Genomic DNA, 451378 nt, shown 5'->3' with positions numbered 1-451378 from the left:
AGGGGCTGCTAGAAACCCGCATTGCACAAAACCCGCAAGAGCAGCGCAAGGCGATCGTTTATGTGCACGGGTTCAACAGCACCTTCGCCGAAGCGCTATACCTGAAAACGCAGCTGATACATGATTACCAACGTCCCGAAGTCCCGATCCTGTTTAGTTGGCCCTCATCCGGGCGCGGGTATGCCTACCTGCACGATCATGAATCGGTTTTAGCGTCTCGCACCCCCTTGGAAACCCTACTGGATACGCTGCAAACTTCGAGCTTGGACGCGTTTACACTTGTGGCCCATTCAATGGGGAGCCAGTTGGTTATGGAGACGCTGCGCCAGCGTTCTATCCGCAGTAATGGGCGGCAGTGGTCCAAGCTCACAGGTGTTGCACTGATTTCGCCCGATATTGATGTGGATGTCTTTGCGCAGGCTAGCAAAGACATGGGCGGCCTGCCTCAGCCTTTTGTCGTGATTGCAGCGGAAAATGATAAACTTCTGAGCCTCTCTGGCGTCTTAAACGGCAGCAAGGCCCGTCTTGGCGCGGTGAAAACCGCAGCTGATTTAGAGGGCACTGAGGCGACGGTTGTCTCGGCTGATTTTGCAACCGATCTTTGGTCTAGCAACCACATGACAGCCTTTCGATCCCCGCAAATGATCGGCTATCTTCAGGCGATTGAACAAAACCTTACCGAGCAAAAATAGGGCTGCTTTTAACGCCTTTTCCGATAGCAGCGCCCGATTAGAGCGCCTCGCCCTTTTTACGCAGATCTTCCAGCAGGTTGCGATAGATTTCGCCTGTGTCCCCGCCCCCAAAGATCGCACCGCCCCCTGTAAACGCGGTGCCATAGGTGCGCGCCACGGTCACTGTTTGCACCAACCCCGAGATCAGCTGATCCTTCTTTAGGGGTGACAAAGGGTGGATGAACACCCCCCACAAGCGACCGTTTGCAATGGCGTATCGCGCATCAAGGGCGGCATCAAAATTTGCCTGCATCATCCGCAGCATTTCCTTTTCGCTGAGACCTTCGGCGCTGGCGATTGGCACCAAGGCCCGCATGCGATCTGCGACGGGGTCGGCAACGATCATCACGGGGAGGTTATCGATGTGGAATTGCAATGTGGGCCCTTGGGCCGTCACCTCGGGGTCTAGCGCGGTCACGATGGTCGCGAGGCGCTCCATGGTCATGGGGCCTTCGATCTCTTGTTGGACCTCGGGTGTTTCGGGTTCGGTTTGCTGCGCGGATAGAACAGCCGCTATCAGGATAAAAACAAGGGCTGGTATCAAACGTAGCATGGCGAAATCTCCCATAAGGTAGGGGGAGCTTAGCAAAACCGAATGAAAAGGCGATTCACCCTTTGGTGAAACACTGTGACAGGCGTGGCCTGTTAGCTGGCTTGTACAGCGGCAATTGCAGCGACGGCGGCGGCAACGGCCTGTTCGATCGTCAATCGCGAAGTGTCGATGATGGTTGCATCATCGGCGGGGCGCAGTGGCGCTTCGGCGCGTTCCATATCACGGGTATCGCGGGCTTTTACATCGGCCAAGACCTGTTCAAAGCTGTCGGAGATCCCCCTGCCCGCCAGTTCGGCATATCGCCGCTGGGCGCGGACTTCGGCGCTGGCGGTGACGAAGAGTTTCACATGCGCTTCTGGGCAAATCACGGTGCCGATATCACGACCGTCCAGCACGGCTCCGCCTGCGCGCGCGGCAAAGCTGCGTTGGAAGTCCAGCAAGGCGGCGCGCACCTGCGGGATTACGGCGGCTTTGCTTGCGGCCTGCGCGACCTCTGGCGTGCGCAGGCTGTCGTCTTCTAGGTCTTCGGGCATCAGGGCAAGGGCGGCGTCGATTGCATCAACCCCTGTCAGAACCTTGGCCCCAACCGCGCGATAGAGCAGCCCCGTATCGAGATGGGCAAAACCGAAATGGGCAGCGACCGCTTTGGACACGGTGCCTTTGCCAGCGGCGGCTGGCCCGTCAATGGCAACTGTGAAACCCTCGCTCATGACCGCCCTTTCCCGATTAGTCGCGTGCCACAGATGCGCCGAGTTCGGTCATCAGCGGCTCAAAGATCGGGAAGGATGTGGCGATTGGGCCGCCATCATCCACGCGAACGGGCGCATTAGAGGCCATGCCGAGGATCAGAAAGGACATGGCGATGCGGTGGTCCAGCTCACTGGCGCAAATTGCGCCGCCAGCCACATTGCCGTGGCCTGCGCCTGTGACAGTCCACCAATCTTCGCCCTCGTCAACGGTGATGCCATTGGCGCGCAGGCCTTTGGCCATCGCGTCGATACGGTCGCTTTCTTTGACGCGCAGCTCGCGCACGCCGCGCATGACGGTTTGGCCTTTGGCATAGGCGGCAACAACGCTGAGGACGGGGTATTCATCGATCATGCTGGCGGCGCGCTCTGGCGGCACTTCGATGCCTTGCATATCTGGCGAGAAACGCGCGCGCAGGTCGGCGACGGGCTCGCCGCCTTCGGTACGTTCGTTTTCATAAGTCAGGTCAGCGCCCATTTCGCGCAGCGTGGTAAACAACCCTGCGCGGGTCGGGTTCAACCCGATACCGGGGACCAAAACGTCTGAACCCGGCACAACAAGGGCAGCACAGACGGGAAACGCGGCCGAACTGGGGTCGCGCGGCACTTCGATGTGCTGGGCGTTCAGCTCTGGCTGGCCTGTGAGGGTGATTTCGCGGCCCTCGTCGGTTTCGCGCGTCGAGATTTCGGCGCCAAAGCCTTCTAGCATGCGTTCGGTGTGGTCGCGCGTGGCTTCTTGTTCAATCACCACGGTCTGACCGGGGGCGTTTAGGCCCGCCAGCAGAACAGCGGATTTCACCTGCGCAGAGGGCACAGGCACCACATAACGGACCGGAACAGGTTCGCGCGCGCCAACCAATGTCATCGGCAAACGGCCCCCTGCGCGGCCAACGGCCTGCGTTCCAAACAGCGCCAGCGGATCAGTGACCCGCGCCATCGGGCGACCATTGAGGCTGGCGTCACCAGAGAAGGTTGCCGTGATCGGCTGGGTCGCCATTGCGCCCATGATCAGGCGCACGCCCGTGCCCGAGTTGCCGCAATCAATCACATTGTCAGGTTCGGCAAAACCGCCCACCCCGACACCGCGCACAGACCAGCTGCCGCCACCATGGTCGGTGACCTCGGCGCCAAAGGCGCGCATCGCTTTGGCGGTGTCCAGCACATCCTGCCCTTCAAGAAGGCCCGTGATCGTGGTTTCGCCCACACACATCGCCCCCAAGATCAAGGAACGATGCGAGATCGATTTGTCACCCGGTACATTTGCGGTTCCGCTTAGCGGCCCGCAGGCCGAAGACGTCATTGGAATTGGATCACCGTGGCTCGACATGTTAGCGCCCTCATTTTGCTAAAAGGGTTCTAGCCCAGCGTCCCTGCACCGTCTAGCGCCCCGAAGTTTTTATCAGCAATAAGCTGGTTGTGGCGGGGCGATAACCCCGAATTGCAAAGCTGCCGTTACACCCGACGGAAAGTTAGATAATGCGGCACGCGGCCCTCGCGCAGGGCTTTTTGCTCATAACGGGTTGAATACCAGTCATCCCACGGCTTTTGCCAATCGTCTGGACGCTCGGCCAGCCATTCAAACCCGTAACGCGGGACCTCTTCCAGAGTCTGGCGCACGTAGTCTTCGATATCTGTCGCCACGCGAAAGATCGCGCCCTTTTTCAACACGCGGTGCAGCGGGACAAGGTGTTCTTCGGTGACAAAGCGGCGGCGGTGGTGGCGGGTTTTGGGCCACGGATCAGGATAAAGCAGAAATGCCTTTGAGATGCTCTGCTCGGGCAGGATATCAAAGATGTCGCGCGCATCCCCTGGGTGAACTTTGACGTTGGTCACCCCTTCGCGGCGGATTTTACCCAGCAGCATGGCCACGCCGTTGATGTAGGGCTCACAGCCGATGATGCCTGTGTCGGGGTTGTTAGAGGCCTGATGGACCATATGTTCACCGCCGCCAAATCCGACCTCTAGCCAGATCGGTTTGCCGTCAAACATCGCGTCTGTGTCCAGCATTTCACGCTGGGGGTTGGCATCCCAATCCACGGCACCGGGCGACAGGGCCTCGAGGTCTTGATCAAGATAGTCCTTTTGAGACTGCTTGAGGTTGTGGCCCTTGAGGCGGCCATAGAAGTTACGGCGGGGTTTTACAGGTGTGCTCATGCCCGCGCATGTATCTGGGATGGCGTCGCGCTGCAATGGGTGGGTGGCAAGATCAAAGGGCGGCCTGTGCAAAACAAGCCGCCCTGTAAGGCATAAAACGATGTAAGCGTGCGGTTAAACGGCCGCTTTCAGCGCATCCACCAGATCGGTGCGCTCCCAGCTAAAGCCGCCATCCGCATCGGGGGTGCGGCCAAAGTGGCCATAGGCCGCGGTGCGCTGATAGATCGGGCGGTTCAGTTGCAAATGGTTGCGAATGCCGCGCGGTGTGAGGTCGATCACCTGACCAATCGCCTTTTCAATCGCTTCGGGGTCCACATCGCCCGTGCCAAAGGTATCGCAATAGATCGACAGTGGTTTGCTGACCCCGATCGCATAGCTAAGCTGGATCGTGCAGCGCGCGGCCATGCCCGCCGCCACAACATTTTTCGCCAGATAGCGCGCCACATAGGCGGCAGAGCGGTCAACCTTTGTCGGGTCTTTGCCCGAGAACGCGCCGCCCCCGTGCGGAGCTGCTCCGCCGTAGGTATCAACGATGATCTTGCGCCCTGTCAGACCTGCGTCCCCGTCCGGGCCGCCGATCACAAAGGTGCCTGTCGGGTTCACCCACCATTCGGTATCTGCTGTGATCCAGCCCTCAGGCAGGACTTCGCGGATGTAGGGCTCAACAATGTCGCGGATATCGCTGCTGGTTTGGCTTTCGTGCGCGTGCTGGGTGCTAAGCACGATAGAGCTGACGCCAACGGGTTTGCCGTTTTCATAGCGCACGGAAAGCTGGGATTTTGCATCGGGGCGCAGGGTGGGTTCGGTGCCGTCTTTGCGCACCTCGGCCAAGCGGCGCAGGATCGCGTGGGAATAGTGGATCGGCGCAGGCATCAGCATGTCGGTTTCATCGGTGGCATAGCCAAACATGATCCCCTGATCACCAGCGCCTTCGTCTTTATCCGTCGCAGAATCCACGCCCTGCGCGATATGGGCGGATTGTTCGTGCAGCAGGTTGGTGACTTCGACAGTCTCGTGGTGGAATTTATCCTGCTCGTAGCCGATGTCTTTGATACAGTCGCGGGCGATCTGTTCGATGCTGCCCATATATTCGTGCAGTTTGCTGCGATCAGACAGGCCGACCTCGCCACCGATGACAACGCGGTTGGTTGTGGCAAAGGTTTCCGCAGCAACGCGTGCTTCGGGTTCTTCCGACAGGAAGGCATCCAGAACGGCATCGCTGATGCGGTCACAGACTTTGTCTGGGTGGCCCTCGGAAACGGACTCGGAGGTAAAGACATAGGATTTGCGGGACATGTTCGTGCTCCAATATAAATCAAGCACCACGTCAGGAAGCCGTTGTAGTGCGTATGCCTCGCAGTAAGCCGCAGCAGTCGGCGGGTCAATCGTTATTCAAATAGCGTGCGCTGAGTGGCCGCAACGCGCAACACCCTTGCCAGCAGGATCAGAACCATGATCAGGGCCAGTGGCAGGTCGCCTGTGCGGCTGTAAAGGGTTGGTTGGCGCGGCTCTGGCAGGAAGGCGTCGATATAGCCTGCCTCGTTCAATCCAAGGCTTTTGAGCACCTGCCCCCGCGGGCCGATCATCGCCGATATGCCTGTATTGGCGGCGCGCGCGACGGGTAGCCCTTGTTCAATGGCGCGCATTCTGGCTTGGGCCAGATGCTGTTGCGGGCCAGCGTAGGTGCCAAACCATGCGTCATTAGTGGCGTGGAGGATAAAGTTGGGCCTGTCAGGCGCGGCATTCACATCATGGGCAAAGACCGCCTCATAACAAATCAGCGGCAAGGCGCGGCCCAGCGCGCCCATATCCAACAGCTGCGCCCCGTCTCCACGGCTGAACCCCGCGCCATGTTGAGGGGCGAGGCCGTAAAACCCGAAACGCGCCGCGAAATCGCCCAAAGGCATATATTCACCGAACGGCACAAGGTGGTGTTTGTCATAGGTCTGGGTCACCTGCCCCTTTGGGCCAAGGGTGACCAACGCATTGTAAAAACGCCTCTCTTCGCGGCGCTGCACGCCAAGGGCAACGGGTGTACCGCCAGCGGCTGCGCTGATCTCTTCCAGAATGGCTTCGCTATGGTTCAGCGACCATGGGATCGCCGTTTCAGGCCATAGGATCAGATCGGGGGCAGTCATACCTTCGGTCGCAGGGGCGCTGGTAAAGGCAAGCTGGCGGTCATAAAAAATCGGGATCATCAGGGGATCCCATTTTTCATGCTGTGGGGCGTTGGGCTGTACCAGCCGAACCACATGATCGGTTAGCTTTGGCGCGCGTTGTGGAACCGCAACAATGAGAGGCATCGCCATCCCAACGACCAACAAGGTGCCGGTAATCCGGTTTCGGGATGTCAGCTGTGCGATGGCTGCTGCCAACACAACCAGCATGACATTCACCCCATGGGGGCCAAACACCGCAAGCGATTGCCCCCATAAGACATCTAGCACCCCTTGGGAAAAAGTCGCCCATGGAAACCCCGTAAAGATATAAGCGCGCAAGAGTTCCGCCAAGGGTAAGGTCAAGATTAGCCAAGAAGCCTGAGGCCCCAGCCGCCGCGCGCCCCAAAACGCAAGCATCCAAAACAGCCCGCCCCCAGCGCCCATGAGGATCAGCGCAAAGGGCGCCATCCAACCATGTTTCGCCACGTCGACAAGAAACGGCGAGACAATCCAATGCAGCGAGATCAGGAAATAGCCAAACCCATATGCCCAGCCGATAGCAGCCGCTTGGCGTGCAGATGGCTGGCGTTTGTCGGTCACCCAAATGATCGCGGCTAGGCCCAGCACCATCAACACAGGCAGGTTAATCGGCGCTTGCCCCAAAGAGGTGATCATCCCTGCCACTACAGGCAGGGCCAGCCACTTGAGCCGCTTGATCATCCGGCAGGAGAGCCGTTCATACGCACCCTCAGACGTTTGATGCGGCGCGGATCGGCGTCCATCACTTCAAACTCGGGGCCATCGGGATGCACGACAACTTCACCCCGTGCAGGCACGCGGCCCGACAACATAAAGACAAGACCGCCGAGCGTGTCGATGTCTTCTTCGTCCACGTCTTCGTGTTCGGTCAGCGAGCGGCCTACTTCTTCTTCGAAATCGGACAGCGGGGTCTTGGCCAATGCCAGATACTGGCCTGGCTTTTCTTCGGACCAGTAGATGCCTTCATCGACGTCGTGTTCGTCTTCGATCTGGCCGATCACCTGTTCGATCAGATCCTCGATGGTGACCAGACCGTCAACGCCACCGTATTCATCAATGACCAGCGCCATGTGACGGCGTTCGGCCTGCATTTTGGTTAGCAGAACGCCGATGGTCATGGAGGGTGGCACATAGACCAGAGGGCGGATCATTTCGGACAGATCAAAGTTCTTTGGCTTGCCGTTAAACCCAAAGCGCAATGCGAGGTCTTTGAGGTGGGCCATCCCGATGGGGGTATCCAGCGTGCCGTCAAAAACAGGCAATCGCGTGAGCCCGCTTTCTTTGAAAACCGCGACCAGCTCGTCCATCGTGCAAGTCTGGCTTACCGCGACGATATCCGCCTTGGGGATCATCACGTCATCAACGCGCATCCGGCGCAGGTTGCCCATGCCGGTTGCGCTGCGATCCGCAGCATGGGGTGCTGGCTGGGCGCTCTCTTCCACGTCAGAGGGGCTCAACGCGCCAATCACGCGGCTGAAAAAGCCGCTTTTGGTCGTGTCGGTCGCGCCCTGTGGGAGCGTATCTAGGGGTGGGGTGTTATCCTGCGCGCTCTGCGCAGCGATAGAAGGTCCGTCAGTGTCGCCCATTGGGTCCTGTCTTTGGAAGCTGTGCCCATACTAGGCACCTGTGTTCGTCGTATCGCTATTATATGGGTCATCTATTTCCAAATTACCAAGAATTTCGACTTCGAGACCCTCCATAAGCGCTGCATCGCCATCAGAAATGTGGTCATAGCCTAACAAATGCAACACTCCGTGGACAATTAGATGGGTTAAATGGTCATCCATCTGCTTGCCTGATTCGGCAGCTTCGCGTTTGCAGGTGTCAAAACTAAGCGCGATATCCCCCAGTTCGATCATCCCGTCAAAGCCGGTTTGCGGCGCTGGTGGCGCCTGCCCTTCCGCCTCGGGCGCAAGCGGCTGCGCAGGCCAGCTGAGGACATTTGTCGCTGTTGGCTTGTCGCGAAATTCAGCGTTGAGAACGGCAATACGCGCATCATCACAGGCCAGCAGAGACATCTCGCAGGCCTGCGGATCAACCTGCATGTGGGTCAATGTCGCCGCGATTGCCCGTTGGGCCAAAGGCTCTAGGGTGGCGGCATCCCATGCGCCTGCCTCGATCAGGATATCAAGATCTTGCAAGGGCTCAGTCATCCCGCTGCAAGGCGCGTTCGGCTTCGACCTCATAGGCCTCGATGATTGCTGCGACCAACGGGTGGCGCACAACATCTTTTGAGGTGAAGTAGTTAAAGCTGATTTTCGGGATGGATTTGAGCAAACGTTCCGCATCGGCCAGCCCTGAGGCCTGCCCACGCGGCAAATCGATTTGCGTGCGATCGCCTGTAATCACCATGCGCGATCCCTCGCCCAAACGGGTGAGGAACATTTTCATCTGCATCGCCGTGGCATTCTGCGCCTCGTCCAGCACAACAAAAGCGTTGGACAGGGTGCGCCCGCGCATAAAGGCCAGCGGTGCGATCTCAATCGTCTTTTCCTCGCGCAGCTTTGCCAGTTGTTTACCGGGCAAAAAGTCGTTCAGCGCATCATAAAGAGGCTGCATATAGGGGTCGACTTTTTCATCCTGCGTGCCTGGTAAAAAGCCCAGCTTTTCGCCCGCCTCTACTGCGGGGCGACTAAGGATGATCTTGTCGACCTTCCCCGACAGGAACATCGACACGCCAACAGCCACCGCGAGATAGGTTTTACCTGTACCAGCAGGGCCGATGCCAAAGGCCATCTCGTTTTTGAACAAGGCTTCCACATAGGCTTTTTGCGCTTTTGTGCGCGGCTCGACCCGTTTTTTGCGGGTTTGGATTTCGATGCCTTGGCCTGCATTGATCGGCATTTCGATCTGATCGCCGTCCTGAATGCCAGTACCATCGGCGGAATCGCCCATGCGCAGAACCATGTCTACATCGGCAGGTTCAACGCCCCTGCCCCCTTCGAGCCGCGCGTATAACATTTGCAGCACTTGGGCTGCGCGTTCAGTCGCCAGCGCATCCCCCAGAAGCGTCAGGAAATTTCCCCGCCGCACAATCTGGATCTCTAACGCTTTTTCGATGGTTGCTAGGTATTGGTCGTAGGGACCACATAAATCAATCAACAGACGGTTATCAGGGAATTCCAGCACCGGACCAGGTGGTCCCGTTTCAGGCGCAAGCGTTTCTGATGAAGACAATATCGGTTCCTTTCAGATATCGGAAATCTGGTGACAATGAGTGGGTGATTTTTTTGCTTGAAGGCAAACAAAAAGGGGCCGTTGCGAAATGCATCCGGCCCCTTTGATATTGGTTTGTCGCAACAAGATCAGACCGGATCCCCGATGAGACCTGTTGAACCTTTTTTGAAGTCGCCAACAGTTTGGGTCGGAGGCGCTACGCCAGAGCAAACCGGCTTGCCGTATTTATCCAAACGAGCAGACAAATACCCTTCGACACCATCGTCGATGATCCAGTGATCGCAGCCGTTCGGGTCAACCCAGATGCCGGCCTCAAGCTGGCTCAGGTGTTTTTTATCAATGCCTCTATCGACAGATTTATCAGGCCCCTGCTGGGTGACCTGAAAGTCTTCGCAGGCGGACACGAGGGTCGCCAAGCCGACAAGCGCGGTGATTTTGATAATGTTCATGTGCTTGTCCCTTTTAGCGAATACAGATGATTTCGACACGGCGGTTCTTTGCCATGCCCGAAGCCGAACGGTTGGAGGCTGCTGGCTGGCGTTCGCCATAGCCGCGTACATCCGCGATCCGTGCGCCAGTTGCTTTTGCAACCTTGGCGACCGAATTTGCACGGCGCAAGGACAGACGCATGTTGTAGGCGTCAGATGCGCGGCTGTCGGTGTGACCTGTGATGATATAGCTGGTTGCGGTCGCTTTGGAGAAAAACTCCTGCAAACGCTTGAGACCAGACTGCGAAATCCGTGCGCTGTTTGTGGCAAAGAACTGATCGCTTTGCATCACGCCGCAGACGTTACCACGGCGGCAGACCGGGATACCCTGACGGTTTGTGTGAGGCGTCATGTATCCTTCGACACCGTCATCCATAACCCAGTGTTCACAACCATCCGGATCAACCCAGATTGTTGGAATGTACTGGCCTTTATCTTTGCCTTGCTGGCTTTTCGTTTGCGCATCCGCTGCGGTGCCTTGCAAAGCAAGCATAGCAACAAGTGCCGCACCCGCTGCGATCCGCAGTGTTTTGAAAAGTGTGTTTGCCACAGCTCTTTTCCTTTTCTATTTCCCCCAAAGCCCGTTCGCAGCACAGAACGCCAGAAACAGCCTTACACCCCGCTAGGTTAGGCAAAACTTTAGGTAGTGAAAAGAACTATGTGCCACATATGGTGGTAACAGTGCAGAAAACCGCAATAATTTTCCATTTCTAGAAGATTGAGCAGCATTTGGTTACTCTAGAACGCTGAATTTCTACTTCTTGACGAAATTCAGACGACTCACTTGCCCAATGAATAATCAGATTTGCTCTGCGGTGAGAGAGTTCGTCATCGCGCGGGTAATCCGCACAGGGACAACATCACCGATTTGCGCGTTTGCTGCGTCAATGTGAACAGCGTGCAGATATTCGGATTTGCCCAGCATCTGACCCTCTTTGCGGCCTGCCTTTTCCACAAGAACCGACAGGTCACGCCCGACCATGCTTTCCTGAATGGCGCGCTGTTGGCGGGTGATCAGGGTTTGCAAACGCTGCAGCCGCTCATCCGCTTCTGCGGGGTCGACTTGGGCACGTGAGGCCGCTGGCGTGCCGGGGCGGGTGGAATATTTGAAGCTATAGGCGTAGCCATAGTTCACCTCTTCGACCAGATCCATTGTCGCCTGAAAATCGGCTTCGGTTTCCTCGGGAAAGCCCACGATAAAATCGCCTGACATCATGATATCGGGGCGCGCTTCGCGGATGCGTTCGATCAGGCGCAGATAGCTTTCTGCTGTGTGGCTGCGGTTCATCCGCTTGAGGATACGGTCAGAGCCGGACTGCACTGGTAGGTGCAGATAGGGCATCAGTTTATCCGTATCCGCATGGGCCGCGATCAAATCATCGTCCATGTCATTGGGGTGGCTGGTGGTATAGCGGATGCGCTCTAGCCCATCGACCTTGGCCAAGGCACGCACCAATTGCGCCAGCGTCATGCCACCGTGATAAGCGTTTACGTTCTGCCCCAGCAGGGTGACTTCGCGCACGCCGCGCTCTACCAGCTCTTGAGCTTCGCGGATCACGCGATCCGCAGGGCGCGACACTTCGGCGCCGCGCGTATAGGGCACAACGCAGAAGGCGCAGAATTTGTCGCACCCCTCCTGCACCGTCAAAAACGCAGCGGGTGCGCGGCGCGCCTTGGTGCCGCGGCCTTTGAGGTGGGCGAATTTATCTTCTTCGGGGAAATCGGTATCAAGCGCGGTTTTACCCGAACGCACCCGTTCCTCCATTTCCGGCAGGCGGTGATAGGATTGCGGACCCACAACCAGATCAACGGCTGGCTGGCGGCGCATGATCTCTTCGCCCTCGGCCTGCGCCACACATCCCGCCACGCCGATTTTCAGATCGGGCTTTAGATCTTTCAACGGCTTCATGCGGCCCAGTTCGGAATATACTTTTTCCGCTGCCTTTTCGCGAATGTGGCAGGTGTTGAGCAGGATCATATCCGCGTCTTCGGCGTTATCCGTCTGCTCATACCCTTCAAGGCTTTCGGCCATACGTTCGCTGTCATAGACATTCATCTGACAGCCATAGGTCTTGATAAAGAGCTTTTTGGGAGTGTCTGTTTTGGTCTCGGACATGGGGTACGCCTAAAGATAATCGTGTGATCGGGATGACGGGCGGGTTATCAGCGCGCGCGGCATCTTGCAATGCACAGCAAATTAACCGATTCTGCTAATTAATCGAACGACGCAAAGCTGGATGCAGACAAAATGCACTATACCTCGCTGGATCAATTCCTAACTGAACAGGGTGCTGCCTTGGCCAAGGGGCCAATTGCGATTGTTCTGGTTGAGGATGATGTTGAGGTCGACACAACCCTGCGCCACCACCTGCAGACGGGTTTTCGCCATGTTTTGGCATTTATGCCCGAACAATTCACCCTACCGCGCGATTTGCATGATCCGGTGCATCGGATCGACTATAATATGTCTGCCGAAGGGGCGACCGAAACCGCCGTCAACGCCATCATCAAAGCCGCACCAGAGCAGTGGATCTTTTACTGCTACAATGCCGAATACCTCTTTTACCCCTTCTGCGAGACTCGTGCCATCTCGGAGATGCTCGCCTTTCATACGGAAGAGCGGCGCGATTCGATGCTCACCTATGTTATTGACCTGTATTCGGATGATCTGGAAACCCACCCCGAGGCTGTCTCGCTAGAGAGTGCGCATTTGGACCGTTCTGGCTATTACGCCCTTGCCCGCCCTGACCCTGAAAACCATGGCCACCCGAAAGAACGCCAGCTGGATTTCTTTGGCGGGTTACGCTGGCGCTATGAAGAGCATGTCCCCCAAGCACGGCGCAAAATTGATCGGATTTCGATTTTCCGCGCCACCGCGGGCCTGACCCTGCGCGAAGACCACACGTTTTCAAACGAAGAATACAACACCTATGCCTGCCCGTGGCATCACAACATTACCGCAACCCTATGTTCGTTCCGCACCGCAAAGGCGCTCAAGACGAATCCGGGCAGTAAATACGACATCGACACCTTCAAATGGCACAACTCGGCCCCGTTTGAATGGCATTCGCGCCAGTTGTTGGATTTGGGGTTGATGGAACCGGGCCAGTGGTTTTAGCGCACTGGGTGTCTAGGCGGTATGGGCTAGAACATTGATGGTCTTGCCTGCGGGGTCTTTTAGATAAAACCGCCGAACGCCCCAAGGTTCATCCGTTAGTTCATAGGTGATCTGTGCGCCCATTTTCTGTGCGCGTTGATACAGCTCGTCCAGATTATCCACCTCGATCGACAGATCAGGCACCTGCGTGCCTGAGCCCCCTTGGGATGCGATGCTAAGCTGCACAGCGGCAGTATCCTCTCCGGCCAAGGTGGCGATCCAGCCGAAATCCATGACGAGATCCAGATCAAACAAGTCGGCATAGAAACGCCGCAGCTCTTCGACTGATCCGGTCGCGATATTTGAAACGATACGTTTAACGGCCATTGATACCCTCGCTTTTCAGGCAAAAGTTATCATGGGCCGCGTGCATTGTCTGCACGTGCTGGGGCTAGCCCGACGTAGGGCGGTTAATTTTGACGCGGCTTTGCGGCAATTGGCTGACCGTTGGAGAGGTGCTTTCGCCTTCTTCTGAAAGACCCAACTGCTCTAGCCGCTGTGCTTCTTGGCTGCCCTGCTCATAGCCCAGACTGTTGATCGCATCTGCGCGCGCGCCCTCAATGCTTTGCTCTGAAGCGCTCCCGCCCCCGATGAGCGAGATCACGAGGTCTTCCATCAGGTCTTGCATTTGCGGTTCGGTGCGCAGCACAAAAACCAGACAAGCGGTTAGGCCAAACCCGATCACGCGCCCCATGATCCGCGCCTTTCGGGCACGTGAGCGGCGGTTGATCAGGCGTTCTTCGCGGTATGTATCAGCAAATGTCATCCCCCTAACTCCCAAAGAAAAGCGGCGATTATTTGACCAAGCGGCGAAAAACCACGTGCAGCTTGGGCCATCAGCCACTAGACCCGTGCCTATGAATGAACCCCAATCTTTTGAAATCTTTCTGGCGACCGTCCCCGGTTTGGAAGCTGTCTTGTGTGAAGAGGCCCTTGAATGCGGCTTTGATGGTGCCACTGCTGTTGCGGGGGGCGTGACGTTTCAAGGCGGCTGGCGGGATGTTTGGCGCGCCAACCTGCAACTGCGCGGCGCCACACGTGTGCTGGCGCGGATCGGCGGGTTCATGGCCTTTCACCTTGCGCAGCTGGACAAACGCAGCCGCAAGTTTCCCTTTGGCGACTTGCTGCGTCAGGATGTACCTTTGCGGGTGCAGGTCACCACGAAGGCGTCGAAAATCTATCACGCGCGCGCTGCGGCCCAGCGGGTTGAGACGGCCCTTACCGATACTCACGGCCTGACGTTGGACCCCGAGGCCGAGCTGGTGCTGAAGGTGCGGATTGACGACAATCAGGTGCTGTTCAGCCTCGATACATCGGGCGAAAGCCTGCACAAACGCGGCCATAAGGAAGCGGTGGGCAAAGCGCCCATGCGCGAAACCCTTGCGGCGCTGATGCTGCGGCAGGCGGGGTATACAGGCAGCGAACCTGTGGTGGACCCCATGTGCGGCTCTGGCACCTTTCCGATTGAAGCCGCTGAGATCGCGACAGGGCTGCTGCCTGGTCGCAGCCGTTCCTTTGCGTTTCAGCAGCTGGCGAATTACGACGCCGAGGCCTTTGACGCGATGAAGGCCACCGCCCCCCGTGAGACCTCTGCCCAATTCTATGGGTCTGACCGCGATGCTGGTGCCGTGCGCATGGCGCAGGCCAATGCAGAACGCGCAGGCGTACAAGGCATCACCCATTTCGCCAATCACGCCGCCGGAGAGCTAACGCCACCCGATGGCCCTGCTGGCCTTGTGATCGTGAACCCGCCCTACGGCGCACGGATCGGCAACAAGAAACTGCTTTACCCGCTGTATGGCACCCTCGGCCAAACCCTGCTGACCCGTTTCAAAGGCTGGCGTGTGGCTCTTGTCACCAGCGAGCCTCCTCTGGCAAAAGGAACTGGACTGCCGTGGAAACCCCAAGGGCCAGCCATCGCCCATGGCGGGATGAAAGTCTGGCTTTGGCAGACACCACCGCTGAGATAATCAAGGATACGACCATGCCCAATATCAACGTTGCAAACCTGACCATCGGGAACGCCCTGCCCATGACCCTGATCGGGGGGATGAACGTGCTGGAAAGCCGCGATTTGGCGATGCAGGTGGCCGAAGCCTATGTGGAAGTCACCACCAAGCTGGGCATCCCCTATGTCTTTAAGGCCTCATTCGATAAGGCGAACCGCTCTTCCATCCATTCCTACCGTGGGCCAGGGATGGAAGAGGGGCTGAAGATTTTCGAAGAGGTCAAAAGCACCTTTAACGTGCCCGTCATCACCGACATCCACACCGAAGCGCAATGCGCGCCTGTGGCCGAGGTTTGCGACATCCTTCAGGTGCCTGCCTTTCTTGCGCGCCAGACTGACCTGATTGCGGCGGTTGCGGCGACGGGTGCGGTGATTAACGTCAAAAAGCCCCAGTTCCTTAGCCCGCCACAGATGAAAAACATCGTCGAAAAGCTGCGCGAATGTGGCAATGACCAGATCATGCTGTGCGAACGGGGTGCGAACTTTGGCTATGACAATCTGGTGGTTGATATGCTGGGCCTGCGCACGATGCGCGATGTATCTGACGATGCGCCGATCATCTTTGACGTCACCCACGCGTTGCAAATGCGCGATCCGGGCGGAGCAGCATCAGGTGGTCGCCGCGCCCAAGTGGCCGAGCTGGGCCGCGCGGGCCTAGGTGCTGGCCTTGCTGGTCTGTTCCTTGAGGCGCACCCAAACCCTGATGAAGCGCTATGTGACGGCCCCAGCGCGCTGCCACTGGACAAGCTAGAGCCGTTCCTAGCCCAGATGAAAGCTGTGGATGATGTGGTGAAATCGCTGCCGCCACTGGATATCGCCTAAGGCAACAGCGCGTGGCGCCAGATTTCGATCTGGCGGCATGCCCAAAAGCGGGCTTTCGCTGCGGCTGACACGCTGCGACTACCTAGCCCGCCAGCTGAATACAAAACATCGGGAGTTAAGATCCCGCCCGAGCTTCGACGCGGATTCCGATATACATCTGCGTCAGTTGCTCGGCTTTGGCCCTGCGATGCGCTGGGTCTGGATCATCATCAGCCAACGCATAGTCGAATGCCTTTCGCAGCCGCTCTAGCTGCTCCGAGATCGCGCTGCGCACATCATCATCTGTACCAGCTGCTCCGGCAGCTGAATTGCACAACAGGCAGCCGCGCTTTTCATCATCAGGGATGAGGGCGAAAAACTGGTCAATGCGATCTTGTCCAGCGCCGTCTGGCGACATCAGCAAAGCGATACCAGGATCGACGAAGTCCTCCACGTAACGATCCAATGCCTTCAGAAACAGCCCCTTCTTTGATCCGAATTCTTGGTAGAGCGACCCGCGCTGAATACCCATGGCGCTTTGAAGGCTAGAGAGGCTGGCCATGTCGTAGCCATCTCGCCAGAACACATGCATAGCGGTTTCTAGTGCTGCCTTAGGATCAAAAGAATAGGGGCGTGCCATGAACAGGTTCCGGTTTGTTTGAACGATCTTGTGAACGTGTTTCCACGCTTTCCATACCTTTAGTGATACAAAATGACTGAATGGTCAACAATTCACGAAACTGTGTTCGGCGAGTTGTTGACCGATCGGTCATTTTGCTCTTTATGTGAAATCACACCGTGCATCCCAAGCACGTGTAGCGACAAACATAACCTCTTAAAAACGGAGACCTTCAGATGAAAAAGACACTTGTTGCATTGGGTTTGGCATTTGCAGTCACGGCGTCCACGCCTGCTTTTGCCTATGACATCACCTCAACGGCCCCAGTAAATGTGAGCGCGGCCAACATCGCCCTAAAAAGCCACGACCCCGTTGCCTATTTCACGGTCGGCAAGCCCACGCTGGGATCCGAACAATATTCAGCAGAACACGAAGGCGCTACGTATCGGTTCTCATCCGCTGAAAACCTAGCCACGTTCCAAGCTGATCCAGCCAAATATGTGCCTCAGCATGGCGGCTATTGCCGTATGGGCGCGGCCTTGGGCAAAAAGCTGGATGGCGACCCGACCCTGTTCCGCATCGATAACGGAAAACTGTCGGTATATTCGTATCAGGCCGCCATTGATGGTTTTAGCAAAGATGTCAGCGGTCACGGCACAAATGCAGATGCCAAATGGCCCGAGATCAAAAGCATCGCGCCAAAAGACCTGTAATTGAAATCACCAGTTCGTCCCAAGGCCATTGGCCAAGGGGCGAACTGACACCTGATCTGGGTCATTCAGGGCACGCGGCTATTCAGGGATCACGGCCACCTTTCGCTGCATTTGATCGAAAGGTGGCTCCTGAATAGGAACGCGCCCATAAAAAAGCCGCGACAGGAAAGTCGCGGCTTTTTTCAATGCGTCTTTTTGATCTGTCGTAAAACCTACAGGTTTTCCGCCTGCGGCATCCCCAGCACGTGATAGCCGCCATCCACGTGGATGATCTCTCCGCTGGTGCAGGCACCTGCATCGGACGCCAGATAGACCGCTGTGCCGCCCACCGCCTCTAGCGTCGCGTTGGCGCGCATTGGGGTGTTTTGGTCGGTGTGCTTATAGGTCTTGCGGGCGCCGCCAATGGCCGCCCCTGCAAGTGTCTTCATCGGGCCGGGGGAGATGGCGTTAACGCGGATGCCTTCTGGACCCAGATCATTCGCCAGATAGCGCGTGGCGCTTTCCAATGCGGCCTTGGCCACGCCCATCACGTTATAGTTCGGCACAACTTTGTTAGAGCCGAGATAGGTCAGCGTCATCAGCGTGCCGCCGTTGTCTTTCATCAGCGGGTGCGCACGGCGGGCGACTTCGATCAGGCTATAGGCCGAGATATCCAGCGAATGTTTGAAATTCGCGCGGCTGGTGTTCAGGAAACGGCCTGTCAGCTCGGATTTGTCGGAAAACGCAATGGCATGCACGACAAAGTCGATGGTCGGCCAGCGCGCGCCCAGCTGTTCAAATGCCGCGTCCAGTGACGCATCATCCGTTACATCCACATCAACCATGAAATCAGAGCCAACGCTTTCGGCCAACGGCTTGAGCCGCGAACCAAAGGCCTCACCCTGATAGGTAAAGGCCAGCTCGGCCCCTGCCCCTGCCATAGCTTTGGCGATGCCCCAAGCGATAGACCGCTCGTTGGCGACACCCATAATCAATCCGCGTTTCCCGCTCAGCATACCGGTCATAATCCTGATCCTTACCCTTGGTATTTCGAAAGGATCATTGATCCGTTAGTGCCGCCAAACCCGAATGAGTTGGTCATAACCGAGTCGAGCCCCGCATCGTCTACACGTGTTGTGGCGATTTCGGCAGGGTCCAGACGCTCGTCCAGCTCTTGTACGTTGATCGAGGGCGCGATGAAGTCATCCTCGAGCATCAACAGACAAAAGATCGCCTCCAAAGCGCCAGCAGCGCCTTGCGCGTGGCCCGTCATGGATTTGGTCGAGCTGACAGGCGGTGTGCTGCCTTGGCCAAACACGCGGCGGACCGCTTCGATCTCGCCCACATCGCCAACAGGTGTCGAGGTGCCGTGTGCGTTGATATAGCTGACCTTGCGACCCTCTGGCAGGCTTTCCAGCGCAAGGCGCATAGCGCGTTCGCCGCCCTCACCGCTGGGGGCAACCATGTCGTGGCCATCCGATGTCGCGGCATAGCCTGTGACTTCGGCGTAGATTTTTGCGCCCCGTGCCAGAGCGTGATCAAGATCCTCAAGGACAACCATGCCGCCACCGCCTGAGATCACAAACCCATCGCGGTTCTGATCAAAGGCGCGGCTCGCCAGTTCTGGAGTGTCGTTATATTTGCTGCTCATCGCGCCCATGGCGTCGAACAGGCAGGAAAGCGTCCAATCCAGCTCTTCTCCGCCACCTGCAAACATAACATCCTGTTTGCCCAGCATGATTTGCTCGGCCGCGTTGCCGATGCAGTGCAGCGAGGTTGAGCAGGCAGAGGTGATCGAATAGTTGATGCCCTTGATCTTATAGGCCGTGGACAGGTTCGCGCTGACGGTTGAGCTCATGCATTTTGGCACGGCAAAGGGCCCGATGCGTTTTGTCGCGCCTGTGTTTTTCACAACGTCATGCGCGGCCAGCATTGCCGAGGTGGACGGCCCGCCAGAACCTGCAACCAGACCCGTGCGCGGGTTTGAAATCACATCTTCGCCCAGACCAGCGTCTTCGATCGCTTGACCCATCGCGAGGTAGGCATAGGCAGCCCCATCCCCCATAAAGCGGAAGGTGCGTTTGTCGATATGCTCGGACGGTTTGATTTTCAGCGTGCCGGCGATCTGGCTGCGAAAGCCATGCTCGGTCATGGATTCAGAGGCGACAATGCCGCTGGTTCCTGCTTTTAGTGATGCTTTCACTTCGGTTGCATTGTTTCCGATGGATGAGACAATTCCCAACCCTGTGACGACGACGCGGCGCATATGCAGCACTCCCTAAACTTCCTTGTCCCTTCTTAGGACAGGCCAACGACACGGTGCAAGCATATCGGCCTGCCGTTACGTTACGCGAGCGATAGCGATTTGGGGCCAAAACATCAACGTATTCGGCATAGATTTTGAGAAACTGCTGCCAAGGCACCCAAAGCTGCGCCCGCACAGGTTAAATCCAATCCCGATAGGGCTTTGGCTTGGGTCTGGGGTGCCCCTGAGGAGCGGCTGCTTCTACCTAGCCGATCGTGAAGCGGTACCTAGCTAGCCCATTTGGGCGGATAGCAGCCTGCGTTCATTTTTCCGGTGACGTTGCACCAGCCGTTTTTGCCCCCCCAATGGCGGGATGGCATAGGCAGGCTCTGCGCAATACCCGTTTTCTGCAGCCTCGGGGAAGATCGCAAAAAATTCCTTGCGCTGCTGAGTGCTTAGCGTGTTTTTCGTATCCGAATTGATCAAAAAGCTTTCGGTTGGGGCGCCTTCGGCAAAAATAATCTCGTGGTTTTTAAAGATCAGGTGAAAATACTCAACCTTCCGGATCATATATTCAACGTTGATACGGGGCAGTTTGGCCAGTCTAATCGCCGCGACAAGAACGGTTAAATCCCCGAACATGCGTTTGGCGATGTTTGAGCGGACAACCATGCGGTGCTGACGCGAAACCACCAAATCCCTTTTGGGTATCCCTCCGCCCAATGCACCTGCACAAATACGCACAGGATAGAGGCTTGTGTTTTTGCGCAATTCCCGTTTTTCCATCACGCGGTTCATGGTCAGAAGAAGCGTCTGATACCCGTTGTCTTGGGTCAGGATTTTATCGCCCGGGCGCAGGTCTTCGACAGGTAGATCGCCGCGATCTGTGGTGATCAAGGTGCCGCGGGCGAAACAGGTCACACCCGTTGGCACCAGATCGTTATCGGCCTTGATGGTGTCGATATCAGAATTCCACCGCAGCTCACCCAGCAACCCGCCATCGGGCAACCCCGAAAAGTCGATTTCCATGGTGGTATACAGATCACCCACAGCGGCGCTGCCTGCCAGATTAACGATCCCCGAATAGGTCGCGGTGATCGCTCCTTCGATGTCTTCGTATTCCGGTGCCAGCTTGAACGGGAACCCGTTGAGCGAGCTCGGGGTCGAGTTGCCGATCGGGAAATCATCCATATCCAGCGTGGTATCAAAAACCGAATTTGCTGGTTGAAGGTCAAATTTCAGCGAGGTGAGCCGTTTGCTTGTGGATAGGTTATGCCAGTCAAACCCAAATGACATATCCACATCTGTGCCTGTAACGCCACCAAATGTGTAGGGATCATAGGCCTGCCACGTCAGCGTTTCTGTGGTGCCATCCGCATAGGTTGCCGTGACGATTGTGCCTTCCAGATCAACGCCACGCGAACTGGTATCATCCCGAATGCCACTTGTGGTTTCATGCGGGTTTATATCCTGCCGTACAATGTCGATCGTAGCCATAGCCCAGCCCGCCTGCTGCCAGTTAAGTGTTAATCAGTGTCTTCGATTTGGCCTATCTGCCATTTTGGCTGCCGGTGCTTTTGCATCTGGCCCTGCTCTTGCAGCGCCCCGCAGACAGCTATTGCAGGTGTTTTGGTTTTCGGCATGACCAGTCAGTGGCGACATTATGGCAGCGGGCGCGCCGTTTGTGGGCCCCATCAAACAAGAAAAAACCGCCCTCCCCCACATCTGGGGCAGGACGGTTCAACCGCGTTTCACAAATGATTGCGCCGCTAAATCAGCTTTCTGATAGGGCGACCTTCATGTCGGTCACTTCATAGATCACTTCGCCGTCGGCCTCTACGATACCGCTGGCAACACCCATGGTCAGGCGGCGGGTTTGGATCGCTTTGGTGAAGTCAATTTTATAGGTCAGCATTTTGCGATCAGGGCGCACCATGCCTTTCAGTTTCACCTCGCCAACGCCCAGCGCATAGCCGCGCCCCTGCCAGCCACGCCAGCCTAGGTTAAACCCCGTGAGCTGCCACAAACCATCAAGGCCAAGGCACCCTGGCATGATCGGATTGCCTGGGAAGTGGCAATCAAAGAACCACAAGTCTGGCGTGATATCGAATTCAGCCACGATATGCCCTTTGCCATGGGCACCACCATCACCAGAAATATCGGTGATGCGGTCCATCATCAACATGGGCGGCGCAGGAAGCTGGGCATTCCCTTCCCCGAAAAGTTCCCCCCGTGCGCATTTCAGCAAGTCTTCTTTGTCAAAGCTCGTTGGGTAGTCTGCCATGGGGTCTTCTCCTGCGCGATTATTTGCTGTTTTCCACTTATCACCGAGCCCCAAGCAGCCGCAAGGGGGCAGACACCTGCCCTTTTTGCCAGTGTTTGATGCTCGCGCAGGGGCAATTTGGCACTTTTTCCTGATGTTGAGAGGGTTTCAGGTGGTTTTGCAATTGAAAGTAGCCCACCTCGGCCCCTATATTTAATCCAATCCGCAAAAAGGCCGATCATGCTTGATACTCAGATTGAAACAGGAACCAAATGGCTTGCTACAGCTGGGCTGCGCCCTACGCGCCAGCGGCTAACCTTGGCCACCTTGCTGGTTGGCGACGGGCAGCACCGCCATGTCACAGCAGAAAGCCTGTTTGACGCGGCCAAGGACGGTGGCGACAGTGTTTCGCTTGCGACTGTATATAACACGCTGCGCACCTTTTGTGACGCGGGCCTGCTGCAAGAGGTCACCGTTGACGGCTCACGCAGCTATTTTGATACCAACACCCACGATCACCCCCATTTCTATTGGGAGGATGAGGCGCGCCTGACGGATGCCCCCTCTGATCAGTTGGTCATCGCCCAGATACCCGATGCCCCCGAAGGGGCCGAGATCGCATCGGTTGATGTGGTGATCCGACTGCGCAAGAAATCCTAAAACGCTAGTCTGAAAATACAATCCAAACGAAAAACGCTGCCCAATCTCTTGGACAGCGTTTATTTTTTCACCCAAGGCAATTTCCCTTGGGAAACGGTTTAGGCCGCGTCGATTTTCACCAGCTCGATGTCAAACTGCAAATCCTTGCCAGCCAACGGGTGGTTTGCATCCAGTGTTACTGTCGCTTCATCCAGTTCTACAACGGTGACAGGCATCGCCTGACCATCAGGGGTTTGCATCTGCAGTTGCAGCCCAACCTCAAGCTGGATTTCCGCAGGGATACCTTCGCGCGGGACAGCCTGACGCATTTCTGGGTTTACTTGGCCATAGGCATCATCAGCCGCGATTTTCACAACTTTCTTGTCGCCCACTTTCATACCAGGAATAGCAACATCCAAACCGGGGATGATTTGACCGGAGCCCACAACGAATTGCAGCGGGTCGCGCCCTTCGGAGCTATCAAATGTGGTGCCATCCAAAAGAGTGCCAGTGTAGTGCAAATGCACGGTATCGCCTGCCTTAACTTCGGCCATGTGTCGTCTCCATTCTGATTGGGAAAAAGGGGTAGAGGCCGCGTATCTGCACGGGTGCTCCAAAAGATGGCGCACCCTTTCAAGCTGAACACAAAACCTCAACCCCTATTTCGCTCTTTTCCATAGGCAAGGCTCATGCAAATGTATCTGTGACCAGTAAATCATTTGGCGGAGCCACTATGCCGATCACAACATGCATCTTTGACGCCTACGGCACATTATTCGATGTAGCCGCCGCAGCCCGCCAAGCGGCGAGCGAGCCGGAATTCGCAGCAATCAAAGATGATTGGCCCCAGTTGGCTGAACATTGGCGCCTCAAGCAGCTGCAATATAGCTGGCTGCGCGCTGTCACAAACGCCCATGACGATTTTTGGCAGGTGACGCAGGAAGGGCTGGATTGGGCTTTGGAAAAGACGGGGCATGACGGCGATGCCGCGCTGCGCGAGCGGCTGTTGCAGCTCTATTGGGAGCTGGGCGCCTATCCCGAAGTGCCAGCAATGCTGAAAACGCTCAAAGAGGCGGGGCTGAACACGGGCATCTTGTCCAACGGCTCGCCCGCGATGTTGCAAGGGGCTGTCGATAGCGCGGGCATAAACGGGGTGCTTGATGCGCTGCTGTCGGTGGAAAGCGTTGGCATCTTTAAGCCTGATCCTCGGGTTTACGATCTGGTCGGGGCTGAATTTAACTGCGCAAAAGAAGAGGTGCTGTTCGTGTCCTCTAACGGGTGGGACGCGGGCGCGGCGACGGGCTATGGTTTTACCACCGCTTGGGTCAACCGCGCAGGCGACCCTGTTGACCGTCTGCCGTGGCGACCAAAACACATTCTCAACGATCTCACCGGCATTCCAGCACTGGCAGGTATCTAATGGCGCATTTCACCACATCCGACGGGCTGTCACTGTATTACACAGACGAAGGTGCCGGCCTGCCGATTTTGTGCCTTGCTGGCCTAACCCGTACCACCGCTGACTTTGACTATGTCACGCCCCACCTAAAGGGACAGCGCCTGATCAAGATGGATTATCGCGGGCGCGGCCAGTCGGATTTTGACTCTGATTGGCAGAATTACACCCTTCCCATTGAGTGCCGCGATGTAACCGAATTGCTCGATCATCTGGGTCTGGAAAAAGTGGCCATTCTGGGCACGTCGCGCGGGGGGCTGAACGCCATGGGTCTGGCCATGGGCGCAAAGAACCGCCTGTTGGGCATCGCGTTGAATGATGTTGGCCCCGTGATTGATCCCAAGGGGATCGAATTCATCAAAGATTACATCGGGCGCAACCCTGCCGCCAAGACCCATGAGGAAGCCGCCGAGGCCATGGCGCGCGCCTTTCCCGAATTTGCCAATATGCCCGAGGGCCGTTGGCTGGAGGAAGCGCGCAAGCATTACACCCAAGACGAAAACGGCCTGCACATCACCTATGACAAACATCTGCGCGACGCCGTGCTTGCCGCTGGTGAGCAGATGATGCCAGATCTTTGGCCATTCTTTGACGCCATGGCGGGATTGCCGCTGGCGCTCATCTGGGGGCTGAACTCAAACCTGCTCAGCGCGGAAACCGTAGCAGAGATGCAAAACCGCAGACCAGATATGATACTGGGCAAAGTCCCCGACCGAGGGCACATCCCCTTTCTGGACGAAACAGAGGCCGTAAGCGCCCTAAACAAATGGATCGAGGCCATGACATGAATATCGAAATGATCCGCGCCGCTGCCGAGCGCATCCAAGGCCATGCATTCCGCACGCCGCTGCTTAACTCTCGCTTTTTGGACCAGATCGCGGGCCGCCGTGTCTGGATCAAGCCCGAATGCCTGCAACACACAGGCAGCTTTAAATTTCGCGGGGCCTATAGCGCGCTCAGCGCTTTGGAGCCCGACATCCGCGCAAATGGTGTGATCGCGTTTTCATCGGGCAACCACGCGCAGGGTGTTGCCCTTGCCGCGCAGATGCATGGCACTTCTGCCGTGATCATCATGCCCTCGGATGCGCCGCAGCTGAAAATCGACAACACCCGTGCCTATGGGGCCGAGGTGGTTCTGTACGACCGCGCAACAGAATCCCGCGACGAGATCGGCGCAAAGCTGAGCCAAGAGCGCAACCTGACCCTAATCAAACCCTTTGACAATGCTCAGGTTCTCGCAGGGCAAGGCACCTGCGGGTTGGAGATCGCCGAAGACGCCAATGCACGCGGCATCAAAAACGCCGATGTGATTGTGTGCTGTGGCGGTGGTGGTCTGACCGCTGGTATCGCGCTGGCCCTTGAGGCAGACGCCCCTAGCCTGCGGGTACGTCCAGCTGAGCCTGAAGGCTTTGATGATGTGGCCCGCTCGCTGATCTCTGGGCAGCTTGAAAGCAACACGGCCCTCTCGGGCAATATCTGCGATGCCATCATTACCCCGCAAGCGGGGGAAATCCCCTTCCCGATTATGAAGCGCCTTTGCGGCCCCGGAATGGCGGTCAGTGAAGATGAGGCGCTAAAAGCTATGGCGCAAGCGTTTTTGCGCCTCAAAATCGTCGCCGAACCCGGCGGCGCAGCAGCCCTTGCCGCTGCATTGTATCACCCAGACGACATCAAAGGCGATGACGTCATTGTAACCATTTCCGGCGGCAACGTAGACCCCGCCATGTTCACCCGTGCCTTGGAGACCCTATGACCCGTTTCACAATCGCCAGTTTCAACGTCAAAAACCTGATCGGTGCGGATAAGGAATATTACAAATTCCAATCCTACACGCCCGAAGAATACGCATGGAAACGCGATTGGCTGGCGGATCAGATGGTCACTTTGGATGCCGACATTGTAGGTTTCCAAGAAATATTTGAGGAAGAATCCCTGCGCGAGATGATCGCGCTGGCGGATCAATACGGCGATGAGCACAACGAATTTTCGCTACCAGACAGCAGCAAACGCTATCGCAAACGGGCCATTTTCGACAAGCTGGCCTATGGCAGCTATCGCAACGCCGAAATCGCCTTTGCCCCCAACATCAACGATGGAGAGCCAGGACACCGCCGTCCGGGCCTTGCGATCCTGTCGCGTTTTGGTTTTGTGGGTGAACCAGAGATCATTCAGGATCTCGGCCAACCGCTGGATATCCCGTTTGCTGATGGCGACCAAGACGGCGGTTTCTTCCGGATCAGCCGGATCAGCCGCCCGATCCTAAAGGCGCGCATACCTGTGGGTGACCACGTCGTGACCGTGTTCAACTGCCACCTAAAATCCAAACTGGGCGAATTTCTACGCACCGAAGACGGCGGCCCAGCGCCAGAATCCGACCTCACGCGCTATGACCCCGTGGGCCGCGCCCTTGGATCGGCCCGAGCAGCGATGCGCCGGATGGCCGAAGCATGGGTTTTGCGCGGCGCCATTGTTCAAGAGCTTCAGGCGGGCAACCCCGTGATGGTTTTAGGGGATTTCAACGATGCCGAAAATGCCGTTAGCTCGGAAATTATCAGCGGCGAACACCCGTTCAAGAATTACCAATGGATGCTGCGCCATGATGCGCAACACCGTGGCGATCGCTATTCCCGTGAAGACGCGGCCCAGATCACGCAGGACATTGAATCCGTGCGGCTTCATGCAGCTGAAAAGCTGTTCACCAAAAAATCCCTGCGCGACATGGTTTTCACTGCCGCCTTTGGCGGTGTCTATGAAAGCATCGACCAGATTTATATGTCCAACCACTTCCTGCCCGAAGCGCAAGGCAGCATTGGCGAGATGGAATATTTCAGCGTGCTGAATGATCACCTGACCGATGGCAGCCACCCCGAAGCCCCCTATAACAAACTGGCATCCGATCACGGGCAAATCATGGCCCACTTTAAACTCTCGGGAGGGGAATGATGCATATTCTTGATACGGGCGATGCGCGCATTCACTACCGCGTGGATGGGCCTGAAGATGGGCCTGTGGTGGTGTTTGCCAACTCGCTTGGCACCGATCTGCGCCTATGGGATCCGATCCTGCCGATGCTGCCTGCGGGTTTGCGGATCGTGCGGTATGACAAACGGGGGCATGGCCTCTCTTCGGTGCCAAAGGGGCCCTATTCGATGGGGGCTTTGATCAGGGATTGCGAAAGGTTGCTGGACCACCTCGCAGTGAAAAACTGCGTTTTTGTGGGTCTCAGCATCGGCGGCATGATTGCACAGGGGCTTGCGGTTAAACGCCTTGATCTGGTGCGCGCGGTGGTTCTAAGCAATACAGCCGCCAAAATCGGCAACCCCGCAATGTGGGATGATCGTATTTCGGCCGTTAAAGAAGGCGGAATAGAAAGCCTAGCCGATGGGGTGATGGAACGCTGGTTTGGCAAGGATTTCTGCGCCAAACCCGAAATGGAACTCTGGCGGAACATGCTGGTCCAGCAAAGCGTTGAGGGCTACACAGGCTGTTGCGCGGCCATTTCAGGCACCGATTTTTACACCCCCACCAGCGGCTTGCGCCTACCCTGTCTTGGCATCGCAGGAAGCGAAGACGGCTCGACCCCGCCTGATCTGATCCGCGAAACCGTCGATTTAATCCCAGGGTCCAAATTTGAGCTCATCCGCCGCGCAGGCCACCTGCCCTGCGTCGAACACCCCAAGGAATACGCCCGCATCCTATCCGAGTTCCTGACTGGCGTTGGCCATATCTGACCGCTAAGTAAGCAAGACCAGCACATGCAATAGTTTCGGAGCCCCCATGGCAGCCAGCGTTTTTGACAGCCCTCTTTATGCCCATCTGTTTCCAACAGGTGAAGCTGGTAGATTGTTCTCTGACACGGCCGCCATCCGCGCCATGCTGCTGGTCGAAGGGGCGCTGGCCCGTGCCCAAGGCGCCCAAGGCATCATCCCCGAGCTGAGCGCCAAGGCGATCCAGCGCGCCACGATGGAAATACAGGTCGATCCTGGCTCGATCGCGCGTAGCACGGGCGAAAACGGCGTCAGCGTTCCGGGCCTTGTTGCTGCATTCCGCGCCGAGATGAACGCGCCAGAGCATGCGCAATTTGTGCATTGGGGCGCAACATCGCAGGATATTCTGGATACGGGTCTGATGCTGCGCCTGCGCCAGCTTTTGCTGCTGGCCGAAGCTGATCTGCGCGAGGTGGTCACCGCCTTGGCAAGACAGGCCGACGAACACGCCGCCACCCCTATGGCTGGTCGCACCTATGGCCAACAGGCTACGCCAACCAGCTGGGGCGCGGTTTTGGCCGATTGGGGCCATGGCTTGTGCGATTTGCTAGATGCTTTGCCAAATCTGCGCGAAACATCTTTGTTTGTTTCCCTTTCCGGTGCCGCGGGCACATCCGCCGCCTTGGGCGCATCGGCCGCCGAAACCCGCGCCGCCCTTGCCGAGGGTCTGGGCCTGAAGGATCCCAAACGCAGCTGGCATGTGGATCGCGGCCCAATCCTGCGGATTGCGGATTGGCTGGCGCAGGTTGTTGCTGTTCTGGCGCGGATGGGGGCGACGCTCATTGCGTTGAGCAGCAGCGAGATTGGTGAGGTCCGTCTCGGCGCGTCGGGCGCTTCCTCGACTATGCCGCAAAAGCAAAACCCTGTTGCCCCCTCGGCGCTACAGGCGCTGGGGCATCAGGTAACGGGCCTGCGCGCCGCCCTCGCCCCTGCCACCCAGCACATGCACCAGCGCGACGGTGCTGCGTGGTTTGCCGAATGGATGGTTCTGCCGCAAATCGCTCTTAGCGCGGCCAGCGCGTTGCAACATGCAAAACGCCTCAGCGCGGCGATCACCCCAGATACCAGCCGTATGGCTGCTGCTATGGAAGACGGGCTTGGCCTGATCCATGCTGAAACCCTCAGCTTTGCGCTGGCCGAAAAAATGCAACGACCCGACGCACAGGCCGCAACCAAAGAGCTGTGCCAACAGGCCCAAGCCCAGCAAACCCCGTTAGAGCAAGTTGCCCGCGCAGCCTATCCCGATTTGCCCAAAGATCTGTTCAACCTCGCCACGACTCTGGGCCGCGCCCCAGAGGAAGCCCGCGCCTTTGTGCTGCGGGCAAAGGCGGTTTAACGCATGAACCTGCCCATCATCTTTATCCTTTTGACGGTCATGATTGATGCCATGGGGATCGGGCTGATCATCCCTGTTATGCCTGATCTCATTCAGGAGCTCAGCGGCGGAACATTGGCCCAAGCTGCCATTTGGGGCGGGATCCTATCGACCGTTTTTGCCGTCATGCAATTCCTGTTTGGCCCCGTTATCGGCGGCCTATCGGATCGATACGGGCGCCGGCCTGTTTTGCTCATCGCGCTAACGGTTATGGCGCTGGATTACGTGCTTATGGCGGTTGCTGGCGTGATCTGGTTGCTGCTGATTGGCCGCGTTATAGGCGGGATCACGGCTGCGACCCAATCAACAGCCAGCGCCTATATGGCGGATATTTCCTCGCCCAGCGAACGCGCGGCGCGCTTTGGCCTCATCGGAGCGGCCTTTGGCGCGGGATTTGTTCTGGGCCCCCTTCTGGGAGGGTTACTGGCTGAATACGGCACGCGCGCCCCTTTCTGGGTTGCCGCAGCGCTGGCTGGCGCAAATGCCGTCTTTGGCTGGGTCGTCCTAACGGAGACCGTGACCGATGCGACCCGACGACCCTTTAGCTGGCGCCGTGCAAACCCATTAGGGGCCTTACGCGCCTTGGGGCGGTTACCGGGGCTTTTGCAATTGTTGTTGGTCTATTTCATCTACCACGTGGGGTTTTCAGTCTATCCCGCCGTGTGGTCCTATTTCACCAAAGAGCGTTTTGACTGGCCGCCTGCAATGATCGGCCTCTCACTGGGCCTGTTTGGCGTTTCAATGGCGCTGGTTCAGGCGGGGTTAATCCGCCCTTTCCTCGCAAAACTAGGCGAGCGCGGCACAGTCATCCTAGGCCATTTGTTCAGCGTCACAGCCCTTATCACAATCGCTACGATGACTTCGGGTTTTTGGGTCATCGCGTTGACACCGCTGGCAGCATTAGGCGGCATTATTCCGCCCGCCCTACAGGGCATTATGTCTGCACGCGTTGCCGAAGATGCCCAAGGCGAGCTTCAAGGCGCCCTCACCTCGGCTTCGGCCTTGGCCATGATTATCTCGCCGCTATTGATGACCTATACATTCGCCCAATTCACGGATGCGAACGCCCCTGTGTACCTCCCAGGAGCGCCATTCCTATTGGCCGCAGTCCTAAGCGGGGTCGGCCTGATCGTTGTCCTGGCATCGCGGCGGAAATCCGAATAACGCTACGACCACGGCACCGAAATCGCTTGTGACCAAACCGGTTCTGCCTAAAGACTGGTCCCTAACAGGTAAAGGGACGTCACATGAAGCTGCAAGACCTCGACATCATCGTCACCGCCCCGCCAGCCCCGGGATGGGGCGGGCGCTATTGGATTTTGGTAAAACTCACGACAGCTTGCGGGATTGTGGGCTGGGGCGAATGTTATGCCTCATCCGTCGGGCCAGAGGCGATGCGCAGCGTCATTACCGATGTGTTCGAACGCCACATGGCCAATGAAAACCCCGAAAACATCGAAATGATGTTCCGCCGCGCCTATTCATCGGGCTTTACCCAGCGGCCAGACCTAACAGTGATGGGCGCGTTTTCCGGCCTTGAAATCGCTTGTTGGGATATTCTGGGCAAGGCGCGGGACCGTCCCGTTTATGCCTTGCTGGGGGGCGTCATGAACGAACGGGTGCGTGCCTATACCTACCTATACCCGCTGCCCCATCACGACATCAGCGCCTTTTGGTCCTCACCCGAGATGGCCGCCGAAAGCGCGCTGGACGCGGTAAACCGCGGCTATACGGCTGTGAAATTCGACCCCGCAGGCCCCTATACGGGTCGCGGTGGCCATATGCCCGCGATGAGCGACATCACCCAATCCGTCGCCTTTTGCCGCGCCATTCGAGAGGCCGTAGGTGACCGCGCCGATCTGCTGTTTGGCACCCATGGGCAGTTCACAACGGCGGGCGCGATCCGTCTGGCGCAAGCGATCGAGCCCTACAGCCCGCTGTGGTACGAAGAGCCTATTCCGCCAGACAACATCGCCGAAATGGCCAAAGTCGCCAATGCCGTGCGCATCCCTGTCGCCACAGGCGAGCGCCTGACAACAAAGGCCGAATTTGCACCCGTTTTGCGCAGCGGTGCCGCGACAATCCTGCAACCTGCCCTTGGCCGCGCTGGCGGAATTTGGGAGATGAAGAAAGTCGCAGCCATGGCCGAGGTCTATAACGCGCAAATGGCACCTCACCTTTATGCGGGTTCGGTGGAATGGGCCGCGAATATCCACCTTGCCGTTAGCATCCCGAACCTGCTGCTGGCCGAAACGATCGAAACCCCTTTCCACGATCAACTGATCAAAGGCAGCATTCGCGTCGAAGACGGCTTTGTCACCGCCCCAACCGCCCCTGGCCTGGGGATCGACGTGGACGAAGAACTGGCCCGCGCGCACCCCTATACTGCAAACGGCCTGCACCTAGAGATGCAAGAAGCGCCTTGTGATTATGTGAATGGCAATAAATTCGAAGGGGGCGCCCCCGCGACGGGCGACTAACCCCCAGCAGATCGCTGCCCCTCACACAGCAAAACGCCCGCGCAACAAATTTGCGCGGGCGTTACCCCAAAGGGCGCTCAATTCTTGAGGGCGTTTTAGAAAAACGCCTGTAGGCCAGTCTGGGCCCGTCCGAGGATCAGCGCGTGAACGTCATGGGTGCCCTCATAGGTGTTGACCGTCTCGAGGTTCATCATATGGCGGATGACCTGAAACTCACCCGAGATACCATTGCCGCCGTGCATGTCGCGGGCATGGCGCGCGATCTCCAGCGCCTTGCCACAGTTGTTGCGTTTGATGATCGAAATCATTTCAGGCGCAGCATTTGCCGCATCCATCAGACGGCCAACTTGCAACGCACCTTGTAGGCCCAGCGAAATCTCAGTCATCATATCCGCCAGCTTTTTCTGGAACAGCTGCGTCTGCGCCAGAGGTTTGTTAAACTGGTGACGATCCAGCCCATATTGACGGGCCGCATGCCAACAGAACTCAGCCGAGCCCATAACGCCCCATGCAATGCCGTAACGGGCGCGGTTCAAACAGCCAAACGGCCCCTTGAGCCCCTGAACATTTGGCAGCAACGCATCCTCGCCAACTTCAACGTTGTCCATCACAATTTCACCTGTGATCGAGGCGCGCAGCGACAGCTTGTTGCCGATCTTGGGCGCGGACAAACCCTTCATACCTTTTTCCAGAATGAAGCCACGGATTTTGCCCCCGTGCTCTTCGGATTTGGCCCAGACCACAAACACATCCGCAATCGGCGCATTGGAAATCCACATTTTCGAGCCGGTGATTTTATACCCGTTTGCCGTTTTCACAGCGCGGGTTTTCATACCTGCGGGGTCTGATCCCGCATCAGGTTCGGTCAGACCAAAGCAGCCGATGTATTCGCCGCTGGACAGTTTTGGCAGGTATTTCTTGCGCTGTTCCTCGGACCCATAAGCATAGATCGGGTACATCACCAACGAGGATTGCACCGACATCATCGAGCGATAGCCGCTGTCCACGCGCTCAACCTCGCGCGCGACCAGACCATAGGACACATAGGAACCGCCCAACCCGCCGTATTCTTCGGGTACTGTGACGCCCAGCAAGCCCATATCGCCCATTTCGCGGAAAATACTGGCGTCTGTCTCTTCCTCGGCAAAGGCCTTGATCACGCGCGGCTGCAGCTTTTCCTGCGCATAGGAACGCGCGCTTTCCATGATCATCCGCTCGTCTTCTTGCAACTGATCGTTCAGGCGCAGCGGGTCATCCCACTCAAACGCTCCCAAATCTGGTGCATCTTTGGGTTTTAGTGTTGGCGTGGTCATCTTTATCCCTCAATGGTCATTACAGGTATTCAAGTCATAGATTGCATAGAGGAAAACAAAGTTCTAACGATGGTTAATCCTCAATACATGAGTTTTTATCATAGATGATCGCCCCACGCCGCTATTTTCCCTCTATCTCTGCACTTCTGGCTTTTGAGGCCTGCGCGCGGCTGGAAAGCGCAACCCAAGCGGCGATCGAGCTGTCCCTGACGCAATCCGCCGTGAGCCGTCAAATTAAGTCACTAGAAAACCAGCTGGGGGTTCAGCTGATGTCGCGCCAAGGGCGGCAGCTGGTTTTGACCCATGCTGGAGCGGAATATGTTCGCGAGGTGCGCGAAATCCTGCGCCGCCTCGCCCAAGCAACCATAAATACCAAAACCGAAAGCCAGTCTGGCGCCCTTGCGCTGGCTATTTTGCCTGCTTTTGGGATGCATTGGTTAGCACCACGCTTATCCCTTTTCGCGGCCGCGCACCCAGAGGTCACCGTGAATCTTTCAACCCGATTACAGCCCTTCACCTTGGGGGCCAGCCCGTTTGATGCGGCCATTCATTTTGGCCACGAAGACTGGCCCGGCGTGCGCTATCTCCCCTTGATGCCAGAGGTTGTTGTGCCAGTCTGTGCGCCCGACCTGATCGGCGCGCCGTTTCACGCCCCCACCGATCTTTTGCAGCACCCTCTTCTTCACCTTGAAACGCGGCCTCGCGCGTGGTCGCGGTGGTTTGGCGCGGTGGGGCATCCCTGCAATCCGCCCCATGGCATGGTGTTTGACCAGTTCGCAACAATGGCTCAGGCCGCCCTGCACGGGCTGGGGATCGCATTGCTACCAACATTTGTTGCCGACCCCTATTTAAAGAACGGGCAGCTTGTGCTGGCATCTGACAAGACGACTGAAAGCATTGGCAGCTATTATCTGGTTTGGCCCGATGACCGCCCCGCGCCACCACCCTTAACCGCATTTTGTGATTGGATCGAGGGGCAGACCGAGCAGCAGAAATGCTAGGCAAGGTTAACAAATTATAAGCGCGCCTCACTTCGGCCACATTCAAGGCCTATAGACAGATTTCGTGTAGGTGGGGGCCGACACAAGGAGCATTGCCATGCTTAGCAAATTCTTTATGCGCGCAGCCATCACAGCGGCCGCGCTGACCGGTACGGCAGGTTCCGCCTCTGCCGAAGAATACCATGTTTTGATGATGGAATACGCCTTCTTTCCAGAAATCAGCTATGTACAACCTGGCGACACAATCGTGTTTGAAAACCTATCCGGCAGCACGCGCAGCGTTTTAGCCGATGATGCAAGCTGGCTGGTCGCTGATCTTGCAGACGGATCATCTGCTGTTCTGAATGTCGTTGAGGGCATGCCCAATAAATACGTAAGCATGGTTCCTGGTGGCGCTGGTGACGAAGTTGACGCGGACGGGAACGTTACCGTAACCGGCACTTTGAACTTTAGCGGCGCGCCAGCCATTGCGGACGATCAACAGAACTGATTGAGACGCCTATGTTAGCTGCTGTTTGGCGGCTCCCATGGCTCGATCAGCTCTGGTCCAGACGCGCGGTTTGAATTGACCGCGCGATCAACGCGATGCCATTGCAAAACATCATCGGCGGCTGCCCGCATCAGCGGCGCGGCCCCTTTCCCCTTTTCGCCCAGCCAAAGCGCCCGATCTGAAGCCTCGATAATCACGGGCATCCGGTGGTGAATGGCCTGCATAGGCGTATTGGCGGCGATGGTGAGGGCGGCAACCGTTCGCACTTCCTCACCGTTATCGGGATTTTGCCAGCCCTGCCAAAGCCCCGCAAAAGCCAAAGGCGCGCCATCCCGTCGGGTAATATACCAAGGATCGCGGTTACCTTCGGCATCTTTGGTCCACTCATAGAACCCACTGGCCACCACCAACACACGCCGCTCATGAACCGCAGATCGAAACGCCGGTTTTTCCAGAACGGTTTCTGCACGCGCATTTATCAAAAGCGGTCCGTCATTTGGCTTTTTGTACCACTGCGGGATCAGCCCCCACCGCATCGCTTCCATCTGACGAGGCTGGTCTGCTCCGCCAGTGATGACTGCAACCTGTGTTGTCGGGCAGACGTTATAGTTCGGCCCCTCTGGCAGATTATTCGCCGGAGCGGCATCAAACATTTGCGCCATCGCCTCGGCTGGCAGTGTTATGGCTATGCGTCCACACATGTGGCTGCTCCTTAGGTTTATCGATCATGTTAGCCTATCTTGGCGCCCTTTGCAGCCAAGGAAAACCCGCTGGCCCCTTGACCCTACAGCAGCCGAACGGCATCACATAACCCATGCTTATTTTCAAAATCTTCCGCACCGATGAATGGCAGAGCCTGCGCACAAACGGCAAAACCACAGGGGCCCCGATCGACGTAGCAGATGGCTACATCCATTTCTCCACCGCAAATCAGGCTGCCGAAACCGCAGCGAAACACTTTGCGGGCCAAGAAGGGTTGTTTCTAATCGCTGCCGAAACCGATAATCTGGGGCAGGAACTGGAATGGGAGGTCTCGCGCGGCGATGACCTATTCCCCCATCTTTACCGTGAAATGACCCTAAGTGATGTTGTCTGGGCGCAACCATTGCCCCTAGAAGACGGGGTTCACCAATTTCCAGCAGGATTAGAGGAGGCCGCCGAATGACCCGCTTTACCGACACAAATCGCGAACAATTCGAACAATTCAAATCACTGGACCGCAACAGCCCGATCAACATGATCAACCTTGTGCAGTTTCATGATGTTGCCCAATACCCCGCTGAGCACCCTTTGGCCGCTGACGCCTTAACGGGTGCGCAGGCCTATAAAAACTATGGCGCGGCAAGCGGCCCTATCATGCAGCGCGTCGGCGGCAAGATCATTTGGCGGGGCGATTTTGATTTGACCCTGATCGGGGATGCCTCGGAAGTTTGGGATGCGATGTTTATCGTGCAATACCCAACTGCGGCTGCGTTTTTGGAAATGGTCACAAACCCAGAGTACCAGCGCGCCGTGGTTCACCGTCAGGCGGCTGTCCTGAATTCCCGACTGATCCGCTCACGCCCGTTAGAAGTATCGGAAACATTTGAATGAACGCCCTGATCGAAGCCATGGGCCTGAGCGTCCTGCGCCAGTTTGACCCCGAAGCGGCCCATGGCCTTGCGATCCGCGCCCTGCGCGCGGGCCTCACAGGCAAGCCCGGCCCCGTTAGCACCCCGCGCCTTGCGGTGAAACTGGCAGGTATGGATCTGCCAAACCCTGTTGGGCTGGCGGCGGGATTTGATAAAAACGCCACCGCGATTGAACCCCTTTGCCAAGCTGGTTTCGGCTTTATCGAGGTCGGTGCCGCGACGCCCCTGCCCCAACCCGGCAACGCACAACCCCGCCTGTTCCGCCTGACCGAAGACCGCGCTGCGATCAACCGCTTTGGCTTTAACAATGACGGTATGGACGCCATCTGTTCGCGCATCGCGGCAAGCAACCGCACCATCCCTGTTGGCCTCAACCTCGGGGCAAACAAGACCAGCACAGACCGCGCTGCCGACTTTGCCAAGGTGATGGAGGCCGCGAAAGGGCATGTTGATTTCGCTACCGTCAATGTCTCTTCGCCGAACACCGAAAAGCTGCGCGATTTGCAAGGCAAAGCCGCCCTTGCGGGGCTGCTCGAAGGGGTGATGGCCGTGCGGGGAGACACGCCAGTCATGCTCAAGATCGCGCCAGACCTGCAAGAGGACGAAATCGCAGACGTAGCGCAGGTCGCGCAGGATGCTGGCGTATCTGCGATCATCGCCACCAATACCACCCTATCGCGCGAAGGCCTGCAATCGGTCCACAAATCCGAGGCAGGCGGCCTGTCTGGCGCGCCCTTGTTTGAAAAATCCACCCGCGTTCTGGCGCGGCTTTCCACTCTTACCGATGTGCCCATCATCGGGGTTGGCGGCATCAGCGACGCGGATCAGGCCTATGCTAAAATCTGCGCAGGGGCGAGCGCCGTTCAGCTATATACAGCGTTAGTCTTTGGTGGCCTATCAATGGTCAGCACCATTGCCCGCGGCATTGATGAGCGGTTAGAGAAAGACGGATTTGCAAGCGTGTCCGAGGCTGTCGGCTCTCGCAGGGAAGACTGGCTATGATCACAATCTGGCACAACCCGCGCTGCTCTAAATCCCGACAGACGCTGGCCCTGATCGAGGAAAGCGGCGCGGATCACACGATCCGAAAATACCTTGAAGACGCGCCAACACTGGCCGAGCTGGAGACTGCTCAGCGCGCTTTGGGTGTGGCCGTTATCGACATGTTGCGCCCCAGCGAAAAGCAGTTCAAGGAACTCGGCCTTACCCGTAACAGCGATGCGGGCGAGTTGCTAAAGGCGGCAGCGGACCATCCGATCCTAGTGGAACGGCCCATCGTATTTTCGGGCACCCGCGCCATCATCGGCCGCCCACCAGAAGCCGTTCAAGACCTGCTATGAGCGAAACCCGCCGCGTTACCGACCTGAACCGTTTGGCATGGGACGCATCCGCCCCGCTGCATGGCACGGGCGCGGCGTGGGAAACGCTCTGTGACACGATCCAATCAGGCGGTTCAACCCTAGATGAAACCCTGACAGGCGCGTTGGTGGCGGCAGGTATCAAGGGCGCTAGGATCGTTCAGGTTGGCTGTAACAACGGGCGCGAAGTCTTTTCGACCTTAGCCTTGGGCGCCAAAGAGGGCTGGGGGATCGACCAATCCAAAGGTTTTCTGGATCAGGCCGCGCATCTAAACACCCTATCACCCCATCACGCGCATTTCCTGCGGGCCGACATCTATGCTTTGCCCGCTGATGCGCCAAAAGATTTCGACATCGCCCTGATCACCATCGGCGTGTTGAACTGGATGCCCGACCTACCACGATTTTTCGAGGTCATCGCAGGCTTGCTGCGACAGGGCGGTCAGCTGATTATCTATGAAACCCACCCGATGCTGGAAATGTTCGACCCAGCGGCGGATGCCCCCCTCGCCCCAGCCTTCAGTTATTTCCAAACCGATGCCCATATCGAAACCCAAAGCATCACCTATGACGGCACCAGCACAGAGGGCGGCCCCGAAGCCCATTGGTTTCCGCATACGTTGTCAAAGGTTGTTCAATCCGCTCTGGACGCGGGTCTGACGCTCAAAAATCTGCACGAATATCCGCATTCCATCCGCGAAGTGGATTACGACGTTTATGTTGATCAGCCCGCGCAAATCCCGATGAGCTTTCTTTTGCGGGCAAGCAAAAATTAAGGGCCGACCGAGCGTTCCAGCGCGGGATATCGCGCGCCCAATGTAGCGGTACGCGCGACGAAAGAGATTAGCATAGACAACCAAAGCCCGTGATTGCCCAGCATCGGCACCAAAACCGATACGCAAATCACGTAGACGCCAAATGAAAGTAGCATCATGTTGCGCATGTCTTTGCTGCGGGTTGCCCCCACAAAAACACCGTCGAGCATAAAGGCGCCACAACCGATGACAGGTAAGAATACCAGATACGGCAGGTAAACCCGCGCAAGGGTTCGCACCTCTGGCGCGGTGGTCATCAAATCGACAATCCAACCGCCCAAGATGGCAAAGCCGAACCCGATCAAAACCGCAGATGCCATCCCCCAGCCAGTGGTCAACACTGCCGCGCGCCGCAAAAGCTTGGGGGCCTTGGCGCCCACTGCCTTGCCCACCAAGGCCTCGGCAGAAAAGGCGAACCCATCCAACGCATAACTGGCGATCATCAGGAACTGCAAAAGCACTTGGTTCGCGGCCAAGGTCACATCGCCCTGCCCAGCCCCCATGAACATAAAGCTCACGAATATCGCCTCTAGCAAAAGAGAGCGGATCAGGATGTCGGTGTTCAACAACATCATCCGCTTCCAACGGGCGGCATCGAACACTTGGCTCCAGACCCGCCACGCGGCATTGGCAAACACATGGCGGCAAAACCATAGGCCCAGAAACAGCCCGCTCCATTCAGCCAAAAACGTTGCAAAAGCAACGCCTTGCACACCCCAGCCAAGCCCAATAACAAACCAGATGTCCAGCGCGATGTTCAGCCCGTTCATCCACAGCTGCAACACCAGCACAGCGCGCGTTCGCTCTTGGGCGATCAACCACCCCGTGACACCGTAAAGACCGATGGCCGCTGGCGCCGACCAAACCCGCACAGTCATATATTGCCGCGCCAAAGTCTCAACCTCGTCACTGGCGGGTGACACCTGAAAGGCGGCCCAAAACAGTGCCGATTGCAGCAGGATGATCACCACCCCTGCGCCTAAACCAATCATCAGCGCGCGGGTTAGCAGGGCTGCAACTTCCGCATGATCCCCCTGACCATCCGCTTGCGCGGTTAGGCCAACCGTCCCCATGCGCAGAAACCCGAACACCCAATAGAAAGCCGACAGAATAATTGCGCCGATACCAACCGCACCAATGGGCGCGGCAAGGCCCATCTGGCCGACCACGCCTGTATCCACAGCCCCCAGAATAGGAACTGTCGCATTCGACAGAACAACGGGAACCGCAATATTTAAAACGCGTCTGTGGCTAAGCTCGCTGGCTGTGGTGTTAGTCACGCGGCGCTGGCATCACAAAATGGCCTGTCGCTTCGGCGTAAAGGCGCGCGCGATTGTCCTGCCATGCCTCGACCCTAACCGATGCGTAACGCCGCCCTGCCCGCGTGATCCGCGCCCGCGCATAGGCGTCACGCGGCAGACCAGTTCGCAGGTAGTCAATTGTGAAATCAATGGTTTTTGGCAACCGCGGCAGATCCTGTGGCGCACATCCTTCCAGATCCAGCCGCCCTGCTTCGATGTCATCCCACAAATGGGCCCAGTTCAGCGTCATCACTGCCGTCATTTCCAAAAACGCCGCTGTTGCCCCGCCATGCAGTGCTGGCAACAACGGGTTTCCGATCAGGTTCTCACGAAAAGGCATAATACCAGTCAACTCATCCCCCCGGCGTTCGAATTCAATCCCGAGAAAGCGGATATAGGGAACGGCATCTGTCAACGCTTTCAATGCGGCTCCGCGGCGTTGTTTGACGACCTCTACGGGTTCGGGGCGCGGTCGCTTGCTCATGCCAATGCCTCCACCGTGAAGGTCCCTGTGGCCGTTGCTACGGGATTTTCCGCATCATCATCCAAGGCCACCGCCCGAACGAACGCAACTGAACGCGTGATATGATAGCATGTTGCGCGGGCGGTAATTGTCTGCCCCGGAGTCGCTGCGCGCATGTAATCAATGCGCAAATCAATGGTCGCTGTCCCACCGGCGTTTTTCGGATGACACATCACAGCCGCCCCGCAACACGTATCCATCAATGCCGACACAGCTCCGCCATGAATCACACCAGTAACAGGGTCTCCGACCAAATCGGTCTTGTAGGGCATGCTGATCGCAGCGTCCCCTTCGCCCATTTCTTCGGGCACCATTCCCAGCATCACGGCATGAGGTAATGCCTTGATAAATTGTTTCGCCAGCGTCGTTTTATCCAACATCTCTTGTCCTGTTTGTAACGGCAGAGCAGATTTTTCCTGATCCACTTTACATCGGAAGGATGAACAAAGGGCAAGAGCACCCGTTGCACATCCTGAAAGCTGATCCTAGCTTAGGCCACGGAGGAGACCAAACCATGAGCGATGAATCACGGCTAACGTTTAAGGAAATGTGCGCTAAGTTCGATGTAACTCCGCGCACCCTGCGCTATTACGAATACATTGAACTGCTTTCACCCGACCGTGAGGGCCGAACGCGATTCTATGGCCCGCGCGAACGTGCCCGCATGGAATTGATTCTTCGCGGCCGCAGTTTTGGCTTTGCTTTGGAAGTCATCCGCCAGTGGCTTTTGATCTATGAAAATGAAGGCACCGAAGCGCAAATGCACGCATGGGTTGAAATGGCCAATGACCAGCTCGAAGAGCTGGCGGCCAAACGCGCGCAACTAGAGGAAGCTTTTTCCGAGCTAACCCGCCTGCGGGATGCCACACAAAAAGCTTTAGAAGAACTCGTCTAACCCTCCTTTCCGCGATCCCTCCATGGTCGGCGGCTTAACACCCAACAACACAACCAACGCGCAATAAACCGCGCGCCCACTATCCCTGTGGTTGTGCGCCAATAAACCACCCCCTACAATTTGCGCCGCATGTAATGCCTCTCCCGCTTCCTATGGCGAAAGAGGCCCCCTAAAAATTTAACCAATTCAGTCGCCTGAAAGAAGTTTACGTAAAGTCATCCAACGTAACCCTAAAAATTGACGTTACGTACCACTACGTAACCTACTACAAACCCGATAACCTTTTGTAACTGGCGGCCCAATATCAGCCGCTTACCAAGTGAGAGTATGATGAGTACCGAGACCTTAACCATTCGTGAAATGTGTGACGCCTACGACGTGACACCACGAACATTACGTTTTTACGAGGCAAAGGAACTGCTGTTTCCACAACGCCAAGGCCAGAAACGTCTGTTTACGAAACGTGACCGCGCCCGTTTGAAACTTATCTTACGCGGCAAGCGCTTTGGCTTCTCACTCGAAGAAATCCGGCAATTGCTGGACCTTTACTACAAAGGCGACGGGCAACTCAGCCAATTAGAGCAAAGCTATGATTTGGCCTGCAAACGTCTGGAAGACCTAGAAAAACAACGCGCCGAAATCGATGGCGCGATCATCGATCTAAAAGACCAGCTAAAGTGGGGCGAGAAAATGATCTCATCATTACGCTCACCTCGAAAAGCCGGTTAACCGCAAAATTCACGACACGACTTAGGGAGAGACCACATGCCAACTTACACCGCCCCAACGAAAGATATGCAATTCGTCCTGCACGACGTTCTAAAGGTGAGCCAATCCGAAATTCCCGGCTATGCCGATCTGGAGCCGGATTTCACCAACGCGATCATCGAAGAAGCGAGCAAACTGACATCCGAGGTCCTCGCCCCTTTGAACGTTGTTGGCGATCAGGAAGGCTGCCGTTTGGAAAACGGTGTGGTCTACACCCCGACAGGTTTCAAAGAAGCCTTTGAGAAAGTCAAAGAAGGCGGCTGGACCGGTCTGGACATGCCCGAACAATACGGCGGGCAGAACATGCCTTATGTTCTTGGCACAGCTGTGGGCGAGATGTTTTCGGCCTCCAACCAAGCCTTCACAATGTATCAGGGCCTAACCCACGGCGCGGCATCCGCCATCCTTGCCCACGGCACGGATGAGCAGAAAGACAAATACCTGCCAAACATGGTCAGCTGTGAGTGGACAGGCACCATGAACCTGACCGAGCCCCACTGCGGCACCGATTTGGGCCTGATGCGCACCAAAGCGGCGCCACAGGCGGACGGTTCTTACAAAATCTCTGGCCAGAAAATCTTCATCTCTGCGGGTGAACATGACTTGGCCGAAAACATCATCCATCTGGTACTGGCCAAAATCGAAGGCGGCCCTGAAGGTATCAAAGGCGTCTCCCTCTTCATCGTGCCAAAGTTCAACGTGAACGACGACGGCACCCTTGGTGCCCGCAACGGCGCGACCGTTGGCTCCATCGAAGAGAAAATGGGCATCCACGGCAACTCGACCTGCGTTATGAACTATGACGAAGCCACAGGCTACCTGCTGGGCGACGAGCACAAAGGCATGCGCGCCATGTTCACCATGATGAACGAAGCGCGCATCGGCGTAGGCATGCAAGGCCTGTCGGCTGCTGATGCGGCTTATCAAAACGCTGTCATCTACGCCAAAGATCGCCTGCAAGGCCGCGCAGTTACTGGCGTTGAAGCCCCAGACAAACCAGCCGACCCGCTGATCGTACACCCCGACATCCGCCGCTCGCTTATGGAGCAGAAGTCGTTCATTGAGGCGGCCCGTGCCTTTATCCTGTGGGGGTCCACCAAAATCGACGCGGCGCACCGCGCCAATGACAAAGATGCGGACGGCCTGATTTCGCTGCTGACCCCTGTAATCAAAGGCTTCCTGACCGACGTCGGTTACGACATGACCGTCAAGGCCCAGCAGGTCTATGGCGGGCACGGCTATATCGAAGAATGGGGCATGTCCCAATTCACCCGCGATGCCCGTATTGCGATGATCTATGAAGGTGCAAACGGCGTTCAGGCGCTGGACCTTGTGGGTCGCAAGCTGGCGCAGGATGGCGGCAAACACGTGATGGCCTTCTTTGATTTGGTTAAATCCTTCTGCAAAGACAACGCCGGTCAGGACGAAGCCTTTGACAAGGATTTCCTTGATCCACTGAAAGCCGCGTCAAAAGACCTTCAGGCTGCGGGCATGTATTTCATGCAGAACGGCATGAAGAACCCCAACCACGCGCTGGCTGGCTCGAACGACTTTATGCACATGTTCGGTCACGTCTGCCTTGGCCTGATGTGGGCGATGATGGGCAAAGCCTCTGTTGACGCGCTGGCAAATGGAACATCCGACGCCACGTTCCATGAGACAAAGCTGACCACTGGCCGTTACTATATGGCTCGCCAGCTGCCTGCGACAGCGTTCCACCTGACACGCATCCAAACGGGTGCTGATCCGGTGATGACTTTGGACGCGGCAAACTTCTAAACTGGTGTGGCGGGGAATCCCCCCGCCAGCCATTGCCGGAGTATTTATGCCTAAACGATTTCGCCTAACCCGCCGTTTCCCTGTTGCCATGACAGAGGACGGGTATCGACGCCTCAAAAAATTCAGCGCAGAGGCGGGTTTGGACGAAGGGGAGGCCCTGTCCTTTCTCTTTGAGAACTTTTCCTCTGTGATGAACGAGGAAAACCTGACTGCACGATTGCGGCTGTTCAACTCCGATCTGGAGAACCGCAAAAAATAACGACGACACAGGCGCGATAACGCGCCGCCCGATCCAAAGCTGCGAAGACAGCAGGATCACACCAGAGGAGACGCTAAGATGTTCAAGAAAATAGCGATGGCAGCCGCCCTTTTTGTAGCGGCCTGCGCTGCCCCCTATGATCTGCCCGCTGATGACCGCGCTGCGATTTCCACGCGCATTACCAATTTTGAACGCGCCTTTAGCAAAGGTGACACCAACGGCATCATTGGCGTTGTCCCGCCCCGCATGATCCAATCAATCGCAGCCAAGGGCGGCATCAGCGAAACAGTATTGCGCCGTGAAATGGCCAAGTCGGCGCGCCGAGCCACCCAAAAGGTAAAAGTACTTTCGTTCGGGATGGCCTTGGATCAGGCGACCTTCCTGACAACTCCCTCCGGCCGCCCCTATGGGCTGATCCCGACCCAAACCCGTATCCAAGCGCCCAGTGGCCTTACGGTACAATCAAACAACAGCACCCTGACAGTAGAGGACGGCGGCGAGTGGTACCTAATCCGCGTGGATGACGCCGGACAGATCGAATTGCTCCGCGAAGTCTACCCTGATTTTCAGGGCGTTTCCTTCCCCAAAGGCACGTCGAAAGTGATCCAGTAACACCATGAATAAATTTGCCCCTACATCATCTGCATGGATGACCGACGAACACCAGATGCTTGCCGAGATGACGGCGAACTTTATCAATACCGAATGGGCACCCCGTTTCGAGAAATGGCGCAAGCAATCGCAGATGGATCGCAGCACATGGAACGAAGCGGCCGAACTGGGCCTGCTTTGCCCCTCAATCCCCGAGGAATACGGCGGTGCGGGCGGTGATTTTGGGCATGAGGCCGCGATCCTGATCGAAGCCGCGCGCGCCAATCTGGCCAGCTGGGGCACAGGCATCCACTCGGGTATCGTGGCGCATTATGTACTGGCCTATGGCACCGAAGAACAGAAACAGCGCTGGTTGCCCAAGATGATCTCGGGCGAGATGGTCGGCGCACTGGCGATGACCGAACCCTCCACCGGATCAGATGTGCAGAACATCAAAACCAAAGCGATCAAAGAGGGCAACGCCTATCGCCTGTCCGGTCAAAAGACATTCATCACCAACGGCCAACACGCCGAATTGATCATCGTCGCGGCCAAAACCGATCCCTCGCTTGGCTCCAAAGGCGTCAGCCTTGTTGTTGTCGAAACCGAAGGCGCCGCTGGCTTTCAGCGGGGTCGCAACCTTGAGAAAATCGGCAAACACGCCTCGGATACCTCCGAGCTGTTCTTTGACAATGTCGAAATCCCGCCAGAAAACATTCTGGGCGGCGAGGAAGGCAAAGGCTTTTACCAGATGATGCAGCAGCTACCGCAGGAACGCCTGATCATCGCCTGTGAAGCCGTTGGTGCCATGGAAGGCGCGGTTGAGCGCACGATCCAATATTGCCAAGAACGCGAAGCCTTTGGCGGCCCCCTCACCCAGTTTCAAAACACCCGTTTCAAACTGGCGGAATGTAAAACCAAAACCACTGTTGCGCGGGCCTTCCTTGATCAATGTATCGCTGAACACCTGCGCGGCGAGCTGACCGTGGACCGCGCTGCCATGGCGAAATACTGGCTCACCGATACGCAGGGCGAAGTGCTGGACGAATGCCTGCAACTGCACGGCGGCTATGGCTTTATGCAGGAATACGCCATCGGTGAAATGTGGAGCGATGCCCGCGTTCAACGCATCTACGGCGGTACAAACGAAATCATGAAAGAACTGATTGCCCGCAATCTGTGACCCCCTATTCGCGGACATCTTCCCGCTGTTAAAAACAGGAACCTGACCATGACGATAAAACTTCACTGCTTTGGCGAAAGCGGCAACGCCTATAAAGCCGCCCTTGCGCTGGAACTATCCGGCCTTGCGTGGGAGCCCGTGAAAGTCGACTTTTTCGGCGGCGAAACCCGCTCGCCCGAGTATCGGGCCGATGTGAACAATCTGGGCGAAGCCCCTGTGATGATCGACGGTGATGTAAAGCTGTCTCAATCCGGCGTCATTCAGGATTATGTCTCCGAAAAATCGGGAAAATTCGGCGGCAAAGACAGCGCCGAGCGGCGCGAAATCCTGCGCTGGGTCTTGTGGGACAATCACAAGCTCAGCTCGATGGCTGGCATGACGCGTTTTCTGATGAACTTCCTGCCCGAAGAGAAGCAACCCAAAGAGGTCATCGCCTTTAACCAAGGTCGCCTTGGGGCTGCCTATGAATTGCTGAACAACCAGCTTGAGCGGCGAGATTGGATCGTTGGCGACAGCATCACCAATGCCGACCTTAGCTGCTGTGGCTACCTCTACTACCCCGAGCCATTCGGCTTTGATCGCAGCGCATTCCCCAACATCGACGCATGGCTAACCCGCATCTCGGAAACAGAGGGCTGGAAACACCCCTATGACCTCATGCCCGGATCACCCGCTGACCGCGCCTGATCCATACCTGAAACAACCGCCCGTCTTTCGGGCCCCGACATAGACTAAAGGAACCCAACATGACCGAAGCATATATCTATGACGCCCTGCGCACCCCGCGCGGCAAAGGCCGCAAAGACGGCTCCCTGCACGAGCTAACCTCCCTGCGCCTTTCCGCGCTGACGTTGAACGCTGTGAAAGAACGCAACAACCTCGAGGGTCACGCGGTAGAGGACGTGATCTGGGGCAACGTGACCCAAGTCATGGAACAAGGCGGCTGCCTTGCGCGCTCTGCCGTGCTGGCCTCTGATCTGGATGAACGCATTCCTGGCCTTGCCATCAACCGTTTCTGCGCCTCTGGCATGGAAGCTGTGAACCTTGCCGCGAACCAAGTTCGCGGTGGCGCTGGCATGGCCTATATTGCTGGCGGCGTTGAAATGATGGGCCGCGTTGCCATGGGCTCGGACGGGGCGGCGATTGCGGCGGATCCTTCCATCGCTATGGACCAGTATTTTGTGCCACAAGGCATCTCGGCTGACATCATCGCAACCGAATACGGCTTTACCCGTGATGAAGCAGACCAACTGGCGATTGCCTCGCAACAGCGCGCCAAAAAGGCGTGGGACGAGGGCCGCTTTGACAAATCCGTCATCACGATCCGCGACCAAAACGGTCTCGAAATCCTCAGCCATGACGAATACATGCGCCCCCAGACCGACATGCAATCGCTCGGTTCACTGAACCCTGCGTTTGAGCAAATGGGCAAAACCATGCCCGGCTTTGATAATGTCGCCCTGCTGAAATACCCCCACCTCGAAAAAATCGAACACATCCACCACGCGGGTAACTCATCGGGTATCGTAGACGGTGCTGCGGCTGTTTTGATCGGCAACAAAGAGTTCGGCGAGAAATACGGCCTGAAACCACGTGCCCGCATCCGCGCCACAGCGAAAATCGGCACCGATCCAACGATCATGCTGACTGGCCCCGTGCCTGTGACCGAGAAAATCCTTGCCGACAATGGCATGGACATCAAAGACATCGACCTGTTTGAGGTGAACGAAGCCTTCGCCTCGGTGGTGATGCGCTTTATGCAGGCCTTTGATGTGGACCACGACAAGGTGAACGTAAACGGCGGTTCCATCGCGATGGGCCACCCATTGGGCGCAACCGGCGCGATGATCATCGGCACCCTTCTGGACGAGCTGGAGCGCGCGGACAAAGAGGTTGGCCTTGCCACCCTTTGCATCGCATCCGGCATGGGCGCAGCAACAATCATCGAGCGCGTGTAAGACATGATGGGGGAGGACCTCAGGCCAGCAAAAGAAATCTCGGAGATGATCCTCGAGATAACTGGCAAAGCCCTGCTCGCAGGTGACTTTGACAGTTTTGCTGCCCGCTTCCACCTCCCTCATTTCATCAGCTCGATCGAAAGCAACACAGTACTGGAAACCCATGATGAACTGCTCCATGTCTTTAAAAAGGTAACGCAGGACTATGCGATTAAAGGGATCACAAATTTGGTGCGCATCTGCGATGTCGCTGAATACCGCTCCCCCACCCGCATCGAGGCCACACATATCGCGCATATGATGGCGGGCGATGATCGCATAGGGCATGCCATCCCGTGCTTTTCGGTCCTCGAAAAGATCGAAGGGGTTTGGAAGGTTAGCAGCAGCCAATACGCCGTAGATGCAAAAACAACAGTCGGGCACGCATTGGAAACCATGCGTGAGCCCACACAGCAACAACAGTAAAAGATCAGGAATCATTATGACCGATTTTACAATGAACATTGATGCCGACGGCATCGCCACCATCACTTGGGACGTGGCAGATAAATCCATGAACGTCATGTCTGTGGAGGGTCTGGAGGAACTGGACACGCTCACAGATCAGGCCCTTGGCGATGACGCCGTCAAAGGCATCATCATCACCTCGGGCAAAGCTGGCTCGTTTGCGGGCGGCATGGACCTGAACCTGCTGGCCAAGATGAAAGCAGACGCAGGCGACGACCCTGCAAAGGGCTTGTTTGAAGGCACAATGCGCATGCACGCTTTGCTGCGCAAAATCGAACGCGCAGGCATGGACCCGAAAACCAACAAAGGCGGCAAACCTGTCGCAGCGGTTCTACCCGGCACAGCGGCTGGCATCGGCCTAGAGCTGCCTTTGGCCACCCACCGTATTTTTGTAGCCAACAACCCAAAGGCGCGCATCGGCCTGCCCGAAATTCAGGTTGGCATCTTCCCTGGCGCTGGCGGCACAACCCGCCTTGTGCGCATGCTGGGCGCTATGGCTGCCTCTCCGCTGCTGCTCGAAGGTAAAATGCTGTCTCCGGATGCCGCGAAAAAGGCGGGTATCATCAACGAAGTCTCCGACGATCCAATGGCGGCGGCGCGCGAATGGGTGCTCTCTGCCAAAGACGCAGACATCCTGAAACCATGGGATGCCAAAGGCTATAAAATGCCGGGCGGTGCGCCATATCACCCTGCTGGCTTTATGACATTTGTTGGTGCCAACGCGATGGTGAACGGCAAAACAAAAGGCGTCTACCCCGCGGCCAAGGCGCTGCTCTCGGCCGTTTACGAAGGCGCCTTGGTGCCCTTTGACACGGCCCTGAAAATCGAGGCACGTTGGTTCACCTCCGTTCTGATGAACCCATCGTCTTCTGCGATGATCCGCTCTTTGTTCCTGAACAAAGAAGCACTGGAAAAAGGCGCTGTGCGCCCCGAAGGTGTCGCCGATCAGCGCGTCAAAAAGCTGGGCGTTTTGGGTGCTGGCATGATGGGGGCTGGCATTGCGCTGGTTTCCGCACAGGCGGGCATCGAAGTTGTCCTGATCGACCGCGACCAAGCTGCCGCCGACAAAGGCAAAGCCTATTCCGAGGCCTTCATGGACAAAGGCATCGCCCGCAAAAAAGCGACACCGGAAAAGAAAGAGGCGTTGCTGTCCCTCATCACTGCCACCCCTGATCTGGACGCGCTCAAAGGTTGCGATCTGATCATCGAAGCCGTGTTCGAGGACACAACCGTAAAGGCCGAGATGACCAAGAAGGTCGAAGCCGTAATCCCCGAGGATTGCATCTTTGCCTCCAACACCTCGACCCTGCCGATCACCGAACTGGCCAAAGCCTCTTCGCGTGATGAGCAATTCATCGGCATCCACTTCTTTAGCCCCGTTGAACGGATGGCGCTGGTTGAGATCATCAAAGGCGCCAACACAGGTGACCGCGCAGTGGCAAAGGCGCTCGATTATGTGCGCCAAATCCGCAAAACACCGATCGTGGTCAACGATGCGCGCTTCTTCTATGCGAACCGCTGCATCATCCCATACGGCAATGAAGCAAACCGCATGATCACCGAAGGTATCGCCCCTTGGTACATCGACCAAGCCGCGCAAATGCTTGGCTTCCCTGTTGGTCCTGTTCAGCTGGGTGATGAAACCTCTGTCGATCTGGCGACCAAAATCATGCGCGCCACCAAGGCCGCGTTGGGCAACGCATATCCCGCGTCTGAGGCCGACGATCTGATCGTCTGGCTCGAAGAGCAAGGCCGCTTGGGCCGCAAATCCAAAGCGGGTTATTTCGACTATGACGAAAAAGGCAAACGTTTGGGATACTGGAAAGGCATGCAGGACAAATACCCGCTGGCCGAAGTCCAGCCCGAGCTGCAAGACGTGCAGGACCGTTTGATGTTTGTTCAGGTTCTCGAAGCGGTGCGTGCGCTGGAAGAAGGCGTTCTGATGGACATCCGCGAAGGCGATGTTGGCGCGATCCTTGGCTGGGGCTTTGCGCCTTGGTCTGGTGGCCCTCTGTCATGGCTCGACATGATCGGCACACCATACGCTGCCGAACGTTGCGACCAGCTAGAGGCACAATTTGGCGAGCGTTTCAAATGCCCTGACCTGCTGCGCGAAATGGCGCAGAAGAACCAAACCTTCTATGGCCGCTTTGGCGGACAGGCCTCAAACGCCGCCTAAGGCGCTTGCACATAAACAAATCAAGGGGCGCAATTTTGCGCCCCTTTTTTATGACCGCGTTGGGTGTGGGCTGAGCAATAGCAATACGCCGAACAGAAACATCGTGGCCCCAGAAACCCTTTGAAGGACTGTCAGCCGATCCGCAGCAAAAGAAGAGGCCAGTTTTCCGAAAGTGGCATAGGCACAGATTGCAATGGCTTCCATCAGCAGAAACGCAGCCCCCAGCAAGACATAGCTTTGCCAGTAGGCTTCAACAGCCACGAATTGAGGAAAGAAAGCTGCAAAAATCAGGATCGCCTTTGGATTGCTAACAGCAACAAGCGCCTCGGATTTGATTGCCCGTCTCAGCGGCACAGGTGAAGACTGAAAGCCCCCCGCTTCCACCGTCTTTGCGCTGCGCCAAATCGAAATTCCCAGCCAGATAAGATAGGCCGCGCCAATAAATTTCACGAGGCTAAACACAAAAGCCGAGGTCGTTAGAATAACACCCAAGCCCAAGGCGCTAAGCGCAATCATAGGTATGAAAACAAGAAGCCGGCCAAGGGCCGCTGTTTGGGCAAAACCCACACCTGATTTCGCCCCATGCGTCATAGCCAACAAATTGTTTGGACCAAATGCGAGGTTTAGCGCAAAGCAGGCAGGGATAAAGATGAGCCAGTCGATCATGGTAATATCCAGATTATGTTCGTCGATGATAGGTTGTCGTACAGATATTTGCTGCGAAGCCATCGAAAGGCAAGATGGCCCTGAACCAGCCGCTCAGCAAACCACCCGCAAACCCTAAAGGGCAGATAACACCCTGAAAACAAAAAAGGAGCCGCCAAAGCGGCCCCTTAAACCACGGGGAATGGTTTTGAATTCTTGGCGGTATTTAGTGGGCGGCCTGCTGGTAAAACCCTGTGCCGTCCATCATCACCTGATCATCAAGGCACATCATATAAGCCAACTCTTCGGCATTTTCGCCTGTCAGAACGGTATAGGTCTGCTGACCTGCATCCAAAAACTTGTCCAAAGTAGACAGATCGCTTGGGCAGTGGATCAACGCGCCACCTTCGGCATAGATTACTTCGTCAGATGCAAAATAAACGGCGATCAGCTCAACACGCTGCATCGGCTGGCGGCGGGAAATACCGCGGTAACCAACTAGGTTATGGGCAGTCAGGATCGCAAAAGGATCGCCGTGCAAATCTTGGGCTGCATCGCTTTCAACCATTACGCCCTGTTCAGGAAGCAAAACCAGTTCTTCGCGGTTGCCCAGCGCGCCAACAGGCACAACAACCGGCCACATCGCATCAGCGGTTTCAGGGGCGTCCAACCACATATGAGCGCGGCGAATTTCCGTGATTTCCTGCATGCCGTGATCAAAGGTCAAAACCTTGTCACCAACAGCCAGTGCATCAATCGCACGCCAGCCAAGGTTGCTTGCCACCCGTGTGCCCGCCATCAGGCCGTGGCTTAGCGTGGCGATGCCACCGTCATAGGCGCCTGTCATCTCTACAGTGCGGTGCGCCGGCTTTGTCGTTTTGAAACCAAATCCAAACATCGTTTCCATTCCCCTAAGTCTGCGACCGAATTTTTTCGTGCCGCGTTTTGTTGATGAGAACAATTTCACTGTTTCAAAGGGCGGAGGCTGGACATGATTGAGACCGATTTGAGGCATTACCATCTGTTCCGAAGACAATTCCTGCAAACCCCTTAAGATTTAGTTGAAATCGTAAACAAAATTCGCCGTTAGGCTGCGAAGAATCCGACAAAACGCCAAATTTCACGACCAATGGGGGAATCAGCATGATTCTTTTAAGAATTAGTAAACATAACCAAATCGGGCGATATCTTCGGCACAGCTGATCGCGACCTGCTCTCGGCTTCGATCCGTATAATGTGAACGGTAATCGCGTGCCCGCGTGCTGGCGTTCACATGGGGTACCTGCAACGTGAAACCCAAATGCGCCTGCAAAGGTTGGATGTCTTTGGCCAGATGCTCCAGACGAATATAAAGATCGGCTCGGTCACGCCCCTGCCTGTCGCGCATATAGGATACGGCGGGCGACTGGGCAAAGCTCTCGGCGATTTCGGGGCGCATGACAAAGGATTCAAAATCCAGTTCCTTGGCCAAAGTCACCGCATCATTGTCAAAGCTCTGCGCGCGCAGCCAATGATAATAACTCACCATGCGATCCCACGGGTTTCGAACCAGCGTAAAGATGAACAAGCCTGCCAGCTCGTCATCCGCAACAACACCGCCTAAATCCGCTAGCGTCGAATGTTTCCACAACCGACCAGCCGCCTGCACCCCGTCCAGCCTTTTGCGCCTCTTGCTAGCCTTTGGCGTGTCGCCCAACATTATATCGTCTTTCATCGCGCGCGCCTCTAGGGCCAAAGCCATCGAGGTCCCCCCCGTCTTTGGGGCATGGATGAATAGATATTTGCGCCCCCGCGACAGGATCATGTTTCCTCCTCTGGAACTTTGACCGCCCGAACAGAAATGGCTTCTTCTGTGCGCAGTGAAATGACAGTGCCAGAAACGGCAATCAAACCCATACCAGCCAACGCAAGCCCTCCAACGGTCTGCCCCCATAAGAACCATGCCCAAAAACTGGCAAAAACCAAAAGAGAGTATTCAAACACGGCGACAAAACCCGCCTCGCCCAAAAGATACCCGCGAAAAATCAGCCCAATGCCAATGATAGAGCCAACCGCCTGCACCGCGATCCAGAACCACATCTCGGCCGTCAATGGCACCCAACCGCGCTGCACAAACCCGTCAAACCCTACCGGCCCGCCAGCAGGGACAATCATCAGCCCAATCGCCCCAAAGATCGCCAGCATTCCAAAGAACCCCGCAGACAGGGCAACCGCCCCCTCATCTGCGCACCACCTGCGCGTTGCCAAAGCCCCGATCGCATAGAGGAAACCCGCAAAAACGGGTAAGAACGCAACAGGGTCCAACGCCTTTGGATCAGGCTGGATCACCAACATCGCCCCAACAAAGCCAATGAGAACCGCGAAAAGGCGCACAACGCCCACGCGCTCACCCAAAAACAAAACAGACATCAACAACACAAACAGCGGCGCAGTAAACAACCCCGCCACAACCACACCAATCGGCAGCACGGACAGACACCCGAAATAAATCAGCATCGCACTTGCCGGAAACAGGCTGCGCCCCAAAACCGCAGCCCAACTGATCGGGCGAATAACGCCAACACCCACCCCAGCCACAACCACCAGCAAAGCAACCGCCATCACACCGCGCACCATATGGAACTGCCACAGGGACCCTGTTTCGGAAATATAGGGGACAAAGTTATCGGTGATCCCCAACGCAAACATGCCCGCCAAAATGGAAACAGCGGCCATACCAGGTCTGAGCGGTGTATCGTTCATTCAATTTCCCTTGCCCGATTTCAATCTTGATGATTGCAAATCCCTCCCCCCTGCATATCGTGGTTTGACGTTTGCGCAATATCGTTGTCAGGGAGGGCTACAGATGGGCTGGATGAAAGATGAAACAGGGTTGGACAAATGCGCCGCCAATTACACGCCCCTTAGCCCTTTGTCGCATATCAGACGCGCGGCTGATGTTTTTGCCAATCGAGCGGCTGTTGTCTACGGCACACATCGGGTCACCTATGCGCAATACTATGCGCGTTGCACCCGCCTTGCCTCGGCCTTGGCCGAAATGGGGGTCCAAAGCGGCGATGTGGTTTCAACCATTTTACCCAACATTCCAGCACAGGCCGAAGCGCATTTCGGCGTTCCCGCCTGTGGCGCGGTTCTGAACACGATCAACACCCGACTTGATGTGGATACGGTTGCCTATATCTTTGAACATGGCGGCGCTTCGGTTGTTCTGGTCGATACCCAGTTCCTAGAGCTGGCCGAGGCCGCCATTGCCCAGATGGACGGTGACGGCCCCACCCTCATCGAAGTCCCCGATGCATCCGCAGGCTTCCCCGCCTCCGGCCGCCACCCTCCATACGAAGACCTGTTGCTGAAAGGGGATGAGCGCTTTGACTGGCACCTCCCCCAAGATGAATGGGAAAGCATCTCGCTCAACTATACTTCTGGCACAACGGGGCGGCCAAAGGGTGTGGTCTGCCACCACCGTGGCGCCTATCTGATGACGATGGGTACGGTGGTCTCGTGGCGGATGGTGCTGCATCCTGTGTTTATGCAAATTGTGCCGCTGTTTCATTGCAACGGCTGGAACCACACATGGATGATGCCCCTGATCGGTGGCACGCTGGTCTGCGCACGCGACATCACGGCAAAGACGATCTTTGACGCCCTCGCAGACGAAGGTGTCACCCACTTTGGCGGCGCGCCCATCGTGTTGAACATGCTGGTGAACGCAGAGGAAACAGATCGCCGCCCCTTTGATCAATCCGTCGAAGTCTTTACCGCAGGCGCGCCCCCAGCCCCCGCCACATTGGGCAAGATCGAAGCCTTGGGCTTTAACATCACCCATGTTTATGGCCTGACCGAAACCTATGGCCACGTAACCGAATGCATCTGGCGCGAAGAAGACTGGGCCGGATTGGACAAACCCGAACGCGCCGCCAAGAAATCCCGCCAAGGGGTCGCCTTTCCGATGATGGAACATATCACCGTCATGGATGATACCATGCAAAGCGTACCCCGTGACGGCACCACGCAGGGCGAAATCATGATCCGCGGCAACTCGGTCATGAAAGGGTATCTGAAGAATCCGCAAGCCACCAAAGAGGCCTTTGAGGGCGGGTATTTCCACTCTGGCGATATCGCCGTGCAACATGATGACGGCTATATCCAGATCGCCGATCGCGCCAAAGATATCATCATCTCGGGGGGCGAAAACATCTCATCTGTCGAGGTCGAGGGCACGCTGATGGGACATGATGCGGTGATGTTGGCGGCGGTTGTCGCCAAACCCGATGACAAATGGGGCGAAGTGCCCTGCGCCTTTGTCGAACTCAAACCCGGCGCGGTTGTGGACGAGGCAACCCTCATCGCCTTTTCCCGCGAAACCCTTGCGGGGTTCAAAGCCCCCAAAATGGTTGTGTTCCAAGAGCTGCCAAAAACCTCGACCGGAAAAATCCAAAAGTTCGAGCTGCGTAAAATCGCCGAAACGCTCTGATCAGAGCGTTTTTTCGAACCGCCAGATGCGCACGGGCCGTGGCCCCTCCGAGGTTTCTACCTGCAGCTCTTCTTCGCCAACATTGCGCCACCCGTTTTTGGCGTAAAACGCGGCAGCACGGTCATTTCCTACGCTGCACGCGAGCCAAGCAAGAGAAGCAGGCACACGGGCCTCGGCCTCTTTCATCATCCGCCGCGCAAATCCACTGCCATGTTGGGCGGGGTCAACATAGAATTGATAGACTTCATTTCCTTCAATCATAAAGAAACCGGCAATCTCCCCCCCCAGAACCGCCACATAGGTCTGCTCTAGATGGGCTGCTGTACGGGTCATGAATTCGGCAGGGGCCCGCAGACGGACCAGATCAACATCCACAATAGAGGCATGCGCGCTATGCCATCCCAAATGCCAAAGCTGCGCGATGACTGGAATATCGGCCTCTTGCGCGTTTCTGATCTGCATATCACTCTTGCCAGCCATTGCCCTGCCTCTCTCAAATGCTAATGTGCATTCATAACAATACCGAGCACCAAACCCAATGACCGCGCTTACCAAATATGATCGTCTCGAGGCCACAGGCCTCTGGCGGCCCGATCCCGAAGGGCAACGGCGTGAGGTCATCGTGTCGATCGGAAACGCGACCCTGATGGTCGCTGATATGAACGATCAGGCGATCACCCATTGGTCCTTGGCCGCTGTCGAGCGTGCAAACGCAGGCCAGCTTCCCGCCATTTTCCACCCCGACGGCGATACGGGCGAAACATTGGAACTCTCCGAAAACGAAAGCGAGATGATCGAAGCCATCGAACAGCTCCAAAAAGCAATCGCTAAAAAGCGTCCCCGCCCGGGGCGTCTGCGCTGGCTTAGCGCCACGCTTTCTGTCGGGACGGTTTTGGCGGTGATGTTGTTTTGGCTTCCTGGTGCCATGCGCGACAATACCCTGCGCGTTGTCCCCCAAGTGAAACGCGAAAGCCTTGGGGTTTCGCTGATCGACAGGATGCAACGGGTGACAGGCCCCATGTGCAACGATTCCGATGGGCTGCGCGCCTTGCGCCGCCTTGGTGCGCGCTTGGAAACCCCAAAGCTGGCCGTTGTACCGGGCCTTGGTCGCCCTGCCCTCCACCTTCCTGGTGGTGTGATTGTGCTTGATCGCTCGGTCTTTGAAGATTGGGAAGAACCAGATGTGGCCGCTGGATTTATTCTATCCGAACTCGCCCTACAGGTCGAACAGGACCCCCTTGGCCAATTGCTTGACGTGGTTGGCCCTTGGGAAAACTTCCGCCTCCTCACCACTGGCGAGATTTCGGAAACGGCCCTTGATGGTTATGCCGAATATCTAATGACCGCCAAAACAAGACGCCCCGACACGGCGAACCTGCTTGCCTTGTTTGAGGCCTCGGATGTGCGCTCAACCCCCTATGCAAAAGCCTATGACATCACGGGTGAGACTGTTCTGGACCTGATCGAGGGTGACCCAATGCAAGGGCGCGAAACCGATCCGCTGCTGCCCGATAGCACTTGGCTCAGGCTTCAAGGGCTATGCGGCGGGTGATCTTTGACACTTGCGCGACAGCGATCCTGTCACCGGTTCTCTTGGCCCAGGCCATATCGCTGCGCAAACGCGCCCTGCGCCTTCCCGAGGCCGCAGGCCCGCGCAGCGGCACAATCGGAGACGGTAGCCCCCTTCACCTGCTGATCGTCGGGGATAGCTCGGCCGCTGGTGTCGGCGCGACACATCAAGACGAAGCCTTGGCAGGGCAGCTTTCAAACGCGCTGGCCGCCGACCATAGCGTGCAATGGCACCTGATCGCCAGCACCGGCGCGACGACCTCTTCAACGCTAGAGCGGCTCAGAGCCGAAACCCTGCCCACGGCTGATGTGGTTCTGATTGTTCTGGGCGTCAACGATGTGACCCGTGGCGGCCCCAAATCCACGTGGCTGCGCAAACACGCATCCCTACGCGCCCTCCTGCGCGACCAGACAGGCGCCAAACACCTCTATATTTCGGAAATTCCGCCGCTTGGCGCCTTCCCCCTTTTGCCCAACCCATTGCGCTGGTTGCTGGGGCGCAGGGCCACCCGCTTTGACGCCGCCTTACGTGCCGCCCTGCACCGTGAGACGGACGTCAGCTATGTCGGCCTTCCCGATACGTTGGACGTTACCGATATGGCGCAAGACGGCTTTCACCCCGGTCCCGCTATCTATGAGGTCTGGGCAAAAGAAATGGCCCGCCAGATACGATCCGACGGGCCATCCAAATTCGTCTAGCTTTAGCTTTTAGCGCGCAAAAGCGTTATAGCCCGCACCGCGCAAACGGCTCACTGCGCGGCTCACGCCGTTTGAACCGTTGAATGGCCCCGCAATAACCAGACGCGTTGTCTGGCCGTCACGTGTATAGTGACCAACACGGACTGGCATGCCCATGCGCTGAACCTTTTTCGCCATGCGATGTGCCGCAGCGGTATCCGCAAAGGCACCAACCTGAACAAACCCACGGCCCGCGACTTCGGCTTTCATCTGCCCACGGCGCGCTGTTGCTTTCGGAGCCGTTTTTGGCGCTGAACGGGTCGAGTAAATCGGCTGGCGTGCAACCGTGGCAACCCGCGCCTGCGTCGGCTCTGGGTGGAAGATACGGCCCGTGTTGCGGATGATCCGTTTCAGCGTCTGACCATTGCGCTGAACGATGGTCACTTGCCCCAACTGTTCATTCTGCGCGGCGTAATCCGTGTAAGGATAAACCAGCGGCACCGAGGCCGTTACATCATGCCCGTTCGCCTGATTGATCAGGCGGCGCGGCACAGTGGATGTCCAGATCAGGTTCATCTGCTTGTGACCCGCCAAAGACTGCTCGGCGCGTTTCGGGTTCAGGCGGCCGTCCTGCCATACTTTGCGATAGCCGCGCGGCACTTTGACGTTTGTCGTGTTCGTGCGGTTCACGGCAACATGGCGTGGCACAATCCGGCGATGCTGGGATACGCGATAGGGCTGCTGCGCCGTCACGGCTGCATCTGTCGCCACCGGAGCAGAGGCCACAACCGCTGCACGGCGGATGCGCACAGGTTTCGCCGCACGTGGCGCAGGCGCAGAGGAAATCCGCTCCCCTACAATCGGAGCAGCCTGCGGGCCGCAACGCACTTCGAAATCACCCCGACGCAGATATTGGCGGCTGATGCTTGACGCACCAGCACAGGCTGCGGGGGAGTTGGACGTTGCAACATTGCGCACAACGCGCGTTGGCTGTGGCGTTGGCTGCACAACCTTTTCAACAATCGGCGCTGGCTGTTTTTTCGCAACCTGACGCACAACCTTTGGCTTGGGCTTTGGCTTTGGCGCAGCCTTGGCCACACGAACGGGCTTTGGCTTGGCAACGCGGGCGGGCTTTGGCTTGGCAACCGGTTTTGGCGCAGCTGCAACAGGTGCAGCAACCGGTGCAGGATTTGTGATCTTTGGTGCAGCGGCAGCTGTCTGTACGGGCTCAGCCTCGGTCACTTCGCCTGCAAATGTAGGCTTAAATCCGCAGATCCCAGTGCGCTTGCGCGTTACACGTGGCACCCATGACACTGTGCCGTCGATACCTGCGCGAATGAACACACAGCCTTTGCTATCAACGTATTGTTTTCCCTTGAAAGATGACGGTGGAAATTCCGCTGGCTCACTGCCCGGACGGGTCTGGGCCATCAGCGCTCCGGCACCTACGGTGCTGGACAAAAGAGCCACTGCGACAAGTTTAGTAAGTTTCATTGATGCCCCCACAAAATATAGAGACCAGAATGCCAAAGCCCCGCCCCCGAGTAAAGCGGATGCGGCAACAATTGCCCTATTTTTGCCACATTATCTTTGATTCAGACGCAAAGACAGGCGGGAAAATTTGAGCGAATCGGCAAAACAGAGGTAAAGGCCCTCAATCTCTGCCGATTCCGAATCTCTATGGCTTACTTTGTGCCGAACATGCGGTCGCCCGCATCGCCTAATCCTGGCACGATATACCCCAGCTCATTCAGCTTTTCATCCACCGAAGCGGTGATGATCGGCACATCAGGATGCGCCTCTTTCATCCGCGCAATACCTTCAGGTGCGGCCAGCAGACAAAGAAAACGAATGTTCGTCGCGCCAGATTTCTTAAGCAGGTCAATCGCCGCAACCGAAGAGTTGCCTGTGGCCAGCATCGGATCAACAGCGATAACCAAACGATCCTCCATGCTCTCAGGTACTTTGAAATAGTACTGAACCGGTTGCAGGGTTTCTTCGTCGCGGTAAAGCCCCACAAAACCAACACGCGCCGAGGGGATCAGCTCCAAAACCCCATCCAACAATCCGTTGCCAGCACGCAGGATACTGATCAGCGCCAGCTTTTTACCATCCAGCGTTGGCGCATCCATGCTTTGCATGGGTGTTTCAATCTGTTTGGTGGTCATCGCCAGATTGCGCGTGACCTCATAGGCAAGCAGCTGGCTGATCTCGCGCAGCAGCTGGCGAAACACAGCCGTCGGCGTGTCGCGGTCGCGCATAATGGTCAGTTTGTGCTGCACCAGCGGGTGATCCACCACGGTGAGATGTTGATCGCTCATGTCATGCTCCTAGATTGCTTGGGCAACATCTACGCCCAGATGCCCCGCAACAAAAGCCGCAACATCAGCAAAACCGATTTCACCCAAACTTCCCACGCCCGCACCTGCAACTAAAACAGGCACTTGTTCGCGCGTGTGATCGGTGCCAACCCACGTTGGATCATTCCCGTGATCCGCCGTTAGCACCATGATATCACCGTCTTTTAGCTGGTCGATCAGCACGCCGATCTCGCGGTCAAACCACTCCAGAGCACGCGCATAGCCCGATACATCCCTGCGGTGACCATAAAGGCTGTCGAACTCGACAAAATTGGCAAAGGTCAGGCTGCCTTCTGGCGCGTCCCGCACCAGATCGCCCAAATGCCCCATCAGTTGCGCATCCGTGCCTTTGCGCACCTCGTCAAAGCCCTGCATTGAGAAGATATCGCCGATTTTCCCTACCGCAAACGTGGCGTGACCCGCATCCTGCACCCAATTGCTCAGCACAGGTTTGGGCGGCATGATCGCATAATCGCGCCGTCTTGGCGTGCGCTCAAAACCCGTCTCCGCATCGCCCACAAACGGGCGTGCGATCACGCGGCCCACCCGCATATCATGCAGCATCGGCGCGATGTCTTGGCAAAGCTTCAACAGGCGCTCCAGACCAAAGGTTTCTTCATGGGCGGCAATCTGAAAAACACTGTCAGCCGAGGTATAACAAATCGGCTTGCCCGTGCGCATATGCTCAGCACCCAGACGTTCGATAATCGCTGTGCCGGGCGCGTGGCAATTGCCCAAAATCCCGTCCGTTCCAGCGGCCGCACTCACCTGCGCGATCAAATCCGCTCCGAACGAGTCCTCGGTCTGTGTGAAATAGTGCCAGTCCCACGGGACGGGCAGCCCCGCCAATTCCCAATGCCCCGATGGGGTATCCTTGCCACGTGAAACTTCCCGCGCAGCACCCCATGTGCCTTGCAAGGGCGCACTCAATGAGGGCACATCCAGACCGCTCGCCGCTTTGATCGCAGCGCCCAGCCCCAGTGACGCCAGCGTTGGTAGCGCAAGAGGGCCCGCGCGCCCCTCTTCGGCCTTTCCAACCGCGCAAGCCTGCCCGATATGCCCCAGCGTATTCGCGCCCGTGTCAGGCACCTCACCGTTAAAGAACTCTGCCGCGTCGGGCGCGCCCCCAATGCCAACGGAATCCATCACAACCAAAAATGCGCGCGCCATCAGGTCACCTGCTCGGCGATCAAATCGGGCAGATTTGGCGCTCCGCGCCCCAAGGATATGGCCCCACGCACTGCGGCTTCGGCCTGATCCGCCTGCGCAGGGCGCGCAGCATGAACCACAGCCAAGGGCTGACCTTTTTCAACCTTCACACCCAGACGCACCACGTCCGATAGACCAACCGCAGGATCAACAGGATCACTTTCCACCATACGGCCACCGCCCAGCGCCACAACGGCAAGGCCCAGCGCCTCGGCATCAATCGCCTGCACATAGCCGCTGGTTTGCGCGGTGACTTCGCGCATCACAGTCGCCTCGGGCAGGAACCGCCGCCAGTTTTCGACAAATTGCACAGGCCCGCCAACAGCGGCAATCATCGCGCCGAAACGCTCGGCTGCGCGGCCATCCGCAATGGCTGCCACGATCTGCGCCGCACCAGCATCTGCATCCTTTGCCAACCCCGCTTGGGCCAGCAACACTCCGCCCAGCGCGCCACAAATCTCGACCATCGGGCCAGCCTCGATCCCGTGCAACACCTTCATCACCTCGGCAACTTCCAAAGCGTTGCCAAGGCTGGGCACCAAGGGCTGGCTCATATCCGTGATGATCGCGCGTGTCGGGCATCCCGCCGCATTCGCCGTACCGACCAAGGCCTGCGCCAACTCGCGCGCGGCTGCGATATCCTTCATAAACGCGCCAGAGCCGACTTTGACATCCAACACCAATCCATCCAGCCCCGCCGCCAGCTTTTTGCTAAGGATCGAGGCGGTGATCAGGTCCAGACTATCCACGGTCGAGGTCACATCCCGCACCGCATACAGCCGCTTGTCCGCAGGGGCGATATCCCCCGTTGCGCCGACAATGGCACAGCCCACCTGCCCGACAACATCGCGCAACCGCGCCTCATCCAGCATCACATTCACACCAGGAATGGCTTCCAGCTTGTCCAGCGTCCCGCCTGTATGGCCCAAACCCCGCCCCGAAATCATCGGAACATAAACACCACAAGCCGCCAAAGCCGGCGCCAGAACAAGGCTCACGCAGTCGCCAACGCCCCCTGTTGAGTGCTTGTCCAAAACAGGTTTATCCAAATCCCACTGCAACATTTGCCCCGATGCACACATCGCCCGTGTCAGCGCCACGCGCCCCGCCTGATCCAGCCCATTGCGGCACACCCCCATCGCAAAGGCGCCCGCCTGCGCATCGCTCAGCGTTTGATCCGCCAGCGCACCGGCAACCCATGTCAGCTCATCCACACTCAAAGCCTGATCGTGACGCAGCTTTGCCAAAATATCCCGAGCGCTCATTCAGCCCCCCAAGAATGACGGGTCAAATGCACCCGGCAACAGATCGGCAATGCGCATCTTTTGCTCAACGCCATCCACCGTTGCCATCGTCACCACAACATCCTGCGCGCCAAACTCGGCCAGCTTTTGGCGGCACCCGCCACAGGGGGTCACGGGCAATGGTGATCCCGCAACCACATAAGCCTCCAGAACCTCTGTTTCTCCGGCGGCAACCATAGCGGCAATCGCCCCCGCCTCGGCGCACGTCCCTTCGGGATACGCAACATTTTCCACATTACACCCACGATAGACCTCACCAGAGGCGGCCCGAACGGCGGCACCTACCTTAAACCCCGAATAGGGCGCATGGGCGTTCTCCCGAACCGCCATGGCTACTTCCCGCAAATCTGTCACGCGTCACTCCTGTTGCTTGGCCTTTCATTCTAGCTGTAGTTGCGACAAGATGCGAAGGGTTTTAACAAGTTGATTTCCCCCATCTAACAATATCATAACGTATCTTTGATAATTTGCCGCTAGCCATTCATTTAAGATAGTTTAATACTAAACTAATTGCAGCAACGAGGTCCAAACCGTGTCAGATAATGTCAACAACCGGCAAGCAGCCCTTGATTATCACGCCTTTCCAAAACCAGGAAAGCTGGAGGTTCGCGCGACCAAACCACTGGCCAACGGCCGCGACCTTTCTCGCGCCTATAGCCCCGGCGTGGCAGAAGCCTGTATCGAAATCAAAAAAGACCCCGCAACCGCCGCCCTTTATACCTCGCGGGCGAATCTGGTCGCGGTTGTCACCAATGGCACGGCGGTGCTTGGGCTTGGCAATATCGGGGCGCTGGCCTCCAAACCGGTGATGGAGGGCAAGGCCGTCCTCTTTAAGAAATTCGCCAACATTGACTGCTTTGACATCGAAGTAGACCAGCCCGACCCAGAAAAACTGGCCGATATCGTCTGCGCGCTTGAACCCTCCTTTGGGGCGATCAACCTCGAAGACATCAAAGCCCCCGATTGCTTTACGGTTGAGCGTATCTGCAACGAGCGGATGAACATCCCCGTCTTCCACGACGACCAGCACGGCACCGCCATCGTTGTCGGAGCCGCCGCCACCAACGCCCTGCACGTTGCTGGCAAAAAATTCGAAGACATCAAAATCGTCTCAACAGGGGGCGGTGCGGCAGGGATTGCGTGCCTCAACATGTTGCTGAAACTGGGTGTGAAACGCGAAAACGTTTGGCTGTGTGATGTGCATGGGCTGGTCTATGAAGGCCGCACCGAGGATATGAACCCGATCAAATCCGAATATGCCCAGAAAACCGACCTGCGCACGCTAGAAGACGTGATCCCTGACGCGGATATGTTCCTTGGCCTATCTGGCCCGAATGTATTGTCGCCCGAATTGGTCGCCAAAATGTCTTCGGCTCCGATCATCTTTGCCCTCGCCAACCCGACACCGGAAATCATGCCCGATGCCGCGCGCGCCGTTTCACCTGACGCGATCATCGCGACAGGCCGCTCGGATTTCCCGAACCAAGTGAACAACGTCCTCTGCTTTCCCTTCATCTTCCGCGGCGCGCTGGATGTTGGCGCGACCACCATCAACGATGAGATGAAGATCGCCTGCATTGAAGGCATCGCCGCGCTGGCCCGCGAAACCACCTCGGCCGAGGCCGCCGCCGCCTATCAGGGCGAACAGTTGACCTTTGGCGCCGATTACCTGATCCCCAAACCCTTTGATCCGCGCCTTGTGGGCATTGTTTCATCGGCTGTGGCAAAGGCGGCGATGGAAACCGGTGTGGCCACCCGCCCGATTGAAGATATGGAGGCCTATAAGGCCGGCCTTGATCACTCGGTCTTTAAATCCGCCCTGCTCATGCGGCCCGTCTTTCAGGCCGCCCGTTCCACCCCGCGCCGCATTGTCTTTGCCGAAGGTGAAGACGAACGCGTGCTGCGCGCAGCCCAAGCGATCCTAGAAGAAACATCAGAACGCCCGATCCTGATTGGCCGCCCAGAAGTCATTGAAAAACGGATGGAAAAGGCGGGGCTAACCCTACGCCTCGGTCAGGACTTTGATCTGGTGAACCCCGAAAATGATCCCCGCTATCGCGATTATTGGGAAACCTATCACAGCCTGCTGGCCCGCCGTGGTGTTTCACCCGATATTGCCCGCGCTATTATGCGCACCAACACCACAGCCATTGGCGCGGTCATGGTGCACCGGAACGAAGCAGACAGCCTGATTTGTGGGACCTTTGGCGAAACCCGCTGGCACCTGAACTATATCGATCAGGTCCTAGGCCGCGATGGCCACCGCGCCCATGGTTCGCTGTCGATGATGATCCTCGAAGACGGGCCCCTGTTCATCGCCGACACCCAAGTGCACAAACACCCTACCCCCGAACAGCTGGCCGAAATCGCCATCGGGGCTGCGCGCCATGTGCGCCGTTTTGGCCTGACGCCCAACGTCGCCCTGTGCTCCCAGTCGCAATTCGGCAATCAAGGCGCCAACACTGGCAGCCGCCTGCGCCGCGCGATCGAAATCCTCGATGAGGGCAACCATGATTTCACCTATGAAGGCGAAATGAACATCGACACCGCCCTAGACCCCGATCTGCGCAAACGCCTGTTCCCCGGCAACCGGATGGAAGGCCCTGCAAATGTGCTGGTCTTTGCCCATGCCGATGCGGCCTCTGGCGTGCGTAACATCCTGAAAATGAAAGGGGGCGGCCTAGAGGTTGGGCCGATCCTGATGGGCATGGGCAACCGCGCGCATGTGGTCTCGCCCTCTATCACCGCGCGCGGGCTGCTGAACATGGCCGCCATCGCAGGAACACCCGTCGCCGAATACGGCTAAAAGCAAAACAAAAAGGCCGCGACAGTTTCCTGCGCGGCCTTTGAAATCAAATGTTGCCCTCTTCAGAGGTCCTGAATACGGCCCGTCAAAGCACGGTTCAGATAAGAGCTTTTTGGCGTGTGAATTGTAATCAGATCGCCTTGGATCGCGACAGGGCTACAGTTTGCGTTCTTCTCACGCTTGTAAATCTTCTTTCCCTCACGGCGGCGGCGTTCTTCGTAGAACTTGCGGTTCGGGTCGTCCAGACACAGCATATTGCCGCGCACTTCCCAGTTGCTCAGGGTGACACGGCGGTATTTGCCATTGTTTTCCCATGTGGAAACGCCTGTCGGCAGCATTTTCACAACAAATTTTGTTGCAGCGCCTTTACGCGGTTTGGTTTCGCTCACAACACGTAAATGCAGCTTTGTATTCGTCAATCGGTTCGTCAGCGCATCCCCAGCCAGAACATCTTCGGGATAAACCGTCTGCGCACAGGCGCTCAGCATCAGGCCAACAGCTGCCAAAGCAGCAAAAGTCTTTTTCATTTAATTCCCCCCAAGGAAAAATAGAATCTCACCTCTTCAAAATGAGGTGTCGCGCAAAAAATGAACTGTTACCAAAGTGTTATCAAGCCCGATTCTCTCGGATTTGGCGAATTTTCAATGTAAAAATATTTACACCCCCTTCCCCTGCGACACGCAAACCTCTTGCCCCTCCTCCCCCTCTGCGCCAACAAGATATCCAACCACGAGGGAGGAAAATGTCATGGGATATGCAGAGGTCTATAACGCCGCAAAAACTGATCCAGAAGGTTTCTGGCTGGAACAATCACAAGCAATCGATTGGGTCGAAGCGCCCAACAAGGCACTGTTTGATAAAGGCGACAACCTATATGAATGGTTCGCCGACGCCAAAGTAAACAGCTGCTACAACGCCGTTGATCGCCACGTTGAAAATGGCCGCGCCGATCAGGTCGCCGTGATCTATGATAGCCCCATCACTGGCGCCAAAGAGAAAATCACCTTTGCTGATCTGCAAACCCGCGTTGCTGGCCTTGCTGGCGCGCTGGTGGCCCAAGGCGTCACCAAAGGCGACCGCGTCATCATTTATATGCCCATGGTCCCCCAAGCGATCGAGGCGATGCTGGCCTGTGCGCGTATCGGCGCGGTCCACTCGGTTGTGTTTGGCGGCTTTGCGGCGCATGAACTGGCCGTACGCATTGACGATTGCGAACCAAAGGCGATCATCGCGGCGTCTTGTGGTCTCGAACCAAACCGCACGGTCCACTATAAACCGCTGCTCGACGATGCGATTGAACAATCCAAGCATAAACCAGACACCTGCATCATCCTGCAACGCGAACAGGAAATCTGTGACCTGATCGAAGGCCGCGATCTGGAATGGAACGCCGCCATCGCGCTTGGCACCCCAGCCGATTGCATTCCGGTTGAGGGTAACCACCCCGCCTATATCCTCTATACGTCAGGCACCACAGGCGCGCCAAAGGGTGTGGTGCGCCATACCGCTGGCCACCTTGTTGCGCTGAACTGGACCATGAAAAACGTCTATCAATGTGATCCGGGTGATGTGTTCTGGGCGGCCTCCGATGTGGGTTGGGTCGTTGGCCACAGCTATATCGCTTACGGCCCGCTGATCCACGGCAACACCACCGTGGTGTTTGAGGGCAAACCCGTCGGCACCCCCGATGCAGGCACCTTCTGGCGCGTGATCGAAGAGCACAACGTGCGCAGCTTTTTCACCGCCCCCACCGCCATCCGCGCCGTGAAACGCGAAGACCCTAAAGGCCTTGAGATCAAAAAATACGACATCTCAGGCCTGCGCGCCCTCTACCTCGCGGGTGAGCGCGCCGATCCAGACACCATCGTCTGGGCCCAAGAAAGCCTTGGCGTGCCAGTGTATGACCACTGGTGGCAGACCGAAACGGGCTATTGCATCGCAGGCAACCCTGCGGGGCTAGAGGCGCTTCCGGTGAAAATCGGCTCTCCCACCGTGCCAATGCCAGGGTATGATGTGCAAATCCTCGACGATGCTGGCCACCCCCTTCCTGCGGGTGAGCTGGGCGCGATTGTGATCAAACTGCCCCTGCCCCCTGGTACGCTGCCAACCCTGTGGAACGCCGAAGACCGCTTTCAGAAAAGCTATCTGCACGCCTTCCCCGGTTTCTATGAAACGGGCGATGCGGGCATGATTGACGAAGATGGCTACCTCTACATCATGGCGCGCACCGATGACGTGATCAACGTCGCAGGCCACCGCCTGTCCACAGGCGCCATGGAAGAAGTCCTCGCCAGCCACCCAGATGTGGCCGAATGCGCCGTCATCGGCGTGGCAGATGCCCTCAAAGGTCAGGCGCCTATGGGCTTTGTCTGCCTCAACAGCGGCGTGAACCGCCCGCATGAGGAAGTCACGAAGGAATGTGTGAAACTCATCCGCGATCAGATCGGCCCCGTCGCCGCGTTCAAACTGGCGCTGGTGGTGGATCGCCTGCCCAAAACCCGCTCAGGCAAAATCCTGCGCGCCACAATGGTGAAAATAGCCGATAGCGAAGCTTTCAAAATGCCCGCCACCATCGACGATCCCGCAATTCTGGACGAGATCAAAGAGGCGCTGCAAGCCATCGGCTTTGCCAAAGACTAAGCCTCCACCCCAAAAACCCGAGCATAGCGGCCAACCTCACCGCTATGCTCAAATGCCCGCCACGCGGACGATGTGTGAATTCGCGGCGGCGACCCAACAGCAGCTTTCCAACAACGGCGTTTTAGGTGTGTATGTGCACAGGTTCCACTAAGTTTGGTGGAAGTCGGCATCGCAAATTCGGGGTTCATGCCGAGTAATTTTGGGCTATAGTTTTGTCATTCAGTTCAGAGAGTTTTATGACAGAGTTTGACATCTACTGCCTTAACAAGTCACCCGAAGATCGGCAGAGTCTTTCGCCCATACGAGATTTGATCTTGTCTACTTCACCAGAACTCGGTGAATTCAGGGCCCACTTCTACTTGGTTTATCACATCGGGTCAGTCGTTGTCGTAAAGCTGCATCTTAATGCTAAACAGCAGCCACAGCTCACCTTTTTGAATGGCTCCGATCTTATCGATAAGAAAAAGCTGCTCAAGGGAAAGAGCTTGTCTCGTAAGGTATCCATTTCCAGCCCTGCGTATTTTGAAAAGAACAAAGACTTCATCCGCGATCTTGTCGAAGAATCATTAGAAATCATGACCTCTCGGTGGGACGGCGTGACGCAAATCGCCGAACGCGATAAACTTCGGCCAGACCAACCTAGCCCTTAGTCAGTCACTGAGGGTCGCGAGGGAAGTTGACCTGTGCCCCAAGTCTCCTCCAGCTTGGCGCGGAGTCCTTGGGGTTAAATCTTTGGCCTTAGGCAGCCATTTTGTCCATTGTCTTTCTCTGCAAAAATTCCATGGGCGTCAGGTTGCCCAAAGCTGAATGTGGTCTGCGCCAGTTATAGTCTTCTTGCCATTCCTCCAGCGTTTGTCGGGCTTCGCGCAATGTGCCGAAGAGCGTTTCATTGAGGCATTCATCCCGCAGCTTACCGTTGAAGCTTTCGACGAAGCCGTTTTGCTGGGGCTTTCCAGGCGCGATGTAATGCCAATCAATGCCTGTATCCTGAACCCATTTGAGGATCGCCATGCTGGTGAACTCGGTGCCGTTGTCCGACACAATTGTCTTCGGCATACCGCGTTCAGCGATGATCTTACCCAGCTCACGCACGACACGATGTCCTGAAAGAGACGTGTCCGCGACCAACACTAGGTTCTCCCGACTGTAATCATCCACGACGGCAAGAATGCGGAAGCGACGTCCGTCTGTCAGCGCGTCTGATACGAAATCCAAGCTCCAGCGTTGGTTCGGACCGTCGGGCAGTACCATCGGTTTCCTTGTGCCCAAAGCGCGCTTTCTGCCGCCTCTGCGGCGCACCTGCAGCTTCTCTTCGCGGTAGATGCGCCTGACCTTTTTGTGGTTCACCTCGAAACCCTCCCGCGCGATCATCACATGGACACGGCGGCACCCAAACCGTCGACGTTCTCTCGAAACGCGTTTGATAGCGTCTCTTAGTTCAGCATCATCGCTGCGTCGCGATAGGTACCGAACCGATGACCGATCAACTTGCAGAACATCACACGCCCGCCGCTGGCTGACCTGATGTTGTTCCATCAGGTGCGCCACAGCTTTCCGCTTCAAGGCAGGCGTCACCACTTTTTTGAATTGATATCTCGCAGCATGGCGTTGTCCAGCATCTGCTCCGCTAGCAGCTTCTTCAGCTTGCCATTCTCATCCTCAAGTGCCCGCAAACGCTTCGCATCAGACGGTTCCATGCCGCCATACTTTGATTTGTATTTGTAAAACGTCGCTGAGCTGATCCCATGCCGCCGACATACATCAGCGGTCTTCTCGCCAGCTTCCTGTTCCTTGATCATCGCAATGATCTGTTCATCCGTAAATCGTGCCTTCATTTGTCCGTCCTTTTGTTGGGCGGACTCTACACAAATTTGGAGGAGTTTTAGGGGCTCAGGTCAAAGTGTGTGCCGCACGTCCTCGTTTTAGAAGGATCCCAAATCAAGCTGCTTTATAGCGTCAAAAACCGGCTCAAAACCCTTGTGGTTGTTAACGGTTTTGGGCTTCCCTTGGGTAGCAGAAATTTGTCCACAAAAGAGCGCAGCTCTGTTCCGAGTTCAAACCAGCCCTCAGCGGCAGCTCCACCACAACAACCTACTACCGCTGCCCTTAGCTAAACTGCTCCGAGATCAGCCGCTCTTCCAATCCATGCCCGGGATCAAACAAAATCCGGTGCGAAATGCTTGGTTCGGATCGGATTTCAACGCTGACAACATCGCGATAGCTGGTGCCGTCCGCGTCCGCCATAACGGGGCGCTTTTCTGGCTCAAGCACATCAAAACGCACTACCGCCGTTTTTGGCAATAGCGCCCCCCGCCAACGGCGCGGGCGAAAGGCCGCCACCGCCGTCAGGGCCAAAACATCCGCACCGATCGGCAGGATCGGGCCATGGGCTGAATAATTATAGGCGGTTGATCCCGCAGGCGTGGCCACCAGCGCCCCATCGCAGACCAGCTCCTGCATGCGCAGGCGTTCATCCACCGTGACTTGCAACTTGGCCGCTTGCGGCCCCTGCCGCAGCAGCGCAACTTCGTTGAGCGCCAGCCCCTCCGAAACAGTGCCATCCACATGGGTGGCTTTCATCGACAAAGGGTTAATAACCTCTTCTTCCGCCGCATCCAGCCGCTTGCGCAGATTGCTTTCGGCGTATTCGTTCATCAAAAACCCGATGGTGCCACGGTTCATCCCGTAAACAGGCGCGGGCAACTTTTGGGTGGCGTGCAGCGTTTGCAGCATGAAACCATCCCCGCCCAGCGCCACAATCACATCCGCCTCTTCGGGCAAAACATCACCGTAACGGCCAATCAACGCCGCGCGCGCTGTCTGTGCCACCGGTGTCCGGCTCGCCAAAAAGGATAGTTTCTGAGGCATCATGTTTCCGATCTGCGCCGCTTTCCACTCTAACACCCACAATAGGCCCATGTGCGCCAGCGATGCAGCCCTAAATCGCCTAATCCATGAAAAAGATAGCTGCACAACCGAATTGGCGCATCTATCTCACGCTCAGTCGCTTTCGCATCTTCACCTTCTCTCGGGTTTCCGATACGAAACACGAAACCGCAGCACTTGTCCAAGGACCTAAAATGTCAGATTTCTTCACCCGCAAGCTCGCCGATTCCGATCCAGCCATCGCAGAAGCCATCGGCCTTGAACTGGGCCGCCAGCGCGACGAGATCGAATTGATCGCCTCCGAAAACATCGTCTCAACCGCCGTCATGGAAGCCCAAGGCAGCGTGATGACCAACAAATACGCCGAAGGCTACCCGGGCCGTCGCTACTATGGCGGTTGCCAATTCGTCGACATCGCCGAGAACCTCGCGATTGAACGCGCCTGCGAACTGTTTGATTGCGGCTTTGCCAACGTCCAGCCGAACTCTGGTTCACAAGCCAACCAAGGTGTGTTTCAGGCGCTGCTCCAGCCCGGTGACACCATCCTCGGCATGTCACTGGACGCAGGCGGCCACCTGACACATGGTGCCAAGCCAAACCAATCAGGCAAATGGTTCAACGCCATCCAATACGGCGTACGCAAGGAAGACAACCTGCTCGACTACGATCAGGTTCAGGCCCTCGCAACCGAGCACCAGCCGAAAATGATCATCGCAGGCGGCTCCGCCATTCCGCGCCAGATCGACTTTGCCCGCATGCGCGAAATCGCTGACAGCGTTGGCGCCTATCTGCACGTCGACATGGCCCACTTTGCGGGTCTGGTGGCGGCGGGTGAGCACCCCTCCCCCTTCCCACATGCCCATGTTGCGACAACAACCACCCATAAAACCCTGCGCGGCCCACGCGGCGGCATGATCCTCACCAATGACGAGGCACTGGCGAAAAAGCTGAACTCGGCCATCTTCCCAGGCATCCAAGGCGGCCCGCTGATGCATGTCATCGCAGGCAAGGCCGTGGCCTTTGGCGAGGCACTGCAGCCAGAGTTCAAAACCTACATCAAACAGGTTATCGTCAACGCACAGGCGCTATCCGATCAGCTGATCAAAGGTGGTCTGGACACAGTAACGCATGGCACAGACACCCACGTCGTGCTGGTGGATCTGCGCCCCAAAGGCGTGACAGGCAACATCGTGGACAAGGCATTGGGCCGCGCCCACATCACCTGCAACAAAAACGGCGTGCCGTTTGACCCTGAAAAGCCAACCGTAACCTCCGGCATCCGCCTCGGCTCGCCCGCAGGGACCACACGCGGCTTTGGCGAGGCCGAGTTCCGCCAGATCGCCGATTGGATCATCGAGGTCGTCGACGGCCTTGCTGCCAACGGTGAAGAAGGCAACGCAGCCGTTGAAGCCAAGGTAAAAGGCGAAGTAGAGGCCCTGTGCGCCCGCTTCCCAATGTACCCCAACCTGTAAAAACACCGCGCGCCCCGACATCGGGGCGCGCAATTCGTTACAAACGATTTTGTTTTGCCCCCCCATGCGGGCAACTGCACGCCCCCCCCCAATGCCCCACGCCCAACAATGACCGCCGCGGCCAAGCGTTTGCGGACCCAGCCCCATTTTGACTAAGCGCCCTAATTAATATTTGGGATCATACTATTTACAGCATTCGCCCCCCTGCTACGGTACCCTTGGAATTCCTTAGGAGTGAGGCCCATGCCAACGTTCATCCAAACAATCCCCGAAACCGTCAAAGGCGCAAGCGCCTACAATGGAGATGGATTGTTTACCCGCGTGAAGCGTACAAAGGGTGAAATACTGTGCCATCTCGACGGCCAAATCATTGACCACAAAGAGGATTTTGACCTTCTGTCAACGCAGGAATGGAATGCGTTAGATGACACCCTGATCCTTTTGCGCGACCAACCGACAAGCTATTACTTGATCAACCACAGCAAAACGCCAAACCTCACCATCGACCCCAAGACCTATGCACTGGTTGCCAAAAACGATATCCCAGCAGGAGATGAGCTCTTGCTCGATTATCTCGAAAACGGGTTCCCCCAGAAATACCTCATGTCAGATCGGTGCGCTTACCTCAGATGAAATTTGTATTTATTACCGCTATTCGAATAGCGCCAAAACACTGGATATCTTGGCGGCAACATCTCTCTACGTTGTTTGCACAAAACGTGGCCCTTGAGGGCTTCACTTGTCATAACGGCAAACGATCCGAAGTTTTGGTTCAGGACTCCCAAGAAACCAGCCTTGCCGAGACCTCTACAGGGGCCATGCTCGCGGCCTTAAAAGCCCAAGATCTCTTTGCAAAAGAACTCCCCGCATTAGGGGACCACCCAAATGACAGATCCACGCTCGTTGTGCTGCAAACAGGTGAGGTGTGCCGCGTGGATTTCGTTGAGATGGACCACGAGAAAACCCAAGACCAACATGCCGATATACTCGCAATTATCCGTAAGGAATTGCCCGAGATTGCAAAACACCTAAGCCATGTTAAGCCGAAAAATCTCGACCTTGATAAACTCGTGCTTGTGGAAAACACGGCGATCCATACTCTCATGTGTTTCGATCAAACCGACAGCCGCCAACAGGCCCGCGTTTCCGAATTTTTGGGGCTGGAAGGGTTGCAGCTGCGCGAAAGCGACCCTGAAAACAGGCCCTTCGCCCCCGGATGGAGCTATTCCTCCTTGGCGCGAACCGATTTGCTCAGCATCACCCGCTTTGCCGCTGTGGTGATGCGTCTCCAAGGTGTTTGGTACCAGCAACGCGGGCAAAGGGATTTTTGCATTGAACAAACAAGTCTGCTGGCAAAACACCAAACAATCGAGAGCGATATCACCTCAAGCCACGAAGTAGTGCGCAGGCTTTTTGATGTCACCGTTTGGGGGCATGAACTGCGCGATTTTTCGGCCAACCTCAAACCATGGCTAAAAGTAGCGTTTGACGATCTTTATCAGTTTTGGGACATGGCCGAAGAAAGCGACTATGTCGAAAAAACCCTTCGGTATTCACACGAACTTTTGGCGTCAGGCTATCAGTCACGGATCTTGATTCAGGAGCGGCAACAATCGAGGCTGCTGTTTATCGTCGCCGCCGTCGGGCTTTTGGGTATTTTTGGCAGCTTGATGAGCATTTGGACAGCTCTGGAATGGGGAACCATCGTCAGCAATGGATATTGGGCTACGGATAGCGGAAATATCATTCTCTTTTCGCTGATAGCTGCAAATGTCGTCATCCTCGCAGCGGTGCTATACCGCTTTGTGACGACCCAATTCAAATAATCCATGACCTCGCTATAGGTCGCCACCCCAAACGCTAACGGCTTCAAGCCCCAAGTACCCTAGGGAAACGCATCATGATCATTCACCCCGCTGGCTCACGCCCCTCAGGCAAAGGCCCATCTGAATATTTCACCGGAACCGTGCGGATGGACCCGCTGATCAGCACGCCTGCCCCCGCCCGCCTGCGCGGCGTGACCGTAACGTTCGAAGCTGGCGCGCGCACCGCGTGGCACACCCACCCGCTAGGCCAAACGATCATCGTCACCGCAGGCATCGGGTTGGCCCAGCGCAAAGGCGGCCCCATCGAGGTTATCCGCCAAGGCGACACCATCTATTTCGAACCGGATGAAAAACACTGGCACGGCGCCGCGCCAGATGTCGCCATGACCCATATCGCGCTGCAAGAAGAGCTGGACGGCATTTCCGTTACATGGATGGAACACGTCACCGACGCAGAATATTCGGCCTAGACGTAACCGCGCCACCACAGCCAAACAACGAACAAAACGATAACCAGCAACAGGTTCGCAACAATGGCGCCTGTCAGGCTTAGGATGCGGGATTTGCGCTGCTCGGCGACATCGATGGCTTCCAGATGGGCGCGCATTTTGTCATAGGCCTGATCCACCTGCGCGGCATCCACCTGACGGGCTGTTTTCGGGTTATGCGCCAGCATCTCGGCCCGCATTAACTCGGCCCCGCTTTTGCGTACCGATTTCGGCAGCCGCCGCCCCGCTCGGCGCAAAGACTGGCGCAGATCGCGCCCCCGCACATCCAGCTTTTGCTGCATTAAACCGCGCAGCTTGCGCGACTTGGCCGCCATATCTTTATCGGTGATCATAAGGGATGTTTAAGGTGCTGGCCTTGGCGCTGCAATGGCGCTAGGCCTGTCTTATGCTTAGTTACACCGAATTTGGCGAAAGCCACACAAACACGCCCCCCCTTGTCATTGCCCACGGCCTGTTCGGCTCTGGCCGCAACTGGGGCGTGATCGCCAAACGCCTATCCGACACCCGCCGCGTGATCACCCCCGATATGCGCAACCACGGCCAAAGCCCGCGCAAAGACACGCAAACCTATCCCGATATGGCCCAAGACCTCGCCGAGCTAATCCAGCACATCGGCGGCCCTGTTGACTTGTTAGGCCACTCCATGGGCGGCAAAGCATCCATGGTCATGGCCCTGCAACACCCTCAGCTGTTGCGCCGCCTGATCGTCGCCGATATCGCGCCCGTGCCCTATGCGCACACCCAATCCCACCAGATCGACGCGATGAAAGCCGTTGATCTGAACGCCGTCACCCGCCGCTCCGAAGCAGCAGAGCAGCTGGGCCAACAAGGCGTCGAACCCGCCCTGCAAAGCTTTTTCACGCAGTCGCTGGACGTTGCTGGGAAACAGTGGCGGCTGAACCTCGATGTCTTGGATGCCCAAATGCCCCATATCATCGGCTTTCCCGAGGTCTCAGGGACCTTCGAAAACCCCACGCTGTTCCTCACAGGCGCCGATAGCGACTATGTCACGCCGCAGGATCGCCCGCGGATCAAATCCCTGTTCCCAGCAGCCAAATTCGCCAAAATCCCGCAATCAGGCCACTGGCTGCACGCCGACCGCCCCCGCGAATTCGAAGCCGCCGTGCGCACCTACCTCGACAGCTAACTAGCCGCCCAGCTGCGGCCGCATTGCCTGATAAACAACCGCCGCAGCCACATTGGCAAGGTTGAGCGAGCGCACCCGCTTGTCCAACATCGGCAGGTTAAAGACACGGTCCTCCATGCCCTCCAACACCTCAGGGGGCAGGCCCGCAGATTCGCAGCCAAAGACCAGATAAGCATCGCGCGGATACTCGGGCTCATAAAACGTCTGCGCGCCGTCTTCTTCATAGAAATGCAGCTGGCCGCGCTCGGGCTGACGGTCCTCCAGAAAATGCGCCCAACTGTCATATTCAGACAAGTTCACATGCTTCCAATAATCCGTCCCCGCACGGCGCACCGATTTTTCATCCAATGAAAACCCGTAAGGCTTGATCAAAATCAGCTCAAGGTCCAGCGCCACACAGGTCCGCCCAATTGCGCCCGTGTTATAAGGGATCTCAGGCGTCACAAGCACCATTTTCATCTTCGGTTCAGACATCACAACAACCCGCTCTCTTAAAGGCAAAGGCAAGACCACCTCAGCAATCCCTGCCCTCCTACCCCGCCTCAAGGGGCACAAACAACGCCAACCTGCCATTTTACCCAAGCCGATGCCAAAACCAGACATGGGGCGCGATCGGCATAGATGTCTGCTATGCGCCAAAGTTGCCGTTGATCGTAACGGACTGAATGGCTGCTATGAGCAGAGAGCAAAGCCACCAATTTCATTGACGTTTTCCTTGAGCCGTTCTTCGAGGTCCTGGAAACCATCAGTATCAAAGTAGAAGTTTTCCATCTAAGCGTCCTTTCTGCGTTGCGCTTGAAGTGATCCGCCAATTTGAACAGCCAAATGCAAAACCAGTTTGGAACACGAGAGCAGACATTCGCGCACAATGCGACATTGGTAGGTTGGCTCATACCCGCCCTTCACCGCAACTTGCTCAAACATCCGCTTTGATCCCTCCCAACCTTTTCCACTAAACCTCTCTACACCTTCAGACGTTAGAAAAACGCCCTCTCCACCGTTGAATAGGGTTGGATCCGCTTCCCATGACGCCCAACGGTGCTTGTTACAAAAAACTTAACTGATTCCATCTTGCACCCCGCCACACAGCGCCTATAACCGCACAAATTTGCCAAAAAATAGGGGGCTGACGCCATGCCAAAGAGAACCGACATCCAGTCGATCATGATCATTGGTGCGGGGCCTATTGTCATCGGACAAGCCTGCGAATTCGACTACTCTGGTGCGCAAGCCTGTAAAGCGTTGAAAGAGGAAGGCTACCGCGTCATCCTCGTGAACTCCAATCCGGCGACCATCATGACAGACCCCGGTCTGGCAGATGCCACCTATATCGAACCCATCACCCCCGAGGTCGTGGCGAAAATCATCGAAAAAGAACGCCCCGACGCGCTGCTGCCCACCATGGGCGGCCAGACGGGGCTGAACACCTCGCTGGCGCTTGAAGAAATGGGCGTGCTGGAAAAATTCAACGTCGAGATGATCGGCGCGAAGCGCGAAGCCATTGAAATGGCAGAAGATCGTCAGCTCTTTCGCGAAGCAATGGACCGTCTGGGCATTGAAAACCCCCGCGCGACAATCTGCACAGCACCCAAAGACGCCGACGGCAAAAAAGACCTCGCTGCGGGTGTGGCGCTGGCGCTGGAATCGCTTGAGGAAATCGGTCTGCCTGCCATCATCCGTCCTGCCTTTACCATGGGCGGCACCGGCGGCGGCATTGCCTATAACCGCGAAGACTATGAATTCTACTGCCGCTCGGGCATGGACGCCTCGCCAATGGGCCAAATCCTGATCGACGAATCCCTGCTGGGCTGGAAAGAATACGAAATGGAGGTGGTGCGCGACACGGCAGACAACGCCATCATCGTTTGTTCGATCGAAAACGTCGACCCGATGGGTGTGCACACAGGTGATTCCATCACCGTAGCCCCCGCGCTGACCCTGACGGACAAAGAATACCAGATCATGCGCAACCACTCGATCGCCGTGCTGCGCGAAATCGGCGTGGAAACGGGCGGCTCCAACGTGCAGTGGTCCGTGAACCCTGCGGATGGCCGTATGGTTGTGATTGAAATGAACCCGCGCGTGTCGCGCTCCTCGGCGCTGGCGTCCAAGGCGACAGGTTTCCCGATCGCCAAGATCGCGGCGAAACTGGCCGTGGGCTTCACGCTGGACGAGCTGGACAATGACATCACCGGCGTCACACCGGCCAGCTTTGAGCCCACCATCGACTATGTCGTCACAAAAATTCCGAAATTCGCCTTTGAGAAATTCCCCGGCTCAGAACCCTACCTGACCACCGCGATGAAATCCGTGGGCGAAGCCATGTCCATCGGCCGCACCATCCACGAATCCATGCAAAAGGCGCTGGCCTCCATGGAATCAGGCCTGACCGGATTTGACGAAATCGAAATCCCCGGCGCGCCGGATAAGGCCGCTGTGATCAAGGCCATCTCTCAGACCACCCCCGACCGCATGCGCACCATCGCCCAAGCCATGCGCCACGGGCTGAGCAACGATGAAATCCACGCGACCACCATGTTTGACCCATGGTTCCTCGACCGCATCCGCGAAATCATCGACGCCGAGGAAGACATCCGCAAAAACGGCCTGCCCGTCACCGAAGACGCCCTGCGCAAGATCAAGATGATGGGCTTCACCGATGCCCGCCTTGCCACGTTGACCGGCCGCGACGAAGACAACGTGCGCCGCGCGCGCCTGAACCTCGGCGTGAAAGCCGTGTTCAAACGCATCGACACCTGCGCCGCTGAGTTCGAGGCCCAAACCCCCTACATGTACTCGACCTACGAATCCCCTATGATGGGCGAAGTCGAATGCGAAGCCCGCCCGTCGGACCGCAAAAAGGTCGTCATCTTGGGCGGCGGTCCAAACCGCATCGGCCAAGGGATCGAATTTGACTACTGCTGCTGCCACGCCTGCTATGCGCTGACGGACGCGGGCTATGAGACGATCATGGTCAACTGTAACCCTGAAACCGTCTCCACCGACTATGACACCTCGGACCGCTTGTATTTTGAGCCCCTGACCTTTGAGCACGTCATGGAAATCCTGCGGGTTGAGCAAGAAAACGGCACGCTGCACGGCGTGATCGTGCAGTTCGGCGGCCAAACACCGCTGAAAATCGCCCAAGCCCTGAACGACGAAGGCATCCCGATCCTCGGCACCACGCCCGACATGATCGACCTTGCCGAAGACCGCGAACGTTTCGCCGATCTGGTGCAAAACCTCGGTCTGAAACAGCCCAACAACGGCATCGCCCACTCTGACGCCGAGGCGCTGACCATCGCCGCCGACATCGGCTTCCCGCTGGTGATCCGCCCCTCCTATGTTCTGGGCGGCCGCGCCATGGAAATCGTGCGCGACCAAAGCCAGCTTGAGCGCTACATCTCCGAAGCCGTGGTCGTTTCAGGCGACAGCCCCGTGCTGTTGGACAGCTACCTGTCTGGCGCGGTTGAGCTGGACGTGGATGCGATCTCGGACGGGACAGATGTGCATGTCTCGGGCATCATGCAACATATTGAAGAGGCCGGCGTGCACTCTGGCGATAGCGCCTGCTCGCTGCCGCCTTACTCGCTGAGCCGTGACATCATCGAACAGGTCGAAGTGCAAACCAAAGCGCTGGCCAAAGCCCTCAATGTGGTCGGCCTGATGAACATCCAATTCGCCATTAAAGACGGCGAGATCTTCCTGATCGAGGTCAACCCACGCGCCTCGCGCACCGTGCCCTTCGTGGCCAAAGCCACCGACAGCGCCATCGCCTCTATCGCCGCGCGCGTCATGGCGGGTGAGCCGCTCTCCAACTTCCCCCTGCGCCCCGCCTATGACGCAGACGCGAAATACAACGACACCCTGCCGCTGGGCGATCCGATGACATTGGCCGATCCCAACATGCCGTGGTTCTCGGTGAAAGAGGCCGTGCTGCCCTTCGCCCGCTTCCCCGGCGTGGATACAATTCTGGGGCCTGAAATGCGCTCCACCGGCGAAGTCATGGGCTGGGACCGCGACTTCCCGCGCGCCTTCCTCAAGGCGCAAATGGGCGCAGGCACCATCCTGCCGCGCACAGGCAACGCGTTCCTGTCGATCAAAGACGCCGATAAAACCGCCGATGTGATCGACGCCGCGCGTATCTTGATTGAGCAATCCTTCACCATCGTCGCCACCCGCGGCACGGCCTCATGGCTGGCCGAACAAGGCATCCCCTGCCAGACCGTGAACAAAGTCTACGAGGGCCGCCCAGACATCACCGACATGATGAAAGACGAAGCGATCCATCTGGTGATGAACACAACCGAAGGCGCCCAAGCGGTGGAAGACAGCAAATCCATCCGCTCCATCGCGCTCTATGATAAAATCCCCTACTACACGACCGCCGCAGGCGCCCATGCCGCCGCACTGGCGATCAAAGCGCAGGCAGAGGATGATATCGGGGTGAAGCCGCTGCAGGGGTGAGGCCTCCTGCAGCTTGGCAGCTCACGCTTTAGCTTTTTCGATCGTGCATTTACTAATAGATACTTATCTCGTTTTTACGCACAATCTTTGGGAACCTTATCTGCATAAAGTGGTCTATAGCCTCACATAATCCTATCAGGCGGGAATAATGTAGCGCCCTTAGATTTGATGGATTAGCCTTCTTTCCCATCGCGAAAATATAACGCCAGTCCTCATAACTCGCAGAATAGTGGCCTAAAACATCAAGTAGACTTGCGGGGCGATTGTCACTTGGCAGATTATTGTCACCCAACCTAAGCCAGATCTCACCACTTCTCAGGCCGCTATATTTTGGTTCAAATGTGCTTTCATACAAAGATAGTATTTCTTCTCTATCAGTCTTTGGAATGTTGTTGAAGATTGTCAAAAGCTCATGCTTTTTTGGCGGCGATCTTTCACCACACGCAACACATGCTGCCTTTAGGTAAAGCTCAGTGGCAAAGGCTAAGTTTGTTGCGCAGAAAATTATCTCATGGATGGGGGGATGTGGATCAACGCCTACGCTTGACCACCCCGCAAAAATATCTTTTACAACCAACGAATTATACCTAGCAGTGGTTATGGCGAGAGCCCAGTTCCACTCTCCGATTGCATCCACCTTTTCATTCCTCCGAATATGTCGCCCGTATCAATAAAATACTTTGATCCCAGAATCCGACAAAACGCCAGTAGAATGAACTAGTAGAGCAGTATGCAAGTTAGACTATGCATCACTCTACAAGGCAATGCTCTAGAACCGACTTCATTCCCATGTAGCGCACAGCGCACAAAATTGCGGTTTCCTTCCACATAAGAGGTGCGCCTCACCCCTCATCCAAATACCGCACGGCCTCCACATCAAAAATCCGCCCGTCCTTACCACGCACCAAATTCCGCTCGCTCAGCTCTCGGTCGCCCAACCGTGCGCGCCAATCCACCCGCATCAGCTCTAGGTCAATGTCACTGGCATCTGGCCCGTCGATCAGCCCCGCCAGCCGCCCGTGCATCCATGCCGACAGCACATCGTTCATCCGCTGCTGATACCCTGGCCCCATCTTGCGGAAAAACTTCACCACGTCCTCTTCCAGCCGCAAGGTGACCCGCGTCTTGGCTTGCCGCATCTTGCCCCGTGCAATTTCGTGCCACGCATCAGGCACCCGCCGCGCGTCCAGCATTTCCTGATGCAGGTCCCATTCGATCTGCTTCATCAGGTCCACAAAATAGTTTTGATGCTCGCGCTGAATTTTCCCCATACGTCCCATGAAAACCTCCGAATTTTATCATGGGCAGCGTCGATAATTTTCGTTAACAAGTTCCGAACAATGCGTATGCACCCCCAGTGTACGTGTGGTGCACAGAATGTGACAGTTTTGCAGACAGGGCGTTATCCACAGGCATTAACCCCGCCAACCCGCAGTGATCAAAGAGGAAAACGAGATGTACACACCCGCAATTACAGGCTCTGGCCTCTTTACCCCCTCCGAGGTGATCACCAACGCCGAGCTGGTCAAATCCTTCAACGCCTACGTCGACATCTACAACGCTGAAAACGCAGACAAAATTGCCGCTGGCGACCTCCGAGCCAAGGATTACTCCTCCGAAGAGTTCATCTTTAAGGCCTCTGGCATCAACCAGCGCTATGTCATTGATAAAACAGGCATCCTTGACCCAACTGTGATGCACCCCCTGCTGCGCCAACGCAGCGATGACGAGCCAAGCCTGATGGCCGAAATGGCCCTAGACGCCGCCCAAAAAGCGCTCAAAGACGCAGGCAAAACCGCCGCCGACGTAGACGCCGTCATCTGCGCCGCCTCCAACCTAGAGCGCGCCTACCCCGCCGTCGCGATCGAGATCCAAGAGCTGTTAGAAATCAAGGGCTTCGCCTTTGATATGAACGTCGCCTGCTCCTCTGCCACCTTCGGAATTCAGGCCGCCGCAGACATGATCCGCTCTGGCTCCATCCGCAGCGCACTGGTCGTTAACCCAGAAATATGTTCTGCCCATTTAGAATGGCGCGACCGTGATTGTCATTTCATCTTTGGCGATGTTGCCACAGCTGTTTTGCTTGAACGCTCCGAGGATGCTACTGGCCCCTATTTCGAAATCAAATCAACCCGTTGCGCGACTGACTTCTCGAACAACATCCGCAACAACAACGGCTTCCTGCGCCGTTCGCGCCCTGATGGCGTGGCCGACCGCCGCGATATGCAATTCATGCAGAACGGGCGTAAAGTGTTCAAAGAGGTCTTGCCGATGGTCTCGGCCCACATTGCGAACCAGATGGCCGAAGAAGGCGTGCAAGCCTCTGATCTTAAACGACTTTGGCTTCACCAAGCCAATAAATCCATGAACGATTTTATCGGTAAAAAGGTTCTGGGCCGCTCCCCAGAAGCAGGTGAACAGCCCAACATCCTGCAGGATTACGCAAACACATCTTCCGCAGGCTCAGTGATTGCATTTGCTAAATATTCCAATGACTTAGACGACGGTGACATTGGCCTCATCTGCTCATTTGGTGCTGGGTATTCAGTGGGATCAGTTATTCTCCAAAAGCACGGTTAAGTGCTTTTGGTGGAAACCCGTTTGTGAACTTCTTCAACGCTTTCAACGCGTTCGGAATAGCGGTCCACTAAATAGTCGGAACGTCCGCGCGTGAGCCAAGTGAATTTCACCAGCTCTTCCATAACGTCCACAATACGCGCATAGAACGGACCGGCGGGCAAACGCCCTTCGCTATCAAATTCCAGCCAAGCCTTTGGGATACTTGACTGATTTGGGATCGTGATCATCCGCATCCAGCGCCCCAAAATGCGCATCTGGTTGACCGAGTTAAACGACTGCGAGCCACCCGAAACCTGCATCACCGCCAGCGTCTTGCCCTGCGTCGTACGGATGCCACCCTGTAGCGAAAGCGGCAGCCAATCGATCTGAGCCTTCATGATACTGGTCATCGCGCCATGACGTTCTGGGCTGGACCAGACCATTCCTTCTGACCACACGACCAATTCTCGCAGCTCGGCAACTTTGGGGTGCTCGGGCTCTGCCCCATCTGGTTGCGGCAAACCCGTTGGGTCAAATATCTTGGTCTCGCAACCTAGATAGCGCAAAATACGCGCAGATTCTTCGACCGCGCGGCGGGAATAGCTTTGCTCGCGCAGAGAGCCATATAGCAGCAAAATCCGTGGCTTATGGCCAGGATCACGATCAGCCTTCAGAGCTTCAACATCAATTTTCGGTAGCGCTTCAGCGACCAACGCTGGCAGCTCGTCAGACACTTTCGTCTTCCAGATGCAGCTTCATGTCCACCAGAACCTGCTGCAGCATTGTGGTCTCTTTCAGCAGGCGCTTGGCCTCATTCACCGTGATTTTGCCATCCGCGATGGATTGCTGATACTCGGCCATCAGCATCGCAAACCGCTGGCTAAGAGCGATCACATCAGCGTTCACACCGCCTACGGTATTGTCGTTAGGACGACGCTCATCATAATCAAGGTGCGCGCCTGACAGCTCGGCCAGCGCTTGCGTCAGATGGGGATATCCCGCTGCAGCTTCCAGAGCAGCAACTGCATCAACCGGCATAAAACGGTCCGCATGTTCATCGTGGTCAGAGTAATACCGGCCCAAAGTGGCCTTGGATTTCCCCGTGACCTCGCAGGCCGCTTCAACGCCAACTGCTTTGACCAACGCTTCTGTGTGCTTTTTCAAATAGTTGCCAGCAGCATCCATTAATTCAACCCTTAATCGGTATAATTCTTAAAGCAACATATCCTTCATATCTGCAGAGTCCTAGTGCAATTTCCTTCGCAAATTGTAAAAACCCCGCGACACGATTGCACGCAAGACCTTCTGACGGATAAATACGCACATGGCTAAATTATATTTCAACTACTCGACCATGAACGCGGGTAAATCGACAGTCCTGCTGCAGGCCGCGCATAACTACCGCGAACGCGGCATGGTTCCCTATCTTATGACTGCGCAACTCGATAATCGCGCAGGTGAGGGCAAGGTCGCGTCCCGCATCGGTATTTCCGAAGACGCCGACACTTATCGCGGGGATGAGAACCTATTGGAAAAGATCTCTAACCGTCTAAAACAAGGCCCCTGCGCCTGTATTTTTGTGGATGAGGCGCATTTTCTGAGCGCCGACCAAGTTTGGGATTTGGCCCGTGCCGTTGATGATCTGGGCGTTCCGGTCATGTGCTACGGGCTGCGGGTAGACTTCCAAGGGCAGCTGTTTCCGGGGTCTGCGACGCTCTTAGCTTTGGCTGATGAAATGCGTGAAATCCGGACGATCTGCCACTGCGGGAAAAAGGCGACGATGGTTGTCCGTCTGGATGCTGATGGCAATGCTTTACGCGAAGGCGCACAGGTGCAAATCGGCGGCAACGAAAGCTATGTTTCTCTTTGCCGCCGCCATTGGCGCGAAGCGATGGGCGAGAGCGTTAAACGAGGTTAGGCGGCGTATCCCCCTGCAGGAATGCCAACAAGTTCCGAACCGCCATGCGCCCCATATCCACGCGGACCTCTCTGGTTGCTGTCCCTAGATGGGGCAGTAACACCACGTTTTCCAAATCCCGCAGCTCTGATGGGACGTCTGGTTCAAATTCGTAAACATCCAGACCGGCACCGCCGATTGTCTCATTCTGCAAAGCCTCAATAAGGGCGCGCTGTTCAACAACCTCCCCCCGAGCGATATTGATGAGCCTCCCGTGGGGGCGCATCGCTGCCAGAATTTTTGCATCGATCAAATGGGTTGTCTCAGCCCCACCCGGAACCGCGATGACCAAGGCATCTACCAATGAGGCCATCTCGGACAGGTCGGGGTGAAAGGTTGCGTCAAAATCCAGCTCTTTGGGGCCTCGGCCAAAATAATGGACCGCCATATCAAAACCATAGTGGCAACGCCGTGCAATCGCCTGCCCAATGCGGCCCATGCCGACAATGCCAACCGCCTTGCCCGACAGATGCAGCCCCAGCATTTGCGTGGGGTGCCAGCCTTCCCATTCGCCCGACCGCACCAGCCGCTCGCCCTCTGCGGCGCGTCGTGCGCTCATCAGCATCAGGGTCATGGCGGTGTCTGCCGTTGCGTCCGTAACCGCGCCGGGTGTGTTGGTAACGGTCACGCCTGCGGCCTTTGCCGCCTTGGTGTCTATGTGGTTAAAACCAACGCCGAAGTTTGCCAAAATCTTGCATCGTGGCGTGGGAACATCCGCGAAAACCTCTGCAGAGAACTGATCGCCGAGCGTGCAAATAACGCCGTCAAACTCTTGCAGCGCCGCCCGCATTTCAGCTTCACTCATCACCGAAGTCTGATCCCTACGAACAACCTCAACGCCATCGAGCAAGGGATAAATTTCTTCAGGCAGGATTCTGGATACCAGTACTTTTTTCAATGCATGCGCCCTCCCGCTGGGGTGTCGTGATCGGGTGAAACCAGAACAATGCTGCCCTCTTCGTCAGGTACACCCAGCAACAGAACCTCGGACATGAAAGGTCCGATTTGGCGGGGTGGGAAATTCACAACGCCCATCACCTGTTTCCCAATCAACGTTTCTGGGCTGTAATGGGCTGTTATCTGCGCTGAGGTCTTGCGCACGCCGATTTCTTCTCCAAAATCTATCCAGACTTTGATCGCAGGCTTTCGCGCCTCGGGAAAGGCTTCGGCCTTTACAACCTTGCCTGTGCGGATGTCTACTTTCAAAAAGTCATCGAACGTTATTTCAGCCACGGGCGAGCTCCTTTGATCGGTTGGTCGCAGCCGCCACAGCCCTACGCATCAACGCAGGCAAGCCGGTTTCGGCATCCATCAAAACGTCTAGCGCGGCTTGGGTCGTGCCATTGGGGCTGGTGACATTGATGCGAAGCTGCGACGGGGTTTCATCTGCTTCCATCGCAAGGGCGCCTGCTCCGGCAACGGTGGCGCGGGCCAATTGCAAAGCCATATCAGCGGGCAGACCTTCGGCCTCGCCCGCAGCGGCAAGCGTTTCGATCATGTGGAAAACATAGGCAGGGCCAGAGCCGCTCACCCCTGTGACCGCATCGATCTGCGCTTCTTCGCTAAGGCGCACGACCTCTCCCACAGCTGACAAAAGAAGCTCTGCCTCGTCCAGCCCTTGATCGCCCGCCTGCGCGTTTGCAACGATCGCCGTGATACCGCGAGAGATAGCAGCAGGCGTATTGGGCATCGCGCGCACGATAGGGGTCTGCGCGCCCAAAGTATCTTCAAAGAACGAGATCGGCGTCCCTGCAGCGACGCTCACGAACAATGTCTTGCCATTGCCCATGTTCTGCAAACTAGGCAGTGCCTCTGTCATCATCTGCGGCTTAACCGCGACCAATACGATGGCGGGGCTCTTTGGCAATTCTTGATTGATGTGAACGCCAGTGCCCTGCAACCACGCCGATGGCATCGGATCGATCACCCAAACTGACGTGGCAGGCAATCCGCGCGCCAACCACCCCTCAAGCATGGCCGAGCCCATTCTACCGCATCCCAACAACACAAGGCCGTCAGCCGCTATTCGTGAATCTTTCATACGTCCCCCTATATCTTTGGGGGAAAGAGTTACGCGCGCCCGTAGGCCTCTGCAATGGCGACTTGCATTGCGTCTTTTGGCGTTCTGTCGCCCCAAACAACCATCTGCACCGCAGGGTAATAGCGTTCGGCACTCATCACAGCCGAGGCGATCATCGTGTCGATCTGTTCGGGGCTGGCAATATGGCCTCCTGACAGGACCAGACCATAGCGATAAACCATCATCTGCTGTTCGGCCCAATAGGTGAAGGCACCAGACCAGCAGCGGTCGTTCACTTCGTTCAGCAATCCGTATAACGCAGGGATTTTATCTGCTGGCGGATCCATATCAAAAGAACAGATCAGGCGCAGCGTTTCATCATAGGCGGACCACGCCAAAGTTAACGAATATGTGCGCCACTGCCCCTCAACGGACATAGCAATTTGTTCGTCAGAGATACGGTCAAAATCCCAATCATGATGGGTTGCCAGCGTCTCAACGATGTCGATCGGGTGAATGTCGTCTTCCAAATACTGCTCGGACAGGGCCATTTTGCCACCTTTATTGTTATACCCAAAGCGGTGAGACCTGTGATCGCCTCTGAACCTTGGGTGCTTACGCTATAGAACGCGGATTTGCCTGTGCGTCCTACAATATATGGTGGCGGCATGGGTAGTGTCTGGCAAGCCTTTTTCTGGGGATAACCTCATTCTTTCGGGGATAACCCTAATAATTAGTTATTATTAGCGATTATTTCGCATGCAAAACCGACCCAAAAACAAAACGCCTCCGGTTAAAACCGAAGGCGATCACGTGAGGGGGCGCAAATAAAAGAAGAAATCGCGCGGCAGCGCGACCTTTGGATTACTTCGCTTCGAGCGCATCCAGCCGCGCTTTGAGCGCTTCATTCTCTTCGCGCGCTTTTTGGGCCATCGCGCGCACGGCATCAAATTCTTCGCGGGTCACAAAATCGCGATCGGCCAGCCAGCGGTCCATCATGCCTTTCATCGCATTTTCCGCTTCATCCTTTGCCCCTTGCGCCACGCCCATTGCGTTGGTCATGATCTGGCTCAGGTCGTCAAAAATTTTGTTGCGGGTCTGCATCTGGTCTCTCCACTGTCTATGCGCCCTATATGGGGTCACCTGCGCTATCATGCAAGGTTGACTTCCCCGCGCTGTCGCGCTCAATCAGCGCATGCACGCACTTATTCCCTTCCCCGATATCTCTCCCGAGATTTTCAGCCTCACCTTTTTTGGCATGACATTCGCCCTGCGCTGGTATGCTGTTGCTTATATCGTCGGCATTTTACTGGGCTGGCGTTTGGTTTTGCGCGCTGCGAACACACCGCGCCTTTGGCGCGACGATAAGCCGGTTATGACAGGTGCCCAGATCGAAGACCTTCTGACTTGGGTTATTCTGGGCGTTATCCTTGGGGGGCGTCTGGGGTATGTGCTTTTCTATCAACCTGCCTATTACCTCTCCAACCCAACTCAGATCATAAGAGTGTGGGAAGGCGGAATGTCGTTTCATGGCGGGGCGCTGGGTGTGATCGTGGCCGCGTTCATCTATACAGGGCGGCACCAGATCGCGCGGATCAGCGCCGGAGACCTGATCGCCCTTGGGATTGCTCCGGGGCTCCTGCTGGGGCGGCTCGCGAATTTCATCAACGCCGAGCTTTGGGGCCGTCCGACAGATGCGCCTTGGGGGGTCGCCTTCCCAACCGAGGCGGCGCAACATTGTCCTGATGTCTTGGGCATCTGCGCCCGCCACCCCTCACAACTCTACGAAGCCGCGCTTGAGGGCTTTGTTCTGGGGGGCATTCTGATCTGGCTGGTATGGAAACGGGGTGCCTTTAAATTCCCCGGCCGCGTTATGGGGACATTCCTTGCAGGATACGGCATCGCGCGCTTCCTTGTTGAATTCGTACGTCAACCCGATACCCAATTCATTAGCAACGGCAACCCACTGGGTCTTGCGTGGCATATTGGCGGCTATGGCCTGACCATGGGGCAAATCCTGTGCCTGCCTATGATCGCGATTGGCCTCTACTTTATCATCCGCTCGCGGCGCGCAGCATGAGTTTGCGCGACATCCTCATCGCGCAGATCGCAGCACAAGGCCCTATGCGGCTGGACGCCTATATGTCGGCTTGCCTGCTCCACCCTGAGTTCGGTTACTATACAACACGCCCCCCCTTTGGTGCCAAAGGCGACTTTATCACCGCGCCGGAAATCAGCCAGATGTTTGGTGAGCTTGTCGGATTGGCCTTGGCCCAAGCATGGATAGATCAAGGCGCCCCCTCGCCCTTTACACTTGCCGAACTTGGCCCCGGCCGTGGGACGCTGATGGCTGATGTTTTACGCGCAACGGCAGGTGTTCCCGGTTTTCGGGACGCGGTACAGGTTGTTTTGCTAGAGGCCTCGCCTGCCCTGCGTGACGCGCAGGCGAAATCCCTGACAGGCTATGCCCCGACATGGATCAACACCATCCAAGAGTTGCCACAACAGGCGACCTTCCTCGTCGCGAATGAGTTTTTCGATGCCCTGCCCATCCGCCAATTCATCCGCGATGCAGACAACTGGCGCGAAAGGCAGATCGGCGTTCAGGACGGCGCCCTTGTCTTTGGCCTTGGCCCAAGCCAGCAACAACCTGCCCTGTCGCACCGTTTAGAAGACACCAAAGACGGGGACCTGATCGAAGATTGCGCAGCTGTAGCCCCCGTTCTGTCCGAAGTCTGTTTACGCCTAGAGCAATTTGGTGGTGCAGCCTTGATTTTTGATTACGGCGATTGGCGCAGTTTGGGTGACACGCTTCAAGCGGTGCAAAACCACGAAACAACTGATCCGCTCGCCAATCCGGGCCATGCGGACCTGACCGCGCATGTGGATTTCGAAGCCCTGCTGGCCGCCGCTGCCCCCTGCACCGCCAGCCGCGTTACTGGCCAAGGTGTGTTTCTGGAACGGTTGGGTATAACCGCGCGCGCGCAGGCCTTGGCACAATCCCTAAGCGGCACCGCGCTAGAGAACCACATTGCAGCACATCGCCGCTTGACGCACCCTGAGGAAATGGGAACCTTGTTCAAGACTTTTGGAATCGTGCCAAATGGCAAACCCATGCTACCGGGATTAGAAACATGACCCTCGAAATCTTAACCTCAGATGCCATCGGGACCACACATGGTTTTTTCACCCGCCGTGGCGGTGCGTCCTCTGGCGTGTTTGCGGGGTTGAATTGTGGGCAGGGGTCTACGGATCAAGCCGAAATCGTAGCGATCAATCGCGCGCGCGTGGCCGAAGCGATGGGGGTTGCGCCCGATCATTTGCTGGGCGTTCACCAGATACATTCCTCGACAGCTATTACTGTCGATGCCCCGATGGCGGAAAAGCCCCGCGCAGATGCGCTGGTCACAGCCACCCCCGGCCTTGCGCTATCTGTACTAAGTGCCGACTGCCAGCCCGTGTTGTTTGCAGATGCAGAGGCGGGTGTGATTGGCGCGGCCCACGCCGGATGGCGCGGCGCGCTAGACGGTGTTTTGCATTCTACCGTGGATGCGATGGAGCAGTTGGGGGCAAAGCGCGAAAATATCGTGGCTGTCATCGGCCCCGCCATCAGCCAAGCCGCCTATGAAGTTGGTCCTGAGTTCCTCGACAGCTTTATGGCCGAAGATCCCGAATATGCGCGTTACTTTATCAATGGTGAAGGGGATCGAATGATGTTCGACCTTCCCGGCTTTGGCCTGAACCGTTTGCGCGCAGCTGGTGTTGGCCATGCTGAATGGACGCGCCATTGCACCTTTTCTGATTCTGATCGATTCTATTCCTATCGGCGCACCACCCACGCCAAAGAGGCGGATTACGGTCGCCTGATCGCCGCGATCACTCTTTGAATCGGGCACAATCTGGGCAAACCCTGTCACGGCTCTGCCCCAGTTTGTCGTTAACGGCGGCGAAACAATCCAGATCATTGTTGCCAACATCCGCACAATAGCCACGCAAACCCCTATTTTTATGGGGTTCAGGTGAATAAGGCCAAGCCGTCACAATCCTTGGTAAATGCGGCGTGGAAATTTCGAAATTTTTATTCAGATGCCCAAAACCAGCCAGAATGCCCCGTCATATTCAGTCTCAAGCAAGGGCCAGCGCCCAAAACAAAAGCACACTGAGGTACAGAGACATGAAAACGAACGCACGCTTTATCAAATCGATCACAAAAGCAGCCGCTGAAAACGATACAGTCATGCCTTGGGCACGGGGCAGCCGCCGCGCAGCATTCATTGCAAAGCGCCGCGCCGCTGAAACGCCTCTGCGTAAATCAGCCTAAAACCAAATTCTCCGGAAGCAGACATCCTCCTGTCCCCTCGTAGTCTGCAACCATCTTAAAACCCCTTTCTGCGAAAAAACGCAGGGAGGGGTTTTCTGATTCTTAGCCAGAATGTGGCGGAACCACCCAAAGAAGTGGAAACAAAACCCGTAAAGTTTATGGAATTGGCGATCAAAACCTACCAAATGTAATGGAATCTTTGACAATCGGGCAGAAAAAGGGCGAATTAGGTCTCACGAAAGACACGAAATGACCAACACGTTATTTCCGTCGTTGTCGGTGGGGGCCGACGAGGGATGTGACAAACCATGATAGGTGAATCGCATGACACTAACTGCAAATCCAGCTGCCGCTCGCCCCGCAGCACGTAAAACAGGCTACGGAATGACAGCTGCTTCCATGCCAAATTCAAAAAGGCCCCAGATGAGCGCCCAAATGACCACGCGCACTTATGAAATCGCCGCCCTGCGCGAAGACGATTCTCTTTTCATTGGTCAGGGTACTGCTCCGGCAATTTCTCTTTTCGAAGACGCATTCTCAGCCTTTACGCATGGGAGCCTTATTCAGACCACGATGGGCCCTGTCGCAGTAGAAGACCTGCAACCGGGTGATATGGTTGAAACCGCCACGGGTGAAGCCGCCGAACTGATCTGGGTGGGCACATCGACATTCTCTCCTGCGGATACCGGCAAGCGCACGCCGCTGGTGCGCATCATGCCAGATGCTTTGGGCCAGTCACGCCCCGAGCGCGCTTTGACCGTTGGACCGGGCGCACGTATTTTGCACACGCCAGCAAACCTGCGCGGTTTGGCTGATGGCCGACAGCTGCTTACCCCAGCGTCCAAATTTGTAGACGGTGTAAACGTGATCGAAGTGACGCCGCCAACACCGACACGCCTGTTCCATATTTGCCTGTCACGCCATGCGGTTATCACGGTGGATGGCATTGAGATGGAAACATTCCACCCTGGCGCTGCTGGGCCACGCGAGGTGAGCCATTCGCTGCGCGATCGCTTTATCTCGCTCTTCCCGCGCATTGGGCATCTGTCAGATTTTGGTCCGCTGGCACACCCGCGCGCACCCGAAGTGGACACGCACTAAAAATCTCTCTCTTGAGCAGGAGGTTCCCTATCAGGCCTCTATGCTCAAACGTTCCTCCAAAACGTCGAACGGAACGCCGGGGTCATCCTTGGCGTTCCGGATGACCAGCGAGGTTTTCACGCTGGCTACATTATCAGCCTTCAGTAGATCTTCGGTCAAAAAGCTTTGAAAGCTGGAAAGATCAGGCGCCACGCATTTTAGCATGAAATCCACCTCACCGTTCAGCATGTGACATTCGCGCACAAGCGGCCATTCACGGCAGCGATCCTCAAAGGCGGATAGGTCTGCTTCGGCTTGGCTATTCAACCCGACCATCGCGAAAACCTGCACCTCGAAACCCAATTCACGGGCATCGACATCGGCGTGATAGCCACGGATAAAACCTTGCTCTTCCAAGGTGCGCACACGGCGCAAACAAGGTGGCGCGGAAATACCAACCCTTTTGGCCAGCTCGACGTTCGTCATACGGCCGTCTGCCTGCAATTCAGCCAAAATTTTCCGATCAATCGGATCAAGTCGTGAACCGGCCATATGCCCCCCATTGGATTTTCGATTGTTATATAGATAACGCTACCACACGCAACATTATTTCACAAAGACGCAACTTTGTGACAATTGAGAAAATTGCACTCTGCCGCCGCATTCCAAGGCGTTTCTCGGCTCATCACGGTATTGGCAACGCATGCCCCCCTTCAAGGGGTTTAAGACGCACCAAGCGGCGTATATATCGGAGGCAACGCAGATTCCTATATTACAAAGGTGCCACATGGCCGACACACGTAAGACAAAGCTATTGATCATCGGCTCAGGCCCAACAGGCTATACCGCTGGCGTCTATGCCAGCCGCGCCCTGCTAGAGCCGATCCTTGTTCAAGGGATTGAGCCTGGCGGCCAGCTAACCACCACAACCGAGGTCGAAAACTGGCCTGGTGACTCTGAGGTTCAAGGCCCCGACCTGATGGTCCGCATGGAAGCACATGCAAAGGCGATGGGCACAGAAATCATCGGTGACATCATCGTTGACCTTGACCTTAGCAAGCGTCCGTTCATCGCAAAAGGCGACAGCGGCACCACCTATGAAGCGGATGCCGTGATCCTTGCAACGGGCGCACGGGCCAAATGGATCGGCCTAGAGACCGAAGAAAAATTCAAAGGCTTTGGTGTTTCCGCCTGCGCAACCTGCGATGGCTTTTTCTATCGCGGCCAAGAGATTGTAGTGATCGGTGGCGGCAACACCGCCGTTGAAGAGGCTCTGTTCCTGACCAACTTTGCCTCAAAGGTAACGTTGGTTCACCGCCGCGATGAACTGCGCGCAGAGAAAATCCTGATCAACCGCCTAGAGAAGAACCCCAAGATCGAGCCGCTGTGGTTCCATGAGCTGGAAGAAGTTTACGGCACCGACAGCCCCTTGGGCGTTGAGGGCATTAAGGTAAAGCACACAAAGACGGGTGAAATCACCGACATCCCCTGCAAAGGCGTTTTTGTTGCCATCGGCCACGCCCCTGCCAATGAATTGGTGAAAGATACGCTAGAAACCCATATGGGCGGCTATGTTGTTACCAAACCAGACAGCACCGAAACCTCGATCCCTGGGGTATTCGCAGCAGGTGACCTGACGGATCACAAATTCCGCCAAGCGGTGACAAGCGCTGGCATGGGCTGTATGGCGGCGCTAGAGGCTGAACGCTTTTTGGCCGAAGTCGACGACGAATAACCCAAAACCCCTGACGTAGAGATAGGCACAGACCATGACCCCCAAAACCCGCATCGTCATTTCAAGCGATCACGCCGATATCCCTCTGCGTCAGGCCATTGCCGCACATGTTGCGGAACGCGGCTATGAGGCCGTTGATATCGGCCCTGCCACGGCAGAAAGCACCGATTACCCCAAACACGGCGAAGCCGCCGCGCGGCAGGTTGCGTCAGGCGATTGCGCGCTGGGGATCATCGTCTGCGGCACCGGTCAAGGCATCATGATGGCCGCCAATAAGGTAGAGGGCATCCGCTGCGGCGTGTGCTCTGACACGTTTTCGGCGCGAATGATCCGCCAGCACAACGACGCCAACATGATTTCAATCGGGGCGCGGGTGATTGGCGCGGGTCTGGCGATTGATATCATTGATGCCTTTCTGGATGCGGAATTCGAAGGTGGGCGCCACGCAAAACGTGTCGACATGATCAAAGCGATCGAGGGCTAGCCCCCCTATAGGGCCAGATCCGACCTGTTGCAGTTCCCCCACAATGGGCGAACTGCAGCGCAGGTCGAAAGTTTGTTCTTGCATGAACATACTTTTGCGCTATTTGTTCACCCGTGAACAAACCTTGAGTCGATCCCATGGCAATCTCGCCCGAAAAAGTCACCTCCGAGCAGGAGGATCAAATGTTCCGCCTGCTGCGGCAGCTGGACAACGCGCCTTCCGCGTCCCAGCGCGCGACTGCGGCGGCTATTGGCGTATCTTTGGGACGGTTTAACGCGCTTTTGCGCCAAGCAACCGACGCAGGGCTTGTCAGTATCAGTGACCATAACGGGCCAGACAAACGCGCCCGTTATGCCTATGCGATTACCCCGCGTGGCGAGGCCGAAAAGAACCGCATCGCCAACCAATTTTTATCCCGAAAATTTGCTGAATATGAAGCGTTGCACGCTGAACTGACAGGCACAGCTTCGGACCATTCTCCTTTAAAAATCAGGACTAAACTCATGCAAAACAACCTTGCCCCCATTCCAGAGCTGTATGTGTCGTATGACAGCGCGGAAAAGCTGAAACTTGAAGCCGCTGATCTGGTTAGCCACGATCTGACACCCCGTCAGATCTGCGATCTGGAACTGCTGATGAACGGCGGGTTCAACCCGCTGAAAGGCTTCCTGACCGAAGAAGACTATGACGGTGTTGTTGAAAACATGCGCCTTGCCGACGGCAGCCTGTGGCCAATGCCAATCACGCTGGATGTGTCCGAAGACTTTGCCGCCTCACTGGAAGCAGGCCAAGACATCGCGTTGCGCGACCAAGAAGGCGTTATTCTGGCGACCATGACTGTCACCGACAACTGGGTCCCAAACAAAGCGCGCGAAGCGGAAAAAGTATTCGGCGCCGATGATGACGCGCACCCAGCGGTAAACTACCTGCACAACCAAGCGGGCAAAGTATACCTTGGCGGCCCTGTCACAGGCATCCAGCAGCCCGTTCACTATGACTTCAAATCGCGCCGCGACACACCTAACGAAATGCGTGCGCATTTCCGCAAAATGGGCTGGCGCAAAGTGGTTGCATTCCAAACCCGCAACCCGCTGCACCGCGCCCACCAAGAGCTGACATTCCGCGCGGCACGTGAAGCCCAAGCGAACCTGTTGATCCACCCTGTTGTTGGCCTGACAAAGCCCGGCGATGTGGACCACTTTACCCGCGTGCGCTGCTATGAGGCAGTTCTGGACCAGTACCCACAAGCAACAACAGCCATGTCTTTGCTGAACCTTGCCATGCGTATGGCTGGCCCACGTGAGGCCGTTTGGCACGGTCTGATCCGTAAAAACCACGGCTGCACGCACTTCATCGTTGGCCGCGACCACGCGGGCCCTGGCTCGAACTCGCAGGGCGAAGATTTCTACGGCCCCTATGACGCACAAGAGCTCTTCCGCGCCAATCAGGAAGAAATGGGCATCGAAATGGTCGATTTCAAACACATGGTTTGGGTAGCAGAGCGCGCCCAGTACGAAGCCATGGACGAAATCAAAGACAAAGACGATGTGACCATCCTGAACATCTCGGGCACGGAACTGCGCCGCCGCTTGGCTGAAGGTCTGGAAATCCCTGAGTGGTTCTCCTTCCCTGAAGTTGTAAAAGAGCTGCGCCGCACCAAGCCACCGCGCGCGAAACAGGGTTTCACCGTATTCTTCACAGGCTTCTCCGGTTCCGGTAAATCCACCATCGCCAACGCGTTGATGGTCAAGCTGATGGAACAAGGCGGCCGCCCTGTGACATTGTTGGACGGTGACATCGTGCGCAAAAACCTGTCTTCCGAGCTGGGCTTTAGCAAAGAGCACCGCGATCTGAACATCCGCCGCATCGGCTATGTTGCGTCCGAGATCACCAAAAACGGCGGCATCGCCATCTGTGCGCCTATCGCGCCTTATGCCACCACGCGCCGCGCGGTACGTGAAGACATCGAAGCCTTTGGTGCCTTTGTTGAAGTGCATGTTGCGACCTCGATCGAGGAATGTGAACGCCGCGACCGCAAAGGCCTGTACAAACTGGCGCGCGAAGGCAAGATCAAGGAATTCACAGGGATCTCAGACCCTTACGATGTTCCAGTCAGCCCCGAGCTGAGCGTTGAGACAGAAAATGTTGACGTAGACAACTGCGCACACCAAGTTCTGCTCAAGCTGGAAAGCATGGGCCTGATCAAAGGCTAAGCCTTTCTTCAGCAAAAGAAAATCAAAGGCCAGCCCCAACGGGCTGGCCTTTTTTCGTTTCAAAGCCCCCCTGCCCCAAAAGTGCCGCCACGTCACTTTTTCATTTTTCCAAAATATTGATCCACATCAATTCGAATGTGTGAATGTGTATGCAAAAAACCTCATCCAAGTGAGTTCAATTCCTAAAGGAGGAGGCACAATGCCACTAAACTGGAAAACTGGCGGGGTCTTGTTAGGCTTTGTTTTCTTTCTGGCTGTTTTGCTGGTCAAACCTATTGGCGTAAGCACCCAGTTTGTCATTCTTGACGGTATCGTCGCAGATGCCGTCAATCCTAATTTTATCACCCAAACCGATGAAGGCTATACATCTACAAACGCCTATATGGCCAAGTCCAACGGTAAATACGCCAAGAGCGCGGCGAACCCGATCAATTATAGTTTTGTCTTTGTCATCGCTATGGTTATTGGCGCGGCAGTTTCTGCAATGGCACGCGGCGGCATCACTGCCTCTGATCGTGCGGTCCCAGCGATTTGGCGCGCCAACTTTGGCGATTCATCAACCAAACGCTACATCGCCGTATTTATCTCTGGCTTTATCGTACTTTACGGTGCGCGTCTGGCTGGTGGCTGTACGTCTGGCCATATGATGTCGGGCATGATGCAAACATCCCTGTCCGGCTACATCTTTGCCGCTGGCGCGTTTGCTGCTGCCGTTCCGACCGCCCTGATCATGTTTAAAAAGGAGGCCTAAACCATGTCATCCATTATTCTTGCTCTCGTAATCGGCGGCATCTTTGGTGCCACTTTGGATCGCATTGGCGCCACCAGCCCTGACTGGATCGGCAAAATGCTGGCCCTCAAGCATCTACACCTCATGAAGACAATCTTGCTGGCGATTGGTGTTGGGTCGACATTGATGTTTGTGGGCCAGATGCTTGGCTTGGTCGATGTTGCCCATATGAGCGTTAAATCCGCATATGTCGGCGTCTTTATCGGCGGGATCATGTTGGGTATTGGCTGGGCTGCTTCCGGCTACTGCCCCGGCACAGGGGTTTGCGCAGCGGCTTCTGGTCGCAAAGACGCATTGTTCTTTATTGCTGGGGGCCTTTTGGGTGCAGCGGCCTATATGGCAACTTACCCCGCATGGGAGGCCAGCGGCCTGTTGAACAGCATCGCTGGTGGCAAGGTTACCCTTGGCGCGGTTCCGGGATCAAAGTTCTCAGGGGTGTCTACTCTGCCAGGTGATATCCTTGGTGTTATTCTGGGCCTGATCCTGATCGGTGTCGCGTTTGTTTTGCCTGATCGCCTTGTCGGGGGGCCAACAGCTGCCGAAGTGCCTGCAGAATAATCCTGCTAACCAGCAGCTTTTGCACCCAAAACGACCAAAGGCCAGCCCTAACGGGTTGGCCTTTTCAATCGCGGCCAACCTCTACCAAGCTGCGGTGTAGATCCCCAACACGTCAGCCTCTGAAAGTTCGCGTGGGTTATTCACCAGCAGGCGTGTCTGGTTCATCGCATCGCTTGCAAGCTTGGGCAGGACGTCTTTTGGGATATCCATCTCTCGCAGGCTTTGTTGCAGACCGCAGCGCTGGGACAGCGCGGCCATTGCATCACAAAAGGCCATTGCCCGCTCTTTCACATCTGTAATTTTTGCCAATTCCGGAAAGGCGAAACCTGCAATTTCGGCATATGGCTCTGGGGCAACTTCTGCGTTGAAGCGCAGCACATAGGGGAGGACCAGCGCATTCGATAACCCGTGTGGCACATGGAAATGCCCGCCAATCGGATAGGCCAGCGCATGAACCGCCGCCACAGGTGAGTTGGCAAACGCCTGCCCTGCCAGCATTGATCCCAGCAACATGTCCGAGCGCGCCTGTATATTATCGCCCGAATGCACTGCTGTTTCCAACGATGCCCCCATCAGTTGCAAGGCTTCGGTCGATAGCTTGCGGGAAATCGGATTGTTGTTTGGGCTGGCCGAGGCATAGGCCTCGATCGCGTGGACCATCGCATCAATCCCAGTTGCCGCCGTGATATGGGGTGGCAAGCCCAATGTCAGCTCTGGGTCAAGCAGCGCGATGTCAGGCAAAAGAACCGGTGAGACAACGCCCATTTTTTCGCTCTCACCCGTTGTCACGATAGAAATTGGCGTCACTTCAGAGCCTGTGCCCGATGTCGTGGGCACCAAAATCAGAGGCAACCGCGGCCCCTTGGCATTGCCGACACCGTAGACATCTTTGAGGCTTTCGCGCCCCATCCCCAGCAACGCCACCAGCTTTGCCACATCTAACGAAGACCCGCCGCCCAATCCGATGACCCCTTGCACCTTTGACTGGATCGCCAATTGCGCACAGTGGTTTATCACCTCTTCGGGCGGATCAGCCTTAACATCCTGATAGAGCGTGACCGCGACCCCCGCCTCCTGCAAAGCAGCCAAGGCCTTTTCAACGATCCCAGTGGCCATCATCCCCGGATCCGTGACAAGCAACACCCGCGAGCCAATTTCGGCTTTGGTCATATCCCCGATCTGAGCCAAAAGCCCAGCGCCAAATCTAATGCTGGCAGATGTGTTGAAATTAAATGGCTTCATAAAAACGCTCCTCTTCCCAAGGAGATACTGCGCAGACCCCAAGCGCAGGTCAATTCATACCTTGGCTTTAGCGCTGACACCCTTGCGTCACTGTTTTTCTGGCGCATGCCCTTTCAACGGAAAAAGGGACCGCATTTCTGCGATCCCCTGATTTGCTTCGGCGCCTTTGCAGGTGGCCCTAATGCACCAAAACAGGCGCGTAATTATGTTCGCGCGCCAAATCAAAGGCCAGCTTGCGATCCCCCACAAGGGCAAGCTGCTGCCCCTTGGCATCATGAACCGCATATAATTGGTCCAGCCCTTCGGCCTGATCGCGCACTTCGCGGGGCAGATCGGTTACGGCAATCGTTTTGACGTATACGGTCCGGTCCTGCGGTCCTGTCATTTCGGTATTTTCCATAGCTCTACCCCTTTCGGATATTGATTGTTTGCACAACGGTTTCAGGTTTGGCTTGGGTCAGGTCCACGTGCAGCAGACCGTTTTCCATAAGCGCCTCGCCCACTTCGACACCATCGGCCAGCACAAAACTGCGCTGAAACTGGCGCCCAGCGATTCCACGATGCAAGAACACGCGGCCTTCGCTGTCGTCTTTTTGCCGACCACGGATAACCAATTGGCGGTCCTCGACGGTGATCGACAGTTCATCCTCTGCAAAACCTGCAACAGCCAGCGTGATGCGATAGCTTCGCTCGGAGGTTTGTTCAATATTGAAAGGCGGATAGCCCTCGTTGCCGGATTTAGCGCTGCGTTCCAGCACCCTTTCCAACTGTTCGAATCCCAGCATGTGGGGATAGGAAGCCAGCGTTAGTTTCGTCATCAGCGACACGTCCTTTTCATCTCAAGCGACAGTCTTGGGCCGTCCCATGATTGGCAACGACACCCCATGAATATGGGAATAGTTGCCGCGTGGCGCAAGGGCTATGCGACAAAGCGATTAACGCTTATGAATAAAACTATAGTTGTTAGCGAGAATCACAGCCATGAATGCACCTACCGATCTCTCTATGAAAACCGATGAGGTCTTGCGCGTCGAATTGGAAGTCTTTCGCCGCGAGCACAGCGACCTGAATGATGCCATTGATGCCCTAAATGAACGCGGCACATCCGATCAGTTGACCATGCGGCGATTAAAAAAGCGCAAATTGATGCTGAAAGACCGGATCGCCCAGATCGAAGACCGTTTAACCCCCGACATTATCGCCTAGGTGCAAACGGCGACGCAAATTGCCTCACCACATTGCCCTCCCCTGTTAGCTGGCTATAGTGCCGGCTTCGAAACTTTGACGTAAAGGCCGCAGCGCTATGAGCACTCCCCCCGTTGGTATTATTATGGGTTCCCAGTCTGACTGGTCCACCATGCGCGAAGCCGCAACATTGCTGGATGAGCTGGGCATCGCATACGAGACGCGCATCGTCTCGGCCCACCGCACGCCTGATCGTTTGTGGGAATACGGCAAAACGGCTGTTGATCGCGGGCTACAGGTGATCATTGCTGGCGCTGGGGGTGCGGCCCACCTGCCCGGTATGATGGCGTCAAAGACGCGTGTGCCTGTTGTGGGCGTGCCTGTGCAAACCCGCGCTTTGTCGGGTGTTGATAGCCTGTATTCCATTCTTCAAATGCCACGCGGATTTCCCGTTGCCACCATGGCGATCGGGTCAGCTGGTGCTGCAAATGCTGCCTTGATGGCCGCTGGCATCCTTGCGTTGAAAGACGATGCAATCGCCGCACGCCTTGATGCGTGGCGTGACGCCCTTTCCGCCTCTATTCCGGAAGTTCCTACCGATGACTAATCCTCTCCCCACTGGTGCAACGATTGGTATTCTGGGGGGCGGCCAATTGGGCCGCATGCTCAGCGTGGCGGCCGCCCGTTTGGGTCTGCGCACCCACATCTATGAACCCGGTAGCAACCCGCCCGCCGCAGACGTCGCCAATGCGGTGACCACCGCAGCCTATGACGACACCGCCGCGCTGACCGCCTTTGCGCAGTCGGTTGATCTGGTCACCTATGAATTCGAAAACATCCCGACCGAAGCGCTGGATGTGATCGAGGCGATTACCCCGATCCACCCCAACCGCCGCGCGCTTGGCACCTCCCAAGACAGGTTGGTAGAAAAGACCTTTCTTCAGGACATTGGCCTGACGGTTGCGCCTTTCGCAGACGTTACTGATGCCGCCAGCCTTGACGCGGCTGTGGCCAGCGTTGGCACACCCGCGATCCTGAAAACCCGCCGCTTTGGTTACGATGGCAAAGGCCAATCGCGCCTGAAAACGCCTGAGGATGCGGCAACAGCCCTTGCCGATATGGCGGGTGCGCCTGCGGTGCTGGAAGGGTTTGTGAACTTCAGCATCGAAATTTCGATCATCGCGGCGCGCAACCCGCAGGGCGAAATCGCCTGTTACGATCCCGGCGAAAACATCCACCGCGACGGTATCCTGCACACCACCACTGTTCCAGCAAAGCTGCCGCCGCGCTTGCGGACGGATGCCGTGCTGTTGGCCGCCAAGATCCTGAACACGCTGGACTATGTCGGCGTAATGGGGGTTGAGCTGTTTGTGACGCCACAAGGGCTAATCGTGAATGAGATCGCCCCGCGGGTCCATAACTCGGGCCATTGGACACAGAACGGCTGCGCAGTTGATCAGTTTGAGCAGCACATCCGCGCCATCGCGGGCTGGCCACTGGGTGATGGCACGCGTTACGCGGATGTCGTGATGGAAAACCTGATCGGTGACGATGTTGACGCGATCCCCGCCCTCGCCAAGGAACCCAACTGTGCCATTCACCTATATGGCAAGGTCGAAACCAAGGCGGGTCGGAAAATGGGTCACGTGAACAGGGTTACGCGCTAGCCCCTAGCCCATGAACCGCGCGGCGATGTCACCGCTCATATAGCTGACACGCCCCTGAACCAACGTGGCAGCCACCCGCAGGCTGTCACGATCCAGCACAACCATATCAGCGCGTTTGCCCGCCTCTAGGGTGCCCCGATCTGACAGGCCCAGCACGGCCGCAGGTCCGGCAGAGACCAAAGACCACGCACCAGCCAAATCCAGCATGCCGTTTTGCCACAACATCAGCGCCGCACGCCGCGCACTGGGGTAATGGTAATCCGAAGCAAGGGCATCGCAGTACCCCATGGCAATCAGGTCTACAGCCGACACATTCAGGTTGTGCGACCCGCCTCTCACCACGTTGGGCGATCCCATAACCACGATGCCGCCGCCCTCTTTTGCTGCTTCGGCGGCTTCTAGCGTTTCGGGGAACTCGGCCACGTTTACGCCGCGTTTGGCCCATGCTGCGCGTTGCGGGGCGGTGGCGTCGTCGTGGCTGCCCATGGCGATGCCGCGTTGCCCCAGTTGCCCACACAACCAATCCAGCGCCGAGGGAACCTCATCCGCATAAGACTCAAGCGATTGCATCAGCGCCAAATGGTTTTCAGGACTGCGCCGCGCCTTTAAGGCTTGGGAAACCAACCTGCGCGGCTGGCGACCCTCCTTGAGGCGGTCATGCGGGAGGTGATCGTTAAACACGATATACCGCAGCCCCCATTCGTCCATCTTGGCTGGCAGCTCGTCATATAGTTCTAGCTGATAGGTTTCAAAGCGCAGCTGGCCGCGTAGATCGGTCACCATCTTTGGCGCGACATCGCGCAGGTGGCTAAACACCTCTTCGGCGAACTCTAGCCCGCGCACGCCCCCTTCCCAGCTGATGAACTGGGCCAAGGTTGCGGTGGTGATGCCGTTTGCTGCCAGCTCGGCCTCGACGGCGATCAGGCCCTCGGCCATATCCTTCATCGCGCCGCGACGGGGGGCAAGGTGGCGTTCAAACCCGTCCCCATGCACATCGACAATACCGGGCAGCACCAGATACCCGCTTAGATCAACTGCACGCCCCACAGGAGCATCAACGATCACGCCATCCGCAAAGGACAGCCCGTCACGGTGAAGCCCTGCCCGCCCCAAAATCTCGGCACCTGTCAGATCAAGGTTTAACACTTTGCTTATCCTCTCCGCTGAGGCAGTCGCCTTCGGGGCAGCCTAATTGTTCAAGCACAGCACCCAACAAAGTTAGATCGGGGTCAAACAGGCCCGTGTTCAAAAATTCTACCGTTTGGGCAATGACACGCGGATTATTCATCATGAATGTATGGGTCACAGGTAAGGTAATATGGGCCTTCATCCCCCTAAGGCGGGTTGAGGCGACCGTCACCTTGCCGTCATCCGGCCCGGGTAAAACGGACGAGAAATATGGGTTGAGAGATTGCGATCCTGCGATCACACCCAATTCAAAATTCGCATCTGGCAGGCTGCGCGGCAAAGAATCCTCGCCTGTGCCCATCTGCATTCCAGCGGGGCCATTGATCCAGTCAAAGGCAATGATGTCACGCAATTCGTCAATGACTTCGCTGCCTTGGTTTGGCGGCCCCAACATCACCACGCGCCCGATTTGGTCTGGCCCGACCTCGGCCACCCATTGACGAACAAGAATGCCGCCCATCGAGTGGGTAACGAAATCAACTTTCTCTGTACCACAGGCCGCAACGGCATCCGGTACTGTTCTGCGGGTTAGCTCTTCGATCGGGGCCTCGGTAGACGGATAGCCCGGGCGGATCACGCGCCAACCCTCAGCCTCCAGTGCCGCCTCCATCAAGGCAAAGGAGCTTTCGGTTCTGGCAAGACCGTGCAGCAGGATGACACAGCGCGCTTGGGCCGCGCTGGCCATCAGGACAAAGGCGCATATGATCGCTGTTATTCTCATGCCACGCTATGTAGTGGCATTCGGCTGGCTTGTAAGCCCCTTACGCGGGGGCTTGGCTAAAACTATTTGGTTGGGCTGTTAGGGTGCCTAAGGTTTCTTGGCGCTCACCGCCCAACCGATCCCCCCAACAACCAAGGCCGCGGCGACCAAAACAGTGCCAGAAACTGCCTCGCCCAGCAGGGCCGCTCCGGCGACAATTGCAATCACGGGGACGCTGAGCTGTACAATCGCAGCTGTTGTCCCCTGCATTTGGCGCAAGACGTTGTACCAAAGGGCATAACCCAGCCCCGATGTCACCGCGCCACTGATCACGGCCAATAGGATACCTTGAGCGTCCCCAGAAAAATCGCTGTTGAAAAGAAGGATTGTAAGGATCGGCAAGCACAAGACAAAGTTCGCAGCCGACGCAGCCAAAGGATCAGCGGACGAGCGCCCGACGATGGAATAGGCCGCCCAGCCAAGCCCTGCCAAGATCATCAAGCCTGCGCCGATAGGGTCTGTTGTCGCTTCCGTGCTCGGCCACAGAACCAGCAGCAACCCAGCAAAGGCTAGCGCCGCGCCGCTCAGCTGGCGCGCAGTCGGTTTGGCTGCGGTAACGCCTGAATGGGTAAACATCGCAATCTGGGTAACACCAAACAGGATCAACGCCCCCAACCCCGCATCAAGCGTTGAGTAGGCCAATGAAAACCCGAACATATAGGCCGTGAGGCTGATCGCCCCAACAAGGCGGGTGCGATTGAACAGGGGCAAAGCCTTGCCTTGCCACAACACAATGCCAGAAAGCATCAGAGCACCAGCGGCAACGCGAACAATCGCAAAGGCGCCAGGGCCAAGATGGCCACCGTCAACCGCCGCGCGGGTTAACAGCGAATTGGCGGCAAAGGCGCACATGGTGAGGACAGTCAAAAGGATCAAACGCATAAGGGGGGCCTAACCTGTCCCAGCGGCTCAGCCAAGGAGTTTCGACAGGCAGTCGCCCTCACTTCTTCGGCATTTGAATGGGCTGATCGTCATCGCCCTAAACGTGACAAAGGGCCCAAGCGGGCCCTTTGCACTGTCTTTGCAGACAGGTGGCATCTCTTGATCTGGTTGCCCGAAGGCTTGCAGACCTCAGAGAGGCATCCGTAAGCGGTTGCTTACATCATGCCGCCCATGCCGCCCATGCCGCCCATGTCAGGCATTGCTGCGCCGCCGCCGTCTTTGGACGGGCGATCGCCAACCATTGCTTCGGTTGTGATCAGCAGACCCGCGATGGATGCTGCGTCCTGCAGAGCTGTGCGGCTCACTTTTGCAGGGTCAATCACGCCGAAGTTGAACATGTCGCCATATTCTTCGGTCTGAGCGTTAAAGCCGAATGTCAGGTCGTCGCTTTCGCGGATTTTGCCCGCAACAACGGAACCGTCAACGCCGGAGTTTTCAGCAATCTGGCGCAGCGGCGCTTCGAGCGCTTTGCGTACGATTGTGATACCAACGTTCTGGTCGTTGTTTGCGCCTTCCAGACCGTCAAGCGATTTTGCCGCCTGAACCAGAGCAACACCACCACCAACAACGATGCCTTCTTGAACAGCAGCGCGTGTCGCGTTCAGGGCGTCATCAACGCGGTCTTTACGCTCTTTCACTTCTACTTCGGTCATGCCGCCAACACGGATAACAGCAACACCGCCAGCCAATTTGGCAACGCGTTCTTGCAGTTTTTCACGGTCGTAGTCGGATGAGGTTTCTTCGATCTGGTTACGGATCTGTGCAACACGTGCTTCGATGTCACCCTTGTCGCCACCGCCATCAACGATTGTGGACTCGTCTTTGGTGATTTGAACTTTCTTGGCGGAACCCAGCATGTCCATTGTTACGGACTCAAGCTTCATGCCCAGATCTTCAGAGATCACCTGACCACCTGTCAGAACTGCAAGGTCTTGCAGCATGGCTTTGCGGCGATCGCCGAAACCAGGTGCTTTGACCGCAGCGATTTTCAGGCCGCCGCGCAGTTTGTTCACAACCAGAGTTGCCAGCGCTTCGCCTTCAACATCTTCTGCAATGATAACCAGTGGCTTTTGCGACTGGATCACCTGCTCGAGCAGTGGAACCATTGGCTGCAAGGAAGACAGTTTTTTCTCGTGAAGCAGGATGATCGCGTCTTCCAGCTCAACAGTCATTTTGTCAGAGTTTGTGACAAAGTAAGGGGACAGGTAACCGCGGTCGAACTGCATGCCTTCAACAACATCGGTTTCTGTTTCCAGACCTTTGTTCTCTTCAACAGTGATAACGCCTTCGTTGCCAACTTTTTGCATCGCGTCTGCGATCTGACGACCGATTTCCGCTTCGCCGTTTGCAGAAATTGTACCAACCTGAGCAACTTCGTCGCTGTCGGAAACAGGGCGTGCAGCGGATTTGATCGCTTCAACAACAGCGGAAGTCGCCATGTCGATGCCGCGCTTTAGGTCCATCGGGTTCATGCCAGCGGCAACCGATTTCATGCCTTCTTTAACGATGGCCTGAGCCAAAACAGTTGCGGTTGTTGTACCGTCGCCTGCTTCGTCATTGGTACGGGAAGCAACTTCCTTAACCATTTGTGCGCCCATGTTCTCGAACTTGTCTTCCAGTTCGATCTCTTTAGCAACAGATACACCATCTTTGGTGATGCGTGGTGCGCCGAACGATTTGTCCAGAACAACGTTGCGGCCTTTTGGGCCAAGTGTAACTTTTACAGCGTCTGCCAGAATGTTCACACCTGTGAGCATCTTGTTGCGCGCGTCTGTACCGAATTTGACGTCTTTTGCAGCCATTTTCGAAATCTCCTAATTTAGTTTTATGATGGAAAGCGTGTCGTAGGGTGGGTGAAACCCACCTGCCCTATGTTCAGGACAGGATCCCCATGATGTCGCTTTCTTTCATCATCAGCATTTCTACGCCGTCGACGGTTACTTCTGTGCCGGACCATTTGCCGAACAGAACTTTGTCGCCTGCTTTTACCGCTGGTGCGATCAGTTCGCCGCTGTCTTTGCGGGCGCCTTCGCCTACAGAAACGACTTCACCTTCGGAAGGCTTTTCTTTCGCGCTATCGGGAATAATCAACCCGCCAGCAGTTTTCTCTTCGCTTTCTGTGCGCTTTACCAGCACGCGGTCGTGAAGCGGTGTCAATGCCATCTTTGTAGCTCCTTGATGCTCAAAGTTATATCTCTATGACCGGCCCTTCACCTGAAGCGGCCAGCCGTTATCACTCACCTAGGTCGAGTGACAACAAGCGATAGGTAGGGAGGAGTCGGGCGTGAGTCAACAACTGGACAAAGAAAACTCGGAAACCCGCATTCAGCACCTTAGTCAACCCCAAGCACACGAGACGCAACCGAGACAGCTTCGGCGCCAGCGGGTGTAATCCCATAAACCCCTTTTTCCACTTTCTCAAACCAGCCATAGTGGTTGTCTCGCATCATGGTCGTGGCCCGTTTGACGCTGGTTTCACGCGCAACATCCGCGCCTTTACTTGCACCAACCTCGAATAGATAGACGGCGATTTTCACCGCATCCTGCCGATAGGCCGTCACCAGCCCCGCCCGTGTTTGCCCCCCGTCATTTGGATCACCCTGACGACGGGCAAATTCCTTTAGCAACGTCGCCTTGCGTTTGGCGTTTTTGCGGGGGGCATAGGGGCCAGGATCACAGTGAACGGTCACCAATCCATCTTCGACCCGCACCGTCATCAGCCCAAGGCCCAACCGCCGCGCCATTGCCGTGTTCGCCTTGACGGCTTTGTAAAACGGTTTTCCCGATTTATGCGCAACGGCAAGGTAGACATCATCGCTGACCTTTAGCCGCTCGATACATTGATGGAATAGCGCTAGCGAAAACCCCAGCTTTAGCTCAACAACCACGGGCGGTTCAGCACCCCGCACCGCGACAACATCAGCCGCGCCCACTTCGGCCTTTACCACATAGCCCTGATCCTCAAGAAAGGATTTCACGGGCGGGTATAAATCTGTCTCGCGTGTTGTCATGTGCTGAAACTAGCACCATTCCCATACATCGTGAATCCCCCTAAACTGCCCTGATGACACGTGATGAGCTAACCCAATTCTGCGCCGCCCAGCCCCACGCCACCCATGTTGTGCAATGGGGCAACGCGGATGTGTACAAGATCGGCGGCAAAGTCTTTGCCATCATCGGCATGGGCAACAGCGGCGCAACAGCAACGTTCAAGACATCCCATATGGCGTTTGAGATCCTCTCAGACAGCCCCGGATTGCAGCCAGCGCCCTATATGGCGTCACGGGGGTTAAAGTGGATCCAACACTACGCCGAACCCGGCCTGTCGGACGACAGCCTAAAGGATCACATTCGCGCCTCTTATGAGATGGTTGCCGCTGGTCTGACCAAGAAAATGCGCGCTTCGCTGGGGATAAAAGAGGTTTAGGCGGGGCACATAGCCGCCCTGTTATATTGCCCCCGTGACAAGGCCAGCGTTCCTGTTATAAGGCGCGAAATTGATCCAAATTTCCTGCAGGAGCGCATAATGACAACTCTCGTTTTCGGCCACAAATCACCAGACACAGACAGCACCGGTAGCCCTATCATCTGGGCTTGGTTCCTGAACGACGTTGTAGGTGTACCTGCCAAACCTGTCCTGCTGGGCGAGCCAAACACCGAAGCGCTGTTCATGCTGGACCACTGGAAACTGGACAAGCCGGAAATCATTGAAGACGTGGCAGACGACCAGCCTGTTGTGATCGTTGACACCAACAACCCAGCCGAGCTGCCTGCAAACATCAACGGCGCCGACATCACCGCCATCATCGACCACCACAAACTGGTTGGTGGTCTGGAAACCAAAGGTCCGATCCACATGGTGATCGAGCCTCTGGCCTGTACCGCAACAATCATGTGGAAGCTGATCGGCAAAGACATGGCAAAAATGCCTGACGCCGTAAAAGGCGCGATGCTGACATGTATCCTGTCCGACACGCTGGAATTCCGCAGCCCGACCACAACGCAAGAAGACAAAGCCGTTGCATGGTCACTGGCCGAACAGCTGGGCATCAACATCTCTGACTACGCCGCGGCAATGTTCGCTGCCAAGTCTGACGTGTCCTCCTTCTCTGAGGCGGAATTGCTGCGCATGGACAGCAAGGAATTCGAAGTAGACGGCAAGCAGCTGCGCGTTTCCGTTCTGGAAACCACCTCCCCAGCCGCTGTTCTGGACCGCAAAGACGCGCTGATGGCCGCAATGCCAGGCGTTGCGACCGAAGATGGCGCAGATCAGGTTCTGCTGTTCGTTGTCGACATCCTGAACGAAGAAGCCACCATGCTGGTGCCGAACGAGCTGACCAAAACCATCGCGGAAAAATCTTTTGGCGCCGCCGTTTCTGGCGACACAGTTGTTCTTCCCGGCATCATGAGCCGCAAAAAGCAGATCATCCCGAACCTCAAGGTCTGATCTACCTACATTGAATTCGAAAGGGTCCGCTTTGCAAAAGGCGGGCCCTTTTTCATTTACCCTACGCCCTTTGCATCTGTGCGTGGCTCGGCTATCCCAACGTCAAACCGATCTTACAGAGAGCCGCACAATGACCCGTATCATCAATTCCCTTTCCGTGATCTCTGCGAATTACGACGCTTTGTTCGTCGATCTATGGGGCTGCGTTCATAACGGCGTCGAAGCAATTCCCAGTGCGGTTACCGCGCTTCAGGAATACCGCAAATCGGGCGGCATCGTCATTCTGGTTACCAACTCGCCGCGCCCCCGCGCGGGGGTGGTCAAACAGTTGATCCACTTCAAAGTGCCCGAAGACGCCTATGACGCGATTGCCACTTCTGGCGATTCCGCGCGCTCAGCCATGTATCGCGGCGTGGTCGGTAACAAGGTCTGGCATTATGGCCCCGTCACCGACAGCCGCTTTTTCGACCCGCTGGATATTCTGGAAAACCCGCAGGAAATCACGCGTGTCCCGCTAGAAGAAGCCACAGGCATTGTTTGTACTGGCCCCTTTGACGCACAGGCAGATCCCGAAACATGGCGCCCCGAATTGGAGCAAGCCCTGTCGCGGGGTTTGAAACTTCTCTGTGCCAACCCCGACATCGTTGTCGATCGTGGCGAGGTACGCGAATGGTGTGCGGGCGCCGTGGCCAAGATGTATACCGAAATGGGCGGAGAGAGCCTGTATTTTGGCAAACCCCACGCGCCGATCTATGATCTGGCTCGCCGCCGCCTGTACAAGCTGGCCTCCTCTATCCCTGATCAGAACATCCTTGCGATCGGGGACGGCATTCTCACGGATGTAAAAGGCGGCATCGATGAGGGAATCGATTCCCTGTTCATCTCGGGTGGGTTGGCTGCTGCAGAAACAAAAACGACCACGCAACCAGACGAGGCAGCCCTAAGGGACTACCTTGAAAAGGAAAAACTGAATCCCAGCTTCACAATAGGGCATCTTCGCTGACATATTTTTGGCTTGCATTTCTGCACTTGCAAAGTAATTAAGTTACACCACGGGCATATCGCCCGCATGTTTATTACTTAGAGGGTCAGGATGTTGGACAATCTTCCACGCGGTACGATCGTAATTGAAGACATCGAAATCGGCATGTTCCGGTATCTGCGCAAGCAGGTCACGGATCAGGATATCGAAATGTTCGCCACAGTCTCGACCGATCATAATCCGGTCCACATGGATGATGACTATGCCCAAGATACGATTTTTCAGGGTCGTATCGCGCACGGCATGCTGACTGCTGGCCTCATCTCGGCTGTGATTGGTGAGCAGCTTCCAGGCCATGGGACAGTCTACCTTGCCCAGACCATGAAGTTCCTGCGCCCTGTTCGCCCAGGCGACACCGTATATGCCGAGGTCAAAGTAACAGATATCGATCCCGCAAAGCGCATCGTAAAGATGGATTGCCACTGCGCTGTGGATGGTAAAAAGGTCTTGGTTGGCGAAGCCACCGTTCTAGCGCCCTCTCGCAAGTTCGACTGACCTTGCGCGTCTCCGCAGGGGCAGCTACTCACTGCTTATGCGGATCATTTCTGACTATCAGTTTGTAGAAGATTGTGATCGCGGCGCGACTGCCGCGATTGGCAATTTCGATGGTGTCCACCTTGGGCATCGCTCGGTGATTGAGCTGGCGCGCAATGCGGCGCCAGATGCCCCTTTGGGCATCGTCACCTTTGACCCTCACCCGAGGGCCTATTTCGCCCCTACCGCGCCCCCCTTTCAGTTGATGAGCAGTGCTGCGCGCGCATCGCGCCTTGCCAAAGTCGGCGTAGAACGCCTGTATCAGTTGCCGTTTAACACGGCATTGGCCTCGCTCACCCCGTTTGATTTTGCCGATAAGGTCATCAGCAAGGGCCTTGGCCTGAAACACGTCGTTGTCGGGGCTGATTTCTGCTTTGGCAAGGGCCGCGCGGGCACGGCGGCTGATCTTGTGCAATTCGGAGAGCAGCTGGGCTTTGGTGTCACGATCGCCCCTCTCATGGAACGCTCAGAACAGACCGTTTCATCAACCGCCATTCGCCAAGCACTGGCAGAGGCGCGCCCGCGTGATGCGGCCGCTATGCTGGGCCATTGGCACCGCATCGAAGGCCCTGTCATTGGTGGTGAACAGCGCGGTCGCGAACTGGGCTATCCAACCGCAAATATGTCTATCGACGGTCTGCACCCGCCTGCCTTTGGCGTTTATGCGGTACTTGTGGATGTTCTGGAAGGGCCACATGCTGGCAGCTATCGCGGTGTCGCCTCGATGGGTATTCGCCCGATGTTTGGCGAAAACAAACCCAACCTTGAAACCTTCGTCTTTGACTTCAAAGGGGATCTTTATGGCACGCCCCTTTCCGTTGCATTGGTCGAACACCTGCGCGGCGAAGAGAAATTTGACAGCCTTGATGCGCTGATCGCCCAGATGGATGCCGACAGCCTGCAAGCGCGAAAAATTCTGGCCGCGCTATGAGCGACCAGATCGAGCGCGATGGCCTGTCCAAACTGTTCTGGGAGCGAAAGCCGCTGAAATCCCTGAACAAAAAGGAATGGGAAGCCCTGTGCGATGGCTGTGGCAAATGCTGCCTGAACAAGCTGGAAGATGAGGACAGCGGCGAAGTAGCCCTCACCAATGTTGCCTGCCGCCTGTTGGACGATGCGACCTGCCATTGTTCGCAATATGAAATCCGCCACCAGTTTGTGCCTGATTGCATCGTCATGACCCCCGAAAACATCGACGATCACGCCTATTGGATGCCCCAGACCTGCGCCTATCGCCTGCTTTGGAGCGGTGAGGCGCTGCCAAAATGGCATCCGCTGATCACAGGCACCCAAGACTCCGTTCACAAGGCGGGCGTGTCGATGCGCCACCGTACCGTCAGCGAATGGGAAACAGAATTCGAAGACTGGGAAGACCACATCATCGAGGAGCCTATCTAGATGTTTTTTGCTTCAGACAATTCCGGCCCTGTTCACCCAAAGATCATGCAGCGCATGGCCGAGGCCAACACGGGCTATGCCATGCCCTATGGCAATGACGAGATCATGGAAGAAGTGCGCGCAAGCATCCGCGCCCAGTTTGAGGCCCCCGATGCGGCTGTCTATCTGGTTGCCACAGGCACAGCCGCCAATTCGCTGGCCCTCGCCTGTTACACCCAACCGTGGCAAACGATTTTCTGCGCACAACACAGCCATATAGAAGAAGACGAATGCAACGCTCCTGAGTTTTATGCAGGGGGTGCCAAGCTCACTAAAATCCCGACTGAGGATAAGATGGCCCCTGCCGATCTGGCCTCTGCGATCGCCCGCCGCCCTGCCAATAGCAATGTGCATATGGCACAGGCTGGCCCTGTATCTATCACTCAGGTCACTGAGTTTGGCGCGGTGCATACGCTGGAAGAACTGCGCGCGCTGACTGCCGTGGCAAAGGCCGCTAACCTGCCCGTTCATCTGGATGGCGCGCGGTTTGCCAATGCCTTGGTTGCGTTGGACTGTACACCGGCCGAGATGACGTGGAAGTCTGGCGTGGATGTTGTCAGCTTTGGCGGGACGAAAAACGGCTGCATGGGCGTTGAGGCGGTGATCTTTTTCGACCCCGCCAAGGCGTGGGAGTTTGAACTGCGGCGCAAACGCGGAGCACATCTGTTTTCCAAACACCGCTACCTGTCGGCCCAAATGGCGGCCTATTTGCAAGATGACCTGTGGCAAGATCTGGCGCGCAGCGCCAATGCGGCCTGCGCCCGACTGGCCGAGGGGCTGGTAAAAGCGGGGGCGGAAATGATCCACACGCCGCAAGCGAACATGATCTTCACCCGTTTTCCGCGCGCGGTTCACCAAAAGCTACAGGCCGATGGGGCGAAATACTATGTTCTGGATGGTGATGTTGCCACAGGCCCCGCGGATGAGATACTGGGCGCGCGACTGGTCTGTGACTGGTCGATGACAGATGCTCTCATCGACCAGTTTTTGAGCCATTTCTGACCTCTAGCTGCGCGCCAACAACGCCCTGATGGGCTTGGCCACCTCTTCAGGGTGGGTGACGGGCAGCATATGCCCTGCCCCTTTTACAACGGCGCGCGTGACATTGGGTAAACGCGCCTCAAGGGAGGTTGCGATCTGCCCGCTCATCTTGGGCGATTGATCACCCTCGATCAGCAAGGAAGGCATCGTTGCGCCCTCCATCCGCCCCGGATCTAGCAACCCGCCGCTGTCGAGGTGCAAAAACGCATAGCTTTCGGGGACAAAGTGGATCAGCCGCGTCATGTGGTCTTGCATCCGTTTCGGGAATTTGTCCCACGGCGTGCCATCCCCCCAATCACGGTTGAAAATCCGCGCTGCTTCGCGTTCATCGCCCGCATCAAAGGCTGCATTCATCGCGGCGCTATCTTCCTCGAACTGCTCTAACAGCTCTGGATGATCCGCAAGAACGGCCGCGAAATAGACGGGTTCGATCATGGTGAGGCTGCGCACCAGCTCGGGTGTTTCTACGGCGATCCGCAAAGCGATGGTCGCCCCGAAGGAATGACCGATCAGATCCATCGGCTCTGTGATCAACCCGCGCGCCATATCAGTCGACACATCATGGATGTCGCCGCTACGGTCCCACTCTTCCGATTTACCGTGGCTTGGCAGATCAAAAGCCAGAAGGCTGATATCATCCTTCAATGCCGCCGCCACGCCGCGCCACGCACCGGATTGGCCAAGCGTACAGTGAATGGCCAATCCGCGTCTGTCCGCGCCTTCAAAAAGGTGGGTGTGGACGCCTAGCGTCACAGTTTACCTTGTAGATAGAGGTCAACGTCTTCGATCCGGTCTTGCCCCCAGAACCGTTGATCGCCAATCACATAGAACGGCGCGCCAAATGCGCCTGCCTCTACGGCGTCTTCCAGATTGCGCGCATAGGTTTCCGCGCCTTCCAACAAACCGCTATCGGCAAGGTTCGGGTCAAAGCCTGCTTCGGTCAGGCAGGCACGAATAACGTCGTCCTGCGCGATGTCTTTTTCTTCGGCCCAGACAGCACGTGTAATGACATGGGCCAACAGCCCCAAATCACCACCACCCGCATTCTGCGCTGCGATAAACGCATAAGCCGCAGGTGCGCCATTTGTGGGCCAATGCGCTGGTTTCAGGTTAAAGGGCATGCCCAGTTTTTTCGCCTGACGCGGTAGTTCTTGGGCGCGGTATTCGATGCGGCTGATGTGGCGGTCTTTGGGCGGTGTACCACCGGTACGGCCAAAGCCCTGTATGATGTCGAACGGCTTGTAATTGATGGTTGCCCCGTGTTTCGCCGCAACCTCCTCCAGCCGAGTCCCGCTTAGGTAGCAATAAGGAGATAGCGTTGCAAAATAGTAGTCGATCTGAGTCATTTGGAGCTCCATTAAGATGTGTCTGCTTTGCCTAACCCTAGGCACATGTTAATCGGTGTTCCAGAGACGATTCTGTATACCGCTGCCACGGAGCCTCCCCCAAATGCCAAATACCCCAGAGCCAAAACTGATTTCCGGCAATGCCAACATGCCGCTAGCCAAAGCTATTGCAAGACGCATGTCGCTACATCGGGGGGTAAACACAGATTTGGTTAACGCCCGCGTTGAACGTTTCAACGACAGCGAAGTTTTTGTCGAAGTGTTCGAAAACGTCCGCGGTGAGGATATGTTCATTATCCAACCCACGTCGAACCCTGCAAACGACAACCTGATGGAACTGCTGATCATGGCGGACGCGCTGCGCCGCTCTTCGGCGAAACGCATTACAGCTGTTCTGCCCTATTTCGGTTATGCCCGCCAAGACCGCCGCACAAAGGCACGCACACCGATCACCGCAAAGCTGGTCGCGAATATGTTGGTAGGGACCGGCATTGAACGCATCCTGACGATGGACCTGCACGCGGCACAAATTCAGGGTTTCTTTGATATTCCCGTTGATAACCTTTACGCCTCCCCTGTTTTTGCGTTGGATATCAAACACGCGTTTAAAGATCAGATGGATGACCTGCTCATCATCTCGCCTGACGTAGGCGGCGTGGCCCGTGCGCGTGAATTAGCCAAACGTCTAAACGCACCGCTAGCCATCGTTGACAAACGCCGCGAGAAAGCTGGCGAAGTCTCGGAGATGACCGTGATTGGTGACGTGAAGGGCAAGACCTGCCTGATTATCGACGACATCTGCGACACCGCAGGCACGCTGTGTAAAGCTGCCGAAGTGCTGCTGGAGAATGGTGCAAAAGAGGTTCACGCCTATATCAGCCACGGCGTTATGTCTGGGCCTGCTGTTGAACGTGTGACCAATTCGGTGATGAAATCGCTGGTCATCACTGACAGCATCCAGCCCACAGATGCGGTTAAGAACGCGCCAAACATCCGTATCGTACCAACAGCGCCGATGTTTGCTCAGGCGATCCTCAACATCTGGAACGGCACCTCTGTGTCGTCCCTGTTCGAGCAAGAGACCCTTGGGCCGATCTATGACGGAATGTACGTAGACGACTAAGCCCAAAGCGGCAAAGGTCTATCCAGAAAATGTGATCTCACCTTTGGGTGGGATCACCTATGGCGAAACACATTTGTTCAGCCAACATCCCATGCATCAGAATCTTCCAGCTCTCCAAACGCTGTCCATGCGATGCGCGCGCGCGCAACCCGTGTATCGCCCCATGTGCGAAACACCATATCAAAGCCCTTTTCGGTGACAGCCTCTGCGGCCACATCCGCGCGCAGCACACTGCCCGCATCCATATCCCACAATGAAATCGATAACTGTACCGTTGGTTCGCTAAGGTATTTTTCGGAGAATTTGATCCGGCGGCGGCGCTCACGCTGGCCGCGGCCCGTCCACATTTCGCCGCCATCTTCAAAGTCTTCAAAGAGGACAACATCGCCGCTGTCCACTCCAACAATTAAACTGCGTAACTTCTTCATCGTTCGTTTGTGTCCCGAGGCATAACTAAACCCTAGATTGCCTGAAATTTGTGGCGAAAGCGAGGCCGCAAAATACAAAAGGCCCCGCAAATTGCGAGGCCTTCTGAAGGATTTATCCCAGGTTCACTCTTCGGCCGTAAGGCCCATGTGCGCACCCATAGCAACCATGTCCGACAACAATCTGGCAGCGTCATCCACTGGGCCAGCTTCGTTTTCGAACTCTTCTTTCACCTTGCTATAGGTGTTTTTTGCCTCTTCCATGATCTCGTCCATGGTTTCTTGCGTCATGTCCGATTTTGCAATCGCACGTTCTGCCAGAACGGACACACCTTTGGCTGTGATCTCGGCGAAACCGCCGGTGACCACATATTCGGACGGCCCGTCAGGGCCATCCACCGTCAGGATACCTGGGCGCAGGGTGGTAATGGTTGCCGAGTGGCCGGGCATTGCCGTCAACTCGCCATCCGTACCCGGAATCTGCACCGAGACAACTTGTGCCGAGGCAAGGCGCCGCTCAGGCGACACCAGATCGAATTGCATCGTGTCTGCCATTGCTCAGTGCTCCCTTAGGCTGCGTCAGCTGCCATTTTCTCGGCTTTCGCCTTCACTTCTTCGATGCCGCCTACCATGTAGAACGCACCTTCTGGAAGGTGGTCATACTCGCCAGCAACAACCGCTTTGAACGATTCAACAGTTTCCGCTAGTGGAACCTGCTTACCGTCTGCGCCGGTGAACACTTTCGCAACGTCAAACGGCTGGGACAAGAAGCGCTCGATTTTACGCGCACGTGCCACGGTCAGTTTGTCGTCCTCGGAGAGTTCATCCATGCCGAGAATGGCAATGATGTCCTGCAAGGATTTGTAACGCTGCAGAACCTGCTGAACGTCTGTCGCGACTTTATAGTGCTCTTCACCGATCACGAGTGGATCGAGCAGACGCGAGGTGGAGCCCAGTGGGTCAACCGCAGGGTAGATACCTTTTTCCGAGATCGAACGATCCAGAACCGTTGTCGCATCGAGGTGCGCAAAGGATGTCGCAGGCGCAGGGTCGGTAAGGTCATCCGCAGGAACATATACGGCCTGAACGGACGTAATGGAGCCAGACTTCGTGGAGGTAATACGCTCCTGCATCGCGCCCATGTCGGTTGCGAGTGTTGGCTGGTAGCCAACCGCAGAAGGAATACGACCCAACAGAGCGGAAACTTCGGAACCGGCCTGTGTGAAGCGGAAGATGTTGTCCACAAAGAACAGAACGTCTGTACCGGATTGGTCACGGAACTGCTCGGCCAATGTCAGACCTGTCAGAGCAACACGCATACGCGCACCTGGAGGCTCGTTCATCTGACCGTAAACCAGGGCCACTTTGGACTCTGTGAGGTTGTCAGGAACAATAACGTTGGATTCGATCATCTCGTGGTAAAGGTCGTTACCTTCACGTGTACGCTCACCAACACCCGCGAATACGGAGAAGCCAGAGTGCACTTTGGCGATGTTGTTGATCAGTTCCATGATCAGAACGGTTTTACCAACACCAGCACCACCGAACAGACCAATTTTACCACCTTTGGCGTATGGCGCCAGAAGGTCGATAACTTTGATGCCTGTTTCCAGAACTTCGGATGTTGTCGCCTGTGCAGAGAACTCAGGTGCGTCCGCGTGGATGGAACGCTTTTCATCTGCTTCAACAGGGCCCTGTTCATCGATAGGCTCGCCTACGACGTTCATGATGCGGCCCAATGTTGCGTTGCCAACAGGAACAGAAATCGGCGTGCCGTTATCTGTAACCGCTTGACCACGAACCAGACCTTCGGTCCCGTCCATCGCAATGGTGCGTACTGTGTTTTCGCCAAGGTGCTGAGCAACTTCAAGGATCAGGTCTTTGCCCTGGTTCTCTGTTGTCAAAGCGTTAAGGATTTCCGGCAGGCTATCCTCGAATTGTACGTCAACGACAGCGCCGATGACTTGGGTGATTTTACCGACTGCTTTTGCCATGTCGTGTTACTCCAATATCTTACAGCGCTTCCGCGCCGGAAATGATTTCGATCAGCTCGTTGGTGATGACGGCCTGACGTGAACGGTTATATTCGATGGTCAAGTCATCGATCATCTCGCCAGCGTTGCGCGTTGCGTTATCCATAGCGGACATGCGTGCGCCCTGCTCCGATGCGCCGTTTTCCAACAGTGCCGAGAAGATGGCAGTTGCCACCCCGCGCGGCAGAAGGTCCACAAGGATCGCTTCCTCGGAAGGCTCGTAATCGAACAACGTGTCAGGTGCATCACCCTCAGCCGCGTCGAATTTGGCTGGGATAATCTGCAAAGCCGTAGGGATTTGGCTAACCACGTTAACGAATTCTGAATAAAACAGAGTGGCGACATCGAATTCGCCTTCGTCAAAGCGGATCAGCACGTCCTTTGCGATGCCCTGCGCATCGGAGAACCCGATACGTTTGACTTCGGTCAGGTCCACGTGGCCCACAAAATACTGCCCCAGTTCGCGATTGATCTGGTCACGGCCCTTTTTGCCTACGGTCAGGATTTTGACTTCCTTACCGTCTGCGATCAGGTCCAAGGCGTGAGCGCGGGCTTTCTTTGCGATGTTGGAATTAAATCCACCACACAGACCCTTCTCCGCTGTCATAACGATCAGCAGATGCACTTTATCCTTGCCCGTACCGCTTAGCAGTTTGGGCGCCGTGTCGGCACCGCCTACAGAAGCTGCAAGCGACGACATAACAGCGTTGAAACGCTCCGCGTAAGGACGGGAGGCTTCGGCAGCTTCCTGCGCGCGGCGAAGTTTCGCCGCGGCAACCATTTGCATGGCCTTAGTGATCTTACGAGTGTTTTTCACACTCGCGATCCGGTTTTTAAGGTCCTTGAGATTGGGCATTGCCTATCTCTCCTTAAGCGAAGTCAGCAGCGAACGCGTCGAGAGCCGCTTTGATTTTGTCTTCCAGCTCACCTTTAACCTTGCGGTCATTGTTGGTGATATCTTCCAGAAGGTCAGCGTTTTTGCTGCGCAGGTGTGTCAGAAGAGCAGCTTCAAAGCGGCCAACGTCTGTCACTTCTACCTTGTCCAGATAGCCGTTTGTGCCTGCGTAGATTACGCAAACGATTTCGGCGTTGGTCAGCGGGTTGTACTGCGGCTGTTTCATCAGCTCGGTCAGGCGCGCACCACGGGCCAGCAGCTGCTGGGTGGAGGCATCCAGATCGGAACCGAACTGAGCAAAGGCCGCCATTTCGCGGTACTGAGCCAAGGACAGTTTCACTGGGCCAGCAACCGAAGACATCGCTTTGGTCTGAGCAGAGGAGCCAACACGCGAAACCGACAGACCGGTGTTCACAGCAGGGCGGATGCCTTGGTAGAACAATTCGGTCTCAAGGAAGATCTGACCGTCGGTGATGGAAATCACGTTGGTCGGAATAAACGCGGAAACGTCACCACCTTGGGTTTCAATGATTGGCAGAGCTGTCAAAGAGCCGTTGCCTGCATCATCACCCAGCTTCGCGGAACGCTCAAGCAGACGGGAGTGAAGATAGAAAACGTCACCTGGGTAAGCTTCACGCCCGGGTGGACGACGCAGCAGCAGGGACATCTGGCGATAAGAAACCGCTTGCTTGGACAGATCATCATAAACGATCAGAGCGTGGCGGCCATTGTCGCGGAAGTGCTCGGCCATAGCTGTTGCAGAGTAAGGTGCGAGGAACTGCATTGGTGCAGGCTCGGACGCGGTTGCGGCAACAACGATGGAATATTCAATCGCGCCTGTTTCTTCGAGCTTTTTAACCAGCTGAGCAACAGTGGAGCGTTTTTGGCCGATCGCAACGTACACACAGTACATTTTCTTGCTCTCGTCGTCGCCCGCAGCAGCGTTAACCTGTGCTTGGTTCAGCATCGCGTCAAGCGCAACAGCTGTTTTACCGGTCTGACGGTCACCAATGATCAATTCGCGCTGGCCACGGCCAACTGGGATCATCGCGTCAACGGATTTCAGGCCCGTTGCCATTGGTTCGTGAACCGATTTACGTGGGATAATGCCCGGCGCCTTAACTTCGGCCAAGCCGCGCTTTTTGGTGCCCAATGGACCTTTGCCATCAATCGGGTTGCCCAAGCCGTCAACAACGCGGCCCAGCAGTTCGTCACCAGTTGGAACGTCAACAATAGAGTTGGTACGCTTAACTGTGTCGCCTTCTTTAATGTCGCGGTCGGAACCGAAGATAACAACACCAACGTTGTCCGCTTCGAGGTTCAGCGCCATGCCTTGAATACCACCAGGGAATTCAACCATCTCACCAGCTTGGACATTGTCCAAACCGTATACACGCGCAATACCGTCACCAACGGAGAGCACGCGGCCAACTTCGGCCACTTCTGCTTCTTGACCAAAGTTCTTGATCTGGTCCTTCAGGATCGCAGAAATTTCTGCAGCTTGGATACCCATTTATCCGACCTCTTTCATTACGTTCTGGAGGGAATTAAGCTTCGAGCGGACCGATGTGTCGATCATCTTGGAGCCTACTTTAACAATCAAACCACCGATGAGGCTTTCATCAACAGTTTGCTGTAGTGTTACGGTTTTACCGGTCGTCTTCTTAAGTGACGCAGCCAGTTTATCGGCCTGTGTCTTGGTCAAAGCCTTTGCCGACGTAACGTCTGCAATGACTTCGCCTTTGTCTTCGGCGATGATGTCGCGCAGGGTTTGCACCAGCTGCGGCAGGACAAATAGACGGCGCTTTTGCGCCATCAGGGCCAGCGTGTTCGCCATGGTTGGCGACAGCTTCATCTTTTTGGCAATTGCAGCAATTGCGCCTGCTTGCTCTTCTCGCGAATAGATCGGCGAGTTGATCAGAGCGCGAAAGTTGTCGCTGCTGCTCATCAGATCTTGCAGGGAAGTTAAATCCGTTTCAACGGCTTTGACTTTTTTGGCCTCTTTGGCCAATTCGAAAACGGCAGTCGCATATCGTTGCGCGATGCCTGTGGAGATCGAAGCTGGTTCGGACACGTCCATCCTCTCATACGTCTTCACCAGAACCGCCAGAATAGCGAGACCGGTGTGTTGGCGCGGCTTGGAGAACATCCCCAAGCGATTAAATCAGTGGCGATGTAACAGACCGTTTTGATTGCCGCAATACACTACGGAAAGGGCGCAATTGTTCCAGAACCTTTATTTTCAAGGACTTGGCCAGAATGCGTCCTTTTGACAGGTGCCTAAATTTTGTGCACTTGCAGCATAATTGCGTATTTCAACGATTCTGTAACACATTTGTAGGTGACGTAACGGCCAAATTACCCCCCTCTTGAATCGTTTCGCAGCAGCCCCATGGGTCATTGTTTCCAGTTCGGAACCAATAGCCCCAGACTTCCCGCTCAAGTTGCGCAAGCTCCCCTTAAAACCCTGCAATCATTGACACGACTTTGAAAAAACAGAATAATTTTAAGGATTTCTCAGTGGGAGGGAACAGCATTATGACACCGATAGGGATTCTTGCATTACTTGGCTTAGCCGCGTTTCTACCGATCTTCGTGGACAACGACACCGCAGACAGCGATATCGACAATGACGAAACCGATACATCCGAAACCGACCAGCCCGAAGACACAGACGATCCAACAGTGCTGGCCGCCCCTACGCCAGAGGTTGATACCACTGACGAAGATGCCGTAGCCGACCCTGTTGAAACCGGCGACGACCTTTTCGCGACCGAAGAATCCCCAACCGTGATTGGGGGCGCAGGGGATGATACGCTCACCTCATCCATCGACGGGTTGGCCGCCAATCTGGACGGGGGTGCTGGAGATGATACTATCCTCACGAATGTGCCTGTCGGCTTTCCTGATCTAACCGAAGAAACCCAAGTGTTAACTGGGGGAGCAGGCACTGACAGCTTTTCAGTCGCCCTCGACGTGACGCGCTCGTCCACCGAAGGCGTTGATATCCCGCTGGTGACCGTGACGGATTTCGCCCCCGGACAAGAACAGCTTGAGCTTGTGATCAATACTTTCGGCGGCAGCCCTTTTGAATTTGCAGAAGTAACCCAAGAGATCGCCGAAGACGGCAGCTATACCGATCTCAACGTCACCTTTACCGACGAGGATTCCGATGACCTGATTGGAACGGTGCGGCTGGAAGGGGTGGCTGGCCTTGGGGATGACCAGTTCACTGTCTCGGATGGGCGCGAATTGATCGAAGGGACTGAAGGGGACGATACGCTGCGCTCAACCGATGTCGACCTTGGCGGTCGCGGTGAAGACACGTTGAGCGGGCTTGGCGGAGACGATTTGTTGACGCAAGAGCCTGTCGATGATGCGGGGGCCATTGTCCTTGAGGGCGGGGCTGGCAACGATACAATCCTTGCCAGCGAGGTGGAATTCAGTAACCCCACTACCTTGGACGGCGGCACAGGGGATGACCTGTTGATCACCGAGCTGTTCACCTCGGCGGGTTTTGAGACAGTCGATACCTTCATCACCGGCGAAGGGGCCGATACGGTCGCAATCTCCAGTGCCTTTTCTGACCTGTCAGGCGAGAATGACTTTGTCATCGTGGCGCAAGTCACCGATTTCACCCCCGATGAGGATATCATCCTTATCGACACGGGCCCCATTTCCAGTGGCGCAGGCACGCCCCTAACACAGGAGCTGAGCCTGACGGAAGACAGCGAAGGCGGCTTTACGGATGTCCGCTATACGGTTGCGAACAACGTCAACGGTGCTTCTCTCTCTGGCACCTTGCGCCTTGAAGGCGTGACAGGCATCAGCGAAGAGAGCCTTGGCTTTACCCTCGCAGAGTTGGAACGCGGCAATACGACCTCTGGCGTAATCGGCGGCACCGCGGGAGATGATGTTATTTCTGGCTAGGTGAGGGTTAAACTGGCTTGGCCTGCGGCTCCATCACGCCGATGGGGCCGAGAACCCGTTTGCGCGCCACCCGCCCTTTGGGGGGATAAACCAGTTTGGTGGCCTCAACCATAAACGCACCGCCAGCCATGATGGTGGGTACGTTGCGCCCGACCCGCTCAAATATCCCTGCCGATTTCAGCCACATCCGCTTGTGGGACGGGAATTGGTACAGCGCGCCCAAATGTCTTTCGGGCAGGAACTGGTGTTTGCGCAATTGCGCGTCCAGCTGACTGGGGGAATAGGGGCGCCCAAAGCCAAACGGAGTGCCATCACGGCGCGCCCAAAGGCCTGCGCGGTTCGGCACGATAAACAGCGCCTTGCCCCCTGGCCCCAAAACGCGCCAACATTCCTCTAGCAAATCCGACGCGCGTTCGGATGTTTCCAAACCGTGCATCAAAACCAGCTTGTCCACATGCCCCGTTTCAATTGGCCAAAGGGTCTCTTCGGTCAGCACCGAGGTATTCGCCATACCCGGAGGCCACGGCATCACGCCCTGAGGTCCAGGCATCAGGGTCACCACACGGCGCGCTTCCTTTAGATAGGGGCGCAATAGAGGGGCGGCAAAGCCAAAACCGACAACCGTCTGCCCCTTGGCTTCTGGCCAAAGTTCGAGCATCCGATTGCGCAAAGATTTTTGCGCCGCACGCCCCAGCGTGCTGCGATAATAAAAGTTGCGCAAATCCTGCACATCAAGATGCATTGACAGGGCCTCTCTTTACGCCATTCTAGGCTACTCTAGCGCAGCAAAGGAACCTTGCCCATGCCTTCCGAGACAATCGAAACCGACAGCCATATTCTGGTGACTATTGCCTGCCTCTCGGATAACTATGCCTATTTGCTGCGAGAAAAGAAGACGGGTTCGGTGGCTTTGATCGACATCCCAGAGGCCGGACCTATCAAAACGGAACTGGCCGAGCGCGGCTGGATCCTGAACCAGATCTGGATCACACACCATCATTATGATCACATCGACGGGTTAGCCGATGTGTTGGATGACTTTCCTGCGCCTGTGTACGGCGCCGCTGCCGATGCACATCGCCTGCCCGAATTGGATTTCGCCCTAAACGAAGGCGATCATTTCAACCTTGGCGAAACCCAAGTTGAGATTCTGGACGTATCTGGCCACACCATCGGCCATATCGCCTATTTTGCACCCAGCGCGGGTGTGGCGTTCACTGCAGACAGCCTTATGGCTGGCGGTTGCGGGCGGTTGTTTGAAGGCACGCCAGAACAAATGCACGCAAGTTTTGAAAAACTCGCTGACTGGCCGGACGACACGCTAATTTGTTCAGGGCATGAATATACAAGCGCAAACCTTGCCTTTGCCATTACCGTTGATCCAGACAACCCAGCCCTTCAACAACGCATCAAAGATACCAAATCCGCGCGCGATGCAGGCCAATTCACCGTTCCCTCAACGATGGCGTTAGAACGCGCAACGAACCCCTATCTGCGATCCGCTGATATTGCCCTGCGCACTGCACTGGACATGCCAAATGCAACTGATGCAGAGGCTTTCAAAGAAGTGCGAACCCGCAAAGATCAATTTTAACGCGGGTCTGTGTCCCCCACACCCCGATCAAAGCGGCGCCCTGCTGGGGATAATTTTCTCACATGGGGTTACACTAGGGGCAAAGGCATACATATCTGGTTCAGAGCAGACACCGAAATCCGTGAAATCCTTCGACAATCAGCATAAATCGTTCAATGTTGCGATTTTATTTCAAAAAAGACTTGAAGCTGGCCGTCGATCAACCAAAATCTAATATATACAGGCCATGGTTGGATGGCAGGTGAGGATACCCTTCTTGCCCTCTCCCGACCCCTTTCGAAAAGGAGCACACGCGTGCCTTCATTCTCGACCACACTTGAGCAATCCATTCACGCCGCGCTTGCGCTGGCGAATACACGCAAACATGAATTTGCCACGCTGGAGCATCTTTTGCTGTCGCTCTTGGACGAACCTGATGCCGTTCAGGTTATGAAAGCCTGTTCAGTAAACTTGGAAGAACTGCGCGAAACGCTTGTCGAATTCATCGACGAAGACCTCAGCAACCTTGTCACAGATGTAGAGGGCTCGGAAGCGGTGCCTACGGCTGCGTTCCAGAGGGTTATTCAACGTGCAGCAATCCACGTACAATCCTCTGGCCGCACCGAAGTGACGGGTGCAAACGTTTTGGTCGCGATCTTTGCCGAACGCGAAAGCAACGCGGCCTACTTCCTGCAAGAACAGGATATGACCCGCTATGATGCGGTGAACTTCATCGCGCATGGCGTGGCAAAAGACCCCGCATTCGGCGAGGCCCGCCCTGTTAGCGGCGCGCCCGAGCACGAAGAAGAAGCGCAAGGCGTCACCGATGGTGAAAAGAAAGAGTCCGCGCTGGAGAAATACTGCGTAGACTTGAACAAGAAAGCCCGCGATGGCGATGTTGATCCGCTGATCGGCCGCGACTCCGAGGTTGAGCGGTGCATTCAGGTTCTGTGCCGTCGCCGCAAAAACAACCCGCTGCTGGTCGGTGATCCGGGTGTTGGTAAAACCGCCATTGCCGAGGGTCTTGCCCGTAAAATCGTTGCGGGTGAAACGCCCGAGGTTCTGGAAAACACGACGATCTTCTCTCTCGACATGGGTGCGTTGCTGGCGGGCACACGTTACCGCGGCGATTTCGAAGAGCGCCTGAAGGCCGTTGTAACCGAATTGGAAGAGCATGATGACGCCGTTCTGTTCATCGATGAAATCCACACGGTGATTGGCGCTGGCGCCACCTCTGGCGGTGCGATGGACGCCTCGAACCTGCTGAAACCTGCATTGGCGGGGGGTAAACTGCGGACCATGGGCTCGACCACATATAAAGAGTTCCGTCAGCATTTTGAAAAAGACCGCGCGCTGAGCCGTCGTTTCCAAAAGATCGACGTGGCGGAACCGTCTGTTGAAGACGCCCAGAAAATCCTCAAAGGGATCAAACCCTATTTTGAGGATCACCATGGCGTAAAATACACCGCTGACGCGATCAAAACCTCGGTCGAGCTGGCCGCGCGGTACATCAACGACCGCAAGCTGCCAGACTCGGCGATTGATGTGATCGACGAAGCAGGTGCCGCGCAACATCTGATCGCAGCCTCCAAGCGCCGCAAAACCATCGGCACAAAAGAGGTTGAAGCGGTGGTCGCAAAAATCGCGCGCATCCCGCCAAAGAACGTCTCGAAGGACGATGTTGTGGTGCTGCGTGATCTGGAGGCCTCGCTCAAGCGGGTTGTCTTTGGGCAGGATGCCGCGATTGAGGCGCTGTCATCAGCGATCAAACTGGCCCGTGCTGGACTGCGTGAACCTGAGAAACCAATCGGTAACTACCTGTTCGCAGGCCCAACTGGTGTAGGTAAAACCGAAGTCGCCAAACAACTGGCAGACACTTTGGGTGTGAAACTGTTGCGTTTTGACATGTCGGAATACATGGAGAAACACGCCGTGAGCCGCCTGATCGGTGCACCTCCTGGCTATGTTGGTTTTGATCAGGGTGGTTTGTTGACCGATGGCGTGGACCAAGACCCCCATTGCGTTCTGTTGCTGGACGAAATGGAAAAAGCGCATCCGGATGTTTACAACATCCTCTTGCAGGTCATGGATAACGGCAGATTGACCGATCACAACGGCCGCACGGTAGATTTCCGCAACGTTGTCTTGATCATGACCTCGAATGCGGGCGCTTCTGAGCAGGCGAAAGAGGCCGTTGGATTTGGCCGCGACCGCCGCACAGGCGAAGATACTGCAGCTATTGAGCGCACCTTTACGCCCGAGTTCCGCAACCGTCTGGATGCTGTGATCTCCTTTGGCGCGCTGCCAAAAGAAGTCATCATGCAGGTTGTTGAGAAATTCGTTCTACAACTCGAAGCGCAACTGATGGATCGTAACGTGACCATCGAGCTGAGCAAAAAGGCAGCGGAATGGCTGGCTGACAAAGGCTATGATGACAAAATGGGGGCACGCCCTCTGGGCCGTGTCATTCAGGAGCACATCAAAAAGCCTCTGTCCGAAGAGCTGCTGTTTGGCAAACTCGCGAAAGGTGGCATTGTAAAGGTCGGCGTTAAGAAGGGCGAATTGGACATCACCGTCGAAGGCCCTGACAATCCGCGGATCTCTGGTGACAAACCACCTTTGTTGACTGCAGATTAATGCGATATGGCTTTCTTGCCCTTTTGTCCCTCGCTGTGCCAGCCACAGCGGGGGATTTGTCCTTAAGCTCCCCGATCGACTGTGATTTGGACGGGCCTTGTTATATCCAGCAATATGTTGACCATGATCCATCGGACAAAGCATCGGATTTCACATGTTCAGGGCTAAGTTATGATGGCCATAAGGGGACCGATTTTGCGCTGCCCACCTATGATATGATCGAAACGGGCGTTGATGTTCTGGCGGCGGCAGCGGGAACTGTGGCCGGTCTGCGCGATGGTATGAAAGACGAAAAATTCTCTGACGCGAACGCTGCAGAGGTTGAAGGCCGCGAATGCGGTAATGGCGTTGTTCTGCGCCATGCGGATGGGTGGGAAACCCAATATTGCCACCTGCGCCAAGGGTCCATATCCGTCACCAAAGGGCAAAAGCTGGAGGCAGGTGATGTGCTGGGTCAGGTTGGCATGTCAGGTCGGGCCGAATTCCCCCACCTTCACCTCTCGGTCCGCCACGAGGGCAAGGTGATCGATCCCTTTGATCCTGACGGCACAATCACCTGCGGTGAGGTTGAGACAGACACGCTTTGGCAGGAAAAACCAACCTACCAAGCAGGCGGGATCGTCAGCATCGGGACCAGCGCGGATATCCCCGAGTTTTCGGAAATTCGCGCAAACACCGTGCCCCCGGTTACCGATGATAGCCCCGCTTTGGTTCTATACGCCTTTCTTTTTGGCACACAGAAAGGCGATATCATCAGCCTTTCTCTTAACGGTCCCGACGGCGCAGTCGCGCAGCGCGATACCAAATTCAAAAAGGCCCAAGCACAATCCTTCCGCGCCATTGGCAAAAAGCTAAAGACAGATCGTTGGCCAGCGGGTGAGTATTCGGGCGAGGCTATTTTGAAACGGGGCGATGTGGTGATCGACAGTCAAAAGCTGACGCTCACGCTGCCTTAGGGTTATTTTTCCGTAAACTTCAATTCGATCCGCCTGTTGCGGGCACGGGCCTCATCCGTATCAGCAGTATCGACGGGTTGATATTGCCCGAAACCATTCGCAGACAGGCGGCTGGGCGGGATGGAAAGGAAATTCGCCATGTATTTCACAACCGACAGCGCCCGCGCCTGACTAAGCTCCCAGTTATCAGCAAATTCGCCCAAACCTGACAGGGGAACATCATCTGTGTGCCCGTCCACGCGGATCACCCAATCGATCCCATCTGGAATATCCGCAGCGACATTACGCAGAATATCCGCAACTTTGGCAATTTCGCGGGTTCCCGCACGCGATAGGTCTGCACCGCCGGGGGGGAAGAGAACCTCGGAACTAAAGACAAACCGATCCCCTTCAATCCGCACCCCTTCTTGCGCGCCAAGTACACTGCGAAGCTGGCCGAAAAACTCCGAGCGATACTGCTCAAGGTTTTTGGTTTCTTCTTCCAATCGCTTGCGCTCGGCCTCTTCCAGCTCGGCGCGGCGCCGTTCCTCTGCCGCCACCCGTGCAAGGGCCGTGTTCAACTGCGACCCTAAGGATTGAAGCTCTACTTCGCGGGCCGAATCCTCGGCGATAGCCTGATCCAACAAGCCCTGCAAACTGCTAAGTTGCGTGCGCAATGCCGCGACCTGTTGGTTTAACAGTTCCGTCTGGCGTTGTGCTTGTGCAGATGTTTCCTGTTCTTTGGCTAAATCCGCCTCGGCCTGTGCCAATAGGTTTGCCTTGCGCTCTGCCTCGGACTGGGTTTCGTCAATGTTGCCCTCTGCCGCCAGCTTTGCCGCCAGAGCAACTGCCAAACGTGTACGAAGATCTTCGATCTGGTTACTGGTTTCGGTTTCCGTATCCCCCAACTGGGATTCAAGCGCGGCAATCCGTTCCTGTGCCTCTTGCAGGCTGGTTTTCAATGTCTCTTCGCTGCCCTGAGCATCGCTCAACGCAGTTGCCAACCTTAGGTCCAGCTCTTCCTCGGCGGCGCGCGCAGCCGCCAAGAGTGTCAAAGTTTCCTCAGCCCGTTTGCGTTGCGCCTCTAACGATAGGGTCATTGCCGTCAGTTCGGTATCGGCATTTTGCAACCTCTCGCGCAATGCCTCTGCCGCCGCGGCATCCGCTAGTTTCTTAGCCTCCTGCGCAGTAAGCGCCTCCTGTGCGGCCCCGACTTCTGCGGTTAGCGTATCAATTTCATCTTGGGCAGCAGCGTTTCTGGATCGCAAATCAGCCATCAACGCCTCAAGAGCCTCTCGCCGTGCCGCTGCCAAACGCGCAGCTTCTTCCTGTGCGCTCACCTCATCACGGCTGCTTGCCAAGGCCAGATTAAGGGCTTCTTGTTCGCTCAGCAGGGCAGCCTCACGGGTTTCCAGATCCGTGATTTGCCCTCTCGCAGCGTCCCGATCCGCGATCAGCGCCGCAACCTGCGCCTCAAAACTGGTGATCCGTGATTGCGCTGCATCCAATGCGTCCGCTTGGCTGGCGCGTTCAGATTGTAGCGACGCGATCAGCGCTGCCTGCTCGTTCGCTTGGCTCTGCGCATCGCTCAATGAGCTGCGCAGCTCGCCCACCCGCGTTTCCAAATCCGCGCTGGTTTGTTGTTCTAAGCCCAATGCCTGAGCCAGCGCCGCAACCTCGGTTGAAAGCACATCCAGCTCGGTCTCTTGCCCTGAAATTTGTTCCGTCAGCACAAATTGCACGACCATAAAGATCGTCAAAACAAACATCAAAACCAGTAAAAGGCCGGTCATCGCATCCACAAACCCAGGCCAGATAGACGCCTGAAACCGCGCGCCGGTGCGTCGCGACAAGGCCATGGTTAACGCTCCCCGCCGCCGGTCTGACCGGTTGCGCGCATTCGGCGCGGCTCTGTGCTACTGCGTGGAGAGGAAAGCGCCTTTGTCAGATAAGACAGCTCTTGGCGTAACTCAGCCATGGTTTCCTGTCGCCCAGCGGAAATCTCTTCGAGGATGCGCAGCATCTGCACATCGATTGAGCGCAAACGCATCCGGCTTTCGGCATCTGGCCCGCCTGCCTCATGCCCCTCACCTGCGCGTTGCTCTAGCGCGGCGATCATACGTTCCTGCCCATGGGCGATACGCTCCAACGCATCAGAGGAGCCGCCCTGATCGCCCAATTGAACCGCCATACGTTCAATCGCGGTCGTCAAACTCCCTATGCGCTGCTCAACCTCTGCGCGCCCAGCCTCAGAGCGGTTGAACATTTCCTGCATGTTTTCCATCTGCTCGGCCATGTGATCCACCAGCCCAGCCATAACAGCCTGTTCCGGCGAGCTGTCATCCCCCGACGCAAATCCAACACGGGTGATCGAGCTGAGCCAATCTTCCAGCTCTTGGTAAAACCGGTTTTGTCCATGCCCCGCGAATAGCTCCAGCAATCCAACGATCAATGACCCTGCAAGACCCAAAAGGGAGGATGCAAATGCCACCCCCATGCCCGCCAGTTGGGATTCCAGCCCCGTCATCAAGCGGTTAAAAACACCCGTGCTCGCCTCGCCATCCTGTGGAGCGAGGCTGCGGATGGTATCGACGATGGCAGGAACGGTGGTCGCCAACCCATAGAAAGTACCCAGAAGACCTAGGAAAATCAGCATATTAACGATGTAGCGTGTTATTTCACGTGCCTCGTCAATACGGGTGGAAACGGAATCCAGAATGGAGCGCGTGGACGAGGCGCTCACCTGCATGCGTGCGCCACGTGTTCGTAGCAAAGCAGCCAGAGGCGCCAACATCTGAGGCGGCGTTTCATCAGGTGTTTCATCATGAGAGGCGAAATTTTCGATCCAGCGGACCGATCCAATCAATTGAAGAACCTGATAGAAACAGGCAACAACACCAATCAGGAACACAAATGCGATGAACCCGTTTAGATAGGGGTTCGCCTGAAAGACAGGCAACACCCTAGGAAGCGCAACAAATGCACCAAAGCCGGATAAACCCAGCACCAACAGCATCAATGTGATCTGTCGGACCGGTTGAGAGAACTGCGGTTTTGCCTCGCGGTCTGGTTGCGCCATGCGCTCCTGCTCCTGACCATATTGTTATTTCGGCTTAGCTTACCCCGAAAATTCTATATTCCAAAGGTTTTATGCTGTGATCGCTTTCACCCGCGCCGCCAGCCATTCGAGCGCCGGATCATGCAGCCCAACCGACACGAGGTGTTCCGCCGTATTAAACAGATATTCCGTGTTTGGGCCCCGCCCGCCAACAGCATGCGCCATGATCTGCGCCTGCTCTTCCAAAGGGAGCCCCCCGCAATATTGATCATGCTCTTCGTCAATCACATAGACCAGCGCCGTCACTTCACGCCCGTCTTGCAACTGAACCGTCAGCTCTTTTTCAACATAGGCGGATGAGACAAGCTCGCGTTCGCGCAAATAGGCCAGCGTTTGCTCTTCCTGCCCTGCCGCAACCTTTAGGGCGACACCTTCACAGGCTTCGCCTGTTTGTTGATCAAGGGCAAGAACCAAACCCGGCTGTTCAACCGTTCCGCGATGGTGGATCGAACGCATACAAAACGAGCGCGCATATTCTGGCAGCGTGCCAATAACGCTTTCTGCTACTTCAAAACCGGGATTCCAAAGCAAACTCCCGTATCCAAACACCCACATACTCATCTGGTTCTCCTGTGTTGGTGCAGGTAAACCTCATGGGCACACGGATGAAAAGAGGGGCAATGCCCATGGGTCGATTAGCTATCAAAATTGTGACGTTTCTAGCGGTGGTTTTGGGCGCTTGGTGGTGGGTTGCGACAAACGGATTGGTGGCGGGCATGAATGCGTGGTTAGAGGATCGCAGATCCGAAGGCTTACAGATCGAGGTCGCAGATATCTCACGTCATGGGTTTCCGCTCAAAATCGCGAGCAGTTTGACCGACATGCAGCTAACCGATCCGCAAACCGCCTCTCGCGTGGATATTCCAAAGGTTACCGTTTCCACCCCGATTTATTGGCCGGGTGATGCAACCATAACCCTACCCGCCACGCCGATCACCTTTGCCTCGCCCCATGCCACCCTGACGTTTTCGTCATCAGGTGCCACCGCCGCAATGCGCCTGCACCCCGGAACCGCGCTGCAGCTAGAGGCGTTAAAAGCCGAAAGCAGCCAAGTATCCCTTGATCTGGTTGAAGGGCGGGTTCTGGCGATCGAAGACATCCAGATTGATGTTTTACAAACAACCGACGAACAGACCTATGACATTGATCTAACCGCCGACGGCTTTGCCCCCGGCAGCATTATTCGTCAAAGTTTAGGCCTGCCTGTCTCGTGGCCCGCAGCTTTTGAGACATTGGTTGCCGACATGACGGTAACCTTTGATCGCCCTTGGGATAAATCCGCATTGGAGCATACCCGCCCCCAGCCAACGGCCATCAAGATCGATCAGATCAACGCGGCTTGGGCTGATTTGAACATCTTCGCCAGCGCGGATTTGCAGGTTGCCCAAGGCGGCATCCCTTCGGGCACCTTCACGCTCAAGGCGCAGAACTGGCAAAGAATGCTGGATGTGGCGACCACAAGTGGTGCGATGAATGCTGATATGCGTGCGCAGGCAGAGAGCATCCTTGGCCTACTTGCGGGTCTGTCGGGAAATGCCGATACGCTGGACGTCGAGATCACCATCGATCAGGGCCGAATGCGCATGGGCTTTGTTCCGCTGGGCAATGCGCCGCGGATCATCCTGCGTTAACGGCAATAGCTTCCTGATCGATAGCGCGCAGTGTCAAAATGGAAATGGTCGAGGTGAAACTTGTTCGCGTTTGGCCCCAGCACCGTTCCAAACGGGCCGCAGGCATCCGCATGCATCTTGCGCAACGCCTTGCGGCTGGAGCGCGCGTTCCACCCTTTTAGCACGGTGATCTCGCTACCATCTGCTAGTCGAAAGCCTGAAATATCAATGGCTTTACCCTTGCCATGTTCAGATATCTTGCCCGTCTTGGCATTGTTTCGGCGGCGACAGGCATAATGCGCCGCGACTTTGATCTGGCTCAGGCCACCACCTTTGGAGGACAACGCAGGCTTTGCGCTTTTGTCGACCCACGTTTTCAGCGCCTGTGCCGTCCCGCAATCCATTGTCGATTTACTGCTAAGCGTTACGCCAGAGATCGACGAAATCTGAACCGCGTTTTCGACACCGCAACCAGATATCTTACCCGGCACACGCCCGATTGCTGTCCCTTGGATCGAGATATCGCCACAGACGGAACCAGCCGCCAGCGCCGATTGCTTTTGTCGTTGCTGTTGGGCCGCTTTGGGAGAGCGAAAGACAGGCCGCATGGATTTCCAAAACCCGCCTTGCTTGTTCTCATGGGCCGAGCGGTCAATTGTGCCATCAGCAACCACGTCTGACTGGCCCGTTCCCGGACGAAGTTCGGGGCGTTTTGAGTTATCAGGCCCCGCACAAGACACCGTTGCCATCACACACAAAAGAACAGTGAGCCGTTTCACGTCTTGCTCCCTGCACCACGCCCAAAGTTTGGTGCATCCGTGTCCTGCCCTGCCTCGATAATACCGCGGCGAATGGCGCGGGTGCGCGTAAAGTATTCAAACAGGTGGTCCCCATCCCCTTGCCTGATCGCGCGTTGCAGCGCGAAAAGCTCTTCGGTGAAGCGGCCGAGGATTTCTAGCGTTGCATCCTTGTTGGACAAGAACACATCGCGCCACATCGTGGGGTCCGACGCTGCGATACGGGTAAAATCACGAAAACCAGCAGCAGAATATTTGATGACTTCGCTATCTGTTACACGCCTTAGATCATCGGCGACACCAACCATCGTGTAAGCGATCAAGTGTGGCGCGTGAGAGGTAACAGCAAGGACCAGATCATGGTGATCCGCATCCATTTCCTCAACATTCGCGCCCATACCTTCCCACAGCGCACGCAGCTTTGCGGTTGCTTTGGGATCAGTTCCCTCGCTGGGCACCAGCAGGCTCCACCGGTTGTCAAACAGCTCAGCAAACCCCGCCTTTGGCCCAGAATGTTCTGTGCCAGCAAGAGGGTGACCTGCAACAAAATGCACACCCTCTGGCAGATGCGGCGTGACCTGATCAATCACAGCACGTTTGACGGACCCCACATCGGTGACGGTTGCCCCTTGCGCCAACGAGCCTGCGATCTGCTCCATCACCTGCCCCATAACGCCAACAGGAACGCAAAGCACAATCAAATCCGCGCCTTCAACCGCTTGGGTAATGTCATCATAGACAACATCACACAGGCCGATTTCGCGTGCCGTTTCACGGGTTTCAGCCGAGCGCGCATAGCCTGTCACTTCACCTGCCAAGCCCCCCCGCTTCATCGCCCAAAACATCGAAGACGCAATCAAACCCAGCCCAATCAAGGCGACGCGGTTGTACACGTGAGCCATCCTTTAGCCCTCCTTGAACTGGCGCACGGCGTGCACCACACGGCGACAGCCGCTTTCATCACCGACAGTGATCCGCAAACCGTTCGGCAGGTTATACCCAGCGACACGGCGTACGATCAGACCCTGCGATTGCAGGTAGGTATCGCAGGCCTCGGCCTCTTCCTGCGAGGCAAAGCGCGCAAGGATGAAGTTCGCCATCGACACATCTGACGGGATACCCATTTCAGCCAAGGCATCCGCCATCCAGCTCCGCCAGCGGGCGTTATCCTGTCGGCATTTTTCGATATAGGCGACATCGCACACGGCGGCTTGCGCAGCCGCCAAGCCAGCCGCGCTCACGTTGAAGGGGCCGCGAATACGGTTCAGAACATCGATCACATGCGCAGGGCCATAGCCCCAGCCCACACGCAGACCACCAAGGCCGTAAATCTTTGAAAAGGTGCGGGTCATCACAACGTTGTCACGTTCATCAACCAAAGCCGCGCCGCCGTCATAGCCTTCGACATATTCGGCATAGGCTCCGTCAAGAACCAACAGTGCCTGTTCAGGAATCCCATCAGCCAACCGCGCAACATCTGCTTGGCAGATCATCGTGCCCGTTGGGTTGTTAGGGTTGGCCAAAAAGACGAGGCGCGTTTTATCAGTGCAGGCTGCTAGGATCGCATCCACATCGGTCACGCGCTCGTGCTCTTTCACCTCAACAGGTGTCGCGCCAGCAGCCAAAGCCGAAATGCGGTACATGGCAAACCCATGTTCTGTATGGATCACTTCGGTATTCGGCCCTGCATAGGCCTGACACAGGAACGCAATGATCTCATCCGATCCAGCGCCACAAATCACGCGCGCGGGATCCACACCGTGCACTTGCCCAATCGCTTCGCGCAGCTCGGCGTGATCGGCACTGGGATAGCGGTGCAATGCACGCCCCGCTGCCTCATAAGCCTTTAGTGCTGCGGGTGATGGCCCAAATGGGTTCTCATTCGAGCTTAGCTTGAGAACATTATCATGCCCAGCCACATGGGATGCCCCACCTTCATATAGGGCAATATCCATAATTCCGGGTTGGGGTTTAATCGCATTTGTCATCTTGCGGCCTTCTCCTGCTTGGTTCCTTTTAGCCAATCCTTAGGGCGGCAACCAGACGCGAATTGTATCGCATGCGCGCCAGCGCGCCGACCCTAAGCCCAAATAGAAAACGCCCCGCCGGATGATCCGGCAGGGCGTTCAAAAAGTCGAAACGTCTGGCGGCGAAGATTAGTTCTTCGCGTAGAATTCAACAACCAGGTTCGGCTCCATAACAACAGGGTATGGCACGTCGGACAGGCCTGGTGTGCGTACGAATGTCGCTGTCATTTTGGAGTGATCTACTTCCATGTAATCAGGAACGTCACGCTCTGGCAGCTGAGTAGCTTCAACCAGTGCAACCATCTGCTTGGAACGGTCACGTACTTCGATCACGTCACCTTCTTTAACACGGTAGGAAGGGATGTTCACCAGTTTGCCGTTCACGCGCACGTGGCGGTGGTTCACGAACTGACGTGCAGCGAATACTGTGGAAACGAATTTCGCACGGTAAACAACCGCGTCCAAGCGGCGCTCGAGCAGGCCGATCAGGTTTTCACCTGTATCACCTTTTACACGCTCGGCTTCGCCGTAGATGCGACGGAACTGTTTCTCGGTCAGGTCGCCGTAGTAGCCTTTCAGCTTCTGCTTGGCGCGCAGCTGGATACCGAAATCGGAAATCTTGCCCTTACGGCGCTGACCGTGCTGGCCTGGGCCATATTCGCGACGGTTTACTGGAGACTTTGGACGGCCCCAGATGTTTTCGCCCATGCGGCGGTCAATTTTGTGCTTGGCAGCTGTACGTTTAGTCACGGCTGTTCTCCTTCATATGGCCCCGAAGGGCGGTTAAAGGGCGTTGTCCTCTGGATTACTCCCGACAGGCATCCTCTTGCGAGGGCCACCAACACCAATAGAAGCCGCGCTTATACGGGGGATCGGCACAGAGTCAATGCGCGAAAACAGGAATTCGTGCAGGCAAGCTAACCGCCCGACGCATTCTACCTGAAACCCTATATTAACCACCTCTTTTTCTTTTGAGGTTTTGTTTACGCGATTCGCCGATACCAGACATGCATTCAAATACTTACCGGATGCGGTGATGATGTAGAAAGCAAAAAAATGATGATAAACTCTCTAAGCTCCCAATCTGGAGCAGCACAACTCATGACGCAAAAACTATCCGACACTCAGGGGCAGCAGCTCACTGGGATTCTGTCGGAATATGACGCGGAGAACCTCACCGAAGATGACGCGAAGAACATTGTATCCCAAATCGAAGAAGCTGGGATCAATGCGGGCTCTGCCCTCACCTCCGCGTTGAGTGATGCAGGGATCGACGCGAAAGAGCTTGGCAGTATGGCAGGTGTTGGCGGGGCTGGCAGGCCTAGCGGGCCTCCTCCTGGCGGGGGCGGTGGCCCACGCGGTGCTGGTGGACCACCACCAGAGGCATCTAACGGCATAGAAAGTGTCGATGAAACGATCGTTTCCCTCGTAACCGAGGCCGTGGAGGCCTATGAAACCTCAGAAGAGGCGGATTCGGTTTGGACATTGCTGGAAACCTCTCTTGAAGAGGCTGGCTATGACACTTCGGAAAACCTGATCGATTTTTATTCATAGAAACCGATCAAATCGTCTGGCCAATAAAATTGGCCGGACATACCCTCTATCCAGACACACCCTCAATCCAGACACGCCCCCCGCCCAGCGCGCGGGCCTCACGCCTCTTTTGCGGGATCGACCCGTGCCATGCCCGCAACAACCGCGTGACGTGGACAACCAACAAGATGATCATTCACCAACCCGCAGGCCTCCATCCACGCATAAACGATTGTGGGGCCGCAAAATTTGAATCCTGCCTTCTTCAGGTCTTTTGACACTTTCTCTGAGAGTTCCGTCTTTGGTGGCACATCAGATTGTTTTTCAAATTTGTTTTGAATTGGCGACCCACCCACGTAGTTCCACATGAATTTGTCAAAGCCGATATCCGCCTCAATCCGCTGCCAAGCTTTTGCATTGGTTATGGCCGCCTCGATCTTTCCTCGGTGACGAATAATACCAGCATTCCCCAGCAGGCGCTGCACATCCTGTTCACCCCATTCTGCTATGATATTTGGGTCAAACCCTTCAAATGCCTCTCGAAAAGCATCGCGCTTTTTCAAAATCGTGATCCAGCTCAACCCAGCCTGAAAACCATCAAGGATCAGCTTTTCCCACAATGCACGGCTATCGTATTCGGGCACGCCCCACTCTGTGTTGTGATAGTCGATGTATATCTTTTCGGGGCCAGCCCATTCACATGCGGTCATGATCTTAATCCTTTCGATTTGGATACATTTGGCACAAAATTCTTCCTTTAACATCTTATTAGGCGCTCATTGCCCAAAGTCTGCGCGAACTCTGGCGCCAAGCCACGAAACGCAAAGGATGCTCTCGTGAGAGGAAAAACGAAACGCCAAATGGCCGATATCCCCGTCGGAGGGTTGAGCCCGCTTGACCATGCTGTCTCGATCCAATCCAGCGACACAATGAAAATTGTAAAAGACGCGATCAGCCACGGGCAGACGATGCTTGCATTCCAACCTGTCATGCGAAGCGGTTCACGAGACACGATAGGATTTTACGAGGGTTTGATCCGCGTTCTTGACCCAACTGGTCGGGTGGTGCCTGCCAGAGAATTTATGGGGCGAATCGAAGATACCGAAACGGGGCGCGAGATTGATGTCCTTGCCTTGCGGCACGGGTTGCGCAGCCTAAAAGCAAACCCAAAGCTACGCCTGTCGATCAATATGTCTGCGCGATCAATCGGTTATCGTCCATGGATGGGATGTTTAAACCGTTTTCTCAGGGAAACGCCCCAAATCGGAGAGCGCCTTATTCTCGAGATCACTGAAAGCTCGGCGATGATGGTTCCCGAACTTGTCATCGATTTCATTCAACGCCTACAGCCGAAAGGCATTTGTTTCGCGCTGGATGACTTTGGCTCTGGGCAGATGGCCATTAAATACTTCAGCGAGTTTGATTTTGACATTGTAAAGATTGACGGCCGTTTCATTCGCGGACTGTCCGGATCACCTGATCAACAGGCGATTACCCGTGCGCTGAACGCTGTCGCGCGTGAATTCGGAATGCTGACAATCGCAGAATCGATAGAAAACGAACAGGACGCCAACCTTGCGACCCAAATCGGGATTGATTGCTTACAAGGGTATTATTTTGCCGCCCCAACTACGCAACCCGAGTGGCTTATTGATAAAAATTCTAAAAAAAGGGCCTAACGCCGCACGTCACCTCCCCTTCTTGCCGTGCCGCAACCCATGCGGTATCCAAAGATCACAAGGTGGGGGGAAGGATGCGGCACCTCGCATCAACAATCAAAATGTCCTCTGCCGTGCGTCATATCGAGAGGACCACATTCCATGACCAATATCGTTATCGCATCCGCCGCCCGTACTGCCGTAGGCAGCTTTGGCGGTTCGTTTGCCAATACCCCAGCCCATGATCTGGGCGCAGCCATGCTAAAAGAAATCGTGGCACGCGCCGGTGTAGATGCGTCTGAAGTTTCGGAAACGATTCTGGGGCAGGTTCTAACCGCTGCTCAGGGCCAGAACCCCGCACGTCAGGCGCATGTTAACGCTGGCCTGCCTATTGAATCGGCCGCTTGGTCCATCAATCAGGTTTGTGGCTCCGGTTTGCGTGCCGTTGCTTTGGCTGCGCAGCACATCCAGCTGGGCGATGCCGATATTGTCGCGGCAGGTGGTCAGGAAAACATGACCATGTCCCCCCACGCCCAAGCAATGCGCGCGGGCCAGAAAATGGGCGATATGAAGCTGATCGACACAATGATCAAAGACGGCCTGTGGGACGCGTTCAACGGCTACCATATGGGCCAAACCGCTGAGAACGTTGCTGCAAAGTGGGAAATCTCGCGCGATCAACAAGATGAATTCGCAGTCGCCTCCCAAAACAAAGCCGAAGCTGCACAAAAAGCAGGCCGTTTTGCCGACGAAATTTTCGCCTACACTGTTCCTGGTCGTCGCGGCGACACAATCGTTGATGCAGATGAATACATCCGCCACGGCGCTACAATGGATGCCATGGCGAAACTGCGCCCTGCCTTCACCAAAGACGGATCGGTCACGGCTGCAAACGCATCTGGCCTGAACGATGGCGCCGCCGGCGCATTGCTGATGAGCGCAGATAATGCTGAAAAACGCGGCATTGAGCCATTGGCACGTATCGCCTCCTACGCGACCGTTGGCCTTGACCCGACCATCATGGGCGCGGGCCCGATCTATGCCTCACGCAAGGCACTGGAAAAAGCAGGCTGGAAACCAGAGGATCTGGACCTTGTTGAGGCCAACGAAGCCTTTGCAGCACAGGCCTGTGCGGTAAACAAGGACATGGGTTGGGACCCTGAAATTGTTAACGTAAATGGCGGCGCAATCGCAATTGGCCACCCGATTGGCGCCTCTGGTGCGCGCATCCTCAACACCCTTTTGTTTGAGATGAAACGCCGTGATGCGAAAAAAGGTCTCGCTACCTTGTGCATTGGTGGCGGTATGGGTGTTGCCATGTGCCTCGAACGGCCCTAATAGAGATTGGGCGCGCAAGATAATTGCGCGCCCAAGCCAAACACCGCAACAACATTACCCGTAGGAGAATCATATGTCGCGCGTCGCACTTGTAACCGGAGGCAGCCGTGGGATCGGCGCAGCCATTTCAAAAGAGCTCAAAGAAAAAGGCTATACCGTCGCTGCAACATATGCTGGCAACGACGAAGCAGCCGCCGCTTTCACTGCAGAAACCGGCATCAAGACCTACAAATGGGACGTTGCAAACTACGACAGCTCCAAAGCTGGTATCGAACAAGTCGAAGCAGACCTAGGCCCGATCGAAGTTGTTGTTGCAAACGCGGGTATCACCCGTGACGCGCCGTTCCACAAAATGACACCAGAACAGTGGCATCAGGTCATCGACACCAACCTGACCGGCGTGTTCAACACCGTTCACCCGATCTGGCCAGGTATGCGTGAACGCAAATTCGGCCGCATCGTTGTGATCTCATCCATCAACGGTCAAAAAGGTCAGTTCGCTCAGGTAAACTATGCCGCGACCAAAGCTGGCGATCTAGGCATCGTGAAATCATTGGCACAGGAAGGCGCACGCGCCAACATCACGGCCAACGCAATTTGCCCGGGCTATATCGGCACCGATATGGTTATGGCCGTTCCTGAGAAAGTGCGTGAAAGCATCATCGCGCAGATCCCAGCGGGCCGTTTGGGTGAGCCAGAAGAAATCGCACGCACAGTAGCCTTCCTTGTTGCTGACGATGCAGGCTTTATCAACGGTTCCACGATCTCCGCAAACGGCGGTCAGTTCTTCGTCTAAAGCTAAACCCGATGGGTTTTGGAAATTCAAAGGGGCCAGAGGTTTTTCCTCTGGCCCCTTCTTTTATCCCGTAAGGCAAGGTGCACCTTGCCAGCGGAAATTGTCAGCGGCGCGCACCGCCACTTAACCACGAGACCATAGCCGCGATCATCCGGCCCCGTTCTGCATGGGCAAAATTCATGGCGGCTCTTGCTGCTGGATTTGTTGTGGCTTCAATCATCGCAAATCTCCTAATCGCTGGGCTGGCTAAGTTTTTCTGTATTGATGCCAATATGCACCCCACAAAAACTTCTTACAAACGAGACTTTTCACCACCTCAGATTAGTTTTACTTAAGTGATATGCCCAATCAGCTCCCTCCCCTAACCGCCTTACGCGCCTTTGATGCTGCTGCGCGCCACATGTCCTTTGCCCAAGCGGCGCTAGAGCTAAACGTGACCCCTGCCGCCTTATCCTTTCAGATCAAATCCTTGGAAGAGCACCTTGGCGCCCCATTGTTTCGTCGCCTGAACCGCGCGGTCGAACTTACCGAAGCCGGGCAGGCCTTGGCCCCAGGGGCCGCTGAGGGGTTTCAAACCCTTGCCACCGCATGGCACGCCGCCAAACGCACCCAAGACAAACAAACATTAACAGTCACCGCAGGGCCTGCTTTTACGGCTAAATGGCTGGCCCCTAGGCTGTTTGAATTTGCGCAGGCCCATCCCGAGATTGAACTGCGCTTTGCCGCGTCTTTGCAGCTCATGGATTTAAAAAGAGACAACGTTGACGTGGCCATTCGGTTTGGGCGCGACACACCTGATGATGTTTATGCCCTACCGCTGGCCCATGAATGGATCATGCCAGTGATGACCCCAGTGATGGCAAAACAATTCCCGACCGTCGAAAGCCTTCATCACGCGCCGATCATCTTTGATGACTCGATCACCTTTCTGGGGCCAAGTTTGGGCTGGTCTGCATGGTTCGAGGCGATGGGCTCGCCCTTTTCGCCGACTCAGGGGCCGCGGTTTTCACAGGCCGATCACGCGCTGGATGCAGGGTTAGCCGGTGCTGGGGTTGTTCTGGGGCGGCGCGCCATGGTCGTGAAAGATTTGGATGAAGGCAGGTTGGTCGCCCCCTTCCCTGTCGCCCTATCGATAAATGCAGGATTTAGCTTTCTTTGCTTAAAGGGGATGGAAACGCGCCCCCAGATAGCCGCATTCAAAGATTGGATACTGGACGAAATCGAAAAGGTAGCGCATATCACTGAAAACCTTACCATTCTTCAGGTGCCCGAGAAATGAACAAGACAACTGCAACCGGTATCGGCTTTATCGCTGTTCTGCTTTGGGCGCTGCTGGCGCTATTCACAGTTGGCTCTGCGCCCACCCCGCCGCTTTTGCTGAATGCCCTCAGTTTTGGGATCGGTGGTATTGTCGGGCTGATCTGGGCTGTTGTCACGGGCAGCGTGGCGCAAATGCGGGCGGTGCCACTGCGCGTCTATATCTTTGGCGCGCTTGGGCTTTTTGCCTATCATTTGCTGTATTTTTACGCGCTTCGCCTGGCCCCCGCCGCCGAAGCTGGCCTCATCGCCTATCTTTGGCCCCTGCTGATCGTTGTCTTTTCGGGTCTTCTTCCATCTGAAACCTTGCGCGCAGGTCATGTGATCGGCGCCGTCTTGGGCTTTGCCGGGGCGGCACTGATCATAACCGGCGGGGGCGCTGGCCTGAGCGCTGAATACCTACCGGGCTATCTGCTGGCTCTTTTGGCCGCCTTCACATGGGCCAGCTATTCGGTTTTGTCGCGTTTGGTCGGCGATGCCCCAACGGCAAGCGTTGCCGTCTTTTGCCTCGCCACGTCTGCGCTTTCCTTGCCGCTCCACTTTTTGTTCGAAGAAACAATCCTACCCACAACCACCTTGGGATGGGCAAGCATCCTTGGCCTCGGGCTGGGGCCGGTTGGTTTTGCTTTTTATGTGTGGGACATCGGGTGCAAGCGGGGGGATATTCAGCTTCTCGGGACCAGCAGCTATTCTGCGCCCTTGCTGTCCACGCTTTTGCTGATTGTTGCGGGTATCGCCGCGCCAAGCATGACACTGCTATGGGCGGCGATCCTGATAACAAGCGGCGCATTGATTGCAGCGCGCGCTAGCTTTTCTTCTAAATAGTTAGTTTGACAGACGTGCGATTTCTTCTTTCAGTCGCATCTTTTGTTTCTTCATGTCGGCCACTTCCAGACCATCAATACCCGGCGCTCTTTGGGCTTGCTCAATTGCCTCGCTCATATCGCGGTGCTTCTTTTTCAACGTATCGAGATGTGCGTTAAGGGACATACTTCCTCCAGTTGTTAAAAGTGCAATTTCAGTGAAGCATGATCTTCGATCGAAGTCACGCCGCCTCGCAGCATAACTGTTACGGTGGTTAAGAGCAGGTTAACGACCGCTCAAAACCTCAACGCAGCACCACTTCTCAAGGCCTTACCCACCTCTGGGTTGTATTGATCACCATCTACATGATGGTCGCCGCGATGCAGAACCAAAGGGGCATTTAGGCGAAAATCTGCTCGGCCAGACTTGCGCGCGCGCATAATGACCCGCTCAGCAGAGCGCCCAGCCCGTGCAGCGATGGGCAACACTTCGATGCTGCCCATGTCACTGGGCAGCGCAGATAGTAGGTCAGGCAACCGTTCGGCGCGGTGAATCACATGCATATACCCTTTAGGCGCCAGCCGTTTGGCCGCGACTTGGATCCACAGCGCAAGCGCAGTTTGCTCCCCCAAAGCGGCTTCTTTTACAGGATTCCGCGCCGAGACAGACGCCTCGCGCCGCCAATAAGGGGGATTGGCAAGCACATGGTCAAATTGTCGCTGCCGTAAAGTCAACGGAAGCTCCGCAAGATCGGCCTGAACAACCTCCAGTTGTCCCGCGCCATTTCGGGCCGCCAGTTCAGCGTATTGCCGCTCTCTCTCGACGCCGGTCAGCACCAGATCAGGCACCCTTGCCCCTAGGCACAGCACAGCCGCCCCCACGCCACAGCCCAATTCCAGCACCCTTTGCCCCGAAACCGCAGGTATAGTGGCTGCAAGCAAGACAGGATCAACCCCCGCACGATACCCATCGCGGGGTTGCCACAGATGCAACAGCCCGCCCAGAAACGCGTCTCGGGTGAGGTTTGGCATGCTCATTTTCCCAAAGGGATCTCATTATCGCGCATCACACGCTCAGCCGCGTCAAGATCGTCAGGGTGCACCATCAGCCGGCGCGGGAAAATTCCGATGCCACCTTCGAGTATGCTCATATTTACGTCCATCTGAAAGCAGTCTATATCCTCGCCCTGCAATAGGGCCGAAGCAAAGGCGATGATCGTAGGGTCGTTGCTGCGCAAGAGTTCTTTCATGCCGATGATGTAATCTGGGGCCAGCCCCCTTGTCGAGCGCTAGGATGCGGTAAATGACCACTGAAATGAGCCAAAAACCCCATGATCGCCTTGCAGCTGCCCTCAGCGATGAGATGGCCGCCGTGAGTGCCTTGATCCGCGAACGCATGTCTTCCGAACACGCGCCGCGTATCCCAGAGGTCACCGCTCACTTGGTCGAGGCTGGCGGCAAGCGCTTGCGCCCCATGCTGACCCTCGCTGCTGCTGCTCTGTGTGGCTATGACGGGCCATACCATATCCATCTGGCCACCACGGTTGAGTTCATTCACACCGCGACCTTGCTGCACGATGACGTTGTCGACGAAAGCAACCAGCGTCGCGGCCGCCCGACGGCAAACCTGCTGTGGGATAACCAATCTTCTGTCTTGGTTGGCGACTACCTTTTCGCGCGCAGCTTTCAATTGATGACCGAACCGGGTTCGATGCGGGTCATGCAAATTCTTTCCAACGCAGCAGCCACCATCGCCGAAGGCGAAGTGCTTCAGCTAACCGCGGCGCAAAACCTTGCAACGGACGAAAGCGTCTACCTGCAAGTTGTGCGCGGCAAAACTGCTGCCTTGTTCTCTGCGGCAACCGAAGTCGGCGGAGTTATTGCTGACGCCCCCCAAGAGATCGTGACAGCCCTGTTTGATTACGGCGATGCGCTGGGTATCTCGTTTCAGATTGTGGACGACCTACTGGATTATCAGGGCCAAGAAGACGCCACAGGCAAAAACATCGGTGACGATTTCCGCGAACGCAAACTAACCCTGCCAGTGATCAAAGCTGTTGCCCTTGCCGACGACGAAGAGCGCGCCTTTTGGACCCGCACGATCGAGCGTGGCAAACAAGAAGACGGCGATCTGGAGCATGCGATTGCGCTGCTGAACAAGCATGGCACCCTCACCGCGACCCAAGCAGATGCTTTGGCGTGGGCGCAAAAGGCAAAGTCGGCGCTCGCCCCGCTGCCTGCCCATGACATCAAAGACATGTTGATTGATCTGGCCGATTACGTGGTGAGCCGCATCAGCTAAGCACACGGCCCGCTGCGACCCACCAATCGGGATGCGCTGCCGCAACACGCTTTGCCGCTGGCTGCGCTTTACCTGCTTCAAACAGGCCAAAACACGTCGCACCTGAGCCCGACATACGGGCCAGCTGCGCACCACTCAGCGCGCCCAAGACATCATCAATCTGGGGCGCGATTTGGCGCGCAGGACGTTCCAGATCGTTACGCTGTTGGGCCAGCCAGTCACAAAACACCTCAAGCGAGTCAAACCTTGGCCACGCCTCGGGCATTGGCTGATTTTCTTTACAATCCAAGGCATTGAAAACAGGGCCAGTCGGCACCTCAACCTTTGGGTTGATCAATAGGATATCCATATCAGGGAGCGGTGGTAACTTGGCCAGATCATCGCCAATGCCTTGCATCCGCTGGGGTGAGGCGCTGAGGCAAACGGGCACATCAGCCCCCAGACTAGCTGCCCCTTCATCCCCCCCAAGGGTGCGAAGAACCGCCGCAGCATCTGCCGATCCACCGCCAATGCCTGCGCCGTGCGGCAGGTTCTTTTCCAGATTGATCCTGCCCGTCCACCCTGCCAGTTCAGCAGCTTGCCAAACAAGGTTGCGGTGATCTGTCGGTACACCATCTGCAAATGGGCCAGAGACCTCGATCCGCATATCTGGGCCGCTCTCAAACCACAGCCTGTCGCCAATATCAGCAAACACCACCAGACTATCCAGCAGATGATAGCCATCCGCCTGCTGCCCCGTTACATGCAGCGAAAGGTTCACCTTGGCCGGCGCGAAGGCATTATTCGTCACTGGCAACCTTTAGCGGATCAGCGCCTTCTTCTTGCAGCACAACGTCCAATCCGACCTCTAGCTTGCGCCGAATACGATCTGGATCTGCTTCGGTATCGGTTTTGGTGAACTCGACAAAGGACAATGCACGGCGCCATTGGAAGAGGGCCTCGCGGTTGCGGCCAACAGCCCAATACACATCCCCCAAGTGATCGTTAACAACGGGGTCCACTGCCTCCAGCTCAACCGCGCGTTCCATCTGGGTGACGGCTTCGTCATAGCGGCCTAGGCGGTAATAGACCCACCCCAAGCTATCCACGATATAGCCGCTGTTCGGGCTGGCCTTTACGGCGCGCTCGATCATATCCAGCGCCTCGTCCAGCTTGCGCTTTTCCTCAACGAGCGAATATCCCAGATAATTCAGAACCTGAGGCTGATCCGGATTGATCTCTAGTGCCGCGCGAAAATCTGCCTCGGCCGCGACACCCTCGCCATCCTGCGAAAAAGCTATCCCGCGACTAAACAGCAGATACCACTTGCGCTGATCCCCGTCCTTGGTGAGCTCTAACGCTTGGCTATAAGCCGCAATGGCGGCCTGATCTTCGTCCTGAGCGCGCAGCGTATCCCCGAGAGTCGAGTGCACAACGGCCATCTCGCCGTGGGTGCGGGTCAACTGGTTCAAAACCTCAATCGCCTGATCTGCCTTTTCCAGACGACGCAGCGCAGCCGCACGGCCCAATTCGGCCACGTGATAGGCAGAGTTTTCGGCCCCAACACCACGGTATTCATCAATCGCCAACTCGTATTGGCCCAAATCTTCCAGCAGACCCGCAGACATCAACAATGCATCAATGTGATCGGGCCGCAGATACCGCGCGACGCGCGCGTATAGCAACGTGTAATAGTCGCTGGCCCGTTCCGCCCGCAACAATGCCGCGAATGTATAAAAGACTTCGGCCAGCCCTGCACGCGCTGTTGGCGCATGGGTAAAGGGCACTTTTTCACCCGCATTAAAGCGCGCGATGAGCATATCCAATTCAGGATCGGTAGAGCCATTAAACGTATTTGAGATCAGCGCGACCGCCTCTTCGTTACGATCAAGCTGCGAAAGGATCTCGGCGCGGGCCAAAACACCGCGCCGCGTGCGTGCCGCTGCGCCAACAACACCGCTATCGAACACCGCCTCAGACTCGGCGTAGCGGCCAACAGTTGCCAAGGCCAAAGCACGGTGAAAGGAAATGATCCCTTCCATGCCGGAATCCGTTGAAATGCTGTCGAATTGCTTCATCGCGGCATCCACATCATCCGCGCCAATCAAGGCCCATGCCTTGACCAACCCATCCAACCACGGGCTAATCCCGTCTGATTGCACTTCTTGCTGGGCCAGCTCTTCGAATTTCCCGTCGGCGGCCAAGCCAGCCGTAATCACCATACGCGCCGCTTGCGAGTTCTGCCCCGCCGCGATGATCGCCTTGCCCAACGGCACTGCCCGCTTCACATCGCCCAAGGCGAGGTAGGACAGCGTAGCATTGTCCATCAGCTCAACATTCTTGGGGTCGCGCGCCAAGGCAGAGGCGTAATATTGAGCAGCCAAAGCATAGTCATTGTTGACCGAGGCGCTGCGTCCGGCAAGGTAGGACCCCGCCAAAGACTGTGCGTGTGAATAGCTGGGAACAGCCACAGAAAGGGTTAGCCCAAGGGCTGCCGCGCTTACAGTTGTCAGGAAATTTCGCATATGCTTTTGCCTCGTTCTTTTGACCGATAGGCTAGCATGTTTACGCCGTGGCGCAATGGCGGCCCCCCACCTGAATAGGTGGGAAGCCGTAATAGTTGATCACATGTTCGGGTAGTTTGGCCCGTCACCACCCTGAGGCGTGGTCCAGACGATGTTCTGGCTAGGATCTTTGATGTCACATGTTTTGCAGTGAACGCAGTTTTGGAAGTTGATGACAAAACGCGTGTCTTTGCCCTCTTCCTCAACGAATTCGTAAACACCTGCTGGGCAATAGCGCGCTGACGGGCCTGCGAATTTCTCTAGGTTCACCCCTACTGGCACGGTGTCGTCTTTCAACGTCAGGTGCGCTGGTTGGCTTTCTTCGTGGTTGGTGAAGGAGAAGGCCACGTTTGTCAGGCGGTCAAAGCTGAGCTTGCCGTCAGGTTTGGGGTAATCGATCATTTTGTGATCTGCCGCAGGCTCAGTCGCTTCGGCGTCGGATTTGCCGTGCTTCAACGTGCCAATCAGCGAACCGCCGAACAATGTGTTGCACCACATGTCGAACCCGCCAATGGCAAGCGACGCGGTGAGGCCAAACTTGGACCACAACGGCTTTACATTGCGCACTTTGTACAGGTCTTTGCCGATCGCCCCTTCACGTACTTCTTTTTCGTAATCGGGCAGCTCATCACCCGAGCGGCCTGCTTGGATCGCGCTATAGGCGGCTTCGGCAGCTGCTTTGCCCGAGATCATCGCGTTATGGTTGCCCTTGATGCGCGGCACGTTGACCATGCCAACCGAACAGCCCAACAGCGCCACACCAGGTGCAACCATTTTCGGCATGGATTGGTATCCACCCTCGGTGATCGCACGGGCACCATAAGCCACGCGTTTACCGCCCTTTAGCAGCTCTGCAACCATTGGGTGGTGTTTGAATTGCTGGAATTCCATATAAGGGAATACATTCGGGTTCTTATAACCAAGGTGAACAACAAAGCCGACGTAAACCTGATTGTTATCAAGGTGATAAATAAAGGAACCGCCGCCCGCTTTTTTACCCAAAGGCCAGCCCATCGTGTGGGTTACAGTGCCTTCTTTGTGCTTGGCTGGGTCGATTTCCCAGATCTCTTTCATGCCAACGCCGTATTTCTGCGGCTCTTTGCCTTGGGCCAGATCGAATTTTTCGATGACCTGCTTGGAGAGGGAGCCCCGCACGCCCTCAGAGAGGAACACATATTTCCCGTGCAGCTCCATACCTGGCTCATAGCTGGGGCCAGGTTTGCCATCAGCGCCAAGGCCCATCTCGCCAGCAACCACGCCTTTGACTTCGCCTTTGTCGCCGTAAACGATTTCCGAGCACGCCATGCCCGGGAAGATTTCCACGCCCATTTCTTCGGCTTGTTCTGCCATCCAGCGGCAAACATTACCCATCGAAACGATGTAGTTGCCGTGGTTGTTCATCAATGGCGGCATGGGAAAGTTCGGCACGCGAACTTCGCCAGCTTCGCCCAGCATGTAAAAATTGTCTTCTTTCACGGGCACGTTCAGCGGCGCGCCTTTTTCTTTCCAATCTGGGATCAGCGCATCAAGGCCGCAAGGATCAAGAACCGCACCAGACAGGATGTGCGCACCCACCTCCGAGCCCTTTTCCAAAACAACAACGTTACAATCAGCATCCAACTGCTTTAGACGGATCGCCGCTGACAGGCCTGCAGGCCCCGCCCCAACGATGACAACGTCATATTCCATTGCTTCGCGTTCAATATCAGCCATATCAGGCGCTCCCTTCGCGTGAAAATCGGTTTTATTCGGGGTAACGGGTGGCACGCACCATTGCAATCACGACGAGGCGTTAAAACAATTCTAAACTGAATTTTTGACCAAAGTTTTCACAGTGAGCGCTAACGTCAGCAGATATGGGGCGATCCCCCATCAAATACCGCGGCCCCTGCCCGTTTTCCGCCGCAAGGTCCTTTGGATTATACAGCGCGCAAGCCTCAAGGCTAAGGCAGCCGCATCCAATGCAACCGTCCAGATTATCGCGCAGCGCTGTCAAAGCCGCAATCTGGGCATCCAGACCATCCCGAAAACCGCTGCTGATCTTGCTCCAATCCGATTTACTGGGTGCCCGCCCTTTTGGCAGCTGGTCCAACTGCTTGCGGATTTGGGGCAGCGTATATCCAAATTTCTGGGCAATCATCAAAAAGCTAAGCCGCCGCAAATCCGCACGGGCAAAGCGGCGCTGCCCGCCGGCATTTCGCCACGGGCTAATCAGCCCCTGACGTTCATAATAGCGAATAGCAGATACAGCGAGGCCTGTGCGGGTTGCCAATGCACCAATCGTCAATCCTTCGTTCAACGCCATAAATATCTCCAAAAAATTGCTTGACCTAAAGTTAGGTTTAGCAATTACATCAAAGGGCGTCACGCCAATAACCTCGAAAGGAAAACACTATGGCTGCGCAATTAGAACATGTGAATCTGACCGTCTCGGACCCTTTGGCAACCGCTGCATGGATGAAGCCCGTCTTTGGCTGGCATATCCGCTGGCAGGGCGAGGCCATCTCGGGCGGGTATAGCGTGCATGTCGGCACCGCCGATCAATACGTTGCAATCTATCGCCCCGAGGGCGATCTGACCCCCGCGCCCAAAAGCTATAACAACATTGCAAGGCTAAACCACATCGCAGTGGTTGTCAGCGATTTGGAGGCTGTCGAAGAGGCCGTTCGCAACCAAGGGTTTCGAATGGGTGAGCATTATGACTATGAACCCGGTCGCCGCTTTTATTTCTATGACCCTGACGGTATCGAGTTCGAAGTCGTTCAATACGACTAAACCCTTAACATTCGGCGAAACCACGCCACCAAAAATGCCTTATCTGCTTGCATTTGGTGTATAACTTCGGTCAGGTTATGGCCAACGCAAACACGCGCCCCGATAGGTTTCGGGGCGCGCCTTAGTATCACGGACACGAACGCAATGGAAAAGATCCCCATGACACGCGGAGGGCACACCGCCCTTGAGACGGAATTGAAGCACCTCAAAACCGTTGAGCGCCCTGCAATCATCACAGCGATTGCCGAGGCCCGCGAGCACGGCGACCTGTCCGAAAACGCCGAATACCACTCGGCCAAGGAAAAGCAGTCGTTTATCGAAGGGCGCATCAAAGAACTTGAAGGGGCGATTTCCCTTGCCGAGGTGATTGACCCGGCCAAATTGTCCGGCACAATTAAATTCGGTGCCAAAGTAACTTTGGTTGACGAAGATACCGACGAAGAGAAAACCTATCAGATCGTTGGCGAATACGAAGCCAACATCGAGGCTGGCTTGCTCAACATCAAATCCCCGATCGCGCGTGCGTTGATCGGTAAGGATGAGGGTGACAGCGTCGAGGTCCGCACCCCCGGTGGGGTTAGATCCTATGAGGTTCTAAAAATCGTTTATGCCTGATCGGAACCCAGCACATGTCTGATGCCCCTCTTCCCGAACAGCCGGCCCGCCCGCCAGCAAGCGTCGCGAAAGCGCGCGCAGGCAAAGCTGCGACTGCGCGCCCGACGCCTTTGGGCATCTACGACAGGGCGCGATCTGACGGGGTTTCCAGCATCGAAATTATCGCGGTGGCTCTTTCCGCTGTGTGGCTGTTGGGCTGCCTGATCTTTTTTGTTTTCATGCCCCAAGCCCCCGCTGCCGAGGGGCAAGGCGGCCTTCGGTTCCTCATGACCATGCTCGCTGTGTTTATGCCTGTGGCTATGATCTGGGTTGCCGCAACTGCCGCGCGGGCCAGCCGCGTCATGCGGGAAGAAAGCCAGCGCCTGCAAGCGGCGATTGATGCAATCCGTCACGCCTATATCGCGCAACAACAAGGTGGTAGGCTCACCTCCGAACCCTCGGTGAACCGTAAGCTTGACGAGATTGCAGCAGCCACCCGCAAAACCGAAACGGCGCTTGCGACGTTTTCCACCCGCCGCGAAGAAACGCCTCGTACCGCGCTGCCTACAACCGAAGCTGCTCCTGTTCAGGATCAACCTGCTCTCGAATTGGGCACCCAAAGCGTTGACATGGCCCCCCCTGTCGAAGGGGATGACCTGATCCGCGCCTTGAACTTTCCTGAAACGGCCGAAGACGAAGCAGGCTTTGCCGCTTTGCGCCGCGCAATGAAGGATCGCAATGCTGCCCAGCTCATCCAAGCGGCCCAAGACATCCTGACGCTGCTGAGCCAAGACGGCATTTACATGGACGACCTGCGCCCCGACCGCGCCCGACCAGAAATCTGGCGGATGTTTGGGCAGGGCGAGCGTGGCCGCCCCATCGCGGCACTGGGCGGTATCCGTGATCGCTCTTCCCTAGCGTTGACGGCTGGGCGGATGAAGCAGGACCCGATCTTTCGCGATACTGCGCACCATTTCTTGCGCCGCTTTGACAAGCTGTTTGCGGATTTCGAAAAAGTCGCCTCTGACACCGAGATTTCCGCATTGGCGGACACACGCACAGCGCGCGCGTTTATGTTGCTGGGCCGTGTGGCGGGAACATTTGACTAAAGCCCGACGGGTTTAATACCCAAAACTGGCATAAGGGATAAACCGCACAGGATCGCCTATGCGAATATCCCTTCCCTCTTCTTCCAGTTCGACCAGCCCCTCAGCCCAGCTTAACCCGCTGATCCGCCCAGACCCCTCCGAGGCAAAAACCTCGGCTTGCCCGTTGCGAATGCGGGCACGCAAGAACTCGCGGCGGCCCGCCTTTTTGCTCTTTTCAAACGCTGCAGGAACCTCAAACCCTTGCGGGGTGCTCCAATCCCCGCCAGAGAGCAAGGCCAAGGCGGGGCGCGCAAAAACCAAGGTACACACCAGCGCAGCAACGGGATTACCCGGCAGGCCAAAAACCGGAACGCCCTGCCACATACCCAACGCCAAGGGCCGACCAGGTTTGATTGCGATACGCCACAGCGCCATGGCACCAGCCTTGTCTAACAGGGCCGACACGTGGTCTTCGTCCCCCGCCGAGGCTCCGCCGCTGGTGATGATGACATCAACCTTTTCCGCCGCCGCATCCAGCATCGCCTTCAACATCTCGCGTTGGTCAGGCGCACGGCCCAGATCAACGGCCCGATGTCCCAAACGCGCAGCAAGGGCCAATAACATCGGGCGGTTCGCATCATAGATCTGCCCCTCTCCTGCGGTTGAGCCAACCTCGACCAGCTCATCACCCGTAGACAAAACACCCACGCGCAGAGGATTGCGTACTGCAACCTCAGAAACACCAGCAGCCGCTAATAGCGCCAAATCAGCAGGTGTGATGTGCCGCCCTTGCCCAAGCACAACATCACCAACTTTGACGTCCTCACCGGCTCGGCGGGTATTGGCACCCTGCTTTAGCGCCCCCTGAAAAATCACATGACCATCAGCCACAGAAACATCTTCTTGTAAGATAACGGTATCAACCCCGTCAGGCAGCGCCGCCCCCGTCAGCACACGAATGGCTTGCCCTTCTGGAACCGAAACAGGGGCATCCCCTGCGGCTGCACGCCCTGCGACCAAAGGAAGCCGGTGTTCACCCTCCTGCCTGCCACCTGAAAACCCGTACCCATCTACCGCAGTATTCGGCAGCGGCGGGTTTGCGCGCTTTGCTTTCACATCATCAAATGAAATCCGCCCACAGGCCTGCGCGAGGGGGACCACCTCGGAAGAGGTGACGGGGGCCAGCCTTTCCCGCAACATGGCCAGCGCTTCCTCAACAGGTGTCCAATGAACCCCTTTGGGCAATGCAAAACAATCATTGCGCAGCGGAGCGGCTTTCGCAGATGGAGTTGAAGTCATTGCGCATCTCTTTCGTGCTCACTCTGCCACAGGCAACGCGTTTGGGAAGATTGAACGCCCCCCATCACAATCCCACTTCCGACAGAATAAAATCCGCCACAGCGACCGTATCATCCAGATCAAAAACAAGGCGATCAATGTCTAGCGGCGTATCACTGGCCACTGCCCGAATGGTTGGGTCTTCTGGCGCGATCAGCGGGTTTCCGGTAACGGCACGATGGGCCTCGACCTTTGGATGGGCATCCCGCTTATAGCCTTCGACCAAGACCAGATCGACAGGGGAAAGCTGCGCCAATAGTTCTTCTAATGAGGGCTCGGGCGCGCCGCGCAATTCGTGCATCAATGCTATGCGATTTTGCGATGCCAGCAACACCTGCGATGCCCCTGCCTCGCGGTGGCGGTAGCTATCTTTGCCTGCGTGATCCACATCAAAACTGTGGTGGGCATGTTTGACCGTAGAGACAGAAAACCCACGTGTCGTGATCTCAGAGACCAAACGTTCCATCAGCCCTGTTTTGCCTGCGTTTTTCCAACCAACGACACCAAAAACTCTCATAACATTGCCTCAGCGGTTTCCAAATCTAATGGGGTGTTTACATTAAAGAATGCAGCTTCTTGCGGGAACATCGCCTCGCGTCCGCTATGCGCATCGGTCCATAGAACCACCTTTCGCAGCCCCCCCGCCAAAGCCTTGCGCAAATCCTCCCGAAGGGCGACAGGCCAAAGACCAAAGGTAGGATGGCGCGCGCGCGCGCGTTTTTCATCAGGGGTAACGGCCAGAACCAGTGGATGCTCCATCCCTTCCGAGGCCAGCAAAAGCTGGGGCACCAGATCACAAGGGAAAAAGGGCGTATCAGCCGCAGCCGTCACGATCGTTTCAGCCCCTTGCTCTGCCGCCCAGTCCAGTCCAGCCAAAACACCTGCCAACGGCCCAACGAAACCTTCAAAACTATCAGCAATCACTGGCATCCCGAAAGGCGCAAACCGCGCGGCATCACCATTCGCATTCAGCGCGATATCAGCCACTTGCGGTTCAAGACGCCCCTGCACACGTGACAAAAGCGTCTCTCCGCCGAGTTCCAGCAGCCCTTTATCGCCACCGCCCATTCGGGTTGCCTGCCCCCCCGCAAGGATCACGCCAAGAGGTTGTTTCATCTTGAGGTCTCCACCCAATTTTTCACATCTATTTCAAACGCTTCAATCTGTTCTGAAGATGCAAACGCCGCAAATGGGATCGCAGGCCGATTTCCACCGAACCACAAAACAAATGCCAGCTTGGAACGCCCAAGCCCCTCAACCGCGGACCATTCTATTGTGGATTGGAAGTGATCCGCTTTGGTTGTGATGCCCGACGCATTTATGGTCATCTCGACCTCGCCTTGGTTCGCACGCGTTGCCAACAGCTGCCGCACCATGGTCGGCAAGGTGACCAACAAAGACCCGAAAATAGCAAGGTATGACAACGCCAACCCGACCAAAGAGCTCCAATGCAGAATGGTTGCCCTATCGGTAAAAATATCCGTCACAAAATATCCAAGCGATATCCCCCCAAGGACCAGCAACAGGCAATGAAGCAGTCGCAACATATTGCTGGCCTTCATGCCTTTGACCTGCTGCACGGGGGGCTTTAGCCGCAGAACAGACAAAAGTACCTTTGGCTCTGGCGTGAATTTCAGAACATAGGTGTTGCTCATGTTTTTGCGCCCATCCAGCTTTCCAGATCTTTCCGAAACTCTTGCGGTGAGGTCCCTTCGGGCAGCGCGGCATCGGGGAAGGTATAAACCAACGCCCCTGCCCTTAGTACGGTGGCGTCGACCATGGAAAAGGCTTCATCAAAGTAATCCCATGATAAATTGCTGTCAGAGACGCCAGAGCGGATCGAGATTTGTTCTGAAGAAATCACAGTGTGAATCTCACCTTCCCGATCCAACATAGAGTTCGCGAATTTAACCAGCTTTTGGCTAGAGACCCTGTGCGAGATAAGCCAAACACCAATGCCCAGATAAAACCCAACAAGCGCCGAAAACAACATCGGTACTGTCAAGACGTCAAGCCGCATCAAGGTGACGATCACCGCCAGCAAGGCCACAAAACCAAGCGTGAAAATAGCTGCGCGCCGCCATTTTTCGCCCTTGGTTTTATTTGGCTTGGCCCAGACAAACATTGCACGGCTTTGCATCTCTGGCGTTATCACATAGGAGAGTTCATATCGTTTCATTCGCTAGACTTTCGGCCAGAGCGTTTGGGTTCATCAGCGATGGCATTTGGGTCTGCATCCCGCAGCAGACGCTGTTCTCCGGCCAAACACATAAACCGCTTACCTTTCATCCGGCCAATCAGAGTCAGCCCCAGCTTTTGCGCGATCTCAACACCCCAAGCTGTAAAACCGGATCGCGACGCCAAAACGGGGATGCCCATCATCGCCGTTTTGATCACCATCTCAGATGTTAACCTGCCCGTTGTATAAAGAATTTTATCCTCTGCAGGGATGCCTTCGGACAACATCCAACCCGCAATCTTATCCACCGCATTATGTCTGCCAACGTCTTCCATATAGACCAAAGGGCGGTCCCCCGCGCAAAGCACGGTGCCATGGATCGCGCCCGCCTGCAGGTACAGGCTGGGCGTGCGATTAATCTTGGATGACAACGCATACAGCCATGAGGTGCGCACAGATGTATCGGGCAGGGTCACGTTCTCTAGCCCCTCCATCATGTCGCCAAAAACTGTTCCCACCGCACAACCGCTTGTTCTGGTTTTGCGGCGCATCTTGTCTTCGTAATCGGTTTCGCGCGCCGTGCGCACCACAACCGTTTCCAGCTCTTCGTCGAAATCGACGCCCGTGATTTCATCCTCTTTGCTCAGCATGCCCTGATTGCGTAAAAAACCCAGCGCCAGATAATCAGGATAGTCACCAATCGTCATCGCGGTCACGATTTCCTGACTGTTGAGGTAAATCGTCAACGGCCGCTCTTCGACCACATTGATCTGCTGCTCGTCGCCATTGTGATCTGTCCCGATCACAGGGCGCGTCAGGCGCCGCGCGCTCGGGTCAGGCGCTATCAAATATTCCGATAGATCATTCAGTTCAGCCAATTGCACCCTCCTCGGCAACCCGTTACGCATGAGCGACAATCTAGGGACAAGATATGACCTCTACCAGCAGCAAATCTTACTATCGCCAAGGGATCATAGATAGCAGCCCGTTCATTCTGGTGATTATTCCTTTTTCAACGCTTTTTGGTGTTCTCGCGACTGAGGCGGGGTTGAATGTTATTCAGACTTTGGCCTTTTCCATCGTTGTCATTGCAGGGGCGGCCCAATTCACCGCACTTCAGCTGATGCAGGAAGATGTGCCAACAGTGATTGTGTTGGTCTCCTCACTTGCGGTGAACCTGCGCATGGCGATGTATTCCGCCTCGCTTACCCCCTATATCGGGGCGGCCCCTTTGTGGCAGCGCGCGCTATGCGCCTATCTGACGGTCGATCAATCCTATGTTGTCGGTGTCGCCAAATTTGAAGAAGAACCAAAGATGTCCGTCCCTGAACGGGTCTCCTATTTCCTTGGCGCTGTGACGCCCATTGTGCCGCTTTGGTATGGCTTTACCTTTGTCGGTGCGTTGCTGGGCACCCAAGTACCCGAAAGCTGGGCCTTGGATTTTGCGCTTCCCATCACCTTTCTGGCGATGATCGCGCCTATGTTTCGCACAGCGGCCCATGTGGCGGCTGCCCTTGTCGCGGTAGCCGTTGCTCTTTTAGCGGCGGGCGTACCTTATTCGCTGGGTCTGATTATTGCGGGTATCGCTGGCATGATGGCTGGTGCCCAAACCGAACTTTGGCTTGAGAAAAAGGCAGCGCGGACATGATCGACACAACCACATTATGGACGGTTATCATCCTGCTTGGCATCGGCAGCTTTGGCCTGCGGTTTGTATTTACAGGGCTGGTCGGGGATCGGGCGATGCCTGCGTGGCTGCTGCGCCACCTGCGTTATACCGCAGTTGCGATCCTACCCGCCTTGGTCGCGCCACAGGTCGTATGGCCGACGGCAACAGAGGGCGCGTTTGACACGCCTCGTGCCGCGGCGGCAGCGATAACCCTTTGCGTTGGTCTATTTACCAAAAATGTTCTGCTGGCCATCCTAAGCGGCGCGGCAACGCTTTACGGGTTGCTCTACCTACTCGGCTGATTTGGGAATGCCGTCGCTGACATTGCCCTCGTCATCCTCATAATAACGGGTCGTTGACACGCCCGGTAGCTCCGCGGCCTGTTCCATCAGCTTTAGCGGGTAATACCCTTGGCGGATGGTTTCAAACCCTGGCACCTGCCGCAACAAGCCGGATATGGAATTTGCGCAAAAGGCGCTGGGAACTGGCCCGCTGCTTTGGACCAATTGCATCGCACGCGCCGCTTGGGCAGGTGTTACACTGAACTCTTGGCTGACAACGTGAAAGTTGCTGCGGGCATGGGCCGATTTGTAAATCTGGATCCACTTCGGGGACATGCCATATAGGACATCACCACGCTCTGGCACCTTCTCATGCTCGAACGAGCCAGCCGGATCAAAGATCACAGACTGAGAGCCCTGAACCAACAAGGCACTATGCCCACCTGCACCGGTCCGGTTGTTCACCATCGTGATCAGCGTGATTTTCGGCTGACCATGATGTGCAAAGGCGCGCGCCTCGATCTCTTGGATCGGTGATTCCTTACCTTTTTCCGCGCAGCCAGCAACCAAAGCTGCTGTTAGCGCCAGCGCGAGAAAAGATTTTGTCATCAGATTGTCCGTTCACTTAGCGGGCGAAAATCGCCAACAAAACGAGGAATACAAGGATCGCAATAACCGAGCGCGTCACAAACGTGATGAACCCTTCATAGGTTTTTTCGTTTGCTTCCGTGTTCATTGTGCCGTGTTTGTGCTCAGCCATGGGAACGTCCCTTTCGTCAAATTTCGCTTCGTGTTGGGCAGGGAGTAAGGTATTTCACCCGCCCTGTCACGTCAGATTTCCCCAATGTGTATAAGATGCCGCGCTTATGTCTCGCCTGTCTCTAGATCTTCGAGCAGTTTAAACCCGATCCGGTTAGGTTCTTCGGTCTCTACCGCTTTGGGTACTGCGCGGAAAACAACGCTTAGCTGGCTGACATGTTGCACCAGTTGCATTTTGCCACCCGCAGGGTCGGTGCCGTAAAAGGTAACGACATCAGGGTCAAAATACCCCATCCCTTCGATTTTCAGAACACCTGCGTCTGTGCCTGCAAAACCCATGGCGATCTCTTGGCCGTCATCCAGCCCTTCTTCGAACTTCTTTAGATACAAAACCGTGCGTTCATAGGCCCATTGCGCAGGTGATTTTTGCTCGACAGGCTTGTCGGCTACACCTTTGGGAACAGGCTGGTCCTTGGCGTTTTTTGCATCGGGATCGCTGTGTACTTCGTGCACGCGTGGCAACGCATGTGCCTCAATAGCTTCCGCTGCGGTTTCGATCTGTTCGCCCATGGCTTACCCCTTACGCTGATACAACCACGCTCCATCTTCGCGTTTTGTCCGCGTGGCGAGGCCTTCTTGGTGAAGGTGGCTCAAATGCGCAAAGGCTTCAACCAGTGCAAGGCCATATTCACCCTCACCTATCGTTCTTTTGAACAAAGGTGGGAAAACGTCACCAGCGGTTTTGGGGGTATCGATATATTCCAGCAGTCGTTTCAACGCGCCATGGTGGTTGTCGATCAATTGCCGCATCCGCGTTGGCAGGCCCGTAAAGGGCAGTTTATGCCCCCCAAGGACCAGATGATCCTCGCGCCCCAAAAGCGCCAACCGTTCGCAAGCTTCTAGCCATTCGCCAATGGGGTCAGCCATTGGCTCGGTTGCGTATACCCCTACATTCGGACTGATCGAGGGGAGGATTTGATCACCAGCGATCACCAGATTATCGTCACGGCTCCAGAACGTCGCGTGTTCAGGGGCGTGGCCATTCCCCATATGCACGTCCCACGTTCGCCCACCCATCTGGATGGTGTCGCCCTGTTTGATCCGCGTGTACCCAAGCGGAAGCGGCGCAACAATGTCAGCAAAGTTAAAGGGGCGATCCGTGGCGCGTTTTTCATAGATCGCCTGATCCATCCCAGCCGAGCGATAAAAGGCCAGCGATTCTGCGTTTGGCACGTCCTGCACATCTAACGTTAGCATCCGCGCGGTGAGCCATGCGGTGCGTGTGGTGACCAATTCGGCACCATGTTCGGTTTGGAACCAACCCGCCAGCCCAATGTGATCGGGGTGGTGGTGCGTGACGACAACACGCGACACTGGTTTACCCCCCAAAGGGCCAGCCATGATCTCTTCCCACTGGGATTTTGTCTTTTTGGATGCAAAGCCCGTGTCAATGATGGTCCAGCTATCGCCCTCATCCAATGCGTAGATGTTCACATGGTCCAGCTTCATCGGCAGAGGCACACGCATCCACAAAACGCCTGGTGCAACCTCAATCGCTTCGGTTCCACTGGGCGGTGTTTCCCACGGATAGCGCAGGCCCTTTGGTGCGACATCAGCCATTATACTGCCAACTCTTCATCGGTGAGGGCAAACAGACCCGCCGCCCCCGCCTGCGCATGCACCAACAAGGCAGCATATTCAGGCATCAAACGCAGGATATAAAAACGGGCCAGCTTTTCTCGGGCGCCGCCACGGTCGGCTAGTGCCGCCTTTAGGTGCATATGGCCGCCCAGAACGCGAGCAAAGGCACGTTGATAGGGCACAGCACCGGCAAAGCGATCCTGCATATCGGTTTGGGAAAGCATCCATTCGGTTGCTTCACGCAGGCTTTCGCAAGCCTCCCAAACATCACTGGCAAGGTTCGGAAATACCTCCTTGGCCTTTTCGATCTCTTCTTCCATTTCGTCCAGCAGCGCCATTGCTGCCTCGCCACCGTCCATCATTTTGCGCGCAACCAGATCCATGGCTTGGATGCCGTTTGTCCCCTCATAGATTGAGGTGATCCGAACATCGCGGCAGAATTGCGCCGCCCCTGCTTCCTCGATAAAGCCCATACCACCGTGGACCTGCAGCCCCGTATCAGCCACCAAGATTCCCGTATCCGTGCCAAAGGATTTCGAGATCGGAGTGAGCAGCGCCGCTCGGGCCTTCCACGCCTTGTCACCCGTTGCATTGGCCATATCAATCGCAACCGCATTGCAAACAGAGATCGCACGTGACGCAAACACATCCGCCTTCATGCTGGCCAGCATCCGGCGCACATCGGCGTGGCCGATGATGGATTGGCTCTCTGCGTGGGCGCTTGTCTTGCCCTGCTTGCGCTCTAGCGCATAGGCATAAGCATGTTGATAGGCTGCTTCAGCCACCCCGACACCCTGTGCACCAACGCCCAAACGGGCGTTGTTCATCATTGTGAACATTGCCGCCATGCCGCCCTGTTTTTCACCGACAAGCCACCCTTTGGCCCCGTCATACTGCATCACGCAAGTGGGTGAGCCGTGCAGCCCCATCTTGTGCTCCAAACTGACAACACCCAGCGTATTGCGCACACCTGGTTCACCGTTTTCATCCGGCAGCAGCTTTGGCACAATAAACAGGCTGATCCCTTTCACCCCAGCAGGCGCATCAGGCAGGCGCGCCAGAACAAGGTGGCAGGTGTTGCTGCTGAAATCGCTATCACCCCAAGTGATGAAAATCTTTTGTCCGGTGATTGCATAGGTGCCATCACCATTATCTTCGGCCTTGGTGCTTAGCGCCCCAACATCGGACCCCGCCTGCGGTTCGGTCAGGTTCATCGTGCCGATCCACTCGCCGTTGATCAGTTTTGGTAAAAACACTTCTTTCAACGCATCGCTCGCGTGGTGTTCCAGTGCTTCGATATGACCCTGTGACAGCATCGGTGCGACTTGAAGCGACAGGCACGAGCCGCTCATCATCTCGCCAACGGCTGTCGTCAATGCCATTGGCAACCCCATACCGCCGTATTCAGGGTCAGCTGCGATACCTACCCAACCTCCCTCGGCGATGGCTTTGAAGCCCTCTGCATATCCCGGAGGTGTACGCACCACACCGTTCTCCAGATACGAGCCCTGCAAATCACCAACCCGTTGGAGCGGCGCCAGCACTTCTTCGCACATTTTGCCCGCTTCGCCGAGGATCGCAGCCGTGACATCATCGGTTGCTTCTGCAAAACGTTCTGTTGCACGCAGCCCTTGCAAACCTACAACATGCTCAAATAGAAAATTGTAGTCTTCAACAGGTGCGCGATACGTCATACTAATGCCTTTCAAAACAATCCGACCTTCCGTTAAGGCAACCAAGCACCCTAGCCAAGGCCGTTAGCGCCAACGATGCTAGACACGACGCGTTCACACAATCAAAACGCCACGTCATAGTCCATGAGGAGCAGCCATGCCTGCAGCAACACAACACCTGACGGCTACCCCAGCGGACATTGATCGCGCAGCGGCTCTTTTGAGGGATGGTGAACTCGTCTCCTTCCCTACAGAGACCGTATACGGGTTGGGTGCTGACGCCCGTAAAGGCGAGTCCGTCGCTGCGATTTATGAGGCTAAAGGGCGGCCTTCGTTTAACCCGCTCATCGTTCATCTGGCAGAGGTTTCAATAGCCAAGACTTACGTAGACTGGAGCGATACAGCCGATCAACTTGCCCACAGCTTTTGGCCCGGGCCTCTGACGCTGGTTCTTCCATTGCGCCAAGGGCATAGCCTTTCGCCTCTTGTGACTGCGGGTTTGCCCACTGTTGCCCTAAGGGTTCCCGCCCACCCTACTGCGCAAAAGCTTCTCGCCACTTTTGGCGGCCCTGTCGCTGCACCTTCGGCCAATCCGTCAGGTCGAATTAGCCCAACAACTGCCCAACATGTTTTATCTGGTTTAGATGGGCGCATTGCCGCTGTCGTGGATGATGGCCCCTGCAACGTAGGATTAGAAAGCACCATTATCGGCCTGCAAGGCGACAAAGCCGTCTTGCTGCGGGCCGGCGGCTTACCGTCCGAAGAAATAGAAGCTGTTTTGGGCTATAGCCTTGCCCTACCCGAAACAAATAGCATCACAGCCCCGGGGCAACTGACATCACATTACGCCCCCAATGGCGCCGTCCGCCTAAACGCAACCTGCGCGAAAAAAGGCGAGTTGATGCTGGGGTTCGGCCCGATAAAAGGTGTGCTGAACCTTTCAGAAAACGGCGATTTGATTGAGGCTGCTGCGAACCTTTTTGGTCACTTGCACCAATTGGATAAAATGGGCGGCCCGATCGCTGTTGCGCCTATTCCGATGCATGGATTGGGGCGCGCGATAAATGATCGTCTTAATCGCGCGGCTGCCCCTCGGGACTAGGCCCGCCCTGCCGCCCCCGACAATGTGATGGGATTGATCCCGATACTCCTAAGCGCGGTTTCCCACATGGCCACGCCAACAGTTTCAAAAATCAGCTCAGGTGTTGCAGGCGCCGTGAGCCAAGCATTTTGCAAAATTTCGCTTTCTAGCTGGCCAGCCGCCCAACCTGCGTACCCCAAGGTAAAAACGAAAACTTCCGGCCCCACACCCTGTGCGACATCCACCAAAATATCTTGGGTAGCCGTCAGGACAAAACCTTCACCAATGGGCAAAGTATCTTCATTCAGCCTATGCGCGTCTCTATGTAAAACAAAGCCGCGTTCGGTTTCTACAGGGCCGCCAATATAGACCAGCGCGTCTTCGGCCCTGTCGTCGGCCATGACATCCAGCCGCGAAAGCACTTCTTTCAGGGTCACGTCCTTTGCAGGCTTATTCACAATCAGCCCCATCGCGCCCTCGTCGGAATGGGCACAGATGAACACAACCGACCGAACAAACCGCGGATCACTCATCCCCGGCATGGCGATCAGCACCTGCCCCGTTAAATCCATATCAGCCTCCTGAAAAGCGATCCTGAACATAGTTTTAAGCGCTGCTGACCAAGTCGCAAGCGGCATGAGCGAAACATGGCTAAACTACTTGTGACTTGGCAAACCGCTTTGTCGTCGCCACATATACCCTATGATAAAAACCATTCTCTGCTCCGCAGCCCTAATCGGCACCGCCTGCACCGCCTTGGCAGATGACCCTGTCGGGATTCCGGCCACCGCAGAACTGATTGACGGTTGGCAGCAACCTGACGGCACCCGTGTAAGCGCCGTGCAGATCACACTGGCTGATGGCTGGAAAACCTATTGGCGCGCACCCGGTGATGCAGGCATCCCGCCAGATTTCAACTGGAACGGTTCGCGCAACCTTGCTGGTGTTTCGATCAGCTGGCCCACGCCAAAGGTGTTTGAACAAAACGGCATGCGATCCGTTGGCTACTCTAATCAAGTGACCCTTCCGATCACTATCGCCGCCAAACAGGCGAATAAGCCTATCAAGATTAACCTCAAGATGGCTATCGGCGTCTGCAAAGACATTTGCGTGCCCTACACGATGAGCCTGAAAGGGACCCTTGGGAATACCGACGGCGTGCCTGTACCGGTCATCGCTGCGGCCTTGGCCGAAACCCCTTATTCTGCGGCAGAGGCGGGCGCCGCTGGGGTATCTTGCACGCTTTCGCCATCCGAAGACGGCATGAACATCACCGCCCGCCTCAAGCTGCCCTCAACCGGCTCAAACGAGCATGTTGTGATAGAGGCAGGCCGCCCAGACGTTTGGGTCTCTGAAGCGGATACCAACCGAAGCGGCAACACGCTGGTCGCAAAAGCCGAGATGATCCCGAACGGATCTGGGCCGCTCGCGCTGGATCGTTCTGCCATCCGCTTTACCGTGATGGGGTCGTCCCACGCGGTTGATCTGCAAGGGTGTTCAGCCGGTTAACAGGCTGAACACCATTTCTTTATTCGCTAACAATTGCGCGGCTGCGCAGGGTAAAGGTCAGCGCGCCGACGATATAGCCAAACAGGGCGATAATCGCGGCGCCAGCTATAAACAGGGCTAGACCACCAACCACCGCAGAAAGCAGCAACAAATCTGGGAACACCTGACCCAGCGGCGCATATAATTGCCCCTGAACAATCGCATAGCCCATTGTCACCCCTCCCCAGAGCAGCAAAGCAGCCCAAAGCGCAAACAACCCCGCCTGCAACCCGCGCGCAGGGGCCCGCAGCCCGCGACGCATAGCGGCGATCTGGCGGCCAATATCATGCTGGGCGGCGACCAGTGCAGGCACAACCAGCAGAACCAAGATCATCCCGAACCCCAGCCCATAAACCAGCGTAATCACCGTAGGCTTGAGAAATTGCGCCTGTTGGCTGCGCTCAAACAACAGCGGCGCCATGCCCAGAACAGTGGTGAGTGTTGTGAGCATAACAGGCCGCAAGCGGTCGGCAGCGCCGTCGATGATAGAGGGGAACAACCCCCGCTCGGCTGCGTATTCGTCAATGGTGGTGACCAGAACGATGGAATCGTTGATGATGATCCCCGTCATCCCCAACAGACCGACAACCGTAAACATGCTAAGCGGAACATCCCAAACGTTGTGACCATAAATTGTGCCGACCAAACCGAATGGAATAATCGCCATTACAACCATGGGGCGGGTCCAGCTGCCAAACACCCAAGCCAGCACCAGATAGATACCCGTCAGGCACAAAACCAGCCCCGTTAAAGCATCGGAAAGGAACTGGTCTTCTTGTTCGTTTAACCCCGCAAGACGGTATTCCACCTGCTTTTCCGAAGCGATCGTGGGCAGGATATCTTCGGCCAAAGCGGTGTTGATCTCTGTTGCGCGCACAGCGTTATCTTCGGAAATATCACCTGTAACAGAAATCAATCTGATCCCGTTTTCCCGTCGTACTGTGCTAAACCCTGTACGGCGTTCAACGCTGACAATATCGCCCAATGCGACGTAGTTGCCCGCGGTTGTCCGCATCTGCGTGCTGTCCAGAAAATCTGCCGTTAGCTCACCCACTGGCAACTCGACGCGAATAGCGGCCGAGCGCGGACCATCTGGATATGTCGCCGCTTCGATTCCGCCCAAACGATTGCGCAGAACGCTGCCCAGTTGGTCAATGGTAAAGCCCAATGCGGCCCCCTGCGGCGTCAGGTCAAGGATCAATTCCTCTTTGTCATAGGCGAGATTGTCTTCAACCGCGCTGACCTCTGGATATTGCAAAAGCGCCGTTTGCAGAGCCTCGGAGGCATCTTTCAAAGTTTGCGTATCCGCCCCGTAAAACTGAACATCCAATGCATCCCCCCCTGGACCAGAGCGCCACCCTCTGAAGGATACTGTTTCTGCCATCGGATGCTGCACGACTTCTTCCTGAAGCAAAGCGACAAAGGCGAAACTGGAATAAGGCCGCAGGTCCGCGTCGATCAATTCGATCGAAATGCCGCCCAATAGATCGCTATCCTTGCCATCCGCAGCCGAAAGCCCTCGACCAGAGTTCCCACCGATTTGCGCAATCACATAATCCAGCGGATTGGTGCCGTGTTTCTCTTGCATTTGCTTTGCAACAACATCGGTGGCGCGCTGCATTTCATGCATCATCTCTAGGGTATCCTCGCGGGATGCCCCTTCGGTCATGATAAAGTTACCCGTGACCGAGCCACGTTCAGGCGCATTAAAGAACCGCCACTGAACATCCCCCTGAATAAACAGCGAAACCTGACTGGCCAAGACCACAACCACACCTGCCAAAACAACATAACGTGCGGCAATGACACCCGCCATAAACGGCCTGAACAGCCGCTCGCGTGTCCAGACAAATCCGGCGTTCACAACGACCGAGGGGGTATCGATGCCATGTTTCCCCAGCATTTTCACAACCCGCCCAACGGCGCCACGCCGTGACAACAGCATACCAACAAAAAGGGCCGCAATGACAAAAGGAACCACACCAGCAAAGGTAAGATACCCCTCGTAGGTAACAGGAAGTTCACCCCCAGACAGGCGAAGCACCAGATAGCTACCCGCAAATATGATCACGCATAAAACAACGCTCACAACAAGGGCGCTAACAATCGCGCCAACGATCAGCTTGCCCGTCGAAAATTTCGACCGCTTATCAATGCCGGCTAATGCGTGGTTCATGTGGTGGGGCAGGATCAAAAAGCATTCGATCAACGAAGCGATCAGCACGGCAATAACGGTAAAGGGAATATCGCGGATCAGGTCTCCGAAACGCCCGCCAACTGCGGTCAGACCGAAAAAGGCAATGACGGTTGTCAACGTTGCCGCAAAGACGGGCATCGCCATACGCTGTGCCGCCCCTTCGGCAGCTTGCGCAGCATCCATGCCCCCTAAACGATAGCGGTGGTCGGCGTGTTCGCCCACGACAATGGCGTCATCCACCACAATACCCAAGGTGATAATCAAACCAAACAACGAGATCATATTGATGGTCAGACCACCAATATACATCAGAGCAATCGCAGCCCCCATCGCAACAGGAATGCCTGCGGCCACCCAAAACGCTGTCCGCGCGTTCAGGAAGAGGAACAATAATGTCACGACCAACCCAAGCCCCAACATCCCGTTTTCGATCAACAGATCAAGACGGTTCGAGATGGCTTCGGCCCTTGTGCGGATCAATTGAACCGACACAGTAGACGGCAGGTTCGATTTCAGCTCGGCGGCGACCTTTTCAACAGTTCCTTGAATGCCAATCGCATCACCTCGGTCCGAACGGTCAACCCGCACGGACATAGCTGGGCTATCACCGACGAAAAAGCTTCGGTCACGGTCAACCCCTTCCGCGCGCACCGTTGCAACATCCCCGATCAATAGTTTTGAACCATCAGGGCTTGACCGCAGGGTGATTCCGGAAATCTCTTGCGGGGTGCGTTTAGCTGTGCCCGTGCGCACCCGCGCATTTGCGCCATCCACATCTCCCGCAGGGTCTGCATCGACTTCCTCTGCAATCGCCGTGGCAATTTCGGCCATCGTGACGTCATAGGCGATCAACTTTGCCGAAGGCACCTCAACCAAAACCTGCGGGGCAGCGACCCCTTGTATCGTGGTTCGGGTGACGCCCGCGGCAAACAGGCGGGTTACAAATTCATCCGCAAAACGCCCCAGCTGAGCAGGCGCAACAGGCCCAGTAATAACAACATCCGTTACACGATCGCGCCATGCGCCGCGCCTTACGGTCGGGTCTTCGGCCTCTTCCGGTAGGGTAGTAATCGCATCAACAGCCGTTTGAACATCCGCCGCCGCACGGGCCATATCCCAACCGGGTTCAAATTCCAGCGAAACAACGCTGCTGCCCTCACGGGAAGTGCTGCTTGAGCTTTCAACGCCCTCAACAGCCAACAATGCGACCTCTAGAACCTGACTGATCCCTTCATCGACATCTTCGGCCCCTGCGCCTGTCCAAATTGTGGACACTGAAACGCTATCGACGATTACATCGGGAAAAAACTGCGCACGCATGTTTGGCGCAGCCCCTATGCCCGCCACAAGCATCAAAACCAACAGTAGGTTCGCCACGGTTTTATGCCGCGTGAAATACGAAAGAATACCGCCAGCCGTTTTCGGGATTGCACGCGCCATGGTTTAGCCCCCCATCCGGCTTTCGATCCGTTCGACCATTTGTGCTGGCACTTGAGGTTTGGCCAATTGGCCCAATACCCGCGCTTTTGCTTCTTTTGGCATGCGCTGGTTCCCCTCGACAAAGGCAACCAGCTTGGCGCGGCGCTCTTCTGTGATCTCCAACATCTGTGGCCCTTTCGGGGCCTCTGCCCCTCTGCGAATGGGTTTTACAGATATTCCTGCCCCCAACAGAGGCGAGCGTGCCTCGACCACTTCGCGGCCTATAATCTCACCACGCACCAAAACATGATCGCCCTGACGGCGTAAAATCGAGACAGTCTTTTCTTCTAGCCGGTTTTCGGCACCCAAAAGCAAAACGGCACCAGAGGCATCAACGGCAGATGCAGGCAAGCGAATGACGTTGTGCAAGGTGGGCTCCTGAACACTTACGGTCACAAAATCACCTGGCTTGAAACCGATTGGTGCCTCCAAAGCCGCAAAAACCAAACGCCCAGTCAAACCGTCACCAGCAGCGGCCGAAGTGCGTGTCACCCGCCCTTTTGCTTTGATATCCACGCCGGAAACGTCCAGTTTGACTGTAACCTCTGCCTTTACGATCTCGCCATTTTCGGCAAGCAACCGCGCGTATTGCGCCGTTGAAAGGCGAAATGAAACTTCCAGATCTGAGGGATCAATGATTTCGGCCAACCGCTCGTTCGCACTCACTAAACGTCCTTCGACGACGGTTGTTTCGCTTAGGGTGCCATCAAAGGGTGCGCGCAAAATGGTGTCGTCCAATTGCCGCTGCGCCTCATCCAAGGCAATCACAACACGCGCGGTTTGGGTCTCTGCCAGATCTACCCGCGCTTCGGCAACGGCTAGCGATTGGCGCCGTGCCAAAACAGCCTGCCGCGCAGCGGATGCGGCCAATTCAGCCGTTTCGGATGCGGCGGTGGTCCCAACGCCGCGGCTTGCTAAATCAATCTGGCGTTGCGCTGCGCGGGATTGCAGCTCGGCCTGATCTTCGGCCGCTGATAACTCATCCCGAGCCAGTTCAAGCCCCCGTGCCGCATCGCGAACCTCGGCTTCGCTATCTGCTAGATCATTTTGCGCCCTAAGCATCGCCGACTGTGCATCTGCGGGGTCAATCTTGACCAAGATATCACCGGCCTTGACCGCCCCGCCGTCTTCGAAACCATCGGCCAGCGCAATCACACGCCCCCCATCAACGGCCCTAAGCTCTAACGTGCGACGGCTTGCGATCTCGCCAAAGCTTTCCAAAACAGGCGTTTGCGTTCCGGTTTCGGCTAATACAACGTTTACCGCAAAAACCCGCTCGCGGGGCGGTGGCCCCTTGGGGCTATCAGCCAAGCGCGTCTGAAGAGCACCGCCAACCATCTGCACAGCCCAGACCAAAAGGCCCAAGGTAACGGCCGCCAAAAACAGGCCAATCATACTTTGTCTTAAAAACCGCATCGGGTATCCGCTTTGTTCAGGTCGAATGTATTTTCGCTATATAGGCTTTTGCCTTGCATAGCATATACGGGCGAGATCAAGTTTTCCGTCACTTTTTTGGTAGAAAAATTTGAAAGACCTTATTTTCTGCGCAAATGTTCATCCAACCGCGGCAAGATTTCTACAAAATTGCAGGGCCGATGGCGGTAATCCAACTGCTTTAGCAGGATTTCATCCCATGCATCCTTGCACGCGCCGGGGCTGCCGGGCAGCGCGAACATATAAGTTCCGTTTGCCACCCCGCCAGTCGCGCGCGATTGCACGGCGCTGGTGCCGATTTTCTGCATCGAAACGATGGTAAAGACAGTGCCAAACGCGTCGATCTCTTTCTCATAGACATCGCGGTGGGCTTCTACGGTTACATCGCGGCCAGTCAGGCCCGTTCCTCCCGTGGAAATCACCACGTCAATATCGGGGTTTGCGCACCATTCCCGCAATTGATTTGCGATTTCAACGCGCTCATCGCGCAGAATTTTTCGATCCGCTAATTCGTGCCCCGCTTCGGTTAACCTTGCGACCAAAACATCGCCCGAGCGGTCCTCTTGTTCGGTGCGGGTATCCGAAACCGTCAAAACAGCAATCCGGATCGCTACAAATTCTTTGTCTTCGTCAATTCTGCTCATCTGTCATTCCATTATGGCTAGTCTAGCTGCAAGCGCGGTATAAATGCCGCCGGTCACGTAACCCAGCACCCTGCCAGAACGAACCAGCCTTGCCCCCAAAGTTCCTGCAAACACGCCAACCAAGCCGTTTACAAAAAATCCGCCGATCGCAATCAACCCGCCAAAAATCAGGAACTGTAGGAACACAGGGCCAGCGTCGGGTGCAACGAATTGCGGCACAAAAGCCAGAACAAACCAGATCACTTTGAAATTACTCAAGTTTGTGAAGAACCCTGCGCGAAAAGCACGCCATGGGTTCATACCGTCACCTTTAGTTTTTGTAGCCCCGCCGCGAAACGCCTGAAACGCGAGGAACAACAGATACCCAATGCCCAGCCAGCGAATAACGTCAAACGCCCAAGGAAAGGCCGAGATAACGGCGCCTAACCCCAGACCAGCCACCATAACATGCACCATAGATCCCACGCTGATCCCCGCGCTTGCGGCCCAAGCAGAACGTGATCCTGAACGCATCCCCTGCGCCAGACACAGCATCATATCCGCGCCAGGTGTCGCGTTCAGCGCCAAAGCGGCGGGGATAAAGGCAAGAAGAGTAAGGGGATCGATCATTTAACCACAGCCTGCCGCAGATCTAGCAGATCGGCCCAAGCTTCTCTTTTCGCCGCCGGATTGCGCATCAGATAGGCAGGGTGGCACATAGGTAACGCAGGCCTCCCCCCAACCTTAGCCCATTGCCCCCGCAATCGCGTGATACCGCGTTTCGCGAGCAGCGACTGACAGGCACTATTGCCCATGATCACAACGACCTTTGGATCAGCCAATTCGATATGGCGCAGCAGAAAGGGTCGCATCATAGCAAGCTCTTCTGGTTTCGGCTCACGGTTATGAGGGGGGCGCCATGGCAATGCGCTGGTGATGTAAACTGGCGCGCGCTCATTGCTTCGGCCCATCTCAATGGCTGCAAACATTTTATCCAGCAGCTGCCCCGCCGCACCGACAAACGGCTTGCCCGCGCGGTCCTCTTCTTTGCTGGGTGCCTCACCCACAATCATCACAGGGGCGCCAGCAATACCGTCAGAAAAGACCAGATTTCGCGCACCCCGTTTTAAATCGCACAGATCAAACGCGCCCATCGCCGCGCGTAATTCATCCAAAGTGGTCGCCGCCTTGGCTGCAATTTCGGCTTCGGCCTCTGGATCACGTTCTTGGGCTTTAACCGGTCCTTTTGTCAGATGCGGTTTTGCATCAGGCTTTTTCGGCTTGGCGATGCTTTCAGGCAGCTTGTAGCGATCAACAGGCGTATCGCTGATGCACTCATCCGCGCCCAGTTCTATCTGCCACTCCAAAAGCGCACGCGCCGTGTGAAAATCCACTGATTCCATGCCCACACCATACGCCCCCCGATGCCGGATAAAAATGCCCTGTCTTCGGCTTCTTGCCGCGCTGGGTTTGCGTGCCTATAACGGGCCAAACAGCGTAAGGTTTCACCATGAGTTTCGCCCACCGCCATCTGCTTGGCATAGAGCCGCTGCACCCCACAGAAATCACGACATTGCTTGACCTTGCAGATAGCTATGCCGAACAGAACCGCAAGCCTGATAAACACGGCTCGGCGTTAAAGGGGCTGACGCAAATCAACATGTTCTTTGAGAACTCGACACGCACGCAAGCCAGCTTTGAAATCGCGGGCAAACGGCTGGGTGCAGATGTGATGAACATGGCAATGCAGGCCTCGTCGATCAAAAAGGGCGAGACCCTGATTGATACTGCGATGACATTAAATGCTATGCATCCCGATTTGCTGGTTGTGCGCCACCCGCAATCTGGTGCTGTGGACCTGCTGGCGCAAAAGGTGAATTGCGCGGTTCTAAATGCGGGTGATGGCCGCCACGAACACCCGACTCAGGCCTTGTTGGATGCGCTGACCATCCGCCGCGCCAAAGGCCGTTTGCATCGCCTTTCCATCGCGATTTGCGGCGATATCGCCCACAGCCGCGTGGCGCGTTCAAACATCATGCTGCTGGGTAAAATGGAAAACCGCATCCGCCTGATTGCACCGCCTACCTTGATGCCCTCCGGAATTGGCGACTTTGGGGTCGAGGTTTTTGATAACATGGAAGAAGGTCTGAAAGACGTCGATGTTGTGATGATGCTTCGCCTGCAAAAGGAGCGCATGGATGGCGGATTTATCCCCAGCGAGCGCGAGTATTACCACCGCTACGGGTTAGACGCCGAAAAGCTATCCCACGCCAAACCCGACGCGATCGTCATGCACCCTGGCCCGATGAACCGTGGCGTTGAAATCGACGGCACGCTTGCCGATGACATCAACCGAAGCGTTATTCAGGATCAGGTCGAAATGGGTGTGGCCGTTCGGATGGCCGCGATGGATCTGCTGGCCCGAAACCGTGCAGAAAGCCGCGCATGAACGCATCAAGCTTTTGGGATAACGTACTGGAGCCGGAAGAAAAGCTGCTTTGGGCAGGTCGCCCGAAACCTCGTCTTCACTGGCGAAACTGGCGGCTTTATGGGCCTGCGCCGCTCTCGGCTTCGGGGTTATTGGCCGCTTGGTTCATTATCTTCACCACAGGGTCACAGGGCGATATGTGGCTGCTGATCCTCCCCGCGTTGCTGATCATCATCCCCGCTAGGGCAACATTGCAGCAACTAAAAACCTACAAAGCCACCAGATACGCGCTAACGGACAAACGGGCCTTGTTTTTCCGTGTGAGCGAAACCGAAACCCACGCCAAAGCCTATCCACCCAGCGCGATGACTCCCCCGACACTGAGGCAAACCGTGCCGCCCAGCGTGGGGTTCCTGCACAATGGAAATGCAAAATCAGCTCCTATCGGCTTTGACTATATAGAAACAGCAGAGGCTCTGTTGCCTCATTTAAATGAAACGGGGGTGTCATGACCCCGATTAACATCCGCCAAACTGAACATGGTGTGATCCGCGTCTTTGCGATTTCGCGGCCCATGGCGGATATGGCACGTGCGTTAAAACAAGCCTCAAAATCCGGCGTGGCCTCGGCTCTTTTAAAGCACCCTGTAGCCGACAATGATGTTGAGCTTTTTGCGCTATCCGATCTCGCGGGCGTTGGGCTGCCTGACTACCTGATCAACGGCCACGGTATGGAGGCCAAAAGCGTTCAGAGTGACCGCATTCGCCTTGAGGCACTGGATGGTTACGTTCTGTTTCTCTTTTCCAGCGTCAGCGATCAGAAAGACATCTCGTTTACGCCCTCGCCCGACCTGACATTAATCGGCACCTATGGGGTGCCCCCGCTGGACATGGCCGTCGCGCCAATTGCTGCTAAATCTGCAGCGCCCTATTCCAGCGTATCAAAACCCGCAAAACCTGCGCGCCGTGCAAAACTAGGCAGCGCAGTTGGCGCATTTGGCGCTATCTTTCTTCTATTCCTAATCTGGTGGATTTTTCGATGAACGAACCCAAACCTGACCCGAAAATGTCAGGGCGTATTGCGATGATCGCCCTCATTGTTGCCTTTGCTGTTGCAGGCGGCATGGTCTGGATGGCGGGATGAGCAGCGACGCCCTTGCTGCTTGGGCGCCCAAGCTGCGCGTCTTTTTGCGCCGCAGCCTGATTGTGGGGCTGATCACCCTTGTCGTTGTGGCCCTTGTTGGTTGGGCGATTGGTGCGGCGACTGGTTTTTGGCAGGCAATGTATGTGGGGCCTGTCCTAGCCGTGGCTTATAACATGGCATTCGAAGACCCCGCCCGCTGGCGCGCCGCCCGTGAAAATCGGTGGTACCTGCGTTCTGATGCGTTGATCCATCACGGACCAGAAGGCGAGGCCCGTATTCCATTGGCTGATATTGCTGATGTGCGTAAACGGCTGGGCTGGACTGTTGTTGTTTTCCTTACCAACAGCCTGCGATTACGCATCGCCTATGTCGAAGACCCCACCACTATCGCAGAACAAATTCTCAGCGCACGGTCCCGTCTAAAACCATGAATGACCCTTGGGATGACATATTGGCCGACGATGAAGAGATCCTATGGCAGGGCCGCCCCTCACCTCTGTTTGCGATGTCTCGGGCCGATTTCATTCCGATGATCTTTGGCCTGACGTTCAGCGCCTTTGCCCTCCTCTGGATGAGCTTTGCGGCGATTGGGGGGGCATTGATGTGGCTGGCTGGCCTGCCCCATTTCGCTGTTGGGATGGCCCTTGCCCTTTATGCGATCTGCCGAGACACCGTTGCGCGGCGCTATAGCTATTATACGCTCACTAATCAGCGGGCGATCATCGGGTTGTTCTATCCGTGGCGGGGGCGCAGTTTGCGCAAATTCCGGATCACCAAAAACACCAAGATTTCCACAGATCACGAACACACTGTCGTCTTCGGGCGTGCGGGCCGCAGCAAACGCCACCCCTTTCCCACCCGTGCTCCGCAATTCTCACGCATTGACGATGCTGAAAAAGTGTATCACCTCATGCGGCAAATTCAGAAAGAGAAGTCATGACCCTTCATTTCATCAACGCGACGCTGATTGACCCCGAAGCAGGCACCGAATTCGCAGGCTCGGTGAGTGTGCAGGACGGCATCATCAGCAAAGTAACCGCGGGTGACATCGCAAACCCCGATGGCGAGGTCATTGATTGCGGCGGGAAATACCTTGCCCCTGGTTTAGTCGATCTGGGGGTCAAGGTTTGCGAACCAGGGGAGCGCCATAAAGAAAGCTATCGCTCTGCCGGATTGGCCGCGGCCAAAGGCGGCGTGACCACAATGATCACCCGCCCCGATACAGACCCTGCAATCGACAGCCCCGAAACACTAGAATTTGTCACCCGCCGCGCAAATGAAGCGGCCCCCGTCAACGTTTTGCCAATGGCCGCCCTCACCAAAGAGCGCGCAGGACGGGAGATGACCGAAATCGGGTTCTTGATGGATGCAGGCGCTGTTGCCTTTACCGATTGCGATCATGTCGTGACCGACACGCGGGTCTTTTCACGTGCCTTAACCTATGCCCGCAGCCTTGGCGCGCTGGTCATCGCCCACCCTCAGGAACCAACCCTCAGCCGCGGTGCCGCAGCCACATCAGGTAAATTCGCCTCTCTGCGCGGCCTTCCGGCGGTTTCGCCCATGGCTGAACGGATGGGGTTAGACCGCGATATGGCCTTGGTTGAGATGACAGGCGCGCGGTATCACGCAGATCAGATCACCACATCCCGCGCGCTGCCCCCTTTGGCGCGGGCCAAAGCAAACGGGCTGGACGTGACAGCAGGCATCGGCATCCACCACCTAACGTTAAACGCGCTGGACGTAGCCGATTATCGCACCTTCTTTAAGTTAAAGCCGCCTTTGCGCGACGAAGAAGACCGTGTGGCCATGGTTGAGGCCGTTGCCAATGGGTTGATCGATATCGTCTGCTCCATGCACACGCCACAAGATGAAGAAAGCAAACGCCTGCCGTTTGAAGAAGCGGCATCTGGTGCCGTTGGCCTTGAGACTTTGCTACCTGCTGCCCTGCGCCTTTGGCTGTCGGATATGATCACCCTCCCCCAGCTGTGGCGCGCTATGTCATTTAACCCAGCCCAACGACTGGGGCTATCTTCGGGGCGACTGACAGAAGGAGCACCAGCAGACCTTGTGGTGTTTGACCCACATGCGCCATTTGTAATGGATCGCGCCACACTGCTGTCAAAATCGCGAAATACCCCGTTTGACGGTGTTCGGATGCAAGGTAAGGTTTTATCTACCTATGTTGCTGGCACCTGTGTTTACGCCGCCTGATAAGAAAGTACTCTTATGCCGATGATCGAAAACTCACTGATGATTTTGCTGCTCTGGGCGGTGCTTGGCTATTTGATTGGCTCGATCCCATTTGGCGTAGTGGTTGCGCGGGTGATGGGCCTTGGCAACCTACGCGACATCGGATCAGGCAATATCGGTGCGACGAATGTTTTGCGCACGGGATCGAAACCCGCGGCTGCGGCGACCCTTATCCTTGATGCTGCAAAGGGCGCTGTTGTTTTGCTTTTGGCGCGAAAGATCAGCGGAGAAGATGCCGCTCAGATTGCAGCCCTCGCTGCGATGTTTGGGCATTGCTTTCCTGTTTGGTTGAAGTTCCAAGGTGGCAAAGGTGTCGCCACGTTTTTGGGTATCCTATTGGCCTTCGCATGGCCCGTCGGCATTTGCGCCTGTATTGCTTGGCTGATTGGCGCTGCAATCACACGGGTTTCCTCAATGGGGGGGATCGTGTCGGCGGCGTCTTCCAGTGTTCTTGTGATCCTCCTTGGGTATGGGATGGGGTATTTCCTATGTATCCTGCTCACCATTATCGTCATTTGGCGCCACCGAGAGAACATCGCGCGCATTCGGGCAGGAACGGAACCCAAGATCGGCCAAAAGGGGTGATCCCCTACCGAAACGGTCAGCCGATAGTGGAGATATCTAAATGAAATTTTACGCCCTCATGTGCGCGGCTATGTTCGCCACCCCCCTCGCTGCACAAAGCTTTGATGTCTCCTTGGGCGGCAAAACGCTTGGGACGCTTAGCTATTCCCAAAACGGCGGCGCCAAGACGCTCAAATCCACGCTTAACAACACGCCATTGGGTGTTTTCAATGGCACCTTTCACGGGTCCAGCAAAAAAGGCGTGTTTACGGGCGATAGCAAATCTTCGCGCAAACAGCGCCGTGTCGAGGTCAGCATTGCCAAAAATCGCGCGGTTTCGACCAAGGTCACACCACAGGCAGAACTGACCGAGCTTTCGGATCCCGCTCTTGTCGTTGGTCAGGTCACCGATCCTGTTCAGGCAATAGGATCATTGATCAATGCGGGCGGCTGCCCAGACAAATTAAACCTCTACGATGGTCGTCGGGTTGTGCATCTTGAGCCCACGGGAGACACGGTCACCGGAAGCGCCCGAACCTGTTCAATGTCTTACAAAGTCGTTCAAGGCCCCGGTCATCTAAGCCCTCTCAAAATTTCTTCAGCCAAGATGAAATTAACCTATGACGGTTCATCTTTACAAAAGATCGAGATTTCATCAGGCCTGTTCAAGCTCAGGTTGGACCGGCAGGACTAACCCAATTGCCTGAGATTTCTGTCATTACAGAAATTACTTGCATCTCAGATGAATTCTGGTATTTCTGTTCATACAGAAATTAAAGAACGAGTCGCTCCGATGCACCTGACACCAGCCATGCAGAACTTTATCCTCCACTGGGGGGACATGGGCGCCAAATGGGGCACCAACCGTTCAGTGGCACAAATCCACGCGCTGCTGCACATCGCTCCTGACCCGCTGAGTGCGGATGAAATCTGCGATCTACTGAACTTGGCCCGCTCAAACGTTTCGACCGGATTGAAGGAGCTGCAAAGCCTTGGCATGGTCAAATCACAGCGCAAATTGGGGGATCGCCGCGATCACTTTACCTCGATCCGCGACATGTTTGACCTGACCACCACCGTCATCGAAAGCCGCCGCGAGCGGGAATATGTTCCCACCCTGCGCGCCCTCGAAGAGGTGCAACGCGAAGCCGAGCAAGACGCAACACCCCCTGCCGTAAAGGCCCGCATTAAAGAGACGCTAGAAACGATGCAGATGTTTGACAACTGGTACACGGATGTCACCCGCCTGCCCCGATCCGTACAGATGGCCGCGATCAAACTGGGCGGTCGCATCGCCCGCTTTTTGCCAAAAGGCAAAGACAGCTAAAACTTTTACCCACTTATTTCTGTTATGACAGAAATGAATGATAAAACAGAAAGGAACTGACATGCAAAACCCCATCGTCGCTCCGCCGCTCCCCTATCCGCATCGCTATATCGTTGATCCGGTTGCATTCTTTATCGCACTGATTGGCGGTCCGATTTTGTTTACCGCGACGTCCTTCTGGTTGTTATTCATACCCGTTTTCGCCCTAGCTTTTGGCGGTCCGGTTTATCTGGTAATCGGGCTACCCGTTTTGCTGTGGTATCTACGCCACCATGATGCAGAGCCTAGCGATTTGGCCTTCCTCGCTTTCATTGTCATTTCCTTTTTCATGCTCTTGGTGGTGCTCGTCGCAGTGGCCACAGACGATGAAGATCTATTCGGCATGGGCCTTTGGTATACTGGCTTTGGCATGATCTTTGGGCCCGCATGGGCGTATTTCTTTGGCTTCATCTACAGAAAACTACGCCGCGATTTCTACGCCAAGCCCCGCAAATTCTAATTCATCACACACAATCAACAAAAGGAACGAACTCATGATTGTACTTGCCGTCCTTTACATCATCCTCGGCTTTGGAGCCTTAACCGCCCTTGCCGCCATGATCCTGCGCATTGGCACCTTACTAGGGCAATGCCCCGAAAGCAGCGCCGCCATCCGCGCCGCCGCAGTGACCATCGCAACCGGTTTCGCAGCGATTGGCGCAGGAGGGGTCATTTTGATCGGCGCCGTGCTGCCCCTTCTGAACGACGCGCCTATGGTAGGCTTTCTGGCCGCGCTGGGTTTCGCCGCGCTTTGCCTAGGTTTGGGTTTCACCCAAGCGGTCGGCACCCTTCGCGCCGTTATGCAAGATTATCAACGCAAAGATCCGGTAGCTGAACCAGCCTGATCAAAAGTTGATAAATCCAACGGGCCGGCCATTTTGGTCGGCCTGTTTTGGTGACTGCCCTCAATTTTCCACAATCCTCCCCTTTTTGCGCCACGCCACCCCAGCAGAATGCCCACACGCAACAAAGGAGCCAGAAATGACCGGACCGTTCACTGCCATCACTCAGGCATTTGTGCATATCTTCAACTTTTCGGGTCGTTCCACACGGTCCGAATTCTGGTGGCCCTACCTACTGTTCACGACAATCTATCTTGTCGCCACAGTTTTCGACGCGCTGACTTTCATTTCTTTGGTGCAACAACATGGACAAAACGCCATTCTTGAACTGGGTGCAGCTAGCTTTGCCTCACCGCTCATCGCCCTTGTTATTTTCGTCCCAATACTAAGCCTGTCGATCCGCCGTCTGCACGACGCAGGCTTTTCGGGATTTTGGCTTTTGATAAGCTTCATTCCGATCGTTGGCTGGCTGGCGCTATTTGTCATGTACCTACTGCCAAGCAGCGGCAAATCTGGCCTTCATGGCTCTCCGAAACAACCAGCGTTGAACAACCCCTCAGCGCCACCTGTTACCATAGATGCGCACAAACGGGCCATGCAGGGCTATGCCCTGTTGTTTGAAAAAGACAAAGAGGTAACGCCCGAAATGCAAGCCGCGCGCAAGGCCGAAATTTCTGAATACTACCGCAGCAAGGTTCTGAAACCCGCCGCGGCAGTATAAGAAAAATCAGTAAGAGAAATCGGAATAGATGCGGCTGATATCGCCGTTCCATTCACCGTTATAGCAGTCAATCAGCTCATCCGCTGGGACCTTGCCTGTCTCGACGCTTTCTTTCAGTGCATTCAGGAAATGTGTCTCGTCAGGGACCAAGCCACCCGCGCCACTGCGTGCACGCGCCTTTAGGCCAGCCTCGGACAAGGCGACAGTTTCGCGCGCCAGATCAATCATCTTTAGGCCGTTCACTTCGGCCTGAAGCCCCTCAACGGACGCCGCAACGCGCAGTTCTTCGCGGGTTTGCGCATCCCAGTCTTTGACCAAATCCCATGCCCCATCCAAAGCGGATTGATCATACATCATGCCCACCCAATAGGCTGGTAGGGCACAAAGACGCCGCCATGGGCCACCATCAGCACCGCGCATCTCAATGAATTTCTTCATCCGCGCTTCGGGGAATGCCGTTGTCAGATGGTCCGCCCAATCGCTCAGGGTTGGGGTCTCTCCGGGAAGGGCAGGCAGTTTGCCTTCCATAAAATCACGAAAGCTCATGCCCAGCGCGTCAACGTATTTACCGTCGCGGTAGACAAAATACATCGGCACATCGAGGGCGTAGTTCACCCATGCCTCAAAGCCAAAGCCCTCGTCAAAGACAAAGGGGATCATCCCTGTGCGCGCATCATCCAGATCACGCCACACGCGGCTACGCCATGATTTATGGCCGTTCAGCTTGCCCTCAAAGAAAGGTGAGTTCGCAAACAAAGCCGTCGCCACAGGCTGCAAGGCAACAGCAACGCGCATTTTCTGCACCATGTCTGCCTCGGATCCGAAATCAAGGTTCACCTGAACCGTACAGGTCCGGCGCATCATGACACGGCCCATTGTACCGACCTTGGTCATATAGTCGTTCATCAGGTTGTAACGCCCCTTGGGCATCAAATCCATTTGCTCATGGGTCCATTCAGGCGCGGCACCAAGGCCAATCCAGCCCACACCGATTTCGTCGGCGACGTCCTGCACTTCACGCAGGTGGGTGTTCACCTCGTCGCATGTCTCGTGAATTGTCTCAACGGGCGCGCCAGATAGCTCCAGCTGCCCCCCCGGTTCCAACGACACATTCGCACCGTCTTTTTCAAGGCCGATCAGCTTGCCTGCCTCTTCGACAGGGGCCCAGCCGTGGCGGTCCCGCAGCCCCTCAAGCATCACGCGGATCGAGCGATCACCCTCATAGGGCAGCGGCAAAAGCGTATCTTTGCAATAGCCGAACTTCTCGTGTTCGGTGCCGATACGCCATTGATCTTTGGGCTTACATCCATCGGAAAGATACTCGGCCAGTTGATCAAAATGTTCGATCGGGCCGCCGCCGGATTGGGGAATAGACATGGATGCGCTCCGCTATAGTGTGTTCCGCAGCCTTGCGGAGATTCTCAACTTCGTCAATGCAGCAAGGCATGGGCCGGACGCAAGGGGGAGCGTTCCCAAATCACAACTGCGTGGTTGCGATCAGACCGCAGCTCGCGCAGCATCCTTTCGGTTTTCAGACCGGGCAAGGTGGCAAAAGCATCAAACAAGGCGTCAGAACCTGCCGCGTTTACTGGAATAAGAACCGCATCTTGTTCTGGCGCGTCTAACCGCCAATGCGGGGGGCGTAACGTTGCATCGAGGCTCAACCGTTCAAGCGCGTTTAGCGCGACAACACCGCCGGTTAAAGGACCAAAATAGGCAATCTGCCCTTCATCCACCTGAACAGCACCCGGCCCGTCCCCTGCCCCGCGAAACCGCGCGCGTTGCACTCCGACCACAGCCAAAGCAACGCCCGCTAGGATTAAAGCCCACCCTGGTACAGACAGCAACAATCCCGGCCCCACGATCAGCCAAATACCAATCAAGGCAAGCCCAGCCCCAACCAGAACTTCGCGCCATTGCCAAAGAGCTGCCTTAGCCTCAGGTCTAAAAAACATCATCGTTTCCTTCCACCTTTAAAGGAGCCTTGAACAAAGCAATCTCGTATTCCCCGATGAGGTTAAAACCAATTCTTTCATAGGCTTTCGCCGCTATTTCATTCGCAGCAAACAATATGGCGGTTTTAACACCTTGGGCTTTTAGTTCAGCAAGTTGAAGCGCCACGGCGGCGCCTCCAAACCCGCGGCCTCGCCATACATCAGGAACATAGACGCCGCCGATCTGAACCGTGTCAGTTACTCGGGCATTTAGCGATGTCATCGCAACAGGCTCTCCGTTCAGCGCCAATATCCGCGCAGCATCATGCTGAGAAAACGTTTCAGCAGCCGCTTCACTGGTCGCCCCGTCAGTTGGCCTCATACCTGTATCCCGCGAATAGCCCTCAAACCATTTACACAAAAAACCCCTGTCCAAAGGGGTTGGCCTGCGCAATGTTAAATCCGAGGTATTCGGCTTGCGGAGTTCTTCAAGGTCTAACCGGTACAAAGGCTCGGTTTCTTTAACGGCAAAGGCCTCGATCTTTAGCCCTAATGCAGTGACCCAAGCATCAACCTGATCTGGTACACCTGTAATCCCCTCAACAGATCGCCCTGCCAGAACACGCGCGGCAGCATCCCAGAACTCTGGCCCTTGGTCCGGAGCCTGACACATCAAATAGCCCCCGTTGCTACAGGCAACTACAGCCTCGACACCTCGCGATCCTTTTAACCAATAGGTTGTCCCATAACGATGCTCGCTGTTCCTCACCCCGTACTGCGCCAGATTTCCACGAAGGAACATCGACGTCTCGGGATGCAGGGCTAGGAAGGCCTCCAAGGCAACAACATCGTCTGGGCCTACCTCTCGCAATAACCGAGCGGCTGTGGTCACACCCAATCCCCTAGGGCCTGCTGCCAAATCGTCATCGCGGCAACTGCTGCGGTATCTGCACGCAAAATACGAGGCCCCAAAGAAACCGAAGTTGCATAGTCCAGTGCTCTCAACCGGTCCCCTTCCTTTTGGGAAAAGCCCCCCTCTGGCCCAATAAAAATCGCCCATGGGCCTGCCGTATCCATTTGGCTTCCTATTTGGGATGCGGCGAGGGTCTCGTCACAAAACATGATGCGCCTGTCGGGGTTCCAATCATGCAACAGCCGATCAAAGCGAACCATATCAGCCACTTCGGGAACGTAGGTGCCCCCACATTGTTCAGCCGCCTCAACCGCATGGGCCTGCAAGCGATCGCGTTGAATACGGCCCGAATTGGTGAACTCGGTCTGCATCGGCACAATCCGCGCGGCGCCCATTTCTGCTGCCTTTTCCACGATAAAATCGGTTCGCGCCTTTTTGATCGGCGCAAAGCACAGCCAAAGGTCGGGCGGCATCTGCAACGGTTTCGTCTGCTCTTCACAGATTAGCTCACCCGCCCGCTTGCCAGCTTTGGCAATCGATGCACGCCATTCTCCGTCTTGGCCATTAAACAGCAGAACCTGCCCGCCAACAGCCTGTCGCATGACCCCAAAAAGGTAATGTGCCTGCCCCTTATCTAAAGGAACCGATTGCCCAACCCCTAAAGGGTGCTCTACATAAAGTCTAATTTTCGCGTCCATAAGGGTGGATATATGCAAGACAACGCCCCATCACCAGAGCCGAGCAACAATGGAATGGTTGCAGATGCCTATTCGGACAATTGGGTCGACCTATATGCGCCAGCGCCAACGCGCCCCTACCTACGGCTAAGCCGCGCGGACAGGCCCATCGGGACATGGTTACTCTTGCTGCCTTGCTGGTGGGGTCTTACCCTTGCGATGCTGTATGACGGTCAGCCGACATGGCATGATCTGTGGATATTTATTGGCTGCGCTATTGGTGCATTTCTGATGCGGGGCGCGGGATGTACATGGAATGACATTACTGACCGCGAATTTGACGCTCAGGTTGCGCGCACGCGGTCGCGCCCTATTCCCTCGGGGCAGGTCACTGTAAAAGGCGCAACAATCTGGATGGTGGTCCAAGCGGTCATCTCCTTTGCTATTTTGCTCACCCTTAATTCGGCTGCGATCCGCCTTGGCGTTCTGGCTCTTGTCCCTGTTGCGATCTACCCCTTTGCAAAACGGTTCACATGGTGGCCACAAATGTTCTTGGGCCTTGCTTTCAACTGGGGTGCGTTGCTTGCTTGGACCGCGCATACGGGGCGTTTGGACGCGCCTGCTGTTGTGTTGTACCTTGCGGGGATAGCGTGGACGCTATTTTACGATACGATCTACGCGCACCAAGACACCGAAGATGACGCGCTCATCGGGGTAAAATCCACGGCGCGGCTGTTTGGCGAAAACTCTGGTCAGTGGTTGCGCCGTTTTCTCATGGCCACGGTGGGATTGATGGGGCTGGCCGTTGTTTACGCCGTTCTGCCAAACGGATCGGTCTTTGCGCTGGCCCTCGCAATTTTGGGGCCTTGGGCGATGGGATGGCATATGGCGTGGCAATTGCGCGGGTTGGACATCCACAATTCGGCCAAAATGTTGCAACTGTTTCGCGTTAATAGGGATACCGGCATAATCCCGCTGCTCTTTTTCGCCGCAGCACTACTCCTGTGATTGCACCGCAGCCAGCAGCAGCGTAAACCAATGCCTAATAATTGAACCATTTCGAAAGTGACTATGCGCCTCTCTTCCATGCTCACAATTTTCCTGACGTTTGCCGCCGCCGCTGTTGTTGCATTGGTCGCCGCGAACTTTTCGGTAAAATTGATCGAAGACTCATCCGAAATCAGCGTCCGTGATGCGCTGGATGCCAAGGGCATGACATGGGCCGAAGTCGAAGCGAATGGCCTTCAGGTGTCACTATCTGGTGTTGCCGCCACCGAAGCAATCCGATTTGCCGCCCTAACCACTGCTGGATCAGTTGTCGACGCCGCGCGCGTGATCGACGACATGGGCGTCGCGGCCCAAGAAGCCCTAGCAGCGCCAAAATTTTCTGCCGAGGTCTTGCGAAACGATAGCGGCCTGTCGGTAATCGGTTTAATCCCCTCTAGTACGGACCGCGAATATGTGATCGCCCGCTTCAACAGCCTTGCTGGGGCAAACGATGTTACCGACCTGTTGGAAACCGCCGATTACCCCGCGCCAGATGGCTGGGAAAGCGCATTGGACTTTGCCCTCACCGCGATGAGCAGCCTGCCCCGTGCAAAAGTATCCGTCCAAGCACAAAGTGTTTCCATCACTGCGATCACAGATAGCGCACAAGAAAAGGCACAGCTGGTTCAAGACCTTAATCGTATGGCCCCTGATCAAATCTCGCTTACCTTGGACATCTCAGCGCCCCGCCCTGTTATCACACCTTTCACCACGCGGTTTCAGATCACAAAAGACGGTGCCAGCTTTGATGCCTGCTCGGCGGATTCAGAAAAAGCCGCCAAGCAAATCACAACAGCCGCGCAGAACGCTGGCGCGATCAATTCACGTTGTACCGTAGGTCTGGGTGTTCCTAGCCCACGTTGGGCGGATGCTGTCACCGCTTCAATCGATGCTTTGGCAAAACTTGGCGGCGGGTCTGTTACAATTGCTGATGCCGATATTTCACTGGTTGCGGCCGCTGGCACCAGCCAGTCCGAGTTCGACAAGATTGTTGGTGAGCTGGAAAACAGCCTGCCACCTTTGTTTGCGCTACAGTCCAAACTGCCCGAAAAGCAGGATCCAAACGCAGGCCCAGCCGAATTCACCGCCACCCTCAGCCCTGAAGGTCAGGTTCAGCTGCGTGGCCGCGTGAACGATATCGCCTTGCGCGAACTCACCACCAGCTTTGCAAAGGCCCGCTTTGGTTCGGACAAAGTATATTCCGCAACCCGCGTTGTTGATGACCTCCCCCTTGATTGGGCGACACGTGTCCTTGCTGGCCTTGAAGGGCTGGGGCAACTTAGCAATGGCGCCGTTACAGTCACCCCCGAAACATTGGTTCTATCCGGCAACACCGGAAACCCTGACGCCTCGACCGAGATTGCCTCGCTATTGGCAGGCAAACTGGGGGACAGCACGCCCTTTGATGTAAACGTCACCTACCAAAAGAAACTTGATCCGGTTTTGGGCCTGCCCACACCGGATGAGTGCGAAGCAGAGGTTGCTGCGATTGTAGCTGCGGGAAAGATCAACTTTGAACCTGGCTCTGCAACAATCGATTCCTCTGCTTTGGGCACGATGGATGATATTGCAACCGTACTGAAACGCTGCGGTGATCTGCGCCTCGAAATCCAAGGCTATACCGATAGCCAAGGCCGCGAAGAGATGAACCTCGCCCTGAGTCAAAGCCGCGCTGAATCTGTTCTGAACGAGTTGCGTGCGCGCAGAGTCGTTACCAAATCGTTCAAGGCGGTTGGCTATGGCGAGGAAAGCCCTGTCGCGGATAACGACACCGAAGCAGGCCGCGAAGCGAACCGGCGGATCGAATTCCGACTGGTGCGTCCAAAGACCGCTTCGACCCCCGATGAAACAACGCTGGAAACCGCCGCAGAAAACGGTGATACAGCTTCTGATACGACCACTGAAGAAAGCGCATCCGAATGAGCCGATTTGAATTTGTCCTCGCGACTGCCATCATTCTATTTGTTGCGTTTTGCATGGGTTGGTTTGCCAACTGGCTCTTGCACCGCTTTACCCGCGTTGCAGCAGACGACGTTGCCCAGCTGGACCGGATGAGCCAAGAACTGCATGAAGCAGAAGAAACCCGCGACCAAGCGATAACTTACCTGCAGCAACGCGAAGCAGAGTTAACCAATCAGCTATCCCAGACCGAAGCAGAGCTGCGCGCAGCCATGGATGGTCTGCGCGACGCTCGTCACGAAGCAGAAGAAATGCGCGCCTACATCGACAGCCAGCGCGCAGGGTAATCCCCGTTTAAGGAACAGTCATACAGGCGCATTTCGCCTGTTTGCTGATCTGATGAGAAGTGCTGCCCAAAACAAATGCGCCTAAATCACCCAAGCCCCGCCTGCCTGTAATAATCAGATCGGCGTTAACAGCTTGGGCCATCTCGGTCAGATCACGGGCCGGATCACCCTGCCCCACATTTACCTCAACCTGCTCAACCCCTGCATCCAGCGCAACCTTGCGAGCGCCATCAATCAATTTCTCTGCAGCTTCTTGCAACACCTCTTGGTGTGCAGCATTTGGGCCTACGTAAAATCCTGAAATCGCCTCAACAGCATGGGTGACTGTTTCATCGCGTGGCGTATGTGAAATATGCAAAGCGGCACCAAACTGGTTTGCCATCTCGCAAGCCATCAGCAATGCCCGTCCCGCTGATTTTGAGCCATCAACGCCAACAACAATCGAAGTGATCATTTCCCAATCTCCTTTGAGGAAGTTCGGAAATATTACCACAGGGCGTTTCGCTTTTGCCTTGATGTGGATCAACGATCAGGATCACCAGCGCTCTAACGCGGCCTCGTCTTCATCCTTGGCAGCCACCCACGCAGCGCCAGACGCGGATAATTCCCGCTTCCAGAAAGGTGCGCGCGACTTTAGATAATCCATCAGATAGGTTGCAGCCTCAAAGGCGTCTTTGCGGTGACGCGCAGCCGTTGCAACCATCATAATCATCTCACCTGGATGCAAACGGCCATGCCGATGGATCACCAGCGCGTCCCCTAAGGAAAACCGCTCTATCGCTTCCTTGGTGATGGTCGCAATCGCTTTCTCGGTCATGCCTGGATAATGTTCTATCTCCATCGCGTCCATTGGATCATCCGGTAGGTCGCGGACAATACCGGTAAAGGTAACGATCGCACCCATGTTCCGGTGGCCCGACGCAAAGGTCGTGCTTTCCTGCCCTAGATCAAACGGTTCGCTCTGGACTGATACACGCATCTTAGCCACCCGTCATTGGTGGGAAAAACGCAACTTCGCGGACACCAGCAAGGGGCGCATCAAAATCCGCAAGCTCTTGATCCAACGCAACACGCAGGGCTGAAAGATCCTCAAAGGCCACCGCGTAACGCTCTTCCTTTGTGCGCAATTGCGCGACCAGATCATTCACCGTGGCGGCATCTGTTTCGATGACCTCACGGGGGATCCCGATCCGTTCGCGGACCCAAGCAAAATACAACACATCCATTAGCGACCCTCCCTGAGGTGCGGCATAGCTTTCATCAAATAATCCCAGCCCGTAATGGCCGTAAGAGCCGCAGCAAGCCAAAGCATCCAAAGCCCGATCCGGCCAGACCATTCCATTGCAGCAGCTTTCCAAGCAAGGCCCAGAACGTCTTCTTCCTGCCCCGTCAGGATCGCATCAACCATATCGCTATCCATGCCATAGATGCTCATCCCTAGGTAATGTTCAAAAACACCTTGGCTAAACAGGACCGCAATGGCCGTCATTTGCAGGGCTGTTTTCCATTTGGCCAACTTGGTGACCTTTAGCGTGCCTGCGGTATCGCCTAGGTACTCACGCAGCCCCGAAACAAACACTTCGCGAAACAAAATCACCGTGGCAGGAAGGACCAGCCAAGGCGACCAGCTGGAGAAACCGATGATCACCATCAAGGCGATGACAACCATCGCCTTGTCAGCGATCGGGTCCAGCATCGCCCCCAGCTTGGTTTCCTGCTTCCACGCGCGCGCCAGATAGCCGTCGATCCAATCCGTTGCTGCTGCCGAGATAAACAACATCAACGCGAACCAATCGGCATAAGGGCGCGTAAAATAGAGAAACATGATGGCCACACAGGGGGCCGCGAGCAACCGCAAGACGGTCAGGATATTCGGTACATTCCACTTCATCTTTTTAACCTACACCGCAGCTCCAAAACGTAAAAGCACGAAGGTGAAAACAAAAGTGCCAGATTGGCATCATCCTTTCTCGTGGAAATAAGCATAGATTGTTTCAGCCAATGTGTCAGAGACGCCTTCGACCGCTTTTAGATCATGCAAATTTGCCCTGCTCACAGCCTTGGCCGATCCGAAATGCGCCAATAGGGCGCGTTTTCGTGTCGCCCCGACACCTGGTACATCATCTAACGGCGTCGCGCCCACCGCTTTGGCCCGTTTGGCACGGTGCGTGCCAATTGCAAAACGGTGCGCCTCATCGCGCATTCGTTGGACAAAATACAGCACTGGATCATTATGTCGCAGGGCCATGACAGGTTTGCCTGTGCGGTGGAACTCTTCTTTACCGGCATCGCGCTCCAGCCCTTTGGCCACACCAACCATCGGAATGTCTTCGACACCGAATTCCCGCATAATTTCGCGCACCGCACTCACCTGCCCTGCGCCCCCATCAATTAACAACAGGTCCGGCCAATGCCCCTCTTTGCGTTCTGGATCCTCTTTGATCAGACGTTTGAACCGACGTGTCAGGACTTCTTTCATCATGCCAAAATCATCACCAGGGGTGAGTTCATCACCGCGAATGTTGAACTTGCGGTACTGATTTTTGATCATCCCCTCTGCACCAGCGACTACCATCGCCCCAACGGCGAAAGCCCCCTGAATGTGCGAGTTGTCGTAAATTTCAATCCGCTCTGGCGTCTTGGGAAGCTCAAACGCCTCGGCCAGCCCTTTGAGGAGCTTTGCCTGTGTTGCGCTTTCTGCCAGCTTGCGCGCAAGGCTTTCGCGCGCATTGCGCAGCGCACCATCCACCAGCTCGGCCTTTTCACCGCGTTGAGGCACCAACAGCTCGACTTTTCGATCAATTTTGGAACTCAAAGCCTCGGCCATCAGATCAGGGTTTTCGATTTCATTGCTGAGGATCAACTGGCGCGGTGGATCACGTTGATCGTAAAACTGGCCGATAAACGCCTCAAGCACCTCTGCCTCACCCACATCCGCACCAACCCGTGGGTAATAATCGTGATTACCCCAGTTTTGGCTAGAGCGGATAAAGAACACCTGAACACAAGCCTGCCCACCGATCATATGCAAAGCGATGACATCGGCCTCAGTAACACCTTTGGGGTTGATGCCCTGCGTTGTCTGCACCTGCGTCAACGCCTTGATCCGGTCGCGCAATGCCGCCGCCCGCTCAAACTCCATCTCATCCGAGGCCTTGCCCATTTCAGCGGCCAGCCGCGTTTGGATGCCTGTGCTTTTCCCGGATAGGAATTTCTTGGCGTCATCGACAGTCTGGGCGTAATCCTCGGCGCTGATCTTGCCCACACAAGGCGCGGAACACCGTTTGATCTGATACTGAAGGCATGGCCGTGTGCGCGTTTCAAATTGCGAGTTCGAACAATCGCGCAACAAGAAAACCCGCTGCAACTGATTAAGCGTCCGGTTCACCGCCCCAGCACTGGCAAAAGGGCCATAATACGCCCCTTTTTCCTTTTTCGCACCGCGGTGTTTTTTGATCTGGGGATAGTCGTGGCGGTCCGTCACCAAAATATTGGGAAAGCTTTTGTCGTCGCGCAACAGCACATTAAACTTTGGCTTTAACTGTTTGATCAGGTTCTGTTCTAGCAGCAAAGCTTCGGTTTCAGTCTTGGTCGTTAGGAACATCATCGACGCTGTATTGTCGATCATCCGCGCGATCCGCGCACTGTGGCCCGTGGGGCGCGCATAGCTACTTACCCGCGCTCTGAGATTACGCGCCTTACCCACATAGAGAACGCGGCTTTCGCTATCGAGCATCCGATAAACGCCCGGAGAGCCATCCAGCGTCTTCAGATATGCCTGAATGACCTCATGGCCAGTGGCAGGGGTGTTATCAGCTTCAGGCATCTCGCTTCGATTCTCCGTTTCTCTCCACGTTACGCTAATAGATACAAGCAAAAACATGTCCACTTTTACTGTGGATAACTCTGTCTATAAGTATTGGACGCCCTTGATTTTTCTTTAAATTCTAAACACTTCGTTAACGTGGTTAAAAATTAGGCGCTCACTTAAGCAACTGATTTAAATAAGTATTTTTATTTCACCCATGTAAAACAACCCTTAACAGGCAAAGGTTGTACCAAATTCGTGCCATTTCTAGGGGTACGTGCAGAACTTTTTTCCCATGGCGTTATTCCACACCCAAAACATCTGGTGTTTTCCACCCTAAATGCTGCCCGCCATCTGTACAAATCAGCTGCCCTGTCACGCTTGGCGCGTCCAGAAAATAGCCCAACGCAGCGGTGACATCACTTGGATTTGCCCCCCGTTTTAGAATTGTCGCCCCCCGCTGAGCGGCAAAATGCGCGCTGGATTGACGGCTGCCCTGAAGTGTTGGTCCCGGCCCTATGGCATTCACGCGAATGGCCGGCGCCAAGGCCTGAGCGGTGGTTTGCGTCAACGTCCAAAGCCCCATCTTGGCCAAAGAATAGGTCATAAACTCTGGGGTGAGTTTACGCACCCTTTGGTCCACCATATTTACAACCAAACCTGTGGCAATCGCTTCTCCGGCCTCATCCACTGCGGCATCCAGATTTTGTGCTGCCATCGCTTGGGTCAGAACCAAAGGCGCGCGCAAGTTGGAATTTAGATGCCTGTCCCAGCTTTCTCGCGTTGCGCTGGATATCGAGTCATATTCAAAAATTGATGCATTGTTCACCAGACAGGTGATTACCCCGCCCAAAGCCTTTGAGGCTGCCGGCAAAAGCTCTTCCATCTCATCGACATTCAACAGGTCTGCTTTGATCGCAACGGCATTGCGCCCTTTGCCTTTGATCTGGCTTACGACCTCATCCGCCTCAACTGCTGAAGTTGCGTAATGCACCGCCACATCAAAACCCCGATCTGCCAGATACAATGCCATAGCACGCCCCAGCCGCTGCCCTGCGCCCGTTACCAATGCTCGCTTCATTAGATCGCCCTTTAGCCAGCAAGAACCACAAACAGATAAGTGGCATATAATACCGTTAACACGATCCCCCAAAGGCGGGTCAGGTTCTGCTTTAGATAGACAAACGGCACCAGCAACAGCGATGCCCCCAACATGACCCAGAGATCAAATTGCAAAAACTCGGGATCAACATGAATAGGCCCGACAAGGCTGGCAACACCGATAATGGCCAGCAGGTTAAACATGTTTGAACCAATAACATTGCCAAGCGCAACGTCCGCTTGTCGGCGCAGCGCGGCCATGACGGTTGTCGCCAATTCAGGCAGCGAAGTCCCGATTGCGACGAGGGTCAGCCCGATAACTGTATCGCTAACACCAAATTCCTTTGCGATGATTGTCGCATTGTCGACCAGCAGACCAGCCCCCAAAGGCAGGCCGATCATCCCAAGGATCAAAAACAATCCGATCCGCCAAGTTGGCATATCAGGATCAACCCCTTCCAGATCATCCTCTTCGGACCCAGCACAGGCAGCCCCATCTTTTTGATGCGCCAGCGCATCGCTAGCCGCATCAAACAACATAGCCCCAAGAGCCGCCAACAAAGCGAGGGCTGCAATCCAGTCAAAAACACCGCGATAGGCCAGCGCAATGAACAGCAGCGTGGCCGAGATCATATGATTATAGGACTTGCGCGTATTGCATTCAGACGTGTGCATCGTCGCCAGCAACGCCGGCACCCCCAGCACCAGCAAAACATTGGCCGTGTTTGACCCGACAACATTCCCCAATGCGATACCGGGAACATCATCCAAAACCGCTTTGATCGAAATCAGCAGCTCTGGCGCAGAAGTCCCAAAGGCAACAATCGTCAAACTGACGATCAACGCGGGAATCCCGATCCGCAAACTCAGGTTAACGGCACCTTTGACCAGCGCATCACCCGCCAACAACAAGATAAGCAAGCCAAGCCCAGATAGTAACCACGCAGCGATCATCCCCGCTTACCTCCACAGGCACAGGGCCCTTTGCCAATGCGGTAACGTCCACATGAACGGCATTTGCGTTGGGTCAGCGCCTTGCCGCCAATCCAATGCATCTTACCAAACCAGCCCAAAACGCCGATAAAAACCAAAAACAGAGCAACTATCTTTAAGATCATACTACAACCCAAATCGCGCAAATTGCGCACGCTCTTCTACACCGTGCAGCACATCACCGACAATCCGCGCTCCAAACCGGTCGAGCATCCCTTTTTTCGCACCATAGCGGCGCAGCTTGACCTTTTTGCCAAACCGCTTTGTCAGATGAGGTTTCAGGTGATCAATCCCGTCGATCAGCCCGACCTCGATTGCCTTGCGCGCCAGCCAGATTTCACCCGTAAACAGATCACGATCCTCAGCCAGCTTACCTAGGCGGCGGCTTGCAACATGCTCTTTGAAATTAACGTGAATATCTTCAAGCAGCTCTTTCAGGCGAGCCACATCCTCTGCCTTTTCAGGGCGGAAAGGGTCCAGCATGGATTTGGAGTTTCCCGCAGTATAAACCCGCCGCTCTACCCCGTTTTTCTCCATCAGCTCGTGCAAGCCAAAGCTGGCCGAAATAACGCCGATAGAACCAACAACCGAAGACGCGTCAGCGTAAATCTCATCCGCAGCCGCAGCCAGCCAATATCCCCCCGAAGCAGCAACATCTTCGACAAAGGCGATAACCGGAATTTCCTTTTCCTCGGCCAGTCGACGGATGCGCGCACCGATCAACGACGACTGCACCGGACTTCCCCCGGGAGAGTTCACTTCCAAGGCAACTGCGGCAGGTTTGCCTTTCGAAAACGCTTTTTCGATAACAGGCGCAAGGGTTGCATCATTCAGCGCACCGCGCCCTGATGAACCGATCGCACCGGATAGGCGGATCACTGCGACCGTTGGGTCGCTTTTTATAAAGGGAAGCCATTGTTTCATGGTTCACATGTAGAGCGCCCCGCGCGCCGCAACAAGGAGGTGCGCGAGATTATTGGCGGATGCGCCAGCCTGTCTTGAAGATCCACCAGATCACGCCAAGGCATAGGGCCGTGAACGCGCTAATCGCGAACAAGCTAAGCCCAATGGAAACATCTGCCTGCCCAAAGAAGGACCACCGGAAGCCGGAAATCAGGTAAACCACTGGGTTAAAATGGGAAATCACCTGCCAAACAGGCGGAAGCATCGAGATTGAATAAAAAGATCCCCCCAAGAACACCAAGGGCGTGATGATCAAAAGCGGCACCAGTTGCAGCTGCTCAAAGCTGCCCGCCCAGATGCCTATGATGAACCCCATCAGCGCAAAACTGATGCAAGTCAGCACCAGAAACCCGATCATCGCGAAAGGATGCTGGATTTGAAAATCCACAAATAGATAGGCCGTCGCAAGGATAATGACACCAATAAACAATGCCTTAGTCGCCGCAGCACCGACATATCCGATCACGATCTCCAGAAAATTTACCGGTGCCGAGAGCAATTCAAAAATGGTTCCGATGAACTTTGGGAAATAGATACCAAAACTTGCGTTAGAAATTGCTTGGGTGATCACGCTGAGCATAATCAAACCCGGCACAATAAACGCCGCATAAGAAACGCCTTCGACTTCCTGTATTCGGCTGCCAATCGCCGCGCCAAACACCACAAAATACAATGAGGTCGACAAAACAGGCGAGATAAAGCTTTGCGCGATGGTGCGGAAAAACCGTGCCATTTCAAAAAAGTAGATAGATTTAATAGCTGTCCAATTCATGACGCCTCTCCTTCGTGAACAAGGTCCACAAAAATATCTTCAAGGCTTGATTGCCGTGTAACCACATCACGCAAAACCAATCCAGCTGCGGCAACATCAGCCAATAGCTGGGTGATCCCAGTCCGTTCGCCTTTGGTATCATAGGTATAGATCAGTGCACTGCCATCAGCAGACAGCCTTAGCGCATCCGACATCAGATTTTCAGGCACTTCGGTGATCGGGGCAGACAGTTGTACTTCCAGCTCTTTCTTGCCCATGCGCGCCATCAGCTTTTCTTTGTCTTCGACCAATAGGATTTCACCAGAGGCAATAACCCCGACACGATCCGCAATCGCCTCGGCTTCCTCGATGTAGTGGGTTGTCAGGATGATCGTTACGCCATCCCGCTTTAGCTCGGCGACGATTTCCCACATGTCACGGCGCAGCTCTACGTCCACTCCGGCTGTGGGTTCATCCAGAAACAGCACCCTTGGTTCGTGGCTAAGGGCCTTTGCAATCAGGACGCGACGTTTCATACCGCCTGACAATTCGCGAATTTGGTTGTTGCGTTTGTCCCATAGAGACAGCTGTCGCAAGATTTTCTCGATCAGCGCCGGATTGGACGGTTTTCCAAACAACCCGCGAGAGAACTTAACCGTATTGATGACCTTCTCGAAAGGTTCCAGATTGATCTCCTGCGGCACCAACCCGATGATCGAACGCGCTTGGCGAAAGTTTTCGACCGTATCAAAACCACCGACACGCACGGTTCCCGATGTCGCGGTCGTAATCCCACAAGCCGTTGAAATAAGAGTGGTTTTGCCAGCTCCATTGGGCCCCAACAAGGCAAGAATTTCGCCCTCGTTGATTTGCAGGTCTACACCCTTCAAAGCCTCAAAGCCATCTGCATAGGCTTTGCGCAAAGATGAAATTTCAAGAATATGAGTCATATAGACCTCCCGCTAGGTCCGGCCTAGGTAGACTGGAATGCAACCAAGCACCAAGAATTTTTAAGGGTTAGGTTTTGGTGCGACCAAACCAACCCTTTTTCGCTGGTGCCTCTGCGTCACCACCTTCCGCGGCTTCGCCTTCTGCCGGACCTTCCAGCGCTTCCTGAAGGTTGGTGAAGAACTGATCGGCCATCTTTTTGGCAAAACCGTCAATGATACGGCTCCCCAGCTGGGCCAGCTTTCCGCCCACCTTAGCCTCGACATCATAGCTTAGCTCGCAGCCATCATCGCTCGGGGCAAATCGAACATCCGCGCCCCCTTTTGCGAAACCCGCAGCGCCACCTTTGCCAGCGCCTTCGATCCGCAAAGAAACGTCCTGCACTTGATCGCTGATCGAAACCTCACCCTTAAACGTTGCCTTTACCGGCCCAACCTTTTGCACCACCGTAGCAACAAACCCGCTTTCGGCAGAGCCTTCGACCTCGGTCGCACCTGGCACACACGCTTTCAGCATTTCCGGATCCAAAAGCGCTGCGTAAACTTGCGCTGGTGTCGCAGCAATCTGGCGTGTATCGGACATTTGCATGGTAGGCTCTCCTCAGGTGGTCAGGAAGCACGCTATGTATTTTTCTAGACAGCTGCAATGCGTTTGATGAAAGTACCAGAATGACAACCCGTTCCAACAGCGCCGGCCTCGCTATAGCTTTTGTGCTATTTGGAGTATTGTGCATCTCTCTGAATGATATGCTGATCAAAAGCCTCTCCAACGGCTATCCGTTGCATGAAATTATCTTCTTTCGCTCGGCCATCGCGCTATGTGTCAGCTTTGTCTTTCTTCAATTTGAAGGCGGATTGTCTGCACTGCGCACAGAACAGCCTTTGCTACATGTTTTTCGCGGGGTTTTGGTTGTGATCGCCAACATGTCCTTTTTTCTGGCCTTGGCAGTGATGCCCTTGGCCGATGCCACCGCGTTATTCTTTGCCGCACCCCTTTTCATCACGATCCTGTCTATCCCGATCTTGGGCGAAAAGGTGGGGCCGATACGATTTGGGGCTGTTTTGGTTGGCTTTATTGGCGTTCTCATCATGCAGCGCCCGTGGGAGCCTTCCGAAACCTTGGAGGTGTCACGCATTGTGATGTTGCTGCCAGTCCTTGGCGCGCTCACCTATGCGCTCAACCAGTTGATGACACGCAAACTGGGTGTAAAGGCCCCCGCCTCGGCGCTTGCCATCTACATCCAACTTACGTTTGTCTTTGTTTCGGCGTTCTTTTTCTTGATCGCAGGGGATGGGAAATTCGCGGCGACCGTCACCAATGAGTCGCTTCAATTCCTCTTTCGCGCATGGATTTGGCCCTCCCAACAGGATCAATGGGTTCTTTTGGGTCTGGGCGTTAACGGCGGGCTGATTGGCTATGCTCTTAGTCAGGCCTATCGCCTTGCGGATGCAGCAACGGTTGCCCCGTTTGAATATATTGGCCTGCCTTTGGCGGTATTTTGGGGCTTCCTTGCGTTTTCTGATTTACCCACATGGGAGGTCTGGACAGGGATCGCCCTGATCCTTGCCTCGGGCCTGTTTGTCTTCTTTCGAGAGCGGGTTAAAGCCAAACGGGTTACCCCCCGCCCCGTTGCAAGGCGTCACTAGCTGGCGACTTGCACCACAACTTTTCCCGTGGCTTGGCGTGTTCTCAAAAGGTCCAAACCTTCATTCGCTTTCTCCAACGGGAGAACGTTGCTGACATGGGGCTTTAGTTTGCCTTCAACATACCATCCTATCAGGGTCTCGATGCTTTGCGTCATGGCCTTTGGGTTTAGCTTGGCAAATCCACCCAGATAAAAACCTAGAACCGTCATGTTCTTCACCAACAAGATGTTGGCGGGTATCTGTGGCACCTCGCCGCTGGCAAACCCCAAGGGCAGCAGACGCGCGCCTTGGTTGCTGGCGCGCATGGCAGCTTTGAACTGGTCTCCGCCGATGGGGTCATAAACAACATCGGCACCGCCCAGCGCCTTTACCGTTTCTCGGATATCTTGCGTATCGGAATCGATCAGGTGGTCGGCACCTTTTTGCGCGCAAATGGCCAACCGATCAGCGCCACGGGCGCAGGCGATGACTTCGGCGCCCATAAGATGCCCCAACTCGACCGCCGTTAGCCCAACACCCCCCGACGCGCCAAGAACCAAAAGGCGCTCGCCCTCCAGCAGCCCCGCTTTTGCGCCCAGCGCCAGATGGCTGGTGCCATAGGTGATCAAAAAGGCCGCGGCATCTTCGAAAGACATCTGATCTGGCAGAGGCACGCAAATCTTGGCCGACAGAACCGCATATTCAGCAAGCCCGCCAATACCGCTATAGGCCACAACCCTTTGCCCGATCTCCAGCCCCTCAACGCCTTCACCAACCGCTGTGATCGTTCCGGCAAGCTCCATACCCGGTGTGAAAGGCAGCGCAGGCTTTTCCTGATAACTGCCCTTTACCAACAACGTGTCGCCAAAGTTCAACCCACAGGTCGCGACCTGCACTTGCACCTCTCCCGCTGCGGGCATCGGCGTGTCCAGAGTTTGCAGCGCCAGTGGCGAATTGTGTTCGGTAACTTGCATGGCCCGCATTAAATGGCACCCCTTCATTTGATCCGGCGCAATTTGTACTGCACGTCAGCGAAGTGCAAGAAGCTGACCTATCAAGAAGCCGGAAAACGCAAGGACACCCGCAAGCCCGGGTCAGCATCCTCTAGATTCAACACCGCACCATGCAAACGCGCCACCCCATCAACCAAACTAAGCCCAAGCCCATTGCCCGGCGTGTTGCGGCTTCGGTCCAGACGGTACAAACGTTGGGTTACCCGCCCCTTTTCATCCTCTGGAATACCTGGGCCATTATCCTCAACTATCAAAGAAACGCCTGTTGCCTCCTCTTGGATGGAAACGGTTATTTCCGCCCCTTGCTGCGTATGGCCCAGCGCATTTTCAATGAGGTTGGCAACAACCTGCCCCAGTAGGTTCTTTTCACCTTGGACGGATGCGAATTCTGGCCCCACAAAGCGCAAGGACTGCCCCCGTTCCATTGCCGTGGGTTCATAGACTTCAATCAGCGTTTGGCATAGCTGCGCGAGATCAACGGGTTCAAACCCTTCTCGCAGAGCTCCATTTTCAACTTGGGCAAGTTGTAGCAGCGACTGAAAGACCGCCGAAATGCCTGCCACCTCTTCGCGCGTTTCATCCACCAGATTGCTGGTGGCAGCATCATCTACGATGCCCGCCAATTCTTCGAGCCTGAGAGAAACACGTTGCACAGGTGTTTTCAAATCATGGGCAATGTCAGACGAAACCTGCCGCAAGGCCATGACAGACCTCTCTTGCGCGCCAGCCATGCCATTCACCGCCGCTCCGATCCGAGACAGATCATCCGACCACCGCGATCCCGTCACCACCCGCGCCGCCAGATCACCACCCGTGATCTTTTCCAGCGCCGAACGGATCACTTCAACGTGGCGCTCTGATCTACGGGCAAGGATATACCCCCCCGAAAGCGCAATCAGCACCGTCGGCAAAAGGCTAATCCAGAGGATATTCAGGAAAACGGGCTGTAACCCTTCGAGCTCAGCGCGGCTGCGCGCAATCGTTAGCCCTCCGCCATGCAGGCGGACACTCAGGGCCAGATATTCTCCATCTAGTTCGGCTGCGCCCTCTTCGAGCGAAATGATGTGAAATCCTTCACCGTCGCGCGCGACAGCGCCGTTGCCGTAAATCCTGCCGTTTCGGGTGACATAGCTGATGACCAAACGATCCGGATCGGTCTCGTCGGATTCAGCCTGCACCAACAAGGCCACCGCACGGGCCGATGGGGCTGCGCGAAAGCCTGCCAAATCTTGGGCCAGATCATCACGGATTGATTGCTCAAACGCGGCGCGCGTAAACGCATAGCTGGCGGCAAGGCTCAGCAAACTCACCGTTGTAAACAAGACAACCAGCATCAATGCCAGCCGCATCTGCATGGACCGCCAAAGCCGCCTCATCCGTCGATCCGGTAGCCCGAGCCACGCACGGTTTTGATCAGCTCGGTCGCAAAGGGCTTGTCCACCTTTGCCCGCAAGCGGCTGACGTGGGTTTCCACGACATTTGTCATCGGATCAAAGGATAAATCCCACACCCCTTCGAGCAACATAGTCCGTGTCTGAACCCGCCCTTTGCGGCGCAGCAAAAATTCAAGCAGCGCAAATTCGCGCGGCAATAGGTCGATGTCTTCGCCGCCACGCGTGACCTTTCGCGTCAGCAGATCAAGCGTCAGGTCATCCGCCTTTAACTCGGTCTCTTGCTCAACAGGTTGAGGGCGTCGACCAAGGGCTGCGACCCGCGCTGACAACTCGCCAAACGCAAACGGCTTTACCAGATAGTCATCGCCACCAGCGTTTAATCCGCCAATGCGATCCTCGACTGATGACATGGCCGTCAGGAACAATACAGGCGTTGTGTTGCCTGCCCCGCGCAGTGTTTTGACAACGGTCAGCCCATCCAGATGCGGCATCATCCGGTCCACGATCATCACATCATAATCACCGCTTGTCGCAGCAAGAAGCCCCGCGCGGCCATCCTCGACCAGATCCACAACATGCCCTTCTTCGCGCAATCCCTTGGCGATATAGGCCCCCGTTGTTTTGTCATCTTCGATTACAAGTAGTTTCATACACCCCCATATAGCGTTCCCAGCCAGAGATCGCACCCCACAGCGGATTACAGTTTTGTATAGGCTTGGGGGGCTATCCCGTAATCTTTGCCTCCCATCTTTGGTTCAATCGCAAAACAAATGCACGAGGACCAATATGACATCTTTGCTTTCTAAATCCGCTCCCATCGCGCTGGCCGCGTCTTTTGCCATGGTGCCTGCCCTGTCTTGGGCTGTACCCGCTGGCGGCTATGGCGACCTTGTCGAAGAAGTAGCTCCCGCTGTTGTCTTTATCAAAGTCACCGGCACGGCTGAAACAACATCGCAACTGCCTGACAATATGCCAAAAGGTTTGCGCAGACGTTTTGAGCAACAGCGCCCCGATGCAACCCCGCGCGGCGGTTTGGGGTCTGGCTTTATCATCTCGGAAGAAGGGCAGATCGTCACCAACCACCACGTTGTCGAGGGCGCGCAATCTGTCGAAGTGACCATGGCCGATGGCCGCACCTTTGACGCCAAAGTTCTGGGCAGTGATCCGGCAACGGACATCGCATTGCTGTCCATCACCGCCGAGGTGGACCTGCCGTTTGTTTCCTTTGGCACTTCCCAGACCATGCGGGTCGGGGACGAAGTTGTTGCCGTTGGCAATCCCTTTGGCCTTAGTTCAACCGTAACCAGTGGCATTATTTCGGCGAAGTCGCGCGATATCAACTCTGGCCCTTATGACGACTTCATCCAAACAGATGCCGCGATCAACCGTGGTAATTCGGGTGGGCCGCTGTTTAACAACGATGGTGACGTGATTGGTGTGAATACCGCGATCATCTCTCCCGGTGGCGGGTCTGTGGGGATCGGCTTTGCGGTGCCTTCCGATGTTGTACAAGAGGTCGTCGCGGATTTGGCCCAAGACGGCACCGTGACCCGTGGCTGGCTAGGTGTCAGCATCCGCCCGATGAGCGACGAGGTCGCCGAGGTGCTCGGCTTTGAGAAATCAAAGGGCGCTGTCGTTGATGTTGTCGCCAAAGATAGCCCCGCCGCAGAAGCTGGCCTGAAAAAAGGTGATATCATCCTAAGCTTTGATGAAACCCAAATCGAAGCGCTGCGCGATCTCACCCGCGCCGTTGCCGCCAAAGATCCCGATGACAAGGCAAATGTTACCGTGTTGAGGCGTGGCAAAGAGCTGACGCTCGACGTTACCATCGGCACGTTGGCACCGCAAAAAGCCTAAACCAAATTCCTGCGCGACCTCCAAAATCCGCGCAGGATGCGTTCTTTGCCCCCTCAAAGAACCCAGCCCCGATGCCTTTCCCCAGCATCGGGGCTTTGGCGCGGGCGAATGTCGCATCATCGGTTCTGGTCTCTCGCCACATGCCAGTGTATTCGGTCAGGGATGAGCAGAATGCGACATACCCCTTTGCACAGGTTTGTGCTGGCGCTGATAACCTTGGCGCTGCTCAGCGTTCCCTTTGCTCATAAGGTTACTGCTGCACCTATCTCTGCTGAGATGGCACAGTTCCTCGCGATTGGCGGACAACTATCAGACCTTTGCGGCGATCCCCAAGGGCAGGCTTCCAGCACCTGTGCAAGCTGCACAATCGCCGCGACGATGCTCAGCCCGAAAGCGATTAAGGTTTTGCGCCCCTCATTGGCGCCTGCTTTGTCGAATAAGGCCCTGATGCATATCGCCTTGTTGCAGGGCCATGCCATCCGCAACCCCCATCCTGCACGCGCGCCCCCAAAAAGCTGACACACCAAAAACATCTTACACGTCAACTTTTGCGGCCAATCTGGCACGCGTTTCTACAGGATATCTAACAATGAAAAACCTCATCATTGCTGCAACAGCAGCCATCATCACCGCATCCGCTGCCTTTGCTCATGATTACAAAGTCGGCCCGCTCAGCGTGATGCACCCGAAAACATTTGCCACCGCCAAGAATGCCAAAGTTGGCGGCGGCTATATGATGATCGAAAACACATCCGACATGGATGACAAACTGATCGCCGTTCGCGTTGCCGATATTCCCCGTATCGAGCTTCACCTTTCCGAAACCGATGCAAATGGCGTTGCGCGCATGATCAAACAAGACGGCATCGCGATCCCTGCCGGTGAAACCGTCACCCTAAAGCCTGGCGGCCTGCACGTGATGTTCATGGGCCTTGGCAACAAGTCCTTCATCCTAGGCGAAAAACTGGACGCAACGCTGGTTTTTGAAAAAGCCGGCGAATTGGCCGTACAGTTCAACATCGAAGAACGCGGCGAACATGATCATGGCGCGATGAAGCATACCGACTAAGGCATACCAAGCCCCAAAGGTTGCGAAAAATAGGCAGGCCAGTGCAAAGCGGCCTGCCTATAATTTTGTGATCTTCTCCAAGCAACGGTTCAGGACTTCACGCTCCTCAGCTGTCAAATGAGCCTCTAGCGCCGCATCATAGGCTTTTGCAGCTTGATAAAGGTCTGCGTAAACGCCCGCCCCTAACTTCGTCAGCGATAGAACCTCTAGCCTGCGGTCTTCTGGCTGTGTTTCCCGCAGCAGATACCGTTTCTTTTCCAATGCCGAGACCGCGCGGCTGACTTTGGTTTTGTGCAAGCTGGCGCGTTCGCAAATCATTTTTGCGGTCATCGGGCCGTAATTACCTAAATGGAAAAGCACCCGCCATTCGGTGCGCAGCATCCCGTATTTTTGCCGATAGTTCTTTTGAAAACCAACACTTGTCGCCTCTGCGGCCTTGTTAAGCGCATAGGGAAGGAACTGATCTAGGCTGAATTCGTTTTCTGACATCAGGCCAACTTACAGCTTGTTAGTTACAAATCAAACTAATATTCACGCCCGAACAGTAAAAGGGGTTTCTCATGAATAAAGAGCTTTCGCCGCACGGCCTGCAATCTGCCGCCACACCTGTTGGCACCACTGAAGGGTATATGCCTGGCTTTGGGAATGATTTCGAAACCGAGGCCCTACCCGGCGCGTTACCCCAAGGGATGAACTCTCCCCAACGGGTAAACTATGGCCTCTACGGAGAGCAGTTGAGCGGCACCGCCTTTACCGCCCCCAGCCACCAAAACGAACGGACATGGTGCTATCGCATTCGCCCATCGGTCAAACACACACACCGTTTCGAAAAAATTGACCTCCCGTTCTGGAAATCCGCCCCACACGTTGACCCCGATGTCATTTCCCTTGGCCAATACCGCTGGGATCCCGTCCCGCATTCCGAAAAGCCGCTGACATGGCTGACGGGGATGCGCACGATGACGACCGCTGGTGATGTGAACACGCAGGTTGGCATGGCCAGCCATATCTATCTTGTGACTGAATCTATGAAGGACGAATACTTCTACTCGGCGGATTCCGAATTGCTGGTTGTCCCTCAGGAAGGCCGCCTGCGTTTCGCAACCGAGCTGGGTGTGATCGACATCGAGCCACAGGAAATTGCGATCATCCCGCGTGGCCTCGTCTACCGCGTTGAAGTTCTGGAAGGGCCGGCGCGCGGTTTCGTCTGCGAAAACTACGGGCAAAAGTTCCACCTGCCTGGTCGTGGCCCTATCGGCGCTAACTGCATGGCCAACCCGCGTGATTTCAAAACGCCCGTTGCCGCATTCGAAGACCGCGAAACGCCGTCTACTGTTGTGATCAAATGGGCAGGTCAGTTCCACGAGACAAAGATCGGGCATTCTCCGCTGGACGTGGTCGCATGGCACGGCAACTACGCCCCCTGCAAATACGACCTACGCACCTATTGCCCCGTTGGCGCGATCCTGTTTGACCACCCTGATCCATCCATATTTACCGTTCTGACGGCAGACTCTGGCGTTGAAGGCACAGCAAACATCGACTTTGTTCTGTTCCGCGACCGCTGGATGGTGGCCGAAGATACCTTCCGCCCCCCATGGTACCACAAAAACGTCATGTCCGAGATGATGGGCAATATCTTTGGCATCTATGACGCCAAACCCGAAGGGTTCATTCCCGGTGGCATGAGCCTGCACAACATGATGATCCCGCACGGGCCAGATAAAACCGCCTTTGAAGGAGCTTCCAACGCCGACCTAGAGGCGGAGAAGCTGGAAAACACCATGTCATTCATGTTCGAAACCCGCTTCCCACAGCATCTGACCCAATTTGCAGCGACCCAAGCGCCACTGCAGGATGATTACATCGATTGCTGGACCGATCTGGAAAAGAAATTCGACGGCACTCCGGGTAAGAAATAATGGAAGTAGCGCTGGCCATCATTGGATTTGTCATCTTCTGCGGTGTCGGGATTGCTTGGGACTATTACAAGCCTTCCCGCTTTCGCAGGGGGTATCACAATACCAAATCTGGCGGCGGCACAGGCTATTTCGGCGACAGCGATGGCGGCAGCGACGGCGGTTGCGGTGGCGGCGATTGAATAACGGTGCAACACAGGGGCACCACGACTTAAGGAACAACAATGACTTTGATGAAATCTTGGGTGGAAAGCGCAAACAGCGCAAACACCCCTTTCCCGCTCAACAACCTACCCTACGGCGTTTTCGCCATTGATGGTGTCGAGCCGCGCTGCGGTGTTGCGATTGGTGACATGATCCTAGACATGTACGCCGCCGAAGAAGCAGGCCTGATCGAAATCGCTGATCAACCTGTTTTCGACGTCCCCTATTGGAACGACCTGATGGAACTGGGCCCCGAAGCATGGGCCACGCTACGTACCCGTTTGCAACAGCTTCTCGCGGAAGGCGCGTCCGAACAATCCGCTGTTGAGGCGTTGTTGGTCCCTCTTGCGGATGCCAGCCTAGAAATGCCGCTGGTCGTTTCGGAATACACCGATTTCTATGCGGGACGTCAGCACGCTGCGAACATGGGCGCGATCCTGCGCGGCTCGCCTGATTTGCCCGCAAACTGGCTGCACATTCCGATCGGTTACAACGGGCGCGCGTCATCCGTTGTGGTGTCTGGTACGGACATTCACCGCCCACTGGGCCAGTCCAAGGCGCCTGATGCGGAAATGCCATCCTTTGGCCCCTCCAAACGTTTGGATATCGAGCTGGAAATGGGCGCCATTGTTGGCACCTCTTCCGAATTTGGCCAGCCAATCACCGTTGATGAAGCCGACAAGATGATCTTTGGCTACGTTCTGCTGAACGATTGGTCCGCACGTGACATCCAAGGCTGGGAATACCAGCCGCTTGGGCCTTTCCAAGGCAAAGCCTTTGGCACATCCATCTCGCCTTGGATCGTGACATCTGCCGCTCTGGAACCGTTTCGCACAGCCACACCACCACGTGAAAAAGAACTACTGCCCTACCTGAACAGCACCATCGACGGGCTGTATGATATCGAGCTTGAAGTTCTGATGAAGCCAAACGGCTCTGACACCACCACCAGCCTGAGCAAAACCAACTACAGCCGCATGTATTATTCCGCTGCCGAGCAGCTCTGCCACCACGCCATCGGTGGGTGCGGTATGAACGCGGGTGATCTGCTAGGCTCTGGCACCATCTCTGGCCCGACAAAAACCGAATACGGCTCGTTGATGGAAGTTTCATGGGCAGGTCGTGAACCCTTCACGCTTGAAGGTGGCGAAACCCGCACGTTTATCGAAGACGGCGACACCATGACACTGCGCGGCGCAGCAAAAGGTGACGGGTTCCAAATCGGATTTGGCGATTGTGTTGGTACCATCCTGCCCTCTGTCAAACTTCCCTAACATTTCATCGAAATCCGCCGCTTGTGGCCTTCACGCCTCAAGCGCAACAATAGGAGCCACGAAAATGGCAAAAGCATTCGCGTCCCAAGGGGACATGACAGAAAAGAAAATCACCTTTGACGAAATCGGCCGCGACCTCTGGGCGTTTACCGCCGAGGGCGATCCGAACTCGGGCGTGATCATCGGCGACGAAAGCGTGATGATCGTCGAGGCGCAGGCAACCCCGCGCCTTGCCAACAAAGTCATCGAAAAAGTGCGTGAAGTGACGGACAAGCCGATCAGCCATGTTGTGTTGACCCACTATCACGCTGTGCGCGTTTTGGGTGCTTCGGCCTATGGCGCCGAGCAAATCATTATGGGTGAGGCTGCCCGTGGCATGGTGATGGAGCGCGGCCAAGAAGATTGGGACAGCGAATTCCAACGCTTCCCGCGTCTATTTGAGGGCCACGAGAGCATTCCAGGCCTCACCTTTCCGACCACCACGTTCAACGACCGTATGACCGTGCACCTTGGCAACCGCCGCGTTGACCTGATGCACCTTGGTCGTGCGCACACTGCCGGAGATATCGTGATCCACGTGCCAGACGAAAACGTCATGTTCACAGGTGACATCGTCGAAGACCATTCTGCCTGCTATTGCGGCGATGGCCACTTTGCCGATTGGGGCAACACATTGGACGCGATCAAAGCCTATGATGTGAACTCCATCGCGCCGGGTCGTGGTGGTGCGTTGATCGGCAAAGAGGCCGTGAACCGCGCGATTGAAAGCACACGGGATTTCGTCGAGTCCACTTACGCCCCAGCTGCTCGTGTTGCGGCCCAAGGCGGCACGCTGAAACAAGCATGGGACGCTGTGCGCGCAGAATGTGACCCCAAGTTCGCAGATTACGCGATCTATGAACACTGCCTGCCGTTCAACGTGGCCCGCGCCTATGACGAAGCACGCGGCATCACCCACCCCCGCATCTGGACCGCCGAACGCGATCTGGAAATGTGGGCCGCACTGCAAGGCTAAGGCCCGCACACAAGAAATGCCTGCGCATTTTGACGGATGCGCAGGCAACACAGAAAGGGAGACACACAATGGTTGCAACACGGTATCAAACCGCTTTCAAACTTTACCCCTACAAAAAGGTAGAGGCCCAAGACGGCGCAGCAGTTCGCCATCCCGTTGTGATTGTTGGTGGCGGCCCTATTGGCCTCGCGCTGGCGCTTGATCTGGGGCTAAAGGGCACGCCTGCGCTGGTGCTGGATGACCATGACGGCGCGGGCCTTGGATCGAAGGCGATCTGTTTTGCCAAACGCACCCTAGACATTGCCAACCGCATGGGGGCGGGTCAGGCGATGGTGGACAAAGGTGTTGTCTGGAACGTCGGCAAAGTTTTTCATGATGACCGTAAGGTGTTTGATTTCAATCTTCTGCCAGAAGACGGCCACCGCAACCCCGCCTTTATCAACCTTCAGCAGCCCTATTTTGAAAAATACTTTGTTGATGCGATCACTGACGCACAGGCAAAAGGCGCGCCAATCGAAATTCGGGGCCGCAACTGTGTTACTGCCGTTGAGAACCATGGCGATTTTAGCACCCTCACAGTTGACACACCTGACGGCCCTTATCAGATCGAGGCCGACTATCTCATCGCTTGTGACGGCGCGCGTTCACCGATCCGCGACATGATGGGCCTTACCTTTGACGGGCGGGTGTTTGAGGACAACTTCCTCATCGCTGACGTCCATATGAAGGCCGACTTCCCCACCGAACGCTGGTTCTGGTTCGAGCCCCCCTTCAAGGGCAGCGGCCAATCCGCCCTGCTGCACAAACAACCCGACGACATCTGGCGCATCGACTTTCAGCTTGGCTGGGACATTGACCGCGATCACGAGCTAGACCCAGACCGCATTCGCGCCCGCGTCGACGCGATGCTGGCCTCTCAGGCTGGCGAAGTCCCGCAATACGAGTTGGAGTGGACATCCATCTATACCTTCCAATGCCGCAGGATGGAAAAGTTCCGCCATGGCAATGTGATCTTTGCAGGCGATAGCGCGCATCAGGTTTCCCCCTTTGGGGCGCGCGGCGCGAACTCAGGCGTGCAAGACACAGATAACCTCGCTTGGAAATTGGATTTGGTTCTGAAAGGTTTGGCTGACGATAGTCTCCTGGACACCTATGCCACCGAACGCGAGCATGGTGCGGATGAGAACATCCTCAACTCAACCCGCGCGACCGATTTCCTGACACCGAAATCTGAGGTCTCAAAATCCTTCCGCAACGCGGTACTAGAGCTGGCCAACAAGCACGCCTTTGCACGTCCTTTGGTAAACTCTGGCCGCTTGTCGGTGCCTTGTAACTATGTCGGTTTTCCACTGTTTGGAGAGGACGCCCTGAACGGGCCTGAAGCCACTCAACCCGGCATGACATGCCCCGACGCGCCTTTTGGCGACAGTTTTGTTCTAGAACATCTTGGCGGAGGATTTACCGTATTGGCAATCGGATGCGCAGCCACAGATGTAGACGCCCACGGCATCACAGCCAAGGCCCTGAACATCCCAAGCCCCTCGGGCGCCCTCAAATCACGCTATTTGGGCGGTGCTGCGCAGGCCGTTTACCTCATTCGCCCTGACCAACATGTGGTCGCCCGCTGGGCCAACTTTGACGCAGGCGCAATTGCCGCTGCAATCCAAACCGCAATCGGAAAGGGCTGATCATGCTGAACCTAACCCCGAACATCCCCGACCCTGACGGCTTTTACCAAGAGCTGATTGCCGCCCATGAGGGTATGACCAAAGAGCAAAGCGATGCGTTTAACGCGCGGCTGATCCTCACGCTGGCCAATCACATCGGGGATCGAGACGTAATTTCCCAAGCCCTAGAAGCCGCGAAATGAGCGAAGTCGTTCTGTGGGATTACCCCAAGTCATCCGCCAGCTACCGCCTTCGGATCGCATTGAATATGGCGGGCATTGATTATCGGATCGAGACTGTCGACCTATTGGCAAAAGACCACCTAGGGGCGGAACACCTAGCGCGCAATCCACAAGGTTTTGTGCCTGTGCTGGATATCGACGGTCACCGCCTAACGCAGTCCTTGGCAATCCTCGAATACCTCGATCAAACGCGAAACTTGGGCCTGCTGCCAAACGATCCCTTTGAACGTGCTCGCCAAAAGGCCCTTGCCCATGCAATCGCCGTTGATCTGCACCCCGTGTGCAACTTGTCCGTCGCCAGCTTTGCCACCAAGGGTGAAGAGCCTGCGCGCACCAATTGGATGCGCCATTTCATCGCGCCGCGCATGGCCGCCTTTGAGGCGCTTCTCGATGGATTTGAACAATCGCCCTATTGTTGCGGCGATCAGCCGAGTTTGGCGGACATCGTTCTGATGCCTCAGATTTATAACGCCAAACGCTGGGGGGCTGATTATGCCTCTTGCAAGAGGATTATTGGCGTTGAGGCTGCTTGTGCGCAACATCCGGCGTTCATGGCCGCGCATCCCGATCGGTAATTCAACCCACCCTTTGATCGCCACCTCTGAACTTACGCTTACGCCCCTTCCGCAAAAACACTGTTTGATATACAAAACATCGGAAAGCTGATGTGATGAGCAAGCAAAACAGGAGCCGCAATGACACAGGAAATGAAGAACTCCCTTCCTCCGACTAATGAGGACACCTGCGGCCCCTATTTCCCAATCTATTTCCAAATGCCTGCTTTGGAGAACCTGACCAGATTTGACGCTGGCATTGTGGGCCAAGCCTCGGGAACGCCGATCATCTTGCGGGGCCGTGTTCTGGATCGCCATGGTGATCTGGCGAATGGCGCAATTTTGGAGTTTTGGCAGGCCAATGCCAAAGGCATCTACCGAACACCTGCAACTATGGGCGAAGAGGACATTGATCCGTGGTTCGACGGCTACGGCCGCCAACGAACGGCATCTGGCGAATACGAATTCCGCACGATCATGCCAGGCGCGGCGGACGGGCGAGCACCGAACATCACGATCACAATCTTTTCGGACGGCATCAGCCGCATCGTCACCCAGATGTTTTTCGAAAACCAAACGATGAATGCCTCTGATCCTGTCCTTTTGTCTGTGGGGGACGATGCGCCAAAACTCATCTCGCGGCATGACGGGCGGACCGCAAAGGGCGAGGAAGTCTATATCTTTGACATCATCATGGCAGGCGCTGGCGAAACACCTTTCTTCGATGATCTGGAGAGCTGAGACATGACCCCCAAAGGACGTATTCTGGGCATCGGCCCTACCGACAACACCTCTGATCAACGCACCCCGCGCCAGCCCCTGCGCAGGATTCCCCAGACCGCGCGGGATAGCTTTGTTCCCGTTGTGCCAGCGCGCTATGCGACCAACCCGCATGAATGGGACATGACCCGAACCGCCCCTGACCGCCCCCGCGCCGATGGTGTCCCCATCGAAGTGACAGGCACAGTACGAACCCAAAGCGGCGCCCCCCTGCGCCACGCCTTGTTGGAAATATGGAGCGCCAATCACTATGGCCGCTACCGCCATATTGAAGACCTCTCTGACATCCGGCTGGATGAAAACCATTTGGGGATGGGACGGGTGGTAACGGATGAAAATGGCAACTACCGTTTTTGGGCGATCAGCCCAGGGGCGTATCTGGCGCGGCCTGACATTGGACGTTGGCGCCCAAAACACATCCACCTCTCGGTCAGTGGCGGATCATCGCGGCTGATTACACAGATGTATTTTCCGGATGAGCCGAACAACGCCAGTGATCCGATGGCTATTTTGATGGGCGACTCTTTTGAGCGAAACATTGGCAGGCCGCGCGATGTGGGGGCCGCGGATGTTGAGGAAGCTTATGATTTTGACATCGTGATCGGTGGGCGCAACGCAACCTATTTTGAATAGCAGATCAGGCCCGTTTGGTGGCAAGCGGGCTTTTATCCATTTGATCAGTCAGGTGATCAATCATCCTTAAGGACAAGGATGCCTTGATATCCCGATAGGCGGGATCATCCCATAGATTGGTTGTCTCACGCGGATCATTGACCAGATCATACAACTCGCCCCAATCTTCGGTTTGATAGGTGGTGAAGCGCCATTCTTTATTCCTTAGCGAACGCACCCGCGCAGGTGGCTGGAACCCCAACCGCGAACCGCTGTCGTTATATTCCAGAAACAAATCCGGCCGGTGCGCTGTGTTTGCGTGCAAACACTCCAAAAAGCTTTCCCCTTGGATACCATTATATGGCGCAAGACCTGCGCGTTCCAGAATGCTTGCCGATATATCCAATGTGTTGGCCATCGCATCGGTACGCGCGATTGTATCTTGGCCCGCGTCTGACCAGATCATCGGCACCCGTGTGACCGACCGCATTGGCAAGGCCCCTTTGAAAAGCAAATCAAAGTCGCCCAAGTAATCCCCATGATCGGAATTAAAGATGATGACCGTGTTTTCGTATTGGTCTGTCTCTTTCAACGCAGCGACCAGTTTTCCGACCTGATCGTCGATCATCGTGATCATGCCTGCAGTCAGGGCCATTGCCTCTTGGATGTGGTGCCGGTCTGTACGGAATGCAATTTGCGGCAGCTCTGGCCCCTCTCCGTTTTGCCAGCGCTTTGTCAAAAACTCCATCGGCGGGGACGGGTTTTTATGAGCCGAATAGGGAAGATCGGGGTCAAACTGATCTGGGGAATACATATCCCAATATTTACCCGGAGGATTAAAGGGATGGTGAGGATCTGGAAAGGACACAAAAGCAAAGAACGGATCATCCTGATCCGCTTTCGACTTTAGGTATTCGACACCACGATCACCAATCCAACTCGTTGGATAATATTCTTCGGGGATCGGAGTGCGATATGCCTGAGGGCAGCTATAATCATGGGGCAATTCGTTTGAGGGGTCATGTTTCGCCTGCCAATCAGGGCAGTTTTGGCGAAACCACTGCTCGTAATGGCCACCGCATTTGTCACCATGACGGGTGACTGTTTCCACATGTTGAAAGCCGTAATAGGGGGTTTTCACCTCATAAAGCAGATCATCATCATAATTGTCTGGCTGCTCCTGATCAAAGTTCCCCTCTTCGGGTTTCCATGCCTCTTGGATCATCCTTTCCTCTGGGTCATCAGGCCGCCCGCTGGATTGCGCCAAGAAAGGTTGCAGGTGGCTTTTGCCAATACTCGCCGTGCGATAGCCGCCCGCTGCCAACACATCCACAAAGGTGTTCGCCCGCATTGGTAACGTGCAGCCATTGTGGCGCAGCCCGTGCAAACTGGGCATTCGCCCTGTCATAAACGACGCTCGGTTCGGCATACAAACTGGCGTTGCCACGTGAAAATCGTCAAACACCGTTCCGCTCGCGGCAAGCGCATCAATATGGGGTGTTTTCACCACAGGATGCCCCATACAGCCTAACCAGTCAGCACGGTGCTGATCCGTCATGATATAGAGAAAATTTGGTTTCTTTTTCACGCGACTACTCCACATCTCGGGACTAGAACGGTAGCGGCATTGGTTTTCTGCCACCAGCCTAAACAATCGCTAATGGCACGCGTTGAGCGTACAAAATGGACAAAGCCGCCTTGTGAGGGTCTATAGATGCGTCAAGCGGACCAAGTGATTATCCCACGTCATATCACCGCCAGTTTCAACGCTGCGAAGCTGCCCGCCCTCCAGATAGGATAACCCTGATTTTGAGGTCATGGCCACGCCAGCGTCTAATGCCGCAACACCGCTGGCCAACGGAACCTCAAACCCCGCAATCGGCGCACCCGTTGCCACATCAAAGGTCAAAACCCAATTGCCCTTGGGGCCTGTCACATAGAAAGCCTCACCACCTGACGACATCGCAACCGATCCGCCATAATGCTTTAGACGGGCCGTATCGGGGTGATCGAGAAACGCCAACGATCCATCCGGTTTTGCCAATGCCGCAACTGGTACGTTTTTGCGCGGATCCCCCTGCCACTGTAGCGCGATCGCAATGCTTTGATCCGCGTTCGCATCAATATGGCGAATTGAGTTTTGCCTGAATTCTTCTGGTGGCTCGATGATCGCCTCTATCGCGCCTTGGGCACTTAGATAGGTTAGATTTGAGCGCATTGTGGGCAGGTTTAGCTTGCTGCGGCCGCTGTCTGGGTGGGTCAGTATTCCGCCGTTTGCAACGGCAAAGCTTCCATTGTTCAGGCGAATGATCTCATGCGGGCCAACCCCACCAGAGGGCAGTTCACCAATTCGTTTGCATCCGCCCTGCACATCCCAAACACCGATGCGCCCAACGCCTTCCTCATAGGCGTTCTCGGTGGTCAGCAACAGATTACCATCTGCCGAAAACGCACCATGTCCGTAAAAATGCAGCCCGTTTGGCGCGTTAAGCCGCGCAACCTCTTGGCCTGATGTGCAATCGACGATGATCGCAAACCGCCCTGGACGGCGCGCAAAGGCAACGGCGACTGGCTGTGTCGGATGAGCAGCGGCGGCATGCCCCCGCGAAGGAAGCGGCAATTGGAACAGCTTATCACCTGTCCCAGAGAGCCCGATCAGCCATGCGTTGTTATTGCGATCTATCGCAGCTGTCAGAAACGACGGCGCGCCGACATCGGCCCATGTCAGCCCCGCAACCATGCTCGCTGCACCTGCCGCGAGAAACTGCCGCCTAAGCACCTTAATCCCCGTCTGCTGGACTAAAGCCCGTATCAACCCCTAATCCAGGGCCAATATCTTCGGCCAGCGCGTGGCGGATTTCATCTATCTTGGTCTGCAATAGCTCAACCCGAAAACGGCCTTGCGGTGTTTTCACAGCTTCGGAAATCGAAACAGGAATTTCCGCCAGACGGCCTTCGGCTTGCCCGACCAGTTCCAAAATCCAAGCCCGATCAGGATCTCGCAAATCTCCGGCAAAACCCGAACGGATCATCTGGGCAAACCCGTTCAGCTGGGCCGAAACGATCCTTCCCGTCAGTCCAGAGCGCCACGCCTCTGCACGTTTGGGGAAGGTCCGGTCATACGTGCCCATCGGGCGCCCCAATCGTTGTTCGGAAATGCGGATCAGGCCGAAATCCAACGCGGTATAAAGGGTCTTGGTAAACTCCTCGTTGGATAGGTACACAGGATTTTCCGGCCCCGCAGCACGGATAAGATCAGCCCAACCATCCACGTCAAACCAATCATCATAAAGCTGCTCTGCCGTTTGATGCAAAACCGCAGAAACCCCAATGATAGCAGGGCACGTGGGGATATCCGTAAACAAAAGGCGCTCGATTGCGGGCAACCCTTGGCCAGCGGCCGATCCTGAGGCCACGGCCTGTCCAGATCGTTGGGCCACAGAGGGTTGCGCCATGATGCTTTTCAACGCGCGGCCCACAAAGTTCTTTTTGTCGGGCCAAAAGTTAATCGAAAGAACCGCGCCGCTTTGCTCGGCAGGGCCGAATTGGTAACTATCCAGCGGCGCCCATGTCAGCCAGACGTTTTCAAACCCATTAATAATTTCTTCGCGAGATATCTCAGCGTTGCAATAATCCTGTGTTGCCTCTGCGAAGTCTTTCGTTGCCCCTGCAAAAGCAGAATACTGCCCCTCTAACACCGCCAGCGAACGGCGGCGCAGGGCCTCGTGGTCTACCTCACCCCGCCCCGGCGCCCAATACGGCAGGCCAAGCTCTTCGTTATACGCGCTACCTTCCTGCGCCCAACACGCGGTAGCTGCCAAAGTCGCAACAACAGCTAGGATAGATCGGATCATGTCAGAGAGACTCCAGATAGGTGATAAGCGCGTCACGATCTTCCGCACTCATTTGTCGTACAGTTTCACGTGCAGGCTCTGCCTCTCCGCCATGCCACAGGATGGCCTCCAAAAGCGAGCGCGCCCTGCCGTCATGCAGGAAGTTTGTGTGGCCGCTAACAGTTTGCGTAAGCCCGATGCCCCAAAGAGGTGCGGTGCGCCATTCGCGCCCTGTCGCCTCCCACTCTGGGCGGTTGTCGGCCAATCCTTCGCCCATATCGTGCAACAACATATCACTATAGGGCCAGATCAGCTGGAAACTCTGCTCGGGTTGGTTTTCAAGGCGGTGCGTCACGAATTTCGGCTGGTGACATGACACACAACCGGTTTGATAAAACAGCTCTTTACCGCGCAGCACTTGAGGATCGTCTAAATCCCTACGCGCAGGAACCGCCAGATTGCGGGAATAAAATGTCACGAGGTCCAGCACTTCGTCGCTTACCTCTAACTGGTCGGTTGGGCTGCTACCATCAGGCGCCAATCGGCAATCGCTCTGAGCGCCAGTACATTCACCCCAGCCAGCTGGATGCAGTGATGTCGACAGCCCCAAATCACCGGAAAAGGCACCTGCTGATTGCGCTTTGATCGTTGGCGCACCCGCCTTTAACCCAAAGCGCCCCAACATCCACTGATCAAACTCGCCCGACCAAACACGATTGGCCTTACCGGAAATCCCGTCACCGTCAGCGTCATCGGGATCAGCCAAAGCCAAAATATCGGCCTCTGGGATCGCTTCGAGCAGGCCAAGGCCGATCATCTGAGGCGTCACACGCGGGCTTAGCTGCGTCTGCGGGTGCAGGTCACCATATGCCACGTCGGTGAAGGTATAGGTCGGTTTGCGCAAATCAACAGTGCTGCCATCGCCCATGGTCACGGAAACCGTTTCGTAAGATATCTCCATTCGCCCTTCAGCGGGGATGCCTGCAATGGATTTATCCTGAAGCTGCGTGCCGTAGGTCGGCTCTGGCGCATTTGCCAGATATTTCAAGGTTTCGTCATCCAGATCACTGAACGACTTTGGAATGGAAACCCGCAAGAACATGGAAACACCCGTGTCCGAGTGATCCTCTGGCGGATGCCCCCGCCCATCTTTGATGTGGCAGCGCTGGCATGCGCGCGCATTAAACAGGGGGCCCAAACCATCGCTACTGACTGTCGAAGCAGGGGCCGTGACCCAAAGCTTGCGAAAGAACCCGTTTCCGACTTTGAAATCCAGTTCGCGTTCGAACGTCATATTGGCAGAGGCAAAGGAAAACGCGTCTTTGGTTTTGATGCCAAACTTTGTCGCTTTGCCAGCTGGATGCGTTTCGAATTTCTCGGCTGTTTCAAAGGTATCTGTTGAGGCGGTAGCGTTAGAAATACGCTCCGCCTCAACCTGTGTTCTAGGCACAATGTCCAAGTGGGGCTCTCCCCAGCCGTCCGCGAATACGGGTGATCCAGCGGCGGTCAAAAAGAAAGATAATAGCCCTACATGGCGCATAGTCATTGCGCGTCCTTTTTATTCAAATACAGCCGCTGTGTTGTCGAGACTATCGGAACCCTCAACAGTTACACCTTCAAGGCCTGCAACCTCGACTGCCCGCTCGATATTACGTGTTTGAGCAACCAATCCATCAATCGCTTTCTGGATTAGCGCATTGCCTTCATCGTTACCAGACGCCAACAGCTGATCATAAGCCTGACCTGCATCTGCCGATGCTCTGATCGCATCAAGGCTTTTCATCGTTGCGTCCATATCTGCCAATAGGTTGTCTGCCAGACCTTGGTCGCGCTCGGCCACGTAGTCATACAAGGATGGGCCCTCGATAACGGAACCATCCGTGCGCACGTAACGACCTGTGTAAACGTTACGAATACCTAAACCATCGTAGTAGTGGCTGTTGTGTGTGTTGTCGGAAAAGCAATCATGCTCTTCTTCGGGATCGTGCAACAACAGGCCTAGCTTCATCCGCTCGCCTGCTTGCTCACCATAAGATAGCGAGCCGATACCGGTGAAGGCCATCACAATACCGTCGCCCGCAACCAAATCTTGGCGCGCTTGGCCACCTTCAACCCAAAGGGCAATTGCATCTTCCAGATCCGCAATCAGCAGTTCGGTCGCTGCAACCAGATAATCTGCACGGCGATCACAATTTTCAGCTGTGCAATTTTCAACATCAAAATCAGAAGCTGGACGTTTCCCCGCACCTGCATCCGTTCCGTTCAGGTCCTGCCCCCACAGAAGGAATTCGATGGCGTGATAGCCCGTCGCAACATTCGCTTCGATGCCGTCAAATTCATGCAGCTGCTGCAAAACCGCTGGTGTGATTTTGGTGGCATCCAATGTTTGGCCCGAAACCTCGACCGTTGGGTGCGCAACGATATTCGCCAGCGAGTAAGGGTTTTCGTCGTTACCACCAAAAGTTGGATCGACATAGTCAATCAACCCTTCATCGAGCGGCCAAGCGTTCACCTTGCCTTCCCATTCATCAACAGACGGGTTTCCAAAACGGAAGGCTTCAGTCTGCTGATACGGCACACGCGCAGCAAGCCATGCCGTTTTTGCCGCGGCCAGGTTCTCCTCCGTAGGTGCGGAAACGAATGCGTCTACAGCGGCCTTCAGGCTTTTTGCCGTTGTCAGGCTATCCTCGTAACCAGCCAAAGCGATGTCGCCATAGTGGCTCACAACAGCGGCCTCATCAGCGGCTTGCGCGGCCGTCGATAATGCTGCGATGGAGCAGAAGGAAAGAAGTGTCTTTTTCATATCATGATCCCAAAATATATGTGCAAAAGCCAATACTTGAACAAAGAAATTGGCCTAGGAATTGGCGATACCCATCCCCTCGGATGCTCAAAGAAATCTCGATATATACAACGGGATATTTCACCCAATGCTATCGAACCCCCGTTCAAGCACCAAAAAGGAATCTGGTATTTTCTTGGGCCCGAGTTAACCTGAGTAAATTTGTCAGGCAAGTGGTTTTTCACTTCCCTCCCCGCTTTTTTCTCAACAGCGGCAACCTCTCGCACAAAAAAGGGGCCTCCCAAGGCCCCTTTCCCGTATAGCAAATGCATCAACCTTAACGGCGCCAGATCCACATTGCGTTGTTTTCGTGTTTGCCAGTGTCCTCACCGATCACAACAGCCCCATCCGCAAGAACAATCAGGTTATCCGGATTAGAAATGGAATCCACAGGGCATGCGTTTACGTCCTTGGCTCCGTCATAGCCGTGCCCAGCGACAACCGGCTCCATGCGAGATACGTTAAAGTTCGCATCAAGACGCATTTCGTAAACCACACCACATTTATTCTGGGCAACCGAGATATCTCCCTCGCCATCCGACATCCCTTTGGCGATTTCGGACATCGCCATATACATAAACGGGTGGCCGTTTTCGACGGCTTTGGCGTTGATGTTCACGCCTTCCATCTTGCGAAACTCGCCGGTTGCGCCTTTGGCAATCGCGGCCTTGCGGGATTCCAGAAATGCCACACGGTTGTCAGCCGCTTCGCCACGCGCCCAGATCGCGACTTCTTCGTCGGTGATATAATTTGTCTGGCCAGCAACGTAATCATCCATAGTGATGCCATCATATTCGCGGATCCACGGGGCGATTTCATCGTTAGAGCCATGCGCCAATTCAATCCACGAGATATCAAATGCCGTGGTTGCAGCATCTGCGCCAAATTCACTATCCTGACGGATTTGCGCGGCATATAAGGTACCCGCAGACAGGTCATTTTCCTTGTCAGCTACGAATTTGTAGAAAACAACATTTGTGCCATCATCAGACATATAGGCCGTTTTCCCATCCGGCATCACAACAGCATTTTCGTGGCTGTAACGGCCCAGCGCAAAGTGTTTTACAGGCGTCGCCGCGCCTGCCGGATCTGTGATCTCAAGGATATAGCCGTAGTCATAGGGATTTGGGTATGTACCCTCCAAATACGCGGCCAACATCTGGTTATCCTCGATGTACTTATATTCGGCGTTGTTCCAATCCGCTGTATTATCGAAATAAAGCTCCTCAGAGGACAATGGCGTCTGCCAAGGGGACATGGTGCCAAAACAGTTCACCCATGTGCCGCGCACCGAAGAGAAATCCAGCATCTCAACCAATGATTTGCTCCACGTGCCATCTTCAGCGCGCGCAATTTTGGCACGAGACATCCCACCAGGGCGGTTTTCCCAGTTTGTGAAAAGAAGGCCCTGATTTTCGCCCGTCTCGACATAGCCGTTAAAATCGGGGTCGTTAGAAACGATCAGCTCTTTGCCGTCGATTGATTTGATCACACCCGCGCCATCAACACCTTCTTGCAGCAAAATCTTGAACTGACCCAAGCTGGAACGAACCGTCGCCTTTTCTGCATCGGTTGTTGCAACGCCCAGCTCGGCCGCTTTCCAGTCAACATTTGAAATCACCCCAACAGATGCTTTTGCATATTCATTTGTCAGGTCTTTTGAAGGGTGCTGAATGTTAAAAAACAGATCATTCCCGACTTCATACAGCCCTGTGATCTCTGCCTTGAGGGGGACGGTCGCGACCCGTGTCAGGCTGTCAGCAAATGCTGTTGGCGTAAGCAAAGTGGAACTAAAAAGAAGGGATAAAATGGACGGGCTAAGAAACTTCATCAGTATCTCCAAAAATGGCTAATCCAGTCCGCAAATGCATTGGGACCTCTGAAACACCTCATCCATCACAGGCATTACAGCAACATGACAAAACACGCCAAAGATGAATTCCCTTTGACGCTACCACCCCGCCCTGCTTTTTTGCAGGGCCTTTTTCTGCCCAAGGTCAACGGGCTAGCAAACCAAAGCGGTGAAGTTTTAACCCAGCAGACCAACCTTATCACGCGCGAGGTTCTTCTGCTCGGCACGTGATAAGATTGAAATGGCCTCTTCTACGCTTTGCCCGGATTTGCGCGCTTTGTCCCATATGCGCTTGCAAGACTGCGGCGACCAAGGAAGCGCAGCCGCCGCAAGCCAAAGGCGCAATGGCTCTGGCAGAGCGTCATAAGCATCCATCGGGTTCGCGGATCGCCGCCGTTTCTTTAGGGATGTTGCCCCAAGGTTCTTGTTCATTTTTCTAACCCAAATCGGATCCTAGTGAGGGTATCATCATGAAATCAGTGACGCCCTGTTCATGCCGCTTGCTCTGCTCGGCGCCATAACGGGAAGGGATCGATGTATTCAGGAATGGCATCAATCGACGTTGCAACACTTGGTGATACAAGAGCCGCATCAAGGCGCGCCTTTAGCGCGGTCCAGTCGATCCCTGTTCCGATGAACACGATTTCCTGCCGACGGTCGCCCCATGGCTCTTCCCAATGCTGGCTCATATAGGCGCGCGCAACAGGGTCTTCTGGCCAACGGTCTTTTGGAACAGTTGCCCACCATGTGCCCATTGGTTTGACCGAAGATAGCGCCCCAGCCAACGAAAACTCGGCGACCCAATCCGGTCGGGAGGCCAGCCAAAAATGCCCCTTGGCGCGGATCACACCCGGCAAATCGCTATTGAGCACTTCCATGATCTTTTCAGGCACAAAAGGTTGGCGCGCGCGATACACAAAGGACGCCACACCATACTCTTCGGTTTCAGGCACGTGATCCGCAAAACCATAAAGCTCTTTTGCCCACATGGGATGTTCGTGGGCTTTGTCGAAATCAAACAGCCCCGTATCCAGAATGGCATCGGCAGGCACATCCGAATGGCTGGTTTCAATAATCCGCGCATCTGCGTTCAGGCTGCGAATAATCACACGCGCAGCGTCAACCTGCTGGGGCGTCGCATCCTCGACCTTGTTCAAAACAACAACGTCTGCGAATTCGATCTGCTCGACTAGCAGGTTAACAAGCGTCCGGTCGTCCTCCTCCCCAAGGGTTTCGCCCCGATCGCGCAAGAAATCGTGACTGGAATAGTCCTTCAAAAGGTTCACAGCATCCACAACCGTGACCATCGTATCAAGGCGGGAAACGTCCGATAGGCTCTCTCCGTATTCATCGCGGAAATCAAACGTCGCCGCCACAGGAAGAGGTTCAGAGATGCCTGTGGATTCGATCAGCAGGTAATCAAAACGCCCCTCGCCAGCCAATCGGCGCACTTCGTCTAATAGATCATCCCGCAACGTACAGCAGATGCACCCGTTGGACATTTCAACCAAAGTTTCATCCGTGCGGCTCAGTTCGGTATCTGCACGCACCAGATCCGCGTCGATATTCACTTCGGACATGTCATTTACAATAACGGCAACCCGACGCCCCTCACGATTGTTCAAGACACGATTCAGAAGGGTCGTCTTGCCCGCCCCCAGAAAACCGGAAAGCACAGTAACGGGTAATTTTTCGGCCATGGTTTCATCCTTATGAGAGAGAGCATTCTGGGCGGGCATCGCCTTCTGGAAATTTGATCGACATGTTATAACATTACATAAATGAGAGCGCAAGAACCCAAACCAGAAAAATCTTCGGCGATACCCGCCGAAGATGCCAACACACTAAAAATAGGAAAATACCACAAAACAAATACTTATGCCGCAAAACACAGCTAAGCAGTTGATTGCCCCCGCCCCAAACAACGAGAGGACCAGATTTCGAAAATGGTTTTAATGAACAGTCGATGTGTGGGCGTGAATCGAAGGAGAGCCGCTTACCATTTCTTTTGGAGCAGCAAGGTTCATACGCCTCAGCGCATGTCCAAAATCGGCTGCCAATGCCGTTACCAGCGGAGCAAAATCTGGCCGCACCATAAGCGTTGCGAATAACATCGCGTCTTCACGTTGCCCCGTTGCAGCCGCGGCCACAAAATTCGCAAAACAGGATTCGTCAGCGCCCAAACATTTGCAATGAATCGAATGCCGCATGAGAGGCCTCCGCCCATGCTGGGCACAGAGGTTACACAGCTCCTCAAGCGTTTTTGCAGCTTTGCGCCCCTGAACCGAACCGAGCAGGGATATAAAATCGCTCAATACCGTCGATTGAGCATCAGAGCCTGTACACCACAAACGAAAATAAAGGACCGCTGCTGCCTCAACCCCATCTAGCTCGGCGATCATCCCAACAGCTGCGCCACCGCGGCTTTTGCCAGGCCGCTTTTCCAAAGCGCCCCTCATTTTGTCAAAATCAACTTACCGGCGCGCGTAATCCGCAGCGTGTAGGTCTGGTCATCAAGAATAATCTGCGCCAGCCCCCCTTCCTGCGTCAAATCACGTGCAGAATATGCTGGCACCGCAGACGATGCCGACCGTGTCGGGGGAGTAGATTGATAGCTCATATATGTCTCCATTCCGTAGAGAGGTGGCGATCCTGTATCCCAGCCGCTTTCGCGCCTTGGTGTTCAGCCGTGATAAAACGAGTTTCCAGCGGATTCATTTTCCCACGTTTCCGCTTTGATCGGTCGTGCGACCTGCCTAGGGGGTGTTTGTTGGTTAGCATCAGAATCCCTCGCAAAAACCGTCGGGCTTCCATCTTGCAGATTCGGGTAGCTTGACTTTTCACTATCCTGACTATTTTAGTTGGTTAAGTCAAGTTGACATATATCAAAAAGAACGCAGGCCCAGAAAAACACAACGCGCGCCCTGCCTATTTTGTCAATTTTACCACATATTCAACAACTTAAAACCGCGCCTCAAGCGAAGCGCGATGAGTAATGCCTTTAAAATTCTACATTGACGGGCATAAGAAACTCGGCCATCACTCCCCTCGATGGTTCCCGATGGTCAGCCCAAGGGATGAAAAGGGAATATGGTGCGGCCGCCTTGTGCAGCTCATTCCATAACTGCCCCCGCAACTGTAAACGGTGAGCTAAGCCAAGCAACCACTGGCCCAAAGGGTCGGGAAGGATGGCCATGCAATGACCCGCAAGTCAGGAGACCTGCCATCATATGTTTAACCAACCCAGGGCGGGGAGTCCTGTAAGGAGGCTATGATGGCGCGCATACTCTGCGACGATACGATAAAAACGACCGGTCTACACTTTGCACCTAGCGGTGAAGACTATGTCGAACTCAGCTGATCATTTCATTTCCATTTGCGAAACCTGCAAGGGTACCCAATGGGCTGGCCACGTCAGGGACCTGATCGCCGACAGGCTGCCCGTCGGGTTTGCCGTGCGAACCGTTTCTTGTATGGCGGGCTGTGCGCATCCAACGACCGTTGGATTTCAGGCTGCCAACAAAACGCAGTATTTATTCGGAGACATCCACAGCACCAAGGATGTCGATGCCTTAGTCGCCTTTGCCCATCAATACCACAGCATCCCGAATGGCTGGTGCAACGCAACTGAACGCCCGCCCGCTTTGCTAGATAAAACCTTGGCGCGATTGCCTTGCTTTGAGACCGAGGCAGGATCATGAACAATCGAAATTTTCTGGTTGTTCGCAACCTCTCCTTTCATGCCCCAAATGATGATGCCTTGCTGCAAGATGTGTCTTTTGAGCTGGCAGAAAACAGCATCCTCGCAATCGCGGGGCCAAACGGGGCGGGTAAAACTACGCTGCTAAACCTACTTTGCGGCGCCTCCGATTTGCAGCATGGCGAAGTGTGGATAGAAGGGCGAAACCTCAAACATCTATCGGCAAAAGAACGGGCGCGCATGATCGCCGTGGTGAGCCAACAAGAGCTTCCAGACGGTCGGCTGATCCTGCGGGATTACGTCGCCTTGGGGCAAATCCCGATCCAAGCTGACCGTTCAGCCGAAGAACACGCAAAAGAGCTGGACCGAATTCTGGAACTGACAGGCCTAGCAGGGCTATCCAACAAACAGATGGCGATGTTGTCAGGCGGAGAACGCCAACGCAGCCATATCGCGCGCGCTTTGGCGCAAAACCCATCGTTGCTTTTTCTGGATGAACCGACAAACCATCTGGACCCAGATGCAAAAGGCCAAATGCTGTCGCTGGTCGCTTCTTTGGATATCACCGTTGTTATGATCCTTCATGACCTTGTGATGATCCCTGAATTCGCCAGCCACGTCGCCCTGATGAAATCCGCTCGGCTCACGGGGTTTGGGCCTGTGAAGGACATCCTCAATTCTCAGCAGGTCAGAGATACCTTTGGTGTCGACTATCTGAGCTTTCACCACGAAGGCCGGATCATTCCGGCGCTGGACATACGCAAAACCATACAATCAAAATAAGGGAACTCTCAAAATGAGAAACATATGGGCCGCGGCCTTGCTTGCCACCTTTGCAAGTGGACTAAGCGCAGAAGAAATCCAGATCGATAACTGCGGCGAGCCTCTGGCTTTTGATAGCGTCCCAGAGCGTCTGGTTGTTCACGACATGAACATGACGGATATGGCTTTCGCCTTGGGCCTACAGGACAAGATTGTCGGCCTCACAGGGATCACAGGCTGGTATAAAACCAGCCCTGACTTTGACGCCCAGCGCGGCGACATCCCTGAACTTGCGCCGAAATACCCAACCCTAGAAAACCTTGTCGCGGCAGAGCCTGATCTGTTCTTTGCCGGTTGGTATTACGGCATGAAACCAGGTGGTGACGTGACACCAGATACGCTGGCTCCTTTTGGGATCAAAACCATGATCCTTACAGAAAGCTGTGTGCATTTGAACAAAGACCGCCCCGAGGCGAACATGGACCTCCTGTTCGGTGACGTCCTGCGATTGGGCAAAGTCATGCAGGTCGAAGAAAAAGCTGCAAGCCTTGTTGCGGGGTGGAAGGACAAATTGGCAGCAATTGAAACCCAAACGGCTGACCTCGCGAAACCTCGGGTATTCTTGTTGGATGGCCCTGCCGATGCACCATTCACGGCTGGCAAATTCGCCATCCCCGATGCGATGATCGCCGCCGCAGGTGGTGAAAACGTCACCCACAGCATGGACACCAGCTGGGGGCGCACTTCATGGGAAACGGTTGCGGCTGCAAACCCTGAGTTCCTCGTCTTGCTTGACTACCAAACAGGGAACGGCGCCGCAGATACGTTCAAATTCTTGCAAGAGCACCCTGTCATGTCTTTGACGGATGCCGTGAAAAACGAACGCTGGATCGGTTTGCGCTACGAAGAACTAACACCTGGTCCAGCCAACATCGAGGCGATCTCAAAGATGGCACAGGCCATGCACCCAGGCCTCAAATAAGATGGGTCGCCTTGGCCTAAGCTTTTTCATGGGGGCGGTTATTTTGACCGCCCTCTTGTTGATCTCTACGATCTACGGCACCACGGCCATTCCGGCGCCTGTCGCTGTCCAAGCTGTCTTGTTCGGCACCGGTTTGGCTGATGGGGACATGTCCCCGATGCATCGGATCGTGTTTGATCTGCGCCTGCCTCGGGCTTTGTTCGCCGCTGTCATCGGTGCAGGCCTTGGCGTTGTTGGCGTCGTGTTACAAACAACGACCCGCAATGATTTAGCAGATCCCTTTCTATTCGGCCTTTCCTCAGGTGCGGCAGCCGGAGCCGTCTTTGTCATAACCGTAACCGGAGACATCTTGGGTTTCTGGACCCTCCCACTGGCTGCGTTTTGCGGCGGTTTGGTCGCCTCTGGCATTGTCTTGGCTTTGGTTCACGGGCTGCGCACCAGTGCGCCGGAAAAGTTAATCCTTGCGGGGCTGGCCGTCTCGTTCCTGTTTTCGGCGATGACCAACTATCTCATCTTTGCTGGCGATAGCCGCGCGGCCCATTCTGTCATCTTCTGGATGCTCGGCGGTCTGGGATTAGCGCGGTGGGAGACTTTTCCGCTAGTTTGCGCCGGATTGATCCTCATTCTTTCATATTCGCTTTACCGCCACCGTTGGCTCGATGCCTTACTGACCGGAGACCTTACCGCTGCGACATTGGGCGTGCCGGTTCAAAGGCTGCGGTTCAGCATGTTTTTCGCAGCGGCCCTTGCAACAGCTGTTTTTGTGTCAGTTGCGGGTGTTATTGGTTTTATCGGGTTGATGGTGCCCCATATTGCCCGAGGCATTGCAGGGCCGCTTCATCGCAATCTTGTCCCCACCGCGGCAGTCGTAGGCGCGACATTGCTGACGGGATCAGACATCGCAAGCCGATTGGTCCTCGCGCCTCAGGAAATCCCTGTTGGAATTGTTACCACCTCAATCGGGTCAATCTTTGTCTTCATCCTGTTGTTTAGAATGTCGCGCAAAAAGCACTAGCCCCTCTGCCACCAAATTTCGGGCATGCCGCGACAACAGAGCGGTGCTTGGGCAAGAAAACCAAAATCGAGAGCCCCCTCCAGCGCAGGATCACTTCAGGCGCTTACCTTACGCTGAGCGGTGCCCCGCTGCATCGAAATACCGCGCGATACAACGTTGGATGTGGCCCTCGATGAGTACGTCCGGATCGTTGCTCATGTCGCCAAACTCAAGACCTGTAAACGCCTGTGAGATCAACGTTTCAGGTGCGGGGTTTGATTTAAACGTCTGGATCAGCTTGCTCAAGGCTTCGCTAATTTTCGGATCGCTCCAATAATATCTGATCCGATCGCTATAGCTGTAGACCTTAAGCAGCTGCTGCTCTTTCATATTTCCGCTATAGTAGCTTTTCCAATACTCGGGGTTAGCGGCCATTTGATCCGCGATAATGGCGCGGATATTTGAGGGCTCTTCTACATCAAGCTGAGCCTCGACCGAGGCCAAAGCCCAAACGGCCTCGCGGAAGCGATAGGTTAGCTCTGGTCCGACTTTGAGAAAGAAAAAGTGGTTTTCTACCAGCTCGCCCAGCGCTTGCGTTGTCTGGTAATCAGTTGAATGCGCCTCATAGGTCAGGCCGTCTTGCGCAAGGATTGCCTTGCTCAGAGGCTGTGCCTTTTGCGGGATAAACGGATAGATTTGCGTATGGCCAAAATCTACGCCGGGCTGTGTCACAACCGAAACGATCCGCGACCACGCAGCCTCGAGCCCCCTTTCCTCCCAAGCCGCGCGATGGGTTTGGATGGTCTCGTGGAACCTGTCGACTGTGGTGACATCAAGCGCGTCTGGCTCTTCGGTTTCACCGCCAGGGATCGGGACTTCGGTGCCGATGATATAGAATAGCGCGTCAGGGTCTGGCGCGTGCGCTTCGGCAACCGCACAAAGGTCTGCGGCCCGTTCTGCGATTTGCGCGAATGTCGGGTTTGGTTCGCCCCCACAGGCCATGCTGGTATCGAGGTGGATTTTCGTAAACCCCGCCTGCACATAGGATTTGACCAATTCGCGGGACTTTTCCATGGCCACGTCCAGCGGCTCATCCTTCCAGACATTCGGCCCCAGATGGTCACCACCTAGGATCAATTGATCCATAGGCACACCAACCTGCGCCGCCATCTGCCCCAGCCACGCCATGAAATCAGCGGCCGTCATACCCGTGTAGCCACCGTATTGATTAACCTGATTACAGGTCGCTTCGATCACGGTCGGGAAACCCGTCCTTTTGGCATAGGATAGAACAGCGCGCAGAACATGTTCGTTCGCAGTACAAAAACACGGCAGCCCGACAGCTTCGCCTGCACGATTTCGTGCGATCAAATCATGGACGAGACTCATGTGGCGCTCTCACTTTTTTTGGCATCTAAAAAACGGGCCAACTCCGAAGGGGCGGAATTTCCCTCCATAGGGCCGCGCCGCGTGACGGCAAGCGCTCCGGCGGCATTGGCCATAGTGCCGGCCTCGAACAATGACGCGCCCTGAGCAAGCAGAGCGATAAACGTTCCGCCAAAACAATCACCTGCGCCAGTGGGGTCGATCTCTTCCACTTTGTGGCCCCTAAATTCATGGCGCTCTGCCCCGCTCACAACAGTGGCCCCCGCAGCGCCGCGTTTGATGACGATGATTTCGGCCTTGGACTGCAACAGTTTTTCGATAGCGGCATCTTCGGATAGATCGGGAAACAAGAAATCCAGATCGCTGGTGGATGGCATAAGGTAGGTGCTGCGCTCCATCGCCTCTTCCAGCGCGTCCCGTGCAGCAAGATCGCGCATCAGCTCTGGCCGCGCGTTCGGATCACAGCAAATTTTGCCTCCCGCAGCATCCACCGCACGCATCGTCTCCAAGATCGGGCCGCGCATACGGGCATTGCCAAGTGATGCGGCAGACACGTGCAAAATGGTCTGCCCAAGATCCAACAGCCCTTGCGGCACCTTGAAATGATCCGATGCCGTTTCCGCCATATGAAAAATGAAGTCACGGCTGCCGTCATCGTAATAGGACACAAAAGCTGTGCCAGTGCTGCGGCTGTCATCCACAGTGACGCCCCGCGTTCCGACACCATCCGCGTTCAAGCGATCTAAAACGGCATGGCCAAACCCGTCATCACCAACGCCACCGATCATTTCAGTGCGCGCGCCCATCCTTGCGGCCTGATCCAAAAAGATAGCAGGCGCGCCGCTGGGGTATGGGCCAGAGTAGTCGGCAATCGTTTTCAGACCGCAATTTTTTTGATGGGAAACGAACTCAACCAGAATTTCACCAACGGTTGCGATCACGGGATTTTGGCGCATGCAGACTCCTCCTGTCTGCGACAACCTCTAATTATTTTTTTTACACATGTCAAAAGATATGACATACTCTTTTCCAAACCCTGCGGCCCCTCGGACAATTCAGCCAAAGTGAAATCATGACCAAACCCAAAATCCACACCATGAAAGAGCTTTCAAGGGCGATCTCGATCTCACGGCCAACGCTGGCCCGCTATTTTGAAGATGAAACCAGCGTGCTGCCTTCGACCGCGAAAAAGATCAAAGATCGGCTATCCGAAGTCGATTACGTTTACAATTTTTTGGCAACGCGGCAGAATCGAAAATCAACAGATTTGATTGGGGTCGTGGTCCCTCACTTTGAGGATCTCTTCTTCGCAAGCTTGCTCGGATCGATTGAAACCGCCGCACGCGCGGCAGGTTTCACCATCATCACACAAAGCTCTCATGGCGATGCGGAATCCGAAGAAAAGGCCATTCGCAAACTCAGATCAATGAACGTAGACGGGGCGATAATTGCGCCTTTGGGCAGCAACAAAAACCTAGAAATATTCAAAGCCGCGAATGAAGATTTCCCAATAATCTTTGCTGATTCTTACCCTGGAACAGATAGTTCAACCGCAGATTTTGTCGGGACAGATAACTCTAGCAGCGTTGGAATCATGGTAGACTACTTATGCAGAACAGGTGAACCACCTGTTTTTCTAGCCATGCCACAGCTCACCTCGAATGCGCTGGAACGCCAAAACGCGTATTTTCAACAGATGGAAAAACAAGGCCACCACGCGAGGCTGGTCGAAACGCCGGAGGGCATGGAGCTTTGGGAATTCGAGCAATACGGGCTAGAGGTTATGGGCAATCATTTCAGCCATGGAAGGCATGTTACCGACACGATTCTATGCGCCAATGATCGCATTGCAATAGGCGCTATTCGCGCGGCCAACACCCATGGGCTTTTCTTTGACCAAGATGGGAAAACGCATGGCGCGCTGCGCATTGCGGGCCATGATGACCACCCGTTAAGCCGCTTTATCTTTCCCGCTGTCACCACTGTTAAGCAAGAAATCAATGAAATTGGACGGGGCACCGTTGAGCTGTTATTAAAACGCATACGCGAGGGACGACAGGGAGATAGCATTAAAATCCTACGGGATGGCGCCCTGATAATACGCGAGTCAGCTTGACCCATTTCACTCGGCAAACCCCAAAGTAAAACTTATCGCGTGTAAAAATATTCTTGACTCACGATCCGATCCCAGAATAGCCTTAATATGTGACAAAGGGAGGATACTATGTCTATCAAGAGAACACTGCTGACCTCAGCGGTCAGCTTCGGCCTTGCCGCGGGTATCGCGAACGCCGAAGAAATCACCATCGCAACTGTAAACAACGCTGACATGATCACCATGCAAGAGCTTGCTCCGGCGTGGGAAAAAGAAACAGGCAACACCATCAACTGGGTTGTTCTGGAAGAAAACGTGCTGCGTCAGCGCACAACGACAGATATCGCCACAGGTGGCGGCTCTTTCGATATTATGTTCATCGGTGCTTATGAAACACCGATTTGGGGCGCCAAAGACTGGCTCACGCCGCTGAACGATTTTGCCGACGACGCTGACTATGACCTTGAGGATGTCTTCCCTCTGGTGCGCAACGGTCTGTCCGCAAATGGCAACCTCTACGCGCTGCCGCTCTACTCCGAGACATCGTTCACCTTCTACCGCACTGACCTCTTTGAGGCAGCTGGCGTTGAAGTTCCTGCCGAGCAGATCACCTACACCGAATTCGCCGAAATGGCGAAAAAGCTGCATGATCCTGACAACGGTATCTACGGCACATGCCAGCGCGGCAAAGCGGGCTGGGGTGAGAACATGGCGTTTGTTGGCACAGTGGCCAACGCGTTCGGCGCACGCTGGTTCGACGAAGAGTGGAACCCACAGCTGGATTCAGCCGAGTGGAACAACGCGGTTAACTACTACGTCAACCTGATGAACGACGCGGGCCCTCCAGGTGCTTCTGCAAACGGTCACAACGAAAACCGTGCCCTGTTCAAAGACGGCAAATGCGCCACATGGGTTGATGCGACTTCTGCCGCGGGTGACGTACGTAACCCTGAAACATCCGGCGTTGCTGACAAGACCGATTTCTTCAAGGCACCTAAGGAAGTAACTGACAAGGGCACAGGCTGGTTCTGGTCCTGGGCACTTGCAATTCCTGCAAGCTCCAAGAAAACAGACACTGCCAAGAGCTTCCTGAAGTGGGCAACTTCGAAGGAATACTTCGAAATGGTTGGCGAATCCAAAGGCTGGGTTGCGGTTCCAAGTGGGACACGTAAATCAGTTGAAGAAGACGCACGTCGTCTGGAAGCAGCTCCATTTGCCAAGACCGTGGTTTCCGCGATCCTGTCAGTTGACCCAGCAGACCCAACACGTGACCCAGTGCCATACACTGGTGTTCAGTTTGTTGCGATCCCAGAATTCCAGGGCATCGGCAACTATGTTGGTCAGCAGGTTGCTGCCGCTCTTGCCGGTCAGACATCGGTAGAAGATGCTTTGGCCAACAGCCAAAAATTCGCGGTACGCGAAATGACAAAGGCCGGTTACATCAAGTAACCTATCCTGATGGGTCGGGGCTTCGCGCTCCGACCCGCTTTCAACTTTCTCCAATAATTTCACTAGTTTTTTGGAAAAGACCCGCTTCAGGTCTTTTCTTGAGGACTGAAAACAATTCGTTACCGAGGGGGCGAAAACATGGCCACCAAAGCTTCCAGAAACTCTGCCCGTTTGATGATTTCACCTGCGGTGATCCTGCTGCTTGGCTGGATGATCATCCCTCTGGGCATGACGCTGTACTTCTCATTCTTGCGGTACAATCTGCTACAACCCGGCAGTGCACCTTTTGTCGGTTGGGAAAACTACTATTGGTTCTTCACAGACCCTAGCTTTAGCGCGGCGATGTGGAACACGCTGGTCCTTGTTGGGGGTGTGTTAACCATCACCACCATTGGCGGCATTTGTTTTGCGCTTTTGCTGGATCGCCCCATGTTTGGACAGGGCATCATCCGCATCATGGTTATTGCACCGTTTTTCGTGATGCCAACCGTGTCTGGTTTGGTCTGGAAGAACATGTTCATGAACCCAGTCAACGGTATCTTTGGGAAAATCGCTTCCAGTCTGGGGTTTCAACCCATCGACTTCTTTGGGCAAATCCCTATGGCGTCTATCATCTTTATCGTCTCGTGGATGTGGCTGCCCTTTGCAACGCTGATCCTGTTAACGGCCCTTCAATCGCTCGATCAAGAGCAGCTGGAAGCCGCTGAAATGGACGGTGCACGTTGGACTAGCCGGTTCTGGTACATAATGCTGCCGCATCTGGCGCGCGCGATCACTGTTGTGATCCTAATCCAGACCATTTTCTTGTTGTCGATTTTTGCCGAAATTCTGGTGACCACAAACGGTGGCCCCGGTGTAGCGACAACCAACCTCACCTACCTGATCTACGTATCATCACTGCTACAGTTTGACGTGGGCATCGGCAGCGCCGGTGGTGTGGTTGCAATCATTCTCGCCAATATCGTCGCATTCTTCTTGATGCGGATGATCGGCAAGAATCTGGATGCTTGAGGGGACCGGATATGGCACGCGCAATTTCAACCAGAAAGAAGATCTCAAATACGGCGATCGCCGGAACGCTTGGGTTCTTCATGTTCTTCCCGATCCTGTGGATCCTGATCCTGTCGTTCAAGACCGAAGAGGATGCCATTCGTGCTCCGCTTGAAATCCTGTTCAATAGTGGCTGGACAACAGAAGGCTATGAAGCGGTTCAAGCACGATCAGACTATTTCAAATTCTTCATGAACTCGGTCATCATCTCGGTGGGTTCAACCGTGTTGGGCCTGATCATTGCCATACCGGCAGCTTGGTCCATGGCCTTTGTGCCTGCCAAACGCACCAAAGACGTGTTGATGTGGATGCTATCGACCAAAATGCTGCCGCCAGTTGGCGTTTTGATCCCGATCTATCTGATCTTCCGTGACCTCGGAATTCTCGATTCCCGCATCGGTCTCACCTTTGTGTTGATGATGATCAACCTACCGATCATCATTTGGATGCTTTACACCTACTTCAAGGAAATCCCAGGCGAGATCCTTGAGGCTGCGCGGATGGACGGAGCTTCGCTGAAAGACGAAGTACTTTATGTCCTCACCCCTATGGCAATCCCCGGCATGGCCTCTACGGCATTGCTCAACATTATTCTCGCTTGGAACGAAGCATTCTGGACGCTCAACCTGACATCGGCCAAGGCTGCGCCGCTTACGGCATTCATCGCCAGCTACTCCAGCCCTGAAGGTCTGTTTTACGCCAAGCTGAGCGCGGCTTCGATCATGGCCATCGCGCCAATTCTCATCATGGGCTGGTTCAGCCAAAAGCAACTTGTCCGGGGCTTGACCTTCGGTGCTGTGAAATAAGGAACACATCATGGGACGCATTCAGCTTAAACAAGTACAGAAAAAGTTCGGCGAGACAGAAGTCATTCCGCCGCTCGATCTGGAAATCGAAGACGGCGAGTTCGTTGTCTTTGTCGGCCCCTCTGGCTGTGGTAAATCCACATTGCTGCGTTTGATCGCTGGGCTTGAGGATACAACGGCGGGCAACATCGAAATCGACGGCGAAGACGCCACGGATTTACCACCAGCCAAGCGCGGGCTTGCCATGGTGTTCCAATCCTACGCTCTTTATCCGCATATGTCGGTGCGCAAGAACATCGCCTTTCCGATGAAAATGGCCAAAATGCCAGAGGATGAGCAAAAGCGCCGGATCGAAAGTGCCGCCAAGGCGCTGAACCTCACAGACTACCTTGATCGCAAGCCTGGCCAACTATCAGGTGGCCAGCGTCAGAGGGTTGCAATCGGCCGCGCCATTGTGCGCGAACCCGCTGCATTCCTATTTGATGAGCCCCTGTCCAACCTCGACGCTGCACTACGTGTCGGCATGCGGATGGAGATCGGCGAGCTGCACAAAAAGCTTGAAACAACCATGATCTACGTGACCCATGATCAGGTCGAAGCCATGACCATGGCTGACAAAATCGTCGTGCTTCAGGCAGGTGTCATCGAACAGGTCGGCTCCCCGCTTGAGTTATACCGTACACCGCGCAACAAATTTGTCGCGGGCTTTATCGGTAGCCCGAAAATGAACCTGATCGAAGGACCAGAGGCCGCTAAACACGATGCCCATACCATCGGCATTCGCCCCGAACATATCGCGATTTCAACAACCGAAGGTCAGTGGAAGGGCACTGTTGGTGTAGCCGAGCATTTGGGCTCTGACACCTTCATTCACATTCACGGAATTGATGGCTGTGATCCTTTGACGGTACGGACCGCCGGAGATTTTACTGTCAAATATGGTGACACTGTCTATCTGACCCCCGATGCCAATTTGATCCACAAATTCGGCGCGGATGGTCTGCGGCTGTAATCAGCGTAACAGCTGCAAGGAACCGCCGGGCTAACCGGCGCAATAGGTGTGACCTCATGAGAGATACGATGCGACCACTCTCGAACGCGATATTAATGGATTTGCCAAGCGAAGTGCGCGGCCCGACCTATAGCCGTTCGGCTATAGAGCCCGGAATCGTACATATCGGTCTTGGCAATTTCCACCGCGCCCATCAATCGTGGTATTTGCATCGTTTGATGCAACTGGGTGAGGCTATGGACTGGGGCATCATCGGTGCCGGCGTTCGCGCCGGCGACGAGGCCCAACGCCAAAGACTGGCGCAGCAGGACTATCTCACAACGTTGATTGAGCTGGACCCAAAGGGCCGCTCGGCCGAGATTGTCGGCTCGATGATTGGCTTTGTTCCCGTCGAGGAAGATAACGCTGCCCTGATTGCGCAAATGGCGGATCCTGCCATTCGTATCGTGGCCCTCACGGTGACCGAAGGGGGATATTACATCGACCCTGTCACAAAAGAATTCGACGCAGCCCATCCCGATATGGTGCATGATGCAACGCATCCCGAACGTCCTCGCACTGCGTTTGGCGCAATGATTGCGGCGTTGAAACACAGACGCGCCAATGGCACGGGGCCTTTCACGGGGCAAAGCTGTGACAACTTGCAAGGCAATGGCGCGATCCTGCGCCAAACACTGGTTTCATTGGCTCGCCTTTCGGATAGCGATCTGGCTGAATGGATCGATGCCAACTGTACTTTCCCCAATTCAATGGTCGATTGCATCGTACCCGCCACCGGCCCGAAAGAGCTGGAGCTGGTTAAAACCTTTGGCATTGCAGATGCAGCACCTGTGACCCATGAAAATTTCCGACAGTGGGTTATCGAAGACGATTTTTGCGCAGGCCGCCCAAATTGGGAAAAGGTTGGCGCGACGCTCACGGATGATGTTCATGCTTTTGAGGCGATGAAAATCCGCCTTTTGAACGGCAGCCACCAACTGATTGCAAATGCAGGCGAAGTCCTCTCGGTCGAGTTTATCTCGGATTGCATGGATCACCCTCTTATCGGTGCTTTCGTGCGCAAGGTCGCAAAGACCGAGATCGCCCTTCAGGTGCACCCTGTGCCCGGCATGACGCCCGCGGCCTATGTCGAACTGGTGGACAGCCGCTTTTCCAACCCAGAAATCATCGACACTGTCCGCAGAGTAGCCTTTGACGGGTCATCGCGCCAAACTGGATTCGTCTTGCCGACCCTGCGCGATGCGCTGGCCAATGGTAGTGCCATGGAAGGCCTAGCCCTATCCCAAGCGATCTGGGCCCGCATGTGCGAAGGCACACGCGAGGATGGCGCCTTGATAGAGGCCAACGATCCGATCTGGGATGCGCTCACCCTTGCTGCAAAAGCTGCGCGCAGTGATCCTCAAGTATGGCTTGACCAACGCGACCTCTACGGCGATCTGGCCGACGATGCGGCATTCCAAAGCCGCTTTACACATTGGCTGGCTCTGATATGGGCAGATGGTCTGGAAGCGGCCCTTCGGTCTTACATTCAAGGATGAACACCTTATGAAAGCGATTGTCTTTGGCGCCAAGAATAACGTCCAATTCACCGATCTGCCTGACCCGCAGGCGGGCGCCGGAGAAGTCGTCATTCAGGTCAAGGCAAGCGGCATCTGCCATACCGACTTTGAAGTGCTAAAAGACAATTACGGGACAGGCGCCTTCCCCGTCGTTCCGGGCCATGAGTATGCTGGCGTTGTGGTCGAAGTTGGCGCGGGTGTGAACACCGTTACAGTTGGGGATCGGGTTGCCGTCGATCCCAATCTTGAGTGCGGCACCTGTCGGGCCTGCGGACGCGGCTGGGCGCATCTTTGCGAAAATCTGGGAGCATACGGGGTTACGACCCACGGCGGTTTTGCTGAACTAAGCGTTGTGAAAGCCTCGGCTGTGCATCCGATTGGCAAAATGAGCTACCTTCAGGCTGCCCTTGCCGAACCTATGGGCTGTGTGTTGAACGGCATTGATGCCGTGCATGCCCCGTGGATGGAAGAGGCGCTGATTTTCGGTGCTGGCCCGATGGGCCTGTTGATGGGAATGGCATTGAAGGCTGAAGGCGTCGCCAATGTCGTGTTCGTCGACATATCGGAAAACCGCCTTGAACTCGCCTCCAGCTTTGGATTTGACGCCATCGCGGCAGGGTCGGATGCCCTGCAAGGCTGGCACCACCGCGCGGATTTGGTGGTCGAAGCCACAGGCCTGCAGGCGGTTGCCTCTGGCTTGACCAACTATATGGCAAACGGTGGTAAGGGGCTTTTCTTTGGGGTGTGCCCTTCAGATGCGCAAATCGACGTAGCGCCATTTGAGGTGTTTCGCAGGCAGCTGACCCTCGCAGGATCGCATTCCCTGAACCATAACATCCCAAGATCCCTTGATGTCATCGCTGGCTTGGCCCCTGACATCGATCGCCTTGTTTCCCACCGGCTGCAACTGGATGAGATTTCCCAAATCCTTAGCACGAAACCACCCAGCGACAGTTTGAAGGTACAGTGGACGAACGAATGACCCGCTAAGGCGAAATCCGTTCGGTTCGCGCGTCAGCGGGCCGCTTTCCATTTCACCGCTTACCTTAGCTTTTATCTTACGCAGTTGCGCCGCCCAGCTGTCCCAGCAATGGCTTATCTGTCGTCGCATCTGCCTTTGTCACATTTTGCGGCCACGTCAGAAACAAGATGGCTGGATTCAAGATCGCATCAGATTGGATCGTTTCAACCAAACTGGATGCATCACATCTGGAAATTACCTGATCTTTCTGCTGCGCGCGTGACACAATATCAATTGAGATCACATCTTCTAGTCCAGCAGCAACAAGCGCATCTGCGATCTTGGCCGCAGATCCAACACCCATATAAATGGCCACACGGGTTCCCGGACGCAACGCGTTGATCCAATCAAGGTTTGCCGTCTGGCTCTCTGAATACCCCGTCGACAGCACAAGCGTGTCGCATGTCCCACGTTCGGTAAGGAAACCACCCAGCGAGGCAGAGGCTGCGCTGGCCGCTGTCACACCTGGGACGATTTCATATTCGATACCAGCGGCGTTCAGCGCGTCGGCCTCTTCGGAGCCGCGTGCAAAAACACCTGGATCACCGCATTTCAAACGGACAACCCGCTTACCCTGACGCGCAGCAGCAACCAGAACACCAGAAATTTTATCTTGCGGCCAATGGTGGCATCCTGGGGCCTTGCCAACATAAACCCGCTCGGCATCGCGGCGTGCAAGGTCAAGAATTTCGGGGTCGATCAAACGATCGTAAAAGATGATATCCGCCTCTTGCAGCCTTTGAACACCGCGCAAAGTGATCAAATCCTTAGAGCCGGGCCCAGCGCCAACCAACGCAACAGCCCCCTGTTGATCAGTGCCAATTTCGCCCGTATCGATGGCCTGTTTGATCATCTGGGCCGCCTGACGTTCGCTGCCGCGTGCGTGGGCCTCTCGGGCGGGCCCTGCAAACACCCAACGCCATAGATCGCGGCGCGCACGGGGACCAAGCCGCATCGCTGCGCGATCCCTCAACCGGCCAGCCAGTGCGGCCAAATCGCCCAAACGTGGTTCTAGCGCCTCTTCGAGGCGGGTCTTGATCTGGCGCGCTAGAACAGGTGCTGTGCCTTCTGTGCCGATGGCAACAACCACCGGAGAGCGGTCAACGATGGAGGGGGTCAGAGCATCACAAAGCTGAGGCTGGTCAACCACATTCACGGTTGCACCAGCGGTTTTGGCCAAACTGTGCAAGCTTGCGTCTGTCGCAGGACACCCCGTTGCGATAAACACAAGAGCGGCATTAGAAAAGTCAGCCGCGCAAATGGGCCCCGCCTGCCAGTTCAGCTTTCCTTGTTTGTGCAGATCCGCCAGCTCAGGCTCAAGAGAGGGCGCAAGCACGGTGATTTCGGCTTCCGTTTTTAGGATCAAACGGCATTTCTGCGCGGCCTGCTCCCCTCCTCCGGCAATAACAACGCGGCGGCCCTGCATCTGTAAAAACATCGGGAAGGTTTTCATCCTGCTCTCCTCGCGTGGACATGACGGTTGTGCCAGATTTCGGATGCCAGCGTGGCCGCTGCTATCGGGGTTTCTTCAGCCCCAAGCGTCCAAAGCGCCAGTGCCGCCGTTGAAATAACCGTGACCTCGGCAAAACTGTCTGTTTGGAATCCAGCCCAAAGGGCAGCCAGATCAACTGCCTTTTCGGGCTCATGTAAGCGCCGTGTTTCCTGTATCCGCGCAGGGAAAACCTCGTTCAGCTCGACACCATTGCGTAGCCCAAATACAAAAGCGTCTTTTGCTGGGTTGCATTCAAACTCGCCCCCGCCCCCTTTGATGACAGTCAGATTCCTGTCCCCCAAAAGAGCCGCAGCACGTGATTGGAGGCCGCGGTAACTGGGGTGAAACACCCCCTGCACCGAAGCCAAAGCCGCCGTGGGGTTCCACATGCGAAGAACCGTATTTATGCAACTGCGAAGGCCCAGCACCTCACGCAATCTGAGCAAGCCAAAAGCAGCGGGGCTTAGTGTTTCGAGGGGCCTATACGTCAGGCCACCGCCTTCTAGCCCGACCTCCTTTATCGCAGCACGCAAATCGGCCGAGGCACTTTGGTGAGAGTTCCAACCGTGCATCACCACAGTATACCCTGCCAAGGCAACCACCTTGGCCGCCAACAAAAAGAGAGGCGCACCGCGCGTGCGGCCAGCGGCATAACAAGGCCAATCTAGGTCGGCTTTGGGCAGCGGCGCAATCGACTCGCGCAGAGCCGCAGTAAATCCGGCAATTTCCTCATCTGTCTCGCCGCGGAGCCGCATCACCATCAAAAGCGCGCCAACAGCTTCTGGATCAGCTTTATCGGCAAGGATGAGGCCCATGGCCTCTGTGGCTTCGCCCTGCGTTAAGCTACGCGCACGCCCTTTGCCTTGGGCAACGATCCGGACAAAAGGCGCGAGGGTCATTCTGCTGCCATCGGAATACGGGCCTCATCCAACAAACGCGCCAATTCAGGTTTGCAAGACCCGCAACTTGTGCCTGCACAGGTGGCCGTGCCCAAAGCTTCAATGCTCCCAGCACCCGCTGCAATCGCTTCGCGCAGGGTGTTGATGCCCACATTGAGACACGCACAAACCGTTGCTCCGGGGTCTACTTGATCCGCACCGCTGCGCCCCGCAAGCGCCTGTAGGGCCGAAGTGTCTGTCCCGATGAGAGACACCGCATAGGCCCGTGCCAGCGTCACAGGCTCTGAAGCGGCATAAAACAATCCGACCAGCTTTTCTCCGTCATGAAACGCCACACGCGTCTGTTGGGTGCTTTCATCCCGCATGAGTGACGCATTGCCCGTTTCCAAGGATAGCAAGCTGCGCACCAGCTCTTCCCAATCAGCTGGCGGGGTAAGCCCCGCAAACTCGCCCTGCCACCCCGTCAATGTGCGCGCGACCGCAGCATAATCACCTTGGGGCTGGATCGGATCCAGCGAGGCTGCGAAACCATACCAGCTTGCAGAGTATTTCTTTACCGTGACTTGGCTCATCTTGGAGGCAGGTTGCCCCGAAACAGGGTCGACCACGGGTGCGGCGAGGTTGTTAATCCAACTCGCGCTGCTTTGTTGCCGCGTCCAGTGCATTGGGGCAAACACTTGCTGTTTTGCTGTACGATCGGTGATCAAAGCACGTAAGACAGATGTGCCATATTGGTTGCTCAAAGTGACAAGATCGCCCTCGCCTACCGAAAGGCGTGCCGCATCATCGGGATGGATTTCCGCGTAAGGCTCAGCCAAATGCGCCCCAAGGCGGGGCGCTTTGCCGCTGCGTGACATAGTATGCCACTGATCGCGGTTGCGTCCGGTATTAAACGTAAACGTACCCCGTTGCTGAGGTTGAGGCGCGCGAATGGGCAACATCTTTGCTTTTCCATCGGCGTGGAAAAATTTCCCGTCCGCAAAGAACCTCTGCCCGTTTTTGGGCCACTGGGTGGGGATGAGGTTGTCATAGTCGATTTCTTCAAAACCGCTCAGATCGAGGTCGCGCTCAAACTCGCGCGTGGCTTTTGACAGCGCGACAAACTCGGCAAAAACTTCGGCAGGGGATGAATAGCTGAACGCATCCCCCCACCCCATTCGGCTGGCAACTTGGCTGATGATCAACCAATCTGGCCGTGTCTCACCGGGTGCAGGCATGAACGCACGTTGGCGCGACATCCGACGCTCGGAGTTGGTAACCGTTCCGTTTTTCTCACCCCACCCCGCCGCAGGGAGCAAAACATCAGCGAGATCGCCAGTATCGGTCCGCGCGTTGATTTCAGATACGGCAACAAACGGCACGGCCTTAATCGCCTCTGCGACACCATCAGCGTCCGGCAAGCTGACAGCAGGGTTTGTTGAGATCACCCATAGCGCTTTGATCTTGCCACTTGCGCAGGCTTGAAACAGGTCAACCGCCTTTAGCCCCGCCTCTGAAGCGATCGTCGGGCTTTGCCAAAAGGCTTGAACGCTTGCGCGGTGATCAGGATTTTCAATGTCGAGGTGATTGGCAAGGATATTGGCCAATCCGCCAACTTCGCGCCCGCCCATGGCATTGGGTTGCCCAGTCACCGAAAATGGGCTGCACCCAGGCTTGCCGATGCGGCCCGTTGCAAGATGGCAGTTGAGGATCGCGTTCACCTTGTCGGTTCCAAAACCGGATTGGTTCACGCCTTGCGAATAGACTGTCACAACCTTCTCTGTTCCAGCCCATAGTGCAAAGAAACTGTCGAGTTCCTCTTGTGAGAGGCCACTATCCAGCGGGTTGGTCAAACGCGCCTGTTCAACTGCTTCGCTGTGCCCGTTTACATGATGTTTCAGATAGTCGTGATCAAGGGCATCAGTATCGGCCAAATGAGCAAGGAGGCCGTTGAAAAGCGCCGCGTCACCATCTGGAAGAATGCGCAAATGCTGGTCGGCCAAACCTGTTGTTGCCGTCTTGCGCGGATCAACATTCACAATTTTCAGCGCAGGGCGTGCCGCCTTGGCCGCCGAAATTCTTTGGTGCAATACTGGGTGACACCACGCAAGGTTTGAGCCAACCAGAACGATAAGATCGGCCTGCTCAAGGTCTTCATAAATTGCTGGCACAGTATCGGTACCAAAGGCGCGCTTGTGCCCTGCCACAGAGGAGGCCATGCAAAGGCGCGAATTCGTGTCGATATTTGCGGACCCGACAAAGCCTTTCATAAGCTTGTTGGCGACATAATAGTCTTCGGTAAGGATCTGCCCCGAAGCATAAATTGCCACGCTATCAGGCCCATGATCGCGAATTGCATCGCCGAATTTTTGCGCAACCAAGTCTAGCGCATCGTCCCAAGCAGCATCGCGCCCAGCGACTTTTGGCGTTAAGAGACGGCCTTCAAGGCCGATCGTTTCCCCCAACGCCGCCCCTTTTGAACAAAGACGCCCGAAATTCGCAGGGTGATCCGGATCGCCTTTGATCGTACCATCTGGCCCTGCCAGCAGACCACAGCCAACACCACAATATGGGCAAACTGTTTTGGTCAGGCTCATGCGACGGCCCTTTGTTTTAGAAACGCCACATCCAGCAGGATGCACCCGTCTTCGACGCGTGCAGGATAGGTTGCCACTTGGCCTTCATCCGCCCCCTGCGCTTTGCCGGTTTCCAGCGAGATCACCCAATTGTGCAACGGGCAGGTCACCTCTGAGCCATGAACAATCCCGTCTGCCAACGGCCCTTTCTTGTGGGGGCAGGCATTGTCGAGGGCAAAGACCTTGTCTTCTGATGTACGGAACACTGCGACACAGCCATGCGCTGTTTTGATCAGCCGTGCCCCGCGTTGTGGCACTGCATCCAGCGCGGCGATATTGATCCAGTCGCTCATTCTGCGGCCTCCAATGTAAGATCAGCCAAAGGTTCATATGGCGCAGATTCCGCCACATGTTCGGCCCATGGGTCTTTGCGATAGATAGATTGAGAAAGGTCAAAACGGGCAGCAAGTGCCGCACGGGTTTCAAGGTCAGCCATCTGCTCCTGAATCCATTCCAATCCAACCTTGTCCATCCACTTGTAGATGCGATCAAGGTATTTGGCGTTTTCGCGATAGGACTGTGTGACGGCTTTGACCACCTCGATGACTTCCGCTTCGGTTGGCACCTGACACAGCAGCACGGTCTCGCGCACGTCCATGCCCGCAGCGCCACCGATGCTAATCTGGTAACCGCTGTCCACACAGACGATGCCGATATCCTTACAGGTCGCCTCGGCACAGTTGCGCGGACAACCAGACACGCCCAACTTGAGCTTATGCGGCGTCCACGACCCCCACAGGATTTTTTCCAATTGAATACCAAGGCCTGTGCTGTCTTGGGTTCCGAAACGGCAATGGTCGGTCCCAACACAGGTTTTCACCGTACGCAGACCTTTTGAATAAGCGTGTCCAGAAACCATCCCCGCCTTGTTCAGATCATCCCAGATCGCGGGTAAATCTTCACCCTTAACGCCCAATAGATCAATCCGCTGCCCACCTGTCACTTTTACCGTTGGCACGTCGAACTTATCGGCAGCATCCGCAATCGCGCGCAGCTCGTCTGGCGTGGTGATCCCGCCCCACATGCGTGGCACAACGCTAAAGGTACCATCCTTTTGGATGTTGGCGTGTTTACGTTCATTGACAAAACGCGACTGCGGATCATCCTGATACTCTTCTGGCCAGTCAGCCAGCAGATAAAAGTTCAGTGCAGGGCGGCACACGTGGCAGCCGCAGGATGTTTTCCACCCGCATTCCTGCCAAACCGCTGGCATTGATTTCAGCTCTTGGCTTTTGATCATGCGGCGCACGTCTTCGTGGGTCATGTCGGTGCAACCACAGACGCTGGCTGCGGCGGGGATGACGAAATCATCTCCCAATGTGACGGCCAAGACCTGCTCGACCAACCCTGTACATGTCCCGCAAGAGGCGCTTGCCTTGGTTGTTGCTTTGATCCCTGCTAGGTCCGTAGAGCCTGCGGCGATCGCGTCCTCGATCTCTCCTTTGCAAATGCCGTTACACCCACAGATTTCCGCATCACGCGGTAAGGCTGCAACGGCTGAGAGCGGGTCCGAGGGGGCACCCCCCTGATAGGCAGGTCCAAAGATCAGCGTTTCGCGCATATCAGAGATATCTGTCTTGTCGCGGATCAGCCCGAAGAACCAGTTGCTGTCTGCCGTGTCACCATACATGACCGCGCCAATCACCACATCGCCCTCCAGCACCAAACGGCGATAAACGCCACGTGCAGGATCACGGAACACAATATCTTCGCGCCCTTCGCTTTCAGCAAAATCGCCCGCGCTGAACAGATCACAACCCGTGACCTTCAACTTGGTCGACAGTTCTTTTTGAACGAATTGCGCCTCTTCACCCATTAGGGTTTTAGCGACAACTTTGGCCTGATCATACAGCGGCGCAACAAGGCCAAAGATCGCCCCGTCGTGTTCCACACATTCGCCAACTGCCAGAATATCGGTGTCAGACGTGTTCATCTGATCGTCGACATGAATGCCCTTGCCCACGGCTAGACCCGCCTCTTGGGCCAGCGCAACATTGGGACGGATGCCTACGGCCATAACCAACAGATCACAGGGCAGCTCTGTGCCATCATCCAGCAACAGCGCCTTGACCTTGCCATTCTCGCCCAAGATTTCCTTGGAGTTGGCCGAACATTTAACTGTGATGCCCTTGTCCACCAGTGCCTTGCGCAGCAGATAGCCTGCCGCCTCGTCCAGCTGGCGTTCCATCAGGTGGCCCATGATATGCACAACCGTCACGTTGACGCCGCGCGCAGCCATCCCCGCGGCGGCCTCAAGCCCCAACAAACCACCACCAATCACAACACAAGAGTTGTCAGGCCCAAGGTCCATCATCCGCTGGGTATCTTCGAGGTCACGGTAGGCAATCACGCCTTCCAGATCGTGACCGGGCAGCGGGATCATAAACGGGTTAGAGCCTGTGCCGAACAGCAGTTTATCATAGGGCAAGACATCGCCATTCGCAGCCGTAACCGTTTTAGCAACGCGATCAATCGAAGCGATCGTTTCCCCGAACCGGCAAGTCACTTTGTTTTCAGCGTACCACGCATCATCATGCGTAACGATTTCTTCGTAGGTTTTTTCACCCGACAAAACAGGCGACAACATGATCCGGTTATAGTTGCCGCGTGGCTCGCTATTGAACAACGTGACATCAAAATCAGCCTCGGCGTCGTTCAGGTGTTCCAGCACACGGCCAGAGGCCATGCCCGCACCAATTACAATCAATTTCTGGGTCATGTCTTACTCCGCCGCAATCTTGCTGGGTTTCGGTTTGGGTTTTGCGCCATGCTCGTACTCTTCAAGGAAATCCAGAACCTCGGCGCGGTAGGTGTAATAATCAGGATGCTCCAGCAGCGCCTTGCGGGTACGCGGGCGGGGCAGTTTTACATCAGTGATTTTGCCGATCGTTGCTTGTGGCCCGTTTGTCATCATGACAACGCGGTCAGCCAATAGGATCGCCTCGTCCACATCATGGGTTACACAGACAGCGGTCACTTTGGTCCGCGACCAAACCTCCATCAGCACTTCCTGCAGCTCCCAACGGGTGAGGCTGTCAAGCATCCCGAAGGGTTCATCCAGCAGCAAAAGTTTTGGGGACAAAGCAAAGGCCCGCGCGATGCCCACGCGCTGCTTCATCCCGTTAGACATGGAGCTGGCCTCCTTATCCATGCTGTCGGCCAGCCCTACCCGTTCAAGGTAATATTCGATGACGTCCTGACGTTCTGCCTGCGACGCTTTTGGGTAAACCTTATCCACACCAATCGCCACGTTTTCCTTGGCTGTGAGCCATGGGAACAAGTTGGGCGATTGAAACACAACGGCGCGCTCAGGATCCGCGCCCTCGACGCTCCAGCCATCCAGCTTGATCGCGCCTTTGCTAATCGGGTTCAGGCCAGCAGCCATAGTCAGAACCGTGGATTTACCACAACCCGAGTGACCGATGAGGCTGATGAATTCACCCTTTTTCACCTTCAGGTCAAAGTCTTCGACAACGGTCAGCGGCCCTTTTGGGGTCGGGTAAACTTTGTGAAGCTGAGAGAAGGTCAGGTAGCGCTCTTCGATGCCCCCTTCTTGTGCTTTGACGACCGCCGCAGGGACCGAGTGGATCGGCGTCACGTCTGGCAACATGCGGGTGTCTTCGACCTTGGCCGCGATACCAACATCCATAAGGTAGTTGGTGACCTTGATCCGCAAAGCCTTGAACGTTTCGTCGTTGTTCATCGCTGCGCGGTCACGCGGGCGCGGGATGTTTACCGTTACTGGATCGGCCAATGTCCCATCAGGGTTCAGCGGGATAATGCGGTCCGCCAACAGGATTGCCTCGTCCACATCATTGGTGATCAGGATACAGGTCTTTTTGTCTGTCTCCCAAATATCAAGGATTTCATCCGCTAGATTGGCGCGGGTCAGAGCGTCTAACGCGCTGAGCGGCTCATCCAGCAAAAGCATCTCTGGGTTCATCGCCAGCGCCCGCGCAACCGATACCCGCTGGCGCATCCCGCCAGACAATTCGGATGGGCGGCGCGATGTCGCGTGCGACAGGCCAACCATGCCGACATAGTGGTCGATCTTGGCCTGACGTTCGTCTTTTGACAACTTGGGGAATACCGCATCAACGGCAAGGCCCACATTTCCACCAACAGTAAGCCAAGGCATCAAGGAATAGCTTTGGAAAACCAAACCCCGCTCGGGGCCAGGGCCGGCAATTGGTGCACCTTTGAAGGTAACGCTGCCTGTATCTGGCGTTTCAAGGCCGGCGATCAGGTTCATCAGCGTTGATTTACCTGTCCCCGAGAACCCAAGGATCGCGACGAACTCACCCTCTTTGATATCTAGGTTGATATCTTTCAGGACCTCGTTGCGGGCCGTGCCTTGGCCAAAACCTTTGGAGACGTTTTCGAACTTGAGAATGCTCATGTCGGATTACCTGTTCTCTGTGAAGGTGAACATGGATTGCAGCGCAAACATCACGCGATCCAAAAGGAAGCCGATGATGCCGATGGTAAAGACCGCGACCATGATTTTAGCGAGGGATTGCGAAGAACCGTTCTGGAATTCATCCCAGACAAACTTCCCAAGGCCCGGGTTCTGCGCCAGCATTTCCGCCGCAATCAGAACCATCCAGCCAACACCCAAAGACAGGCGCAAACCGGTAAAGATCAAAGGCAAAGCGGATGGCAAAACCAGTTTGGTAATCTTAGAATAGGTGCTCATCTTGAGAACTTTGGAAACGCTGACCAGATCTTTATCAATCGAGGACACACCAAGGGCTGTGTTAATCAGCGTTGGCCATAGAGAACAAAGCGTTACAGTGATGGCCGACACAAGAAACGACTTGGTGAACATACCGTCATTGGTGGCATAAACAGCCGAAACAACCATCGTCACAATCGGCAACCATGCCAGCGGGCTGACCGGTTTGAAAATCTGGATAATCGGGTTGATCGCCGCATTGGCCGTGGCCGACAGACCCGCGAGAATACCCAGAGGGATCGCAATGATGGAACCAATCAAAAAGCCAAAGAAAACGGTCGTGATCGACGTCCAGATCTGTTGGTAATAGGTCGGCTTACCCGTATAGATCCGCTGTTTTACCTTATCTTCTTTGCCTTCGGCAATCAGCTTGGCGTTGCGCTCATCCTGACGCACATAAAACGCCGCTTCTTTCTCGCGTTCCCGCACCGCATCGGCGTTCAAATTGATCGCCTGCTCCCAAACTTGGGCTGGACCAGGGATCGCCCCCAGCGATGTTTGAACCTTTGGCGCCAAGGTCGCCCATGCGCCAAGGAAAACCAAAATGGCCAGCAAAGGCACACCTAACAGGCGCCAGATTTCTGACATTTGCGCACGCGGGTTATCACCTGCAGCAGCTTTGAGTATCGGTGTGAGCCACGCCAGCCCCAGCACCTGAAACCATGCATCGGCTTTGTTAATCCGCGTGAACAGGCGGGCGCGGCGGGCTTCTGATTCAAGTGTTTCTGGGTCGATGGCGGTCATGTTGAAACCTGTGATCTAGAGGAATTGAAAAGGGAGGTACCCACCCCGCAATGCGGGATGGGCAAGGGTTTTAGCCTTTGATTTCGGAACCCGAGACGATTTGTTCGCCTTTCAGGCCAATCGGCAGGCTGTCGAGGTAAGCGTTAGGCGTGCGGCCATCGTAAGGGATGCCGTCGATGATATCTTCGGCAGGTGTTGGCGCTTTGAAACCGTCACTATCCCAAGGGAAGTCCGCTTCGTTTGCCATGCCATCATCAACCAGCATACGTGCCGCATTCAGGTAGATGTCTGGGCGGTAAACCGATTTAGCCGTGTCAATGAACCACTCATCAGACTTTGGCTCGGCAATTTGCCCCCAACGGCGCATCTGGGAGAGATACCAGATCGCGTCGGAATAGAACGGGTATGTCGCGTTATAGCGGAAGAACACGTTAAAGTCGGGCACTTCACGCACGTCGCCTTTTTCGTATTCGAACGTCCCTGTCATCGAGTTGGCGATAACTTCGGCGTCCGCACCCACATATTCGGAACGTGCCAGCATTTCCACAGCCGCTTCGCGGTTGGCGTTGTCGTTTTCATCCAACCAGATCGCAGCGCGGATCAGCGCCTTGGTCAAAGCGATCGTTGTGTTCGGGTTTTCCTCCGCGAACTCAGCCGAGATGCCGAATACTTTCTCTGGGTTGTTTTTCCAAAGCTCATAATCGGTTACAACTGGCACACCGATGCCTTTGAACACGGCCTGCTGGTTCCAAGGCTCACCAACGCAATACCCAAAGATGGTGCCAGCTTCCATTGTGGAAGGCATCTGCGGCGGAGGTGTTACACTAAGGAAAACATCGGCGCCGATCTGGCCGGTCACATCCTCGGGCGAATAATAACCCGGCTCGATCCCGCCAGCGGCCAACCAATAGCGCAGCTCGTAGTTGTGCGTAGAAACAGGGAAAACCATGCCCATGTTAAACGGAACACCGTCATCTTTGTATTTTTCAACAACCGGTTTTAGCGCTTCGGCGCTGATCGGGTGTTGTGGGCGGCCATCGTCCATCTTTGGAACGTTCGGCTTCATCTGCTCCCAAATATCATTGGAAACCGTGATACCGTTACCGTTCAGATCCATCGAGAAAGGCGTGATAATGTGGGCTTCGGTCCCGTAACCGATGGTAGCCGCCAAAGGCTGACCCGCAAGCATATGCGCGCCGTCCAGCTGACCATCAATCACACCATCCAGCAGAACTTTCCAGTTCGCTTGTGCTTCCAGCGTTACAAACAGGCCTTCATCTTCGAAATACCCATTCTCATACGCAACAGCCAAAGGCGCCATATCTGTCAGTTTGATAAAGCCGAATGTCAGTTCGTCTTTTTCAAGGTCCAGAACATCCGCCATGATGGGGCTGGCGCAAAAGACTGTAGAGGCGATAAGCCATTTTAGTTTTTTCATTTTTTCTTTCCCTGTGGAAACGCAAAAAGCCGCAAGACTGCAACATGCGGGAGGAGGTGCATGCACAATCGAGCGGCTTTGCTCTTCTATTCGTTAGCTGACAGCATCGTCAGCCGGATCAGGCATCTTTGCCTTGTAGGTTATCTTGGCCTTGTTAATGGCTCTGCTCCAGTGGCACCCCTTGCGGACGCAGCATTTTTTCGCCGCAAAGCGGCATTTGCCTAAATTTGTGGCTATCTGCCCCCGCCAAAGTCGAAAATCGCGCCATTAAAAAACCGGTCTGGGCCAAGAATCATCTCGCCTTTGGTCGAAGCGACAGCTGTTTCCCGCAACATTTCGCCCTCGACTTTCTCGGAAGCCGCGGGAATCCCCGCACCGATCGGCGCCAAAGCTTCTCTGTATATATCACTGCGAAACGTCGCGCAGGCCGCCTTGCGGGCCACGCTTTGATCAAGCCCATGCCAGCGCGCTAGAATATCCGCAATCCAGCAGGCTTGGCTGCGCCATGGGAAATTGGCCGCGTTTTTATGAAAGCGCAAAAACCGCTCTGATTGCTGGGCGGGGTGACCCTGCCTTGTCACGATCCGACCGCTAAGCGCGGGGTCAATCGCATGATCAGGCAAATCCAAATGGTGACTGCGCGCAAGAATTTCGGCGGCCAAAGGTGTGCTTTCTGGCTTATCCAGCCAATTTGCCGCCTTATATATAGCACGGATCATAGCATGGCACAGCTCAGGGTTCTTCCCCGCCCAGCCATGCCGAACGCCTAAAACTTTCTCTGGGGCAAATTCCCAGATACTAGATCCCGGCAAGATCAGCGTCGCATCACTTTGCTGAACAGCGACTGAACCCCAAGGCTCACCCACACAAAACATGTCCAGCGTTCCATCTCTTACCGCATCCGCCATTTTGGATGGTGGCACTGTGACGATCTCGATCCGGTCGGCAGAAAACTCAGGCGCATCCGACAGCCATGTCTCAAGCAACATTCGATGCATGGAAAACGGAAAAGGCACGCCAATCCGCAAGGTTTGGGACGCCACCTCAAACAAGGCCTTTGATGTAGCCCGAGGATTATCAAAACTGTTTACCCACCCAGAGGCCTGCATTTTGCGGCTCAGGTTTTCTGACGCGCCAATAACCGTACCATTCACCGACAAAACCATCAGCGCATCGATTTGGGCAGGCATTGCCCCAACCCCAAGCGTCATAGCAACGGGCATCGGGGAAAGCATATGCGCAAAATCGACATGCCCGAGGGCAAGCATATCCCGCAGGGCCGACCACGAAGGCTGCTTCACCAAACAAAGGTCAAGCCCCTCTTGGGCTGCAAACTTTAATTCCTTTGCGATAATCAACGGCGCACAATCAACCAGCGGAAGGTAGCCACAAGAAACAGGTGTAAGTGTCATTGCAATAGGTCCGCCGCCGTTACCAGAGCCGTCGCAACATCGATCACTTTCCGCCCCTGATCCATCGCGGTTTTACGCAAAAGGGTATAGGCTTCATCTTCGGAAATATTGCGCGCGGCAATCAAAAGCCCCTTTGCCCGATCTATGGTTTTACGATCAGCAAGTGCCTGCTTTGCTGCATCCAGTTCCGAATGCATTTTCGCAATCATCTTGAACCGCGCGATGGCCGTTTCAAGTACGGGTTTGATCCGGTCTTTTTGCAATCCATTAACAACATAGGCGCTAACCCCCGCAGAGATAGCCGCCTGCGTCATCACCTCATCCGTATGATCGACAAACATCGCAACCGGTCGATTATGCGCATTCGTCACTGTGCCAAGATGTTCCAGCGTATCGCGATCAGGGTTGGCAAGGTTAACAAGAACAATATCCGGATTTTGCTGCGCAAGCGTTTTCTCAAGATCCGCAGCCGAGGCAATCACCGTGACTTGGCTCCAGCCACCCTCCATCAGCGCGTCCAAAATCTCGCTTGCTTTCGCTTGGTCGGGTTCAACCACTAGTATTTTCAAATCAGTGCGCACAGCTTCTGAATAGGCAGGTTCACGCATGTGAAACCACCAAGGCACAGCCACGACAGCCGCAAGCGCGCCAGAATGCCCAATTTTATCGCTACCCGACCTAGACCCGCCTAATAAGCAAGCAATTAAAGAAGGCGAGCATCATACAGAGCAATCGAACCCTTTGCCGCCCAAGCAAAGAGCGCGGCGATACTATTTGATCACCCTTGCATTACCGCAGTCGCTTCCACTTCGACCTTGAACTCCTCTCGGGTGAATCCGCTCACGATGATCAGCGTGGATGCAGGCTTAACCGCACATCCCGCCAGCCACTCATCGCGCACGGCCATATAATCAGCAAAGAAAGCGCGATCTGTAACAAATGCGCTAAGGCGAACGATATCGCCGCGACCACAACCCGCCTCAGTCAGAATTGCGTCAATATTGGCAAAACACTGCTCTGCTTGTTGGCGCACTTCAACAGCACAAGTTCCGTCTGGGGCAAGCCCAAGCTGCCCTGACGTGACAACCAGATGGCCCAACCGCGCCGTTTTGATCCCATGATTATAGTCGCCAAATGGCGGCGCGATTCCGATGGGGTTGAGAGCTGTTGCCATGAACGGGAGACCTGCACAAAAGGAATTTCGAGTCACCCCTGCATGCCATAACGGGTCAATCCACACATAATGCGCACCTAAATTTCGGCCAAATAAGTCTGTAAGCGCTTAGTTTACAAGCAGCGGAGAGCGGGACGCCCATTTGATAGGCTAAATCGCGCAGGAGTTCATGGAATTTCAACATCTACCCTGCCCCCAATTCAAAAACCCCGATTAGAATCGTCTGCGGAGTTCACCTCAGGAGATTTTCATGACCCTCAAGCAATCCCTAACTTTTGCGTCCCTCACCGCAATATGCGCGACCACCGCGATGGCGCAGGACCTTACGCCTGTTTCATTTGGCACCAACTGGTTGGCGCAGGCCGAACACGGCGGATTTTACCAATCTGTCGCCGACGGCACCTATGCGGAATGCGGGCTAGACGTCACAATTCTTCCGGGTGGCCCGCAGGTCAATAACCGCGCGTTGATGTTGGCAGGCCGCATCGATTACCACATGGGCGGCGACCTATTGCAGGCTTTCAACGCCGCCAAAGAGGGCATTCCGGTGGTTGCTGTTATGGCCGCTTTCCAGAAACACCCGCAGGTGATCATCGCACATCCAGGCAAGGCTAAAACATTCGAAGATCTAACAGATCTGACCCTTCTCATCGGCGATAACGGATATGCATCCTACTACCAATGGATGATCGCACAATACGGGTTCACCGCTGAACAGCGACAACCCTATACATTTAACCCTGCCCCCTTCATTGCAGACGAAGGCGCGGCAATGCAGGGTTACCTATCCTCTGAGCCTTATGTGATCGAAACAGAAGCAGGCTTCGTGCCCGATATCTTTTTGATCGCGGATGCAGGGTATTCCACTTACGCCACAACAGTCGAAACCATGGCCGATACCATCGCCGAACACCCCGAACAGGTTAAGTGTTTTGTCGAAGGATCAATCGCGGGTTGGTATAACTACCTCTACAATGACAACGCCGACGCCAATGCGATGATCATGGAAGCCAATCCAGACATGACACAGGACAAGATCGATTTCGCGATCTCAAAGATGTTGTCTGAAGGGATCGTGGATAGCGGAGATGCCCTTGAGCTGGGAATTGGTGCGATGACCGATGCGCAGATCACGGACTTCTATACTAAAATGGTCGAAGCCGGCGTTATCGAAGGCGATCTGGACTTCTCGGCGGCTTATACAACCGAATTCGTCAACGCCAAATACGGCATGGACCTTCGGTAACTATTGCCAAAACAGAACGACAAGGGCGGCATCCCTCGCCCTTGTCTCTGCTTATGAAAGTTTGAGATGTCCAATACCTCATCAATCCCGCCACTGGGACAGCGCAACCAGCTGTTAACGATGTCTAATATCGACAAGGTTTTCAATGGCAATGTCCAAGCTCTCAAAGACCTTAACCTCACCGTAAATCAAGGTGATTTCATTTCTCTCCTTGGCCCGTCTGGCTGCGGAAAATCGACAGCATTGCGCCTGATTGCGGGGCTAATGCGCCAGACCTCCGGACAGATCGCATGGAATGGCGGATTGAACGACGGTGATCTGGGCGTTGTTTTCCAAGAACCCACATTGATGCCGTGGGCGACCGTAGAACAAAACGTCTGGTTACCACACCGCTTGCGCGGAAAGTCCCTGACCGAAGTGCGAGGCGAGATTATGTGGGCGCTAAAAATGGTGGGGCTGGAAAATTTTCAAAGATCCTACCCTCGTGAATTGTCGGGCGGCATGAAAATGCGGGTGTCGATTGCCCGCGCGCTGGTCACGCAACCACGCCTGATCCTGATGGACGAACCCTTTGCCGCGCTTGATGAGATAACCCGCCACAAACTCAACAACGATCTGTTAAAGCTGCGCGACAAACTAAAATGTACCGTTATTTTTGTGACCCATTCCGTATTTGAATCGGTGTTCCTATCTGACCGTATTGTCGTGATGGCGGCGCGCCCGGGGCGGGTCTCTGCCGAAGTGAATGTCGATGCCCCCTATCCGCGCACCGAAGCATTCCGCACCTCCGCAGATTATGCCGAGCTTTGCCGCAAAGCTTCTGATGCGCTGCACGGCGCGATGAACCAACACGGCGAAAGGGCCTCCGCATGAGCGTTACCGATATGCAATCCGCTCCCGTTGTTGACGCCGAAGAACAGCAACTTGCCAAGGCCAAACGCCGTGAAAGCATCGCAAAATGGGCGCTGCCCGTAATCATGTTGGTTCTGGCAATCGCTATTTGGGACCGGATCGTCGTCTGGAACGGCATTCCCCATTATATCCTACCGCGTCCGGGACTGGTCATTCAGACCCTCATTGATGATTGGGCAATGTTGTCTGATGCTCTTTGGGTAACGGTCAAAATTACGCTAATGGCGCTTGGCGTTGCTGTTGCCGGGGGTGTCGGCCTTGCGGTTTTGTTCACACAGTCGCGCTTTTTTGAAATGGCGTTTTATCCCTTTGCTGTGATCCTACAGGTCACACCCGTTGTCGCCATTGCGCCGCTCATCTTTATTTACGTGGACAATCGCCTTGCAGGATTGCTGCTTTGCGCATGGATCGTTGCGTTTTTTCCGATCCTGTCCAACACGACGCTTGGATTAAACTCTACAGATCATAACCTGCGCGACCTTTATAAAATCTACGGTGCGACACGGTGGCAGAGGCTGCGTTTTTTGCAGTTGCCAACAGCCTTGCCTTATTTCCTCGGCGGGCTTCGTATTGCGGGGGGGTTGTCTTTGATCGGCGCTGTGGTTTCAGAATATGTCGCCGGCACGGGAGGCATTGGCTCAGGCCTCGCATTTCGTATCCTCGAAGCGGGCTATCGCCTTAATATTCCGCGCATGTTCGCAGCACTTTTGTTGATCGCTGTTACCGGGGTCATCATATTTGCATTGGCTTCGCTTCTTAGTCACGCGCTTTTACACAAATGGCATGAAAGCGCCATCAAACGGGAGAATTAATGGAATTTTGCGTTTTGCCCAGCGGCGCGAAGAAACTTCGAAATGTCACGGTTCCGGCCTGCTTTTTAGGCCAAACGGGTGACCTGATTACCACAGATATAACCATCAAAGATGGCGCGATTACATCAACGGACGCTGGGCAACCGGCCGAAACTGTAATCGATATGAAAGGCGCAATGGCCCTGCCGTGTTTTGTCGATATGCACACGCATTTGGACAAAGGGCATATCTGGCCCCGCGCATCCAATCCCGACGGCACCTTCACGGGCGCCTTAACTACAGTGCGTGCTGACCATGTAAATTGGTCCGCCGAAGATGTTGAGCCTCGGATGGATTTCGCCCTGCGCTGCGCTTTTGCGCATGGCACCAAGGCCATCCGAACCCATATTGACAGTGGCGATGGCCTAGCCTCGTCATCCTTTGCTGTCGTTGAGAAAATGCGAGAAAAGTGGCGGGGCAAGATCGAGTTGCAGGCCTCCTGTTTGGTCGCGATCGAACAGGTTTTTCGCGATACTGGCGATTTTCCCAACACGGCCAAAATCATCGCCGACGGGGGGCACACGCTGGGTGCTGTGACCTATCCGGTGCCCGATCTACAAGAGAGACTGAACGACTTTTTCCATTTTGCGCAGGCTTACAACCTTGATGTGGATTTCCACGTCGATGAAACCAATGACCCCACATCCGACACCCTGCGCACGATCGCCCAAACCGTCTTGGCGCTTGGGTTCAAGAACAAGGTTACAGTTGGGCATTGCTGTTCAATTTCAGTTATGCCCGATGACGTCGCCGCCGAGATCATTGCATTGGTCGCCAAGGCGGGCTTGTTCGTGGTGTCCCTGCCAATGTGCAATATGTATTTGCAAGATCGCGAGGCCGGCCGCACCCCGCGCTGGCGCGGTGTGACCATGGCCCACGAACTTAGGGCCGCTGGTGTTAATGTCTCGTTTGCATCTGACAACACGCGTGATCCGTTCTATGCCTACGGGGATCTCGATATGATCGAGGTCATGCGCGAGGCCACGCGGATTTGTCATTTAGACCATGGCTTAACCGATTGGCCTGCCGCCTTTGTTAGCAATCCGGCGCAGGCTTGCGGGTTTGAAGTACCAAGCCTAACCGCTGGTGCTTCTGCCGATCTCATCTTGTGCAATGCGCGAACGTGGACCGAGTTTTTCGCCCGCCCCCAGTCGGACCGGATCGTCCTGCGTGACGGTGATCCGATTGATCGCACATTACCTTCTTATTCCGAACTCGACCCGATTGTGAGCTAATCCATGCCCCCCAATTTCGCTGAAGCAAAAGCAAAACTTTCCCACCTAGACATGGAGGAAAACCCAGCCACCATCCGCAACAAATCGCGGGACTTTTTCTGGTACTCTCCTGTTCTAAAGGACGCGATGGACCACCTTGAAGCGGATTTCGTCATCAACGCCAAATCCGAAGACGAAATCATCGAAATCCTCAAAGTCTGCTACGCCCATGATGTTCCCGTCACCATGCGGGGCGGAGGAACGGGCAACTACGGGCAAGCCATGCCGCTGGCTGGTGGCTGTGTGATCCACGTTGCCAAAATGAACAAAATCAAAGAAATCGGCGCTGGTTTCGTTGTCGTCGAACCAGGTGCCGTCATCAAAGAACTCGATGATGAGTTAAAGGAAAAAAGCGGCCAAGAGTTGCGCATGTTCCCCTCCACCTACTCCCAAGCTACGATCGGTGGGTTTATTGCTGGTGGGTCTGGTGGCGTCGGATCCGCCAATTGGGGCGCATTGCGCGATCTGGGCAACATCAAACGCCTGCGCGTTGTCACCATGGAAGCGGAGCCGCGCGTTCTGGAATTCACGGGCGAAGAATTGCACCGCGTGTCCCATGCCTATGGCACGAATGGCATCATCACCGAATTGGAATTGCCGCTTGCGCCCGCCTATGAATGGATCGAAGTTTTTGTGCGGTTTGACACCTTCCGCACCGCAACCGAATTTGCGGGTGCAATCACTGCCGAACCGGGCGTGTTGATCAAATTGGCATCCGTCTACGCCGCACCTATCGCCCATTCCTATTTCCAACGCGTCAAACCCCATGTCACCGAAAGCGACCATCTCGTAGGGCTTATTGTTGCGCCGCATAATATCGATGGGTTCCTGACATTGCTGGAGCGGTTCAAAGACGGCGATGTCATCTATCGATCAGACGCCGTTACATGGGATCGCCACCCCGGCCCAATCTATGAATTTGGCTGGAACCATACGACCTTGCGCGCCATGAAATTCAACAAAGGTCTGACATACTTGCAGGTTCGCTATGTCGGTGGCCTTGAAAAGGTCATGGAGGCCTATGAAGCCTTCGAAGGAAAATTACATATGCACCTCGAACTTATGCGCGAGGGTGATGGGATTGCTTTTGCAGGGCTTCCCATCGTGCAACCTATGAATAAGGACGAACTGGATCAGCTGGTTGCAGATCATGAGGCAATGGATTGCATGATCTTCAACCCGCATCGTTATACTCTCGAAGAGGGCGGCAGGCAGTCTGCCGATGAACGCCAACTCGCGTTTAAACGTGAATCCGACCCCAAGGGGCTTTTGAACCCCGGCAAAATGATTGCGTGGGATGAGCCCGATTTTGACTACGCAGATATGTATTCTTACAAGAACACCCGCCCCAAACCAGAGGCCGCAGAATGACCGCCACGGCATCAAAGGGGCGCGTGATGGTTTTGTTTGCCCATCCTTGCCCCGAAAGTTTTAACGCCGCCGTGCATGACGTCGTGGTAGAGACTCTCACCAAATCAGGATGGCAGGTCGATGATTGCGACCTCAACAAGGAAGGCTTCCAACCCGTTCTAACCGAAAGCGAGCGCCGCGGGTATCACGAGGAGCCAGACAACATCGCGCCGGTCAAAGATTACGTTGATCGCATAAAGGCCGCCGATGCACTTGTCATGGTCTTTCCCGTCTGGAATTTCGGATACCCCGCCATCCTCAAGGGCTTTCTTGATCGCGTTTTCCTACCTGGTATTTCGTTCCTACTGGAGGATGGAAAGGTCCGTCCGGGATTGACGAATATCAAAAAACTTTGTGCCTGCACGACCTACGGAGGAACCCGTTGGCGTGCGATCATGAATGCTGATCCACCCCGTAAAACCGTCACCCGTGCCGTTTGGTACGCCTGTGGCATGCCGCAGAAAAAATACATTGGGCTCTATGATATGAACCGCAATAACGACGCCAAACTCACAGCTCATCTTGAACGGGTGCGCCGTGAAATGCAGGCCTTTTAACGATGAAAGTTCTGGTCGTTTATAGTCACCCGCGCGAAAGTTCGTTCAATGCATCGATCCGTGATTTAATCGTTGATCGCCTCACCACTGAAGGCATCGAATATCGGCTTCGCGACTTATATGCTGAAGACTTTGATCCAAGGCTGTCAGCCCACGATCACGAGATATACGAGAGCGTTCCGGAAAACCGCTCCCTTGTGGATCGCGACTGCTGCGATCTTGAATGGTGCGATACGTTGATATTCATCTATCCGACATGGTGGTACGGCCTGCCTGCGATGCTGAAGGGATGGTTGGATCGCGTCATGGTGCCGGGTGTGTCATTCATCATGCCTGAAACCTTTGGCGGGACCATCAAACCCGGGCTGACACATATCACAAAACTGGGCGTTTTCACCACCTGCGGTGCTTCACGATGGCTCACGTTCTTTGTCGGCGCCCCCGGCAAACGAACCCTTATGCGAGGTGTGCGCCTGTTGCTGGCCAAACGATGCAAGACAACTTTCGCAGCCCATTTTTTAATGGATAGCTCGACCCCCAAAAGCCGAGCAGCGCACCTTGAACGGGTCAAAGCCCGTATTGATCACCTCATCGCTTCCTAATCTCAAAGGGCTTAACATGGATATTCCCGTTTTAGACTGGAGCCGCTTTACAAGCGGCAATGACCCGAAGGGTTTTGTTGCTGATCTAGGCAAAGCATGCAGAGAAACTGGTTTTTTCGTGATCACTGGCCATGGAATTCCGAAAGCTCTGATCGAGGATGTCTATAAGAGGGCAGACCAGTTCTTTGCTCTGCCCACCTCAAAGAAAGCCGAGGTCGCGATATCCAAGAACCCGCACAATCGAGGATGGGCGCAACAAGGCAGCGAAGCTCTCGACGAGACTTCGGGCCTAAAAGATCGCAAAGAGGCCTTCAATGTTGGTTTCGATTTGCCCGCTGATGACCCAACCGTAATCGCCGGCGCGCCGTTTCGCGGTGTAAATGTCTGGCCAGACCTTGAAGGTTTTAAGGATGTGATGCTTGATTATTATAGGCATGCCCTTGATCTCGGACGCGCATTGCACAGCGCGATTGCACTCGACCTTGGCCTGCCAGAGCGCTATTTCGACTCTCATTTCACCGAACCGATGGCGACGCTGCGTGTGCTTTCCTACCCCGCTGCGCCTGATGGCGAAGGGATCGGTGCAGGAGCGCATACCGATTACGGTTCTATCACCCTGCTGATGACAGATGGCGTTGCGGGGCTACAAGTCAAGCCACGCGGTGGCAACTGGACGGACGTGCCCCACATTGAGGATGCTTATATCGTCAATATCGGGGATAGCCTGATGCGGTGGTCTAATGACCTTTATGTATCCACGCCGCACCGCGTATTGCCGCCCAAAATGGCGCGCCGCTCAATCGCTTTTTTCCTCGATCCCAATCCGAATAGCGTTATCGCAGCTCTCCCCGACACAGGGGTTGCTAAATACGCCCCTGTCACTGCAGCCGAATACCTACGATCTCGGCTTGATGCGACCTACACACCGGAGCCCACATCATGAGACGCCTAGACTGGTCAGAATTTCGGACAACAGAATTTTCAAACTTCGATCCCGAAAAAACCATCGCCATTCTGCCCACCGCCGCAATTGAACAACACGGGCCCCATTTGCCAGTCGGCGTGGATACCTACATTAACGAGGGAATGCTCGCCCAACTGCGCGCAACTCTTCCTGATGACATCATGGTTTTGATCCTACCGGTTCAGGCTGTGGGTAAATCCAACGAACACATCCACGCTAAGGGAACGTTAACCTATACAGCAAAAACCGCGCTGGATGCATGGACCGAAATCGGGCTATCCGTGGCACGCGCGGGCCTCAAAAAGATGGTGATCGTCAATTCCCACGGCGGCAATCTGGATCTTATTTCCATTCTGGGCCGTGAGCTGCGCGTCCAAGCAGGCATGATGGTCGTGAAATGCCAATGGGGGAATTTTGGCAAACCAAAAGACATGTTTTCCGAGCAGGAAAACAAATTCGGCATACATGGCGGCGACTATGAAACCTCATTGATGTTGCATTTCAAACCGCATCTAGTGGACATGAAGCAGGCCAAAGATTTCCGCTCAACAGCAGAAACCGCGCCCATATCTCCGATTGGGCCCGTTAACCTTGCTTGGGTTTCCAAAGACTTGAACGAATCTGGCACCGTCGGTGAGGCCCATCTAGCTACAGCACAGAAAGGCGAGGTTACCTGCCAACTTCAGGTTGCAGGTTTTATCGACATGCTCGCGAAACTACGCGATCTACCGACCGATGGCTACGCGCCCACCATACCAGACTAATGTAAACCTGTCGCCCAAACAGCGTGAAGGTGTTGTTTTCCCACCATAACCCGACAGGCTACTCAGCTAAATCATGCCTTCGCTACATCCTAGCGAAAGCCTGAACCTGTCGCAAAGGCAGAGCTATTAGATCCTCACCAATCTTCGAGACTTCGAACCCATGCTGACGCAGGATCTTTTGATAGTCGTGCGAACAGAATTCCGAGCCGCTGATCACAAGGGATAATGTATTGTAGCCGAATAGAAATGGGCTTACAAAGAGTAGCATGAGGTTGAACTTAGGTGTTGGCTGAATGAAAATATCCCGACATTTCCTTGCGACTACGGTTTTGGCAACCTCTTGCATGGGATATATCAGGTCGGTGTATGCAGGCTCTTGCACAATAACTGCTTCGGGTGATTTTGTCTGTGCAGGTGCAAGCGATACCAGTGACGCGACCCAAGCTCTTAGCGGTGCGCCACTGAACGTCACGACAACCCCGGACTTTGAGATCGCAACCCAAATTGGCGATGCACTCGCGTTAACGGGGGGTGAAGGTATTGCGTTTACGCAAACTGGGAGCGGCTCCATCACGGGTGCTGACGTTGGATTAAATGCAAACAACACTGGATATGGTGGTCAATCGATCACGTTAACGGGTGACGTATCTGGGACAAATGCAGGCGTATCTTCCGTTCAAATCGTTAATAGATACCCCGAAAGCACAGCCCAGCTTAGCATTACATCGACAGGAAACATCTCCGCAACCGAAGGTAACGGCGTATCTGTTTTAGCGGCATCAGGTATTTCCTCGGGGAACTCGACTAACGTTGGTTCAGTCACTCTTGACGTTCAAACCGTAACAGGTGGCGACAATGGAATTGATCTGGCTGTTTACGGGTTAGCTGATCACGTCGCAATTACGGCTTCTGGTGCTACGCAAGGTATAGTGGGCAATGGTATTGAGGCTCGGACAAGAACCGAGACGACGTTAAGTTACGGGGGGGGAACCTTTGCCGCTAAAAGCCTGACCATCCAAGCCACAGACGTTAGTGGTGGATCAAACGGAATTTTGGCAGATCACGATGGAGTAGGAGGCCTTAGCATCACCACCACAGGCGCGGTTCACAGCGATCAAAATGACGGGATTTCGGCAACCTCAGGCGTTCATAGTAGTTTAGCAATCGATGTGGTTGATGTTTCTGGAGGACTAAATGGCATTTCATCTTTCTCAAGAGGTGACGAGGAACACACCATTTCTGCAACAGGTCGTGTTATTGGCTCAACAGGTGCAGGAATAACTGCGACGGCCGAAGGGCAATCCCAAAATGACTTATTCGGCATACCTTTTGCGGGCGCAGGTGACCTAGTCATTTCGGCGGCGGATGTAGAAGGGGCAACAAACGGAATAGAGGCCCAAAGCACAGGTGGTTCGATAACCGTCACGTCGTCCGGAGTTGTGCAAGGTCAGGCCAATGCCGGAATAGCAGTCAAAACGGAAATTCATAGCGATACGTTATCCGGCTATTATAGCAAATATTCTGACAGAGTAACAAAACCATACCTTTATGATTTTTCCTTTGGCGGACCTTTGAATATCCAAGCCGTGGACGTCATTGGTGCAACGGCCGGTGTTACTGCGGATCATGGCGGTTATGGACCGCTGGAAATTACCACAACCGGCTCGGTAACGGCGGCGACTGGGAATGGCATTGACGCGACACATACCGGAGATGAAGACCTGACTATATCGGTTGTCGATGTCACCGCCTCTCGCGGGATTGTCGTCACGGGAGAGACAACGGGACGTTCCGTAATCAACGTCACTGGCGCCGTCCGAGGCGGCATTGATCACCTCATCACTGCAAGTGAAGCAACGATTAATGTGGCACAAACAGGCGCGCTACAAAGTGAGGGTATGGCGCTGGAGGACGGCTCCACAGGTACCATTTTCAACCTTGAAGGCGTTGTATCGGCAGGTGATATCAATCTGGGTGCTGGTGACGATGTGTTCAACATCATCGGATCATTCGCAGAAATTGCTACAGCTACACAGATTGATGGTGGCGATGGCGTCGATTCAGTTTCAATCAGCAACAACTCTGGTGACTTTAACCAACAACTGACAACCGCGACCAACTTTGAAAAGCTATCCGTCCTGAAGGGCTCTGAACTGTCCTTGACGGATGCAACGCTAGGCTTTCCTCAAATGCTGATCGATGCTGTCAGCAAGGTTAGCTTTTCTGGCACAAACCTCATCGAGGGGACCGTTTCCAACGCGGGGCTCGTTTCGTTGCAAAACGGCTCAACGGATGACCAGCTTACCATTGATGGCGATTTGAACGGCGGCGGGACCATTGCGTTGGATGTTGCGCTGGATGAAACCGAAGCCACCGATCTGGTGGTTGTGTCAGGTGATGTAACTGGAACCACAGTTTTAGATATTGCGCCAACGGTTCTGACCGGAGCGCCGCGTAGCATAGGCAACGATGACGGAATTTTGTTGGTAGATGTGCACGGGCAGGCAATGAATGACGCTTTTTCTTTATCCTCAGGACCTATTGAGGCAGGGGCGTTCACCTATTCGCTAAACCAATCCGATGGATACGATTTCTTCCTTCAGTCCTCAGGTCTAAGTGTCGCAACAGGCGTTGCGGCTAGTTTGGGGAACAGCAACGTCCTAAGCCAGCGGGCGCTTCTGAGCACTTTGCCGCGCTTGCGGACGGGTGCTTACCCCATCAGCCAAGATGCAAACCGTATGTCGTTCCTGTCCACTGTCGCCCCCCCCCAAGCTTGGGTGCGTACCTTGGGGACATGGAGCGAACGCGAAAGCACAGCTCAGGTTAGAGCTATGGAGAGTACGCTTATCGATGACGGGCGGCTGAGTGGTTTGCAGGCGGGTGTGGATATGGCGGCAGGGGATCGAACGACATTCACCTTTGCTGCCCATTATACGGATGAACACCATGCCCTATCATCCAGTTCGAACGCTTCACTTGGGAGCATAGATGTCACCAGCTACGGTTTTTCGATTGGCGCAACTGTCAGTTACGACAATGGCTTGTTTGTTGATGGGCAGCTATCTTGGAGCCAACTGGACACGGATACTGAAAACGTCAATGGCGCGACGGGGTCCACTGACGGCAATGCCCAACTTTTGGCGATCGGAGTTGGCAAGGAGTTCCGTCTCGCCAATGGCCTTATGATCCGCCCCAATATCCATTACAGCTATGATCAGACGTCATTGAAAAGTTTTGTAGATTCTAACGGAGAGCAATATTCTGATCTGGATTTTGATCGCCACACGGTATCGGCGGGTGTTGATTTGAACAGAACGATAGAAACCAGAAAGGGCGTCATGACCCTCACGGCGGGCACTCAGCTTTCACATGTTTTTGGCGGCGATGAAACGACCACTTTGTCGGGTGTAGGCATCGCCAATACAGCTCTCGGCGATAATTTTGCGACCCTCTCTTTAGGTTTCGAATATGAAACCAAACAAAACGTTAAACTATGGGGTGGCGTGTCTCATCAAAGAACCATTCACGGTGGAGACGACGAATCCACAAGCGCGAGCCTAGGTGTTTCGTTTAAATTCTAAATGTGGGTCGAAACCGTTGCTAAATGAACCATTCGAGAAAACTGTCGAAGCTGAATATTCAATATCACCCAATTTATTTACGTTCCTCGAAGCGCAAAACCTCACCATTTGTCTAACTTCATACGAGACTGGACAGCTATATTTGATTGGGCGAAACCCTCGTGGTGGCATCATGATCAATACCCAGCCATTTGGCAAAGCTATGGGCCTATTTGTCGATGATAAGGTCATGCATCTGGCGACTGGAACGCAAATCCACCGGCTGGAAAACTGTCTGAACGCGAATGAGCGCGCTGAGGAACTGTTTGATCATTGCTTCGTGCCGCGTACGACACACACCACGGGACCTCTTGATGCACATGACGTAGCCGTTGATCGCGACGGCAACATCGTGTTCGTCAATACGCGGTTCAATTGCATTGCGCGAACTTCAACAAAGCACAGTTTTGAAACTGTTTGGAAGCCTCCATTCATTTCGCGTATCGTGAGCGAAGATCGCTGCCATCTGAACGGCATGGCCATGGTTGATGGCGCGCTGAAGTATGTGACAGCAATCAGTAAATCCGACACAATTGATGGCTGGAGGGATCGCCGTCGCAATGGCGGCATCGTCCTGAATACACAAACCGATCAAGTCATTTGCGAGGGGCTCTCGATGCCCCATTCACCCCGTGTACATCAAGGTGAACTATGGGTATTAAATTCGGGCACAGGACAGCTCGGAATAATTGACCTGTCTAAGTCACCAGAAGATGCTTTCACCCCTCAGATATTTTGCCCCGGCTTTGTCAGAGGCTTGGCGTTTCACAATAGGTTTGCTTTTATTGGCCTATCTCGACCTAGGTATAAACGTTTTGAGGGTCTGGCACTTGACGGGATGTTGAAAGAGGCCGACAGCGAACCTTGGTGTGGGGTTCAAATTGTTGACTTGGAAAAGCGCGAAGTAGTCGCTTGGCTTCGCATCGACGGCAATGTTCAAGAAATGTACGATGTCGCGGTGATGCCTGGTGTTGAATGTGCGATGTCTCTGAACCACAGTGCTCCGCAGATGCAAAATCTGGTCACTTGGCCCGCCCACCTCGACGCGGATTAAGAATTTCTTGGACAGCGATGCCGCGTCACCATGACGTAGTTGATGATAGCTGACCGCAAAAGAGTATGAACTTTGCGATGTTTTCTAGTGCAATCAATGACCCTCAAACTCAACGAATGGACCTGTGCCGTTTTCGTGCCGCCCCAAGCGCTCGTTTAGGCCACTTTCCTTTCGAAAGCGACGGGGCTTTTCAGCCCAGTGCTGAATAGCGGAGGCGCGGACTTCTCGCCTTCTTTGAACGCTAGCCCATCATGCGGCAGGTCCAGTCCCAGTCGTTTCATTTTGTTGACGGTTTTCAGAACCTCACCCAGATGGATGAGATCTTTGTTCGCGCTATTGGCGGTCAACCCGCCTGTCTCAATCCGGTCCAGCAAGGTGTCGATCGCCAGTTGCACCACCTGATCCAAGGACATGTACCGCACGCCCTTGGCCGACGCTAAATCCTGAACGACCTCAAAGTGCTTCACTGCATCGTCATCATGACCGGACAGGCAGGCTTTCCACGCAGCAACCTGTTCGTTCCAAACCGCTAGCGCTTTCTCACACGCAAGCCGCCGAGAATCCGTTTTGAGACTAATCCAGACCTCGGAGCGGGATTCGACCTGTTGAAATTCCACAGCCACACGGCGGCGCAGGCACCACTGATTTCCTCTTTTGATCACAGATATAACGCACCCTGCTTTGCTCCTGCCGTGTCGCAGATTGTGCAGCAATTTCTGGGTGTTAGATTGGCCCATACCGTAAGAAAAGCACCCTTTAGAGGGGTAATTACGCGTAAATATGGAGTTTCAAGTTTTCTTGATATTTGTCGTGGCGGACCGAGGATCCGCCATTTCAAATTCCCACCTGCTCCACCGAACGCCGCTAAAGTACTTGAAAATATGGAAACAATAGGCGTTTAATTCCCGTGACTTCCTATCAAATCCGATGTATTCATGCCAATAGTGGGGGATCATTTGGGGGATCAATACGTGACTACAACAGGAATTCGAACCCCTAAGAAGGCGCTGACAGCCGCATTTGTCCGCACAGTCACCGAAGCTGGCAAGCACTTTGATGGCAACGGCCTTTTCCTCAAGGTGAAGGCCAATGGCGCGAAGCAATGGGTGCAGCGGATCACAATTCGAAGCAAGCGCACAGAAATGGGCCTAGGCAGTGCCGATCTGGTTAGCCTGAGCGAAGCGCGGGAAGCTGCGCTGCAAAACCTCAAGCTGGCACGCGCAGGGGGCGACCCGCTTAGGGCAAAGCGTGAGAGCCAAGCTGTGCTGACCTTCAAAGAGGCGGCTCACAAGGTGCATGAACTGCAAAAGCCCAGCTGGTCCAACCCCAAGCACGCGGCGCAGTTTATCAGCACTCTGGAAACCTACGCATTTCCCGCATTAGGGAATTACAAAATGAGTGAGATCACCACAGCGGACGTGCTGGCAGCACTCACACCGATCTGGCTAACCAAGCAGGAAACGGCACGGCGGGTGCGGCAACGGATCGGCGTGGTTATGAAATGGGGAATTGCGCAAGGGTGGCGGCAAGACAATCCAGCGCAGAATATCGACCAAGCCCTCCCCAAACAAACCAAAGCCGTGAAGCACCGCAAGGCACTGCCCTATAGCGATGTTGCCACCTGCATTGAGGTAGTGAAAGCTTCTGGCGCTGGGCGAACCACAAAGCTGGCTCTTGAGTTCTTGATCCTGACAGCGGCCCGGTCTGGCGAAGCGCGGGAAGCGGTATGGGATGAAATCAGTTTTGGCGACCCCTCCCCTGCTAATTCCGCTAATCCTGCTAATCAGGCCGAATGGGTCATTCCTGCCCAGCGCATGAAAATGAAGCGCGAACACCGCGTTCCCCTTTGTGCCCGTGCCGTGGAAATCTTGCGGGAAGCTAAAGACCTGAGCGATGGCGGGGATCTTGTGTTTGCAGGGACGAAGCAAAGCAAGCCGTTGTCTGACATGACGCTTTCGAAGCTTGTGAAAGAACTTGGCTTTGACGTTGATATTCACGGCTTTAGAACATCATTCCGAACGTGGGTGCAGGAAAAGACAGACACGTCCCGCGAAGTGGCCGAAGCTGCACTTGCGCATGGTATCAAAGACGCCTCTGAGGCAGCTTATGCACGCTCGGATCTGTTTGAAAAGCGGCGTGCGTTGATGGATGATTGGGGCAGCTACCTAGCGGGGAATAAGCTGTGACCAACAATGATCAATATACAGAGCAGACGCACCCTCAAGATTTTGAATTAACAAGGCGTGCCAAGATTTTTCACAAGATGCTCGAAGATTTACGTGAAAGCCCAGAAAGCGCCGATTGGGAAAAAGTGGTAGCGACCGCCGCAGCGTCACATTTTCTTTATGACGCAAAAGCACGCGCGGCAATTCCTGATGTTTGGGAGAAGCCCGTTGCCATGACCAACTTGATCACGCTAGCGAAGGGAAATGAGCCTACAGGTGGCACGACCAAGATCACGGAGGCAGCGGCACAGGAAATGATATTTCGAGCCTTTGAAGATCCCGACTATTTTGATCAAGTCAAACTGTTTTGCAGCCATGCGCTGGGCGGCGAGCCTATGCCATATAGTGATGAAACGACATTCACCCTTCATCCGCTCTTATCACGCTGGATTGGACAAGTTTCTAACGGCGGGATCAAAAAGCCCAAAACCAGAAAACGCCAAGTTTTAAAATCCGATATTATGCATAAGGCCATCGCCAACACTGTTCAGTTTTTACATAATGCTGGCATTCCAATTTATAAGAATGATGCAACAGAATACTCAATCAATGCCTGTGACGCAGTTGCAGAAATATCTGACACTGCTTTGGGGCGCAGGAAAATCAAAGGCGATGCAGTTAAAAAGATCTACTATGCCTCTGAGTGGGGAAAGTTAGGAAAAGGCTAACTCACCTTATGCGTCAAGTGCTGTGACCCCCTAATTTTCGTTCATGTTCTAAGCAAAAGGAGTTGAACATGACGAAAATCTTGAAACGCCCAGCCGTTGAGGCACTAACGGGGCTTTCCCGATCTACAATCTATGCCGCTATGTCTAAAGGCACGTTCCCCCAAGCTGTGAAGCTGGGACCGCGTGCAGTTGGATGGCGTGAAGCTGATATCACCGCTTGGCTTGATGGCCTCAAACTTCGCAATGAGGTTTGATCATGGGGCATAAAACAGAAAAGAGCCAGAAACTGCGCCAACAGTTCCCAGCTCATAATTCTTGCCAATGGTGTCAGGCGAACAAGAATTACTTAGCACAAAGCAAAACCAAGCGTCAAACGATGCTTGTTCCTCCCTCGATCATGGGGGCGGCACAATGAGCGATGCAAAGCAGATCACAACCGCCCTCAAGGGGCGCTGGCATGGGGGCTACGGCCTCGCCTATTGTCCAGCGCACCACAACACTAATACCCCCGCTCTAAGCATCTCTGACGGCTCACAGGGGCACCTTTTGGCATATTGCCACGCTGGCTGTGAGTTCTCGGACATTGTGGATGCACTCAAAGGCATGGGGCTAATTGAAGGGCACAGCACCTACACCCCGCCTGATCCAGCTGAGCTGGCAACAAGGCGCAGGCAGGAAAAAGCCAAGCTGGTCCAACGCGCCAACCAAGCGCGGGGGATCTGGGACAGCGCACAGCCGATTGCTGGCACTTTGGCGGAAACGTACTTGCGGCGGCGGGGCATTACTTGCGCCCTACCCTCAACTTTGCGGTTCAATCCTGCGTGCTGGCACCACAGCGCCCAGCGCCTTCCTGCAATGGTGGCAAAGATCGAAGGGGCCGAAGCGTTTGCCGTGCATCGCACCTATCTGGATGCGAGCGGCACAAAGGCAGATCTTGCACCGAACAAGGCAATGCTAGGCACCTGCAAAGGGGGCGCTGTGAGGCTAACGGATGGTGCTGGGCCATTGGTTATCACTGAAGGCAGTGAAACGGCCTTATCGCTTGCCAGTGGCTTACTGGATGGCCCAGCAATGATCTGGGCGGCGCTTTCCACATCTGGGATGCAATCACTCTCCCTTCCTGCCTTGCCCCACAAGATGATCATAGCCTCTGACAGTGACGACAACGGCGCAGGGTTAAAGGCGGCACAGGCACTTGCACACAGGGCAAGCGCACTGGGCTGGGACGTGTCTCTACTTCCCGCCCCACGAGGACAAGATTGGAATGATTATTTGAACATGAAAGGCGGTGCAGCATGAACGCAATCACCCCAACACCATTCAAGGCCGAAGGGCCACAACCGCTTTTGCGAAAAATCCCCGAAGGTGAACCGTATCCTATTCACGCATTGGGACCGCTCAGAGACGCGGTAGAAGCGGTGCAAGGTCAAAGCCAAGCACCTATCGCTATTGCCGCTCAATCCGCTATATCCATTGCCTCTCTAGGCGTGCAGGGGTTTGCCAATGTCGAAACCTTGGGCGGCCCCAGAGCAATATCACTCTACTGCCTCACAATAGCACTTTCAGGTGAACGTAAATCAAGTTGTGACGCGCCCTTGATGGAAGCTGTGCGGATCTTTGAGCAAGAACAAGCAGACACTCAGCGCCTTGAAGTGGATCAATACAAAAACGCAAAAGCCATTTGGGAAGCTCAGCACAAAAAGTGTATTCAAGAAGCTGGCAAAGGGAAGGACAAAGCGGCGGCGGCACAAGCGGATCTAGAAGCACTTGGACCAGAACCCACGCCCCCACCGTCTACAGACCGCACAGTGTCAGAACCCACCTATGAAGGGCTAGTGCGCAAGCTTGCAGAGGGACAACCAAGCCTAGGCTTGTTCTCGGACGAAGGAGGGCAATTCCTTGGCGGCTTTGCTATGTCTAAAGATCAAAGGCTGAAAACCTTGGCGGCTCTTAATGACCTATGGCAAGGCAACCCCATTCAGCGCACACGCGCTGGCGAAGGGTCTAGCGTGCTTTATGGGCGCAGGCTTGCCATTCACCTAATGGCGCAGCCAGTTGTGTTGCGAGACTTCATGGCCGACCCTATGACAGCGGAAACAGGGTTTTTACCGCGTTTCTTGATAACCGAACCCCCAAGCACCATTGGAACAAGGATACATGCAAATACTCGCTCGAACCCAGCCGCGCTGGGCGCTTTCTCAAGCCGTCTAACATCCATCCTGAAAACACCTTTGCCTATGGATGAACACACCCGCGCACTCACACCCCGTGTTCTGCCATTGTCGGAACAAGCCCGTGAAGTGTTGATTCAATTCTCTGATCAAGTTGAAACCGCTATGGGTGATGGCGGCAAATATTCTAGTGTAACGGGCTATGCCTCAAAAACAGCCGAACAAGCGGCTAGGATCGCGGCAGTTCTAACGCTTTGGCCTGATCTCGAAGCAAAGCAGATAGAAGCCCAGACAATGGCACACGCCGTGGATCTAGCAGAGTTCCACTTGAATGAAGCTTTGCGGCTGAAAGATGCGGCGATCATATCCGCAGAAACAGCCAAAGCAGAACTCTTGCGGGTTTGGTTGCTGGATAAGTGGCAGCACTCTGAGATCCTGCCTAGCGAAGTGGTGCAGCTTGGCCCTAACAGCTTGCGTGAAAGGCCAACGGCGAACAAAACAATCGGCACGCTTGTCGAAGCAGGCTGGCTTGCACCACTAGAACCGGACACAATGGTGCGAGGGAAAGCCAGAAAGAAGGCTTACCGGATCGTTAGGCCAACAGTCTAACGGATTAGCAGATTAGCGGGATTAGCAGCATGGGGCGGCGGGATTGCAGTTTTGCACCCGCCGCCCTTTCCTCAACGTAGGATAGAAATCCCTGAATGAAGGGAAATTACCAGTTTTCGGCCCGTAGCAGATCTTGCGCACACCTCATAGATGCTGCGGTGCAGCCCCGAATAGACATCAACGGCAAGAGAGCAATGGTGAAAAAATAATTAAACACCCCCCACAACAACTATCCGTAGTTGCATGATGAAAGCCAGAGTGCTTTCCTCATGCCATGGAACAAGCACAGAATTTTACCTCCGTAGCATTTGCCATACTCATTTTGGCCTTAGCGCTGTTGTCGTCGTTCTTCTTCTTTCGTTTGCGCCGCGCCGAGAAGAAAGAACTAGCGGTTGCCCAAAAGGCAGAGCAGGACATTGCCCAGCTTCAAGAGGACTGCGCCTCGCGGTTGCGCGAGGCACGGGCTAAGGCCGAAAGAGAGACTGAGACGACACAGGCCGAGCATATTAAAGCATTAGAACGCTATACAGCAATTATTGATACGGAAGCTGAAGTAGAAAGGCTAACTGTTCTTGGTCAAACTCAAGTTGATGAATCCCAGTCAAAGGTCTCCAAGCTGAACGGTGAGGTACGTGCAGCACAAGACAAAATCCATCAACTGCAACAAAGCTATAAGGAAAAGCGAGTCATTTACGACAGACTTCGAGGTGAACTTGCGATATTCGACGATAGGCTAGCCCTAGCAGAACTTGGCGTTTACGAACCCCATTTCGATTTTGGTGACAGCGAAACTTTCAAAGCGGAGATCAAAGATACCCGCGATGATCAAAAAGACATGGTTAAACGCAAAACGGCTGTCTTTGGCACTAAGGAATGGACCGTTGATGGTAGCGTGAAGAAGGGCGAGACAATGATTAATCGCGCCGTGCGCATAACCTTACGAGCTTTCAACAATGAGTGTGAGGCAGCCATAGCAAACACGCGCTGGAACAACGTACAAGCGATGGAAAAGCGGATTGTTCGTGCGCGTGACGCTATCGACAAACTGAATACTTCTAACAACGTCATAATCTCTGAAAACTACTTGAGGGTGAAGTTACGGGAACTTCGCCTTACGCATGAATATCGAGAACAATTGAAGATCGAACGCGATGAACGCGCAGAGGCTTCTCGGCTAGAGCGTGAAGAAAAGCGTCTTCTTCAAGAAGCCAAAGCTGCACAAAAAGAAGAAGAACGTTACCAACAACTTTTGGAAAAAGCACGTTCTGAAATTGGGGTTGTTACCTCAGACACCCATCGCGCCAAAGTCGAAGAGCTGGAACAACTTTTGGCCGAGGCACACGCAAAAACCGAACGCGCGCGAGCGATGGCTGAAAAGACCAAGAGCGGTTTCGTTTACGTCATTTCGAACATCGGCTCGTTTGGCGACGATGTTGTGAAGATCGGCTTAACAAGAAGACTTGACCCATCTGATCGTGTTCGTGAGCTAGGTGATGCCTCAGTACCGTTTTTGTTCGATACCCATGCGATGATTTACTCAGAAGAGGCCCCAGCACTTGAAGCGGCATTACATGCTGAATTTTCCGAACAACGGATCAACGCAGCAAATATGCGCAAAGAGTTTTTTCGAGTGACGCTATCAGAGGTCAAAGATGCTGTGCAACGTTTGGCCCCTGACGCGGATTTTCACACGGACATTGAAGCGCAAGAGTTTCACGAGACGCTGGCGAGGAGAAAGGAACTTGCCGAACGTCTTGCTGAAAATGATGCAAGAGAATTGCCTGTAGAGATTTAGCTCGCCGCTTCAATCAAAGTGCTATCAGTCTATTGCTGCAATTCGAACCAGACGCAGCAAAAGTCTGCTTCTCCGTCCTCGACGTCAAAAACATTAAAGAAAAGACCACTAACCCCCGAAGCGTTCGGACCAGTTCCGAAGAAACAAGGGGGATCACGTGGGGGATCAGATATCGACACTTCAAACGTTCCTGTTTGAAATCATATACTTGAATTAGGGCAGTGGCGGACCGAGGAGGATTCGAACCCCCGACCCCCTGATTCGTAGTCAGGTACTCTATCCAGCTGAGCTATCGGTCCACTGAGAGGCGGTTTAGTAGTAGCGCTCAGGCAATGCAAGCCTCTTCTTCCTCAAAAATCGAAAGAACGCAAAATTCTTTAAATTGCGCTTTCCCCTTTTGGCAAAGTGATCAGGAATTCCGTGCCCTCCGCACTGGTTTGAACCAATTGGATATCACCGCCATGGCCACGCATTAGTTCAGCCGAGATAGCCAAGCCTAAGCCTGTCCCTCCCTTCCGAACGGAACCCTGAAAAGGTGAGAACAAGTGTTCTTGCGCTTTGGGTGGCAATCCCGGTCCAGTATCGCGCAGCGAGATGTTCCATCTATCAGCTGTCTCCGCAGCCGAGACGCAAATCTCTCCGGAAGCGCCTGAAACCATTATGGCCTGACGTGCATTACGAATTAAGTTACTGATAACGCGGTACAACTGCTCTGGATCTGCGCGCACCTCAAAGCCCTCAGGAACATCCGCTTTCAAGGCGAGGTCAAACTCTCCAATCGCGAGCTGTTCACTATCCAGAACGTCATTCAGCACCTCTTCCAGCGCAACCATTGTCAATGTGGGCCCCGGCTCTTCTGCGCGCCCAAACGCTAGCGTTGATTCGCACAGGTGAACCGCACGCGTAATCGACCCGACCAGTTTTGGCGCCATACGCGACACAACGGGGTCTTTCGACATCTCGATCCGATCGGTGAACAATTGCGCCGAGGTGAGGATATTTCTCAAATCATGGCTAATTTTACTTACCGCTGAGCCAAGTTGCGCCAAGCGCTCTTTTTGCTTTAGCGCGCCTGTCAGCTCGGTCTGCAGGGATTTCAACGCCTCTTCCGCTTCTCTCACCTCAGTAACCCTTGCAGAGGGCGAGATAACCCGACGGGCATCTTCAGGGGCAGCAGCATAGTGCTGCATGTGGCTCACGACCCCTTTAATGGGTTTCACCAAAAGAAACCGCATGGCGACAAACAACAAAAATGCCGTGATAACGGAAATCACGGCCGACAGCAGTAGAATGCGCAAGCCATAGTCGATCATCGCCGCACGCATTGGGGCGGTTTCCATCGTGACCTCAATCAAAAGGCCTGCGTCACGCACTGGCGCTCCGATCACGCGGATGACTTCGTTCTCTTGCGTCAAAAGCCGCCGACCAGCATCGCGGATCAGCATGAACGCTGAATTATCCCGCAGATCGACAGTTTCTGATATCAGCTGTGGCATTGGAGAGGTTAGAGCCAGCTGTCGGACTTCATCGCGCCGTAACACAACGTTGAAAACTTCGGCGTTTAGCAACAGCTCCGCTTCCAACTCTGCATCGATCATGTCATCGGCCAACAGGGTCAATGACGCGATCTGCGCCCGTTCCAGCCGGTTCAACATATAGTCTTCACGAAACCGCGCGATGGAGGGAACGAAAATCATAATTTCCGCAATCATCACAAATATTGTGGTCAGAACCAACAAGCGCCCCGAAAGAGAGTTAATCATGTACGCGTCCCCTTGGGATGGTGGGTGGGGCGTCGTCAAAGACGCGCGCCAACCAGCTCACGGGATAAACCGCTGAACAAATCCGACTACACGTTTCACCATGTCACTTTCAAACAAACGAGGGCTAAAATACGCGCCGGCCGCACGCTTATTAATCTCTCCAATTGTGGGGTAAGGTGCGACCATGGCTGCGATTTGGCTCATCTTCATTTTATTTGCCAAGGCCAGCGCCCACAGATTGATAAGCTCACCTGCTTGATATCCGACAATCGAAACCCCAACAGGGCGGCCTTTAACGACCATCACTTTGATAAACCCTTTTGTCTTTCGTTCGGCAATTGCGCGGTCGTTGTGATTAAAGTGGAAACGAACCACCTCAACAGCGTCCCCATGTTCCTCTTTGGCCTGCGCCTCGGTCAACCCAACCTGAGACAGCTCGGGGTCTGTATATGTCGCCCAAGGGATATGCGCCGTTTTTGCCTTGGAAGGCAGACCAAACAACATCGAACGAATGATAACCCCTGCATGATACCCCGCGACATGGGTAAATTGCAGGCCACCTGCCACATCGCCAATCGCATAAACCCGCTTGTTCGTGGTGCGCAGCCCGTCATCTACCTTGATACCCGTTCGTGTGGGCTCAATACCCGCGGCCTCTAGGTTCAGCTTGTCAACGTTGGCGCGGCGTCCAACAGCCATCAGCAAATGTGATCCCTTAAAGATGCGGCCATCCTTGGTCTCGACCTCAATCGCGCCAGCCTGCCCGCGGATTTCAGCGGCCAAAGCGTCTTCAGCGATCTCAACGCCTTCATCCTTCAACGAAGTCAGAACAACCTCGGCCAATTCAGGGTCATCTTTGCCCAGCGCCTTGGCCCCTTCAATCACGGTCACTTTGCACCCCATCCGAATATGGGCCTGCGCCATCTCCATGCCAATCGGCCCGCCACCAATCACCAACAAATGCTCTGGCGCCTCGCGCAGCTCAAACAGGGTCTCATTCGTTTCATAAGGAACATTCTCAAGCCCCGGGATCGGCGGCACCAACGGGGAAGACCCCGTCGAAATCACAATCCGACGCGCCTGAATAATTGTATCCCCCGCTTGCACTTCGGTCGCCGAGATAAACGAGCCGTATTCGCGAATAACGGTGATCCCAAATCCCTCAAACCGCTCCTGACTATCCATCGGCGCAATGGTTGCAACCACATCAGCCACATGATCCTTGGCCGCTGCATAATCAGTGACACCAGCCGCATTGCTAACGCCAAATTGCTCACTGTTTTTCTGGCCATAAGCCGCTTTGCCCGTGGCGATCAGCGCCTTGGAGGGGACACAGCCAAAGTTCAGGCAATCGCCCCCCATTTCATGGCCCTCTAGCAGAACAACATCCGCGCCCATCTGGGAAGCACCCGCAGCAACGGACAACCCGCCCGATCCAGCACCGATAACCAATACATCCGTCTTGATACGTTTCATTTTAGAAGGTCCTTCTTGCCTGCAAAGGCTTTAATAACAACGGGCATAAGAGAAAGTGCACATAGCCCCAAAATCGGCAACAAAATGTGAAGCTCAAAGATCAACCCCAAATTCGGCGTCTCGCCCCGCGCAAATACTTCGCCCAGCCCAGCGCCCACCGACGTATATACCAATGATCCCGGAATGATCCCGATGAAAGTTGAAATCACAAACCGATTCAACGGAACCCCCAAAAAGGCAGGGATCAAATTAGCCACAAAAAACGGAACTGCTGGCACCAGACGGATAAAGAACAACATCGACCATTGGTTCTCATCCAGACCTTTCTTGATTTTCGAAACCATCCCCTCCGAGGCCTCCATCCGCGTCTTAAGCTTGTCCCCAAGCCCGAACCGCGCCGCCAAAAAGATCAGGATCGCCCCCAAAGTTGCGCCCACAACATTCACAGCCGAACCAAAGAGCGTCCCGAACAAGAACCCCCCCGTCAATGTTGCGATCAACGCCCCCGGCAAGGAGAAGGTCACGATCAACACGTAGACCAGAATAAACACGGCAACCGTCAGAGCAAAATTATTGTCACGAAATCCGATGAGGGCTTCGCGGTTGTCTCGCAGCGCCTCGAAACTAAGGTAATCGCGCAATGCAAATGCCCCTATTACGGCCACGACACCGATTATGATGAGCGGTATATAGGAGGTAATTGTGGACTTCGGTTTCATATCTTGGCTCGCATCCGTCATTTCAGTGGTCCTATTCACTATCTGCTAACCTCAAAATGCTCTTTGAGGCAGGTGAATGACACCCAACTCACGTGTCGTTGATCGCACGTGTTGAAAATGCGTCGTTTTAAGGTGTTTACGCCACCCACTGAAACAAATCATGTCTCAGAACATAAGTTTTATTGCAGATCACCCCGAATAACCCCACTGCAGGGTTTGACTTGGGCGCATCGGCGTCTTAAAGGACGGGTCTGAATTGACGTGTGCCTGCGAATCCGTTGGCCGCAACTGACACAAGATGGAGACGGAGCGATGAAACGCACCTATCAACCCTCGAACCTCGTCCGCAAGCGCCGCCACGGTTTCCGTGCACGCATGGCAACGAAAGCTGGTCGCAAGATCATCAATGCGCGCCGCGCACAAGGCCGCAAAGAACTAAGCGCGTAATACGCGTTTAAGGCTATTGTTATGACACCGCCGGAGACCGACCTGATTGGCACGAATGCCAACGGGGCAGCGTCTCCGGCGGTTTTGTCATGCCTAAAACCCATCGTTTTGACGCAACGCAGTGATTTTCAACGCGCCGCGCGCGGCAAACGTGTGGCAATGGCTGGATTTGTTCTGCAAATGCGCAAGAGACAGGAAAACGAGGCCGAAGGCATTCGGATCGGCTATACCTGCTCAAAAAAGGTGGGCAATGCCGTTGCCCGAAACCGAGCAAAGCGCCGCCTGCGCGAGGTCGCCCGTGCTGTTCTACCTACTGGTGGACAGCAGGGTTATGATTACGTGCTGATCGGCCGCAACACTGCAACTGCCGCCCTCCCCTTTAGCAAACTATTGTCGGATATGGAGAAAGCTCTGGGCATTTTGCACGGGGCGACCAAATGACCCTATTTGCAAAATTGCTCGCCCTTCCGATCCGCTTCTACCGTCTGGTTTTCAGCCCTTGGGTCGGGTTCAATTGCCGCTACCAACCAACCTGCTCGGCCTATGCTCTTGAAGCATTGGAAAAGCACGGCCCCCTCAAGGGCAGCCTGCTTGCCGCGCGGCGTATTGGGCGCTGCCATCCTTTGGGTGGCGATGGCTATGACCCTGTACCGGATAAGGACTAAGTGATGGACACTGGATTTTTCAAATGGCTTTGGCGCTTTAACGCTGCGGCGATTGCCCTGTGCCTGCTTTTCGCTCTGATCATGATATTGTCAGAGCTGAGCCGTGATCTAACGCGAAATCTGTTTTCACCCCGCACAACGAATACGCTTGTTGCACCCGTTGACGACTCGGAAGAAGAAACCGTTCAGGCTCAAGAAAAAAAGAGGTTCTTTGGTGCCCTATCCCGATCCGGAAATGCAAACATCTACGCGGTTCCTCTATTCCTAGAACAAGACATTTCTACCTATAGCGGGATCAGCAAAAGCAGCACCGGCAATAGAATTAACTATCGCATCGTCAATATGAACACGCAAAGCAGTCGCTGGCTGTTTGAAGGAATGGATCGGCTCATTCTAGAAACGCGGCAAATCCTGACCGAACCGAATGGGGGAACCCCAAAATTTGTCGGTCAATTGATCGAAGTCGTCGAGGAAGACACCAATAACGACACCCGCCTTTCCGCTCGGGACACGCGCAGCCTGTACCTCACCACAGCTGACTGGAGCGAACCCAAAAAGATCCTGAATGGGGTCCGCATGATATTTGCGACCCAAGCCCAAGGTAACGGCGTCTTTGACATTATCTATTCTACAACCAACCAAACCCACGCCGCCCGCATTGATATGGAAACCGGCAACGTTCTTTCGAGCCAAACCCTGCCTCATTTTGAGTGACACAGTGCAGCGCCTAGGATGAACCCGCTGCCAAAAGAAACCCCGCCCAAGGATCGCAACATGCTGGATCAAGCCAAAGAAATTCATGCCCTCTTTGAAGGTGCGCCTCAAACGACTTCGTTCAAAAAGCTGCGCAAGCGTATCGTTCGCCAGACCCGCGAGGCGATTGATCAATACGGCATGATCGAACCCGGCACCAAATGGTTGGTCTGCCTTTCCGGCGGTAAAGACAGCTATACCTTGCTGGCGGTATTGCACGAATTGAAATGGCGCGGCCTATTGCCGGTTGAGCTGTTGGCCTGCAACCTCGACCAAGGCCAGCCTGGGTTTCCCGCGACAGTTTTACCTGAGTTCCTAGAGAAAATGGGGGTAGAGCACCGGATCGAATATCAGGATACCTACTCTATCGTAATGGACAAAGTGCCGGCGGGTCGCACCTTTTGCGCCCTTTGTTCCCGCCTAAGGCGCGGCAATCTTTATCGCATTGCACGCGAGGAAGGTTGCTCTGCTGTTGTGTTGGGCCATCACCGTGACGACATTCTTGAAACCTTTTTCATGAATCTTTTTCACGGCGGGCGACTAGCGACCATGCCGCCAAAGTTGGTGAATGAGGAAGGCGATCTATTTGTTTATCGCCCCCTCGCCCATGTCGCTGAAGAAGATTGTGAAAAGTTCTCTAACGCGATGAACTACCCGATCATTCCATGTGATCTTTGCGGCTCCCAAGATGGCCTGCAACGCCAGCAAGTCAAAGCGATTCTGGATGGCTGGGAAAAGAACAGCCCAGGCCGACGTCAGGTTATGTTCCGCGCCCTTACAAATGCGCGCCCTTCCCATCTTCTTGATTCTGGATTGTTCGATTTCGCGGGATTGAGTCGAAATATAGAAAATTTGAAGTAACCAACCTAAAAAATGCTTCGCCTTGTTAACTTAAGGCTGATTTATTTCCACCTAAGGTAGCCCCGTAAGGTCGCACATGCGGCCCAAATCAGGAGGGGCGCCTGTGATGCAGAACGCTAAGATTAGTAGAAATCAGTCAAAGCAATTTCGTCAGCGATTCTATAATCTTTTTACAGGGCCACCTGCGCTTGCCTTTATTCCCGCAATTTCCCTTGCCGCATTCTGGTTCGGCGGAGAAGGGGCATTATTGGTTTTCGCTGCTGTTCTTCCTGCAGCCTATCTTCTTTCCGGTGGTTTTACGGGATACTTGGGATCTGATTCCGACGACACATTTCATGAAAATGGCCTCCTTACCCGTCAATCTATGTCGAAACGCTGTGAAGCTGTTTATGCTGAAACAATGCAAACCAGCCAAAAATCTTGCATCCATGTGATTGAAATTGAGGGATTTAATGACCTTGTTGCTCGCTTTGGTCAGGCCGCGGGTGATATGGTTGTTCACCGTGTGGGTGAACGTCTTGCGGGTGTCATCCGTGACAATGATTTTATTGGCCAAATTGGCGACGCACGCTTTGCCGTCTGCGTTTCCCCCGTCCGTCAATTATCACTAGAGCTATGCATCCAAATGGCGGGCCGCCTGCAAACCGCCGCTGAAGAACCCACATCAATAGACGGAACCGTTATTTATACCGATGTCTGCATCGGCTTTTGCCAACACAATCGGGCGCCCCATCGTAATCCAGCAGATTGGCTAGAGGCAGCCTGCGTTGCGCTACACAGCGCGCAATCAAGGGGCGCATCAAGCATCCGTGCATACTCAGAAGAGATGCACCAAGAACGAAAAGCACGCCGCGAATTGCACGAAGACGTTGTAGCAGCGCTAGAGTCAGGTGAGATCACGCCATGGTTTCAGCCTCAGATTTGCACCGATACTGGTAAGATCACAGGCTTTGAAGCCTTGGCCCGTTGGACACACCCCATCCGCGGCGTGATCCCTCCGGCGCAATTCCTTCCAGCGATCGAGGCTACAAACTCCCTTGAGCGCCTTGCAGAAATTATGATTTATCACAGCTTTCGCGCCATTAAGAAATGGGATGCAGCAGGCGTCGAAATCCCTCAGGTCGGCGTGAATTTTGCGGGTTCCGATTTGAGCAACCCCAAATTGGTTGAAAAGGTCAAATGGGATCTGGACCGCTTTGAGTTAACGCCAGACCGTCTAGCGGTTGAAGTGCTTGAGACCGTCGTTGCAAATTCCCCCGATGATATGATCTCTCGCAATATTAACGCTCTTGGGGCGCTTGGGTGTCGGATCGATCTAGATGACTTTGGCACTGGAAATGCGTCCATCGCATCTATTCGGCGGTTCTCCGTCAGTCGAATAAAGATCGACCGGAGTTTTGTCGCAAAAGCAGATCGCGACCCCGAACAGCAAAGAATGATCAGCGCCATTTTGACCATGGCGGAAAGGCTACAGGTTGAAACCTTAGCAGAAGGCGTTGAAACCGTAGGAGAACACGTTTTACTGGCCCAGCTTGGTTGCAGTCACGTTCAGGGCTTTGGTATCGCACGCCCCATGCCGTTCGATCAAACATTGGAATGGATCGCAGCACATAACGCCAAACTGGATGAGGTTCCCCAAATCATGCAAACGCGGCCGAAATAACTGGAAAACTGACGAAACATAGGCTGCTTTCGCCTAGGTTTACGCGAATCCGCTTGACCTTTTGCCCTCCCCGTTGTGTACCGACCGAACAGTTTTTAGACATCAGGTGGCGGTGCCAATGGACGATCAGAACAAGAATTTAATCATTGCGACAGCGCTTAGCTTTGTTGTGATCCTTGTGTGGTTTGTGCTTTTCCCACCACCAGAACCTGAAACACCGATCGACGGAACAATCGCGTCGCAATCAGCTCCGGTCGAGGGCTCACTTGCTACGCCAAGTGCCGATGTCTCTTCGGCTGCACCTGCTGCTACGGCCAGCACGGAAACAGCACCTAGTGCATTGGAAAGCGCACCGCGTGTTGCAATCGAAACTCAGCGCCTTAGCGGCTCGCTTTCGTTACTGGGTGGGCGGATCGACCAGCTGTCGCTGAACGATTACCAGACCTCGCTAGAAGACGATGCAACCGTCGTTGAAATCCTCTTCCCCGCAAACGAAGACAACGCGCAATACGCATTGCATGGGTGGGCAGCAGCATCAGGCGTTGATCCATCCTCCGTCCCTGGCCCGAACACCGAATGGCAGCTATCAGAGGGTGAAACGCTCAGCGTTGAAACCCCTGTAACGCTCAGCTGGGATAATGGCGCGGGCCTTGTGTTCTCCAAAAAGATCGCTGTCGATGATGAGTATATGTTCACCATCACGCAATCGGTTGAAAACACAGGTGAAACAGCGGCATCTATGGCGCCTTACGCCGTTCTTGCCCGCCATGGCGAGCCAACGGATCTGAAAAACTTCTTCATTCTTCATGAAGGCGTTGTTGCGATGACCGACGGTGAGTATTCGGAAATCAACTGGGATGAGATGCCCGATTTCGAATATAACCAACGTGCTGGCGCGCGCACCTTGGAAGAAAACATCACTGAAAACGGCTGGATCGGATTTACCGACCACTATTGGATGAGCGTTTTGATCCCGACCCAAGGGACCGCATTTAAATCCGTAGCCAAATACGACGAACGCCGCGACATTTACCAAACCGAAGCCGTCAGCCCTGTTCAAACGGTTGCCACTGGGCAAACGATCTCGAACACCACGCAGTTTTTTGTAGGTGCAAAAGAATGGGAAGTTCTGAAAACCTATGAAGACGCAGGCGTTTACAACTTCATCGACTCGATCGACTGGGGCTGGTTCTCGTTCCTGACAAAACCGATCTTCTGGCTGTTGCACCAGCTTAACCTTTTGATCGGCAACATGGGTATTTCCATCATTGCGCTGACCTTGCTGATCAAGGCTCTGCTCTTCCCATTGGCGTATAAATCCTACGTTTCCATGGCCAAGATGAAAGAGCTTCAGCCAAAAATGGAAAAGCTCAAAGAGGAAGCTGGCGATGACCGTCAGAAAGTCCAGCAGGGCATGATGGAGCTCTACAAAAAGGAAAAAGTAAACCCAGCTGCTGGTTGTCTCCCGATCCTGTTGCAGATCCCGATCTTCTTCTCATTGTACAAAGTGATTTTCGTTACGATCGAGTTGCGCCATGCGCCGTTCTTTGGTCCGTTCCAAGACCTTAGCGCACCAGATCCAACAACCATCTTTAACCTCTATGGGTTGCTGCCATGGGGCGCGCCCGAGGTGGGCAGCATCATGGCGCTGGTCTTTATCGGCATCTTGCCCCTCTTGCTGGGTATCTCCATGTGGTTGCAGCAAAAGCTGAACCCAGCGCCCACAGACCCAACGCAAAAGATGATTTTTGCGTGGATGCCATGGGTCTTCATGTTCATGCTGGGCAGCTTTGCCTCGGGTCTGGTGGTATACTGGATTGCGAACAACACGATCACCTTTACCCAGCAGTATTTGATCATGCGTAGCCAAGGTTACAAACCTGATCTCTTGGGCAACATCAAAAGCAGCTTTTCCCGTCAGGCAAAAGCCGAGCCTAAGAAGTGATGCAGATCACCGCCCTGTGGCGCCATCCGTTAAAGGCACACGGGCGGGAGGCACTGGATGAGGTGACGCTAATCGCGGACGCCTCAATGCCCTATGACCGCACATGGGCCGTTGCCCATAAAGGGGCAAAGGCCGTGGCGGGTGAATGGGCGCGCTGCGTCAACTTCACCCGTGCTGCGGCAATGCCGCAGCTTCAGGCCATCACAGCCAGCCTCGATGAAACCAGCGAATTGCTAACGCTGCGCCATCCTGACAGGCCTGATCTGACCTTCCATCCTGACCATGGCGCAGAGGTTTTTCTGGACTGGGTCGCGCCGCTTTGCCCGCCCGAGCGCGCGCAACCAGATCAAATCATGCGCATCGGCCCGCGCGGATATACCGATAGTGATGTGCCTTCGATCTCGCTTATGAATGTGGCATCGCACCTAGCGGTAGAACAGGCCGCTAATGCATCTTTGGCGCAAGAACGCTGGCGCGGAAACGTCTGGTTTGATGGCACAGAACCATGGATGGAATTTGACTTTGTCGGGAAGACGCTCAAACTGGGTGAAGCTACGGTTCAAGTTGATGCCACCATTGAGCGCTGCAAGTCCATTATGGCAAACACAAAAACAGGTGAACGCGACCACGATCTGTTGTCTGTCCTTAGGGGATTTGACCACCAGAACTTTGGTGTTTGCTTCAGCGTAATTACCGGCGGCAAAATTCGCCTTGGCGACAAATTGGAGCTTATCTAATGCAACTCCCCTTCCCATTGGCCGAAGAACCAGATGCACAAACATTGGAACGCGGGCGGTTGCTGTTTGCTGGCGAAACCGAATTCGTCAAAGGTGTCGTTGCGATGTCGGGCCTGCCCGAGGCAGACCGGCTTGAGGTTTGCTTTGCCGGTCGTTCCAACGTGGGCAAATCCACTTTGATCAACGCCCTCACAGGGATGAAGGCCTTGGCCCGTGCCTCCAACACCCCTGGCCGCACGCAAGAGATTAACTATTTCACCGCTGGGGAGGATTTCTATCTCGTTGACCTTCCGGGGTACGGCTATGCCAACGCCCCCCTTCCCGTTGTCGAAAAATGGCAGCGCTTGCTAAAGCAATTTTTGCAGGGGCGCCAAACGCTGCGCCGCGCTTTTGTTTTGATTGATGCGCGCCATGGGGTGAAAAAGGTAGACGACGAAATCATGAGCCTACTCGACAGTTCCGCTGTGACCTTTCAGGCCGTCCTAACCAAGGCCGATAAGGTCAAAGAGAAAGAGCGTGAAAAGGTACTGGATCAAGTGCGCGGCGCGCTGAGCAAGCACCCAGCCGCCTATCCCGAAATCATCGTAACATCATCCGAAAAAGGTTGGGGCATCCCGACCTTACGGTCTGTGATTGCCACGCTCGAATAAGGGCTTATGATCCCGTCAGACCTCGGGAAATTAGATATGAGAACACAAGACATGAACCGCGATTGGGCAACAACCGCCGCCACTCTTTCACAGGCTTTGCCATACATGCAGCGCTATAACGATGCGACTGTTGTGATCAAGCTGGGCGGTCACGCCATGGGCAGTGACGAAGCCATGGAAGAATTCGCCCGCGACGTTGTTTTGATGCGGCAAGTTGGGGTGAACCCCGTCATCGTCCATGGCGGCGGCCCGATGATCAACAAAATGCTGGATCGGCTAAACATCGAATCCCAATTCGTGAATGGCAAACGGGTCACTGACGCAGCCACCATGGAAGTTGTTGAGATGGTTCTGTCAGGGCTGGTCAACGCGCGCATCGTTCAGGCCATTTCCGAACAAGGCGGCCGCGCCGTTGGGGTTTCTGGCAAAGACAGCGGTTTGATCATCTGCGAGGCCGAGGATCCCGCCTTGGGCCTTGTGGGCAAGCCGACAACCGTCAATCCCGACCTACTGCTTGATCTTGCTGACAAGGAGTTGATCCCCGTCATCGCCCCACTTGGCATGGGGATGCAGGGCGAAACGTTTAACATCAACGGTGACACTGCTGCGGGCGCCATTGCCTCGGCTTTGAAAGCAGACCGCCTGCTGCTGCTGACTGATGTTTCCGGCGTAAAAGACGCTGACGGAGAGATCCTTACCGATCTCACAGCGACACAGATCAAAGAACTAACCGCCGAAGGCACTATTGCGGGGGGAATGATCCCAAAGACGCAGACAGCGCTGGATGCGATCAACGCTGGTGTCCGCGCCAGCGTCATTCTGGATGGTCGCGCGCCAAACGCCTGCCTGCTAGAGCTCTTTACCGAGCATGGCGCAGGGTCGATCATCCGAGCAGGATGAAACGCCAACCTATAGATCCTACGAAACAGGCCAACAGGTTGTTGGACAAAATAGATGCATTGGCAGCGCCCCATGGCTTAATGGCCATGGGCGGTGCGCATAGCGATCCAGACCAACCAAAGCAGACAATCGTTCTGATCGGTACAGCCCCTCATTTTTGGAGCCACTTCACCCAGAGCCCAGAATATTCGGACGGTGCCCCAGATGCCATCGACAGATGGTCTCAGCGCATTCTACCTCCGATTATGGAAGCAGCAGGCGGCGCGGCTGTGGTATACCCCTTTGGCGGGCCGCCGTTCGCGCCCTTTATCGCTTGGGCCAAAAAAACCGGAGAAGCCTTTGACAGCCCTGTTGGCATGTTGGTGCATGCGCGCGCGGGATTGCTCATTTCTTATCGGGGGGGGATCGTCTTTCGTGGGCACCTGAATTTACCTGCCCAACAGCCTACAAACCCCTGCGATACCTGTATGGATCGCCCCTGTGTGGCTGCCTGCCCTGTTGGCGCTTTGTCAGACACACATTTCTACGATGTCCCCAAATGCAAAAGCCATATTGCCAGCTCAGAGGGTCAGGATTGTATGACACAGGGGTGCGCAACGCGCCTTGCCTGCCCTGTCAGCCAATTGTTTAACCGCCCGATGGCGCAAAATGCCTATCACATGAAAGCCTTTAGGGGGAGCTAAATGAAACGTCTGATCCTCATGCGCCACGCCAAATCCGATTGGACCGATCTGGACCAGACCGACCATGGCCGCGCGCTCAATGAACGGGGCCGCGTTTCTGCCGCAGCATTGGGCGACTGGCTACGCAAAAACGGCTTTCAACCCGATCATATCCTTTGCTCGGATGCTAAGCGCACCCGTGAGACGCTTGACGGTCTCAAACTAGGCGATGCTCCCACATCCTTTTTGAAAAGCCTCTATTTGGCAGAGCCTGACGTGATGGCAGGTACGCTTCACCAGCGCTCTGAGGATTGTATCCTGATGGTCGCCCATAATCCCGGGACTGCGATGCTGGCAGAGATGCTTCTGGCCACGGCATCAGATCATTCGGGATTTTATAAATACCCAACAGGCGCGACCCTTGTCGTTGATTTCGACATCATGGATTGGCGGGATTTACGCAAAGGAACTGGAAAACTGGTGCAGTTTACAGTTCCAAGAGATCTCATGAAATAAGGGCAGAGGTTTCCCCCTGCCCTTTAAACAACACATCAATGTGGTTGCAATTAGTGCCCCAGAATCTGGCTCAGGAACAGCTGAGTGCGCGGGCTTTGTGGGTTGTTAAAGAACGCTTCTGGTTCGTTCTGCTCAACAATTTGCCCTTGGTCCATAAAGATAACGCGGTTGGCAACCTGACGGGCAAAGCCCATCTCGTGCGTCACGCAAAGCATTGTCATGCCTTCTTCAGCAAGCTCGATCATCGTATCGAGAACTTCCTTGATCATCTCAGGGTCAAGCGCCGATGTTGGTTCATCAAACAACATGATCCGCGGCTTCATGCACAAGGAACGGGCAATCGCCACACGCTGCTGTTGACCACCAGACAGCTGGCCGGGGAACTTATCCGCTTGATCAGGGATTTTCACCTTCTCAAGATAGTGCATCGCAACTTCTTCGGCTTCTTTCTTGGGTGTTTTACGAACCCAGATCGGCGCCAATGTCAGGTTGTCCAGAATGCTCAGATGCGGGAAGAGGTTAAAGTGCTGGAAGCACATGCCCACTTCTGAACGGATCTTATCGATGTTCTTGAGGTCAGAGGACAGCAACGTGCCATCCACTTCGATCGACCCTTTCTGGTGCTCTTCCAATGCGTTGATGCAGCGGATCAGCGTGGATTTACCCGAGCCTGACGGCCCACAGATAACGATGCGTTCGCCTTGATAAACGGTCAGGTCGATGTCGCGCAGCACGTGGAATGTCCCGTACCATTTGTTCATCTGCTGGATCGAGATCGCGACTTCGTCGGACACTTTGAGTTTTGTATCAGCCATGATCCGGCCTCCTTATCGGTGATCTGTCGCAAGACGGCGTTCCAGCCACTGCGAGTATTGAGAGATAGAGTAACAAACGACGAAGAAGAGAACACAGGCAAAGCCCAAGAGCTCCCAGTAAACGCCGTTCCAATCGGTTGAAGCCAGAATAGGACCACGGATCATGCCGAGAATATCGAACATCGAGATCACGGAAACCAGTGTTGTATCCTTGAACAGACCAACAGCAATGTTCACGATCCCGGGGATCGAAATCTTCAGCGCTTGTGGCAGAATGATCAGACGCATGGCCTGCGCATAATCCAACCCCAAGCTATCCGCAGCTTCGTATTGGCCTTTTGGCAAAGCAGCCAAACCACCGCGGATCACCTCGGCAATATATGCCGCGGAGAAGATCGTGATCATGATCACAACCCGCACGAACAGGTCAACTGTCGCTTCTGGTGGGAAGAAATAGGCCAACATCACACTCGCCACGAAGAGCAGCGTAATCAGTGGCACACCGCGAATGAATTCGATGAAGATCACACAAATCCATTTGATCAGCGGCATCGTGCTTTGACGTCCCAAGGCCAATGCGATGCCCAGTGGGATCGACAAAGACACACAGGTAATACCCAACATCATGTTGAGCATATAGCCACCCAAATCACGTGAAGGAACGGCAGAGAGGAGTGTCTCCTCTGGTGCCAATGCCGACACGATGAAGCCAGAGATGTACCAAACGATCATCGCCGCAGCGACCCCGCCAAAGAAACCCAAAGCAAAGTTCTGAGCGACAAAGCGGGCATAGACGAAATATGCGGCCACAAACCCAAGCAAAGCAAAGATCGGCGTCCAGATTGTGCCGCCCCAAATCAGCCAAAAGGCTACAAAAGGGAACAGCGCCGTAACGATCAACAACTTGCGCGGCAAGTCAAAGAACAACACAGGGGCAATCGCGACCAGCATGAAGACAAATGCCAATGTGGGGCGCCAGTATTCGGTTGAAGGATATTTGAACCCATAGATGAGCTGCGGCCAACGTTCGGTCAAAACGGCAAAGCACGCACCAGACGTCCCCTGCAGGATTTCACGACATTCCGCTAGGTTATCTGCATTCCAGACACCATTCAAAATCCACGGCACTGCACTTTTGAGGATCAGATAGATCACAACAAAAGAGGCCAGCGTCAGGATTCCATTCGGAATGGTGGCAAACAGGTTGTCGCGCAACCATTTGACAGGTCCAGATGCGTTCGCCGGAGCAGGCATCTGGGGCAGTTCGGTTTCGCGCACGAAGGCGATGGAGTTATTGTCACTCATCTTAGCGCTCCTTCAACTTCATAGCGTTGTTGTAGACGTTCATAAATGCCGAGATCAGCAGCGAGATCACAAGATAGAACAGCATCAGCAAAAGAACGCATTCAATCGCACGGCCCGTCTGGTTCAGCGTAATGCCCCCCAGTGTCGCGGTGATGTCAGCATAACCAACAGCAATCGCTAGGGACGAGTTTTTGGTGATGTTCAAATACTGTGAAATCAGCGGCGGAATGATCACGCGAAGCGCCTGAGGCAGGACAACAAGGCTCATGATGCCGCGTGGACGGATGCCCAATGCAGCAGCGGCTTCGGTCTGTCCTTTAGAAACAGCCATAATGCCAGCGCGCACATTTTCCGCGATAAACGCACCTGTATAGATCGACAAAGCAAACCAAAGCGCGATCAACGGGCCACCGATCTTGATGCCACCCTTAAAGTTAAAGCCTTTCAGCTCGGGGATATCCCAAGTGAGGCCAAGGGCCAGGCACAGCACAATAACCGGGACGAACCAAACCGCTAGGTTGGTCCAAAGCGTATTCGGACGCACACCGGTTGCTTCTTGGATCGCATTTGCACGCTTTGTGAAATAACGCGCTCCAAAGAATGAACCGACAAGGACCGCAATAACCAACAAGAAGTTAAGGCCACTGCCCTCTGCGCCGCCAAATCCACGCGTAAACTGTGGACCAGGGATATAAACACCACGGTTAGTAAAGGCGAAAAGGTCCATCAACATAGAGGCGGCAGGCTCGTCGCCCTTAAAGGCCCGCGGGCTGGGCATGAGTGCCGTCATGATCGTGAAGATGATGATGATCCAGATCAGAACAGGGATGTTGCGGAAAATCTCAACGTAAAATGACATGAGCTTACTAACGAGCCAGTTATTGGACAGGCGTAAAACCCCTGCGATAACGCCAAGAATGGTCGCGGTAATACATGCGAGGAAAGCAACAAGAAGCGTATTTAAAATACCGACCAGCGCCGCACGAAGGTTGCTGGACTGGCTATTATAATCAACCAAGGTTTGGTTAATGTCATAACCTGCAGGGTTGGTAAGAAACGCAAAGGAAATATCCAGCCCTTGTTCGCGCAGGTTTACCATCAGGTTGGAATAAAGATAGGCAAGTGCCAATGCCAGGAGAATGGCGGCAATTGCTTGCAACGTCATTGACCTATACCGGCTATCGTTCAACAGCATAGATAGCTGGAACGAGCCCTTTGGAGGGTCCGAGAGTGTCGACATAAATGAAATCCCCGTGAATTCCGGCTTCTTGGGCGCGTCTTTTGACGTCAGTACCGGATCAATTTTTTGGTAGTAAGCACAAAGGGCGCGGGAATTCCCACGCCCTTTGGCATCAAGTATTTAGCGGAATGGTGGGGAGTACAGCAGGCCGCCGTCTGTCCACTGTGCGTTCAAACCACGCGCCAGACCGATTGGTGTGTCTTCGCCGATGTTTTTAGCAAAGATTTCACCGTAGTTACCTTGAGTTTCGATCGCGCGCTTGAATGCATCCGCGTCAAGACCCAGCATTTCACCCAATGTACCTTCGGTACCAAGCAGACGTGCTACTTCTGGGTTGTTTGTGGAACCAGCCATTTCGGAAACGTTCGCAGAGGAAACACCCAGCTCTTCAGCGGTGATCAAAGCGTTCAGAGTCCAGCGAACAACATCGCCCCACTCGTTGTCGCCGTGACGTACCAGCGGGCCGAGTGGCTCTTTGGATACGATTTCTGGCAACAGAACGTGCGCGCTGGGATCTTCGAATGCGGCACGTGTTGCAGCAAGACCGGATGCGTCAGTTGTGAAAACGTCGCAAGCGCCAGCAAGGTACTGCTGTTGTGCTTCTGCGTTTGTTTCGATTGGCACTGGCTCATAGCTGATGTTGTTGACGCGGAAGAAGTCAGCAAGGTTCAGCTCGGTTGTTGTACCCGTCTGGATGCAAACTGTTGCGCCATCAAGATCTTTTGCGGACGAAACGCCCAGCTCTTTCGGAGCCATAAAGCCTTGGCCGTCATAGTAGTTCACGCCAATGAAGTCGAACTTAAGGTCAACATCACGGGAGAATGTCCATGTGGTGTTACGTGCCAGCATGTCGATTTCGCCGGACGCCAACGCGGTAAAGCGTGTTTTACCTGTTGTAGGAACGAATTCAACAGCTGTCGCATCGCCCAAAACAGCCGCAGCAACAGCGCGACATACAGATACGTCAAAGCCAACCCATTCGCCATTCGCATCAGGCGCAGCAAAGCCGATCAGACCTGTGGAAACACCACAGTTCAGCGTGCCGCGCGCTTTGACGTCGTCAAGCGTACCAGCGGCTGCCATACCAGCAGACAGGCCAGCTACGGTCAGCGCGCCAAGAATAATTGATTTTTTCATTTTTACCTCTTCCTGATTTTCCACCACTTTTTTGGGCGGATAGTACCGGCACGTTGCACGCCGGCGGTGATACTCCGAAGAATGTCTCACAGAGTGCCAACGACTGTGAGCGGATTCCCGCCCCAAGGTCAAGGGCTGACAGCTTAGAAAGCTATGACACCCTCCCGTTTGACCTAAGGTAAGGTTAATTTTTAGGAAACTCGCTGTGCCAGATCGAACATTCGCTTGGCGTGCAAAAATGCCTCGCGCTTTATCTCGGCAAGCGCTGTTGCGTCATCATCTTCGCCCCATTGCTCTTCTTGCCAGATTTCATCCAACCTAGAGATGCCCCACAATTCTTCTGCACTTCGCGCGCCCATGGCAGCCGCAAATCCCAGTACAAGCGAACCGGACAAGCTCACCAGATCGTGAAAGGCAGCCAGCTCAAACGGGTCTAACGCATGTGTACGTTGGCGCAACGCCTCGATCGCGGTTTTCTCTTGAGGGGCGTGCACAACACCTGTCCGTGTTTCGAGCCGCGCATCAAGATGTTCTGCCGCCCAATCCAGCATCGGATCCCACTGTTCGGCCTGCCGCGCAATCAACTCTTCGGGCGAATCAGCGCGGTAACACAAAAGGTCGCTGTCACCGTAAGCCGCCAACATCTCGGCCACTTCTTCATGTTGGATCGTCACCTTATCAATCGCAGCATTCGCCGTTTTGGTAACAGGCATCGTGTTGGGGTTGATCGCGTCCTCTTGGGCATCCCATTCCAATGCAATCGCCTCGGCCATGGCACGTGTCGGAACCTGAAGAACCTGTTTCGCGGGCGTCTTTACGCTGCGCCCGTCCAGCTCAACCGCAAAGCCGCCGTCGCGTTCTGCTACCGTTGCCATTTTCCAAAAGCGTTTCGCTTTCCACTCGCTCATTATTCAACCTTTCCAGATTTCGTCTAACACCGAAGGAAGCGCCTGAAAGCTATCAATCACCGTCCGCGCCGCAGATAGATTTTCGCGCGGGTGATAGCCCCAACTTACGCCAACCCCAGCGATCCCAGCGGCCCGCGCCATTTCCATGTCAAAGCTAGTGTCGCCAATCATCACAGCATCCGAAGCTTCAATGCCGGTTTCCTTCAATGCTTCTAATAGCATCGCTGGGCTTGGTTTGGACGGGTGAAAATCTGCAACCTGCTGCGTCACAAACATGCCCTCCAACCCGTGGCCTTCGATCAGCTTGTCCAGCCCTCTGCGGGACTTGCCCGTCGCCACCCCTAGCAGAACTTCGGGCTGGGCGTGCAACGCTTCCAGTGTTTCGCGTGCACCGGGGTAGAATGGAGATGAAACCGCGCTGGTTTGCTCGGCCCTGATGGCCATATAGGCGTCTTTATACCCTTGTACCAATCGGGCGTGTGCCGCCTGATCCGCATCTGGGGCAAGGCGCGGCATGAGCACATCCAAAGACAGACCAACCACACCCAACACATCGCTGCGTTGAGGCGTTTCTAGCCCCTCATCCGCAAATGCCGCGTGCATAGCGCCCAAAATATGCGCCTGACTGTCAACCAACGTGCCATCAACATCAAAGATCACCAATCGCAGTGGCTTGTCGCTCATCCCCATGTCTCTCCAAACGGATCATCAGGAGCGAACTTTGTCTGCCACGCGAAGGTATCCCATGTGCGCTGCATATGGTCGGGAAGCGGTGCCACAAGATTAAGCATCGCTTTGGTCGCAGGGTGCTGGATCGTCAGGCTGCGGGCATGCAGGTGCAGCTTTTTCGAGATATCACCCCCCAGTTGCGCGCCCCATCCATCGCCCATGTTTTCCTGACCCGAGCCGCCATACTTGCCATCGCCAATAATCGGATGTCCGATCTCGGCCATATGCACACGCAGCTGGTGCGTGCGCCCTGTCACAGGGCTTAGCGCCATCCATGAGGCGCGCGTGCCGACCTGCTCTAACAAAGAATAATCGGTGGTGGCGCGTTTTGCGCCCTCAGTATCATCCACATCACGCGGATGGACCGCATACATTTTCTCGCCTTCACCGCGTGCGCCATGCCCGCCTGCTTTGACCAAACCGAATTTGATCGTGCCGTTGCGCGGATGCGGCGCACCTGCGACAGCAGCCCAATAGATTTTGCGGGTCTCGCGGTGACGAAAGTTTGCTGTCAGCGCTTTGGCCGCTTCGCGCGTGCGCGCCAAAACCAATACGCCAGAGGTGTCTTTATCCAAACGGTGCACCAATCGCGGCTTTTCATCCAGCTCAAACATCAGCGCCTCGGATAGGGCGTCAACATGACGATCGCCCTGCCCTGATCCACCCTGCACAGGCAAACCTGGCGGCTTATTCAATGCAATCACGTGATCATCGCGGTAGATCACGCTAGCGCGGATCATCTTGGCCTCGGCCTCGGTCACTGTTGTGCGTTTTGGCGGCGGAGGTGCCTCACCTGTTGGCAGCGGTGGGATGCGGACCTGCTGGCCAACCTCCAACCGTGTCGATCCCTTTACGCGGCCGCCATCCACACGGATTTCACCCTTGCGGCACATCTTTTCGATACGCCCCTGCGGCACATGCGGAAAGACACGTTTGAACCAACGGTCCAGACGCTGATCTCCGTCACCCTCTTCAACGGTAAGTGTTTGTACGCGGCTCATGCGAATACCCCTCTGGCTATCCATAGCCCTAACATTAATCCACCAATACTCAGCCCAACCGACAAGGCCATATAGGCCCCAGCATGGGCAATTTGCCCCCGTTCGATCAGCGTCACCGTCTCAAGCGAAAACGCTGAGAAGGTGGTAAAGCCACCCAGAATACCTGTCATCACAAAGGGGCTAAGGTGGTTCAGCCCTTTGTGCGCCGCAGCCACCACAAAGACCCCCATCAGGAAGGACCCGATGACGTTTACGGTGATGATCGCCATCGGAAATTCCGCAGGACCGCTGAGGCGCATAACCCCAACCCCAACGAGAAAGCGCATTGCTGCACCGATAGCGCCGCCCAAGGCGACAAGAGACATAGTTGAAATCATGCGCCTGCAATCGCCTGCAAAGGCGTCGGAGTCAACTCTCTCGCTGGGTACGCAGCTTGGCGAAGTAGTCCAGACGCTTTTTCAAATCCCGCTCAAACCCGCGTTCGACGGGCTGGTAAAGTGAGGGGCGCTCCATTTCATCAGGGAAATAGTTCTGCCCCGAAAACCCGTCTTCGGCGTCATGGTCATAGGCATAGCCCGCGCCATACCCCTGATCTTTCATCAAGGCCGTCGGCGCATTCAGGATATGTTTCGGTGGTGGCGCTGAACCTGTCGCCTTGGCCGCGCGCCGCGCCCCTTTGTAGGCCACATAGTTTGCATTGCTCTTGGGCGCGAGCGCCAGATAGATCACAGCTTGGGACAGGGCCAGCTCCCCCTCAGGAGAACCGAGACGTTCGTATGTATCCCAGCATTGCAAACAAACCGCCTGCGCCTGAGGATCGGCAAGGCCAATATCCTCAACAGCCATACGCACGATACGGCGTGCGAGGTAACGCGGGTCTTCGCCCCCTTCCAACATGCGTGCAAACCAATAAACCGCCGCATCAGGGTCGCTGCCCCGCACGGATTTATGCAGCGCCGAGATCAAGTTGTAATGCTCGTCCCCACCCTTATCATATTGGGCGGCGCGTTTACTAAGCCGCTTGCCAAGGGCCGCGCTGTCTAGGGGCTGATCCACGGTCCACGCGGCAACCTGTTCGATCAGGTTCAACAATGCCCGCCCGTCACCATCGGCCATATCCAGCAAAGCCTGCCGCGCCGACGGATCAAGAGGGAGCTTGACCTCCAATTCCTCTTCGGCCCGACGGGCCAAATTTTCCAGATCATCCGCATCGAGCCGTTCAAGCACCAGCACTTGTGCACGGCTCAGAACCGCTCGGTTCAGCTCAAAACTCGGGTTCTCTGTGGTGGCGCCAACCAGCAGGATCGTGCCGTCTTCCATGTGGGGCAGAAACCCGTCTTGCTGTGCTTTGTTAAAACGGTGGATTTCATCCACGAACAACAACGTGCCCTGCCCGTTTTGGCGCCTGATCTTGGCCGCATCAAAGACTTTGCGCAATTCCGGTACGCCGCTGAAGATCGCGCTGATCTGAACAAAATGCAGGTCAGTTTCATCGGCCAGCAACCGCGCGATGGTGGTTTTCCCAACCCCAGGAGGCCCCCAAAACACCAACGAACTTAAGGCACCCGCCCCCAGCATCACGGTGAGCGGCCCCTCTGGCCCCAAAACCTGCCGCTGGCCAATCACCTCACCCAGTTTGGTCGGCCGCAGACGGTCTGCCAAAGGACGGTGGGCCCCATCGGGTACTGAAGCTGCAGAAGCCCCAAACAGATCAGCCATCCCTACCCCCTGAAACGCATGGAAATGCGTCGGTCTCCGCGTTGAACCACCATCGAAATGCTGCGCTGTTTCCCAGAAAGCAGCTCTGCCGCGGCCTCTGGGTGATCAAGCACTTCATCATTGATCGAAGACAGAACATCGCCAGCACGCAACCCCGCACGCGCCGCATATGGGCCCGTTTGAACCACAGCAACGCCTTTAGCCTCTAGCGGTAGGTTCAATTCAGACAAAACCGCAGGGTTAATTCGCGTCAAAATCAAACCCGGAAACAGGCTTCGTTCAGGTAATTCGTATTGATCGCGCGCAGGCTCTTCGGGGGCGGCAATAAGGTCAACCTGTGTATGTGCCTCTTCTCCTTGCCTGCTAAAGACGACATCCGCTTTCGCTTCTAGGCCAGCTACGCTCATTCGGTAGATCATTTCAGATGGCGTATTCACCGTCTGGCCGCCAACACTCAGGATCACATCGCCAACGGTCAAACCTGCCTGTCGAAACGGACTAACAGGATGCAGACCCGAGATGATAATCCCGCCAGAGCGATCAAACCCCAAGGTCGCGGCCATATCCGCATCTAATGACTGCCCGCTAATCCCCGCCCAAGGGCGACCAAAATCAGAGTGCCCCATTTCCGACTGGGAGACAAATTCGGCGACCAAATCTGCTGGAATAGCAAACCCAATCCCATTTGAGCCACCAGAGCGGGTCAAAATAGACGTATTCACCCCTATCAACCGCCCAGCCATATCAACCAAAGCGCCGCCAGAATTCCCGGGATTAATAGGAGCATCGGTTTGAATGAAATAGCCGTGCCCTTGGCCGCCAGAGCCACCGGACCTCGCAAGGCCAGACACAATACCGCTGCTTACGGTTTGGCCAACACCAAAAGGGTTCCCGATGGCCAAAGCCAATTCGCCCACTTCTACGCTGTCGCTTTGGCGCAATTCCAGAAACGGCAGCGGATCGGGGGCATCTATCTTTAGGATCGCCAAATCGCTGGCTTCATCCCCTAACAATACCTTGGCTGTAAACTCGCGACGATCATTCAAAACAACGCGAATATCTGTCGCCATTCCCACGACGTGATAGTTGCTCACCACCAAGCCATCCGCTGAAAGGATCACGCCAGACCCTAATGAATTTTGCACCCTCGGTTTGCGACCCTCCTGTGGATCACGAAAGAAGCGTTCGAAAAAGGGATCCGATTGCAGGGGGGTGCGACGGACTTCGCGCACAACCTTAGCATAGATGTTTACCACAGCTGGGGCCGCCTGTTTAACAACGGGCACAAAGCTAAGCTGCATTTCAGCAGAGGATTGCGGAACCTGCTGGGCGCTAAGAGGCGCGGCAAGCAGCGTGAGGATCAAAACAATATATTTCATACCCTCAGATATGAGCGCCCGAAACGGTTCATGCAACCGTTGCATCCAATCCAACCAACAAAACACCGTGTGACAAAACAAAAAGCCCCGCCAAATGGCAGGGCTTTCCGGCTCACAAATGTGAGGAATTTTATTCTGCGGCTTCTTCAGCTGCAACGCGGGCCTTGTCTGCGGCGCCTTTGGCGTCGCGGTCGCGGTCCACAAATTCGATGATCGCCATTGGCGCCATGTCACCATAGCGGAAGCCCGCTTTCAGAACACGAACGTAACCACCTTGGCGGTCTTTGTAGCGTGGCCCAAGGATGTCGAACAATTTTGTGACATACTGGTCTTCTTTAAGGCGTGCGCGGGCCTGACGGCGGGCGTGCAGATCGCCACGTTTGGCGAGTGTGATCATCTTTTCGATGATCGGGCGCAATTCTTTTGCTTTTGGCAAGGTTGTCTTGATCTGCTCATGCTCGATCAGCGAGCCGGCCATGTTGGCCCAGAGCGCCTTGCGGTGCTCATGTGTGCGGTTAAGACGGCGGTATCCACGTGCGTGACGCATAGTTCTATCTCCAAATATGGTGCTCTCTACGAGCGGTTTTGCTTTGTCTGGCTGACGTGCGTAGCGTCAACTCTCCTTGGGGCGTTTTGCCCGATTTTCAGGGGGCACACACTGTGCACCCCCTGTACACCGTCCGTACACCGGACGAATGCTTTTGGCTTTAGAAGTTGTCTTCGAACTTCTTGGCCAGATCTTCGATGTTGTCCGGTGGCCAGTCTTCGACGTCCATGCCAAGGTGCAGACCCATGCCTGACAACACTTCTTTGATCTCGTTCAAAGATTTGCGGCCAAAGTTCGGGGTGCGCAGCATTTCTGCTTCGGTTTTCTGGATCAGATCGCCGATGTAAACGATGTTGTCGTTCTTTAGGCAGTTTGCCGAACGTACGGACAGTTCCAGCTCGTCCACTTTCTTGAGCAGAAGCGGGTTGAACTCGAGACCATCGTCGTCGTCCTGACGGGATGCTGATTCAGGCTCGTCGAAGTTGACGAAGATGCCCAGCTGGTCCTGAAGGATACGCGCAGCGAATGCCACGGCATCGTCAGGTGTCAGGGAGCCGTCGGTTTCGACTTTCATGGTCAGCTTGTCATAATCCAGAACCTGACCTTCGCGGGTCGGCTGAACATCATAGCTTACTTTTTTCACAGGCGAGTAGATCGCATCGATCGGGATCAGACCGATTGGCGCGTCTTCTGGCTTGTTCTTGTCCGCAGACACATAGCCTTTGCCAGTGTTAACCATCAGCTCCATGTAGATGTCTGCACCATCGTCGAGGTGGCAGATCACGTGATCGCGGTTCAGGATTTCGATACCAGCAGATTCGCTGATGTCGCCAGCCGTCACAACGCCAGGGCCTTTCGCGGAGATCGACAGACGCTTTGGCCCTTCGACTTCCATGCGGATGGAGACACCTTTGAGGTTCAAGATGATGTCGGTTACGTCTTCACGAACGCCAGCAACGCTGGAGAATTCGTGCAAAACATTGTCAATTTGTACGGATGTGATCGCCGCGCCCTGAAGCGAGCTCATCAGAACGCGACGCAGCGCGTTACCCATCGTAAGACCAAAACCACGCTCAAGCGGTTCTGCAATTACGGTAGCCTGACGTGCAGGATCATTGCCGGGTTTTACGTCAAGCTGTGTTGGCTTGATGAGCTCGGCCCAATTTTTATGGATCATATGTCCCTCCATTCCTGTTTACGCCCGTATGTCCAACCGGGGCAAACTCCCGAGGTTTCAAAAAATCGTAATGGGTCCGTGTAAAATAACACGGACCCAAGTAGAAAGCAGATCGATTAAACGCGGCGACGCTTTGGTGGGCGGCAGCCGTTGTGCGCCATTGGCGTCACGTCACGGATCGATGTGATGTTGAAACCAGCAGCGGCCAGAGCGCGCAATGCGCTTTCACGACCGGAACCAGGTCCCTGCACTTCGACTTCCAGCGTTTTTACGCCGTGATCTTGTGCTTTTTTGCCTGCATCTTCGGCAGCCATCTGAGCAGCATAAGGTGTCGATTTACGCGACCCTTTGAAGCCCATGGTACCTGCGGAGGACCACGAAATCGCGTTGCCCTGTACATCCGAGATGAGGATTTTTGTGTTGTTGAAAGAAGAGTTCACATGCGCCACACCTGCGGCGATGTTCTTGGAGACCTTCTTTTTGGTGCGTTTTGCTTCGCGTGCCATTATCTATGCCCTCCCTTATTTCTTCTTACCGGCAATGGCCTTTGCAGGGCCTTTGCGTGTGCGAGCGTTTGTGTGTGTACGCTGGCCGCGTACAGGCAAGTTACGACGGTGGCGCAGGCCACGGTAGCAACCCAGATCCATCAAACGTTTGATGTTCATCTGTGTGTCGCGACGCAAGTCACCTTCGACGGTGTAGTTTTCGTCGATGTGTTCGCGAATTTTAACAACTTCGGTGTCGGACAGCTCGTTGACGCGGCGCGTCATTTCGATGCCTACTGCTTCACAGATTTTCTCTGCGGAAGTTGTGCCGATACCGGTGATATATGTGAGGGCGATTGGAACCCGCTTTGCAGTCGGGATATTTACGCCGGCAATACGTGCCACGTGTGCAATTCCTTTTCGTTGCGGGTCCGTCATTCCAGACCCTTTTTTCACAACGTAAGCGCGGACTAAAAAGTACCGCGCCTAAGTCATATCGAGGTGGTCGAACCAAGAGCGACTCGGTCCTGTTCCGTTAGGGAACGGCGCTGTTTAGGAGGGATAGCCAGATGGGTCAACCCCTATGACCCGCAAAACATTCACGCAAGGCGAGTATTCTTGCCAAAGCCGAATTCAGCAGCGAACAAACAGGGCGAAACACACCATGACACGGCGTTTAGCCAGTGCAGCAACGCCTTTCAAGATATGGCTGCTTTACCTGCCTGACAATCATCAACTAAGCTGTGGCCATGAAAACATCCGTTCGTTTCAGACTTTTGCTCATGGCGCTTTTGCCTTTGACGTTGCTGATGCCGCTATTGTTGCTTTTGGGGTTTTCCCGCTGGACAGCGGAATACGACAAACTGTTGATTTCAAAAGTCGAAAGCGACCTGCGTGTTGCCGAGCAATACCTATCCCGCATCATGGTTTCGACTGGCAAAGACCTAAGCAGCGTCGCTGACGCTGAGGATTTTGCACATGTATTGACCCAACCCCTCTCAGCGCGGCTGTCTTATCTGGAACGTAAACGGGTGGAGCTGGGGATGGATTTTTTATATTTTCAGCCTGCCCAAAAGGATGCGGATGACGTTCATTGGCCAGTGATCAAATCCGCAATTCAGGGCAACCCTTCCACCGCGATTGATATATTCACGCCAGAGGACCTTAGGAGAATAGACCTAGGGCTTGCCAAACGGGCCAGTATCGATCTGATCGCGACCGAAGCGGCAGTGCCAACCAGCCGCACAACTGAGGGGCGTGGTATGATTGTACATTCCGCAAGCCCCGTAACCCTAGAACATCAAAAGGGCGTGGTTGTTGGCGGCATTTTGTTAAACCGCAACTTGAGCTTTATCGATACGATCAATGATCTTGTCTATCTAAACGCTGTGACTGGCGGCTCAGGTCAGGGAACCGCCACCTTGTTTCTGGAAGATGTTCGTGTCTCGACAAATGTGCGCCTGTTCGAAGACATCCGTGCTTTGGGAACACGGGTTTCGGCCGATGTGCGCCACACGGTTCTTGAAAAAGGGACAACATGGCTTGCCCCTGCGTTTGTGGTGAATGACTGGTACGTTTCGGGTTATCTGCCGATCCGTGACAGTTTTGATGCCCGTGTTGGGATGCTGTATGTCGGGTTCCTAGAAGAGCCGTTTACGGCCGCCAAGAGAGACGCAATTCTATGGATGCTGGCCGCCTTCATTGGCGTCTTGTTCATATCGGTTCCGCTGTTTCTGAGCTTGGCCAAAAGCATTTTCTCGCCGTTGGAGGCCATGACCAAAATCATGCAACGCGTCGAGAGTGGCGATCTATCAGCGCGGAACGGAAATCTTGCTGCGGTCGGTGAGATTGGTCAGGTCGCGGCGCATTTGGATTCATTGCTGGAGCAAGTGCAGGACCGCGACAAAGAGCTGCGCGATTGGGCCGATCAATTGAACAACCGTGTTGATCGGCGAACCTCTGAATTGCGCGATGCCAACACGAAACTTGAAAAAGCGACGCAGCAGCTTGTGATGTCAGAAAAGCTTGCTGCGATTGGTGAGATTACCGCAGGTGTGGCCCATGAAATAAACAATCCGATTGCTGTCATCCAAGGCAATGTTGATGTCATGCGTGACACGCTGGGGCCTTCAACTGAAACGGTACAAGCCGAGCTGACGTTGATTGACCGCCAAGTCACACGGATCACCGCGATTGTGGGCAAGCTGCTTCAATTTGCGCGCCCCAGCGACTTTTCAGGAGATAAATCGAGCCTCTCTCTGGAAACGGTTTTGTCAGATTGTTTGCTGCTTGTTGCCCATGAGTTGAACGTAAAGAACATTCAGGTCCAAACCCAAATCGGTCAAACATCGGACATCCACATTGATCGGGGCGAGCTGCAACAGGTTATCGTAAACCTTATCATCAACGCCGCGCAGGCCGTACCGATCGACGGGATCGTGACCCTTACCGTAGAAAATCACGATTATGAGGGGCAATCAGGCGCATGCCTGATCGTTCGCGACAATGGACCAGGGATCCCGGCCGACCTGATCGGCAAGGTATTTGATCCCTTCTTTACCACCAAACGGGGTGTTGGGACGGGCCTTGGCTTGTCCATTAGCCAAACCATCATTCAACGTGCGGGCGGGATCATATCTGCGCAAAACCTGCCAGAGGGGGGCGCCGAATTTCGTGTCTGGCTACCCGCCGCAAACAACCAGAATGTTGACACGCAATAGGCTATTGCACCGCGCAGGTTTCTAAAAACCCCATGCCGCGCATTTACGGTCAATCGTTTTACGGGATACGCCCAAACGGCGGGCTGCCTCTGCGCGATTGCCGTCACTTTGATCCAGAATGTGAAGGATGTGCCGCTGCATGACCAGATCAAGGCTTTCTGTGGCGGCCTCGCCCGTAACCTTATCACCGTCCCCTGCAAACTCTGGCGGGAATTCACCCAGAATAACAGAGCGCTCAATAAGGTTGCGCATTTCACGGACATTCCCCGGCCAGTCGTATCGCCGCATTTTCAGCAGCGTTCCTGCATCCAGTTCCAACGGGACCATACCCAGCTCTTTACTGAGTTGCTGCATAAAATGCGCCGCCAGTTCGACGATATCTTCGCTGCGATCCGACAGTTTTGGCATATGAACGTTAACGACATTCATCCGGTGATACAGATCAGCGCGAAACGTTCCTTTTGCGACCGCTTCTTCCAGATTGGCATTGGTGGCAAACAACAAACGCAAATCCAGTGGGATTTCACGTTCAGACCCAACAGGGCGCACACGCTGATCATCGAGCACCCTAAGCAAGGCAGTTTGCAGCGCATCCGGCATTTGCGCGACCTCGTCTAAAAACAAGGTTCCGCCATCCGCCAAGAACAAGAGGCCGTGATGGTTATTCCCTTCTCCGTCGCGCTCTCCGAACAGTTGTTGCATGATTTTATCCGGCGCAAAGGCCGCGCAATTCACCGCGACAAACGGCTTGTCGCTCCGGCTGGATAGGCTGTGCAAGGTACGCGCGGCGATTTCCTTGCCCGTGCCGCTTTCGCCAGTAAAAAGAACTGATGTCGGCAAAGGTGCCAGCCGCGCCAACATATTGCGCACGTCCTCAAACACAACCGAGCGCCCCAAAAAGGCCCCTGCACGCCCTGCAGATAATTCGTGCCGCAACAAATGATTGTCACGTTGCAAATGGCTTCGGTCCAGCGTTCGCATAACGGAACTAAGGATTTGATTGGCGCGAAACGGCTTGAGGATAAAATCGCTAATGCCGACCCGTAAGGCAGCGATCGCAGTTTCCAAATCAGCATAGGCTGTCATCATAATAACATCAGCGTACAAACCGATTTGCCGTTGCTCTTTGACCCAGTTCAAACCGGTTTTCCCCGGCATGAGGTTATCAAGGATCACGACATCAAAATGCGCATTATCCAGATGTTTGGTCGCCTCGGCAGCAGAGCCTGCCAATTCGACGCGCTTTACCCGAGGAAGCAATATCTTTTGAAGAAAGTGACGCATTCCGACTTCATCATCGACGATTAAAATCGATGCACCAGCCAGTGCCGGCCCATAGTCAGAGGTCGTGTTTGTTTCCACAGATCAGTCCAGACGTACGTTATCGCCAGCGTAAACCTCTTTTGAGGAAAAACCCATCCCACCCAAAATGAAATTGCTGCCAATTGCGATTACAACAATCGCGACGGCACCTGCAATGATGGCTTTCATCATTCTCTCCTGTCAGTACGACCCCGCTAAACTGGGGCATTTAGTTGCGGCAGATCACTCGGCAGGCGTTGCCGAATTATTTTGCTCTGCCATTTGCTTTGCCTTCACCTCTTCGAGCCAAATTGAATGGTGTTGTTCGGCCCAGGCTTCATCCACTTCGCCGCTTGTCATGGCCGAAGACGCACCTTCCATGCCGACAGAACCAATATAAATATGGGCCAGAATGATGGACATCATAACAAAGGCTACAATGGCATGCCAAAGCTGACCATATTGCATTTCCTCTTGGGGTGAAAGTTGCGTCGGCAAGGCATCAAACCCGAACAGCGCCGTTAGCCCCATGTCGTTTAGAATGCCGAATGTTTTGGCAAACAGGGTAATTTCATAGGGGAACAACAGCGAAAGCCCAGAGACCGACACCGATCCGCCTAGCACGATCACCGACCAAAAGATGATCTTTTGCCCAAAATTGAACTTTTTCGCTGGCGGGTGTTTCGACCCGACAATGCCGCCAGCCTGTTTGATCCACACCAGATCGGTGCGATCCGGAATATTATGCCAAACCCACATGACAAACACGATAATCAGCGACAGCATGAAGGCCCATGAAACGTTATTGTGGATGAATTTTGAGAACATCAGCACCGTTGCATTTGCCTCTAGGCCAAATGTTGGTGCCAGAAATTTGCGCCCGATCAAGACCAGCAGCCCCGTAAGGCCCAGCAAAATAAACGATCCTGCCAATGTCCAATGCGCCATACGCTCAATAAACTTGAACCGTTCGATGGTGCGCCCTTTTAGATCGCTATCGATGCGGATTTTACCGCGCAGGATATAGAATAGCGCCAATGCGATCAGCGTTCCTGCCAGCAGCCATAGACCGTAGTAGGTCAAAGGGCCTTCGCGGAACTCAAGCCACCACATGCCGCCATCCTGCACCAGTACTTTTCCGCGCTCATCTGCGGTGGAAACGGTGATGTCTGCAGTACCAAACCGCAGGGCGCGCCAAAGCTCTGGATCAGATGCGCCGCCCAAGGTTCCAAGTTGCTCTGCAATACCAGCAGCTGAATCCGGATCACCGGTTGCGTCGCGCCGAAAGCTATCATCAATGCTTTCGCCGCGCTGGCGGGCCAAGATATCATCAAGAGTCTGCGCGCCACCCGTCGCGCTGCGATCTGGGGTCACGGTAGATCCTGCCTCTTGCGCAAAAGATGGCAGGGCCAGCGCAATGAAAAAGACAAAAGCAGAAAGTAGACGGAACATAGCAGAACCCTCGGTATTAAATTTCGAATTTGGAAGAATGGGGCCACTGTTTTCCAGCGGCCCCAGCCGTTCAATAGACCGTAACACGCACCACGATGCGCGTTACGAAAGCACGGGATTAGCCGCCTTTTTGCTCATAGGCTGTACCCCAGCCCCAAGCGCCAGAGCCAAAGCCGCGCGCAACCACACGCTCGCGGTAGATCGCAGACACTGTGTCGCCATCCCCCGCCAGAAGTGCTTTGGTTGAACACATTTCAGCACAGATCGGCAATTTGCCTTCGGCGATACGGTTGCGACCGTATTTGGCGAACTCGGCTGTGGAATGGTTCTCTTCTGGGCCACCGGCGCAGAATGTACATTTGTCCATCTTGCCACGGCTGCCAAAGTTGCCAGCTTGTGGATATTGCGGCGCACCAAAGGGGCACGCATAAAAGCAATAACCACACCCAATACAAAGATCTTTGGAGTGTAGAACAACCCCTTCTTCGTTTTGGTAAAAGCAGTCAACCGGACAAACGGCCATACACGGCGCATCTGAACAGTGCATACAAGCAACGGAAATCGAGCGTTCACCCGGTGTTCCGTCTTGAATGGTCACCACCCGTCTCCGGTTGATGCCCCAAGGCACTTCATGTTCGTTCTTACACGCGGTTACGCAGGCATTACATTCAATGCAGCGCTCGGCGTCGCAAAGGAACTTCGCTCTTGCCATAGTTTCTTCTCCTTACGCTGACCAGATTTTGCAAAGAGTCGATTTCGTCTCTTGCATCTGAGTGACTGAATCATAGCCATAGGTCTGAGCCGTGTTTGTGCTTTCGCCCAACACATATGGATCAGCGCCATCTGGATATTTGCTACGTCGGTCTTCACCTTGGAAATGACCACCAAAGTGGAACGGCATAAAGGCAACGCCTTCACCGACCCTTGGGGTAACCATCGCCATAACTTTGACCTTGCCGCCTTCGGGCCCTTCGACCCAGACCTGTTTGCCGTCCCGCACGCCAAGGTTGTTGGCATCCCGCGGGTTGATTTCGATAAACATGTCTTGCTGCAATTCGGCCAGCCATGGATTTGACCGTGTTTCGTCTCCGCCGCCCTCATATTCGACCAAACGGCCAGAGGTGAGGATGATCGGATAGTCCTTGCTGAAGTCCTGTTTCTGAATCGACGCATACATGGTCGGCAAACGATAGAATTTGCGGTCCTCGTATGTGGGATAATCAGCCACAAGATCACGGCGGTTGGAATACAGCGGCTCACGGTGAATTGGCACAGGATCTGGGAAGGTCCAGACAACTGCGCGCGCTTTGGCGTTGCCAAACGGCGCACATTCATGCGCGATCGCAACCCGCTGGATACCGCCCGACAGGTCGGTCTTCCAGTTGGTCTCGGGCCCTGCAACGGCATCAATAGATGCGCGTTCTTCGTCCGTTAAATCGCTGTCCCAACCAAGGTCCATCAGCATTTGCATCGTGAATTCGGGATAGCCGTCCTGGATATCCGAATCCTTGCTGTAAACGCCTTCGGCCAACAGGTTTTCCCCTTCACGTTCAACACCAAAGCGGGCGCGGAAAGTGAGGCCACCTTCGGAGACACGTTTTGACATGTCATAAAGGTTTGGCGTGCCGGGGTGGTTCATCTCGGCAGTGCCCCAAGATGGCCATGGCAGACCGTAGTAATCGCCATCCGCAGGTCCGCCAACCGCGCGAAGCGTGGTGCGGTCAAACGTATGTTGATTGGCCATGTGTTTCTTGATGCGTTCAGGGCTTTGGCCCGTGTAACCGATGGTCCACATACCTTTGTTGAACTCGCGGGTAATGCTTTCCACGTTTGGCACGTGTTCGTCATCCATTTCGATGTTGCGCAACAGACGATCCGCAAAACCGAATTTATCCGCGAATAGCGCAATGATTTCGTGGTCAGGTTTGCTCTCAAAGAGAGGATCAACCACCTTATCACGCCACTGGAACGAACGGTTTGACGCCGTGACAGAACCACGCGTTTCAAACTGGGTACATGCCGGAAGCAGATAAACACCGTCAGTGCGATCCTGAAGAACCGCGGAAACCGTTGGATATGGATCAACCACGACAAGCATGTCGAGTTTTTCCATCGCCGTTTTCATTTCCGTCATACGGGTCTGAGAGTTAGGCGCATGCCCCCAAAGAACCATCGCGCGAACTTTGTCCGGCTGATCGGTGTTTTCAGGATCTTCCAATACGCCGTCAATCCAGCGCGACACAGGAATACCCGTGAGGTTTTGCAAGGATTTCTCTTTGCCATCTGCACCTGTGGTTTTTTGGAACTGACCAGCCAGCCAATCGCTGTCTTCTTCCCAAACACGGCCCCAATGTGCCCATGCGCCTTTTGACAGGCCATAATAGCCCGGCAATGTGTGGCTAAGAACACCAAGGTCGGTCGCGCCTTGCACGTTATCGTGGCCACGGAAAATGTTTGTTCCGCCACCAGATGTACCCATGTTGCCAAGGGCAAGTTGCAAGATGCAATACGCACGTGTGTTGTTGTTACCCGTGGTGTGCTGCGTACCACCCATACACCAGATCACAGTGCCTGGACGGTTGTTTGCCAATGTGCGGGCAACGCGGCGCAGCTGTTCTGCTGGTGCGCCAGTGACGCGCTCAACTTCTTCGGGGTTCCACTTTTTCACTTCGTCACGGATTTGCTCCATGCCCCAAACACGGGTGCGGATGAACTCTTTGTCTTCCCAACCGTTTTCAAAGATGTGCCACAAGATACCCCAAACAAGAGCAACATCCGAGCCAGGGCGGAACCGCACATATTCATCTGCATGTGCAGCTGTACGGGTAAAGCGTGGATCGCAAACGATCACTGGCGCGTTGTTTTCTTCCTTTGCTTTCAGCAGGTGTAACAGCGAAACAGGGTGCGCTTCGGCTGGGTTACCACCAATAATAAAGATCGCTTTGGAGTTGTGGATGTCGTTGTAGGAGTTGGTCATCGCACCGTAACCCCAAGTGTTGGCAACGCCAGCAACTGTGGTTGAGTGACAAATCCGCGCCTGGTGGTCTACGTTGTTGGTGCCCCAATAGGCAGCAAACTTGCGGAACAAATAGGCCTGTTCATTGTTGTGCTTTGCCGAGCCCAGCCAATACACAGAATCCGGACCGCTTTCATCGCGGATCGCATTCATGCCATCGCCGATCTCGTTGATCGCATCTTCCCAGCTCATGCGCACCCATTCGCCATCGACTTTTTTCATAGGGTACTTCAGGCGGCGTTCACCATGCGCATGTTCACGCACGGACGCGCCTTTGGCGCAATGGGCACCAAGGTTAAACGGGCTGTCCCAGCCAGGTTCCTGACCTGTCCAAACACCGTTCTGAACTTCTGCAATGACTGTGCAGCCAACAGAACAGTGGGTACAAACCGATTTTACCGTTTCAACCAGACCAGCAGTTGCGGTGGCTGCGGATGCTTGTTGCACCGTGCCCCCTGTTGCGGCAATAGCCGCCAAACCGCCAATGGCCAGACCGGATCCGCGCAGAAATGCACGCCGATCTACAGAAGCATTCGCAGCTTCTGACAGGATACTTGTCCGCTGGGGGCGTCGCGCAACCCCGTTGGTCTTTTTCCTCAACATAATGTCGTCCTCCCTTGCTCGCTTAGCCGTTAATGGGCCTCGCTCGCTTGGCTTCAATTGTGGCTTTCAGCAGTCGGGCGTCACGCAACCAGTCGCTTTGGGCCATTCGAGCATCGACCGGCAATCCGGGCGGTGCGGTTCCCCGAAGGGGGTTTTCGTCAGAACTTGGCGCTTTCGAAATAGGCGCGCGTATGCAGGGTGTCCTGCATCTTGTCGGACGAAAGGTCAGGCTCGGCCGCTTGGGCCGCGCTTGTGTTGGTCACCACAGCAGCAACCGCAAGCGGTCCCGTTGTTCCGGCCATTTTCAGAAAATCGCGGCGGCTGGCGCCCTCTTCTTTTCTGGTCATTCCACTCTCCTTTAAGGTGGGTTCCGACGGTTTCCCGCCGCTCGAAATGCGGGGTTATCCCGCGCTCATCCGAAAGGCTTCGCTTTCTATCTCCATAAACGTACGGCCAACCGTGGCTACGGACGCATAGAAAACCGAATTTTTTGCCCCTTCGAGATCTGAATAAAAATGGGCCGCCCATGGCGCGATATGCGTGTTGAAGAACGTCTTTTGTTGTTCAAGGCTTGCCGCGGTGCCAAACCGCCCGACAATCATCGCGCCCATCATTTCCATCAGGCTTGCGATGTTGTCTTCGGGTTCAAAAACTGAATCTGCCCGCTCTAACCCGCGCGCGACCATGTCATCGCGCAGCCGCGCCAAGGGTTTTTCGTTTAGAAACCCCGTCAAATAGTAGCTGGCATAGGGCAGCAATTCGCCACGTCCCAAGCCAATGAATAATTTGTTGTATTCACTGGTGACTGCCTTGGCTTTTGAGAGCTTTGCCATTTTGGCCAGCGTCGTTGTGGCGCTGCCCAGCGGGCTGTCGTCGCCAGACAAACCAGCGGTCATGGCCAGCATATTGTCATCAGGTGGACCCGAAAGAAGGACACCCAAGAAATTATACAGATCAGCGCGCAGGCGATCTTCCTCGGCGATTTCAGTTTTCAACGCGTTGTTCATCCTGTGTGTTGATCCTCGAAATAAAACTGCATCCGGTGGCGAGGAACCTCTGGTGCATGCTCTGGCGAAATGCCGGTTTCATCATTCTTTTCTTGCTCTGGCTGGGCCTCATCGCCAACAAACGCGCTGCTTGCGATCTGTTCCTGTGGGGCCTCAGCAACCAGCTCTGGCTCTGGCTCTGGCGCGGGGTCTTCCTGATCCAGACCCTCATCAGACGCCTGCAAGGCCTCTTCTTCTTTTTCCAAAGCTTGTCGTGCCATTTCTTTGACGTGTTCCATCATGCCCTTGCCCACCTGATAGGTGGTTTGCATGTTCTCTATGACCATGGCGGCGTCTGTGAAATCTTCGCCGTAATCGACAAGGCCATCCACATTGGCCAAAACCGGATTCAACCGCCACAATTTGCGCAAGGCACGTGTTTTCAACCGCGCTGGGACGACATCGCTCATGAAGGCGGAGAAATCATCGCCCTCTTGCATGTCGTCTGGATCAGGCAAACCCAGTTCCTCCAGAACTTCTTCGTCGGTCTTTTCGGCATTCGAAGCCTCAAGAGTGGCTTCATGCGCAGCTTTTAGCTCGGCGTCGGCCTCGGCCTCTACTGCGGCTTTGCGTTTGCTCCAAAAGTCGCTCATTGCAAGCGCTCCTTTCGGGCCGAGCTTGGAGAGCGGTAGACGTCTCCTAATTGCGCGATACGGCCATCACCGATCCCGTCTTCTTTTTGGTCGATCCGCTTGCGGTCACGTTTGCGTTTCACAAAGACCTCTTCTTGGTGGAACGCTTCGACAAAGTCGCGCACCCAAGCAATGAGGCCCGCAGGCATCGGCACCTTCTCAACAAGTTCCTCGCCGCTATCTGTGTAATCTTGCGCCTCATAGGGGGAGGCCGTGACAAGCAAAACCTCTAGAGGCGTTTCAGCATTTTCGCTTTTGCGCATGATTACATAAACGCTTGGGACTTGCGTGGATAACCCATGCAAATAGGCCTCGGTCTCGGCGCCGTGCAGTTCCAGCGTCAAGGTTGCTGCATGAAATTCGACGGCGTCCCCTTCGCGGCGCAGCTCGCGCCAATTGGCATCACCTGCGCCAATCAAAATGCCGCTCGCGGTCCAAGCAAAGGAAGCCCAACGCGTCACACCCGGCGTGCGCCGAAGCACAACACCGACCGGTATCGTTTGGTACATTTTTGGATTGTGTATCATCCAGCCTCCCTAGCGTCACTTAACCTGCGCCAAGCGGACGGCGGAACAAAGCGAAGAATTGCATACAACCGTATTCAGTGGGGCATCTGGACAATTTGGGGCGGCACCCATCCGCCCCAAAAGAGCCAAGGACAACTTGTCTACCTTGAGCAAAATAGTCGGAAAAAGGGCGGCCCGTTTTTTGGCGAATCACCCCACCCTAAAACGGACGCATTGAGCGAATCAGATCCCTGTTCTCTTCAACAATGCTGGTTGCCGCGCACTCCGAATCGGGTCTAAGCTGGGCGGCGTTCACGCGGTTTTTCTGCTGCAAAAATGCGCGTTTTGGGAGGAAGATTCTGTGTCTAAACGACTGATAACATGTGATTGTATTGGCAGCCAGCCCATCGACGCGGAGGCAATGTCACGCGCTACGGGTTTACAGGTGCAAACACCCTGCTCGGCGCTGTGCACAACCCAAATCAACCTCGCCGCAGAGGCCCTAACACAGGGCGATGCCATTTTTTGCTGCACCCAAGAAAGCCGCCGCTTTGAGGCCTTGGCCGATGAGTTAGGTGTCGCACCCGCCCCGACCTTTGATCTGCGCGATCGGGCTGGATGGACCGCTGATGAGGGTGATTTGATACCCAAAATGTCCGCCCTCGCAGCCGAGGCGCTTCTCCCCGTGAGCCCAGGCAAATCCGTAGACGTTGTATCAGAAGGGTTGTGTCTGATCGTCGGCAAGGCTGATGTGGCGCTGCAAGCCGCCGAAAGCCTAAAGGATTATCTGGGTGTCACTGTGCTGATTGAAGATGCGCAGGCCGTACCCGACACACGCGATTTCGACGTTATCGTTGGCAAATTGCGCCGCGCGTCTGGCGCATTGGGGCAGTTTGAGGTGGTTATTGATGCGCTACAATTGGTTGAAATCGGGGGCCGTGGTTCCTTCGAACTGACCGATCCGCGCGATGGCGGGATTTCGCAGTGTGATATCCTGATTGATCTGCGCGGCGAGACGCCTCTTTTCCCCGCCCCAGAAAAACGCGAAGGGTATTTGCGGGCAGATCCAACCCACGCCCCTGCAGTTGCGGCAGTGACCCTCGCGGCGTCGCATTTGATTGGCACGTTCGAAAAGCCTCTCTATGTGACGACGGATAGCATGCTGTGCGCCCATTCGCGCGCAGAACAAAGCGGCTGCACCAGATGTTTAGATTTATGCCCGACTGGGGCGATCATTTCAGATGGTGAACATATCACTGTGGATCCGATGATTTGTGCTGGGTGCGGTGCCTGTTCGGCGGTCTGCCCGTCGGGGGCGATCAGCTATGACGCCCCCGCTGTGGATACCGTTTTTCGCAGAATACAAACGCTGGCAAAAACCTATATCGATGCAGGCGGCCACGCGCCGCGTCTATTGGTGGTAAATGCCCATGGTTCCGAGATGATCGCGCTTGCTGCGCGGCATGGTCGCGGCCTGCCGGCTGACGTGATCCCGCTGGAAATCTCCTCGCTCAATGCGTTTGGTCATGCCGAAGCAATCGCCGCCCTAGCCGCCGGATTTGCAAATGTTGCGATCTTGGCTGGCCCGACGACTGACCTTGACCCATTGAACGCGCAGGTCGCTTTGGCTGTGGCGCTTGCGGGATCTGAAAAACTGTCGGTTTTGGATGTGGCCGACCCTGACGCCCTGTCAGATGCACTATTTGATGCGGATGTACCAACCCCAATCCAAACACCTGTGCGCCCGATGGGCACACGCCGCCAGATTACACGCCAGTCAGCGCGGGCCCTGCACCCCCAAACGGATGTGCTGCCCCTTCCCGAAGGCGCTCCCTATGGCGCGGTATTGATTAATCAGGACAACTGCACCCTGTGCCTGTCATGCGTATCGCTGTGCCCCTCTGGCGCGTTGCTGGATAATCCTGATCAACCACAGCTTCGCTTTCAAGAAGACGCCTGCCTGCAATGCGGCCTATGCGCCAGTGTTTGCCCAGAAGACGCAATCGGTTATGAGCCACGTTTGAACCTGACAGATGCAGCGTTAGGCCAAGCCGTGCTAAACGAGGAAGAGCCCTTTGGCTGTGTCGAATGCGGCGAATTATTTGGTGTTAAATCAACGATTGAGCGCATTACCGAAAAGCTAAGCAGCCACGCGATGTTCTCTGACCCAGACAAATTGCGCATGATTCAGATGTGCGACAATTGCCGCGTGAACGTCCAGTACCACGCACAGGACAATCCTTTTCAGGGTGCAAAACGCCCCGCTGTGCGCACTTCTGACGACTATTTCAGCAAACGGCGCGATCATTAATATCCCACAACAGCCCATCAAACATACGCAAGCTTGCGGCCCAGACCGCCCCCAAGCCAGAGCGTAAACTTTTACCGGAGAACCAAATGTCAGAAGACTTCAACATGTCGATGCGCAAATTCCTCAAGCAGGTGGGCGTTACGTCCCAGCAAGCCATCGAACAAGCCATGCGTGATCAGGATACCAGCGGCAAAACCTTTCGGGCCCGCGCGACCATCACCATCGAAGAACTTGGCCTGACCCACGAGGTTTCAGGTGACATCAAAGGTCAGGACTGAACATTGCTAGATCGCGAAGCAGTTCTGGATATCCTGAAATCCATCCCTGACATTGTCAGCGAAGGCGATATTGTCTCGGCTGGTGTCATGCGTGCCTTGAACGTCCAAACAGACGGCACGGTGCGGTTCGTTATGGAAATCGCCCCAAGTGCTGCAACAGCATATGAGGCGGTGAAAGCGGAGGCGGAAACCAAACTCGCCGCCCTAGAGGGCGTCAAATCGGTCTCTATTGTCCTGACGGGCCATTCAGAGCAGCCCGCGCCGCCGCAGCTGAAGCCGCAAAAATCGGCAGAGCCTGCTGGCCCGCAAAAAATTCCCGGTATTGAGAAAATCATCGCGATTGCATCGGGGAAAGGTGGCGTTGGGAAATCTACGGTCTCGGCAAACCTTGCCTGTGCATTGGCGGCACAAGGCCGTCGCGTCGGGTTGCTGGACGCGGATATGTACGGCCCCTCCCAACCCCGCATGATGGGGGTGTCAGGGCGGCCGGCCAGCCCAGATGGGAAAATCATCCTACCCATGCGCAATCATGGTGTCACGATGATGTCGATCGGCCTGATGACCAATGATGACCAAGCGGTTGTTTGGCGTGGCCCGATGTTGATGGGGGCCTTGCAGCAGATGATTACGCAGGTTCAATGGGGCGCATTGGATGTGCTGCTGGTTGATCTGCCACCCGGCACTGGGGATGTGCAGATGACCCTGAGCCAAAAGGCCAAAGTGGACGGCGCAATTGTGGTATCCACCCCCCAAGATGTTGCCCTGCTTGATGCGCGCAAAGGGATCGACATGTTCCAGCAATTAAACGTACCCTTAGTTGGTATGATCGAGAACATGTCCACCCATATTTGCTCGGCCTGTGGCCACGAGGAACATGTCTTTGGTCATGGCGGCGTTGCAGCCGAAGCAGACAAGCTGGGCATCCCGCTGCTGGCGGAAATTCCTTTGCATCTGGATATTCGATTAGCTGCTGACGGGGGCGCACCGATTGTTGTAAGCCAACCAGATTCCAGCCAAGCTGATGCTTTTGCAACGGTCGCCAAGAAACTGATCGCTGAAGGGCTCGCATGAACACCACACCCGATCTAAGCCTGCCACCGCTTTTGTGGGAAGAAGCTGCGATCGGCGCGGCATTTGAACACGCTTGTTTACGTGCCATCCAAGGGTGCGATGCGGGCCTGATCGCCCATAATCTGCGGGCGAACACCCTTGAGGTGGCCGTTGTCTTTGCCCCCGAAGTGCCGCTGGCAGAGGCTATGGCTATGCTGCCGCTTTGTGCGGTTGGATTTCAAAACGCATTGGGTGCATTGGCCCCGCCAGAGGTTGCCGTACATCTCACGTGGGATGGCCAGATACGTATCAATGGCGCAACCTGTGGGCGTTTTCGGGTTGCCGCCAGTGATACCGATCCGACGGCGATCCCCAATTGGCTGGTCGTTGGGTTTACCCTGCCTCTTTGGCCTGAAGGCGATGATGCCGAAGGGGACACACCGGATCAAACCACGCTTTATGCTGAGGGCTGCATAGACGTGAAAGCCCCAACTTTGCTGGAAGCTTTTGCGCGCCATACGCTCAACTGGGTTGACCGTTGGGAGAGTGCAGGCACAAAGGTGTTACATGATGAATGGCGCGCCTTGGCGCATGGTATTGGTGAAGACACCCAGCAAAACGGCCTGACTGGCACATTCTTGGGGGTCGATGAGCGCTTTGGCATGTTGCTGCGCGATGGGGACAAAACGGAACTTGTTCCGCTTACAACGCTTTTGGAGACAACTTTATGAAACTTGCACGGGCAATTCATTTCGACGAAAGCGACCAGCGGGTCTTTCATATTCCTGCGCGCACGGGTGAATGGTGTATTTCCGGAGGGTTCGAATTTTCCAACTGGACCGAAGGCGATCTGACTGGAAAAGCGCGGCAGGCCTTTGCGAATGGCTGGTTTGGTCTGGAAACCGGCGGCCGCGTCACTTTTGTGGCTGTGACGCAAATTGAACCTGCGGAAATGGAAACGCTGACAGAGCTGTTGGCCCAGCATTTCGTCACCTATTACGGCGCGCCATCCGTTGAGGCAGCGCGCCCTACCGCGATTGAAGAGCTGAACCACATGGCCGATCTTTGCGAAGATCACACGCCTAATTTCCTGCTCACGGTGGCGCGCGAACTAACCCCATCGGGTGTCAAAGAAGCCTATCGTCTGATCGAGCCACAAAATGCTGGAATAGAGCAATTCGCAATTCATGGCTCTGTTGACGAATACGAATAGGGCTATGGCACGGCATTGAACGTAAACAATGTCTCGCCGCCGATCTGATACCCATTGATAAGCTCTGCCGCCTTGTCAGAGGTCAGCCACGCTTCCAATTTTTCGCTCAGCGCGGTTTTAACATGGGCATGGCGTTCTGGGTTCACGGGCAAGAAAGCGTATTGGTTAAACAGCACGGGATCGCCCGCAAATAGCAATTTGCGATCCCCTTTGTTGGCAAAATTCAACCAACTGGCGCGATCTGATAGAATATAGGCATCCATCCCAGTCGCCGTATTGAGAGCAGCCCCCATCCCCGCGCCAACAGCGCGGTACCATGCGCCGAATGCATCGACCTTCAAATCGGCATCAGACCATAGCTTTAGCTCTTTCTTATGGGTGCCACTATCGTCCCCCCTGCTGACAAAAAGAGCCTTTTCCTTTTCAATCGCCTTAAGGGCCATCGTCGCAGTTTTTGCTGCCTCGATCCCTGCTGGGTCATCTTTTGGTCCGATGATGACGAAATCATTATACATGATCTCACGGCGGTGTGTGCCGTACCCTTGTGAAACAAACGCCTCTTCAGCGGCGCGCGAATGCACAAGGATCGCATCGACATCCCCTGCTTGGCCCAGTTTGATCGCCTGTCCTGTGCCAACAACCAAAAGCTGCAATTCAATGTCTAGATCTTGGGCAATCTCAGGCAGCAAAACATCCGCTAACCCCGAGTTATAAAACGAGGTCGTTACCGCCATTTTCATCTCGTCACTTGCAGTGGCCGTCGTTCCCAAAACAGCAAAACATGTGGCCAATAGGCCGGCTAATTTCTTAAGCTTCATTCTACGATATCTCCGTTCAAAAATGACCGCGCTTGAGGGGTTTGCGGGGCGTCAAAAAACGCGGCAGCTGCGGTTTGCTCATGCAACAGACCGTGCAGCAAAAAGAGGATATCATCAGCAAGGCGTTTTGCCTGTCCGATGTCATGCGTCGACAGGATCAAACGTGTGCCCGCCTGCCGTGCATCTTGCAAAATATCCTCGATTTCTCGCGTGGCACGCCCATCCAGAGCCGCAGAAGGCTCATCCAGAAACAGAACTTTGGGTTTGGTGATCATCGCCCGCGCCAAAGCAAGCTTTTGCTTTTCACCGCCCGACAAAGCGGTCGCTGAACGCTCTAGCAGATTGGTTAGCCCGACGCGGCCGCCCCATTCTGCCGCCTGCTCATAAGCTATGGCTTTGCCAATGCCCCTGATGCGCAGCGGATAGGCAATGTTTTCCAGAACCGAGCGCCGCAGCATAACTGGTTGTTGAAAGACAAACCCCTGTTGCTGGCGCGCTTCGTGATAACCACAGGCCCAATCAATCGAGCCGCGTGTCAGCCGCGCTGTGCCGTGCAGCATGCGCAACAGCGTGGTTTTGCCAGACCCATTCGGGCCCATTACAACGGTTGTGCCGCTCCCGCCGAGCTCCAGATCAATAGGCCCGACCAGAACCTTGCCGCGCCGCGCTGTCTGGGCCCCGCTCACGGTTAGGGGAAATAGATCGCTCACCAGCGTCCCTCCCGCTCGGTCTTGCTCAGCCAATGAATGGTCAGGTTTACCCCGATTGCCAAAGCGATCAGAATGAACCCCAATGCCAGCGCCAATGCAAAGTCCCCCTTGCCTGTCTCAAGCGCAATTGCAGTGGTCAAAACCCGTGTTGCATGATCGATGTTCCCCCCCACAATCATAATCGCGCCGACCTCGCCAATTGCGCGGCCAAATCCCGCCAAAGACGCCGTGAGCAAGGACCGCCGTGCATCCCACAGCAAGGTCCGCATTTTCTGCATTTGTGACACGTTCATCGAAATCAACAGATCATGATATTCAGACCACAAGTCGCGCAGCGATTGATGGGCAATGCTAGCAATGAGCGGCACAATAATAATGACCTGAGCAATGATCATCGCCGTTGGCGTAAAAAGCAGCCCCAGTATCCCAAACGGTCCGGATCGCGACAGCAGGACATAAACAACCAACCCGACCACCACAGGCGGCAAGCCCATCAAAGCATTCAGGATAGCAATCACGGTCCGGCGCCATCGAAACCGGCGCACCGCTAATAGCGCAGCAAGAGGCAAGGCAATAGACGATCCCAAAACCAGCGCAATGAGGGTTACCTGTAGCGAGCGCAGTGTAATTTCGGCCAGTTCTGGGTCTAAACCCACCACCATCCAAAACGCCTGCAACATGCCTGCCCACAGATCATTCATGCCTCTGCCTATTCCTAGAAAATCTGTGGCGAGTTTAAATTGGAAGTCAGCCTCTTGCAGTAGCAAATCGGTCAATTTCCAACCCGTTTGCGAAGTATTTTTCGCCCAAAAGGCAAATTGTCCCGTCTCTTGCGAGAGCCCTTAACCTTTTGGACAATATGACCGCACGCCGTGATGCGCGCAAAATTTCGCGGTCAATCAGCCGGTACCGCCAAAAGCTGCGAAGCCCGTTGCAACCCATCCCAAACAACGTCCAGCGCCTCGGCCAAAGAGATTGTTCCATCGCGTTCCCATAGGCGGATCGCTCTTCCGATTGCCTCGGTTGCGTGACTGGCGAGCGCATCTGCGACATGGCGATCCTTCACACGGCTGTTCATAGTCTCGGCCAGCCTTTCACAATCCGCCATTAGGAAGCCCACCAAAATACCGCGCGCCTTTTCATTCGTTTTCAGAATGGCTCCGATGACCTGCATAATCGCATCATCCTGCTCCAAGACGCTAATATGCTCATCCAAAAGCCGTTTAATATCCGCGGGCAAAGGCCCCGTACCAGCGTGCAACGCGTCTTTCCCTTGCTCAGAAAAGCTGGGCGGATGTCCGATCGCTGCGGCTTCCTTGTTGGGGTAATAGTTGAAGAAGGTTCTTGTGCTGACACCTGCGGCGATGGCGATCTCTTCGGTCGTCACCTCATCCAGTCCTTTTTGCACCGCCAAATCCAACGTCGCCCTTTGAATTGAGCGCGCCGTTTCTAATCGTCGTCTTTGCCTAAGCGGGGATGTCACGTTTTTATTCCTTGCACAGTCTGCAAAGTTTGCATAACAAGCAAAATTGAAACACGCAAGCCAAGGTTAGAAAAGAAAATGAAACATACAGGAACAATTGCAATTGTGCTGGCTATCGGTTCAGCAATCGGCATGGCCCTGGTATTGCTGGGCGCGCGATTTGAAATCTGGCAGCCGGTAACGGGGTTTGGTTTTTATCGCAGCTACTTTAACCCATTAGCAATGATCATCACGGGCGTTGGCCTATTTGCTCTGGTCATTCATTTGCACCGCAGCGAAAAACCCAAGGCCGCCTTGGGTGGCGTTGCCATGATTTTTGGCGTGATCTGCTTGGTGCCGATGATCTCAAACATCGTAAATCCGAAACCGCGTGCCGCGCCGATTCACAATATCTCGACGGATACGGTCAATCCGCCCGCATTTTTGGTGCTGGATGAAACCCGCGCAGGCGCACGCAACCCGCTGGCCTATGGCGGCGCAGAACAAGCCGCTGCGCAAACAGCCGCCTACCCCGATATCGGCCCTCTTGAAACAGAGCTGACCGCCGATGCCGCCTATCAACGTGCACTAACGGTTGCCCAAGACATGGGCTGGGACATTATCGCCGCCGACACAGACGCCCACCGCTTTGAGGCCACAGCGCGCACATCGGTGTTTTACTTTGCCGATGATGTGGTTGTTGTTGTATCCTCCACAGCAACAGGAAGCCGCGTCGACATGAGAAGCGTTTCCCGCATTGGTCGCAGTGATCAAGGGGTGAACGCTGCGCGCATTCGGCTGTTTCAAAAACAGTTCAACGAAGGTGTCTGAAGCGGTGAAATTCACCCCATCGGACCGCAAACGACAAGGACCAAAACCATGACGATTAAAACCACATTCAGCGCCACTGTGATGGCCGCTACAATTGCAGCGGCCTTGCCGCAGGCATCCTTTGCCGAAGCGCCACAGATCAAAACCGTAGGGCCAATCATCCACCTTGCTGACAATCTGGACGAAGAGGCCAAGCTGGGCTGGTGCATTGACACCGACGGGCGCGAGCTGACTGATCTGGCGCAGGCGCATTCGTGCAAGCCAAACGGCGACGATGTTCTGTTCGCCTTTTCGGCTGAAACAGGCATGATTGAATCGGCCACCTACGCCGACATTTGTTTGGCCCATAATGACCCCGAAAACCCGATCAATCCCTTTGGTCTGATCGCATGCGATGCCGCTGATCCGGCCCAGCATTTCACCTATGACGAAGCTAGCATGGAAATCCACCTCGCGTCGGACGCAACACAATGCCTGACAGTGAACGCGGTAATTGACGATGCGGGCCCCTACCAGTCACGCGATCTGATTGCTGCGGCCTGTGACACGCTAGAGCCCAGCTTCAAACAATGGGTCATCAAAGACTACTCTAAATAATCCCAAAAGGCAGGCCACCAGCCCCTCTGGTGGCCTGCCCTTCCCTGCATAATCTGGCCCTCTGTGGCCGCTGCATCACGGGCGATCGCCCGCAAATGCCCCCTAAACATTGGAATTCCAGTTATGAACCTCAAACCTCTCTTGATTGTACCGCCTGTTGTGCTTGGCATTTGGGGCTTCATGTTGATGACCAAACCGTCAGAGACAGTGTCTGAGCCGCAAGAGCAGGCCAAATTGGCCGTGCGGGTGATGACCGTGACACAAGAGCCGCTGGTCCTATCTGCCACAGGCTATGGTCGGGTCGAGGCGGTGCAAAGCTGGAGCGCCGTCAGTCAGGTTGAGGGACGCGCCGAAGATGTTCTGGCGGAATTGGCCGTGGGCACTGTGGTGGAAAAAGGCGAGGTTCTGATCCAGATCGATCCTACCGATTACGAGCTAGAGATCGCCAAAACCGAAGCAAATATCGCCGCCGCCCAAGCAACCTTGGCCGAACTGACCCAGCAAGAGGAAAACACCCGCAGCCTTTTGGAGATCGAGCAGCGCGTGTTTGAGGTCGCACAGGCAGAATTTGACCGCATCCTGACCCTGTCCCAAAACGGCACCGTGACCCAATCCTCATTGGACACGGAACGCAAATCCTTGCTCGCTGAGGAAAACACCCTGATCGGGTTGCAAAACACGCTGGCGCTCTACCCCGCGCAGCGCGCCTCGGCCGAGGCAACACTGGCCGTGCGTCAGGCAGAGCTGGCAGAGGCGCAGCGCGGGCTGGCCAACACCACAATCACCGCGCCTTTCCGCGGGCGGGTCTCGGAAGAAGCCATCGAGGCGAACCAATTCGTGTCGGTTGGGGAGACCTTGCTGACCCTAGACAGCATTGATGTGGCCGAGGTCGTCGGCGCCTTCCAACCCCAATCCTTTGGCAACCTGATGCGCGCCGCCGTCGGCCCGCAGCTGGAAAACGTGACCGAAGTCGATGCGACCCAAGTCATCGAATATATGGACCAAAGCAATGTCGCTGCCTTTGTTGAGCTCGACTTTGCAGGTGAAGTCGCGCGCTACCCTGCCCAACCGCAGCGTTTCCGCGGATCGATCGACGATGAAACAGGCACGCTGGGGATCGCAGTGCAGGTCAGCGAGCCGCTGGTCAGTAAGCCTCAACAACAAACGCCGCCGCTGGAATTTGGCAGCTTTGTCTCGGTGGTCCTAGAGGCCCAACCAGAGACAGGCCTGATTTCAGTGCCGCGCGCGGTGCTGCAGCAAGACGATGCCGGCCAGCCCTTTGTCTATACCGTCAGCGCGGATGACACATTGGCGTTGACGTCCGTCACCGTTGGCGCCGTGACTGGCGACCGCATCATCATCGAGGGCGGCCTAACGGACGGCGACCGCGTGCTATTGTCCACGCCCAGCCCTTCTGTTCCGGGGCTCGCGCTTGAGATCATCACCGTAGACGGGGCCGACCAATGATCAATTATTTTGTCCGGCATCCGGTTGCCGCGAACCTGTTGATGGTTCTTATCATTGTACTGGGCGCGTCTGTCGTATCAGGGATTGAACGCGAAACCTTCCCTGCGTTTACCGCCGATAGCGTCAATGTGTCTGTGTCTTATCCTGGCGCCTCGGCGCGCGATGTGGATGAGGAAATCTGCGGCCCCATCGAAAGCGCCCTGACAGGGGTCAGCGGCCTAGAGGAGCTGTCCTGCCTGTCCGTTGAGGGCCGCGCCACCGCCACTGCCGAGCTGGAAGAAAACGGCGAGCTGATCCAGTTCTTCAACGATGTGTCCTCGGCCGTGTCGGGCATTACCGATTTCCCAGATGACGCCGAAGCCGCCTCTATCGAGGTGGCAAATAGATCCGATTTGGTGGCTTTGGCTGCGATTTCGGGCGTTGCGGGCAAGGACGGGCTGGTCTCTTACGCCGATGATCTGTCCGACCGCCTGCTGGCGCTGGACGGGGTGGCCGAGGCCACAGTATCCGGCATTACCGACCGCGAACTGAAGGTCAGCTTTGACCAACAGGCCCTGCGCCGCTTTGGCCTGTCCAGCAGCGATCTGGTGAGTGTTATCGAGGCGCGCTCCTTCCAGCAGCCTTTGGGCAGTGCCGCGCTGAGCGAAGGCGACCTTGTGCTGCGCTATGCAGGGGCCACGCGCACGGTTGCCGATCTGGAAGACCTGATTGTGATCGAAAACCCCGACGGCGCTGTCGCGCGCCTGTCTGACGTGGCCACCGTGACCTTGGTGGACAGCGATGAAAATACGCAAAGCTTCATCGACGGGATGCAAACAGCGATCATTTCGATCTCAAAATCCACAGAAGAGGACAGCATCCGCCTGTTTGAACGTGTCGAGGCCCTGTTGGAAGCCGAACGTGCTGCCTATCCCGCGCCCTTTGACATTACGGTCATCAGCAATTTTTCCGAATTGGTCGAACAACGTATCGACCTGATTGTTGAAAACATTGTTCTTGGTCTGATCTTGGTTTTTGCCACCATGTGGCTGTTCTTTTCCCTGCGCGAAGCCTTGTGGATTTCCGTGGCCCTGCCCGTGTCCTTCCTAGGCAGCTTGTTTGTGATGAGCGTGCTGGGGATTACCATTAACATGATCACCTTGATTGCGCTGTTGATGGCGGTGGGGCTGATTATGGACGACAGTATCGTGATCGCCGAAAACATCGATAAATGGCGCCGCAAAGCGCCCCCTCTTGAGGCCGCGGCCAAAGGCACGATGGAGGTTCTGCCCGGTGTTGCCGCGTCCTTCCTGACCACGGCATGTGTGTTTGGCCCGCTGATGTTTATCTCGGGGGAATTGGGGCAGGTTTTGAAATTCATCCCCATGGTGCTGTTGATCACCCTGTCTGTGTCGCTGGTTGAGGGGTTCTTCATTCTGCCCCACCACCTAAAACACAGCAGCGGCGCATCGGTTAGCAAACCGCGTATCGCGGAACGGGGTTTGGAATGGCTACGAGAACGCGTTGTCATCCCGATCGCCACGGCGCTTGTCCGCCTGCGCTATCTCACTGTTGGGTCGGTGTTTGCGATCTTGATCCTGTCGTTTGGGCTGGTCGCATCTGGCGCCATCAAGGTCATCGGCTTTCCCGCGTCAGAGGGCGATACATTGGTGGCCCGTGTGGCGCTGACATCGGGTATCTCGCGCACGCGCACGGTCAATACCGTGGACCAGCTGATTGCAGGGCTCAAGGTCGTGGACGAAGATCTGACCCCCAACACCACCGATGGAGCCCCACTGGTTGAACAAGTCTTGGTGCAATATGCCGTGAACACCAACGTCTATGACAATGGATCACAAACCGCCACGATCACTGTTGATCTGCTGGACAGCGCGCTGCGCAATGTCTCGGCCGATGCGGTGCTGGCCGCATGGCGCGCTGCCGCTGGGCCTTTGCCTGACGTGGTGCAGATCAGCTTCGCCCAAAGCGAATCCGGCCCTGGTGGTTCGGACGTGGATGTCGAACTGTTGGGCCGTGATCTGGTTCAGCTGGAGGCCGCAACCGAAGTTCTGACAAACGAACTGCTGGCGCGCGAAGATGTGACCGAGGCCTATCAGGACTTCTACGGCGGGCGCCAAGAGGTGCAGGTTGCCCTGAACGCCTTTGGCTATTCCGCCGGCCTGACGCCGCAGTCGATCTCGCAGCAATTGCGCGCGGCTTTTGAGGGCTCTGAGACCGACAGCTTTCAGCAGGGCTCAAGCGACCGCACGGTACGGGTGCAACTGGCCGATACCGTCGCCAGCGTGACGGAACTGGAGCGTTTCCCAATCATCCTGTCAAACGGATCCCAGACCAGCCTCGCCACTGTTGCGGACCTGATCATTGGCGCGGGCTACCCGTCGATCAACCGCAAAAACGGGCTGGCCGTGGCACGGGTTCAAGGCCAGATCGACCGCGACGCGACGACCTCAACTGCCATCTCAAACGTGGTTCTAGAGGAAATCGCGCCGACACTGGCCACCGAATTCCCCGACGTTGAGATCAAGATCGGCGGCGCCACGGAAGAGCAGCAAAAATCGCAGTCCTCGACGCTTTCGGCGCTGGGGCTGGGGTTGATGGGCGTCTATATGGTGCTGGCGTTTCAGTTCCGCTCATACAGTCTGCCGGTCATCGTCATGGTGTCGATCCCCTTTGCCCTCATCGGGACGATCTTGGGCCATTGGGTGCTGGGGCTGGATATGTCGATGCCCAGCTTGATCGGCTTTGCCTCTTTGGCGGGGATTGTGGTGAACAATGCGATCTTGTTTTTGACCTTCTTCCAGTCGCATCTGGAGGGGGACGATTATGTCGGCGCATCCCTTAATGCGGTGCGTGACAGGTTCCGGCCGATCCTTTTGTCCAGCATGACCACATTTGTTGGCCTTGTCCCGATTATCTTTGACACCAGCCCACAGGTTCAGACGCTTGTGCCGCTGGTTGTCTCGGTTGCATTTGGGTTGCTGGCCTCGATGGTCTTGGTTGTGCTGGTGCTGCCGTCCATCCTGTCGATCTATTTCGACTGGTTCAGCGTGCGCAAATGGGTCGGGCAATTCCAAGGGGAAGAAGACGTGCTACCCACACCTCAAGAAAGCTAGGCAGGCACCAGCCTGCCCCGCCCTGTGGCTGGATCAATTGGCACTCTCAAACTGCGCCTCGATCCAGCCACAGAAAACACGGGCGTTTTCATGGCCCGACCGACGATACAGATTGTAATACCCTCGCTTGAGCGCGGGAATATCAGGGATGGTTTTCAGCGATCCATCCGCTAGGAATCTATCCACCAAAGGCCGCCCCGCCAAGGCAATGCCCTGCCCCTCAATCGCGGCTTGCAGCATGTTGATGTAGGTGTTTACCGAAACCCCTGATCGCTCTTCGGTCGGGACAATCCCGCGCTCGGCGAACCAATGCTCCCATCGGGCTTCGCGGCGATACCTGCCGGATAAAAACAGCAATCGCTCGTCCTTAAGATCGTATTCAGACCCCAAAGAAGTATGTGCGTTGTAATTCGGGCTATAGACGGGAAGGATCGTTTCCTGCATCAGCGGCACCCAACCAGATTGGTTTTGCTGTTGGGGGCTGTATCGCACAGCCACATCAATGCCTTCGGCCTCTAGGTCCAGATACCGATCGGAAACCACCAGATTCACCTCGATTTCAGGATGACTCGCGCCGAAATCTACAAGGCGCGGCATGAGCCAATAGGTTGCAAAAGCAGAGGTAACCGTCACCGAAAGCCGCTGATCAGACGTGCTTTTTCGTTGTTGGGCCAATGCTCCTGCGATCGCATCCAGTGCAGGAGATATCGCATTCGAAAATATCTCACCATTTCGGGTCAGAGACACCGTTCGGTGGTTACGCGAAAACAACGTCTGGCCGATTGCATGTTCTAGGTCAGCGATCTGACGGCTCACCGCCACTCTGGACACGCCCAGCTCGGCGGCGGCTTTCGTAAAGTTCCGAGAGCGAGATGCCGCTTGGAAAGTTACGATGTTCCTTAATAAATGTGCATCTTTTCTAAGATTTGCCATAACGCTCTGGTTAACACAGCTGTTAGATATCAGCAACTTCACGCTTGTGTTTGCTTGGCTACTCTGGGGCTAGAAACAGAATAGGGAGTAATATGATGAAAAGGCTAACAGTTACGGCCGCATTGGCGGCGTTAACAATCAGCAGCAGCGCGTTTGCACAGGACATGCCTGGAAAAGGCGTTACCGTAGAACCCATTAAGGGCACACCAGCAAACGCATGGTTCCAGCACATGGTTGTTCAGTTGGGGCTTGAGGCACTGGGCTATGAAGTTGACGAAACACGCGAAGCGGATTTCCCTGCATTGCACCTTGCGGTATCATCAGGTGACGCTTCCTATACAGTAAACCACTGGCAGCCACTGCATAACCAATTCTATGACAAATCAGGCGGCGACGCCGTGATGGTGCGCGAACACGCGGTTATCACCGGCGCTGGCCAAGGTTTCTTTATGGACAAGAAAACCGCCGAGGCCAATGGGATCACCAGCATCCAGCAGCTGTCCGACCCTGCGGTTGCAGCGCTGTTCGACAGCAATGGCGACGGCAAAGCAAACCTGTCTGGCTGTAACCCTGGTTGGGGCTGTGAAATCAAAATCGAAGAGCACCTAGACAACCTTGATCTGCGCGACACCGTGCACCACGACCAAGGCAGCTATTTCGCGATCATGGCCGATACGATCACGCGCTATAACGAAGGTGCGCCGATCATCTATTACACATGGACACCAAACTGGATCAGCGACGTTCTGGTGCCCGGTACAGATGTTGTGCAAATCGGTGTACAGGCAGCGGATGCTGCGATGGATGTGGGCTTTGCGATCAACGACGTTTACGTTGTGGCCAACAAAGAGTTTATGGAAGACAACCCAGCTGCTGCTGCGTTCCTGAACAGCGTTGAAATCCCGCTGGGCGCGGTGAATGCGGCGCAGGTTAAACTGCGCGATGGCGAGGACACGCTAGAAGACTTCCGCCGCCACGCCGAGGATTGGGTTGCCGCAAACCAAGCCCAGTTTGATACGTGGGTCTCGGAAGCCGCAAAAGCTGCCAAATAATTCATTTTGTTTAACGAGGCACCGAGAAACCGGTGCCTCGTTTCTATTTTAGAGAGAGCAAATGGCCGACGTAGAAATTGAATGCCGTAATCTTTGGAAGATTTACGGCGCACGGGAAAAAGAAGCTCTTGAGGCCGTTCAAAGTGAAGGCCTGTCAAAAGAGGAAGTCCGTGACCGCTTTAACTGTGTTCTAGGGGTACGGAACGCAAGCTTTAGCGTGAATAAGGGTGAGATTTTTTGCATCATGGGGCTGTCAGGTTCGGGCAAGTCTACCTTGGTTCGCCACATCAACCGTTTGATCGAACCGACAGCGGGCGAAATTCACGTAGCCGGCCACCGTGTTGACACCATGGGCGAAGCTGAGTTGCGTAAGCTGCGCGCGGAATCGATCGGAATGGTGTTCCAGCACATGGCCCTTTGGCCGCATCGCTCCCTTGCTGAAAATGTCGGCTTTGGCCTTGAGGTGCGCGACGTGCCTTTGGAAAAACGCCGTAAAGCCGCCGAAGAGGCGCTGGCCGCGATGGATCTGCAAGGGTGGGAAGATCACTATCCCGACCAATTGTCAGGCGGTATGCAGCAGCGTGTTGGCCTTGCCCGTGCCTTGGCTGCGGACCCTGATATTTTGCTGATGGATGAACCTTTTTCCGCGCTTGATCCGCTGATCAGGCGCCAGTTGCAGGACCAGTTTCTTGAGCTCTCCAGAAAGCTGAAAAAGACCACCGTGTTTATCACACATGACTTGGACGAAGCGATCCGTATGGGCGATCAAATCGCCATTATGAACGATGGTGTCATCGTGCAAACAGGCACCCCAGAAGAGATCGTTACAAACCCCAAGGATGATTATGTTGCTGAATTTGTAAAAGGCATCAGCCGCGTTAACTTGGTCCGTGCAAAAACCATAATGTCTCCTTTGGAGTGGCAAAGCCCCACAGCCAAAACCGTGCCGCTAGACTGTGAGTTAAGCGAGATCATGGATCAGTTTATGGACGATCAAACGCCTGTCACCGTTCTTGATACTGGCAATAAACCCGCAGGAATTATCACCATTGCCGACGCATTACGTGCGTTGCGCGGATAGGGGGAACAAATGGATCTCTGGAATATCTTTGATAAAGAATGGGTGCCTGTTGGCACTTGGGTAGAAACCGCCCTGCAATGGGTTGTCGATAATTTCAGGTTTATCTTTCAAGCCATCAAAGTCCCGTTCGACATCGTTTTGACCGGCCTAGAGGACGGATTGACCGGCGCGCCAGATCTTCTGATGCTTGCGCTTATTGTGCTTGTCGGTTGGCAGGCAGGCGGGCGTAAGCTGGCGATGGTCACTGGGGCTTCGATGATTGCGATCGGTCTGATGGGCGCTTGGGAAGAAAGCATGGTCACCCTGTCCATCGTTCTGACCTGCGTCATATTCTGTTCGATGATCGGCATTCCCTTGGGCATTTTAGCCGCGCGGAATGATCGTTTTTGGACGGTTTTGCGCCCCTTCCTTGATCTCATGCAGACGATCCCGTCGTTTGTATATCTGGTGCCCATCGTCATGCTGTTTTCTATTGGCAATGTGTCGGGCGTGATTGTGACCTTCATCTATGCGTTGCCGCCAGTGGTGCGCCTGACCAATCTGGGCATTCGCCAAGTGCGCGAAGACATGGTCGAGGCCGCGCGCGCATTTGGCGCAAGCCAGCGTCAGACGCTTTATAAGGTCGAACTGCCCCTTGCCATGCCAACAATTATGGCAGGGGTAAACCAGACGATCATGATGGCATTGTCGATGGTTGTTGTGGCTTCCATGATCTCGGTTACAGGGCTGGGTCAAATGGTTCTGCGCGGCATTGGCCGTCTGGATATGGGCATCGCGACAGTGGGCGGCCTGGGCATTGTGTTCCTTGCCATTGTTATCGACCGGATCAGCCAAAGCTTTGGTGTGTCGGCCCGCGATCGCGGTCACAAAAAATGGTACGAGATCGGGCCCGTTGGCGCGATCCGTAAATTAACAGGTAAAGGATAAACCTAAATGACGTCGCCTAACATCTTGTTCATTCAGGTAGACCAACTGACAGCCGCATCGCTGCGCGCCTATGGCGACACGGTCTGTCACGCCCCCAATCTGGACCGCCTTGCCGAAACCGGCACGGTGTTCGAGACAGCCTACTGCAACTTTCCGCTATGCGCGCCATCACGGTTTTCGATGGCATCAGGGCAACTTTGTTCGACCATAAAGGCCTTTGATAATGCGGCCGAAATGCCTGCGTCGATCCCGACTTATGCGCATTATTTACGGGCCGCTGGGTACCAGACCGCTCTGTCGGGCAAAATGCATTTCATTGGGCCCGATCAGTACCACGGATTTGAAAAACGCCTAACCCCAGACCTATATCCAGCCGATTTTAGCTGGGTGCCCTATTGGGGGGATGAAGGCAAACGCGATACAAATGACCAGAGGTCCGTATTGGTTTCAGGCGTCTGCGAGCGTTCGGTCCAGATTGATTTTGACGAAATGGTTACGGCACAGGCGATCCAGCACCTCTATAATCTGGCCCGCTCAGATGACACGCGGCCGTTCTTTTTACAGGTGTCATACACCCATCCACATGAGCCCTATCTATGCCGAAAGGAATATTGGGACCTATATGAAGGCGTAGACATCCCCCTGCCTTCCGTTCCAGCGCTACCAGCCGAAGAACATGACGCCCACGCCCAGCGTTTGCTGGCTGATTTCAACATGCTGGATATGCAATTTGCAGACGAAGACATCGCACGCGCACGCCGCGCCTATTACGGGTCGATCAGCTATATTGATGAGATGATCGGCCAACTGTTCAAAACACTGGACGCCATAGGCAAAGCGGAAGAAACCGCCATCATCTTTACGTCGGACCACGGCGAAATGTTGGGCGAACGTGGTATGTGGTTTAAAAAGCACTTTTACGAACGCGCGCTACAGGTGCCTTTGCTGATGAAACTGCCTGGGCAAACTCCTGAGCGCGTGGCGACTCCTGCGTCGCTTGTGGATATTTTGCCAACCTTTATGGGGATCGCCACAGGCGCCCCATGGCAGAGCGGAATCGAGACGCTAGAGGGCCATGACCTAACCCAAGCATCCGCAAGTAACCCCCAACTAGATCGCCCTGTTTTTGCAGAGTATCTGGCCGAAGCAACTCCAACGCCGATCCTGATGATCCGCAAAGGCTCGTTCAAATTCATCTACTCCAGAGTCGACCCTGCATTGATGTTTGATCTATCAACAGACCCTGACGAACGGCACAACCTTGCCGCCGATCCAGATCATGCAGATCGCGTGGCTGAGTTTGAAAAACTTGTCGCAGAAAAGTGGGACATAGACACACTCACAGCGGATATTGTCGAAAGCCAAAAACGCCGCCGTTTGATCGTGGAGGGCTATAAATCGGGCATCAAGCCACGGTGGAACCATGCAGAAGAAGCAACCGACGAGGTCATATGGTATCGCGGTGAAGGGGGCTATAACGAATGGGCGTTTTCGTTCCTTCCCGTCAAAATGACGGGGAATTGACGGGCAAAGCACCCGCAAATCTCTGAGCAGCTCAGGGCGGCCGATTTTGAATCAGCCGCCCTTTTTTTGAATAATTTGTTAACCAAGAATTGCGGCGATTTCGCCTGCAACCGCTTCCATAGAGCCAAGACCGTCTACGCCTTTGAGGTCGCCTTTAGCGTGGTAGTAACCGATCAGCGGAGAAGTCTGTTTGTAGTAGGCCATCAGGCGCGTCTTGAGGCTTTCTTCATTGTCGTCGGCACGTGCAGTGCCACCAGCGGCAATGGCTTCTGCTGCGCGGCCAAGGATGCGTTCGACGAGGATCTCGTCGTTTACCTGCAATTCAATGGCGTGGTCCAATGTCTGGCCCATCTCTTCCATCAATGAGCCAAGCGCGTCAGCCTGTGCCAGCGTGCGCGGGAACCCGTCAAAGATGAAACCACCGTGGTCGCCGCCTGCCTCAAGCTGTTCACGGATCAGGCCGATCACGATCTCATCTGTCACAAGGTTGCCGGCGTCCATGACAGCCGCAACTTTATTACCCATCTCGGTACCTGATGTACGGGCTGCGCGCAGCATGTCGCCTGTGGAAAGCTGAACCATGTTCCGGCCTTCAACCAGTTTTTGTGCTTGTGTACCTTTGCCCGCGCCTGGGGGTCCGAGAAGAATAATGTTCATTTGCGTGCTGGGCTCCGTTTTTTGCGGCCTTTACCGGATTTACCGCGCAATTGCGACTTCTCCAACAGACCTTCATATTGATGTGCCAAGAGGTGGCTTTGTACCTGCTGGATGGTGTCCATGGTGACCGAGACCACAATCAGAACCGATGTACCGCCAAAGTAGAACGGAATCGCGAACTGACCGCGCAGGATTTCTGGTAGAATACACACTGCTGCCAAATAGGCCGACCCCAAAACAAGAACACGGTTTACAACATACTCTAGGAATTCAGCGGTCTTTTTACCTGGGCGGATGCCTGGCACAAAACCGTTCTGGTTCTTCAGGTTATCGGCTACATCATCAGGTTTGAACGCTACGTTGAACGTATAGAAATACGCAAAGAAGACGATCATCGCGATGAAGAACAGCAGGTAAAGCGGCTGACCAGGGCCAAAGTTTGCCAGCAACCAAGACATCACAGGGCTGGTAGAATTCCCTGAGAATGTGCTGATCGTAACCGGCAACAGCAGCAAGGAGCTGGCAAAGATCGCCGGAATAACGCCCGCTGGGTTAACCTTGATCGGCAAGTGGCTAGAGCCACCGTCGTATACTTTCATCCCAACCTGACGGCGGGGGTATTGAATGTGAATTTTGCGCAGGGCGCGCTCCATAAACACCACAAACATAATGGTGGCGATGACCATCACGAGCACGCCAACAATCACGGCTGGGCTAATCGCGCCGGAACGGCCAGAGGCAAAGAACTGGGCGATTGCCGCAGGAACTTCGGCGATGATGCCAACAAAGATGATAAGAGAAATACCGTTACCGATGCCGCGCGCGGTGATTTGCTCACCCAGCCACATCAGGAACATTGTACCACCAACCAGTGTGATCATGCAGGCAATGCGGAAATACATGCCCGGATCGGCGGCAATATCCCCCGCCTCTAGAGACACAGCAAGGCCGTAGGACTGGACCGTGGCAAGCGCAACCGTACCCCAGCGGGTATATTGGTTGATCTTCTTGCGGCCTTGATCGCCTTCTTTCTTGAGCTGCTCAAGCGACGGCACCATGGACGTCAGCAGCTGAACAATGATCGACGCGGAAATATAGGGCATAATCCCAAGGGCAAAGATACCCATGCGGCCCAAAGCACCACCAGTGAACATGGAAACCATGCCGCCAATGCCCTGACCAGCGCTTTCCATAAACTCACGAAGGGCAGCACCATCGATTCCCGGCACGGGAATAAACGTGCCCAGACGGTAAACGATCAGCAGACCAAGAGTGAAAAGAATGCGGTGGCGCAAGTCGGTCGCTTTACCAAAAGCGGACCAGCTAGAGTTTGCGGCCATATTTTCGACGGCAGATACCATGTAAAGGCTCTCTTTTTGAACAAAAACGCCGCCCTAACCGTTTTCCGGCGGGCGGCGTTTGGGAAAACTTGAAGACTATGTAAGCGGCATCGCGGCCGCTCACAAGACCGAAGCGTTATTCGGAAGCTTCTGTCGCAGCCGCTGCTTTAACTGTCAGCGAGCCGCCAGCTTTCTCAACAGCTTCAACCGCAGTCTTGGATGCGCCTGTTACGTCGAGGTTCAGCTTGGCTGTTACGTCACCTTTTGCAAGGATGCGGATGCCGTCGCGCTTGCGACGTACAACGCCTGCTGCAACCAGTGCGTCTTCAGTGATGACGGATTTGATATCCAGCTTGCCTGCATCAACGAACTTCTGGATCAGACCCAAGTTGATAGCGGAGTAGGATTTGCGGTTCGGCTTGTTAAAGCCACGCTTTGGCAGGCGTTGGTAGAGGGGCATCTGGCCGCCTTCGTACCCTTTGATCGCCACACCCGAACGGGATTTTTGACCTTTGATACCACGGCCACCCATTTTACCGGTGCCGGAACCAGGACCACGGCCAACGCGTTTGCGTGGTTTGGTTGCGCCTGGATTGTCAGAAAGTTCGTGAAGTTTCATGTCGCTTCTCCTTATGCCGGAAATACCCCCCAGCGACGGGAGCGGGTAGACGCGGCGTTACGATTCGAGTGGACAGCATTCTGCCCACTGCGCGCGTATAGGGGATGAAGCTGTTTGAAGCAAGAGCCTAGAGGGTCAGAACCCCAGCAATTTAGTTGCGCCTAGTTTGCGGGCAGCAAAGAGTACGAACAGCGGAAAAATAAGCCCTGCCAATACGCTAGCGGGAAGAACCAGTGCGAAATCTGCAGCCCCAACCTTCAACATTACAATCCGAACAGCAGCAGTAAATGCTGTATGCGTAAGGTAAATCGCCATGGATGCCTGCCCCAGATATCGCAACGAGCGGGCGATTAGCCCATTAGGATCCAATGCCCCATCAACAAACAACCACGCTGCCCAAGCACAAACCAGCAATGCCACCGAGTGGAGCACCGAAGCTTTTTCGCCGCCTACCAGACCAGTCAATATCCCAAAGCCTAGCGCCCCAAGGGCGCCCACCGCCAATGGCGGACGCAGATGAAGCAAGCCGCCCGCACCAATCCCCAACAGGAAGTATGGCGCATGTTCCACCATCGGACCCCACAAGAGCGAAGGAACAAAAATGAACGAGCTAAGGGCAACCATCAACATCCCGAAACTTGATGCAAAGCGGCGCAGCTGCCATGCATCCAGACTTTTTGGCAGAGCAGCAAAAAGCAAAACCAATATTCCCTGAATCAGGAACAGTGCCCAGAGGAACCAAAGATGCTCATAGGGCGGCAGCGGGATCAGCGGAAAATCCGCTACCGTAACAGGTGTGTTCGCCTCTCCCCCTGCGACCAATTTCAGACCAAAGAAAAGCCAGGTCCAAAGCGCCATAGGCCACAGCAACCGCGTCAATCTGCCGCGCAGCAGTTTGCCCGTGTCGTATTTCTGAAGCGTCTCTAAAAAGAGAAGCCCCGACAAAAAGAAAAACAGCGGCATGTGAAAAGCATAGATCGCCGCATCGATGTATCTGAACAGCCTATCATCACTGATAAGCCCTGCCCCCATCGCACCGCGCCACGCATGGCCAAAAACAACCAAAATGATGCCGACACCCTTTGCAGAATCAATCGCGCCAAAGCGGGTGCTGTGGTTTGAGTGGGCAGCAGAAGCCATTTGGGAAATGGAATTGGTCATCGCATGGGTCATAAGCTGTGCTAAATCACAAGATTAGGGGAATTCTATGACAGCAACGCCCAGTTTTCGACCTTGAATTTTCATAACATCAGATCACCAAAACGAAAAACGCCCCGCAGCTGGCTGCGGAGCGTCTAATTTTCTGATCTCAAAGAGAAGTAACTTCGCGGAAGTTAGCCTTTTTCTTCGATGATCTCTACCATGTGGCTGACCTTGTTGATCATACCACGAACGGAAGGTGTATCTTCCAATTCGCGTACACGGTGCATTTTGTTCAGGCCCAAACCAACAAGAGTGGCGCGCTGCTTTGCGGGGCGGCGGATAGGAGAACCTACCTGCTTGATTACAATAGTCTTGGCCATGCTTATGCCTCCTCAGCTACTTGAGCAGAAGAATCGGATGCATCTTCACGCTTTGGCAGAATGTCTGCCACTTTCTTGCCGCGACGCTGCGCAACAGAACGTGGGGACTGTTCTTTTTTCAGACCGTCCATAGTGGCGCGGATCATGTTGTATGGGTTCTGGGAACCGATCGATTTGGAAACAACGTCTTTGACGCCGAGCATTTCGAATACGGCACGCATTGGACCACCAGCAATAATACCGGTACCTTCTGGTGCTGTGCGCATCACAACTTTACCTGCACCGTGACGACCGTTCATGTCGTGGTGCAAAGTGCGGCCTTCGCGCAGTTGAACGCGGATCATCTGGCGCTTGGCTTGCTCAGTGGCTTTGCGGATCGCTTCAGGTACTTCTTTCGCTTTACCTTTACCGAAACCTACGCGGCCTTTTTGGTCTCCTACAACAACAAGTGCTGCAAAACCAAAACGCTTACCACCTTTTACGGTTTTGGAAACGCGGTTGATCGCGACCAAGCGGTCAGCGAATTCTGGCGCTTCATCACGCTGGTTGCGACGGTTACCGCCGCGGTTTTCATCTCTGGCCATCTTGGCCTCCTTAGTTTGCGGGCGCGTGCCCTTTTTCTCAACCCTTGGTGAGCAATTGCCCCCGGGTCATCGAGGCGGCCCCGAAGGCCGCCTACAAGTCTTAGATCTTCAGACCACCTTCACGGGCTGCGTCGGCCAAAGCCTTCACTTTACCGTGGAAGAGGAAACCGCCGCGGTCAAAGTATGCTTCTTCAACGCCAGCTTTCTTAGCGCGCTCGGCAATTGCCGCGCCCACTTTGGCTGCTGTTTCGACGTTGTTTTTGCCTACTGCGCCAAAACCTTTTTCAAGCGACGAAGCGGAAGCGACTGTTACGCCGTTCACATCGTCGATCAGCTGAACGCTGATGTTTTTGTTGGAGCGGTGCACGGAGAGGCGCATGCGCCCACGGTTCGTGCGACGAAGTTTGTTCCGAACGCGCAAGCGGCGTTTGATGAACAGTTGTCTTTTGCTGTTTGCCATCTTTGCGTTCCTTACTTCTTCTTGCCTTCTTTGCGGAAGACGAACTCGCCCTTATAGCGGATACCCTTGCCTTTATACGGCTCGGGCTTACGCCATGCGCGGATGTTCGCTGCGACTTGACCAACCAGCTGTTCGTCAATGCCTTCCACAACGATTTCGGTTGGCTTTGGCGCAGTTACGGTAACGCCTTCAGGCGCAACGTAGTCAACGTCATGAGACAAACCGAGGTTCAGTTTCAATGTGTTGCCAGTCATGGCAGCACGGTAACCAACACCTTGGATTTCAAGCTCTTTCTTGAACCCTTCGGTAACACCGGCAACAAGGTTGCTTACCATCGTGCGGGACATGCCCCACTGCTGGCGCGCGCGCTTGGATTTGCCGCGTGGTGTGACAGTTACAGCGTTGTCTTCGACAGCCATTGTAACATCATCGGTTGCTTTGAAGCTGCGGGTCCCCTTAGGGCCTTTCACTTCGATGGTTTGGCCGCTTACCGACGCGGTAACACCGCTGGGTAGGTCGACCGGTTTTTTACCAATACGAGACATGATCTACTCCTTAGAATACGGTGCAGAGCACTTCGCCGCCAACGTTGGCTGCGCGCGCTTTAGCGTCCGACATCACACCCTGTGGGGTGGAGACAATCGACACACCCAAGCCCTGACGGACTGCTGGGATGTCTTGTGAGCCCATGTAAACACGGCGACCAGGCTTGGAAACCCGCTTCAGCTCGCGAATAACAGGTTCGCCTTCGTAGTACTTGAGGCTGATTTCGATAGCAGGGTGGCCATCGGCGCCTGTCATCTTTTCATAACCACGGATGTAGCCTTCGTCTGCAAGCACGTCCAAAACCCATGCGCGCAGCTTGGAAGCTGGTGTCATGACTGTGGATTTGCCGCGTAGTTGGCTGTTGCGGATGCGTGTCAGCATATCTGCGATAGGATCGGTCATCTGATGCGCTCCCTTACCAGCTCGACTTTACCATGCCCGGAATCTGGCCCGAAGAGCCAAGATCACGAAGCGCGATACGCGAGATTTTGAGTTTACGATAGTAAGCGTGTGGACGGCCGGTCAGCTGGCAACGGTTGTGCAAACGCACAGCCGAAGAGTTGCGCGGCAGTTTCGCCAGCTTCAGAGTTGCGCGAAAGCGCTCTTCCATAGGCTGTGTTTCGTCGTTGATGATTGCTTTCAACTCCGCACGCTTGGCGGCGTATTTCTTGACCAGTGCTTCACGCTTTTTCTCGCGTGCGATCATGGATTTCTTAGCCATATCTTTTTCCTTCCCGCGCTTACGAGTTGAACGGCATGTTGAAGAGCTTCAACATGGCTTTCGCTTCGTCGTCGGTTTTCGCTGTAGTAGCGATTACGATGTCCATACCCCATGTCTCATCAACTTTATCAAAGTCGATTTCTGGGAATACGATGTGCTCTTTCATGCCCATGGCATAGTTGCCGCGGCCATCAAAAGATTTGCCGTTAACGCCGCGGAAGTCGCGAACGCGTGGCAGAGCAATCGTGATAAGACGATCAAGGAATTCGAACATGCGGTCACCGCGAAGGGTAACTTTCGCGCCCAATGGCATCTCTTCACGTACGCGGAAACCAGCGATGGATTTCTTGGCGATAGTTGTAAGAGCCTTTTGGCCTGCGATCGCTGTCAGATCCTGCTGAGCGGATTTGGCTTTCTTGCTGTCACGGACAGCCGCTGCGCCACAACCGATGTTCAGAACAATCTTGTCCAAACGCGGGATCTGCATGTCGTTCTTATAGCCGAACTCTTCTTTCAAAGCTGCACGAATGCGGTCTTTGTAGTCGGCCTTGAGGCGGGGTGTATATGTTGCAGTGTCGAGCATCAGATAACGTCCCCTGTTGTCTTGGCGAAACGTACTTTGTTTTCGCCGTCCATTTTGAAACCAACGCGTGTCGGCTTGCCGTTGGCATCCTTATACGCAAGGTTGCTCAGGTCGATTGGCATCGCTTTCGGGATGCGGCCGCCCTGAGATTCCTGAGACTGGCGTGTCGCGCGGATTGCGATGTTCACACCCTCTACGATGGCTTTGTTGGACTTTGGGTCAACAGAAGAGATCGTGCCTTCTTTGCCCTTGTCCTTACCAGCCAGAACGATGACTGTGTCACCTTTTTTGAGCTTAGCAGCCATGGTTACAGCACCTCCGGAGCGAGTGAGATGATTTTCATGAAGTTTTTGCCGCGCAATTCACGAACAACTGGCCCGAAGATACGGGTGCCAACTGGCTCGTTGTTGTTATTCAGGATAACAGCTGCGTTACGGTCAAAACGGATGGCTGTGCCATCGTCACGACGAACTTCTTTTGCGGTACGAACGACAACGGCTTTACGCACGTCACCTTTCTTAACACGGCCGCGTGGAATGGCTTCCTTTACCGAGACAACAATAATGTCGCCAACGGATGCGTACTTACGCTTGGAACCACCCAGGACCTTGATGCACTGAACGCGGCGAGCGCCACTGTTGTCAGCAACATCCAGGTTGGTCTGCATCTGGATCATTTGGTTTCTCCCGACCTGTAGGGGGCGATGCGTGCCTGATCCCTAGGGTTTCGATTAAGTTGTTACTCAGGAACGAGTAACGCGGCCGCCCCTAAAGGTGACCGCGTGAAAAATCATGCTTCCGCAGTGATTACTTCCCAACGCTTGGTTTTGGAACGTGGTGCACATTCAATGATGCGGACCTGCTGGCCCACTTTGAATGTGTTGTTTTCATCGTGCGCCCGATATTTTTTGGACTTACGAATGGTCTTTTTCAGAACTGGGTGCGTAAAGCGGCGCTCTACGGATACAGTTACTGTTTGTTCGTTGGCGTCCGAGGTTACGGTGCCTGTCAGGATACGCTTTGGCATGCTCTCAGCTCCTCTTACGCGTCTGTCGCGGCAGCTGCCGCTTTTTGGTTCAACACGGTTTTAACACGTGCAACGTCGCGCTTTACTGTGCGCAGGCGTGCAGGGTTTTCCAACTGGCCAGTGGCCTGCTGAAAACGCAGGTTGAACGCTTCTTTTTTCAGGTTCACAAGTTCGTCACGGAGCTGGTCCGGCGTCTTGTCGTGTAGTTCTTTGGCGATCATGCCATTTCCTTTCAACATCACCAGTAGGCCCCTTTGCGGGTGACCATGATTCTGATGGAGTTCATGATGAAGGTGCCGTTTAGGCCTATTCCCAGTATTAAGCAACCCCTTTCGGGGCATAATACGAAAGGCCTCTAGCGACTCTGACAATGGGAGCGTAAAGACAGGGTATGACACATATCAAATCGCTCTTCGCAACCCGCCTTTACCACGCCAAGCTTGGCTCTGTTGATACTGCCGAACTGGAGGCCTCTTGCTGGTCCATCGCCCAAGACGATGAAGCAGGCCAGCAATGGAGCGAAGACAACGGGTATCCGGGATATACCTCTTATGCTTCCCTAACGGATCTGGGTTGGCGTTTCCCGATTTTCGCCGAGGTGATCAAGGCAATCGATGCCCATGTCGCTGCCTTTGCTGAAGATCTGGAGTTTGATCTGGATGGTCGTGATCTAAAACTGGAAGATATCTGGATCAACATCCTGCCAGAGGGCGGCATCCACACCAGCCACATCCACCCCCATTCAGTGATCAGCGGCACAACCTATGTGGCGATGCCTGAGGGCGCCAGCGCGCTAAAGCTGGAAGACCCCCGCCTGCCGATGATGATGGCCTCCCCTGCCCGCCGCAAAGACGCACGCGAAGAGCTACGCTCGTTCCACTATGTCGCTCCAGAAGTTGGCGATGTGCTGCTGTGGGAAAGCTGGCTGCGCCACGAAGTGCCGATGAACATGTCCGAAGACGACAGGATTTCCGTAAGCTTCAATTACAACTGGGCGTAGGGTGGGTAAAACCCACCTTTGAGACAGCCAAAATGGTGGGTTGTACCCACCCTACCGTTTCTTGCGGGCTTCTTCTTGTTCTTTGACTAGCGCCTTCTCTTCCTTGGTCATCTTATTGCCCCATTGATTGTTGGACAAGCCAAGGTCTTCGGGCATGGGTTTTGTCTTGCCCTTCTTGATCTCACCGCCTTTGTCGAGGAAAGCTTGGATGAGGTCTTCGTCGGTGGTGGGTTTGGGAACGTGTTTCATCGGGCGGTTCCTTCTAATCTTGACTTCATCAATGATACACAATCGGAACGGCATTGAAAATGTCTGGGTTCTTGAGACCGCACTTTATTCAAATCTAACGCTACATCACGATTCGGGATTAGCCAGAACCATGAGGTATAAATCTTGGAACATTTCACATCCGTAGCGTTAGGATACATCGATCTTCACAGAGCTATCAATAAGGTTCGCCTTGGACAACTGGGTGTCTACGACAATTATTCTTGGACCACTTACATTATTTGCCCAGAAACAAACGAGCCTTGGGATTTAAAGCCCGTTGTGGGCCTCGCCTTAGAAAACGCCGGTCTCGACCCCAATTCATTTGGCTGGGTAACAACCCGGTTTCAACCACAGCTCCTTCGGTTAGGTTTCTCAATTCTAAAGTTCGCGGTGGCTCGCCCTCGTGAACTTGGGATAAGGGGATTTTCCCCAACAGAATTTACCGATGACCATTCATTACTAATCCCTCCAAATGGAGACATCATCATTGGCGGTGCGACGCCCTACCCTAGCTCTGAAACTTCAAGCATCAATCCTCAGACGGAGGGAACAGTAAGGCGTTACATACGAAACGCAAAAATTGCGCTGGACCTTAGGAAAAAGGCAAATGGATATTGCAGCTCATGCGGTCAACGGACATTCAAAACCGCTGTAGGGGATTGGTACATAGAAATTCACCACAAGCGTTGGCTCAGTGAGGGCGGCGCAGATTCCGCTGAAAATCTAATTGCGCTTTGCCCTACATGTCACCGTTCCGAGCATCACAGCGACCAAAGACGCTATTATTAGTCGCAAAAGCCCCCGCCGTTATCACAGCAGGGGCTTTCTATTTCTAGCGGTGCCGGAACGGGCATTTCGGTGAAATACCCTGCCTCCGGCTGGACAGAAAACGCTTACGCGTTTTCGTCCTTTACCAGTCTTCGCGCACAATTACACGTGTTTTGATCGGCAGCTTCATCGCGGCAAGACGCAGGGCCTCACGTGCGATGTCGTCGTTGACGCCATCGATTTCAAACATCACGCGGCCAGGCTTAACTTTACATGCCCAGAAGTCCACGGAACCTTTACCTTTACCCATACGAACTTCGACGGGCTTGGATGTAACAGGTACATCAGGGAAGATACGGATCCATACACGGCCTTGACGCTTCATGTGACGCGTCATGGCACGACGTGCAGCTTCGATCTGACGCGCTGTTACGCGCTCAGGCTGCAGAGCCTTCAGGCCGTAGGTGCCAAAGTTCAGGTCAGACCCGCCCTTTGCCAAACCTTTGATCGAGCCTTTGAACTGCTTACGGAATTTCGTACGTTTTGGCTGTAGCATCTATCTACTCCTTAACGCCGACCGCCGGCACCACGAGGTGCTGGGCCGTCTTGCATTTCTTGTGACTTGCGGTCACGGGCAGCGGGATCATGTTCCATGATCTCACCTTTGAAGATCCACGTCTTGATGCCGATGATGCCATAGGCAGTCATTGCTTCAACGTGTGCATAGTCGATGTCCGCACGCAGTGTGTGGAGCGGAACGCGACCTTCACGGTACCATTCGGTACGCGCGATTTCTGCACCGCCAAGACGGCCAGCAAGGTTCACACGGATACCAAGGGCACCCATACGCATGGCGTTCTGAACCGCACGCTTCATCGCGCGACGGAAAGACACACGACGCTCAAGCTGCTGTGCGATGGATTCACCAACAAGGGCTGCATCCAGCTCTGGCTTGCGAACTTCAACGATGTTGAGGTGCAATTCAGAGTCGGTGAACGCGGCAAGTTTCTTGCGCAGACCTTCGATGTCTGCACCTTTTTTGCCGATGATCACACCAGGGCGCGCTGTGTGGATCGTAACGCGGCACTTTTTGTGCGGACGTTCGATGATCACACGGGAGATACCCGCCTGATGGCATTCTTTCTTGATGAAATCCCGGATCGCGAGGTCTTCTAGCAGAAGATCGCCGTAATCCTTCGTGTCAGCATACCAGCGGCTATCCCATGTACGGTTAACCTGAAGGCGCATGCCGATTGGATTGACTTTATTACCCATTATGCTTGCTCCTCAACCTGACGAACGACGATTGTGATTTCCGCAAACGGCTTCAAGATCTTGCCGAAACGACCACGCGCACGTGGGCGACCACGCTTGAGTGTCATGTTCTTACCGACATAAGCTTCCGCTACGATCAGTTCGTCCACGTCGAGGTTGTGGTTGTTCTCGCCGTTGGCGATCGCAGACTGAAGGCATTTCTTCACGTCAACAGCGATACGCTTTTTGGAGAAGGTCAGGTCTGTGAGGGCCTTGTCTACCTTCTTGCCACGGATCATCGCGGCTACGAGGTTAAGTTTCTGCGGCGACGTTTTCAGCATGCGCAGTTTTGCACGTGCTTCGTTGTCTGCCACGCGGCGGGGATTTTTATCCTTGCTCATGGCTTATTTCCGCTTCGCTTTTTTGTCAGCTGCGTGACCATAATAGGTACGAGTTGGCGAATACTCACCAAACTTCTGACCGATCATTTCTTCGCTGACGTTTACTGGGATGTGCTTGTGACCGTTGTAGACACCGAATGTCAGGCCAACAAACTGAGGCAGGATCGTGGAACGACGGGACCAGATTTTGATCACTTCGTTACGACCGCTCTCACGAGATGCTTCGGCCTTTTTGAGGACATAAGAGTCAACAAAAGGACCTTTCCATACTGAACGAGACATAAATTAACGCCCCTTCTTCTTGGCGTGGCGCGACCGGATAATCAGGCTGCTTGACGCTTTTTTCTTGTTACGAGTCTTGGCACCCTTGGTTGGTTTACCCCATGGAGTAACCGGGTGACGACCACCAGATGTACGACCTTCACCACCACCATGTGGGTGATCGATCGGGTTCATAACGACACCACGAACACTTGGGCGGATGCCCTTGTGACGCATGCGGCCCGCTTTACCGTAGTTCTGGTTGGAGTTGTCTGGGTTGGACACAGCACCAACGGTGGCCATGCATTCCTGACGAACAAGACGCAATTCACCGGATGACAGACGAATCTGTGCATAGCCACCATCACGGCCAACGAATTGGGCGTATGTACCGGCTGCACGGGCGATTTGACCGCCTTTGCCTGGCTTCATCTCGATGTTGTGAATGATTGTACCGATAGGCATGCCGGAGAATGGCATTGCGTTACCTGGTTTGATGTCAGCCTTGGCGGATGCCACGACCTGATCACCAATGGCGATACGCTGAGGTGCAAGGATGTATGCCTGCTCACCGTCTTCGTATTTTACCAGTGCGATGAACGCTGTCCGGTTAGGGTCATATTCAATACGCATGACCGTCGCTGTGACGTCCAATTTGTTGCGTTTGAAATCTACGATGCGGTAGAGGCGCTTTGCACCACCACCCTTGCGACGCATTGTGATCCGTCCGGTGTTGTTCCGGCCGCCGTGTTTAGTAAGACCTTCTGTGAGGGCCTTAACAGGGCGTCCTTTCCAAAGCTCCGAACGGTCAATCAGTACCAGTCCACGCTGGCCTGGCGTCGTCGGTTTGTACGACTTGAGTGCCATGTTCTCTGTCTTCCGTTTGCTTGTATGCGGCCCCGTAGGTCCGCTGTGGTTAGAGGGCCCCGAAGGTCCCAGTAGATATGTTCTTGCGAACAACAACAAAGCCCCAGACGAATCTGGGGCTGTGCCGATGGGGTTCTTTAGGGTGTGGTGAGGATGGGGTCAAGCCGCTTGCGCTTATTCTTCTAGCGGCCACACCGAAGCTTGGCAAAAAAGAGCCTTTCATCTGAGGCACTGGCAAGCCCCGCCCGAACTGAAAGATCAAAACCGCGATCGTAGCCTAGCCATTCGCAACTCCCTTCAGCAGTTACGGCTTGGCGCGCCAACGAGACAAATTTTTGAAACGGGAAACCCGATTGGGCAGCATTGTCCTTAGCTGCTGAGCTATTGTAACATTTCAAATATGCATTTTGAAGAACAGGGTCGGTCGAGCGGAGCATCTTGGAATAACATTGGTTGCTATCCACCTGCTCCCCATTCGGAAGCGTGTATAGAGATTGAAGGGTTCGAGAGAAAAGATAGACGCCCTCGCCTTCCGGAAGCTTTGATGTAGATGAACCTCTATAGTAGACACTGGTGAAATCGGCCCAAATCACCGTGATCTCTCCGATTTTCACCGTTGTTCCTTTTGCCCCCCTTCGCCGAGATTTTTTACGGTTAGAAGAGGTCGCCACTTGCTCAGCACCAGCAGACACAGCTACAGCGCCATTACCACCTAGTGAGGGACGGGCAGCAATCGCCCCTTGTCCTTCGGAAGTTGGAAAAACTTGACGTGACTGAGAACCGGTCGGGCTCAATGCTTGCGGGCTTTCCCGTACCTCAAGATCTCCACCGCAACCTGTCACCAGTGAGATCACTAAAACACCAAATAAATTCCCAAATTTCAAAGCCCGTCCCTTTCGGTTTGATCAGAGAGCCCTTCCCTCCTTGGTTGAGGAAGTGCCCGCAAAAGGCGGCCTTATCAAGCCCACCCTGTCGAACTCTCAAAGTTTGATCCTATATGAAAAGAGCCACAAAGAGCGTTTACCGCTATAGAGGCCAAATAGATCCCCTTACCAACCAGCCCATTCGCACAGTCCCTAACGGTGATCCCTTTGGTACGAAAGGTAAAGGGCGCAGCCTCACAGCTACGCCCCTCAATCTTTCCAAAAAATCCCAGCCCCTCGTATACCTGAAGCCCTAAAGCTTAGGAATTCAACGTTTTCCGATCAGCCCCATATGGATATCTTGTCCAAAATACCGCTCAGCGTTGCGATATGCGATTTTTTCAGCGATCGAGCGGGGCAGTTTGGCAAGCCATGCGCGGTTGGAGGCCATGATATTGTCATAGCGGTCCCATTGCTCGTTCACCCATGTATCGCTGCCGATCATCAAACGATCTTGAAAGTCATAAACGATCTTTTTCCATTCAGGGTCCAGATCGTCACCGCGGCCAAGGATTGCCAGCTCTCGCAAAGAGGTATCTGCAACCAGATTTGGGTATTTCTTCATGGTCTTATAAACCGTGCTGGGCGGCTCTCCTAAACCCGCATGGGCCCAGATGATTTTGACGTCTTTGTCCAAACCGTACAGCCAGCGAATGGGCGCGGCGCCGGAATGAACATGAAGAAACAGGTCGCGCTCTTTGGCTGTGTTAATGATGCTTTTAAACAGAACCCGATCCCACATTTTACGGCTGCGGATGTGGAACTCTCCGATGCCTTGATGGGGGTATTTCTCGAGCCGCTCATTGAGGTAGCTCTCCATCCCGTGCACATGCGTCCAATTGGAGGAGTTCGCTTCCCCATGATAGGGGCGCAATTCGGGCACGATGCGGTTAGGCGCGTATTTCCACAGCTCGATCGTGCCTTCGTCCGGCGTAGAAGAGACAAGCCCCATCGCCACACCAGAGTTGTCCATCAGGCGGATCACCTTTTCAACGGGGTATGGCCCCCATGCAGGCTCCTTGTAGTGAATATGGGCGTCGAACAGGGGGAGGTCATGGACCGCCTCGCCAATAGGCGCATTCGGGTCTTCGTCACCGTGGTCATGATCCTCATGCGCTGCGACGAAACCAGAACTCAGACAAAGCGACAATGCCGCGGCAGAAAGAAGAGAGAACTTGCGAAACATTTCTTGGCCCCTTGATTTCGTTTTCCTACGCTCCCCCAAGCACGGTTCAAACGCAAATGAAAAAACCCCAGCCTCGCAAGAGACTGGGGTTCTAATTTACAGTATATGACTAGTCTTTACAGACCAGTGGATACGTCGATCGTGTTGCCTTCTTCCAGCGTCACATAGGCTTTTTTCACGTCTTTACGTGTGCCCAGCTGACCGCGGAAGCGCTTTACTTTACCTTTGGTGATGGTCGTGTTCACGGCCTTCACTTTTACACCAAAGAGAGCTTCAACAGCTTCTTTGATCATTGGCTTGTTGCTGTCGATCGCCACTTCGAAAACGACGGCATTGTTCTCAGATGCCATTGTCGCTTTTTCGGTGATGATCGGCTTGCGGATCACGTCGTAATGTTCTGGCTTCGCGCTCATTTCAAACGGGCCTCCAGTGCTTCAATCCCCGCTTTGGTGATCACAAGTGTGTCACGCTTGAGGATGTCGTATACGTTTGCGCCCATTGTTGGCAGGATATCCAGACCGTCAATGTTGCGCGCGGCTTGTAGGAAGTTCTCATTCACGGATGCACCGTCAATGATCAACGCCCGCTTCCAACCCAATGCAGAAACCTGCTTGGCCAGTGCGGATGTTTTCCCGTCGGATGCTGCATCGTCGATGATGACCAACGCGCCGGCTTTTGCCTTTGCGGAGAGTGCATGACGCAGACCCAATTTGCGGAACTTCTTGGTCAACTCGTGGCCGTGGCTACGAGGTGTTGGACCCTTGTAGATACCGCCCCCACGAAAGATCGGAGCCGAGCGGGCGCCGTGGCGTGCGCCACCAGTGCCTTTTTGGCGATAGATCTTTTTGGTGGAATAGCTGACTTCGCGGCGTGTTTTCACCTTGTGCGTACCCGCTTGCGCGTTGTTACGCTGCCAGCGCACAACACGGTGCAGGATGTCGGCACGTGGCTCAAGACCGAACAGGGCCTCGTCCAGATCAACCGAACCGGCTTTACCGCCGTCTAGTTTGATAACGTCTAGTTTCATGCTTCACCACCTTCCGCAGGTGTTTCTGCGGGTGCTTCAGCTGCAGGAGCAGCTGCGGATTTCAGAGCAGCAGGAACAACAGCGTTTTCAGGGAACGGTTTCTTAACCGCATCCTTAACTGTCACCCAACCACCTTTGGAACCTGGAACAGCGCCTTTGACCATGATCAAGCCGCGAGCGGTGTCAGTTTTGACAACTTGCAGGTTCATGGTTGTCACGCGGGCTGCGCCCATGTGTCCGGCCATTTTCTTGCCTTTGAAAACCTTACCAGGATCCTGACACTGACCTGTGGAACCGTGCGAACGGTGAGAGATCGAAACACCGTGTGTCGCGCGAAGACCGCCAAAGTTGTGACGCTTCATCGCACCGGCAAAACCTTTACCGATAGAAGTGCCTGCAACGTCAACGTACTGACCAGCGAAGTAGTGATCTGCAACGATCTCTTCGCCAACAGCAATCATCGCATCCGCGTCAACGCGGAATTCTGCAACTTTGCGCTTTGGTTCAACCTTTGCAGCAGCAAAGTGGCCGCGCATCGCTTTGGATGTACGCTTTGCTTTTGCTGTGCCAGCACCGAGCTGAACAGCAACATAGCCGTCCTTTTCGATTGTACGCTGTGCAACAACCTGAAGGTTATCGAGCTGAAGAACGGTTACAGGGATCTGCTTGCCGTCTTCCATGAACAGACGGGTCATGCCCATCTTTTTTGCAATAACGCCTGAGCGCAACATAGTATTACCCTCCTACGCTTATGACTGCAGCTTGATCTCGACATCAACACCAGCGGCGAGGTCGAGCTTCATCAGCGCGTCAACGGTCTGGGGAGTCGGATCAACGATATCCAGCATGCGCTTGTGCGTGCGGATCTCGAACTGGTCACGGGATTTTTTGTCAACGTGTGGACCACGTAGAACGGTGAATTTTTCGATTTTGTTCGGCAGCGGAATTGGGCCGCGAACAGAAGCGCCTGTGCGCTTTGCGGTGTTGACGATTTCCTGTGTGGAGGCATCAAGCACCCGATAGTCAAACGCCTTGAGGCGAATGCGGATGTTTTGGCTAGCAGCCATAATACAAATCCCTTATCTTCGGGATGGAGACGGATTGGAGGACGCACGCTCATCGCGCACCCTCTTCGCGCTTTAGTCTAACGTAAACGGGGCACGCCAATGGCACACCCCGATCAATAGGGGGCGTATAGGCCGAGTCGCCCGCTGTGGCAAGAGCGGATTGCCCCTATTCCCGCTGTAAATGCAGATCACCGTTTTTAGCCAAACACTGCCCGCCCAAACGCCTAAGACGGGCAAAACTGGGGCTATGAAAATCTAACCGCCAATGTACGAGCCATTGGCATTTACTTTAATCGCTTTTACGCCGCGAAAAGCGCACACGCATAATTTGCAGGCGTCAGATCGTCGCGTTTTTAGCGAAATCTTGCCGCTAAAGTAGAAAATCTTCCATTCTTTGCGAATTCTTAATTTTGGGAGCATCTTTAGAAGTTGTTCAAGGAGAGGAATACTCTATCTATGCTGTCAACAACGACAAGTTAGCAGGCACATGACCAAACATTTCGGTAACATCGACGAAACCGCCGATCCAACGCGCGCACGTGATTGGGTCAAAGTCCTCGCTCGCTATCGCGAGCCAAACACATGGCGGAGTTTTTACGAGCTCGGCGTAACCATAGGCCCATTTGTTGGCCTTTGGGCCTTGGCATGGTGGGCGCTTTCCATCAGCGCTTGGCTCACGCTGGCAATCTCTTTGTGCAATGCAGCGTTCCTATTGCGCCTCTTTGCTATTCAGCATGATTGCGGCCACGCATCCTTTTTCAAAGGGCGCGCCCTGAGCGATTGGGTTGGTCGCGTTTTGGGGGTGCTGACCCTTACGCCCTATGACGTTTGGCGCCGATCCCATTCAATCCACCATAGCGGATCAGGAAACCTAGGCCGTCGTGGAATTGGTGACATCGCCACGCTAACCGTCGCTGAATACAAGGCGCTCAGCCCCTACAAACAGTTCCGCTATCGCCTATATCGCCACCCCGTTGTTTTGTTTGGCTTGGGGCCAGGGTATCTGTTTTTCTTGCAGAACCGCTTGCCGTTGGGTCTGACTGAAAAAGCTAAATACTGGGTTAGCGCGATGACCACCAACGCCGCGATCATCGCCGCACTGGTTACGATCTGGTATTTTGGCGGGTTGATGCCGATCCTTTTGATCTTCGTACCCTCTACACTACTGGCCGCAACTGCGGGCGTCTGGCTGTTCTATGTGCAGCACCAGTTCGAAACCACACTTTGGGAAGCCGATGAAGACTGGGATCTGCACGAAGCCGCCCTGCAAGGCAGCTCACACTACGTGCTGCCCTCCGTGCTACAATGGTTAAGCGCGAATATCGGCATCCACCATGTTCACCACCTGTACAGCCGCATCCCCTTTTACCGCCTCCCAGAAGTCCTGCGTGACCATGGAAGCCTCGCGGATATGAACCGGATGACTCTGCGCGAAAGCTTTGCCAACGCGCGCCTGCACCTGTGGGATGAAAAGTCCAAGCGCCTGCTGTCTTTCGCAGAAGCGCGGGCCGTGCCGACAACTTAATCCAGTAATCCAGCGGTTAACCCAGCTGACAAAATGAAAAAGGGCCGCCAATAGGTGGCCCTTTTTCATTTAGGCTGTTTCAGAAAATATGATTGATCCTTTCGATTCCAAAGGGATTTCGATCTACCTTTCCTCGTTCACTATTGTCATGGCGAAAAGGCGCGGACCGCAAAAGCTTTCACTCGCTCGGGGCCTCGCAAGGTTAAAACCCTTTTTCCCGCAGACATCCTGTTAGCCCAGAGCGAAACGAAAATTTGTGCAACGACTTATGCCGAACCACTTGCGTTCCCCCACGAGGTCGTTGGTTACGCAACGAAAACAGGGGCCAGATTCCGCTGCAGTAAACAACCTGTTAGGCGCCCTCAAAAATTCACCTCAATCCTAGCCAGATGCCAAAGGTCTCTGAGCCGACCACAGTGCAAAATAGGACTACGCTACAGCGCTACAACAAGCCGCCAAATTACGGACACTAATCTACTCACGCCAACATGCGCCTCCCACAAACGCAACAAAGGCCGCCCCTAGGGACGGCCTTTGCTTGGCTAAGTTCGCATGTCAGGCCTTGCGGCCAGAGCAGCTTACTCAGTGATTTTGGATACAACGCCCGCACCAACGGTACGGCCACCTTCGCGGATCGCAAAGCGCAGGCCCTGCTCCATCGCGATTGGCGCGATCAGTTCAACGTCGAACTTCAGGTTGTCACCAGGCATAACCATTTCAGTGCCTTCTGGCAGCTGAACTGTGCCCGTAACGTCTGTTGTACGGAAGTAGAACTGTGGACGGTAGTTCGCGAAGAATGGGGTGTGACGACCGCCTTCTTCTTTGGTCAGAATATAGGCTTCTGCTTCGAACTTCGTGTGTGGGTTAACCGAACCTGGCTTACAAAGAACCTGGCCACGCTCAACACCGTCACGGTCAACGCCGCGCAGCAATGCGCCGATGTTGTCGCCCGCTTCACCGCTGTCCAGCAGCTTGCGGAACATTTCAACGCCTGTGCAGGTCGTTGTTGTGGTGTCACGGATACCAACGATTTCGATGCTGTCGCCAACATTGATTACGCCACGCTCAACACGGCCTGTAACAACTGTACCACGGCCAGAGATCGAGAACACGTCCTCAACCGGCATCAGGAACGGCTGGTCAACAGCACGTGCAGGTGTTGGGATGTACTCATCAACAGCCGCCATCAATTTCTTGATCGCTTCTTCGCCGATTTCTGGGTTGTTACCTTCCATCGCCGCCAAAGCGGAACCTGCGATTACTGGAATGTCGTCGCCTGGGTACTCGTAAGAGGACAGCAGTTCACGGATTTCCATTTCAACCAGTTCCAGCAGCTCTTCGTCGTCTACCTGGTCAACTTTGTTCATGAAAACAACCATGTATGGGATGCCAACCTGGCGGCCCAAAAGGATGTGCTCACGTGTCTGTGGCATTGGGCCATCGGCCGCGTTCACAACCAGGATCGCGCCGTCCATCTGCGCAGCACCAGTGATCATGTTTTTCACATAGTCAGCGTGACCTGGGCAATCAACGTGCGCATAGTGGCGGTCTGCTGTTTCATACTCAACGTGCGCTGTAGAGATCGTGATACCACGTGCTTTTTCTTCTGGCGCGCCATCAATCTGGTCGTACGCTTTGAAGTCACCAAAATACTTGGTGATCGCTGCTGTCAGTGTCGTCTTACCGTGGTCAACGTGGCCAATTGTGCCGATGTTGACGTGTGGTTTGGTACGTTCAAACTTTTCCTTTGCCATGGTGTTGGCTCCTTAATGTTCAAATTTCAGGGGGAGTGGCGCGCAAGTTGTTTGCGCGCCATCCAGTGTTAAGCAAATTTCGCTTGGATCTCGTCGGAGATGTTCTGTGGAACACCTTCGTAGTGGTCAAACTGCATCGTAAAGTTCGCGCGGCCCGAAGACATGGAGCGAAGCGTGTTGATGTAGCCGAACATGTTGGCCAGCGGCACGAAGGCGTCGATGGCAATCGCGTTACCGCGTGTGTCCTGACCCTGTACCTGACCGCGACGTGAAGTCAGGTCGCCGATGATACCACCAGTGTATTCTTCTGGTGTGATCACTTCGACTTTCATGATTGGCTCAAGCATTTTCGCGCCAGCCTTCTTCATGCCTTCACGCATGCCCATACGTGCAGCGATTTCAAACGCCAGCACAGAGGAGTCAACGTCGTGGAACTTACCGTCGATCAAGGCAACCTTGAAGTCGATAACGGGGAAGCCCGCGAGAGGACCGCTATCCATAACGGATTGAATGCCTTTTTCAACGCCCGGGATGTATTCCTTTGGAACAGCACCACCAACGATGCGGGATTCAAAGGAGTAACCTTCGCCTGGCTCGGTTGGCATCAGGATCATCTTCACTTCAGCAAACTGACCAGAACCACCGGACTGTTTCTTGTGCGTGTAGGTGATTTCTGCTTCGCGTGAGATCGTCTCACGGTAGGCTACCTGAGGTGCACCAATGTTGGCTTCAACTTTGAATTCGCGCTTCAGACGGTCCACGAGGATGTCGAGGTGAAGTTCGCCCATGCCCTTCATGATGGTCTGACCGGATTCCAGATCAGTCTCAACGCGGAAAGATGGATCTTCTGCTGCAAGACGCTGGAGGCCAATGCCCATTTTCTCTTGGTCAGCCTTGGTTTTAGGCTCAACCGCGATCTCGATAACCGGATCAGGGAAGGTCATTGTTTCCAGAACCACAGGATCGTTAACCGCGCAAAGCGTGTCACCTGTTGTGGTGTCTTTCAGACCGGCAAGCGCGATGATGTCACCCGCGAATGCTTCGGTGATTTCTTCACGGTCGATGGCGTGCATCATCATCATACGACCAACACGTTCTTTACGACCTTTGGTGGAGTTCAAAAGCGTGTCGCCTTTGTTCAGCGTACCAGAGTAGATGCGTGTGAAGGTCAACGAGCCAACAAAGGGGTCGTTCATGATTTTGAAGGCAAGGCCAGAGAACGCCATTTCATCGTCCGCGCGGCGCGGGATGTCACGTGTTTCTGTCTCATCGCCTGGCTTAAAGCCCATGTAGTCAACAACGTCGAGCGGGCTCGGCAGGTAGTCAACAACAGCGTTGAGAAGTGGCTGAACGCCTTTGTTTTTGAACGCGGAACCGCCCAAAACTGGAACGAAGGACAGCGACAAGCAGCCTTTGCGGATCAGCTTGCGAAGCGTGTCGACGTCAGGCTCTGTGCCGTCCATCAGATAGGCTTCCATGGCGTCATCATCCATTTCAACCGCAGCTTCGATCATTTTGCCACGCCATTCGTTGGCCATGTCCTGAAGATCAGCACGGATCGGGCGTTTCTGCCATGTCGCGCCAAGGTCTTCACCCTCATAAACCCACTCTTCCATGGTCACGAGGTCAACAAGGCCTTCGAGTTCGGTTTCAGCACCGATTGGAACACCGATTGGAACAGCCGTCGCGCCTGTGCGCTCTTCGATCTGTGCAACACAGTTGAAGAAGTCCGCGCCGATTTTGTCCATTTTGTTTACGAAAACAATACGTGGAACTTTGTAGCGGTCGGCCTGACGCCAAACTGTTTCGGTCTGTGGCTCAACACCGGCGTTACCGTCAAGAACAGTAACCGCGCCATCGAGAACCGCCAAGGAACGTTCAACTTCGATGGTGAAGTCAACGTGACCTGGTGTGTCGATGATGTTCATGCGGTGCTTGGGAGAATCTGGCGTTTTGCCGTCTTCGGTACGTTCCCAGAATGTCGTTGTCGCAGCGGAAGTAATTGTAATACCCCGTTCCTGCTCTTGCTCCATCCAGTCCATTGTTGCCGCACCATCGTGCACTTCGCCGATGTTATGCTCTTTACCAGTATAGTACAGAATACGTTCGGAACATGTGGTTTTACCCGCATCGATGTGCGCGATGATACCAAAGTTGCGATACAGGTCGAGGGGATAGTCGCGTGCCATTTGATAGCTTCCTCAGGAATATGCTTTGAAAAAGGGGGATGCCCTTTTGGTAAATCGGGGCCCAGCGGATCCGGGCCCCGATCTTAAGAATGTTACCAGCGGTAGTGGCTGAACGCTTTGTTCGCGTCGGCCATTTTATGCGTGTCTTCGCGTTTCTTAACGGCGGTACCACGGGATTGGACAGCGTCCATAAGCTCGCCTGCAAGGCGCTCTTCCATGGTGTTTTCGTTGCGCGAACGTGCCGCTTTGATCAACCAGCGGATCGCAAGGGCCTGACGACGCTCAGGGCGAACCTCAACAGGAACCTGATAGGTTGCACCACCAACGCGGCGCGAACGCACTTCGACGGATGGCTGGATGTTTTCAAGCGCTTCGTGGAAAACTTCCACTGGGGCACGTTTGATTTTGGCTTCAACGCGGTCGAATGCGTTGTAAACAATCCGCTCAGCAACGGCTTTTTTGCCGTCGATCATCAGGTTGTTCATGAATTTTGTCAGGATCAGATCACCGTATTTGGCGTCTGGTAGTACTTCGCGTTTTTCAGCGGCGTGGCGGCGTGACATCTTGTTGTCTTCCTCTTGGCGGGGTGCAGCGCAGAGCGGTGCATAGTGTCAGATTGTAACAGTCGGGTGAAACCCACCCGACCAAGCGTAAAATTACTTCGGACGCTTCGCACCGTATTTGGAGCGACGCTGTTTCCGGTCTTTAACGCCTTGTGTATCGAGAACACCGCGAACGATGTGGTAACGAACACCTGGAAGGTCTTTTACACGACCGCCGCGGATCAGAACCACAGAGTGTTCCTGAAGGTTGTGCGATTCACCACCGATGTAGGAGATTACTTCGAAACCGTTGGTCAGGCGAACCTTCGCAACTTTACGCATAGCGGAGTTCGGTTTCTTTGGTGTGGTGGTGTATACACGTGTACAAACGCCACGCTTCTGCGGACACTGCTGCAGGTGCATGGATTTAGATACTTTGCGTTTCGGCTGGCGCGGTTTGCGGATCAGCTGCTGAATTGTTGGCATTCCGGTTTTATCCCCGTGTTGCGATCTTGAATGCAATCGGGCGAACCCTCTTGCGGTGAATAGTATGCCGCATCGTAACGCGGCGTGGATGGTGCAAATGGTCCAAAGCAATATGGCCGCAACGCTTCCGTACCGAGGTAAGCGAGGCGGCTATGCTACAGAGGATCGGGCCAATAAAGGCGGCCTGGATCGTGACCACATGCGGTATGATTTGCGCGTCAGGGGATTACCCCCATTAGCGAGATAACGGCCATATACGGAGAGTCGCCCAGCGTGTCAACAGCGCAGCACATTCCCAATCCTTGGGGCGCACCCTTGCCAAACCCGCACCGCACGACACATAGTCCCAGCAAAACCTGAAAGGACAACAACGTGGCGCTCCAAGTGATTGGCTTATGCCGATTTTCCTACCCCGCAATAGGCGGATTTCAGGTGGATCACGACACCATCGAAGAGCGCATAGACTATCTTTATGATGACGAACGTCTGGAAGAGCGGTTCCAATTATTCCAAGCCGTTGCTCTCCCCTCGCTCAAGGCCCAAACAGACCCCGATTTTGAATTGATCATCGTGATCGGTGATCAGATGCCCGCCCATCACCGCGCGCGATTGGAAGCCCTGATTGCGGATATGCCACAAGCCCGCATTCACGCCGAGCCACCTCGCCCACAGCGCGAGGTGATGAAAGCCATTCTAAACGCCGCCCGAAAAGATTTTTCTCAGCCCTGCCTTCAATTCCGCTTTGATGACGATGATGCTGTCGCTGTGGATTTTGTCGAACGTCTGCGCAAGGCCGCCCATGATTGCGAGGGGCTTACCAAACAACACAAGGCCGTCGCCTTTGATTGGAATAAAGGGTTTATCGCAGAATACGGAAAAGAGGGCATATCAGCCGCAGAGATTTACCGCCCCTTTGACGTTGCCGCCTTGGGTATGTGGGTAAAAGGCAATTGCCATCTGACCATCATGAACTTTGCCCATAACAAGATTAACCGCTTTATGCCCGCCGTCAGCTTTAGCGAACCGCGGATGTTTGTGCGCGGCCACAACGCCTCAAACGATAGTCGACAAAAACCAGTCAAGGCGGTGCCCGTCGAACCGCTTGATTATGATCAAGCGGAAAATTTCCGGCAACGCTTTGCGATTGATATTAATGTCGTCCAGCAAACGTTTGGAGGCGCATGACATGCGAACAGTTGGCGTTTGCCGCTTTTCTTATGCAGGTATCGGCGGCTTCAAAGTCGGCCACGAAGATCAGGCCGCCCTTGAGGCATTTCTATATGGCGACGAGCGGATGGAGGAACGGTTTCGCCTTTTTGAAGCGATCACCCTGCCCTGCGTCGCCGCCCAAACTGACCCTGACTTCACCTTTCTGATTGTCACAGGCACAAGCCTGCCATCGCACCATTTAGAAAGGTTGCACAATCTAACCGCAGACATCCCGCAATGCGTGATCAGACAATACCCCCCACGCCAACACCGCAGGATCATGAAGAAAGCCGTCAACGAATGGCGCGGCCCACCCGATGAACCTTGTCTGCAATTTCGGTTAGATGACGATGATGCGATGGCTGTGACGTTTGTCGAAAAGTTCAAACAAGCCGCTGAAGACCTAAGCGCCATAACAGCGCGCCATCCCTCTGTCGCGATCGACTTTAATCAAGGGTATGTTTTCACCGCTGGTGTCGATGGGGTCAAACTATGGGCCTATCACTATGCCTATTCTGCGATCGCACTGGGGATGGTTGTGCAGGCGGGTAGTGACGACACGATCATGAACCACGGCCACCAGAACCTATGGAAAACCATGCCGACACTTACGCTCACCGGTGAGGATATGATGATGCGGGGGCATAATGATTTTAACGACAGCCGACTAAAGGGCAAAAAGAACGTCTTTGATTACCAACCCATGGACGCAGAGCAAGCCGCCCATATTCGATCCACCTTTGGGATTGATGACGCGCATGTAAAGCGGGTCTTTTCACGCCCGTGACAGCTTGCGCTCGCGGTAAAAGGTAAACAACCCCATCCCCGTCACAATCGCCGCCCCTAGCAATGTCAGGGCCGTTGGCACCTCATCAAAAACGAAATAGCCGATGATCATCGCCCCGATCAAACCCGTATAGCGAAACGGCGCGATAAACGAGACATCGCCCGCCCGCATAACCTGGATACTAAAGAAATACCCTGCCAGAATGAACACGGCTGACCCGACGATATAAACGCTTTGCTGGCCCGTTACGGGCACCCATTCCTGCGTCAAAGACGCCAAGCCTGCGGCGATCATAACGGAAACGGTTGTGCCCAGCGTCACCGCCATGCCCGAGACATCAGCGGACAGCTGGCGCGTCAACAGATCACGCAAAGTGACGCAAATAACAGCCCCCAGCGCATAGAGAGACCAAATATTAAAACCCTCTGCACCGGGGCGAATGATCAACAACACGCCGCAAAAACCAACAGCAATCGCCAACATGCGCCGCCAACCAACAGCTTCGCGGTAAAACAGTGCTGACCCCAGTGTCACCGTCAAAGGAACCACCTGCATGATCGCGTTCAGATTGCCGAGCGGCATTTTGAATAAGGCGCTTAGGAAAAAGTATGAGGTGACAATTTCTGCCACCCCCCGCAGAGCGATGAGGCCCTTGTCCCGCGGCCCGATACCGCTGCGTAGCGCACCCAAACTACGGGCTAAGAAATAGATCAGGATCGTCGCTAGCACCCCCCGCACAAAAATCAGCTGGAACAATGGGATCGCCCCATTGGTGAGCTTGAGAAACGTGTCGTTGATCACAAACGCCGCCATCGAAGCCATCATCAACAGCGCGCCCTTTGCATTTGCGGACATCTCTGCCTCCCTATCTCTAAGGGCCTGACACTGTCGCAACAAACAATCAGGGGCAATGAAAAAGAAAACCCCCGCAACCATGTGGCTGCGGGGGTTTTAGATTTTTTACGAAGGCTGCGAATTAATCGCGGCTTTCCTCTTCAAAGCTAGGCGCGTTGTCAAACACATCGCCACCGACAATGTCGTCTGCCGGCGCTGTCGGAGCAGCAAGTGCCGCTGCTTTCTCCGCTTCGATCCGGCGTGCTTCGACCACAACATTGTCACGGTCATGTGCAACGCGACGCATCTGCTGGGTTGCCCCACCAGTACCCGCAGGGATCAAGCGGCCAACGATAACGTTCTCTTTGAGACCAACCAGTTTGTCGCGCTTACCTTGGACAGATGCCTCGGTGAGAACACGTGTTGTCTCTTGGAAGGACGCGGCAGAGATGAAGCTGCGCGTTTGCAAGGACGCCTTGGTGATACCCAACAGGATCGGCTCGCCTTTGGCGACACGGCCACCTTTGGACAGAGCCTTTTCGTTGGCTTGATCGAACTCGAGCTTGTCGACATGTTCGCCTTTGAGCAGCGTGGTATCGCCAGATTCCTGAACTTCCCACTTTTGCAGCATTTGGCGCACGATGACTTCGATGTGTTTATCGTTAATTTTCACACCCTGCAGACGGTAAACCTCCTGCACCTCGTCGATCATGTAATCAGCAAGCGCTTCGACACCCATAATGGCAAGAATGTCATGCGGCGCTGGGTTGCCGTCCATGATGTAGTCACCCTTTTGAACGAAGTCGCCTTCGGCCACTGGGATGTGCTTGCCCTTAGGCACCATGTATTCGACCTTGTGATCCGGATCTTCGGAGCTCTCGATCGCGATACGGCGCTTGTTTTTGTAGTCCTTGCCATAGCGCACATAGCCGTCGATTTCCGCGATGATCGCGTGATCTTTCGGGCGACGTGCCTCAAACAGTTCGGCCACACGTGGCAGACCACCGGTAATATCCTTGGTCTTGGCGCCTTCACGCGGGATACGCGCGATAACGTCACCGGCTGCAACTTCTGCACCGTCTTCGACGGACAAAATCGCATCCACCGACATAGGATAGGTGATCGGGTTGCCAGCGCTGTTGCGCAGAGGTTCGCCATTGCCGTCCTGAAGGATGATTTCAGGCTTCAACTCGTTACCTTTGGCAGCTGAACGCCAGTCGATCACGATCTTCTGGGTCATACCAGTCGCGTCATCGGTTTCGTCTTTGACAGAGATGCCAGAGATAAGATCGACGGTCTTGGCAGTACCAGCTGCTTCGGCGATGATCGGCAGCGTGTAGGGATCCCATTCGAACAGTTTGTCGCCTCGCGCCACGTCTTGGCCCTCTTTGACAAACAGCTTGGTACCGTAACCCACTTTGTGGCTCGCACGCTCGTCACCGTTTTCGTCGATGATAAGCAGCTTCATGTTACGGCCCATAACCATGGTTTCATCCGCAGAGTTCTGCAGTGTCATGGCGTTTTCGAACTGGATCTTACCTTCTTGGCCCGCTTCCTGGAAGGACTGCTGACCACCCTGCGCAACACCGCCAATGTGGAATGTACGCATTGTCAGCTGTGTACCAGGTTCACCGATGGACTGAGCCGCGATGATGCCGACGGCCTCACCTTGGTTCACCAAAGTACCACGTGCAAGGTCACGACCGTAGCACTGTGCACAAACGCCTTCTTCGGCCTCACAAGTCAGAGGTGAGCGAATGCGCGCAGAGGCAACACCGGCTTCGTCGATAAGATCAGACATACGTTCATCAACGATTGAACCCGCTGCTGCCAGCACTTCGTCCGTGCCTGGGCGCAGGATGTCTTCTGCAACAACACGACCCAACAGACGTTCGGCCAGTGAGGAAACAACCTCACCATCGTTAACCGCAGCCGTAGCAGTGATCGACGCATCGGTGCCGCAATCGTGCATGCGCACGATACAGTCCTGAGCAACATCAACCAGACGACGTGTCAGGTAACCCGAGTTCGCTGTTTTCAAAGCCGTATCCGACAGACCCTTACGGGCACCGTGCGTTGAGTTGAAGTACTCAAGAACGGTCAGACCTTCTTTAAAGTTCGAGATAATCGGCGTTTCGATGATGTCGCCGTTCGGTTTCGCCATCAGACCGCGCATACCGCCCAGCTGTTTCATCTGCGTAACAGAACCACGCGCACCGGAGTGGGCCATCATGTAAACCGAGTTTGGTTCGTTCTCGGAGCCGTTCTCAGCGTATGTAGTATCGGAAATCGAGCCCATCATCGCGTCGGTGACTTTGTCGTTACACTTTGACCATGCATCAACAACTTTGTTGTACTTTTCACCCTGAGTGATCAGGCCGTCCATGTACTGCTGTTCAAAGTCTTTAACCTGCTCGCGTGTCTCATCAACCAAGGTCCACTTGGTTTCAGGGATCAGCATGTCGTCTTTACCAAACGAAATACCGGCCTTGAAAGCTTGGCGGAAGCCCATGGTCATGATCTGGTCACAGAAGATCACAGATTCTTTCTGACCACAGTAACGGTAGACCGTATCGATGACCTGCTGCACTTCTTTCTTACGCAGCAGACGGTTGACGAGGTCAAACGGCGCCTTTGCGTTCAGCGGCAGAAGCGCACCCAACAAAACACGACCCGGTGTGGTGTCAAAGCGTACCAGCACTTCGTTACCTTCGTTATCGATCTGTTTGATCCGCGCTTTGATTTTTGCGTGCAGGTGTACTTCACCGGAGTCCAGCGCATGCTGTACTTCGTCAACGTTACCGAACACTTTGCCTTCGCCAACCATGCCTTCGCGTTCCAGCGTGACATAGTACAGGCCCAAGATCATATCCTGAGAAGGAACAATGATCGGCGCACCGTTTGCAGGCGACAGAACGTTGTTCGTGGACATCATCAATACGCGCGCTTCCAGCTGGGCTTCCAGCGAGAGCGGCACGTGAACAGCCATTTGGTCGCCGTCAAAGTCAGCGTTAAAGGCCGAACAGACCAGCGGGTGCAGCTGGATCGCTTTACCTTCGATCAGCACGGGCTCAAACGCCTGAATGCCAAGACGGTGCAGCGTAGGCGCACGGTTCAGCATGACAGGGTGTTCGCGGATAACTTCATCCAAGATATCCCAAACTTCGGGGCGCTCTTTTTCCACCAATTTCTTGGCTTGTTTCACGGTCGAGGACAGACCTTTGGCCTCAAGACGCGAATAGATGAAGGGTTTGAACAGCTCGAGCGCCATCTTCTTGGGCAAGCCACATTGATGCAGCTTCAGCTCAGGACCGGTCACAATAACCGAACGGCCAGAGAAGTCGACGCGCTTACCCAAAAGGTTTTGACGGAAGCGACCTTGCTTACCTTTCAGCATGTCAGACAGCGATTTCAGCGGGCGCTTGTTGGCACCAGTGATCACGCGGCCACGACGGCCGTTGTCGAACAGCGCATCAACAGATTCCTGCAACATCCGCTTTTCGTTACGCACGATGATATCAGGCGCGCGCAGCTCAATCAGACGCTTGAGGCGGTTGTTCCGGTTGATAACGCGGCGATACAGATCGTTCAAATCGGATGTCGCGAAGCGGCCACCATCCAGCGGCACCAGCGGGCGCAGCTCTGGCGGGATCACAGGGATCACGGTCATGATCATCCACTCAGGACGGTTGCCGGATTCAAGGAAGGACTCAACCACCTTCAGGCGTTTAATGATCTTCTTCGGCTTCAGCTCGCCTGTGGCTTCTTTCAGCTCTTCGCGCAGCTGGTCGGCCTCGGCCTCCAGATCAATCGCGGCCAGCATTTCGCGGATCGCTTCAGCACCGATGTTGGCCGTGAAAGCATCCATGCCATAGGCGTCTTGCGCGTCCATATACTCTTCTTCGGTCAACATTTGACCGTAGGTGAGGTCCGTCAGGCCTGGCTCGATCACAACGTAGTTTTCGAAATACAGGACACGTTCCAGATCACGCAGAGTCATGTCCAGCATCAGGCCGATGCGGGAAGGCAGCGATTTCAGGAACCAGATGTGCGCAACTGGCGATGCCAGCTCGATGTGGCCCATACGTTCACGACGTACTTTTTGAAGGGTAACTTCAACACCACATTTTTCGCAGACAACGCCGCGATATTTCATGCGCTTATATTTACCACACAGGCATTCGTAGTCTTTGATCGGTCCAAAGATTCGCGCACAGAACAGGCCGTCACGTTCAGGTTTGAACGTACGGTAGTTGATGGTTTCTGGTTTCTTGATCTCACCGAAGGACCACGACAGGATGCGCTCTGGCGAGGCCAAAGACACCTTGATTTCGTCGAACGTCTTCATTGGCGCGACGGGGTTGAACGGGTTGTTTGTTAGTTCCTGGTTCATTTTGATACCTCAAATTTGGTGCGGATGGTGGGGATGCCGTGGGTTTCACCCAGCCTACGTTGGGTGGGCGAAACACAGGCGGCGTGGATGATTACTCATCCTCCTCCGCATCCAGGAGTTCCATGTTCAGGCCGAGGCCGCGGACTTCTTTGACAAGAACGTTGAACGATTCTGGGATACCAGCTTCGAAGTTGTCCTCACCTTTCACGATGCTTTCGTACACTTTGGTACGGCCAGCAACGTCATCCGATTTCACAGTCAGCATTTCCTGCAGGGTGTATGCAGCGCCATAAGCTTCAAGTGCCCAGACCTCCATCTCACCAAAGCGCTGACCACCGAACTGTGCTTTACCGCCCAATGGCTGCTGGGTAACCAGCGAGTATGGTCCAGTAGAACGCGCGTGGATTTTATCGTCCACAAGGTGGTGCAGTTTCAGCAGGTATTTCACGCCAACAGTCACCTTACGGCTGAACTGTTCGCCTGTGCGACCATCAAACAGAACCGACTGACCAGAGCGGTCAAAACCTGCACGTGCAAGGCTGTCGTTTACGTCTGCTTCTTTGGCACCGTCGAAAACAGGTGTCGCGATTGGAACACCGCGACGCACGTTGCCCGCTACTTCCAACAGCTCTTCCTCGTCCAGACCAGTGAGGCCTTCTTCGTAGACGTCATCGCCATAAGCCAGCTGCATTGCTTCACGCACAGGTGTCAGATCGCCGGAACGCTTATATTCTTGCAGCGCTTCGTCAACGTTGATGCCCAGACCGCGTGCGGCCCAGCCCATGTGTGTTTCAAGGATCTGACCAACGTTCATACGCGATGGAACGCCAAGCGGGTTCAGACAGAAATCAACCGGTGTACCATCTGCGAGGAACGGCATGTCCTCCATTGGAACAACTTTAGAGATAACACCCTTGTTCCCGTGACGACCGGCCATTTTATCGCCCGGCTGCAGCTTACGCTTCACCGCCACGAATACTTTGACCATTTTCATCACACCTGGGGGCAAGTCATCGCCACGGCGTACTTTCTCGACTTTGTCCTCAAAACGCGCATCCAAGGTCCGTTTCTGGATCTCGTACTGCTCGTTCAGGGCTTCGACGATTTTCGCGTCGTCTTCGTCCTCAAGGGCAAGCTGCCACCACTGACCACGTGTCAACACCATGTCCAGCGTCTCTTCGGTGATCTGGCTGTTTGGCTTGACGCCGCGTGGGCCTTTGACAGCCACTTTACCAAGGATCATTTCACGCAGACGGGCAAAGATGTTGCGATCAAGGATCGCCATCTCGTCGTCGCGGTCACGCGCCAGACGCTCGACCTCTTCGCGTTCGATCTGAAGCGCACGTTCGTCTTTTTCCACACCGTGGCGGTTAAAGACGCGAACCTCAACAACCGTACCGAAATCGCCCGGCTTAACGCGCAGCGATGTATCGCGAACGTCAGAGGCTTTCTCACCAAAGATAGCGCGCAGAAGCTTTTCTTCTGGCGTCATCGGGCTTTCGCCTTTTGGTGTGATCTTACCTACCAGAATGTCACCCGGCTCAACGTCTGCACCGATGTAAACGATGCCCGCCTCGTCGAGGTTGCGCAGCGCTTCTTCGCCAACGTTTGGAATGTCGCGTGTGATTTCCTCTGGCCCAAGCTTTGTATCACGGGCGGCGACTTCGAATTCTTCGATGTGGATCGAAGTAAACACGTCGTCACGCGATACGCGCTCGGAGATCAGGATGGAGTCTTCATAGTTGTAGCCGTTCCAAGGCATAAACGCGACAACCACGTTTTTACCAAGGGCCAACTCACCCATATCTGTGGATGGACCATCCGCAATAACCTGACCCTTTGTAACCTTGTCGCCTACTTTCACCAGCGGACGCTGGTTGATGCAGGTGTTCTGGTTAGAGCGTTGGAATTTACGCATGCGGTAGATGTCTACGCCCGCATCGCCCAGCTCTAGGTCTTCGGTCGCGCGGATAACGATACGTGTTGCGTCAACTTGGTCGATCACACCAGCGCGGCGCGCCATGTATGCCGCACCCGAGTCACGAGCCACAACTTCCTCTATACCTGTACCAACCAGAGGCGCTTCGGCCTGCAGCAAAGGAACAGCCTGACGTTGCATGTTCGAGCCCATCAAGGCCCTGTTCGCATCGTCATTCTCAAGGAATGGGATCAAGGAGGCAGCAACCGAAACCAACTGCTTTGGTGAAACGTCAATCAAATCCACATTCGAGGAAGGCGACAATGTGTAATCACCTGATTTACGCGTCGAAACCAGCTCATTCACGAACTTCATGTTTTCATCAAGGTTCGCGTTGGCCTGTGCCACCGTGTGGCGCATTTCTTCGGTCGCGGACATGTACTGAACATCATCAGATACAACGCCGTCTGTTACCTTGCGGTATGGCGTTTCGATGAAGCCATATTTGTTCACACGGGCAAAGGTCGCCAGCGAGTTGATCAAACCAATGTTCGGACCCTCAGGTGTCTCAATTGGACACATACGGCCGTAGTGGGTTGGGTGAACGTCACGTACTTCAAAACCAGCACGCTCACGTGTCAGACCACCTGGCCCAAGCGCGGAAAGGCGACGCTTGTGCGTCACTTCGGACAGCGGGTTGGTTTGGTCCATGAACTGCGACAGCTGCGAAGAGCCGAAGAATTCACGTACCGCAGCGGCTGCTGGCTTCGCGTTGATCAGATCTTGCGGCATGACCGTGTCGATTTCGACAGAGGACATACGTTCTTTGATCGCGCGCTCCATGCGCAGCAGACCAACACGGTACTGGTTTTCCATCAGCTCACCAACGGAACGCACACGACGGTTGCCGAGGTGGTCAATATCGTCGATGTCACCGCGGCCATCGCGCAGGTCAACCAGCGCTTTGATGCAGGATACGATATCATCGCGGTCCAGCGTGCGCTGCGTGTCTTCTTTGTCCAGCGCCAGACGCATGTTCATTTTCACACGGCCAACCGCGGAAAGGTCATAGCGTTCGCTGTCAAAGAACAAGGTATCGAACAGGCTGCTTGCCGCTTCGACTGTGGGCGGCTCGCCCGGACGCATAACGCGGTAGATATCCATGAGCGCGGTTTCGCGGTTCATGTTTTTATCTGCCGCCATAGTGTTGCGCATGTATGGGCCAACATTGACGTTGTCGATGTCCAAGAGTGGGATCTCGGTGATGCCAGCGTCAATCAGCTCTTTGGCGGTGCCGCCGATGAGCGTGCCGTCTTTGTCGTATTCCAAGGTCATCTCGTCGCCGGCTTCGACATAAATCGCGCCAGTTTCTTCGTTGATGATATCCTTGGCAACAAAAGTGCCCTGAATGTGATCGTATGGCAGCAGCAATTCGGTCACGTTACCTTCGTCGATCAATTTCTTGACCGCGCGCGGCGTAACTTTTTTGCCTGCTTCAAACAGCACTTCGCCGCTTGCTGCATCTACGATGTCATAGGTAGGACGGGTGCCGCGAACGCGTTCTGGGAAGAACGGCGCGATCCAACCTTTTCCAGCATCCAGACGATACGTGACAGTGTTGTAATACGCATCCATGATCGCCTCTTGGTCGAGACCAAGGGAATACAAAAGCGTGGTGACAGGAAGCTTACGGCGACGGTCAATACGTGCGAACACGATGTCTTTTGCATCGAATTCAAAGTCCAACCATGAACCGCGATATGGGATGATGCGGCAGGCAAACAAAAGCTTACCGGAGGAGTGTGTTTTACCTTTGTCGTGGTCAAAGAAAACACCAGGTGAGCGGTGCATCTGAGACACGATAACGCGCTCGGTACCGTTCACAACAAACGTCCCGTTAGGGGTCATCAATGGCATATCGCCCATGAACACGTCTTGTTCTTTGATGTCCTTAACCGATTTTGCGCCTGTATCTTCATCGATATCAAAAACGATCAGACGGAGCGTCACCTTAAGCGGCGCGGAATAAGTCATATCGCGCTGCTGGCATTCCTCAACGTCGTACTTCGGCTTTTCCAGCTCATACTTTACGTACTCGAGGATCGAAGTTTCGTTAAAGTCCTTAATCGGAAAAACCGACTGGAAAACGCCTTGGATACCATCACCATCGGTGGGGGTTTCTGCGTCGCCTGAGTTCAGGAATAGATCATAAGAAGATTTTTGAACCTCAATAAGGTTCGGCATGTCCAGCACTTCGCGGATTTTGCCATAATATTTACGTAAACGCTTCTGGCCAAGGAAGGATTGTGCCATGTGTCGTGTCACCTTTCGTGTCTCTTGCCGAATGCGCCATCGCCGGGGCCGCGATGCACACCCATAAGAGCGGCTAAGTCCGGTCTATGCTGGAGTACGTCCCACCGTACCCCTCCCGACCATTGGACCTCTCCAGAAAGACGCTTTTGCGTTTAAGCGCCTTTCAAGACAGGTTTGGCTGGACAAGGAATAAACCCTGTCCAGCCATTGTTCAGCGTGGATCCACAACCGCCCTACCCAGCAAAAAGCCCGTAGGGTGGGTGCAACCCACCGACAGGCTTAGGCCAGTTCGACTTCTGCGCCAGCTGCTTCCAGCTTGCCCTTGATGTCTTCTGCTTCGGCTTTGTCGACGCCTTCTTTGATCTTGCCGCCAGCTTCAACCAGATCTTTAGCTTCTTTCAAGCCAAGACCGGTGATGCCGCGAACTTCTTTGATCACGTTGATTTTGGATGCGCCGGCGTTCTTCAGAACGACGTCGAATTCGGATTTCTCAGCTGCGTCGCCACCGGCGTCCGCTGGGCCCGCCATCATGACTGCGCCACCGGCTGCAGGCTCGATGCCGTACTCGTCTTTGAGGATTGTTTTCAGTTCTTGTGCTTCAAGCAGTGTAAGACCAACGATGTCTTCTGCCAGTTTTTTCAGATCAGCCATGTTTTAGCTCTTTCCGTTACGATATGTGTGTTCCAACGTGTAGTTTCAACTAACACGCCGATTTGACGATATTGTCGCTTACGCAGCCTTGTCTTCGATCGAAGACAAGATAGATGCGATGTTGCTTGCAGGTGCGCCAATCGCGCCAGCGATGTTGGAAGCAGGTGCGCCCAGCATACCCGCGATGGAGGAGATAAGCTCCTCGCGCGAAGGCATCTTGGACACGGCTTCTACACCGGCGGCATCCAACGCGTTCTCACCCATTGCACCACCGAGGATGACAAGCTTGTCATTCTCTTTGGAGAATTCCTGAGCAACCTTGGCCGCAGCCACAGGATCCTCAGAGTAGGTCAGAACGGTCATACCCGTCAGAAGGTCAGCAATGCTTGCGCATGGCTTGCCCTCAAGGGCGATCTTGGCGAGCCTGTTTTTGGCAACACGCACAGACCCACCCGCGTCGCGAGCGCGCGCACGAAGGTCCTGCATTTCAGCAACTGTCAAACCGACGTAGTGGCTAACCACTACAACGCCAGAGCTTTCAAAGATTTGGCCGAGTTCGTCGACCAACTGTTCTTTTTGTGCTCTATCCACAGTTTCTCTCCAAATTATTCGGAGGGGTGACCCCCCGAGGCTCATTTTGCCGGACAAATGCCCGACGTCGGGTCCTTACGGGTCCTTCCCAAGATCATCCGAGAGCAAAGCCCTGAAAAATCTAAAGTCATTCCCCATCTCAGGCAGGAATTATGAGATGTTTGACCACCTCACCCGCCATCTCGGACGAAGCGCAAAAAGCGCACGACGAATCGTGCGCTATGATGCAAGTGTTCACATAAGCTGAATATTTGGGTTTGCCAACCGCTAAACGACCCTAGATGTCACGCGCCGACCGCTCGGGGGTGCATTGCCTGAATCGATGCTTTCAGTTCCGTCGTCGAAATTTGCTCTGTGCGAGGAAGATACAGCACATCGCAGAGGTCACGCAAATCATCAAACTTGCCCGCCCAATCATCACCCATAGCAAAAAGATCTACATCAAATCGCCGCACATCCTCCCGCTTTTGCGCCCAATCGCTCTCTGGGATGACCAAATCCACATAACGGCACGCTTCCAGAATTTCGACACGCTGAACATAGGTGATCGCGGTCACCTTACCCTTGCGGGCATTAAACTCATCCGTCGAGCAGCCTACGATCAACCGCTCCCCTAGCTCCGACAAACGCCGCAACAACCTAAGATGCCCGACATGAAACAAATCAAAAGTCCCATAAGTCAGGATTGTTCCTTTTGCCCCCATCATACGCGGACCCCCTCAAGAAAAGAGCTGAATCGTTCTGTCGCGATGTGCCATGGGAACTTGAAATAGGGGTCGGGCGTTTTCCATCCGTCCCCATAGTTGAGCGCCAGCATTTTTTCCGGATTTGCCGGGATCGGATAGGCCGTAATCGAACACGCCTTAAGCGGCAGAACATCCGTTTTCGAAAGCTCGCCCAACGTGTGGGGGTATACATAGAACTTGTCAGCTTCAAACCACGCCGGAAACAGATCGATCTGGACACCGTTGACCGGCGTTAGTTTGAGGATACTCGGGTCATTGATCGCATCTTCATCCAAAACACCTTCATCGCTCAAACGCTGCCGCAGCTCCAACCACTCGCCCGCAGCTGCTTGGCGATTATTCGCCTTTAAAATAACGGCGATATCAATATCGTCATCATGATCTATCAGGCGTTCATCTCGAACAACCCCCAGCAGAGTCCCCGAATTCAGGAAAGCCTCATAGCCATTTTCTTTGAGAGATTTCAGGTGATCCCCTACCCTATCCCAGATGGGCTCATGCGCCATTTCTGCAAAATTATCCTCCCGAAAGGCGTGATTGGTAAGCCGGATACTGCCCAACGAGCTTTTGACCAAAGCCTCAAAGGCGACAAAGCGGTCTTCCAACCCCTTCTCATCGCACAACTCCCTAAGAGTGCGCATGCTACCGACGACCTGCGTTGCACGCTGCCGTAACGCAACAAGATGGGCCACTTTGGCCTCGCGCCACTCAAGTTTGTGCCCCCGCACGCGCAGGCCTTTCAATTCGGTCAAATATTCCCAGCAATCCAGCCCTTGAGCGCCCTCATGAAGAGCCGCTATGCCAATTGCACGGATTTCGAGCAATCGCCGCAGCCGCAAAGCTGCTTCGTCTTTGATATCTTCCGCCACGCTGCTGCCTCACAGGTTTTATTTTGTTTTTATATATTTTCTTGCAGCCTAAGCGCGCAGGTCTCGCTTTGGCAAGATTATTCACCAATTCGGGGAAAGACTGTGATGTAGGGGCGACACGAAACAAAGCCCCTTAGCCCGAAACGAACCGGCCTATACCACTTTTGTCGTGCAACCTGAAAAACACGAGGGGTGCGCCCAACGAAAAAGGGCGCCCCAATAGGGACGCCCTTTAACTGAAATCTTGATCAGATCACTCTGTAACAGCGTTATCCACTGCAACAGTCACACCTGGGCCCATTGTAGAGCTCAGCGCGATTTTTGTCATGTATGCGCCTTTGGCGCCTGCTGGCTTGGCTTTTGCAACTGCGCCAACAAAGGCACGGATGTTTTCAACCAATTTAGCTTCGTCAAAAGATACTTTGCCAACGCCTGCGTGAACAACGCCACCTTTTTCAGCTTTGAACTGTACTTCGCCGCCTTTGGCCGCTTTTACAGCTGCCTCAACGTCCATTGTAACAGTACCAACTTTTGGGTTTGGCATCAGGTTACGTGGGCCAAGTACTTTACCCAAACGACCAACGATCGGCATCATGTCAGGTGTCGCGATGCAACGATCAAAGTCGATCTTACCGCCCTGAACGATTTCCATCAGGTCTTCGGCGCCAACAACGTCTGCACCAGCAGCTGTCGCTTCGTCAGCTTTCGGGCCACGTGCGAATACCGCAACGCGAACGTCTTTGCCTGTGCCGTTTGGCAGGCCAACAACGCCGCGAACCATTTGGTCTGCGTGACGCGGGTCAATGCCGAGGTTCATCGCGATGTCGATGGTTTCGTCGAACTTGGTGTTCGAGTTACCTTTGATCAGCGCTACAGCTTCTTCAACTGTTACGTTTTCTTTGCCTGCGAATGCTTCGCGTGCAGCGGTTGTGCGTTTTCCCAGTTTAGCCATCTTACTTAACCTCGATGCCCATGGACTTTGCGGAGCCCAGAATGATTTTCATTGCCTGATCCACATCGTTTGCGGACAGATCGGCCATTTTGGCTTCTGCAATTTCGCGCAGCTGCTTGGTGGTTACGGAACCAACAGTTTCACGCGAAGGCGTTTTCGCGCCAGAGTTCACTTTGGCCGCTTTTTTCAGGTAGTAGGACGCTGGTGGCGTCTTGATGTCCATCGTGAAGGACTTGTCCTGATAGTAGCTGATCACGGTTGGGCAAGGCGCACCTGGCTCCATGTCTGCTGTTTTTGCGTTGAACGCTTTACAGAATTCCATGATGTTAATGCCGCGCTGACCCAGCGCTGGACCCACTGGTGGGGATGGGTTTGCTTGACCCGCTTTAACTTGCAACTTCATCGTACCGACGAGTTTCTTGGCCATTGGCCTTCTCCTTTGTCATCGGCAAGGTTTCCCCTGCCCTACAAGACCTCAACGCGTTGAGGCCCATTTTCTAGCGTGGTCTGGTCCGGTGCGCGCGCGCATCTCGCCTCCCACAAACGATTCGCCGCGCAGCAATGCCACGTGACGTAAGAACCCGCCTACTAGGACAGTTTGCACATAAGAGCAAATGGTATCTTGGTTCGCAGTGATACATAGCCAATAGTCCGCCGTCAGTTACACGACACGAAGCCGACCTCCAATTGAGAAGCTCGAATTTCGGCTATCAAGAGACTGCTCAACAAGAGGTTGCATTTACAAACAACGCAGCAATCATTCTTTTTGGAAAGTAAATTTCTTAAACTCTATGCTTGGGTATTGAAAAAACATCTTAGACTACCAATTACTCAGCAACGCCCAAACTGGGCACCGACAAAGTCACGCTCGCCGACGGCATCTGACTTCAAAAAAGAGGAAAGGTCGGCAAGTGGTCTATGTGTGCTATGTGGCTTCCATAAGGGTACGCACACACGAGATGTAGGAGTACGTTATGCGTGCATCGTTCATCCTCGAAGCCACGAAACCCTGCGGTACTAAGTATCGTTTTGAGGTTTCCTTGGGACTTCTGTTCCTTGGATGGCTTCTAGGGACCTTCGGGCTTTAAGACTGAAAAGGTCGTTCTTCGGAACGGCCTTTTTTATGCCTGTTGTCTGCACACTTGACCTTGAGGCTGTGCCAAAACCCCGTTCAAAACATTAATTGTTGTTGAAGATTTTAACTGCATTTCGACAAACGACATTCGTGGCGTTGCACAATATCGGTCAATCTGGGCTCAAACCAGCCGCTCCTTAATCTACCGCCCCCAAATCAAAAAAGGCACCTCAGCTTCCGCTGCGATGCCTTTCAATCGATCTATCGGAACTAGGTCCGATTAAACTTGTTTGTTCACCTGAGTGAAATCCAGCTCCACCGGTGTTTCACGACCAAAGATCGACACCATAACTTTGAGCTTTTGGTTCTCGTCGTCCACATGTTCGACCATGCCGTCGAAATCTTCGAACGGGCCGTCGGCAACTTTGATTTTCTCGCCCACTTCAAAGTGGATAAGCGTGCGTGGTGCTTCTTCGCCTTCTTGGACACGGCCAAGGATTGCAGTTACTTCGGCGTCGCGCATTGGCATTGGGCGGCCCTGTGGCCCCAAGAAACCTGTGACGCGGTTGATGGAGTTGATCAGGTGGTAGCCACGATCAGACATTTCCATGTGCACCAGAACATAACCCGGCATAAAGCGGCGCTCGGTTGTTACCTTCTTACCGCGACGGATTTCGATTACTTCTTCGGTCGGGACCAGCACTTCGTCGATCTGATCTTCCATTTCCAGCTCTGCAACCGTTGTGCGGATCTGTTCAGAGATCTTTTTCTCGAAGTTGGACAGAACACTGACCGAATACCACCGTTTTGCCATTTGATCGTCCGTCCTTATTCTGAGCGCCTGTGTCTACTAGCGCATTCAATAAACTCTTTGAGGTCTTACCTCAACTCTTCCCAAACACAAAATCGCTCGCGTCTCGAATCAATGCGACTATGTAATGGGACAGGCCTGCGGACTAGACCACACGCCATTGGGTTTCAAGTGTTTGCGAAGAATTTTGCAGGCAGCCTTGCCCAAGGTCGTGCTTTTGTTTGGCCTTAGCCAAACATGTTCAACACGTACTGCAATCCACCACGGATCACGACATCAACCAAAGCAAAGAAAACAGCAGTAAGTGCAGCGAGGATAAACACCATAACCGTGGTGAGCATCACCTCACGGCGGGTGGGCCATACGACCTTTGCCACTTCGGTGCGGACTTGCTGAATGAACTGAAGCGGGTTGGTGGTGGCCATGGATCACATCCTGAATTGTCGTGTTAGGAGCATCTAGCCGCTGTAGCGCGGTGTTTCAAGGCTGCAAATTGCGCGGGACTTAACCTCCCTCTTTTTGCAACCCATCCAAACGGCGCTCCATCGCCTTATCATGGCGACTGTCGGCACTGGCCAATTCGCCAAAGTCTGGCAGGTACAGGCCATCAACAGTGCCCTCGGGGAAACGGTCAAGGATGGCATCCCATCGAACGGCAAACCGATCCAGACGCTGATGCATCGCTGCGGCCCGCTCGGGACGGCGGTTGGCATACCAACGGCTGATCTTCATCACGCTTTGCCAAAAACCATCATAGCCCAAAATCAGGAAAACTCCGACCATGATCAGGGCAAATAAAAACAACAGCCCAAAAACGAGCCATGGGCGAAACAGCACCAGCAATAGAATTGCCCCAATAGCCATATGGGCTGGCGTCGGACGATATGCTTTGATGCGGTCGATCAAACCTTCAGCGGGGACAACTTGCCTGCGCTTCGGTTCGGCAACCGGTTGTTGAACCGGTTCCACTTTTGTCGGAGCAGCAGCTTTGCGGCCCAGCGAAAAACGGCGCTTTTTCACCTTAGGGGCAAGCAACTCTTGCGCGCGGGCGGCGGCCGCTGGGTCTGATTCTGCATCGGCGAGCAGGGGCAAGCGATCTGATTTCTTGGTCGCCCTCGTGGCAGACCTTGGTGCGTGACCAGCTGTGGCGCGTTCAATCCGCGCCTGTTCTCTAGGAGAAGGCTCCTGCGCGGGGGCCGCTGCGTCTTCTGTCAGGATCGAACGGATCGCACTTAACGAGCTTTCATCAAGCTCGGATGCTGGAGTTTTATCAGTGGGATTCGTCGTTGCGTCTGTCATCTGTTCTTACCGTAAAATTTGGCTACCAGATGAGGGCTTAAAAGCATTTTACGCCGTAACGATGGAACAAATGCGTTTGAAAAACGTCATTGTTTCCAAGGCATGACCTATATGGCCGCGCGACCAGCGACTACCATTCCAAATAGATACAATTTCATGAGAATTTTTGGCAGGGGCTGAGGGACTCGAACCCACGACCCTCGGTTTTGGAGACCGATGCTCTACCAACTGAGCTAAACCCCTATGCCTGCGCATTGGGTAATCTGGATTCCATATAGGTTCAAGGGGCATCGCACATTGTTCGTGCGATTTGCGAGAGGTTTTTACTGTTTGTTGGTTCAGATTGCTCCCCTGCCAATCCTGCTGCGCCAACATGCGCCTCCCGCAAACGCAACAAAGGCCGCCCCTAGGGACGGCCTTTGCTTGGCTAAGTTCGCATGTCAGGCCTTGCGGCCAGAGCAGCTTACTCAGTGATTTTGGATACAACGCCCGCACCAACGGTACGGCCACCTTCGCGGATCGCAAAGCGCAGGCCCTGCTCCATCGCGATTGGCGCGATCAGTTCAACGTCGAACTTCAGGTTGTCACCAGGCATAACCATTTCAGTGCCTTCTGGCAGCTGAACTGTGCCCGTAACGTCTGTTGTACGGAAGTAGAACTGTGGACGGTAGTTCGCGAAGAATGGGGTGTGACGACCGCCTTCTTCTTTGGTCAGAATATAGGCTTCTGCTTCGAACTTCGTGTGTGGGTTAACCGAACCTGGCTTACAAAGAACCTGGCCACGCTCAACACCGTCACGGTCAACGCCGCGCAGCAATGCGCCGATGTTGTCGCCCGCTTCACCGCTGTCCAGCAGCTTGCGGAACATTTCAACGCCTGTGCAGGTCGTTGTTGTGGTGTCACGGATACCAACGATTTCGATGCTGTCGCCAACATTGATTACGCCACGCTCAACACGGCCTGTAACAACTGTACCACGGCCAGAGATCGAGAACACGTCCTCAACCGGCATCAGGAACGGCTGGTCAACAGCACGTGCAGGTGTTGGGATGTACTCATCAACAGCCGCCATCAATTTCTTGATCGCTTCTTCGCCGATTTCTGGGTTGTTACCTTCCATCGCCGCCAAAGCGGAACCTGCGATCACTGGAATGTCGTCGCCTGGGTACTCGTAAGAGGACAGCAGTTCACGGATTTCCATTTCAACCAGTTCCAGCAGCTCTTCGTCGTCTACCTGGTCAACTTTGTTCATGAAAACAACCATGTATGGGATGCCAACCTGGCGGCCCAAAAGGATGTGCTCACGTGTCTGTGGCATTGGGCCATCGGCCGCGTTCACAACCAGGATCGCGCCGTCCATCTGCGCAGCACCGGTGATCATGTTTTTCACATAGTCAGCGTGACCTGGGCAATCAACGTGCGCATAGTGGCGGTCTGCTGTTTCATACTCAACGTGCGCAGTCGAAATCGTGATACCACGCGCTTTTTCTTCTGGCGCGCCATCAATCTGGTCGTACGCTTTGAAGTCACCAAAATACTTGGTGATCGCTGCCGTCAGTGTCGTCTTACCGTGGTCAACGTGGCCAATTGTGCCGATGTTGACGTGTGGTTTGGTACGTTCAAACTTTTCCTTTGCCATGGTGGCGCCCTTCCAAAAATCACAGGGTTCATTGCGAACCAGTATTGCGTATGGCGCGCGACATAGTTGGTCTGGAAGGTAAAATCAAGCGGGTCTTGCAGCCGCGTTGTAGTTTCGTTGCGTGCTGCGGCAAGACGGTCGGTTTATTATCCCGCCTCGTCGGCCTTGGCAGCGTCATCATCCGGCTTTGCCGTTATGACACCCTCAGAAAACCACCCCTCTTCCGCGTTCTTTTTGACAAGGAAGTTTTCGATCTGCTTTACCGCGTTCTGGCTGAGATTCTTGAACTGTTCCTCGGCGGTTTTTGTATACCCTGATCCAACCAGCGGACCTTGATCCAGTGATTCCAGAACCGTGATCTGATGCGCCTTTTCGGTCAGCTTTTTATTTTCGGCGTCATCCCAAACGGTGATCCGAATAATCATAGCCGATTTAGGGGCCGCCACCACAGGCACCCCCGGAGGCGCAAGGAAGTAGCTCTCGATCGAAATGCCAAAGTGGTAAAGACGCGTGCCGTCATAACGATCAAACCGTTCCGAGACCGCCTCTTGCAACATCTTTGTCATCACTTCGGTTTCCAGCTCACGGCTGAGCGGCACCTTTTGGATCTTTGGCGCGACAACAATGTTATGCGCCAGTTTGAAATCCCCCAGCGGCACAGCTGGCTTGCCCAGATCAGCAGCACCATTACAGGCCGCCAAAACACCAACCAACAGCATCGCACCCGTCAACCGCATCAATCTGATCGCACCCATTTGGAGCCCCCTCATTGTTAACAAATGCGATACCGCATGGACCTAAAGGGTGCAATGCGCCGACCGCTTGGCAAGGCCGCAAACAGGGGGTACGTCTGGAATCTGCAACACTTGGCCGGTCAGGAGACAACATGAACCGCATTGTCTGGGCTTTTCTGCCTCTTGCCGCATGTACAACAATCAGCGCTGAACAACGCGATTGGCAACAGCAGACAGAAGGCTTGCCGCAGCAAACCCTCTCTCTATCCTGTGCCAGCGGCCCCAAAGAGGTGCATGTGCTGGGAACAGGTCAGTTTGCCAAAGCGGATGGTTTGATTTTCATCTGCACCACCCCTCTTGCTGGCGGGTTGGCCTGCAGTGCCGAAAATCAACGGCGGATCATAGATTTTGAAACCCGTACCGCTGTGCGCATCTCGAAGGATGGCCACCAAGATACCTGTCAGTTTTAATCGCAGACCTGCTGCATCGCCGCCCATTCGCCATCAGACAAGACATCTGCATAGGGTTTGCCCTTGATGGCCGCCCCTCTGGAAAAATCGATCCGACTGGTCAGCGTAGGGTGGCTGACAAAATGCGAAACGATCCCTTCGGTATCACCGTATTTATCGCGCAATCGCTCAAACATATCGCCCAGCGCCGCCGGAGAGACATTTGCGTTTTCCAGCACCTCATAGGCAAACTCGTCAGCACCTTTTTCCGCAGCTTGAGCATAGTTCGCACTAATCAGTTTTTCCGTCAGAAACAAAACCGCCGCCCCCCCTGCAAAATCACCAAAGAGCAGCCCGAGGATACCGATTGACCCTGCCGACCTCAGCGCATGGCGCGTTGGGTCGCGATTTTCGACGTGACCGACTTCATGCGCCAAAACCGCGGCGATTTCATTCGGGCTTTGCGCGGCATCGATCATGCCGCGGAAAAACACAACATATCCGCCGGGCAGCGCAAAGGCATTGACCATCTCATGATCCAGAACAAACAATTTGATCGCGGCGTCAGTGTCTCGCTCAACATCAAGCGCTACGAGCATCCGCTCAAAAGCGGCTAATCCCTCTTCGCCTTCACAGATCGGCAACGGAGGTAGCCCCGACCCTGCAAGCGCTTGGCGTATTTGTTTAAACGTCGCCTCGCCCAAAGCCCGCTCACCAGCTGGGGGAACATAGGTGGCAAGGCTATCTGCCAACATCGGGACCAATACGCCGACCTGCAATGCAACTGCGGCAACAGCGCCAATGGCCCATGCCGCCAATCGCCCCCGCCCCTTTGGCGGAGCGCGACGTTTAAGCCTGCGCAGATGGGGCAAAAGGGATACGTCAAACAGGTGTAGTCGCGCCAGCGGATCACCCGTCCAGCGCAAAATCACACCCTCCTTACCAGCCGTATCGTCTAGCCGGCGGATTTCATCCAGTGGCCAGCGCACGCCGCTTTCAGCACTTGCTGGCAGGCCAATCTCAAGCATTTGCGCCTGTGTATCAACAGCCAATGTCACGTCTTGGGGAACGGGTGAGTCCCCATCGAAATACGCACTGCGGCGACCATCAAACAGGATATCCGTGCTGCTGTGCCGCTGGGGGAGGTCAGGTGGCATCGTCATATCGCAGCCCCCAAATCCAACGCCTCGGCAAAGCCTTCGGCCTCGGCGAATTCATCGCGTTTACGTTGGTTGATCTCGGCCAAACCAGCAATGTTATGGAGGCTAAGCGTTACCGCCATGTGGCGCATCAGGGGAAACGTGACAAAGACATGATGAAGCACGCCCCAGAACAAAAAGACGGAGAGGTACAACATCGCAAGGATGGTAAACGATAGCCATTGTGGCAGATTTCCCAACGGATCCGATGTGCCAATCTGTGCCTCAAGAAAGGCATCCGGCCCCAGCAACCCAATCGCCACACCCACAATCCCACCCAGCCCAATGATCAGGATCAAATAGGCGATTGTCGTACCAAGCACATAGATCATCGAAATACGCAGACCTTTCAGCTCGGATCGCATTTGGACACCATTCATAGTCTTGCGTCCTGCTAGAATACGTTTGCTAACAAAGCGATAGTGAACCGCGCCATAGATCAGCAACAAAACCAAGGGAATGAGAACAAAGAGACGCGCAGGACGGATCATATTTAGAAGGCTGAGCTCAACCTCCAGCAGCCCACCCAAGGCTTCCGCAAAATCTCCCTCCCCGTCCACCACGAACGGGAGGATAGGATCAAGCCAAACCAGCCAGACACTGCAGAGCCCCAACAAAAGAACCCCAACAGCAAAAGGCATCGCAGCGGGAAACAGCATCTGCCAACGCCCGCCTTGTTCCATCTTGCCAGACCCGAAAAACGTGCGATCCGTTTTATACTTCTCCAGCCAGAACGTCATGCGGGGCCAAAGAATACCCAACGTGCAAATGGTGATCAGCCAATGCACCAAGGCACGCCATGCATAGCCCCACGCCCCCTTCTCCAGACCAAACCGCACACCGCGCCAACGTGTTCGTCCCAGAACATACCGCCGCGCGCGGTATTGCGCGTAAAACCATATAGGAATCACCCCGACAAAACTGGTGAAATACCCTAGGAACGAGCTTTGAAAGAACGAAAAGCTGGCGAACATCAGGACCAGATTTACGATGCCGATGTAAAAAGTCAGGATCACCACCGCGATGAAAAAGCCCAACAGCTTTTCCCACGGATCGCCGACATACTCCAACGGATACCCACCCGGACGGATCGACGACCAGTACCAGCGGCGCAGGCGGGTCTTCATCCAGAAGCGGTAGAACCCCAGCGTGAGAACCGTCCAAAAACCAGATTTCAACGCCAACCAAAACAACGCCGAGCGGTTGCCCACGAACCAAACATCAATCCCCTGTTCGGGAATTGGTGGGGGCGAAAGATCAGGTGAACTTATTGTCACGCGGGAACCCACGAGGTGCCATGCGGCCCGCTGTTGCCCGCTTGCCTGTCCATTCAGCCAGCTCGACCTCGGTACGGGTGCGCCCTGCAGGGTCTAGCCAGCTCAGCCCGTCTGCGCGGTTAAAGGTCGTGGCGTCTGATAGGCCGCCATCCTTGTACTTTTGCATTCGCACACCTTTACCGCGGCCCATTTCGGGCAGCTCGTCCAAGGCAAACACCAGCACTTTGCGGTTTTCACCCACGGCAGCGACGCTATCGCCTTCAACGGATTTGCAAATCATGGCCGTAACATCGCCACGCACATTCAACACCTGCTTACCCGAACGGGTTTGCGCCACTACATCAGCCTCTGGCACGACGAAACCATCCCCTGCCGATGATGCGACCAGCAATTTGCCATCGGGTTTGTGGATAAACAGCTCAACCAGTTGCACCTCGTTTGGCAGGTCAACCATCAAGCGCAAAGGTTCCCCCATGCCACGCCCACCGGGTAGGTTGGCGGCGGATACGGTGTAGAAGCGGCCATTACTGCCAAAGGCCAACAAACGGTCTGTCGTTTCGGCATGAAAGATAAACCGCGGTCCGTCACCGTCTTTGAATTTCAACTCACGCGCCAGATCAATGTGGCCCGTCATGGCGCGAATCCACCCCATCTCGGAACAGACGACCGTTATCGGCTCACGGTCGATCATGGCCTCGATCGGCACATCCTCGATCACACCGGCCTCGGCAAAAGTGGTTCTGCGGGCGCCGCCATCATATTGCTTGCCGAATTGCTTTTTCGTCTCACGCAACTGGTCTGTAATACTGTCCCACTGCAGGCTTTCGTTCTCCAGCAGATCTTCTAGCCCAGCGCGCTCTTCCATCAGCTCGGTTTGTTCGCGCAAAAGCTCCAGTTCTTCGAGGCGGCGCAAGCTGCGCAAGCGCATATTCAGGATGGCCTCGGCCTGCACTTCGGACAACTCACCATCGCCAGCGGCGGGCGAGACATAATCCTTTTCATCCATCGCACGCACGTGGGTCTTACCCCAGTCTTCGCGCATCAAGGCATCTTTTGGCTCATCATCATACCGGATGATGTCGATCACGCGGTCTAGATTGAGGAAGGCAACGATAAAGCCCTCCAACACTTCCAGACGGTGGTCGATCTTTTCCATGCGGTGACGCGAACGGCGCTCCAGCACTTCGCGGCGGTGATCAAGGAAGGCGCGCAGCACTTCCTTCATCGAGCACACCTTAGGCGTGACGCCGTCGATCAGCACGTTCATGTTCAACGAAAACCGCACCTCTAGATCAGAAGAGCGGAACATCATGCCCATCAAGACCTCGGGATCGACGTTTTTCGAACGCGGCTCCAGCACCATGCGCACGTCTTCGGCGCTTTCGTCGCGCACATCTGCAAGGATCGGGATCTTTTTGGTCTGGATCGCCTCGGCAATCTTTTCAATCAGCTTGGACTTTTGAACCTGATAGGGAATTTCGGTCACAACGATCTGCCACTGGCCGCGGCCAAGGTCTTCGACCTCCCAACGCGCGCGCAGGCGAAAGCCCCCCTTACCCGTGCGATAGGCTGTTGCAATACTGTCTTCGGGCTCAACAATCACGCCGCCTGTCGGGAAATCCGGCCCCGGCACATAGTTGAGCAACGTGTCATCACGCGCGTCAGGCGTTTTGATCAGATGGATACAGGCGTCACACAGCTCGGATATATTGTGCGGCGGAATATTCGTCGCCATCCCCACAGCAATCCCGCTAGAGCCATTGGCCAAAAGGTTCGGAAACTGCGCTGGCAAAACTGACGGTTCTGTCAGACGGCCATCATAGTTGTCGCGAAAATCAACGACGTTTTCGTTGAGGCCTTCCAGCATTGCCTCGGCGACCAATGTCATACGCGCTTCGGTGTATCGGCTGGCAGCGGGGTTATCCCCGTCGATGTTGCCAAAGTTACCCTGCCCATCCACCAGCGGATAACGCACGTTAAAGTCCTGCGCCAAACGCGCCATCGCATCATAGATCGCCGCATCACCATGCGGGTGGAAATCCCCCATCGTGTCGCCGCTGATCTTGGCAGACTTTAGAAACCCACCCGTCGAATTCAACCGCAAGCGATTCATCGCATATAGGATTCGACGGTGAACCGGCTTTAACCCATCGCGCGCATCAGGCAGCGCACGGTGCATAATCGTACTAAGCGCATACGTGAGATAGCGATCACCCAACGCACGGCGAAGGGGTTCTGACGTTTCCTCAAATCGAGGGGCGGCTGGGTTTTGCGTATCTGACATGCAAGTTGTTTAGCCGTGCCGCGACAGGTCGACAAGCGGTAGCCATACCAAATTGCAAAGCTCATTGGGCGAACGTGGCATTCAGGATACGTGCCAATTTTCTTCCTTTTTCCCCTCAAAAAAGTTCACGAACTTTGATACCTAAGGTGTGGGGGAAGCCAGATTCTTGGTTTCTATGAGAATCTGTTGGAGCCGTAACCATGAAAACCTTTATCCTTTTGACTTTCGGCTTTTTGGCCTTTGCCTTTTATGAGCTAAGCGGTGGATCGGATTTCCAACCAGCAAGCGCACGCTTGGCTGCTGAAGCGCCCGAAGCAGATGAAAAGATTGTTGCTGCCGCAGAGCCCCCCGCCGCGCAGGAGGCCCCCTCGATTATTGACACAGCCTCCATTGCCAAGATCGATAGCACACCAGACGTAACACGCGTCTCACTGAGCCTTACCAATGTTAGCGAAGCCGCCGAAGAGGCGACGACAACCGAAGCAAAAGTTATCGACAGCGTGGAAACGCCTCAGATCATCTTGCCGAGCCTGATCGCAACAACAGACACCACTGCACCCCAAACCCAAGACGGTGACATCCGCACCGTATCCGGTAACCGCGTGAATGTGCGTGGAGGGCCGTCAACCGACTATGGCATCGTCAACAAATTAACCCGCGGCGTTTCCGTTGAGGTTTTGGAAGACAACGGAAACGGATGGGTTCGCATGCAACCCCTAGATGGCGGCGAGCCAGGATGGATGGCCGATTTCTTGCTCACTTCGGGCTAAGGCCAACAAGGGCAATTGCCATTCTATCCAAAACAACGCACATCAGGCCTCGTTCACCAACGGGGCCTTTTTTATGTCTAAACGCACAATCCTCATTACGGGCTGCTCTTCGGGGATCGGCTATGCCGCCGCCCACGGCATGCGCGAACGCGGCTGGCATGTCTATGCCGCCTGCCGTCAGGAACTGGATTGCGCGCGCCTACGCGAAGAAGGTTTTGACAGCCCCCGCATTGATTATATGGACCCCGACAGCATCATCGTCGCCTTGGCAGATATTCTGGAGGATACTGGCGGCACTTTGGACGCTGTTTTCAACAATGGCGCCCACGCCACACCAGGTGCGGTTGAAGACATCCCGACCGAAGCGCTTCGCGAGATATTCGAGGCAAACTTCTTTGGGTGGCACACGCTAACCCGCGCGATCATCCCCACGATGCGCGCCCAAGGGCATGGCCGTATTGTCCAATGCTCCTCTGTTTTAGGGCTTGTCGCCCAACCTTGGCGCGGCGCCTATAACGCCACCAAATTTGCTCTTGAAGGTCTTACCGACACGCTGCGCCTTGAGATGCGTGGCACTGGGGTTCATCCGATCCTGATCGAACCCGGCCCGATTACCTCAAAAATCCGCTCAAATTCGATCCCCCATTTTGAACGCTGGGTCGATTGGGAAAACTCGGCCCGTGCGCATCAGTACGAAACCGAACTGGGCCCACGCCTGTATAACGCCTCAGGGCCGGATAAATTTGAGCTCCCCCCCCAAGCAGTTGTCAAAAAGCTGATCCATGCCGTTGAGGCCCCGCGCCCACGCCCAAGGTATTACGTGACAACGCCGACCTATCTGGCTGGGACAATTCGTCGTATACTACCAACGCGCCTACTGGATCGCGTTCTCTCCCGTTAAAGAGTAAACCAACACCTCAAACAGCTATCAAAGGGAATACCCTATGTCTGATCCGTTTTTCATCGTCGTCATTATCGCGATTCTGGCAGTTGTTGTTGTGCTGCTTATGGGCCTGGGCGGGTTTGCAAAGGGCGGCGCGTTTAACAAAGCCAACTCAAACAAATTGATGCGCTGGCGTATCATTGCGCAGTTCATTGCCGTTGTCCTAATCATGATCTACGTTTTCTTCATCAAGGGGTAAGCAGATGGTTGTTTTGAACAAGATTTACACCCGCACGGGCGATAAAGGCGATACCGCCTTGGGCAATGGCGCGCGGGTTGCAAAGCACGACCCCCGCGTTGAAGCCTATGGCACATCTGACGAATTGAACTGCTTTGTCGGCATCGCCCGCCTTCATGCAAAGGATGAAACCGACGCCGCCCTATCGCGCATTCAAAACGACCTGTTCGATCTGGGTGCAGACCTGTGTCGCCCCGATATGGAACAGGACGCAGCGGCCGAGTACCCGCCGCTGCGTATGGCCGATGCCCAAGTTGATCGTCTGGAATCTGAAATTGACGAGATGAATAAATCCCTAGAGGCGCTGCGCAGCTTTATCCTGCCAGGCGGAACCGAACTCGCTGCCCATCTACATGTATGTCGCACAGTTGCACGCCGCGCCGAACGCCTAGCGACCGAACTCGCGACGCAGGAATCTGTTAATACCGCTGTCATTCGGTACCTCAACAGACTTAGCGATTGGTTCTTTGTGGCGGCGCGCTCTGCCAATAATGGTGGAAAAGACGATATTCTATGGGTTCCTGGCGCAAACCGCTAAACCCCAGAACCACCCCCAAAGCTGATGTAAAACCCAACGCGGCAACGCAATAAAATTGCCTGTGAGCAGGCAAAAACGTTGTAACGTGACGTGCCTCTGCCCCCATGTGGCGATTTTACGCTGTTTCGATCCGAATTGCTTCGTTAGACATGGCACAGATTTATTGGCTAGGCCCCTATGGGTCTGAGTCGCAACCAAGGAGAAAATCGCTCATGAAGGTGCTCGTACCTGTCAAACGCGTGATCGACTATAACGTGAAAGTACGCGTAAAAGCGGACGGTTCAGGTGTTGATCTTGCCAACGTTAAAATGTCCATGAACCCGTTCGACGAGATTTCCGTTGAACAGGCGATCCGTTTGAAAGAAGCGGGTCAGGCGGATGAAATCGTCGCGGTATCCATCGGTGTAAAGCAGGCGCAGGAAACTCTGCGCACAGCTTTGGCAATGGGCGCAGACCGTGCGATCCTTGTGGTTGCTGCGGACGACGTACATGACGACATCGAACCTTTGACCGTTGCGAAAATCCTGAAAGGGATCGTCGACGAAGAGCAGCCAGGTCTGGTTCTTTGCGGCAAGCAAGCAATCGACAACGACATGAACGCAACCGGCCAAATGCTTTCTGCTTTGATGGGCTGGTCCCAAGCGACATTCGCCTCCGAAGTTGCAATTGAAGGCGACAAAGCCGTTGTAACACGCGAAGTAGACGGCGGCCTGCAGACAATCAAAGTGGGCATGCCTACTGTGATCACCGTAGACCTGCGTTTGAACGAACCTCGCTATGCTTCCTTGCCCAACATCATGAAGGCAAAGAAAAAGCCACTGGATGAGAAAACTCCAGCGGACTACGGCGTAGAGGTCTCCAACCGTCTGGAAATCGTCAAAACCGAAGAGCCAGCAGCACGTGCAGCAGGCATCAAGGTTGGTTCGGTTGACGAGCTGGTCGAGAAACTTAAAGAAGCGGGGGCTGTGTAATGGCTGTTCTACTCCTTGCAGAAGTAAACGATGGCGAATTGGCAATGGACGCAACGGCAAAGGCCGTTACCGCAGCCAAACAGCTGGGTGATGTAACCGTTTTGGCGGCGGGCGGCTCTGCTGCTGCAGCTGGTGAAGCAGCGGCCAAAATCGACGGCGTTGCCAAGGTTCTGGTTGCCGAGGATGGTTCCTTGGGCCACCGTTTGGCTGAAGCCACTGCCGCGTTGATCGTGTCCTTGGCTGGTGATTACGATCACATCGTAGCCCCGGCAACAACAGACGCGAAAAACGTGATGCCACGTGTTGCGGCCCTGTTGGATGTGATGGTTATCTCTGACGCTTCCGGCGTTGTAGATGCCGACACGTTCGAGCGCCCAATCTATGCGGGTAACGCAATCCAGACTGTTAAATCCACGGATGCAAAGAAAGTTATCACTTTCCGTACCTCCACATTTGACGCTGCTGGCGAAGGTGGCTCCGCATCTGTTGAAACCGTTTCCGCAGCCGCAGATCCTGCCCTGTCCGAATGGGTCGAAGACAAAGTTGCGGAAAGCGACCGCCCAGAACTGACATCCGCTGGTGTTGTTGTTTCCGGTGGCCGTGGCGTTGGCTCTGAGGATGACTTTGCGCTGATCGAAAAGCTGGCAGACAAACTGGGCGCGGCTGTTGGCGCATCCCGTGCGGCTGTTGACTCGGGCTATGCCCCGAACGACTGGCAGGTTGGCCAGACCGGTAAAGTTGTTGCACCTGAGCTTTATGTCGCTGTTGGCATCTCTGGTGCTATTCAGCACCTCGCCGGCATGAAAGACAGTAAGATCATCGTTGCGATCAACAAAGACGAAGAAGCACCTATCTTCCAGGTTGCTGATTACGGCCTTGTTGCTGACCTGTTCGAAGCTGTTCCAGCCTTGATCGAAAAACTCTGATTTTTTCAGATACATTCAGAATGGAAAGCCCGCCCTTGGCGGGCTTTTTACATTAAGCGATCCAGAACTGGCCTGAGTTTATTAGCGATCTCAGTATGAAACGCGGGGCCCTGCAATGTCCGCGCAGCCGCTTCCTGAAACGATGTATACACCATCCCTTCCCGCCTCGCGCTTTCGTCTATGGCATCACAGGACACCTCTAGATAGGCATCTATCAACCCGCTAAGGGCTCTCAGCATTTCATCTGTAACAAATGCGGGCCCTCTTGCCGTGTTCTTGTTCTGGCTTTCCAGCGAGGTCTCCAAGCCCAACAAAATCACACGCTTTCCCAACCGCTCGATCAACTGCTGCATCCGTTTCAACCAAACCCTCTGAAGCATCCGCTTAACCAGCTCAAATCGCTCGGCATCCATGGTCCAGAGATGACCCAGCATATGTTGGGTAAAGTTGAACTGTGTAAAATCCACTGTGGGATACAGGCTTTCCAACTGTGCCGATGCTTTTAAAAATCGATCATTCCGACGAGGGTGCACCGTATAGTACAGATTGCTAAGGTTTGCCGCCCCAAGGACTTCCAAAACCGTCACCCGCGCATTGGAGGCGAGTTCGCACACAATTGGTTCACCCGCAAAAACATCCAAACCCGCGTTTAGTTGCCCAAGGTTCACCGAAGTGACCCCTGTCAAATGCTCAACCTTCAACGGATAAGGTTGCGCAATAAATTTACCAAATGTCTGCGTGCCGCCAATGAAGGCCACATAGGGTGCCTCCAGATCACGCCTTGGCCCACGGAATAAAAGTCTGGACGCACCAAAACGGTACGGCAAATAGTCAAGGGCCCCCGGCCCCTGTTGAATATAGGTCATAACACCCACCTTTTTCTCACCCGCGATGATCATGGCCAGCAAGCAGTTACGATTCGTTTAAAGGTGGCATTCACATAAACTTTTCCGCATTACCTCCCCTTGCGGATAACCAAGCTACAACCGTAAGCTGGCCGCAACGCAGCATAGGAGCAGAACCATGCAGATCCAGACAATAGGAATCGTTGGCGCAGGCCAGATGGGCAATGGTATTGCGCACGTCATGTCACTGGCAGGGTATGATGTCTTGCTCAATGACATCAGCGAAGATGCCCTTACCAAAGCATTGGAAACGGTGCGGGGCAACATGGCCCGTCAGGTAGGCCGTGGAAAGGTCTCTGAGGCTGATATGGAAGCAGCCCTTGGGCGCATGAAGGTAACGACCCAGCTGTCTGACCTTGGCCCTTCTGATTTGATCATCGAAGCCGCCACAGAACGGGAAGAAATCAAGCAAGCTATCTTTGAGCAACTGCTACCCCACCTCAAACCAGAAACGATTCTGACGTCAAACACCTCTTCCATTTCAATTACACGTCTGGCCAGTCGGACGGATCGGCCCGAAAAATTTATGGGCTTCCACTTTATGAACCCCGTTCCGGTTATGCAGCTGGTGGAACTCATCCGAGGAATCGCAACCGACGAAGAAACGTTTGCCGCCTGTAAAGAAGTCGTCGACCGCCTCGGGAAAACTGCTGCCTCTGCAGAGGATTTTCCAGCCTTTATCGTCAATCGGATCCTGATGCCGATGATCAACGAGGCCGTCTATACCCTGTACGAAGGTGTCGGGAACGTTCAATCTATCGACAGCTCGCTCCGCCTTGGGGCGAACCACCCGATGGGGCCATTAGAGCTGGCTGATTTTATCGGATTAGATACCTGTCTGGCCATTATGAACGTACTGCATGACGGGCTGGCAGATACTAAATATCGCCCCTGTCCGCTGCTCACGAAATACGTTGAGGCAGGCTGGTTAGGCCGCAAAACAAAACGCGGTTTTTATGACTATCGCGGAGAGGTACCCGTACCGACCCGCTAGTCCTTTAGCCCCAGCGTGTGGGCGCGAAGCCACTCCATAAATTTGCGCGGATCATCCGCGCGCGCATCAATTTCCGATTGCGGGATTGGCTCTCCGACAATCGGTTTTTGCGGCTTGTTACAGCTGTGTACAATTTCGTGCAGCAGAAGGCCCTGACGCACCATCGGGGAAATTTTATTCGCGATCTGATAGGCGCGGCTGTTTTGCCCCGGGAATTTCATGGGTACAACCCGCGCCCCTGAGCGGCGGATCATCTTGGCTGTGAACACGTTCCATTCCGCCTCTACGGCAGGGCCCCACCACGTGTCAGAAGCAGCCACAACGCCAGATGGGAACAGAGCAACCACGCCGCCCTCTTTGAGGTGTTTCATTGCTTTTGCGCGCATCTCGACACCCTTACGCTGGGCATCTGGATCGTGTGGAAATGGCACGGGGATCATATAGCTGCCCGCCACTTCGTCGATCGACGTCAAAAGGGACCGCGTAAGAATACGATAGTCTGGGCGAACCCGCCCGATTAGATCGGCAAAGATCATACCATCAACCATCCCGTGCGGGTGGTTAGCGACAACAATCACAGGACCTTCCTTTGGGATAAGGTCCAATTGCTCTTGTGGCGTTTTCAGATCGATACCCATTGTATCCAAAGCTGAGCGCCAAAAACCCTGCCCAGTCGGCGCGCCATTTCGCTCAAACTTTTTGATCATCCGCAGGATTTGTAACCTGCCCGTCAGCATCTCCATGACGCTGATCATCCGCGATTTCCACGGGTCGTCGAACGTAGAAGCGTAGGACAAGCTGCTTCGGTCGTAGGTGGTAAAGTTTACCTTTTCAGCACTATCGTTGCTGTGAGACTGCGTCATAACAGGTTGGGTATTCTCAGCCACTTAGGCAACCTCGCTCAAACATTCATCATGGCGGGCGCCTACATGCCCTCGCCGAACTTGTCAGCAACTAGCGCAGTAATAGCAGCCGCAAGTGCATCCGCATCTGTGCCCGTCGTTTCAACGTCAATAAAGCTTCCATTGGCCGCTGCCAACATCAAAAGCCCCATAATACTGTCCCCCGAGGCATTCATGCCATCCTTGGAGATTTCCGCGCTGGCATCAAAACCTTCCACAACTTCAACCAGTTTCGCTGAAGCCCGCGCATGCAAACCTTTTACATTAACAATTTCTAACGTCATTTTAGTCATGGAAAGGCCTTGTTATTCGGAACTGACATTTTGCGTGTCGATGTATTTCTTACCAGCCTCAAGAGCGGCCCGAACAGCATCCGGAACCGCTTTACTCCTGCTCTTGGCCAGCTTGATCAACATCGGAAGATTTGCACCATAAATAATCCGGCGCCCTGCTGGCTTGCAGGCAGGTAAGCTCAAATTCGAGGGGGAGCCGCCAAAAAGATCCGTAACGACAACGACACCATGGCCGCGGTCAACCGCGTCCGCTGCGTCGCAAATCTCTGATTGTTTTGCAGCCCGGTCATGATCGGCCCGGATTTCGATCGCCCGAACCCCTTCTTGGGACCCGACAACATGCTCGATGGCAGCGAGATACTCTCGGGCCAAACCACCATGTGCCACAATCACAATACCAATCACGTTGCTTACGATTCCTTTTGTTCGCGAGAAGCAATTTCTCGGTGTCTAATTGACACCTGCCAGCCAGCATTCGCAAGCTGCTTTGCATGACTTTCCGCAAGTGTCACCGATCTATGTTGCCCTCCGGTACAGCCAAACGCGATGGAAAAGTGGCTTTTCCCCTCTTCGCGACATGCTGGCAGGATTAACAAACTCAGATCCAGAACTTTCTGAGAGAACTCCTCAAACCTCGGGTCGGTGGCAACATGCGCCGCAACAAGAGGATTAGTCCCATTCAAAGCCCGCAAAGACGGGTCCCAATAAGGGTTCTTTAAAAAGCGGCAGTCGTAAACCATATCAACCGACCGTGGCAGCCCCCGTTTATAGGAAAAGGACTGAACCGTTACCGCGAGATGGCGCTTGCCCCCAGGGGCGAACCATTGCTCGACTTCTGCGCGCAGTTCGTGAACGTTCAGGCCAGATGTGTCGATCAACACATCAGCCCGCGCGCGAAGAGGTTTTAAAAGCTCTTGCTCGGCCTGAATGCCGTCCGCAGGACGATCCGCTGGTGCCATCGGATGACGTCTGCGGGTTTCGGAAAAACGATGCAGTAAAACCTCGGTGCTGCAATCCAGAAACAACAGCTCTGCAACAACGCCAGCGCGCATGGATAGGCGCCCCAAAAGATCGATAACCGTGTTCGTCGAAAAATCACGGTTACGCGCATCAATCCCCAGCGCCAAAGGGCGGGTTTGATCCGTCTCATCAAACAAAACCGGCATCAATCGCAACGGCAAGTTATCGATCACTTCAAAACCAGCGTCTTCCAGAACGTTCAACGCCGAAGAGCGTCCAGCACCGGACGGACCGGAAACAAAAACGATGCGCCGTGTCGGCGGGGCCAAGTCAGCCATTAGGTCTGGTCTCCTATTCCTTGCACATAAGCAAGAATTGCGGATGGGAAATAGGGTGCTTCTACCTTGTGTAGGCAAGGCAAGGTTATGTCCAGTATCGACATGCTTTGCCGCTGGGGCAGACGCGCCTCCTCGGCCTTGGAAAGGTCAATCACGACCGAGACAACCGCGTCTTTTTGATAGGGTATTTCTAAAATCCCAACCCCGCGTGCTTCTATCTTTCCCGCAATCGTGGCCGGACAGGTAGCAACGACCAGACCGTCCCGCCGTGTCACATCCGTTCTATCATCCGAGACCAGTTTCGCCCCCAATGCGATCAACTGCAAAGAAAGCGCCGATTTCCCGCTGCCTGAAGGCCCCAAGATCAAAATGCCACGCCCGTTTACCGCAACGCAATTTGCATGCAGGTTCTGGGAGTAAGAGCTCATCCTTTAGATCGGCAGACCAACAACGAAACGCGCGCCAAGAGGATCAGAAGTGATGTCTGCTTCGGTTGGGCGGATGTTCTCTGCCCAAATAACACCGCCATGCGCTTCTACGATCTGTTTTGAAATCGCAAGACCAAGTCCCGAGTTATTGCCGAAATGCTCATCAGGACGCTGGGAATAGAACCGTTTAAAGATCTTGGCCAGCGCCTGATCAGGAATGCCTGGGCCAGTATCTTCGACAACAATCAACACGCGGTTTTCCCGCTTGCGGGCCCAAACCCGAATGGCGTCACCGTCTTCGCAAAAGGAAATCGCGTTTGTGATTAGGTTCACAAAAACTTGGGCCAAGCGCGCTTCCAAACCTTGCACGACAATCGGGTCGGACGGCAAATCCACGATAAAATCGATACCTTTTCCCTTGGCGTCTTGGCCAAGGTATTCGCCCAAGTTCCCGAGCATCTTCATCAGATTAAACGGTTCTTCTTCCTCTTTGACCAGCTCGCTGTCCAATCGCGAAGCGTTGGAAATGTCGCTGACCAGACGATCCAATCGGCGAACATCATGGTCGATCACGTCTAGCAGCTTTTCGCGTTGATCCTCGCGTTTGATCATCCGCAAAGTCCCCACCGCCGAGCGAAGAGAGGCCAGCGGGTTTTTAATCTCATGGGCAACATCAGCCGCGAACTGTTCGTTGCCGTCGATCCGGTTGTAAAGAGCCGAAATCATACCGCGCAGCGCACCTGAAAGCCGTCCGATTTCATCAGGTCGCGCTGTTAGATCCGGAATACGAATGCGACCCGGGTTCATTTTTCGCGCATCTTTGTCGCGTCCCAATTCCGCCGCCGCCGCAAGGTCAGAAAGGGGATTAGCAATCGTCGAGGCCAAAACAAGGCTCAGGCCGATAGAGACAAGCGTCGCAATGATGAACATTTGCAAAACCCGCTCACGTTCACTGCTGACCAATCTATCGATCTCACCACTGGCGCTCGCAATCGCAACAGCACCTACTGCGGTACCGCCCTGCTCAATCGGGGTGGCAACCGCAAGCAAAGTTGCGCCAGCTTCGTCGCGCTCCTCTTTGATTTGCGGCCCGTTTAGCAATGTCGCTTCGATAACTGGCTTTAGGCGCTCTTCGATGGTCATCGGCTCGCCGTCCGATCGGAAAGGAGTGGCCAGTGCCTCCCACAACCAATTAAGACCGTCCGTCAGGATCGTTTTGCTCTCGGCTCCGGCGGCTACGGCATCAATCGCGCCTTCATAACGGGAAATCAAAGCCCCATCAGGATCGAATACAAAAACCTGAATACCACTGCGCAGGTCCAACCCGTTCAGAGTTTTTTCAATGTCCACACCTTCGCCGACAGACAGGTCCACAGTTTGCCCTTCAGGCAGCTGGGCCTCGACAACATCGGCGATCAACTCGGCCTCGGAAACAAGAGACGCAGCGCGCTGAACAGCAAGGCTTTCGCGAGAGGAATTGAGGTACAAGATACCCGCAACCAGAACATTCAACGCAATGAGATTAAACGTAATGATCTTTCGTGTCAGCGGCGACGCACGCAACGAGAACAAGCCGCGCCGCTCGCGGCGCGCTCTTATCTCGTTTGGTGCAGCGCTGTCTGGGGCGACCCAATCGTCGCCTAGAACAACATCACCATCGCTTTTTGCGGGGGTAAAATCGCGCACGAACTTCCTTTCGGCTAAAGCCCTATTAACGAATTACTCTTCGTTATACCTGTAACCAATACCATAAAGCGTCTCAATCGCCGAGAATTCATCATCCGCTGAGCGCATCTTTTTACGCAAGCGCTTGATGTGGCTATCGATGGTACGGTCATCTACATAAACCTGATCATCATAGGCTACGTCCATCAGCTGATCTCGTGACTTTACGAAACCAGGACGTTGGGCCAAAGCCTGCAGCAACAAAAACTCGGTCACGGTCAGCGACACATCTTTGCCCTTCCAGCTAACGGCGTGGCGCAGCGGATCCATCCGCAAATCACCGCGTTCCATAACCTTGGTGTCTTCGGTTTCACCGACCTCATCCGTCGCCACCGCGTCCTGACGGCGCAGCAAGGCGCGAATGCGCTCTACCAGCAAACGCTGCGAGAACGGTTTTTTCACGTAATCGTCCGCGCCCATGCGCAAACCCAACACTTCATCAATCTCATCGTCTTTGGACGTCAAAAAGATAACCGGCATCGCCGTTTTCTGGCGAAGACGCTGAAGCAGGTCCATCCCGTCCATCCGCGGCATCTTGATATCCAAAACAGCCATGTCCGGCATCCGCTTGTTAAAAGCGTCCAGCGCGGCCTGACCATCATTATATGTTTCCACCTCAAAACCTTCAGCTTCGAGAGTCATCGAGACGGACGTCAGGATATTCCTGTCGTCGTCAACCAATGCAATTTTTGACATTGCCCGTTTCCTTATGCTGCTCAATATAGTCTTTTGTTTTTAAGTACATTGATCACTCCTTAGGGGGACGAATCAATCCCAAAATTCGAATCAGTCAAATCTATGGCCACATTTCAGCCATATTTTGTTGCGGAATGGCTAATTTGCCGCACATTCACGATCTGGGCATTAGAATTTCACCCATTTCGGGTCATTTCGTCGCAACTGGTCTAGTGAAAATACAGGATTTTTGGCCAGCTTGCAGCATTTGGTTATGTGGTGGCGCTAACTATAGAAACGCGCCTGTTCAATCCGCAAATCATCGTGTTAAGAGGCCGCTATTCCACATCCGCCCGAGCGCTTTTGGTACCGGGCATTCCCCACTATGCTGCCTCAAAGAGGCAGTTTCAAAAGGAGACATTGCATGCAAACCGGACGGGTAAACCCGAACTTCAACCTAGACGATCAAGGGATCAAAGGGTTGGGCAATGTCTATTATAACCAGATGGAGCCAGCACTGATCGAGACCGCCCTAAAACGCGGCGAAGGGTCTCTCGGCAACGGCGGCGCTTTCCTTGTCACGACCGGAAAATTCACGGGCCGTTCACCAAAAGACAAACACGTCGTCATGAGCGACAGCGTAAAAGACACGATCTGGTGGGAAAACAACGCGGAAATGTCCGAAGCCGGCTTTGACGCGCTTTACATTGATATGCTCGCCCACATGGAAGGTCGCGATTACTTCGTACAAGACCTTGTTGGCGGTGCAGATCCAAAGCACGCAATCAACGTTCGCTTTGTGACCGAGCTGGCATGGCATGGCCTGTTCATCCGCAACATGATGCGTCGCCCTGATCGCGATCAGCTGGATGATTACCTTGCCGATTTCACTGTAATCAACTGCCCTAGCTTCCAAGCGGACCCAAAGAAACACAACTGCCGCTCTGAAACAGTGATCGCGATGAACTTTGATCGCAAACTGATCCTGATCGGCGGCACCGAATATGCTGGCGAAAACAAAAAATCTGTCTTCTCCCTGCTGAACTACTTGCTGCCTGAAAAAGGCGTGATGCCGATGCACTGCTCGGCCAACCACGCCATTGGCAACCCCGTTGACACGGCGATCTTCTTTGGCCTCTCAGGCACTGGTAAGACGACGCTGTCAGCCGACCCTTCCCGCACGCTGATCGGTGATGACGAACACGGCTGGTCCGATACGGGTACCTTCAACTTTGAAGGCGGCTGCTATGCCAAGACAATCAACCTGAGCGCCGAAGCCGAGCCTGAGATCTTTGCCACGACCGAGAAATTCGGCACCGTGATCGAAAACATGGTTTACGACGAAGACACCAAAGAGCTCGACTTTGAGGATGACAGCCTGACAGCCAACATGCGTTGCGCCTATCCGCTGCACTATATCTCAAACGCCTCTAAGAAAGCCGTTGGCGGACACCCAAAGAACATCATCATGCTAACCTGTGATGCCTTCGGGACCCTCCCCCCAATCGCGCGTTTGACACCTGCTCAGGCGATGTACCACTTCCTCTCTGGCTTCACCTCCAAGGTCGCCGGAACCGAGCGCGGCGTAACCGAGCCCGAGCCGACATTCTCGACCTGCTTTGGCGCGCCATTCATGCCACGCCGCCCAGAAGTCTATGGCAACCTGCTGCGCGAAAAAATCGCCGAGCATGGCGCGACCTGCTGGTTGGTCAACACCGGCTGGACTGGCGGCGCATATGGCACAGGCTCTCGGATGCCGATCCGTGCAACCCGTGCTTTGCTGACGGCAGCGCTGGACGGCACCCTGACCAAAGGCGATTTCCGCGTCGATGAGAACTTTGGCTTTGATGTGCCCGTCTCGGTACCAGGTGTAGCCGACATCCTGCTCGACCCGCGCCGCACGTGGGACGATGCCGAAGCTTATGACCGTCAGGTAGCCAAACTGGTCGCGATGTTTGCTGACAACTTTGAACAGTACCTGCCGCACATCGATGATGAAGTAAAAGCGGCTGCAATCCGCTAACGCTTGCATCACACGATAGAGAAAAGGGGCGCTGCGGTAATTGCAGCGCCCCTTTTTCGTAGTTGATTCAAATTTTATGGAATTAGGCTGCCATGGCCAGCAGATCATCAAACGGCAGCTCTAGCACATAGTGCAGATCGTCCCGCTCCATAAAGGTCATAAAGCCCTCGACAGGCTGGTCGCGCCCCTCAAAAAACCACCGCAAAGCCCCTGGCTGAGTGTGCATCCACCCCAATCGCTGCGGAAATCCCTTGGTTGCAACTGGTTTGGCCATAAAACCGACCATGTGATCAGGATCCCAATGCTGCATTGCTTGGAAAAACGCATAACGCCCCAAAACGCATGACAACCCCTGCCCTCTAAGGGAGGCCTCTCCCGGCTTGATCCAGAACTCGCCATTATAACAAACCGTGCCACGGCTGCGCTTTGCCTGTGGGCCCGCCCGAAAGCGTGATCGGCCAAGATCTAGACCTGGCGCTGCGGGCGGGAATTCTCGGAAATGGCGAATAAAATACTCGGCAACCGACTGTCCGTCCATGTCCAACATACGCAACGCCTGCGTGTGTACAATTTCACCACTTTCGTTCCGCCCAATCATCCAAAGGGCATTCTGAGGGTTCATTTCGTGAACATCTGGATCAAATGGAGCACCCAAAGGTTGATCGGGACGCGCGAATTTTAGGATATCGCGGTAAGCGTGGAAGTCATACCCGACCTCCATTTCAACCCCATATTTTTGAAACACTTCAGAACTGTTAGCAACAAATCTGTCGCTCGGGTGGATGGTGACTAATGACATAAGGAATCGCCTTTTGCTATCGCTACACGTGTAGTGTAGCGGATTTAGCAACAAACAACCTAGGATTATGCGCTAATTCACAAAATCAATACGCGCCTCATCGGGTATTTCCTTTAAAATTTCGTCCCCCATCCCCGAAATTCGGACCTTACAAGCCCGATCAACCACTGCGACAATCACAGGAGAGCCATCAGGAAGGGTTAACCCCATCAACAATCTATCAAAGACAACAGGACGAAAAGAACCGCCATCCGCCCCTGAAGGAAGCTTCGTCAGAACCTGATCAACACGCACCCCTTCACTTACGCGTATGTCCTGAAACGGCGCATCAGCAAGGCTGGCCACGGCATCCCCGCCAGGCAATTGGGTCAGATTTCGACCGACACTGCTGCGCGCCTGCGCCCAGCCAAACCAATTGGAGTAAAATGACTCCTCCCCGACTTCGACAACGATCCATCCATCTGTACTCTCTCGGTACACCATGATGTGCGGGCGAACCTTGGCAAAGACTTCCGATTCCAGTTCGCCTTCAGAAGCAGCCCACGCCTTCAAGGCTGCCTTCAAGAGGTCTGACTCTAACTGCCAAACGGTACTAACTGGCTGTTGTTGCTGGTGATAAATCCAGCCATTCTCGCTTTCGTAAGAGAATTTCAACATCCCACCGACATATTCAAACTGGCCGCTATACCAGACCCGCCCTTGGTCCAGCAGCACCTGTGCAGGCGCGAGCGCACGCGCGCCTGCTTCGGTTAGAACGTAACGGCGATCCTCGATTTCAAACAGCTTGAAACCCATCGCCTCTTCGAGCTGGTCAATATGACGGCGAACCGTTTGCCGCGTGCTGCCTAGCTCTGCAACGGCTTTGCTCAGATTCAGCGTGCGTGCCAAGCCCGTGAACGACCTCATCATTTCACTTAACAGTGCAGGCGTCTCCGTCTGGAGCACCATTTGGGTGGGCGGTTCAACAATCTTGTTCATATGGCTTCTCGAATTTTACAAACCGAACTGTAAATAAATCATACATCAGCGACACAGAAATCATACAGTGCTGTAAAATATTTGCAACCACACACAACCATAGATTGGTCGAAAAAATTAAAAACTATCCAATTGATCCAAAGGGCCGATTTTCGGACAAATATCCCAGATACAACTTAGGGTATGAAAAACTATGGCACATCCAGTCGACGTCCATGTTGGGCGCAAACTCAAACAAATCCGCACACTACGTCGCTTTTCCCAAACCGATGTCGCACAACGTTTGGGGCTTTCGTTCCAGCAAATTCAAAAATACGAAATCGGCTCGAACCGCATCGCAGCAAGCCGACTTTTCGAACTTGCGCAAATTTTCGACATTTCACCTGCCTATTTCTTCGATGGCCTCTATGACGATACCAACGGCGGCGACAAACAAGCCGATCCAGGTATGGAAATCGTAAGCGCTTTGGCCGCTATTCAAGACGAAACAGTAAAGTCGCGAATCGTTACTTTCATCGAAGACATCTCTGGCCTAACGGTTGCCCGCCAAGGATGATCAGCCAAACCATGCCCGCCTGATCAAGTTGAGCCCCGCCACACATAAAACAAACAGTGTGGCGCGGCGAAACACCATTTGATCGATGCGGTCCATGACGGACATCCCAATCCAAACACCCAAAAATGCGGCAGGCAGCATCGCTAGGGAGAATCCCAGCGTTTCTGCTCTCAAAACGCCAGAGCCTGTATGCGCCACCATCAGCGCAACAGCCCCCAACCCATAGATAACACCCTGCACCCGCATTTGGTCGTGTTTGGGGGTATTCAATGCGGTCAGGTAAGCCACAGTCGGCGGCCCCCAAATCCCTGACAATCCACCAAGGGCACCCGCAACGGCACCCGCCACTGCCTCGACGCTTCGGCTATGGCCAGAAAGCTTGATTTGATAGCCAGTTAGCTGAAGGCACGCGAAAAGCGTAACGGGAATACCAATAATCGCCATCATCATCTGGGCAGGAACCACCCTGACCATCTGCGCGCTGGCCAGCAACGCGATCCCGCCAATAGCCAAGAACACGCGAAATTCTTTTGTAGATTGAACCGCAGCCGGAAAACCCTGCCGTAACGCCTGCAACGCATTTGTCGCCAAAGTCGGCAGAATCAACCCCGCCAGAGCCAGCTCAGGCGCCATAAAGGTCGTAAGCCCCGAGACGAAGACCAAGGGCATAGCAAACCCAACCACCCCTTTTACAAAGCCCGCAAGAATCGCAACCAAAGCCGCAAGGCCAAGCTCGACAGGTGTTAGAAGGGGAAACAGGGTGTCCATACGCCTTTTTACCAAACGTTAGCCTAGACGCACGTGAATTCAGCTGCGAAATTTTCGGAAATATCGCCGCACTCAAACGTATGTTTATTGCGCTGCACCTGCAAAATGATTATGCCAACCGCTAAGCAAAATAGGATTTTTTAAGATGGCTCATGATGGACAGCAAAACACCGGAACACCGGCTCTGCTTGATGATCTCCTCTCGCTGACTGCGGCGGCGCTTGCCCCCGTTGAGGCCGTTCTTGTCAGCGCAACCGATTCCGTTCGTGCAATGGTCAGCGAAGAGGGCCGCGTCTCGAACGCTTTGGTTGAACAGAACCAAACAGCGGCGCACGGGCTTTCTTGGCTCGCAACCTATGCGCAGGCGCTGCGCCAGATGCAGGCATGGGCCGAACGCATGACCGCCGATGGCAAATTTGGCGAAACCGAAGCCCTGATCCACCAGATCGCCTTTGGCGAATACCTTTGGCAGATCTATGGCGGCATCCAGATGAACCAAGGCGAAATCGTTCGCCTTCAAGATCTGGGCCTGAGCCAAGAAGATCAAAGCGCCCTGATGAACCCCGCCGTTATGGCCCTGACCCAAGGCGGCAACACGCAAAACGCGCGCACCCGTCTGGTTGACCTGATGCAGGAACATTCGGCCAATGTGACCGTTGGCGCGACTGGTCTGGACGAAGAGCTAGAAATGATTCGCGACCAGTTCCGTCGCTATGCCGTCGAAAAGGTCGAGCCCTTCGCCCATGATTGGCACCTGAACGACGAACTCATCCCGATCGAAATCATCGACGAGCTTGCCGAGATGGGCGTGTTCGGCCTGACCATCCCCGAAGAATTCGGCGGCTTTGGCCTGTCCAAGGCCTCCATGTGCGTGGTCTCCGAAGAGCTTTCTCGCGGCTACATCGGTGTTGGCTCCCTCGGCACCCGCTCTGAAATCGCGGCCGAGCTGATCATCGCAGGCGGCACAGACGAGCAAAAACAAAAGTGGCTCCCGAAAATCGCCTCGGCAGAAACCCTGCCAACTGCCGTCTTTACCGAGCCAAACACAGGCTCTGACCTTGGCAGCCTGCGCACCCGCGCCGTGAAAGAGGGAGAGACCTATAAGGTAACGGGCAACAAAACATGGATCACCCACGCGGCGCGCACCCATGTCATGACCCTGCTGGCCCGCACCGATCCATCGACAGACAATTACAAAGGCCTGTCCATGTTCCTTGCCGAGAAACCGCCCGGCACCGACGAAGACCCCTTCCCGACCCCAGGCATGACCGGTGGCGAGATCGAAGTCCTCGGCTATCGCGGTATGAAAGAATACGAACTCGGCTTTGACGGGTTCGAGGTAAAGGCCGAAAACCTGTTGGGCGGCGAAGAGGGCAAAGGCTTTAAACAGCTGATGGAAACCTTTGAAAGCGCGCGCATCCAAACAGCGGCCCGTGCGATCGGCGTTGCCCAGTCTGCCTTGGACATCTCGATCCAATATGCAAACGACCGCAAGCAATTCGGCAAATCCCTCATCAACTTCCCCCGTGTGTCCAGCAAACTGGCGATGATGGCTGTTGAAATCATGATCGCCCGCCAGCTCACCTACTTCTCTGCCTTTGAAAAAGACGAAGGCCGTCGTTGTGACGTTGAGGCTGGCATGGCCAAACTGCTTGGCGCGCGTGTTGCTTGGGCTGCGGCGGACAATGGTCTGCAAATCCACGGCGGCAACGGCTTTGCCCTAGAGTATAAGATCAGCCGCGTTCTATGTGACGCACGCATCCTGAATATCTTTGAAGGTGCGGCTGAAATTCAGGCACAAGTGATCGCGCGCCGCATTCTGGGCTGATCCTTGCCAATAGTTTCGAGGCGCGCCCTTGCGGCGTGCCTCGGCTCTGCTTACCCATATATAATATGAGTAGCACCCGACTAACTCCCGAAAAATGGATCGACGCAGGTTTCGCTGCACTGGCATCGCTTGGCCCCAGCGGATTAGCCGCCGAACCCTTGGCCCGCCAACTCGGCACCACCAAAGGGTCGTTCTATTGGCATTTCAAAGACGTCCCCGCCTTTCAAACCGCCCTCATCCGTCACTGGCATTCGCTGGCCCTTAGTGACGTGATGGAACGCCTAGGCGATAGCGGCCCGCCCGATATGCGCCTGCGCGCCTTTGGCCATAGCATCCTGAAAAACCCGAATGAGACAGCCCTGCGCGTCTGGGCCCAAAGCGATAAAATCGTTGCGGCCAGCCTCGCCGAAGTGGATGCCGAACGGTTCACCTATCTCAACCATCTCTTGCGGCAATTTGGTCTAAGTAACCCAGCGTTCGGCCACGCAATCCTTGCTTCCCTCATTGGTCTCCCCCAGTTACAAGCGCAGTCCGATCCCATCGCAGCGTTTGACGCGCTGGTAGACACAATATTGGCCCTCGCATGAAACCCTTAGTTATTTTCACCCTTATCCTAGCCTCCCTTTCGGCCTGCCGCGCGGACGAATCTGTGCGCGCCTATGGTGGAGCCGATCAGGTCTGGACGCTGAAAGAGCTAAACGGCGCCTCCTTTCCCGCCACTGCAACGCTGACCTTTCCAAAGGCGGGCGAAATCGCAGGCCAAGGCCCCTGCAACCGGTATTTTGGCGCCCTCAGCGCGCCCTACCCATGGTTCAAAGCAGGCCCAATCGGTAGCACTCGTATGGCTTGCCCAAACCTGCCTGCCGAAACCGCATTCCTAAAAGCACTAGAAGCCGCAACCATTTCCGAAGTCGCAGGAGACACCCTCGTTCTCTCCAATACTGATGGTTTGGAAATGGTATTCAAAGCGAGCGAGTAAACGCCTCGATGTAACGCGACCTCGCCTCTGGTAACGGCTTGGAACCCAGATCAGCGGCCAAATGCGTCTCTAGGAAGTAACCCGTCGTCTTAAACCCATCGACAATTTCAGCATCACTTGCCTCACCTTTGCCCAGCAGGACATCCGGCAAAGGCAGCAAACGGTCGGCCCATTCCCCCGCCCCTTCCCGCGATACAGCGCGGCCCGACTTTGGCGAGACATAGATCAACCCTTCGCGCGTCCCCGTCACCGCGCATTCACTCAGGTCCAAGCCATAGCCAAGCTCGCTAAGCAGGCCCAACTCCCACCGCAGATAGGCCAGCGGCCAAACATCGTCTTGCCCCAGTAAATCCAGCAAAGCTTCGGTACGTTTATACAGGGGCAGATGCGCCTCGCGTTCTGGCAGGCAAAAGCTGACCAGACTGGTCACCGCATTTAACCCCGCCAGCGCCAATCGCCCGCCCATGGCAATCGCCGCGCGGCTGCGCACGGGCTCTACCGTGAACGCTCCGATGTGATCTTCTAGCCGCGCACGCCACATCAAATCCAACTGCGCCCCCGGTTGCAGGATCGGCGCAATCTTGCGGCTGGTACCGCCGCGCACAATTCCCGCATGGCGGCCTTGGCTCGGCGTGAAAACTTCGATGATCGCAGAGGTTTCCCCATGGCGGCGCGAACTGAGCAAAATCCCCTGATCGCGCCATTCCATCAGGCCAGCCCCTCTTGGTCCAGCAGGTGCCGACCTGCACGGTCCTCAACCTCGATCACCCAAAGGTCAGGATCAAACGAACGCTGACGGCTGACCGCCTCGTCCACATCACGCTCTGCGCCCTTAGACAGCTCGGCCCACACGCGCTCACCGCTCATCAAATCAAAGGTTCTCTGGAAAAGCACCGCATTACCATCCAGCGTTGCCAGTTTTACCAGCACAGCACCGCCCGTGTCATCGCCATGAGCAACCACAAAGGCTGGAATGTCATACATCCGCAGACGGGCCAAATAGGCATCCACCCAAAAACGGGCCGTTAAACGCGCCACAGAGCCACCTCATCCATGAGGCCCTCGGGCATCACTGGTTGCCGTCCTTAAACTCCAAACCCATTTCAGAGTAACGTTCGGATTCTTCCAGCCAGTTTGGACGGACCTTCACCTGCAAAAACAGGTGAACCTTGCGGCCCAGAAACTCTTCCAGCTCTTCGCGTGCGGCCTTGCCGACCGCTTTGATCGTCTCGCCTTTGTGGCCCAATACGATGCCCTTGTGGCCATCGCGCACAACGTAAATCAGCTGGTCAATCTTGGCTGATCCGTCTTTGCGCTCTTCCCAGTTTTGGGTCTCGACCGTCATCTGGTAGGGCAATTCCTGATGCAACCGCAGTGTCAGCTTTTCGCGGGTCATCTCGGCAGCAATCATGCGCATGGGCAGATCGGCGATCTGATCCTCAGGATACAGCCATGGGCCCTCGGGGACCTCGCCCGCCAACCAGTCCTTTAATACGTCCACACCATGACCGCGTTCAGCCGAGATCATAAAGGTTTCAATAAACGGATAGGCCTCGTTCAGCTTTTGGCTAAGCCCCAACAGAACAGGCGCTTCGACGCGGTCGATCTTGTTAATCGCTAGGGCCACACGGGCACCTTCGCCGATCTCGTTCAAACGCTCTAGGATGCGTTCGACACCTTCGGTCACGCCGCGCTGCGCCTCAACCAGCAACACCACAACGTCCGCATCAGCAGCCCCGCCCCAAGCAGCAGCAACCATGGCGCGGTCCAAACGGCGGCGCGGCTGAAACAGACCTGGCGTGTCGACAAACACAATCTGGCTCTGCTCTGCCATCGCCACACCGCGAATACGTGCGCGGGTCGTCTGCACCTTATGCGTCACAATCGACACCTTCGCCCCGACCATCCGGTTCAACAAGGTGGATTTGCCTGCGTTCGGCTCTCCGATGAGGGCAACAAAGCCCGCGCGTGTCGGTGCTGTGTTCATTTTTCTTGCTCCAATTGCGCCAACAGCACGGCTGCGGCATCTTGCTCTGCGGCGCGTTTCGCACCCGCAGTTGCGCTGGCGGTCTGTCCTGTCGACAGCTTTGCAGCGATTGTGAAAATGGGCGCGTGGTCCGGCCCGCTGCGTTTGGTCAGCACATAGGATGGCGGCTCTAGCCCGCGCGCCTGCGCCCATTCCTGTAGGGATGTCTTGGCATCACGTGCGTCTTCCTTAACGGAAGTTGTTCGACTGCCCCAGAGGCGAATAATCAGCGCGCGCGCGGCGTCAAACCCACCATCCAGATAAACCGCGGCAATGACGGCCTCCATCGCATCACCCAGCAAAGCCTGCTTGCGCCGACCACCTGACAACATCTCGGAACGGCCAAGGCGCAAAACCTCGCCGATATCAATCTCGCGGGCAACATCGGCACAGGCCTCTTTGCGCACCAGCGCGTTGAAACGCGGCGCCAACTGCCCCTCTGAGGCCTTGGTATCTAGGTTCAGCAACGCCTCGGCCATCACCAACCCCAACACGCGATCACCAAGGAACTCAAGCCGCTGGTTATCGTCGCGGTTTGGCGTAGACATCGAAGCATGAGTCACCGCTTCGTTCAGCAGTCTGGGCGTTTGGAATTGATATCCCAGACGCTTCTCAAACGCTTTGAGTTCGGCAGACAGCTTCACTTGATCCCTTTAAAGAAACGGTCGCTGCGCCATGTCCAGAAGAACAACATCGAACGCCCACCAGAACTAAAAACAATGCGATCCGCACGGCCAATCAGGTTTTCATAAGGAACAAACCCGACACCACCCGCAGTCTGCGCCAAACGGCTATCAGCCGAGTTATCGCGGTTATCACCCATAAAAAAGTAATGCCCCTCAGGCACCGAATATACGCCAGTGCGGTCCGATGCCTGCGGCCCGATGTTCAGCACGGCATAGGATTTACCATTTGGCATTGTTTCGATCGCGCGGTCCTTTTTACAGATACCACCCTGCCCAACAGCTCCGTTTGCGCAACGCGGACGCAAGCCCTGCGGACCTTGAAGCTCCATCAGTTCCTCAAATTCGCCGTCTTGCGTTTGAGGGATCGCGACACCATTGATCTGGATAACACCATCCGTAATCTGAACCTTATCCCCCGGAAGACCAATCAAACGTTTGATATAATCGCGCCCTGTAATCGGGTGGCGGAAAACAACCACATCACCGCGCTCTGGCTCCCCGCCGAGCAGACGTTTGTTATCACCGCCCAAGGCACCACATAGTTTTTCGGCATCAAGGTTGATACCAAATCGCGGCATAATGATGCTGGGACAGGACGCGTAGGAATAGCCATATGCCATCTTGTTGACGAACAAAAAATCACCGATCAACAGCGTTTGCTTCATCGAGCCTGACGGAATCCAAAACGGCTGGAAAAACAACGTTCTGAAAACACCCGCAATCAGCAGGGCATAGACAACTGTCTTGATCGTCTCGACAACGGCATTACCCGCTTTTTCAGTCTTGGCCATGCGGCGCTCCTATCGGTTTATTGAGGGTTACATGCGCAGGGCTGCGCGTCGTGTCAAGGTGCACGGCAGTTGGTTCAGCCCAAGGGGCGTGCCTCAATCACCACAAAGGCCTGCGCCCAAGGATGATCATCTGTCAATGTTACATGAATAATCGCCTCATGGCCTTCTGGTGTCAGCGCGGCCAAACGTTCTGCCGCCCACCCTGTTACCTCCATCACAGGCTGACCTGTCTTGAGGTTACTCACGGCCATATCACGCCAGCTAATGCCCATGCGCAATCCTGTGCCCAGCGCCTTTGAACAGGCCTCTTTCGCCGCCCATCGTTTCGCATAGGTACCTGCAACGTCTTTACGCCGCTCGGCTTTGGCCTGCTCAATCTCTGTGAACACACGGTTGCGAAACCGATCGCCGAAACGGTCCAATGTTCCCTGTATTCTTTCGATATTGGCCAGATCAGTTCCGATACCCAAAATCATGTCAAAGCCCCCATTGGCGGCCCACCCAGCCGGACCGTATCAGGCACGCGCTTCATCCATCAAACGACGCATCTCTGCCATCGCAGGGGCAAGACCCAAAAAGATCGCCTCGCCGATTAGGAAATGCCCGATGTTCAGCTCGCGCACGTTGGGAAAAGCCGCAACCGGAGAAACCGTTTCATAGGTCAGGCCGTGCCCCACATGCATCTCTAGCCCCAAATCGTGACCAAAGGCGGTCATTTCACGCAGCTTTACCAACTCGGCCTCGGCTTCGTCAAAACGCCCCTCATGGAAGGCATCGCAATAAGCACCAGAATGCAATTCAACCACCTGCGCACCAATCCGGTGCGAGGCCTCAACCTGCCTTTGATCCGCCGCGATAAACAACGAAACGCGGCTACCCGCCTCGCGCAGCGGCGCAATGAAATGCGCCAAGCGGTTCTCCTCGCGGGCGACCTCTAGGCCGCCTTCGGTTGTGCGTTCTTCGCGTTTTTCCGGAACGATGCAAACCGCGTGGGGTTTGTGACGTAGCGCAATTTTCTGCATCTCATCCGTGGCGGCCATTTCAAAGTTCAACGGAACCGTCAGGACATCCATCAGCCCCTCAATATCCGCATCCGAAATGTGGCGGCGATCTTCGCGCAAATGCGCCGTGATCCCATCCGCCCCCGCATCCTGCGCAATCTGTGCTGCACGAAGAGGATCAGGCGTGTTGCCGCCACGGGCATTGCGAACGGTCGCCACGTGATCAATGTTCACGCCCAACCGTAGTTTTTCCAGCTTAGCCATTTGCACTCTCCTTCTTCTCTTTCGCAGCCAGTTTCTTTTCCTCGGCTTTCGCCGCCGTCTTGGCCTTCAGAGCTTCGAATTTCGCCTTAATCACACCACGGCGTCGTTTTTGATAAGCACGCAACACTGGCACTGCCAAATAATAACTGATCGTCGCAAAAAAGATGCCAGGCAAAATACCCCCGATCAAATAGGGATAGAAAACATCCCGTGAGAAAATAGCCAGACCAGACCAATCCATTTTCTCGGGCGTAAAGATCGAAACGACATTCTGCCACAGATCACTACCAGCATCCGAAAATTTCCGGCTGAGGGATCGCAGCTCGCCTTGCTCTAGCTCGGTTCCCAAAATCCAATGGCCCGATTTCAACGATGCCAAAGCAATAAAAACAAACGTCAGCGGGTTCCCAACAAACGTAGCCATCAAAGAAGCAAGGATGTTGCCCTTCATAATCTTGGCTAAAAACGCCGCGATGAAAAAATGCATCCCAAACAACGGAGAGAAGGTTACAAAAACACCCGCCCATATACCCCGCGCAATGCGTTCTGGGCTATCGGGTAATCGACGCATCCGGTGTTTGACATAGTGAAACGCGCGCGCCCATCCCCCCCGAGGCCACAACAGCTCGGCGATAGAGCGCAAAAATGGCTTGGGATCGCGGCGCTTAAAAATCAATGCGCATTCCCCGATATTGATGTGGCGTCCAACTCTGCCGCAGAGTTGCGACAACGGCTGATGGCCGCAACATCGCTCTCCGCTTCCAAGGTCAGCATCAAGGTATGCAGCTGCGCCGCATCGCGCAATTCAGCGTGAACATGCACTCGGAAAAAATCGGGTTTGCGTTCTACGAAATTCAGATCCGCGATATTCGCGCCAGACTCACCAATGAGCGTACAAATCCGCCCCAGCACGCCCCGATCATTTGCCATCGTCAGATCAATGGTCGCCCCGTAAACAGCTGGATGGCTGCCGTCATGCCAACGCAGATCAAGCCACCGTTCGGGTTGGTCTTCGTAATCGCTAAGACGATCGCAATCGATAGTATGAAGGGTCACCCCCTTGCCACGAAACGTAATCCCGACAATCCGCTCGCCCGGAAGCGGCTCACAACAAGGGGCGCGCTGGAACGATTGCCCATGTTCCAAACCGATAACAGCACGCTTGCGGTCTACTTCCTCACCCGTCACCTTACCCAGTTCTGGATAAACAGCGCTCACAACCTCACGGCCCGTGGTTTCCGCGCTGCCCAGTTTCTCCAACAGGTCTTCGATCCCGCCCAGACGCAGCTCGCGCGCAGCGGTTGCCAGCGCCTTGTCCGTTGCCTTCTTGCCGACATGCTCAAACGCCGACCGCGCCAGCTCGCGGCCCAGCTTGGCAAATCTTGCGCGGTCCACCTCCCGCAGAGATCGACGGATCGCCGTCTTGGCCTTGCCCGTGGTCGCGATATCCAGCCAAGTCACCTGAGGCGTCTGCCCCTCGGCTGTGATAACCTCGACCGATTGGCCGTTCTTGATACGGGTCCATAGCGGCACGCGAATGCCATCAACCTTGGCCCCCACACAGGCCGACCCGATCCGCGTGTGAATCGCATAAGCAAAGTCGATAGGGGTCGCGCCGCGCGGCAGTTTGATCACCTCGCCTTTCGGCGTAAAGCAGAACACTTTATCCGCGTACATTTCCAGCTTCACAGCCTCAAGGAACGACTGGTGATCATCCTCGCCGTCAAACTGTTCTGTTAACTGTGCAATCCACTTTGCCGGATCAACCGCAAACGGGTTTCTTGAGCGCACACCATCACGATAAGACCAATGCGCCGCAACGCCAGTTTCTGCCACATCATGCATCTGGCGCGTGCGTATTTGCACCTCGACACGTTTACCGTCACGCCCCGAAACCGTGGTATGAATCGACCGGTATCCGTTGGTCTTCGGCTGACTGATATAATCCTTAAACCGACCAGGAACCGCGCTCCACCTGCGGTGAATAGCACCCAGCGCGCTGTAACAATCTTCTTCGCTTTCGGTGATGACGCGGAAACCATAAATATCCGACAGGCGCGAGAAGGATTGCTCTTTCTCCTCCATCTTGCGCCAAATTGAATAGGGCTTTTTTGCGCGGCCAAAAACCTCGGCCGCCACGTCAGCATCCGATAGCTCTTTGCGCATATCCGTTGTGATCCGCTCAATCACGTCGCCAGTTTCTTTTTGCAGCATGATAAAGCGGCGAATGATCGATTGGCGGGCTTCGGGATTCAAAACGCGAAACGCCAGATCCTCCAGCTCTTCGCGCATCCATTGCATCCCCATGCGCCCAGCCAGCGGGGCAAAGATGTCCATGGTCTCACGCGCCTTTTGCGCCTGCTTATCAGGGCGCATCGCCTTGATCGTGCGCATGTTGTGCAGACGGTCCGACAGCTTAACCAGAATAACCCGCAGGTCCTTGGCCATCGCCATAAACAACTTGCGAAAATTCTCGGCCTGTTTCGTCTCGGTCGAGGTCAGCTGCAGGTTGGTGAGCTTGGTCACCCCATCCACCAGCTCGGCAACCTCTGTGCCAAACAGGTCCTGCACCTCGCCATACGAGGCCGGCGTGTCCTCGATTGTGTCGTGCAACAAGGCGGTGATGATGGTGGCATCATCCAGTTGCTGTTCAGCCAGAATGGCAGCAACCTCAACTGGATGTGTAAAATAGGGCTCGCCTGAATGGCGGTACTGCCCCTCGTGCATACGTTCACCATATGCGAAAGCAGCGCGGATCAGCGCTTCATTTGTTTTGGGGTTAAACCCGCGAACCAATGTGACAAGGTCATCGGCAGTGGTTGTCATTATCCGCCTCAGCCTTCAGGCAGGAAGGTCATTCCCGCCGCAATCAACCCTGCCCTTGCGCCGCCATAAGCTGCCGCAAAAGCATTTCTTCAGACATGCTGTCTTCTTCAGGCTTGTCCTGCTCGGCACCCATAAGAATCGCCATTGCGTCCTCTTCAGGCTCATCGACTTCGATCTGGCTCTGGTTGCTCTCGATCAAACGCTCACGCAGATCTTCTGCGGATTGTGTCTCATCTGCGATCTCACGCAGGGCAACAACAGGGTTCTTATCGTTGTCACGCTCAACCGTAACGGAAGAACCTGCGGAAATTTCACGAGCGCGGTGCGCCGCAAGCATAACCAGATCAAACCGGTTCGGTACTTTATCAACACAATCTTCGACGGTGACGCGGGCCATTGGACACTCCAATAAAAATATCTGCTAGAAAGGGGTACCTAGGCTTGTTCTAGCTAATTTACAAGCACGTATTACAACGCCACAACTTCATCTCTCAGCGTAACAGGAAGGCTGTCATGCATCTGCTGAACGCTTTTCCCAGTGATCGGATGGCACCAATCTGGCGCAACATCCAATAGAGGCACCAGCACAAATGCCCGATCCGCCAATCGCGGGTGCGGCAATATCAATTCCTGTGGTGTCGTGGTTTTTTGCGCTTCCATAGGCAATTCACACCAATACTGGTAGGTTTCGGCGTCTGGCAGCACCAAACCACCCACTGCGATCAAATCCAGATCAAGCGTCCGCGCCCCCCATCGCTGCACCCTTTGACGCCCCAACTTGGCCTCAACAGAATGCAACTGCGCCAATATCTCAGCGGGTGCGATAGATGTTTCCAAAACTGCAGCAGCATTTACAAAATCCGGTCCGGCACCCGCCGGAAAGGCCGGCGTTTGGAAAAACCGGCTCCGATTCCGAATCACAAATCCACGACCAACAAGCTCGTCAAATGCTTCTTCTAGCAGTTCGGAGGGGCCAATTCCGTCGTATTCTTGGTTTGATCCCAACGCGATAATGCAGTCAGATATCACTATTTGTTCAGATGAGACATTTTTCCCCATGACTACACCTTGAGACATCTGTCAATTTCCCTACATAGGATACTTGAGTGTTAACACTCCTTCAGGCTAGTTGGCCCGACCCGATATTTGAGCGATTATTTCTCACGCTGCAAGCAGCGCGTATTTCGAGGAACCAAAATGTTTTATAAAGACGAGCGCCTTGCGCTCTTTATTGACGGATCAAATCTGTATGCAGCGGCAAAGACGCTAGGATTTGATATTGATTACAAACTTTTGCGTTCCGAATTTATGCGCCGCGGCAAGCTGCTGCGCGCCTTCTACTATACGGCCCTTTTGGAAAACGACGAATATTCGCCCATCCGCCCCTTGGTCGACTGGTTGAACTACAATGGTTTCACCATGGTGACCAAACCAGCCAAAGAATACACCGACAGCTTGGGCCGCCGTAAGGTCAAAGGGAACATGGACATCGAACTGGCCGTGGACGCGATGGAACTGGCACCCCACGTTGATCACATCGTGATCTTTTCCGGCGACGGTGATTTCCGCCCCCTTGTCACTTCCATCCAACGGCAGGGTGTTCGCGTTTCTGTGGTTTCAACCATCCGCAGCCAACCGCCCATGATCTCGGATGAGCTGCGCAGACAGGTGGACAACTTTATCGAGCTTGACGATCTGCGCGACATCGTTGGCCGCCCCCCTCGCGACCCCGCACCAGAAGCGGAATAACCGCCCCCATCAGAAAAACGTTGCTGGACCTAGCGGCCTTGCCCATTTACCTCTGTGCGACGATACGGAGATAAGACATGAGCAAGCCGCCCCTTACCCTATACCTCGCCGCGCCTCGCGGCTTTTGCGCGGGCGTAGATCGCGCAATCAAAATCGTCGAAATGGCGATCGATAAATGGGGCGCGCCTGTCTACGTCCGCCACGAAATCGTACACAACAAATTCGTCGTCGACGGCCTGCGCGACAAAGGCGCCGTTTTCGTCGAAGAACTATCCGAATGCCCCGATGACCGCCCCGTGATCTTTTCCGCCCATGGCGTGCCAAAATCAGTCCCCAACGCAGCCCAAGCCCGCAACATGGTCTATGTGGATGCGACCTGCCCGCTGGTCAGCAAAGTCCACATCGAGGCCCAACGCCACGCGGACGCAGGCCTGCAAATGATCATGATCGGCCACGAAGGCCACCCCGAAACTGTCGGCACCATGGGCCAATTGCCAGAGGGCGAAGTCCTGCTGGTCGAAACGCCAGAAGACGTGGCAAAGGTCACCGTGCGCGATCCGTCAAAGCTCGCCTATGTCACCCAAACCACACTTAGCGTGGATGACACCGCCGATATCGTCGCAGCCCTTCAGGCGCGCTTCCCCGCCATCGTGGGTCCGCACAAAGAAGACATCTGCTATGCCACCACCAACCGCCAAGAAGCGGTAAAGGCGATTGCGCCCAAATGTGACGCGATGCTGGTGGTCGGTGCGCCGAACTCTTCCAATTCAAAACGCCTCGTCGAAGTCGGCTCGCGCGCGGGCTGCGCCTATGCGCAATTGGTGCAGCGCGCACAAGACATCGACTGGCGCGCGCTGGATGGCATCAACAGCATCGGCATCACAGCAGGGGCATCAGCCCCCGAAGTGCTGATCAACGAAGTCATCGACGCCTTCAAAACCCGCTATGACGTGACCGAAGAGCTGGTCGAAACCGCCGTAGAAAACATCGAATTCAAAGTGCCCCGCGTCCTGCGTCAGCCTGCTTAATACAGCGCAGATCGATTTCTCGTTTTCATTACCACCTCAGACGCTAAGATGATCGGCAATCCTGCTTAACACGGTGCGCCCCATGATCACGATCCAGTTTCTGCTTACCGCTTTTGTCGTTGTCATTACGCCTGGCACCGGAGTCATTTACACGCTGGCTCTTGGATTGGGCCAAGGTCGCCGCGCCGCGCTTTGGGCAGCATTTGGATGCACCTTTGGCATCGTCCCGCATTTAGCGGCCGCGATATTTGGCCTCGCCGCGATCCTGCATACTTCTGCCTTGCTGTTCGCCGTGATCAAATGGGCAGGCGTCGCCTATCTGCTCTACCTTGCATTCCAAGCGATCAAGGAAGACGGCGCGCTAAACGTCCAAGCAGATCAAACCACGCAAAGCGGCTGGCAGATCGCGCGCCGCGGCGCCTTGATCAACATCCTCAACCCCAAGCTGTCGATCTTCTTTTTGGCTCTGCTGCCTCCGTTCCTGTCCAACACCGCGGCCTCGGCCACAACCGAAATGGCCACCCTTGGCGGGGTGTTTATGGTCATGACATTTGCGGTCTTCTGCCTTTACGGCGTCTTTGCCTCGGCTGCGCGACACCGCCTGCTGGGTTCTCGACGCGCAATGAAATGGATGGGCCGTTCCTTTGCCGCCATCTTCGCCGCCCTCGCTGGTCGCCTCGCGTTCGAGCGCGCCTAAAACCCATGCCTGTCGGAGAAACCACATGAGTGATCCTGAAACCCTCGCCGTTTATGCCGCCAAAAGCGACGAATACGCGCGCGTGACAAAAGACGCGATGACAGCCGATCCCCTGCTCGCCGCGTTTATTGCTTCGCTTCCTAAAGGGGGCAGCGTGCTTGACCTTGGCTGCGGGCCAGGAACCAGCGCTGGCGTCATGGCCGCAGCAGGGCTGGACGCGCATGCCGTTGATGCCGTGCCCGAAATGGTGGCCACCGCCAGCGCCCAAAAAGGCGTGCGCGCCGAGCTTATGACCTTCGATCAAATCTCGGGGCAGGATATCTATGACGGTGTCTGGGCCAACTTTAGCCTGCTGCACGCCGAACGCGCTGACCTGCCGCACATTCTTTGCGCACTCCACACCGCGCTGCGCACAAACGGAAAGCTGCACATAGCCATGAAGCTGGGCGAGGACACCAAACGCGACAGCATCGGGCGCAAATATACCTACGTCACCGAACCAGAATTGCGCGGCCTTTTGTCTGACGCTGGCTTTGCGGTCACAAAAATGACCACCGGACGCGATAAGGGGCTGGACGGCACCTATGCTGATTGGATAGCACTCGCCGCAGATGCCTAAATTATTTGCATATACAGACGGAGCCTGTTCGGGCAATCCCGGCCCCGGTGGCTGGGGCGCTTTGATGCAGGCCATGGACGGCGACAAGGTTGTCAAAGAACGTGAGCTGAAAGGCGGCGAGGCCAACACCACCAACAACCGGATGGAACTGCTGGCCGCGATCAACGCCCTTGAGGCGCTGGAACGCGACACAGAAATCACCGTTGTGACCGATAGTAACTACGTCAAAAACGGCATCACAGGCTGGATCTTTGGCTGGAAGAAGAACGGCTGGAAAAACGCCGCCAAAAAACCCGTTAAAAACGTGGAACTCTGGCAGCGCCTTGACGAGGCAAACGCCCGCCACCGCGTCACATGGGAATGGGTCAAAGGCCACGCTGGCCACCCCGAGAACGAGCGCGCAGATGCGCTGGCCCGTGCGGGTATGGCACCGTTCAAACCGAAATGAGCCTGCTTGGCTTCCTCGATTATGCTTCGGTCATCATCTTTGCGATTACGGGCGCATTGGTCGCCAGCCGCGCACAGCTGGACCTAGTCGGGTTCTCGTTTATCGCCTGTCTCACGGCCGTTGGCGGCGGCACTATTCGGGATCTCCTGCTGGATCGAAACCCCATTTTCTGGATCGCAGAACCCACCTATCTAGCCGCTGCCGTCGCAGCCGCATTCATCACCTTTTTCAGCGCCCATTTACTCGAAAGCCGCCTCAAAGCGATCATCTGGCTCGACAGTCTCGCGCTTGCCGTTGCTGTTGCAGCGGGTGCGGGTGTTGCTATGAATCTGGGCCAAGAGCCGGTGATTGTGGTGCTGATGGGCATCGTGACTGGCTGCATGGGCGGGCTGATGCGCGACGTCGTTGTCGGCGACGTTCCCGTCGTTCTCAAACAAGGCGAGCTATACGTCACCGCCGCCCTCGCGGGTGCGGCCACCGCCGTTCTGCTAAAGCTCTATACGCCCAATATTCCCTATAGCCTGCTCATCGGTGCCGCCGTCACATGGGCCTTGCGCGCAGGATCGATCCAGTTTGGCTGGAACCTGCCCGTCTACAAAAGCAAACCGCCGAAAAAATAGAACGACGCGCGATTTTCGCCAGCTATTTTCGCCAGCTATTTTCGCCAGCTATTTTCGCCAGCTATTTTCGCCAGTGGAATGGCACGATGATCAGCGCACCGATAGATGCGAAGATGGCGTTCATCCCTGCAGAAGCAAACCCGAACCCGAACATCAATCTGACAAAGTAAAAGACAAACGCACCGCCAATGCAGATGATGATGGATTGCAAAACGCCGTTATGGGTGAACTCGGTCCGTTCAGCCAGATAGCCAACGATCCCCGCGATCACGACCGTCCCGATCATTGTTGGAAACATGTGTTTACCCTTTACCTAATTGCGTGCCGACTGCAATTTGCGCGCCCCGTTGGAACACATCCACATCTTGCGCGCCTTTGCCGGCTTTTTGCAAGCGGGTCAGCGCAACAGCACCTTCACCACAGGCCACATGCAGGGCTTCGCTCAAAACTGTGCCCGCCGCAGCGGCACCATCAACCACGGTCGACCCCAACACCTTGATCCGAACGCCCTCATGTTCAAACCACGCACCTGGAAAGGGGGATAGCCCGCGAATTTGGCGATCAACCTCTTTGGCGCTCAACGTCCAATCAATCCGCGCCTCGGCTTTGTCGATCTTGGCGGCATAGGTCACGCCCTCTTCGGGCTGCACCTCTGCGGTTAGGTCATCCAACTTGCCCAGCGCCTCCACAATCAAATCCGAGCCCATCACGCTGAGGCGGTCATGCAACTGAGCGGTCGTTTCGCTCACCCCGATATCCAGCGACTGGCGTAGCAGAACAGGCCCCGTGTCTAAACCCGCCTCCATCTGCATGATGCACACACCCGTTTGCGCATCCCCCGCCATGATCGCACGGTGGATCGGCGCCGCACCGCGCCAGCGCGGCAGAAGGCTCGCGTGGATATTCAGGCAGCCCCGCGCAGGCGCATCCAAAATCGCCTGTGGCAGGATCAACCCATAGGCCACAACCACCGCAACATCCGCCTTCAGCGCGGCAAACTCCGCCTGACTTTCTGGCGTTTTCAGGGAAACAGGTGTGCGCACCTCAAGGCCCAGCGCATCGGCGCGCGCATGAACAGGGCTTGGGCGGTCCTTTTTACCACGTCCCGCAGGGCGTGGCGGTTGCGAATAAACAGCAGCAATCTCATGCCCCGCCTCAACCAGCGCGTTCAGCACCGAAACCGAAAAATCCGGCGTTCCCATAAAGACGATCCGCATGGCGTTACACCTTCATCTTTTTGGCGCGGCGCAGCAGCATGTCCCGCTTCATCTTGCTGAGGCGATCAATATACAGCTTGCCGTCAAGGTGGTCGATCTGGTGCTGCACGCTGGTCGCGTCCAACCCGACAAAGTCGCGCTCGACCACTTCGCCGTTCTCATCCAGATACCGCACCCGCACACCACGCGGGCGGCTTACCTTGGCCGAAACACCTGATAAGCAGGGCGAGGCCTCTTCGTGTTCGTTCATAATCGCCGAGGCATCAATCACCTCGGGGTTGGCCAAACGGATGCGCGTATTGCGCGCCTCCGAAGTATCCACAACCGCCAGCCGCTGCATCACGCCAATCTGCGGCGCCCCTAGGCCAACACCGGGCATGGCATCCATCGTGTCGATCATATCCTGCCAGATCGCGCGCACCTCATCGGTGATCTCGGGCACATCCGCGCAGGCCGTGCGCAGGCGTTTATCTGGCCATGTCAAAATAGGGCGAACTGTCATTGCGCATACTCCGCTTCCAATGCTGCACGTGTGTCAGCATCTAGGTGATCAAAGGTTACCACACCGTCCAAATGGTCCAGCTCATGCTGAACGCAGACCGCTGCAAAACCGCTAAAACTCTGGACATAACGCCCACCATTCAAACCCGTCCAAACCATCTGAACCTGATCGGGGCGGCTCACCTCGGCGGTGACACCTGGGATGCTCAGGCACCCCTCAGTGTTGGTGGCACGCTCTTCGCCAATTTCCTGAAACATCGGATTGATGCACACCAGCGGATCGGGCTTGCCCTCTTTCCACCCCGCATCCATCACAAATATCCGCAGCATCGCACCCACCTGAGGGCCAGCAAGGCCGCGCCCCTCAGCCGCATACATCGTCTCCAACATATCCGCCGCCAGCACTTCCACCTCGGGTGAGATTTCCTCAATCGGCGCGCAAATCTCCTTCAGGCGCGGATCGGGCCACATCAGGATGGGCAGAACGCTCATCCGCGCGCGAGTTCGCGTTTGAATTTGACCATCTTGCGGGTGATCATCTGACGTTTCAGCGGCTTGAGGTGATCAATGAACAGCTTGCCGTTCAGGTGGTCAATCTCGTGCTGCACACAGGTCGCCCATAGACCATCCATTGCCTGCTGCTGCTCGTTACCATCGCGATCAATCCACTTTACCTCTACCTCGGCAGGGCGGGTGACGTCTGCGAACTGGTCAGGGATGCTTAGGCACCCCTCTTCATAGGTGTTCAGCTCTTCGGACGAGGCGATGATCTCGGGGTTGAACATGATCATCGGGTTCGGCTTTTCGCCTTCCTCCTTCACGCAGTCCAACACGATCAGGCGGGTCAGCACACCAACCTGCGGCGCAGCAAGGCCAATACCGGGGGCGTCATACATCGTCGCCAGCATGTCATCTGCCAATGTACGCAGATCATCCGTCAAATCGGGGACAGCTGCACAGTTCTTTTTAAGGCGCGGATCGGGGTGATATAGAATTGGGCGTTTCATGATGTTGATGTAGGGCATGCCCTCGGTTGTCGCAAGCAGGGCTTGCACATAAGTCTCGCCGCGCTACTTTCGGCTCAATTGAATCAGGAGAACCACAATGAGCTTTGACACCCCGATCGAACGGCGCGGCACACATTGCGTCAAATGGGACAGCATGGAGCAAATCTATGGTGTCTCCAAGGAAACCGGCATTTCCATGTGGGTCGCCGATATGGACTTTGCCACGGCTCCGGTGGTGAACAAAGCCGTCCAAGATATGGTCGATCATGGCGTCTATGGCTATTTCGGCGACGACAGCAAATACCGCGCCGCGATCCAATGGTGGATGAAAGAGCGCCACAACTGGGATCTCGACCCTGCCCATATCTTTACAACCCACGGCTTGGTCAACGGTACCGCCATGTGCGTCGATGCCTTTACCGCCCCGGGTGATGGCGTTGTTCTGTTCACACCTGTCTATCACGCCTTTGCCAAGGTGATTAACGCGGCAGGCCGTCAGGTGGTTGAATGTGAACTGACACAAGAAAACGGCCGCTATGAAATGGACTTTGCCGCCTATGACGCGCAGATGACCGGCAATGAGAAAATGGCCATCCTCTGCTCGCCCCATAACCCCGGTGGCCGCGTCTGGACCCGTGACGAGCTGCAACAGGTCGCCGATTTCGCCAAACGCCACGATCTGGTGCTGGTCTCTGATGAAATCCACCACGATCTGGTGATGCCCGGCCACAAACATACGGCCATGGCCCTGATTGATGGCGTCCAAGACCGTCTGGTCATGATGACCGCCACCACAAAAACCTTCAACATCGCGGGCAGCCACTCAGGCAATGTGATCATCGCCGATCCGGTTCTGCGCGAAAAATTCGCAGCGCGCATGGCTGCAATGGGCCTCTCCCCCAACAGCTTTGGCCTGTTTATGGCAACGGCGGCCTACACCCCCGAAGGGGCCAAATGGGTTGATGAGCTGGTAACCTATCTGGATGGCAACCGCCGCCTGTTTGACGATGCGGTCAACGCCATCCCTGGCCTCAAATCCATGGGGCTGGAATCAACCTATCTGGCATGGGTCGATTTCAAAGACACCGGAATGGAGCGCGAAGAGTTCACCAATCGGGTCGAGCAAGGCGCAGGCATCGCCGCCAACCACGGCCCAACCTTTGGCACAGGCGGCGAAAGCTTTTTACGCTTTAACATCGCAACCCCGCGCGCCCGCGTACAAGAAGCTTGCGATCGCTTGGCGGAAGCCTTCAAAGATTTGCAATAACAATAGCTTGGGTGCCCACCACGGGCACCCTACCGCCCCAACGGCATCACCCGACTGCAGGGCGGAGCTTGCCTTCGGCGCGGGAATTATACTGCGGCTCAACCGCCTGTTTCACTGAAAACACCACCTGATCGTCGACCACCTCTTGGCCAGTGATCAAAAGCTGATGAACATGCTCAGCCCCTTCAAACATATTCACAACACCGGACAAGTTCGACACCTTGTCCGCCGCCGCGGCAAATCCCGTCTCCCATCGGCGCAGGATCGGATAATGAATACCGCCCGCCTCTACAGATAGCTTCCGATTGCGCGCAGGGCGGCTCTTTGGCGTTCTGGTCTGGCTGGGCTCAAAACCCTCTGGCAAAAAGATATCCATGATTCGTCCTTCGTTAACCCACAAAAGGCTATTTCATTAATTACCCAGATCAACCCCGTTTTGGAATTTAATTTCTCTGTGCATTTTCGCAGCAACTCTGCGCTTTGATACAGCTACGCATTTTAAACCCTCGAAGTTACACTTTTGCTAATCAACGGAATTGGAGACACCCCGTGGGACTTCTTATTGACGGCAAATGGCACGACAGCTGGTACCAGACCAAAGAAACCGGCGGCGCGTTCAAACGCCAAGAAGCCGGCTTTCGTAACTGGATCACCCCAGACGGCAGCGCAGGCCCCAGCGGCGAGGCGGGTTTCCAAGCCCAAGCTGGCCGTTACCACCTGTATGTCAGTCACGCCTGCCCTTGGGCCCACCGCGCACTGATCTTTCGCAGCCTCAAGCAGCTGGATGATCTGATCGACGTATCCGTTGTTCACCCCGACATGCTGGGCGACGGCTGGACATTTGGAGCTGACTTCGATGGCACCACAGGAGACAGCCTGTTCGGCCTGCCCTTTGCCCGCGATATCTACACCCGCGCAGTTCCTGACTTTACGGGTCGCGTCACGGTCCCAATCCTGTGGGACAAGGAACGCGAAACCATCGTTTCAAACGAATCCTCAGAAATCATCCGCATGATGAACAGCGCCTTTAACCAAATCACCGGTAACACAGATGATTATTGGCCAACCGATCTAAGGGCCGAAATCGAACCCGTGAATGATCGCATCTATAACGCGTTGAACAATGGCGTTTATAAATCAGGCTTTGCAACCACCCAAACCGCCTATGACGATGCCGTTTACCCGTTGTTCGAAACTCTGGATTGGTTGGAAAACCTGCTGTCCCAAAACCGCTACCTGATGGGCGATCGCATCACCGAAGCCGACTGGCGCCTGTTCACCACACTGGTGCGGTTTGACCTCGTCTATCACCAACACTTCAAATGTAATCGGCGCCGGATCATAGATTACCCGAACCTATGGGCCTACACGCGCGAATTATATCAATGGGAAGGCATCGCTGAAACGATCCACTTTGACCATATCACACGCCACTATCACTATAGCCATGATACGATAAATCCGAACAGGATCTTACCGATAAATCCGGTTATTGACTGGGATGAACCCCACGGCCGCGACTAGCTCGCGCGCCGCTCGGCTCCGTAATGGGCAACCATCGCCGCCAAATCCTCTGGCGGTGTATTGCTTTGAATAAATGCGCGTGCATTTGCCGAATGGGCAAAGATCGATCCGTCTGAAAAGAAGCTGGTGTTTGTTACAAAAATCACCTGCGCGTCGGGCTGTCGATAATTGGCGTAATCCGATATCGCCAACGCAGACCCTTCCTCAACAACTAAATCCAGAATCAGAATATCGGTTTTATGCGCCGTCAAATGCGCAATCGCATCTTCTTGAGACGTGACATAGGTCGCACTCATCCCTTGGCGCAGCAAGTGGTTTTGCCACACAATAGCAAGCTCTGGCACGCTTTCCACGATCAACACCTGTGGGGTTTGGGATGGGTCATTAGTCATATTAACGAACTCCTAGGCCAGCAGTCTACTGAAACGATTGTACAAAAGTCTCAGCGGAAAGGCACTTTTATCCTTCAAAGATAACGATCTATTGATAATTAGTCCAAATTCAGATTTGGAAAAGGGGAAACGGGCTGAAAATAGCCCATCATAGTGGGGTGAGGTAAACTCAGTGGCGCAGAGAAAACGTGATCACGGCGGCGGATTAGACGATGCCGCCAAAACATTCGGCGGCACACGCGCCGATTGGATGGATCTGTCTACCGGTATCAACCCCCAAAGCTATCCCATAGGCGAAACCACCGCAGATGCATGGACCGCCCTGCCCGACCGCACCGCCCAAGACGCGCTAATCAAGGCAGCGCGATCCTTTTGGAACATCCCCGACACAGCCGCTGTGCTAGCAACCCCTGGTGCATCCGCACCCATCGCGATGATCCCTCGCCTACGGCCTGCTGGTCAGGTTCACATCGCGGCCCCCACCTATAACGAACACGCAGCCGCCTTTGACGGGGCAGGTTGGCGCGTGACCAACAGCGCACAAGGCGCAACTGCGCAGGTCATCGTACATCCCAACAACCCCGATGGCCGTGTCTTTTCCGCCTGCGATCTCGATGCCCCTCTGCGCATCATCGACGAAAGCTTTTGTGACGTTATGCCAGAGGCGTCCCTGATTGATCTAACCCAAGAGCCAAACACCATTGTCCTCAAAAGCTTTGGCAAATTTTGGGGCCTCGCGGGGCTGCGCCTTGGCTTTGCAATCGGCTCTCCCGATCTGATCGAACAATTGCAACAAATGCTAGGCCCTTGGCCCGTCGCTGGCCCCGCCTTAGAGATTGGCGCACGGGCGTTGACGGACCACACATGGGCCGAAACCACACGCCAAAGGCTGGCAAACGATGCCACCCGATTGGACGCGTTGATGACACCCCGCGGCGCCAAACTGGTCGGCGGCACATCCCTTTTCCGGCTCTATCACGTGGCCGATGCACCCGCATTTCAAACCCGCCTCGCACAGCACCAGATCTGGAGCAGGGTCTTTCCCTATAATCCCCAATGGCTGCGCCTTGGCCTGCCCGCGCCGCACCAATGGAACCGGCTAGAGGCCGCACTCGCATGAGCGCGCCCCTGATCCTCGCCCTTGCGATGCTGCTGGATGCCGCAATGGGCGAGCCCAGATGGCTTTGGTCGCGCCTGCCCCACCCTGCGGTTCTGATGGGCCGCGCCGTTGGTTTTTTGGACAAAGAGCTGAACACGGATAAGACCAGCATATTGGCCGGTATCCTTGCGCTGCTTTTGCTAATGGGAGGCGCTGCTTTGCTGGGCTGGGGGCTTAGCGCGCTTGGCGGCGTGGTACAGGTGATCGTTGTGTGCATCCTGCTGGCCCAACGATCACTGGTGCAACATGTCGCCGCTGTCGCGGATGGCTTGCGGGTCTCCCTTGGCGATGGTCGTCGCGCCGTTTCTATGATCGTCAGCCGCGACACCGCGCAAATGGATCAATCCGCCACAGCCCGCTCCGCGATCGAAAGCGCGGCGGAAAACCTGTCGGACGGGGTGATTGCACCCGCCTTCTGGTTCCTCGTCGCAGGCCTGCCCGGACTCCTGATATATAAAATCGTGAATACCGCCGACAGCATGATCGGCTATCGCACACCACAATACGAACGCTTTGGCAAAGCAGCCGCACTGATGGATGACGCGATGAACATCCTGCCTGCACGGCTCACCTCTGTGCTAATCGCACTCCCCACAGGCGTCATCACCTCCCTGCGCGCCATCTCGCGTGACGCCAAACTCCACCGCTCGCCCAATGCAGGCTGGCCCGAAGCCGCAATGGCACGCGCCATAGGTGTAGCATTAGCGGGCCCGCGCGCCTATGATGGCAAAATGCAGGATTTCCCTTGGGTCGGCGGCAGCGGAGCACGCATCATCGGACCCAAAGAAATCGATGCATCTCTGCGCGTGCTTTGGCAGGCTTGGGGCATGATGCTGGGGCTAACCATTCTGCTGGCCCTTATATAGATACGTAAACTCAAAGGTTCTTAATGCGCTCTATTTTCCTCGCGGCCCTTTTGGCCCTCTCTCCCCTTCCCGCCCTTGCCCAGTCAGCATGCGGAGGCAATTTCAACAGCTTCCTACAGGGTCTGATCAACGAAGCCCCCAAACATCGCATCGACAAAACCACCGCCACCAATTTCCTGAAAGGCGTGCGCCGTGATCCCGCCGTGATCCGCGCGGACCAATCCCAAGGTGTCTTCCAACGCCCGTTCGTCGACTTCTCGCGCCGCCTGATTTCAAATGACCGCATCAACCGCGGCCGCAGCAACGGCCAGAAATACAAACGCGTCTTTGACCGTATCCAAAGCCGCTATGGCGTCGACCGTGGCGTCCTGCTGGCCTTTTGGGCCTTTGAAACCGACTTTGGCTCAATCCAAGGGAACTTTAACACCGCCAACGCGCTGGTGACCCTTGCCCATGATTGCCGCCGCCCCGAATTGTTCCGCCCGCAAATCTTTGCCGCGATGGAGCTGTATAAACGGGGTGAATTCAGCCCCTCCAAGACCACTGGCGCTTGGGCGGGTGAAATCGGCATGGTGCAAATGCTACCCCACGACATTCTGGAAAACGGCACCGATGGTGACGGCGATGGTCGCGTTAGCCTGAAAACCTCTGCGCCAGATGCGCTGATGTCGGGGGGCAAAATGCTCTCATCCCTCGGCTGGCGCGCGGGTGAGCCGTGGATCGACGAGGTCATCGTCCCTCAAGATTTCGACTGGTCCCTGACCGGCCTCAACACCAAAAAACGCGCACGCGACTGGGCTGCATTGGGTGTAAAACCCCGCGATGGCCGCCTGTCCAGCAACCTGCCTGCATCGCTGATCCTACCCCAAGGGCGGCGCGGCCCCGCCTTCCTGACCTACCCGAACTTTGACGTCTATTTCGAATGGAACCAAAGCTTTACCTACGTGCTGACCGCCGCCTATTTCGCCACCCGCCTGAATGGCGCCCAAGTGTACAATGCAGGCAAACCCGAAAAAGGTCTCAGCGGGAACCAGATGAAACGTCTGCAACGCGCTTTGCGCAAACGGGGCCATGACGTTGGAAAAGTCGATGGCATTCTGGGCGCAAAAACCAGAACGGCCGTTCAAAAAGAACAGCAACGCTTCAAAGTACCGGCAGATGCATGGCCAACACCTGCGTTCCTCTCAAAACTCGAAGGAAGAACCACCCCATGAGCCTGAAAATAACCGCCGCCCAAATGGTCGCTAACGCCCGCGCGCGTATCGAAGAGATCGAAACCGCAGATGCAATCGCCATGGTGAACGACCCCACCGTTCAGATCGTCGATATCCGCGACCCCCGCGAACGCCAACGCACTGGCTATATCCCTGGCAGCTTCCACTGCCCACGCGGGATGCTGGAATTTTGGGTCGACCCCGACAGCCCTTATTTCAAAGAGGTGTTTGCGCAGGACAAGAAATTCGTCTTCCACTGCGCCTCTGGCTGGCGCTCTGCGATTTCTACCGCAACGCTACAGGATATGGGCTTTGACGCGGCCCACCTCAAAGAAGGGTTCAGCACATGGGAGGCCGCTGGCGGCCCTGTTGAGCATGCCGAGCCTAAGGCCTAATCGCAAAGCGTTCACCGCTTTGCGTTAACATCACCACCCTACCGTGACTGCGCACATAGCGATCACACCGCGAACGCCCGTTGCGGTAGGCGATACAGACCAAACCGTCGTTCTCAACCACAAAACTGCCAAAGGCCGTGCCGCCGCCCTCATAAGCATAGCTATACGCCCCCCCGACCGAGAAATGCGAAACGCCCCCCTCGTAAAATTCCAGTTTATGGTTGCTGGTCAGCGCGACAACCTCATCACGGCTGAGCGCCTCATCGCCAGAAAGCGATTTGAATTCATCCGCAAAGGTGAGGGTCGGGAAAAGCAGCAAGGCAAATAGTATTTTCATACCGCCAGCCTAGGCGCAGTTACCCACACAAGCCACGCACGTTTACGCGACCAGCGTTTCCGCCTTTTTCAGATCGACCGACACCAGCTGGCTCACGCCCTGCTCGGCCATGGTCACACCGAATAGGCGATCCATCCGCGCCATCGTCACCGCATGGTGCGTGATGATCAAAAACCGCGTGTCGGTCTGGCGGCACATCTCGTCCAACAGATCGCAGAACCGCGTCACGTTGGCATCATCCAGCGGCGCGTCGACCTCATCCAAAACACAGATCGGCGCAGGGTTGGCCAAAAACACAGCAAAGATCAGCGCCATCGCCGTCAACGTCTGCTCCCCCCCCGACAGCAAACTCAACGTGCTCAGCTTTTTGCCCGGTGGTTGGCACATGATTTCTAGGCCAGCTTCCAGCGGGTCTTCGGATTCGACCATCACCAGATTGGCCTCGCCCCCGCCGAACAGATGGGTGAACAACAGCGAAAAGTTCGAATTCACCTGCTCAAACGCCGTCAGCAACCGTTCGCGCCCTTCGCGGTTCAGGCTCGCGATACCCGATCGCAGCGTCTTGATCGCCTCCTCAAGGTCGGCCTTTTCATTGACCAAACCGTCGTGTTCTTCCTGAACTTCCTTCGCGTCCTCTTCGGCGCGCAGGTTCACCGCCCCCAAAGAATCCCGCTGGCGTTTCAGACGGTTCACATCCGCCTCCAACACCTCTGCGCCTGGCATTTCATCGGGGTTCACATCCAGTTGGGTCAGCAACTGGTTCGGAGTTAGCTGCTGGTCCTCGGCGATCCGCTCGGCTGCGGCGGCAACGGTCTCTTTGGCCGCATCGCTGCGGGCCTCGGACCTCGCGCGCGCCTCACGGGCTTCGGATGCCGCGCGCTCGGCCTCACGCTCCGCCAATGTCGTTTCTCGCAGCACCGTTTCAGCACCCGATAGCTTGTCTATCGCCTCAGCGCGGCGCGCCTCGGATCGCGTGATCTCAGACCCTAGCTCATCCCGCTTGGCCGCGATTTCCGCAGGCGCCGCGCCTGCCTCTTTCAGCTCCGTCTCGGATTGCTCTTTGCGCTCCACCAACTCGGCACTGCGTTTCTCGGCCGTTTCCAGACGGTGCCGCCACCCGCTGAGCTCTTTCGTGACCTCTTGGGACCGCTTCAACCGCGCCTCGCCTTCGCGGCGCAATTCGTCATGGCCAGACCGGCGCGACATCATGGTGATCCGCGCCGCCTCAACCGTCATGCGCAAATCTTCCACGGCAGCCCGCGCATCGCCCAGATCACCCAGATCGGCCAAGGCCCGCTCGGCCTCCAGAACCCGCGTGCGCGCACCCATCGCCTCTTCCTCGTGGCGCGTCACCGCCAGCCCCAAACTCTCAAGCCGCCCCGCCGCAAGGTTGCGATCCGCCTCAACACGGCTAAGCGCACGGCCCGCATCAGCAACCATACGGTCCGCATCACGGCGCGCTTCGCGGGCGCGTTTATCGGCTTCGGTCTGCGCTGCAAGTTGCGCGGTCAGGCTCTCATGTGCCGCACGGGCACCTTCCGCACGCTGGCTGGCTTGCTCCAACGACTGCTTCAAAACCTCCAGACGGTTCAACTGCTGCAACCGCAGCGCCGCAGCCGATGGCGCGTCCTCGGCCCATGCGCGATACCCGTCCCAGCGCCACAAATCCCCCTCAAGAGAGACAAGCCGCTGTCCCGGTTTCAACGCATCCTGCAAACGCGGACCATCATCCGCATCCACCAATCCGATCTGCCCCATGCGCCGCCCCAAAACATCAGGGCAAGACACGTGATTGGTCAGCGGCGTCACACCATCTGGCAAAGCCTGCACATCCGCATAAGCCGCCAGCGCAGACCACCCCGATGGGCCATCTGCCTCTACCTCAGGCGCGCGCAGATCATCGGCCAATGCCGCGCCCAACGCCTTTTCAAACCCGTGCTCAACCTGCAAACGGTCAAGGATCTGCCCACCCTCAGCTGTGTCACGCTCTACCAGCTTTGCCAGCGCGGTCGTCTCGGCGCGCAAGGCGTTCATCTCGCCCTCCGCCTCTGATCGCTCGCCGCGTGCCTCCGCCTCACGCGTCTGCGTCTGCGCGCGCGCCTCCTCCGCTTCGACCAAGGCCGCATCCGCTGCCTCTGCTGCCGCCACAGCGGCGGCCTCCGCGACTGTCGCAGCATCAAAATCACTCGCCGCCTTGGCCAAAGCCGCCTCACTGGCCTCCACAGCCTCGCGCGCACGGGTCGCCTCGGCCTCGGATTTCGCCTGCGTCTTGCGGCTGTCCTCTAACAACCGCTCGGCCGAGCCATATCGCGCAGCCAATCGTGCCACGTCTTCTGTCTGCTGGCTCAGGTCCGCCTCACGCGATTGCAAAACCGCAGCCGCTTCGCGTGCCGTTTCCGCAGCCGCCTCCAGCGCGGCCTCATGCCCCTCGCCCGCCTTGGAAAGCTCACGGGCCTCCCACTCCAGCCGCTCAATTGTCTCACCCGCATCGCGGTTCAACCCGCTTTCGCGGTCGATATCCTTTGCCAGCTGCGCAATGCGCCCCTGCAAGGTCTCGATCAAAGCTGTGGCGCGCTTTTCCTGATCGCTCAGCGTGTCGCGCTGCACCACCAAACGCTGTACAACCGCCGCCGCAATCGCGTCTTCCTCGCGCAGCGCAGGCAAAGCATCCTCAGCCTCCTGCCGCGCCTTAGCTGACGAACGCACCAGCCCCTCGGCCTGCGCCGCCGCAGTGACCCGCGCCCGCAATTCCTCTTCGGCGCGCGCGCGCGCATCATCGGCCTCACGCCAACGGCGGTACAGCAACGTGCCCTCGGTACGGCGCAATTGATCGCCGATCTCGCGATACCGCGAAGCCTGCCGCGCCTGCCGTGCCAGTTGCGCCAACTGCGCCGCCAGCTGCTCGATCACATCATCCACACGGGCAAGGTTCGTCTCTGCGCCATTCAGCTTTAGCTCGGCCTCGTGACGGCGCGCATACAGCCCCGAGATCCCAGCCGCCTCTTCCAAAATCCGACGACGGTTTTTCGGCTTGGCGTTGATCAGCTCGCTAATCTGGCCCTGCCGTACCAGCGCTGGCGAATGCGCACCCGTCGAGGCATCCGCAAACAGCATCTGAACATCCCGCGCGCGCACGTCTTTGCCCGCCGCCTTATAGGCGCTGCCAACATCGCGCGTAATCCGGCGCACGATATCCAGATTGTCACTGTCGTTGAAACCCGCAGGCGCCAACCGTTCACTGTTATCAATCTGCAATGAAACTTCGGCAAAGTTGCGCGCCGGACGTGTCGCCGCACCGGCAAAGATCACATCCTCCATTCCGCCGCCCCGCATCGCGGTTGGGCGGTTTTCCCCCATCACCCAACGCAAGGCTTCCAGCAGGTTCGATTTCCCACAGCCGTTCGGCCCAACAACACCCGTTAGCCCATCGGCAATAACGAGATCAGTAGGGTCAACAAAGCTTTTAAAGCCCGTCAGCCTGAGTTTCGAAAAGCGCATCTGCCCCTATCTGGATGATTCCGGATCGGTTTCTAGCGTGAAGGCTGCAAAGGGGCAGTGTCAACTGTTACACACAAGTTACAGCCTCGATCGGCAAGTTATCCACAAGATATTGCGGCTACAGCGCCTTTTCACAGGTAATCTCAACCGATGTGCCGCCCAGCTGCTTCAGCTTGCTGCCGCGCACGGGAACACATTCCAAACCAACAGGCGTGGGCGGGTGGTTTCGCCTTTGCGCGTTGGGGCATTTCAGCAATCCGGTCGCCTGCGACTGATCTCCGCGTACCTCTTTCACTTCGCACCCGCTGACCATTGCCATCGCACGCCCTGCACGTTCACGGATCGGCCCAAAACGCGGTGCATATTCGCTGTTGGTGCGGATCGCCTCGGCCAACTCACCGCGCACGCGAACATCAAAGGTGGACCCATCAACCGTAACAGTTGTCGCCTCCAGCCCGCGAAAATGGGGGCCAGCCGTATTGCATGCCGCAAGAATGAGCATCGATAGGAAAGCGTAAAGCACAGGGTTTTTCATACGCCCACCATGAGGCCGTCATGCTTAATTTTCTATTAACACCTCGGATCAAGCCTTTGCTTGCCCCAAAATCCATCTGGTCATATAAATTGACCAATCAAAGGATAACCCATGCCATTTCGCCCTGTCTCACCCGAAAAACTCTCAGCCGCTGTTGTCCGACAGGTCGAAGAGCTCATCTTACGCGGCATCCTTCTCCCTGGAAAACGCCTGCCCGCCGAACGCGAACTGGCCGAGCGGCTGGGCGTCTCCCGCCCCTCTCTGCGCGAAGCAATCGCCCAGCTCCAAGACGCAGGTCTGCTGGTCTCAAAACCTGGTGCGGGGATTTTTGTGGCTGATGTTTTGGCCTCTGCCTTTTCCCCTGCTTTGGCCGATCTTTTCTCGCGCCATAACGAAGCGGCGATGGACTATCTTTCCTTTCGCAAAGATATGGAGGGCCTCGCCGCCGAACGCGCGGCGCGCTTGGGATCGGATACCGACCTCGCCGTGATCACGGCTGTCTTTCGAAAGATGGAACAGGCCCAAGAAACCACAACGCCAGAGGAAGAAGCCGCCCTAGACGCCCAATTCCACATGGCCATCATCGAGGCCAGCCATAACGTGGTCATGTTGCACATGATGCGGTCCATGTATGACCTGCTGCGCGATGGGGTCTTTTACAACCGCCAGATCATGTTCAAACAGCAAACCAAACGGACCGTGCTTCTGGATCAGCACCGAACAATCCATGACGCATTGATCAATCGCGATGCCGATGGCGCCCGCGCCGCCGTTGAGGCTCATATGAGCTATGTTGAACGCGCCCTTCTGGATCAGCAACGCGCCGAGCGCCACGAAGATGTCGCGCAACAGCGGCTTGATCAGGAAAACGACCGCTAGGCAGCATCCGCCAGCTTGCGCCTGAACCGCCCCAACATCACCCGCACAATGAGCCGATGGGCAGGGGCAACAGGCAGCATATAAAGACGCCCGAACCAATTATGCACCTTCACCGATGAGGTAATCATCAGGGTGTTTTCCGTGCAGGTTACGCAGGTCAAAACATCGAGGTGCTTATCCCTCTCCGACAGGCTCATCACTGTATCGCTCAACGTCTCGACCAGAAAAAAGTCGAGCTTGTCACCCACCTGAATAAATCCCGGCTCTTTGCCTGAAAACCCGCCAATCCGTTTCACCCCGAACCGCGCCGCAATGGCATCGCGGATCTTGAACGCTGTCGCCATAAAGGGCAGCGGATCGGCCATCATCTCGGTCCAAACCTCCAGCGGCGTCATCTCTTTGGGCAGGGTCATTGATTGCTGGTCGAAAAAACCCAGCTGCTCCCGCGGGGCGACCAGCTCAACCTGAAGCGGTGTGATTTTCTGAAGGTTACGCGACACTGATTTCCCTCTCTGAATGAAAAAAGCCCCACCAGTTATGGCAGGGCTTTTTCTAAATCATTTTCAAACGCGCTTAGTGAAGCTTGGCGTCTACCTGAGCAATGCCAGCATCGATCAGCTTGTTGCCTTCGGCTGCTGTCATCTGCTTGCCGATGATGTCGCGGGACGCGGCAACAGCGATCAAAACAGCCTGATCACGCACTTCTTTTACCGCTGCAGCTTCGGCAGAACCGATCTGCTCTTCAGCAGCAGCTAGGCGGCGCTCAACAGAGGTGGCCAGATCAGCGCGGGCTTGTGCGCTTGCTGCTGCAGCTTCTTCTTTAGCTGCTTCAACAATGCGGTTTGCCTGCTCTTGAACTTCTTTCTGCTTACGCTCGTAAGAGGCCAACAAAGTCTGCGCATCTTCGCGCAATTTGCGGGCTTCTTCGATCTCGGATTTGATGCCCTCGGCACGGGCGTCCAACATCTTTGCCATCATCGAAGGCACTTTGACGTAGATCAGAATACCGATGAAGATCAAGAAAGCGATCAGCACAACAAAGTCTGTGTTGCGCAGCGAGAAGAACGGACCAGATGCGGCGAAAGCTGGGCTTGCGAGCATCATGGCGAATACGGATGTGAGTGTGAAACGCATGACGTTATCCTTTCATCCGTGCTGTAACTGCGGCGGTAATGGTTTTAGCGTCTGCCTTGCCACCCATCGCAGCGATGATTTCTTTTGCCGTGCTTTTGGCAACAGCTTTTACGCTCTCTACGGCACCTGCGCGAATTTCCGAAATAGCGGCTTCGGATTCTGCAGATTTCGCAGCGATTTCTTTGTCGGCTTTTGCAATGGCGTTATCCAGATCAGACTGCATTTCCGCTTTTGCTTCGTCGATGATGCGCTGTGCTTCTGCACGGGCATCAACCAGCGCCTTGTCATAGGCCGCTTCGGCTTCAACCGCTTTGGCTTTCAGATCCTCGGCAGCAGCAATATCGTTCGAAATTGTGCCCTGACGTTCGGCCAAAACAGCCGCAATACGAGGCAGAGCCACGCGAGACAAAATGAGATAAATCGCGATCAGCGCAAGCGCCAGCCAGAACATCTGGTTTCCCCAATGGGAGAAATCAAGCTGTGGCATGCCCGCGTTACCGGCAGCCTCCGCCGCACCATCGCTATGTGTAGTTTCGGTTGCCATGATGGCCTCCTGTCAGAACACTGATATTCAAAAAGGGCGGTGCAGCGTGCCGCACCGCCCCAAGCGTCGGAATAATCCGTAGATCGCTTATACAGCGAACATCAGCAGAAGCGCTACGAGGAACGAGAAGATCCCCAGAGCTTCGGCGAAAGCGATACCGATGAACAGTGTAGCTGTCTGTGCCGCTGCTGCGGATGGGTTACGCAGAGCGCCGCCCAAGAAGCTTGCTGCAACGTTACCAACACCGATGGCTGCGATGCCTGTGCCGAGTGCTGCGATACCTGCGCCGATGTGTGCGAGTTGACCTTCCATGAGAATTCTCCTGTGAATTGGAAGTTGATAGATAAGGCGGGTCATCCCGCCCATTGTTCAGTGACTTGGGTGCAGTGCATCGTTCAGATACACGCATGTAAGGATCGTAAAGACGTAGGCCTGAATGAAGGACACAAGGACCTCCAGACCGTACATCGCGGTGATGCCAAGAATGGCAACTGGTGACACGATGGTCAGCGCCGCAAAACCTGCGAACACTTTGATCACCGCGTGGCCCGCCATGACGTTACCGGCAAGACGAATAGAGTGGCTGACAGGACGTACGAAATACGAGATCAGCTCGATCAGGGCCAAGGCAGGGCGCAGCGCCAGCGGCGCGGACGAAACCCAGAACAGGCCCAAAAAGGATGCGCCGTTTTTCACAAAACCCAAGATCGTAACGCCAAGGAAAACCAAAAGCGCCAGAGGGATTGTAACAGCGAAATGCGAGGTCGGCGTGAAGGCCGTTGGCAACAAGCCAAGGAAGTTCGCGCAAACGATAAACATGAACAGCGTCATGATGTAGGGGAAGTACTTAACGCCTTCTTTGCCACAGATGTCTTCAACCATCTTGTAGATAAAGCCGTAAGCCAGCTCAGCAACCGACTGCATGCGGCCCGGAACAACGGCGCGCTTGGACGTACCAACAACCAACAGGATGAACACAACACCAACCGCAAAGCTGGTCCAAAGAGCCGAGTTCGTGAACGTGAACCAGTTTACAGGGCCATCGCCGCTTAGTGGCGTAACCATAAATTGGTCCATCGGGTGAAAGACCAGACCGGTTTCCTCTGCGCCGTGTGCTTCTGTTGCCATCTTTAGGCCCCTTCAGTCATCACCCCATCGGGGTGGTTTTAATCCATGCCCCAAACGGGGCGTTATTCTTCAGCGGCCTCGTTTGCCGCGTTTTCCTTCTGCATCTCCTGCGCAGATCGGAGCATCGTCTTCACTCCGGCCGCGAGGCCCAGCAGAACGAACAGCACCATAAATACAGGAAGCGTTCCAAAGAACAGGTCCAACCCGTATCCGATGCCAAAGCCAATCCCAAGACCGGCTACAAGCTCTATCACCATTCGCCAGGCCATCTGCGCCTGAGAGTAGTGTTCATCCATCCGTGGTTTCGGCTCTTGCAAGCCCTTGGCCGCCGCGATCCGCGCCTCAATCGCCGCCATTTCTGCTTTGCGATCTTGGTCGTCCATACGTCTGCCCCCACTGGGATGTCTTGGGGTGGTAGGTACTGGCTGCACCGGCCTGAGTCAACGCCGTGAAGACAGATCGCAACCCACTGAAAAACCTATGGAATTTTATTGGCGCGGTCAGATGACGCAGCCAAAAGGGCGCAATTTGCGTCAAATTTCGCCCCTTCTCTTATTCAACCATTTGGTTGATCTTCACCCCCGCGCTGCCGCCGACACTCCACCTCGGCCAACAGCAATTCCCAAAAATCACTTCATTTCCTCACAACCCAGACCGGACATTGGGAAAGACCAGAGACGATGTCTGCAATGCAGGACTTTTCAGCCGTTCGATCCTGACGGATGAACGGCCGCTTTCGGTTCAGCGGCATTGACTTTGCGAACTCGCCGCCAAATACGCTACCTATGAGATGGAGCAAATTAAAGCAGCGAATTGAAGACAGTCTTGCCGACAGCGCCAAAGGGCGCGTTGAAGTCTGGAGCACTCGTTATCGCAAAGCTCACGACCAAGAAGGCGAAGCTTGGATAACGATTGATGGACAACGCGTTCATAGCATGGGCTCGTTGACGCATCTGGTCGAGTTTTTTGAAAGAAGTCGTGCTCTGCAAAAAGAACGTGACTGTCTGGACTACAGGGACCGCGAGCAAATTCAGGGCTACCGCGATGCTCAAGAAGAAGTTGAAACCCAGTTACGCGCAGAAGGCGTCATACCGCTTTGGGAATTCAACGACGCTCTTTTCGAATATCTAAATATGTCGTTGGAGCAGATTCTGAGCTCAGACCAAATGATCGTTCGAGCACTGGGAATGTTTGACAAGCGACTTGGCAAACGTCGCCTGGCCTCTAAGGACGTTTCCAAGGAGCATGAGTTCATACAGGGCTTTTATCGTGTTCGCTGCGCCTTCGAAGGGCTTCGAGTACAGCCAACCGAGACATCCGATAGCTGACATAGATCGCATGTGCAGCATCGGTCAAGCAGCCATTGGCTGCCCTGCAGAATCTCTGAAAAATGGGCTCCAAGGAGACTTTCGCCGCGCATAGCGCGAAGGGCCGCATTTCAAGATTGGGTAAGTTAGTGACGAAGAAGTCAAAGTTAACTAACGTCTCACTCTAAGCCGTAACGCAGGTGCCCCATCAAAGGATACGGCCAAACGGCCCGCTCTTCTCATGCCAACGTCCGCGTCTTTGATCTCTTCCCCTGCCGAGGGACAGCGGATATGTTGTCACCATGGCATCTACGTTAGACACCACATTTGCGGCACTGGCCGATCCGACCCGCCGCGCGATCCTCGCGATGCTGCTGGAAGATGATATGGCCGTAACAGATGTGGCCGAACCGTTTGACGTGTCACTGGCCGCGATCTCAAAACATCTTGTTGTGCTGACCAGCGCGGGACTAATCACCCAAGAAAAGCGCGGGCGCGTGAAGTGGTGCAAGCTGGAACCTGACGCCATGCGCGCCGCTTCTGTCTGGATGCAGGGTTTCGGCCAGTTTGAACCCGTGAACCTAGACGCGTTTGAGCGGTTCTTGGAACAAGAGCTCCCCGATCCCAAAGACCCTCTGAAATAGTGCGGCTAGGCGTGCGTTTGGATTAAAATACGCCCATCACACGCAGGATCGTAACCACGATCAACGCAAGCACGACAAGATAGATGATATTCCGCATGGCTTTGGCTCTCCCGTTTCCCCGATGGGTACAGGGTACGTGCCAAAGAACCCCTTCGTAAACATCAAAGTTTCGCAGCAGGCGGCACCGCAGCGGGTACATCATCATCGCGCAGCAGCAGCAAAAGCGCCAGAATAGTCAGGCCAATCCCCGCAGCGATCATAATCGGCGGGAGCGCATTGCCCAGCGCCACCTCCCAACAAAGAACCCAACTGGGGACAAGGTAGGTATAGGCCATCACCTTGGCCGAGGGCAGCCGCAGCGTGGCGAATTGAACCAACACAAAGGTAATCGCGCTGGCACAGAGCGACACGTAAAAGATTGTAACCCAAACCATAGGCCGCAGAGCGGTCCAATCCGTCCCGCGAATATCCCCCATGCCCACAATCCCCAGCAGCAACGCCCCCGCCACCAAAGTTCCAAAGGAGAACACAACAGCCGATTCACCACGGTTCAGCTTGCGCACCAGCGGGGTATACAGGCCGTGCGCAATGCACCCGAAGAAAAAGATCACCTCACCCCGCCCGATATCAAACGCCAGCAATGCCGCCATGTCGGCGCGGAAAATCACCCATAGCGCCCCCGCCGCGCCGATCCCCAGCGCAACCGCCATGCGCGACGTTGTGCGCTGGCGCAACAAGAACCACGCAAACACACCCGACATCGCAGGCACCAAGGTGAACACCGCCGCCGAGCTAACAGGCGCCGAGGTTTTCAGCCCCTCAAACATCAACACAAAATAGATCGCAAATAACCCGCCCAACAGCAGGTAACGCCACGGCGCGGCAAAGGCGCTGCGCGGAATCCCCGTGCTCACTAACGCGGCGGTCCCCACCGCAATACCCGCAATCACAAACCGCACCGCATTCAACGCCAGCGGCGCAATATCATTGGCCACCATCCCCCCCAACGAAAAGGACCCCGCCACCAGAGCAGAAAACAACAACATAGCCAGATGGCCCTGAGCCTGAGAGGACATCACCAGATCTCTTCCTTTAGGTTTTCTTTGAAAAACGCCAACAGCGCCTGAACTTTGCTGGTCCTGTGCAAATCCATATGCGTCACCAACCATAAGGGAGACGCCCATTCAGGGCGCGGCGCCATCACCTGCACCAGATTGGTTTGCTCTTTCGCCTCTTGGACAGGCAAAAACCCTAATCCAGCCCCCGAAACCACAGCCAAGGATAAAACCCGCATGTCGTCGCTTCGGAAAACCACATTCTCCCGCGGGATTTCCTCGCGCATCCACTTGAAACAGGGCGCACGAGACGTTTCCTGCTCGCTGCCGACAAACCGATGCGCGCTCAGATCCTGTATCGTCTCGGGCCTGCCGTGTTCTTTTATATAGCCAGCTGACCCATATAGCCCCATCGACTGGCACGCCAAGGGCTGTGCGATATTGTCGGGCTGCTCTGGCGCCTGCCCTGCGCGAACAGCAACATGCGCCTCGCCATACTCTAGCCGAAACAACCGCTCGCCGGTTAGGTAACGTACAATGATGTCGGGGTGTTTTGCCTGAAACGCTGCCAAAAGCGGCGCAATACGTGTCGCCATAGCCGCAAGCGATGTGACAACCAAATCGCCCGACACGTCACTGCCGCGCCCCTTGATGCGGCTGGCAAGCTGCCCGAACTGATCCTCGGTCGCCTGCGCAACGCGCAACAGGTCACTGCCCGCCTCGGTGGGCGTATACCCCCGCGCATGGCGCTGGAACAGCTTCACGCCCAACCGCTTTTCCAAAGCATCAATATGCCGGATGACCGTCGCGTGATGCACACCCAAGGCATCGGCCGCTCCGCTCACGGTGCCATTGCGCGCGACCTGATAGGCTGTCCTGATCTCATCCCAGTTTTCCACGCTACCCTCTTTCGTGCAAAAATGAACACCTTCCCCTCTACATTCGCGAATCCGCACACAAGCGCAAGAGAGCGCGCACAACTTGACTCACAAACCCAATGGGCCTAAACGGTCCCTAAATCTCCGGAAGCAAAGCCTTCCGGTCCTGAATCATTCAGGATCGCCCCCAGTCAGCGTGTTACGCCCACTGGGGCATTTGTGCATTTACGCGAGGCTTCCTACATTGAGGCCATATCGCAACCGACGAAAAGGGGCTCCCGCCCATGTTTGAGAATCTCAGTGAACGCCTGTCTGGTGTCTTTGATCGCCTGACCAAACAGGGCGCATTGTCCGAAGAGGACGTAAAAACCGCCCTGCGCGAAGTCCGCGTTGCCCTGCTAGAGGCTGACGTCTCGCTGCCGGTGGCCCGTGATTTCGTGAACGCAGTGCAGGAAAAGGCGACAGGCCAAGCCGTCACAAAATCCATCACACCCGGCCAACAGGTTGTCAAAATCGTCCACGACGCCCTCATCGACGTCCTCAAAGGCGAAGGCGAACCAGGTGCGCTGAAAATCGACAGCCCCCCTGCCCCGATCCTGATGGTCGGTCTGCAAGGTGGTGGTAAAACCACAACCACCGCCAAACTGGCAAAACGGCTCAAGGAAAAAGACGGCAAGCGCGTGCTGATGGCATCGCTCGACGTGAACCGCCCCGCGGCGATGGAACAGCTGGCAATCCTCGGCACCCAGATCGGCGTCGACACCCTGCCCATCGTCAAAGGCGAAGACCCCGTTGCCATCGCCAAACGCACCAAGACCCAAGCCTCCCTTGGCGGCTATGACGTCTATATGCTCGATACCGCGGGCCGTTTGTCCATCGATGACGAACTCATGGCGCAGGTCGAAGCCGTCCGCGATGTGGTCACACCACGCGAAACCCTGCTGGTGGTTGATGGCCTGACGGGCCAAGACGCCGTGCAAACCGCCGAGAACTTTAACGAACGCATCGGCATTTCTGGCGTTGTCCTCACCCGTATGGACGGCGACGGGCGCGGCGGTGCGGCCCTCTCCATGCGCGCCGTCACAGGCCGCCCGATCAAATACGTCGGCCTCGGCGAAAAGATGGACGCGCTTGAGACGTTCGAGCCAGAGCGGATTGCAGGCCGTATCCTTGGCATGGGCGACATCGTTGCCCTCGTTGAAAAAGCCCAAGAAACCATCGAGGCCGAACAAGCCGAAAAGATGATGAAGCGCATGGCGAAAGGTCAGTTCAACATGAACGACCTCAAAATGCAGCTGGAACAGATGCTCAAAATGGGCGGCATGCAAGGTATGATGGGCATGATGCCCGGCATGGGTAAAATGGCCAAACAGGTCGAGGAAGCAGGCTTTGACGACCGCATCCTCAAACAACAGATCGCCCTCATCAACTCCATGACCAAGAAAGAGCGCGTAAACCCCGCCCTCCTGCAAGCCAGCCGTAAAAAGCGGATCGCCAAAGGTGCAGGCATGGAGGTTTCCGACCTCAACAAGCTGATGAAAATGCAGCGCCAGATGTCGGACATGATGAAAAAGATGGGCAAAGGCAAAGGCGGCATGATGAAAGCCGCCATGAAACAGATGATGGGCAAAGGCGGCATGGACCCCGCCGCAATGGCCCAAGGCATGGACCCAAAAGCACTGGAAGCAGCGGCCAAACAAATGGGCGGCAAACTGCCCGGTTTGGGCGGCGGCATGGGCCTGCCACCCGGTCTGTCAGGTTTCGGTAAAAAGAAATGATCACCTGTACGCTTAGATACGAAATCGACCCCAACCAAGTTGCGGCGTTCGAAGTCTATGCGAAGGCTTGGATTCACCTTGTGAATAAACTTGGTGGCACCCATCACGGCTATCACTTGCCGCACGAGGGGCCAAACGACATTGCGTTTTGCCACTTCTCTTTCCCGTCACTGGCCGATTATGAGGTCTACCGCAAAAACATGTGGGACGACCCAGAATGCCTGCGCGCCTATGCGCACGCCAAGGAAACAAACTGCATCCGCCGCTTTGACCGCTCTTTCACCCGCCCTGTTCTGACAGGCGCCACAGTGGATGAGTTGGGCCTGTGAGCATGACAGTCATCATCCCCACGCTAGAAACCCAGCGTCTGATCCTGCGCGCCCCGCAGATGCGCGACAGCGCGGCCTATGTTGGCTTCAAACGCTCTGAGCGGTCCAAGTTCACTGGCGGGGTCGCCTCAACGCAACAGGCACGCACCAATTTTTCGGCTATCGCGGGTCAGTGGGTGTTGCGCGGCTATGGCCTGTTTATGGCCGCGTTGAAAAATGACCCTGACACCGCCATCGGCGGCTTTGGCATTTTCCACCCCGAACGTCAGGAAGAACCTGAATTCGGCTGGACGCTCTATGATGCGGCCTATGAGGGCAAAGGTTACGTGACCGAAGCCATGCGCGCCATCATCCCATGGGCATGGGATGTGATCGGCGTGGATACGGCGCAGTCGCACATCGACGAGGGCAACGCGCCATCCGTCGCCGTCGCAACCGCCCTAGGCGCCAAATTCGATCCCGTCACCACCAAAAAGGCCAATGGCCCTGGTGGCGAGTTCGACAATGACGGCCCCTTCGTCAACATCTACCGCCACACAAAAGGGGCTTTGACATGACCGTTAACCGCCCCGTATTTGGCAGCCGCTTTTCCAATCAAGCTGGCTCGACGATCTGCACCAATGTCATACGCGCGGTGTACGCCCAGTGCACAGTGTGTGACACGTCCCAAACGACCTCACGGAGGATCCTATGACCGATTCCGTAACCCGCGCCGCAGAGGTCCTCTCCGAGCACCGCGCCAGCATCGATCGCCTCGATGCGATCCTCGTCTACACGCTGGGCGAGCGGTTCAAACACACTCAGGCTGTGGGGAAACTCAAAGCCGAACACGACCTTCCCCCGTCCGATCCTACCCGCGAAGCGGATCAGATCGCACGGCTAGAAGATTTGGCAAAACGGGCCGATTTAGATCCCGAATTCGCCAAGAAGTTTCTCAACTTCATCATCGCTGAAGTCATTCAGCACCACAAACAACATCAACAATCTTAACCCATTGCGCACCTCTGGTGCGACAAGACAAAACCTAAAGGAAATCAATACCATGGCTATGAAAATTCGCCTCGCCCGCGGTGGCTCCAAAAAGCGCCCGTTTTACCGTATCGTTGCTGCAGACAGCCGCATGCCACGTGACGGCCGTTTCATCGAGAAACTGGGCACATACTCCCCACTGCTGCCAAAAGACAGCGAAGACCGTGTTAAAATGAACATGGAGCGCGTTGAGTACTGGTTGGGTCAAGGCGCACAGCCAACAGACCGTATCCAGCGTATGCTCGAAGCGGCTGGCGCACGTCCAAAGACCGAGCGCAACAACCCGAAAAAAGGTACACCTGGCAAAAAAGCGCAAGAGCGCGCTCAGGAGAAAGCCGACAAGGCAGCAGCCGCAGCAGAAGCCGCAGCAGCACCAGCCGAAGAAGCAGCTGCAGAAGAATAAAAAGGACCAGTCCGGCATGCATGAGTTTTCGGATGATTTCCGTGCCGGGCTGACCGAGCTGATGCGCTGGCGCCGCGATGTGCGCCAGTTTCGCACAGATCCCGTGGAAGAGGCCCTTGTCCAAGAGTGCCTCTCCACACTTTCCCTTGCCCCCTCTGTTGGCCTGTCCGAACCGTGGCGCGTTATGCGCGTTCGCTCTGATAGCGCCCGTGCGGCGGCACTTGAGAATTACCAAACCGCAAACGCGCGCGCCCTTGAGGGCTATGATGGTGATAAGGCTGCGCTTTATGCCTCCCTTAAACTATCAGGCATGCGCGAAGCCCCTGAACACTTTGCCATTTTCTGCGATGAGGCCACCACCAAAGGTGCAGGCCTTGGCGTGGCTTCGATGCCGGAAATGCGCCGCTATTCCGTTGTGGGGGCCATCACGTTGATGTGGCTGCACGCCCGCACGCTTGGCCTTGGGATCGGCTGGGTCTCGGTTCTGGACCCTGAACAAATGTGCCGTGATCTGGACGCACCAGATGACTGGTCCCTTGTCGCTTATCTTTGCCTTGGGTGGCCGCGCGATGTATCCCTAACACCAGAGCTTGAAACCAAAGGCTGGGAGGCCCGCGCCGCATCCCTGCATATTGAGGACCGTTAATGTTCCGACTAATCAAATTTTTGATCGTTCTTGGCCTTGGCGCCTACCTTGGCTTTGGGGCCAAAGGGATGATGATGAAGGCCGAATGCACAAGCGGCGAAGGCCAATGGACGGGTTCCGTCTGCATCGATAACGGAGCATCACAATGAGCGAGAACATCTGCGTGGGCGTAATTTCAGGCTCTTACGGCGTTCAGGGTGAACTGCGCGTAAAAAGCTTTTGCGCCATCCCCGAAGACATCCAGAACTATACCCCTTTGACGGATGAAGCAGGTAAGCGCCAATTTGCGCTGGCCATTCTACGCCCCATCAAAAACGGCTATTCCGCCCGCCTTCCCGAGGTCAAAACCAAGGAAGAGGCGGACGCGCTTCGCGGTACCAAATTGTTTGCCCCGCGCGACCAACTGCCGTCATTGCCCGATGATGAATTCTATCATGCAGACCTGATCGGCCTAGAGGTTTACGACACCGGCGGCGAGCTGTTGGGCCGTGTCAAAACCGTGCAAAACCATGGGGCCGATGACCTGTTAGAGCTTCAGCTCAGCAACACATCAGCAACGACATTCCTGCCCTTTACCAAAGCAGCGGTTCCTACCGTAGACCTTGCAACAGGCCGTATTGTTGCTGATCCTCCTGACGGTATTTTGCCAACCCCAAAATCCGCCCCATCCGAGGATTAAGGATGCGGCGGATCATCATTCACGCCGGATTTCACAAAACAGGCACGACCAGCCTGCAACAAACGCTACGTGCAAATCGCGCAGCCTTAAGGCCCGACATCAGGCTGGTTTTGCGCCCTGGCATGACAGCCCTATGCGAATCCGCCCGCGCCTTTAGCCGCTCGCGCGAGGATTACGATTTGGGGTTGGTTAAATATGAGGCCGCGCTGCTGGCTGAAAAGCTGGAAGACGAAGAAGCTGATACAATCGTTATCACTTCCGAAGACCTCAGCGGCCATATGCCTGGCCGTCACAAACTGCACGGCTATGGCGCCACCCCGCATTTGATGCGCGCGCTGGCGGTTTCCTTTTCAGCTGCAGCGCCTGATGCTGAGCTGACCTTCTTTTTCACCACGCGAGGGGCCGACCCATGGCTGCGCAGCTGCTATGCGCAACATCTGCGCGCCTCAAGAATGGTCTGGGATGAGGAAGACTATCTCAAGCGGTTCAAAACATCCGCTGACCTTGACCAGATTCTAGATCTGATTAAACGCGAAATCCCCAATCACGCGCTGCTGGATACCTCGTTGGAAGAACACGCAGGACGCCGCCTTGGCCTCGCAGAGGCGATGCTGGACCAGCTCAAGCTAAGCAATGAACGCCGTGCGGTGCTGAAACCCGCAAAAAATCGCAATGCAGCCCCTTCTGATGCGCTAAAGGCCGAGCTTCTCGCGCTAAACCGATCCGATTTGGGAAATGCCGCCCTGAAACAAGCGAAACGGGACCTGATTGAGGGGCAAAAACATGCCTCGTAAAATCGTGATCCACGCGGGTTTTCACAAGACGGGAACATCGACAGTTCAGGCTGTGCTGCGCGCCAACCGCAAGGCGCTAATGCCTGCCCTTGCGATCCGCCTTAAGGGGCAGATGAAGGAGCTCATGCACGCGACACGTGGCTATTCCACTTTTGGCACTGAGGAGGACTTGGACAAGGTCAGGCGCCGTTTCGACGCCCTGCTTGCCGACCTGCCCGGCATGCCGCGCCGCACGCTGCTGTTGAGCGCTGAGGAATTGTCAGGCCACATGCCCGGACGGGGGGCATTGGCGACCTATAAAGCGGCCCCTGTCCTGATGTATCTTTATTGGGAGCGTGCCAAGGCTGCGTTTCCAAAGGCCCCAGTCAGCTTTGTTTTCTCGACCCGACAGGCGGATGATTGGCAGCGCTCGGCTTGGGCCGAGCATGTGAAATCCTCGGGCATGACTTTGGATTATGCCGACTATCAAACACGCTACGCTAGCGCGGCTGATTTGGACGGGATCGTCAGCGAAGTAACCAGCCGCGTGCCAGCACCTGTTCACAGCTATCGTTTGGAAAGCTGCCAGCCCTTGCCGCTAGGGCCAGCGGACCCGCTGTTGGATCACTGCGATGTCCCTGCGGATTTGCGCAAAACCCTTACCCCTCTCCCCCCGCAAAACACACGGCTGAGTGATGAGACTCTTGCCGCTTTGCTAGATATCAACCGAACCCATAGCGACACCGAAGCGCGCAATCGCGCTAAGGCCCAACTGTTGGGCGAAGGATCACATTCATGACGTCTCCGAACCGATCACATGGCAAACAACGCGTGATGCCGACCTTTAAACCCCGCGAGTTGATGCAAGACGTGCCCGACTATCTTCACGTCTGGCAGGCGCATATCATCACCCTCTTCCCCGAGCTATTCCCCGGCGTATTGGGTGCAAGCCTGACAGGCCGCGCCCTAAAGGAAGGCAAATGGCAATTGCACGCCCATGATCTGCGCAAACACGGCCTAACAAAGCACCGCAATGTCGATGACACCCCTGCTGGGGGCGGCGCTGGCATGGTGCTGCGCGCTGATGTTGTTGGCCCCGCGATTGAAGAGGTCCAATCCCGTGCCACTGGTCGCTGGCCCATCTTGTACATGTCCCCGCGGGGTCGGCGCTTTGATCAGGCTTTGGCGCGCGATCTGGCGACGTGCTCTGGGGTGACCATGTTGTGTGGCCGATTTGAAGGTGTCGATGAACGGGTGCTGGAAGAATATGAAGTCATCGAAGTGAGCTTGGGTGATTTTGTCATGACGGGCGGAGAGCTGGCCGCGCAAGCGATGATAGACGCCACTGTGCGCCTGTTGCCTGGCGTGTTGGGAAATGCGGAAAGCACGGTTGAGGAAAGCCATTCGGCAGGCTTGCTAGAACACCCGCAATACACAAAACCCGCCGAGTGGCAGGGCCGCGAGATCCCGCCTGTTTTGATGTCGGGCAATCATGCCGAGATCGAAAAATGGCGCCGCGAGATGTCTCATAAGCTGACACAAGAACGCAGGCCCGACCTGTGGGCGGCCCATAAGGCAAAATCAGATGGCTGATTGGGCCGCGTTAAATGCCGAGCTAGCGCGTTGGGACACAGCGGGCCTCAAGCCTGTTCTGTGGTGGCGCGATGACGATGCGCAAACCTGCACACCCGCGTTAGAGCGCCTCTTGGGGTTATCAGATCGCTATAACGTTCCTGCCCATATCTCTGTGATCCCGCAGGGGGTTCAGCCAGACCTTGCCGCGCGGTTGCGCGATACGGATTACGCCTATGTCCTGCAACACGGATTGCAGCACAAAAACCACGAACCAAAGGGGCTTCCTGCCTCTGAGGTTGGCGATACCCGCCCAATGGCCCAGCAACAGGCTGATCTGGCGTTGGGCTGGTCCATCCTGCAAGAGGCCGAGCTACCCCGATTGCTGCCAGCACTTGTGCCGCCGTGGAACAGGATCGGCGATGCAACCCGCGCGCTATTGCCCGACTGGGGCTATACGTTCATGTCCGCCTATGAAGGGCGCGGCGATGCGAGCGAAATCGCGGGCCTGACGCAGATTGATGCCCACCTTGATCCCATCCGCTGGAAATACGACCGTGTCTTTCGCGGGACGGATAAGATGCTGGCGATGTTGATTGAACATTTACACGACAGACGCACAAACGACCCCAGCAAGCCCATCGGCTATGTCACACACCACTTGCAAACGCATGATGCCATCTGGGATTTTACCGACCAGTTTTTCCAAGCCACCAAAGGGCTGTGGGCATCTGTTCCTGATATGCTGAAGGAGGCCTGATCAATGGTCGAGATTACTTTTGCCACGCCCAGCCAGCGCGAAGAGGTCGAGACCTTTATGCATACGGCCTTTCCCCGCGCCAAATGGGGTGCCGACGGGTGGAGGCGCCTATTGGCGAACCGCTGGGGCGGTGAAAAGGGTGAGTTTGCCGTCACCGCGCGGGACGGCGGCGCATTGGTTGGTGTTATGGGCATGAACGACAGCCTGCGCCATACGCCACGCGGGCCAAAGCGCTATCGCAACCTCACGTCGTGGTATGTTCTAAAAACCCATCGCGGTATGGGGATGGGCGAAAAGCTGATGCATACGGCAATGGCCGACCCCGAGGTGACCTCGACCAATCTCACCAGCGCCAAGGCGGCCCTGCCTTTGGTGGATCGTATTGGTTTCAAAGTGCTGGACGACAAACGCTTCGTCTGGCGGCACAGCGGTGCGGCGCCCCTGCCCTTCACGCTGGCTCCTTTGCAGGAGGCCGACCTTAATCTCGCCGACGCCAAAGTGCTGGCGGATCATGCTGACCTGAACCTAAAACCAATGGTGATCGAAACACCCGATGGCCCTGTCACGCTGGTGCTTTCGGTCAAACAAAAGGTCGATGAATATGTAACGCACGAGGTCGTTTATGTGGGGCAATCTGATCTGTTGGCCAAACACGGGCAGGCCATCGCGGATACGCTGCTGCCTGAAACCGGCGCGGTGTTTAGCGTGGATTCACGCCTTGCCCATGGTGCCACGCCTAACGCGGTTGAGCCGATTGAAGTCTCTCGGTTTTTCAAAGGCGCATCCATGCTCCCCGCCGAGATTGACCACATGTATTCCGAAATCGTGTTGATGGATATGAAGCTGTACTAACGGGGGTTTTGGGCATCGCACCCTCCTGCGACGCCCAAAACCAAATCATTGACGCAGATATGCGGCGATGGCGTCCTTTAGTGCCAAACGTTCGCGGCGCATGCTTTGCATGTTGTCATCGCTGGTTGGTTCCACATCGGTTTCCGCGCGGTGAATGGCGCGGTTTACGGTGTGATAGGTTTCGGACATTTTGGCGAAATGCGCATCGGACTGACGCAGCGCCGCCATCTTTTCCAACTGCTCGGGGAATTCTTCGTGCAGCTCGTGTGGTGTGTTTGACATGGTTTGTCCTCGTTAAGTTTTACGGTGTTTCGGGTGCAGCGATGAGGCCAGAATGTGCTGGCTTTGCTGCAACAAAGCTTCGGCTTGGTGGAAAATCTTTGGGTCGGGTGCTTGGGCGACCTCTGGATCTTTTTCCGGATAATCCAGCTGCGACAGGAAGTGGCGCATACAGGTGAGGCGCGCGCGTTTCTTGTCGTTTGAACGGATCACAGTCCAAGGTGCATCGGCAGTGTCCGTGTAAAAGAACATCGCCTCTTTGGCTTCGGTATAATCATCCCATTTGTTCAGGCTGGCGCGGTCAATCGGGGATAGCTTCCACCGTTTTAACGGATCCGTTTCCCGCGATGCAAAACGCCGCCGCTGTTCTTCCTGTGTGACCGAGAACCAGTATTTGAACAGGCGCACGCCACTGCGTGCCAGCATCCGCTCGAACTCAGGCGTTTGGCGCATGAATTCCAGATATTCCGCTGGTTCGCAAAAATCCATAACGCGCTCTACACCTGCGCGGTTGTACCAAGAACGGTCATACAAAACCATCTCGCCCGCGGTTGGCAGATGTTTGATATAGCGCTGGAAATACCACTGGCCGCGCTCTTCCTCGGTGGGCTTGTTCAGCGCCACAACGCGGACTGCGCGGGGGTTTAGATGTTCGGTAAAGCGTTTGATCGTGCCGCCTTTGCCTGCAGCGTCGCGGCCTTCAAACAATAGAATAAATTTCTGCCCTGTCTCTTGCACCCAGTGCTGCACTTTCAAAAGCTCAACCTGAAGTGCCGCTTTCTCTTTCTCATAAGCCGAGCGAGAGAGCTTGGTCTGATAGGGATATTCACCCTGTTCAAACCCGACAATTTGGGCGTTTCGCGCTGTCTTGGCCTGTTCTTTGTCGGTTTCGGTCATCGAGCCCCCTTTCAAGGTGTTTAATTCGACCGTTATTATGACCATTACCAAGGCTAACGGATTGATTTGAATCAACGCCTGTTGGGTAAACTCGCCTCTTGATCCGCCTGATTTTCAGGCCTATACGACAGCAATCTGGAATCGCTTATTGCGACTCGGGTGTTTGCGCTATGGGCGCAAGAGAAAGCTAAAGACGATTGTTACCTCCGGTGGGCTGTGCGCAGACCCGACAGACAGACCGAAGCTCTGGGATCACCGTAAAAACTTCGTGGCATACCACGAGCATCATAGGAGACGCATCAGATGAACCTGATCGCAGAAATCGAGGCGGAACATATCGCCGAACTTGCCAAGGAAATCCCTGATTTCCGCGCTGGCGACACCATCCGGGTTGGCTTTAAAGTCACCGAAGGTACACGCACACGTGTACAGAACTACGAAGGCGTTTGCATCAGCCGTAAAAACGGCAAAGGCATTGCCGGTGCATTCACTGTTCGCAAAATTTCCTTTGGCGAAGGCGTGGAGCGTGTATTCCCGCTGCACTCGACCAACATCGACAACATCACCGTGGTACGCCGCGGCCGCGTTCGTCGCGCCAAACTGTACTATCTACGCTCACGCCGTGGTAAATCTGCGCGTATCGTCGAGAACACAAACTACAAACCGCTCAAGGGGTAAGTTAGATGAAAACCGATACACATCCAGAATACCACACGATCAACGTCAAAATGACCGACGGTACGATCATTGAGATGAAATCAACTTGGGGCAAAGAAGGCGACCAGCTGGCGCTAGACATCGACCCAACGGTACACCCAGCATGGACCGGTACTTCTGGTCGTTTGATGGATACCGGTGGCCGCGTGTCCAAGTTCAAAAACAAATACGCTGGTCTGGGCTTCTAAACCCGCCAAGCAATCTTGTTTCAAAAGGCGCGCCTATCGGGTGCGCCTTTTTTATTGGGTCAAGCCCACGAGACGTGGCAACCAGAACCCACTGAGCGCCCGCCCCGTCGTTCAACGCTTTTCAAAGCTCGAAACCCTACATATAGTCGCAGTAACAGTATCCTGCGCTAAGGCAGGCAACATAAAAAGGTATCGGGCATGGCGCATATTATCGTCGTCGGAAACGAAAAAGGTGGCGCGGGGAAATCAACGGTTTCCATGCACCTTGCGACCGCATTGGCCCGCATGGGCCATCAGGTAAGCGCGTTGGACCTAGACCTGCGCCAGCGCACATTTGGCCGTTACGCTGAAAACCGTCAGTCCTTTCTAAAAGAAGCTGGCTTGGATTTGCCCAGCCCGCATTACCACGAGCTGCCAGAGGTCAACGCAAGTGACCTAAAACCGGGCGAAAACGTCTATGATCATCGGCTTTCCGCTGCGGTGGCAGAGCTGGAGCCGAACAATGATTTCATTTTGATCGATTGCCCCGGTTCGCACACCCGTCTTAGTCAGGTGGCGCATAGCCTAGCCGATACTTTGGTCACCCCGTTGAATGACAGCTTTATCGATTTCGATCTGCTGGCCCACACTGATGCTTCTGGCGATAAAATCACGGGCCCTTCGGTTTATTCCGAAATGGTGTGGAATGCGCGTCAGCTAAGATCACAGGCGGGGCTGCCCCCGATTGACTGGGTTGTTGTTCGCAACCGCATGGGCGCGCAGCGGATGGTCAACAAGGAAAAGATGGAGCGCGCGATCCAGAACCTAAGCAAGCGGATCGGGTTTCGCATTGCACCGGGCTTTAACGAGCGGGTAATTTTCCGAGAGCTCTTTCCGCGCGGTCTAACCCTGCTGGACCTCAAGGATATCGGCGTTAAACAGCTGAACATCTCAAACATCGCCGCACGCCAAGAATTGCGCGATTTGATCAAGGCGCTAAAATTGCCTGGTGTTGACGCTGATTTCTAAAGCAGCCTGTGCAGCTTTTCTTTTCGCTGATCGATGCCTGCGTCACGCGCCAAAGAAAAGAATCGGACAATCGCCAAAGCTAAAAAGCTGGAAATCTGATTTGACTGTGTCGTTGGATGACCTTTTCTACAGATGCCGCGCCTACAAATCCCTCAATGGTAGAAATTTAAATAAAGTTCGCCGGCCCTCTCTGAGCGGCGCGTTAAGCCTGACGATGTCGGGCATCTCTCATGCGCCCATAAAGAAAGGTGTTTGAGCGAAAATTACATCACGATCCAGAAAGGTTGTCAGGTTTCCTGTTCATATTCCCCCCAGCCTTGGGGTTGACGGACAGCCCATATCACTCAATCCTTTGGCAACAACGTCATGCTGTCGTTCGGAACGCACGCAGCGAAACGTAAAATGTAGGGAAAACCTGCAAACGCCAAACCCGCTGAATAGGGTCTTTAGTCGCTTAGCACTGGAATGCGCGGCCACTTAAACAACAGAGAGGAAGAACATGACATTCACAACACGCACCGGTAAGCCGCTGCCACAGTCCATTCTGGACAGCGCGGATCAGGCCAAAGCCGATCCTGTAAACCGCCGTGAGTTTCTGGCCCTTGCCAGCGCATTTGGCGCCACAACTGCCACCGCTTATGCGATGATCGGCATGGCGCCCCCAGCACAGGCGGCTTCGCACGCTGACAAGAAAATGGGTGGCACCGTACGGATGCAGATGGAAGTCCGCGCCCTGAAGGACCCGCGCACCTATGACTGGTCCCAGATCGCGAACTTCTCACGTGGGTGGCTGGAATACCTCGCGATTTACGAAAGCGACGGTACGTTCACGCCAGCGCTTTTGGAAAGCTGGGAAATCAACGACGATGCGACCGTATACACATTGAACGTCCGCAAAGGCGTTAAATGGAACAACGGTGACGACTTTACCGCCGAAGACGTGGCACGCAACATCACTGGCTGGTGTGACAAGTCGCTCGAGGGGAACTCGATGGCGGGTCGCTTTGCAACGCTGATTGATGCGGAGACTGGAAAAGCTGGTGAAGGAACGATCGAAGTTGTCGATAGCCACACAGTGAAGCTGAATCTGCCAGCCTCTGACATCACATTGATCGCGGGCATGGCCGACTATCCAGCGGCGATTGTTCACAGCAGCTTTGCCGCTGACACGATGCTTGAAAACCCGATCGGTACAGGTGCTTACCTGCCAGAAACACTGGAAGTTGGCGTTAAGAGTGTGCTGGTTAAGAACCCAGACCACACATGGTGGGGCACCGAAGTGTTCGGCGGACCTTTCATCGACCGCTTGGAATACATCGACTATGGCACAGACCCATCTGCATGGATTGCGGCGGCTGAGGCCGAAGAGGTTGATGCCTTCTATTCCATGGAAGGTGAATTCATCGACATTATGACGGGCCTAGACGGCTGGGTAGAAAACGAAATCGCCACGGCTGCGACAATCGTTGTCCGCCCGAACCAGCTGGCTGAAGTAGATGGCAAAATGCCTTACGCGGACAAGCGCGTGCGGCAGGCGATCAGCATGGCCGTTGATAACTCGGTCCTGCTAGAGCTTGGCTATGGTGGTCGTGGTATCCCTGCGGAAAACCACCACGTTGGCCCGATGCACCCTGAATACGCTGAGCTACCCGCACGCAAACCAGATCCAGCAGGCGCCAAGGCCCTGATGGACGAAGCAGGCATGGGTGATTTTGAGCACGAGCTGATGTCGATCGACGATGCATGGCGCAAAGACACTACTGACGCGGTTGCCGCCCAGTTGCGCGACGCTGGCATCAAGGTAAAGCGCACCATTCTACCTGGCTCTACCTTCTGGAATGACTGGGTGAAATACCCGTTCAGCTCAACCAACTGGAACCACCGTCCGCTGGGCGTTCAGATTTGGGCGCTTGCCTATCGTTCTGGCGAAGCATGGAACGAATTCGGCTGGTCTAACGCCGAATTTGACGCGCTTTTGTCAGAAGCCTTGGCAACCGCCGATATCGAAAAGCGCCGTGCGATTATGGCCAAAGGTCAGGCGATGATCCAAGACGAAGGTGTAACGATCCAGCCGTACTGGCGTTCGCTGTACAACCACACAAAAGAAGGCCTGACAGGTGCAGAGCACCACATCAGCTTTGAATACCACCCAGCACGGATGGCATGGAGCTAAGCCTCTCTGCCCTCTAGGGAACAAACGAAGGGCCGCGTATTTCGCGGCCCTTTTTCTTTGCCCGTTAGGTCGCGGATATGACACTGGGCTAAAACGTAAAATGGCCGGGCGATGGTATCGCCCGGCCTTTCTATTTGTCGCTCTGTTTGTTTGTCAGCGCAGCAGGAACAGCGTGATTGACGGAAAGATCACAAGGATCGCCACTCGCACAATGTCGGAACCTACAAAGTACATCACCGTCTTATAGGTCTCGGTCATGGGGGTTTCTTTGTCCATCGAGTTGATGATGAACAGGTTCATGCCCACAGGGGGCGTAATCAACCCGACCTCGACAACGATCAGAACCAGAATACCAAACCAGATCGCCACGTGTTCGGCGCTCATCCCGAAATCCATCGCCGAGATGACAGGGAAGAAGATCGGAACCGTCAGCAGGATCATCGACAGGCTGTCCATCAGGCAGCCAAAGATCAGGTAGAACACCAAAATGATTGTCAAAACCAACCACGGGCTAAGCCCTTGGGTGACAACCCAGTCCGCCATGAACTGTGGCACACCAGACAAGGCAAGGAAGCCGTTGTAGAACCCTGCCCCCAACACGATGAAAAAGATCATTGCCGTGGTGCGTGCCGTGCCGATCAAGCTTTGCTTTAGGATGTCCCAGCCAAGCGAGCCAGACAAAAGCGCAACCAGTCCCGTGCCCGCCGCGCCAACGGCAGCAGCTTCGGTGGGGGTGAACCAACCAAGGTAGATACCGCCAACAACCAAAAAGAAGATCGCAATCACGGGCCATGTCTTGCTAAGGGCGGCAAAGCGTTCTGCCATCGGTACAGGCGGGCGTGTGCCTGCCGCATCAGGGTGCAGACGCACATAGATCGAAATCGTCAGCACGTATCCAATCGCTGCCAGAATGCCGGGGATAAACGCGGCCAAGAACAGCTTGGCGATGTTTTGCTCGGTCAGGATCGCATAGATAACCAGAATAACGGAGGGCGGGATCAAAATGCCCAATGTACCACCAGCCGCGAGTGTTGCCGTAGAAAAGCCACCTGAGTAGCCGTAGCGCTTTAGCTCTGGCAGGGCGACCTTGGACATTGTTGCGGCTGTCGCGAGCGACGAGCCACAGATCGCGCCAAAGCCCGCACAGGCACCAACAGCCGCCATAGCGACACCGCCCCGACGATGGCCAAGGAAGCTCTCAGCGGCGCGGAACAGCGCCTGTGACATGCCAGATAGGGTCGCAAACTGGCCCATCAGCAAAAACAGCGGAATGATCGTCAGCGAATAGCTGGAGAAGGTGGTGTAGGTCTCTGACTTTAGCTTGGCCAGTAGCGGCGTGGGATTGCCCCCCATCGCCATAAACCAGCCGCCAAAACCGCATAACAGCATCGCCAGCCCGATCGGCGCGCGCAAAAACACCATGACCAAGAGGATGGGAAAGGACCAAAAGCCCAGTTCAAGATTGCTCATCGTTTAGTGTTCCCCATGCTCGGACGGCAGGATGTTGGTGTCACCAATCGCCTCGCCAATACGCGCAACGGCGCAATAAACAGCTACAATACACGCCACGACCCCAGCCGCGAAGCTAAGCGCGTAGGACCACCAGACTGGGAATTGCAGGAAGAAGGTTGTTTCGCCGTTACCCAGATACCGCTCTAGGCCGCCATAAAGGCGCCAGATGATCAGGATGATCACGGCGGTCAGGACGATTTCCCAGAATGCCATGATCCAGCGGTTCACCCGCTGGGACAGGACCGAGGTAAAGACATCAACGGTCGCATGTGCGCCGTAGAACTGGCAGATCGGCAGAAACGAAAAGATCGCAAAGGCCACCCCCGCTTCGAGCAGCTCATAGTTGCCGTTGATTTCGCCAATACCCATATCCAACAGGAATTTAGAAAACCCCGCCAATTGGTTTGCGAAAAAATCACCATGTAAAAGCTTGTTGAGGGTCCTGCCCGTGATCGAAAGTGTGGTCATGATAACCAGCACAATCAACACACAGCCGCCGATCAACGCAGTTCCATGGGCGAGAGTTCGAATGAAACGATGCATGTTTAGCCCTTGTAGATAAAGGCAGCGCACCGGAGTTTCCCCCGATGCGCTGATGTTCAGACTATACTGTCTTATTCGCTGTAGGAATTCATCAGCGAGCGCGCTTCGTCGATCAGCGCCTGACCGTCGATGCCTTTGCTTTCCATGTCTGCCAACCATTCGGCATAAACAGGCTGGGCAGCATCTTTCCAAACTTGAACACCATCGCCAGAAACTGTGACGATGTTGTTCCCAGCATCAGCTGCTGCCTTGCGTGAAGGGCCGTCAGAATCGGCCATCGTACCACCAGCAAGGATCGAGAACTCAAGACCGGAGTTATCTTCGATGACTTTCTGAAGCTCTGGATCAAGGCTGTCGAACTTGTCTTTGTTCATCGCCAGAACAAATGTAAGCGTGTACAGCGCTTCGCCGTCAAACTCGGTGTGGTTTTTCACCAGCTCAGGCACTTTGAGGGCACCCGTAACTTCCCAGGGGATTGTGGTGCCATCGACAACGCCTTTGCTCAGCGCCTCTGGGATCGCTGGAACGGGCATACCAACGGGTGTAGAGCCCAGCTTTTCCAGAAGGACGCTCGCCAGGCGGGAACCGCCACGCATCTTCAGACCCGCCATATCCGCAGGTGTTTCCACAGCTTCACTCGAGTGGATCACACCGGGGCCGTGAACCCATGTGCCAAGGATTTTAACGTCCTTAAACTCGGTATCTTTCATGTGCTTTTCAAACATCTGCCAATAGGCCGAAGACGCGGCGCGGGCGTTATTCATCATGAACGGCAGCTCAAATACCTCGGTGCTTGGGAACCGACCCGGGGTATAGCCGACAACGGTCCAGACGATATCGGCAACGCCATCAATCGCTTGGTCCATCAATTCTGGAGGAGACCCGCCCAGCTGCATGGAGGCGTAACGCTCAATCTTGATGCGGCCTTCGCTGGCTGCCTCAACGCGGTCCGCCCAAGGGTAGAGAATCAGGTTAGGCACATTCGCTTGCGCTGGCAGGAACTGGTGCATGCGCAATGTAACGTCCTGCGCCATAGCAGGAGCAGCCCCCATACCAGCAGCAAGCGCGATTGCGCCCGCCATACCTAGAAATGATTTCCGTGTGAATTTCATTGGTCTTCCTCCCATTGGTCGCGCCACGATAACCGTGCATCGCTTGTCCTTAATCAAAACGCTATGCGCTCTGATCCTCCTTGTCACGTCAGATCCCCCACTGTTTTCGGTCTATGCCTGTGGGGCGCCTAACATCTTAGTGATATTGCCTTGCGCAAAATGTAACAATCAAGAGGAAATGCGCGCGATTTTGTAACATTATTAAAGCCGCCATTCAAAACACCACCGCAGGTAGATAATTCGCCCAAGCGTATTTTGAGAGAGGGGGGAAATGGTGGCGTTACCTGGATTTGAACCAGGGACCTAACGATTATGAGTCGTTCGCTCTAACCAACTGAGCTATAACGCCGTGGGCCGTGACCTATGATAGCCGCCAGCCTACGTCAAGACAGAAACAACATGTATATGGCAGCTATTTTTCTGCGCTTAAATCCACTTGGCCAATGGAGGCAGGCTCATCAGCACCGCATTGGCATCGTGACCTGTCTCTAGGCCGAATTTTGTGCCGCGGTCATAGACCAGATTATACTCGGCATAGAGGCCGCGATGGACCAATTGCGCGTCCTTGTCCGCCGCGTCCCAATCCTGCTTTTTGCGCTTTTCGACCAATGGCACATAGGCGGGCAGAAAGGCGCGACCGATGTCTTGGGTTAGAGCAAAATCTGCCTCCCAATCACCTGTGTTGCGATCATCCATAAAGATGCCGCCAACGCCACGGGCACGGTTGCGGTGAGGGATATAAAAATACTCGTCCGCCCACTCTTTCAGCTTTGGGTAAATCTCGGTGCCATGCGGATCTAGGTATTCTTTCTGAGTCGCATGAAAATGGGCCGTGTCATCATCATATTCGATACAAGGGTTCAGATCAGAGCCGCCGCCAAACCACCACGCACCCGGTGTCCAGAACATGCGTGTATTCATATGCACAGCAGGCGCATGCGGGTTTTGCATATGCGCAACAAGGCTGATCCCCGAAGCCCAAAAGCGCGGATCATCTGCCATCCCCGGAACCCCACGCGCGGCCATCGCCTTTTGCGCGCGATCCCCCAATGTTCCGTAAACGGTCGAGATATTGACCCCTACTTTTTCAAAAACGCGGCCACCGCGCATTACGCTCATCAGGCCACCCCCTGCATCGGACCCGTCATCCGAGGTTCGTTTGGTTGTGCTAACTTCGAATTGACCTGCGCCCATATCGGTCAGGGGACCTGTCGAGTGGTCATTTTCGAGGGCTTCAAACGCAGAAACGATATCGTCTCGAAGGGTGCGGAACCATGCGCTTGCGCGGTTCTTCTCGGTTTCGAACTGTACGCTCATATCTTTGCTTTCAAATAAAAATATCATGTTCGGCGGGGGCTTTTCCCCGCCCAATATCAGTGGGCCGGCGCGCTTACGGCATCCAGCAACGAACGCCCGCCATCTACCACCATCACTTCACCAGTCATGAAACTAGAGCTTTCTGCCGCCAAAAACTGAACCGTATCGACCAGTTCGGAAGGCGCGGCAATTCGGCCCAGAGGAGTGTGGCACCGGATATCGTCCCGCCATTCCCGATTTTCGGCAACCGCCGTCTTGAGGGATGTAGACATGACCGATCCAAACGAAACCGCGTTCACACGAATGCGGTGCGGTGCAAGCGACAAAGCCATAGAGCGCGTCAGCTGCTCCACTGCGGCAGAGGCCATCGAATAGCCCATCAATTCGGGATGTGCATTTTTCGAGGCAACCGAGCTAAAGTTGATGATGCTACCCAGCTGCCCTTCGCGATCTTCATCCGCTTGTTTAATCATGCGTTTAGCCACCTGCTGGCTCAGCCGCATCGCCGTCATCACGTTTTGCTCTAGCAGGGTTTCAACCGAGTTATCATCGACATCCAAAGCAGAGGTAGGGATCACCTGCCTTGAGGCATTGACCAGAATATCGATCTCTTCAAAAGCGTCGATTGTGGCTGAAACCAAATTCGCAATCGTGAGGCGCTGGCGCAGGTCACCGGCGAAAAAGCGGATATTCCCCTCGTCACGGGCATCGCCCAGCTCTTCCTTGAGCTTCTTTTCGTCCATGTCGGCGCACATAACATTGGCACCTTTATCCGCAAAGCTGCGCGCGATGGCGAGGCCGATGCCGTTTGCAGCACCTGTAACAATTGCGGTTTTTCCGGAAATAGAGAATGACATATATAGTCCTCTGGTCGTGTCAGCGCCGTTTTCGCAACGGACGGGACGCATGGAACAGCTTGAACCGCGCATCGCCGCCGATCTCTTCGACCTGTGCAAAACGGGTTTTCAGCTCTGCTTCATAAGGCAAATGGCGATTCGCCACCATCCAAAGATGGCCTTGCGGGGCCAATAGCCGCGCGGCGGAGGCGACGAAGGCTTGCCCGATCTGTGGCTCGGCCGCGCGCCCAACGTGGAAGGGTGGGTTCATCACAACCGTGTCCATCTTTACGCTAGGCGCCCAATCCGTTGCATCAGCCCAGTGAAATTCCGCCCGTGGGTCGGTCACATTGCGCCGTGCGCATTCCAACGCCATGTTGTTGGCTTCGACCAGATGAACGGCCTCAACGTCCTCGCGGGTCAAAACATGGGCGGATAGGAACCCCCAGCCAGCGCCAAGGTCGCAGACTTGTTTGCCCAATTTTTCTGGCAACTCATCCGCCAGCAGCGCCGATGCAAGATCAACACCATCTGCCGAAAACACACCAGGTGCGGTCCAAAAGCCCCCCTCGGTCAGTTCTGGCCCAGCTTCCCAATCAGCAAAGCAATCTGCGGCAGGGGCCTCGATCCAGAATAATTTTCCATGGGCTTTGGTAATGGGGCCGTGAACGGTCACACGGGCCTTCATCGCCTTTAAGATACCTTCGATTCCGTCCGTTTTTTGGCCGTCGATCACGACGATCCCGTCGCTTAGCGCGCAGGCCTCGGCGATCATGGCACGCGCTTCCAATTTTGCGCGCGGAAGGCAGACTACGGCGGCGGAATACGCATCACCACTGTTCAAAGCGACAGAATAGCCGCGCG

The 451378-nt window shown here is 55.1% G+C and carries 487 protein-coding genes, 3 tRNA genes and 2 riboswitches (2 of these 492 only partly in view); of the genes, 217 read left to right on the top strand and 273 right to left on the bottom strand.

Features of this window, described 5'->3' with window-relative positions; genetic code table 11:
- Window positions 1-692: the 3' portion of an alpha/beta hydrolase gene (locus tag Z948_RS0112080; protein WP_156023541.1), read on the top strand. The gene continues 307 nt to the left of window position 1, outside the view; the window shows 692 of its 999 coding nt (coding positions 308-999); its start codon lies off the left edge, out of view; the stop codon is at window positions 690-692.
- Window positions 693-729: 37 nt separating this feature from the next.
- Here the strand turns inward: Z948_RS0112080 and Z948_RS0112075 are convergent, their stop codons facing one another.
- The 12 genes from Z948_RS0112075 to miaB form a co-directional block, all read right to left on the bottom strand.
- Window positions 730-1284, bottom strand: coding sequence for a hypothetical protein (locus Z948_RS0112075; RefSeq protein ID WP_025059823.1), 555 nt, complete (start codon window positions 1282-1284; stop codon window positions 730-732).
- 92 nt (window positions 1285-1376) lie between these two features.
- Entirely contained in the window at window positions 1377-1994 is a 618-nt protein-coding gene (gene cmk, locus Z948_RS0112070) for a (d)CMP kinase (protein ID WP_025059822.1), read from the bottom strand.
- Window positions 1995-2010: 16 nt separating this feature from the next.
- The gene (gene aroA, locus Z948_RS0112065) at window positions 2011-3357 is read right to left on the bottom strand and encodes a 3-phosphoshikimate 1-carboxyvinyltransferase (protein ID WP_025059821.1); all 1347 of its coding nucleotides are present in this window, start codon (window positions 3355-3357) and stop codon (window positions 2011-2013) included.
- A gap of 125 nt (window positions 3358-3482) precedes the next feature.
- Window positions 3483-4184, bottom strand: coding sequence for a tRNA (guanosine(46)-N7)-methyltransferase TrmB (gene trmB / locus Z948_RS0112060; RefSeq protein WP_025059820.1), 702 nt, complete (start codon window positions 4182-4184; stop codon window positions 3483-3485).
- Between the two features lie 114 nt (window positions 4185-4298).
- Window positions 4299-5480 carry a methionine adenosyltransferase gene (gene metK / locus Z948_RS0112055; RefSeq protein WP_025059819.1) on the bottom strand — a complete coding sequence of 394 codons (1182 nt, stop codon included), beginning with the start codon at window positions 5478-5480 and terminating at the stop codon, window positions 4299-4301.
- Window positions 5481-5485: 5 nt separating this feature from the next.
- Window positions 5486-5534, bottom strand: a riboswitch (SAM-SAH riboswitch).
- A gap of 38 nt (window positions 5535-5572) precedes the next feature.
- Window positions 5573-7063, bottom strand: coding sequence for an apolipoprotein N-acyltransferase (gene lnt / locus Z948_RS0112050; RefSeq protein ID WP_025059818.1), 1491 nt, complete (start codon window positions 7061-7063; stop codon window positions 5573-5575).
- Window positions 7060-7968, bottom strand: coding sequence for a hemolysin family protein (locus Z948_RS0112045; RefSeq protein ID WP_025059817.1), 909 nt, complete (start codon window positions 7966-7968; stop codon window positions 7060-7062). Before Z948_RS0112045 ends, lnt begins: the two co-directional genes overlap by 4 nt.
- 30 nt (window positions 7969-7998) lie before the next feature.
- Entirely contained in the window at window positions 7999-8535 is a 537-nt protein-coding gene (gene ybeY, locus Z948_RS0112040) for an rRNA maturation RNase YbeY (RefSeq protein WP_156023542.1), read from the bottom strand.
- Window positions 8528-9562, bottom strand: coding sequence for a PhoH family protein (locus Z948_RS0112035; RefSeq protein ID WP_156023543.1), 1035 nt, complete (start codon window positions 9560-9562; stop codon window positions 8528-8530). The genes ybeY and Z948_RS0112035 overlap by 8 nt, the downstream gene beginning before the upstream one ends.
- Before the next feature lie 125 nt (window positions 9563-9687).
- Complete coding sequence (locus Z948_RS0112030; protein ID WP_025059814.1) at window positions 9688-10008, bottom strand: hypothetical protein; 321 nt, start codon at window positions 10006-10008, stop codon at window positions 9688-9690.
- A gap of 13 nt (window positions 10009-10021) precedes the next feature.
- Window positions 10022-10597: an OmpA family protein gene (locus tag Z948_RS0112025; protein WP_025059813.1), complete on the bottom strand. Its 576-nt coding sequence runs from the start codon at window positions 10595-10597 to the stop codon at window positions 10022-10024.
- Between the two features lie 249 nt (window positions 10598-10846).
- Entirely contained in the window at window positions 10847-12163 is a 1317-nt protein-coding gene (gene miaB, locus Z948_RS0112020) for a tRNA (N6-isopentenyl adenosine(37)-C2)-methylthiotransferase MiaB (protein WP_025059812.1), read from the bottom strand.
- Between the two features lie 132 nt (window positions 12164-12295).
- Between miaB and Z948_RS0112015 the strand changes: the two genes are divergently transcribed.
- Entirely contained in the window at window positions 12296-13165 is an 870-nt protein-coding gene (locus Z948_RS0112015; protein WP_025059811.1) for a hypothetical protein, read from the top strand.
- Window positions 13166-13177: 12 nt separating this feature from the next.
- On the opposite strand, the gene Z948_RS0112010 is transcribed toward Z948_RS0112015, so the two are convergent.
- Both Z948_RS0112010 and Z948_RS0112005 read right to left on the bottom strand, forming a co-directional pair.
- Window positions 13178-13531 (bottom strand): VOC family protein, encoded by a 354-nt coding sequence (locus Z948_RS0112010; RefSeq protein ID WP_025059810.1) that lies wholly within the window; start codon window positions 13529-13531, stop codon window positions 13178-13180.
- Between the two features lie 64 nt (window positions 13532-13595).
- A complete protein-coding gene (locus Z948_RS0112005) occupies window positions 13596-13970 on the bottom strand; it encodes a hypothetical protein (RefSeq protein WP_025059809.1) in 375 nt (124 codons plus the stop codon).
- 91 nt (window positions 13971-14061) lie between these two features.
- Between Z948_RS0112005 and Z948_RS0112000 the strand changes: the two genes are divergently transcribed.
- Together Z948_RS0112000 and kdsA are read left to right on the top strand one after the other, a co-directional pair.
- Window positions 14062-15174 carry a THUMP domain-containing class I SAM-dependent RNA methyltransferase gene (locus Z948_RS0112000; RefSeq protein WP_025059808.1) on the top strand — a complete coding sequence of 371 codons (1113 nt, stop codon included), beginning with the start codon at window positions 14062-14064 and terminating at the stop codon, window positions 15172-15174.
- 14 nt (window positions 15175-15188) lie between these two features.
- The gene (kdsA, locus tag Z948_RS0111995) at window positions 15189-16034 is read left to right on the top strand and encodes a 3-deoxy-8-phosphooctulonate synthase (RefSeq protein WP_025059807.1); all 846 of its coding nucleotides are present in this window, start codon (window positions 15189-15191) and stop codon (window positions 16032-16034) included.
- A gap of 115 nt (window positions 16035-16149) precedes the next feature.
- Here kdsA and Z948_RS18485 read toward each other — a convergent pair whose 3' ends face one another.
- Entirely contained in the window at window positions 16150-16653 is a 504-nt protein-coding gene (locus Z948_RS18485) for a TetR/AcrR family transcriptional regulator (protein ID WP_025059806.1), read from the bottom strand.
- A 215-nt stretch (window positions 16654-16868) separates the two neighbouring features.
- Here Z948_RS18485 and Z948_RS0111985 point away from each other — a divergent pair, with 215 nt between their 5' ends.
- Window positions 16869-17345 (top strand): YHS domain-containing (seleno)protein, encoded by a 477-nt coding sequence (locus Z948_RS0111985; protein WP_025059805.1) that lies wholly within the window; start codon window positions 16869-16871, stop codon window positions 17343-17345.
- A 212-nt stretch (window positions 17346-17557) separates the two neighbouring features.
- Here the strand turns inward: Z948_RS0111985 and Z948_RS0111980 are convergent, their stop codons facing one another.
- The 4 genes from Z948_RS0111980 to fabA form a co-directional block, all read right to left on the bottom strand.
- Window positions 17558-18349, bottom strand: coding sequence for an enoyl-ACP reductase FabI (locus tag Z948_RS0111980; RefSeq protein WP_025059804.1), 792 nt, complete (start codon window positions 18347-18349; stop codon window positions 17558-17560).
- Between the two features lie 11 nt (window positions 18350-18360).
- Complete coding sequence (gene fabB, locus Z948_RS0111975) at window positions 18361-19590, bottom strand: beta-ketoacyl-ACP synthase I (protein ID WP_025059803.1); 1230 nt, start codon at window positions 19588-19590, stop codon at window positions 18361-18363.
- A 270-nt stretch (window positions 19591-19860) separates the two neighbouring features.
- Window positions 19861-21066, bottom strand: coding sequence for a Hint domain-containing protein (locus Z948_RS18480; RefSeq protein WP_025059802.1), 1206 nt, complete (start codon window positions 21064-21066; stop codon window positions 19861-19863).
- Window positions 21067-21343: 277 nt separating this feature from the next.
- Complete coding sequence (gene fabA / locus Z948_RS0111955; RefSeq protein WP_025059801.1) at window positions 21344-21853, bottom strand: bifunctional 3-hydroxydecanoyl-ACP dehydratase/trans-2-decenoyl-ACP isomerase; 510 nt, start codon at window positions 21851-21853, stop codon at window positions 21344-21346.
- Between the two features lie 219 nt (window positions 21854-22072).
- Between fabA and irrA the strand changes: the two genes are divergently transcribed.
- Complete coding sequence (gene irrA, locus Z948_RS0111950) at window positions 22073-22492, top strand: iron response transcriptional regulator IrrA (RefSeq protein ID WP_025059800.1); 420 nt, start codon at window positions 22073-22075, stop codon at window positions 22490-22492.
- Between the two features lie 98 nt (window positions 22493-22590).
- Here the strand turns inward: irrA and Z948_RS0111945 are convergent, their stop codons facing one another.
- Entirely contained in the window at window positions 22591-23025 is a 435-nt protein-coding gene (locus tag Z948_RS0111945) for an FKBP-type peptidyl-prolyl cis-trans isomerase (RefSeq protein ID WP_025059799.1), read from the bottom strand.
- A 179-nt stretch (window positions 23026-23204) separates the two neighbouring features.
- On the opposite strand from Z948_RS0111945, the gene Z948_RS0111940 reads away from it, so the two are divergent.
- From Z948_RS0111940 to Z948_RS0111905, 8 genes are all read left to right on the top strand, one after another.
- Window positions 23205-23891: a haloacid dehalogenase type II gene (locus tag Z948_RS0111940; RefSeq protein WP_025059798.1), complete on the top strand. Its 687-nt coding sequence runs from the start codon at window positions 23205-23207 to the stop codon at window positions 23889-23891.
- The gene (locus tag Z948_RS0111935) at window positions 23891-24715 is read left to right on the top strand and encodes an alpha/beta fold hydrolase (RefSeq protein ID WP_025059797.1); all 825 of its coding nucleotides are present in this window, start codon (window positions 23891-23893) and stop codon (window positions 24713-24715) included. Before Z948_RS0111940 ends, Z948_RS0111935 begins: the two co-directional genes overlap by 1 nt.
- Entirely contained in the window at window positions 24712-25680 is a 969-nt protein-coding gene (locus Z948_RS0111930; protein ID WP_025059796.1) for a threonine ammonia-lyase, read from the top strand. Before Z948_RS0111935 ends, Z948_RS0111930 begins: the two co-directional genes overlap by 4 nt.
- Window positions 25677-26870, top strand: a complete 1194-nt coding sequence (locus Z948_RS0111925; RefSeq protein WP_025059795.1) for an endonuclease/exonuclease/phosphatase family protein — start codon at window positions 25677-25679, stop codon at window positions 26868-26870. The genes Z948_RS0111930 and Z948_RS0111925 overlap by 4 nt, the downstream gene beginning before the upstream one ends.
- Window positions 26870-27658: a 3-oxoadipate enol-lactonase gene (gene pcaD, locus Z948_RS0111920; protein ID WP_025059794.1), complete on the top strand. Its 789-nt coding sequence runs from the start codon at window positions 26870-26872 to the stop codon at window positions 27656-27658. The genes Z948_RS0111925 and pcaD overlap by 1 nt, the downstream gene beginning before the upstream one ends.
- Window positions 27659-27704: 46 nt before the next feature.
- Window positions 27705-29030: a lyase family protein gene (locus tag Z948_RS0111915; RefSeq protein WP_025059793.1), complete on the top strand. Its 1326-nt coding sequence runs from the start codon at window positions 27705-27707 to the stop codon at window positions 29028-29030.
- 3 nt (window positions 29031-29033) lie between these two features.
- Window positions 29034-30233, top strand: coding sequence for a TCR/Tet family MFS transporter (locus tag Z948_RS0111910; RefSeq protein ID WP_025059792.1), 1200 nt, complete (start codon window positions 29034-29036; stop codon window positions 30231-30233).
- A gap of 83 nt (window positions 30234-30316) precedes the next feature.
- The gene (locus Z948_RS0111905) at window positions 30317-31549 is read left to right on the top strand and encodes a mandelate racemase/muconate lactonizing enzyme family protein (RefSeq protein ID WP_025059791.1); all 1233 of its coding nucleotides are present in this window, start codon (window positions 30317-30319) and stop codon (window positions 31547-31549) included.
- A 95-nt stretch (window positions 31550-31644) separates the two neighbouring features.
- Here the strand turns inward: Z948_RS0111905 and Z948_RS0111900 are convergent, their stop codons facing one another.
- A complete protein-coding gene (locus tag Z948_RS0111900) occupies window positions 31645-32862 on the bottom strand; it encodes an acyl-CoA dehydrogenase (protein WP_025059790.1) in 1218 nt (405 codons plus the stop codon).
- Window positions 32863-32966: 104 nt separating this feature from the next.
- On the opposite strand from Z948_RS0111900, the gene Z948_RS0111895 reads away from it, so the two are divergent.
- Both Z948_RS0111895 and Z948_RS0111890 read left to right on the top strand, forming a co-directional pair.
- A complete protein-coding gene (locus Z948_RS0111895; protein WP_025059789.1) occupies window positions 32967-33863 on the top strand; it encodes a LysR substrate-binding domain-containing protein in 897 nt (298 codons plus the stop codon).
- A gap of 97 nt (window positions 33864-33960) precedes the next feature.
- A complete protein-coding gene (locus Z948_RS0111890) occupies window positions 33961-34353 on the top strand; it encodes a hypothetical protein (protein WP_025059788.1) in 393 nt (130 codons plus the stop codon).
- Window positions 34354-34367: 14 nt separating this feature from the next.
- On the opposite strand, the gene Z948_RS0111885 is transcribed toward Z948_RS0111890, so the two are convergent.
- Window positions 34368-35054 carry an SOS response-associated peptidase gene (locus Z948_RS0111885; RefSeq protein ID WP_025059787.1) on the bottom strand — a complete coding sequence of 229 codons (687 nt, stop codon included), beginning with the start codon at window positions 35052-35054 and terminating at the stop codon, window positions 34368-34370.
- Between the two features lie 113 nt (window positions 35055-35167).
- Between Z948_RS0111885 and Z948_RS0111880 the strand changes: the two genes are divergently transcribed.
- The 5 genes from Z948_RS0111880 to Z948_RS0111860 are packed head-to-tail and all read left to right on the top strand — an operon-like array spanning window position 35168 to window position 38118.
- Complete coding sequence (locus Z948_RS0111880; protein WP_025059786.1) at window positions 35168-35518, top strand: DUF952 domain-containing protein; 351 nt, start codon at window positions 35168-35170, stop codon at window positions 35516-35518.
- Window positions 35515-35946 (top strand): DUF1330 domain-containing protein, encoded by a 432-nt coding sequence (locus Z948_RS0111875; protein WP_025059785.1) that lies wholly within the window; start codon window positions 35515-35517, stop codon window positions 35944-35946. Before Z948_RS0111880 ends, Z948_RS0111875 begins: the two co-directional genes overlap by 4 nt.
- Complete coding sequence (locus Z948_RS0111870; RefSeq protein ID WP_025059784.1) at window positions 35943-36986, top strand: quinone-dependent dihydroorotate dehydrogenase; 1044 nt, start codon at window positions 35943-35945, stop codon at window positions 36984-36986. The genes Z948_RS0111875 and Z948_RS0111870 overlap by 4 nt, the downstream gene beginning before the upstream one ends.
- Window positions 36983-37324: an arsenate reductase (glutaredoxin) gene (arsC, locus tag Z948_RS0111865; protein ID WP_025059783.1), complete on the top strand. Its 342-nt coding sequence runs from the start codon at window positions 36983-36985 to the stop codon at window positions 37322-37324. The genes Z948_RS0111870 and arsC overlap by 4 nt, the downstream gene beginning before the upstream one ends.
- Window positions 37321-38118 (top strand): class I SAM-dependent methyltransferase, encoded by a 798-nt coding sequence (locus Z948_RS0111860; protein WP_025059782.1) that lies wholly within the window; start codon window positions 37321-37323, stop codon window positions 38116-38118. The genes arsC and Z948_RS0111860 overlap by 4 nt, the downstream gene beginning before the upstream one ends.
- Here the strand turns inward: Z948_RS0111860 and Z948_RS0111855 are convergent.
- The 3 genes from Z948_RS0111855 to Z948_RS0111845 are packed head-to-tail and all read right to left on the bottom strand — an operon-like array spanning window position 38115 to window position 40361.
- The gene (locus Z948_RS0111855) at window positions 38115-39437 is read right to left on the bottom strand and encodes an MATE family efflux transporter (protein WP_025059781.1); all 1323 of its coding nucleotides are present in this window, start codon (window positions 39435-39437) and stop codon (window positions 38115-38117) included. The two genes, Z948_RS0111860 and Z948_RS0111855, sit on opposite strands and share 4 nt — an antisense overlap.
- Window positions 39430-39942 (bottom strand): PaaI family thioesterase, encoded by a 513-nt coding sequence (locus Z948_RS0111850; protein WP_025059780.1) that lies wholly within the window; start codon window positions 39940-39942, stop codon window positions 39430-39432. Before Z948_RS0111850 ends, Z948_RS0111855 begins: the two co-directional genes overlap by 8 nt.
- Window positions 39939-40361 (bottom strand): PaaI family thioesterase, encoded by a 423-nt coding sequence (locus Z948_RS0111845; RefSeq protein WP_025059779.1) that lies wholly within the window; start codon window positions 40359-40361, stop codon window positions 39939-39941. The genes Z948_RS0111850 and Z948_RS0111845 overlap by 4 nt, the downstream gene beginning before the upstream one ends.
- A 134-nt stretch (window positions 40362-40495) precedes the next feature.
- On the opposite strand from Z948_RS0111845, the gene Z948_RS0111840 reads away from it, so the two are divergent.
- The 10 genes from Z948_RS0111840 (at window position 40496) to Z948_RS0111795 (ending at window position 50100) form a co-directional block, all read left to right on the top strand.
- Window positions 40496-40876: a MerR family transcriptional regulator gene (locus tag Z948_RS0111840; RefSeq protein ID WP_025059778.1), complete on the top strand. Its 381-nt coding sequence runs from the start codon at window positions 40496-40498 to the stop codon at window positions 40874-40876.
- A gap of 330 nt (window positions 40877-41206) precedes the next feature.
- Window positions 41207-41605, top strand: a complete 399-nt coding sequence (locus Z948_RS0111835) for a MerR family transcriptional regulator (RefSeq protein ID WP_025059777.1) — start codon at window positions 41207-41209, stop codon at window positions 41603-41605.
- Between the two features lie 36 nt (window positions 41606-41641).
- Window positions 41642-43423 (top strand): acyl-CoA dehydrogenase C-terminal domain-containing protein, encoded by a 1782-nt coding sequence (locus Z948_RS0111830; protein ID WP_025059776.1) that lies wholly within the window; start codon window positions 41642-41644, stop codon window positions 43421-43423.
- A gap of 46 nt (window positions 43424-43469) precedes the next feature.
- Window positions 43470-43682 carry a hypothetical protein gene (locus Z948_RS0111825; RefSeq protein ID WP_025059775.1) on the top strand — a complete coding sequence of 71 codons (213 nt, stop codon included), beginning with the start codon at window positions 43470-43472 and terminating at the stop codon, window positions 43680-43682.
- 78 nt (window positions 43683-43760) lie between these two features.
- Entirely contained in the window at window positions 43761-44294 is a 534-nt protein-coding gene (locus Z948_RS18475) for a hypothetical protein (RefSeq protein ID WP_025059774.1), read from the top strand.
- A gap of 4 nt (window positions 44295-44298) precedes the next feature.
- Entirely contained in the window at window positions 44299-45456 is a 1158-nt protein-coding gene (locus Z948_RS0111815) for an acyl-CoA dehydrogenase family protein (RefSeq protein WP_025059773.1), read from the top strand.
- 48 nt (window positions 45457-45504) lie between these two features.
- Window positions 45505-46143 (top strand): glutathione S-transferase family protein, encoded by a 639-nt coding sequence (locus Z948_RS0111810; protein ID WP_025059772.1) that lies wholly within the window; start codon window positions 45505-45507, stop codon window positions 46141-46143.
- A 59-nt stretch (window positions 46144-46202) separates the two neighbouring features.
- Window positions 46203-47414 carry an acetyl-CoA C-acetyltransferase gene (locus Z948_RS0111805; RefSeq protein ID WP_025059771.1) on the top strand — a complete coding sequence of 404 codons (1212 nt, stop codon included), beginning with the start codon at window positions 46203-46205 and terminating at the stop codon, window positions 47412-47414.
- Window positions 47415-47459: 45 nt separating this feature from the next.
- Window positions 47460-47879, top strand: coding sequence for a hypothetical protein (locus Z948_RS0111800; RefSeq protein ID WP_037952529.1), 420 nt, complete (start codon window positions 47460-47462; stop codon window positions 47877-47879).
- 16 nt (window positions 47880-47895) lie between these two features.
- Window positions 47896-50100 carry a 3-hydroxyacyl-CoA dehydrogenase NAD-binding domain-containing protein gene (locus Z948_RS0111795; RefSeq protein WP_025059769.1) on the top strand — a complete coding sequence of 735 codons (2205 nt, stop codon included), beginning with the start codon at window positions 47896-47898 and terminating at the stop codon, window positions 50098-50100.
- A gap of 48 nt (window positions 50101-50148) precedes the next feature.
- On the opposite strand, the gene Z948_RS0111790 is transcribed toward Z948_RS0111795, so the two are convergent.
- The 4 genes from Z948_RS0111790 to Z948_RS0111775 all read right to left on the bottom strand — a co-directional run bounded on the left by Z948_RS0111790 (window position 50149) and on the right by Z948_RS0111775 (window position 53487).
- The gene (locus Z948_RS0111790) at window positions 50149-50766 is read right to left on the bottom strand and encodes a LysE family translocator (RefSeq protein WP_037952532.1); all 618 of its coding nucleotides are present in this window, start codon (window positions 50764-50766) and stop codon (window positions 50149-50151) included.
- Window positions 50767-50971: 205 nt separating this feature from the next.
- Window positions 50972-51652 carry a Hint domain-containing protein gene (locus Z948_RS0111785; RefSeq protein WP_025059767.1) on the bottom strand — a complete coding sequence of 227 codons (681 nt, stop codon included), beginning with the start codon at window positions 51650-51652 and terminating at the stop codon, window positions 50972-50974.
- Between the two features lie 252 nt (window positions 51653-51904).
- Window positions 51905-52549 (bottom strand): sulfotransferase family protein, encoded by a 645-nt coding sequence (locus Z948_RS0111780; protein WP_025059766.1) that lies wholly within the window; start codon window positions 52547-52549, stop codon window positions 51905-51907.
- A complete protein-coding gene (locus Z948_RS0111775) occupies window positions 52546-53487 on the bottom strand; it encodes a DMT family transporter (RefSeq protein ID WP_025059765.1) in 942 nt (313 codons plus the stop codon). The genes Z948_RS0111780 and Z948_RS0111775 overlap by 4 nt, the downstream gene beginning before the upstream one ends.
- 103 nt (window positions 53488-53590) lie before the next feature.
- Between Z948_RS0111775 and Z948_RS0111770 the strand changes: the two genes are divergently transcribed.
- A complete protein-coding gene (locus tag Z948_RS0111770) occupies window positions 53591-55219 on the top strand; it encodes an AMP-binding protein (RefSeq protein ID WP_025059764.1) in 1629 nt (542 codons plus the stop codon).
- Here Z948_RS0111770 and Z948_RS0111765 read toward each other — a convergent pair whose 3' ends face one another.
- The gene (locus tag Z948_RS0111765; protein WP_025059763.1) at window positions 55220-55681 is read right to left on the bottom strand and encodes a GNAT family N-acetyltransferase; all 462 of its coding nucleotides are present in this window, start codon (window positions 55679-55681) and stop codon (window positions 55220-55222) included.
- A gap of 76 nt (window positions 55682-55757) precedes the next feature.
- On the opposite strand from Z948_RS0111765, the gene Z948_RS0111760 reads away from it, so the two are divergent.
- Window positions 55758-56771 carry a hypothetical protein gene (locus tag Z948_RS0111760; RefSeq protein ID WP_025059762.1) on the top strand — a complete coding sequence of 338 codons (1014 nt, stop codon included), beginning with the start codon at window positions 55758-55760 and terminating at the stop codon, window positions 56769-56771.
- The gene (locus Z948_RS0111755) at window positions 56759-57487 is read left to right on the top strand and encodes an SGNH/GDSL hydrolase family protein (RefSeq protein ID WP_025059761.1); all 729 of its coding nucleotides are present in this window, start codon (window positions 56759-56761) and stop codon (window positions 57485-57487) included. Before Z948_RS0111760 ends, Z948_RS0111755 begins: the two co-directional genes overlap by 13 nt.
- Window positions 57488-57496: 9 nt before the next feature.
- Here Z948_RS0111755 and Z948_RS0111750 read toward each other — a convergent pair whose 3' ends face one another.
- From Z948_RS0111750 to Z948_RS0111730, 5 genes are all read right to left on the bottom strand, one after another.
- The gene (locus Z948_RS0111750; RefSeq protein ID WP_025059760.1) at window positions 57497-58960 is read right to left on the bottom strand and encodes an SPOR domain-containing protein; all 1464 of its coding nucleotides are present in this window, start codon (window positions 58958-58960) and stop codon (window positions 57497-57499) included.
- A 191-nt stretch (window positions 58961-59151) separates the two neighbouring features.
- A complete protein-coding gene (upp, locus tag Z948_RS0111745; protein WP_025059759.1) occupies window positions 59152-59787 on the bottom strand; it encodes a uracil phosphoribosyltransferase in 636 nt (211 codons plus the stop codon).
- A gap of 9 nt (window positions 59788-59796) precedes the next feature.
- On the bottom strand, window positions 59797-60996 hold the full coding sequence (locus Z948_RS0111740; RefSeq protein WP_025059758.1) for a phosphopentomutase: 1200 nt from the start codon (window positions 60994-60996) through the stop codon (window positions 59797-59799).
- On the bottom strand, window positions 60996-62300 hold the full coding sequence (locus Z948_RS0111735) for a thymidine phosphorylase (RefSeq protein WP_025059757.1): 1305 nt from the start codon (window positions 62298-62300) through the stop codon (window positions 60996-60998). The genes Z948_RS0111740 and Z948_RS0111735 overlap by 1 nt, the downstream gene beginning before the upstream one ends.
- The gene (locus tag Z948_RS0111730; protein ID WP_025059756.1) at window positions 62301-62693 is read right to left on the bottom strand and encodes a cytidine deaminase; all 393 of its coding nucleotides are present in this window, start codon (window positions 62691-62693) and stop codon (window positions 62301-62303) included.
- A 178-nt stretch (window positions 62694-62871) separates the two neighbouring features.
- Here Z948_RS0111730 and Z948_RS0111725 point away from each other — a divergent pair, with 178 nt between their 5' ends.
- Window positions 62872-65145: an NADP-dependent malic enzyme gene (locus Z948_RS0111725; protein WP_025059755.1), complete on the top strand. Its 2274-nt coding sequence runs from the start codon at window positions 62872-62874 to the stop codon at window positions 65143-65145.
- Window positions 65146-65207: 62 nt separating this feature from the next.
- Here the strand turns inward: Z948_RS0111725 and Z948_RS0111720 are convergent, their stop codons facing one another.
- On the bottom strand, window positions 65208-65672 hold the full coding sequence (locus Z948_RS0111720) for a hypothetical protein (protein ID WP_025059754.1): 465 nt from the start codon (window positions 65670-65672) through the stop codon (window positions 65208-65210).
- A 220-nt stretch (window positions 65673-65892) separates the two neighbouring features.
- Here Z948_RS0111720 and Z948_RS0111715 point away from each other — a divergent pair, with 220 nt between their 5' ends.
- Both Z948_RS0111715 and Z948_RS0111710 read left to right on the top strand, forming a co-directional pair.
- Window positions 65893-67785, top strand: coding sequence for a propionyl-CoA synthetase (locus Z948_RS0111715; protein WP_025059753.1), 1893 nt, complete (start codon window positions 65893-65895; stop codon window positions 67783-67785).
- 236 nt (window positions 67786-68021) lie between these two features.
- Complete coding sequence (locus Z948_RS0111710) at window positions 68022-68435, top strand: hypothetical protein (protein WP_025059752.1); 414 nt, start codon at window positions 68022-68024, stop codon at window positions 68433-68435.
- A gap of 88 nt (window positions 68436-68523) precedes the next feature.
- On the opposite strand, the gene Z948_RS0111705 is transcribed toward Z948_RS0111710, so the two are convergent.
- Both Z948_RS0111705 and Z948_RS0111695 read right to left on the bottom strand, forming a co-directional pair.
- Window positions 68524-69620 (bottom strand): IS3 family transposase gene (locus tag Z948_RS0111705; protein WP_156026492.1). Its coding sequence is split into 2 segments (ribosomal slippage): window positions 68524-69374 and window positions 69374-69620, totalling 1098 coding nucleotides; the frame shifts between segments, so codons are not numbered across the junction.
- Between the two features lie 271 nt (window positions 69621-69891).
- Window positions 69892-70653 (bottom strand): NAD kinase, encoded by a 762-nt coding sequence (locus Z948_RS0111695; RefSeq protein WP_025059751.1) that lies wholly within the window; start codon window positions 70651-70653, stop codon window positions 69892-69894.
- A 212-nt stretch (window positions 70654-70865) separates the two neighbouring features.
- Between Z948_RS0111695 and glyA the strand changes: the two genes are divergently transcribed.
- The 4 genes from glyA to Z948_RS0111675 all read left to right on the top strand — a co-directional run bounded on the left by glyA (window position 70866) and on the right by Z948_RS0111675 (window position 74439).
- Window positions 70866-72143: a serine hydroxymethyltransferase gene (gene glyA, locus Z948_RS0111690; RefSeq protein WP_025059750.1), complete on the top strand. Its 1278-nt coding sequence runs from the start codon at window positions 70866-70868 to the stop codon at window positions 72141-72143.
- A gap of 243 nt (window positions 72144-72386) precedes the next feature.
- A complete protein-coding gene (locus tag Z948_RS0111685) occupies window positions 72387-72776 on the top strand; it encodes an SET domain-containing protein-lysine N-methyltransferase (protein WP_025059749.1) in 390 nt (129 codons plus the stop codon).
- 71 nt (window positions 72777-72847) lie between these two features.
- On the top strand, window positions 72848-73969 hold the full coding sequence (locus Z948_RS0111680; protein WP_025059748.1) for a hypothetical protein: 1122 nt from the start codon (window positions 72848-72850) through the stop codon (window positions 73967-73969).
- Window positions 73970-74043: 74 nt separating this feature from the next.
- The gene (locus Z948_RS0111675; RefSeq protein ID WP_025059747.1) at window positions 74044-74439 is read left to right on the top strand and encodes a (R)-mandelonitrile lyase; all 396 of its coding nucleotides are present in this window, start codon (window positions 74044-74046) and stop codon (window positions 74437-74439) included.
- On the opposite strand, the gene Z948_RS0111670 is transcribed toward Z948_RS0111675, so the two are convergent.
- Window positions 74436-74810: a hypothetical protein gene (locus Z948_RS0111670; RefSeq protein WP_025059746.1), complete on the bottom strand. Its 375-nt coding sequence runs from the start codon at window positions 74808-74810 to the stop codon at window positions 74436-74438. The two genes, Z948_RS0111675 and Z948_RS0111670, sit on opposite strands and share 4 nt — an antisense overlap.
- A gap of 53 nt (window positions 74811-74863) precedes the next feature.
- On the opposite strand from Z948_RS0111670, the gene Z948_RS0111665 reads away from it, so the two are divergent.
- The gene (locus tag Z948_RS0111665) at window positions 74864-75625 is read left to right on the top strand and encodes an alpha/beta fold hydrolase (RefSeq protein ID WP_025059745.1); all 762 of its coding nucleotides are present in this window, start codon (window positions 74864-74866) and stop codon (window positions 75623-75625) included.
- On the opposite strand, the gene Z948_RS0111660 is transcribed toward Z948_RS0111665, so the two are convergent.
- Window positions 75626-76099, bottom strand: coding sequence for a tRNA (cytidine(34)-2'-O)-methyltransferase (locus tag Z948_RS0111660; RefSeq protein WP_025059744.1), 474 nt, complete (start codon window positions 76097-76099; stop codon window positions 75626-75628).
- A gap of 660 nt (window positions 76100-76759) precedes the next feature.
- Here Z948_RS0111660 and carB point away from each other — a divergent pair.
- On the top strand, window positions 76760-80092 hold the full coding sequence (gene carB / locus Z948_RS0111645) for a carbamoyl-phosphate synthase large subunit (RefSeq protein WP_025059743.1): 3333 nt from the start codon (window positions 76760-76762) through the stop codon (window positions 80090-80092).
- A 52-nt stretch (window positions 80093-80144) separates the two neighbouring features.
- Here the strand turns inward: carB and Z948_RS0111640 are convergent, their stop codons facing one another.
- Window positions 80145-80729, bottom strand: coding sequence for a hypothetical protein (locus Z948_RS0111640; RefSeq protein ID WP_025059742.1), 585 nt, complete (start codon window positions 80727-80729; stop codon window positions 80145-80147).
- A gap of 205 nt (window positions 80730-80934) precedes the next feature.
- On the bottom strand, window positions 80935-81372 hold the full coding sequence (locus tag Z948_RS18470) for a BrnA antitoxin family protein (RefSeq protein WP_025059741.1): 438 nt from the start codon (window positions 81370-81372) through the stop codon (window positions 80935-80937).
- Window positions 81373-81547: 175 nt separating this feature from the next.
- On the opposite strand from Z948_RS18470, the gene Z948_RS0111630 reads away from it, so the two are divergent.
- Window positions 81548-82672 (top strand): beta-ketoacyl-ACP synthase III, encoded by a 1125-nt coding sequence (locus Z948_RS0111630; RefSeq protein ID WP_025059740.1) that lies wholly within the window; start codon window positions 81548-81550, stop codon window positions 82670-82672.
- On the opposite strand, the gene arsH is transcribed toward Z948_RS0111630, so the two are convergent.
- Both arsH and Z948_RS0111620 read right to left on the bottom strand, forming a co-directional pair.
- Window positions 82669-83385 (bottom strand): arsenical resistance protein ArsH, encoded by a 717-nt coding sequence (gene arsH, locus Z948_RS0111625; RefSeq protein WP_025059739.1) that lies wholly within the window; start codon window positions 83383-83385, stop codon window positions 82669-82671. The two genes, Z948_RS0111630 and arsH, sit on opposite strands and share 4 nt — an antisense overlap.
- Complete coding sequence (locus Z948_RS0111620; RefSeq protein ID WP_025059738.1) at window positions 83378-83836, bottom strand: hypothetical protein; 459 nt, start codon at window positions 83834-83836, stop codon at window positions 83378-83380. Before Z948_RS0111620 ends, arsH begins: the two co-directional genes overlap by 8 nt.
- 139 nt (window positions 83837-83975) lie before the next feature.
- Between Z948_RS0111620 and Z948_RS0111615 the strand changes: the two genes are divergently transcribed.
- Window positions 83976-84569, top strand: coding sequence for a thymidine kinase (locus tag Z948_RS0111615; RefSeq protein ID WP_025059737.1), 594 nt, complete (start codon window positions 83976-83978; stop codon window positions 84567-84569).
- Here Z948_RS0111615 and Z948_RS0111610 read toward each other — a convergent pair.
- The 5 genes from Z948_RS0111610 to Z948_RS0111590 all read right to left on the bottom strand — a co-directional run bounded on the left by Z948_RS0111610 (window position 84556) and on the right by Z948_RS0111590 (window position 87732).
- On the bottom strand, window positions 84556-85506 hold the full coding sequence (locus Z948_RS0111610) for a 2-hydroxyacid dehydrogenase (RefSeq protein WP_025059736.1): 951 nt from the start codon (window positions 85504-85506) through the stop codon (window positions 84556-84558). The genes Z948_RS0111615 and Z948_RS0111610 overlap by 14 nt on opposite strands.
- Window positions 85503-85841, bottom strand: a complete 339-nt coding sequence (locus tag Z948_RS0111605) for a tRNA-binding protein (protein ID WP_025059735.1) — start codon at window positions 85839-85841, stop codon at window positions 85503-85505. The genes Z948_RS0111610 and Z948_RS0111605 overlap by 4 nt, the downstream gene beginning before the upstream one ends.
- On the bottom strand, window positions 85834-86649 hold the full coding sequence (gene proC, locus Z948_RS0111600; RefSeq protein ID WP_025059734.1) for a pyrroline-5-carboxylate reductase: 816 nt from the start codon (window positions 86647-86649) through the stop codon (window positions 85834-85836). Before proC ends, Z948_RS0111605 begins: the two co-directional genes overlap by 8 nt.
- 29 nt (window positions 86650-86678) lie before the next feature.
- Window positions 86679-87179: a type III secretion system chaperone family protein gene (locus tag Z948_RS0111595; protein WP_025059733.1), complete on the bottom strand. Its 501-nt coding sequence runs from the start codon at window positions 87177-87179 to the stop codon at window positions 86679-86681.
- Between the two features lie 313 nt (window positions 87180-87492).
- Window positions 87493-87732, bottom strand: a complete 240-nt coding sequence (locus Z948_RS0111590) for an accessory factor UbiK family protein (protein ID WP_025059732.1) — start codon at window positions 87730-87732, stop codon at window positions 87493-87495.
- A gap of 91 nt (window positions 87733-87823) precedes the next feature.
- Between Z948_RS0111590 and lgt the strand changes: the two genes are divergently transcribed.
- The 5 genes from lgt (at window position 87824) to Z948_RS0111565 (ending at window position 92050) form a co-directional block, all read left to right on the top strand.
- Window positions 87824-88708, top strand: coding sequence for a prolipoprotein diacylglyceryl transferase (lgt, locus tag Z948_RS0111585; protein WP_025059731.1), 885 nt, complete (start codon window positions 87824-87826; stop codon window positions 88706-88708).
- Window positions 88705-89766 (top strand): class I SAM-dependent methyltransferase, encoded by a 1062-nt coding sequence (locus Z948_RS0111580; RefSeq protein WP_025059730.1) that lies wholly within the window; start codon window positions 88705-88707, stop codon window positions 89764-89766. The genes lgt and Z948_RS0111580 overlap by 4 nt, the downstream gene beginning before the upstream one ends.
- Window positions 89763-90515 carry a peptidoglycan editing factor PgeF gene (pgeF, locus tag Z948_RS0111575; protein ID WP_025059729.1) on the top strand — a complete coding sequence of 251 codons (753 nt, stop codon included), beginning with the start codon at window positions 89763-89765 and terminating at the stop codon, window positions 90513-90515. The genes Z948_RS0111580 and pgeF overlap by 4 nt, the downstream gene beginning before the upstream one ends.
- A 287-nt stretch (window positions 90516-90802) precedes the next feature.
- A complete protein-coding gene (locus Z948_RS19075) occupies window positions 90803-90949 on the top strand; it encodes a hypothetical protein (protein WP_169736157.1) in 147 nt (48 codons plus the stop codon).
- A 423-nt stretch (window positions 90950-91372) separates the two neighbouring features.
- Entirely contained in the window at window positions 91373-92050 is a 678-nt protein-coding gene (locus tag Z948_RS0111565) for a Hint domain-containing protein (protein ID WP_052033191.1), read from the top strand.
- A 30-nt stretch (window positions 92051-92080) separates the two neighbouring features.
- Here the strand turns inward: Z948_RS0111565 and Z948_RS0111560 are convergent, their stop codons facing one another.
- A complete protein-coding gene (locus Z948_RS0111560; protein ID WP_025059727.1) occupies window positions 92081-92581 on the bottom strand; it encodes an Lrp/AsnC family transcriptional regulator in 501 nt (166 codons plus the stop codon).
- Window positions 92582-92816: 235 nt separating this feature from the next.
- On the opposite strand from Z948_RS0111560, the gene trxB reads away from it, so the two are divergent.
- The 5 genes from trxB to Z948_RS0111535 all read left to right on the top strand — a co-directional run bounded on the left by trxB (window position 92817) and on the right by Z948_RS0111535 (window position 97809).
- The gene (trxB, locus tag Z948_RS0111555; RefSeq protein WP_025059726.1) at window positions 92817-93764 is read left to right on the top strand and encodes a thioredoxin-disulfide reductase; all 948 of its coding nucleotides are present in this window, start codon (window positions 92817-92819) and stop codon (window positions 93762-93764) included.
- Window positions 93765-93798: 34 nt separating this feature from the next.
- Window positions 93799-94248 (top strand): ribose 5-phosphate isomerase B, encoded by a 450-nt coding sequence (gene rpiB, locus Z948_RS0111550; protein ID WP_025059725.1) that lies wholly within the window; start codon window positions 93799-93801, stop codon window positions 94246-94248.
- A gap of 182 nt (window positions 94249-94430) precedes the next feature.
- Complete coding sequence (locus tag Z948_RS0111545) at window positions 94431-96461, top strand: bifunctional sulfate adenylyltransferase/adenylylsulfate kinase (protein ID WP_425427133.1); 2031 nt, start codon at window positions 94431-94433, stop codon at window positions 96459-96461.
- Between the two features lie 199 nt (window positions 96462-96660).
- Entirely contained in the window at window positions 96661-97212 is a 552-nt protein-coding gene (locus tag Z948_RS0111540; protein ID WP_025059723.1) for a YeeE/YedE thiosulfate transporter family protein, read from the top strand.
- A gap of 3 nt (window positions 97213-97215) precedes the next feature.
- Window positions 97216-97809 (top strand): YeeE/YedE thiosulfate transporter family protein, encoded by a 594-nt coding sequence (locus Z948_RS0111535; RefSeq protein ID WP_025059722.1) that lies wholly within the window; start codon window positions 97216-97218, stop codon window positions 97807-97809.
- 81 nt (window positions 97810-97890) lie between these two features.
- On the opposite strand, the gene Z948_RS0111530 is transcribed toward Z948_RS0111535, so the two are convergent.
- From Z948_RS0111530 to Z948_RS0111520, 3 genes are all read right to left on the bottom strand, one after another.
- Window positions 97891-99051, bottom strand: coding sequence for an iron-containing alcohol dehydrogenase (locus Z948_RS0111530; protein WP_025059721.1), 1161 nt, complete (start codon window positions 99049-99051; stop codon window positions 97891-97893).
- A gap of 178 nt (window positions 99052-99229) precedes the next feature.
- Window positions 99230-99451: a DUF1150 family protein gene (locus tag Z948_RS0111525; protein ID WP_025059720.1), complete on the bottom strand. Its 222-nt coding sequence runs from the start codon at window positions 99449-99451 to the stop codon at window positions 99230-99232.
- Between the two features lie 4 nt (window positions 99452-99455).
- Window positions 99456-99869, bottom strand: coding sequence for an Hsp20 family protein (locus tag Z948_RS0111520; RefSeq protein WP_025059719.1), 414 nt, complete (start codon window positions 99867-99869; stop codon window positions 99456-99458).
- Between the two features lie 163 nt (window positions 99870-100032).
- On the opposite strand from Z948_RS0111520, the gene Z948_RS0111515 reads away from it, so the two are divergent.
- From Z948_RS0111515 to Z948_RS0111505, 3 genes are all read left to right on the top strand, one after another.
- Window positions 100033-100257: a YdcH family protein gene (locus tag Z948_RS0111515; protein ID WP_025059718.1), complete on the top strand. Its 225-nt coding sequence runs from the start codon at window positions 100033-100035 to the stop codon at window positions 100255-100257.
- 97 nt (window positions 100258-100354) lie between these two features.
- Entirely contained in the window at window positions 100355-100843 is a 489-nt protein-coding gene (purE, locus tag Z948_RS0111510; protein ID WP_025059717.1) for a 5-(carboxyamino)imidazole ribonucleotide mutase, read from the top strand.
- Window positions 100836-101903: a 5-(carboxyamino)imidazole ribonucleotide synthase gene (locus Z948_RS0111505; RefSeq protein WP_025059716.1), complete on the top strand. Its 1068-nt coding sequence runs from the start codon at window positions 100836-100838 to the stop codon at window positions 101901-101903. The genes purE and Z948_RS0111505 overlap by 8 nt, the downstream gene beginning before the upstream one ends.
- 3 nt (window positions 101904-101906) lie before the next feature.
- On the opposite strand, the gene Z948_RS0111500 is transcribed toward Z948_RS0111505, so the two are convergent.
- The 6 genes from Z948_RS0111500 to Z948_RS0111475 all read right to left on the bottom strand — a co-directional run bounded on the left by Z948_RS0111500 (window position 101907) and on the right by Z948_RS0111475 (window position 107804).
- Window positions 101907-103049: an alpha-D-ribose 1-methylphosphonate 5-triphosphate diphosphatase gene (locus tag Z948_RS0111500; RefSeq protein ID WP_025059715.1), complete on the bottom strand. Its 1143-nt coding sequence runs from the start codon at window positions 103047-103049 to the stop codon at window positions 101907-101909.
- Window positions 103036-103812: an alpha/beta fold hydrolase gene (locus Z948_RS0111495; RefSeq protein WP_025059714.1), complete on the bottom strand. Its 777-nt coding sequence runs from the start codon at window positions 103810-103812 to the stop codon at window positions 103036-103038. Before Z948_RS0111495 ends, Z948_RS0111500 begins: the two co-directional genes overlap by 14 nt.
- A gap of 87 nt (window positions 103813-103899) precedes the next feature.
- Window positions 103900-104733 carry a DMT family transporter gene (locus Z948_RS18055; protein WP_037952232.1) on the bottom strand — a complete coding sequence of 278 codons (834 nt, stop codon included), beginning with the start codon at window positions 104731-104733 and terminating at the stop codon, window positions 103900-103902.
- A 215-nt stretch (window positions 104734-104948) separates the two neighbouring features.
- Window positions 104949-106595, bottom strand: a complete 1647-nt coding sequence (gene groL, locus Z948_RS0111485; RefSeq protein ID WP_025059713.1) for a chaperonin GroEL — start codon at window positions 106593-106595, stop codon at window positions 104949-104951.
- 73 nt (window positions 106596-106668) lie between these two features.
- The gene (locus Z948_RS0111480) at window positions 106669-106956 is read right to left on the bottom strand and encodes a co-chaperone GroES (RefSeq protein WP_025059712.1); all 288 of its coding nucleotides are present in this window, start codon (window positions 106954-106956) and stop codon (window positions 106669-106671) included.
- 170 nt (window positions 106957-107126) lie between these two features.
- Window positions 107127-107804, bottom strand: a complete 678-nt coding sequence (locus Z948_RS0111475) for a DUF2161 domain-containing phosphodiesterase (protein ID WP_025059711.1) — start codon at window positions 107802-107804, stop codon at window positions 107127-107129.
- 53 nt (window positions 107805-107857) lie between these two features.
- On the opposite strand from Z948_RS0111475, the gene Z948_RS0111470 reads away from it, so the two are divergent.
- The 7 genes from Z948_RS0111470 (at window position 107858) to Z948_RS0111440 (ending at window position 113255) form a co-directional block, all read left to right on the top strand.
- Window positions 107858-108220, top strand: coding sequence for an MmcQ/YjbR family DNA-binding protein (locus tag Z948_RS0111470; protein WP_025059710.1), 363 nt, complete (start codon window positions 107858-107860; stop codon window positions 108218-108220).
- Window positions 108221-108319: 99 nt separating this feature from the next.
- Complete coding sequence (locus tag Z948_RS0111465) at window positions 108320-109240, top strand: manganese-dependent inorganic pyrophosphatase (RefSeq protein WP_025059709.1); 921 nt, start codon at window positions 108320-108322, stop codon at window positions 109238-109240.
- A 130-nt stretch (window positions 109241-109370) separates the two neighbouring features.
- Window positions 109371-110243 carry a TIGR01459 family HAD-type hydrolase gene (locus Z948_RS0111460; protein ID WP_025059708.1) on the top strand — a complete coding sequence of 291 codons (873 nt, stop codon included), beginning with the start codon at window positions 109371-109373 and terminating at the stop codon, window positions 110241-110243.
- A 90-nt stretch (window positions 110244-110333) separates the two neighbouring features.
- Window positions 110334-110777, top strand: a complete 444-nt coding sequence (locus Z948_RS0111455) for a MaoC family dehydratase (protein ID WP_025059707.1) — start codon at window positions 110334-110336, stop codon at window positions 110775-110777.
- Between the two features lie 37 nt (window positions 110778-110814).
- Window positions 110815-111747 carry a bifunctional riboflavin kinase/FAD synthetase gene (locus tag Z948_RS0111450; protein ID WP_025059706.1) on the top strand — a complete coding sequence of 311 codons (933 nt, stop codon included), beginning with the start codon at window positions 110815-110817 and terminating at the stop codon, window positions 111745-111747.
- Window positions 111744-112214, top strand: coding sequence for a YcgN family cysteine cluster protein (locus Z948_RS0111445; RefSeq protein ID WP_025059705.1), 471 nt, complete (start codon window positions 111744-111746; stop codon window positions 112212-112214). Before Z948_RS0111450 ends, Z948_RS0111445 begins: the two co-directional genes overlap by 4 nt.
- A complete protein-coding gene (locus Z948_RS0111440; protein ID WP_025059704.1) occupies window positions 112215-113255 on the top strand; it encodes a threonine aldolase family protein in 1041 nt (346 codons plus the stop codon).
- A 3-nt stretch (window positions 113256-113258) separates the two neighbouring features.
- On the opposite strand, the gene Z948_RS0111435 is transcribed toward Z948_RS0111440, so the two are convergent.
- Both Z948_RS0111435 and Z948_RS0111430 read right to left on the bottom strand, forming a co-directional pair.
- Window positions 113259-114047 (bottom strand): alpha/beta fold hydrolase, encoded by a 789-nt coding sequence (locus tag Z948_RS0111435; RefSeq protein WP_025059703.1) that lies wholly within the window; start codon window positions 114045-114047, stop codon window positions 113259-113261.
- Window positions 114044-114640 (bottom strand): 2-hydroxychromene-2-carboxylate isomerase, encoded by a 597-nt coding sequence (locus Z948_RS0111430; protein ID WP_025059702.1) that lies wholly within the window; start codon window positions 114638-114640, stop codon window positions 114044-114046. The genes Z948_RS0111435 and Z948_RS0111430 overlap by 4 nt, the downstream gene beginning before the upstream one ends.
- Window positions 114641-114743: 103 nt before the next feature.
- Here Z948_RS0111430 and Z948_RS0111425 point away from each other — a divergent pair, with 103 nt between their 5' ends.
- Complete coding sequence (locus Z948_RS0111425; RefSeq protein WP_025059701.1) at window positions 114744-115763, top strand: ribose-phosphate pyrophosphokinase; 1020 nt, start codon at window positions 114744-114746, stop codon at window positions 115761-115763.
- 77 nt (window positions 115764-115840) lie between these two features.
- Here Z948_RS0111425 and Z948_RS0111420 read toward each other — a convergent pair whose 3' ends face one another.
- The 6 genes from Z948_RS0111420 to Z948_RS0111395 all read right to left on the bottom strand — a co-directional run bounded on the left by Z948_RS0111420 (window position 115841) and on the right by Z948_RS0111395 (window position 121190).
- Window positions 115841-116191 (bottom strand): H-type lectin domain-containing protein, encoded by a 351-nt coding sequence (locus Z948_RS0111420; protein WP_025059700.1) that lies wholly within the window; start codon window positions 116189-116191, stop codon window positions 115841-115843.
- 123 nt (window positions 116192-116314) lie between these two features.
- On the bottom strand, window positions 116315-116743 hold the full coding sequence (locus tag Z948_RS0111415; RefSeq protein WP_025059699.1) for a F0F1 ATP synthase subunit epsilon: 429 nt from the start codon (window positions 116741-116743) through the stop codon (window positions 116315-116317).
- Window positions 116744-116757: 14 nt separating this feature from the next.
- Window positions 116758-118182 (bottom strand): F0F1 ATP synthase subunit beta, encoded by a 1425-nt coding sequence (gene atpD / locus Z948_RS0111410; protein ID WP_025059698.1) that lies wholly within the window; start codon window positions 118180-118182, stop codon window positions 116758-116760.
- Between the two features lie 19 nt (window positions 118183-118201).
- Window positions 118202-119077 (bottom strand): F0F1 ATP synthase subunit gamma, encoded by an 876-nt coding sequence (locus Z948_RS0111405; RefSeq protein ID WP_025059697.1) that lies wholly within the window; start codon window positions 119075-119077, stop codon window positions 118202-118204.
- 13 nt (window positions 119078-119090) lie between these two features.
- Window positions 119091-120629 (bottom strand): F0F1 ATP synthase subunit alpha, encoded by a 1539-nt coding sequence (gene atpA, locus Z948_RS0111400; protein WP_025059696.1) that lies wholly within the window; start codon window positions 120627-120629, stop codon window positions 119091-119093.
- Entirely contained in the window at window positions 120630-121190 is a 561-nt protein-coding gene (locus tag Z948_RS0111395; RefSeq protein ID WP_025059695.1) for a F0F1 ATP synthase subunit delta, read from the bottom strand.
- 464 nt (window positions 121191-121654) lie between these two features.
- On the opposite strand from Z948_RS0111395, the gene Z948_RS0111390 reads away from it, so the two are divergent.
- Complete coding sequence (locus tag Z948_RS0111390) at window positions 121655-123046, top strand: calcium-binding protein (protein WP_025059694.1); 1392 nt, start codon at window positions 121655-121657, stop codon at window positions 123044-123046.
- A gap of 7 nt (window positions 123047-123053) precedes the next feature.
- Here the strand turns inward: Z948_RS0111390 and Z948_RS0111385 are convergent, their stop codons facing one another.
- Window positions 123054-123788 (bottom strand): methyltransferase domain-containing protein, encoded by a 735-nt coding sequence (locus tag Z948_RS0111385; RefSeq protein WP_025059693.1) that lies wholly within the window; start codon window positions 123786-123788, stop codon window positions 123054-123056.
- Between the two features lie 60 nt (window positions 123789-123848).
- Between Z948_RS0111385 and gloB the strand changes: the two genes are divergently transcribed.
- The 3 genes from gloB to Z948_RS0111370 all read left to right on the top strand — a co-directional run bounded on the left by gloB (window position 123849) and on the right by Z948_RS0111370 (window position 128212).
- The gene (gene gloB / locus Z948_RS0111380) at window positions 123849-124640 is read left to right on the top strand and encodes a hydroxyacylglutathione hydrolase (protein ID WP_025059692.1); all 792 of its coding nucleotides are present in this window, start codon (window positions 123849-123851) and stop codon (window positions 124638-124640) included.
- Between the two features lie 294 nt (window positions 124641-124934).
- Complete coding sequence (gene clpA, locus Z948_RS0111375; protein WP_025059691.1) at window positions 124935-127256, top strand: ATP-dependent Clp protease ATP-binding subunit ClpA; 2322 nt, start codon at window positions 124935-124937, stop codon at window positions 127254-127256.
- A complete protein-coding gene (locus Z948_RS0111370) occupies window positions 127256-128212 on the top strand; it encodes a M23 family metallopeptidase (RefSeq protein WP_025059690.1) in 957 nt (318 codons plus the stop codon). Before clpA ends, Z948_RS0111370 begins: the two co-directional genes overlap by 1 nt.
- 2 nt (window positions 128213-128214) lie before the next feature.
- Here Z948_RS0111370 and Z948_RS0111365 read toward each other — a convergent pair whose 3' ends face one another.
- The 3 genes from Z948_RS0111365 to Z948_RS0111355 all read right to left on the bottom strand — a co-directional run bounded on the left by Z948_RS0111365 (window position 128215) and on the right by Z948_RS0111355 (window position 131870).
- A complete protein-coding gene (locus Z948_RS0111365; RefSeq protein ID WP_025059689.1) occupies window positions 128215-130050 on the bottom strand; it encodes a peptidoglycan -binding protein in 1836 nt (611 codons plus the stop codon).
- Between the two features lie 2 nt (window positions 130051-130052).
- On the bottom strand, window positions 130053-131270 hold the full coding sequence (locus Z948_RS0111360; RefSeq protein ID WP_025059688.1) for a biopolymer transporter ExbB: 1218 nt from the start codon (window positions 131268-131270) through the stop codon (window positions 130053-130055).
- Window positions 131271-131339: 69 nt separating this feature from the next.
- Window positions 131340-131870 carry a gamma-glutamylcyclotransferase gene (locus Z948_RS0111355; protein WP_025059687.1) on the bottom strand — a complete coding sequence of 177 codons (531 nt, stop codon included), beginning with the start codon at window positions 131868-131870 and terminating at the stop codon, window positions 131340-131342.
- A gap of 65 nt (window positions 131871-131935) precedes the next feature.
- Between Z948_RS0111355 and Z948_RS0111350 the strand changes: the two genes are divergently transcribed.
- Entirely contained in the window at window positions 131936-132940 is a 1005-nt protein-coding gene (locus Z948_RS0111350) for a DUF2125 domain-containing protein (RefSeq protein ID WP_025059686.1), read from the top strand.
- Here Z948_RS0111350 and Z948_RS0111345 read toward each other — a convergent pair.
- The 4 genes from Z948_RS0111345 to rpsD form a co-directional block, all read right to left on the bottom strand.
- Entirely contained in the window at window positions 132937-133698 is a 762-nt protein-coding gene (locus Z948_RS0111345) for an extensin-like domain-containing protein (RefSeq protein ID WP_025059685.1), read from the bottom strand. The two genes, Z948_RS0111350 and Z948_RS0111345, sit on opposite strands and share 4 nt — an antisense overlap.
- Window positions 133695-134618 carry a prephenate/arogenate dehydrogenase family protein gene (locus tag Z948_RS0111340; RefSeq protein ID WP_025059684.1) on the bottom strand — a complete coding sequence of 308 codons (924 nt, stop codon included), beginning with the start codon at window positions 134616-134618 and terminating at the stop codon, window positions 133695-133697. The genes Z948_RS0111345 and Z948_RS0111340 overlap by 4 nt, the downstream gene beginning before the upstream one ends.
- Before the next feature lie 3 nt (window positions 134619-134621).
- Window positions 134622-135704, bottom strand: coding sequence for a histidinol-phosphate transaminase (hisC, locus tag Z948_RS0111335; protein WP_025059683.1), 1083 nt, complete (start codon window positions 135702-135704; stop codon window positions 134622-134624).
- A 168-nt stretch (window positions 135705-135872) separates the two neighbouring features.
- Window positions 135873-136493, bottom strand: a complete 621-nt coding sequence (rpsD, locus tag Z948_RS0111330) for a 30S ribosomal protein S4 (protein WP_025059682.1) — start codon at window positions 136491-136493, stop codon at window positions 135873-135875.
- Between the two features lie 351 nt (window positions 136494-136844).
- Between rpsD and Z948_RS18465 the strand changes: the two genes are divergently transcribed.
- Window positions 136845-137297 (top strand): hypothetical protein, encoded by a 453-nt coding sequence (locus tag Z948_RS18465; RefSeq protein ID WP_052033189.1) that lies wholly within the window; start codon window positions 136845-136847, stop codon window positions 137295-137297.
- 98 nt (window positions 137298-137395) lie between these two features.
- On the opposite strand, the gene Z948_RS0111320 is transcribed toward Z948_RS18465, so the two are convergent.
- Complete coding sequence (locus Z948_RS0111320) at window positions 137396-137986, bottom strand: DNA-3-methyladenine glycosylase I (RefSeq protein WP_025059680.1); 591 nt, start codon at window positions 137984-137986, stop codon at window positions 137396-137398.
- A 150-nt stretch (window positions 137987-138136) separates the two neighbouring features.
- Between Z948_RS0111320 and Z948_RS0111315 the strand changes: the two genes are divergently transcribed.
- The 5 genes from Z948_RS0111315 (at window position 138137) to yddG (ending at window position 143210) form a co-directional block, all read left to right on the top strand.
- Entirely contained in the window at window positions 138137-138955 is an 819-nt protein-coding gene (locus Z948_RS0111315; protein ID WP_037952228.1) for an EAL domain-containing protein, read from the top strand.
- Between the two features lie 141 nt (window positions 138956-139096).
- On the top strand, window positions 139097-140272 hold the full coding sequence (locus Z948_RS0111310; RefSeq protein WP_025059678.1) for an acetyl-CoA C-acetyltransferase: 1176 nt from the start codon (window positions 139097-139099) through the stop codon (window positions 140270-140272).
- A 73-nt stretch (window positions 140273-140345) separates the two neighbouring features.
- A complete protein-coding gene (gene phbB, locus Z948_RS0111305; protein ID WP_025059677.1) occupies window positions 140346-141068 on the top strand; it encodes an acetoacetyl-CoA reductase in 723 nt (240 codons plus the stop codon).
- Between the two features lie 340 nt (window positions 141069-141408).
- A complete protein-coding gene (gene gcvA, locus Z948_RS0111295) occupies window positions 141409-142347 on the top strand; it encodes a transcriptional regulator GcvA (RefSeq protein ID WP_025059676.1) in 939 nt (312 codons plus the stop codon).
- Entirely contained in the window at window positions 142344-143210 is an 867-nt protein-coding gene (gene yddG, locus Z948_RS0111290) for an aromatic amino acid exporter YddG (RefSeq protein WP_025059675.1), read from the top strand. Before gcvA ends, yddG begins: the two co-directional genes overlap by 4 nt.
- On the opposite strand, the gene Z948_RS18760 is transcribed toward yddG, so the two are convergent.
- The 3 genes from Z948_RS18760 to Z948_RS0111275 all read right to left on the bottom strand — a co-directional run bounded on the left by Z948_RS18760 (window position 143211) and on the right by Z948_RS0111275 (window position 144438).
- On the bottom strand, window positions 143211-143375 hold the full coding sequence (locus tag Z948_RS18760) for a YdcH family protein (RefSeq protein ID WP_081784058.1): 165 nt from the start codon (window positions 143373-143375) through the stop codon (window positions 143211-143213).
- 110 nt (window positions 143376-143485) lie between these two features.
- Entirely contained in the window at window positions 143486-144220 is a 735-nt protein-coding gene (locus tag Z948_RS0111280; RefSeq protein ID WP_025059674.1) for a tRNA1(Val) (adenine(37)-N6)-methyltransferase, read from the bottom strand.
- Between the two features lie 2 nt (window positions 144221-144222).
- Window positions 144223-144438, bottom strand: a complete 216-nt coding sequence (locus Z948_RS0111275; protein WP_025059673.1) for a putative signal transducing protein — start codon at window positions 144436-144438, stop codon at window positions 144223-144225.
- A gap of 53 nt (window positions 144439-144491) precedes the next feature.
- On the opposite strand from Z948_RS0111275, the gene Z948_RS0111270 reads away from it, so the two are divergent.
- Complete coding sequence (locus tag Z948_RS0111270) at window positions 144492-145490, top strand: polyprenyl synthetase family protein (RefSeq protein ID WP_025059672.1); 999 nt, start codon at window positions 144492-144494, stop codon at window positions 145488-145490.
- Here Z948_RS0111270 and Z948_RS0111265 read toward each other — a convergent pair.
- The 4 genes from Z948_RS0111265 to soxR all read right to left on the bottom strand — a co-directional run bounded on the left by Z948_RS0111265 (window position 145483) and on the right by soxR (window position 150338).
- Window positions 145483-146280: a 4-(cytidine 5'-diphospho)-2-C-methyl-D-erythritol kinase gene (locus Z948_RS0111265; RefSeq protein ID WP_037952225.1), complete on the bottom strand. Its 798-nt coding sequence runs from the start codon at window positions 146278-146280 to the stop codon at window positions 145483-145485. The two genes, Z948_RS0111270 and Z948_RS0111265, sit on opposite strands and share 8 nt — an antisense overlap.
- Window positions 146270-147994, bottom strand: coding sequence for a tetratricopeptide repeat protein (locus tag Z948_RS0111260; RefSeq protein ID WP_025059670.1), 1725 nt, complete (start codon window positions 147992-147994; stop codon window positions 146270-146272). The genes Z948_RS0111265 and Z948_RS0111260 overlap by 11 nt, the downstream gene beginning before the upstream one ends.
- Window positions 147995-148093: 99 nt before the next feature.
- Window positions 148094-149746, bottom strand: coding sequence for an electron transfer flavoprotein-ubiquinone oxidoreductase (locus tag Z948_RS0111255; RefSeq protein ID WP_025059669.1), 1653 nt, complete (start codon window positions 149744-149746; stop codon window positions 148094-148096).
- Window positions 149747-149825: 79 nt separating this feature from the next.
- The gene (gene soxR / locus Z948_RS0111250) at window positions 149826-150338 is read right to left on the bottom strand and encodes a redox-sensitive transcriptional activator SoxR (protein WP_025059668.1); all 513 of its coding nucleotides are present in this window, start codon (window positions 150336-150338) and stop codon (window positions 149826-149828) included.
- 89 nt (window positions 150339-150427) lie between these two features.
- Between soxR and Z948_RS0111245 the strand changes: the two genes are divergently transcribed.
- From Z948_RS0111245 to Z948_RS0111235, 3 genes are all read left to right on the top strand, one after another.
- Complete coding sequence (locus Z948_RS0111245) at window positions 150428-150808, top strand: VOC family protein (RefSeq protein WP_025059667.1); 381 nt, start codon at window positions 150428-150430, stop codon at window positions 150806-150808.
- A gap of 144 nt (window positions 150809-150952) precedes the next feature.
- Window positions 150953-151423: a transcription elongation factor GreA gene (gene greA / locus Z948_RS0111240; protein WP_025059666.1), complete on the top strand. Its 471-nt coding sequence runs from the start codon at window positions 150953-150955 to the stop codon at window positions 151421-151423.
- Between the two features lie 14 nt (window positions 151424-151437).
- The gene (locus tag Z948_RS0111235) at window positions 151438-152511 is read left to right on the top strand and encodes a hypothetical protein (RefSeq protein ID WP_025059665.1); all 1074 of its coding nucleotides are present in this window, start codon (window positions 151438-151440) and stop codon (window positions 152509-152511) included.
- A 12-nt stretch (window positions 152512-152523) separates the two neighbouring features.
- On the opposite strand, the gene Z948_RS0111230 is transcribed toward Z948_RS0111235, so the two are convergent.
- The 6 genes from Z948_RS0111230 to Z948_RS0111205 form a co-directional block, all read right to left on the bottom strand.
- On the bottom strand, window positions 152524-153789 hold the full coding sequence (locus Z948_RS0111230; RefSeq protein ID WP_025059664.1) for a molybdopterin-binding protein: 1266 nt from the start codon (window positions 153787-153789) through the stop codon (window positions 152524-152526).
- Between the two features lie 64 nt (window positions 153790-153853).
- On the bottom strand, window positions 153854-154345 hold the full coding sequence (mobB, locus tag Z948_RS0111225; RefSeq protein ID WP_025059663.1) for a molybdopterin-guanine dinucleotide biosynthesis protein B: 492 nt from the start codon (window positions 154343-154345) through the stop codon (window positions 153854-153856).
- Window positions 154342-154944, bottom strand: a complete 603-nt coding sequence (gene mobA, locus Z948_RS0111220) for a molybdenum cofactor guanylyltransferase MobA (protein ID WP_025059662.1) — start codon at window positions 154942-154944, stop codon at window positions 154342-154344. Before mobA ends, mobB begins: the two co-directional genes overlap by 4 nt.
- A complete protein-coding gene (locus Z948_RS0111215; RefSeq protein ID WP_025059661.1) occupies window positions 154941-155483 on the bottom strand; it encodes a YcxB family protein in 543 nt (180 codons plus the stop codon). Before Z948_RS0111215 ends, mobA begins: the two co-directional genes overlap by 4 nt.
- Window positions 155480-156007, bottom strand: coding sequence for a hypothetical protein (locus Z948_RS0111210; protein WP_025059660.1), 528 nt, complete (start codon window positions 156005-156007; stop codon window positions 155480-155482). Before Z948_RS0111210 ends, Z948_RS0111215 begins: the two co-directional genes overlap by 4 nt.
- Window positions 156004-156915, bottom strand: a complete 912-nt coding sequence (locus Z948_RS0111205) for a formate dehydrogenase accessory sulfurtransferase FdhD (protein ID WP_174416586.1) — start codon at window positions 156913-156915, stop codon at window positions 156004-156006. The genes Z948_RS0111210 and Z948_RS0111205 overlap by 4 nt, the downstream gene beginning before the upstream one ends.
- Before the next feature lie 23 nt (window positions 156916-156938).
- On the opposite strand from Z948_RS0111205, the gene Z948_RS0111200 reads away from it, so the two are divergent.
- Both Z948_RS0111200 and Z948_RS0111195 read left to right on the top strand, forming a co-directional pair.
- The gene (locus Z948_RS0111200) at window positions 156939-157655 is read left to right on the top strand and encodes an AzlC family ABC transporter permease (protein WP_025059658.1); all 717 of its coding nucleotides are present in this window, start codon (window positions 156939-156941) and stop codon (window positions 157653-157655) included.
- Complete coding sequence (locus Z948_RS0111195) at window positions 157652-157978, top strand: AzlD domain-containing protein (protein WP_025059657.1); 327 nt, start codon at window positions 157652-157654, stop codon at window positions 157976-157978. The genes Z948_RS0111200 and Z948_RS0111195 overlap by 4 nt, the downstream gene beginning before the upstream one ends.
- On the opposite strand, the gene Z948_RS0111190 is transcribed toward Z948_RS0111195, so the two are convergent.
- The 5 genes from Z948_RS0111190 to Z948_RS0111170 all read right to left on the bottom strand — a co-directional run bounded on the left by Z948_RS0111190 (window position 157967) and on the right by Z948_RS0111170 (window position 162051).
- On the bottom strand, window positions 157967-158566 hold the full coding sequence (locus Z948_RS0111190) for a hypothetical protein (protein WP_025059656.1): 600 nt from the start codon (window positions 158564-158566) through the stop codon (window positions 157967-157969). The two genes, Z948_RS0111195 and Z948_RS0111190, sit on opposite strands and share 12 nt — an antisense overlap.
- Before the next feature lie 16 nt (window positions 158567-158582).
- Window positions 158583-158717, bottom strand: coding sequence for an aa3-type cytochrome c oxidase subunit IV (locus Z948_RS0111185; RefSeq protein ID WP_025059655.1), 135 nt, complete (start codon window positions 158715-158717; stop codon window positions 158583-158585).
- 104 nt (window positions 158718-158821) lie between these two features.
- Window positions 158822-159286 (bottom strand): hypothetical protein, encoded by a 465-nt coding sequence (locus tag Z948_RS0111180; RefSeq protein WP_025059654.1) that lies wholly within the window; start codon window positions 159284-159286, stop codon window positions 158822-158824.
- Between the two features lie 3 nt (window positions 159287-159289).
- A complete protein-coding gene (locus tag Z948_RS0111175; protein ID WP_025059653.1) occupies window positions 159290-160336 on the bottom strand; it encodes an MBL fold metallo-hydrolase in 1047 nt (348 codons plus the stop codon).
- The gene (locus Z948_RS0111170; protein WP_025059652.1) at window positions 160336-162051 is read right to left on the bottom strand and encodes an acyl-CoA dehydrogenase; all 1716 of its coding nucleotides are present in this window, start codon (window positions 162049-162051) and stop codon (window positions 160336-160338) included. The genes Z948_RS0111175 and Z948_RS0111170 overlap by 1 nt, the downstream gene beginning before the upstream one ends.
- A 136-nt stretch (window positions 162052-162187) precedes the next feature.
- Here Z948_RS0111170 and Z948_RS0111165 point away from each other — a divergent pair, with 136 nt between their 5' ends.
- Window positions 162188-163132 carry an L-threonylcarbamoyladenylate synthase gene (locus Z948_RS0111165; RefSeq protein ID WP_025059651.1) on the top strand — a complete coding sequence of 315 codons (945 nt, stop codon included), beginning with the start codon at window positions 162188-162190 and terminating at the stop codon, window positions 163130-163132.
- Here the strand turns inward: Z948_RS0111165 and Z948_RS0111160 are convergent.
- Window positions 163129-163683 carry a YqgE/AlgH family protein gene (locus Z948_RS0111160; protein WP_025059650.1) on the bottom strand — a complete coding sequence of 185 codons (555 nt, stop codon included), beginning with the start codon at window positions 163681-163683 and terminating at the stop codon, window positions 163129-163131. The genes Z948_RS0111165 and Z948_RS0111160 overlap by 4 nt on opposite strands.
- A gap of 130 nt (window positions 163684-163813) precedes the next feature.
- On the opposite strand from Z948_RS0111160, the gene Z948_RS0111155 reads away from it, so the two are divergent.
- The gene (locus tag Z948_RS0111155; protein ID WP_025059649.1) at window positions 163814-164620 is read left to right on the top strand and encodes a protein-disulfide reductase DsbD domain-containing protein; all 807 of its coding nucleotides are present in this window, start codon (window positions 163814-163816) and stop codon (window positions 164618-164620) included.
- A gap of 19 nt (window positions 164621-164639) precedes the next feature.
- Here Z948_RS0111155 and Z948_RS0111150 read toward each other — a convergent pair whose 3' ends face one another.
- From Z948_RS0111150 to Z948_RS0111130, 5 genes are all read right to left on the bottom strand, one after another.
- On the bottom strand, window positions 164640-168296 hold the full coding sequence (locus Z948_RS0111150) for an efflux RND transporter permease subunit (protein WP_025059648.1): 3657 nt from the start codon (window positions 168294-168296) through the stop codon (window positions 164640-164642).
- A 3-nt stretch (window positions 168297-168299) separates the two neighbouring features.
- Window positions 168300-169751, bottom strand: a complete 1452-nt coding sequence (locus Z948_RS0111145; RefSeq protein ID WP_025059647.1) for an efflux RND transporter periplasmic adaptor subunit — start codon at window positions 169749-169751, stop codon at window positions 168300-168302.
- A gap of 119 nt (window positions 169752-169870) precedes the next feature.
- Complete coding sequence (moaB, locus tag Z948_RS0111140) at window positions 169871-170413, bottom strand: molybdenum cofactor biosynthesis protein B (RefSeq protein ID WP_025059646.1); 543 nt, start codon at window positions 170411-170413, stop codon at window positions 169871-169873.
- A gap of 3 nt (window positions 170414-170416) precedes the next feature.
- On the bottom strand, window positions 170417-171022 hold the full coding sequence (locus tag Z948_RS0111135) for a LysE family translocator (RefSeq protein ID WP_025059645.1): 606 nt from the start codon (window positions 171020-171022) through the stop codon (window positions 170417-170419).
- Window positions 171019-171795, bottom strand: a complete 777-nt coding sequence (locus Z948_RS0111130; RefSeq protein WP_025059644.1) for a uracil-DNA glycosylase — start codon at window positions 171793-171795, stop codon at window positions 171019-171021. The genes Z948_RS0111135 and Z948_RS0111130 overlap by 4 nt, the downstream gene beginning before the upstream one ends.
- Before the next feature lie 107 nt (window positions 171796-171902).
- Between Z948_RS0111130 and Z948_RS0111125 the strand changes: the two genes are divergently transcribed.
- From Z948_RS0111125 to Z948_RS18040, 12 genes are all read left to right on the top strand, one after another.
- The gene (locus Z948_RS0111125) at window positions 171903-172841 is read left to right on the top strand and encodes an aspartate carbamoyltransferase catalytic subunit (RefSeq protein ID WP_025059643.1); all 939 of its coding nucleotides are present in this window, start codon (window positions 171903-171905) and stop codon (window positions 172839-172841) included.
- Window positions 172838-173332, top strand: a complete 495-nt coding sequence (locus Z948_RS0111120) for a hypothetical protein (protein WP_025059642.1) — start codon at window positions 172838-172840, stop codon at window positions 173330-173332. Before Z948_RS0111125 ends, Z948_RS0111120 begins: the two co-directional genes overlap by 4 nt.
- Window positions 173329-173862, top strand: a complete 534-nt coding sequence (locus tag Z948_RS18045) for a hypothetical protein (protein ID WP_025059641.1) — start codon at window positions 173329-173331, stop codon at window positions 173860-173862. The genes Z948_RS0111120 and Z948_RS18045 overlap by 4 nt, the downstream gene beginning before the upstream one ends.
- Window positions 173863-173959: 97 nt before the next feature.
- Complete coding sequence (locus Z948_RS0111105; protein WP_025059640.1) at window positions 173960-174394, top strand: hypothetical protein; 435 nt, start codon at window positions 173960-173962, stop codon at window positions 174392-174394.
- Window positions 174391-174903 (top strand): hypothetical protein, encoded by a 513-nt coding sequence (locus Z948_RS0111100; RefSeq protein ID WP_025059639.1) that lies wholly within the window; start codon window positions 174391-174393, stop codon window positions 174901-174903. The genes Z948_RS0111105 and Z948_RS0111100 overlap by 4 nt, the downstream gene beginning before the upstream one ends.
- The gene (gene pyrC / locus Z948_RS0111095; protein ID WP_025059638.1) at window positions 174900-176174 is read left to right on the top strand and encodes a dihydroorotase; all 1275 of its coding nucleotides are present in this window, start codon (window positions 174900-174902) and stop codon (window positions 176172-176174) included. The genes Z948_RS0111100 and pyrC overlap by 4 nt, the downstream gene beginning before the upstream one ends.
- Window positions 176175-176189: 15 nt before the next feature.
- Window positions 176190-176798, top strand: a complete 609-nt coding sequence (gene plsY, locus Z948_RS0111090) for a glycerol-3-phosphate 1-O-acyltransferase PlsY (RefSeq protein ID WP_025059637.1) — start codon at window positions 176190-176192, stop codon at window positions 176796-176798.
- A gap of 40 nt (window positions 176799-176838) precedes the next feature.
- Window positions 176839-177471 carry a hypothetical protein gene (locus Z948_RS0111085; RefSeq protein WP_025059636.1) on the top strand — a complete coding sequence of 211 codons (633 nt, stop codon included), beginning with the start codon at window positions 176839-176841 and terminating at the stop codon, window positions 177469-177471.
- Window positions 177472-177570: 99 nt separating this feature from the next.
- Entirely contained in the window at window positions 177571-178104 is a 534-nt protein-coding gene (locus Z948_RS0111080; RefSeq protein WP_025059635.1) for a GbsR/MarR family transcriptional regulator, read from the top strand.
- A 61-nt stretch (window positions 178105-178165) separates the two neighbouring features.
- Complete coding sequence (locus tag Z948_RS0111075; RefSeq protein ID WP_025059634.1) at window positions 178166-178603, top strand: hypothetical protein; 438 nt, start codon at window positions 178166-178168, stop codon at window positions 178601-178603.
- Window positions 178604-178637: 34 nt separating this feature from the next.
- On the top strand, window positions 178638-178988 hold the full coding sequence (locus Z948_RS0111070; RefSeq protein WP_025059633.1) for a hypothetical protein: 351 nt from the start codon (window positions 178638-178640) through the stop codon (window positions 178986-178988).
- Between the two features lie 136 nt (window positions 178989-179124).
- Entirely contained in the window at window positions 179125-179706 is a 582-nt protein-coding gene (locus Z948_RS18040) for a DUF805 domain-containing protein (protein ID WP_025059632.1), read from the top strand.
- 6 nt (window positions 179707-179712) lie between these two features.
- Here the strand turns inward: Z948_RS18040 and Z948_RS0111060 are convergent, their stop codons facing one another.
- From Z948_RS0111060 to Z948_RS0111045, 4 genes are read right to left on the bottom strand one after another with little or no spacing between them, the layout of a single operon-like run.
- Entirely contained in the window at window positions 179713-181083 is a 1371-nt protein-coding gene (locus Z948_RS0111060) for a glutamate--cysteine ligase (protein WP_025059631.1), read from the bottom strand.
- Window positions 181084-181136: 53 nt separating this feature from the next.
- A complete protein-coding gene (locus Z948_RS0111055; protein ID WP_025059630.1) occupies window positions 181137-181664 on the bottom strand; it encodes a hypothetical protein in 528 nt (175 codons plus the stop codon).
- Window positions 181651-182532 carry a GNAT family N-acetyltransferase gene (locus Z948_RS0111050; protein WP_025059629.1) on the bottom strand — a complete coding sequence of 294 codons (882 nt, stop codon included), beginning with the start codon at window positions 182530-182532 and terminating at the stop codon, window positions 181651-181653. The genes Z948_RS0111055 and Z948_RS0111050 overlap by 14 nt, the downstream gene beginning before the upstream one ends.
- Window positions 182529-183251, bottom strand: a complete 723-nt coding sequence (locus Z948_RS0111045; protein ID WP_025059628.1) for a 16S rRNA (uracil(1498)-N(3))-methyltransferase — start codon at window positions 183249-183251, stop codon at window positions 182529-182531. The genes Z948_RS0111050 and Z948_RS0111045 overlap by 4 nt, the downstream gene beginning before the upstream one ends.
- A gap of 12 nt (window positions 183252-183263) precedes the next feature.
- Between Z948_RS0111045 and ubiA the strand changes: the two genes are divergently transcribed.
- The 3 genes from ubiA to Z948_RS0111030 all read left to right on the top strand — a co-directional run bounded on the left by ubiA (window position 183264) and on the right by Z948_RS0111030 (window position 186523).
- The gene (gene ubiA / locus Z948_RS0111040; RefSeq protein WP_025059627.1) at window positions 183264-184238 is read left to right on the top strand and encodes a 4-hydroxybenzoate octaprenyltransferase; all 975 of its coding nucleotides are present in this window, start codon (window positions 183264-183266) and stop codon (window positions 184236-184238) included.
- Window positions 184239-184301: 63 nt separating this feature from the next.
- Window positions 184302-186200 carry an OmpA family protein gene (locus Z948_RS0111035; RefSeq protein WP_025059626.1) on the top strand — a complete coding sequence of 633 codons (1899 nt, stop codon included), beginning with the start codon at window positions 184302-184304 and terminating at the stop codon, window positions 186198-186200.
- Window positions 186197-186523 (top strand): hypothetical protein, encoded by a 327-nt coding sequence (locus Z948_RS0111030; RefSeq protein WP_025059625.1) that lies wholly within the window; start codon window positions 186197-186199, stop codon window positions 186521-186523. The genes Z948_RS0111035 and Z948_RS0111030 overlap by 4 nt, the downstream gene beginning before the upstream one ends.
- Window positions 186524-186530: 7 nt before the next feature.
- Here the strand turns inward: Z948_RS0111030 and Z948_RS0111025 are convergent, their stop codons facing one another.
- The 11 genes from Z948_RS0111025 to Z948_RS0110970 all read right to left on the bottom strand — a co-directional run bounded on the left by Z948_RS0111025 (window position 186531) and on the right by Z948_RS0110970 (window position 195675).
- Complete coding sequence (locus Z948_RS0111025; RefSeq protein WP_025059624.1) at window positions 186531-186977, bottom strand: universal stress protein; 447 nt, start codon at window positions 186975-186977, stop codon at window positions 186531-186533.
- Window positions 186978-187058: 81 nt separating this feature from the next.
- Complete coding sequence (locus tag Z948_RS0111020) at window positions 187059-187502, bottom strand: molybdenum cofactor biosynthesis protein MoaE (protein WP_025059623.1); 444 nt, start codon at window positions 187500-187502, stop codon at window positions 187059-187061.
- 1 nt (window position 187503) lies between these two features.
- Window positions 187504-187749, bottom strand: a complete 246-nt coding sequence (gene moaD, locus Z948_RS0111015; protein ID WP_025059622.1) for a molybdopterin converting factor subunit 1 — start codon at window positions 187747-187749, stop codon at window positions 187504-187506.
- Window positions 187749-188414, bottom strand: coding sequence for a CDP-diacylglycerol--glycerol-3-phosphate 3-phosphatidyltransferase (pgsA, locus tag Z948_RS0111010; RefSeq protein ID WP_025059621.1), 666 nt, complete (start codon window positions 188412-188414; stop codon window positions 187749-187751). Before pgsA ends, moaD begins: the two co-directional genes overlap by 1 nt.
- A gap of 69 nt (window positions 188415-188483) precedes the next feature.
- Window positions 188484-190349 (bottom strand): excinuclease ABC subunit UvrC, encoded by a 1866-nt coding sequence (gene uvrC / locus Z948_RS0111005; RefSeq protein ID WP_025059620.1) that lies wholly within the window; start codon window positions 190347-190349, stop codon window positions 188484-188486.
- 283 nt (window positions 190350-190632) lie between these two features.
- The gene (locus Z948_RS0111000; protein ID WP_025059619.1) at window positions 190633-191412 is read right to left on the bottom strand and encodes an SDR family oxidoreductase; all 780 of its coding nucleotides are present in this window, start codon (window positions 191410-191412) and stop codon (window positions 190633-190635) included.
- A gap of 11 nt (window positions 191413-191423) precedes the next feature.
- Complete coding sequence (locus Z948_RS0110995) at window positions 191424-192386, bottom strand: calcium/sodium antiporter (protein WP_037952221.1); 963 nt, start codon at window positions 192384-192386, stop codon at window positions 191424-191426.
- A 165-nt stretch (window positions 192387-192551) separates the two neighbouring features.
- A complete protein-coding gene (locus Z948_RS0110985) occupies window positions 192552-193349 on the bottom strand; it encodes a S49 family peptidase (RefSeq protein ID WP_025059616.1) in 798 nt (265 codons plus the stop codon).
- A 49-nt stretch (window positions 193350-193398) separates the two neighbouring features.
- Window positions 193399-194160 (bottom strand): ABC transporter permease, encoded by a 762-nt coding sequence (locus Z948_RS0110980; RefSeq protein ID WP_025059615.1) that lies wholly within the window; start codon window positions 194158-194160, stop codon window positions 193399-193401.
- Window positions 194157-195089, bottom strand: a complete 933-nt coding sequence (locus tag Z948_RS0110975) for an ABC transporter ATP-binding protein (RefSeq protein ID WP_025059614.1) — start codon at window positions 195087-195089, stop codon at window positions 194157-194159. Before Z948_RS0110975 ends, Z948_RS0110980 begins: the two co-directional genes overlap by 4 nt.
- A gap of 67 nt (window positions 195090-195156) precedes the next feature.
- Window positions 195157-195675, bottom strand: coding sequence for an SRPBCC family protein (locus Z948_RS0110970; RefSeq protein WP_025059613.1), 519 nt, complete (start codon window positions 195673-195675; stop codon window positions 195157-195159).
- Window positions 195676-195755: 80 nt separating this feature from the next.
- Here Z948_RS0110970 and Z948_RS0110965 point away from each other — a divergent pair, with 80 nt between their 5' ends.
- Entirely contained in the window at window positions 195756-196733 is a 978-nt protein-coding gene (locus Z948_RS0110965) for a DMT family transporter (RefSeq protein ID WP_025059612.1), read from the top strand.
- Here the strand turns inward: Z948_RS0110965 and Z948_RS0110960 are convergent.
- The 3 genes from Z948_RS0110960 to Z948_RS0110950 all read right to left on the bottom strand — a co-directional run bounded on the left by Z948_RS0110960 (window position 196730) and on the right by Z948_RS0110950 (window position 199769).
- On the bottom strand, window positions 196730-197695 hold the full coding sequence (locus Z948_RS0110960; protein ID WP_025059611.1) for an NADPH:quinone oxidoreductase family protein: 966 nt from the start codon (window positions 197693-197695) through the stop codon (window positions 196730-196732). The genes Z948_RS0110965 and Z948_RS0110960 overlap by 4 nt on opposite strands.
- 71 nt (window positions 197696-197766) lie before the next feature.
- On the bottom strand, window positions 197767-199101 hold the full coding sequence (locus Z948_RS0110955) for a sensor histidine kinase (protein ID WP_025059610.1): 1335 nt from the start codon (window positions 199099-199101) through the stop codon (window positions 197767-197769).
- Complete coding sequence (locus Z948_RS0110950; RefSeq protein ID WP_025059609.1) at window positions 199098-199769, bottom strand: winged helix-turn-helix domain-containing protein; 672 nt, start codon at window positions 199767-199769, stop codon at window positions 199098-199100. Before Z948_RS0110950 ends, Z948_RS0110955 begins: the two co-directional genes overlap by 4 nt.
- Window positions 199770-199905: 136 nt before the next feature.
- Here Z948_RS0110950 and Z948_RS0110945 point away from each other — a divergent pair, with 136 nt between their 5' ends.
- From Z948_RS0110945 to Z948_RS0110935, 3 genes are all read left to right on the top strand, one after another.
- Window positions 199906-200976, top strand: a complete 1071-nt coding sequence (locus Z948_RS0110945) for a Do family serine endopeptidase (protein ID WP_025059608.1) — start codon at window positions 199906-199908, stop codon at window positions 200974-200976.
- Between the two features lie 171 nt (window positions 200977-201147).
- Entirely contained in the window at window positions 201148-201495 is a 348-nt protein-coding gene (locus Z948_RS0110940) for a hypothetical protein (protein WP_025059607.1), read from the top strand.
- A gap of 70 nt (window positions 201496-201565) precedes the next feature.
- Entirely contained in the window at window positions 201566-202045 is a 480-nt protein-coding gene (locus tag Z948_RS0110935) for a copper chaperone PCu(A)C (protein WP_025059606.1), read from the top strand.
- 57 nt (window positions 202046-202102) lie between these two features.
- On the opposite strand, the gene Z948_RS0110930 is transcribed toward Z948_RS0110935, so the two are convergent.
- The gene (locus Z948_RS0110930; RefSeq protein WP_025059605.1) at window positions 202103-202534 is read right to left on the bottom strand and encodes a MarR family winged helix-turn-helix transcriptional regulator; all 432 of its coding nucleotides are present in this window, start codon (window positions 202532-202534) and stop codon (window positions 202103-202105) included.
- 71 nt (window positions 202535-202605) lie between these two features.
- Between Z948_RS0110930 and hmgA the strand changes: the two genes are divergently transcribed.
- The 9 genes from hmgA to Z948_RS0110885 all read left to right on the top strand — a co-directional run bounded on the left by hmgA (window position 202606) and on the right by Z948_RS0110885 (window position 210333).
- Complete coding sequence (gene hmgA / locus Z948_RS0110925; RefSeq protein ID WP_025059604.1) at window positions 202606-203967, top strand: homogentisate 1,2-dioxygenase; 1362 nt, start codon at window positions 202606-202608, stop codon at window positions 203965-203967.
- Window positions 203967-204146 (top strand): hypothetical protein, encoded by a 180-nt coding sequence (locus Z948_RS0110920; protein ID WP_025059603.1) that lies wholly within the window; start codon window positions 203967-203969, stop codon window positions 204144-204146. Before hmgA ends, Z948_RS0110920 begins: the two co-directional genes overlap by 1 nt.
- Window positions 204147-204188: 42 nt before the next feature.
- Window positions 204189-205442 (top strand): fumarylacetoacetase, encoded by a 1254-nt coding sequence (gene fahA / locus Z948_RS0110915; protein WP_025059602.1) that lies wholly within the window; start codon window positions 204189-204191, stop codon window positions 205440-205442.
- 64 nt (window positions 205443-205506) lie between these two features.
- Entirely contained in the window at window positions 205507-206457 is a 951-nt protein-coding gene (locus tag Z948_RS0110910; protein ID WP_025059601.1) for an MBL fold metallo-hydrolase, read from the top strand.
- 68 nt (window positions 206458-206525) lie between these two features.
- A complete protein-coding gene (locus Z948_RS0110905; protein WP_025059600.1) occupies window positions 206526-208145 on the top strand; it encodes an FAD-dependent oxidoreductase in 1620 nt (539 codons plus the stop codon).
- A 2-nt stretch (window positions 208146-208147) separates the two neighbouring features.
- Window positions 208148-208327: a DUF2783 domain-containing protein gene (locus Z948_RS0110900; RefSeq protein WP_037952217.1), complete on the top strand. Its 180-nt coding sequence runs from the start codon at window positions 208148-208150 to the stop codon at window positions 208325-208327.
- Window positions 208324-208941, top strand: a complete 618-nt coding sequence (maiA, locus tag Z948_RS18035; protein ID WP_037952214.1) for a maleylacetoacetate isomerase — start codon at window positions 208324-208326, stop codon at window positions 208939-208941. The genes Z948_RS0110900 and maiA overlap by 4 nt, the downstream gene beginning before the upstream one ends.
- A 120-nt stretch (window positions 208942-209061) precedes the next feature.
- Window positions 209062-209661 (top strand): dioxygenase family protein, encoded by a 600-nt coding sequence (locus Z948_RS0110890; protein WP_025059598.1) that lies wholly within the window; start codon window positions 209062-209064, stop codon window positions 209659-209661.
- Window positions 209662-209664: 3 nt separating this feature from the next.
- Entirely contained in the window at window positions 209665-210333 is a 669-nt protein-coding gene (locus tag Z948_RS0110885; RefSeq protein WP_025059597.1) for a dioxygenase family protein, read from the top strand.
- Between the two features lie 4 nt (window positions 210334-210337).
- Here Z948_RS0110885 and Z948_RS0110880 read toward each other — a convergent pair whose 3' ends face one another.
- The 10 genes from Z948_RS0110880 to hemP form a co-directional block, all read right to left on the bottom strand.
- A complete protein-coding gene (locus tag Z948_RS0110880; RefSeq protein ID WP_025059596.1) occupies window positions 210338-211900 on the bottom strand; it encodes a sulfatase family protein in 1563 nt (520 codons plus the stop codon).
- 120 nt (window positions 211901-212020) lie between these two features.
- Window positions 212021-213052 carry a DUF1513 domain-containing protein gene (locus tag Z948_RS0110875; protein ID WP_052033186.1) on the bottom strand — a complete coding sequence of 344 codons (1032 nt, stop codon included), beginning with the start codon at window positions 213050-213052 and terminating at the stop codon, window positions 212021-212023.
- A 40-nt stretch (window positions 213053-213092) separates the two neighbouring features.
- Window positions 213093-214166: an imelysin family protein gene (locus Z948_RS0110870; RefSeq protein ID WP_025059594.1), complete on the bottom strand. Its 1074-nt coding sequence runs from the start codon at window positions 214164-214166 to the stop codon at window positions 213093-213095.
- Between the two features lies 1 nt (window position 214167).
- On the bottom strand, window positions 214168-215685 hold the full coding sequence (locus Z948_RS0110865) for a di-heme oxidoreductase family protein (protein WP_425427154.1): 1518 nt from the start codon (window positions 215683-215685) through the stop codon (window positions 214168-214170).
- 18 nt (window positions 215686-215703) lie between these two features.
- Complete coding sequence (locus tag Z948_RS0110860) at window positions 215704-216948, bottom strand: imelysin family protein (protein ID WP_025059592.1); 1245 nt, start codon at window positions 216946-216948, stop codon at window positions 215704-215706.
- A 316-nt stretch (window positions 216949-217264) separates the two neighbouring features.
- Complete coding sequence (locus Z948_RS0110850) at window positions 217265-218818, bottom strand: alkaline phosphatase PhoX (protein WP_025059590.1); 1554 nt, start codon at window positions 218816-218818, stop codon at window positions 217265-217267.
- A 198-nt stretch (window positions 218819-219016) separates the two neighbouring features.
- Window positions 219017-219271: a DUF6525 family protein gene (locus Z948_RS18755; RefSeq protein ID WP_081784057.1), complete on the bottom strand. Its 255-nt coding sequence runs from the start codon at window positions 219269-219271 to the stop codon at window positions 219017-219019.
- Between the two features lie 59 nt (window positions 219272-219330).
- Complete coding sequence (locus tag Z948_RS0110840; protein ID WP_025059589.1) at window positions 219331-220539, bottom strand: GTP-binding protein; 1209 nt, start codon at window positions 220537-220539, stop codon at window positions 219331-219333.
- Between the two features lie 252 nt (window positions 220540-220791).
- Complete coding sequence (locus tag Z948_RS0110835) at window positions 220792-221286, bottom strand: hypothetical protein (protein WP_037952268.1); 495 nt, start codon at window positions 221284-221286, stop codon at window positions 220792-220794.
- Between the two features lie 8 nt (window positions 221287-221294).
- The gene (hemP, locus tag Z948_RS18750) at window positions 221295-221459 is read right to left on the bottom strand and encodes a hemin uptake protein HemP (RefSeq protein WP_081784056.1); all 165 of its coding nucleotides are present in this window, start codon (window positions 221457-221459) and stop codon (window positions 221295-221297) included.
- Window positions 221460-221874: 415 nt separating this feature from the next.
- A riboswitch (cobalamin riboswitch) is annotated at window positions 221875-222081 on the top strand.
- A 102-nt stretch (window positions 222082-222183) separates the two neighbouring features.
- On the opposite strand from hemP, the gene Z948_RS0110820 reads away from it, so the two are divergent.
- The 4 genes from Z948_RS0110820 to Z948_RS0110805 are packed head-to-tail and all read left to right on the top strand — an operon-like array spanning window position 222184 to window position 225298.
- A complete protein-coding gene (locus tag Z948_RS0110820) occupies window positions 222184-222540 on the top strand; it encodes a DUF1636 family protein (RefSeq protein ID WP_025059586.1) in 357 nt (118 codons plus the stop codon).
- On the top strand, window positions 222537-223322 hold the full coding sequence (locus Z948_RS0110815) for an ABC transporter ATP-binding protein (RefSeq protein WP_025059585.1): 786 nt from the start codon (window positions 222537-222539) through the stop codon (window positions 223320-223322). The genes Z948_RS0110820 and Z948_RS0110815 overlap by 4 nt, the downstream gene beginning before the upstream one ends.
- Before the next feature lie 13 nt (window positions 223323-223335).
- Window positions 223336-224283, top strand: a complete 948-nt coding sequence (locus tag Z948_RS0110810; RefSeq protein WP_025059584.1) for an ABC transporter substrate-binding protein — start codon at window positions 223336-223338, stop codon at window positions 224281-224283.
- 1 nt (window position 224284) lies between these two features.
- Complete coding sequence (locus Z948_RS0110805) at window positions 224285-225298, top strand: FecCD family ABC transporter permease (RefSeq protein WP_025059583.1); 1014 nt, start codon at window positions 224285-224287, stop codon at window positions 225296-225298.
- A 108-nt stretch (window positions 225299-225406) separates the two neighbouring features.
- Here the strand turns inward: Z948_RS0110805 and Z948_RS0110800 are convergent, their stop codons facing one another.
- The gene (locus Z948_RS0110800; protein ID WP_025059582.1) at window positions 225407-226666 is read right to left on the bottom strand and encodes a class II D-tagatose-bisphosphate aldolase, non-catalytic subunit; all 1260 of its coding nucleotides are present in this window, start codon (window positions 226664-226666) and stop codon (window positions 225407-225409) included.
- Complete coding sequence (locus tag Z948_RS0110795) at window positions 226663-227619, bottom strand: carbohydrate kinase family protein (RefSeq protein WP_025059581.1); 957 nt, start codon at window positions 227617-227619, stop codon at window positions 226663-226665. Before Z948_RS0110795 ends, Z948_RS0110800 begins: the two co-directional genes overlap by 4 nt.
- A 116-nt stretch (window positions 227620-227735) precedes the next feature.
- Between Z948_RS0110795 and Z948_RS0110790 the strand changes: the two genes are divergently transcribed.
- The 7 genes from Z948_RS0110790 to Z948_RS0110760 all read left to right on the top strand — a co-directional run bounded on the left by Z948_RS0110790 (window position 227736) and on the right by Z948_RS0110760 (window position 235616).
- Window positions 227736-228779 carry a LacI family DNA-binding transcriptional regulator gene (locus Z948_RS0110790; protein ID WP_052033183.1) on the top strand — a complete coding sequence of 348 codons (1044 nt, stop codon included), beginning with the start codon at window positions 227736-227738 and terminating at the stop codon, window positions 228777-228779.
- 108 nt (window positions 228780-228887) lie between these two features.
- A complete protein-coding gene (locus Z948_RS0110785; RefSeq protein WP_025059579.1) occupies window positions 228888-230207 on the top strand; it encodes an ABC transporter substrate-binding protein in 1320 nt (439 codons plus the stop codon).
- Between the two features lie 138 nt (window positions 230208-230345).
- Window positions 230346-231218 (top strand): carbohydrate ABC transporter permease, encoded by an 873-nt coding sequence (locus tag Z948_RS0110780; RefSeq protein WP_025059578.1) that lies wholly within the window; start codon window positions 230346-230348, stop codon window positions 231216-231218.
- Between the two features lie 11 nt (window positions 231219-231229).
- The gene (locus tag Z948_RS0110775) at window positions 231230-232063 is read left to right on the top strand and encodes a carbohydrate ABC transporter permease (RefSeq protein WP_025059577.1); all 834 of its coding nucleotides are present in this window, start codon (window positions 231230-231232) and stop codon (window positions 232061-232063) included.
- A 10-nt stretch (window positions 232064-232073) separates the two neighbouring features.
- Window positions 232074-233075, top strand: coding sequence for an ABC transporter ATP-binding protein (locus tag Z948_RS0110770; RefSeq protein WP_025059576.1), 1002 nt, complete (start codon window positions 232074-232076; stop codon window positions 233073-233075).
- Window positions 233076-233131: 56 nt separating this feature from the next.
- Window positions 233132-234613: a mannitol dehydrogenase family protein gene (locus tag Z948_RS0110765; protein ID WP_025059575.1), complete on the top strand. Its 1482-nt coding sequence runs from the start codon at window positions 233132-233134 to the stop codon at window positions 234611-234613.
- Window positions 234614-234620: 7 nt separating this feature from the next.
- The gene (locus Z948_RS0110760; protein WP_025059574.1) at window positions 234621-235616 is read left to right on the top strand and encodes an alcohol dehydrogenase catalytic domain-containing protein; all 996 of its coding nucleotides are present in this window, start codon (window positions 234621-234623) and stop codon (window positions 235614-235616) included.
- Between the two features lie 76 nt (window positions 235617-235692).
- On the opposite strand, the gene cysG is transcribed toward Z948_RS0110760, so the two are convergent.
- The 11 genes from cysG to Z948_RS0110705 all read right to left on the bottom strand — a co-directional run bounded on the left by cysG (window position 235693) and on the right by Z948_RS0110705 (window position 250164).
- Window positions 235693-237108 (bottom strand): siroheme synthase CysG, encoded by a 1416-nt coding sequence (gene cysG / locus Z948_RS0110755; RefSeq protein ID WP_025059573.1) that lies wholly within the window; start codon window positions 237106-237108, stop codon window positions 235693-235695.
- Window positions 237105-238046, bottom strand: a complete 942-nt coding sequence (locus Z948_RS0110750) for a glycosyl transferase family protein (RefSeq protein ID WP_025059572.1) — start codon at window positions 238044-238046, stop codon at window positions 237105-237107. The genes cysG and Z948_RS0110750 overlap by 4 nt, the downstream gene beginning before the upstream one ends.
- Window positions 238043-240622 (bottom strand): nitrate reductase, encoded by a 2580-nt coding sequence (locus Z948_RS0110745; protein ID WP_025059571.1) that lies wholly within the window; start codon window positions 240620-240622, stop codon window positions 238043-238045. The genes Z948_RS0110750 and Z948_RS0110745 overlap by 4 nt, the downstream gene beginning before the upstream one ends.
- The gene (gene nirD / locus Z948_RS0110740) at window positions 240619-240954 is read right to left on the bottom strand and encodes a nitrite reductase small subunit NirD (RefSeq protein ID WP_025059570.1); all 336 of its coding nucleotides are present in this window, start codon (window positions 240952-240954) and stop codon (window positions 240619-240621) included. The genes Z948_RS0110745 and nirD overlap by 4 nt, the downstream gene beginning before the upstream one ends.
- A complete protein-coding gene (gene nirB, locus Z948_RS0110735; protein ID WP_025059569.1) occupies window positions 240951-243380 on the bottom strand; it encodes a nitrite reductase large subunit NirB in 2430 nt (809 codons plus the stop codon). Before nirB ends, nirD begins: the two co-directional genes overlap by 4 nt.
- Before the next feature lie 3 nt (window positions 243381-243383).
- Window positions 243384-245060 carry an ABC transporter ATP-binding protein gene (locus Z948_RS0110730; protein WP_025059568.1) on the bottom strand — a complete coding sequence of 559 codons (1677 nt, stop codon included), beginning with the start codon at window positions 245058-245060 and terminating at the stop codon, window positions 243384-243386.
- Window positions 245061-245066: 6 nt separating this feature from the next.
- Window positions 245067-246140 carry an ABC transporter permease gene (locus Z948_RS0110725; protein WP_025059567.1) on the bottom strand — a complete coding sequence of 358 codons (1074 nt, stop codon included), beginning with the start codon at window positions 246138-246140 and terminating at the stop codon, window positions 245067-245069.
- A 70-nt stretch (window positions 246141-246210) separates the two neighbouring features.
- Window positions 246211-247524: a CmpA/NrtA family ABC transporter substrate-binding protein gene (locus tag Z948_RS0110720; protein ID WP_425427153.1), complete on the bottom strand. Its 1314-nt coding sequence runs from the start codon at window positions 247522-247524 to the stop codon at window positions 246211-246213.
- 287 nt (window positions 247525-247811) lie between these two features.
- Complete coding sequence (locus tag Z948_RS0110715; RefSeq protein WP_025059565.1) at window positions 247812-248990, bottom strand: CmpA/NrtA family ABC transporter substrate-binding protein; 1179 nt, start codon at window positions 248988-248990, stop codon at window positions 247812-247814.
- Window positions 248987-249571, bottom strand: coding sequence for an ANTAR domain-containing response regulator (locus tag Z948_RS0110710; RefSeq protein WP_025059564.1), 585 nt, complete (start codon window positions 249569-249571; stop codon window positions 248987-248989). Before Z948_RS0110710 ends, Z948_RS0110715 begins: the two co-directional genes overlap by 4 nt.
- 197 nt (window positions 249572-249768) lie before the next feature.
- On the bottom strand, window positions 249769-250164 hold the full coding sequence (locus tag Z948_RS0110705) for a RidA family protein (RefSeq protein WP_025059563.1): 396 nt from the start codon (window positions 250162-250164) through the stop codon (window positions 249769-249771).
- A gap of 250 nt (window positions 250165-250414) precedes the next feature.
- Here Z948_RS0110705 and Z948_RS0110700 point away from each other — a divergent pair, with 250 nt between their 5' ends.
- The 11 genes from Z948_RS0110700 (at window position 250415) to Z948_RS0110645 (ending at window position 263418) form a co-directional block, all read left to right on the top strand.
- Window positions 250415-251410, top strand: a complete 996-nt coding sequence (locus Z948_RS0110700; protein ID WP_025059562.1) for an ABC transporter substrate-binding protein — start codon at window positions 250415-250417, stop codon at window positions 251408-251410.
- A 66-nt stretch (window positions 251411-251476) separates the two neighbouring features.
- Window positions 251477-252283: an ABC transporter ATP-binding protein gene (locus tag Z948_RS0110695; RefSeq protein ID WP_037952209.1), complete on the top strand. Its 807-nt coding sequence runs from the start codon at window positions 251477-251479 to the stop codon at window positions 252281-252283.
- Entirely contained in the window at window positions 252280-253134 is an 855-nt protein-coding gene (locus Z948_RS0110690; protein WP_025059560.1) for an ABC transporter permease, read from the top strand. The genes Z948_RS0110695 and Z948_RS0110690 overlap by 4 nt, the downstream gene beginning before the upstream one ends.
- Window positions 253134-254408, top strand: a complete 1275-nt coding sequence (locus Z948_RS0110685; RefSeq protein ID WP_025059559.1) for a cytosine deaminase — start codon at window positions 253134-253136, stop codon at window positions 254406-254408. The genes Z948_RS0110690 and Z948_RS0110685 overlap by 1 nt, the downstream gene beginning before the upstream one ends.
- Window positions 254409-254411: 3 nt before the next feature.
- Entirely contained in the window at window positions 254412-255818 is a 1407-nt protein-coding gene (locus Z948_RS0110680; protein ID WP_025059558.1) for an FAD-binding oxidoreductase, read from the top strand.
- Window positions 255815-256414, top strand: a complete 600-nt coding sequence (locus tag Z948_RS0110675) for an NAD(P)H-dependent oxidoreductase (protein ID WP_025059557.1) — start codon at window positions 255815-255817, stop codon at window positions 256412-256414. Before Z948_RS0110680 ends, Z948_RS0110675 begins: the two co-directional genes overlap by 4 nt.
- A gap of 2 nt (window positions 256415-256416) precedes the next feature.
- Window positions 256417-257016 (top strand): NAD(P)H-dependent oxidoreductase, encoded by a 600-nt coding sequence (locus Z948_RS0110670; protein WP_025059556.1) that lies wholly within the window; start codon window positions 256417-256419, stop codon window positions 257014-257016.
- A gap of 16 nt (window positions 257017-257032) precedes the next feature.
- A complete protein-coding gene (locus Z948_RS0110665; protein ID WP_025059555.1) occupies window positions 257033-257959 on the top strand; it encodes an isopenicillin N synthase family dioxygenase in 927 nt (308 codons plus the stop codon).
- The gene (locus tag Z948_RS0110660; protein ID WP_025059554.1) at window positions 257956-258744 is read left to right on the top strand and encodes a creatininase family protein; all 789 of its coding nucleotides are present in this window, start codon (window positions 257956-257958) and stop codon (window positions 258742-258744) included. The genes Z948_RS0110665 and Z948_RS0110660 overlap by 4 nt, the downstream gene beginning before the upstream one ends.
- 344 nt (window positions 258745-259088) lie before the next feature.
- Window positions 259089-262325 (top strand): autotransporter outer membrane beta-barrel domain-containing protein, encoded by a 3237-nt coding sequence (locus Z948_RS0110650; RefSeq protein ID WP_025059552.1) that lies wholly within the window; start codon window positions 259089-259091, stop codon window positions 262323-262325.
- Window positions 262326-262341: 16 nt separating this feature from the next.
- Entirely contained in the window at window positions 262342-263418 is a 1077-nt protein-coding gene (locus Z948_RS0110645) for a TIGR03032 family protein (protein WP_025059551.1), read from the top strand.
- Between the two features lie 155 nt (window positions 263419-263573).
- Here Z948_RS0110645 and Z948_RS18030 read toward each other — a convergent pair whose 3' ends face one another.
- Entirely contained in the window at window positions 263574-264155 is a 582-nt protein-coding gene (locus tag Z948_RS18030; protein ID WP_025059550.1) for a DUF6538 domain-containing protein, read from the bottom strand.
- A gap of 234 nt (window positions 264156-264389) precedes the next feature.
- On the opposite strand from Z948_RS18030, the gene Z948_RS0110635 reads away from it, so the two are divergent.
- From Z948_RS0110635 to Z948_RS18025, 6 genes are all read left to right on the top strand, one after another.
- The gene (locus Z948_RS0110635; RefSeq protein ID WP_245604573.1) at window positions 264390-265604 is read left to right on the top strand and encodes a tyrosine-type recombinase/integrase; all 1215 of its coding nucleotides are present in this window, start codon (window positions 264390-264392) and stop codon (window positions 265602-265604) included.
- On the top strand, window positions 265601-266311 hold the full coding sequence (locus tag Z948_RS0110630; RefSeq protein WP_025059548.1) for a hypothetical protein: 711 nt from the start codon (window positions 265601-265603) through the stop codon (window positions 266309-266311). The genes Z948_RS0110635 and Z948_RS0110630 overlap by 4 nt, the downstream gene beginning before the upstream one ends.
- A gap of 68 nt (window positions 266312-266379) precedes the next feature.
- Window positions 266380-266565 carry a helix-turn-helix transcriptional regulator gene (locus tag Z948_RS0110625; protein WP_025059547.1) on the top strand — a complete coding sequence of 62 codons (186 nt, stop codon included), beginning with the start codon at window positions 266380-266382 and terminating at the stop codon, window positions 266563-266565.
- Window positions 266566-266722: 157 nt separating this feature from the next.
- The gene (locus tag Z948_RS0110620; RefSeq protein WP_025059546.1) at window positions 266723-267610 is read left to right on the top strand and encodes a DUF7146 domain-containing protein; all 888 of its coding nucleotides are present in this window, start codon (window positions 266723-266725) and stop codon (window positions 267608-267610) included.
- Entirely contained in the window at window positions 267607-269091 is a 1485-nt protein-coding gene (locus Z948_RS0110615; RefSeq protein ID WP_025059545.1) for a YfjI family protein, read from the top strand. The genes Z948_RS0110620 and Z948_RS0110615 overlap by 4 nt, the downstream gene beginning before the upstream one ends.
- A gap of 274 nt (window positions 269092-269365) precedes the next feature.
- Window positions 269366-270886: an SNIPE associated domain-containing protein gene (locus Z948_RS18025; protein WP_025059544.1), complete on the top strand. Its 1521-nt coding sequence runs from the start codon at window positions 269366-269368 to the stop codon at window positions 270884-270886.
- Window positions 270887-271108: 222 nt separating this feature from the next.
- On the opposite strand, the gene Z948_RS0110605 is transcribed toward Z948_RS18025, so the two are convergent.
- The 4 genes from Z948_RS0110605 to Z948_RS0110590 form a co-directional block, all read right to left on the bottom strand.
- Window positions 271109-271185, bottom strand: a tRNA-Arg gene (locus Z948_RS0110605).
- A gap of 78 nt (window positions 271186-271263) precedes the next feature.
- Window positions 271264-272649 (bottom strand): sensor histidine kinase, encoded by a 1386-nt coding sequence (locus tag Z948_RS0110600; protein ID WP_025059543.1) that lies wholly within the window; start codon window positions 272647-272649, stop codon window positions 271264-271266.
- A gap of 57 nt (window positions 272650-272706) precedes the next feature.
- Complete coding sequence (locus Z948_RS0110595) at window positions 272707-274125, bottom strand: dihydrolipoyl dehydrogenase family protein (protein WP_025059542.1); 1419 nt, start codon at window positions 274123-274125, stop codon at window positions 272707-272709.
- Window positions 274122-274844: a TVP38/TMEM64 family protein gene (locus Z948_RS0110590; protein WP_425427152.1), complete on the bottom strand. Its 723-nt coding sequence runs from the start codon at window positions 274842-274844 to the stop codon at window positions 274122-274124. The genes Z948_RS0110595 and Z948_RS0110590 overlap by 4 nt, the downstream gene beginning before the upstream one ends.
- Before the next feature lie 312 nt (window positions 274845-275156).
- Between Z948_RS0110590 and rpmH the strand changes: the two genes are divergently transcribed.
- The 12 genes from rpmH to Z948_RS0110530 all read left to right on the top strand — a co-directional run bounded on the left by rpmH (window position 275157) and on the right by Z948_RS0110530 (window position 284643).
- Complete coding sequence (gene rpmH / locus Z948_RS0110585; RefSeq protein WP_005849748.1) at window positions 275157-275291, top strand: 50S ribosomal protein L34; 135 nt, start codon at window positions 275157-275159, stop codon at window positions 275289-275291.
- 21 nt (window positions 275292-275312) lie between these two features.
- The gene (gene rnpA / locus Z948_RS0110580; RefSeq protein ID WP_025059540.1) at window positions 275313-275732 is read left to right on the top strand and encodes a ribonuclease P protein component; all 420 of its coding nucleotides are present in this window, start codon (window positions 275313-275315) and stop codon (window positions 275730-275732) included.
- Entirely contained in the window at window positions 275729-275956 is a 228-nt protein-coding gene (yidD, locus tag Z948_RS0110575) for a membrane protein insertion efficiency factor YidD (RefSeq protein ID WP_025059539.1), read from the top strand. Before rnpA ends, yidD begins: the two co-directional genes overlap by 4 nt.
- 3 nt (window positions 275957-275959) lie before the next feature.
- Complete coding sequence (locus Z948_RS0110570) at window positions 275960-276670, top strand: hypothetical protein (RefSeq protein WP_025059538.1); 711 nt, start codon at window positions 275960-275962, stop codon at window positions 276668-276670.
- A 60-nt stretch (window positions 276671-276730) separates the two neighbouring features.
- Window positions 276731-277570 carry a tRNA 2-thiocytidine(32) synthetase TtcA gene (ttcA, locus tag Z948_RS0110565; protein WP_025059537.1) on the top strand — a complete coding sequence of 280 codons (840 nt, stop codon included), beginning with the start codon at window positions 276731-276733 and terminating at the stop codon, window positions 277568-277570.
- Between the two features lie 106 nt (window positions 277571-277676).
- Window positions 277677-279233, top strand: a complete 1557-nt coding sequence (locus Z948_RS0110560) for a putative bifunctional diguanylate cyclase/phosphodiesterase (RefSeq protein WP_052033195.1) — start codon at window positions 277677-277679, stop codon at window positions 279231-279233.
- Between the two features lie 118 nt (window positions 279234-279351).
- On the top strand, window positions 279352-281178 hold the full coding sequence (gene yidC / locus Z948_RS0110555) for a membrane protein insertase YidC (protein WP_025059535.1): 1827 nt from the start codon (window positions 279352-279354) through the stop codon (window positions 281176-281178).
- Window positions 281178-281915 (top strand): MOSC domain-containing protein, encoded by a 738-nt coding sequence (locus tag Z948_RS0110550; protein WP_025059534.1) that lies wholly within the window; start codon window positions 281178-281180, stop codon window positions 281913-281915. The genes yidC and Z948_RS0110550 overlap by 1 nt, the downstream gene beginning before the upstream one ends.
- A complete protein-coding gene (yihA, locus tag Z948_RS0110545; RefSeq protein ID WP_025059533.1) occupies window positions 281915-282565 on the top strand; it encodes a ribosome biogenesis GTP-binding protein YihA/YsxC in 651 nt (216 codons plus the stop codon). Before Z948_RS0110550 ends, yihA begins: the two co-directional genes overlap by 1 nt.
- A gap of 36 nt (window positions 282566-282601) precedes the next feature.
- A complete protein-coding gene (gene argB, locus Z948_RS0110540; RefSeq protein ID WP_025059532.1) occupies window positions 282602-283465 on the top strand; it encodes an acetylglutamate kinase in 864 nt (287 codons plus the stop codon).
- Window positions 283462-284148 (top strand): ferredoxin, encoded by a 687-nt coding sequence (locus tag Z948_RS0110535; RefSeq protein ID WP_156026499.1) that lies wholly within the window; start codon window positions 283462-283464, stop codon window positions 284146-284148. The genes argB and Z948_RS0110535 overlap by 4 nt, the downstream gene beginning before the upstream one ends.
- Window positions 284149-284643 (top strand): SixA phosphatase family protein, encoded by a 495-nt coding sequence (locus Z948_RS0110530; protein WP_025059530.1) that lies wholly within the window; start codon window positions 284149-284151, stop codon window positions 284641-284643.
- A gap of 50 nt (window positions 284644-284693) precedes the next feature.
- Here the strand turns inward: Z948_RS0110530 and Z948_RS0110525 are convergent, their stop codons facing one another.
- The 14 genes from Z948_RS0110525 to rpsM all read right to left on the bottom strand — a co-directional run bounded on the left by Z948_RS0110525 (window position 284694) and on the right by rpsM (window position 297490).
- Window positions 284694-285458: an amino acid ABC transporter ATP-binding protein gene (locus Z948_RS0110525; protein ID WP_025059529.1), complete on the bottom strand. Its 765-nt coding sequence runs from the start codon at window positions 285456-285458 to the stop codon at window positions 284694-284696.
- 12 nt (window positions 285459-285470) lie between these two features.
- Window positions 285471-286763, bottom strand: a complete 1293-nt coding sequence (locus Z948_RS0110520; RefSeq protein ID WP_025059528.1) for an amino acid ABC transporter permease — start codon at window positions 286761-286763, stop codon at window positions 285471-285473.
- A gap of 1 nt (window position 286764) precedes the next feature.
- Complete coding sequence (locus tag Z948_RS0110515; RefSeq protein WP_025059527.1) at window positions 286765-288003, bottom strand: amino acid ABC transporter permease; 1239 nt, start codon at window positions 288001-288003, stop codon at window positions 286765-286767.
- A gap of 120 nt (window positions 288004-288123) precedes the next feature.
- Window positions 288124-289140, bottom strand: a complete 1017-nt coding sequence (locus tag Z948_RS0110510; protein WP_025059526.1) for an amino acid ABC transporter substrate-binding protein — start codon at window positions 289138-289140, stop codon at window positions 288124-288126.
- Window positions 289141-289331: 191 nt separating this feature from the next.
- Window positions 289332-290048: an ATP12 family chaperone protein gene (locus tag Z948_RS0110505; protein ID WP_025059525.1), complete on the bottom strand. Its 717-nt coding sequence runs from the start codon at window positions 290046-290048 to the stop codon at window positions 289332-289334.
- Window positions 290049-290051: 3 nt separating this feature from the next.
- Entirely contained in the window at window positions 290052-290732 is a 681-nt protein-coding gene (locus Z948_RS0110500) for an HAD-IA family hydrolase (RefSeq protein WP_025059524.1), read from the bottom strand.
- Window positions 290729-291778, bottom strand: a complete 1050-nt coding sequence (locus Z948_RS0110495; protein ID WP_025059523.1) for an RluA family pseudouridine synthase — start codon at window positions 291776-291778, stop codon at window positions 290729-290731. Before Z948_RS0110495 ends, Z948_RS0110500 begins: the two co-directional genes overlap by 4 nt.
- Window positions 291775-292155, bottom strand: a complete 381-nt coding sequence (gene crcB / locus Z948_RS0110490; protein ID WP_025059522.1) for a fluoride efflux transporter CrcB — start codon at window positions 292153-292155, stop codon at window positions 291775-291777. Before crcB ends, Z948_RS0110495 begins: the two co-directional genes overlap by 4 nt.
- A gap of 31 nt (window positions 292156-292186) precedes the next feature.
- Window positions 292187-293497, bottom strand: coding sequence for a replication-associated recombination protein A (locus Z948_RS0110485; protein ID WP_025059521.1), 1311 nt, complete (start codon window positions 293495-293497; stop codon window positions 292187-292189).
- Window positions 293498-293499: 2 nt separating this feature from the next.
- A complete protein-coding gene (locus tag Z948_RS0110480) occupies window positions 293500-294876 on the bottom strand; it encodes a trypsin-like peptidase domain-containing protein (RefSeq protein ID WP_025059520.1) in 1377 nt (458 codons plus the stop codon).
- A gap of 130 nt (window positions 294877-295006) precedes the next feature.
- Window positions 295007-295423, bottom strand: coding sequence for a 50S ribosomal protein L17 (gene rplQ / locus Z948_RS0110475; RefSeq protein ID WP_025059519.1), 417 nt, complete (start codon window positions 295421-295423; stop codon window positions 295007-295009).
- A gap of 160 nt (window positions 295424-295583) precedes the next feature.
- Window positions 295584-296600, bottom strand: coding sequence for a DNA-directed RNA polymerase subunit alpha (locus Z948_RS0110470; protein ID WP_025059518.1), 1017 nt, complete (start codon window positions 296598-296600; stop codon window positions 295584-295586).
- A 116-nt stretch (window positions 296601-296716) separates the two neighbouring features.
- Window positions 296717-297106 (bottom strand): 30S ribosomal protein S11, encoded by a 390-nt coding sequence (gene rpsK, locus Z948_RS0110465; RefSeq protein WP_025059517.1) that lies wholly within the window; start codon window positions 297104-297106, stop codon window positions 296717-296719.
- Between the two features lie 15 nt (window positions 297107-297121).
- A complete protein-coding gene (rpsM, locus tag Z948_RS0110460; RefSeq protein WP_025059516.1) occupies window positions 297122-297490 on the bottom strand; it encodes a 30S ribosomal protein S13 in 369 nt (122 codons plus the stop codon).
- Window positions 297491-297834: 344 nt separating this feature from the next.
- Here rpsM and Z948_RS0110455 point away from each other — a divergent pair, with 344 nt between their 5' ends.
- Complete coding sequence (locus tag Z948_RS0110455; protein WP_025059515.1) at window positions 297835-299805, top strand: sensor histidine kinase; 1971 nt, start codon at window positions 297835-297837, stop codon at window positions 299803-299805.
- A gap of 21 nt (window positions 299806-299826) precedes the next feature.
- Here the strand turns inward: Z948_RS0110455 and Z948_RS0110450 are convergent, their stop codons facing one another.
- The 9 genes from Z948_RS0110450 to Z948_RS0110410 all read right to left on the bottom strand — a co-directional run bounded on the left by Z948_RS0110450 (window position 299827) and on the right by Z948_RS0110410 (window position 308383).
- A complete protein-coding gene (locus Z948_RS0110450) occupies window positions 299827-301167 on the bottom strand; it encodes a sigma-54-dependent transcriptional regulator (RefSeq protein WP_025059514.1) in 1341 nt (446 codons plus the stop codon).
- Between the two features lie 3 nt (window positions 301168-301170).
- Window positions 301171-301296, bottom strand: coding sequence for a hypothetical protein (locus Z948_RS19270; protein WP_255209616.1), 126 nt, complete (start codon window positions 301294-301296; stop codon window positions 301171-301173).
- Window positions 301297-301350: 54 nt separating this feature from the next.
- Window positions 301351-302559, bottom strand: coding sequence for a formate dehydrogenase subunit gamma (locus Z948_RS0110440; RefSeq protein WP_025059513.1), 1209 nt, complete (start codon window positions 302557-302559; stop codon window positions 301351-301353).
- A gap of 118 nt (window positions 302560-302677) precedes the next feature.
- Window positions 302678-303271 carry a formate dehydrogenase FDH3 subunit beta gene (gene fdh3B, locus Z948_RS0110435; RefSeq protein WP_025059512.1) on the bottom strand — a complete coding sequence of 198 codons (594 nt, stop codon included), beginning with the start codon at window positions 303269-303271 and terminating at the stop codon, window positions 302678-302680.
- Window positions 303272-303283: 12 nt separating this feature from the next.
- Window positions 303284-306178, bottom strand: coding sequence for a formate dehydrogenase subunit alpha (locus Z948_RS0110430; RefSeq protein ID WP_025059511.1), 2895 nt, complete (start codon window positions 306176-306178; stop codon window positions 303284-303286).
- A gap of 158 nt (window positions 306179-306336) precedes the next feature.
- Entirely contained in the window at window positions 306337-306525 is a 189-nt protein-coding gene (locus Z948_RS0110425; RefSeq protein WP_025059510.1) for a twin-arginine translocation signal domain-containing protein, read from the bottom strand.
- A 54-nt stretch (window positions 306526-306579) separates the two neighbouring features.
- A complete protein-coding gene (locus Z948_RS0110420; protein ID WP_025059509.1) occupies window positions 306580-307185 on the bottom strand; it encodes a TorD/DmsD family molecular chaperone in 606 nt (201 codons plus the stop codon).
- Window positions 307182-307817, bottom strand: coding sequence for a DUF3306 domain-containing protein (locus Z948_RS0110415; RefSeq protein WP_025059508.1), 636 nt, complete (start codon window positions 307815-307817; stop codon window positions 307182-307184). Before Z948_RS0110415 ends, Z948_RS0110420 begins: the two co-directional genes overlap by 4 nt.
- Window positions 307814-308383, bottom strand: coding sequence for a DUF3305 domain-containing protein (locus Z948_RS0110410; RefSeq protein ID WP_245604571.1), 570 nt, complete (start codon window positions 308381-308383; stop codon window positions 307814-307816). The genes Z948_RS0110415 and Z948_RS0110410 overlap by 4 nt, the downstream gene beginning before the upstream one ends.
- 340 nt (window positions 308384-308723) lie before the next feature.
- Here Z948_RS0110410 and Z948_RS0110405 point away from each other — a divergent pair, with 340 nt between their 5' ends.
- The 5 genes from Z948_RS0110405 to Z948_RS0110385 all read left to right on the top strand — a co-directional run bounded on the left by Z948_RS0110405 (window position 308724) and on the right by Z948_RS0110385 (window position 313214).
- Entirely contained in the window at window positions 308724-310673 is a 1950-nt protein-coding gene (locus Z948_RS0110405) for a 4Fe-4S binding protein (protein WP_025059506.1), read from the top strand.
- An 86-nt stretch (window positions 310674-310759) separates the two neighbouring features.
- A complete protein-coding gene (locus Z948_RS0110400; protein WP_025059505.1) occupies window positions 310760-310951 on the top strand; it encodes a DUF6494 family protein in 192 nt (63 codons plus the stop codon).
- A gap of 3 nt (window positions 310952-310954) precedes the next feature.
- Entirely contained in the window at window positions 310955-312022 is a 1068-nt protein-coding gene (locus Z948_RS0110395) for an Mrp/NBP35 family ATP-binding protein (RefSeq protein ID WP_025059504.1), read from the top strand.
- The gene (locus Z948_RS0110390) at window positions 312019-312732 is read left to right on the top strand and encodes a biotin/lipoate--protein ligase family protein (RefSeq protein WP_025059503.1); all 714 of its coding nucleotides are present in this window, start codon (window positions 312019-312021) and stop codon (window positions 312730-312732) included. The genes Z948_RS0110395 and Z948_RS0110390 overlap by 4 nt, the downstream gene beginning before the upstream one ends.
- The gene (locus Z948_RS0110385; protein ID WP_025059502.1) at window positions 312729-313214 is read left to right on the top strand and encodes a DUF6505 family protein; all 486 of its coding nucleotides are present in this window, start codon (window positions 312729-312731) and stop codon (window positions 313212-313214) included. Before Z948_RS0110390 ends, Z948_RS0110385 begins: the two co-directional genes overlap by 4 nt.
- A 2-nt stretch (window positions 313215-313216) precedes the next feature.
- Here the strand turns inward: Z948_RS0110385 and Z948_RS0110380 are convergent, their stop codons facing one another.
- The 4 genes from Z948_RS0110380 to Z948_RS18460 form a co-directional block, all read right to left on the bottom strand.
- Window positions 313217-314032, bottom strand: coding sequence for an ABC transporter substrate-binding protein (locus Z948_RS0110380; protein ID WP_025059501.1), 816 nt, complete (start codon window positions 314030-314032; stop codon window positions 313217-313219).
- Window positions 314029-314742 carry an ATP-binding cassette domain-containing protein gene (locus Z948_RS0110375; RefSeq protein WP_025059500.1) on the bottom strand — a complete coding sequence of 238 codons (714 nt, stop codon included), beginning with the start codon at window positions 314740-314742 and terminating at the stop codon, window positions 314029-314031. Before Z948_RS0110375 ends, Z948_RS0110380 begins: the two co-directional genes overlap by 4 nt.
- Window positions 314739-315443 (bottom strand): ABC transporter permease, encoded by a 705-nt coding sequence (locus tag Z948_RS0110370; protein WP_025059499.1) that lies wholly within the window; start codon window positions 315441-315443, stop codon window positions 314739-314741. The genes Z948_RS0110375 and Z948_RS0110370 overlap by 4 nt, the downstream gene beginning before the upstream one ends.
- A 194-nt stretch (window positions 315444-315637) precedes the next feature.
- Entirely contained in the window at window positions 315638-316225 is a 588-nt protein-coding gene (locus tag Z948_RS18460; RefSeq protein ID WP_025059498.1) for a TetR/AcrR family transcriptional regulator, read from the bottom strand.
- 78 nt (window positions 316226-316303) lie between these two features.
- On the opposite strand from Z948_RS18460, the gene Z948_RS0110360 reads away from it, so the two are divergent.
- The 4 genes from Z948_RS0110360 (at window position 316304) to Z948_RS0110345 (ending at window position 322212) form a co-directional block, all read left to right on the top strand.
- Window positions 316304-317035: a DUF1499 domain-containing protein gene (locus Z948_RS0110360; RefSeq protein ID WP_025059497.1), complete on the top strand. Its 732-nt coding sequence runs from the start codon at window positions 316304-316306 to the stop codon at window positions 317033-317035.
- Window positions 317036-317083: 48 nt separating this feature from the next.
- Window positions 317084-317632 carry a ricin-type beta-trefoil lectin domain protein gene (locus tag Z948_RS0110355; protein WP_025059496.1) on the top strand — a complete coding sequence of 183 codons (549 nt, stop codon included), beginning with the start codon at window positions 317084-317086 and terminating at the stop codon, window positions 317630-317632.
- A gap of 123 nt (window positions 317633-317755) precedes the next feature.
- Window positions 317756-319099, top strand: coding sequence for an efflux RND transporter periplasmic adaptor subunit (locus Z948_RS0110350; RefSeq protein ID WP_025059495.1), 1344 nt, complete (start codon window positions 317756-317758; stop codon window positions 319097-319099).
- The gene (locus tag Z948_RS0110345; protein WP_025059494.1) at window positions 319096-322212 is read left to right on the top strand and encodes an efflux RND transporter permease subunit; all 3117 of its coding nucleotides are present in this window, start codon (window positions 319096-319098) and stop codon (window positions 322210-322212) included. The genes Z948_RS0110350 and Z948_RS0110345 overlap by 4 nt, the downstream gene beginning before the upstream one ends.
- A gap of 33 nt (window positions 322213-322245) precedes the next feature.
- Here Z948_RS0110345 and Z948_RS0110340 read toward each other — a convergent pair whose 3' ends face one another.
- Window positions 322246-323145, bottom strand: coding sequence for a LysR substrate-binding domain-containing protein (locus tag Z948_RS0110340; RefSeq protein WP_081784053.1), 900 nt, complete (start codon window positions 323143-323145; stop codon window positions 322246-322248).
- 95 nt (window positions 323146-323240) lie between these two features.
- On the opposite strand from Z948_RS0110340, the gene proX reads away from it, so the two are divergent.
- From proX to betC, 4 genes are all read left to right on the top strand, one after another.
- A complete protein-coding gene (proX, locus tag Z948_RS0110335) occupies window positions 323241-324197 on the top strand; it encodes a glycine betaine/L-proline ABC transporter substrate-binding protein ProX (RefSeq protein ID WP_211250477.1) in 957 nt (318 codons plus the stop codon).
- A gap of 61 nt (window positions 324198-324258) precedes the next feature.
- A complete protein-coding gene (locus tag Z948_RS0110330; protein ID WP_025059491.1) occupies window positions 324259-325278 on the top strand; it encodes a quaternary amine ABC transporter ATP-binding protein in 1020 nt (339 codons plus the stop codon).
- 9 nt (window positions 325279-325287) lie between these two features.
- Window positions 325288-326205 carry an ABC transporter permease gene (locus tag Z948_RS0110325; protein ID WP_025059490.1) on the top strand — a complete coding sequence of 306 codons (918 nt, stop codon included), beginning with the start codon at window positions 325288-325290 and terminating at the stop codon, window positions 326203-326205.
- A 6-nt stretch (window positions 326206-326211) separates the two neighbouring features.
- Window positions 326212-327729, top strand: coding sequence for a choline-sulfatase (gene betC, locus Z948_RS0110320; RefSeq protein ID WP_025059489.1), 1518 nt, complete (start codon window positions 326212-326214; stop codon window positions 327727-327729).
- A gap of 78 nt (window positions 327730-327807) precedes the next feature.
- Here the strand turns inward: betC and Z948_RS0110315 are convergent, their stop codons facing one another.
- The 15 genes from Z948_RS0110315 to rpmC form a co-directional block, all read right to left on the bottom strand.
- The gene (locus Z948_RS0110315) at window positions 327808-328386 is read right to left on the bottom strand and encodes an adenylate kinase (protein ID WP_025059488.1); all 579 of its coding nucleotides are present in this window, start codon (window positions 328384-328386) and stop codon (window positions 327808-327810) included.
- Complete coding sequence (gene secY / locus Z948_RS0110310) at window positions 328383-329747, bottom strand: preprotein translocase subunit SecY (protein ID WP_025059487.1); 1365 nt, start codon at window positions 329745-329747, stop codon at window positions 328383-328385. Before secY ends, Z948_RS0110315 begins: the two co-directional genes overlap by 4 nt.
- Window positions 329748-329862: 115 nt before the next feature.
- Window positions 329863-330345 carry a 50S ribosomal protein L15 gene (rplO, locus tag Z948_RS0110305; protein WP_025059486.1) on the bottom strand — a complete coding sequence of 161 codons (483 nt, stop codon included), beginning with the start codon at window positions 330343-330345 and terminating at the stop codon, window positions 329863-329865.
- Between the two features lie 135 nt (window positions 330346-330480).
- On the bottom strand, window positions 330481-331518 hold the full coding sequence (locus Z948_RS0110300) for an acyltransferase family protein (RefSeq protein WP_025059485.1): 1038 nt from the start codon (window positions 331516-331518) through the stop codon (window positions 330481-330483).
- A 161-nt stretch (window positions 331519-331679) separates the two neighbouring features.
- Complete coding sequence (gene rpmD, locus Z948_RS0110295) at window positions 331680-331868, bottom strand: 50S ribosomal protein L30 (protein ID WP_025059484.1); 189 nt, start codon at window positions 331866-331868, stop codon at window positions 331680-331682.
- A 2-nt stretch (window positions 331869-331870) separates the two neighbouring features.
- Window positions 331871-332452: a 30S ribosomal protein S5 gene (rpsE, locus tag Z948_RS0110290; protein WP_025059483.1), complete on the bottom strand. Its 582-nt coding sequence runs from the start codon at window positions 332450-332452 to the stop codon at window positions 331871-331873.
- Window positions 332453-332552: 100 nt separating this feature from the next.
- Window positions 332553-332912: a 50S ribosomal protein L18 gene (rplR, locus tag Z948_RS0110285; protein WP_025059482.1), complete on the bottom strand. Its 360-nt coding sequence runs from the start codon at window positions 332910-332912 to the stop codon at window positions 332553-332555.
- Window positions 332913-332923: 11 nt separating this feature from the next.
- Window positions 332924-333457 (bottom strand): 50S ribosomal protein L6, encoded by a 534-nt coding sequence (rplF, locus tag Z948_RS0110280; protein ID WP_025059481.1) that lies wholly within the window; start codon window positions 333455-333457, stop codon window positions 332924-332926.
- 10 nt (window positions 333458-333467) lie between these two features.
- A complete protein-coding gene (rpsH, locus tag Z948_RS0110275; RefSeq protein WP_025059480.1) occupies window positions 333468-333860 on the bottom strand; it encodes a 30S ribosomal protein S8 in 393 nt (130 codons plus the stop codon).
- A gap of 13 nt (window positions 333861-333873) precedes the next feature.
- Window positions 333874-334179: a 30S ribosomal protein S14 gene (gene rpsN / locus Z948_RS0110270; RefSeq protein ID WP_025059479.1), complete on the bottom strand. Its 306-nt coding sequence runs from the start codon at window positions 334177-334179 to the stop codon at window positions 333874-333876.
- Between the two features lie 19 nt (window positions 334180-334198).
- Window positions 334199-334762 carry a 50S ribosomal protein L5 gene (gene rplE, locus Z948_RS0110265; RefSeq protein ID WP_025059478.1) on the bottom strand — a complete coding sequence of 188 codons (564 nt, stop codon included), beginning with the start codon at window positions 334760-334762 and terminating at the stop codon, window positions 334199-334201.
- Complete coding sequence (rplX, locus tag Z948_RS0110260; RefSeq protein ID WP_025059477.1) at window positions 334762-335067, bottom strand: 50S ribosomal protein L24; 306 nt, start codon at window positions 335065-335067, stop codon at window positions 334762-334764. The genes rplE and rplX overlap by 1 nt, the downstream gene beginning before the upstream one ends.
- A gap of 2 nt (window positions 335068-335069) precedes the next feature.
- Window positions 335070-335438: a 50S ribosomal protein L14 gene (gene rplN / locus Z948_RS0110255; RefSeq protein WP_025045929.1), complete on the bottom strand. Its 369-nt coding sequence runs from the start codon at window positions 335436-335438 to the stop codon at window positions 335070-335072.
- A 113-nt stretch (window positions 335439-335551) separates the two neighbouring features.
- On the bottom strand, window positions 335552-335788 hold the full coding sequence (rpsQ, locus tag Z948_RS0110250) for a 30S ribosomal protein S17 (RefSeq protein WP_025059476.1): 237 nt from the start codon (window positions 335786-335788) through the stop codon (window positions 335552-335554).
- 14 nt (window positions 335789-335802) lie between these two features.
- Complete coding sequence (gene rpmC / locus Z948_RS0110245; protein ID WP_025059475.1) at window positions 335803-336009, bottom strand: 50S ribosomal protein L29; 207 nt, start codon at window positions 336007-336009, stop codon at window positions 335803-335805.
- A gap of 170 nt (window positions 336010-336179) precedes the next feature.
- Here rpmC and Z948_RS0110240 point away from each other — a divergent pair, with 170 nt between their 5' ends.
- On the top strand, window positions 336180-336788 hold the full coding sequence (locus Z948_RS0110240) for a TIGR02466 family protein (RefSeq protein WP_025059474.1): 609 nt from the start codon (window positions 336180-336182) through the stop codon (window positions 336786-336788).
- A gap of 51 nt (window positions 336789-336839) precedes the next feature.
- Here the strand turns inward: Z948_RS0110240 and Z948_RS0110235 are convergent, their stop codons facing one another.
- Entirely contained in the window at window positions 336840-337037 is a 198-nt protein-coding gene (locus Z948_RS0110235) for a hypothetical protein (RefSeq protein WP_025059473.1), read from the bottom strand.
- Between the two features lie 144 nt (window positions 337038-337181).
- Here Z948_RS0110235 and Z948_RS18745 point away from each other — a divergent pair, with 144 nt between their 5' ends.
- Window positions 337182-337847 carry an HNH endonuclease gene (locus tag Z948_RS18745; protein ID WP_037952199.1) on the top strand — a complete coding sequence of 222 codons (666 nt, stop codon included), beginning with the start codon at window positions 337182-337184 and terminating at the stop codon, window positions 337845-337847.
- Between the two features lie 121 nt (window positions 337848-337968).
- Here Z948_RS18745 and rplP read toward each other — a convergent pair whose 3' ends face one another.
- From rplP to rpsJ, 11 genes are all read right to left on the bottom strand, one after another.
- Window positions 337969-338382: a 50S ribosomal protein L16 gene (rplP, locus tag Z948_RS0110230; protein WP_025059472.1), complete on the bottom strand. Its 414-nt coding sequence runs from the start codon at window positions 338380-338382 to the stop codon at window positions 337969-337971.
- A gap of 11 nt (window positions 338383-338393) precedes the next feature.
- Window positions 338394-339101 (bottom strand): 30S ribosomal protein S3, encoded by a 708-nt coding sequence (gene rpsC / locus Z948_RS0110225; RefSeq protein WP_025059471.1) that lies wholly within the window; start codon window positions 339099-339101, stop codon window positions 338394-338396.
- Window positions 339101-339481 carry a 50S ribosomal protein L22 gene (rplV, locus tag Z948_RS0110220; RefSeq protein WP_025059470.1) on the bottom strand — a complete coding sequence of 127 codons (381 nt, stop codon included), beginning with the start codon at window positions 339479-339481 and terminating at the stop codon, window positions 339101-339103. Before rplV ends, rpsC begins: the two co-directional genes overlap by 1 nt.
- 3 nt (window positions 339482-339484) lie before the next feature.
- On the bottom strand, window positions 339485-339763 hold the full coding sequence (gene rpsS / locus Z948_RS0110215; RefSeq protein ID WP_025059469.1) for a 30S ribosomal protein S19: 279 nt from the start codon (window positions 339761-339763) through the stop codon (window positions 339485-339487).
- 3 nt (window positions 339764-339766) lie between these two features.
- A complete protein-coding gene (gene rplB / locus Z948_RS0110210; RefSeq protein ID WP_025059468.1) occupies window positions 339767-340609 on the bottom strand; it encodes a 50S ribosomal protein L2 in 843 nt (280 codons plus the stop codon).
- A gap of 182 nt (window positions 340610-340791) precedes the next feature.
- Complete coding sequence (locus Z948_RS18920) at window positions 340792-341493, bottom strand: hypothetical protein (RefSeq protein WP_156023521.1); 702 nt, start codon at window positions 341491-341493, stop codon at window positions 340792-340794.
- Window positions 341494-341800: 307 nt separating this feature from the next.
- On the bottom strand, window positions 341801-342718 hold the full coding sequence (locus Z948_RS0110200; protein WP_025059466.1) for an amidohydrolase family protein: 918 nt from the start codon (window positions 342716-342718) through the stop codon (window positions 341801-341803).
- Between the two features lie 116 nt (window positions 342719-342834).
- Window positions 342835-343131: a 50S ribosomal protein L23 gene (locus tag Z948_RS0110195; protein ID WP_025059465.1), complete on the bottom strand. Its 297-nt coding sequence runs from the start codon at window positions 343129-343131 to the stop codon at window positions 342835-342837.
- On the bottom strand, window positions 343128-343745 hold the full coding sequence (rplD, locus tag Z948_RS0110190) for a 50S ribosomal protein L4 (protein ID WP_025059464.1): 618 nt from the start codon (window positions 343743-343745) through the stop codon (window positions 343128-343130). Before rplD ends, Z948_RS0110195 begins: the two co-directional genes overlap by 4 nt.
- The gene (gene rplC, locus Z948_RS0110185) at window positions 343742-344476 is read right to left on the bottom strand and encodes a 50S ribosomal protein L3 (RefSeq protein ID WP_037952196.1); all 735 of its coding nucleotides are present in this window, start codon (window positions 344474-344476) and stop codon (window positions 343742-343744) included. Before rplC ends, rplD begins: the two co-directional genes overlap by 4 nt.
- A gap of 18 nt (window positions 344477-344494) precedes the next feature.
- The gene (gene rpsJ / locus Z948_RS0110180; RefSeq protein ID WP_025059462.1) at window positions 344495-344812 is read right to left on the bottom strand and encodes a 30S ribosomal protein S10; all 318 of its coding nucleotides are present in this window, start codon (window positions 344810-344812) and stop codon (window positions 344495-344497) included.
- 487 nt (window positions 344813-345299) lie between these two features.
- On the opposite strand from rpsJ, the gene Z948_RS0110175 reads away from it, so the two are divergent.
- A complete protein-coding gene (locus tag Z948_RS0110175) occupies window positions 345300-346337 on the top strand; it encodes a fatty acid desaturase (protein ID WP_025059461.1) in 1038 nt (345 codons plus the stop codon).
- A gap of 578 nt (window positions 346338-346915) precedes the next feature.
- Here the strand turns inward: Z948_RS0110175 and tuf (Z948_RS0110170) are convergent.
- The 4 genes from tuf (Z948_RS0110170) to rpsL all read right to left on the bottom strand — a co-directional run bounded on the left by tuf (Z948_RS0110170) (window position 346916) and on the right by rpsL (window position 351308).
- The gene (gene tuf / locus Z948_RS0110170; RefSeq protein ID WP_025059443.1) at window positions 346916-348091 is read right to left on the bottom strand and encodes an elongation factor Tu; all 1176 of its coding nucleotides are present in this window, start codon (window positions 348089-348091) and stop codon (window positions 346916-346918) included.
- A gap of 68 nt (window positions 348092-348159) precedes the next feature.
- The gene (gene fusA, locus Z948_RS0110165; RefSeq protein WP_025059460.1) at window positions 348160-350280 is read right to left on the bottom strand and encodes an elongation factor G; all 2121 of its coding nucleotides are present in this window, start codon (window positions 350278-350280) and stop codon (window positions 348160-348162) included.
- A gap of 92 nt (window positions 350281-350372) precedes the next feature.
- The gene (rpsG, locus tag Z948_RS0110160; RefSeq protein ID WP_025059459.1) at window positions 350373-350843 is read right to left on the bottom strand and encodes a 30S ribosomal protein S7; all 471 of its coding nucleotides are present in this window, start codon (window positions 350841-350843) and stop codon (window positions 350373-350375) included.
- Between the two features lie 93 nt (window positions 350844-350936).
- A complete protein-coding gene (gene rpsL / locus Z948_RS0110155) occupies window positions 350937-351308 on the bottom strand; it encodes a 30S ribosomal protein S12 (RefSeq protein ID WP_025059458.1) in 372 nt (123 codons plus the stop codon).
- Window positions 351309-351680: 372 nt separating this feature from the next.
- Here rpsL and Z948_RS0110150 point away from each other — a divergent pair, with 372 nt between their 5' ends.
- Together Z948_RS0110150 and Z948_RS0110145 are read left to right on the top strand one after the other, a co-directional pair.
- Window positions 351681-352493 (top strand): putative rhamnosyl transferase, encoded by an 813-nt coding sequence (locus Z948_RS0110150; RefSeq protein WP_025059457.1) that lies wholly within the window; start codon window positions 351681-351683, stop codon window positions 352491-352493.
- Complete coding sequence (locus Z948_RS0110145; protein ID WP_245604570.1) at window positions 352462-353304, top strand: putative rhamnosyl transferase; 843 nt, start codon at window positions 352462-352464, stop codon at window positions 353302-353304. The genes Z948_RS0110150 and Z948_RS0110145 overlap by 32 nt, the downstream gene beginning before the upstream one ends.
- Here Z948_RS0110145 and Z948_RS0110140 read toward each other — a convergent pair.
- The 15 genes from Z948_RS0110140 to Z948_RS0110070 form a co-directional block, all read right to left on the bottom strand.
- Window positions 353293-354159 (bottom strand): DMT family transporter, encoded by an 867-nt coding sequence (locus Z948_RS0110140; RefSeq protein WP_025059455.1) that lies wholly within the window; start codon window positions 354157-354159, stop codon window positions 353293-353295. The genes Z948_RS0110145 and Z948_RS0110140 overlap by 12 nt on opposite strands.
- Before the next feature lie 121 nt (window positions 354160-354280).
- Complete coding sequence (gene rpoC, locus Z948_RS0110135; protein WP_025059454.1) at window positions 354281-358531, bottom strand: DNA-directed RNA polymerase subunit beta'; 4251 nt, start codon at window positions 358529-358531, stop codon at window positions 354281-354283.
- A gap of 91 nt (window positions 358532-358622) precedes the next feature.
- Window positions 358623-362762, bottom strand: coding sequence for a DNA-directed RNA polymerase subunit beta (gene rpoB, locus Z948_RS0110130; RefSeq protein ID WP_025059453.1), 4140 nt, complete (start codon window positions 362760-362762; stop codon window positions 358623-358625).
- A 279-nt stretch (window positions 362763-363041) separates the two neighbouring features.
- A complete protein-coding gene (rplL, locus tag Z948_RS0110125) occupies window positions 363042-363413 on the bottom strand; it encodes a 50S ribosomal protein L7/L12 (RefSeq protein ID WP_025059452.1) in 372 nt (123 codons plus the stop codon).
- Window positions 363414-363491: 78 nt separating this feature from the next.
- Window positions 363492-364004, bottom strand: a complete 513-nt coding sequence (gene rplJ, locus Z948_RS0110120; protein WP_025059451.1) for a 50S ribosomal protein L10 — start codon at window positions 364002-364004, stop codon at window positions 363492-363494.
- A gap of 284 nt (window positions 364005-364288) precedes the next feature.
- Complete coding sequence (locus Z948_RS0110115; RefSeq protein ID WP_025059450.1) at window positions 364289-364711, bottom strand: adenylyltransferase/cytidyltransferase family protein; 423 nt, start codon at window positions 364709-364711, stop codon at window positions 364289-364291.
- Window positions 364708-365619 carry a LicD family protein gene (locus tag Z948_RS0110110; protein ID WP_025059449.1) on the bottom strand — a complete coding sequence of 304 codons (912 nt, stop codon included), beginning with the start codon at window positions 365617-365619 and terminating at the stop codon, window positions 364708-364710. The genes Z948_RS0110115 and Z948_RS0110110 overlap by 4 nt, the downstream gene beginning before the upstream one ends.
- 253 nt (window positions 365620-365872) lie before the next feature.
- A complete protein-coding gene (rplA, locus tag Z948_RS0110105) occupies window positions 365873-366571 on the bottom strand; it encodes a 50S ribosomal protein L1 (RefSeq protein ID WP_025059448.1) in 699 nt (232 codons plus the stop codon).
- 1 nt (window position 366572) lies between these two features.
- Window positions 366573-366998 (bottom strand): 50S ribosomal protein L11, encoded by a 426-nt coding sequence (gene rplK / locus Z948_RS0110100; protein WP_025059447.1) that lies wholly within the window; start codon window positions 366996-366998, stop codon window positions 366573-366575.
- 928 nt (window positions 366999-367926) lie between these two features.
- Window positions 367927-368460 (bottom strand): transcription termination/antitermination protein NusG, encoded by a 534-nt coding sequence (gene nusG / locus Z948_RS0110095; protein ID WP_025059446.1) that lies wholly within the window; start codon window positions 368458-368460, stop codon window positions 367927-367929.
- A gap of 224 nt (window positions 368461-368684) precedes the next feature.
- A complete protein-coding gene (gene secE / locus Z948_RS0110090) occupies window positions 368685-368882 on the bottom strand; it encodes a preprotein translocase subunit SecE (protein WP_025059445.1) in 198 nt (65 codons plus the stop codon).
- Between the two features lie 79 nt (window positions 368883-368961).
- Entirely contained in the window at window positions 368962-369756 is a 795-nt protein-coding gene (locus tag Z948_RS0110085; protein ID WP_025059444.1) for a hypothetical protein, read from the bottom strand.
- Window positions 369757-369923: 167 nt separating this feature from the next.
- Window positions 369924-369999: transfer RNA gene (locus Z948_RS0110080), tRNA-Trp, on the bottom strand.
- A gap of 220 nt (window positions 370000-370219) precedes the next feature.
- Window positions 370220-371395 carry an elongation factor Tu gene (gene tuf, locus Z948_RS0110075; protein ID WP_025059443.1) on the bottom strand — a complete coding sequence of 392 codons (1176 nt, stop codon included), beginning with the start codon at window positions 371393-371395 and terminating at the stop codon, window positions 370220-370222.
- A 146-nt stretch (window positions 371396-371541) separates the two neighbouring features.
- A complete protein-coding gene (locus Z948_RS0110070) occupies window positions 371542-372150 on the bottom strand; it encodes a hypothetical protein (RefSeq protein ID WP_245604569.1) in 609 nt (202 codons plus the stop codon).
- A 131-nt stretch (window positions 372151-372281) separates the two neighbouring features.
- On the opposite strand from Z948_RS0110070, the gene Z948_RS0110065 reads away from it, so the two are divergent.
- Window positions 372282-372599, top strand: coding sequence for a hypothetical protein (locus Z948_RS0110065; RefSeq protein ID WP_025059441.1), 318 nt, complete (start codon window positions 372282-372284; stop codon window positions 372597-372599).
- On the opposite strand, the gene Z948_RS0110060 is transcribed toward Z948_RS0110065, so the two are convergent.
- The 3 genes from Z948_RS0110060 to parC are packed head-to-tail and all read right to left on the bottom strand — an operon-like array spanning window position 372596 to window position 377338.
- Entirely contained in the window at window positions 372596-373741 is a 1146-nt protein-coding gene (locus tag Z948_RS0110060) for a M48 family metallopeptidase (protein ID WP_025059440.1), read from the bottom strand. The genes Z948_RS0110065 and Z948_RS0110060 overlap by 4 nt on opposite strands.
- Window positions 373738-375054, bottom strand: coding sequence for a DUF898 family protein (locus Z948_RS0110055; protein ID WP_342665856.1), 1317 nt, complete (start codon window positions 375052-375054; stop codon window positions 373738-373740). The genes Z948_RS0110060 and Z948_RS0110055 overlap by 4 nt, the downstream gene beginning before the upstream one ends.
- Complete coding sequence (gene parC / locus Z948_RS0110050) at window positions 375035-377338, bottom strand: DNA topoisomerase IV subunit A (protein WP_025059438.1); 2304 nt, start codon at window positions 377336-377338, stop codon at window positions 375035-375037. Before parC ends, Z948_RS0110055 begins: the two co-directional genes overlap by 20 nt.
- A gap of 200 nt (window positions 377339-377538) precedes the next feature.
- Between parC and Z948_RS0110045 the strand changes: the two genes are divergently transcribed.
- From Z948_RS0110045 to Z948_RS0110020, 6 genes are all read left to right on the top strand, one after another.
- Window positions 377539-378108 carry an SH3 domain-containing protein gene (locus Z948_RS0110045; RefSeq protein WP_025059437.1) on the top strand — a complete coding sequence of 190 codons (570 nt, stop codon included), beginning with the start codon at window positions 377539-377541 and terminating at the stop codon, window positions 378106-378108.
- 73 nt (window positions 378109-378181) lie between these two features.
- The gene (locus tag Z948_RS0110040; protein ID WP_025059436.1) at window positions 378182-379009 is read left to right on the top strand and encodes an SDR family NAD(P)-dependent oxidoreductase; all 828 of its coding nucleotides are present in this window, start codon (window positions 378182-378184) and stop codon (window positions 379007-379009) included.
- 43 nt (window positions 379010-379052) lie between these two features.
- Window positions 379053-379250: a twin transmembrane helix small protein gene (locus Z948_RS0110035; protein WP_025059435.1), complete on the top strand. Its 198-nt coding sequence runs from the start codon at window positions 379053-379055 to the stop codon at window positions 379248-379250.
- Between the two features lie 4 nt (window positions 379251-379254).
- The gene (locus Z948_RS0110030; RefSeq protein WP_025059434.1) at window positions 379255-379827 is read left to right on the top strand and encodes a cob(I)yrinic acid a,c-diamide adenosyltransferase; all 573 of its coding nucleotides are present in this window, start codon (window positions 379255-379257) and stop codon (window positions 379825-379827) included.
- A gap of 212 nt (window positions 379828-380039) precedes the next feature.
- Window positions 380040-380798, top strand: coding sequence for an electron transfer flavoprotein subunit beta/FixA family protein (locus Z948_RS0110025; RefSeq protein WP_025059433.1), 759 nt, complete (start codon window positions 380040-380042; stop codon window positions 380796-380798).
- Complete coding sequence (locus tag Z948_RS0110020; RefSeq protein WP_025059432.1) at window positions 380798-381724, top strand: electron transfer flavoprotein subunit alpha/FixB family protein; 927 nt, start codon at window positions 380798-380800, stop codon at window positions 381722-381724. Before Z948_RS0110025 ends, Z948_RS0110020 begins: the two co-directional genes overlap by 1 nt.
- A gap of 47 nt (window positions 381725-381771) precedes the next feature.
- On the opposite strand, the gene Z948_RS0110015 is transcribed toward Z948_RS0110020, so the two are convergent.
- Window positions 381772-382590, bottom strand: a complete 819-nt coding sequence (locus Z948_RS0110015) for a DUF6473 family protein (RefSeq protein ID WP_025059431.1) — start codon at window positions 382588-382590, stop codon at window positions 381772-381774.
- Window positions 382591-382747: 157 nt separating this feature from the next.
- Here Z948_RS0110015 and Z948_RS0110010 point away from each other — a divergent pair, with 157 nt between their 5' ends.
- Window positions 382748-383623: a 3-hydroxybutyryl-CoA dehydrogenase gene (locus Z948_RS0110010; protein ID WP_025059430.1), complete on the top strand. Its 876-nt coding sequence runs from the start codon at window positions 382748-382750 to the stop codon at window positions 383621-383623.
- On the opposite strand, the gene Z948_RS0110005 is transcribed toward Z948_RS0110010, so the two are convergent.
- The 7 genes from Z948_RS0110005 to Z948_RS0109975 form a co-directional block, all read right to left on the bottom strand.
- Entirely contained in the window at window positions 383620-384486 is an 867-nt protein-coding gene (locus Z948_RS0110005; RefSeq protein WP_081784051.1) for a lysophospholipid acyltransferase family protein, read from the bottom strand. The two genes, Z948_RS0110010 and Z948_RS0110005, sit on opposite strands and share 4 nt — an antisense overlap.
- Before the next feature lie 62 nt (window positions 384487-384548).
- Window positions 384549-384818, bottom strand: coding sequence for an HPr family phosphocarrier protein (locus Z948_RS0110000; RefSeq protein WP_025059428.1), 270 nt, complete (start codon window positions 384816-384818; stop codon window positions 384549-384551).
- A 12-nt stretch (window positions 384819-384830) separates the two neighbouring features.
- A complete protein-coding gene (locus Z948_RS0109995) occupies window positions 384831-385223 on the bottom strand; it encodes a PTS sugar transporter subunit IIA (protein ID WP_025059427.1) in 393 nt (130 codons plus the stop codon).
- Between the two features lie 5 nt (window positions 385224-385228).
- Entirely contained in the window at window positions 385229-386116 is an 888-nt protein-coding gene (rapZ, locus tag Z948_RS0109990; protein ID WP_025059426.1) for an RNase adapter RapZ, read from the bottom strand.
- On the bottom strand, window positions 386116-386544 hold the full coding sequence (locus tag Z948_RS0109985) for an HPr kinase/phosphorylase (RefSeq protein WP_025059425.1): 429 nt from the start codon (window positions 386542-386544) through the stop codon (window positions 386116-386118). The genes rapZ and Z948_RS0109985 overlap by 1 nt, the downstream gene beginning before the upstream one ends.
- A gap of 3 nt (window positions 386545-386547) precedes the next feature.
- Entirely contained in the window at window positions 386548-388230 is a 1683-nt protein-coding gene (locus Z948_RS0109980; protein WP_025059424.1) for a sensor histidine kinase, read from the bottom strand.
- 33 nt (window positions 388231-388263) lie between these two features.
- Window positions 388264-388965, bottom strand: coding sequence for a response regulator transcription factor (locus Z948_RS0109975; RefSeq protein ID WP_025059423.1), 702 nt, complete (start codon window positions 388963-388965; stop codon window positions 388264-388266).
- 403 nt (window positions 388966-389368) lie between these two features.
- Here Z948_RS0109975 and Z948_RS0109970 point away from each other — a divergent pair, with 403 nt between their 5' ends.
- A complete protein-coding gene (locus Z948_RS0109970; RefSeq protein WP_025059422.1) occupies window positions 389369-390967 on the top strand; it encodes a phosphoenolpyruvate carboxykinase in 1599 nt (532 codons plus the stop codon).
- 82 nt (window positions 390968-391049) lie between these two features.
- On the opposite strand, the gene Z948_RS0109965 is transcribed toward Z948_RS0109970, so the two are convergent.
- The gene (locus Z948_RS0109965; RefSeq protein ID WP_025059421.1) at window positions 391050-391766 is read right to left on the bottom strand and encodes a hypothetical protein; all 717 of its coding nucleotides are present in this window, start codon (window positions 391764-391766) and stop codon (window positions 391050-391052) included.
- 72 nt (window positions 391767-391838) lie between these two features.
- The gene (locus tag Z948_RS0109960) at window positions 391839-392744 is read right to left on the bottom strand and encodes a LysR family transcriptional regulator (protein WP_025059420.1); all 906 of its coding nucleotides are present in this window, start codon (window positions 392742-392744) and stop codon (window positions 391839-391841) included.
- A 193-nt stretch (window positions 392745-392937) separates the two neighbouring features.
- On the opposite strand from Z948_RS0109960, the gene Z948_RS0109955 reads away from it, so the two are divergent.
- Complete coding sequence (locus Z948_RS0109955) at window positions 392938-393300, top strand: helix-turn-helix domain-containing protein (protein WP_025059419.1); 363 nt, start codon at window positions 392938-392940, stop codon at window positions 393298-393300.
- Here Z948_RS0109955 and Z948_RS0109950 read toward each other — a convergent pair whose 3' ends face one another.
- Window positions 393301-394068 (bottom strand): sulfite exporter TauE/SafE family protein, encoded by a 768-nt coding sequence (locus Z948_RS0109950; protein WP_025059418.1) that lies wholly within the window; start codon window positions 394066-394068, stop codon window positions 393301-393303.
- Between the two features lie 145 nt (window positions 394069-394213).
- On the opposite strand from Z948_RS0109950, the gene Z948_RS0109945 reads away from it, so the two are divergent.
- The 3 genes from Z948_RS0109945 to Z948_RS0109935 all read left to right on the top strand — a co-directional run bounded on the left by Z948_RS0109945 (window position 394214) and on the right by Z948_RS0109935 (window position 396875).
- On the top strand, window positions 394214-395896 hold the full coding sequence (locus tag Z948_RS0109945; protein WP_025059417.1) for an acyl-CoA dehydrogenase family protein: 1683 nt from the start codon (window positions 394214-394216) through the stop codon (window positions 395894-395896).
- 65 nt (window positions 395897-395961) lie between these two features.
- A complete protein-coding gene (locus Z948_RS0109940; protein WP_025059416.1) occupies window positions 395962-396483 on the top strand; it encodes a TetR/AcrR family transcriptional regulator in 522 nt (173 codons plus the stop codon).
- Entirely contained in the window at window positions 396480-396875 is a 396-nt protein-coding gene (locus Z948_RS0109935) for an META domain-containing protein (RefSeq protein WP_025059415.1), read from the top strand. The genes Z948_RS0109940 and Z948_RS0109935 overlap by 4 nt, the downstream gene beginning before the upstream one ends.
- On the opposite strand, the gene recO is transcribed toward Z948_RS0109935, so the two are convergent.
- From recO to folK, 11 genes are all read right to left on the bottom strand, one after another.
- Window positions 396859-397584 carry a DNA repair protein RecO gene (gene recO, locus Z948_RS0109930; protein WP_025059414.1) on the bottom strand — a complete coding sequence of 242 codons (726 nt, stop codon included), beginning with the start codon at window positions 397582-397584 and terminating at the stop codon, window positions 396859-396861. The genes Z948_RS0109935 and recO overlap by 17 nt on opposite strands.
- Window positions 397584-397913, bottom strand: a complete 330-nt coding sequence (locus Z948_RS0109925) for a DUF1491 family protein (protein ID WP_025059413.1) — start codon at window positions 397911-397913, stop codon at window positions 397584-397586. The genes recO and Z948_RS0109925 overlap by 1 nt, the downstream gene beginning before the upstream one ends.
- Window positions 397914-397944: 31 nt before the next feature.
- Window positions 397945-398862 carry a GTPase Era gene (gene era / locus Z948_RS0109920; protein WP_025059412.1) on the bottom strand — a complete coding sequence of 306 codons (918 nt, stop codon included), beginning with the start codon at window positions 398860-398862 and terminating at the stop codon, window positions 397945-397947.
- Window positions 398859-399545, bottom strand: coding sequence for a ribonuclease III (gene rnc, locus Z948_RS0109915; protein WP_025059411.1), 687 nt, complete (start codon window positions 399543-399545; stop codon window positions 398859-398861). Before rnc ends, era begins: the two co-directional genes overlap by 4 nt.
- On the bottom strand, window positions 399542-400378 hold the full coding sequence (gene lepB / locus Z948_RS0109910) for a signal peptidase I (RefSeq protein ID WP_025059410.1): 837 nt from the start codon (window positions 400376-400378) through the stop codon (window positions 399542-399544). The genes rnc and lepB overlap by 4 nt, the downstream gene beginning before the upstream one ends.
- Before the next feature lie 74 nt (window positions 400379-400452).
- Window positions 400453-400854: a holo-ACP synthase gene (acpS, locus tag Z948_RS0109905; protein WP_025059409.1), complete on the bottom strand. Its 402-nt coding sequence runs from the start codon at window positions 400852-400854 to the stop codon at window positions 400453-400455.
- Window positions 400855-400893: 39 nt separating this feature from the next.
- The gene (locus Z948_RS0109900) at window positions 400894-401643 is read right to left on the bottom strand and encodes a pyridoxine 5'-phosphate synthase (protein WP_025059408.1); all 750 of its coding nucleotides are present in this window, start codon (window positions 401641-401643) and stop codon (window positions 400894-400896) included.
- The gene (locus tag Z948_RS0109895; protein WP_025059407.1) at window positions 401636-402319 is read right to left on the bottom strand and encodes a DUF2062 domain-containing protein; all 684 of its coding nucleotides are present in this window, start codon (window positions 402317-402319) and stop codon (window positions 401636-401638) included. The genes Z948_RS0109900 and Z948_RS0109895 overlap by 8 nt, the downstream gene beginning before the upstream one ends.
- On the bottom strand, window positions 402316-404469 hold the full coding sequence (locus tag Z948_RS0109890) for a RelA/SpoT family protein (RefSeq protein WP_025059406.1): 2154 nt from the start codon (window positions 404467-404469) through the stop codon (window positions 402316-402318). The genes Z948_RS0109895 and Z948_RS0109890 overlap by 4 nt, the downstream gene beginning before the upstream one ends.
- Window positions 404470-404512: 43 nt before the next feature.
- Window positions 404513-404866 (bottom strand): DNA-directed RNA polymerase subunit omega, encoded by a 354-nt coding sequence (rpoZ, locus tag Z948_RS0109885; protein ID WP_025059405.1) that lies wholly within the window; start codon window positions 404864-404866, stop codon window positions 404513-404515.
- Window positions 404867-404937: 71 nt separating this feature from the next.
- A complete protein-coding gene (gene folK / locus Z948_RS0109880; protein WP_081784050.1) occupies window positions 404938-405546 on the bottom strand; it encodes a 2-amino-4-hydroxy-6-hydroxymethyldihydropteridine diphosphokinase in 609 nt (202 codons plus the stop codon).
- A gap of 120 nt (window positions 405547-405666) precedes the next feature.
- Between folK and Z948_RS0109875 the strand changes: the two genes are divergently transcribed.
- From Z948_RS0109875 to Z948_RS0109850, 6 genes are all read left to right on the top strand, one after another.
- On the top strand, window positions 405667-406218 hold the full coding sequence (locus Z948_RS0109875; protein ID WP_025059403.1) for a LabA-like NYN domain-containing protein: 552 nt from the start codon (window positions 405667-405669) through the stop codon (window positions 406216-406218).
- 77 nt (window positions 406219-406295) lie between these two features.
- A complete protein-coding gene (gene ispH, locus Z948_RS0109870; protein ID WP_025059402.1) occupies window positions 406296-407246 on the top strand; it encodes a 4-hydroxy-3-methylbut-2-enyl diphosphate reductase in 951 nt (316 codons plus the stop codon).
- Between the two features lie 82 nt (window positions 407247-407328).
- A complete protein-coding gene (locus Z948_RS0109865; protein WP_025059401.1) occupies window positions 407329-407943 on the top strand; it encodes a LysE family translocator in 615 nt (204 codons plus the stop codon).
- 25 nt (window positions 407944-407968) lie between these two features.
- Entirely contained in the window at window positions 407969-408562 is a 594-nt protein-coding gene (locus Z948_RS0109860) for a class I SAM-dependent DNA methyltransferase (protein WP_025059400.1), read from the top strand.
- A complete protein-coding gene (gene rnhA / locus Z948_RS0109855) occupies window positions 408555-409010 on the top strand; it encodes a ribonuclease HI (protein WP_025059399.1) in 456 nt (151 codons plus the stop codon). The genes Z948_RS0109860 and rnhA overlap by 8 nt, the downstream gene beginning before the upstream one ends.
- Window positions 409007-409630 (top strand): trimeric intracellular cation channel family protein, encoded by a 624-nt coding sequence (locus Z948_RS0109850; RefSeq protein WP_025059398.1) that lies wholly within the window; start codon window positions 409007-409009, stop codon window positions 409628-409630. The genes rnhA and Z948_RS0109850 overlap by 4 nt, the downstream gene beginning before the upstream one ends.
- Before the next feature lie 61 nt (window positions 409631-409691).
- On the opposite strand, the gene Z948_RS0109845 is transcribed toward Z948_RS0109850, so the two are convergent.
- The 5 genes from Z948_RS0109845 to def (Z948_RS0109825) are packed head-to-tail and all read right to left on the bottom strand — an operon-like array spanning window position 409692 to window position 412355.
- Complete coding sequence (locus Z948_RS0109845; protein WP_025059397.1) at window positions 409692-409928, bottom strand: hypothetical protein; 237 nt, start codon at window positions 409926-409928, stop codon at window positions 409692-409694.
- Between the two features lie 4 nt (window positions 409929-409932).
- Window positions 409933-410847, bottom strand: coding sequence for a methionyl-tRNA formyltransferase (gene fmt, locus Z948_RS0109840; RefSeq protein WP_025059396.1), 915 nt, complete (start codon window positions 410845-410847; stop codon window positions 409933-409935).
- Between the two features lie 4 nt (window positions 410848-410851).
- Window positions 410852-411349, bottom strand: coding sequence for a peptide deformylase (gene def, locus Z948_RS0109835; protein ID WP_025059395.1), 498 nt, complete (start codon window positions 411347-411349; stop codon window positions 410852-410854).
- The gene (gene def, locus Z948_RS0109830) at window positions 411346-411840 is read right to left on the bottom strand and encodes a peptide deformylase (RefSeq protein ID WP_025059394.1); all 495 of its coding nucleotides are present in this window, start codon (window positions 411838-411840) and stop codon (window positions 411346-411348) included. Before def (Z948_RS0109830) ends, def (Z948_RS0109835) begins: the two co-directional genes overlap by 4 nt.
- Window positions 411837-412355 carry a peptide deformylase gene (gene def / locus Z948_RS0109825; RefSeq protein WP_025059393.1) on the bottom strand — a complete coding sequence of 173 codons (519 nt, stop codon included), beginning with the start codon at window positions 412353-412355 and terminating at the stop codon, window positions 411837-411839. The genes def (Z948_RS0109830) and def (Z948_RS0109825) overlap by 4 nt, the downstream gene beginning before the upstream one ends.
- A 97-nt stretch (window positions 412356-412452) precedes the next feature.
- Between def (Z948_RS0109825) and Z948_RS0109820 the strand changes: the two genes are divergently transcribed.
- Window positions 412453-413622, top strand: a complete 1170-nt coding sequence (locus tag Z948_RS0109820; RefSeq protein WP_025059392.1) for a MalY/PatB family protein — start codon at window positions 412453-412455, stop codon at window positions 413620-413622.
- Between the two features lie 46 nt (window positions 413623-413668).
- On the opposite strand, the gene Z948_RS18455 is transcribed toward Z948_RS0109820, so the two are convergent.
- Window positions 413669-413998, bottom strand: a complete 330-nt coding sequence (locus Z948_RS18455; RefSeq protein WP_025059391.1) for a hypothetical protein — start codon at window positions 413996-413998, stop codon at window positions 413669-413671.
- A gap of 173 nt (window positions 413999-414171) precedes the next feature.
- On the opposite strand from Z948_RS18455, the gene Z948_RS0109810 reads away from it, so the two are divergent.
- Window positions 414172-415146, top strand: coding sequence for a glutathione S-transferase family protein (locus Z948_RS0109810; protein WP_025059390.1), 975 nt, complete (start codon window positions 414172-414174; stop codon window positions 415144-415146).
- Here Z948_RS0109810 and Z948_RS0109805 read toward each other — a convergent pair.
- Window positions 415143-415538 (bottom strand): response regulator, encoded by a 396-nt coding sequence (locus tag Z948_RS0109805; protein ID WP_025059389.1) that lies wholly within the window; start codon window positions 415536-415538, stop codon window positions 415143-415145. The two genes, Z948_RS0109810 and Z948_RS0109805, sit on opposite strands and share 4 nt — an antisense overlap.
- A 172-nt stretch (window positions 415539-415710) precedes the next feature.
- On the opposite strand from Z948_RS0109805, the gene cobD reads away from it, so the two are divergent.
- Genes cobD through Z948_RS0109785 form a run of 4 tightly spaced genes read left to right on the top strand, consistent with a single transcriptional unit; the run spans window position 415711 to window position 419172 of the window.
- Window positions 415711-416658 carry a threonine-phosphate decarboxylase CobD gene (gene cobD / locus Z948_RS0109800; protein WP_025059388.1) on the top strand — a complete coding sequence of 316 codons (948 nt, stop codon included), beginning with the start codon at window positions 415711-415713 and terminating at the stop codon, window positions 416656-416658.
- Window positions 416655-417563, top strand: a complete 909-nt coding sequence (gene cbiB, locus Z948_RS0109795; RefSeq protein WP_025059387.1) for an adenosylcobinamide-phosphate synthase CbiB — start codon at window positions 416655-416657, stop codon at window positions 417561-417563. Before cobD ends, cbiB begins: the two co-directional genes overlap by 4 nt.
- 23 nt (window positions 417564-417586) lie before the next feature.
- On the top strand, window positions 417587-418777 hold the full coding sequence (locus Z948_RS0109790; protein ID WP_025059386.1) for a lytic murein transglycosylase: 1191 nt from the start codon (window positions 417587-417589) through the stop codon (window positions 418775-418777).
- Window positions 418774-419172 carry a rhodanese-like domain-containing protein gene (locus tag Z948_RS0109785; RefSeq protein WP_025059385.1) on the top strand — a complete coding sequence of 133 codons (399 nt, stop codon included), beginning with the start codon at window positions 418774-418776 and terminating at the stop codon, window positions 419170-419172. The genes Z948_RS0109790 and Z948_RS0109785 overlap by 4 nt, the downstream gene beginning before the upstream one ends.
- Here the strand turns inward: Z948_RS0109785 and Z948_RS0109780 are convergent.
- The 3 genes from Z948_RS0109780 to Z948_RS18005 all read right to left on the bottom strand — a co-directional run bounded on the left by Z948_RS0109780 (window position 419162) and on the right by Z948_RS18005 (window position 423542).
- Window positions 419162-419509, bottom strand: a complete 348-nt coding sequence (locus Z948_RS0109780) for a hypothetical protein (RefSeq protein WP_025059384.1) — start codon at window positions 419507-419509, stop codon at window positions 419162-419164. The two genes, Z948_RS0109785 and Z948_RS0109780, sit on opposite strands and share 11 nt — an antisense overlap.
- 42 nt (window positions 419510-419551) lie before the next feature.
- A complete protein-coding gene (gene smc / locus Z948_RS0109775) occupies window positions 419552-423007 on the bottom strand; it encodes a chromosome segregation protein SMC (protein WP_025059383.1) in 3456 nt (1151 codons plus the stop codon).
- Between the two features lie 118 nt (window positions 423008-423125).
- Window positions 423126-423542 (bottom strand): hypothetical protein, encoded by a 417-nt coding sequence (locus tag Z948_RS18005; RefSeq protein WP_245604568.1) that lies wholly within the window; start codon window positions 423540-423542, stop codon window positions 423126-423128.
- 111 nt (window positions 423543-423653) lie between these two features.
- Between Z948_RS18005 and Z948_RS0109765 the strand changes: the two genes are divergently transcribed.
- Window positions 423654-424421: a FadR/GntR family transcriptional regulator gene (locus Z948_RS0109765; RefSeq protein ID WP_025059381.1), complete on the top strand. Its 768-nt coding sequence runs from the start codon at window positions 423654-423656 to the stop codon at window positions 424419-424421.
- Here the strand turns inward: Z948_RS0109765 and Z948_RS0109760 are convergent.
- The 6 genes from Z948_RS0109760 to Z948_RS18000 form a co-directional block, all read right to left on the bottom strand.
- The gene (locus Z948_RS0109760; protein WP_025059380.1) at window positions 424418-424921 is read right to left on the bottom strand and encodes a DUF2867 domain-containing protein; all 504 of its coding nucleotides are present in this window, start codon (window positions 424919-424921) and stop codon (window positions 424418-424420) included. The genes Z948_RS0109765 and Z948_RS0109760 overlap by 4 nt on opposite strands.
- A gap of 73 nt (window positions 424922-424994) precedes the next feature.
- Complete coding sequence (locus Z948_RS0109755; RefSeq protein WP_025059379.1) at window positions 424995-425555, bottom strand: F0F1 ATP synthase subunit B; 561 nt, start codon at window positions 425553-425555, stop codon at window positions 424995-424997.
- A 4-nt stretch (window positions 425556-425559) separates the two neighbouring features.
- Entirely contained in the window at window positions 425560-426099 is a 540-nt protein-coding gene (locus Z948_RS0109750) for a F0F1 ATP synthase subunit B' (protein ID WP_025059378.1), read from the bottom strand.
- Window positions 426100-426186: 87 nt separating this feature from the next.
- Window positions 426187-426411, bottom strand: a complete 225-nt coding sequence (locus tag Z948_RS0109745) for a F0F1 ATP synthase subunit C (RefSeq protein WP_025059377.1) — start codon at window positions 426409-426411, stop codon at window positions 426187-426189.
- A gap of 57 nt (window positions 426412-426468) precedes the next feature.
- The gene (locus tag Z948_RS0109740; RefSeq protein WP_025059376.1) at window positions 426469-427227 is read right to left on the bottom strand and encodes a F0F1 ATP synthase subunit A; all 759 of its coding nucleotides are present in this window, start codon (window positions 427225-427227) and stop codon (window positions 426469-426471) included.
- A gap of 62 nt (window positions 427228-427289) precedes the next feature.
- Window positions 427290-427610: an AtpZ/AtpI family protein gene (locus Z948_RS18000; RefSeq protein ID WP_037951438.1), complete on the bottom strand. Its 321-nt coding sequence runs from the start codon at window positions 427608-427610 to the stop codon at window positions 427290-427292.
- A 402-nt stretch (window positions 427611-428012) separates the two neighbouring features.
- Between Z948_RS18000 and Z948_RS0109730 the strand changes: the two genes are divergently transcribed.
- Together Z948_RS0109730 and Z948_RS0109725 are read left to right on the top strand one after the other, a co-directional pair.
- The gene (locus tag Z948_RS0109730) at window positions 428013-428555 is read left to right on the top strand and encodes an SF0329 family protein (RefSeq protein ID WP_156026498.1); all 543 of its coding nucleotides are present in this window, start codon (window positions 428013-428015) and stop codon (window positions 428553-428555) included.
- 281 nt (window positions 428556-428836) lie between these two features.
- On the top strand, window positions 428837-429178 hold the full coding sequence (locus Z948_RS0109725; protein WP_025059374.1) for an ArsR/SmtB family transcription factor: 342 nt from the start codon (window positions 428837-428839) through the stop codon (window positions 429176-429178).
- A gap of 161 nt (window positions 429179-429339) precedes the next feature.
- Here the strand turns inward: Z948_RS0109725 and Z948_RS0109720 are convergent, their stop codons facing one another.
- Window positions 429340-430254, bottom strand: a complete 915-nt coding sequence (locus tag Z948_RS0109720) for a DMT family transporter (protein WP_025059373.1) — start codon at window positions 430252-430254, stop codon at window positions 429340-429342.
- Window positions 430254-431132, bottom strand: a complete 879-nt coding sequence (locus Z948_RS0109715) for a LysR family transcriptional regulator (RefSeq protein WP_025059372.1) — start codon at window positions 431130-431132, stop codon at window positions 430254-430256. The genes Z948_RS0109720 and Z948_RS0109715 overlap by 1 nt, the downstream gene beginning before the upstream one ends.
- A gap of 263 nt (window positions 431133-431395) precedes the next feature.
- On the opposite strand from Z948_RS0109715, the gene ffh reads away from it, so the two are divergent.
- The 13 genes from ffh to Z948_RS0109650 all read left to right on the top strand — a co-directional run bounded on the left by ffh (window position 431396) and on the right by Z948_RS0109650 (window position 439932).
- The gene (gene ffh, locus Z948_RS0109710; protein WP_025059371.1) at window positions 431396-432889 is read left to right on the top strand and encodes a signal recognition particle protein; all 1494 of its coding nucleotides are present in this window, start codon (window positions 431396-431398) and stop codon (window positions 432887-432889) included.
- Window positions 432886-433218 carry an NIPSNAP family protein gene (locus Z948_RS0109705; protein WP_025059370.1) on the top strand — a complete coding sequence of 111 codons (333 nt, stop codon included), beginning with the start codon at window positions 432886-432888 and terminating at the stop codon, window positions 433216-433218. The genes ffh and Z948_RS0109705 overlap by 4 nt, the downstream gene beginning before the upstream one ends.
- A 2-nt stretch (window positions 433219-433220) precedes the next feature.
- Window positions 433221-433775, top strand: a complete 555-nt coding sequence (locus Z948_RS0109700) for a GNAT family N-acetyltransferase (RefSeq protein WP_025059369.1) — start codon at window positions 433221-433223, stop codon at window positions 433773-433775.
- Between the two features lie 133 nt (window positions 433776-433908).
- On the top strand, window positions 433909-434208 hold the full coding sequence (locus tag Z948_RS0109695; RefSeq protein WP_025059368.1) for a chorismate mutase: 300 nt from the start codon (window positions 433909-433911) through the stop codon (window positions 434206-434208).
- Window positions 434209-434260: 52 nt separating this feature from the next.
- Complete coding sequence (rpsP, locus tag Z948_RS0109690) at window positions 434261-434650, top strand: 30S ribosomal protein S16 (RefSeq protein ID WP_025059367.1); 390 nt, start codon at window positions 434261-434263, stop codon at window positions 434648-434650.
- Between the two features lie 16 nt (window positions 434651-434666).
- The gene (bluB, locus tag Z948_RS0109685; protein ID WP_025059366.1) at window positions 434667-435296 is read left to right on the top strand and encodes a 5,6-dimethylbenzimidazole synthase; all 630 of its coding nucleotides are present in this window, start codon (window positions 434667-434669) and stop codon (window positions 435294-435296) included.
- Window positions 435296-435445, top strand: coding sequence for a hypothetical protein (locus tag Z948_RS18915; RefSeq protein ID WP_156023467.1), 150 nt, complete (start codon window positions 435296-435298; stop codon window positions 435443-435445). The genes bluB and Z948_RS18915 overlap by 1 nt, the downstream gene beginning before the upstream one ends.
- On the top strand, window positions 435442-435975 hold the full coding sequence (gene rimM / locus Z948_RS0109675) for a ribosome maturation factor RimM (protein WP_025059365.1): 534 nt from the start codon (window positions 435442-435444) through the stop codon (window positions 435973-435975). The genes Z948_RS18915 and rimM overlap by 4 nt, the downstream gene beginning before the upstream one ends.
- A 2-nt stretch (window positions 435976-435977) precedes the next feature.
- Window positions 435978-436769 (top strand): hypothetical protein, encoded by a 792-nt coding sequence (locus tag Z948_RS18450; protein ID WP_025059364.1) that lies wholly within the window; start codon window positions 435978-435980, stop codon window positions 436767-436769.
- Window positions 436759-437547 carry a hypothetical protein gene (locus tag Z948_RS0109665; protein WP_025059363.1) on the top strand — a complete coding sequence of 263 codons (789 nt, stop codon included), beginning with the start codon at window positions 436759-436761 and terminating at the stop codon, window positions 437545-437547. The genes Z948_RS18450 and Z948_RS0109665 overlap by 11 nt, the downstream gene beginning before the upstream one ends.
- The gene (trmD, locus tag Z948_RS0109660; protein WP_025059362.1) at window positions 437544-438341 is read left to right on the top strand and encodes a tRNA (guanosine(37)-N1)-methyltransferase TrmD; all 798 of its coding nucleotides are present in this window, start codon (window positions 437544-437546) and stop codon (window positions 438339-438341) included. The genes Z948_RS0109665 and trmD overlap by 4 nt, the downstream gene beginning before the upstream one ends.
- Window positions 438334-439080, top strand: coding sequence for a polysaccharide deacetylase family protein (locus Z948_RS0109655; RefSeq protein ID WP_025059361.1), 747 nt, complete (start codon window positions 438334-438336; stop codon window positions 439078-439080). Before trmD ends, Z948_RS0109655 begins: the two co-directional genes overlap by 8 nt.
- Before the next feature lie 3 nt (window positions 439081-439083).
- Entirely contained in the window at window positions 439084-439932 is an 849-nt protein-coding gene (locus Z948_RS0109650; RefSeq protein ID WP_025059360.1) for a GNAT family N-acetyltransferase, read from the top strand.
- Between the two features lie 45 nt (window positions 439933-439977).
- Here Z948_RS0109650 and Z948_RS0109645 read toward each other — a convergent pair whose 3' ends face one another.
- Together Z948_RS0109645 and ppk2 are read right to left on the bottom strand one after the other, a co-directional pair.
- Complete coding sequence (locus Z948_RS0109645; protein ID WP_025059359.1) at window positions 439978-440214, bottom strand: HP1242/YdcH family protein; 237 nt, start codon at window positions 440212-440214, stop codon at window positions 439978-439980.
- Between the two features lie 12 nt (window positions 440215-440226).
- Entirely contained in the window at window positions 440227-441108 is an 882-nt protein-coding gene (gene ppk2, locus Z948_RS0109640) for a polyphosphate kinase 2 (protein ID WP_025059358.1), read from the bottom strand.
- Between the two features lie 303 nt (window positions 441109-441411).
- Between ppk2 and rplS the strand changes: the two genes are divergently transcribed.
- The 4 genes from rplS (at window position 441412) to Z948_RS0109620 (ending at window position 445194) form a co-directional block, all read left to right on the top strand.
- Complete coding sequence (rplS, locus tag Z948_RS0109635; protein ID WP_025059357.1) at window positions 441412-441786, top strand: 50S ribosomal protein L19; 375 nt, start codon at window positions 441412-441414, stop codon at window positions 441784-441786.
- A gap of 5 nt (window positions 441787-441791) precedes the next feature.
- Complete coding sequence (rpmE, locus tag Z948_RS0109630; RefSeq protein ID WP_025059356.1) at window positions 441792-442013, top strand: 50S ribosomal protein L31; 222 nt, start codon at window positions 441792-441794, stop codon at window positions 442011-442013.
- Between the two features lie 198 nt (window positions 442014-442211).
- The gene (locus Z948_RS0109625; protein ID WP_025059355.1) at window positions 442212-443021 is read left to right on the top strand and encodes a division plane positioning ATPase MipZ; all 810 of its coding nucleotides are present in this window, start codon (window positions 442212-442214) and stop codon (window positions 443019-443021) included.
- A gap of 499 nt (window positions 443022-443520) precedes the next feature.
- The gene (locus Z948_RS0109620; RefSeq protein ID WP_025059354.1) at window positions 443521-445194 is read left to right on the top strand and encodes an ABC transporter substrate-binding protein; all 1674 of its coding nucleotides are present in this window, start codon (window positions 443521-443523) and stop codon (window positions 445192-445194) included.
- A 153-nt stretch (window positions 445195-445347) separates the two neighbouring features.
- Here the strand turns inward: Z948_RS0109620 and Z948_RS0109615 are convergent, their stop codons facing one another.
- The 7 genes from Z948_RS0109615 to Z948_RS0109585 all read right to left on the bottom strand — a co-directional run.
- Window positions 445348-446664 carry a TRAP transporter large permease gene (locus Z948_RS0109615; RefSeq protein ID WP_025059353.1) on the bottom strand — a complete coding sequence of 439 codons (1317 nt, stop codon included), beginning with the start codon at window positions 446662-446664 and terminating at the stop codon, window positions 445348-445350.
- A gap of 3 nt (window positions 446665-446667) precedes the next feature.
- Window positions 446668-447249 carry a TRAP transporter small permease gene (locus Z948_RS0109610; RefSeq protein ID WP_025059352.1) on the bottom strand — a complete coding sequence of 194 codons (582 nt, stop codon included), beginning with the start codon at window positions 447247-447249 and terminating at the stop codon, window positions 446668-446670.
- Window positions 447250-447320: 71 nt separating this feature from the next.
- The gene (locus Z948_RS0109605; protein ID WP_025059351.1) at window positions 447321-448361 is read right to left on the bottom strand and encodes a TRAP transporter substrate-binding protein; all 1041 of its coding nucleotides are present in this window, start codon (window positions 448359-448361) and stop codon (window positions 447321-447323) included.
- Between the two features lie 272 nt (window positions 448362-448633).
- A tRNA-Met gene (locus Z948_RS0109600) sits at window positions 448634-448710 on the bottom strand.
- 77 nt (window positions 448711-448787) lie between these two features.
- Complete coding sequence (hemF, locus tag Z948_RS0109595; protein WP_025059350.1) at window positions 448788-449678, bottom strand: oxygen-dependent coproporphyrinogen oxidase; 891 nt, start codon at window positions 449676-449678, stop codon at window positions 448788-448790.
- Between the two features lie 56 nt (window positions 449679-449734).
- Window positions 449735-450535 (bottom strand): SDR family NAD(P)-dependent oxidoreductase, encoded by an 801-nt coding sequence (locus Z948_RS0109590; RefSeq protein ID WP_025059349.1) that lies wholly within the window; start codon window positions 450533-450535, stop codon window positions 449735-449737.
- Between the two features lie 19 nt (window positions 450536-450554).
- On the bottom strand, window positions 450555-451378 hold the 3' portion of the coding sequence (locus Z948_RS0109585; RefSeq protein ID WP_025059348.1) for a class I SAM-dependent methyltransferase. Its footprint extends 169 nt past the window's final position; only the last 824 of its 993 coding nucleotides appear in the window; its start codon lies beyond the right edge, outside the window; the stop codon is at window positions 450555-450557.

Origin of the sequence: Sulfitobacter donghicola DSW-25 = KCTC 12864 = JCM 14565 (assembly GCF_000622405.1) — a bacterium.
In the GTDB taxonomy this organism is placed as follows: Bacteria; Pseudomonadota; Alphaproteobacteria; order Rhodobacterales; family Rhodobacteraceae; genus Sulfitobacter; species Sulfitobacter donghicola.
Note: the sequence above shows the minus strand (reverse complement) of the source record. Positions and strands in the feature narration are given on the sequence as shown.

Bases quoted from the DNA above. Each gene is read 5' to 3' on its own strand.
- Z948_RS0112075 (WP_025059823.1), bottom strand. From the start codon at position 1,284: ATGCTACGTTTGATACCAGCCCTTGTTTTTATCCTGATAGCGGCTGTT.
- cmk (WP_025059822.1), bottom strand. From the start codon at position 1,994: ATGAGCGAGGGTTTCACAGTTGCCATTGACGGGCCAGCCGCCGCTGGC.
- aroA (WP_025059821.1), bottom strand. From the start codon at position 3,357: ATGTCGAGCCACGGTGATCCAATTCCAATGACGTCTTCGGCCTGCGGG.
- trmB (WP_025059820.1), bottom strand. From the start codon at position 4,184: ATGAGCACACCTGTAAAACCCCGCCGTAACTTCTATGGCCGCCTCAAG.
- metK (WP_025059819.1), bottom strand. From the start codon at position 5,480: ATGTCCCGCAAATCCTATGTCTTTACCTCCGAGTCCGTTTCCGAGGGC.
- lnt (WP_025059818.1), bottom strand. From the start codon at position 7,063: ATGATCAAGCGGCTCAAGTGGCTGGCCCTGCCTGTAGTGGCAGGGATG.
- Z948_RS0112045 (WP_025059817.1), bottom strand. From the start codon at position 7,968: ATGGGCGACACTGACGGACCTTCTATCGCTGCGCAGAGCGCGCAGGAT.
- ybeY (WP_156023542.1), bottom strand. From the start codon at position 8,535: ATGACTGAGCCCTTGCAAGATCTTGATATCCTGATCGAGGCAGGCGCA.
- Z948_RS0112030 (WP_025059814.1), bottom strand. From the start codon at position 10,008: ATGAACATTATCAAAATCACCGCGCTTGTCGGCTTGGCGACCCTCGTG.
- miaB (WP_025059812.1), bottom strand. From the start codon at position 12,163: ATGTCCGAGACCAAAACAGACACTCCCAAAAAGCTCTTTATCAAGACC.
- Z948_RS0112015 (WP_025059811.1), top strand. From the start codon at position 12,296: ATGCACTATACCTCGCTGGATCAATTCCTAACTGAACAGGGTGCTGCC.
- Z948_RS0112010 (WP_025059810.1), bottom strand. From the start codon at position 13,531: ATGGCCGTTAAACGTATCGTTTCAAATATCGCGACCGGATCAGTCGAA.
- Z948_RS0112005 (WP_025059809.1), bottom strand. From the start codon at position 13,970: ATGACATTTGCTGATACATACCGCGAAGAACGCCTGATCAACCGCCGC.
- Z948_RS0112000 (WP_025059808.1), top strand. From the start codon at position 14,062: ATGAATGAACCCCAATCTTTTGAAATCTTTCTGGCGACCGTCCCCGGT.
- kdsA (WP_025059807.1), top strand. From the start codon at position 15,189: ATGCCCAATATCAACGTTGCAAACCTGACCATCGGGAACGCCCTGCCC.
- Z948_RS18485 (WP_025059806.1), bottom strand. From the start codon at position 16,653: ATGGCACGCCCCTATTCTTTTGATCCTAAGGCAGCACTAGAAACCGCT.
- Z948_RS0111985 (WP_025059805.1), top strand. From the start codon at position 16,869: ATGAAAAAGACACTTGTTGCATTGGGTTTGGCATTTGCAGTCACGGCG.
- Z948_RS0111980 (WP_025059804.1), bottom strand. From the start codon at position 18,349: ATGACCGGTATGCTGAGCGGGAAACGCGGATTGATTATGGGTGTCGCC.
- fabB (WP_025059803.1), bottom strand. From the start codon at position 19,590: ATGCGCCGCGTCGTCGTCACAGGGTTGGGAATTGTCTCATCCATCGGA.
- Z948_RS18480 (WP_025059802.1), bottom strand. From the start codon at position 21,066: ATGGCTACGATCGACATTGTACGGCAGGATATAAACCCGCATGAAACC.
- fabA (WP_025059801.1), bottom strand. From the start codon at position 21,853: ATGGCAGACTACCCAACGAGCTTTGACAAAGAAGACTTGCTGAAATGC.
- irrA (WP_025059800.1), top strand. From the start codon at position 22,073: ATGCTTGATACTCAGATTGAAACAGGAACCAAATGGCTTGCTACAGCT.
- Z948_RS0111945 (WP_025059799.1), bottom strand. From the start codon at position 23,025: ATGGCCGAAGTTAAGGCAGGCGATACCGTGCATTTGCACTACACTGGC.
- Z948_RS0111940 (WP_025059798.1), top strand. From the start codon at position 23,205: ATGCCGATCACAACATGCATCTTTGACGCCTACGGCACATTATTCGAT.
- Z948_RS0111935 (WP_025059797.1), top strand. From the start codon at position 23,891: ATGGCGCATTTCACCACATCCGACGGGCTGTCACTGTATTACACAGAC.
- Z948_RS0111930 (WP_025059796.1), top strand. From the start codon at position 24,712: ATGAATATCGAAATGATCCGCGCCGCTGCCGAGCGCATCCAAGGCCAT.
- Z948_RS0111925 (WP_025059795.1), top strand. From the start codon at position 25,677: ATGACCCGTTTCACAATCGCCAGTTTCAACGTCAAAAACCTGATCGGT.
- pcaD (WP_025059794.1), top strand. From the start codon at position 26,870: ATGCATATTCTTGATACGGGCGATGCGCGCATTCACTACCGCGTGGAT.
- Z948_RS0111915 (WP_025059793.1), top strand. From the start codon at position 27,705: ATGGCAGCCAGCGTTTTTGACAGCCCTCTTTATGCCCATCTGTTTCCA.
- Z948_RS0111910 (WP_025059792.1), top strand. From the start codon at position 29,034: ATGAACCTGCCCATCATCTTTATCCTTTTGACGGTCATGATTGATGCC.
- Z948_RS0111905 (WP_025059791.1), top strand. From the start codon at position 30,317: ATGAAGCTGCAAGACCTCGACATCATCGTCACCGCCCCGCCAGCCCCG.
- Z948_RS0111900 (WP_025059790.1), bottom strand. From the start codon at position 32,862: ATGACCACGCCAACACTAAAACCCAAAGATGCACCAGATTTGGGAGCG.
- Z948_RS0111895 (WP_025059789.1), top strand. From the start codon at position 32,967: ATGATCGCCCCACGCCGCTATTTTCCCTCTATCTCTGCACTTCTGGCT.
- Z948_RS0111890 (WP_025059788.1), top strand. From the start codon at position 33,961: ATGCTTAGCAAATTCTTTATGCGCGCAGCCATCACAGCGGCCGCGCTG.
- Z948_RS0111885 (WP_025059787.1), bottom strand. From the start codon at position 35,054: ATGTGTGGACGCATAGCCATAACACTGCCAGCCGAGGCGATGGCGCAA.
- Z948_RS0111880 (WP_025059786.1), top strand. From the start codon at position 35,168: ATGCTTATTTTCAAAATCTTCCGCACCGATGAATGGCAGAGCCTGCGC.
- Z948_RS0111875 (WP_025059785.1), top strand. From the start codon at position 35,515: ATGACCCGCTTTACCGACACAAATCGCGAACAATTCGAACAATTCAAA.
- Z948_RS0111870 (WP_025059784.1), top strand. From the start codon at position 35,943: ATGAACGCCCTGATCGAAGCCATGGGCCTGAGCGTCCTGCGCCAGTTT.
- arsC (WP_025059783.1), top strand. From the start codon at position 36,983: ATGATCACAATCTGGCACAACCCGCGCTGCTCTAAATCCCGACAGACG.
- Z948_RS0111860 (WP_025059782.1), top strand. From the start codon at position 37,321: ATGAGCGAAACCCGCCGCGTTACCGACCTGAACCGTTTGGCATGGGAC.
- Z948_RS0111850 (WP_025059780.1), bottom strand. From the start codon at position 39,942: ATGAGCAAGCGACCGCGCCCCGAACCCGTAGAGGTCGTCAAACAACGC.
- Z948_RS0111845 (WP_025059779.1), bottom strand. From the start codon at position 40,361: ATGTTGGATAAAACGACGCTGGCGAAACAATTTATCAAGGCATTACCT.
- Z948_RS0111840 (WP_025059778.1), top strand. From the start codon at position 40,496: ATGAGCGATGAATCACGGCTAACGTTTAAGGAAATGTGCGCTAAGTTC.
- Z948_RS0111835 (WP_025059777.1), top strand. From the start codon at position 41,207: ATGAGTACCGAGACCTTAACCATTCGTGAAATGTGTGACGCCTACGAC.
- Z948_RS0111830 (WP_025059776.1), top strand. From the start codon at position 41,642: ATGCCAACTTACACCGCCCCAACGAAAGATATGCAATTCGTCCTGCAC.
- Z948_RS0111825 (WP_025059775.1), top strand. From the start codon at position 43,470: ATGCCTAAACGATTTCGCCTAACCCGCCGTTTCCCTGTTGCCATGACA.
- Z948_RS18475 (WP_025059774.1), top strand. From the start codon at position 43,761: ATGTTCAAGAAAATAGCGATGGCAGCCGCCCTTTTTGTAGCGGCCTGC.
- Z948_RS0111815 (WP_025059773.1), top strand. From the start codon at position 44,299: ATGAATAAATTTGCCCCTACATCATCTGCATGGATGACCGACGAACAC.
- Z948_RS0111810 (WP_025059772.1), top strand. From the start codon at position 45,505: ATGACGATAAAACTTCACTGCTTTGGCGAAAGCGGCAACGCCTATAAA.
- Z948_RS0111805 (WP_025059771.1), top strand. From the start codon at position 46,203: ATGACCGAAGCATATATCTATGACGCCCTGCGCACCCCGCGCGGCAAA.
- Z948_RS0111800 (WP_037952529.1), top strand. From the start codon at position 47,460: ATGATCCTCGAGATAACTGGCAAAGCCCTGCTCGCAGGTGACTTTGAC.
- Z948_RS0111795 (WP_025059769.1), top strand. From the start codon at position 47,896: ATGACCGATTTTACAATGAACATTGATGCCGACGGCATCGCCACCATC.
- Z948_RS0111790 (WP_037952532.1), bottom strand. From the start codon at position 50,766: ATGATCGACTGGCTCATCTTTATCCCTGCCTGCTTTGCGCTAAACCTC.
- Z948_RS0111785 (WP_025059767.1), bottom strand. From the start codon at position 51,652: ATGGAAACGATGTTTGGATTTGGTTTCAAAACGACAAAGCCGGCGCAC.
- Z948_RS0111780 (WP_025059766.1), bottom strand. From the start codon at position 52,549: ATGATCCTGTCGCGGGGGCGCAAATATCTATTCATCCATGCCCCAAAG.
- Z948_RS0111775 (WP_025059765.1), bottom strand. From the start codon at position 53,487: ATGAACGATACACCGCTCAGACCTGGTATGGCCGCTGTTTCCATTTTG.
- Z948_RS0111770 (WP_025059764.1), top strand. From the start codon at position 53,591: ATGGGCTGGATGAAAGATGAAACAGGGTTGGACAAATGCGCCGCCAAT.
- Z948_RS0111765 (WP_025059763.1), bottom strand. From the start codon at position 55,681: ATGCAGATCAGAAACGCGCAAGAGGCCGATATTCCAGTCATCGCGCAG.
- Z948_RS0111760 (WP_025059762.1), top strand. From the start codon at position 55,758: ATGACCGCGCTTACCAAATATGATCGTCTCGAGGCCACAGGCCTCTGG.
- Z948_RS0111755 (WP_025059761.1), top strand. From the start codon at position 56,759: ATGCGGCGGGTGATCTTTGACACTTGCGCGACAGCGATCCTGTCACCG.
- Z948_RS0111750 (WP_025059760.1), bottom strand. From the start codon at position 58,960: ATGAAACTTACTAAACTTGTCGCAGTGGCTCTTTTGTCCAGCACCGTA.
- upp (WP_025059759.1), bottom strand. From the start codon at position 59,787: ATGAGCGATCAACATCTCACCGTGGTGGATCACCCGCTGGTGCAGCAC.
- Z948_RS0111740 (WP_025059758.1), bottom strand. From the start codon at position 60,996: ATGGCGCGCGCATTTTTGGTTGTGATGGATTCCGTTGGCATTGGGGGC.
- Z948_RS0111735 (WP_025059757.1), bottom strand. From the start codon at position 62,300: ATGAGCGCTCGGGATATTTTGGCAAAGCTGCGTCACGATCAGGCTTTG.
- Z948_RS0111720 (WP_025059754.1), bottom strand. From the start codon at position 65,672: ATGAAAAAGACTTTTGCTGCTTTGGCAGCTGTTGGCCTGATGCTGAGC.
- Z948_RS0111715 (WP_025059753.1), top strand. From the start codon at position 65,893: ATGGGATATGCAGAGGTCTATAACGCCGCAAAAACTGATCCAGAAGGT.
- Z948_RS0111710 (WP_025059752.1), top strand. From the start codon at position 68,022: ATGACAGAGTTTGACATCTACTGCCTTAACAAGTCACCCGAAGATCGG.
- Z948_RS0111695 (WP_025059751.1), bottom strand. From the start codon at position 70,653: ATGCCTCAGAAACTATCCTTTTTGGCGAGCCGGACACCGGTGGCACAG.
- glyA (WP_025059750.1), top strand. From the start codon at position 70,866: ATGTCAGATTTCTTCACCCGCAAGCTCGCCGATTCCGATCCAGCCATC.
- Z948_RS0111685 (WP_025059749.1), top strand. From the start codon at position 72,387: ATGCCAACGTTCATCCAAACAATCCCCGAAACCGTCAAAGGCGCAAGC.
- Z948_RS0111675 (WP_025059747.1), top strand. From the start codon at position 74,044: ATGATCATTCACCCCGCTGGCTCACGCCCCTCAGGCAAAGGCCCATCT.
- Z948_RS0111670 (WP_025059746.1), bottom strand. From the start codon at position 74,810: ATGATCACCGATAAAGATATGGCGGCCAAGTCGCGCAAGCTGCGCGGT.
- Z948_RS0111665 (WP_025059745.1), top strand. From the start codon at position 74,864: ATGCTTAGTTACACCGAATTTGGCGAAAGCCACACAAACACGCCCCCC.
- Z948_RS0111660 (WP_025059744.1), bottom strand. From the start codon at position 76,099: ATGTCTGAACCGAAGATGAAAATGGTGCTTGTGACGCCTGAGATCCCT.
- carB (WP_025059743.1), top strand. From the start codon at position 76,760: ATGCCAAAGAGAACCGACATCCAGTCGATCATGATCATTGGTGCGGGG.
- Z948_RS18470 (WP_025059741.1), bottom strand. From the start codon at position 81,372: ATGGGACGTATGGGGAAAATTCAGCGCGAGCATCAAAACTATTTTGTG.
- Z948_RS0111630 (WP_025059740.1), top strand. From the start codon at position 81,548: ATGTACACACCCGCAATTACAGGCTCTGGCCTCTTTACCCCCTCCGAG.
- Z948_RS0111620 (WP_025059738.1), bottom strand. From the start codon at position 83,836: ATGGATGCTGCTGGCAACTATTTGAAAAAGCACACAGAAGCGTTGGTC.
- Z948_RS0111615 (WP_025059737.1), top strand. From the start codon at position 83,976: ATGGCTAAATTATATTTCAACTACTCGACCATGAACGCGGGTAAATCG.
- proC (WP_025059734.1), bottom strand. From the start codon at position 86,649: ATGAAAGATTCACGAATAGCGGCTGACGGCCTTGTGTTGTTGGGATGC.
- Z948_RS0111595 (WP_025059733.1), bottom strand. From the start codon at position 87,179: ATGGCCCTGTCCGAGCAGTATTTGGAAGACGACATTCACCCGATCGAC.
- Z948_RS0111590 (WP_025059732.1), bottom strand. From the start codon at position 87,732: ATGCAGACCCGCAACAAAATTTTTGACGACCTGAGCCAGATCATGACC.
- lgt (WP_025059731.1), top strand. From the start codon at position 87,824: ATGCACGCACTTATTCCCTTCCCCGATATCTCTCCCGAGATTTTCAGC.
- Z948_RS0111580 (WP_025059730.1), top strand. From the start codon at position 88,705: ATGAGTTTGCGCGACATCCTCATCGCGCAGATCGCAGCACAAGGCCCT.
- pgeF (WP_025059729.1), top strand. From the start codon at position 89,763: ATGACCCTCGAAATCTTAACCTCAGATGCCATCGGGACCACACATGGT.
- Z948_RS19075 (WP_169736157.1), top strand. From the start codon at position 90,803: ATGAAAACGAACGCACGCTTTATCAAATCGATCACAAAAGCAGCCGCT.
- Z948_RS0111565 (WP_052033191.1), top strand. From the start codon at position 91,373: ATGAGCGCCCAAATGACCACGCGCACTTATGAAATCGCCGCCCTGCGC.
- Z948_RS0111560 (WP_025059727.1), bottom strand. From the start codon at position 92,581: ATGGCCGGTTCACGACTTGATCCGATTGATCGGAAAATTTTGGCTGAA.
- trxB (WP_025059726.1), top strand. From the start codon at position 92,817: ATGGCCGACACACGTAAGACAAAGCTATTGATCATCGGCTCAGGCCCA.
- rpiB (WP_025059725.1), top strand. From the start codon at position 93,799: ATGACCCCCAAAACCCGCATCGTCATTTCAAGCGATCACGCCGATATC.
- Z948_RS0111545 (WP_425427133.1), top strand. From the start codon at position 94,431: ATGTTCCGCCTGCTGCGGCAGCTGGACAACGCGCCTTCCGCGTCCCAG.
- Z948_RS0111540 (WP_025059723.1), top strand. From the start codon at position 96,661: ATGCCACTAAACTGGAAAACTGGCGGGGTCTTGTTAGGCTTTGTTTTC.
- Z948_RS0111535 (WP_025059722.1), top strand. From the start codon at position 97,216: ATGTCATCCATTATTCTTGCTCTCGTAATCGGCGGCATCTTTGGTGCC.
- Z948_RS0111530 (WP_025059721.1), bottom strand. From the start codon at position 99,051: ATGAAGCCATTTAATTTCAACACATCTGCCAGCATTAGATTTGGCGCT.
- Z948_RS0111525 (WP_025059720.1), bottom strand. From the start codon at position 99,451: ATGGAAAATACCGAAATGACAGGACCGCAGGACCGGACCGTATACGTC.
- Z948_RS0111520 (WP_025059719.1), bottom strand. From the start codon at position 99,869: ATGACGAAACTAACGCTGGCTTCCTATCCCCACATGCTGGGATTCGAA.
- Z948_RS0111515 (WP_025059718.1), top strand. From the start codon at position 100,033: ATGAATGCACCTACCGATCTCTCTATGAAAACCGATGAGGTCTTGCGC.
- purE (WP_025059717.1), top strand. From the start codon at position 100,355: ATGAGCACTCCCCCCGTTGGTATTATTATGGGTTCCCAGTCTGACTGG.
- Z948_RS0111505 (WP_025059716.1), top strand. From the start codon at position 100,836: ATGACTAATCCTCTCCCCACTGGTGCAACGATTGGTATTCTGGGGGGC.
- Z948_RS0111495 (WP_025059714.1), bottom strand. From the start codon at position 103,812: ATGAGAATAACAGCGATCATATGCGCCTTTGTCCTGATGGCCAGCGCG.
- Z948_RS18055 (WP_037952232.1), bottom strand. From the start codon at position 104,733: ATGCGTTTGATCCTTTTGACTGTCCTCACCATGTGCGCCTTTGCCGCC.
- groL (WP_025059713.1), bottom strand. From the start codon at position 106,595: ATGGCTGCAAAAGACGTCAAATTCGGTACAGACGCGCGCAACAAGATG.
- Z948_RS0111480 (WP_025059712.1), bottom strand. From the start codon at position 106,956: ATGGCATTGACACCGCTTCACGACCGCGTGCTGGTAAAGCGCACAGAA.
- Z948_RS0111475 (WP_025059711.1), bottom strand. From the start codon at position 107,804: ATGACAACACGCGAGACAGATTTATACCCGCCCGTGAAATCCTTTCTT.
- Z948_RS0111470 (WP_025059710.1), top strand. From the start codon at position 107,858: ATGACACGTGATGAGCTAACCCAATTCTGCGCCGCCCAGCCCCACGCC.
- Z948_RS0111465 (WP_025059709.1), top strand. From the start codon at position 108,320: ATGACAACTCTCGTTTTCGGCCACAAATCACCAGACACAGACAGCACC.
- Z948_RS0111460 (WP_025059708.1), top strand. From the start codon at position 109,371: ATGACCCGTATCATCAATTCCCTTTCCGTGATCTCTGCGAATTACGAC.
- Z948_RS0111455 (WP_025059707.1), top strand. From the start codon at position 110,334: ATGTTGGACAATCTTCCACGCGGTACGATCGTAATTGAAGACATCGAA.
- Z948_RS0111450 (WP_025059706.1), top strand. From the start codon at position 110,815: ATGCGGATCATTTCTGACTATCAGTTTGTAGAAGATTGTGATCGCGGC.
- Z948_RS0111445 (WP_025059705.1), top strand. From the start codon at position 111,744: ATGAGCGACCAGATCGAGCGCGATGGCCTGTCCAAACTGTTCTGGGAG.
- Z948_RS0111440 (WP_025059704.1), top strand. From the start codon at position 112,215: ATGTTTTTTGCTTCAGACAATTCCGGCCCTGTTCACCCAAAGATCATG.
- Z948_RS0111430 (WP_025059702.1), bottom strand. From the start codon at position 114,640: ATGACTCAGATCGACTACTATTTTGCAACGCTATCTCCTTATTGCTAC.
- Z948_RS0111425 (WP_025059701.1), top strand. From the start codon at position 114,744: ATGCCAAATACCCCAGAGCCAAAACTGATTTCCGGCAATGCCAACATG.
- Z948_RS0111420 (WP_025059700.1), bottom strand. From the start codon at position 116,191: ATGAAGAAGTTACGCAGTTTAATTGTTGGAGTGGACAGCGGCGATGTT.
- Z948_RS0111415 (WP_025059699.1), bottom strand. From the start codon at position 116,743: ATGGCAGACACGATGCAATTCGATCTGGTGTCGCCTGAGCGGCGCCTT.
- atpD (WP_025059698.1), bottom strand. From the start codon at position 118,182: ATGGCAAAAGCAGTCGGTAAAATCACCCAAGTCATCGGCGCTGTCGTT.
- Z948_RS0111405 (WP_025059697.1), bottom strand. From the start codon at position 119,077: ATGCCCAATCTCAAGGACCTTAAAAACCGGATCGCGAGTGTGAAAAAC.
- atpA (WP_025059696.1), bottom strand. From the start codon at position 120,629: ATGGGTATCCAAGCTGCAGAAATTTCTGCGATCCTGAAGGACCAGATC.
- Z948_RS0111390 (WP_025059694.1), top strand. From the start codon at position 121,655: ATGACACCGATAGGGATTCTTGCATTACTTGGCTTAGCCGCGTTTCTA.
- Z948_RS0111385 (WP_025059693.1), bottom strand. From the start codon at position 123,788: ATGCATCTTGATGTGCAGGATTTGCGCAACTTTTATTATCGCAGCACG.
- gloB (WP_025059692.1), top strand. From the start codon at position 123,849: ATGCCTTCCGAGACAATCGAAACCGACAGCCATATTCTGGTGACTATT.
- Z948_RS0111370 (WP_025059690.1), top strand. From the start codon at position 127,256: ATGCGATATGGCTTTCTTGCCCTTTTGTCCCTCGCTGTGCCAGCCACA.
- Z948_RS0111365 (WP_025059689.1), bottom strand. From the start codon at position 130,050: ATGGCCTTGTCGCGACGCACCGGCGCGCGGTTTCAGGCGTCTATCTGG.
- Z948_RS0111360 (WP_025059688.1), bottom strand. From the start codon at position 131,270: ATGGCGCAACCAGACCGCGAGGCAAAACCGCAGTTCTCTCAACCGGTC.
- Z948_RS0111355 (WP_025059687.1), bottom strand. From the start codon at position 131,870: ATGAGTATGTGGGTGTTTGGATACGGGAGTTTGCTTTGGAATCCCGGT.
- Z948_RS0111350 (WP_025059686.1), top strand. From the start codon at position 131,936: ATGGGTCGATTAGCTATCAAAATTGTGACGTTTCTAGCGGTGGTTTTG.
- Z948_RS0111340 (WP_025059684.1), bottom strand. From the start codon at position 134,618: ATGGCTCACGTGTACAACCGCGTCGCCTTGATTGGGCTGGGTTTGATT.
- hisC (WP_025059683.1), bottom strand. From the start codon at position 135,704: ATGACAAATGCGATTAAACCCCAACCCGGAATTATGGATATTGCCCTA.
- Z948_RS18465 (WP_052033189.1), top strand. From the start codon at position 136,845: ATGACGCAAAAACTATCCGACACTCAGGGGCAGCAGCTCACTGGGATT.
- Z948_RS0111320 (WP_025059680.1), bottom strand. From the start codon at position 137,986: ATGACCGCATGTGAATGGGCTGGCCCCGAAAAGATATACATCGACTAT.
- Z948_RS0111315 (WP_037952228.1), top strand. From the start codon at position 138,137: ATGGCCGATATCCCCGTCGGAGGGTTGAGCCCGCTTGACCATGCTGTC.
- Z948_RS0111310 (WP_025059678.1), top strand. From the start codon at position 139,097: ATGACCAATATCGTTATCGCATCCGCCGCCCGTACTGCCGTAGGCAGC.
- phbB (WP_025059677.1), top strand. From the start codon at position 140,346: ATGTCGCGCGTCGCACTTGTAACCGGAGGCAGCCGTGGGATCGGCGCA.
- gcvA (WP_025059676.1), top strand. From the start codon at position 141,409: ATGCCCAATCAGCTCCCTCCCCTAACCGCCTTACGCGCCTTTGATGCT.
- yddG (WP_025059675.1), top strand. From the start codon at position 142,344: ATGAACAAGACAACTGCAACCGGTATCGGCTTTATCGCTGTTCTGCTT.
- Z948_RS18760 (WP_081784058.1), bottom strand. From the start codon at position 143,375: ATGTCCCTTAACGCACATCTCGATACGTTGAAAAAGAAGCACCGCGAT.
- Z948_RS0111280 (WP_025059674.1), bottom strand. From the start codon at position 144,220: ATGCCAAACCTCACCCGAGACGCGTTTCTGGGCGGGCTGTTGCATCTG.
- Z948_RS0111275 (WP_025059673.1), bottom strand. From the start codon at position 144,438: ATGAAAGAACTCTTGCGCAGCAACGACCCTACGATCATCGCCTTTGCT.
- Z948_RS0111270 (WP_025059672.1), top strand. From the start codon at position 144,492: ATGACCACTGAAATGAGCCAAAAACCCCATGATCGCCTTGCAGCTGCC.
- Z948_RS0111260 (WP_025059670.1), bottom strand. From the start codon at position 147,994: ATGCGAAATTTCCTGACAACTGTAAGCGCGGCAGCCCTTGGGCTAACC.
- Z948_RS0111255 (WP_025059669.1), bottom strand. From the start codon at position 149,746: ATGGCTGATATTGAACGCGAAGCAATGGAATATGACGTTGTCATCGTT.
- soxR (WP_025059668.1), bottom strand. From the start codon at position 150,338: ATGGCGTTGAACGAAGGATTGACGATTGGTGCATTGGCAACCCGCACA.
- Z948_RS0111245 (WP_025059667.1), top strand. From the start codon at position 150,428: ATGGCTGCGCAATTAGAACATGTGAATCTGACCGTCTCGGACCCTTTG.
- greA (WP_025059666.1), top strand. From the start codon at position 150,953: ATGGAAAAGATCCCCATGACACGCGGAGGGCACACCGCCCTTGAGACG.
- Z948_RS0111235 (WP_025059665.1), top strand. From the start codon at position 151,438: ATGTCTGATGCCCCTCTTCCCGAACAGCCGGCCCGCCCGCCAGCAAGC.
- Z948_RS0111230 (WP_025059664.1), bottom strand. From the start codon at position 153,789: ATGACTTCAACTCCATCTGCGAAAGCCGCTCCGCTGCGCAATGATTGT.
- mobB (WP_025059663.1), bottom strand. From the start codon at position 154,345: ATGAGAGTTTTTGGTGTCGTTGGTTGGAAAAACGCAGGCAAAACAGGG.
- mobA (WP_025059662.1), bottom strand. From the start codon at position 154,944: ATGAAACAACCTCTTGGCGTGATCCTTGCGGGGGGGCAGGCAACCCGA.
- Z948_RS0111215 (WP_025059661.1), bottom strand. From the start codon at position 155,483: ATGAGCAACACCTATGTTCTGAAATTCACGCCAGAGCCAAAGGTACTT.
- Z948_RS0111210 (WP_025059660.1), bottom strand. From the start codon at position 156,007: ATGAAACGATATGAACTCTCCTATGTGATAACGCCAGAGATGCAAAGC.
- Z948_RS0111205 (WP_174416586.1), bottom strand. From the start codon at position 156,915: ATGCGTAACGGGTTGCCGAGGAGGGTGCAATTGGCTGAACTGAATGAT.
- Z948_RS0111200 (WP_025059658.1), top strand. From the start codon at position 156,939: ATGACCTCTACCAGCAGCAAATCTTACTATCGCCAAGGGATCATAGAT.
- Z948_RS0111195 (WP_025059657.1), top strand. From the start codon at position 157,652: ATGATCGACACAACCACATTATGGACGGTTATCATCCTGCTTGGCATC.
- Z948_RS0111190 (WP_025059656.1), bottom strand. From the start codon at position 158,566: ATGACAAAATCTTTTCTCGCGCTGGCGCTAACAGCAGCTTTGGTTGCT.
- Z948_RS0111185 (WP_025059655.1), bottom strand. From the start codon at position 158,717: ATGGCTGAGCACAAACACGGCACAATGAACACGGAAGCAAACGAAAAA.
- Z948_RS0111180 (WP_025059654.1), bottom strand. From the start codon at position 159,286: ATGGGCGAACAGATCGAAACCGCAGCGGAAGCTATTGAGGCACATGCG.
- Z948_RS0111175 (WP_025059653.1), bottom strand. From the start codon at position 160,336: ATGGCTGATGTCGCACCAAAGGGCCTGCGCTATCCGTGGGAAACACCG.
- Z948_RS0111170 (WP_025059652.1), bottom strand. From the start codon at position 162,051: ATGACGTATCGCGCACCTGTTGAAGACTACAATTTTCTATTTGAGCAT.
- Z948_RS0111165 (WP_025059651.1), top strand. From the start codon at position 162,188: ATGCCTGCAGCAACACAACACCTGACGGCTACCCCAGCGGACATTGAT.
- Z948_RS0111160 (WP_025059650.1), bottom strand. From the start codon at position 163,683: ATGGATTTAACGGGGCAGGTGCTGATCGCCATGCCGGGGATGAGTGAT.
- Z948_RS0111155 (WP_025059649.1), top strand. From the start codon at position 163,814: ATGATAAAAACCATTCTCTGCTCCGCAGCCCTAATCGGCACCGCCTGC.
- Z948_RS0111150 (WP_025059648.1), bottom strand. From the start codon at position 168,296: ATGGCGCGTGCAATCCCGAAAACGGCTGGCGGTATTCTTTCGTATTTC.
- Z948_RS0111145 (WP_025059647.1), bottom strand. From the start codon at position 169,751: ATGCGGTTTTTAAGACAAAGTATGATTGGCCTGTTTTTGGCGGCCGTT.
- moaB (WP_025059646.1), bottom strand. From the start codon at position 170,413: ATGAGCAGAATTGACGAAGACAAAGAATTTGTAGCGATCCGGATTGCT.
- Z948_RS0111135 (WP_025059645.1), bottom strand. From the start codon at position 171,022: ATGATCGATCCCCTTACTCTTCTTGCCTTTATCCCCGCCGCTTTGGCG.
- Z948_RS0111130 (WP_025059644.1), bottom strand. From the start codon at position 171,795: ATGGAATCAGTGGATTTTCACACGGCGCGTGCGCTTTTGGAGTGGCAG.
- Z948_RS0111125 (WP_025059643.1), top strand. From the start codon at position 171,903: ATGAGTTTCGCCCACCGCCATCTGCTTGGCATAGAGCCGCTGCACCCC.
- Z948_RS0111120 (WP_025059642.1), top strand. From the start codon at position 172,838: ATGAACGCATCAAGCTTTTGGGATAACGTACTGGAGCCGGAAGAAAAG.
- Z948_RS18045 (WP_025059641.1), top strand. From the start codon at position 173,329: ATGACCCCGATTAACATCCGCCAAACTGAACATGGTGTGATCCGCGTC.
- Z948_RS0111105 (WP_025059640.1), top strand. From the start codon at position 173,960: ATGAGCAGCGACGCCCTTGCTGCTTGGGCGCCCAAGCTGCGCGTCTTT.
- Z948_RS0111100 (WP_025059639.1), top strand. From the start codon at position 174,391: ATGAATGACCCTTGGGATGACATATTGGCCGACGATGAAGAGATCCTA.
- pyrC (WP_025059638.1), top strand. From the start codon at position 174,900: ATGACCCTTCATTTCATCAACGCGACGCTGATTGACCCCGAAGCAGGC.
- plsY (WP_025059637.1), top strand. From the start codon at position 176,190: ATGCCGATGATCGAAAACTCACTGATGATTTTGCTGCTCTGGGCGGTG.
- Z948_RS0111085 (WP_025059636.1), top strand. From the start codon at position 176,839: ATGAAATTTTACGCCCTCATGTGCGCGGCTATGTTCGCCACCCCCCTC.
- Z948_RS0111080 (WP_025059635.1), top strand. From the start codon at position 177,571: ATGCACCTGACACCAGCCATGCAGAACTTTATCCTCCACTGGGGGGAC.
- Z948_RS0111075 (WP_025059634.1), top strand. From the start codon at position 178,166: ATGCAAAACCCCATCGTCGCTCCGCCGCTCCCCTATCCGCATCGCTAT.
- Z948_RS0111070 (WP_025059633.1), top strand. From the start codon at position 178,638: ATGATTGTACTTGCCGTCCTTTACATCATCCTCGGCTTTGGAGCCTTA.
- Z948_RS18040 (WP_025059632.1), top strand. From the start codon at position 179,125: ATGACCGGACCGTTCACTGCCATCACTCAGGCATTTGTGCATATCTTC.
- Z948_RS0111060 (WP_025059631.1), bottom strand. From the start codon at position 181,083: ATGTCTATTCCCCAATCCGGCGGCGGCCCGATCGAACATTTTGATCAA.
- Z948_RS0111055 (WP_025059630.1), bottom strand. From the start codon at position 181,664: ATGATGTTTTTTAGACCTGAGGCTAAGGCAGCTCTTTGGCAATGGCGC.
- Z948_RS0111045 (WP_025059628.1), bottom strand. From the start codon at position 183,251: ATGGACGCGAAAATTAGACTTTATGTAGAGCACCCTTTAGGGGTTGGG.
- ubiA (WP_025059627.1), top strand. From the start codon at position 183,264: ATGCAAGACAACGCCCCATCACCAGAGCCGAGCAACAATGGAATGGTT.
- Z948_RS0111035 (WP_025059626.1), top strand. From the start codon at position 184,302: ATGCGCCTCTCTTCCATGCTCACAATTTTCCTGACGTTTGCCGCCGCC.
- Z948_RS0111030 (WP_025059625.1), top strand. From the start codon at position 186,197: ATGAGCCGATTTGAATTTGTCCTCGCGACTGCCATCATTCTATTTGTT.
- Z948_RS0111025 (WP_025059624.1), bottom strand. From the start codon at position 186,977: ATGATCACTTCGATTGTTGTTGGCGTTGATGGCTCAAAATCAGCGGGA.
- Z948_RS0111020 (WP_025059623.1), bottom strand. From the start codon at position 187,502: ATGCGTGTATCAGTCCAGAGCGAACCGTTTGATCTAGGGCAGGAAAGC.
- moaD (WP_025059622.1), bottom strand. From the start codon at position 187,749: ATGGATGTGTTGTATTTTGCTTGGGTCCGCGAACGGATCGGGATCCCC.
- pgsA (WP_025059621.1), bottom strand. From the start codon at position 188,414: ATGAAGTGGAATGTACCGAATATCCTGACCGTCTTGCGGTTGCTCGCG.
- uvrC (WP_025059620.1), bottom strand. From the start codon at position 190,349: ATGCCTGAAGCTGATAACACCCCTGCCACTGGCCATGAGGTCATTCAG.
- Z948_RS0111000 (WP_025059619.1), bottom strand. From the start codon at position 191,412: ATGAAGCGAGCATTGGTAACGGGCGCAGGGCAGCGGCTGGGGCGTGCT.
- Z948_RS0110995 (WP_037952221.1), bottom strand. From the start codon at position 192,386: ATGATCGCTGCGTGGTTACTATCTGGGCTTGGCTTGCTTATCTTGTTG.
- Z948_RS0110985 (WP_025059616.1), bottom strand. From the start codon at position 193,349: ATGAAACAATGGCTTCCCTTTATAAAAAGCGACCCAACGGTCGCAGTG.
- Z948_RS0110980 (WP_025059615.1), bottom strand. From the start codon at position 194,160: ATGAATTGGACAGCTATTAAATCTATCTACTTTTTTGAAATGGCACGG.
- Z948_RS0110975 (WP_025059614.1), bottom strand. From the start codon at position 195,089: ATGACTCATATTCTTGAAATTTCATCTTTGCGCAAAGCCTATGCAGAT.
- Z948_RS0110970 (WP_025059613.1), bottom strand. From the start codon at position 195,675: ATGCAAATGTCCGATACACGCCAGATTGCTGCGACACCAGCGCAAGTT.
- Z948_RS0110965 (WP_025059612.1), top strand. From the start codon at position 195,756: ATGACAACCCGTTCCAACAGCGCCGGCCTCGCTATAGCTTTTGTGCTA.
- Z948_RS0110960 (WP_025059611.1), bottom strand. From the start codon at position 197,695: ATGCGGGCCATGCAAGTTACCGAACACAATTCGCCACTGGCGCTGCAA.
- Z948_RS0110955 (WP_025059610.1), bottom strand. From the start codon at position 199,101: ATGAGGCGGCTTTGGCGGTCCATGCAGATGCGGCTGGCATTGATGCTG.
- Z948_RS0110950 (WP_025059609.1), bottom strand. From the start codon at position 199,769: ATGAAACTACTTGTAATCGAAGATGACAAAACAACGGGGGCCTATATC.
- Z948_RS0110945 (WP_025059608.1), top strand. From the start codon at position 199,906: ATGACATCTTTGCTTTCTAAATCCGCTCCCATCGCGCTGGCCGCGTCT.
- Z948_RS0110940 (WP_025059607.1), top strand. From the start codon at position 201,148: ATGCGACATACCCCTTTGCACAGGTTTGTGCTGGCGCTGATAACCTTG.
- Z948_RS0110935 (WP_025059606.1), top strand. From the start codon at position 201,566: ATGAAAAACCTCATCATTGCTGCAACAGCAGCCATCATCACCGCATCC.
- Z948_RS0110930 (WP_025059605.1), bottom strand. From the start codon at position 202,534: ATGTCAGAAAACGAATTCAGCCTAGATCAGTTCCTTCCCTATGCGCTT.
- hmgA (WP_025059604.1), top strand. From the start codon at position 202,606: ATGAATAAAGAGCTTTCGCCGCACGGCCTGCAATCTGCCGCCACACCT.
- Z948_RS0110920 (WP_025059603.1), top strand. From the start codon at position 203,967: ATGGAAGTAGCGCTGGCCATCATTGGATTTGTCATCTTCTGCGGTGTC.
- fahA (WP_025059602.1), top strand. From the start codon at position 204,189: ATGACTTTGATGAAATCTTGGGTGGAAAGCGCAAACAGCGCAAACACC.
- Z948_RS0110910 (WP_025059601.1), top strand. From the start codon at position 205,507: ATGGCAAAAGCATTCGCGTCCCAAGGGGACATGACAGAAAAGAAAATC.
- Z948_RS0110905 (WP_025059600.1), top strand. From the start codon at position 206,526: ATGGTTGCAACACGGTATCAAACCGCTTTCAAACTTTACCCCTACAAA.
- Z948_RS0110900 (WP_037952217.1), top strand. From the start codon at position 208,148: ATGCTGAACCTAACCCCGAACATCCCCGACCCTGACGGCTTTTACCAA.
- maiA (WP_037952214.1), top strand. From the start codon at position 208,324: ATGAGCGAAGTCGTTCTGTGGGATTACCCCAAGTCATCCGCCAGCTAC.
- Z948_RS0110890 (WP_025059598.1), top strand. From the start codon at position 209,062: ATGACACAGGAAATGAAGAACTCCCTTCCTCCGACTAATGAGGACACC.
- Z948_RS0110885 (WP_025059597.1), top strand. From the start codon at position 209,665: ATGACCCCCAAAGGACGTATTCTGGGCATCGGCCCTACCGACAACACC.
- Z948_RS0110875 (WP_052033186.1), bottom strand. From the start codon at position 213,052: ATGGTTGCGGGGCTGACATGGGCCGATGTCGGCGCGCCGTCGTTTCTG.
- Z948_RS0110870 (WP_025059594.1), bottom strand. From the start codon at position 214,166: ATGATCCGATCTATCCTAGCTGTTGTTGCGACTTTGGCAGCTACCGCG.
- Z948_RS0110865 (WP_425427154.1), bottom strand. From the start codon at position 215,685: ATGCGCCATGTAGGGCTATTATCTTTCTTTTTGACCGCCGCTGGATCA.
- Z948_RS0110860 (WP_025059592.1), bottom strand. From the start codon at position 216,948: ATGAAAAAGACACTTCTTTCCTTCTGCTCCATCGCAGCATTATCGACG.
- Z948_RS0110850 (WP_025059590.1), bottom strand. From the start codon at position 218,818: ATGAAGTTTCTTAGCCCGTCCATTTTATCCCTTCTTTTTAGTTCCACT.
- Z948_RS18755 (WP_081784057.1), bottom strand. From the start codon at position 219,271: ATGAACAAGAACCTTGGGGCAACATCCCTAAAGAAACGGCGGCGATCC.
- Z948_RS0110840 (WP_025059589.1), bottom strand. From the start codon at position 220,539: ATGGCCGAAAAATTACCCGTTACTGTGCTTTCCGGTTTTCTGGGGGCG.
- hemP (WP_081784056.1), bottom strand. From the start codon at position 221,459: ATGAGCTATCAATCTACTCCCCCGACACGGTCGGCATCGTCTGCGGTG.
- Z948_RS0110820 (WP_025059586.1), top strand. From the start codon at position 222,184: ATGTCGAACTCAGCTGATCATTTCATTTCCATTTGCGAAACCTGCAAG.
- Z948_RS0110815 (WP_025059585.1), top strand. From the start codon at position 222,537: ATGAACAATCGAAATTTTCTGGTTGTTCGCAACCTCTCCTTTCATGCC.
- Z948_RS0110810 (WP_025059584.1), top strand. From the start codon at position 223,336: ATGAGAAACATATGGGCCGCGGCCTTGCTTGCCACCTTTGCAAGTGGA.
- Z948_RS0110805 (WP_025059583.1), top strand. From the start codon at position 224,285: ATGGGTCGCCTTGGCCTAAGCTTTTTCATGGGGGCGGTTATTTTGACC.
- Z948_RS0110800 (WP_025059582.1), bottom strand. From the start codon at position 226,666: ATGAGTCTCGTCCATGATTTGATCGCACGAAATCGTGCAGGCGAAGCT.
- Z948_RS0110795 (WP_025059581.1), bottom strand. From the start codon at position 227,619: ATGCGCCAAAATCCCGTGATCGCAACCGTTGGTGAAATTCTGGTTGAG.
- Z948_RS0110790 (WP_052033183.1), top strand. From the start codon at position 227,736: ATGACCAAACCCAAAATCCACACCATGAAAGAGCTTTCAAGGGCGATC.
- Z948_RS0110785 (WP_025059579.1), top strand. From the start codon at position 228,888: ATGTCTATCAAGAGAACACTGCTGACCTCAGCGGTCAGCTTCGGCCTT.
- Z948_RS0110780 (WP_025059578.1), top strand. From the start codon at position 230,346: ATGGCCACCAAAGCTTCCAGAAACTCTGCCCGTTTGATGATTTCACCT.
- Z948_RS0110775 (WP_025059577.1), top strand. From the start codon at position 231,230: ATGGCACGCGCAATTTCAACCAGAAAGAAGATCTCAAATACGGCGATC.
- Z948_RS0110770 (WP_025059576.1), top strand. From the start codon at position 232,074: ATGGGACGCATTCAGCTTAAACAAGTACAGAAAAAGTTCGGCGAGACA.
- Z948_RS0110765 (WP_025059575.1), top strand. From the start codon at position 233,132: ATGAGAGATACGATGCGACCACTCTCGAACGCGATATTAATGGATTTG.
- Z948_RS0110760 (WP_025059574.1), top strand. From the start codon at position 234,621: ATGAAAGCGATTGTCTTTGGCGCCAAGAATAACGTCCAATTCACCGAT.
- cysG (WP_025059573.1), bottom strand. From the start codon at position 237,108: ATGAAAACCTTCCCGATGTTTTTACAGATGCAGGGCCGCCGCGTTGTT.
- Z948_RS0110750 (WP_025059572.1), bottom strand. From the start codon at position 238,046: ATGACCCTCGCGCCTTTTGTCCGGATCGTTGCCCAAGGCAAAGGGCGT.
- Z948_RS0110745 (WP_025059571.1), bottom strand. From the start codon at position 240,622: ATGAGCCTGACCAAAACAGTTTGCCCATATTGTGGTGTTGGCTGTGGT.
- nirD (WP_025059570.1), bottom strand. From the start codon at position 240,954: ATGAGCGACTGGATCAATATCGCCGCGCTGGATGCAGTGCCACAACGC.
- nirB (WP_025059569.1), bottom strand. From the start codon at position 243,380: ATGACCCAGAAATTGATTGTAATTGGTGCGGGCATGGCCTCTGGCCGT.
- Z948_RS0110730 (WP_025059568.1), bottom strand. From the start codon at position 245,060: ATGAGCATTCTCAAGTTCGAAAACGTCTCCAAAGGTTTTGGCCAAGGC.
- Z948_RS0110725 (WP_025059567.1), bottom strand. From the start codon at position 246,140: ATGACCGCCATCGACCCAGAAACACTTGAATCAGAAGCCCGCCGCGCC.
- Z948_RS0110720 (WP_425427153.1), bottom strand. From the start codon at position 247,524: ATGGCGGATGTTCTGGACCTTGAAAAAGACGAACTGACATTCGGCTTT.
- Z948_RS0110715 (WP_025059565.1), bottom strand. From the start codon at position 248,990: ATGACACTTACACCTGTTTCTTGTGGCTACCTTCCGCTGGTTGATTGT.
- Z948_RS0110705 (WP_025059563.1), bottom strand. From the start codon at position 250,164: ATGGCAACAGCTCTCAACCCCATCGGAATCGCGCCGCCATTTGGCGAC.
- Z948_RS0110700 (WP_025059562.1), top strand. From the start codon at position 250,415: ATGACCCTCAAGCAATCCCTAACTTTTGCGTCCCTCACCGCAATATGC.
- Z948_RS0110695 (WP_037952209.1), top strand. From the start codon at position 251,477: ATGTCCAATACCTCATCAATCCCGCCACTGGGACAGCGCAACCAGCTG.
- Z948_RS0110690 (WP_025059560.1), top strand. From the start codon at position 252,280: ATGAGCGTTACCGATATGCAATCCGCTCCCGTTGTTGACGCCGAAGAA.
- Z948_RS0110685 (WP_025059559.1), top strand. From the start codon at position 253,134: ATGGAATTTTGCGTTTTGCCCAGCGGCGCGAAGAAACTTCGAAATGTC.
- Z948_RS0110680 (WP_025059558.1), top strand. From the start codon at position 254,412: ATGCCCCCCAATTTCGCTGAAGCAAAAGCAAAACTTTCCCACCTAGAC.
- Z948_RS0110675 (WP_025059557.1), top strand. From the start codon at position 255,815: ATGACCGCCACGGCATCAAAGGGGCGCGTGATGGTTTTGTTTGCCCAT.
- Z948_RS0110670 (WP_025059556.1), top strand. From the start codon at position 256,417: ATGAAAGTTCTGGTCGTTTATAGTCACCCGCGCGAAAGTTCGTTCAAT.
- Z948_RS0110665 (WP_025059555.1), top strand. From the start codon at position 257,033: ATGGATATTCCCGTTTTAGACTGGAGCCGCTTTACAAGCGGCAATGAC.
- Z948_RS0110660 (WP_025059554.1), top strand. From the start codon at position 257,956: ATGAGACGCCTAGACTGGTCAGAATTTCGGACAACAGAATTTTCAAAC.
- Z948_RS0110650 (WP_025059552.1), top strand. From the start codon at position 259,089: ATGGGATATATCAGGTCGGTGTATGCAGGCTCTTGCACAATAACTGCT.
- Z948_RS18030 (WP_025059550.1), bottom strand. From the start codon at position 264,155: ATGGGCCAATCTAACACCCAGAAATTGCTGCACAATCTGCGACACGGC.
- Z948_RS0110625 (WP_025059547.1), top strand. From the start codon at position 266,380: ATGACGAAAATCTTGAAACGCCCAGCCGTTGAGGCACTAACGGGGCTT.
- Z948_RS0110620 (WP_025059546.1), top strand. From the start codon at position 266,723: ATGAGCGATGCAAAGCAGATCACAACCGCCCTCAAGGGGCGCTGGCAT.
- Z948_RS0110615 (WP_025059545.1), top strand. From the start codon at position 267,607: ATGAACGCAATCACCCCAACACCATTCAAGGCCGAAGGGCCACAACCG.
- Z948_RS18025 (WP_025059544.1), top strand. From the start codon at position 269,366: ATGGAACAAGCACAGAATTTTACCTCCGTAGCATTTGCCATACTCATT.
- Z948_RS0110600 (WP_025059543.1), bottom strand. From the start codon at position 272,649: ATGATTAACTCTCTTTCGGGGCGCTTGTTGGTTCTGACCACAATATTT.
- Z948_RS0110595 (WP_025059542.1), bottom strand. From the start codon at position 274,125: ATGAAACGTATCAAGACGGATGTATTGGTTATCGGTGCTGGATCGGGC.
- Z948_RS0110590 (WP_425427152.1), bottom strand. From the start codon at position 274,844: ATGAAACCGAAGTCCACAATTACCTCCTATATACCGCTCATCATAATC.
- rpmH (WP_005849748.1), top strand. From the start codon at position 275,157: ATGAAACGCACCTATCAACCCTCGAACCTCGTCCGCAAGCGCCGCCAC.
- rnpA (WP_025059540.1), top strand. From the start codon at position 275,313: ATGACACCGCCGGAGACCGACCTGATTGGCACGAATGCCAACGGGGCA.
- yidD (WP_025059539.1), top strand. From the start codon at position 275,729: ATGACCCTATTTGCAAAATTGCTCGCCCTTCCGATCCGCTTCTACCGT.
- Z948_RS0110570 (WP_025059538.1), top strand. From the start codon at position 275,960: ATGGACACTGGATTTTTCAAATGGCTTTGGCGCTTTAACGCTGCGGCG.
- ttcA (WP_025059537.1), top strand. From the start codon at position 276,731: ATGCTGGATCAAGCCAAAGAAATTCATGCCCTCTTTGAAGGTGCGCCT.
- Z948_RS0110560 (WP_052033195.1), top strand. From the start codon at position 277,677: ATGCAGAACGCTAAGATTAGTAGAAATCAGTCAAAGCAATTTCGTCAG.
- yidC (WP_025059535.1), top strand. From the start codon at position 279,352: ATGGACGATCAGAACAAGAATTTAATCATTGCGACAGCGCTTAGCTTT.
- Z948_RS0110550 (WP_025059534.1), top strand. From the start codon at position 281,178: ATGCAGATCACCGCCCTGTGGCGCCATCCGTTAAAGGCACACGGGCGG.
- yihA (WP_025059533.1), top strand. From the start codon at position 281,915: ATGCAACTCCCCTTCCCATTGGCCGAAGAACCAGATGCACAAACATTG.
- argB (WP_025059532.1), top strand. From the start codon at position 282,602: ATGAGAACACAAGACATGAACCGCGATTGGGCAACAACCGCCGCCACT.
- Z948_RS0110535 (WP_156026499.1), top strand. From the start codon at position 283,462: ATGAAACGCCAACCTATAGATCCTACGAAACAGGCCAACAGGTTGTTG.
- Z948_RS0110530 (WP_025059530.1), top strand. From the start codon at position 284,149: ATGAAACGTCTGATCCTCATGCGCCACGCCAAATCCGATTGGACCGAT.
- Z948_RS0110525 (WP_025059529.1), bottom strand. From the start codon at position 285,458: ATGGCTGATACAAAACTCAAAGTGTCCGACGAAGTCGCGATCTCGATC.
- Z948_RS0110520 (WP_025059528.1), bottom strand. From the start codon at position 286,763: ATGAGTGACAATAACTCCATCGCCTTCGTGCGCGAAACCGAACTGCCC.
- Z948_RS0110515 (WP_025059527.1), bottom strand. From the start codon at position 288,003: ATGTCGACACTCTCGGACCCTCCAAAGGGCTCGTTCCAGCTATCTATG.
- Z948_RS0110510 (WP_025059526.1), bottom strand. From the start codon at position 289,140: ATGAAAAAATCAATTATTCTTGGCGCGCTGACCGTAGCTGGCCTGTCT.
- Z948_RS0110505 (WP_025059525.1), bottom strand. From the start codon at position 290,048: ATGAGCGAGTGGAAAGCGAAACGCTTTTGGAAAATGGCAACGGTAGCA.
- Z948_RS0110500 (WP_025059524.1), bottom strand. From the start codon at position 290,732: ATGAGCGACAAGCCACTGCGATTGGTGATCTTTGATGTTGATGGCACG.
- Z948_RS0110495 (WP_025059523.1), bottom strand. From the start codon at position 291,778: ATGAGCCGCGTACAAACACTTACCGTTGAAGAGGGTGACGGAGATCAG.
- crcB (WP_025059522.1), bottom strand. From the start codon at position 292,155: ATGATTTCAACTATGTCTCTTGTCGCCTTGGGCGGCGCTATCGGTGCA.
- Z948_RS0110485 (WP_025059521.1), bottom strand. From the start codon at position 293,497: ATGGCTGATCTGTTTGGGGCTTCTGCAGCTTCAGTACCCGATGGGGCC.
- Z948_RS0110480 (WP_025059520.1), bottom strand. From the start codon at position 294,876: ATGAAATATATTGTTTTGATCCTCACGCTGCTTGCCGCGCCTCTTAGC.
- rplQ (WP_025059519.1), bottom strand. From the start codon at position 295,423: ATGCGTCACGCACGTGGATACCGCCGTCTTAACCGCACACATGAGCAC.
- Z948_RS0110470 (WP_025059518.1), bottom strand. From the start codon at position 296,600: ATGATCCATAAAAATTGGGCCGAGCTCATCAAGCCAACACAGCTTGAC.
- rpsK (WP_025059517.1), bottom strand. From the start codon at position 297,106: ATGGCACGCGAAGCAAAACGCACCAAAAAGAAGGTCTCCAAGAACATC.
- Z948_RS0110455 (WP_025059515.1), top strand. From the start codon at position 297,835: ATGAAAACATCCGTTCGTTTCAGACTTTTGCTCATGGCGCTTTTGCCT.
- Z948_RS19270 (WP_255209616.1), bottom strand. From the start codon at position 301,296: ATGAAAGCCATCATTGCAGGTGCCGTCGCGATTGTTGTAATCGCAATT.
- Z948_RS0110440 (WP_025059513.1), bottom strand. From the start codon at position 302,559: ATGTTCCGTCTACTTTCTGCTTTTGTCTTTTTCATTGCGCTGGCCCTG.
- fdh3B (WP_025059512.1), bottom strand. From the start codon at position 303,271: ATGGCAAGAGCGAAGTTCCTTTGCGACGCCGAGCGCTGCATTGAATGT.
- Z948_RS0110430 (WP_025059511.1), bottom strand. From the start codon at position 306,178: ATGTTGAGGAAAAAGACCAACGGGGTTGCGCGACGCCCCCAGCGGACA.
- Z948_RS0110425 (WP_025059510.1), bottom strand. From the start codon at position 306,525: ATGACCAGAAAAGAAGAGGGCGCCAGCCGCCGCGATTTTCTGAAAATG.
- Z948_RS0110420 (WP_025059509.1), bottom strand. From the start codon at position 307,185: ATGAACAACGCGTTGAAAACTGAAATCGCCGAGGAAGATCGCCTGCGC.
- Z948_RS0110415 (WP_025059508.1), bottom strand. From the start codon at position 307,817: ATGAGCGACTTTTGGAGCAAACGCAAAGCCGCAGTAGAGGCCGAGGCC.
- Z948_RS0110410 (WP_245604571.1), bottom strand. From the start codon at position 308,383: ATGATACACAATCCAAAAATGTACCAAACGATACCGGTCGGTGTTGTG.
- Z948_RS0110400 (WP_025059505.1), top strand. From the start codon at position 310,760: ATGTCAGAAGACTTCAACATGTCGATGCGCAAATTCCTCAAGCAGGTG.
- Z948_RS0110390 (WP_025059503.1), top strand. From the start codon at position 312,019: ATGAACACCACACCCGATCTAAGCCTGCCACCGCTTTTGTGGGAAGAA.
- Z948_RS0110385 (WP_025059502.1), top strand. From the start codon at position 312,729: ATGAAACTTGCACGGGCAATTCATTTCGACGAAAGCGACCAGCGGGTC.
- Z948_RS0110380 (WP_025059501.1), bottom strand. From the start codon at position 314,032: ATGAAGCTTAAGAAATTAGCCGGCCTATTGGCCACATGTTTTGCTGTT.
- Z948_RS0110370 (WP_025059499.1), bottom strand. From the start codon at position 315,443: ATGAATGATCTGTGGGCAGGCATGTTGCAGGCGTTTTGGATGGTGGTG.
- Z948_RS0110360 (WP_025059497.1), top strand. From the start codon at position 316,304: ATGAAACATACAGGAACAATTGCAATTGTGCTGGCTATCGGTTCAGCA.
- Z948_RS0110355 (WP_025059496.1), top strand. From the start codon at position 317,084: ATGACGATTAAAACCACATTCAGCGCCACTGTGATGGCCGCTACAATT.
- Z948_RS0110350 (WP_025059495.1), top strand. From the start codon at position 317,756: ATGAACCTCAAACCTCTCTTGATTGTACCGCCTGTTGTGCTTGGCATT.
- Z948_RS0110345 (WP_025059494.1), top strand. From the start codon at position 319,096: ATGATCAATTATTTTGTCCGGCATCCGGTTGCCGCGAACCTGTTGATG.
- Z948_RS0110340 (WP_081784053.1), bottom strand. From the start codon at position 323,145: ATGGCAAATCTTAGAAAAGATGCACATTTATTAAGGAACATCGTAACT.
- proX (WP_211250477.1), top strand. From the start codon at position 323,241: ATGAAAAGGCTAACAGTTACGGCCGCATTGGCGGCGTTAACAATCAGC.
- Z948_RS0110330 (WP_025059491.1), top strand. From the start codon at position 324,259: ATGGCCGACGTAGAAATTGAATGCCGTAATCTTTGGAAGATTTACGGC.
- Z948_RS0110325 (WP_025059490.1), top strand. From the start codon at position 325,288: ATGGATCTCTGGAATATCTTTGATAAAGAATGGGTGCCTGTTGGCACT.
- betC (WP_025059489.1), top strand. From the start codon at position 326,212: ATGACGTCGCCTAACATCTTGTTCATTCAGGTAGACCAACTGACAGCC.
- Z948_RS0110315 (WP_025059488.1), bottom strand. From the start codon at position 328,386: ATGAACATTATTCTTCTCGGACCCCCAGGCGCGGGCAAAGGTACACAA.
- secY (WP_025059487.1), bottom strand. From the start codon at position 329,747: ATGGTATCTGCCGTCGAAAATATGGCCGCAAACTCTAGCTGGTCCGCT.
- rplO (WP_025059486.1), bottom strand. From the start codon at position 330,345: ATGAAACTTCACGAACTTTCTGACAATCCAGGCGCAACCAAACCACGC.
- Z948_RS0110300 (WP_025059485.1), bottom strand. From the start codon at position 331,518: ATGACCCATGCGATGACCAATTCCATTTCCCAAATGGCTTCTGCTGCC.
- rpmD (WP_025059484.1), bottom strand. From the start codon at position 331,868: ATGGCCAAGACTATTGTAATCAAGCAGGTAGGTTCTCCTATCCGCCGC.
- rpsE (WP_025059483.1), bottom strand. From the start codon at position 332,452: ATGGCCAGAGATGAAAACCGCGGCGGTAACCGTCGCAACCAGCGTGAT.
- rplR (WP_025059482.1), bottom strand. From the start codon at position 332,912: ATGGCAAACAGCAAAAGACAACTGTTCATCAAACGCCGCTTGCGCGTT.
- rplF (WP_025059481.1), bottom strand. From the start codon at position 333,457: ATGTCTCGTATTGGTAAAAAACCGGTCGACCTACCCAGCGGTGTTACC.
- rpsH (WP_025059480.1), bottom strand. From the start codon at position 333,860: ATGACCGATCCTATCGCAGATATGCTGACACGCATCCGCAACAGCCAA.
- rpsN (WP_025059479.1), bottom strand. From the start codon at position 334,179: ATGGCTAAGAAATCCATGATCGCACGCGAGAAAAAGCGTGAAGCACTG.
- rplE (WP_025059478.1), bottom strand. From the start codon at position 334,762: ATGCTCGACACTGCAACATATACACCCCGCCTCAAGGCCGACTACAAA.
- rplX (WP_025059477.1), bottom strand. From the start codon at position 335,067: ATGGCTGCTAAGCTCAAAAAAGGTGACACAGTCATCGTTCTGGCTGGT.
- rplN (WP_025045929.1), bottom strand. From the start codon at position 335,438: ATGATCCAGATGCAGACCAACCTGGATGTTGCTGACAACAGTGGCGCT.
- rpsQ (WP_025059476.1), bottom strand. From the start codon at position 335,788: ATGCCAAAGCGTATCCTGACAGGCACCGTAACCTCGGACGCCAACGAA.
- rpmC (WP_025059475.1), bottom strand. From the start codon at position 336,009: ATGATCGCCAAAGAACTACACGACAAGACGCCGGACCAGCTCCGTGAC.
- Z948_RS0110240 (WP_025059474.1), top strand. From the start codon at position 336,180: ATGACACATATCAAATCGCTCTTCGCAACCCGCCTTTACCACGCCAAG.
- Z948_RS0110235 (WP_025059473.1), bottom strand. From the start codon at position 337,037: ATGAAACACGTTCCCAAACCCACCACCGACGAAGACCTCATCCAAGCT.
- rplP (WP_025059472.1), bottom strand. From the start codon at position 338,382: ATGCTACAGCCAAAACGTACGAAATTCCGTAAGCAGTTCAAAGGCTCG.
- rpsC (WP_025059471.1), bottom strand. From the start codon at position 339,101: ATGGGTAATAAAGTCAATCCAATCGGCATGCGCCTTCAGGTTAACCGT.
- rplV (WP_025059470.1), bottom strand. From the start codon at position 339,481: ATGAGCAAGGATAAAAATCCCCGCCGCGTGGCAGACAACGAAGCACGT.
- rpsS (WP_025059469.1), bottom strand. From the start codon at position 339,763: ATGTCTCGTTCAGTATGGAAAGGTCCTTTTGTTGACTCTTATGTCCTC.
- rplB (WP_025059468.1), bottom strand. From the start codon at position 340,609: ATGGCACTCAAGTCGTACAAACCGACGACGCCAGGCCAGCGTGGACTG.
- Z948_RS0110200 (WP_025059466.1), bottom strand. From the start codon at position 342,718: ATGTTTCGCAAGTTCTCTCTTCTTTCTGCCGCGGCATTGTCGCTTTGT.
- Z948_RS0110195 (WP_025059465.1), bottom strand. From the start codon at position 343,131: ATGAGCGCGAAGCCAGAACATTACGACGTGATCCGCAAGCCGATCATC.
- rplD (WP_025059464.1), bottom strand. From the start codon at position 343,745: ATGAAACTAGACGTTATCAAACTAGACGGCGGTAAAGCCGGTTCGGTT.
- rplC (WP_037952196.1), bottom strand. From the start codon at position 344,476: ATGTTGCGCTCAGGCGTTATTGCAAAAAAGATGGGCATGACCCGTCTG.
- rpsJ (WP_025059462.1), bottom strand. From the start codon at position 344,812: ATGGCTGCTAGCCAAAACATCCGCATTCGCCTCAAGGCGTTTGACTAT.
- Z948_RS0110175 (WP_025059461.1), top strand. From the start codon at position 345,300: ATGACCAAACATTTCGGTAACATCGACGAAACCGCCGATCCAACGCGC.
- tuf (WP_025059443.1), bottom strand. From the start codon at position 348,091: ATGGCAAAGGAAAAGTTTGAACGTACCAAACCACACGTCAACATCGGC.
- fusA (WP_025059460.1), bottom strand. From the start codon at position 350,280: ATGGCACGCGACTATCCCCTCGACCTGTATCGCAACTTTGGTATCATC.
- rpsG (WP_025059459.1), bottom strand. From the start codon at position 350,843: ATGTCACGCCGCCACGCCGCTGAAAAACGCGAAGTACTACCAGACGCC.
- rpsL (WP_025059458.1), bottom strand. From the start codon at position 351,308: ATGCCAACAATTCAGCAGCTGATCCGCAAACCGCGCCAGCCGAAACGC.
- Z948_RS0110145 (WP_245604570.1), top strand. From the start codon at position 352,462: ATGTCGTCCAGCAAACGTTTGGAGGCGCATGACATGCGAACAGTTGGC.
- Z948_RS0110140 (WP_025059455.1), bottom strand. From the start codon at position 354,159: ATGTCCGCAAATGCAAAGGGCGCGCTGTTGATGATGGCTTCGATGGCG.
- rpoC (WP_025059454.1), bottom strand. From the start codon at position 358,531: ATGAACCAGGAACTAACAAACAACCCGTTCAACCCCGTCGCGCCAATG.
- rpoB (WP_025059453.1), bottom strand. From the start codon at position 362,762: ATGGCACAATCCTTCCTTGGCCAGAAGCGTTTACGTAAATATTATGGC.
- rplL (WP_025059452.1), bottom strand. From the start codon at position 363,413: ATGGCTGATCTGAAAAAACTGGCAGAAGACATCGTTGGTCTTACACTG.
- Z948_RS0110115 (WP_025059450.1), bottom strand. From the start codon at position 364,711: ATGATGGGGGCAAAAGGAACAATCCTGACTTATGGGACTTTTGATTTG.
- rplA (WP_025059448.1), bottom strand. From the start codon at position 366,571: ATGGCTAAACTGGGAAAACGCACAACCGCTGCACGCGAAGCATTCGCA.
- rplK (WP_025059447.1), bottom strand. From the start codon at position 366,998: ATGGCCAAGAAACTCGTCGGTACGATGAAGTTGCAAGTTAAAGCGGGT.
- nusG (WP_025059446.1), bottom strand. From the start codon at position 368,460: ATGGCAAAACGGTGGTATTCGGTCAGTGTTCTGTCCAACTTCGAGAAA.
- secE (WP_025059445.1), bottom strand. From the start codon at position 368,882: ATGGCCACCACCAACCCGCTTCAGTTCATTCAGCAAGTCCGCACCGAA.
- Z948_RS0110085 (WP_025059444.1), bottom strand. From the start codon at position 369,756: ATGACAGACGCAACGACGAATCCCACTGATAAAACTCCAGCATCCGAG.
- tuf (WP_025059443.1), bottom strand. From the start codon at position 371,395: ATGGCAAAGGAAAAGTTTGAACGTACCAAACCACACGTCAACATCGGC.
- Z948_RS0110070 (WP_245604569.1), bottom strand. From the start codon at position 372,150: ATGGGTGCGATCAGATTGATGCGGTTGACGGGTGCGATGCTGTTGGTT.
- Z948_RS0110065 (WP_025059441.1), top strand. From the start codon at position 372,282: ATGAACCGCATTGTCTGGGCTTTTCTGCCTCTTGCCGCATGTACAACA.
- Z948_RS0110060 (WP_025059440.1), bottom strand. From the start codon at position 373,741: ATGACGATGCCACCTGACCTCCCCCAGCGGCACAGCAGCACGGATATC.
- parC (WP_025059438.1), bottom strand. From the start codon at position 377,338: ATGTCAGATACGCAAAACCCAGCCGCCCCTCGATTTGAGGAAACGTCA.
- Z948_RS0110045 (WP_025059437.1), top strand. From the start codon at position 377,539: ATGAAAACCTTTATCCTTTTGACTTTCGGCTTTTTGGCCTTTGCCTTT.
- Z948_RS0110040 (WP_025059436.1), top strand. From the start codon at position 378,182: ATGTCTAAACGCACAATCCTCATTACGGGCTGCTCTTCGGGGATCGGC.
- Z948_RS0110035 (WP_025059435.1), top strand. From the start codon at position 379,053: ATGTCTGATCCGTTTTTCATCGTCGTCATTATCGCGATTCTGGCAGTT.
- Z948_RS0110030 (WP_025059434.1), top strand. From the start codon at position 379,255: ATGGTTGTTTTGAACAAGATTTACACCCGCACGGGCGATAAAGGCGAT.
- Z948_RS0110025 (WP_025059433.1), top strand. From the start codon at position 380,040: ATGAAGGTGCTCGTACCTGTCAAACGCGTGATCGACTATAACGTGAAA.
- Z948_RS0110020 (WP_025059432.1), top strand. From the start codon at position 380,798: ATGGCTGTTCTACTCCTTGCAGAAGTAAACGATGGCGAATTGGCAATG.
- Z948_RS0110015 (WP_025059431.1), bottom strand. From the start codon at position 382,590: ATGACCTATATTCAACAGGGGCCGGGGGCCCTTGACTATTTGCCGTAC.
- Z948_RS0110010 (WP_025059430.1), top strand. From the start codon at position 382,748: ATGCAGATCCAGACAATAGGAATCGTTGGCGCAGGCCAGATGGGCAAT.
- Z948_RS0110005 (WP_081784051.1), bottom strand. From the start codon at position 384,486: ATGACGCAGTCTCACAGCAACGATAGTGCTGAAAAGGTAAACTTTACC.
- Z948_RS0110000 (WP_025059428.1), bottom strand. From the start codon at position 384,818: ATGACTAAAATGACGTTAGAAATTGTTAATGTAAAAGGTTTGCATGCG.
- rapZ (WP_025059426.1), bottom strand. From the start codon at position 386,116: ATGGCTGACTTGGCCCCGCCGACACGGCGCATCGTTTTTGTTTCCGGT.
- Z948_RS0109985 (WP_025059425.1), bottom strand. From the start codon at position 386,544: ATGAGCTCTTACTCCCAGAACCTGCATGCAAATTGCGTTGCGGTAAAC.
- Z948_RS0109975 (WP_025059423.1), bottom strand. From the start codon at position 388,965: ATGTCAAAAATTGCATTGGTTGACGACGACAGGAATATCCTGACGTCC.
- Z948_RS0109970 (WP_025059422.1), top strand. From the start codon at position 389,369: ATGCAAACCGGACGGGTAAACCCGAACTTCAACCTAGACGATCAAGGG.
- Z948_RS0109965 (WP_025059421.1), bottom strand. From the start codon at position 391,766: ATGTCATTAGTCACCATCCACCCGAGCGACAGATTTGTTGCTAACAGT.
- Z948_RS0109960 (WP_025059420.1), bottom strand. From the start codon at position 392,744: ATGAACAAGATTGTTGAACCGCCCACCCAAATGGTGCTCCAGACGGAG.
- Z948_RS0109955 (WP_025059419.1), top strand. From the start codon at position 392,938: ATGGCACATCCAGTCGACGTCCATGTTGGGCGCAAACTCAAACAAATC.
- Z948_RS0109950 (WP_025059418.1), bottom strand. From the start codon at position 394,068: ATGGACACCCTGTTTCCCCTTCTAACACCTGTCGAGCTTGGCCTTGCG.
- Z948_RS0109945 (WP_025059417.1), top strand. From the start codon at position 394,214: ATGGCTCATGATGGACAGCAAAACACCGGAACACCGGCTCTGCTTGAT.
- Z948_RS0109940 (WP_025059416.1), top strand. From the start codon at position 395,962: ATGAGTAGCACCCGACTAACTCCCGAAAAATGGATCGACGCAGGTTTC.
- Z948_RS0109935 (WP_025059415.1), top strand. From the start codon at position 396,480: ATGAAACCCTTAGTTATTTTCACCCTTATCCTAGCCTCCCTTTCGGCC.
- recO (WP_025059414.1), bottom strand. From the start codon at position 397,584: ATGGAATGGCGCGATCAGGGGATTTTGCTCAGTTCGCGCCGCCATGGG.
- era (WP_025059412.1), bottom strand. From the start codon at position 398,862: ATGAACACAGCACCGACACGCGCGGGCTTTGTTGCCCTCATCGGAGAG.
- lepB (WP_025059410.1), bottom strand. From the start codon at position 400,378: ATGGCCAAGACTGAAAAAGCGGGTAATGCCGTTGTCGAGACGATCAAG.
- acpS (WP_025059409.1), bottom strand. From the start codon at position 400,854: ATGATTTTGGGTATCGGAACTGATCTGGCCAATATCGAAAGAATACAG.
- Z948_RS0109900 (WP_025059408.1), bottom strand. From the start codon at position 401,643: ATGGCTAAGCTGGAAAAACTACGGTTGGGCGTGAACATTGATCACGTG.
- Z948_RS0109890 (WP_025059406.1), bottom strand. From the start codon at position 404,469: ATGACAACCACTGCCGATGACCTTGTCACATTGGTTCGCGGGTTTAAC.
- rpoZ (WP_025059405.1), bottom strand. From the start codon at position 404,866: ATGGCCCGCGTCACCGTCGAAGATTGTGTTGATAAAGTACCGAACCGG.
- folK (WP_081784050.1), bottom strand. From the start codon at position 405,546: ATGTCTCAAGGTGTAGTCATGGGGAAAAATGTCTCATCTGAACAAATA.
- Z948_RS0109875 (WP_025059403.1), top strand. From the start codon at position 405,667: ATGTTTTATAAAGACGAGCGCCTTGCGCTCTTTATTGACGGATCAAAT.
- ispH (WP_025059402.1), top strand. From the start codon at position 406,296: ATGAGCAAGCCGCCCCTTACCCTATACCTCGCCGCGCCTCGCGGCTTT.
- Z948_RS0109865 (WP_025059401.1), top strand. From the start codon at position 407,329: ATGATCACGATCCAGTTTCTGCTTACCGCTTTTGTCGTTGTCATTACG.
- Z948_RS0109860 (WP_025059400.1), top strand. From the start codon at position 407,969: ATGAGTGATCCTGAAACCCTCGCCGTTTATGCCGCCAAAAGCGACGAA.
- rnhA (WP_025059399.1), top strand. From the start codon at position 408,555: ATGCCTAAATTATTTGCATATACAGACGGAGCCTGTTCGGGCAATCCC.
- Z948_RS0109850 (WP_025059398.1), top strand. From the start codon at position 409,007: ATGAGCCTGCTTGGCTTCCTCGATTATGCTTCGGTCATCATCTTTGCG.
- Z948_RS0109845 (WP_025059397.1), bottom strand. From the start codon at position 409,928: ATGTTTCCAACAATGATCGGGACGGTCGTGATCGCGGGGATCGTTGGC.
- fmt (WP_025059396.1), bottom strand. From the start codon at position 410,847: ATGCGGATCGTCTTTATGGGAACGCCGGATTTTTCGGTTTCGGTGCTG.
- def (WP_025059395.1), bottom strand. From the start codon at position 411,349: ATGACAGTTCGCCCTATTTTGACATGGCCAGATAAACGCCTGCGCACG.
- def (WP_025059394.1), bottom strand. From the start codon at position 411,840: ATGAGCGTTCTGCCCATCCTGATGTGGCCCGATCCGCGCCTGAAGGAG.
- def (WP_025059393.1), bottom strand. From the start codon at position 412,355: ATGAAACGCCCAATTCTATATCACCCCGATCCGCGCCTTAAAAAGAAC.
- Z948_RS0109820 (WP_025059392.1), top strand. From the start codon at position 412,453: ATGAGCTTTGACACCCCGATCGAACGGCGCGGCACACATTGCGTCAAA.
- Z948_RS18455 (WP_025059391.1), bottom strand. From the start codon at position 413,998: ATGGATATCTTTTTGCCAGAGGGTTTTGAGCCCAGCCAGACCAGAACG.
- Z948_RS0109805 (WP_025059389.1), bottom strand. From the start codon at position 415,538: ATGACTAATGACCCATCCCAAACCCCACAGGTGTTGATCGTGGAAAGC.
- cbiB (WP_025059387.1), top strand. From the start codon at position 416,655: ATGAGCGCGCCCCTGATCCTCGCCCTTGCGATGCTGCTGGATGCCGCA.
- Z948_RS0109790 (WP_025059386.1), top strand. From the start codon at position 417,587: ATGCGCTCTATTTTCCTCGCGGCCCTTTTGGCCCTCTCTCCCCTTCCC.
- Z948_RS0109785 (WP_025059385.1), top strand. From the start codon at position 418,774: ATGAGCCTGAAAATAACCGCCGCCCAAATGGTCGCTAACGCCCGCGCG.
- Z948_RS0109780 (WP_025059384.1), bottom strand. From the start codon at position 419,509: ATGAAAATACTATTTGCCTTGCTGCTTTTCCCGACCCTCACCTTTGCG.
- smc (WP_025059383.1), bottom strand. From the start codon at position 423,007: ATGCGCTTTTCGAAACTCAGGCTGACGGGCTTTAAAAGCTTTGTTGAC.
- Z948_RS18005 (WP_245604568.1), bottom strand. From the start codon at position 423,542: ATGAAAAACCCTGTGCTTTACGCTTTCCTATCGATGCTCATTCTTGCG.
- Z948_RS0109765 (WP_025059381.1), top strand. From the start codon at position 423,654: ATGCCATTTCGCCCTGTCTCACCCGAAAAACTCTCAGCCGCTGTTGTC.
- Z948_RS0109755 (WP_025059379.1), bottom strand. From the start codon at position 425,555: ATGCGTTTCACACTCACATCCGTATTCGCCATGATGCTCGCAAGCCCA.
- Z948_RS0109750 (WP_025059378.1), bottom strand. From the start codon at position 426,099: ATGGCAACCGAAACTACACATAGCGATGGTGCGGCGGAGGCTGCCGGT.
- Z948_RS0109745 (WP_025059377.1), bottom strand. From the start codon at position 426,411: ATGGAAGGTCAACTCGCACACATCGGCGCAGGTATCGCAGCACTCGGC.
- Z948_RS0109740 (WP_025059376.1), bottom strand. From the start codon at position 427,227: ATGGCAACAGAAGCACACGGCGCAGAGGAAACCGGTCTGGTCTTTCAC.
- Z948_RS18000 (WP_037951438.1), bottom strand. From the start codon at position 427,610: ATGGACGACCAAGATCGCAAAGCAGAAATGGCGGCGATTGAGGCGCGG.
- Z948_RS0109730 (WP_156026498.1), top strand. From the start codon at position 428,013: ATGAGATGGAGCAAATTAAAGCAGCGAATTGAAGACAGTCTTGCCGAC.
- Z948_RS0109725 (WP_025059374.1), top strand. From the start codon at position 428,837: ATGGCATCTACGTTAGACACCACATTTGCGGCACTGGCCGATCCGACC.
- Z948_RS0109720 (WP_025059373.1), bottom strand. From the start codon at position 430,254: ATGTCCTCTCAGGCTCAGGGCCATCTGGCTATGTTGTTGTTTTCTGCT.
- ffh (WP_025059371.1), top strand. From the start codon at position 431,396: ATGTTTGAGAATCTCAGTGAACGCCTGTCTGGTGTCTTTGATCGCCTG.
- Z948_RS0109705 (WP_025059370.1), top strand. From the start codon at position 432,886: ATGATCACCTGTACGCTTAGATACGAAATCGACCCCAACCAAGTTGCG.
- Z948_RS0109700 (WP_025059369.1), top strand. From the start codon at position 433,221: ATGACAGTCATCATCCCCACGCTAGAAACCCAGCGTCTGATCCTGCGC.
- Z948_RS0109695 (WP_025059368.1), top strand. From the start codon at position 433,909: ATGACCGATTCCGTAACCCGCGCCGCAGAGGTCCTCTCCGAGCACCGC.
- rpsP (WP_025059367.1), top strand. From the start codon at position 434,261: ATGGCTATGAAAATTCGCCTCGCCCGCGGTGGCTCCAAAAAGCGCCCG.
- bluB (WP_025059366.1), top strand. From the start codon at position 434,667: ATGCATGAGTTTTCGGATGATTTCCGTGCCGGGCTGACCGAGCTGATG.
- Z948_RS18915 (WP_156023467.1), top strand. From the start codon at position 435,296: ATGTTCCGACTAATCAAATTTTTGATCGTTCTTGGCCTTGGCGCCTAC.
- rimM (WP_025059365.1), top strand. From the start codon at position 435,442: ATGAGCGAGAACATCTGCGTGGGCGTAATTTCAGGCTCTTACGGCGTT.
- Z948_RS18450 (WP_025059364.1), top strand. From the start codon at position 435,978: ATGCGGCGGATCATCATTCACGCCGGATTTCACAAAACAGGCACGACC.
- Z948_RS0109665 (WP_025059363.1), top strand. From the start codon at position 436,759: ATGCCTCGTAAAATCGTGATCCACGCGGGTTTTCACAAGACGGGAACA.
- trmD (WP_025059362.1), top strand. From the start codon at position 437,544: ATGACGTCTCCGAACCGATCACATGGCAAACAACGCGTGATGCCGACC.
- Z948_RS0109655 (WP_025059361.1), top strand. From the start codon at position 438,334: ATGGCTGATTGGGCCGCGTTAAATGCCGAGCTAGCGCGTTGGGACACA.
- Z948_RS0109650 (WP_025059360.1), top strand. From the start codon at position 439,084: ATGGTCGAGATTACTTTTGCCACGCCCAGCCAGCGCGAAGAGGTCGAG.
- Z948_RS0109645 (WP_025059359.1), bottom strand. From the start codon at position 440,214: ATGTCAAACACACCACACGAGCTGCACGAAGAATTCCCCGAGCAGTTG.
- ppk2 (WP_025059358.1), bottom strand. From the start codon at position 441,108: ATGACCGAAACCGACAAAGAACAGGCCAAGACAGCGCGAAACGCCCAA.
- rplS (WP_025059357.1), top strand. From the start codon at position 441,412: ATGAACCTGATCGCAGAAATCGAGGCGGAACATATCGCCGAACTTGCC.
- rpmE (WP_025059356.1), top strand. From the start codon at position 441,792: ATGAAAACCGATACACATCCAGAATACCACACGATCAACGTCAAAATG.
- Z948_RS0109625 (WP_025059355.1), top strand. From the start codon at position 442,212: ATGGCGCATATTATCGTCGTCGGAAACGAAAAAGGTGGCGCGGGGAAA.
- Z948_RS0109620 (WP_025059354.1), top strand. From the start codon at position 443,521: ATGACATTCACAACACGCACCGGTAAGCCGCTGCCACAGTCCATTCTG.
- Z948_RS0109615 (WP_025059353.1), bottom strand. From the start codon at position 446,664: ATGAGCAATCTTGAACTGGGCTTTTGGTCCTTTCCCATCCTCTTGGTC.
- Z948_RS0109610 (WP_025059352.1), bottom strand. From the start codon at position 447,249: ATGCATCGTTTCATTCGAACTCTCGCCCATGGAACTGCGTTGATCGGC.
- Z948_RS0109605 (WP_025059351.1), bottom strand. From the start codon at position 448,361: ATGAAATTCACACGGAAATCATTTCTAGGTATGGCGGGCGCAATCGCG.
- hemF (WP_025059350.1), bottom strand. From the start codon at position 449,678: ATGAGCGTACAGTTCGAAACCGAGAAGAACCGCGCAAGCGCATGGTTC.
- Z948_RS0109590 (WP_025059349.1), bottom strand. From the start codon at position 450,535: ATGTCATTCTCTATTTCCGGAAAAACCGCAATTGTTACAGGTGCTGCA.